The sequence below is a fragment of the Nocardioides sp. WG-D5 genome, from assembly GCF_054031175.1.
The window spans coordinates 2,450,257-2,827,500 of sequence record NZ_CM132928.1 but is presented as its reverse complement, the minus strand read 5'-3'; the positions used below and the strand labels follow the sequence as shown (position 1 = coordinate 2,827,500).

349 protein-coding genes, 5 tRNA genes, 2 rRNA genes, 1 pseudogene and 1 riboswitch (1 of these 358 only partly in view) are annotated in these 377,244 nt (G+C 69.9%); of the genes and pseudogenes, 213 read left to right on the top strand and 144 right to left on the bottom strand.

From position 1 onward, the window contains the following. The first annotated feature begins 202 nt into the window (after positions 1–202). Both ACWZJV_RS13720 and rrf read left to right on the top strand, forming a co-directional pair. A 23S ribosomal RNA gene (locus ACWZJV_RS13720) occupies positions 203–3,294 on the top strand. A gap of 118 nt (positions 3,295–3,412) precedes the next feature. Beyond that, positions 3,413–3,529 (top strand): 5S ribosomal RNA (rrf, locus tag ACWZJV_RS13715). 320 nt (positions 3,530–3,849) lie between these two features. Here rrf and ACWZJV_RS13710 read toward each other — a convergent pair. After that, the gene (locus ACWZJV_RS13710) at positions 3,850–5,142 is read right to left on the bottom strand and encodes an MFS transporter (RefSeq protein ID WP_457181834.1); all 1,293 of its coding nucleotides are present in this window, start codon (positions 5,140–5,142) and stop codon (positions 3,850–3,852) included. A 104-nt stretch (positions 5,143–5,246) separates the two neighbouring features. Between ACWZJV_RS13710 and ACWZJV_RS13705 the strand changes: the two genes are divergently transcribed. After that, positions 5,247–6,047 (top strand): siderophore-interacting protein, encoded by an 801-nt coding sequence (locus ACWZJV_RS13705; protein WP_457181833.1) that lies wholly within the window; start codon positions 5,247–5,249, stop codon positions 6,045–6,047. Between the two features lie 105 nt (positions 6,048–6,152). On the opposite strand, the gene ACWZJV_RS13700 is transcribed toward ACWZJV_RS13705, so the two are convergent. The 3 genes from ACWZJV_RS13700 to ACWZJV_RS13690 are packed head-to-tail and all read right to left on the bottom strand — an operon-like array spanning position 6,153 to position 9,130. Then, positions 6,153–7,418, bottom strand: coding sequence for an Nramp family divalent metal transporter (locus ACWZJV_RS13700; protein WP_008355292.1), 1,266 nt, complete (start codon positions 7,416–7,418; stop codon positions 6,153–6,155). A 21-nt stretch (positions 7,419–7,439) separates the two neighbouring features. Beyond that, positions 7,440–8,669 (bottom strand): RNA polymerase sigma factor, encoded by a 1,230-nt coding sequence (locus ACWZJV_RS13695; RefSeq protein ID WP_457181832.1) that lies wholly within the window; start codon positions 8,667–8,669, stop codon positions 7,440–7,442. A 35-nt stretch (positions 8,670–8,704) separates the two neighbouring features. After that, the gene (locus tag ACWZJV_RS13690) at positions 8,705–9,130 is read right to left on the bottom strand and encodes a YciI family protein (protein ID WP_008355288.1); all 426 of its coding nucleotides are present in this window, start codon (positions 9,128–9,130) and stop codon (positions 8,705–8,707) included. Between the two features lie 132 nt (positions 9,131–9,262). Here ACWZJV_RS13690 and ACWZJV_RS13685 point away from each other — a divergent pair, with 132 nt between their 5' ends. Next, positions 9,263–10,147: an LLM class flavin-dependent oxidoreductase gene (locus tag ACWZJV_RS13685; protein ID WP_457181831.1), complete on the top strand. Its 885-nt coding sequence runs from the start codon at positions 9,263–9,265 to the stop codon at positions 10,145–10,147. Here the strand turns inward: ACWZJV_RS13685 and ACWZJV_RS13680 are convergent. Then, positions 10,116–10,961, bottom strand: a complete 846-nt coding sequence (locus tag ACWZJV_RS13680) for a nicotianamine synthase family protein (RefSeq protein WP_457181830.1) — start codon at positions 10,959–10,961, stop codon at positions 10,116–10,118. The genes ACWZJV_RS13685 and ACWZJV_RS13680 overlap by 32 nt on opposite strands. A gap of 165 nt (positions 10,962–11,126) precedes the next feature. Here ACWZJV_RS13680 and ACWZJV_RS13675 point away from each other — a divergent pair, with 165 nt between their 5' ends. After that, a complete protein-coding gene (locus ACWZJV_RS13675) occupies positions 11,127–11,504 on the top strand; it encodes a YciI family protein (RefSeq protein WP_008355282.1) in 378 nt (125 codons plus the stop codon). Between the two features lies 1 nt (position 11,505). Beyond that, positions 11,506–12,738: an RNA polymerase sigma factor gene (locus tag ACWZJV_RS13670; RefSeq protein WP_457181829.1), complete on the top strand. Its 1,233-nt coding sequence runs from the start codon at positions 11,506–11,508 to the stop codon at positions 12,736–12,738. Between the two features lie 43 nt (positions 12,739–12,781). On the opposite strand, the gene ACWZJV_RS13665 is transcribed toward ACWZJV_RS13670, so the two are convergent. Next, positions 12,782–13,360 (bottom strand): TMEM165/GDT1 family protein, encoded by a 579-nt coding sequence (locus ACWZJV_RS13665; RefSeq protein ID WP_008355279.1) that lies wholly within the window; start codon positions 13,358–13,360, stop codon positions 12,782–12,784. A 295-nt stretch (positions 13,361–13,655) separates the two neighbouring features. On the opposite strand from ACWZJV_RS13665, the gene ACWZJV_RS13660 reads away from it, so the two are divergent. The 11 genes from ACWZJV_RS13660 (at position 13,656) to ACWZJV_RS13610 (ending at position 27,838) form a co-directional block, all read left to right on the top strand. Continuing rightward, positions 13,656–13,991 carry an ArsR/SmtB family transcription factor gene (locus tag ACWZJV_RS13660; RefSeq protein WP_457181828.1) on the top strand — a complete coding sequence of 112 codons (336 nt, stop codon included), beginning with the start codon at positions 13,656–13,658 and terminating at the stop codon, positions 13,989–13,991. Then, positions 13,991–14,899: a cation diffusion facilitator family transporter gene (locus ACWZJV_RS13655; protein WP_457181827.1), complete on the top strand. Its 909-nt coding sequence runs from the start codon at positions 13,991–13,993 to the stop codon at positions 14,897–14,899. Before ACWZJV_RS13660 ends, ACWZJV_RS13655 begins: the two co-directional genes overlap by 1 nt. Beyond that, positions 14,893–15,594: a cation transporter gene (locus ACWZJV_RS13650; protein ID WP_457181826.1), complete on the top strand. Its 702-nt coding sequence runs from the start codon at positions 14,893–14,895 to the stop codon at positions 15,592–15,594. Before ACWZJV_RS13655 ends, ACWZJV_RS13650 begins: the two co-directional genes overlap by 7 nt. A gap of 81 nt (positions 15,595–15,675) precedes the next feature. After that, positions 15,676–16,470: an HAD family hydrolase gene (locus ACWZJV_RS13645; protein WP_457181825.1), complete on the top strand. Its 795-nt coding sequence runs from the start codon at positions 15,676–15,678 to the stop codon at positions 16,468–16,470. Positions 16,471–17,027: 557 nt separating this feature from the next. After that, on the top strand, positions 17,028–17,795 hold the full coding sequence (locus ACWZJV_RS13640; RefSeq protein ID WP_457181824.1) for an urea amidolyase associated protein UAAP1: 768 nt from the start codon (positions 17,028–17,030) through the stop codon (positions 17,793–17,795). After that, a complete protein-coding gene (locus ACWZJV_RS13635) occupies positions 17,792–18,583 on the top strand; it encodes an urea amidolyase associated protein UAAP2 (RefSeq protein WP_457181823.1) in 792 nt (263 codons plus the stop codon). The genes ACWZJV_RS13640 and ACWZJV_RS13635 overlap by 4 nt, the downstream gene beginning before the upstream one ends. Further along, positions 18,580–22,272, top strand: a complete 3,693-nt coding sequence (uca, locus tag ACWZJV_RS13630) for an urea carboxylase (RefSeq protein ID WP_457181822.1) — start codon at positions 18,580–18,582, stop codon at positions 22,270–22,272. The genes ACWZJV_RS13635 and uca overlap by 4 nt, the downstream gene beginning before the upstream one ends. Then, a complete protein-coding gene (locus ACWZJV_RS13625; protein ID WP_457181821.1) occupies positions 22,269–23,966 on the top strand; it encodes an allophanate hydrolase in 1,698 nt (565 codons plus the stop codon). The genes uca and ACWZJV_RS13625 overlap by 4 nt, the downstream gene beginning before the upstream one ends. Before the next feature lie 263 nt (positions 23,967–24,229). Further along, on the top strand, positions 24,230–24,964 hold the full coding sequence (locus ACWZJV_RS13620) for a TetR/AcrR family transcriptional regulator (RefSeq protein ID WP_196876181.1): 735 nt from the start codon (positions 24,230–24,232) through the stop codon (positions 24,962–24,964). A 153-nt stretch (positions 24,965–25,117) separates the two neighbouring features. Further along, positions 25,118–26,350 (top strand): hypothetical protein, encoded by a 1,233-nt coding sequence (locus ACWZJV_RS13615; RefSeq protein WP_457181820.1) that lies wholly within the window; start codon positions 25,118–25,120, stop codon positions 26,348–26,350. 117 nt (positions 26,351–26,467) lie between these two features. Next, entirely contained in the window at positions 26,468–27,838 is a 1,371-nt protein-coding gene (locus ACWZJV_RS13610; protein WP_457181819.1) for a cytochrome P450, read from the top strand. Positions 27,839–27,874: 36 nt separating this feature from the next. Here the strand turns inward: ACWZJV_RS13610 and ACWZJV_RS13605 are convergent, their stop codons facing one another. Next, positions 27,875–28,828, bottom strand: a complete 954-nt coding sequence (locus ACWZJV_RS13605; protein WP_196876184.1) for a helix-turn-helix transcriptional regulator — start codon at positions 28,826–28,828, stop codon at positions 27,875–27,877. Between the two features lie 127 nt (positions 28,829–28,955). On the opposite strand from ACWZJV_RS13605, the gene ACWZJV_RS13600 reads away from it, so the two are divergent. From ACWZJV_RS13600 to ACWZJV_RS13590, 3 genes are read left to right on the top strand one after another with little or no spacing between them, the layout of a single operon-like run. Next, positions 28,956–29,591 carry a histidine phosphatase family protein gene (locus ACWZJV_RS13600; RefSeq protein WP_008355253.1) on the top strand — a complete coding sequence of 212 codons (636 nt, stop codon included), beginning with the start codon at positions 28,956–28,958 and terminating at the stop codon, positions 29,589–29,591. Next, positions 29,588–29,917 carry a YnfA family protein gene (locus tag ACWZJV_RS13595; RefSeq protein WP_008355251.1) on the top strand — a complete coding sequence of 110 codons (330 nt, stop codon included), beginning with the start codon at positions 29,588–29,590 and terminating at the stop codon, positions 29,915–29,917. Before ACWZJV_RS13600 ends, ACWZJV_RS13595 begins: the two co-directional genes overlap by 4 nt. Before the next feature lie 10 nt (positions 29,918–29,927). Beyond that, positions 29,928–30,500, top strand: a complete 573-nt coding sequence (locus ACWZJV_RS13590; RefSeq protein ID WP_457181818.1) for an NUDIX hydrolase — start codon at positions 29,928–29,930, stop codon at positions 30,498–30,500. 267 nt (positions 30,501–30,767) lie between these two features. Here the strand turns inward: ACWZJV_RS13590 and ACWZJV_RS13585 are convergent, their stop codons facing one another. Beyond that, positions 30,768–30,983, bottom strand: a complete 216-nt coding sequence (locus tag ACWZJV_RS13585) for a hypothetical protein (protein ID WP_008355248.1) — start codon at positions 30,981–30,983, stop codon at positions 30,768–30,770. 258 nt (positions 30,984–31,241) lie between these two features. Between ACWZJV_RS13585 and ACWZJV_RS13580 the strand changes: the two genes are divergently transcribed. From ACWZJV_RS13580 to ACWZJV_RS13570, 3 genes are all read left to right on the top strand, one after another. Further along, complete coding sequence (locus ACWZJV_RS13580) at positions 31,242–32,609, top strand: dihydrolipoyl dehydrogenase family protein (RefSeq protein WP_457181817.1); 1,368 nt, start codon at positions 31,242–31,244, stop codon at positions 32,607–32,609. A gap of 125 nt (positions 32,610–32,734) precedes the next feature. Continuing rightward, positions 32,735–33,379 carry a VOC family protein gene (locus tag ACWZJV_RS13575; protein ID WP_008355244.1) on the top strand — a complete coding sequence of 215 codons (645 nt, stop codon included), beginning with the start codon at positions 32,735–32,737 and terminating at the stop codon, positions 33,377–33,379. Positions 33,380–33,451: 72 nt separating this feature from the next. After that, positions 33,452–36,187, top strand: coding sequence for a helix-turn-helix transcriptional regulator (locus ACWZJV_RS13570; protein WP_457181816.1), 2,736 nt, complete (start codon positions 33,452–33,454; stop codon positions 36,185–36,187). A 51-nt stretch (positions 36,188–36,238) separates the two neighbouring features. Here ACWZJV_RS13570 and ACWZJV_RS13565 read toward each other — a convergent pair whose 3' ends face one another. The 3 genes from ACWZJV_RS13565 to mobA all read right to left on the bottom strand — a co-directional run bounded on the left by ACWZJV_RS13565 (position 36,239) and on the right by mobA (position 38,538). Continuing rightward, positions 36,239–36,829, bottom strand: coding sequence for a bacterial proteasome activator family protein (locus tag ACWZJV_RS13565; protein ID WP_008355241.1), 591 nt, complete (start codon positions 36,827–36,829; stop codon positions 36,239–36,241). 14 nt (positions 36,830–36,843) lie between these two features. Next, positions 36,844–37,818, bottom strand: coding sequence for an NAD(P)H-quinone oxidoreductase (locus ACWZJV_RS13560; protein ID WP_457181815.1), 975 nt, complete (start codon positions 37,816–37,818; stop codon positions 36,844–36,846). Positions 37,819–37,968: 150 nt separating this feature from the next. Further along, positions 37,969–38,538 (bottom strand): molybdenum cofactor guanylyltransferase, encoded by a 570-nt coding sequence (gene mobA / locus ACWZJV_RS13555; protein ID WP_457181814.1) that lies wholly within the window; start codon positions 38,536–38,538, stop codon positions 37,969–37,971. Positions 38,539–38,561: 23 nt separating this feature from the next. On the opposite strand from mobA, the gene ACWZJV_RS13550 reads away from it, so the two are divergent. From ACWZJV_RS13550 to ACWZJV_RS13535, 4 genes are all read left to right on the top strand, one after another. After that, on the top strand, positions 38,562–39,338 hold the full coding sequence (locus tag ACWZJV_RS13550) for a carbon-nitrogen hydrolase family protein (RefSeq protein WP_457181813.1): 777 nt from the start codon (positions 38,562–38,564) through the stop codon (positions 39,336–39,338). An 85-nt stretch (positions 39,339–39,423) separates the two neighbouring features. Next, the gene (locus ACWZJV_RS13545) at positions 39,424–41,232 is read left to right on the top strand and encodes a hypothetical protein (RefSeq protein WP_457181812.1); all 1,809 of its coding nucleotides are present in this window, start codon (positions 39,424–39,426) and stop codon (positions 41,230–41,232) included. 49 nt (positions 41,233–41,281) lie between these two features. Continuing rightward, positions 41,282–41,512: a biotin/lipoyl-binding carrier protein gene (locus ACWZJV_RS13540; RefSeq protein WP_008355233.1), complete on the top strand. Its 231-nt coding sequence runs from the start codon at positions 41,282–41,284 to the stop codon at positions 41,510–41,512. Positions 41,513–41,554: 42 nt separating this feature from the next. Further along, positions 41,555–41,642, top strand: a tRNA-Ser gene (locus tag ACWZJV_RS13535). A 3-nt stretch (positions 41,643–41,645) separates the two neighbouring features. Here the strand turns inward: ACWZJV_RS13535 and ACWZJV_RS13530 are convergent. Further along, on the bottom strand, positions 41,646–41,951 hold the full coding sequence (locus ACWZJV_RS13530; RefSeq protein WP_050800468.1) for a hypothetical protein: 306 nt from the start codon (positions 41,949–41,951) through the stop codon (positions 41,646–41,648). 90 nt (positions 41,952–42,041) lie between these two features. On the opposite strand from ACWZJV_RS13530, the gene ACWZJV_RS13525 reads away from it, so the two are divergent. The 3 genes from ACWZJV_RS13525 to ACWZJV_RS13515 all read left to right on the top strand — a co-directional run bounded on the left by ACWZJV_RS13525 (position 42,042) and on the right by ACWZJV_RS13515 (position 43,008). Continuing rightward, complete coding sequence (locus ACWZJV_RS13525; RefSeq protein WP_457181811.1) at positions 42,042–42,536, top strand: hypothetical protein; 495 nt, start codon at positions 42,042–42,044, stop codon at positions 42,534–42,536. Between the two features lie 43 nt (positions 42,537–42,579). Further along, positions 42,580–42,670 (top strand) — tRNA-Ser (locus tag ACWZJV_RS13520). A 182-nt stretch (positions 42,671–42,852) separates the two neighbouring features. After that, complete coding sequence (locus ACWZJV_RS13515; protein WP_457181810.1) at positions 42,853–43,008, top strand: hypothetical protein; 156 nt, start codon at positions 42,853–42,855, stop codon at positions 43,006–43,008. A 15-nt stretch (positions 43,009–43,023) separates the two neighbouring features. Here the strand turns inward: ACWZJV_RS13515 and ACWZJV_RS13510 are convergent, their stop codons facing one another. Then, positions 43,024–44,058 carry a LuxR family transcriptional regulator gene (locus tag ACWZJV_RS13510; protein WP_457181809.1) on the bottom strand — a complete coding sequence of 345 codons (1,035 nt, stop codon included), beginning with the start codon at positions 44,056–44,058 and terminating at the stop codon, positions 43,024–43,026. Positions 44,059–44,207: 149 nt separating this feature from the next. Between ACWZJV_RS13510 and ACWZJV_RS13505 the strand changes: the two genes are divergently transcribed. Then, a tRNA-Arg gene (locus ACWZJV_RS13505) sits at positions 44,208–44,280 on the top strand. A 704-nt stretch (positions 44,281–44,984) separates the two neighbouring features. Here the strand turns inward: ACWZJV_RS13505 and ACWZJV_RS13500 are convergent. Continuing rightward, on the bottom strand, positions 44,985–45,467 hold the full coding sequence (locus ACWZJV_RS13500; protein WP_457181808.1) for a DUF4279 domain-containing protein: 483 nt from the start codon (positions 45,465–45,467) through the stop codon (positions 44,985–44,987). Between the two features lie 264 nt (positions 45,468–45,731). On the opposite strand from ACWZJV_RS13500, the gene ACWZJV_RS13495 reads away from it, so the two are divergent. Continuing rightward, positions 45,732–46,028, top strand: coding sequence for a hypothetical protein (locus ACWZJV_RS13495; protein WP_457181807.1), 297 nt, complete (start codon positions 45,732–45,734; stop codon positions 46,026–46,028). A 353-nt stretch (positions 46,029–46,381) separates the two neighbouring features. Here ACWZJV_RS13495 and ACWZJV_RS13490 read toward each other — a convergent pair whose 3' ends face one another. After that, positions 46,382–47,200 (bottom strand): APH(3'') family aminoglycoside O-phosphotransferase, encoded by an 819-nt coding sequence (locus ACWZJV_RS13490; protein WP_457181806.1) that lies wholly within the window; start codon positions 47,198–47,200, stop codon positions 46,382–46,384. Positions 47,201–47,317: 117 nt separating this feature from the next. Here ACWZJV_RS13490 and ACWZJV_RS13485 point away from each other — a divergent pair, with 117 nt between their 5' ends. Continuing rightward, a complete protein-coding gene (locus ACWZJV_RS13485) occupies positions 47,318–47,818 on the top strand; it encodes a MarR family transcriptional regulator (RefSeq protein ID WP_040754617.1) in 501 nt (166 codons plus the stop codon). A gap of 19 nt (positions 47,819–47,837) precedes the next feature. Here ACWZJV_RS13485 and ACWZJV_RS13480 read toward each other — a convergent pair whose 3' ends face one another. Together ACWZJV_RS13480 and ACWZJV_RS13475 are read right to left on the bottom strand one after the other, a co-directional pair. After that, positions 47,838–48,524 (bottom strand): CE1759 family FMN reductase, encoded by a 687-nt coding sequence (locus tag ACWZJV_RS13480; RefSeq protein ID WP_231380485.1) that lies wholly within the window; start codon positions 48,522–48,524, stop codon positions 47,838–47,840. Continuing rightward, positions 48,524–49,711 carry a CE1758 family FMN-dependent luciferase-like monooxygenase gene (locus ACWZJV_RS13475; protein WP_008355222.1) on the bottom strand — a complete coding sequence of 396 codons (1,188 nt, stop codon included), beginning with the start codon at positions 49,709–49,711 and terminating at the stop codon, positions 48,524–48,526. The genes ACWZJV_RS13480 and ACWZJV_RS13475 overlap by 1 nt, the downstream gene beginning before the upstream one ends. Positions 49,712–49,846: 135 nt before the next feature. Here ACWZJV_RS13475 and ACWZJV_RS13470 point away from each other — a divergent pair, with 135 nt between their 5' ends. Genes ACWZJV_RS13470 through ACWZJV_RS13460 form a run of 3 tightly spaced genes read left to right on the top strand, consistent with a single transcriptional unit; the run spans position 49,847 to position 51,013 of the window. Next, positions 49,847–50,164 carry a GNAT family N-acetyltransferase gene (locus ACWZJV_RS13470; RefSeq protein WP_457181805.1) on the top strand — a complete coding sequence of 106 codons (318 nt, stop codon included), beginning with the start codon at positions 49,847–49,849 and terminating at the stop codon, positions 50,162–50,164. Positions 50,165–50,166: 2 nt separating this feature from the next. Next, complete coding sequence (locus ACWZJV_RS13465; RefSeq protein ID WP_008355218.1) at positions 50,167–50,403, top strand: (4Fe-4S)-binding protein; 237 nt, start codon at positions 50,167–50,169, stop codon at positions 50,401–50,403. A 55-nt stretch (positions 50,404–50,458) separates the two neighbouring features. Then, positions 50,459–51,013 carry a hypothetical protein gene (locus ACWZJV_RS13460; RefSeq protein ID WP_040754821.1) on the top strand — a complete coding sequence of 185 codons (555 nt, stop codon included), beginning with the start codon at positions 50,459–50,461 and terminating at the stop codon, positions 51,011–51,013. Positions 51,014–51,075: 62 nt separating this feature from the next. Here the strand turns inward: ACWZJV_RS13460 and ACWZJV_RS13455 are convergent, their stop codons facing one another. Then, positions 51,076–51,828 carry an SDR family NAD(P)-dependent oxidoreductase gene (locus tag ACWZJV_RS13455; protein WP_040754820.1) on the bottom strand — a complete coding sequence of 251 codons (753 nt, stop codon included), beginning with the start codon at positions 51,826–51,828 and terminating at the stop codon, positions 51,076–51,078. A gap of 158 nt (positions 51,829–51,986) precedes the next feature. Here ACWZJV_RS13455 and ACWZJV_RS13450 point away from each other — a divergent pair, with 158 nt between their 5' ends. Together ACWZJV_RS13450 and ACWZJV_RS13445 are read left to right on the top strand one after the other, a co-directional pair. Then, positions 51,987–52,925 (top strand): AraC family transcriptional regulator, encoded by a 939-nt coding sequence (locus tag ACWZJV_RS13450; RefSeq protein ID WP_457181804.1) that lies wholly within the window; start codon positions 51,987–51,989, stop codon positions 52,923–52,925. A 22-nt stretch (positions 52,926–52,947) separates the two neighbouring features. Next, positions 52,948–54,270: a serine/threonine-protein kinase gene (locus ACWZJV_RS13445; protein WP_457181803.1), complete on the top strand. Its 1,323-nt coding sequence runs from the start codon at positions 52,948–52,950 to the stop codon at positions 54,268–54,270. Here ACWZJV_RS13445 and ACWZJV_RS13440 read toward each other — a convergent pair. Together ACWZJV_RS13440 and ACWZJV_RS13435 are read right to left on the bottom strand one after the other, a co-directional pair. Further along, a complete protein-coding gene (locus tag ACWZJV_RS13440) occupies positions 54,267–54,695 on the bottom strand; it encodes an anthrone oxygenase family protein (RefSeq protein WP_457181802.1) in 429 nt (142 codons plus the stop codon). The two genes, ACWZJV_RS13445 and ACWZJV_RS13440, sit on opposite strands and share 4 nt — an antisense overlap. Beyond that, complete coding sequence (locus tag ACWZJV_RS13435; protein ID WP_457181801.1) at positions 54,695–55,480, bottom strand: NAD(P)H-binding protein; 786 nt, start codon at positions 55,478–55,480, stop codon at positions 54,695–54,697. The genes ACWZJV_RS13440 and ACWZJV_RS13435 overlap by 1 nt, the downstream gene beginning before the upstream one ends. A 73-nt stretch (positions 55,481–55,553) precedes the next feature. On the opposite strand from ACWZJV_RS13435, the gene ACWZJV_RS13430 reads away from it, so the two are divergent. Further along, positions 55,554–56,465: a cupin domain-containing protein gene (locus ACWZJV_RS13430; protein WP_457181800.1), complete on the top strand. Its 912-nt coding sequence runs from the start codon at positions 55,554–55,556 to the stop codon at positions 56,463–56,465. A 3-nt stretch (positions 56,466–56,468) separates the two neighbouring features. On the opposite strand, the gene ACWZJV_RS13425 is transcribed toward ACWZJV_RS13430, so the two are convergent. Together ACWZJV_RS13425 and ACWZJV_RS13420 are read right to left on the bottom strand one after the other, a co-directional pair. Then, positions 56,469–57,695, bottom strand: coding sequence for a TerC family protein (locus ACWZJV_RS13425; protein ID WP_008355202.1), 1,227 nt, complete (start codon positions 57,693–57,695; stop codon positions 56,469–56,471). Between the two features lie 47 nt (positions 57,696–57,742). Continuing rightward, positions 57,743–58,363: a TetR/AcrR family transcriptional regulator gene (locus ACWZJV_RS13420; protein WP_457181799.1), complete on the bottom strand. Its 621-nt coding sequence runs from the start codon at positions 58,361–58,363 to the stop codon at positions 57,743–57,745. A 61-nt stretch (positions 58,364–58,424) separates the two neighbouring features. On the opposite strand from ACWZJV_RS13420, the gene ACWZJV_RS13415 reads away from it, so the two are divergent. Beyond that, on the top strand, positions 58,425–61,118 hold the full coding sequence (locus ACWZJV_RS13415; RefSeq protein WP_457181798.1) for an MMPL family transporter: 2,694 nt from the start codon (positions 58,425–58,427) through the stop codon (positions 61,116–61,118). After that, positions 61,115–63,208 carry a YhgE/Pip family protein gene (locus ACWZJV_RS13410; RefSeq protein ID WP_457181797.1) on the top strand — a complete coding sequence of 698 codons (2,094 nt, stop codon included), beginning with the start codon at positions 61,115–61,117 and terminating at the stop codon, positions 63,206–63,208. The genes ACWZJV_RS13415 and ACWZJV_RS13410 overlap by 4 nt, the downstream gene beginning before the upstream one ends. A gap of 111 nt (positions 63,209–63,319) precedes the next feature. Here the strand turns inward: ACWZJV_RS13410 and ACWZJV_RS13405 are convergent, their stop codons facing one another. Then, a complete protein-coding gene (locus ACWZJV_RS13405) occupies positions 63,320–64,012 on the bottom strand; it encodes a nitroreductase (protein WP_008355195.1) in 693 nt (230 codons plus the stop codon). Positions 64,013–64,228: 216 nt separating this feature from the next. On the opposite strand from ACWZJV_RS13405, the gene ACWZJV_RS13400 reads away from it, so the two are divergent. The 3 genes from ACWZJV_RS13400 to ACWZJV_RS13390 all read left to right on the top strand — a co-directional run bounded on the left by ACWZJV_RS13400 (position 64,229) and on the right by ACWZJV_RS13390 (position 67,191). Next, on the top strand, positions 64,229–65,116 hold the full coding sequence (locus tag ACWZJV_RS13400; protein WP_457181796.1) for a hypothetical protein: 888 nt from the start codon (positions 64,229–64,231) through the stop codon (positions 65,114–65,116). 80 nt (positions 65,117–65,196) lie between these two features. Further along, entirely contained in the window at positions 65,197–65,964 is a 768-nt protein-coding gene (locus ACWZJV_RS13395; protein ID WP_457181795.1) for an SDR family oxidoreductase, read from the top strand. Positions 65,965–65,973: 9 nt separating this feature from the next. Continuing rightward, on the top strand, positions 65,974–67,191 hold the full coding sequence (locus ACWZJV_RS13390) for an acetyl-CoA C-acetyltransferase (RefSeq protein ID WP_457181794.1): 1,218 nt from the start codon (positions 65,974–65,976) through the stop codon (positions 67,189–67,191). 91 nt (positions 67,192–67,282) lie between these two features. On the opposite strand, the gene ACWZJV_RS13385 is transcribed toward ACWZJV_RS13390, so the two are convergent. Both ACWZJV_RS13385 and ACWZJV_RS13380 read right to left on the bottom strand, forming a co-directional pair. Then, a complete protein-coding gene (locus ACWZJV_RS13385) occupies positions 67,283–67,534 on the bottom strand; it encodes a type II toxin-antitoxin system RelE family toxin (protein WP_008355188.1) in 252 nt (83 codons plus the stop codon). Further along, entirely contained in the window at positions 67,531–67,791 is a 261-nt protein-coding gene (locus tag ACWZJV_RS13380) for a ribbon-helix-helix protein, CopG family (RefSeq protein WP_040754613.1), read from the bottom strand. The genes ACWZJV_RS13385 and ACWZJV_RS13380 overlap by 4 nt, the downstream gene beginning before the upstream one ends. An 83-nt stretch (positions 67,792–67,874) precedes the next feature. Between ACWZJV_RS13380 and ACWZJV_RS13375 the strand changes: the two genes are divergently transcribed. Beyond that, positions 67,875–69,467, top strand: coding sequence for a cation:proton antiporter family protein (locus tag ACWZJV_RS13375; protein ID WP_040754612.1), 1,593 nt, complete (start codon positions 67,875–67,877; stop codon positions 69,465–69,467). 51 nt (positions 69,468–69,518) lie between these two features. On the opposite strand, the gene ACWZJV_RS13370 is transcribed toward ACWZJV_RS13375, so the two are convergent. Together ACWZJV_RS13370 and ACWZJV_RS13365 are read right to left on the bottom strand one after the other, a co-directional pair. Further along, entirely contained in the window at positions 69,519–72,341 is a 2,823-nt protein-coding gene (locus ACWZJV_RS13370) for an FG-GAP-like repeat-containing protein (protein ID WP_457181793.1), read from the bottom strand. Positions 72,342–72,412: 71 nt separating this feature from the next. Beyond that, positions 72,413–73,948: an AMP-binding protein gene (locus ACWZJV_RS13365; RefSeq protein ID WP_457181792.1), complete on the bottom strand. Its 1,536-nt coding sequence runs from the start codon at positions 73,946–73,948 to the stop codon at positions 72,413–72,415. A gap of 46 nt (positions 73,949–73,994) precedes the next feature. Here ACWZJV_RS13365 and ACWZJV_RS13360 point away from each other — a divergent pair, with 46 nt between their 5' ends. After that, on the top strand, positions 73,995–74,612 hold the full coding sequence (locus ACWZJV_RS13360; RefSeq protein WP_457181791.1) for a TetR/AcrR family transcriptional regulator: 618 nt from the start codon (positions 73,995–73,997) through the stop codon (positions 74,610–74,612). 178 nt (positions 74,613–74,790) lie between these two features. On the opposite strand, the gene ACWZJV_RS13355 is transcribed toward ACWZJV_RS13360, so the two are convergent. The 6 genes from ACWZJV_RS13355 to ACWZJV_RS13330 are packed head-to-tail and all read right to left on the bottom strand — an operon-like array spanning position 74,791 to position 80,230. After that, positions 74,791–75,540 carry a CoA-transferase subunit beta gene (locus ACWZJV_RS13355; protein ID WP_457181790.1) on the bottom strand — a complete coding sequence of 250 codons (750 nt, stop codon included), beginning with the start codon at positions 75,538–75,540 and terminating at the stop codon, positions 74,791–74,793. Then, positions 75,537–76,361: a CoA transferase subunit A gene (locus ACWZJV_RS13350; protein WP_457181789.1), complete on the bottom strand. Its 825-nt coding sequence runs from the start codon at positions 76,359–76,361 to the stop codon at positions 75,537–75,539. Before ACWZJV_RS13350 ends, ACWZJV_RS13355 begins: the two co-directional genes overlap by 4 nt. Next, complete coding sequence (locus tag ACWZJV_RS13345; RefSeq protein ID WP_457181788.1) at positions 76,358–77,311, bottom strand: acyl-CoA dehydrogenase family protein; 954 nt, start codon at positions 77,309–77,311, stop codon at positions 76,358–76,360. The genes ACWZJV_RS13350 and ACWZJV_RS13345 overlap by 4 nt, the downstream gene beginning before the upstream one ends. Next, positions 77,308–78,270: an acyl-CoA dehydrogenase family protein gene (locus ACWZJV_RS13340; protein ID WP_008355170.1), complete on the bottom strand. Its 963-nt coding sequence runs from the start codon at positions 78,268–78,270 to the stop codon at positions 77,308–77,310. Before ACWZJV_RS13340 ends, ACWZJV_RS13345 begins: the two co-directional genes overlap by 4 nt. Continuing rightward, the gene (locus ACWZJV_RS13335) at positions 78,267–79,403 is read right to left on the bottom strand and encodes an acyl-CoA dehydrogenase family protein (protein WP_008355168.1); all 1,137 of its coding nucleotides are present in this window, start codon (positions 79,401–79,403) and stop codon (positions 78,267–78,269) included. Before ACWZJV_RS13335 ends, ACWZJV_RS13340 begins: the two co-directional genes overlap by 4 nt. Continuing rightward, entirely contained in the window at positions 79,400–80,230 is an 831-nt protein-coding gene (locus tag ACWZJV_RS13330) for an enoyl-CoA hydratase (protein ID WP_040754611.1), read from the bottom strand. Before ACWZJV_RS13330 ends, ACWZJV_RS13335 begins: the two co-directional genes overlap by 4 nt. Positions 80,231–80,277: 47 nt before the next feature. Here ACWZJV_RS13330 and ACWZJV_RS13325 point away from each other — a divergent pair, with 47 nt between their 5' ends. The 3 genes from ACWZJV_RS13325 (at position 80,278) to ACWZJV_RS13315 (ending at position 83,539) form a co-directional block, all read left to right on the top strand. Beyond that, positions 80,278–81,456, top strand: coding sequence for an acyl-CoA dehydrogenase family protein (locus ACWZJV_RS13325; RefSeq protein WP_008355165.1), 1,179 nt, complete (start codon positions 80,278–80,280; stop codon positions 81,454–81,456). Further along, positions 81,453–82,247 (top strand): SDR family oxidoreductase, encoded by a 795-nt coding sequence (locus tag ACWZJV_RS13320; protein WP_008355163.1) that lies wholly within the window; start codon positions 81,453–81,455, stop codon positions 82,245–82,247. Before ACWZJV_RS13325 ends, ACWZJV_RS13320 begins: the two co-directional genes overlap by 4 nt. Positions 82,248–82,390: 143 nt before the next feature. Further along, positions 82,391–83,539, top strand: coding sequence for an acetyl-CoA C-acetyltransferase (locus ACWZJV_RS13315; RefSeq protein ID WP_457181787.1), 1,149 nt, complete (start codon positions 82,391–82,393; stop codon positions 83,537–83,539). A 21-nt stretch (positions 83,540–83,560) separates the two neighbouring features. Here the strand turns inward: ACWZJV_RS13315 and yidC are convergent, their stop codons facing one another. Genes yidC through ACWZJV_RS13290 form a run of 5 tightly spaced genes read right to left on the bottom strand, consistent with a single transcriptional unit; the run spans position 83,561 to position 87,149 of the window. Next, positions 83,561–84,373, bottom strand: coding sequence for a membrane protein insertase YidC (gene yidC / locus ACWZJV_RS13310; protein WP_457181786.1), 813 nt, complete (start codon positions 84,371–84,373; stop codon positions 83,561–83,563). Positions 84,374–84,429: 56 nt separating this feature from the next. Continuing rightward, positions 84,430–84,717, bottom strand: coding sequence for a hypothetical protein (locus ACWZJV_RS13305; RefSeq protein WP_008355158.1), 288 nt, complete (start codon positions 84,715–84,717; stop codon positions 84,430–84,432). 35 nt (positions 84,718–84,752) lie between these two features. Continuing rightward, the gene (locus ACWZJV_RS13300; protein WP_457181785.1) at positions 84,753–85,322 is read right to left on the bottom strand and encodes a GNAT family N-acetyltransferase; all 570 of its coding nucleotides are present in this window, start codon (positions 85,320–85,322) and stop codon (positions 84,753–84,755) included. Positions 85,323–85,338: 16 nt separating this feature from the next. Further along, the gene (locus ACWZJV_RS13295; RefSeq protein ID WP_457181784.1) at positions 85,339–86,409 is read right to left on the bottom strand and encodes an NAD(P)H-dependent flavin oxidoreductase; all 1,071 of its coding nucleotides are present in this window, start codon (positions 86,407–86,409) and stop codon (positions 85,339–85,341) included. Continuing rightward, complete coding sequence (locus ACWZJV_RS13290; protein ID WP_457181783.1) at positions 86,406–87,149, bottom strand: enoyl-CoA hydratase family protein; 744 nt, start codon at positions 87,147–87,149, stop codon at positions 86,406–86,408. Before ACWZJV_RS13290 ends, ACWZJV_RS13295 begins: the two co-directional genes overlap by 4 nt. Before the next feature lie 112 nt (positions 87,150–87,261). Between ACWZJV_RS13290 and ACWZJV_RS13285 the strand changes: the two genes are divergently transcribed. Beyond that, the gene (locus ACWZJV_RS13285; RefSeq protein ID WP_196876230.1) at positions 87,262–88,143 is read left to right on the top strand and encodes an SDR family oxidoreductase; all 882 of its coding nucleotides are present in this window, start codon (positions 87,262–87,264) and stop codon (positions 88,141–88,143) included. A gap of 111 nt (positions 88,144–88,254) precedes the next feature. On the opposite strand, the gene bla is transcribed toward ACWZJV_RS13285, so the two are convergent. Further along, positions 88,255–89,139 (bottom strand): class A beta-lactamase, encoded by an 885-nt coding sequence (bla, locus tag ACWZJV_RS13280; protein ID WP_457181782.1) that lies wholly within the window; start codon positions 89,137–89,139, stop codon positions 88,255–88,257. 107 nt (positions 89,140–89,246) lie between these two features. On the opposite strand from bla, the gene ACWZJV_RS13275 reads away from it, so the two are divergent. The 3 genes from ACWZJV_RS13275 to ACWZJV_RS13265 all read left to right on the top strand — a co-directional run bounded on the left by ACWZJV_RS13275 (position 89,247) and on the right by ACWZJV_RS13265 (position 92,521). Beyond that, on the top strand, positions 89,247–90,125 hold the full coding sequence (locus ACWZJV_RS13275) for a LysR family transcriptional regulator (RefSeq protein WP_457181781.1): 879 nt from the start codon (positions 89,247–89,249) through the stop codon (positions 90,123–90,125). Continuing rightward, a complete protein-coding gene (locus ACWZJV_RS13270) occupies positions 90,122–91,045 on the top strand; it encodes a serine hydrolase (protein ID WP_457181780.1) in 924 nt (307 codons plus the stop codon). The genes ACWZJV_RS13275 and ACWZJV_RS13270 overlap by 4 nt, the downstream gene beginning before the upstream one ends. Positions 91,046–91,225: 180 nt before the next feature. Beyond that, a complete protein-coding gene (locus tag ACWZJV_RS13265; RefSeq protein ID WP_457181779.1) occupies positions 91,226–92,521 on the top strand; it encodes an MFS transporter in 1,296 nt (431 codons plus the stop codon). On the opposite strand, the gene ACWZJV_RS13260 is transcribed toward ACWZJV_RS13265, so the two are convergent. Together ACWZJV_RS13260 and ACWZJV_RS13255 are read right to left on the bottom strand one after the other, a co-directional pair. Next, positions 92,518–94,581, bottom strand: a complete 2,064-nt coding sequence (locus tag ACWZJV_RS13260) for an acyltransferase family protein (protein ID WP_457181778.1) — start codon at positions 94,579–94,581, stop codon at positions 92,518–92,520. The two genes, ACWZJV_RS13265 and ACWZJV_RS13260, sit on opposite strands and share 4 nt — an antisense overlap. Positions 94,582–94,626: 45 nt before the next feature. Further along, positions 94,627–95,934, bottom strand: a complete 1,308-nt coding sequence (locus ACWZJV_RS13255) for a D-arabinono-1,4-lactone oxidase (RefSeq protein WP_457181777.1) — start codon at positions 95,932–95,934, stop codon at positions 94,627–94,629. Positions 95,935–96,062: 128 nt separating this feature from the next. Here ACWZJV_RS13255 and ACWZJV_RS13250 point away from each other — a divergent pair, with 128 nt between their 5' ends. Next, entirely contained in the window at positions 96,063–97,271 is a 1,209-nt protein-coding gene (locus ACWZJV_RS13250) for an amino acid deaminase/aldolase (RefSeq protein ID WP_457181776.1), read from the top strand. Positions 97,272–97,274: 3 nt separating this feature from the next. Here ACWZJV_RS13250 and ACWZJV_RS13245 read toward each other — a convergent pair whose 3' ends face one another. The 3 genes from ACWZJV_RS13245 to ACWZJV_RS13235 form a co-directional block, all read right to left on the bottom strand. Then, positions 97,275–97,406: a hypothetical protein gene (locus ACWZJV_RS13245; protein WP_457181775.1), complete on the bottom strand. Its 132-nt coding sequence runs from the start codon at positions 97,404–97,406 to the stop codon at positions 97,275–97,277. A 193-nt stretch (positions 97,407–97,599) separates the two neighbouring features. After that, complete coding sequence (locus ACWZJV_RS13240; RefSeq protein WP_457181774.1) at positions 97,600–98,241, bottom strand: TetR/AcrR family transcriptional regulator; 642 nt, start codon at positions 98,239–98,241, stop codon at positions 97,600–97,602. A gap of 302 nt (positions 98,242–98,543) precedes the next feature. Then, positions 98,544–99,287 carry a GntR family transcriptional regulator gene (locus tag ACWZJV_RS13235; RefSeq protein WP_457181773.1) on the bottom strand — a complete coding sequence of 248 codons (744 nt, stop codon included), beginning with the start codon at positions 99,285–99,287 and terminating at the stop codon, positions 98,544–98,546. 60 nt (positions 99,288–99,347) lie between these two features. Here ACWZJV_RS13235 and ACWZJV_RS13230 point away from each other — a divergent pair, with 60 nt between their 5' ends. After that, the gene (locus ACWZJV_RS13230) at positions 99,348–100,439 is read left to right on the top strand and encodes a DUF1152 domain-containing protein (RefSeq protein WP_457181772.1); all 1,092 of its coding nucleotides are present in this window, start codon (positions 99,348–99,350) and stop codon (positions 100,437–100,439) included. A gap of 76 nt (positions 100,440–100,515) precedes the next feature. Here the strand turns inward: ACWZJV_RS13230 and ACWZJV_RS13225 are convergent, their stop codons facing one another. Then, positions 100,516–101,118, bottom strand: a complete 603-nt coding sequence (locus ACWZJV_RS13225) for a TetR/AcrR family transcriptional regulator (protein WP_457181771.1) — start codon at positions 101,116–101,118, stop codon at positions 100,516–100,518. Positions 101,119–101,215: 97 nt separating this feature from the next. On the opposite strand from ACWZJV_RS13225, the gene ACWZJV_RS13220 reads away from it, so the two are divergent. Next, on the top strand, positions 101,216–102,439 hold the full coding sequence (locus ACWZJV_RS13220) for an alanine racemase (protein ID WP_457181770.1): 1,224 nt from the start codon (positions 101,216–101,218) through the stop codon (positions 102,437–102,439). A 4-nt stretch (positions 102,440–102,443) separates the two neighbouring features. Here the strand turns inward: ACWZJV_RS13220 and ACWZJV_RS13215 are convergent, their stop codons facing one another. Further along, entirely contained in the window at positions 102,444–103,346 is a 903-nt protein-coding gene (locus tag ACWZJV_RS13215) for an endonuclease/exonuclease/phosphatase family protein (protein WP_457181769.1), read from the bottom strand. Between the two features lie 120 nt (positions 103,347–103,466). Beyond that, positions 103,467–104,237: a hypothetical protein gene (locus tag ACWZJV_RS13210; RefSeq protein ID WP_457181768.1), complete on the bottom strand. Its 771-nt coding sequence runs from the start codon at positions 104,235–104,237 to the stop codon at positions 103,467–103,469. 202 nt (positions 104,238–104,439) lie between these two features. Here ACWZJV_RS13210 and ACWZJV_RS13205 point away from each other — a divergent pair, with 202 nt between their 5' ends. Then, positions 104,440–104,622 carry a hypothetical protein gene (locus tag ACWZJV_RS13205; RefSeq protein WP_457181767.1) on the top strand — a complete coding sequence of 61 codons (183 nt, stop codon included), beginning with the start codon at positions 104,440–104,442 and terminating at the stop codon, positions 104,620–104,622. 75 nt (positions 104,623–104,697) lie between these two features. On the opposite strand, the gene ACWZJV_RS13200 is transcribed toward ACWZJV_RS13205, so the two are convergent. Continuing rightward, complete coding sequence (locus ACWZJV_RS13200) at positions 104,698–105,186, bottom strand: carboxymuconolactone decarboxylase family protein (RefSeq protein WP_457181766.1); 489 nt, start codon at positions 105,184–105,186, stop codon at positions 104,698–104,700. A gap of 102 nt (positions 105,187–105,288) precedes the next feature. On the opposite strand from ACWZJV_RS13200, the gene sigJ (ACWZJV_RS13195) reads away from it, so the two are divergent. Then, the gene (gene sigJ, locus ACWZJV_RS13195) at positions 105,289–106,170 is read left to right on the top strand and encodes an RNA polymerase sigma factor SigJ (protein WP_457181765.1); all 882 of its coding nucleotides are present in this window, start codon (positions 105,289–105,291) and stop codon (positions 106,168–106,170) included. Positions 106,171–106,182: 12 nt separating this feature from the next. Here sigJ (ACWZJV_RS13195) and ACWZJV_RS13190 read toward each other — a convergent pair whose 3' ends face one another. Beyond that, positions 106,183–106,842, bottom strand: a complete 660-nt coding sequence (locus ACWZJV_RS13190) for a maleylpyruvate isomerase family mycothiol-dependent enzyme (protein ID WP_457181764.1) — start codon at positions 106,840–106,842, stop codon at positions 106,183–106,185. Between the two features lie 178 nt (positions 106,843–107,020). Between ACWZJV_RS13190 and ACWZJV_RS13185 the strand changes: the two genes are divergently transcribed. Together ACWZJV_RS13185 and ACWZJV_RS13180 are read left to right on the top strand one after the other, a co-directional pair. Further along, positions 107,021–107,794, top strand: a complete 774-nt coding sequence (locus tag ACWZJV_RS13185; RefSeq protein WP_196876244.1) for an IclR family transcriptional regulator — start codon at positions 107,021–107,023, stop codon at positions 107,792–107,794. A 53-nt stretch (positions 107,795–107,847) separates the two neighbouring features. Next, positions 107,848–108,666: a hypothetical protein gene (locus ACWZJV_RS13180; protein WP_457181763.1), complete on the top strand. Its 819-nt coding sequence runs from the start codon at positions 107,848–107,850 to the stop codon at positions 108,664–108,666. A 9-nt stretch (positions 108,667–108,675) separates the two neighbouring features. Here ACWZJV_RS13180 and ACWZJV_RS13175 read toward each other — a convergent pair whose 3' ends face one another. After that, positions 108,676–109,581, bottom strand: coding sequence for a hypothetical protein (locus ACWZJV_RS13175; RefSeq protein ID WP_196876246.1), 906 nt, complete (start codon positions 109,579–109,581; stop codon positions 108,676–108,678). A 385-nt stretch (positions 109,582–109,966) separates the two neighbouring features. Here ACWZJV_RS13175 and ACWZJV_RS13170 point away from each other — a divergent pair, with 385 nt between their 5' ends. From ACWZJV_RS13170 to ACWZJV_RS13160, 3 genes are all read left to right on the top strand, one after another. Next, positions 109,967–110,839, top strand: coding sequence for a S1 family peptidase (locus tag ACWZJV_RS13170; RefSeq protein WP_196876247.1), 873 nt, complete (start codon positions 109,967–109,969; stop codon positions 110,837–110,839). A gap of 269 nt (positions 110,840–111,108) precedes the next feature. Further along, positions 111,109–111,906: a S1 family peptidase gene (locus ACWZJV_RS13165; protein WP_457181762.1), complete on the top strand. Its 798-nt coding sequence runs from the start codon at positions 111,109–111,111 to the stop codon at positions 111,904–111,906. Positions 111,907–112,140: 234 nt separating this feature from the next. Further along, the gene (locus tag ACWZJV_RS13160) at positions 112,141–113,001 is read left to right on the top strand and encodes a S1 family peptidase (protein WP_457181761.1); all 861 of its coding nucleotides are present in this window, start codon (positions 112,141–112,143) and stop codon (positions 112,999–113,001) included. Between the two features lie 50 nt (positions 113,002–113,051). On the opposite strand, the gene ACWZJV_RS13155 is transcribed toward ACWZJV_RS13160, so the two are convergent. Further along, a complete protein-coding gene (locus ACWZJV_RS13155) occupies positions 113,052–114,251 on the bottom strand; it encodes a glycosyltransferase (protein ID WP_457181760.1) in 1,200 nt (399 codons plus the stop codon). A gap of 433 nt (positions 114,252–114,684) precedes the next feature. Here ACWZJV_RS13155 and ACWZJV_RS13150 point away from each other — a divergent pair, with 433 nt between their 5' ends. Further along, positions 114,685–115,515, top strand: coding sequence for a hypothetical protein (locus ACWZJV_RS13150; RefSeq protein WP_196876251.1), 831 nt, complete (start codon positions 114,685–114,687; stop codon positions 115,513–115,515). Positions 115,516–115,524: 9 nt separating this feature from the next. Here ACWZJV_RS13150 and ACWZJV_RS13145 read toward each other — a convergent pair whose 3' ends face one another. Further along, complete coding sequence (locus ACWZJV_RS13145; protein WP_457181759.1) at positions 115,525–116,430, bottom strand: class I SAM-dependent methyltransferase; 906 nt, start codon at positions 116,428–116,430, stop codon at positions 115,525–115,527. A gap of 34 nt (positions 116,431–116,464) precedes the next feature. Between ACWZJV_RS13145 and ACWZJV_RS13140 the strand changes: the two genes are divergently transcribed. Next, positions 116,465–117,196 (top strand): Fic family protein, encoded by a 732-nt coding sequence (locus ACWZJV_RS13140; protein ID WP_008355112.1) that lies wholly within the window; start codon positions 116,465–116,467, stop codon positions 117,194–117,196. Between the two features lie 273 nt (positions 117,197–117,469). On the opposite strand, the gene ACWZJV_RS13135 is transcribed toward ACWZJV_RS13140, so the two are convergent. Next, positions 117,470–118,264 (bottom strand): HAD family hydrolase, encoded by a 795-nt coding sequence (locus ACWZJV_RS13135; protein ID WP_008355111.1) that lies wholly within the window; start codon positions 118,262–118,264, stop codon positions 117,470–117,472. Between the two features lie 124 nt (positions 118,265–118,388). On the opposite strand from ACWZJV_RS13135, the gene ssd reads away from it, so the two are divergent. The 7 genes from ssd (at position 118,389) to ACWZJV_RS13100 (ending at position 123,286) form a co-directional block, all read left to right on the top strand. Further along, the gene (gene ssd, locus ACWZJV_RS13130; protein ID WP_457181758.1) at positions 118,389–119,444 is read left to right on the top strand and encodes a septum site-determining protein Ssd; all 1,056 of its coding nucleotides are present in this window, start codon (positions 118,389–118,391) and stop codon (positions 119,442–119,444) included. Further along, positions 119,441–120,607: a TadA family conjugal transfer-associated ATPase gene (locus ACWZJV_RS13125; RefSeq protein ID WP_457181757.1), complete on the top strand. Its 1,167-nt coding sequence runs from the start codon at positions 119,441–119,443 to the stop codon at positions 120,605–120,607. Before ssd ends, ACWZJV_RS13125 begins: the two co-directional genes overlap by 4 nt. After that, positions 120,604–121,377, top strand: a complete 774-nt coding sequence (locus tag ACWZJV_RS13120; protein WP_457181756.1) for a type II secretion system F family protein — start codon at positions 120,604–120,606, stop codon at positions 121,375–121,377. Before ACWZJV_RS13125 ends, ACWZJV_RS13120 begins: the two co-directional genes overlap by 4 nt. Then, entirely contained in the window at positions 121,374–122,099 is a 726-nt protein-coding gene (locus ACWZJV_RS13115; RefSeq protein WP_457181755.1) for a type II secretion system F family protein, read from the top strand. The genes ACWZJV_RS13120 and ACWZJV_RS13115 overlap by 4 nt, the downstream gene beginning before the upstream one ends. Positions 122,100–122,360: 261 nt before the next feature. After that, positions 122,361–122,537: a DUF4244 domain-containing protein gene (locus ACWZJV_RS13110; RefSeq protein ID WP_141801821.1), complete on the top strand. Its 177-nt coding sequence runs from the start codon at positions 122,361–122,363 to the stop codon at positions 122,535–122,537. A gap of 3 nt (positions 122,538–122,540) precedes the next feature. Further along, complete coding sequence (locus ACWZJV_RS13105) at positions 122,541–122,924, top strand: TadE family protein (RefSeq protein ID WP_196872369.1); 384 nt, start codon at positions 122,541–122,543, stop codon at positions 122,922–122,924. Next, on the top strand, positions 122,921–123,286 hold the full coding sequence (locus tag ACWZJV_RS13100; protein WP_457181754.1) for an Rv3654c family TadE-like protein: 366 nt from the start codon (positions 122,921–122,923) through the stop codon (positions 123,284–123,286). Before ACWZJV_RS13105 ends, ACWZJV_RS13100 begins: the two co-directional genes overlap by 4 nt. On the opposite strand, the gene ACWZJV_RS13095 is transcribed toward ACWZJV_RS13100, so the two are convergent. Together ACWZJV_RS13095 and ACWZJV_RS13090 are read right to left on the bottom strand one after the other, a co-directional pair. Further along, positions 123,283–123,585 carry a hypothetical protein gene (locus tag ACWZJV_RS13095; RefSeq protein WP_457181753.1) on the bottom strand — a complete coding sequence of 101 codons (303 nt, stop codon included), beginning with the start codon at positions 123,583–123,585 and terminating at the stop codon, positions 123,283–123,285. The two genes, ACWZJV_RS13100 and ACWZJV_RS13095, sit on opposite strands and share 4 nt — an antisense overlap. 15 nt (positions 123,586–123,600) lie before the next feature. Further along, complete coding sequence (locus ACWZJV_RS13090) at positions 123,601–125,913, bottom strand: DEAD/DEAH box helicase (RefSeq protein WP_457181752.1); 2,313 nt, start codon at positions 125,911–125,913, stop codon at positions 123,601–123,603. A 182-nt stretch (positions 125,914–126,095) separates the two neighbouring features. On the opposite strand from ACWZJV_RS13090, the gene ACWZJV_RS13085 reads away from it, so the two are divergent. Together ACWZJV_RS13085 and ACWZJV_RS13080 are read left to right on the top strand one after the other, a co-directional pair. After that, entirely contained in the window at positions 126,096–126,431 is a 336-nt protein-coding gene (locus tag ACWZJV_RS13085) for an anti-sigma factor antagonist (protein WP_008355077.1), read from the top strand. A gap of 102 nt (positions 126,432–126,533) precedes the next feature. Next, positions 126,534–128,012 carry a DUF7059 domain-containing protein gene (locus ACWZJV_RS13080; protein ID WP_457181751.1) on the top strand — a complete coding sequence of 493 codons (1,479 nt, stop codon included), beginning with the start codon at positions 126,534–126,536 and terminating at the stop codon, positions 128,010–128,012. Here the strand turns inward: ACWZJV_RS13080 and ACWZJV_RS13075 are convergent. Next, positions 127,960–128,700: a hypothetical protein gene (locus tag ACWZJV_RS13075; protein WP_457181750.1), complete on the bottom strand. Its 741-nt coding sequence runs from the start codon at positions 128,698–128,700 to the stop codon at positions 127,960–127,962. The genes ACWZJV_RS13080 and ACWZJV_RS13075 overlap by 53 nt on opposite strands. A gap of 315 nt (positions 128,701–129,015) precedes the next feature. Here ACWZJV_RS13075 and topA point away from each other — a divergent pair, with 315 nt between their 5' ends. Then, the gene (gene topA / locus ACWZJV_RS13070; RefSeq protein ID WP_457181749.1) at positions 129,016–131,724 is read left to right on the top strand and encodes a type I DNA topoisomerase; all 2,709 of its coding nucleotides are present in this window, start codon (positions 129,016–129,018) and stop codon (positions 131,722–131,724) included. 62 nt (positions 131,725–131,786) lie between these two features. Here topA and ACWZJV_RS13065 read toward each other — a convergent pair whose 3' ends face one another. Genes ACWZJV_RS13065 through ACWZJV_RS13040 form a run of 6 tightly spaced genes read right to left on the bottom strand, consistent with a single transcriptional unit; the run spans position 131,787 to position 136,429 of the window. Then, positions 131,787–132,812 carry an ion channel gene (locus ACWZJV_RS13065; RefSeq protein WP_457181748.1) on the bottom strand — a complete coding sequence of 342 codons (1,026 nt, stop codon included), beginning with the start codon at positions 132,810–132,812 and terminating at the stop codon, positions 131,787–131,789. Further along, the gene (locus ACWZJV_RS13060; RefSeq protein ID WP_457181747.1) at positions 132,812–134,383 is read right to left on the bottom strand and encodes a polyamine aminopropyltransferase; all 1,572 of its coding nucleotides are present in this window, start codon (positions 134,381–134,383) and stop codon (positions 132,812–132,814) included. The genes ACWZJV_RS13065 and ACWZJV_RS13060 overlap by 1 nt, the downstream gene beginning before the upstream one ends. Then, entirely contained in the window at positions 134,380–134,802 is a 423-nt protein-coding gene (locus tag ACWZJV_RS13055; RefSeq protein WP_008355066.1) for a DUF350 domain-containing protein, read from the bottom strand. The genes ACWZJV_RS13060 and ACWZJV_RS13055 overlap by 4 nt, the downstream gene beginning before the upstream one ends. 25 nt (positions 134,803–134,827) lie before the next feature. Continuing rightward, a complete protein-coding gene (locus ACWZJV_RS13050; RefSeq protein ID WP_008355064.1) occupies positions 134,828–135,310 on the bottom strand; it encodes a DUF4247 domain-containing protein in 483 nt (160 codons plus the stop codon). Continuing rightward, positions 135,303–135,815 carry a DUF2617 family protein gene (locus ACWZJV_RS13045; RefSeq protein WP_457181746.1) on the bottom strand — a complete coding sequence of 171 codons (513 nt, stop codon included), beginning with the start codon at positions 135,813–135,815 and terminating at the stop codon, positions 135,303–135,305. Before ACWZJV_RS13045 ends, ACWZJV_RS13050 begins: the two co-directional genes overlap by 8 nt. Beyond that, positions 135,812–136,429, bottom strand: coding sequence for a DUF4178 domain-containing protein (locus ACWZJV_RS13040; RefSeq protein ID WP_008355061.1), 618 nt, complete (start codon positions 136,427–136,429; stop codon positions 135,812–135,814). Before ACWZJV_RS13040 ends, ACWZJV_RS13045 begins: the two co-directional genes overlap by 4 nt. Positions 136,430–136,560: 131 nt before the next feature. On the opposite strand from ACWZJV_RS13040, the gene tmk reads away from it, so the two are divergent. The 4 genes from tmk to ACWZJV_RS13020 all read left to right on the top strand — a co-directional run bounded on the left by tmk (position 136,561) and on the right by ACWZJV_RS13020 (position 141,204). Continuing rightward, positions 136,561–137,211, top strand: coding sequence for a dTMP kinase (tmk, locus tag ACWZJV_RS13035; RefSeq protein WP_008355059.1), 651 nt, complete (start codon positions 136,561–136,563; stop codon positions 137,209–137,211). Then, positions 137,208–138,368, top strand: coding sequence for a DNA polymerase III subunit delta' (locus ACWZJV_RS13030; protein ID WP_008355056.1), 1,161 nt, complete (start codon positions 137,208–137,210; stop codon positions 138,366–138,368). The genes tmk and ACWZJV_RS13030 overlap by 4 nt, the downstream gene beginning before the upstream one ends. Further along, on the top strand, positions 138,365–139,873 hold the full coding sequence (locus ACWZJV_RS13025; protein ID WP_457181745.1) for an alpha/beta hydrolase: 1,509 nt from the start codon (positions 138,365–138,367) through the stop codon (positions 139,871–139,873). The genes ACWZJV_RS13030 and ACWZJV_RS13025 overlap by 4 nt, the downstream gene beginning before the upstream one ends. Positions 139,874–140,025: 152 nt before the next feature. After that, positions 140,026–141,204: a hypothetical protein gene (locus tag ACWZJV_RS13020; RefSeq protein WP_457181744.1), complete on the top strand. Its 1,179-nt coding sequence runs from the start codon at positions 140,026–140,028 to the stop codon at positions 141,202–141,204. 23 nt (positions 141,205–141,227) lie between these two features. On the opposite strand, the gene ACWZJV_RS13015 is transcribed toward ACWZJV_RS13020, so the two are convergent. Then, entirely contained in the window at positions 141,228–142,154 is a 927-nt protein-coding gene (locus ACWZJV_RS13015; protein ID WP_008355050.1) for a LysR family transcriptional regulator, read from the bottom strand. Positions 142,155–142,467: 313 nt separating this feature from the next. Here ACWZJV_RS13015 and ACWZJV_RS13010 point away from each other — a divergent pair. The 3 genes from ACWZJV_RS13010 to ACWZJV_RS13000 all read left to right on the top strand — a co-directional run bounded on the left by ACWZJV_RS13010 (position 142,468) and on the right by ACWZJV_RS13000 (position 148,470). Further along, positions 142,468–142,540 (top strand) — tRNA-Thr (locus ACWZJV_RS13010). Positions 142,541–142,848: 308 nt separating this feature from the next. Continuing rightward, positions 142,849–147,288 (top strand): NACHT domain-containing protein, encoded by a 4,440-nt coding sequence (locus tag ACWZJV_RS13005; protein ID WP_457181743.1) that lies wholly within the window; start codon positions 142,849–142,851, stop codon positions 147,286–147,288. Between the two features lie 366 nt (positions 147,289–147,654). Next, positions 147,655–148,470, top strand: a complete 816-nt coding sequence (locus tag ACWZJV_RS13000) for a CPBP family intramembrane glutamic endopeptidase (protein ID WP_457181742.1) — start codon at positions 147,655–147,657, stop codon at positions 148,468–148,470. Positions 148,471–148,497: 27 nt separating this feature from the next. Here ACWZJV_RS13000 and ACWZJV_RS12995 read toward each other — a convergent pair whose 3' ends face one another. Then, on the bottom strand, positions 148,498–149,799 hold the full coding sequence (locus tag ACWZJV_RS12995; protein ID WP_196872384.1) for an MFS transporter: 1,302 nt from the start codon (positions 149,797–149,799) through the stop codon (positions 148,498–148,500). 246 nt (positions 149,800–150,045) lie between these two features. Here ACWZJV_RS12995 and ACWZJV_RS12990 point away from each other — a divergent pair, with 246 nt between their 5' ends. The 3 genes from ACWZJV_RS12990 to ACWZJV_RS12980 are packed head-to-tail and all read left to right on the top strand — an operon-like array spanning position 150,046 to position 156,389. After that, entirely contained in the window at positions 150,046–152,322 is a 2,277-nt protein-coding gene (locus ACWZJV_RS12990; protein ID WP_457181741.1) for an immunoglobulin-like domain-containing protein, read from the top strand. 10 nt (positions 152,323–152,332) lie between these two features. Next, the gene (locus tag ACWZJV_RS12985) at positions 152,333–154,888 is read left to right on the top strand and encodes an alpha-L-arabinofuranosidase C-terminal domain-containing protein (protein ID WP_457181740.1); all 2,556 of its coding nucleotides are present in this window, start codon (positions 152,333–152,335) and stop codon (positions 154,886–154,888) included. A gap of 10 nt (positions 154,889–154,898) precedes the next feature. After that, positions 154,899–156,389 carry a family 43 glycosylhydrolase gene (locus ACWZJV_RS12980; protein ID WP_457181739.1) on the top strand — a complete coding sequence of 497 codons (1,491 nt, stop codon included), beginning with the start codon at positions 154,899–154,901 and terminating at the stop codon, positions 156,387–156,389. A 13-nt stretch (positions 156,390–156,402) separates the two neighbouring features. Here the strand turns inward: ACWZJV_RS12980 and ACWZJV_RS12975 are convergent, their stop codons facing one another. The 5 genes from ACWZJV_RS12975 to ACWZJV_RS12955 form a co-directional block, all read right to left on the bottom strand. Beyond that, positions 156,403–157,260, bottom strand: a complete 858-nt coding sequence (locus tag ACWZJV_RS12975; RefSeq protein WP_457181738.1) for an alpha/beta hydrolase — start codon at positions 157,258–157,260, stop codon at positions 156,403–156,405. Between the two features lie 38 nt (positions 157,261–157,298). Continuing rightward, entirely contained in the window at positions 157,299–159,716 is a 2,418-nt protein-coding gene (locus ACWZJV_RS12970) for a DUF6351 family protein (protein ID WP_457181737.1), read from the bottom strand. A gap of 104 nt (positions 159,717–159,820) precedes the next feature. Beyond that, positions 159,821–161,413 (bottom strand): MDR family MFS transporter, encoded by a 1,593-nt coding sequence (locus tag ACWZJV_RS12965; protein WP_457181736.1) that lies wholly within the window; start codon positions 161,411–161,413, stop codon positions 159,821–159,823. A gap of 89 nt (positions 161,414–161,502) precedes the next feature. After that, positions 161,503–162,108, bottom strand: a complete 606-nt coding sequence (locus ACWZJV_RS12960; protein WP_457181735.1) for a TetR/AcrR family transcriptional regulator — start codon at positions 162,106–162,108, stop codon at positions 161,503–161,505. Positions 162,109–162,177: 69 nt separating this feature from the next. Then, positions 162,178–162,666 carry a nucleoside deaminase gene (locus ACWZJV_RS12955; protein ID WP_457181734.1) on the bottom strand — a complete coding sequence of 163 codons (489 nt, stop codon included), beginning with the start codon at positions 162,664–162,666 and terminating at the stop codon, positions 162,178–162,180. 154 nt (positions 162,667–162,820) lie between these two features. Between ACWZJV_RS12955 and ACWZJV_RS12950 the strand changes: the two genes are divergently transcribed. Next, positions 162,821–164,497, top strand: a complete 1,677-nt coding sequence (locus tag ACWZJV_RS12950) for an RNA-binding domain-containing protein (protein WP_457181733.1) — start codon at positions 162,821–162,823, stop codon at positions 164,495–164,497. A 104-nt stretch (positions 164,498–164,601) separates the two neighbouring features. Here ACWZJV_RS12950 and ACWZJV_RS12945 read toward each other — a convergent pair whose 3' ends face one another. The 5 genes from ACWZJV_RS12945 to ACWZJV_RS12925 form a co-directional block, all read right to left on the bottom strand. Then, a complete protein-coding gene (locus tag ACWZJV_RS12945; protein ID WP_457181732.1) occupies positions 164,602–165,189 on the bottom strand; it encodes a superoxide dismutase family protein in 588 nt (195 codons plus the stop codon). Positions 165,190–165,261: 72 nt separating this feature from the next. Beyond that, positions 165,262–165,942: a hypothetical protein gene (locus ACWZJV_RS12940; protein ID WP_457181731.1), complete on the bottom strand. Its 681-nt coding sequence runs from the start codon at positions 165,940–165,942 to the stop codon at positions 165,262–165,264. A 102-nt stretch (positions 165,943–166,044) separates the two neighbouring features. Beyond that, positions 166,045–167,382, bottom strand: coding sequence for an MFS transporter (locus tag ACWZJV_RS12935; protein ID WP_457181730.1), 1,338 nt, complete (start codon positions 167,380–167,382; stop codon positions 166,045–166,047). 25 nt (positions 167,383–167,407) lie between these two features. Next, positions 167,408–168,424 (bottom strand): PDR/VanB family oxidoreductase, encoded by a 1,017-nt coding sequence (locus ACWZJV_RS12930; protein ID WP_457181729.1) that lies wholly within the window; start codon positions 168,422–168,424, stop codon positions 167,408–167,410. Positions 168,425–168,434: 10 nt separating this feature from the next. Next, positions 168,435–169,538 carry an aromatic ring-hydroxylating dioxygenase subunit alpha gene (locus tag ACWZJV_RS12925; protein WP_457181728.1) on the bottom strand — a complete coding sequence of 368 codons (1,104 nt, stop codon included), beginning with the start codon at positions 169,536–169,538 and terminating at the stop codon, positions 168,435–168,437. A 116-nt stretch (positions 169,539–169,654) separates the two neighbouring features. On the opposite strand from ACWZJV_RS12925, the gene ACWZJV_RS12920 reads away from it, so the two are divergent. Further along, positions 169,655–170,251, top strand: a complete 597-nt coding sequence (locus ACWZJV_RS12920; RefSeq protein ID WP_457181727.1) for a PadR family transcriptional regulator — start codon at positions 169,655–169,657, stop codon at positions 170,249–170,251. Here ACWZJV_RS12920 and ACWZJV_RS12915 read toward each other — a convergent pair. The 7 genes from ACWZJV_RS12915 to ACWZJV_RS12885 are packed head-to-tail and all read right to left on the bottom strand — an operon-like array spanning position 170,248 to position 175,689. Then, positions 170,248–171,399, bottom strand: coding sequence for a sensor histidine kinase (locus tag ACWZJV_RS12915; RefSeq protein WP_457181726.1), 1,152 nt, complete (start codon positions 171,397–171,399; stop codon positions 170,248–170,250). The genes ACWZJV_RS12920 and ACWZJV_RS12915 overlap by 4 nt on opposite strands. Continuing rightward, on the bottom strand, positions 171,396–172,082 hold the full coding sequence (locus ACWZJV_RS12910) for a response regulator transcription factor (protein ID WP_457181725.1): 687 nt from the start codon (positions 172,080–172,082) through the stop codon (positions 171,396–171,398). The genes ACWZJV_RS12915 and ACWZJV_RS12910 overlap by 4 nt, the downstream gene beginning before the upstream one ends. Before the next feature lie 5 nt (positions 172,083–172,087). Beyond that, the gene (locus ACWZJV_RS12905) at positions 172,088–172,513 is read right to left on the bottom strand and encodes a hypothetical protein (protein ID WP_457181724.1); all 426 of its coding nucleotides are present in this window, start codon (positions 172,511–172,513) and stop codon (positions 172,088–172,090) included. Next, positions 172,510–173,655, bottom strand: coding sequence for a molybdopterin-dependent oxidoreductase (locus ACWZJV_RS12900; protein WP_457181723.1), 1,146 nt, complete (start codon positions 173,653–173,655; stop codon positions 172,510–172,512). The genes ACWZJV_RS12905 and ACWZJV_RS12900 overlap by 4 nt, the downstream gene beginning before the upstream one ends. Then, a complete protein-coding gene (locus ACWZJV_RS12895; protein WP_457181722.1) occupies positions 173,652–174,356 on the bottom strand; it encodes a methyltransferase domain-containing protein in 705 nt (234 codons plus the stop codon). Before ACWZJV_RS12895 ends, ACWZJV_RS12900 begins: the two co-directional genes overlap by 4 nt. Further along, complete coding sequence (locus tag ACWZJV_RS12890) at positions 174,353–175,024, bottom strand: TIGR04282 family arsenosugar biosynthesis glycosyltransferase (protein ID WP_457181721.1); 672 nt, start codon at positions 175,022–175,024, stop codon at positions 174,353–174,355. Before ACWZJV_RS12890 ends, ACWZJV_RS12895 begins: the two co-directional genes overlap by 4 nt. Next, on the bottom strand, positions 175,021–175,689 hold the full coding sequence (locus ACWZJV_RS12885; protein WP_457181720.1) for a glycosyltransferase family 2 protein: 669 nt from the start codon (positions 175,687–175,689) through the stop codon (positions 175,021–175,023). Before ACWZJV_RS12885 ends, ACWZJV_RS12890 begins: the two co-directional genes overlap by 4 nt. Before the next feature lie 113 nt (positions 175,690–175,802). On the opposite strand from ACWZJV_RS12885, the gene ACWZJV_RS12880 reads away from it, so the two are divergent. Then, positions 175,803–177,158, top strand: a complete 1,356-nt coding sequence (locus ACWZJV_RS12880) for a hypothetical protein (RefSeq protein WP_457181719.1) — start codon at positions 175,803–175,805, stop codon at positions 177,156–177,158. Between the two features lies 1 nt (position 177,159). Here the strand turns inward: ACWZJV_RS12880 and ACWZJV_RS12875 are convergent, their stop codons facing one another. Continuing rightward, positions 177,160–178,215, bottom strand: a complete 1,056-nt coding sequence (locus ACWZJV_RS12875) for an NAD-dependent epimerase/dehydratase family protein (protein ID WP_457181718.1) — start codon at positions 178,213–178,215, stop codon at positions 177,160–177,162. Then, positions 178,212–179,027 carry an S-methyl-5'-thioadenosine phosphorylase gene (locus tag ACWZJV_RS12870; protein ID WP_457181717.1) on the bottom strand — a complete coding sequence of 272 codons (816 nt, stop codon included), beginning with the start codon at positions 179,025–179,027 and terminating at the stop codon, positions 178,212–178,214. Before ACWZJV_RS12870 ends, ACWZJV_RS12875 begins: the two co-directional genes overlap by 4 nt. 215 nt (positions 179,028–179,242) lie before the next feature. Here ACWZJV_RS12870 and ACWZJV_RS12865 point away from each other — a divergent pair, with 215 nt between their 5' ends. Further along, complete coding sequence (locus ACWZJV_RS12865; RefSeq protein WP_457181716.1) at positions 179,243–179,974, top strand: HNH endonuclease family protein; 732 nt, start codon at positions 179,243–179,245, stop codon at positions 179,972–179,974. 11 nt (positions 179,975–179,985) lie between these two features. Here the strand turns inward: ACWZJV_RS12865 and ACWZJV_RS12860 are convergent, their stop codons facing one another. After that, positions 179,986–181,065 carry a restriction endonuclease gene (locus ACWZJV_RS12860; RefSeq protein WP_457181715.1) on the bottom strand — a complete coding sequence of 360 codons (1,080 nt, stop codon included), beginning with the start codon at positions 181,063–181,065 and terminating at the stop codon, positions 179,986–179,988. A gap of 169 nt (positions 181,066–181,234) precedes the next feature. Here ACWZJV_RS12860 and ACWZJV_RS12855 point away from each other — a divergent pair, with 169 nt between their 5' ends. Further along, a complete protein-coding gene (locus tag ACWZJV_RS12855) occupies positions 181,235–181,612 on the top strand; it encodes a hypothetical protein (RefSeq protein WP_196872407.1) in 378 nt (125 codons plus the stop codon). Here ACWZJV_RS12855 and ACWZJV_RS12850 read toward each other — a convergent pair. Together ACWZJV_RS12850 and ACWZJV_RS12845 are read right to left on the bottom strand one after the other, a co-directional pair. After that, positions 181,581–182,843, bottom strand: a complete 1,263-nt coding sequence (locus ACWZJV_RS12850; protein ID WP_457181714.1) for an MFS transporter — start codon at positions 182,841–182,843, stop codon at positions 181,581–181,583. The genes ACWZJV_RS12855 and ACWZJV_RS12850 overlap by 32 nt on opposite strands. Before the next feature lie 2 nt (positions 182,844–182,845). Continuing rightward, a complete protein-coding gene (locus tag ACWZJV_RS12845; protein WP_008354988.1) occupies positions 182,846–183,415 on the bottom strand; it encodes an ArsR/SmtB family transcription factor in 570 nt (189 codons plus the stop codon). Between the two features lie 109 nt (positions 183,416–183,524). Between ACWZJV_RS12845 and ACWZJV_RS12840 the strand changes: the two genes are divergently transcribed. Beyond that, positions 183,525–184,892 carry an FAD/NAD(P)-binding protein gene (locus ACWZJV_RS12840; protein WP_457181713.1) on the top strand — a complete coding sequence of 456 codons (1,368 nt, stop codon included), beginning with the start codon at positions 183,525–183,527 and terminating at the stop codon, positions 184,890–184,892. Positions 184,893–184,993: 101 nt separating this feature from the next. Here ACWZJV_RS12840 and ACWZJV_RS12835 read toward each other — a convergent pair whose 3' ends face one another. Next, positions 184,994–186,457, bottom strand: coding sequence for a malate:quinone oxidoreductase (locus ACWZJV_RS12835; protein WP_457181712.1), 1,464 nt, complete (start codon positions 186,455–186,457; stop codon positions 184,994–184,996). A gap of 173 nt (positions 186,458–186,630) precedes the next feature. On the opposite strand from ACWZJV_RS12835, the gene cds1 reads away from it, so the two are divergent. Further along, complete coding sequence (gene cds1 / locus ACWZJV_RS12830) at positions 186,631–187,719, top strand: L-cysteine desulfhydrase Cds1 (RefSeq protein ID WP_457181711.1); 1,089 nt, start codon at positions 186,631–186,633, stop codon at positions 187,717–187,719. Here the strand turns inward: cds1 and ACWZJV_RS12825 are convergent. Then, entirely contained in the window at positions 187,683–188,381 is a 699-nt protein-coding gene (locus tag ACWZJV_RS12825) for a YwaF family protein (protein ID WP_196872410.1), read from the bottom strand. The two genes, cds1 and ACWZJV_RS12825, sit on opposite strands and share 37 nt — an antisense overlap. A gap of 192 nt (positions 188,382–188,573) precedes the next feature. Then, positions 188,574–189,347, bottom strand: a complete 774-nt coding sequence (locus ACWZJV_RS12820) for a putative protein N(5)-glutamine methyltransferase (RefSeq protein ID WP_457181710.1) — start codon at positions 189,345–189,347, stop codon at positions 188,574–188,576. A 16-nt stretch (positions 189,348–189,363) separates the two neighbouring features. Here ACWZJV_RS12820 and ACWZJV_RS12815 point away from each other — a divergent pair, with 16 nt between their 5' ends. Genes ACWZJV_RS12815 through ACWZJV_RS12805 form a run of 3 tightly spaced genes read left to right on the top strand, consistent with a single transcriptional unit; the run spans position 189,364 to position 191,200 of the window. Beyond that, positions 189,364–189,720 carry a hypothetical protein gene (locus ACWZJV_RS12815; RefSeq protein WP_457181709.1) on the top strand — a complete coding sequence of 119 codons (357 nt, stop codon included), beginning with the start codon at positions 189,364–189,366 and terminating at the stop codon, positions 189,718–189,720. Further along, positions 189,717–190,139, top strand: a complete 423-nt coding sequence (locus tag ACWZJV_RS12810) for a hypothetical protein (RefSeq protein WP_457181708.1) — start codon at positions 189,717–189,719, stop codon at positions 190,137–190,139. Before ACWZJV_RS12815 ends, ACWZJV_RS12810 begins: the two co-directional genes overlap by 4 nt. After that, the gene (locus ACWZJV_RS12805) at positions 190,139–191,200 is read left to right on the top strand and encodes an MBL fold metallo-hydrolase (protein WP_196872413.1); all 1,062 of its coding nucleotides are present in this window, start codon (positions 190,139–190,141) and stop codon (positions 191,198–191,200) included. The genes ACWZJV_RS12810 and ACWZJV_RS12805 overlap by 1 nt, the downstream gene beginning before the upstream one ends. On the opposite strand, the gene ACWZJV_RS12800 is transcribed toward ACWZJV_RS12805, so the two are convergent. Further along, entirely contained in the window at positions 191,190–191,621 is a 432-nt protein-coding gene (locus tag ACWZJV_RS12800; protein ID WP_008354970.1) for a GNAT family N-acetyltransferase, read from the bottom strand. The genes ACWZJV_RS12805 and ACWZJV_RS12800 overlap by 11 nt on opposite strands. A 31-nt stretch (positions 191,622–191,652) precedes the next feature. Continuing rightward, positions 191,653–191,761: riboswitch (TPP riboswitch) on the top strand. Between ACWZJV_RS12800 and ACWZJV_RS12795 the strand changes: the two genes are divergently transcribed. From ACWZJV_RS12795 to ACWZJV_RS12770, 6 genes are all read left to right on the top strand, one after another. Continuing rightward, positions 191,757–192,827: a thiamine ABC transporter substrate-binding protein gene (locus ACWZJV_RS12795; protein ID WP_457181707.1), complete on the top strand. Its 1,071-nt coding sequence runs from the start codon at positions 191,757–191,759 to the stop codon at positions 192,825–192,827. It overlaps the preceding riboswitch by 5 nt. Further along, a complete protein-coding gene (locus tag ACWZJV_RS12790) occupies positions 192,824–194,467 on the top strand; it encodes an ABC transporter permease (RefSeq protein ID WP_457181706.1) in 1,644 nt (547 codons plus the stop codon). Before ACWZJV_RS12795 ends, ACWZJV_RS12790 begins: the two co-directional genes overlap by 4 nt. Positions 194,468–194,596: 129 nt before the next feature. After that, positions 194,597–195,628: an ABC transporter ATP-binding protein gene (locus ACWZJV_RS12785; protein ID WP_457181705.1), complete on the top strand. Its 1,032-nt coding sequence runs from the start codon at positions 194,597–194,599 to the stop codon at positions 195,626–195,628. Between the two features lie 11 nt (positions 195,629–195,639). Next, positions 195,640–196,707, top strand: a complete 1,068-nt coding sequence (locus tag ACWZJV_RS12780; protein WP_008354962.1) for a phosphatase PAP2 family protein — start codon at positions 195,640–195,642, stop codon at positions 196,705–196,707. Between the two features lie 51 nt (positions 196,708–196,758). Then, positions 196,759–198,672: an acyl-CoA dehydrogenase family protein gene (locus ACWZJV_RS12775; protein WP_457181704.1), complete on the top strand. Its 1,914-nt coding sequence runs from the start codon at positions 196,759–196,761 to the stop codon at positions 198,670–198,672. 99 nt (positions 198,673–198,771) lie between these two features. Further along, positions 198,772–199,323, top strand: coding sequence for an AAA family ATPase (locus ACWZJV_RS12770; RefSeq protein WP_008354959.1), 552 nt, complete (start codon positions 198,772–198,774; stop codon positions 199,321–199,323). Between the two features lie 89 nt (positions 199,324–199,412). Here ACWZJV_RS12770 and ACWZJV_RS12765 read toward each other — a convergent pair whose 3' ends face one another. After that, on the bottom strand, positions 199,413–199,904 hold the full coding sequence (locus tag ACWZJV_RS12765; RefSeq protein ID WP_008354957.1) for an inorganic diphosphatase: 492 nt from the start codon (positions 199,902–199,904) through the stop codon (positions 199,413–199,415). A gap of 86 nt (positions 199,905–199,990) precedes the next feature. Here ACWZJV_RS12765 and dacB point away from each other — a divergent pair, with 86 nt between their 5' ends. The 4 genes from dacB to hpt are packed head-to-tail and all read left to right on the top strand — an operon-like array spanning position 199,991 to position 203,989. Continuing rightward, entirely contained in the window at positions 199,991–201,370 is a 1,380-nt protein-coding gene (gene dacB, locus ACWZJV_RS12760; RefSeq protein WP_457181703.1) for a D-alanyl-D-alanine carboxypeptidase/D-alanyl-D-alanine endopeptidase, read from the top strand. A gap of 24 nt (positions 201,371–201,394) precedes the next feature. Then, positions 201,395–202,447, top strand: coding sequence for a zinc-dependent metalloprotease (locus tag ACWZJV_RS12755; protein ID WP_457181702.1), 1,053 nt, complete (start codon positions 201,395–201,397; stop codon positions 202,445–202,447). After that, positions 202,444–203,427 (top strand): tRNA lysidine(34) synthetase TilS, encoded by a 984-nt coding sequence (gene tilS, locus ACWZJV_RS12750; protein WP_008354951.1) that lies wholly within the window; start codon positions 202,444–202,446, stop codon positions 203,425–203,427. Before ACWZJV_RS12755 ends, tilS begins: the two co-directional genes overlap by 4 nt. A 10-nt stretch (positions 203,428–203,437) precedes the next feature. Further along, positions 203,438–203,989 carry a hypoxanthine phosphoribosyltransferase gene (gene hpt, locus ACWZJV_RS12745; RefSeq protein ID WP_040754785.1) on the top strand — a complete coding sequence of 184 codons (552 nt, stop codon included), beginning with the start codon at positions 203,438–203,440 and terminating at the stop codon, positions 203,987–203,989. A gap of 19 nt (positions 203,990–204,008) precedes the next feature. Here the strand turns inward: hpt and ACWZJV_RS12740 are convergent, their stop codons facing one another. Then, on the bottom strand, positions 204,009–204,812 hold the full coding sequence (locus ACWZJV_RS12740; RefSeq protein ID WP_457181701.1) for a hypothetical protein: 804 nt from the start codon (positions 204,810–204,812) through the stop codon (positions 204,009–204,011). Positions 204,813–204,982: 170 nt separating this feature from the next. Between ACWZJV_RS12740 and ftsH the strand changes: the two genes are divergently transcribed. The 10 genes from ftsH (at position 204,983) to ACWZJV_RS12690 (ending at position 214,255) form a co-directional block, all read left to right on the top strand. Further along, entirely contained in the window at positions 204,983–207,046 is a 2,064-nt protein-coding gene (gene ftsH / locus ACWZJV_RS12735; protein WP_457181700.1) for an ATP-dependent zinc metalloprotease FtsH, read from the top strand. Positions 207,047–207,056: 10 nt separating this feature from the next. Next, positions 207,057–207,695, top strand: coding sequence for a GTP cyclohydrolase I FolE (gene folE / locus ACWZJV_RS12730; RefSeq protein WP_457181699.1), 639 nt, complete (start codon positions 207,057–207,059; stop codon positions 207,693–207,695). Between the two features lie 116 nt (positions 207,696–207,811). After that, entirely contained in the window at positions 207,812–208,618 is an 807-nt protein-coding gene (gene folP, locus ACWZJV_RS12725; protein ID WP_457181953.1) for a dihydropteroate synthase, read from the top strand. After that, on the top strand, positions 208,615–208,995 hold the full coding sequence (gene folB / locus ACWZJV_RS12720) for a dihydroneopterin aldolase (RefSeq protein ID WP_165109446.1): 381 nt from the start codon (positions 208,615–208,617) through the stop codon (positions 208,993–208,995). The genes folP and folB overlap by 4 nt, the downstream gene beginning before the upstream one ends. Beyond that, positions 208,992–209,558 (top strand): 2-amino-4-hydroxy-6-hydroxymethyldihydropteridine diphosphokinase, encoded by a 567-nt coding sequence (gene folK / locus ACWZJV_RS12715; RefSeq protein ID WP_008354939.1) that lies wholly within the window; start codon positions 208,992–208,994, stop codon positions 209,556–209,558. Before folB ends, folK begins: the two co-directional genes overlap by 4 nt. A gap of 82 nt (positions 209,559–209,640) precedes the next feature. After that, positions 209,641–210,078, top strand: a complete 438-nt coding sequence (locus tag ACWZJV_RS12710; protein ID WP_196872424.1) for a DUF3180 domain-containing protein — start codon at positions 209,641–209,643, stop codon at positions 210,076–210,078. A gap of 15 nt (positions 210,079–210,093) precedes the next feature. Further along, complete coding sequence (locus ACWZJV_RS12705; protein ID WP_008354934.1) at positions 210,094–210,687, top strand: hypothetical protein; 594 nt, start codon at positions 210,094–210,096, stop codon at positions 210,685–210,687. 226 nt (positions 210,688–210,913) lie between these two features. After that, positions 210,914–211,594: an EchA3 gene (locus ACWZJV_RS12700; protein WP_008354931.1), complete on the top strand. Its 681-nt coding sequence runs from the start codon at positions 210,914–210,916 to the stop codon at positions 211,592–211,594. Then, positions 211,585–211,959: a hypothetical protein gene (locus tag ACWZJV_RS12695; protein WP_008354928.1), complete on the top strand. Its 375-nt coding sequence runs from the start codon at positions 211,585–211,587 to the stop codon at positions 211,957–211,959. Before ACWZJV_RS12700 ends, ACWZJV_RS12695 begins: the two co-directional genes overlap by 10 nt. A gap of 4 nt (positions 211,960–211,963) precedes the next feature. Next, positions 211,964–214,255, top strand: a complete 2,292-nt coding sequence (locus ACWZJV_RS12690) for a glycosyltransferase (protein ID WP_457181698.1) — start codon at positions 211,964–211,966, stop codon at positions 214,253–214,255. Between the two features lie 23 nt (positions 214,256–214,278). Here ACWZJV_RS12690 and ACWZJV_RS12685 read toward each other — a convergent pair whose 3' ends face one another. From ACWZJV_RS12685 to ACWZJV_RS12665, 5 genes are read right to left on the bottom strand one after another with little or no spacing between them, the layout of a single operon-like run. Then, on the bottom strand, positions 214,279–215,913 hold the full coding sequence (locus tag ACWZJV_RS12685; RefSeq protein ID WP_457181697.1) for a hypothetical protein: 1,635 nt from the start codon (positions 215,911–215,913) through the stop codon (positions 214,279–214,281). Beyond that, entirely contained in the window at positions 215,910–216,749 is an 840-nt protein-coding gene (locus ACWZJV_RS12680; RefSeq protein WP_457181696.1) for a hypothetical protein, read from the bottom strand. The genes ACWZJV_RS12685 and ACWZJV_RS12680 overlap by 4 nt, the downstream gene beginning before the upstream one ends. A 3-nt stretch (positions 216,750–216,752) precedes the next feature. Further along, positions 216,753–217,538: a class I SAM-dependent methyltransferase gene (locus ACWZJV_RS12675; RefSeq protein ID WP_457181695.1), complete on the bottom strand. Its 786-nt coding sequence runs from the start codon at positions 217,536–217,538 to the stop codon at positions 216,753–216,755. Beyond that, positions 217,535–218,539 (bottom strand): NAD-dependent epimerase/dehydratase family protein, encoded by a 1,005-nt coding sequence (locus tag ACWZJV_RS12670; protein ID WP_457181694.1) that lies wholly within the window; start codon positions 218,537–218,539, stop codon positions 217,535–217,537. The genes ACWZJV_RS12675 and ACWZJV_RS12670 overlap by 4 nt, the downstream gene beginning before the upstream one ends. Next, positions 218,536–219,534 carry a glycosyltransferase gene (locus ACWZJV_RS12665; RefSeq protein ID WP_457181693.1) on the bottom strand — a complete coding sequence of 333 codons (999 nt, stop codon included), beginning with the start codon at positions 219,532–219,534 and terminating at the stop codon, positions 218,536–218,538. The genes ACWZJV_RS12670 and ACWZJV_RS12665 overlap by 4 nt, the downstream gene beginning before the upstream one ends. 73 nt (positions 219,535–219,607) lie before the next feature. On the opposite strand from ACWZJV_RS12665, the gene ACWZJV_RS12660 reads away from it, so the two are divergent. Then, the gene (locus ACWZJV_RS12660) at positions 219,608–221,935 is read left to right on the top strand and encodes a hypothetical protein (RefSeq protein ID WP_457181692.1); all 2,328 of its coding nucleotides are present in this window, start codon (positions 219,608–219,610) and stop codon (positions 221,933–221,935) included. Between the two features lie 40 nt (positions 221,936–221,975). Here ACWZJV_RS12660 and ACWZJV_RS12655 read toward each other — a convergent pair whose 3' ends face one another. From ACWZJV_RS12655 to pseB, 4 genes are all read right to left on the bottom strand, one after another. Then, entirely contained in the window at positions 221,976–223,124 is a 1,149-nt protein-coding gene (locus ACWZJV_RS12655; protein ID WP_457181691.1) for a hypothetical protein, read from the bottom strand. Positions 223,125–223,201: 77 nt separating this feature from the next. Next, on the bottom strand, positions 223,202–223,924 hold the full coding sequence (locus ACWZJV_RS12650) for a cytidylyltransferase domain-containing protein (protein WP_457181690.1): 723 nt from the start codon (positions 223,922–223,924) through the stop codon (positions 223,202–223,204). After that, on the bottom strand, positions 223,921–225,042 hold the full coding sequence (locus ACWZJV_RS12645) for a DegT/DnrJ/EryC1/StrS family aminotransferase (RefSeq protein ID WP_457181689.1): 1,122 nt from the start codon (positions 225,040–225,042) through the stop codon (positions 223,921–223,923). The genes ACWZJV_RS12650 and ACWZJV_RS12645 overlap by 4 nt, the downstream gene beginning before the upstream one ends. Positions 225,043–225,044: 2 nt before the next feature. Beyond that, positions 225,045–226,067: a UDP-N-acetylglucosamine 4,6-dehydratase (inverting) gene (pseB, locus tag ACWZJV_RS12640; protein WP_008354908.1), complete on the bottom strand. Its 1,023-nt coding sequence runs from the start codon at positions 226,065–226,067 to the stop codon at positions 225,045–225,047. A gap of 120 nt (positions 226,068–226,187) precedes the next feature. Between pseB and ACWZJV_RS12635 the strand changes: the two genes are divergently transcribed. Next, positions 226,188–227,240 (top strand): PseG/SpsG family protein, encoded by a 1,053-nt coding sequence (locus ACWZJV_RS12635; protein ID WP_457181688.1) that lies wholly within the window; start codon positions 226,188–226,190, stop codon positions 227,238–227,240. Between the two features lie 6 nt (positions 227,241–227,246). Here ACWZJV_RS12635 and pseI read toward each other — a convergent pair whose 3' ends face one another. Both pseI and ACWZJV_RS12625 read right to left on the bottom strand, forming a co-directional pair. Next, positions 227,247–228,302 (bottom strand): pseudaminic acid synthase, encoded by a 1,056-nt coding sequence (gene pseI, locus ACWZJV_RS12630; protein ID WP_457181687.1) that lies wholly within the window; start codon positions 228,300–228,302, stop codon positions 227,247–227,249. Then, the gene (locus ACWZJV_RS12625; protein ID WP_457181686.1) at positions 228,302–228,841 is read right to left on the bottom strand and encodes a GNAT family N-acetyltransferase; all 540 of its coding nucleotides are present in this window, start codon (positions 228,839–228,841) and stop codon (positions 228,302–228,304) included. The genes pseI and ACWZJV_RS12625 overlap by 1 nt, the downstream gene beginning before the upstream one ends. Before the next feature lie 52 nt (positions 228,842–228,893). Between ACWZJV_RS12625 and ACWZJV_RS12620 the strand changes: the two genes are divergently transcribed. The 9 genes from ACWZJV_RS12620 (at position 228,894) to ACWZJV_RS12580 (ending at position 238,895) form a co-directional block, all read left to right on the top strand. After that, positions 228,894–229,145, top strand: a complete 252-nt coding sequence (locus tag ACWZJV_RS12620) for a phosphopantetheine-binding protein (protein ID WP_008354901.1) — start codon at positions 228,894–228,896, stop codon at positions 229,143–229,145. Then, positions 229,142–230,365 carry an AMP-binding protein gene (locus tag ACWZJV_RS12615; RefSeq protein ID WP_457181685.1) on the top strand — a complete coding sequence of 408 codons (1,224 nt, stop codon included), beginning with the start codon at positions 229,142–229,144 and terminating at the stop codon, positions 230,363–230,365. Before ACWZJV_RS12620 ends, ACWZJV_RS12615 begins: the two co-directional genes overlap by 4 nt. Continuing rightward, positions 230,358–231,104: an SDR family NAD(P)-dependent oxidoreductase gene (locus ACWZJV_RS12610; protein ID WP_457181684.1), complete on the top strand. Its 747-nt coding sequence runs from the start codon at positions 230,358–230,360 to the stop codon at positions 231,102–231,104. The genes ACWZJV_RS12615 and ACWZJV_RS12610 overlap by 8 nt, the downstream gene beginning before the upstream one ends. Next, complete coding sequence (locus ACWZJV_RS12605; RefSeq protein WP_457181683.1) at positions 231,104–231,466, top strand: hypothetical protein; 363 nt, start codon at positions 231,104–231,106, stop codon at positions 231,464–231,466. The genes ACWZJV_RS12610 and ACWZJV_RS12605 overlap by 1 nt, the downstream gene beginning before the upstream one ends. Positions 231,467–231,496: 30 nt before the next feature. After that, positions 231,497–233,536: an acyltransferase family protein gene (locus ACWZJV_RS12600; protein WP_457181682.1), complete on the top strand. Its 2,040-nt coding sequence runs from the start codon at positions 231,497–231,499 to the stop codon at positions 233,534–233,536. A 157-nt stretch (positions 233,537–233,693) separates the two neighbouring features. Next, the gene (locus tag ACWZJV_RS12595) at positions 233,694–235,673 is read left to right on the top strand and encodes a capsular polysaccharide synthesis protein (protein WP_457181681.1); all 1,980 of its coding nucleotides are present in this window, start codon (positions 233,694–233,696) and stop codon (positions 235,671–235,673) included. A gap of 83 nt (positions 235,674–235,756) precedes the next feature. Continuing rightward, positions 235,757–236,152, top strand: coding sequence for an adenylyltransferase/cytidyltransferase family protein (locus ACWZJV_RS12590; protein WP_008354890.1), 396 nt, complete (start codon positions 235,757–235,759; stop codon positions 236,150–236,152). 82 nt (positions 236,153–236,234) lie between these two features. Next, positions 236,235–237,671, top strand: coding sequence for a hypothetical protein (locus tag ACWZJV_RS12585; protein ID WP_457181680.1), 1,437 nt, complete (start codon positions 236,235–236,237; stop codon positions 237,669–237,671). A gap of 18 nt (positions 237,672–237,689) precedes the next feature. After that, positions 237,690–238,895, top strand: a complete 1,206-nt coding sequence (locus ACWZJV_RS12580; protein WP_457181679.1) for an acyltransferase family protein — start codon at positions 237,690–237,692, stop codon at positions 238,893–238,895. Between the two features lie 2 nt (positions 238,896–238,897). Here the strand turns inward: ACWZJV_RS12580 and ACWZJV_RS12575 are convergent, their stop codons facing one another. Further along, positions 238,898–239,995, bottom strand: a complete 1,098-nt coding sequence (locus ACWZJV_RS12575; protein WP_457181678.1) for a glycosyltransferase family 2 protein — start codon at positions 239,993–239,995, stop codon at positions 238,898–238,900. Continuing rightward, positions 239,986–243,531, bottom strand: coding sequence for a bifunctional glycosyltransferase/CDP-glycerol:glycerophosphate glycerophosphotransferase (locus ACWZJV_RS12570; protein ID WP_457181952.1), 3,546 nt, complete (start codon positions 243,529–243,531; stop codon positions 239,986–239,988). The genes ACWZJV_RS12575 and ACWZJV_RS12570 overlap by 10 nt, the downstream gene beginning before the upstream one ends. A 332-nt stretch (positions 243,532–243,863) precedes the next feature. Here ACWZJV_RS12570 and ACWZJV_RS12565 point away from each other — a divergent pair, with 332 nt between their 5' ends. The 8 genes from ACWZJV_RS12565 to ACWZJV_RS12530 all read left to right on the top strand — a co-directional run bounded on the left by ACWZJV_RS12565 (position 243,864) and on the right by ACWZJV_RS12530 (position 252,704). Beyond that, positions 243,864–244,784: a Rossmann-like and DUF2520 domain-containing protein gene (locus tag ACWZJV_RS12565; protein WP_196872446.1), complete on the top strand. Its 921-nt coding sequence runs from the start codon at positions 243,864–243,866 to the stop codon at positions 244,782–244,784. Beyond that, positions 244,784–245,650, top strand: a complete 867-nt coding sequence (panC, locus tag ACWZJV_RS12560) for a pantoate--beta-alanine ligase (protein WP_457181677.1) — start codon at positions 244,784–244,786, stop codon at positions 245,648–245,650. The genes ACWZJV_RS12565 and panC overlap by 1 nt, the downstream gene beginning before the upstream one ends. Continuing rightward, entirely contained in the window at positions 245,647–246,072 is a 426-nt protein-coding gene (gene panD / locus ACWZJV_RS12555; RefSeq protein WP_008354878.1) for an aspartate 1-decarboxylase, read from the top strand. The genes panC and panD overlap by 4 nt, the downstream gene beginning before the upstream one ends. Positions 246,073–246,081: 9 nt before the next feature. Then, on the top strand, positions 246,082–247,737 hold the full coding sequence (locus ACWZJV_RS12550) for an L-aspartate oxidase (protein WP_008354876.1): 1,656 nt from the start codon (positions 246,082–246,084) through the stop codon (positions 247,735–247,737). Next, positions 247,737–248,666, top strand: a complete 930-nt coding sequence (gene nadC, locus ACWZJV_RS12545; RefSeq protein WP_457181676.1) for a carboxylating nicotinate-nucleotide diphosphorylase — start codon at positions 247,737–247,739, stop codon at positions 248,664–248,666. Before ACWZJV_RS12550 ends, nadC begins: the two co-directional genes overlap by 1 nt. 10 nt (positions 248,667–248,676) lie before the next feature. Beyond that, positions 248,677–249,459, top strand: a complete 783-nt coding sequence (locus tag ACWZJV_RS12540; protein WP_008354873.1) for a type III pantothenate kinase — start codon at positions 248,677–248,679, stop codon at positions 249,457–249,459. Between the two features lie 121 nt (positions 249,460–249,580). After that, positions 249,581–249,904, top strand: a complete 324-nt coding sequence (locus tag ACWZJV_RS12535) for a histone-like nucleoid-structuring protein Lsr2 (protein WP_008354872.1) — start codon at positions 249,581–249,583, stop codon at positions 249,902–249,904. A gap of 214 nt (positions 249,905–250,118) precedes the next feature. Then, positions 250,119–252,704 carry an ATP-dependent Clp protease ATP-binding subunit gene (locus tag ACWZJV_RS12530; RefSeq protein WP_196872450.1) on the top strand — a complete coding sequence of 862 codons (2,586 nt, stop codon included), beginning with the start codon at positions 250,119–250,121 and terminating at the stop codon, positions 252,702–252,704. A gap of 175 nt (positions 252,705–252,879) precedes the next feature. On the opposite strand, the gene ACWZJV_RS12525 is transcribed toward ACWZJV_RS12530, so the two are convergent. Continuing rightward, on the bottom strand, positions 252,880–253,746 hold the full coding sequence (locus ACWZJV_RS12525) for an A/G-specific adenine glycosylase (protein WP_457181675.1): 867 nt from the start codon (positions 253,744–253,746) through the stop codon (positions 252,880–252,882). Positions 253,747–253,826: 80 nt separating this feature from the next. On the opposite strand from ACWZJV_RS12525, the gene ACWZJV_RS12520 reads away from it, so the two are divergent. Next, positions 253,827–254,549 (top strand): hypothetical protein, encoded by a 723-nt coding sequence (locus ACWZJV_RS12520; protein ID WP_008354866.1) that lies wholly within the window; start codon positions 253,827–253,829, stop codon positions 254,547–254,549. 118 nt (positions 254,550–254,667) lie between these two features. On the opposite strand, the gene disA is transcribed toward ACWZJV_RS12520, so the two are convergent. Both disA and radA read right to left on the bottom strand, forming a co-directional pair. Continuing rightward, positions 254,668–255,750 (bottom strand): DNA integrity scanning diadenylate cyclase DisA, encoded by a 1,083-nt coding sequence (disA, locus tag ACWZJV_RS12515; protein ID WP_008354865.1) that lies wholly within the window; start codon positions 255,748–255,750, stop codon positions 254,668–254,670. Positions 255,751–255,838: 88 nt separating this feature from the next. Then, positions 255,839–257,224: a DNA repair protein RadA gene (gene radA, locus ACWZJV_RS12510; RefSeq protein WP_457181674.1), complete on the bottom strand. Its 1,386-nt coding sequence runs from the start codon at positions 257,222–257,224 to the stop codon at positions 255,839–255,841. A 224-nt stretch (positions 257,225–257,448) separates the two neighbouring features. Here radA and ACWZJV_RS12505 point away from each other — a divergent pair, with 224 nt between their 5' ends. Both ACWZJV_RS12505 and ACWZJV_RS12500 read left to right on the top strand, forming a co-directional pair. Continuing rightward, a complete protein-coding gene (locus tag ACWZJV_RS12505) occupies positions 257,449–258,486 on the top strand; it encodes a LacI family DNA-binding transcriptional regulator (protein WP_457181673.1) in 1,038 nt (345 codons plus the stop codon). Positions 258,487–258,514: 28 nt separating this feature from the next. Continuing rightward, a complete protein-coding gene (locus ACWZJV_RS12500; RefSeq protein ID WP_457181672.1) occupies positions 258,515–259,675 on the top strand; it encodes an NAD(P)/FAD-dependent oxidoreductase in 1,161 nt (386 codons plus the stop codon). Between the two features lie 2 nt (positions 259,676–259,677). Here ACWZJV_RS12500 and ACWZJV_RS12495 read toward each other — a convergent pair whose 3' ends face one another. The 4 genes from ACWZJV_RS12495 to ACWZJV_RS12480 all read right to left on the bottom strand — a co-directional run bounded on the left by ACWZJV_RS12495 (position 259,678) and on the right by ACWZJV_RS12480 (position 266,950). Further along, entirely contained in the window at positions 259,678–264,027 is a 4,350-nt protein-coding gene (locus ACWZJV_RS12495) for a S8 family serine peptidase (RefSeq protein WP_457181671.1), read from the bottom strand. A 167-nt stretch (positions 264,028–264,194) separates the two neighbouring features. Further along, a complete protein-coding gene (locus ACWZJV_RS12490) occupies positions 264,195–265,199 on the bottom strand; it encodes a LuxR C-terminal-related transcriptional regulator (RefSeq protein ID WP_457181670.1) in 1,005 nt (334 codons plus the stop codon). A 166-nt stretch (positions 265,200–265,365) separates the two neighbouring features. Next, complete coding sequence (locus ACWZJV_RS12485; RefSeq protein WP_008354850.1) at positions 265,366–266,121, bottom strand: M15 family metallopeptidase; 756 nt, start codon at positions 266,119–266,121, stop codon at positions 265,366–265,368. Positions 266,122–266,221: 100 nt separating this feature from the next. Continuing rightward, the gene (locus tag ACWZJV_RS12480; RefSeq protein ID WP_457181669.1) at positions 266,222–266,950 is read right to left on the bottom strand and encodes an SDR family oxidoreductase; all 729 of its coding nucleotides are present in this window, start codon (positions 266,948–266,950) and stop codon (positions 266,222–266,224) included. 100 nt (positions 266,951–267,050) lie between these two features. On the opposite strand from ACWZJV_RS12480, the gene ACWZJV_RS12475 reads away from it, so the two are divergent. After that, on the top strand, positions 267,051–267,893 hold the full coding sequence (locus ACWZJV_RS12475; RefSeq protein WP_457181668.1) for a LysR family transcriptional regulator: 843 nt from the start codon (positions 267,051–267,053) through the stop codon (positions 267,891–267,893). Positions 267,894–268,014: 121 nt separating this feature from the next. Here ACWZJV_RS12475 and ACWZJV_RS12470 read toward each other — a convergent pair whose 3' ends face one another. Together ACWZJV_RS12470 and ACWZJV_RS12465 are read right to left on the bottom strand one after the other, a co-directional pair. After that, on the bottom strand, positions 268,015–268,575 hold the full coding sequence (locus ACWZJV_RS12470) for a GNAT family N-acetyltransferase (protein ID WP_457181667.1): 561 nt from the start codon (positions 268,573–268,575) through the stop codon (positions 268,015–268,017). Then, a complete protein-coding gene (locus ACWZJV_RS12465) occupies positions 268,572–269,840 on the bottom strand; it encodes an XRE family transcriptional regulator (protein WP_457181666.1) in 1,269 nt (422 codons plus the stop codon). The genes ACWZJV_RS12470 and ACWZJV_RS12465 overlap by 4 nt, the downstream gene beginning before the upstream one ends. A 298-nt stretch (positions 269,841–270,138) precedes the next feature. On the opposite strand from ACWZJV_RS12465, the gene ACWZJV_RS12460 reads away from it, so the two are divergent. The 4 genes from ACWZJV_RS12460 (at position 270,139) to ACWZJV_RS12445 (ending at position 273,395) form a co-directional block, all read left to right on the top strand. Next, positions 270,139–270,783 (top strand): TetR/AcrR family transcriptional regulator, encoded by a 645-nt coding sequence (locus ACWZJV_RS12460; RefSeq protein WP_457181665.1) that lies wholly within the window; start codon positions 270,139–270,141, stop codon positions 270,781–270,783. Positions 270,784–270,869: 86 nt separating this feature from the next. Then, a complete protein-coding gene (locus ACWZJV_RS12455) occupies positions 270,870–271,781 on the top strand; it encodes a radical SAM protein (RefSeq protein ID WP_457181664.1) in 912 nt (303 codons plus the stop codon). 19 nt (positions 271,782–271,800) lie between these two features. Then, on the top strand, positions 271,801–272,565 hold the full coding sequence (locus ACWZJV_RS12450) for an AAA family ATPase (RefSeq protein ID WP_457181663.1): 765 nt from the start codon (positions 271,801–271,803) through the stop codon (positions 272,563–272,565). After that, positions 272,562–273,395: a phosphotransferase gene (locus ACWZJV_RS12445; RefSeq protein WP_457181662.1), complete on the top strand. Its 834-nt coding sequence runs from the start codon at positions 272,562–272,564 to the stop codon at positions 273,393–273,395. Before ACWZJV_RS12450 ends, ACWZJV_RS12445 begins: the two co-directional genes overlap by 4 nt. A gap of 100 nt (positions 273,396–273,495) precedes the next feature. Here the strand turns inward: ACWZJV_RS12445 and ACWZJV_RS12440 are convergent, their stop codons facing one another. The 4 genes from ACWZJV_RS12440 to sigJ (ACWZJV_RS12425) form a co-directional block, all read right to left on the bottom strand. After that, the gene (locus ACWZJV_RS12440) at positions 273,496–274,086 is read right to left on the bottom strand and encodes a class I SAM-dependent methyltransferase (protein WP_457181661.1); all 591 of its coding nucleotides are present in this window, start codon (positions 274,084–274,086) and stop codon (positions 273,496–273,498) included. A 119-nt stretch (positions 274,087–274,205) separates the two neighbouring features. Continuing rightward, positions 274,206–274,862, bottom strand: coding sequence for a VOC family protein (locus tag ACWZJV_RS12435; RefSeq protein WP_008354842.1), 657 nt, complete (start codon positions 274,860–274,862; stop codon positions 274,206–274,208). Positions 274,863–274,940: 78 nt separating this feature from the next. Continuing rightward, positions 274,941–275,702, bottom strand: a complete 762-nt coding sequence (locus ACWZJV_RS12430) for a hypothetical protein (protein ID WP_196872460.1) — start codon at positions 275,700–275,702, stop codon at positions 274,941–274,943. 36 nt (positions 275,703–275,738) lie between these two features. After that, complete coding sequence (gene sigJ, locus ACWZJV_RS12425; RefSeq protein ID WP_457181660.1) at positions 275,739–276,626, bottom strand: RNA polymerase sigma factor SigJ; 888 nt, start codon at positions 276,624–276,626, stop codon at positions 275,739–275,741. Between the two features lie 148 nt (positions 276,627–276,774). Here sigJ (ACWZJV_RS12425) and ACWZJV_RS12420 point away from each other — a divergent pair, with 148 nt between their 5' ends. The 5 genes from ACWZJV_RS12420 to ACWZJV_RS12400 all read left to right on the top strand — a co-directional run bounded on the left by ACWZJV_RS12420 (position 276,775) and on the right by ACWZJV_RS12400 (position 281,029). Further along, on the top strand, positions 276,775–277,368 hold the full coding sequence (locus ACWZJV_RS12420) for an NADPH-dependent FMN reductase (RefSeq protein ID WP_457181659.1): 594 nt from the start codon (positions 276,775–276,777) through the stop codon (positions 277,366–277,368). Continuing rightward, positions 277,365–277,796: a YybH family protein gene (locus ACWZJV_RS12415; protein ID WP_457181658.1), complete on the top strand. Its 432-nt coding sequence runs from the start codon at positions 277,365–277,367 to the stop codon at positions 277,794–277,796. Before ACWZJV_RS12420 ends, ACWZJV_RS12415 begins: the two co-directional genes overlap by 4 nt. Positions 277,797–277,959: 163 nt before the next feature. After that, positions 277,960–279,222, top strand: coding sequence for an MFS transporter (locus ACWZJV_RS12410; RefSeq protein WP_457181657.1), 1,263 nt, complete (start codon positions 277,960–277,962; stop codon positions 279,220–279,222). 69 nt (positions 279,223–279,291) lie between these two features. After that, positions 279,292–280,248 (top strand): Ppx/GppA phosphatase family protein, encoded by a 957-nt coding sequence (locus ACWZJV_RS12405; protein ID WP_196872467.1) that lies wholly within the window; start codon positions 279,292–279,294, stop codon positions 280,246–280,248. 10 nt (positions 280,249–280,258) lie between these two features. Further along, positions 280,259–281,029: a sugar phosphate isomerase/epimerase family protein gene (locus ACWZJV_RS12400; RefSeq protein WP_457181656.1), complete on the top strand. Its 771-nt coding sequence runs from the start codon at positions 280,259–280,261 to the stop codon at positions 281,027–281,029. A gap of 135 nt (positions 281,030–281,164) precedes the next feature. Here the strand turns inward: ACWZJV_RS12400 and ACWZJV_RS12395 are convergent, their stop codons facing one another. Further along, a complete protein-coding gene (locus ACWZJV_RS12395; protein WP_457181655.1) occupies positions 281,165–282,370 on the bottom strand; it encodes an MFS transporter in 1,206 nt (401 codons plus the stop codon). 74 nt (positions 282,371–282,444) lie between these two features. Between ACWZJV_RS12395 and ACWZJV_RS12390 the strand changes: the two genes are divergently transcribed. The 10 genes from ACWZJV_RS12390 to ACWZJV_RS12345 all read left to right on the top strand — a co-directional run bounded on the left by ACWZJV_RS12390 (position 282,445) and on the right by ACWZJV_RS12345 (position 294,491). After that, positions 282,445–283,635 carry a heparan-alpha-glucosaminide N-acetyltransferase domain-containing protein gene (locus ACWZJV_RS12390; RefSeq protein ID WP_457181654.1) on the top strand — a complete coding sequence of 397 codons (1,191 nt, stop codon included), beginning with the start codon at positions 282,445–282,447 and terminating at the stop codon, positions 283,633–283,635. A 9-nt stretch (positions 283,636–283,644) separates the two neighbouring features. Beyond that, complete coding sequence (locus tag ACWZJV_RS12385) at positions 283,645–284,238, top strand: TetR/AcrR family transcriptional regulator (protein WP_196872471.1); 594 nt, start codon at positions 283,645–283,647, stop codon at positions 284,236–284,238. 44 nt (positions 284,239–284,282) lie between these two features. Then, positions 284,283–284,996, top strand: coding sequence for a heme ABC exporter ATP-binding protein CcmA (ccmA, locus tag ACWZJV_RS12380; RefSeq protein WP_457181653.1), 714 nt, complete (start codon positions 284,283–284,285; stop codon positions 284,994–284,996). After that, positions 284,993–285,730 carry an ABC transporter permease gene (locus tag ACWZJV_RS12375; protein WP_196872473.1) on the top strand — a complete coding sequence of 246 codons (738 nt, stop codon included), beginning with the start codon at positions 284,993–284,995 and terminating at the stop codon, positions 285,728–285,730. Before ccmA ends, ACWZJV_RS12375 begins: the two co-directional genes overlap by 4 nt. Before the next feature lie 232 nt (positions 285,731–285,962). Then, positions 285,963–288,002 carry a molybdopterin oxidoreductase family protein gene (locus ACWZJV_RS12370; protein WP_457181652.1) on the top strand — a complete coding sequence of 680 codons (2,040 nt, stop codon included), beginning with the start codon at positions 285,963–285,965 and terminating at the stop codon, positions 288,000–288,002. Beyond that, a complete protein-coding gene (locus tag ACWZJV_RS12365; RefSeq protein WP_457181651.1) occupies positions 287,999–289,609 on the top strand; it encodes an FAD-dependent oxidoreductase in 1,611 nt (536 codons plus the stop codon). Before ACWZJV_RS12370 ends, ACWZJV_RS12365 begins: the two co-directional genes overlap by 4 nt. Then, on the top strand, positions 289,606–292,233 hold the full coding sequence (nirB, locus tag ACWZJV_RS12360) for a nitrite reductase large subunit NirB (protein ID WP_457181650.1): 2,628 nt from the start codon (positions 289,606–289,608) through the stop codon (positions 292,231–292,233). The genes ACWZJV_RS12365 and nirB overlap by 4 nt, the downstream gene beginning before the upstream one ends. Further along, complete coding sequence (nirD, locus tag ACWZJV_RS12355) at positions 292,230–292,577, top strand: nitrite reductase small subunit NirD (RefSeq protein ID WP_457181649.1); 348 nt, start codon at positions 292,230–292,232, stop codon at positions 292,575–292,577. Before nirB ends, nirD begins: the two co-directional genes overlap by 4 nt. 88 nt (positions 292,578–292,665) lie before the next feature. Beyond that, on the top strand, positions 292,666–293,820 hold the full coding sequence (locus ACWZJV_RS12350) for a uroporphyrinogen-III synthase (RefSeq protein ID WP_008354800.1): 1,155 nt from the start codon (positions 292,666–292,668) through the stop codon (positions 293,818–293,820). Continuing rightward, the gene (locus ACWZJV_RS12345) at positions 293,817–294,491 is read left to right on the top strand and encodes a sirohydrochlorin chelatase (protein ID WP_457181648.1); all 675 of its coding nucleotides are present in this window, start codon (positions 293,817–293,819) and stop codon (positions 294,489–294,491) included. Before ACWZJV_RS12350 ends, ACWZJV_RS12345 begins: the two co-directional genes overlap by 4 nt. Positions 294,492–294,627: 136 nt before the next feature. Here the strand turns inward: ACWZJV_RS12345 and argJ are convergent, their stop codons facing one another. Next, positions 294,628–295,776: a bifunctional glutamate N-acetyltransferase/amino-acid acetyltransferase ArgJ gene (argJ, locus tag ACWZJV_RS12340; RefSeq protein WP_196872476.1), complete on the bottom strand. Its 1,149-nt coding sequence runs from the start codon at positions 295,774–295,776 to the stop codon at positions 294,628–294,630. A gap of 37 nt (positions 295,777–295,813) precedes the next feature. Further along, entirely contained in the window at positions 295,814–296,275 is a 462-nt protein-coding gene (locus tag ACWZJV_RS12335; RefSeq protein ID WP_008354794.1) for a hypothetical protein, read from the bottom strand. A 332-nt stretch (positions 296,276–296,607) separates the two neighbouring features. Between ACWZJV_RS12335 and ACWZJV_RS12330 the strand changes: the two genes are divergently transcribed. The 3 genes from ACWZJV_RS12330 (at position 296,608) to ACWZJV_RS12320 (ending at position 299,548) form a co-directional block, all read left to right on the top strand. Further along, on the top strand, positions 296,608–298,449 hold the full coding sequence (locus ACWZJV_RS12330) for a phosphoenolpyruvate carboxykinase (GTP) (RefSeq protein WP_008354792.1): 1,842 nt from the start codon (positions 296,608–296,610) through the stop codon (positions 298,447–298,449). Between the two features lie 167 nt (positions 298,450–298,616). After that, complete coding sequence (locus ACWZJV_RS12325) at positions 298,617–298,991, top strand: DUF805 domain-containing protein (RefSeq protein ID WP_457181647.1); 375 nt, start codon at positions 298,617–298,619, stop codon at positions 298,989–298,991. Between the two features lie 59 nt (positions 298,992–299,050). Beyond that, positions 299,051–299,548: a PGPGW domain-containing protein gene (locus tag ACWZJV_RS12320; RefSeq protein WP_008354790.1), complete on the top strand. Its 498-nt coding sequence runs from the start codon at positions 299,051–299,053 to the stop codon at positions 299,546–299,548. 54 nt (positions 299,549–299,602) lie between these two features. Here the strand turns inward: ACWZJV_RS12320 and ACWZJV_RS12315 are convergent, their stop codons facing one another. Together ACWZJV_RS12315 and ACWZJV_RS12310 are read right to left on the bottom strand one after the other, a co-directional pair. Continuing rightward, positions 299,603–300,991 carry a hypothetical protein gene (locus ACWZJV_RS12315; protein WP_457181646.1) on the bottom strand — a complete coding sequence of 463 codons (1,389 nt, stop codon included), beginning with the start codon at positions 300,989–300,991 and terminating at the stop codon, positions 299,603–299,605. After that, on the bottom strand, positions 300,988–301,458 hold the full coding sequence (locus tag ACWZJV_RS12310; protein ID WP_457181645.1) for a hypothetical protein: 471 nt from the start codon (positions 301,456–301,458) through the stop codon (positions 300,988–300,990). Before ACWZJV_RS12310 ends, ACWZJV_RS12315 begins: the two co-directional genes overlap by 4 nt. A 155-nt stretch (positions 301,459–301,613) precedes the next feature. Between ACWZJV_RS12310 and ACWZJV_RS12305 the strand changes: the two genes are divergently transcribed. The 4 genes from ACWZJV_RS12305 (at position 301,614) to recD (ending at position 310,674) form a co-directional block, all read left to right on the top strand. Further along, the gene (locus ACWZJV_RS12305) at positions 301,614–302,147 is read left to right on the top strand and encodes a hypothetical protein (RefSeq protein WP_457181644.1); all 534 of its coding nucleotides are present in this window, start codon (positions 301,614–301,616) and stop codon (positions 302,145–302,147) included. Between the two features lie 114 nt (positions 302,148–302,261). Next, positions 302,262–305,627 (top strand): exodeoxyribonuclease V subunit gamma, encoded by a 3,366-nt coding sequence (recC, locus tag ACWZJV_RS12300; protein ID WP_457181643.1) that lies wholly within the window; start codon positions 302,262–302,264, stop codon positions 305,625–305,627. A 2-nt stretch (positions 305,628–305,629) separates the two neighbouring features. Beyond that, complete coding sequence (locus ACWZJV_RS12295) at positions 305,630–308,920, top strand: UvrD-helicase domain-containing protein (protein ID WP_457181950.1); 3,291 nt, start codon at positions 305,630–305,632, stop codon at positions 308,918–308,920. Continuing rightward, the gene (recD, locus tag ACWZJV_RS12290; protein ID WP_457181642.1) at positions 308,917–310,674 is read left to right on the top strand and encodes an exodeoxyribonuclease V subunit alpha; all 1,758 of its coding nucleotides are present in this window, start codon (positions 308,917–308,919) and stop codon (positions 310,672–310,674) included. The genes ACWZJV_RS12295 and recD overlap by 4 nt, the downstream gene beginning before the upstream one ends. Positions 310,675–310,679: 5 nt before the next feature. Here recD and ACWZJV_RS12285 read toward each other — a convergent pair whose 3' ends face one another. From ACWZJV_RS12285 to ACWZJV_RS12270, 4 genes are all read right to left on the bottom strand, one after another. Beyond that, complete coding sequence (locus ACWZJV_RS12285; protein WP_008354783.1) at positions 310,680–311,291, bottom strand: ACT domain-containing protein; 612 nt, start codon at positions 311,289–311,291, stop codon at positions 310,680–310,682. A gap of 74 nt (positions 311,292–311,365) precedes the next feature. Next, positions 311,366–311,812, bottom strand: coding sequence for a nitroreductase family deazaflavin-dependent oxidoreductase (locus tag ACWZJV_RS12280; RefSeq protein ID WP_457181641.1), 447 nt, complete (start codon positions 311,810–311,812; stop codon positions 311,366–311,368). A gap of 5 nt (positions 311,813–311,817) precedes the next feature. Then, the gene (trxA, locus tag ACWZJV_RS12275) at positions 311,818–312,192 is read right to left on the bottom strand and encodes a thioredoxin (protein WP_457181640.1); all 375 of its coding nucleotides are present in this window, start codon (positions 312,190–312,192) and stop codon (positions 311,818–311,820) included. Beyond that, positions 312,189–312,563, bottom strand: a complete 375-nt coding sequence (locus ACWZJV_RS12270) for a MerR family transcriptional regulator (RefSeq protein WP_008354780.1) — start codon at positions 312,561–312,563, stop codon at positions 312,189–312,191. The genes trxA and ACWZJV_RS12270 overlap by 4 nt, the downstream gene beginning before the upstream one ends. A 73-nt stretch (positions 312,564–312,636) precedes the next feature. Here ACWZJV_RS12270 and ACWZJV_RS12265 point away from each other — a divergent pair, with 73 nt between their 5' ends. Further along, complete coding sequence (locus ACWZJV_RS12265; protein ID WP_008354779.1) at positions 312,637–313,584, top strand: 1,4-dihydroxy-2-naphthoyl-CoA synthase; 948 nt, start codon at positions 312,637–312,639, stop codon at positions 313,582–313,584. Between the two features lie 79 nt (positions 313,585–313,663). Here ACWZJV_RS12265 and ACWZJV_RS12260 read toward each other — a convergent pair whose 3' ends face one another. Further along, a complete protein-coding gene (locus tag ACWZJV_RS12260) occupies positions 313,664–314,287 on the bottom strand; it encodes a TetR/AcrR family transcriptional regulator C-terminal domain-containing protein (RefSeq protein WP_457181639.1) in 624 nt (207 codons plus the stop codon). A gap of 110 nt (positions 314,288–314,397) precedes the next feature. On the opposite strand from ACWZJV_RS12260, the gene ACWZJV_RS12255 reads away from it, so the two are divergent. Beyond that, positions 314,398–315,177 (top strand): SDR family NAD(P)-dependent oxidoreductase, encoded by a 780-nt coding sequence (locus ACWZJV_RS12255; RefSeq protein WP_457181638.1) that lies wholly within the window; start codon positions 314,398–314,400, stop codon positions 315,175–315,177. After that, entirely contained in the window at positions 315,174–315,614 is a 441-nt protein-coding gene (locus ACWZJV_RS12250; protein ID WP_457181637.1) for a nitroreductase/quinone reductase family protein, read from the top strand. The genes ACWZJV_RS12255 and ACWZJV_RS12250 overlap by 4 nt, the downstream gene beginning before the upstream one ends. Positions 315,615–315,638: 24 nt before the next feature. Here ACWZJV_RS12250 and ACWZJV_RS12245 read toward each other — a convergent pair whose 3' ends face one another. Continuing rightward, the gene (locus ACWZJV_RS12245) at positions 315,639–316,160 is read right to left on the bottom strand and encodes a MarR family winged helix-turn-helix transcriptional regulator (protein ID WP_457181636.1); all 522 of its coding nucleotides are present in this window, start codon (positions 316,158–316,160) and stop codon (positions 315,639–315,641) included. Between the two features lie 132 nt (positions 316,161–316,292). On the opposite strand from ACWZJV_RS12245, the gene ACWZJV_RS12240 reads away from it, so the two are divergent. Continuing rightward, on the top strand, positions 316,293–317,084 hold the full coding sequence (locus ACWZJV_RS12240) for an SDR family NAD(P)-dependent oxidoreductase (RefSeq protein ID WP_457181635.1): 792 nt from the start codon (positions 316,293–316,295) through the stop codon (positions 317,082–317,084). 18 nt (positions 317,085–317,102) lie between these two features. Here the strand turns inward: ACWZJV_RS12240 and ACWZJV_RS12235 are convergent, their stop codons facing one another. Continuing rightward, positions 317,103–317,828 (bottom strand): PaaX family transcriptional regulator C-terminal domain-containing protein, encoded by a 726-nt coding sequence (locus tag ACWZJV_RS12235; protein ID WP_457181634.1) that lies wholly within the window; start codon positions 317,826–317,828, stop codon positions 317,103–317,105. 63 nt (positions 317,829–317,891) lie between these two features. Here ACWZJV_RS12235 and ACWZJV_RS12230 point away from each other — a divergent pair, with 63 nt between their 5' ends. After that, the gene (locus ACWZJV_RS12230) at positions 317,892–319,535 is read left to right on the top strand and encodes an acyl-CoA dehydrogenase family protein (protein ID WP_457181633.1); all 1,644 of its coding nucleotides are present in this window, start codon (positions 317,892–317,894) and stop codon (positions 319,533–319,535) included. After that, positions 319,532–320,299: a crotonase/enoyl-CoA hydratase family protein gene (locus ACWZJV_RS12225; protein WP_457181632.1), complete on the top strand. Its 768-nt coding sequence runs from the start codon at positions 319,532–319,534 to the stop codon at positions 320,297–320,299. The genes ACWZJV_RS12230 and ACWZJV_RS12225 overlap by 4 nt, the downstream gene beginning before the upstream one ends. On the opposite strand, the gene ACWZJV_RS12220 is transcribed toward ACWZJV_RS12225, so the two are convergent. Next, positions 320,275–320,937: a TetR/AcrR family transcriptional regulator gene (locus ACWZJV_RS12220; RefSeq protein WP_196872490.1), complete on the bottom strand. Its 663-nt coding sequence runs from the start codon at positions 320,935–320,937 to the stop codon at positions 320,275–320,277. The two genes, ACWZJV_RS12225 and ACWZJV_RS12220, sit on opposite strands and share 25 nt — an antisense overlap. Before the next feature lie 140 nt (positions 320,938–321,077). Here ACWZJV_RS12220 and ACWZJV_RS12215 point away from each other — a divergent pair, with 140 nt between their 5' ends. After that, positions 321,078–321,473: a hypothetical protein gene (locus ACWZJV_RS12215; protein ID WP_196872491.1), complete on the top strand. Its 396-nt coding sequence runs from the start codon at positions 321,078–321,080 to the stop codon at positions 321,471–321,473. 10 nt (positions 321,474–321,483) lie between these two features. On the opposite strand, the gene ACWZJV_RS12210 is transcribed toward ACWZJV_RS12215, so the two are convergent. After that, positions 321,484–321,948 carry an Lrp/AsnC family transcriptional regulator gene (locus tag ACWZJV_RS12210; RefSeq protein ID WP_196872492.1) on the bottom strand — a complete coding sequence of 155 codons (465 nt, stop codon included), beginning with the start codon at positions 321,946–321,948 and terminating at the stop codon, positions 321,484–321,486. Positions 321,949–322,032: 84 nt separating this feature from the next. Between ACWZJV_RS12210 and ACWZJV_RS12205 the strand changes: the two are divergent. After that, positions 322,033–322,890 (top strand): annotated as a pseudogene (locus ACWZJV_RS12205) (EamA family transporter); the annotation flags it as partial. Between the two features lie 36 nt (positions 322,891–322,926). Here the strand turns inward: ACWZJV_RS12205 and aztA are convergent. Next, on the bottom strand, positions 322,927–323,574 hold the full coding sequence (gene aztA, locus ACWZJV_RS12200; protein WP_457181631.1) for a zinc ABC transporter ATP-binding protein AztA: 648 nt from the start codon (positions 323,572–323,574) through the stop codon (positions 322,927–322,929). 55 nt (positions 323,575–323,629) lie between these two features. Between aztA and aztB the strand changes: the two genes are divergently transcribed. The 4 genes from aztB to aztD are packed head-to-tail and all read left to right on the top strand — an operon-like array spanning position 323,630 to position 327,804. After that, positions 323,630–324,517 (top strand): zinc ABC transporter permease AztB, encoded by an 888-nt coding sequence (aztB, locus tag ACWZJV_RS12195; RefSeq protein WP_457181630.1) that lies wholly within the window; start codon positions 323,630–323,632, stop codon positions 324,515–324,517. Beyond that, positions 324,478–325,698, top strand: coding sequence for an ABC transporter (locus ACWZJV_RS12190; protein WP_457181629.1), 1,221 nt, complete (start codon positions 324,478–324,480; stop codon positions 325,696–325,698). Before aztB ends, ACWZJV_RS12190 begins: the two co-directional genes overlap by 40 nt. Continuing rightward, positions 325,695–326,612, top strand: a complete 918-nt coding sequence (aztC, locus tag ACWZJV_RS12185) for a zinc ABC transporter substrate-binding protein AztC (RefSeq protein ID WP_457181628.1) — start codon at positions 325,695–325,697, stop codon at positions 326,610–326,612. Before ACWZJV_RS12190 ends, aztC begins: the two co-directional genes overlap by 4 nt. Positions 326,613–326,622: 10 nt before the next feature. Beyond that, positions 326,623–327,804 (top strand): zinc metallochaperone AztD, encoded by a 1,182-nt coding sequence (aztD, locus tag ACWZJV_RS12180; protein WP_457181627.1) that lies wholly within the window; start codon positions 326,623–326,625, stop codon positions 327,802–327,804. A 198-nt stretch (positions 327,805–328,002) separates the two neighbouring features. On the opposite strand, the gene ACWZJV_RS12175 is transcribed toward aztD, so the two are convergent. Continuing rightward, positions 328,003–328,422, bottom strand: a complete 420-nt coding sequence (locus ACWZJV_RS12175) for a MarR family winged helix-turn-helix transcriptional regulator (RefSeq protein ID WP_457181626.1) — start codon at positions 328,420–328,422, stop codon at positions 328,003–328,005. 84 nt (positions 328,423–328,506) lie between these two features. Here ACWZJV_RS12175 and ACWZJV_RS12170 point away from each other — a divergent pair, with 84 nt between their 5' ends. The 10 genes from ACWZJV_RS12170 (at position 328,507) to ACWZJV_RS12125 (ending at position 341,332) form a co-directional block, all read left to right on the top strand. Then, positions 328,507–329,292 carry a crotonase/enoyl-CoA hydratase family protein gene (locus ACWZJV_RS12170; protein WP_457181625.1) on the top strand — a complete coding sequence of 262 codons (786 nt, stop codon included), beginning with the start codon at positions 328,507–328,509 and terminating at the stop codon, positions 329,290–329,292. Then, positions 329,289–331,268, top strand: a complete 1,980-nt coding sequence (locus ACWZJV_RS12165; RefSeq protein ID WP_457181624.1) for an acetoacetate--CoA ligase — start codon at positions 329,289–329,291, stop codon at positions 331,266–331,268. The genes ACWZJV_RS12170 and ACWZJV_RS12165 overlap by 4 nt, the downstream gene beginning before the upstream one ends. Further along, positions 331,265–332,164, top strand: coding sequence for a 3-hydroxyacyl-CoA dehydrogenase NAD-binding domain-containing protein (locus ACWZJV_RS12160; RefSeq protein WP_457181623.1), 900 nt, complete (start codon positions 331,265–331,267; stop codon positions 332,162–332,164). Before ACWZJV_RS12165 ends, ACWZJV_RS12160 begins: the two co-directional genes overlap by 4 nt. Positions 332,165–332,196: 32 nt before the next feature. After that, positions 332,197–333,735 carry an acyl-CoA synthetase gene (locus ACWZJV_RS12155; protein ID WP_457181622.1) on the top strand — a complete coding sequence of 513 codons (1,539 nt, stop codon included), beginning with the start codon at positions 332,197–332,199 and terminating at the stop codon, positions 333,733–333,735. Beyond that, positions 333,732–334,622, top strand: coding sequence for a 4-hydroxyphenyl-beta-ketoacyl-CoA hydrolase (gene couO / locus ACWZJV_RS12150; protein ID WP_457181621.1), 891 nt, complete (start codon positions 333,732–333,734; stop codon positions 334,620–334,622). The genes ACWZJV_RS12155 and couO overlap by 4 nt, the downstream gene beginning before the upstream one ends. 16 nt (positions 334,623–334,638) lie before the next feature. Further along, entirely contained in the window at positions 334,639–335,643 is a 1,005-nt protein-coding gene (locus ACWZJV_RS12145) for an AraC family transcriptional regulator (protein ID WP_457181620.1), read from the top strand. 107 nt (positions 335,644–335,750) lie between these two features. Continuing rightward, positions 335,751–337,340 (top strand): FAD-binding oxidoreductase, encoded by a 1,590-nt coding sequence (locus tag ACWZJV_RS12140; protein WP_457181619.1) that lies wholly within the window; start codon positions 335,751–335,753, stop codon positions 337,338–337,340. 1 nt (position 337,341) lies between these two features. Continuing rightward, complete coding sequence (locus tag ACWZJV_RS12135) at positions 337,342–338,826, top strand: aldehyde dehydrogenase family protein (protein ID WP_457181618.1); 1,485 nt, start codon at positions 337,342–337,344, stop codon at positions 338,824–338,826. Next, positions 338,823–339,926 carry an NAD(P)-dependent alcohol dehydrogenase gene (locus tag ACWZJV_RS12130; RefSeq protein WP_457181617.1) on the top strand — a complete coding sequence of 368 codons (1,104 nt, stop codon included), beginning with the start codon at positions 338,823–338,825 and terminating at the stop codon, positions 339,924–339,926. The genes ACWZJV_RS12135 and ACWZJV_RS12130 overlap by 4 nt, the downstream gene beginning before the upstream one ends. 104 nt (positions 339,927–340,030) lie before the next feature. Beyond that, positions 340,031–341,332: an MFS transporter gene (locus tag ACWZJV_RS12125; RefSeq protein WP_457181616.1), complete on the top strand. Its 1,302-nt coding sequence runs from the start codon at positions 340,031–340,033 to the stop codon at positions 341,330–341,332. Between the two features lie 51 nt (positions 341,333–341,383). On the opposite strand, the gene ACWZJV_RS12120 is transcribed toward ACWZJV_RS12125, so the two are convergent. Then, positions 341,384–341,854 (bottom strand): winged helix-turn-helix transcriptional regulator, encoded by a 471-nt coding sequence (locus ACWZJV_RS12120; protein ID WP_457181615.1) that lies wholly within the window; start codon positions 341,852–341,854, stop codon positions 341,384–341,386. 91 nt (positions 341,855–341,945) lie between these two features. On the opposite strand from ACWZJV_RS12120, the gene ACWZJV_RS12115 reads away from it, so the two are divergent. From ACWZJV_RS12115 to ACWZJV_RS12080, 8 genes are all read left to right on the top strand, one after another. Continuing rightward, on the top strand, positions 341,946–342,410 hold the full coding sequence (locus ACWZJV_RS12115; RefSeq protein WP_457181614.1) for an SRPBCC family protein: 465 nt from the start codon (positions 341,946–341,948) through the stop codon (positions 342,408–342,410). A 46-nt stretch (positions 342,411–342,456) separates the two neighbouring features. Beyond that, entirely contained in the window at positions 342,457–343,659 is a 1,203-nt protein-coding gene (locus ACWZJV_RS12110) for a sensor histidine kinase (RefSeq protein ID WP_457181613.1), read from the top strand. Continuing rightward, complete coding sequence (locus ACWZJV_RS12105) at positions 343,656–344,318, top strand: response regulator (protein ID WP_457181612.1); 663 nt, start codon at positions 343,656–343,658, stop codon at positions 344,316–344,318. Before ACWZJV_RS12110 ends, ACWZJV_RS12105 begins: the two co-directional genes overlap by 4 nt. 367 nt (positions 344,319–344,685) lie before the next feature. Continuing rightward, positions 344,686–345,567, top strand: coding sequence for a hypothetical protein (locus tag ACWZJV_RS12100; RefSeq protein WP_457181611.1), 882 nt, complete (start codon positions 344,686–344,688; stop codon positions 345,565–345,567). A 153-nt stretch (positions 345,568–345,720) separates the two neighbouring features. Further along, complete coding sequence (locus ACWZJV_RS12095; protein WP_457181610.1) at positions 345,721–346,560, top strand: alpha/beta hydrolase; 840 nt, start codon at positions 345,721–345,723, stop codon at positions 346,558–346,560. Beyond that, positions 346,557–347,297: an ABC transporter ATP-binding protein gene (locus ACWZJV_RS12090; protein ID WP_457181609.1), complete on the top strand. Its 741-nt coding sequence runs from the start codon at positions 346,557–346,559 to the stop codon at positions 347,295–347,297. Before ACWZJV_RS12095 ends, ACWZJV_RS12090 begins: the two co-directional genes overlap by 4 nt. A gap of 1 nt (position 347,298) precedes the next feature. Further along, a complete protein-coding gene (locus ACWZJV_RS12085) occupies positions 347,299–348,153 on the top strand; it encodes an ABC transporter permease (protein WP_457181608.1) in 855 nt (284 codons plus the stop codon). A 5-nt stretch (positions 348,154–348,158) separates the two neighbouring features. After that, positions 348,159–349,220, top strand: coding sequence for a fatty acid desaturase family protein (locus tag ACWZJV_RS12080; protein WP_457181607.1), 1,062 nt, complete (start codon positions 348,159–348,161; stop codon positions 349,218–349,220). Between the two features lie 11 nt (positions 349,221–349,231). Here the strand turns inward: ACWZJV_RS12080 and ACWZJV_RS12075 are convergent, their stop codons facing one another. The 3 genes from ACWZJV_RS12075 to ACWZJV_RS12065 form a co-directional block, all read right to left on the bottom strand. Further along, positions 349,232–349,789 carry a hypothetical protein gene (locus ACWZJV_RS12075; protein ID WP_008354692.1) on the bottom strand — a complete coding sequence of 186 codons (558 nt, stop codon included), beginning with the start codon at positions 349,787–349,789 and terminating at the stop codon, positions 349,232–349,234. 47 nt (positions 349,790–349,836) lie between these two features. Further along, positions 349,837–350,247 carry a hypothetical protein gene (locus ACWZJV_RS12070; protein WP_457181606.1) on the bottom strand — a complete coding sequence of 137 codons (411 nt, stop codon included), beginning with the start codon at positions 350,245–350,247 and terminating at the stop codon, positions 349,837–349,839. Positions 350,248–350,321: 74 nt separating this feature from the next. Next, complete coding sequence (locus tag ACWZJV_RS12065) at positions 350,322–351,485, bottom strand: beta-1,3-glucanase family protein (protein ID WP_457181605.1); 1,164 nt, start codon at positions 351,483–351,485, stop codon at positions 350,322–350,324. 179 nt (positions 351,486–351,664) lie between these two features. Between ACWZJV_RS12065 and ACWZJV_RS12060 the strand changes: the two genes are divergently transcribed. The 10 genes from ACWZJV_RS12060 (at position 351,665) to ACWZJV_RS12015 (ending at position 360,264) form a co-directional block, all read left to right on the top strand. Beyond that, positions 351,665–352,366 carry an NAD-dependent deacylase gene (locus ACWZJV_RS12060; protein ID WP_196872517.1) on the top strand — a complete coding sequence of 234 codons (702 nt, stop codon included), beginning with the start codon at positions 351,665–351,667 and terminating at the stop codon, positions 352,364–352,366. A gap of 31 nt (positions 352,367–352,397) precedes the next feature. Then, positions 352,398–353,114, top strand: coding sequence for a hypothetical protein (locus ACWZJV_RS12055; protein WP_196872518.1), 717 nt, complete (start codon positions 352,398–352,400; stop codon positions 353,112–353,114). Positions 353,115–353,282: 168 nt separating this feature from the next. Then, positions 353,283–354,650 (top strand): MDR family MFS transporter, encoded by a 1,368-nt coding sequence (locus ACWZJV_RS12050; protein ID WP_457181948.1) that lies wholly within the window; start codon positions 353,283–353,285, stop codon positions 354,648–354,650. A 61-nt stretch (positions 354,651–354,711) separates the two neighbouring features. Further along, entirely contained in the window at positions 354,712–355,860 is a 1,149-nt protein-coding gene (locus tag ACWZJV_RS12045) for an acyl-CoA dehydrogenase family protein (RefSeq protein WP_008354678.1), read from the top strand. Between the two features lie 198 nt (positions 355,861–356,058). Then, the gene (locus tag ACWZJV_RS12040; RefSeq protein ID WP_457181604.1) at positions 356,059–356,520 is read left to right on the top strand and encodes a PPOX class F420-dependent oxidoreductase; all 462 of its coding nucleotides are present in this window, start codon (positions 356,059–356,061) and stop codon (positions 356,518–356,520) included. Positions 356,521–356,584: 64 nt separating this feature from the next. Then, the gene (locus ACWZJV_RS12035; RefSeq protein WP_457181603.1) at positions 356,585–357,823 is read left to right on the top strand and encodes an amidohydrolase; all 1,239 of its coding nucleotides are present in this window, start codon (positions 356,585–356,587) and stop codon (positions 357,821–357,823) included. Positions 357,824–357,825: 2 nt separating this feature from the next. Next, positions 357,826–358,332 (top strand): hypothetical protein, encoded by a 507-nt coding sequence (locus ACWZJV_RS12030; RefSeq protein WP_457181602.1) that lies wholly within the window; start codon positions 357,826–357,828, stop codon positions 358,330–358,332. Further along, positions 358,316–359,050, top strand: a complete 735-nt coding sequence (locus ACWZJV_RS12025; RefSeq protein WP_008354669.1) for a VIT1/CCC1 transporter family protein — start codon at positions 358,316–358,318, stop codon at positions 359,048–359,050. Before ACWZJV_RS12030 ends, ACWZJV_RS12025 begins: the two co-directional genes overlap by 17 nt. Positions 359,051–359,083: 33 nt before the next feature. Beyond that, the gene (thpR, locus tag ACWZJV_RS12020) at positions 359,084–359,644 is read left to right on the top strand and encodes an RNA 2',3'-cyclic phosphodiesterase (protein WP_457181601.1); all 561 of its coding nucleotides are present in this window, start codon (positions 359,084–359,086) and stop codon (positions 359,642–359,644) included. 86 nt (positions 359,645–359,730) lie between these two features. Beyond that, positions 359,731–360,264 (top strand): DoxX family protein, encoded by a 534-nt coding sequence (locus ACWZJV_RS12015; protein ID WP_457181600.1) that lies wholly within the window; start codon positions 359,731–359,733, stop codon positions 360,262–360,264. Positions 360,265–360,288: 24 nt separating this feature from the next. Here the strand turns inward: ACWZJV_RS12015 and upp are convergent, their stop codons facing one another. Further along, the gene (gene upp, locus ACWZJV_RS12010) at positions 360,289–360,930 is read right to left on the bottom strand and encodes a uracil phosphoribosyltransferase (protein WP_008354663.1); all 642 of its coding nucleotides are present in this window, start codon (positions 360,928–360,930) and stop codon (positions 360,289–360,291) included. A gap of 81 nt (positions 360,931–361,011) precedes the next feature. On the opposite strand from upp, the gene ACWZJV_RS12005 reads away from it, so the two are divergent. From ACWZJV_RS12005 to ACWZJV_RS11990, 4 genes are all read left to right on the top strand, one after another. Then, positions 361,012–361,524, top strand: a complete 513-nt coding sequence (locus tag ACWZJV_RS12005) for a tRNA adenosine deaminase-associated protein (protein WP_008354661.1) — start codon at positions 361,012–361,014, stop codon at positions 361,522–361,524. A 26-nt stretch (positions 361,525–361,550) separates the two neighbouring features. Continuing rightward, positions 361,551–362,018 (top strand): nucleoside deaminase, encoded by a 468-nt coding sequence (locus ACWZJV_RS12000; RefSeq protein ID WP_457181599.1) that lies wholly within the window; start codon positions 361,551–361,553, stop codon positions 362,016–362,018. 10 nt (positions 362,019–362,028) lie between these two features. After that, a tRNA-Ser gene (locus ACWZJV_RS11995) sits at positions 362,029–362,116 on the top strand. Between the two features lie 182 nt (positions 362,117–362,298). Further along, positions 362,299–364,944 carry a vWA domain-containing protein gene (locus tag ACWZJV_RS11990; protein ID WP_457181598.1) on the top strand — a complete coding sequence of 882 codons (2,646 nt, stop codon included), beginning with the start codon at positions 362,299–362,301 and terminating at the stop codon, positions 364,942–364,944. 8 nt (positions 364,945–364,952) lie between these two features. Here the strand turns inward: ACWZJV_RS11990 and ACWZJV_RS11985 are convergent, their stop codons facing one another. From ACWZJV_RS11985 to ACWZJV_RS11970, 4 genes are all read right to left on the bottom strand, one after another. After that, complete coding sequence (locus ACWZJV_RS11985; RefSeq protein WP_457181597.1) at positions 364,953–365,810, bottom strand: fructosamine kinase family protein; 858 nt, start codon at positions 365,808–365,810, stop codon at positions 364,953–364,955. Next, the gene (locus ACWZJV_RS11980; protein WP_008354653.1) at positions 365,807–366,268 is read right to left on the bottom strand and encodes a low molecular weight protein-tyrosine-phosphatase; all 462 of its coding nucleotides are present in this window, start codon (positions 366,266–366,268) and stop codon (positions 365,807–365,809) included. Before ACWZJV_RS11980 ends, ACWZJV_RS11985 begins: the two co-directional genes overlap by 4 nt. A 63-nt stretch (positions 366,269–366,331) precedes the next feature. Beyond that, positions 366,332–366,724 carry a phage holin family protein gene (locus tag ACWZJV_RS11975; RefSeq protein WP_008354652.1) on the bottom strand — a complete coding sequence of 131 codons (393 nt, stop codon included), beginning with the start codon at positions 366,722–366,724 and terminating at the stop codon, positions 366,332–366,334. 89 nt (positions 366,725–366,813) lie between these two features. Beyond that, positions 366,814–367,485, bottom strand: coding sequence for a GntR family transcriptional regulator (locus ACWZJV_RS11970; protein WP_457181596.1), 672 nt, complete (start codon positions 367,483–367,485; stop codon positions 366,814–366,816). A gap of 125 nt (positions 367,486–367,610) precedes the next feature. Between ACWZJV_RS11970 and ACWZJV_RS11965 the strand changes: the two genes are divergently transcribed. Further along, on the top strand, positions 367,611–368,501 hold the full coding sequence (locus ACWZJV_RS11965; protein ID WP_457181595.1) for a dimethylarginine dimethylaminohydrolase family protein: 891 nt from the start codon (positions 367,611–367,613) through the stop codon (positions 368,499–368,501). An 11-nt stretch (positions 368,502–368,512) separates the two neighbouring features. Continuing rightward, a complete protein-coding gene (gene hisC / locus ACWZJV_RS11960; protein ID WP_457181594.1) occupies positions 368,513–369,592 on the top strand; it encodes a histidinol-phosphate transaminase in 1,080 nt (359 codons plus the stop codon). Positions 369,593–369,679: 87 nt separating this feature from the next. Here hisC and ACWZJV_RS11955 read toward each other — a convergent pair whose 3' ends face one another. Next, the gene (locus ACWZJV_RS11955; protein ID WP_457181593.1) at positions 369,680–370,252 is read right to left on the bottom strand and encodes a hypothetical protein; all 573 of its coding nucleotides are present in this window, start codon (positions 370,250–370,252) and stop codon (positions 369,680–369,682) included. 672 nt (positions 370,253–370,924) lie between these two features. Here ACWZJV_RS11955 and ACWZJV_RS11950 point away from each other — a divergent pair. From ACWZJV_RS11950 to ACWZJV_RS11940, 3 genes are all read left to right on the top strand, one after another. Further along, positions 370,925–374,251, top strand: a complete 3,327-nt coding sequence (locus ACWZJV_RS11950; protein WP_457181592.1) for a transglutaminase family protein — start codon at positions 370,925–370,927, stop codon at positions 374,249–374,251. Beyond that, on the top strand, positions 374,248–376,716 hold the full coding sequence (locus ACWZJV_RS11945; RefSeq protein ID WP_457181591.1) for a circularly permuted type 2 ATP-grasp protein: 2,469 nt from the start codon (positions 374,248–374,250) through the stop codon (positions 376,714–376,716). Before ACWZJV_RS11950 ends, ACWZJV_RS11945 begins: the two co-directional genes overlap by 4 nt. A 114-nt stretch (positions 376,717–376,830) precedes the next feature. Then, positions 376,831–377,244 carry the 5' portion of a hypothetical protein gene (locus ACWZJV_RS11940; protein WP_457181590.1) on the top strand. 30 nt of this gene lie beyond the right edge of the window, so the window shows 414 of its 444 coding nt (coding positions 1–414); its start codon is at positions 376,831–376,833; its stop codon lies off the right edge, out of view.

Below are 377,244 nucleotides of genomic sequence, written 5' to 3'. Positions count from 1 at the left end.
GGCGCTGCTGGGTTCGTCCTGGCATGAGCGTTGGAGTTGATAGTTGGATAGTGGACGCGAGCATCTTGTTTAATAAGAATGCACACACCTTGTAGGCGCTTGGCTTTGTGTCAGGTGTTGGTGTGTGTTGGTCTTCGTAGCGCATGACAGGCTCGACAACGTGATGTTGTTGTGTTTGTTGTTTTTGTTGAGTGTTTGTGAGAGATAAGCTATGAAGGGCACATGGTGGATGCCTTGGCATCAAGAGCCGATGAAGGACGTTGGAGCCTGCGATAAGCCCTGGGGAGTTGGCAACCGAGCGTTGATCCGGGGGTGTCCGAATGGGGAAACCCAGCACGAGTCATGTCGTGTTACCTGCGCCTGAATCTATAGGGCGTTTGGAGGGAACGCGGGGAAGTGAAACATCTCAGTACCCGTAGGAAGAGAAAACAATAGTGATTCCGAGAGTAGTGGCGAGCGAAATCGGATGAGGCTAAACCAACTGCGTGTGATAGACGGCAGTCGTTGCGTAGTTGGGGTTGTGGGATATGTCTGTCATCGTCTGCCGGCGGTGAGCTCAGTAAGAAACCAAGCATGAAGGTGAACCAGTTGGGAAGCTGGGCCGTAGCGGGTGATAGCCCCGTAATCGTATGTGTTTGGCTGGGTTGATGTACTCCCAAGTAGGACGGCACTCGTGGAATGTCGTGTGAATCTGGCGGGACCACCCGCTAAGCCTAAATACTTCTTGATGACCGATAGCGGACCAGTACCGTGAGGGAAAGGTGAAAAGTACCCCTGGCGGGGAGTGAAATAGTACCTGAAACCGTGTGCCTACAATCCGTCAGAGCCCGGCCGGCTGTTTACAGCAGTGGGGGTGATGGCGTGCCTTTTGAAGAATGAGCCTGCGAGTTAGCGGTGTGTGGCAAGGTTAACCCGTGTGGGGTAGCCGTAGCGAAAGCGAGTCCTAATAGGGCGATTGAGTCGCGCGCTCTAGACCCGAAGCGAAGTGATCTAGCCATGGGCAGGTTGAAGCGCCGGTAAGACGGCGTGGAGGACCGAACCCACTTCAGTTGAAAATGGAGGGGATGACCTGTGGTTAGGGGTGAAAGGCCAATCAAACTTCGTGATAGCTGGTTCTCCCCGAAATGCATTTAGGTGCAGCGTTGTGTGTTTCTTGCCGGAGGTAGAGCACTGGATAGCCGATGGGCCCGACCAGGTTACTGACGTTAGCCAAACTCCGAATGCCGGTAAGTGAGAGCGCAGCAGTGAGACAGTGGGGGATAAGCTCCATTGTCGAGAGGGAAACAGCCCAGACCATCAGCTAAGGCCCCTAAGCGGTAACTAAGTGGAAAAGGATGTGGAGTCGCAGTGACAACCAGGAGGTTGGCTTGGAAGCAGCCACCCTTGAAAGAGTGCGTAATAGCTCACTGGTCAAGTGATTCCGCGCCGACAATGTAGCGGGGCTCAAGTTATCCGCCGAAGCTATGGCACTCCGGTTTTCCGGGGTGGGTAGGGGAGCGTCGTGTATCGGGTGAAGCAGCGGAGTGATCCAGCGGTGGACGGTACGCGAGTGAGAATGCAGGCATGAGTAGCGAATGATGTGTGAGAAACACATCCGCCGATTGATCAAGGGTTCCAGGGTCAAGCTAATCTGCCCTGGGTAAGTCGGGACCTAAGGCGAGGCCGACAGGCGTAGTCGATGGACAACGGGTTGATATTCCCGTACCGGCGAAATGACGCCCATGATGAGGCGCATGATGCTAACCATCTGAAGCGCACGTGACCGATCCCTTCGGGGTGAGGCGTGTGTGTGGAACATGGGACCCGAGTGTGTAGTAGTCAAGTGATGGGGTGACGCAGGAAGGTAGTCGAACCGGCGCGATGGTTGTCGCCGGCCAAGCATGTAGGACTGAGTCTAGGCAAATCCGGGCTCTGTATGTCTGAGATGTGATGGGGAGCCGTTTGGTGAAGTCGATGATCCTATGCTGTCGAGAAAAACCTCTAGCGAGTCATGAGCCGCCCGTACCCCAAACCGACTCAGGTGATCAGGTAGAGAATACCGAGGCGATCGAGCGAACCATGGTTAAGGAACTCGGCAAAATGCCCCCGTAACTTCGGGAGAAGGGGGGCCCGGATCGTGAACCCACTAGCTGGGGGAAGCGTGAAGGGCCGCAGAGACCAGGCCCAAGCGACTGTTTACTAAAAACACAGGTCCGTGCGAAGTTGTAAGACGATGTATACGGACTGACTCCTGCCCGGTGCTGGAAGGTTAAGAGGACGGGTTAGCACTTGTGCGAAGCTCAGAATTTAAGCCCCAGTAAACGGCGGTGGTAACTATAACCATCCTAAGGTAGCGAAATTCCTTGTCGGGTAAGTTCCGACCTGCACGAATGGAGTAACGACTTGGGCGCTGTCTCAACCGTGGACTCGGCGAAATTGCACTACGAGTAAAGATGCTCGTTACGCGCGGCAGGACGGAAAGACCCCGGGACCTTTACTATAGTTTGGTATTGGTGTTTGGTTCGGCTTGTGTAGGATAGGTGGGAGACTGTGAAGCGCATACGCCAGTGTGTGTGGAGTCGTCGTTGAAATACCACTCTGGTCGTACTAGATGTCTAACTTCGGACCATGATCTGGTTCAGGGACAGTGCCTGATGGGTAGTTTAACTGGGGCGGTTGCCTCCTAAAATGTAACGGAGGCGCTCAAAGGTTCCCTCAGCCTGGTTGGCAATCAGGTGGCGAGTGTAAGTGCACAAGGGAGCTTGACTGTGAGACAGACATGTCGAGCAGGGACGAAAGTCGGAACTAGTGATCTGGCCACGGCATGTGGAAGCGTGGTCACTCAACGGATAAAAGGTACCCCGGGGATAACAGGCTGATCTTCCCCAAGAGTCCATATCGACGGGATGGTTTGGCACCTCGATGTCGGCTCGTCGCATCCTGGGGCTGGAGTAGGTCCCAAGGGTTGGGCTGTTCGCCCATTAAAGCGGCACGCGAGCTGGGTTTAGAACGTCGTGAGACAGTTCGGTCCCTATCCGCCGCGCGCGTAGGAAACTTGAGAAAGGCTGTCCCTAGTACGAGAGGACCGGGATGGACGAACCTCTGGTGTGCCAGTTGTACCGCCAGGTGCATGGCTGGTTGGCTACGTTCGGAAGTGATAACCGCTGAACGCATCTAAGCGGGAAGCACGTTTCAAGATGAGGTTTCCCACCCTTTATGGGTTAAGGCCCCCTACAGACTATGGGGTTGATAGGCCGGAGGTGTACAGCAGTGATGCCCAGCCGACCGGTACTAATAGGCCGAGGGCTTATCTTTCATAAACCCTCAACAAAAACAACAAACGAAGACCGTCAAGTCTCGCGTCCACAACCAACTGTTGTAACACAGGTTTGGTCACCTCCCTTGAAGCACGGGGAGTAGTGATCTCAAGAGTTACGGCGGCCATAGCGAAGGGGAAATACCCGGTCCCATCCCGAACCCGGAAGTCAAGCCCTTCAGCGCCGATGGTACTGCAACCGAGAGGCTGTGGGAGAGTAGGACGCCGCCGGACATAACTTTGCGCAGGGCCACCTCTTCGGAGGTGGCCCTGCTGCCATTTGTGCCCATTTCCGATGCCTGCATCGAGCTTGTCGAGATGCTAATGGTGGTCTCTTCGCGCCACGCCAGGTTGACGTGGCCTGCGTCACGGGGTCCAATGTCATAGTTGCAGTCCGTACGTTTCAACATCTCGAACTAGGAGTTCCCATGGTCAAGAAGCTGCTCATCGCTGCCGTTGTTGCCGCGGGTCTCGGTGTGGCCATCAAGCTGGTCACCAGCCGCTGACCCAGAGCTTCCGCAGTTGCCCGGTGCCCTCGAGGCGCCGGGCAACTGTCATTTGGTGCCCTGCGATGCGTCCTCGTCCGGCGTGCTCGGAGCAGAGGCGGCCTGCTCTTCCCTCGGGAGGTCGACCTCGGCGAGAGAACGGCGGGCACCGGGGATCGCGAGGATCCCGGCCACCACCAGGAACAGGAGGAGGCCGGCGAGCACGAGCAGGGACTCGACCGAGAACTGGTCCGCAAGCGGACCGAAGACGACCATGGACAGCGGCATGGCGACCGACATGACGATCCCGAGGATGCCGAAGACACGTCCCTGCATCTCCGGCGCCACCCGCTCCTGCAGGATCGTGATCGCCGGCGTGCTGAGGGCGGAGAAGAACACTCCGATGAGCAGCCCGAAGACGAAGAACACCCACATGTTGGTGGAGACGCCGAGTCCGACGACCAGCAGCCCGATGAGGATGACGGATCCAACCATCAGGCGCATGCGGTGGACGATCTTGGGTCCGAGCGCGGCCATCGCGGCGCCGCCGGCGAGCATGCCGAAACCCCAGAACAGCTCGTTGGCGGTGAGCTTCCAGACCTCGTCGCCGAAGGTACGGGTGACCATCAGCGGGGTGAGATAGGACGGTGCACCGACCATCAGCATGACCAGCGTGAAGAGGATGAGGATCCAACGTACGTGCGCGTGGGTGGAGACGTACTTCAGACCGGCGCGCAGGTCGCCGAAGTAGGAGACCTTGCCCTGGTCGGGGCGTACGAGACGGGCGACCGGGACGAGGGCGAGCAGCCCGACGCCGATCAGGGCCGTGATCGCGTCGATGAAGAAGACGGCGACGATGTCCATGTTGGCGTAGATGACCGCTGCGAGTGCCGGAGCCAGGAGCGTCATCGCCGACTGGATGGTCTGGAAGGCTCCGTTGATCCGGAGGAGCTGGGACTCCGGTGCGATCTGCGGGATCATCGCGGTGACCGCGGGCATCTGGATGCCGGCGAAGACCGAGCGGATGGCGAGGGCGAGATAGATGATCCAGAGGTCGTCGATCCCGCTCGCCATCAATCCGGCCAGGATCAGGGTCGCGACCGCGATCGTGGTGTCGGAGCCCATGATGAGGAACTTGCGGTGATGTCGGTCCGCCCAGACGCCGCCGAAGATCGACATGAACGCCTGCGGGAGCATCCCGAACACAAGGCTGAGCATCAGCACGGACCCGGAGCGGGTCTCGATGGTGAGGTGCCACATCACCGCGTACATCACCAGCATCGACCCGAGCAGGGAGACCGTCTGGCCGGCGAGGAAGATCGCTACGTTGCGCCTCCAGCCGGAAAGCTCGTCGGCGGGCATGCCGCCCAGCCTTTACCCGGACCCAGGAGGCGTCAACCGACTTTGGTCTCGCCGCCTTTGCAGTGCTAGGTAAGGTAAGCCTAACTTCACGATGAGGAGTAGGCATGGGATTCGACGAAGGCCGGAAGCTGAAGGGTCTGTACGCCGCCGAGGTGCTGCACAACAAGCAGGTCACCCCGCACATGGTGCGGCTCACCCTGGTCGGCGACGACCTGCGGCGCTTCCCGCAGCGTGGCTTCGACCAGTGGTTCCGGCTGTTCCTGCCGCGGCCGGGTGGTGAGGCCACCAACTTCGACGTGGTGCCCGAGAAGCTCGGGACGATCGACTACCTCAAGTACATCAGGCACGGTGACCGGCCGCCGCTACGCAACTACACCGTGCGCGAGCACCGGCCCGAGCTCGGTGAGATGGACGTCGACTTCGTCGTCCATGGCGACATCGGGATCGCCGGCCCGTGGGCGCGTACGGCACAGCCCGGCGAGCAGGTCGTGCTCATGGACCAGGGCACGGGCTTCGACTTCGCCTCGGACGCCTCCTTCCACCTGCTCGTCGGTGACGAGTCGGCTCTCCCTGCGATCCTGGGCATTCTCCGGGACATGCCTCGCGACGCTCGAGGGCTGGCGGTCATCGAGATCCCGGACATGGCCGACGTCCAGGACGTCTCCGGGCCGGACGGGGTCGAGGTGCGGTGGCTGCCGCGCGGCGATTCCGCCGATCGCCCCGGCGCGCTGGCGATCGCCGAGGTGAAGGCGTTCACACCCGAGGAGCCGGCCACCCTCTCCGCCTATCTCGTCGGCGAGCGGACGATCCCCGCCGAGGGACGCCGTCACCTGGTGTCGCTCGGCGTCCCGAAGTCGCGGATCACGTTCGTCGGCTACTGGCGGATCGGCAAGGCCCAGGCGTAACCGTCCAGGAGCCGAGGACGCTCATCGCGACCAAGAACAGCGCCGAGTCGGCTCGTCATGACGAGCCGACTCGGCGGGCTTTCGGTCAGTTCGAGCCGCTCGGCGTCAGCCGAGGAGGTCGGTGATGGAGGTGCGTACCTGGTCGAAGGCGAGCCAGGCGAAGAGGAGGGCGCAGATGATGAGGCCGATGTTGGAGACCCACTTGTTGCGCCACTCCGCCGGGGTGTGGCCGGTGTTGAGCAGCCAGAGCAGGGTGATCGCCAGGAACGGCATGAAGAACGCGCCCAGGACTCCGTAGATGAGGATCAGCCAGGCGGGCTCGTCGGCCAGCAGGAGCCAGATCATCGGCGGGAAGGTGAGCCAGAGGATGTAGGCGCGGTACCAGAGGCCGCCGCTCTTGGCCTCGGCCTCGTCCGCCTTGCCGCGGATGGTGCCCATGAAGTCGGCGAACATCAGGCTGACGCCGTTCCAGACGCCGACGAGGGACGACATCGCCGCGGCCCAGAAGCCGATCAGGAAGAGCTTGCCGAACCAGGTGCCGTAGCGGTCGGCGAGGACCTTGGACAGGTCGAGCATGCCCTGGTCGCCGGTGCCGATCGCGATCTGGGCCGAGTAGAGCAGCTCGGCGCCCACGATGAGGGTGGCGACCACGAAGATGCCGGTGACGACGTACGCGGTGGTGTTGTCGATCCGCATGACGCGCATGAACTTCGGGGTGTGCCAGCCCTTCTCACGCAGCCAGTAGCCGTAGGCGGCGAGGGTGATCGTGCCGCCGACGCCGCCGGCGACAGAGAGGATGTTGACCAGGGAGCCCTCGGGGATGGTCGGGACGAGGCCGGTGAGGAGCTCGGGAAGGTTGGGCAGGGTGACCAGGGCGGCGCCGACCATGGTCACGAACATGATCCCCACCAGGCCGGCGAGGAACTTCTCGAAGAGGCCGTAGCGGCCGGTCCACACGATCGCGATGCCGATCAGGCCGGAGAGGATGCCCCAGAACTTCACCGAGGCGAACGAGAACAGTGCGGCCAGCGAGAGGCCGGTGCCGGCCATCGCGGCGGCGCCGTAGATGAAGCCCCAGATGACGATGTAGGGGCCGAAGTAGATCGTCGTCCAGATGCCCAGACGCCGCCAGCCCTGGAAGATCGTCTCGCCGGTGGCCAGGCTGTAGCGCCCCGCGCCCTCGACGAGCACGACTTTCAGCACGCAGCCGACGACGACGGCCCAGAGCAGGGCGTAGCCGTACTTGCTGCCGGCGATCAGGGTGGCGACCAGGTCAGCGGCGCCGACACCGGTCGCGGCCACGACGAGGCCAGGACCCAGGATCCGCCAGCGTGGGGTTTCAGACGTCTCTGTCCTCGCTGCTTGTGACATGAGCGACAGGTATACCCCGTTTTAGGGAAGATCAGCGACTTTTTGCCGGAGGACGGCACGCTCGCGCTCGTTGGTGCACATCGCTGCCGCCCGCTCCAGCTCCTCGCGGGCCTCGACGGTTCGGCCGAGCCGGCGCAGCAGCTCGCCGCGTACGGTCGGGAGGAGATGGGTGTGGTCGAGTCGCTTGTCCTCGGCGATCCGGTCGACGATCTGCAGCGCTCGCATCGGCCCATGGGCCATCGCCACCGCCACAGCGCGGTTGAGGTCGACGATCGGGTTGGGCGCGATGCGGCCCAGTGCCTCGTAGAGGACGATGATCCGCTCCCAGTCGGTGGTCTCCACCGAGTCGGCGGCGGCGTGGGTGGCCGCGATCGCGGCCTGAAGGCCATAGGGGCCGAGGCCTCGTGGGGTCGCCTGATCCAGAGCGGCCCGGCCGCGGCGGATGGCGCCCTGGTCCCAGCGGGTGCGGTCCTGCTCCTCGAGGAGGACCGGGTGACCGGCGGCATCGGTGCGCGCCGGGAAGCGGGAGGCGGTCAGCTCCATGAGCGCGAGCAGCCCGTACGCCTCCGGCTCGTCGGGCAGCACGCCGATCAGCACGCGGGTCAGCCTGCGTGCCTCACGGGCGAGGTCGGTGCGGATCAGATCCTCGCCGGAGGTGGCGGTGGAGCCCTCGGTGAAGATCAGGTAGAGGACGTTGAGCACCCCGGCGAGCCGCTCCCGACGCTCGTCGGGCGACGGGACCTCGAAGGGCACCTTCGCGGCCGCGATCGTCTTCTTGGCGCGGGTGATCCGGGCCTGGATCGTCGGCACCGGCACCAGGAAGGCCCGGGCGATCTCCTCGCTGCTGAGACCGCCGACGACCCGGAGGGTGAGGGCCACCCGGGCCTCCTTGGACAGCACCGGGTGGCAGGAGACGAACATCAGCGCGAGGACGTCGTCGTCGATCCGCTCGACGTCCAGGTCGTCGGCGTACGCCTCGTCCTGGTCGTGGGCGATGGCCTCGTACTTCTCCCGCTGGACGCCGGCGCGGCGGATCGTGTCGATCGCCCGCCGCTTGGCGGTGGTCATCAGCCAGCCGACCGGGTTGGCGGGCTGGCCGTCGCGCGGCCAGGAGGCCAGCGCCTCGGCGAGCGCCTCCTGCGCCGCGTCCTCGGCGAGGGCGAAGTCGCCGGTGTAGCGCGCGAGCGCGCCGACGATGCGGGCGGACTCGATTCGCCAGATCGCCTCGACGGCGCGCGTCGCGTCACTCATCGGTGTCTCCTGCGTGCTTGTCGGTCCGTGCTCGATCAGAGCTGCCCGTTCTTGGTGCGCCATTCGAGCTCCTGCTGGATCCACGGGTTGTCCTGCGGAAACTCGTCGATCGTCGGCACCCGGCGGATCTCGACGGCCGAGCCGGGGAAGTAGCCGATGCGCTTGGCCCACTCGATGGCCTCCTCCTTCGAGGCGACGGAGATCAGGTAGAAGCCTCCGAAGAGCTCCTTGGTCTCGCCGTAGGGGCCGTCGGTGACCACCGGCTGGTCCGCGTCGGCGTAGGTGACGACGGTGTGCTCCTCGGGGTCCAGGCCTTCCATGGCGAGCAGCACGCCGGCCTTGATGAGCTCGTCGTTGATCCGGCCCATCTTCTCGAGCATCTCCTCGAAGGGGATCTCGGACATCGCGGCGTTCATCTTGTCCTCGTCGACGGTGCGCCAGATCAGCATGTACTTCGGCATCTCGGTATCTCCTGTGTCGGTCGGACCGTCTTGCCGGCCCGTTCACCCCTTGGTCGAACGAGGTCTACGCGGGATCGACAGCCTTGCCAAGAATATTTCTGAAGAGATTTCGGAGGCGGGTACGTTGGAGACGTGAAGATCTCGCTGTGGCCCAACCTCGTCTTCCCCACCGCTGACATCCTCGCCGAGGCGCAGGCGGCCGACCAGGCCGGTTGGTACGGCGTCTGGGTCGCCGACCACTACATGCCCAACACCGGCACCGAAGAGGTCGACGACGGGCCGATGCACGAGGTCTGGGGGATCCTGCCGGCGCTGGCCGCGACCACCCAGAACGTACGCATCGGGCCCCTCGTCTCGCCGACGACGATCCACCACCCGGCGCTCCTCGCGAACCGCTCCGCGACCATCGACCACATCGCCGGCGGCCGCTTCGTGCTCGGCATGGGTGCCGGGTGGCAGATCAACGAGCACAAGGCCTACGGCATCGACCTGCCGGGCGCGAAGGTGCTCGTCGACCGGTTCGAGGAGGCGATCGAGATCACCCGGTCGCTGCTCGACAAGCCGCGTACGACGTTCGAGGGGACCCACTTCCAGCTCACCGACGCGCCGTGCGAGCCGAAGCCGGTGGCCTCGCCACTGCCGATCCTGGTGGGCGCCAAGGGCCCGAGGATGCTGCGGGTCGTCGCCCGTCACGCCGACGAGTGGAACACCTGGGGCACGCCCGAGAGCGCCGGTGCGGTGCGGGCCAAGCTCCTGGAAGCCTGCGAGCAGGTGGGCCGCGACCCGTCCACGATCAGGACGACCGCGAACCTCATGCTCGATCTCGACGGCGCGAACCCGGGCTTCGCCAGGACCCAGACCGGCTCGGCCGGTGAGCTGCAGGACTTCGTCGGGCAGTACGTCGAGGCCGGCTTCGACGAGTTCATCCTGCCGACGTGGAACCTCGGGAAGACCGGTGACGAGCGGATCGAGCGCGCCGCCCAGCTCAAGGCCGAGGTGCTCGACCCGGCTCTCTAGGCCGGGCCAGGATGGCGCTGTTGATCACGTCGGTCCCGGGGGCGTCGACCTCGGGATTGGCCTCGGCGACCACGGTCAGACCGGCGAGCGCCGCGGGGCCGACCCGCGGATAGAGCAGCGTACGCAGTCCCCGGGCGCTCCGCGCCAGGACGAGGCCGCCCGGGGCGAGGTGGGTGACCGCCTTGCCGAGCACGTCGGCCTTCGCGGCGTCGTCGGATCCGACCAGCCCGGCGAGAAGCACGACGTCGACGGGTCGCGGTGGGGTGGCGGCCGCGGCCTCGGCGTGCTCGAACGTCACCCCGGCGGCGCCCAGGCGCCCGAAGGCGGCGGAGGAGAGCCGGATGGCCTCCGGGTCGTGGTCGACGCAGTGCACCGCGATGCCGTGCTCGGCCAGGCAGAGCGCGGTCAGGGGCAGTGGCCCCGAGCCGAGGAGCAGGACGTGCCGCGGGTCGGTGCCCTGGCGGCATACGGCCTGCAGCTCCATCTCCACGAGGAGCCGGTAGTTCTCGCGGTAGGGGAAGCGGGAGAAGGCCTCCGCGGGGTCGGCCGCGCGCGAAATCCGGTGGGCCCAGACCCGCTCGAGCGCGTGCTCGCCGGCGGAGGCCACCGACCGGAAGGCGGAGGGGGGACACGACGGCGGCAGCGCCGCCAGCACGGAGTCGGCGGCCGACTCGGGCACGCTCAGCACCGCGGTCACCAGCCGGTTGAAGAGGGCGTTGACGACGATGCCGGGCGCCAGCGACTGCTGGGCGAGCAGGTCGTCGAGGGTGGAGACCAGGCGTTCGTCGACTGCTTCGAACGCTCCCGGATTCACAAGCGGTCACCATTCCACATCGGCGACGGCCGCTGCACAGGGTTCCGCCGAGGAGACCCACTCCGCGGCACGGAAGTTTCTGGGACGATGTAGAACCACGCCGGCCGGCTACGACGTATCCCCCGTAAGCACGCCTTCGGAAGGCGCCTACGAAAGGGAAGAGCAATGAAGTACGTCATCCTCATCCACTCCAACCCGCAGCCCTGGGGCCACCCGACGGGGGATTTCATCCCCGAGCTCCAGTCCTTGCCGCAGGAGGCGAGGGAGAAGCTCAACGCGGCCTTCGAGGGGATCATGGAGGAGCTCGCGGCCAACGGGGAGCTCCTCGGCGGGCAGCCGCTCGCGGACCCGGCATCGGCCAGGCTCTACCGCTGGGACGCCGGCGAGCCGGTCGTCACCGACGGCCCCTACTCCGAGGCCAAGGAGCATCTGGCCGGCTTTTTCCTGATCGACGTCGAGTCCCAGGAGAGAGCCGAAGAGGTCGTACGCAGCTTCAGTGGCCCCGGTGAGACGGTCGAGCTACGGCCGGTGGCAACCTACTGACATGACGGTGACGGGGGTCGAGGACGTGTGGCGGCAGGAGTCCGCCCATGTCCTCGGCGCCCTGCTGCGGGTCCATCCCGATCTGCCCGACTGTGAGGACGCCGCCCAGGAGGCGCTGATCGCGGCGAGCCAGCGATGGTCCTGCGACGGTCTGCCGGCCGATCCCCGGGCCTGGCTGATCCGGGTGGCTCATCGGCGGCTGATCGACCAGCTGCGATCGGACTCGGCGCGCACCCGGCGCGAGCTCGCCGACGGGATGGCGCGGCGGCTCGACGACCCGGACCCGGTGGCTCCCGAGATCGGCTCGGCCTACGACGACTCGCTGCGGCTGATGATGATGTGCGCGCATCCCGCGCTGCGCCGCCCCTCCCAGGTCGCGATCACGCTGCGGTGCGTGGGCGGCCTGACGACGGCGGAGATAGCGGCTGCGTACCTGGTTCCTGAGGCCACCATGGGGCAGCGGCTCAGCCGCGCACGGGCGACGCTGAAGGACGAGGAGTTCTGCTCGCCGGCGCCCGATGAGCTGCCCGAGCGGATCGCGTGCGTGCTCGACGTCTGCCACCTGATCTTCAACGAGGGCCACACCCGCACCAGTGGCCCGGACCTGCAGGGCATCGAGCTCACCGAGGAGGCGATCCGGCTGACCCGGATGGTGCGCGGCATCCTGCCGGAGCACGACGAGGCCACCGGTCTGCTCGCCCTCATGCTGCTGACCCAGGCGCGCTCGTGCGGGCGCGTCGACCACCTCGGCGACCTGATCCCGCTCAAGGACCAGGACCGCTCGCAGTGGGACCGTGAGCTGATCCGCGAAGGCGTCGAGCTGCTGGAGGAGGTGCTCCCGGAGGGCCCGGTGGGCCGCTACCAGCTGCAGGCGGCGATCGCCGCGGTCCACGCCGAGGCGGAGTCGTACGAAGCCACCGACTGGCTCCAGATCAACCTGCTCTACGGGATGCTGGCTCAGGTCGCACCGTCGCCGGCGGTCACGCTCAACCGGGCCGTCGCGGTGGCGATGAGCCTCGGCCCGGAGCACGGCATCGAGATCGTACGCGACCTGCTGGAGCACCCGGCGATGCAGCGGCACCACCGGGCCCATGCCGTGCTGGCGCACCTGCTCGAGCAGTCCGGTGACCTCGCGACCGCCCGCGAGCACTACGTGCTGGCGGCGCGCCTGACCCAGAGCGTGCCGGAGCAGCGCTACCTGAACCGCCGGGTCGAGGCGCTCGACCAGTCGTGACGTCCTGTCGCCAGGGATCAGAGCTGAGGATCAGAGCTGAGGATCAGAGCTGGACGACGCCGTCCAGGACGAGGATGATCCCGAAGATCGCGAAGAGTGCGGCGGCGCCGTACTTGATCACCTTCTCGGGAAGGTTGCGGCCCAGCAGTGCGCCGACACCGATGGCGAGGGCGTCGGCCGCGACCATCCCGACGGTGGAGCCGATCCAGGTGCCGAGCCAGCCCTCCTGGGTCGCCAGGGTGATCGTCGCGAGCATCGTCTTGTCGCCGAGCTCGGCCAGGAAGAACGCGATGCCGACGGCGATGATCGCCATGCCCCGGCTGTTGCGGGCCTTCTTCGCCTCGTCCTCGGTGAGCTCGTCGCCGCGCAGGGTCCACGCCGCGAAGACCAGGAAGGCGAGCCCGGCCACGATGGTGATGTAGTGCTGGTGCTCGGCGAAGGCGTCCCCGATGAGCGCGCCGATCGCGACCGAGGCCAGGTGGACGATCGCGGTGGCGGCGGTGATCCCGAGGATCACGTCTCGAGCGCGGTAGCGGGTGGCGAACGTCATCGCCATGAGCTGGCTCTTGTCGCCGAGCTCGGCGACGAAGATGACCGCGGTCGACAGCAGGAAGGCGTACACAGGGGTTCCTCTCCGGCGCCGGCCGGAGGAATCCCATGAGGGTGCAGCGTCCTTCGACCAGCACCGTCGTGTTGATACGGGTGCTTGGTCGAAGGTCTCGTCCGCCACCTTCGTGGCCGATCGCGCCGGGCGCTGAGGCCAGTGTGTCGACGCGACTGTTGAGGACTACTCCCCTTCGTGGTCCCGAGTCTAGGCCACGGGCCGAGGGCGGTCCCAGTCGCGTGGGGCGTGGGCTGCGTCACCCTAGGTCAGTACAGGATTGGCTGAATACAGGAAACGATGTACGGTCAGGTCCATGGTGATGACGACGGCGGCCTCCCTGGACGCGCTCGCGCGCTTCGGCCACGCGCTCTCCGACGCCACCCGCGCCCGGATCCTGATGCGGCTGCGCGAGGGGCCTGCGTACCCGGCCGACCTGGCGGACTCGCTCGGCGCGACCCGGCAGGCCGTCTCGAACCACCTGGCCTGCCTGCGTGGCTGCGGTCTGGTGGTGGCCGTCCCCGAGGGGCGGCGTACGCGCTACGAGCTCGTCGACCAGCGCGTGGCCCACGCACTGGCGGATCTCCACGGACTGGTCCTGGTCACCGACAAGGCCGCCTGTGCCGACGCCGATGAGCTGGGGTGCTGCTGATGGGGCACGGACACGGTCACGGCGCCGCCGGCCACGCCGGCGGGAGGTATCGGTCGCGGCTCGCGGTCACGTTCGCCCTGGTCGCGGGCTTCCTGGTCATCGAGCTGGTCGCCGGCGTGTGGTCGGGCTCGCTCGCGCTGGTCTCTGACGCCGGCCACATGGGCGCCGACGCCGTCGCGCTCGGCGCGGCGCTGCTGGCGACCAGGATCGCGGCGCGACCGGACACCACCGGCCGGCGCACCTACGGCTCCTATCGCGCGGAGGTCTTCGCCTCGGGGCTGACGGTGCTGATCATGCTCGGGGTCGCGGCGTACGTCGTCGTGGAGGCCGTCGGCCGGATCGGCGCCGAGACCGAGGTGCAGACCGGCGCGATGCTCGTGGTCGGTGCGCTCGGTCTGGTGGTCAACGTCGTCTCGATGCTGTTGCTGCGCGCCGGCGCCGCCGAGTCGCTCAACGTCAAGGGCGCCTACTTCGAGGTGGTCGCCGATGCCGCGGGCAGCGTCGGCGTGATCGTGGCCGGTGTGATCGTCGCGCTCACCGGCCAGGCGTGGTGGGACACGGGTGTCGCGGTGGCCATCGGGCTCTTCGTGGCGGTCCGGGCCGTCGTGCTGGGCCGCGAGGTCCTGGCCGTGCTCGGGCAGGAGATCCCCGACGGTCTGGTGGTGGATGCCGTCGTCGCCGACCTGGAGGCGATCCCGGGGGTCGAGGACGCCCACGATCTGCACGTCTGGACCCTCACCTCGGGGATGAACGTCGCCACCGCGCACCTCACCCTCGCCGAGGATGCCGACTCGCAGGACGTCCTCGCCCGGGCCCAGCGGATGCTCGCGACCGAGCACCGGATCGAGCACGCGACGCTGCAGACCGAGACCGCTCCGACGCCGCAGTGCCTCGAGGTGACATGGTGAGTGCGGCCCGCTCCGCGGAGGTGGTCCTCGCCCGACCGGCCGCCGAGCGGAGAAGGGCCGTGCTCGTACGCCGGGTGCGGCTGCTGGTGGCCTTCACCATCGCGTACAACGTGGTCGAGGCGATCGTCGCGCTCGTCGCCGGTGTGGGGGCGAGCTCGGCCGCGCTGGTCGGATTCGGTCTCGACTCGGTGATCGAGGTCACTTCCGCGGTCGCCGTCGCCTGGCAGTTCGGGGGCGGCAACCACGAGAGCCGCGAGCGGACCGCGTTGCGCGTGATCGCCTGCTCGTTCTTCGCGCTCGCCGCCTTCGTGAGCTTCGACGCCGTCACCGCGTTGGCCACCCGCGAGGCTGCGGAGCACTCGAGTGTCGGAATCGGCATGGCCGTGCTGAGCCTGCTGGTCATGCCTCTGGCCTCATGGGTGCAGCGGCGTACGGGCACCGAGCTCGGTTCACGCTCGGCCGTCGCCGACTCCAAGCAGACGCTTCTGTGCACCTACATGTCGGCCGCGCTCCTGCTCGGTCTGGTGCTGAACAGCCTCCTCGGCTGGTGGTGGGCCGACTCCCTCGCCGCGCTGACGATCGCCGCCGTCGCCGTCCGGGAGGGCGTGAACGCCTGGCGAGGCGAGGTCTGCTGTTCCCCGGTAGAGGCGTTCATCGACGACGGCCGGCCCGACGACGGTTGTGACTGCTGCTGACCGGAACCCGCTGATCGACGTAACCTTTACGGATTCGTCGAACTTCCTCAGCAAAGATTCGATCCTGGTTACGCTGAGGCCATGGATGAGGCCGAGGTGCGTGCGGTCCTCTTCGACCTGCAGGACACGCTCGTCCCGAGTGGTCATCCTGCCGAGCACGACGCGGTGTCGAGGGCGATGGGCGCGGACCTCGGCGTCGACCCCGTCGCGTTCGCGGCTGCGGTCACCGACACCTTCGACGAGCGCGTACGCGGCCTGATGGCCGACGTGCATCACACGGTGCGCTACCTGGCCAGACGGGTCGGTGGGTCGCCGACCGAGTCTCAGGTGGAGAGCGCGATCACCCGCCGGCTGAACTACGCGCTCTCGCTGCACGCCGCCACCTGGGCGCTGCCCGCCCTGAAGTCGCTGCGCAAACGAGGGTTCAAGCTCGGTCTCGTCGCCGACTGCGGGGCGGAGACGGTCGCGATCTGGCCGCAGAGCCCGCTCGCGGACCACCTGGACGCGGTCTCGTTCTCCTGCCAGACGGGCGTACGCAAGCCCGACTCGGGCGCCTACCTCGTCGCTGCGGCGGCGCTGGAGGTGCGGACCAGCGAGTGCGTCTACGTCGGTGACGGTGCCGACCGCGAGCTGAGCGGCGCCGAGGCGGTCGGGATGCGGTCGGTGCGATTCCGGGCCAGGGGGCACGACGAGATCGAGGAGAGCGAAGAGGGTGTCGCGTTCGACCTGGATCCCGAGTGGAGCGGGCCGACGATCAGCGACCTGTCCGAGCTCGTCGGCATGATCGGGGTCCCGATGCCGCGCGACGGGTCCGAATCGCGGACGTTCGTCTCCGGAAATGTGGTGCCGTGGGGGTCGAAGCGATCATCCCGCTGATCTCCGGATGAAGGCCGGTCGGCGTCCGGTCGGCAGCTCGTGGCGCCCGTCCTGCGTGGGTCAGGGTCCCACGCCGACGGGTCGATGTCAGCCGAATCCGGGATCCTCCGACGTTTCGGTCCGTTCCTCGGCACGGTTCCGGATCGCCATCGGATCGGTGTCCGATATCACACCGGACATGTTACCTATCTTTTGACAGGTTCTACGTCCGGTGGGCGAGCCTCGGCCGTGGCGAGAACGCTCCATCAGGCGGCACCGCACGCGTGAATTCGGCAGGAAATGGTCCTTGCCCCCTAGCGAGTTCACGCCGAAAACGGTAAGAATCGATCGACCGACAGGGAAGAATTTCGCCGTCTCCGACCCCACATTTCGGACTCAGGTTTCCAACAGTCATGGTTTGCCCCCGACGCCCTTGACCTACATGCTTACCTGTCAGTCGACAGGTTCAACATGCTTCAAGGAGGACGCGGGTGGCGCTAGCTGCAGACCACAGCACGGACACGGTGCTGAACGCACGGGCAGATGCTCGCGCGCAAGGGGGGCAGGTCAGCGACTGGATGCCGTACCTACCGGCCTCGTCGAGCCCGTTCTGTCCGGACGACGTCGACCCGGAGAGCCTCACCTGGGCCGAGACGGTCGCGCCCGGCAGCTACACCCACAAGGTGCTCGCCCGAGGCACCCGGTTCCGGCTCGAGGACCCGACCGGCGAGGCCTGCGCCCACACGCTCGTCTACAACGCCCTCGAGCCGACCGAGCGACTCAACGTCGCCGACACCCAGAAGATCCCGTGGCAGGCCTACCTCGGTGCCGGCCACCCGCTGCTCTCCGGTGACGGCCGGGTGCTCGCCACGATCCTCACCGACACCTCGGGACGCCACGACGCGTTCTGCGGGACGAGCACCGCCGCCTGGAACGCGCTGCGCTACGGCACCGCGCTGCCCGAGGGGCCTGCTCCGGCAGGGCGTGACCTCTTCGTGAAGGCGGCTGCCAAGCACGGGCTCGGGCCGGCCGACGTACCTCCCTCGGTCTCGTTCTTCCAGGGAGTGCGCGTCGCCTCGGACGGCGCCTTCGACTGGGTCGGCTCGTCAGGCGCCGGGACTTCGGTCGAGCTCGTGGCCGAGCTGCCCCTGATCGTGCTGATCGCCAACGTCCCGCATCCGCGGGACCCACGTCCGGAGTACATCGTCGGGCCGCTGCGCGTGCACGCCTGGCGTACGCCGGAGACCACCCCGACCACCCCGGCGGACGAGCGTTTCGACGCCTCTCCCGAGGTGCGGCGGGCGTACCTGAACACACTCGACTATGCGGAGGCTCGGGGCCTGTGACTACCACGATCGACAACCCGGTGATGAGGCCTGTGACGACTCTTCCTGTTCCTGTGGCCACCTACCTGACGCCCGACGGCCAGCTGGTCTCCAGCGTGCCGGTCGGTGCGTCGTACGCAGACGGCAGCCCACTGGAGTGGGGTGACCCGCTGGTGCCGGGTGCCGTCGTGCTGGACGAGCAGGTCGCTCCGCGGGCGTCGTGGTCGGGTGTCGTACGTGCCGGGCACGTGCTGACGATCGTCGATGTCGGGGGCAACCAGTCGGGTGACTGCCTGCTCTACAACGCGCACGACACCGACGAGCGCTACAGCGCGCCGGACACGCTCGCCTGGCAGGACAACGCCTACATCCGCACCGGGACGGTGCTGCGCAGCAACCACGGTCGTGCCCTGATGACCGTCGTCGGCAACGAGATCGACCGACAGGACACCATCGGTGGCGCGTGCTCGCGGGAGTCCAACACGCTGCGCTACGGGCACCACGTGATGTATCACCACGGCTGCCGGGAGAACTTCCTGACCGAGGGAGCCAAGCACGGTCTCGGCATGCGCGACATCGTCTCCAACATCAACTGGTTCATGAACGTGCCCGTGGAGGAGGACGGCGCCCTCGGCATCGTCGACGGCATGTCGGCGCCCGGCAAGCGGGTCGCGCTGCGTGCCGAGATCGACACCCTCGTGCTCATCTCCAACTGCCCGCAGATGAACAACCCGTGCAACGACTTCAACCCGACGCCGCTGCGGATGATCGTCTCCGAGCCGGACGTGGACTACGAGGCCGACGCATGACGGCTGGCCCAGATACCGGACTGTCCGTCGACACTGTCCTGGTCGCCAACCGAGGGGAGATCGCCCGCCGGGTGATGCGCAGCGCGCGCGAGCTCGGGATGCGTACGGTCGCGGTCTTCTCCGAGGCCGACCGGGCGGCACCACACGTGCGGGAGGCCGACGAGGCCGTCTGTCTGGGCTCCGCGCCCGCACGGGACTCCTATCTCCGAGGCGATCTGATCATCGCGGCAGCCCTGCGCACCGGCGCGGGGCTGCTCCATCCCGGCTACGGCTTCCTGTCCGAGAGCGCTGCCTTCGCCCGCGAGGTGGAGGCCGCGGGCCTTCGGTTCGTCGGACCGACGCCCGACCAGATCAGCGCCTTCGGCGAGAAGCACTCGGCCCGCCGGCTCGCCGAGAACGCCGGCGTGCCGATGCTGGCCGGCACGGGCCTGCTCTCCGGTCCGGACGAGGCGGCCGAGGAGGCTGCCCGGATCGGGCTGCCCGTCATGGTCAAGGCCACCGGTGGCGGTGGCGGCATCGGGATGACCGCGTGCAGCTCGGAGGAGGACGTCCGGGTCGCCTTCGAGCGGGTCGCGCGGCTGGCCCAGACCAGCTTCGGGACCGCCGGGGTGTTCCTGGAGCGTCTGGTGCGGCCTGCCCGTCACGTCGAGGTGCAGATCTTCGGCGACGGGGAGGGCCAGGTCGCGGTGCTCGGCGACCGCGACTGCTCGCTGCAGCGCCGCAACCAGAAGGTGATCGAGGAGGCGCCCGCGCCTGCTCTTCCCGAGCACGTGCGTACCGTCCTGCACGACTCCGCGCGCCAGCTCGCCAAGTCGGTCTCCTACCGCTCGGCCGGCACCGTGGAGTTCGTCTACGACCCGGGCCGCGAGCAGATCTCCTTCCTGGAGATGAACACCCGCCTCCAGGTCGAGCACGCCGTCACCGAGCAGGTGATGGGCATCGACATCGTCGCGCTCATGCTGCGACTGGCCCGCGACGGGGTCAGCGCCCTGCCCGACGAGCTGTTCCGCAAGTGCCCTCCACCCCAGGCGTACGCCGTCGAAGCACGTGTCTACGCCGAGGACCCGGCCAAGGACTCGATGCCGTCCTCCGGCCTGGTCACCCGGGCGATCCTGCCGGAGCCGTCCGACACGGTCAGGGTGGACTCCTGGATCGAGACCGGGCTCGAGGTCTCGCCCCACTACGACCCGCTGCTCGCCAAGGTGATCGCCACCGGGGCGACCCGCGACGAGGCGCTGGACACGCTGGGCTCAGCGCTCGCGCAGACCCGGATCGACGGGATCGTCACCAACGTCTCCGCGTTGCGCGCGATGACGACCTACCCCGAGCTCCGCTCGGCCACGCACTCGACCTCGACCCTCCCGGAACGTGCCAAGGACGGCAGCGGGGGTGACCCGGACCCGCGCATCGACGTCCTCGACCCGGGCGTGCTAACCACCGTCCAGGACCTCCCCGGGCGGGTGGGCTACTGGCAGGTCGGCGTACCTCCGTCGGGGCCGTTCGACCCGGTCTCGTTCGCCGAGGCCAACCTGGCGGTCGGCAACCACCGGGGCGCGCCCGGCCTCGAGGTCACGGTGCCGCTGGCAACGGGCCGGACGACGGCCGGGGGGCCGACGCTGGTCTTCTCCGATCCCGCCGTCGTCTGCGTGACCGGTGCCCCCATGCCGGTCAGCGTCGACGGCGTCCCTGCCCCGCAGTGGGAGCCGATCGAGCTCCCCGCGGGGGCGACGTTGAAGCTGGGCCGCACCGACGGGCCGGGGCTGCGGGCCTACATCGCGGTCCGAGGTGGCCTGGACGTGCCCGACTATCTGGGCAGCGCCTCGACGTTCACGCTCGGCGGGTTCGGCGGCCACGCCGGGCGTACGCTGCAGCGCGGTGACGTGCTCCGCCCCGGCACCGCGGTCGACCCGCAGGCGCAGCCGGCGGCGACGCCGGTGTCGCGGCGGCCGGCCCTGACCAACAGCTGGGAGATCGGCGTCACCGAGGGCCCGCACGGGGCCCCGGAGTTCTTCACGCGCGCCGACCTGGACCAGCTCTACTCGGCGAGCTACCGGGTGCATCACAACTCGGCCCGCACCGGCGTACGTCTGATCGGGCCGAAGCCGACCTGGGCCCGTGCCGACGGCGGCGAGGCCGGGCTGCACCCCTCGAACATCCACGACACGCCCTACACGGTGGGGTCGCTCGACTTCACCGGCGACACCCCGATCATCCTCGGCCCCGACGGGCCGTCGCTCGGCGGCTTCGTCTGCCCGGCGGTCGTCGCCAGCGGTGAGCTGTGGAAGATCGGGCAACTGCGTCCGGGGGACGCAGTTCGGTTCGTGCCGGTGCGGGAGGGCAAGGCCGCCGGGCTGATCAACCACCGTGCTTCCCTGTCGGTGGTCGGCGGCGCGGGCGGCGACGGCGACGACGGCGTCCTGGGCCGCCTGCCCCGGACACCGGCGAGGCCAGAGGTCACCTATCGGCGCAGCGGCGACAACTCCGTGCTCGTCGAGTACGGGCCGATGACGCTCGACCTGGGTCTCCGGATGCGGGTGCACGCGCTGCAGTCGGCGCTGGCAGAGCACGCGCCGCCGGGCATCATCGACGTCACGCCCGGGATCCGGTCGCTGCAGGTGCACACCGACTCCTCGGTTCTGCGTGCCGGCCAGGTCGCGGGACTCCTGCGCGAGCTGGAGGAGGACCTGCCGGCCAGCTCCGAGCTGACCGTGCCCTCGCGGCGGGTGCGGCTGCCGCTGTCCTGGGACGACCCGGCGACCCGCGAGGCGATCGAGCGCTACACCGCCGGCGTACGCGACGACGCGCCGTGGGCGCCGTGGAACATCGAGTTCATCCGCCGGATCAACGGGCTCGCCTCGGTCGAGGACGTCCACCGGACCGTCTTCGACGCGTCCTACCTGGTCCTCGGGCTGGGGGACGTCTATCTCGGTGCACCGGTCGCGACCCCGCTGGACCCGCGCCACCGGCTGGTGACGACGAAGTACAACCCGGCGCGCACCTGGACGGCGGAGAACTCCGTCGGCATCGGCGGCGCCTACATGTGCATCTACGGGATGGAGGGGCCGGGCGGCTATCAGCTGGTCGGCCGGACGACTCAGGTGTTCAACCGTTTTCGGCGCTCCACCTCGGCCGGCGGGCTCTTCCACGACGACCCGTGGGCGCTGCGGTTCTTCGACCGGATCGAGTGGTACCCGGTCTCCGCCGACGAGCTCCTCGAGCTGCGGGCGGAGGTCGACGCCGGGCGCGGCGAGTTCGAGACCGAGGAGGGCACCTTCTCGATCAAGGACTACGACCGCTTCCTGACCGCCAACGCGGACTCGATCGCAGCCTTCCGTGACCAGCAGTCCGCGGCCTTCGACGAGGAGCGCGAGCGCTGGAAGGCGGCGGGGGAGTTCGACATCTGCGACCGCCTCGACGCCCGGGGCGACCCGTCGGAGGTCGAGGTGCCGGAAGGGTGCGTGCCGGTGACCGCACCGTTCACCTCGACCGTCTGGAAGGTCGTCGCGAGCCGCGGGTCGCGGCTGGCGCAGGACGATCCGCTGATGGTCGTCGAGGCGATGAAGATGGAGGCGAGCGTCCCGGTCCCGGTCGCCGGCGAGGTGGCCGAGATCTACGTGAAGCCGGGGGAGCAGATCGTCCCGGGACAGGTCATCGCCGCCGTGCGACCTCTCGACGGGTCCGGCTCTTGATCCACTCGCTTCCCGGCGGCGCGGTCGACCGCGCCGCCGACGCCCTCGACCGGATCGAGGCGTCCGGCCGGCCGGAGATCTGGATCTCGCTGCGTACGCGGGACGACCTGCTCGAGGAGGCCGCCGCGATCGACGCGAAGGTGGCCGGCGGCGAGATCCTTCCCCTCGCCGGCCGTCTGCTGGCGGTCAAGGACAACATCGACGTCCGGGGCCTGCCGACGACCGCCGGAGCGCCGTCGTACGCCTACTCGCCCTCGTCCGACGCCACCGCCGTCGCCCGGCTGCGTGCGGCCGGGGCGCTGGTGGTGGGGAAGACGAACCTGGACCAGTTCGCGACCGGTCTGGTCGGCACCCGCAGCCCGTACGGCGCGGTCCGCAACGCCTGGGACCCGACCCGGATCTCGGGTGGGTCCTCGTCGGGCTCGGCGGTCGCGGTCGCCCTCGGCCTGGTCGACCTCGCGCTCGGGACCGACACCGCGGGCTCCGGACGGGTGCCGGCCGCGCTCAACGGCATCGTCGGGGTGAAGCCGTCGCGCGGGCTGGTGCCGGTCACCGGTGTCGTACCCGCCTGCTACACGCTCGACTGCGTCACCGTCTTCGCCCGGGATCTCGGATCCGCGCGGGCGGCCGCGGAGCTGATGGCCGGGCCCGACCCGACCGACCCGTTGTCGCGTACGTTGCCGGCGGATGCCGGCCTGCCGCCGGTGCCGCGGGTGGCGGTGCCGACCGGCGAGCACCTCGACGGGCTCGCCCCGGGCTGGGCCGACGCCTTCCGAGCCGTGGGCGCGCGCCTGGCCTCGGCCGGGATCGAGGTCGTCGAGACCGACATCTCGCCGCTGCTGGAGGCCGCCACTCTGCTCTACGACGGCGCCTTCGTCGCCGAGAGGTACGCCGCGGTCGGCTCCCACCTCGAGGCCAACCGCGACCTCATCGGGACCGACCTCGACCCGACGGTCGCCGAGATCGTCCTCGCCGGGGCATCGGCGGGCGCGGCCGAGTGGGCACGCGACGTCGCCCGGCTGGCGCGCCTCGGCGCCGCGGGACGCGAGGCTCTCGCCGGCTGCTCGGCGCTGCTGACACCGACCACGACCGGGCATCCCACGCTGGCCGAGGTGGCCGCGGATCCCGTGGGCGCCAACGCGCGCCTGGGGCGCTACACGAACTTCGCGAACCTCCTCGACATGGCCTCGCTCGCCGTCCCGGCCGGCCAGGTCGGCGGGCTGCCCTTCGGGGTGATGCTGACCGGAGCGGCCGGGAGCGACCGCACCCTGGCCGCGCTGGGCCACACGCTCCTCAGCCCCGCTGTCGATCTCTTCGTCGTCGGTGCGCACCTGTCGGGGATGCCGCTCAACCACCAGCTGGTCGAGGCCGGTGCGACGCTGCTGCGCCGGGTGTCGACCTCGGCCGACTATCGGCTCTTCGCTCTGGAGACGGTGCCGCCGAAGCCCGGCCTGGTCCGTGTCGGTGGTCCCGCGACCGGGGTGCGGATCGAGGGCGAGCTCTGGCGCGTCCCGGCCGCGGGCTTCGGGACGTTCGTGGGTGGCGTACCTGCTCCGATGGCGATCGGAAAGGTGACGTTGGAGGACGGCTCCTCGGTTTCGGGATTTCTGGTGGAGCCGATTGCGGTCGAAAGAGCCGCTGATATCTCATCGCACGGTGGCTGGCGCCGTTACCGGTCTGAGCAGGGCCTTTAACGTTCGGCGTGGATATCGGTTATGGGACCGGGGTCATTCCTCCTGATGGCACACGACCCTGTTCAGCCGCCTGAAACCCCGTCACACTGGGCAGAATTCCGCCAGCATTATCGCCCCGGGAGGATGCTGTGCCGTGTCTATTGGTCCGTCGCGCCATACACTTTGTTGACAGAGAATTCAACCCTCTCGTGGGACTTTCGACTCTATTCCTTAGGGGAAGAAGACTCTTTCGAATCTTCCCCGAAACTCGGGAGGCCGCTTAGATGGCGTACATGACAACTAGGCGTTCTCGGCCCGGCCGCCCCAGGCATGTGCCCGATTCGGGTACTGCCTCACCACGTGACCAGATCCTCGATGCTGCTGCGCGACTCTTCGTGTCCCAGGGCTTCGCGGCGACGTCCACCCGCGAGATCGCCGACCAGGTCGGCATCCGTCAGGCCTCTCTCTACTACCACTTCGCAGGCAAGGACGAGATCCTCGTCGAGCTGCTCCGTAAGTCGGTCCGCCCGACCACGGACAAGGTCGAGAAGATCCTCAACCAGGTGCCACCGCTCGATTACGAGACCGCTCTTTATCTGCTGGTTCTCATCGACGTACGCACCCTTGCCGATGTCGAGCACAACGTCGGCATGCTCTACATGCTGCCGGATGTGACCAACGGCGAGGTCTACACCGAGTTCCGCAAGGAGCACCAGGAGCTGGCTGCTGCCTATGCCGATCTCGCCAGCAAGGTGGCCTCGGAGAAGGTGTTGGAAGGCGTCAGCCTGAAGCAGCTGGGCAACATGCTCATCCAGCAGGTCGAAGGCGTCATCAACATGCGCGCCGAGATGATCACCGAGAACACGGTTCGCAGGATCTCGTGCCCGGAGGCCTGGGCGATCGCGTCCTCGTGCCTGCGGATGTGTGGGGTCAGCCAGGAGAAGATCCAAGCCGCGAACGCGGTCGCCGTGGACATGCTCGACGACTTCCTCGAGGACAGGGTTCGCGAGCTCGCCTGACAAGGCAGGCTGACAAGACGGTAACTGGTGGGTAGGGCTTGCGCGTGTGAGTTGCCCAGTTGAGGCTTGAACGACACACTTTCCGAGCCCGTTGCCCGCTTCCCCACCGCGAGGACCCCCACACGTGTGCATTGACCCTTCCGGAGGCCGTTGATGGCCCGGAAGCAGACAGCCATCCTCTCCGTCACCCGCGGGGTCACGACGCTCAACGGCCTCGTGGTGGATCGTCCATGGGGAGAGGATCCGCACCAAGCAGGCATCCGGGCCGTACGCGAGCAGCTCGCCGGCCCGAGCCGCAAGCCCGTCCAGGTCGTCGCCACCGACGACGAGGCCCGGGTCCGGATGGTCGTCCATCCCGACGGGCACGTCACCGACTTCGAGACCCTCGAGGTCTTCGGGAGCTACGGCTCGCCCGACGACGTTCCGGGCGCCGCGTGGCTGCCTGACGCCATCGCGCCGCTGGTCATCCAGGCCGAGGTCGAGCCGTCTCCCGAACCCGAACCTGAACCCGAGCCGTACGTGCCGCCGATCCTGGCCGTGCCCGCGCCTGTGGTCGAGGAGCCCGAGCTCGTGCCGCCGCCCGCCCCGCCACGGGAACCGGAGCCGGAACCAGAGCCCGAGCCGGAGCCTGAACCGGTGGAGCCCGAGCCTGCCCCGCCGGCACCCGTGCCGCCTCCCGCACCCGCGCCGCTGCCTGAGCCGAGCCCTGAGCCCGCTCCCGAGCCTGCCCCCAAGCCCGTTCCCGTGCCGGCCTCCGAGCGGTCGCCGCGGTCGCCGGGACCGTTGGTGCCGTTGCACCACATGGAGCCGGGGCCGTACCGACGGTCGCGGATGACCCGTCGCGGGCGGGTGGTGCTGGTCGTCGTCTGCCTGCTCCTGCTGATCCTGATCTACGAGGTCGTACGCGGCGTCGTGACCGGTTCCGACGCCGATTCCTCCGACAAGAAGGAGCCGCAGAGCCAGCAGTCCGAGCCGACCGCCGGGGCCAGCGACGAGGTCATCGAGCCACCGTCGGAGTCGCCCTCGCCGAGCGCGACGGCGTCGTCGGTACGCGTCGAGCCCACGCCGACGCCGACGCCCAAGCCGACCAAGAAGCCGGAGCCGACCAGGACGCTGTCGGTGAAGGCGATCGCGATGACCGAGGCCATCGGGCTGCGGATCGACGCCAGCAGGTTGCCGGTGACGGCGACGATCGCGATGGATCCGTGGGGCGCGCCGGAGCGGTTCACGCGTACGGTCACGATCACCGAGCCCGACCAGCTCGTCGTGATCAAGCCGGTCGCCTCCGGGCACGCGGAATGGAGCGTCCGGATCGAAGGAGCCGCCAAGGTCACCGGCTACACGCACTCCTGGCCCAAGGGCGACCGCGAGTTCGTCAGGCGTTGATCCTCCCGGGTCGAGGCAGTTCGATACAGGACTGAATTGCTACCAGGGTCGGATGTGTGGGACTCCCGTCCGGCGTACGCTGCACAAGAACCTGTTCCTGCGCCTCGGAGGATTCGCATGCCGCTCAAGATCACGCCGCCGGTCCGCACGCCGGGGATCGCCGGCCGGACGCTCCACCAGGTGGAGCGCACCGCCAAGCAGGGTGTGCGCTGGGCGCTGGGGCACGGGTTGCCGCGTACGGTCATCACCCGAGCCGCGAAGAAGGGCGACCTCCAGGGCGACCTGATCCTCAGCGGACCGGGGTCGCACACCTTCGATTTGATCGACCTCTTCGAGGAGGTGCGTGCGCACGGGCCGCTCTATCGCGGAGCGTTCAGCCAGGTCGCGACCGACCAGGCGGTCATCCGCGAGGTGCTGACGAGCTCCGACTTCGTGACCGGGTTCTTCGCGCCCGACGCGGGCGGCGGATGGATGGCGAAGGCCGGCACCTGGGCCGCCAGCGACGTCTTCAACCCGATCCAGCCGCCGTCGCTGCTCGCGACCGAGCCGCCGGCCCACACCCGCTACCGCAAGCTCGTCACGCGCGTGTTCACGGTGAAGGCCGTCGAGCGGCTGCGCGGGCGCACCGAGGAGATCGCCCGCGAGCTCCTCGACGGCCTGGAGAAGTCGGGGGCCTCCGAGGTCGATCTCGTCTCGCGCTACTGCGGGCTGCTGCCGATCACGGTCATCTCGGAGGTGCTCGGGGTGCCGGTCGAGCTCCGCGAGCGCATGCTCGAGATGGGCAAGGGCGCCGCCCTGAGCCTCGACATCGGGCTCGACTGGGGCACCTTCCGCGGGATGGAGGCGTCGCTGGAGGAGTTCGACACCTGGCTGCGTGGACACCTCGACCACATCGCGGCCCATCCCGGTGACGACCTGCTGAGCCAGCTCGTCGCGGTCCGCGAGGACGGCGACCGGCTCAGCGAGCACGAGCTGCGCGCGATCGCCGGCCTGGTCTTCGCCGCCGGCTTCGAGACCACCGTGAACCTGATCGGCAACGGGATCGCGCTGCTCCACGACAACCCCGAACAGCTCGACATCCTGCGCGACCGCCCCGAGCTGTGGGCCAACGCCGCCGACGAGGTGCTCCGGCTCGACCCGCCGGTGCTGCTGACCGGCCGGGTCGCCCGTCAGGACTCGGTGATCGCGGGGCAGCCGATCCCGCGCGGCACGATCATCAACACCATCCTCGCCGCCGCCAACCGCGATCCGGCGGTGTTCACCGACCCGCACGTGTTCGACGTGACCCGGGAGAACGCCCGCGACCACATCTCCTTCTCCAGCGGCCGCCACTTCTGTCTCGGTGCGGCCCTGGCCCGGATGGAGGGGGAGATCGGCCTCCGGCTCCTCTTCGAGCGCTTCCCGGACCTGAAGCTCCTCGACGGCCGCGAGCGCCACCCCACCCGCATCCTCCGCGGCTACTCCCGCCTGCCCGCGCGTCTCGCCTGACCCAGCGAGGTGACCCGGCGAGGTGACCCAGCGAGGTCAGCGGGGCTCGGCGGCCTCGAGCAGCCGTTGGCCGAGGTCGGCCACGCAGCGGCGTACCTCGTCCCCCTCGACGACGTGGAACGGCACGGCCTGACGGGCGAGCTCCTGGGCGTACCAGCTCGGGCTGTTGGTGCTCCCGACGAGGCGGCAGCGGCCGTCGTCGACGGGTTCGAGACGACCCAGGACGCGCGGGAGATAGCGGTCGACCTGCGCGAACGGGGCCTCGAAGACGACCTCGACCGAGTAGGCCCAGCCCTCCCCGAGGTGTTCCTCGACCTCGGTGACGGGATCGATCTCGGGACGTACGAACGAGGTCTCCTCGATGTCGACCGCGCCCATCCGGTCGACCCGGAGCACCCGGCGGGCCTCGGCGGTGTGCGACCAGCAGAGCAGGTACCAGCGGGCGTGGCGTACGACGACGGCCCACGGGTCGACGACCATCTTGCGCTCGTTGCCGTTCTCGGTCGTGTAGGCGATCGTGGTGCGCCGGCGGGAGTCGCAGGCCTGGACCAGGCTGGTGGTGATGTCCGGGTCGGGGGAGACGGCGCTCTGGTCCGGAACGGCGGAGATCGTACGCCGCACCGCGGCCACCGTCTGGGCCAGCGACTCGGGCAGCACCCGGCCGATCTTGCCGACCGCGCTGCCGACCGGGCCGGTGGCGTCGGCGATGTCGTGGTGGCCGTCGAGCAGGGCCATCACCAGACCGAGCGCCTCCGCGGTGGTGAAGATCAGCGGCGTACGCATCCCGCGGCCGAGCCGGTAGCCACCGTAGGGGCCGCGCTCGGACTCGACCGGGATCCCGGCCTCTCGCAGGATGGCGACGTAACGTCGGGCGGCGCGCTCGGTCACCCGCAGCCGCTCGCCCAGCCGCTCGGCGGTGATGCCGGGGGAGGACTGCAGCAGCTCGAGGGTGAGCAGCGCCCGTGCTGTCGGGCTCTCGTCATGTCCCATCGTGGCGGCTCCCGGAAGTAGTTCGTCCGGATTCAGCCTAGTCGGTGACGCCTCGCCCCATGTGAGCGACTTCTCGGCCGTCGTAACCGACTTCTCGGCGGGGGTGGTCCCGTACCCTTACCGGCATATGAGACTTCTGCTGATCAGACACGGCCAGACCCCGAGCAACGTCTCGGGGGCGCTCGACACCGCCTTCCCCGGCGCCGGGCTGACGGAGCTCGGACTCTCCCAGGCCGCGGCGGTGCCGGATGCGCTGGCGGGCGAGAGGATCGCGGGGCTCTACGCCTCCCGGCTGGTGCGTACGCAGCTGACCGCCCAGCCGCTCGCCGACCGGCTCGGGTTGCCGGTCGTGGTGCAGGAGGGGTTCGAGGAGATCAACGCGGGTCACCTGGAGATGGCCACCGACAAGGAGTCGGTGACGGCCTATCTCGAGGCGCTCGCCGACTGGATCGCCGGCACGCTGGAGACCCCGGTCCCGGGTGGCGAGGCAGGCCATGAGTTCCTGGCGCGCTTCGACGCCGCCGTCCAGGCCGTGGTCAAGCAGCACGAGCCCGAGGACACGGTCGCGATCGTCTCGCACGGTGCGGCGATCCGGATGTGGACCGGCCTGCGCACCGCGCAGTCACCCGCCTTCGGCGACGACAACCGGATTCGCAACACCGGGCTCGCGGTCGTCGAGGGCAGCCCCGACGAGGGCTGGACGACGATCTCGTGGAACAACGACCCGCTGGGCGGAGCCCACCTGATCGGCGAGGGCTTTTGATCCTCCGCTCGCTCCTGCTCTTCGCGCTGGCCGCGGTCGCCGAGATCGGTGGCGCCTGGCTCGTATGGCAGGGACTCCGGGAGCACCGCGGCTGGCTGTGGGTGGGCGCCGGATTCATCGCGCTCGGCCTCTACGGCGTCGTCGCCACGCTGCAGCCCGACGCCCACTTCGGGCGGATCCTGGCGGCGTACGGCGGGGTCTTCGTCGTCGGCTCGATCGCCTGGGGGATGGCGATGGACGGCTACCGGCCCGACCGGTGGGACATCGCCGGCGCGGCGCTGTGCCTGGCCGGGATGGGCATGATCATGTACGCGCCACGTGGGTGAGGATGGGGCCATGGCGTCCGAGGAAGACTCACCCCGCACCTTCGTCCCCGTCCCGCCGGAGGAGCGGCCCCGCCGCAGCCGCAGCACGGCTCGCGTACTCCTGATCGACGACCGCGACCGGATCCTGCTCTTCGCCGACTCCGACCCGGGGATCCCGGGCGTGCACTGGTGGATCACACCGGGCGGCGGCATCGACGACGGCGAGAGCGAGGTGGCCGCGGCCGTGCGCGAGGTCGAGGAGGAGACCGGTCTGCGGATCACCGAGGCCGACCTGATCGGCCCGACGATGCGACGGACCGTGGTCCACGGCTACAGCGACGTGGTCATCGACCAGCAGGACTTCTTCTTCGCGTGCTGGGTGCCGGTCTTCGAGGTCTCCACCGCCGGCCACACCGAGGAGGAGCAGCTCACCATGGCGGCCTACCGCTGGTGGACGCGCGCGGAGCTCGCGTCCACCGACGAGGAGATCTGGCCGGCGGTGCTGCTCGATCTGTGGAAGGACGCCGACGTACGCCGCGAGTCGGCCGCCCCAGCTGATCCGGCCGACGGCGGCTGGGTGGAGGAGTCGACGGTCCCGGCCTGACTGCCGGTTCCGGTCACGGAATGCACCGCAGCCGACCATCCTCACGGATGGTCGGCTGCGGTCTTTCGAGATCCGTCCATATCCCTCGGTATGACGAGATCTCTGGCGCGTGTCGTCACGCGCGCCGATCCCCCGATGGCGCGCGTGACGACACTCAGTCCGTTGAGCGGCCCCCCGACCGCGCCCTGGGCCTCCCCCTCAGCAGGCCCAGGGCATCCACCCACAGCCTCAGGCTGTGAACGACGGACCGTAGATGAAGGCGCATGGTCAGCGGACGACGCCGAGAGCGACGATGCCGGTGGCAGCCATCGCGGCGACGCCGAACATCGTGGTGCCGACGGCAGGCGGCATCCCGCCGCGGTGCTTGTGCTCGGCCTGGTCGTTGTTGCGGAGGGTGCGGACGGCGTCGAGGATGTTGTTGCGGATCGACTCGACGGCGGTCAGTTCACTGCGGTGACGTGCGGTGATCGTGGTGGTAGCCATGGTGTTTCCTCTTCTCGGCGGGCGGCGCTGGCCATCCGTTCTCCGGCGGCCTTCACGTGAGAGAGACGGGCTCATCGCAGGGTCATGACGCGACTCTTGTCCACTTTGGAGTTACGGAAGATCCACATTCGAGAAACAGGCGCTCGAGCCCGTACGCCGCACGTCATGGCCTCTGCTGCCCGGGGTGCCGACGCGGGAGTCGGACTCTTGTCGAGGAAGATGGGTGACAACGGGCGGCCGGTCTGATGGAGTTCGATCATGAGCGAAGCGATCGAGTGCGACGTCGTGGTGATCGGCCTCGGACCCGGCGGTGAGCACGTCGCCGGGAGCCTGGCCCGGGCGGGTCTGCGGGTCGTCGGTGTGGACGAGCGTCTGGTCGGTGGCGAGTGTCCCTACTTCGGCTGCATCCCGACCAAGATGATGGTGCACGCCGCGCAGAAGCTCCGCGACGCGCGTCTGGTCGAGGGGCGTGCCGGCTCCGCCATCGTCACCGCGGACTGGAAGCCGGTCGCCGACCGGATCCGCGACGAGGCGACCGACGACTGGGAAGACCAGGTCGCCATCGACCGGCTGGTCGCCGCGGGCGGCACCTTCGCCCGGGGTCGTGGGCAGATCACCGGGCCGCGCACGGTCACGGTCACCGCCAAAGACGGCACGGAGACGTCGTACGTCGCGGCGCGGGGCATCGTGCTCAACACCGGCACCGCGCCGGCCGCGCCGCCGGTTCCCGGGCTCGCCGACGCTCCCTACTGGACCAACCGCGACGCCGTCCGGCTGACCGAGCTCCCGGCATCGCTCGCGATCCTGGGTGGCGGGGCGATCGGCTGCGAGCTCGCCCAGGTGTTCGCCACCTTCGGGGTCCGGGTGACGGTCGTCGAGGCGTCCGACCGGCTTCTCCCTCCCGAGGAGCCCGAGGCCTCGGCCGCGATCAAGCAGGCGTTCGAGGACGCCGGGATCACCGTGCTCACCGGAGCCCGTGTCCAGCAGGTCTCCCACGACGGCGCCGAGTTCACGCTCGACCTCGGCGAGGGTGCGGTCACCGCGGAGCGGCTGCTGGTCGCCGCCGGACGCCGTGCGAACCTGGGTGATCTGGGGCTGGAGCACGTCGGCCTCGACCCGCAGGCCAGGGTCCTCGACCCGGACGAGCGGATGCGGGTCGCCGACGGTGTCTGGGCCGTCGGCGACATCACCGGCAAGGGCGCCTTCACCCACGTGTCGATGTACCAGGCCGACGTCGTGATCCGTGACCTCACCGGCGTCGACGGTCCGTGGGCGGACTACCGGGCGGTCGGGCGGGTCACCTTCACCGCCCCCGAGGTCGGCTCGGTCGGCCTCTCCGAGGCCGACGCGCGCGAGCGGGGCATCACGGTGCGTACGGCGACCGGTGACCTCGGCACCCGCGGCTGGATCGCAGAGGACCCGGGACCGATCAAGCTCGTCGCCGACGCCGACCGAGGCGTCCTCGTCGGCGGCACCGTCGTCGGGGCGGCAGGGGGCGAGATCCTCGGCATGGTGGCCACCGCGGTCCACGCCGAGATCCCGATCGCGACCCTGGCGGACATGCACTTCGCCTACCCGACGGCCCACCGCGGGTTGCAGACCGTGCTTCGCGCCCTGCTCGACTGACCCAGTAGGCGTTCTGACCACACCGGGGGGTCGACCAGGGATCACCCCTGGTTCGACCGCCCCGGCGAGAGAGCACTCTCGGAGATGTCGGCAATCCCGCCGACCAGAAGAAGGAGTGCGAAGCAATGAACACCACTGCAGCCACGGCGCTGAAGCTCGAGGCAGTCGTCATCCCGGTCGCCGACGTGGACCGGTCGAAGAAGTTCTACGACGGTCTGGGCTGGCGCCTCGACGCCGACTTCGAGTTCGACAACGGCTTCCGGGTCGTGCAGTTCACGCCCCCGGGCTCGCCCGCGTCGATCCAGTTCGGCACCAACATCACCACCGCGGAGCCGGGCACGGCCGAGGGTCTCTACCTGGTCGTCTCCGACGTCCAGAAGGCGCGCGACGCTCTCGAGGCCGAGGGTGTCGACATCAGCGACGTCTTCCACCCCGAGGTCCCCGGCGCCCAGTTCCGGCCGCTCTCCGGTGACGGACGCCTGGCCGGCGCTGCCGACGAGCGCGCGAGCTACGGGTCGTTCGCGTCCTTCGCGGACCCGGACGGCAACACCTACCTGCTCCAGGAGGTCACCACCCGACTCCCCGGGCGGATCGACGACACCGCGACGTCGTACGCCACGGCGAGCGACCTGACGGAGGCGCTCAAGCGGGCGGCGGTCGCCCACGGCGAGCATGAGGCCCGCAACGGCGGTGAGTACGACGAGGCCTGGCCCGAGTGGTACGCGGCCTACATGCTCGCCGAGTTCCACGGCGAGCCGCTGCCCGAGTGACCCGCGAGGACGGCGAGCAGGAGGAGTGCGATACCCGCGACGGCGGTGGTCCTCGAGCCTTAGGGTGGCGCAATGGGCGTACGGATCACCGCCTTTCGCGGTCGTACGAAGGAGCGGGACCGACTCGACGACGCGCTGCACCGCCTTCGCAACGGCGAGGGCGGTGCCCTCGTGCTGCGAGGTGAGGCCGGCATCGGCAAGACGACCCTGCTGGACTACGTCTCCGACCGCGCGAGCGGGTGCCGGGTCGCGGAGGTGACCGGGACGGAGTCCGAGCTGGAGCTGCCGTTCGCCGCCCTGCACCAGCTCTGCGCCCCGATGTTCGACCTGCTCCCCGGGCTCCCTGGTCCCCAGGAGCATGCCCTGCAGGTGGCGTTCGGGAACGTCGTGGGGCCTGCTCCGGACAAGTTCGTCGTCGGACTGGCGGTGCTCGGTCTGCTGTCGGAGGCGGCGACCGACCGGCCCGTCCTCTGCGTGGTGGACGACGCCCAGTGGATCGACGAGCCGTCGATCCAGGTCCTCGGGTTCGTGGCCAGGCGGCTGGCCGCCGAGTCGGTGCTGCTGGTGTTCGCGGTCCGCGAGCCCGCGGCGGAGCAGCTGCTCGCCGGTATCCCTGCGCTCCATCTCTCCGGGCTCGAGCACGAGGAGGCGGTCGACCTGCTGGCGTCCGCACTGCCCGGCCATCTCGACAGCCGGGTCCGGGACCGGATCGTCGCCGAGACCCGCGGCAACCCGTTGGCCCTGCTGGAGCTGGCGCAGCGAGGCGCCTCCGAGCTGATGGGCGGGTTCGCGTTCCCCGCGATCCATCCCGGCAGCCTGCACGACCACTACGTCCGCCGCATCCGCGCCCTCCCCGACCCGACCCGCCGGCTCCTTCTCCTCGCCGCGGCCGAACCCACGGGCGACGCCACCGTGCTGTGGCGGGCGGCGCAGTCGATGGGACTCACCCCTGCCGACTCGGAACCGGCTGCCGAGGAGCAGCTCTTCGAGGTCGGAGGGCAGGCCCGATTCGGACACCCACTGATGCGCAGCGCCGCCTACGCCGCGGGGACGCCCGAGCAACGACGTGAGGTCAACGCCGCCCTGGCGGCGGCCCTCGACGCCGGGACCGAGCCGGAACGCAGGATCTGGCACCTCGCGGCGGCGACCACCGGGACGGACGACGGGATCGCCGACGCCCTGCACGAGGCCGCCGGCCGCGCCCGCGCCCGCGGGGGAGTGGCGGCGGCAGCGTCCTTCCTGCAGCGCGCCGCGTCCCTCACCGCCGATCCTCGGCAACGAGCCGAGCGGACCCTCGCCGCGGCACAGGCCAACCTCGACGCAGGCAGGTACGAAGCAGCGCTCGCGCTCTCCGCCGAGGCGGAGGCCGACGCCGTCGACGACCTCCACCGTGCCCGCGCCGACCTCGTGCGCGCGCTCACCGGCCGGGCGGCCAGGTCCGGCAGCGACGCTCCCGCGGCGCTTGCCAGGGCCGCCCGACGACTCGAACCCCTAGACCCGCACCTGGCACGCGAGACCCACCTGGACGCATGGGGAGCAGCCCTGGTCGCCGGTGCCCTGGCCGACCCGGACGGTGACCTGACCGTGGTCTCGCGGGCCGCCTGCTCCGCACCGTCCCCGAGCACGACCACCCCGCGAGATGCGCTCGGCCCCGGCCTGGCCACCCTGGTCTCGGACGGGACGGCCGCGGCGGTACCCATGCTCCGCGAGGCGGTGACGTCCTACCTCGGTGGAGACGTCCCCACCGATGTCTTCCTGCGCCGTGGCGTACTGGTCGCTAACGCAGCCCTGTCGCTGTGGGACTTCGAGGCCTGGGACACCGCGACCAGCCGACACGTCGAGCTGGCCCGGGAGGCCGGTGCGCTCGCGCCGTTGGCCAACGCACTCAACGCCCACCGCGTCGTCGCGCTCTGGCGCGGCGACGTCGACCAGGCCCGCGACCTCGGCCTCGAGGAGCAACGGGTCAAAGAGGTCACCGGGACCCAGCGGGCGTCGTACGGCGAGCTGTTCCTGCTGGCGTACCAGGGCAACGCCATCCAGGCCGAGCCGGTCATCGCATCAGCCGCCGAGGAGGCGACTGCCCGTGGCGAGGGCCTCGGTCTGCAGATCACCGAGCGCGCCACGGCGCTGCTCCACCTCGGCCTCGGCCACTATGAGAGGGCGTACGAGGCGGCAGCGCGCGCCGGCGCCGGCAACCTCGGGCCCTTCACGGCCCAGGCCCTCCCCGACCTGGTCGAGGCGGCCGTACGCAGCGGCTCGACGGACGCTGCGACGACAGCGCTGGAGCGGCTGGCGGCTTACGCCGAGGTTCCCGACTCGGACTGGGCGGCCGGGCTGCTCGCGCGCTCTCGCGCCCTGGTCGCGGAGGGCGACGTGGCGGAGCGCTCCTACGTCGAGGCGGTCGAGCGCCTCGAGCGCACCCGTCTGCGCTTCGAGCTGGCCCGCACGCGGCTGCTGTTCGGCGAATGGCTGCGCCGTGAACGGCGGCGCGGTGATGCCCGCCTCCACCTCAAGGCCGCCTTCGAGGACTTCGCGGCGATGGGAGCCGACGGTTTCGCCGAACGTACCCGACACGAGCTGCTCGCCACCGGTGAGAAGGTCCGCAGACGGACCGCGGACACCCTCGACGACCTCACGGCGCAGGAGAGCCAGATCGCCCACATGGCGCGCGACGGCCGCACCAACCAGGAGATCGGCAGCGAGCTCTACATCAGTGCCCGCACGGTCGAGTGGCACCTGCGCAAGGTCTTCGGCAAGCTCGGGATCACCTCACGTCGCGAGCTGCGTGACGCGCTCCCGGACCACTAGGTCGCGCCACCGCGGTCGGTGCCGTATCGGCACCGGTGATGTCGTCCGGGCCTAGAGGTAGAGCCCGCCGGAGGAGTCGCCGTGGTCGTGCTGACCCGGCTGCTGCGGACCGCCCTGACCCGGGGCGGGATGGCCCTCCGGGGACAGGGTTGCGCCCGGCGGCAGGCCCTTGCGGATCTGCTCGAACTGCGCACGTGCTGCGACCTGCTGGGCGTAGATCGCGGTCTGGATGCCGTGGAAGAGGCCCTCGAGCCAGCCGACCAGCTGGGCCTGCGCGATCCGCAGCTCACCCTCGGACGGGGTCTGCTGCTCGGCGAAGGGCAGCGAGAGCCGCTCCAGCTCCTCGACCAGCTCGGGCGCGAGCCCGGACTCCAGCTCCTTGATCGAGGCCTGGTGGATCTCACGGAGCCGGTTGCGGGAGGCCTCGTCGAGCGGGGCGGCCTTCACCTCCTCGAGCAGCTGGCGGATCATCGATCCGATCCGCATCACCTTCGCGGGCTGCTCCACGAGGTCGGTCACGTCGCGCTCTTCGTCCTCGGCGGCCTCCGGCGCGCTGGCGTCCTTGAGTACGTCGGCGGGCACCGCGATCGGCTGCCCGTCGGGTCCGATGACCACGACTTCCCCGGTCTGCTCCTGCGTCATGCGCCCAACCCTACCTAGGGTCCGGTGGTCAGCAGGATCTTGCCGGTGTGCGTGCCGGACTCCATGAGCCGGTGCGCCTCGGCGGCTTCCGCCAGCGGGAGTACGTCCTGCACGACCGCCTTCACCTCGCCGGCCTCGACCATCGGCCAGATGCGCTCGACGACCTCGGCGCAGATCCTCGCCTTCTGCTCGACCGGGCGTCCACGGAGGTTGGTGGCGATGACCGCGGCCCGCTTGCGGAGGAGGGCATTGATGTCGAGCTCCGCCTTCGTGCCGCCCTGCATCCCGATGATGACCAGCCGGCCCTCGGGGTTGAGGGCATCGATGTTGCGGGCGAGGTATTTCGCGCCCATGTTGTCGAGGATGACGTCGGCGCCGCCGTAGACCTTGGCGACCTCGACGAAGTCCTGGTCCTTGTAGTTGACGACCACCTCGGCGCCGAGCGACTTGGCCAGCTCGGCCTTCTCGGCCGAACCGACCGTGGTGATCACCCGGGAGCCGATCTGACTGGCGAGCTGGATCGCCATCGTGCCGATCCCGCCGGCGCCGCCGTGGACCAGGAACGTCTCGTCAGGAGTCAGCCCGCCGACCATGAACACGTTGGACCACACGGTGGTGGTGACCTCGGGAAGCGCCGCGGCGGTGACCAGGTCGACGCCCTCGGGCACCGGCATCACCTGTCCGGCCGGGACCGCGACCTTCGTCGCGTAGCCGCCTCCGGCGAGGAGCGCGCACACCTCGTCACCCACCTGCCACTCGTCGACGCCCTCGCCGACCGCGGAGATCACGCCGCTGCACTCCATCCCGATGATGTCGCTGGCGCCCTTCGGCGGCGGGTAGAAGCCCTGGCGCTGCAGCAGGTCGGCCCGGTTGAGCCCCGCGGCGGCGACGTCGATCACAACCTCGCCGGGCCCCGGCTCCGGGTCGGGACGGTCGGTGACGGTGAGGACCTCGGGCCCTCCGGGCTGCTCGGCTACGACGGCTCGCATGCCGCCAAGACTAGGGGCCTGCGGTGGTGGCGGGTGGCGGGCCGGCGGCGTGTAACACGTCGTTCGTGGTTCTATCCGGTCGTTCAGAACGACCGGATAGTGGGTGTAACAGCGTGTTACAGCTGGCGCGCGCGCCGCCACCACGATTCCTCAGAGCGACTTCAGGTCCGTCCAGGTGTCGATGTCGCGGTGCTCGTCGCCCTCCGAGGGGACCTCGACGAGATCGAGGTCGGCCAGCAGCTTGCGCAACGGCATCCCGTGCTGACCCCCGTGGTCCGGGCGGACCTCGGCGAGCCGTGCGGTGGAGAGGACCAAGGCCAGCTGCCGACGCTCGTCCGGTCCGACGAGCACGGCGCCGTCACGACCGAAGGCAGCCTCGCGGAGCCGCGACAGCGTCCGCGGCCGCAGGAAGGGCATGTCGACGGCGACCACCCCGACGTACGCCCGCGGGGTCAGCAGCGCGTCCACACCGGTCAGCAGGGCGGCGACCGGGCCGCCGAAGCGAGGGTCCTCGCGGACGAAGGTCACCGGACGCTCGGTGTGCACCGGGTCGCCCACGACGACGACCTCCATCGCGTCGACGACGGCGTCAAGCGCCCAGGCCAGCATCGTGCGGCCGCCGAGCTCGATCCCGGACTTGTCGATCCCGTCGAGGCGGGAGCTGCGTCCTCCGGCGAGCAGCACGGCAGCGTACGGCTCCCATTCGTCCCAGCGAGTCACACCGGGGACTCTAGTCTGGACGTGTGACCACCTGGAACAGCCTCCGTATCAGCCTCGTCCAGCAGGCGTCGGGGCTCGAGCCCGCCGCCAATCGGGAGCTCCTGGCCGAGCTGACCCCGGCGAACAGCGACCTGGTCGTCTTCCCCGAGGTCTTCGCCCGCGACTTCGGCAAGCCGGGATCCGACCTGAGCCCGTTCGCCGAGGGACTCGACGGGCCCTTCGGGACGGAGCTGGCGCGGGTGGCCAAGGAGCGGGAGGCCACGGTCGTGGCCGGGATGCTCGAGACCAGCGGCGATCCCGAGGGGCGCCCGTTCAACACCCTGCTCGTACGGGGCGGGGCTGAGGCGGCGTACCGGAAGATCCATCTCTACGACTCCTTCGGCTACAAGGAGTCCGACGCGTTGGTCGCGGGCGCGATCGAGCCGGTGGTGGTCGACATCGCTGGTGTGCCCACGGGGCTGATGACCTGCTACGACCTGCGCTTTCCCGAGCTCGCGCGGCGTCTGGTCGACGCGGGCGCCGAGTTGATCGTGCTGCCGGCGGCGTGGGTGGCCGGGCCGCGCAAGGTCGACCACTGGCGCACGCTCGTACGTGCCCGCGCGATCGAGAACACCGTCTTCATCGCGGCGGCCGCCCAGTCGGCGCCTCGCTACTGCGGTCACTCGATGGTCGTGGACCCGCTCGGGGACGTCCTGACCGAGGCCGGGGACGGCGACGAGGTCGTCTCCGCGACGATCGATCGGGCCGTGCTCGAGGAGGCTCGTCGCACCAACCCCTCCCTGGTCAACCGCAGAATGTGACGCTGGTCAACAACTCCTCGTCACGGCGGTAAACGGATATCGATGACTCGTTAGGTTCACCCCTTCCCCGGTATCCTCGCCTGTTATGGACCGAGCCCCCCGCCGTCGCGCTGACAAGAGCAAGCGTGGCCGTCGTGCAGCCGGTCGCAGCGAGCCCACACCCGCATACGTGGAGCCGACCTCGAGCGAGGCGCTGGCGTATGACCAGTGGGCGGAGAACGACTGGTCGACCGGCTATCAAGAGACCAGCCACGACACCGGCCATCCCTTCGGTGGCCAGAGCAACGGCGAGGACTGGAGCCAGACCGGTTGGGCCGACGAGACGTGGTACGACGACCGTCAGCAGCCCCAGGAGCCGCCGCCCACCCCGGGTGGCGGGCGCCGGATCGCCGGCCGCGCCGAGTCCCAGCAGCCCGACGAGCCGAACGGCTACACGGGCAAGCGTGCGCGGCTGACGTCGCCGGAGCCCCCGGCTCCCGTCGGTCGTGGCTATGACGGCGGCGGCTTCAGCGGTGGCTACGCGGACGCGCCGGTCAGGCCCGCGCCCACGCCGGAGCCCGCGCTGAGCGGTCCGACCGCGCCGCCCCCGAGCGCGCGCCAGGCGCCGGCGTACTCCACGACGGGCACCTACACGGTCATGCCCGGTCTGGTGCAGACGCCGCCGCAGACGCCGTCCCACATCCAGCAGCCGGCCTACCCGCAGGACCCCTACCAGTCCGACCCGTACCAGTCCGACCCGTATCAGTCGGGCCACCTCGAGCCGGTCCATGACCCGGCCTACGAGCCGGCGCCCTACGACGCGGAGTCCTCCGGTCGCCCCACCCCCGCGGCCAAGGTGACCTCGTTCCTCGCCCAGCCGCGGGTGCCCGGCGCCGGCGCGGCCCGCGCGGGCCTCGGGATCATCGAGAGCCTGACCGCCGGCACGGTCCGGGCGATCTGGCTGGTCGCGCTCGCCGTCGGGCTGCTCGGCCTCGGTGTCAGCGCCTTCGACCTGGGGCCGGAGATCTTCGGCGGCCTCGGCGCCGTCGTCGTCGGCACCGCCTACACCTTCGCGCTGGCCCACCGCACCGGTGGCCGGCCGCTGATCTTCGGCTCCCTGGCAGCAGCTGCCGGTCTCGTCGTGGTGCTCGTGGACAACGAGGCGCTGCGTACGGGTGCGGCGGTCCTGGTCGCGTCGGTGGCAGCGGTCCTCGCGGTGATGGGCACCGTCCCCGCGCGCCGTTTCCCCAAGGCGATCCGCGAGGCGTTCATCGCCGTCGGCATCGCCGCGCTCGGAAGCTTCGCCGCGCTCGGGTTCGAGCCGGTGGTGATGGTCTCCCGATTCGAGTACGCGACGCTCGCCTGCTCGCTCGCGATCGCCTTCTTCGCGGTCTACCGCCTCGGCGCCGGCCTGCACGGTCTCGGCCGGCGGGGTGCGATCGTGGTCGGCATCGGCGGCCTGATGCTCGCGCTCACCCTGATCTACGCCGAGATGCTGCGCCGCTACGGCAGCACCGGCCTGCTCGACTCGATCGACGAGATGCAGCGCTGGTGCCGCATCCACATCGGTGGCTACCCGCACCCGATCCAGGCGTTCTTCGGCGTCCCGGCGCTCGTCTGGGGCACCCACATGCGCTCCCGGCGCCGCCAGGGCTGGTGGGTCTGCCTCTTCGGCGTCGCGCTCACCGCGCCGGTGGCCAGCACGTTCCTCAACCCCGACGTCGGCCTCGCCGAGGCCGCCCTCTCGGTCGTCTACAGCATCCTCGTCGGCCTGGTGATCGCGTTCGTCATCATCCGCATCGACCTCGCCCTCAGCGGCTCGACGGCGGCCGGCAGCGGCCGCAGGGCGGCTCGTGAGGCCGATGAGGCCAGCGCCGTACGCCCCGAGCCGGGCCGCACCCACGCGCTGCTCTGACGCCCGTTCTGGCTAGGGATACCGCTTGGTAACCCGTACGTTCTGGGTTATGAGCCGCAGAACCCCCACCACGATCGCCGCCGAGATGGTCGCCAACGTCATGAGCGTCGGCGTGCAGCCCGGAGACGAGGTCGCCGTCGGGGACACCGTCGTGCTCCTGGAGTCCATGAAGATGGAGATCCCGGTCCTCGCCGAGGCGCCGGGCACCGTGGTGGCGGTCAAGGTGGCCGCCGGGGATGTCGTCCAGGAGGGTGACGTTCTCGTCGAGTTGAGCGCCTGACCCTCAGGCGCACTACACTCGGCGACGTGCCTTCGGGCGCATGGAGGGATGCCGGAGTGGCCGATCGGAACCGCCTTGAAAGCGGTCGTAGGGAGACCTACCGCGGGTTCGAATCCCGCTCCCTCTGCCAGACTCACACCTCTTGCAGGTGCCGATCCACGTCGATCATCAACCGCCGCAGCTCGAGGAGGAGATCCTCGAGGTCCGTGCGGTCGAGCACGTCGTCGGCGAGGACCGCGAGCCGGCTCAGCAGCGTGCCGCGATCACGCAGCGCGCCGACGTCGTTGAGCGCATGCCACTCCTGACCGTTGTCGAGGATCAGCAACGCCTCACGTACGCCGCCCAGGCGCTGGCGCACCGACCAGCGCCAGAGGCCGACGTTGGTCCCGGGGCGGGGAGCGGCGATAGCGGTATCCAGGGCCCGAAGAGCATCCGACATATTGGGAAGCACACCTGTCATGAGCAGATTGTGACCTAGGTCACGTAAAGGAGCAAGCCGATGCGGCTCCGGCCGCCCGTGTCGGTCACAATGGAGAGCGTGTCATCCGCAGAGCTCACCTACTACCGTCTCGCTCCGACCGTGCAGGCCCGCCTCCTCGGCGCCGCGGTGGTCGGCCTGGCACTCCTGGTCTTCGCCGGCACGGCCGTCGTGATCGCGGCCCGGATCGACTTCGCGTGGATCTTCGTCCCGCTGGTCGTCGGCGTCGTCGCGGTGATCGGGTTCGGCTGGTGGCTTCGCAACAAGGCGTACGTCCTGCGCGCCAGCGCCCAGGGCTACAAGATCGCGTTCGTGCGGGGTGCCGGCGTGCGCGAGGCCCGCTGGGTCGACATCCAGGAGGCGGTGACCACCATGCCCGCCGGCACGCCGTGCCTCGAGCTGCGGCTCAAGAAGGGTGGTGCCACCATCATCCCGGTCACGATCCTCAGCATCGACCGAGAGCAGTTCGTACGCGACCTGCAGGCCCATCTGAAGGCCACCATCAAGCCGCTCGACCAGGCGTCCGGAACCACCGAAGCACCCTGATTGGTCCCAGACGCGCTGGTCTTGTAGCCTGTTCGCGCAGTATGGAGGCGTCGCCTAGTCCGGTCTATGGCGCTCGACTGCTAATCGAGTTTGGGGCTTAAACCCCATCGAGGGTTCAAATCCCTCCGCCTCCGCTGGTTTCAATGAGTTTGGCCCCCTTCAAGAGGGGGCCAAACTGCTTTCTGACCTGCAGGTTTAAGCAGTGCAAAAGTCCGTACGCCGGAACTTGGGTTACCCGAAAGTCGCCAACCTGCACAATAATCATCCCGTAGGCCTCTCGGCACCAGAATCGGCCTCGAGACCAGGAAGGAACCACATGAAGCACGTACGCAAGGCGGTGGCGCTCGCGCTGGCTTCGGCAGCCGCGGTCGTCGCCATGGGTGCTCTTGGAAGCGCTACGACGGCTTCTGCCGATTCGAGCTGGGGCATCACGGCTGTCGAGGACTCCAGCTGGGGCACCATCCGGCGCTGATCCTCGGAGCGAAACTCACTTTCTGGGACTCCGGACGGAGTCCCCGTCCGACATCGGGTCGTCGTTTCCGCTGCGGCCGATTTCGTAACCCAGCTGGAATCGGGTGTCGACGTCGAACTCTTCCTTGAGGTCTGAGACGTATCCTGCGTACGTTCTGGGGCTGACCCCAAGGCGCTTCGATGCTGCCGGATCGGAGTGCCCTTCGATGAGCATGCGAAGCGTCATCGCTCGCTGCTCGTCGGCGATGTCTCGCAGCGTCGACGAGTCCGAACTGGAGAACGGTCGGGCTCGTTCCCATGCCCGCTCGTAGACGTCGACCAGGTAGGCCACGACAGAGGGTTCACGAACAGCCAAGGCGGTGTCCACCCCATCCGGGCTGGGGATCACTGCGATACGGCGGTCGAAGATCATCATCCGGTTGAAGAATTCGTCCAGAGTGCGTACTTCGCCCCCGGCTCGGGAGACGGCGGCAACGTACTCGCGGGTGGCGCTGTTTCGGCGAGCCGCGTGCTGATAAAGGGTGCAGACCCGTACGCCGCGCTCGAGAAGTGCTGTGTCCTTCTCGATCGCTGCGGCAAGCTTGCTGCCGGTGTCACGCCGTGTCTGCGGCTGCGCCGTCAGCATCTCGCTCTCGCACTCGGCTACCAATGAGTCGATGAACGGCTGAATGGCCGGCGCATGGACGTATGCGAATGGACCTTGCTGTTCCGCCGGCGCCGAGCGACGCCAGGCGTTTCGCAGGGCGGTGAAATCATTGGCCCACTCTGCCGATTCCTGGAGGAGGCGGATGCCTTCCTGAGTCATAGGTGTGACGACCCGAGCCTGCACGGTTGCCGGGTCGACGGTCACCCACGTGTCCGGTGCGTCGTCAGGGTTGCGGACGAGTCCCAGCTCCGCGAGAGCGGCCAGCGCGTCTGTGAACTCACCGTCATCGCTGATTCGCGGATCCGATGTAGAGATCCCTCCGCGATCTGCGATGAGCTCGAAGAGCTCGATGCCCTTCGCCTCGAGCAGTGCACGCGTCCTGGGCGTGCGTCTCTCGTCGGTCACGTTCCTCTCCTCGCCGGATGGCGTGGGTTGACGCTTGCTCACGCTCCACCTCCCCGATGCTGTGGCTAGCGCCAGATCTTCTCACACGTGGCGATTTCTGGTCACGGACCATCTTCCGCTAATGTTCTACACGTTGCTTCGGTAACACTGCGCCTGTAGCTCAACGGATAGAGCATCTGACTACGGATCAGAAGGTTTGGGGTTCGAATCCCTACAGGCGCGCAGTACATGCGCAAGTGAGAGGTTGGCCCCTGACCAGGCAGAACGCCCTGGTGAGGGGCTTTCTTCATGTTCACGGTGTGCCCCGAGTGCGAGGCGCTTGCTAACGCTTCTGCTAACAGAGTCATGGTTTCAGCGGCCCTCTTCGGTGTCGTCGCCGTCTTCGGCGCTCTTACCGCCGTGGTCGAGCAGGTCGACGTACAACTTCGTCAGCCTCATCGGCCGGACCTGCTGCAGGCGCATGTGCCGATGTTCGGGATGATGTAGTTCTCGATCATCTGGCGGAATCGCGGAGGCCGATCCGACCGCAGCAGAGAATGCCCTCAATCGTCACCTGCCGCCCGACGAGGTCCCGTCCACGCGCGCACCTGCCGGATGATGGCCACCGTGGTGCGTGCTCGCGGCAGACGGTGCGTACAAACCGATGGAGCACCTTGGCCAAGACGGCTGGCCGACCGTTGCAGCCGCGACCTCGGATGACCTCGCCGCAATCCTCCGGCGCTGTCAGGGCTGGGAGTCGGCCGACGACCGAGGAAAGAAAGCAACTCCCGAGCGAAGCGGCACGATGACAAGACGCTGGCCGTCGTCTCGCGAGAACCCCTCTACTGACTCAAGATCGACACTAGCGAGACAGCGCCCGAAGAGGCAGCGTGCTGGATAGATCGAGTCGTCCAGGTGTGCCCATCAACTGACGATGTAGACCGCAGTCACAGAGGAGCATGCGCTGTGAAGCCTCCCGTGTACTCATCTGATTCCACGGTGGCTCCCATGCGGGCCAGCAGTTGGATCTGCTCGGCGCTCATCCACCAGCCCATCGCGTTGTAGCCGCCGTCTGGATCGTCGAACCACCTGACCATCATCAGGCCTGCTGCGACGTCGCCCCTGTCGACGAGATCTCGCACTCGATCAGCGACAGGCGCGATGCGGGCAAGAACATCGGACACTTGTTCATCGATCCGTCCGTGCGTCTCGCATCGAATCTGCCACCGGTGTACGGCAGGGGCCACCCGTGGCGACGTCTGCCGGGACCCCATGACCGAAGTCCGATCCGGTTCGATCCCGAGATGCTGCGTAACCTGTTCGGCCGTGACAGCCTCGCTGGCGAGCCAGAAATAGCAGTACTGCAGTACCTTCCACGGCGAATCCGACATGCTCGCCAACCCTACGCGGGCGGGCTTGAGGTCGCGCACTCGATTTAGTCCATGGCTGCGCGGATCGAGCGTAGAGAGCGCGGGAGGATCCGGCCCACTTAGTTGGCTTCGTGAGAACTTTCTCTATTGATTCAAGGCGGCCTTCGGCCGCGTACGCGGCCTCCGGGGGCGTGCGGCCTGGCGGCCGGTCCCCCTACGTGCCGCGCCAAAATGAAGAGTGCGCCCCTTCCCCGTAGGGAAGAGACGCGCTCGCGAATCGGGTCCAGGCAGTCCTCAGCTGCCGGCTCCTGCCATCCTGTCCACATGACCGCCCAGCCGCTGCGCATCGCCGACCTCCGAGCCGCCCTCGAGCGCACCCTCGACGCCGTCGAAGCCCAGCACGGCCCCGAGGTCACCTTCGACGTCGACCACTACTGGAACGTCCCGATCACCGCTGCCTTCAACCTCGACCAGGAACCCGACCTCGACATGGGGCAACTCAGTGACGACGCCGAGACCATCAGCACGACGGCGAGGGGCTCCGATCCCGTCAGCATCTGGCACGAATGCGACCATCTCGCCGGCGTCCTCCGAGCCCTGGGACACCTCGACCTCCCCTGAAACTTCTCACGACGCAGCGCTGCGAGCCTGACCACTGATGCCGGCGACGTCCCGGTGAGAGGGGATCCGGCAAGTTGCTGATGACGAGGGAGGAGGGGTTGCTGCCGGCAGGGACACACCCAGCGACACCTCGAGGCACGGCGGATGAACCCGGACGATTCCGGAAATTCGGGGCTGGCGCGGGGGAGTGCTGAGCGTGGAGCGGACCCCTCCGGACAGGGCTCAAGTGCCTACGGATCAGAATGTTTGGGGTTCGAATCCCTACAGGCGCGCAGAACGAAACCGCCTCTGAATCAGCCGAAATGCTGGTCCGGAGGCGGTTGGCGTTTTACGCGGAGATGCGTCGCGCTGTCTCAAGCCGGCCAGGTCAGAGGGTCGAGCAGCAGATAGAAGCGGCGTCGCTTCGCATCCAGGGTGACCCCGTACAGGGCGGCGAACTCGTCGTCGGCCTGCTGTGCGATGACCTCATCGGGCCAGGTCTCGCGGGCGTTGGCCAGGAGCAGGGCGATGTCGGCGTACGGGTCCGCGACGCCGAGGCGGCCGAGGTCGATCAGCCCTGCGACGCGCATCGTGTCGGGGTCGATGAGGATGTTCGGCAGGCAGAGATCGCCGTGGCAGACGACTTGCTCGCCCTCCGACTGACGTACGCGCTGTGGCAGCTCGGCCTCGAGCTGGTCGAGGATCTGTGCCGGCGGAACATGCTGCATGGCGACGGGCAGGAAATCGGTCTGGACTAGGTTCTCGGCGACGGTCGTACGCGCCAGGGGCATCATCGACGAGAGTCCTCCGTCGAAGGGGCAGTCCGCCACAGGTAGCCCGTGCAGCTCACGTACGGTGGCTGCGATCCTCGGCCAGGCGCGCCGGAGTGCGGGGGCGTCGAGCTGGTCGGCCGGGACGCCGGGTACGGCACTGGTGATCAGGCACGCGCCGTCGTCGCTGGCTCGCCAATCGAGCACCGATGCGGTCGGGACGCCGGTCTCGCCGAGCCAGGCGACCCGGTCTCGCTCGGCGGTCAGGTCATCCCTGGCTGCGGTGGGGACGAGCTTCGCGTAGCGCCCACCGTCACGATCGTGAAGCACGACCGCGCCGGATTCGCCGGTCGTGACCGGCTCCCAGCTCCCGCCGTCGGCCGGCAGCAGTCCTGCGCGGACCGACGAGATGTCGACCGACATGGATCCATCATCTCTGCGCGGGCCACGCGGGGTCCAACAGTTTGCGGAGCTGTCCGCACCCTCCGCCGCGCCGGGGATCCTTATTACGTCAAGCAACTACACGCTAGCCTCGTTGGTATGGACGGTCGGCCAGCAGCTGGGGAGGTGGCTCCGCTGTCGCCCGAGGAGGAGACCGCCTGGCGTGCGCTGGGGCGGGCGGTCGTGGTGATTCCGCGGGTGCTCGATGCCGATCTCATGCAGTCGGAGGGCCTGAACCTCACCGAGTACACCGTGCTGATGAACCTGTCCGAGGCCCCCGAGCATTCGTTACGCATGAGTGAGCTCGCCAACTATGTGTCGATCTCGGTCAGCGGGCTGACCCGGGTCGTGGAGCGGTTGGAGCGGTCGGGTCTGGTCGAGCGGGTCCGTTCGACGGCCGACGGTCGCGGCCAGCTGGCGTGCTTGACCCCGGCCGGGCTGACGTGTCTCGAGAAGGCCTGGCCGGTGCATCTCGAGAGCGTGCGCCGCCACGTGATGGATCATCTCCAGGACGTCGATCTGGCCGCGTTCGCTGATGCGCTCGCGAGGATCGCTCAGGCCGAGGCCGGGCCGCCGGTTCGGCGCCGGTCGCCCCGCTGATCCTCGCGAACGAGCGTCGTCACGTCTCCTGTGCCCTGTCGCCGCCGGCCGCCAGGCGCATCAGGTCGGTGGAGAAGTCGACGTCGCTGATCGATTGAGGTGCGCCCTCGGCGTTGCCGCCGAACTGGTGTCGATGGCGGCCCCAGTTCTGCTCGGCGATCTGCGGGCCGGTCCCGTTGCGTACGAAGACGGCCAGCTCGCCGGCGGCTCGGGCGATCCGATCGCCGAGCTCTGGTGAGCTCCAGTCGTCGGGGGCGGCGTACAGGGATGTCGGCATCGGGATCGCCCGCAGGAACGCGAACAGTGGTCGGAGCTGCTCGTCGACGACCATGGCGTGCCGGTCAGTGCCTCCGGTGGCGGCCAGGATGACCGGCTTGGCGATCAGCAGATCGTTGTCGAGAAGGTCCACGAAGGACTTGAACAGTCCGCTGATCCCCGCCTTGTAGACCGGGGTGCTCGCGATGATCGCGTCGGCGTCGGCGAGGTTCTCGATGGCGGCGCTGACCTGTCGGCTCGGCATGCCTGAGACCAGCGCCTGGGCGACGTCGACCGCGATCGTCGACAGATCGATCGAACGGAACGTCGCCCGCAGGTCGTACGCGCTCAGGGCGTCGGCCGTGCGTTGGGCTGCTCGGTCGGCGAGGAGCCGGGTGGAGGACGGGTCGCTGACGCCGGCGGTGAGGACCGCGATGGTCACCTCGCTCATCACAGGGCCGCCGGGAACTGTGCAGCGATGTTCGGGTCGCTGTCGTGGTAGGGGGAGGGGCCGGACAGGTTGTCGCCACGATTCGGGTTCGGCCGGGGCTGGCGGGGTTCGCCGTCGCCGTACTTGGCGGCGACCAACGAGGCATGGGTCGGTGCCTCCGGGACGCCGGGTGCGCGGCGCGACGCCATCTCCTTGCGCAGGACCGGGACCACCTCGGTGCCGAGGATTTCGACCTGCTCCAGTGCGACCTCGACCGGGAGGCCGAGGCCGTCGACCGAGAAGAGCTGGCGCTGATAGTCGCCGAAGCCCTCCTGGAACGTCAGGGTCTTGTCGATGACCTCCTGGGGGCTGCCGACCGTCAGCGGCGTACCTGTCATCCAGTCCTCCAGCCTCGCTCCGCGGAAGATGGGGAAGGCCTCGAAGTACGGACGGAACCTCTCGACCGCGTCCTGCGACCGGCGGGCGATGAAGGCCTGGCCGCCGAGGCCGACGATCGCCTGCGCCGCGGTGCCGTGGCCGTAGTGCTCGAAGCGCTGGCGGTAGAGGTCGACGAGCGGTTTGAAGGCGAGATTGGGAGCGAGGATGTGGTTGGCGAAGAAGCCGTTGCCGTAGTACGCCGCCTGCTCGGCGATCTCCGGAGTCCGGATCGAGCCGTGCCAGACGAACGGCGGGACGTCGTCGAGAGGTCGCGGCGTCGCGGTGAACCCCTGCAGCGCGGTCCTGAACTTGCCCTCCCAGTCCACGACGTCCTCTCGCCAGAGCCGGTGGAGGAGGTTGTAGTTCTCCAGCGCCAGGGCAACGCCCTGGCGGATGTCCTTCCCGAACCAGGGATAGACCGGGACGGTGTTGCCCCGCCCGAGCATCACGTCGAGCCGGCCGCCTGCGAGGTGCTGGAGCATCGCGTAGTCCTCGGCGACCTTGACGGGGTCGTTGGTCGTCATCAGCGTCACCGACGTGCTGAGGATGATCCGCTCCGTGAGCGCCGCGATGTGACCGAGCAGCGTCGTGGGCGAGGAGGGGATGAACGGCGGGTTGTGGTGCTCGCCGATGGCGAAGACGTCCAGGCCCACCTCGTCAGCTCGCTGCGCGATGCGGACGAGGTTGCGGATGCGCTCCGCCTCGCTCTGGGTGTAGCCGGTGGTCGGGTCGCGGGTGACGTCCCCGACGCTGAAGATCCCGAACTGCATGCGTGGTCCTAACGATGGAAGGGAGTCTGCAGCTAATCTACTTGTGCGTGCAAACAAATAGATAGTAGCGTTGCGGGTGCTGGCACGTCGGCGCGCTGACCGACACCGACCCGAGACTTCGAGCAAGGACACGAGATGACAGACATCGACCTCGAGGTCATACATGCGCCTGAGCGCCTGCGCTACGAGGCGCGTGTGGATGGATCCGTGGTGGGGTTCGCGGAGTACATCCTCGCCACCGACCTGATCGTGTTCACCCACACCGAGGTCGACCCCGCCTACGAAGGGAAAGGCGTCGGCTCCGCGATCGCGAGGTTCGCGCTCGACGACGTCCGCGACGGCAGCCAGCGCAAGGTGATGCCGCTGTGCCCGTTCATCAAGGGCTGGATCGCGAACCACCGCGAGTACGTCCCGCTCGTGAAGCGTGTGCCCGCGTCGACGGCGAAGGACTGACCATGGCACGCAAGACCTACACCGGGCCAGTGGTCGACGTCTCCTTCGACGGGGATGTGTGCCAGCACGCGGCCGAGTGCGTACGTGGGATGCCCACCGTCTTCGACACCGCCGCGCGGCCATGGATCGACCCGGCCCGCGCCGATTCGGAGGGGACCGCTCAGATCTTGCGAGACGTGATCGGGCGCTGCCCCTCCGGCGCCCTTCTCGTTCTCGAGCATTCAGGAGAGGAATCATGAGTCACAGGATTTCCGGCACTGCGCCGGCGTACGGCGAGGTCCGGACGTGGTCGGCATGAAGATCACCGTGATCGGCCGCGGCAACATCGGCGGTGGACTGGCGGATCTGTGGGAGCGCGCCGGCCACGACGTGAACAGGCTCGGGCGGGCCGGTGGCGACGCCAGCGGCTCCGAAGCGGTTCTGCTCGCCGTACCGGGAGCCGCGGTGGAGGCAGCGCTGTCGTCGGTTGCCGGGCTCGAGGGCAAGACCGTGCTCGACGCCACCAACCTCTACGGCGGTGCCCGCCCGCCGGCCGGGTTCGCCTCCAACGCCGAGTACGTCAAGTCGGTCACCGGCGGCGCCACGGCCAAGGTGTTCAGCACCAACTTCGCCTCGCTGTTCGGCCGCGTCGCCGACGCCCGCGTACGACCGAGCAACCTGTGGTCCGGCGACGACCAGGCCGAGAGCGTCGTCGGTCAGCTGAGCCACGATGCCGGATACGAGGCGGTCCGCCTGGGCGACCTGAGCATGGCCGCCACCCAGGAGGGCCTCGCGGGTGCGATCTTCGCGATCTCGCAGTCCGGCCTCGGCGAGTTCGTCTACCGGATGGCTCCACCCGAACAGCTCTGACCTACGGGTCAGCCGTGGCGACCACGTCCAGGGCGTCGTCGGCGGAGGGATTCGTGACCCTCTCAGATCTGGTTCGCTCCGCCGTCGACATAGAGGTTCGAGCCGACGACGTAGCTGCTCTGCTCCGAGGCCAGGAACGCCACCACGGCGGCAGCCTCCTCGGGCCGACCCATGCGACCCTTGGCCACGGTCGCTTCGACGTGCTCCTTGATGGCCCGGGCGGTCTCCTCGTCGCCGAAGGCCGCGGTGCCGCCAGGGGTCTCGATCCACGCCGGCGAGACCACGTTGACGCGGATGCCGCGGTGCTTGAGCTCGGCGGACCAGGTCCGGGCGAACGAGCGCAGTGCCGCTTTCGACGCTGCGTACGCACCGAACGCCTCCATGCCACGGTCGGCCGCCGTGGAGCCGATCAGGATGACCGAGGCGCCGTCGTTGAGCAGTGGGAGCGCCTTCTGGACCGTGAACAGGGTGCCACGGGTGTTGATCCCGAAGATCTGGTCGAAGTGCTCCTCGGTGGTCTCCTCCAACGTCACGAACGTGCCGACCGCCGCGTTCGCCACGAGCACGTCCAGACCTCTCCCGCGGGCTCGGACCGCGTCGTAGAGCCGGTCGAGGTCGGCCAGCTCGGAGATGTCGCCGGTCACGCCCGTCGCCCGCTCCGGTCCGATGGCCGTGACGGCCGCCTCCAGCTCTGCCTCTCGCCGCCCGGTGACGAAGACGTACGCTCCTTCGTCCGCCAGCCGCAGTGCGGTGGCGAGACCGATTCCGCTGCTGCCGCCGGTGACCACCGCGGTCTTGCCGTCCAACTGTCCGATGTGGCTCTTCTCCATCGCTTCTCTCTCGATTCGTGTGCAGGTGATCTACCTACGAGATCGATACTGCGTCCGCTTCGGAGTAATATCCATAATTCAGAGTCCGCCATTCTTTATCGATCGTCCAGGAGGCGACCTCGATGATCGGCTTTCGGGATCCCGTGGCTGACGCGATCGGACTGCTCAGGCCCCACACGGTGATCGGCCCCAGCCTTCGGGCCGTCGGTGAGTGGGCGTTGAGCTTCGACGCGTTCCTGCACGTGCGGATCGGCGGCCTCGTACGCGGCGAGTGCTGGCTGATCCTCGACGGGCGCGAGCCGGTGCTCCTGCAGGAAGGTGACACCTTCATGCTGGGCAACCCGCCACCGTACGTCCTGGCGAGCTCGCCCGACGCCGGCCGGCGACCAGAGGAGGCGGAGGCGGTGTGGGCGGGCGCCGAGGACGGGTTCGTCCGGATCGGTCCGGAGTCCGAGGACGATCTCTACCTCTGCGCCGGACACATCGGGTTCGACGAGGAGAACGCGGCCCTGCTGACCGATCTCCTCCCGACGCTCGTGATCGTCCGGGCGGGCGATCCTCACGGAGCGCGGCTCGCGCAGCTGATCGAGCACCTGGCCACCGAGGTGGGGATGGTCGCCGCCGGCGGACCGCTGGTGCAGAACCACCTCGCGCAGGTCCTGCTCGTGCACATGCTGCGCGCTCACGCCGATCAGGCCGGCTGGGCCCGTGGCTGGCTGGGCGCCCTGAACGACGACGGCATCGGGGCCGCCCTGCGCGCCGTACACTCGGACCTGGCCCACTCCTGGAGCCTTCAGGAGCTCGCCGACATCAGCCACATGTCGCGCTCCGCGTTCGCCCAGGCGTTCAAGGCGCACGTCGGGGTTCCGCCCTTGGAGTACCTCATCAACTGGCGCATGAGCCTGGCTCGCGATGCCCTCGCTCGCGACACACTGTCGATCTCCGACCTCGCACGAGCCACCGGCTACCAGTCGGAGAGTGCGTTCAGCACCGCGTTCCGCCGCGTGGTCGGCTCATCGCCCTCCAAGTTCCGTGCCGAGGCCCGCCGGCGCGCAGTCAGCGGTACGCGCCAACCCGCCTGACGATCGCCCCCATAATGTCCCGGTGACCCTTCCCCAGACCCTCGGGCGCCTGCGCCAGGTCAAGCCCCTCGGTTCCGGCGGCTTCGCGGAGGTGTGGCTCTATCACGACCCGGACCTCGACTCGCCTGTCGCGGTGAAGGTGCTCAGTGCGCAGTGGACCCAGGCGGCCGACATCCGGGAGCGGTTCCTGCAGGAGGCCCGGTTCCTCCGGTCGGTCGACTCGAGCCATGTCGTGTCGGTCCATGACATCGGCGAGACTCCGGAGGGTGCGCCCTACTTCGTGATGGCGTACGCCGACGCGGGCAGCGTCGCGGAGCTGATCGCCCAGCACCCGCAGGGCATGCCGCCGCAGCTGGTGGCCGATCTGGTGGCCCAGGCCGCATCCGGTCTCGATGCGCTGCACGTGCGCTCGGTCATCCACCGCGACGTGAAGCCGGCCAACATCCTGCTGGCCGGCGGGTCCGACGGCAGGCTGCGTGCGATGGTCGCCGACCTCGGCGTCGCACGTGCGCTCGACCAGCACACCGAGGTGACCAGGCAGATCGGGACGCCCGCCTACATGGCGCCCGAGCAGTTCGACGAGACGCTGCCGATCGACCATCGTGCCGACGTACGCAGCCTGGGTGCGGTCGCCTGGGCGATGTTCGCCGGCCGCTCGCCCGCGCCGGCGCTGACGGTCGTCTCCCGGGTCCCCGAGCTCGGCTCGGTCGCGCCCGTGCCGGCCACGGTGTCGGCGGTGATCATGCGCGCCCTCGAGCCGCGGGCCGAGGACCGCTGGCCGGACGCGGGCAGCTTCGCCGCGGCACTCACCGCTGCCGCCGAGGGACGGGCGGTCGCCGTACCTCCTCCTGCGGATGCTCAGACCGTGCTCCGTTCGCCGGGTCCGCCCCCGCAGCCGGCGCGCCGCCGCCGCAACGCAGTCCTCGTCGCGGCCGCCGTCGGTGCCGCGCTGGTGCTGGGCGGCGCCGCGACCTGGTTCGTGGTGCGTGGCGGCCCGGCCGAGGTGCCGGCTGACGGCGGGGAGACCGCCGCGGGGCAGCCGGTCAGCGGAGCGGAGACCGCGGCTGTACGGTTCGTCGACGCGCTCCAGGCCGGTGACTGCGAGGCCGCGGGTCTCTACATGCCCGACCTCGACGACCCGGCCGCGTGGGACTGCACCGATGACGCCAACGGTGGCGACGGCTTCTACTTCCACATCCTCGAAGACCTCGACGCCGGCGGCGAGAGGCGGGTCGAGGACCTCGGGGACGGGCTCTTCCGAGTGGTCTGGGTCGATCAGGGCTACGTCAACATGCAGCGCCAGGAGGACACCCTTTTCAAGGTGCAGCAGGTCGTCTGCTGCTAGGTCCGGGCGACCGCGGGCAGGCTGAGCAGGACGAAGGCGCCGGTGGCGGTGAGGGTTCGCAGGGTGTGGAAGATCAGCCACGGCCTCTCGAACGCGGCGACCGTGCCGCCGTTCGCCAGGGCGTCGTTCAGCGGCAGGTTCGCTGCGAAGGTGATGACGACGGCGGCGACGGCCAGGCAGGCGGCAGTGACGGAGAGCGGCGTCCGGTGCCAGCCGAGGAGGATCAGGGCGAAGAGCGGGGCACCGAGGAAGAAGGCCAGGAACACCGGGTTGACGATGACCACGTTGAGCCGGTTCATGACCCGTGCGTAGACCTCGTCGGGCTGGCCGTGCAGCGCGGGCATGAACGCCACGAGGAAGGCGATGTAGATCCCGGCGGTGACGCCGTTGAGCAGTCTCGCGCTCGTGAGCACGACCTCGCTCATCAGTGCTCACCCCGGTGGAGATCGTCGACGCCTCGCGCAGGACGGCCCAGGACCGACTCGACGTCGCGGGTCACGTAGGCGTTGCGTCCGTCGAGCACCTCCTCGAAGAGGTACGCCAGTCCGGCCGCGTCCGCTGCCGGCAACCCGGCGGCGATCAGAGTCGCGATGTAGTCCTCGGTCGGCACGGGGCGGTAGGTGACGGTCGGCCCGCCAATGGCCTGGGCGGCCTCTTCGAAGGTGACCAGCCGTGGTCCGGTGAGCTCCAGGACCCGGCCGACGTAGCCGGGGTCGAGCAGGGCCGCGACGGCGACCGCGGCGATGTCGTCGACGTCGACGAACGGCTCGGCGGCGGTGTGCTCGACCATGGTGAGCGACCCGGTGGCCAGCTCGTCCGTGAACACACCCTCGGTGAAGTTCTGCAGGAAGAAGGCCGAGCGCAGGATCGTCCAGTCGGCGCCCGAGGCCGTCATGGCCTTCTCAGCACGCTCGGCGCCGTCCTCCCCGCGACCGGAGAGCAGCACCAGCCGCGTGCAGCCCGCGGCGACCGCCTCGGCGGCGAACGCGCCGATGATCTCGTCCGCGTCCGGCAGACCGAGATCGGGCTGGAAGGTCAGGTAGGCCGACTCGCAGCCGGCGACGGCCTCGGCCCAGGTGGTCCGGTCGTGCCAGTCGAACCGCGGGGTGGAGTGTCGGGTGACGCCGCGTACGTCGTGGGCGAGGGCTCGGAGACGGTGGACGACGCGCTGGCCGGTCTTGCCGGTGGCGCCGGTGATGAGAGTTGTCATGCCCCTAATCTGCTCGCGCACGAGCGACGATGGAATACGTGCGACTCCAGGCAGGATGCGTTATCGTCTCACCATGTCGTCGCTGGATCTGCTGCTGGACGGTCCGCGGGCCCAGCGCGCGTTCCTGCTGAAGGCCGTCTTCGCCGGGGAGTGGTCGATCACGACCGAGGACGAGGCGCCGCTCTCGGTCATCGCGATCGCGCGCGGCGAGGCGGTCTTCACCGGCGGAGAGGGGCCGCAGGAGGTGGGCGCCGGTGACGTGATCGTGTGCCGCGGGCCGGCGAAATACGTCATCGCCGACTCGGCCGACCGCCCCACCGACATCCGGATCCTTCCCGGCCAGGTCTGCATCGACCCGAGCGGGGCGCTGCTGGACGAGGAGCTGGCGCTGGGCGTACGCACCTGGGGAAACAGCCGCTCGCCGGACTCGACCGTGATGCTGATCGGCACCTACGAGCGCGAGACGTCGGTCGGCTCGCTGCTGCTCTCCCGGCTGCCGACGAGTGTGGTGCTGCGCGGCTTCGACACCGCCGTCGTGGACCTGCTGTCGACGGAGCTGGTGCGGGACGAGGCCGGCCAGACGGCCCTGCTCGACCGGCTGCTGGACGTACTCGTGGTCAAGGCGGTGCGTGAGGTGCTCTCCGCCTCCCCTGCTCTTCCCGCCGACGACGCGGTGGCCGCGGTGCTGCGCGCGATGGAACAGCACCCCGAGCTGCCCTGGACGGTGGCGGGCCTCGGCGAACAGGTCGGCCTCTCCCGCGCCGCCCTGGCCCGGCGCTTCACCGAGCAGGTCGGCGAGCCGCCGCTGGCGTGCCTGACCCGGTGGCGGCTCGCCCTGGCAGCCGACCTGCTGGTCGGCACCGACATGACCTTGTCGGCGATCGCCGCCCGGGTCGGCTACGCCAGCCCGTTCGCCCTCAGTGCTGCCTTCAAGCGCCTCCACGGCACCTCGCCGGCCACCTTCCGGAGCCGCCACGCCGCCTGACGGCTACTCCTCGCGGAGGATCTTCGGCGGTCCCGCGGGAGTGGCCTCGCCGCGGTCCACGGCGGCGGAATGACTGGCGAGGGCGCGTTCGAGGAGCTCCATGAGCGGGGTCTCCTCGCGGGCGATCTGCAGGTACTTCGGGCCGAGGGCGACGATGATGTCGCGCTCGGCGAGGAGGGCGTTGTGGATGCGCTCGCGCTCGGCGGGGTCGGCGGTGTACTCCGAGTCGAGGTAGGCGGCGGCGTGCCGGCGGGCGTTGGCGATGGCGTTCTTCGCGCGGCCGCGCTTGCTGAAGAGGGAGGCGACGATGGTGACGACGAGTACGCCGAGGATGACGCTCAGGGACAGGCCGGTGCTGATCTCGACGACGTGCACGGGATCGCCGTCGTTGACGAACGGGATGTTGTTCTCGTGGAGCGCGTGCAGGATCAGCTTCACGCCGATGAAGGCGAGGATCGCGGCCAGGCCGTAGGACAGGAAGATGAGCCGGTCGAGCAGGCCGTCGAGCAGGAAGTAGAGCTGGCGCAGGCCCAGCAGCGAGAACGCCGTCGCGGTGAAGACGAGATAGACGTTCTGGGTGAGGCCGAAGATCGCCGGGATGGAGTCGAGGGCGAAGAGGATGTCGGTGCCGCCGATGGCCACCATCACCAGCAGCATCGGGGTCAGGATGCGCTTGCCGTCCTCGACCGTGAAGAGCTTGTCGCCGTCGTAGTGCTCGCTGACGTGGAACAGCCGCCGGGCCAGCCGGACGACGAAGTTCTCCCCGTGGGAGTCGTCGTCGGGCTTCAGCATGTTGCCGGCCGTCATCAGCAGGATCAGACCGAACAGGTAGAAGACCCAGGCGAAGGTGTTGATCAGCGCGGCGCCGACGAAGATGAATCCGGTGCGGGCGATCAGCGAGAACGTGATCCCGAAGAGGAGCACCTTCTGCTGGTCCTCGCGGGGCACCCGGAAGCTGGTCATGATGATCAGGAAGACGAACAGGTTGTCGACCGAGAGCGCCTTCTCGGTGATGTAGCCGGCGAAGTACTCCCCGCCCATCGTGCCGCCGCCGAAGACCAGCACGCCGATGCCGAACAGCAGCGCGATCGCGACGTAGATCGCCGACCACGTGGCCGCTTCCTTGAGCGTCGGCGTGTGGGCCTTGCGTACGTGGAAGATGTAGTCGAAACCGAGCAGACCGACGATCGCGACGACGGTGACCAGCCACACCCATGTCGGTGCGCCCATAGCGAGAACCCCCTGAGAGTCGACCCGAGAGTGGGATCTGCCTCAGCCTAGGCGGAGGTCCTCGGGATGGACAGCCCATCGATGATCTGCGGGAGCGCGTCGTCGAGAAGCCGGTCGGCCCGAGGGTCGTCGGGTCGGATCGTACGCATCGTGAGGCTGTGGAGGAATACGCCCATCATCGTCTGGGCGAGGAGGTCCGTCGGCATCGTGGAGGTGCGGTCGAGGCGGTCCAGGGCGAGCGCGACGACCTCGACGAGCTGCTCGCTGAGTGCCGTGAAGGTCGCCGAGCCGATCTCTCTCGCGTCGGGGTTGCGCAGACTCAGCAGCACGACCTCGCTCTGCAGGACGAACCAGCGGTCCTGCAGGGGGCGGACCGCGTCGAAGGCGGCTCCGATCAGCGATCCGCTCGACTCGGCGTCGCTGTGCTCCCCGACGGCGGTGCGTACGGCCTCGATCAGCCTCTGTGACTCCTCCTTGAACGCCTCGAGGAGCACCTCGTCGACGGTGTTGAAGTTGGAGTAGAAGGCGCCGCGTGTGTAGCCCGCGGCGCTGACCAGGTCGTCGACGGTGACCCGGCGCGCACCCCGCTCGACGAAGACGTCGACGGCGGCGGCCAGCAGTCGCGCGCGGGTGTTCGTACGTCGTCGGGGGGCCTTCACCTCGGTCATGTAGCCATCCTCACATACCCGGAAGATACATTTTTGTATTGAATGCATTATTGTATCGAACATGTCCTCCTACCTCTACCGGCTCGGCCGTCTGGTCGCGCGTCGCGCCAAGACCGTGCTGGCGCTCTGGCTCCTGCTCGCCGTGCTGCTGGGTGCGCTGACGATCTCGCTCGGCGGCAAGCTGCAGGACGACTTCACGATCCCGGGCACCGAGTCCCAGCAGGGGCTGGATGCGCTCACCCAGCGCTTCCCGGAGGTTTCCGGGACCTCGGCCCAGCTCGTCTTCGTCGCCCCCGAGGGCGAGAAGATCGAGGACCACCGCACGGAGGTCCGGGAGGTGCTCGCCGCGGTCGAGAAGGTCGACCACGTCGCGACGGTCACCGATCCTCTGGCGAAGGACAGCAGGACGGTCAGCGACAACGGCCGGGACGCACTGGCGACGGTGCAGTTCGACCTCGACCTGGACGAGCTCCCCGAGGGCGTGACCGAGGATCTGGAGAAGGCGGCGGAGCTGCCGTCGGGGTCGTCGCTGGAGCTGCACGTCGGCGGCGATGCGTACTCCGTCACCGGGGTGCACGTCAGTGCGACCGAGGGGATCGGGGTCCTCATCGCCCTGCTGGTCCTGGCGATCACGTTCGGGTCGCTGCTGGCCGCCGGTCTGCCGATCCTGACCGCGCTGCTCGGCGTCGGGATCGCGATGGCGGGGATCTTCTCGGTCGCCTCGGTCACCGACATCTCGGCGACCACCCCGACCCTCGCGCTGATGATCGGGCTCGCGGTCGGGATCGACTACGCGCTGTTCGTGATCGCCCGGCACCGCAGCCAGCTCGCTCACGGCCTGGAGGTGGAGGAGTCGATCGCCCGGGCGGTCGCCACCGCCGGCAGCGCGGTCATCTTCGCGGGTGTCACGGTCATCATCGCGCTGTGCGGCCTCGTCGTCGCGGGCATCCCGTTCCTCGCGGTCATGGGGTACGCAGCGGCCTCGGCCGTCCTGGTCGCCGTGCTCGTCGCGCTCACCGCCGTGCCGGCGCTGCTCGCGCTCGCGGGTGAGCGGCTCCGGCCGAAGCCCGGGTCTCGGGCCCACCGGCGTGAGGCTGTCGCGGAGGGACGGCCTCACGCCACCACTCTCGGGGCGCGCTGGGTACGGCTGGTGACCAAGGTGCCGGTCCTCACCGTCGTGGTCTCGCTGCTGGTCATCGCCGTCCTGGCGATCCCGGCGCGCGATCTCGCACTGGGCCTCAACGACAACGGCAGCGCCGATCCGGGGACGGCTCCGCGGGAGACGTACGACCTGATCAGCCGTGACTTCGGGCCCGGCTACAACGCACCGCTGTTCGTGACCGCGGACATCATCGACACCACCGACCCGATCGGGGTGATGGACTCCCTGGGCAAGGCGCTGGGCGGCTATGACGGGGTGCAGAAGGTCGCGCTGGCCACGCCGAACCGGACCGCCGACCTCGGGCTCGTGGTGATCTACCCGACCACCGAGAAGAGCGACCCCGCGACCGCCGCGCTGGTCAAGGAGATCCGCGCGGACTCGGCCGGCCTGGAGAAGCGGTTCGGGATCGAGGACGTCCGGGTCACCGGGCAGACCGCGGTCGCGATCGACGTCAGCGCACGGCTCTCCGGGGCGATCCTGCCCTTCGGGGCCGTCGTCGTCGGGCTCTCCCTGATCCTGCTGACCATCGTGTTCCGCTCGATCGCGGTCCCGCTGAAGGCGACGCTGGGCTACGTGCTGTCGGTGGCTGCCTCGTTCGGGGTGGTCGCCGCGGTCTTCGAGTGGGGCTGGGGCGCCGACCTGTTCAACGTCGCCAAGGTCGGACCGGTGATCGCGTTCTTCCCGATCATCCTGATGGGCGTGCTCTTCGGGCTCGCGATGGACTACGAGGTGTTCCTGGTCTCCCGGATGCGGGAGGACTTCGTGCACACCGGCGACGCCCGACGCTCCGTGGACACCGGGTTCGCCGCCAGCGCCCGCGTCGTCACCGCCGCGGCGGTCATCATGATCGGTGTCTTCGCGGCCTTCGTGCCCCACGGCGACCCGATCGTGAAGCCGATGGCTCTCGGGCTGACCGTGGGTGTCCTGGTGGACGCGTTCCTGGTGCGGATGACGCTGGTGCCGGCGGTGCTCGCCCTGCTCGGGCGGGGTGCCTGGTGGCTGCCGCGCTGGCTGGACCGGCGGCTGCCGGTCCTCGACATCGAGGGTGAGGCGCTCGTCCACCACCTCGAGCACGCCGACTACGTCGCAGCTCACGGCGAGGTCGCGGTGCGGGCGCACGAGGTCGAGGTGCCGGGGGCGCTCGCGCCGCTCACGCTCGACCTTCGCCCGAGTGGGCTCGCCATCGTCCACGGGTCCGACCCGGTGGCGCGCTCCGCTGCGCTCGCCGCGATCACCGGGCGGCTCGGGTTCTCCGGGCAGCTGGTCGTGCTCGACCGGCTGCTGCCGGAGGAGGCGGGAGCCGTCCGCGCCCGGGCCGCGCTCGTCGACGACGTCGCGGCCGCGCTCCGGCTCGGGGGTGCGCGCCGTGTCCCGGCGCTGGTCGCGATCGACAGCCCCACCACGCTCGACCCCGGTCAGCTCGCGGCCCTGTCCGCGCTGACCTCGCGGGGCACGACGGTGCTGCTCGGCATGCCGTCGCTGCCCGCCGTACCGCAGGTCGCGGACGCCCTCGCGTGCGCCGAGCCTGCCCGCGCGCTTCCTGCGCTCACCGACCCCGCGGCTTCGGCCGCCGATCTGGAGACAGTCCGATGACACGTACGAAATCATGGTGGGGCGCTCGCCGCCTGGTGGCCGCCGCGATCCTGCTGCCGGTCGTCGTGACGGCGCTCGCGCTCGTCGCGCTCGGCGACCGCGCCGACAACCTCGACAAGGTCCCCGCCGCGGTGGTGAACCTCGACAAGCCGGTGACGACGGGGAGCGGGAAGGACAAGCGGACGATCTACGCCGGGCGGGCGCTCGCCGCGGACCTGGTCTCCTCCTCGGGTTCCGGCTCGTCCGGGCCGACGCTCGGCTGGGAGCTCACCGACGAGGAGGACGCGCGCTCGGGCTACGCGGACGGGAAGTACGCCGCGGTCATCACGATCCCGGAGGATCTCTCCAAGACGCTGTCGGGGGTGCAGGGCAGCGACCCGAGCGCCGGCCGGGTGACCGTGGAGGCCTCCGACGCCTCCAGCGAGGTCACCGCCGAGATCGCCCGGCAGGTCGCGCGGCAGTCCGCGTCGACCCTGGGACGTACGGTCACGACCACCTACCTCGACGGTGTCCGGGACGAGACCGGGAAGCTCAAGACCAGCCTGACCGACGCCGCCGATGGTGCCGATCAGCTCGCCGACGGCACTGCTGCCGCCGACTCGGGTGCGGGGAAGGTCGCCGACGGTGCCCGCGCGCTCAGCTCCGGTGCCTCCGGCGCCGCCGACGGCGCCTCGCAGGTCGCCGGTGGCCTCGACTCGCTCGCCGGCGGGACCGCGCGGCTGGAGTCGGGTGCGGGATCGCTGGCGACCGGCGCGGGCAAGGCGTCGAAGGGTGCGTCCTCGCTGTCGGCCGGCGCCGACGAGCTCAGCAGCGGGCTCGACCGGCTGGAGAGGTCGACCGCGGAGCTCCCGTCGCAGACCTCGGCGCTCGCCACCGGTGCCGCGCAGGTGTCGGAGGGTGTGGACGGCTACACCCAGCTCGCCAAGGGCTGGGCACAGGCGTGCGCGAGCGACCCGGTGCTCGCGGCCTCCAAGCCCCAGCTGTGCGGCGCGACCGCGCAGGCGGTCGGCTCCGGAGGCGCGCAGGCCGACCAGCTCGCGGCCGGGGCGGACCAGGTGGCCTCGGGTGCCTCCGCGCTGTCGCAGGCGGCCCCCGAGCTGGCCGGCGGGATCTCGTCGGCGGCGGACGGTGCCGGGAAGTTCGCGTCCGGGGCGTCCCGGCTCGCTTCGGCCAACGCGCGTGTGGCCTCCGGGGCGCGGGAGCTCTCCGCCGGTGTCGGTGAGGCGAACGACGGCGCCACCGAGCTGGCCTCCGGGGCCGACCAGCTGGCGTCGGGGACCAAGCAGCTCGAGGACGGCTCGGCGTCGCTGGCCACCGGGGCCGACGACCTCTCCTCCGGGACATCCTCGCTGAACGAAGGTGCCTCCTCGCTGGCGTCTGGTCTCGACGACGGCGCCTCGCAGATCGCGGTCCCCGGTGAGAAGCAGGCCGAGGTCGTCGCCGACCCGGTGCAGGTCTCGGTCGCGTCCGCGGCGTCGACCTCGGGAGCGACCCGGCTGGCGCCGGCGGTGATCGCGCTGGCGCTGTGGCTCGGGGCGTTCACCGTCTACCTGCTCCGTCCGGCCTTCCCCGCCAAGCGGCTGCGCGAGGCTCTCACGGCACGCCGGCTCGCCTTCGTCGGGCTGTGGCCGGCGGCCCTGATCGGGCTGGTGCAGGCGGCGCTCCTCGTCGGAGCGGCCCGTCTACTCGGCGCGGATCTCGCGGAGCCGGTCGCCACGGTCGGGGTCGCGGTCCTTGCCGCCGTGGCGTTCGTCGCTCTCCATCAGGCCGTCGTCGCGCTCGCCGGCCAGCGTCGCGGCTGGCTGATCTCGCTCGCCTTCCTCGCCTTGCAGCTGGTCTCCCTCGGCGGGCTGCTGCCGGTCGCCACGGCGTCCGCGCCCTTCGGTGCGCTCGCGGGCATCCTGCCGGTCCCGCTCGCCGCCGAGGCGTTGCGCGGGGTCGTGGTCGCGCAGAGCGGTGCCGCGGTCGGTGCGCCGGTCGGGGGACTGGTCCTCTGGCTCCTGCTCGCGGTGGCGGTCAGCATCTTCGCGGCGGGTCGGGCGCAGCGTACGTCTGTGGCGGAGATCCGCGGGGTTGCGGCGGCCTGCTGAGCGGGGGCCGCACGTGTAACACGTCGTTCGTAGCACTATCCGGTCGTTCTGATAGGGCGAGAAGTACTACGAACGACGTGTTACAGCTCGTCTACAGCTCGGCGCGACCGATCAGAGCGAGGTGTCGTGCAGCACGATGTGCTCGTCGAGCGGGGCGCGGCCCATCGCGACGCGGTTGACCGGGGCCTCGGGGTCGGCGGTGCCGAAGGAGATGCCGTAGAGCAGCTTGAGGTCGGCCGGGAGGCCGAGGTGGGCGCGGACGGCGTCGGCGAACAGGCCGTGCATGCCCTGCGGGACACCGTGGTAGCCGCGGGCGGTGAGGGAGAGCAGGAAGTTCTGGGCGTACATGCCGACGTCGTTGGCCGCGCGTACGACATCGCCGAGCTCCGGCACGAAGAGCAGGGCGACGTGGGGCGCACCGTAGAAGCGGAGGTTCTCGGCGACGGCCTTGGTGCGCCCGTCGGCGTCGTCGCGAGCGATGCCCATGGCGCCGTAGAGGGCGGCCCCGGCACGCTGCGACCGCTGGACGTGGACGCTGTCGTCGTCTCCGTACGTCGTGGTGAAGTCGGGGCTCATCTGGCCGGCCTCGAACGCCTTGAGCATCGCGTTGCTGAGCTGGTCGCGGGCCTCGCCGGAGAAGACGTGGACCTCCCAGGGCTGGGTGTTGCTGTGCGACGGGGCGCGCTGGGCGTCCTCGAGCACACCGCGGATGTCGTCGGCGGGCACCGGGTCGGGCAGGAAGGCCCGCGCGGAGCGGCGGGACCGGATCACGTCCGTGAAGTTGTCGACGGCGGTCGTGCTCACAGGAAGGGTTCCTCTCAGGTCTGCCGAGGACTGATGGCCTCGGTCCACTCCTGAGGCAATACGGAGGGACTCTCCGGTATTCCGAGGGTGGAACGAACGTGGCCCATCACACATCTCCGGGTCCTACCCGGTTCGGGTGATACCCGAGGGCCGGACAGAGGCCTTTACCGGGTCGCGTCGAAGACTCGAGGTCCGACCTATCTGAGGGGGAAACCCATGATCCGAAAGCTCGTCTGTGCGGTCGCGGCGGGGGTCGCCGCGGCGGCGCTCTGGTCGATGCCGGCCTCGGCTGCACCTCTGCTGCAGCTCTCCGGCGCGATCTTCACCACCGACGTCTCCGGCGCGCCTGTCAACCTCAACCACTACGCCGCCAAGCAGGACGTCTATCTCAACGGTGGTCCCGGCATCAACGCGCCCGATGACGCCGCCGGTCTGCCTGCCGGGATCTACGCCTTCCAGGTGACCGACCCGTCCGGCAAGACGCTGCTCTCCACCGACGCCGTCGAGTGCCGCCTGGTCGAGGTCGACGAAAGCGGCCGTTTCGTCAGCGTCGCACCCAGCGGCGGATGTGCGCACGCGACCGGCACCGACGCGGAGGACGGCGGCATCACCGTTCAGCTGTTCCCCTACCTCGACACCCCGAACAACGGTGGCGAGTACAAGGTCTGGCTGACGCCGTACGCCGCGCTCGACTCCACCGCGCCCGGCAACCGGCACGGCTTCGTCCCGTCCGACAGCAAGACCGACAACTTCAAGGTCCGGGCCCGGGCGATCGTCGAGATCGACACCCGGTTCTCGCGGCACGGCGGGCCGTTCATCGACGGTCTGGCAGCCGAGTGGACCGACACCCTGGGTGCGCACAACGTGAAGTACTCCGAGTACAACCCGGCGGTCCTCGCGTTCCACGAGGCGCACGTCGAGGCCGCGGAGGCGGGGTTGCACAAGATCACCGTGAGTGACCAGGCCGGCTGCGAGATCGATGACGTGCACTACGCCGGGCAGACCTTCCTGCCCGACGCGAGCGGCACGGTCACCGTTCCGGTGCTGGTCAAGAAGCACATGAGCGGAGAGCACACCTACTGGGTGGACGTGCACTGCGTCTGAGGCATCTGCCTCTGACTCTCAACCGGTCACCGTGACCATCAACCTAGCATTTGCTTGGTAGGCGCTCTAGACTGCCGGACATGGCAGTCGAGATCGACTTCAGCGGCAAGGTGGTCGCGGTGACCGGTGGCGCCCGCGGGGTGGGCGCCGGGATCGTCGCGCGGTTCCTCGAGGCCGGCGCGGAGGTCGAGATCTGCGGCCGGACGGCTCCGGCCGAGCTTCCCGTGATCGACGGGCGCAAGCCGGTCTTCTCCCAGGTCGACGTCCGGGATCCCGAGCAGGTCGCGGCGTGGATCGCCGCCATCACCTCACGGCTCGGGCGGCTCGACGTGGTCGTGAACAACGCCGGTGGCGCGCCCTACGCCGACTTCGCGACCGCGTCGCCGCGCTTCCACGAGAAGATCTCGGCGATCAACTTCCTGGCCACCGCCTACGTCTGCCAGGCGGCGTACGAGGCGCTGAAGGCCTCCCGCGGGTCCATCGTCAACATCAGCTCGATCTCGGCACGGCGGCCCAGCCCCGGGACCGCGGTCTACGGTGCGGCGAAGGCGGCCGTGGAGAGCCTGACCGGGTCGATCGCGGTCGAGTGGGCTCCGGACGTACGCGTCAACGCCATCTCCTGCGGGATCGTCGCGACCCCGGGGTCCGAGGACCACTACGGCAGCCCGGAGCAGCGGGCCGCGGTGGCCGCGACCATCCCGCGCGGCGTCTTCGGGACCCCCGAAGAGATCGGCGACGCCTGCCTGATGCTCGCCTCCCCGCTCGCCACGCACATCACCGGTGCGGTCCTCGCCGTCGACGGCGGCGGGGAGTGGCCCGCCTTCCTCCAGCACACCCCCAACTCCTGAGGAGAAAACGTGCCCGAAGCAGTCATCGTCTCTGCCGCCCGCTCGCCGATCGGTCGTGCCTTCAAGGGATCGCTGAAGGACCTGCGTCCTGACGAGCTGGCCGAGCAGATCGTACGCAGCGCCCTCTCCTCCGTTCCGGAGCTGGACCCGGCGCAGATCGACGACCTGATGATGGGCTGCGCCCAGCCCGCGGGGGAACAGGGCTACAACATCGGCCGGGTCGTCGGCGTACGTCTGGGCCTGGACGCCGTGCCCGGCACCACCGTCCACCGCTACTGCGCCTCGTCGCTGCAGACGACCCGGATGGCGTTCCATGCGATCCGCGCCGGCGAGGGGGACGCGTTCGTCTCCGCCGGGGTCGAGTGCGTGTCGCGCTACGAGCGCGGCAAGGCCGACGGGATGCCGGACACGAAAGCCGAGGAGTTCCTCAAGGCGGGCGAGCGCGGTGCCGCGCGGGTGGCCGCGGGGACCGGCTGGACCGATCCTCGCGAGTCCGGCGAGCTGCCCGACTACCACCTGGCGATGGGCGAGACCGCCGAGAACGTCGCCGAGCTGTGCGGCGTCACCCGGGAGGCGCAGGACGCGTGGGGCGTACGTTCCCAGAACCGCGCCGAGGCCGCTGCCGCCCGCGGGTTCTGGGAGCGCGACATCACCCCGGTGACGCTGCCGTCCGGCGAGGTCGTCTCCACCGACGACGGGCCCCGGGCCGGGGTGACCCTCGAGAAGGTCGCCGGGCTGGCGCCGGTGTTCCGGGAGAACGGCACCGTCACCGCCGGCAACTGCTGCCCGCTGAACGACGGTGCGGCCGCGCTGGTGATCATGAGCGACACCCGCGCCGCCGAGCTCGGCATCACACCGCTGGCCCGGATCGTCTCGACCGGGGTCTCCGGGCTCTCGCCCGAGATCATGGGACTCGGGCCGGTCGACGCGTCCCGCCAGGCGCTCGCCCGCGCCGGGCTCTCGGCGTCCGACATCGACCTCGTGGAGATGAACGAGGCCTTCGCCGCCCAGGTGCTGCCCAGCATCGCCCAGATCGGGCTCGACCCCGAGCGGGTCAACGTCAACGGCGGCGCGATCGCCCTCGGCCACCCCTTCGGCTCCACCGGCGCCCGCCTCACCACCACGCTGCTCCACGGTCTGCAGGAGACCGGCGGCCGCTACGGCCTGGAGACGATGTGCGCCGCGGGTGGCCAGGGCATGGCGCTGGTCATCGAGCGGCTGTCCTGATCCCGCCGAATCGGTAGAAGCGGCGCGCCGAGACTGTAGTTGTGGGCGACCAAACTGCAGTTTCGTCGCCCACAACTACAGTCTCGGCGGGTCAGACGCTCCGCCGGCCGAGGTGGATGACCGCGACCGTGATCCGGCGCTCCTCGACCACGTAGACGATCCGGTAGCGGCCGACGCGGAGGCGGTAGCGGTCCTTGCCCCAGGCGTACGCGCCGACATCGCGCGGGGTCTCGGCCAGGGTGTCGACGGTGTCGAAGACCTGGATCAGGCCGATCGGGTCGTCGTCGACGTACGCCTCGGCCGACTGCAACGCTTCGTCGGCCCAGACGACCTGATAGGTCACTCGCCGAGCGGGCGGTCGAGACCGAGGGCGCGGCGGGCCTCGGCGTGCGGGGTGTAGCGGACCTCGCCGAGCTCGCGGCGCAGCGAGTAGCGCGCGATGGCGAGATCGTCCTCGAGGTCTTCGATGCGCCGGTCGTGGTCGTTGAGGTAGGCCCGGATGGCCTCGCGGGCGATCTCCTGCTTGGACCGGTTCTCCGTCCGGGCGCGGTCGGTCAGCAGCCGGTCGTCGGCCTCGCTGAGTCGCAGAGTCATAGCCATGGACCCAGCGTAACCCGAAGTGGTATCACGCGGTATCGTACGTGCGTCGGAACGTCGAGTTTCAGCCTGGGGGATATCCGAACATGTCGCTGACCGCGCTCTATCTGCTCGTCGCACTGGGAGCGGGGCTGGTCGCGATGTTCCTCCGGCTCCCGCCGCTGGTCGGCTTCCTGGCGGCCGGGTTCGGGCTGCACGCCGCCGGTGTCGGCGAGCTGGAGGGCCTGCACACGCTGGCCGACCTGGGCGTCACGCTGCTGCTGTTCGGCATCGGCCTCAAGCTCGACGTGAGGTCGCTGCTCCGGCCCGACGTGTGGCTGAGCACCTTCGCCCACCTCGGTTTCAGCGTGATCATCGGCGTCGGGCTGCTGGCCGGCATCGCGCCGCTCGGCTTCGCGCTCCTCGCCGACGCCGACCTGGGCGAGATGGCGCTGATCGCGTTCGTCCTCTCCTTCTCGAGCACCGTGTTCGCGATCAAGGTCCTGGACGAGCGCCACGACAACAACACCCTCTACGGCCGGATCGCCATCGGTGTGCTGGTCATGCAGGACATCGTCGCGGTCGCGTTCCTGACGATCTCCAAGGGTCACTGGCCCTCGCCGTGGGTCTTCGCGCTGGTGCTGCTCCTCCCCGGCGCCTGGCTCGCCCACCGCATCTGGGACCGGATCACCTCCGCCGAGCTGACCGCTCTGTTCGGCCTGGCGATCGCGCTCGTGCCGGGTTACTGGCTCTTCGAGACCGTGGGGCTCAAGGGCGACCTCGGGGCACTGGTCGTCGGCGTACTCCTCGGGTCGCACGCCAAGGCGCCGGCCCTGGCCAAGCTGCTGTTCAGCACCAAGGAGCTCTTCCTCATCGCGTTCTTCCTGAGCATCGGGCTGACCGGGGTGCCCTCGCTGGAGGACCTGGCGCTGGCCTCCGTGCTGCAGATCCTGCTGCCGCTGCAGGCCGCGGCGTACGTCGTGATCTTCACCGTCATGGGGCTGCGCTACCGCACCGCGACGTTGGCCTCGTTCACGCTGACCAACTACTCCGAGTTCGGGCTGATCGTGATCGTCATCGCCTCGGCGACCGGGCTGGCCTCGGCGCAGTGGCAGACCGTGCTCGCGGTCGCGACCTCGCTCTCGTTCCTGGTGGCCGCCGTCTTCAACGCGTACGCCGCGAAGCTCATCAACCTGCTCAACCGCCTGCTGCCGGAGCGGAGGCCCGAGCGGCTCCAGGAGGCCGACCGGCCGATCAACCTCGGCGACGCCAAGGCGCTGGTTGTCGGCATGGGCCGGGTGGGACGTACGACCTACGAGGAGCTGCGCGACACCCAGGGCTACCACGTGCTGGCGGTCGAGCACGACTCGCTGCGGGCGGCCTCGCTCAAGGAGGAGGGCTTCGACGTCGTCGAGGCCGACGCCACCGACCAGGACTTCTGGGAGCGGGTCAAGAAGGGCGCCGGCATGGAGCTGGTCGTCCTCACGATGCCCTTCCACGGCGACAACCTGCTCGCCATGGACCTGCTCCGCAAGCTCGGGTTCAAGGGCACGGTCGCCGCCATCGCGCTGCGCCCCGAGGAGCGCGACGAGCTCAAGAAGCGCGGCGCCCACGCCGTCCTGAACCTGTACGCCTCGGCCGGCTCCGACCTCGCCGAGAAGGCGCTCCGGGTCAACCAGGAACGCCAGCTCTCCGCGTGAGCTGTGAAGCCGAGAGTGACCCAGGGGCCACTCTCGGCTTCACAGCTCGGGTCAGCCCAGCAGGTTGTAGCCCGACAGCGCACCCAGGTAGGTGCGGGTCACGCCGGTGCCGGCGCTGTTGCGCTCCAGCGCGTAGATGTAGCTGCCCGACCGCACGATCAGGTCGCCGCCCGAGCCGGCCCGCAGATCGCGCACGCCGAGCACCGCGTCATAGCCGGACAGGTTGATCGACAGGGTCTGCGTGGAGACCAGGCCGCCGGGCCCGTTGCTCTCGTGCACGACCGTGCTGGTGCCGTTGACGAAGAGCACGTCGGGGGTGTTGCTGCTGTTCCAGCGCCCGACGCCGACCAGGCGGGTGCCGGCTGCCGAGGTGCGCATCACGATCGAGGCGCCGACCTGGGTCGAGCCCTTGCCCGGCCACAGCTTGATCGTGCCACCGGAGACGCGGCCCATCAGGTCCGGATAGCCGTCGCCGGTGACGTCGCCGACCGCGTCGATGACGCTGACCGTGCCGAGCCCGGTCGCGATCGTGACGGGGCTGGCGAACTTGCCGGTGCCGTAGCCGCGGTAGAGGCGTACGGAACCGTCGGACATCTTGGCCAGGAAGTCGCCCTTGCCGTCCCGGTTCCAGTCGCCGGCGTTCATCAGAGCGGTGGCGCTCGTCAGGGTGATGCCGCTGTCGACCGGCGCGGCCAGGCTGACCCGACCGCTGTTCGGCTTGACGTAGAGCGTCGAGCCGGACTTCAGCACCAGGTCAGGCAGGCTGTTGCCGACGAGGTTGACCGCGCCGACGAGGGTGCGGTTGACGTCCGCGTACGGCCCCAGCGGCTTGCCGAAGCCCGAGCCGGAGGCCGGGTAGATCCACCCGCGGTTGGACGAGTCCCGGCCGATCAGGTCGCCGCGGCCGTCGCCGGTGAAATCGCCGTAGCCGCTGATCTGGACCAGCGAGGACCACGACGGGCTCTGGGTCGAGAGCTTGACCGGCGAGCCGAACGTGCCGGAGCCGGAACCCTTGAAGTAGTAGAGCGCACCGGACTTGCGGCCGATCAGGTCGCGCTTGCCGTCCTTGTTGACGTCACCGGTGGCGGCGAGCTTGTCGAAGCCGCTCAGCGAGCGCGTGCTGCCTGCCCGGGTGAATCCGCCGGAGCCGTTGCCGGTGTAGCGGACCAGGTAGCCCTTCGCGTTCTTGCCGACCAGGTCGTTGGCCGAGGTGCCGCCGATGTTGCCGGTCGCGGTGATCTTGGAGACCCCGGAGAAGGTGCTCCTGCCGAGGTTCTTGAAGACCGCCGCGAAGGTGCCGTCGCCGCGGCCCTTGCGGATGCCGGCCGAGCCGTCGTCGCGGACCTGGATCAGGTCGGCCTTGCCGTCGCCGGTGATGTCCGGGGTGACCACGGCCTCGCGCACGGTGCTGCCGACCGTCGTGGACGTCCTGGTCGAGTTGAACCCGGCGAACCCGCCCGTACGCAGCGTGAAGATCCGGCCGTCGGACGCCCGTCGTGCCACTAAGTCGGAGTGGCTCGTGCCGGCGATGTGGGACTCCAGGTCGCGGCCGCTCCAGCTCTTCTGCAGGCCGGCCGCAAGCGTACGGATGGCGGGGAGCTTGGCCTGGAGGTTCGCGCCCGGGCACACGGTCGTGCCCGCGTCGCGGTGGCCGTTGATCGCGTGCGGGAAGACCGTCTTGGTGCCGTCGGTCTTGGTCAGCGTCACGTTGGTGGCGTTGGCGGTGACGCCGTGGAGCGAGAGCTTCCAGGCGTAGAGAGAGCCGTACGCCTGGATCATCGCCTCCGTGGGCTGGTTTTGCGTCGCGCCCGTGTCGTCAGGGCAGCCGGCCGCGACCGTGTCGAAGCAGCCGAGTGCGGACGCACCGAAGCTGTCGTAGTTGTAGCCGCTGGTGTGGGCGCCCTCGACCGGCAGCGCGACGCCGCCGTGGCGGCCCTCCCAGATGCGGCCGAACTTGTCGACGAAGAAGTTGTAGCCGACGTCGCGGTAGCCGCGGGTCTTCACGTGGAACTCGTAGATGCCCTCGATGATGCTGGGGACGTCGGTCTCGGTGTAGTCGTTGGTGCCCGCGGTGTGGTGGACGAAACCGCCGTGGATCTGGCGGTAGCTCGGGGCCGTCTGCTCGCGGATCGTCTCGTCGGCGCCCCACTGCGCACGGCTGTAGATCGTCGGGCTCGAGGTGTAGGTGGACGCGACCAGGTTGAGGTCGGAGTCCTTGCTGCCGGCGTGGACGCTGGTCGCCCGGGGCTTGTCCTTGTCGGTCTCGATCTCGGGGAGCTCCTCGACCGTCTCCTCGGGCTTGCCCGGCGCGATCACCGCGAGCTCGAGGTCGCCGGGGATCTCGGCGGCGTCGGGGACGATGATCCGGGTCTGCACCTGGTCGACGTGCCCGGCCAGGAACTCGTCGGTGCCCGGGCGGACCCCCTTGGCCTCCGCGGTGCCGGCGTCCGGACCGTGGTCCTCGACGTCGACCACCAGCGGGCTCCACGAGGACCACACGCCGTCCTTCAGGGTGCGGATCTCGGGGCGTACGCCGTCGGCGATCTCGCCGGACCAGGTCACGCCGACGACGCCGAAGCCGGTGACGTCCTGCGGGTCGCTCTTGATGACGTCGGTGCGGGGCTTGTCGACCTTTGTCGCGTGCTCGGTCGCCTTGCCGGTCGAGGTGGTCAGTGCGACCTCCTCGACGTGGGACTCGACCGGGCCGGCGGGAAGGGTGGACGGCTCCCGGTTCGCGGCGTCGAACGCGGCCAGCGGGCCGGACGTGGTCGGCTCGGCGGTGGCGGAGTTCAGCGTCAGCGGGATCGCGACTGCGGCCACGCCGAGAACGAGGGTGGTGCCGGAGATGGACGCGATCTTGGCGCGTCGGGGCATCGAAGGCCTCCGTGGGGGAAAGTAAATACGGGCTGAGGAAACCTATACCCACGCCCCGAAGGGTGTCCTGCCTATATCGAGGTGTGGCGCAGATCCGTCTTCAGCACCTTGCCGCTGGCGTTGCGCGGAAGGCTGTCGACCAGCACGTACGCCCGCGGCTGCTTGTAGTTGGCCAGGCGGTCCTTGAGCCAGGTCGCGATGGTGTCGGGGTCCAGGTCGTCGCGTACGACGACGAAGGCCTTGCCCACCTGACCCAGGCGCGCGTCGGGGACGCCGATAACCGCGGCCTCGACGATGCCGGGATGGCCGGCGAGGGTGTTCTCGACCTCGGCCGGATAGACGTTGAAGCCGCCGACGGTGAACATGTCCTTGATCCGGTCGGTGATCTTCAGGCAGCCGTGCTCGTCGAGGTAGCCGACGTCGCCGGTGTGGAGCCAGCCGTCCTCGTCGATCGCCTCGGCGGTGGCCTCCGGGTTCTCGAAGTAGCCGAGCATGACGTTGTCGCCGCGGATCCAGACCTCGCCGTCCTCGCCGGGCTCGGCGTCGTCGCCGGTCGCGGTGACCGTGCGGATCTCGAGGCCCTCGACGGCCGGGCCGACGACCTTGGCGACGTGCTCGGGGTCCTCGCCGGGGCGGGTGGTGGTCGCGACCATGCACTCGGTGAGCCCGTACGCACCCTTCACCTCGTCGATCCCGAGGATGTCGCGCATGTCGGCGAAGAGGCTCTCCGGGACGCTCGCGGCGCCGGCGATCGCGAAGCGCAGCGAGGAGAGGTCGTACGCCTTCAGGTCGGGGTGGTTGATGAGCGTCGTGAAGATCGTGGGGGCGCCGGGGAGGACGGTGATCCGCTCGTCCTGGATCAGCTTCAGCGCCTGGGCGGGGTCGTAGGTCGCGATCGGGTAGACCGTGCTGCCCGCGGTGAATGCGGCGATGAAGCCGGCCTTGTAGCCGAAGCCGTGGAAGAACGGGTTGACGATGGCGTAGCGATCGTCGGGGGAGAGCGCGGCGCCGCGGGCCCAGACGTCGGCGACGCCGATCGTCTGGCGCTGGGCGCTCATCACGCCCTTCGGCTTGCCGGTGGTGCCGGACGTGAACAGCAGGTCGGCGAGGGTGTCGGCGGTGACGGTCGCTTTGGCGTCCGAGAGACGCTTTTCGGTCGTGTCGTCGCCTCTCGCCAGGAACTCGTCCCAGCCGCTCGCCAGGTCGACGACGGTGAGCAGGTGCTCCGGGAGCGGGCCGGCGTCGTGGAGCATCTGGACGTAGTCGGTGCCGAGGAAGCCGTTGACGGTGATCAGTGCGGTCGCGCGGGACCGCTCGAGGATCTCGCGCGCCTCATGGCCCCGGTAGCGCGTGTTCAGCGGCACCACGGCCGCCCCGATCGTCTGGGCGCCGAGGACCGCGACCGGGAACTCCCAGCGGTTGGGCGCCCAGATCGCGACCCGGTCGCCGCTGCGTACGCCGCTGGCGAGGAAGGCGCGCGCCGCCTTCTCCGCCGCGTCGGCGAGCTCGGTGTAGGTGAGCGTCGTGGGGCCGTCGACGATCGCCGGGTGGTCGGCGTACGTCTGCTTGGCCTTCTCGAGCAGGGCGGGGATCGTGCGCGGGGTCACCCGGGCAAGCGTAGTTGAGCAACTGCTTGTTTGGTAGACTTCGTCCATGACTGACACGGGGGTTGCGCCGAGAAGGCGGGGGACGGCGTCGGGGTCGTCGCGGCGGGCCGAGCTGCTCACGCTGGCGGCCGAGATGTTCGCGACCAAGGGGTTCTCCCAGACGACCGTACGCGACATCGCGGACGCCGCAGGGATCCTCTCGGGCTCGCTCTACCATCACTTCCGCTCCAAGGAGGCGATGCTGACCGAGGTGCTGTCGGGCTTCCTCGACGGGCTCAACGCCCGGTTCACCGAGATCGTCGAGTCCGGTATCGACCCCCAGGCCGACCTGGACGGGCTGATCGCGGAGTCCTTCCGGACGATCCACAACGAACGGCTCGCCGTCGCGCTCTACCAGAACGAGGCATCCTTCCTCGCGACCGTCGAAGGCTTCGAGTTCGTCGCCGAGCGCTCGCGTGACAACGAGGCGCTGTGGATCCGGGTCATCGAGGCCGGCCAGGCCTCGGGCGTCTTCCAGGCCTCGCTCGATCCCGCGCTGACCTACCGGTTCATCCGCGACGGCGTCTGGTCTACGGTCTCCTGGTATCGCCCGGGCGGCCGCCACACCCCCGAGACGCTCTCGGAGCAGTATCTGAAGCTGCTCCACGCGGGCATCCTCGCCTGACCCCCACCGCTGGTCGAGCCGCGAGGCCGCTTCCACCGCTGGTCGAGCCGCGAGGCCGCCTGCGGCCGAGCGTGTCGAGACCAACACGGTCCCCTCTGCGCTCGATGGCACCGTGTTGGTCTCGACACGCCTCCGCCTAGCGGCTCCGGCGGCTCGACCGGCGGGGTGGGGCGAGGGGTTAGTGGACTTCCTTGAAGCGGAGGCCCTTGGGGTCTTCCGCCTCGATGATCTTCAGCTCGTCCGCTGTGGGCTCGCGGGTGAGGGGTGCGTCGGTGGTGTCGATCGGGAAGCCGGTGGCCTCCTGGAGCTCCTCGGGGGTGACGCCGGGGTGGATCGAGACGACCTTGACGAGCCCGGAGTCGTCGTAGCCGAAGACGGCGAGATTGGTGACGATGACACCGAGGTCGTGGAAGCGGCCCGCGGTGCCGGTGGCGCGGTCGTTGCCGACGCCGCTGGCGACGTCGACGCGGTCGACGAAGATCCGGGCGGAGTGCTTGGCGACCCAGTAGTCGACACGGTGGTTGACGGTGTTGCCCGGAGCGCCGCGTACGCCGATCAGCTGACGCTTGGGCTGCCGCCAGTCGCCGATGGAGGAGATGTTCTGGTTGCCGTAGCGGTCGATCTGGCTGGCGCCCATCATCGAGTGCCGACGGCCGCTGGCGACGATGTCGAAGATGCTGCGGAACGGCACCCAGGCCTCGGGGGTGCCGCCGGCCGCCGCGGTCTTCAGCAGCGGGGGAGCCTCGGCCATCATGAACGCCTCGCCGTCGCTGAGCGCGAGCTCGGGGGTGTGGGTGGCCTTGGCGAGACGTACGCCGATGGCCGGGACGATCCCGACGGCGTGGGCGAGCACCTCGCCGGAGCCCTTGAAGGCGTCGGAGACGGCGGCGACGCAGATGTCGGCCCGAGTGATGGTCTGGGTGGTCACAGGTAGCGCTCCTCGAACTCGGTCCAGTCGCTGTCGGACTCGGACTTGGCTGCGGCGACGTACGCCTTCTGGAACTCCTCGTCCCGGCCGTAGTCGGGGTCGCAGCTGGTGAAGTGGGCGCCGCCGGGCGCCTCGACGACGTGGTTGACGAAGATCCGGGGGACCAGGAGCGTCTGCGGCGGGGCTTTGGCGGTCAGGTCGTCGGTGGAGACGATCTGCTCGACCGACAGGATCGTGGTGTCGGCGGCCATCGCGAAGAGGTCGTCGAAGTAGGGGTCGGGGCCGAGGTACTGCCCGTTGCCGGCCGCGTCGGCGCGGTTGAGGTGGATGAGGGAGACGTCGAGGCGGAGGCCGGGGACGGCGACGTACTCCTCGTCGTCATAGGGCGACCGCACCGTCTTGAGGTCCGGGTTCATCGCCAACACGTCGCTGCCGAGGCCGGCGCGGATGGGCTGGAAGCTGAGCCGATTGGCGCCTGCTCGCAGACCGGCGACGAACATGCCCTCGTCGTACTCGCTCGTCTCCGGGATCTCGCCGCGCTCGCGGGCGCGGGTGAAGTTGGGGTCGAGCGGGATCGAGTCGAGGCTGACGAAGCCGTAGACCAGCTTGCGGATCTTCCCGGCGCGGGCGAGCAGGCCGACGTCGGGGCCGCCGAACGCGACCACGGTCAGGTCGGTGATGTCGCTGCGGAGAATCTCCTTGACCAGGGCCATCGGCTTGCGGCGCGAGCCCCAGCCGCCGATGCCGATGGTCATCCCGGACTCGAGCTTGCCGGCGACCTCGGTGAGGGGCAATGTCTTGTCGAGCGGAGTCTTGTTCACGTGTCTCCTCGGAAGAGCTGGGCGGTGGCGTGGGCGCGCTTGAAGTAGAGGTGGGCGTCGTGCTCCCAGGTGATCGCCACCCCGCCGTGCAGCTGGATCATCTCGGCCGCGACCTGCGAGAACGCGTCGGAGCACCAGGTCTTGGCGGCGTGGATGAGACGTCGATCGGGTGCGGGCTGCGTCAGCTCCCAGGCCGCTGCCCAGCTCATCGTCCTGGCCGTCTCGACCTGGACGAGCAGGTCGGCGCACCGGTGCTTGAGCGCCTGGAACGAGCCGAGCGGACGACCGAACTGGTGACGCTCCTTGAGATAGGCGACCGTACGCTCCAGCGCCTCGCGAGCGGCGCCGGCCTGGAGCGCGGTCATCATGGTGGCGCCGACGGTGGTGGCGTACGCCGGGTCGACCGTGCCGATGGGGTCGCCGGGAGCGTCGACGGTGACCGTCGCGAACCTCCAGGTCGGGTCCATCGCGGGGGTCTCGGTGACCGTGACCGCCGAGGGATCCACCGCGTGGACCTGGTCGCCGCGCAGCACGAGGAGGATCTCCGCGCCGACGGCATCGACGACGAGGTCGGAGCCGGGGACCACCGCGGCGGCCGTGGTCCCGGCGGCGATCCGCTCCAGCAGCTCACCGGCGGCCGCGGTCCCGACGGCGGCCAGGACCTGGGTCGCCAGCAGCGTGCCGACGAACGGCGACGGCGTGAGCGTGGCGCCGAGCTCCTCGAGGACGAGATGCGCCTCGATGTAGGTGCAGCCGACCCCGCCGTACGCCTCCGGGACGGCCAACGCGGTGACCCCGATCTGCTCGGTCAGCGTCTGCCACAGGGTGGTGTCGTAGCCCTCGGGCGAGGCGATCGCTGCCCGCCGGTCCATCGACGCGGCGCGCTTGGCGATCAGCGTGTGCACAGTCGCGACCAGGTCGGTCTGCTCCTCGGTCAGCGCGAACCTCATCGCGCCTCCACCAGCGACTCGAGGATCCGGGCGCGATGCTCGGCAGGGGTGCCCCAGGCACCCACCAGCGCGCGCACCTTCAAGATCCACAGGCTCAGGTCGAACTCGCGGGTGTAGCCGATCGCACCGTGGACCTGGAGCGCGGTGCGTGAGGCGAGGTAGGCGGCGTCGCCGGTCGCGACCTTCGCGGCCGAGACCGCTCGGGCCGCCGTCGGCGCTTCGGCGTCGAGCTCGACGGCCGCGTTGTGCACCAGCGGGGCCGCGAAGTCCAGGGCGACGCGTACGTCGGCGAGCAGGTGCTTGACCGCCTGGAACTCGCCGATCCGGCGCCCGAACTGCGTGCGCTGCTTCACATAGGCGACCGAGTCGTCGAGGAGTCTCAGTCCCGCGCCGAGGAGCTGGGCGGAGCAGGCGAGCGTGCCGAAATCGAGTGCCGGCGCCGGGTCGATCGTGGCGATCTCCTCGCCGGCGGTGACCTCGAAGAGCCGCCGGGTCGGGTCGACCGACGTCCGCTCGGCACCGGGTTCCGCTCGGCGCAGAGTCGCGCCGAGCGCGTAGGTCCGCTCGGCGACATCGGCGTCGAGCGCCCGTGTCCCCGGGGCGACCGCGACCAGCGCTTCGCCCGGGGCCAGCCGTGCGAGGAGCTCCGCGTCGGGAGTACCGGGCAGGAGTCGCGGAGCGAGGGCGACGGACTCGATCCAGGGGCCGGGAACGCCGTGGTAGCCGAGCCGTTCGAAGGCGACGGTCAGGTCTACGGCGGATGCGCTCAGGCCGCCGTCCTCCTCCGGCACCAGCAGCCCGGTGACACCGAGCTCGGCAAGCCGCTGCCACAGTTTCAGCCCCGCCGAGTGGTCACGGGCCGCCCAGGCGCGCGACGCCGCCGAGACGTCGGCGGCACCGAGCAGGTCGTCGAGTGCTTCGGAGAAGGCGTGCTGCTCCGGCGTACGTCCGAACCTCATCGGCCACCCCTCGGCAGGCCGAGCACGCGCTCGGCGACGATGTTGCGCTGGATCTGGTTGGTGCCGGCGTAGATCGGGCCGGACAGGGAGAAGAGGTAGTCGTCGGCCCACGGACCGGCGAGCTCGGCGTCGGCGCCGAGCAGCGAGAGGGCGGTCTCGTGCAGCGAGAGGTCGAGCTCGGACCACCACAGCTTGTTGATCGAGCCCTCGGCGCCGACCGAGCCCCCGGCCTCGACGTGGGTGACGGTGCCCCAGGTGTAGAGGCGGTAGGCCTCGGCGCCGATCCACGCGTCGACCACCTCGGACCCCAGATGGTCGAGCTTGTCGGGACCACGATCGCGATAGAGCGCGACCAGCCGCTCCGCTGCCGCACAGAACCGCCCGGGCGAACGCAGCGACAGACCCCGCTCGTTGCCCGCGGTCGACATCGCGACCTTCCAGCCGTCCCCGACCCCGCCGAGGACGTCGTCGTCGGCCACGAAGACGTCGTCGAAGAAGATCTCCGCGAACCCGGGCGTCCCGTCGAGCTGGTCGATCGGCCGGACCGTGACGCCGTCGGCGTCGAGCGGAAACAGGAAGTACGTCAGGCCCCGGTGCCGCTCCGCGGACGGATCGCTCCGGAAGAGTCCGAAGCCACGGTCGGCGAAGGGCGCCCGGCTGCTCCAGGTCTTCTGGCCGTTGAGCCTCCAGCCACCCTCGACCTGGGTCGCGGTCGCCCGGAGCGAGGCCAGGTCGGAACCGGCCTCCGGCTCGGACCACGCCTGCGCCCAGACCAGGGTGCCGTCGGTCATGTCGCGCAGATAGCGCTCCTTCTGCGCCTCGGTTCCGTGGCCGAAGATGATGGGCGCGAGCAGCGAGATGCCGTTCTGGCTGATCCGCGTCGGGGCGCCGGCGAGGTAGTACTCCTCCTCGAAGATGACCCACTCGGTGAGCGACGCGTCGCGACCGCCGTAGGCCTCGGGCCAGGCCACCACCGACCACCGACCGGAGGCCAGGGTGCGCTCCCACTCCCGGTGCGCCGCGGCGCCCTCGGCGGTGTCCATCGACGGCAGCCGGCCGGGGTTGTGGGCGGCGAGCCACTCGCGCGCCTCGAGCCGGAAGGCCTCCTCAGCCTCGGTGAACTCCAGGGTCATGACTTCATCGACCTCGCGTCCATCCCCGCGAGCGAGTCCTTGCCGACCTCGGCGTTGTGTGCGTGCGCGGCGTGGTGGAGGCCGAAGACCGAGTCCATCCCGGCGCGCATGCCCATCAGGTCCTCGGCCTGGTTGACCGCCTTCTTGGCCAGGGCCAGGCCCAGGCGCGGCATCTCGGCGATCCGCCCCGCGAGCGCCAGTGTCTCGGTCTCGAGGTCGTCACGGGGTACGACGTGGTTGACCATCCCCCAGGTCTCCGCCTGTGAAGCGGAGAAGCGGCCGCCGGTGAAGAGCATCTCCTTGGCGGCGCGGGGGTTGGTGACCCACGGGTGGGCGAAGTACTCGACGCCGGGGATGCCCATCTTGACCACCGGGTCGGAGAAGAAGGCGTCGTCGGAGGCGACGATGAAATCGCAGGACCAGGCCAGCATCAGGCCGCCGGCGATGCAGGCGCCCTGCACCATCGCGATGGTCGGCTTCGGCAGCTCACGCCAGCGGCGGCACATGCCGAGGTAGACCTCGGACTCGCGCGCGAAGCGGGCGTCGACGCCCTCCTTGCCGACGTGGTCCCACCACATCACGGCCTTGCGCTCGAAGCTCTCGTCGATGTCGCGGCCCGGGGTGCCGATGTCGTGGCCGGCGCAGAAGTGCTTGCCGTTGCCTCCGAGGACGATCACCTTGATCTCGTCGTCGTTGGTCGCCCGCGTGAACGCCGCGTCGAGCGCGTAGGTCACCTTCGAGTTCTGGGCGTTGCGGTATTCGGGCCGGTTCAGCCGCACCACCGCTACGGGCCCGTGGCTCTCGTACGTCACGACGTCCTCAGTCATGCCGCAGACGCTACCAAACAAGTGCTTGGTTTGGTAGGTTGTCCGGCATGGACCTGACCTACTCCGCCGAGGACGAGGCGTTCCGTGCCGAGGTGCGCGAGTGGCTCGCCGACCACCTGGCCGGCGAGTGGGCCGCGCTGCGCGGTACTGGCGGCAACGGGCGCGACCACGAGTCGTACGAGGGCCGGCTGGCGTGGAACCGCTACCTGGCTTCACATGGGTGGACGTGCCTGGGCTGGCCCGAGGAGCACGGCGGCCGCGGCCTGCCGCTGTTCCAGCAGGTGATCTTCCACGAGGAGTACGCCCGCGCGGATGCCCCGGTCCGGATCAACCACCTCGGCGAGGAGCTGCTCGGGCCGACCCTGATCGCGCACGGCACCGTGGCCCAGCAGGAGCGGTTCCTGCCCAAGATCGTCGCGGTGGAGGAGCTGTGGTGCCAGGGCTACTCCGAGCCCGGCGCCGGCTCCGACCTGGCCGGTGTGCGGACCCGCGCGCGGCTGGACGGCGACCGGTGGGTCGTCGACGGCCAGAAGGTCTGGACGTCGAACGCCCACCTGTCCGACTGGTGCTTCGTCGTGTGCCGTACGACGCCCGGCTCCGAGCGCCACCACGGGCTGTCCTACCTGCTCGTGCCGATGGCGCAGGACGGGGTCGACGTACGACCGATCCAGCAGCTCACCGGCACCTCCGAGTTCAACGAGGTCTTCTTCGACGGCGCGGTCACCGCCGCGGACCTGGTGGTCGGCGAGCCCGGCGACGGCTGGAAGGTCGCGATGGCGACCCTCGGGTTCGAGCGCGGCGTCTCCACGATCGGCCAGCAGGTCGGCTTCGCGCGCGAGCTGGAGACGGTCGAGGAGGCCGCGCGTGCCAACGGCACCATCGACGACCCCGGCATCGCCGCGCGACTCGCCCAGGCCCACGTCGGGCTGGAGGTGCTCCGGCTGCACGCGCTGCGAACGCTCTCGGCGTACGACTCCGGCTCCTCAGGCCCCGAGGCGAGCGTCTCCAAGCTGCTCTGGGCCCGGTGGCACCGCGACCTCGGCGAGCTGGCGATGGACGCCGTCGGTCTCGCCGGGCTGACCACCGGAGACGACTACGCGCTCGACCGGCTGCAGTCGCTCTACCTCTTCTCCCGCGCCGACACGATCTACGGCGGCTCGGACGAGATCCAACGGAACATCATCGCCGAACGCGTCCTCGGCCTGCCACGAGAGGCCCGTGCATGAAGCCGGAACAGCCCACCCCCGCGTACGTCGCCGGCCACTCGCTCCTCGAGGGGCGGGTCGTCGTCGTGACCGCGGCCGCCGGTGCCGGGATCGGGGCGGCGGTGGTGCGGAAGGTGCTCGAGGAGGGTGCGAAGGCGGTCGTCATGTCCGACACCCACGAGCGGCGGCTCAAGGAGTCGCGCGACGCGTTTGCCGAGGAGTTCGGCGAGGACCGGATCACGGCCGTGACCTGCGACGTCACCCAGGAGGACCAGGTCCAGGCGCTGCTCGACGCCGCCGCACATTTCGGTGGCGTCGACGTGATGATCAACAACGCAGGCCTCGGCGGGACCGCCTCCGTGCTGGAGATGACCGACGAGCAATGGGCGAAGGTTCTCGACATCACCCTGACCGGGACGTTCCGGTGCATCCGGGCGGTCGGACAGCGGTTCGTCGCCGCCGGGAAGCGCGGCGTGATCGTCAACAACGCCTCCGTGATCGGCTGGCGGGCGCAGGAGGGGCAGGCGCACTACGCCGCGGCCAAGGCCGGGGTGATGGCGCTGACCCGCTCCGCCGCCGCCGACCTGGCGCCGCACGGGATCCGGGTCAACGCGGTCTCGCCGTCACTGGCGATGCACCCCTTCCTGGAGAAGGTCACCTCGCCCGAGCTGCTCGTCGAGCTCAAGGGTCGCGAAGCCTTCGGCCGCGCCGCCGAGCCGTGGGAGGTCGCCAACGTCATGGTCTTCCTGGCCAGCGACTACTCGTCCTACATGACCGGCGAGGTCGTCTCGGTGAGCAGCCAACATGCCTAGCCCGCGCCGGTCGAGCCGCGAGCGAAGCGAGCGTGTCGAGACCAACACAGTCCTATCGAGCGCCGACGCGACCGTGTTGGTCTCGACGCGCCTCCGCCTAGCGGCTCCGGCGGCTCGACCAGCGGTTATGAAGAGGAGATCTGATGCCTGAGGCATTCATCATCGACGCGGTTCGTACGCCTGTGGGGAAGCGAGGCGGGGCGCTGGCAGGGATTCATCCGGCCGATCTCGGCGCCCACTCGCTGGCCGCGCTCGTGGACCGCACCGGGATCGACGCGGGGGCCGTCGACGACGTGATCATGGGCTGCTGCGACACCATCGGCGGGCAGGCCGGCGACGTCGCGCGGACGGCGTGGCTGGTGGCCGGGCTGCCCGATCACGTACCCGGCGTGACCATCGACCGGCAGTGCGGCTCCTCGCAGCAGGCGGTGCACTTCGCGGCTCAAGGGGTGATGTCGGGTACGCAGGATCTGGTCGTCGCCGGTGGGCTGCAGAACATGTCCGCGATCCCGATCTCGGCGGCGATGCTGGTGGGAGCGCAATATGGCTACACCACGCCGTTCGCCGAGTCGCCGGGCTGGGTGAAGCGCTACGGCGACCAGGAGGTCTCCCAGTTCCGCTCCGCCGAGATGATCGCGGAGAAGTGGGACATCTCCCGTGAGGACATGGAGGCCTATGCGCTGGCCTCGCACCAGCGCGCCAAGACCGCGATCGCGGAGGGCCGGTTCGACCGGGAGATCGTGCCGGTCGGTGACTTCGCTGTCGACCAGTGCCCGCGCGACACGTCCCTCGAGAAGATGGCCGCGCTGGAGCCGCTCGCTCCCGGCGGACGGATCACCGCGGCCGTCGCCTCGCAGATCTGCGACGCGTCCTCGGCGCTGCTGGTGGCCTCGGCGGCGGCCGTACGCACCTTCGGCCTCACCCCGCGAGCCCGGATCCACCACCTCTCGGTCCGCGGCGACGACCCCGTCTGGATGCTCACCGGCCCGATCGAGGCGACTCGTCATGCCCTGGCCCAGACGGGTCTGACTGTCGACGACATCGACCTGTTCGAGTGCAACGAGGCCTTCGCCTCCGTCGTCCTGGCGTGGATGAAGGAGCTCGACGTCCCGCATTCGAAGGTGAATGTGAACGGCGGTGGCATCGCCCTCGGCCACCCCATCGGCGCCACCGGCACCCGCCTGATGACCACCCTCCTCAACGAGCTCGAGCGCACCGGCGGTCGTTACGGCCTGCAGGTCATGTGCGAGGGCGGCGGTCAGGCGAACGTCACCATCATCGAGCGGCTCTGAAGGTTGGCCTGACCGACCGGGTCAGGCCGGCTGCAACCTGAGCGTCCGCCGCTCGGCGGCGGGGGAGCCGGGGGTGGGGAACCAGCGGTGGATGACCGCGGCCTGCCCGGCGGTCCACAGGCCGCTGACGACCCAGTAGACGAGCAGGGCGAGCGGGACGGTGCTGCCGGCGAGGAGCATGCCGCCGGCGGAGATGACGGGCATGAGCTCCTGGATCCGGAGCATCGACTCGGGCATGTCGGTGCGGACCATGTTGGGCAGCACCCACAGGCGCTGGCTGAGGTAGCTGACCGCGGCGGCGGTGGCGGCGAGGCCGAGGGTGATCACCAGGTGGGTGGTGTCGCCGGAGAGGTAGCCGTGGCCGGTCAGTGGCGTGCCGAGGAAGGTGGCGGCGCCCAGCGAGTCGACCAGCGAGTCGTTCATCGCGCCGACCGGGTTGCTCCGGCTGACGTCGGAGAGCAGGTGGTAGAGCGCCAGGAAGATGGGCAGCTGGGCGAAGGCGGCGAGCATGGCGAAGCGGGGTACGCCGTGCTCCTCGTTGATCTTCCGGCGCTCCTCCATCATCGCCATCATGTCGGCCTGGCTGGCGCTGCCCTTCGCCGTCTTCTTCTGATACTTCTTCGTCAGTGCTTGGAGCTGCGGCCGGGCCCGGGCGGAGGCGTGGGCGTGGCGTACGCCGCGGATCGCGAGCGGCAGGAGGACGAGCCTGACCAGCACCACGACGGCGGCGATGGCCAGCAGCCAGCTGGCGTTGGAACCGGCGAAGGACAGGGCGTGATGGGCGCCGGCGAGGACGGCGGCGAGGGCGTGCGACAACGGGGCGAGAACGGACATGGGTGTGCTCCTGAGGTGAGTGGGTAGGGCTGACGGGCTCGCCGGTGGGCGAGCGGTCAGACCTGCTCAGGAGCGCGCGGGCGGCGCGGGGAGCACACCGGGTCGGTGACCCGGGCAGCGAGATGGTGAGGTCCGTCGGATACGTCCGGAGGGACCGTGGAACGGGCCCTGACCAGGGCGAACGCGCTGATGCCGTGGATCGATCCGACCGCGACGGCCGCGAGCGCGGTCGAGACGGCGATGGTGAGCAGCGCCTGCTCGGGGTCGACGCTCATCAGCGCCGGGAGCATCAGCGTGAAAAGTGCGACGAGCGCAATGCGTACGCGGCTCGTCTCGGTGTTCACGCAGGTCAGTGTAGCGATCCTGGTCAACCGGGTCGTCAGCTCAGGTCGCGCCGCATCAGCACGCGTGGGTGACCTGCCAGGACCGAGGTCGTGTCGGCGGCCCAGGTGAAGCCCGCCGCCTCGAAGTTCTTGCGGAGCCCGGCGTACGCCATCGTCAGGTCGACCTTGGCGCCCTGGTTGTCGAGCGGGTAGGCCTCGATGGCGGGGGCGCCGCGGTCGCGCGCGAACTCGACCGCACCCTCGATGAGCGTGTGGGAGATGCCCTGGCCGCGGTGGCCCGGCCGGACCCGGATGCACCACACCGACCACACCGGCAGGTCGTCGACGTGCGGGATCTTCCGGTTGCGGGCGAAGGTGGTGTCCGCGCGCGGGGCGACGGCGGCCCAGCCGACCGGCTCGTCGCCGTCGTAGGCGAGCACGCCCAGCGGACCGTCGGAGAGCAGGTTTCGTACGTACTCCCCGCGCTCCTGGCCGCGCATCTTGTTGTTGATCGTCGACGGGATCCGGTAGCTCAGGCACCAGCACACGCTGGCGTCGGGGCGCTTGGGGCCGACGAGGGTGCGTACGTCCTCGAACACGGTCGCCGGGCGAACCTCGATCGTCATGGGGCCAGCCTGATGCTCAGGCCCGGGTCGCGTCCACTTGTTTGAGGCGGTCCACGGCCTGGGTGACGATGCGGTCGACGAGCTCCTCGCAGGTGGGCAGGTCGTCGAGGAGACCGACGACCTGGCCGCTGGAGAGCATCCCGGCGTTCGTGTCGCCCTCGACGAGTCCGGCGCGCAGCAGCATGGGGGTGTTGGCGGCCAGGACGACCTCAGCCCAGGTGCGGTCGCCGCCGTGGACCATGCTCCGTCCGTCCTTGATGAGTGTCCGCCAGGGCAGGCCGGACATCTCCTTGAACTGCCGGGTGCGCTTGAGGGTGCGGAGGAGCTTCGCGGTCACGCCCTCCTTCTCGAGCGTGTCGATGAACTCCGTGCGCAGCAGGCGGTGAGGCATGCCGTCGGCCTTCGTGGTGACGACGGTTCCGTCGAGGCCGAAGGTCAGGTAGCGCTTTCGTACGTCCTCGGGAACCGCGGAGTCGGCGGTGAGCAGGAACCGTGTGCCCATGCCGATGCCGGCCGCGCCGTAGGAGAGGGCCGCGGCGAGACCGCGGCCGTCGAAGAAGCCGCCCGCCGCGACGACGGGGATGTCGACGGCGTCGAGGACGCTCGGGAGGAGGAGGGTCGTCGGGACCGCACCGGTGTGGCCGCCGCCCTCGCCACCCTGGATCATCACCATGTCGGCGCCCCAGCCGGCGACCTTCTTGGCGTGCTTGGCCGCGCCGATCGACGGCATCACGACGATGTCGTGCTCCTTGAGCTTGCTGATCAGCTCGGGCTTGGGCGCGAGGGCGAAGCTCGCGACCTTCACGTCGTGGTCGATGAGCAACTGGCAGCGGTCGGGAGCGTCGGAGGCGTCGGCGCGCAGGTTGACGCCGAACGGCTTCTCGGTGCGCCCCTTGACCTCGACGATCGCCTTCTCGAGCTCGTCGAGGGTCATCGTGGCCGAGGCCAGGATGCCGAGCGCGCCCGCGTTCGCGGTGGCCGAGACGAGACGCGGGCCGGCGACCCAGCCCATGCCAGTCTGCACGATCGGGTGGTCGACACCGGTCAGGTCCGTCAGCGGCGTACGGAATGTCTGTGCGGTGCTCATCGTCCGTCCTTCACGAAGGCGTCGCGGCGCTCGTCGGCGACACCGGCGAGGTTGAGCTCGAAGGTGAAGCCCTGCTCGAAGCGGTAGGAGGCGTTCACGTCGACCGGGTCGATGCCGTTGAGTGCGGCCTTGGCCGCGCGGATCACCTGCGGGTCCTTCTTCGCGATCTGCCTGGCGACCTCGAGCGCGGCCTCGTCGAGCTCCTCCCGCGGGACGACCTGATGGACCGAGCCGAGCTCGTGGAGGCGCTGGGCGGTGATGGTCTGCGCGGTGAAGTAGAGGGTACGCAGCATGTGCTGCGGCACCAGCCGGCTCAGGTGGGTGGCGGCGCCGAGGGCTCCGCGGTCGACCTCGGGTACGCCGAAGAAGGCGTCGTCGCTGGCCACGATCGTGTCCGCGTTGCCGACCAGCCCGACCCCTCCGCCGAGGCAGAAGCCGTTGACCGCGGCGATGACCGGGACCGGGCACTCGTAGATCGCCTTGAAGGCGGCGTAGCAGCCGCGGTTGGCGCCGAGGATGCCCTCGAACCCCTCGATCTGCTGCATCTCCTTGATGTCGACGCCGGCGTTGAAGCCCTTGCCCTCGGCGCGCAGGATCACGACCCTCGCGCCGTTCTGGGCGGCGGTCGTGACCGCGTCGGCGACCTCGAACCAGCCCTTCACCGGCAGCGCGTTCACCGGCGGGTGGTTCATCGTGACGACGGCGATCTGCTCGTCGGTGATCTCGGTGGAGATGCCCATGGCGTCCGTCCTTGACTCTGCACTGCCTAACCTAGCGATTGCTTGGTAGCCTAGCAGTTGCTTGGTTCAAGCTGGCAAGGACGACGTACGTATCGACGCAGGGAGCACTCACATGACCGGACTGTTGGACGGCCGGATCGCGATCGTCACCGGAGCGGGGCGGGGGATCGGCCGGGCGCACGCGCTCGAGCTCGCCCGCCACGGCGCGAAGGTGGTCGTCAACGACTTCGGGGTCTCGCTGGCGGGTGAGGGCACCGGTGAGTCGCCCGCTTCGCAGGTCGTTGACGAGATCGTCTCTGCAGGTGGGGAGGCGGTTGCCAACGCCGCCGACGTGGCCGACTTCGCGGCTGCCGAGGCGATGGTGCGACAGGCCGTCGAGACGTACGGCGGGCTGGACATCCTCGTCAACAACGCCGGTTTCGTACGCGACCGGATGCTCGTCAACACCTCCGAGGAGGAGTGGGACGCGGTCATCCGGGTGCACCTCAAGGGCCACTTCGCGACGCTGCGGCACGCGGGTGCGTACTGGCGGGCGGAGTCGAAGGCCGGACGTCAGCGGGAGGCCCGGGTCGTCAACACCTCCTCCGGCGCGGGTCTGCAGGGCTCGATCGGGCAGGGCACCTACTCGGCCGCCAAGGCCGGGATCGCCGGGCTGACGCTCGTGGCCGCCGCCGAGATGGCCCGCTACGGGGTCACCGTCAATGCCATCGCACCGGTCGCGAAGACCCGGATGACCGAGGGCGCCTTCGACACCTCCGCGATGGCGCTCCCCGAGGACAACTCACCGGTCGTCGCCTGGCTCGCCTCCGAGGACGCCCGCGACATCACCGGCCGGGTCATCGAGATCGACGGTCCGCAGATCACCGTCGAGAACGGCTGGGCCCACGGCCCCTCCGCCGACGCTGGGGCTCGGTGGGTGGCTGGCGATGTCGGTCCCGCGCTCCGCAAGCTGCTGGGTGAGGCGCCGGAGCCGGAGCCGGTGTACGGGGCTTAGGCCGGCCGAGATCCGACCGCCGCACGTGTAACACGTCGTTCGTAGGACTATCCGGTCGTTCTGATAGGGCGAGAAGTCCTACGAACGGCGTGTTACAGCTCGCGCGGCCGATCAGCCGAGCTCCGCACAGACGGTCGCCGCGATGTCTGCGAGCGGGGCGTCGAGCGGCGCAGCGGTGGGGTCGTCGGAGCGAGTGAGGGCGGCGATGACGATCGGGGCACCGTCGGGGGTCCAGGTGACGCCGACGTCGTTCCGCGAGGCGTAGTCGCCACCGCCGGTCTTGTCGGCGAGCCGCCAGGCGACGGGAACCCCGGCACCGAACCGGGTGACGGTCGACTGGTTGGCGAGCATCCAGGTGATCAGCTGGTCCCGGTCACCGCGGTCGAGGGCGTCGCCGAGCACCAGCTTCGTGTAGGTCAGGGCGATCGCGCGCGGCGAGGTGGTGTCGCGCGGGTCGCCCGGGATCGCGCTGTTGAGGTCGGGCTCCCAGCGGTCGAGCCGGCTGACGGTGTCGCCGAGCGACCGGGCGAAGGAGGTCACACCGGCCGGGCCGCCGATGAGCTGGAGCAGCTCGTTGGCCGCGGTGTTGTCGGACCGCGTCATCGTCGCCTCGGCGAGCTGCGCGACGGTGAGGCCGTTACGGACGGTGAGCGAGGTGATCGGCGAGTTCACGACGACGTCGCTCGCCTCCCAGGTCAGGCGCTGCTGGAGTGTACGCGCCGGCAGGTCGCGCAGGATCGCCGCCACGAGCAGCGTCTTGAAGGTCGACAGCATCGGGAAGCGCTCGTCGGCTCGGTGCTCGATGACGCGTCCGGTCCGGATGTTCTTCGCCCAGACGCCGAGGTGACGCTGGTGCTTCTGCTCCAGGGCGGCGATCGAGGGGCTGTCGGCGGCGTACGCCACGGAGCTGCCGGCTCCGGTCGCGGCGACGGCGGCGGCGGCGGCTGTGGCGGCTCCGCCGAGAAGGGTGCGGCGGCTGAGGATCGGGTGAGTCATGCGGGCATCGTGACCCCCTCGCCGCGACGGCGTCCAAGGACGATCCGGCATGGACGTATGCACCGCCGACATGGGACGAGGTGGCGGCGATCAGCCATCCTGTACGCGTGGACCTACTGCTTCACCTGCGCGGCTTCACCGCGGTCGCCGACGAGATGAGCGTCTCCGAGGCCGCCCTGGAGCTGGGTGTCGACCAGCCGCTCCTCAGCCGTCGCCTGCGTGCCCTCGAGCGGGAGCTCGGCGTGGAGCTGCTCGACCGCAGCCGGCGCCAGATCGCGCTCACCCCGGCCGGTGCGGCGCTGCTGCCGCGGGCCCGGCACCTGATCGATCAGGCGGACCACCTGCTCCGAAACATCCGCCGGCACGACCGGGAGCCCTTCGTGGTCGCGGTGCCGTCCGGCTGCGATCCCGCGCCCCTGGCACGGTTGGTCGCGCTGCTGGAGGAGGAAGGCGTCGACGTACGCCTCGCGACCTCGACCGACGAGACGCCGGAGTCGGCGGCCTGGACGGTCGAGGCGTGCGACCCGGACGCGGCCACCTGGGTGACCCCGCTCGGCGCCGCGACCGCTCCCGCCGCTTCCGGCCCCACGACGGGCCCGGTGTCGTTGAGCGCGCTCCGGCCCCGCCGAGCCGGAGGACGAGGACGTACGCAGGTGCTGGCCCTCCCACGAGACCTGGACGACCCCGACGACCGCCTGCGACGACAGGCGGACCGGGCCGGCATCGGACCGGCCACCCTGCGGCGCGCGCCGCACCCGCTTGCGGTGGCCGAGAGCCTGGCGGGACGCGGGACTCTCATCTGCGCGCGGCACGAGGCCGTGACGTACGGGTTGAGCTGGTCGCCCTTCACCGACCCGGTACGCCGCGGCCACCGGCTGGTCGAGCAGCCGCCGGTGCCGGGACCGCTGGCCGCCGGGCCCGTGCGGGAGCAGGCGCTCGCGCTGCTCGGCGCGAGCCTCGGTGCCCCCGAAGCAGGTGCCGAGTGAGCCCGCTGGTCGGCAGCGACCGAGGTCTGATCGACCTGGCCGACGTCGCCGCGGAGCGCTTCCGGGACCTCCAGGTCCGGGCTGCCTTCCTGGCCCGTGACGTCGACACCGGCCTCGAGATCGGGATCGGCGTCGACCGGCCGATGCCGCTGGCGTCGGTGGCCAAGGTGCCGCTGGCCCTGGTCGTGGCCGACAGGATCGCCGGTGGCGAGATCGACGGCGCCACGATGGTGACGCTGGCCGCGGCGGAGCGGAGCTACGGGCCGTACGGCCTCTCGGCCTTCACCCACGACGCGACCTGCTCCGTCGCCGACCTGATGCTGATGATGCTCGGCCTCAGCGACAACGCCGCCGCGGACGCGCTCTTCGATCTCGTCACCCCGCGCGAGGTCGACGAACAGCTCGCCGAGTGGGGCGTCGAGGGGCTGCGGGTGCGGCACCGGATGCAGCCGATGTACGACTACGCCACCCGCGTCGCCGGCCACGACTTCGCCCTCGCCACCCAGCTCGCGGTCGAGGGACGGCGGCCGGGCGGCCGGCACGTCATCGACTCGCTCGACGTCGAGCGCGCCACGGTCGGCTCGCCGCGCGCCTGCGTCGACCTGCTCGAGCGCACCTGGCGGGACGAGATCGCCAAGCCGGAGGCGACCGAGATGGTGCGACGCCTGATGGGCAAGCAGGTCTTCACCCACCGGATCGCCGCCGACCTGCTCGCCGACGACATCCAGCTCGCCGGCAAGACCGGCGGCTTCCTCACCCTGCGGCACGAGATCGCCGTCGTCACCCACCCCGGCGGCCGGGTCGCCATCGCCGTGCTCACCGACTCCGACCGCACCGCCCGGATCCAGAACGACGTCGACCTCGCCATCGCCGCCACCGCCCGCGACGCCGTCGACGCCCTCGCCTCCCGTCGCCCCTGAGCCGAGGCGTCACGTACGTCGGCCGAGACGTCACGTACGTCGCCCGAGGCGTCACGTACGTCGCTCGAATCGTCACCCGATGCCACCTCGGCCGACGCGCCTGACGCCTCGGCCGACCGGACCGCCGCCTCGGCAATAAACCGGATGCTTCTCGTCCGGTAGCGGTGATGGAATATGCCGGTGCCCGCATTGCCCGGTTTCCTCCACAACCTGATCCCGCCGACGCCGCTGTCGAAGCGTCTGGCGACGCAGTCGCTGCTCTTCGCAGCGGGGGACGGGACGTTCAACACCGCGGCCGCGTTCTACCTCGTCGCGTTCGTCGGCCTGAGCCCGGCGCAGATCGGTGTCGGGCTGACCGTCGCCGGGATCGCGAGCTTCCTCACCGCCTACCCGATGGGCCGTCTGGCCGACGTCATCGGCCCGAAGCGGATCTGGGCGATCAGCGCCCTGATCAGCGCGTTGATGTTCGCGACGATGCCGTTCATCCACGGCTTCTGGGCCTACCTCGCCGTCATCGTCGTCTTCGAGGTGGTCAACAACGCGGGCGGCGCCGGCCGGAACGCGTACGTCCTCGATGTGCTCCCCGACAAGGAGCGGGTCGAGACGCAGGCGTTCATGTACTCCAGCCTCAACCTCGGCTTCACCATCGGTGCCCTGATCGCCGGCGTCGCGCTCGCGATGGACACCGACGCGGTGCTCAAGTGGGGCGTGCCGTTCTTCGCGCTGGCGATCGGGATCGCCAACTCGGTCTGGATCACCCGGCTGCCGAAGGCGCCCCACGACGAGCGCCGCGCGGCCGGCGAGGTCACCGAGAAGCTGCCCGGCCCGGGCGCCCTGCGCAACGTCGGCTGGCTCCTGGTGACGACCTTCACCGGCACGCTGTGGTCCAACCAGGTGCTGCTGCACACCGTGATCCCGCTGTGGCTGGTCGAATACACCGACTCGCCACGCTGGCTGCTGGCCTGGCTCTTCGCGACCAACACGGTGCTGTGCATCATCCTCCCGGCCTACACCTCGAAGGGCGTCCACAGCGTCCGTGACGCGTTGCGGCGCGTCTGGTGGAGCAGCGGGTTCTTCGTCGCCGCCTGCGCGATTACGCTGGTCACCCACGACACCCGCGGCATCCTCACCATCTTCCTGGTCTGGGTCGGCCACGTGGCCGTGACCGGCGCCGAGCTGGCCATCGGCTCGGCCGGCTGGGCCTTCCAGGCGGAGCTCATGGACCCGGCCAGGCGAGGTGAGTACGAGGGCGTCGCCGGCATCGGCCGCCAGCTCGGCGGCGCCTGGGCGCCGGCCCTGTTCACCTTCCTCGCCATGGGCTGGCACCCCGAGTTCTACAGCGGTGCCGGCTGGATCGTGATCGGCGCGATCATCGTCGCCGCCGCGGCCGCGATGGGTCCGTCGACCCGGATGGCCGTACGTTTCAAGGAGACCCACTTCCCGCACGAGAACGAGCCCGAGCCGGCCGCCGCCTAGCTCGAACCGGGGGATCGGCGCAGGATCCGGGCGATCCGCTCGCCGAGGTAGGGCGCCAGCGTCTCCGCATAGAGCGGGGAGATGTGGAAGCCGTCGAGGTAGACCTCCAGGTTGCCGACGACCGGCGAGCACCGCCTTCTCGCGCAGAAGTAGGAGGTGAGGTCGACGTGATGGGCGTTCTCGGCCAGCCGGGTGGCGCCCAGGCTCCCGTCGTCGCGTACGACCCTGCTGCGACGCCGTGAGCACTCGGCCGAGGCCGCCAGCCCGTGGTCGTCGATGCACGGCTGGACCACCCGTGCGAAGAGCGCGCTGCTGCCCTCGAAGATGGGCGAGTCCTGGACCGCGATCACCGGCACCGACGGGTCCGGCCTGGTCGCCCACGCGTCCGCCATCCCGCGGCTGAGCGCCTCGACCTCGCTCTCACCGGGCGAGGCCTCGACCTTCACCAGGCTGGAGTGGACCACGACGTACGCGTCGATCCCCTCCTCCGAGGCGATGTACGCCGCCAGCTTCCGCTTCCACTGGTCGCACAGCTCGACGCTCGCCGCCGGTGTGCCGACGCGGTCCCGGGCGTTCCAGTGGCAGCCGGCCCGGCCGGCCACGTCGATGCGCCAGCCGCGGCTCTCGGCGATGGCGCGGTAGGCGGGCACGAACTGGTGGTTGTGGGAGTCGCCGATGGCGAGCAGCCGCCGGGTGTAGCCGGTCTTCGGGCCGAGCGTGCACATCCTCAGCTCGACCGGCCGCTCCTTGTTGGACCAGCACGCCGACCCGTCCGGAGCCTGGTAGCCCAGGCTCGCGTCGACCAGCGTCGACGGGCGCTCGCAGTCGGTGAGCGCCGGGTCGAGCGCGGCGGCGCCGATGCAGCCCGCGTAGCGCTCGGCGGCCTCGACCGCGGCCGCCTTCCGGGCGGCATCCTGCCGCTCCACCTCATCGGTGACCACCAGCGTGCCGCCCACGACCAGGCCGAGCACCACGGGGACCGTCACGAGCCGCACCACGCCGGTGAACGGCGCCCCGATCCGAGTGACCGGCCGCTCGACGTACCGATGGGTGAGCCAGGCCAGCACCGCCGATCCGGACAGGACCACGGCTGCAGCGAGCAGGTTGGTGCGGGTCGCGTACGTCCAGCTCAGCCACGCCACCAGCAGCGGCCAGTGCCACAGGTAGAGCGGGAAGGAGATGTCGGCGACGAACCGCAGCGGCCTGACGGCGAGGAGATGCTGCGGGCCCCATCGAGCAGAGGACCCGGAGCCGATCACGACCAGCAGCGCCCCGCCGACCGGCCACAGCGCCCAAGGGCCGGGGAACAGGGCGGCGCCGTCGAGCACGAACCCCGAGCTCGCGACGAGTGCCAGCCCGAGCCAGGCGAGCACCGGACGCACCACCACCGGCGGGCGCAGGCGGTCGAGCCCGAGCGCGATCAGCGCGCCCGCACCGAGCTCCCAGAAGCGCGCCCAGGAGTGGAAGTACGCCACCTGCTGATCGGCCGCCCCGAGCCGCCACGCGAAGACGAACGAGGCCACCGTCGCCAGCGCGACGGCGACGGCCATCACCAGCCGGAGCCGCCGCCGCGCCAGCCGTCCGAGAACGACCACGACCAGCGGCCAGACCAGCAGGAACTGCCCCTGCACGGCCAGCGACCAGAAGTGCTGCAGCGGGCTCGCACTCGGCCCGGCCGCCCCGTAGGCGAGCTGGGACCGGATCATCTCCCAGTTCAGGACGTACGCAGCCGACGCAGCGATCTCCCGCAAGGTCGAGCTCCACATCGACCGGGGCATGACCGCCACCATCAGCACCGCCGTCCCGGCCAGCACGACCAGCATGGGAGCCGAGAGCCGCAGGAACGTACGCCCGTAGTGGTCGGCCAGGTGGAGCTCCGACGAGGTGACCCGGCGGACCAGCGACCGGGTGACGAGGAACCCGGTCAGCGCCAGGAAGACGTCGACGCCGCCGGAGACGCGGCCGTTGCCGAAGAGGTGGAAAACCACCACGAGCGCCAGCGCCAGCCCCCGCAGCCCGTGGATCTCGGCGATGCGCTGAGACGACGGCGGCTGCGGCATCGGGTCACGGTAAGGGTGGCCGGTGACCCGGGGGAGAAGGCCAGGTTAAGAGCCGAGGACCTGCTCCAGATAGGGGTTGGCGAAGGTGCTGGACGGGTCGAGCTTGTCGCGCAGCGCGACGAAGTCACCGAACCGCGGATAGCGTTCGCCCAGGTCGGCGTCGGAGAGCGTGTGCATCTTGCCCCAGTGGGGACGGCCACCGGCCTCGCCGGCGATCCGCTCGAAGGCCGCGAAATACTCCGAACGCCACGGCGACGAGGGTGCGGTGTGGATCGCGATGTAGACGTTCTCGCGCTCGAACCCGGTGGACAGCGGGATGTCGTCGGCGCCCGCGACCCGGACCTCGACCGGGAAGGAGATGTTCCACGAGGACGCCTCGACCGCGCGCTGCAGCTCGGCGAGGACCTCCATGCCGACGGCGCGCGGGACGGCGTACTCGCTCTCCACGAACCGCACCTTCCGCTGCGAGGTGAAGACCCGGTAGGAGATGTCGGTGAACTCGCGCGGCGAGAGGGCCGAGGCGGCGAAGCGGGCCAGCGGCTTGACCAGGCCGGGGACACGGAGACCGAGCCCGACGGTCGCGCCGAACGCGGTGTTGGAGAGGAGCTCGTCGTCGAACCACCCTCGCACCCGGCCGACCGGGTCCAGCGGCGTCTCCGGCAGCGGCAGCCGGGTGTTGTGCTTGGTCAGCACCCGGGTGGTGTGCGGGAACCAGTAGAACTCGAAGTGGTCGGTGCCCGAGGCGTGCTCCTCGAAGGCGCTCATCACGTCGGCGAGCGCCCCGTTGCCCTCACGCGCGTTCAGCGCGAACAGCGGCTCGGTCTGCAGCGTGACCTCGACGATGATCCCGAGCGCACCGAGCCCCACGCGAGCGTGGTCGAAGACCTCGGGATTCTCCGTCGGCGAGCACGAGAGGACGGAGCCGTCGGCGAGGAGCAGCCGGAGGCCGCGTACCTGGGTCGCCAGGCCGCCGAAGCGCGCCCCCGTGCCGTGGGTGCCGGTCGAGATCGCTCCCGAGATCGACTGCTCCTCGATGTCGCCGAGGTTGGTCATCGACAGCCCGAGCGCCTCGAGCGCGCGGTTGAGCACCTTGAGGCGGGTGCCGCCGCGGACCGTCACCAGGCCGGTGGTCGAGTCGGCCCGCACGATCCCCGAGATCCGGTCGAGGCTGACCTGGACGTCCACCGGCGATCCGATCGCGGTGAAGGAGTGGCCCGCGCCGATCGGCTTGACCCTCCGGCCGGCCTCGGTCGCGGCCACGACGACCGCGGCGAGCTCCGCCTCGTCGCGAGGCACGACGACCTCGATCGATCCCGCGTGCTGGTTCCCTGCCCAGTTCTGCCACTCACTCACGCGGCAAAGGGTGTCGCCTCGGAGGCGTTCGGTCAACGGCTTCGGCCAGATCCGTTTGGACCGCGCGGTGGCACAGTTGGTTACCTGCCGTTGACGCGGGTGCCGCGCGGGGCATAGACACTTGGGTCGTGGTTACCACTTCCCACCATCTCTCGGCCCAGCAGCACGAACGGCTCGACCGCGCCACCGCGGCTCTCGACGGACCTGTCGGGGCAGTCGACCTGGAGGCGTTCGACGCCAACGCCGACGACCTCGTGCGCCGAGCGGCCGGCACCCCGATCCGCGTGGCCAGCAAGTCCGTACGCTGCCGGGCGCTGATCGACCGCGTGCTCGCCCGCGAGGGCTACGAGGGGATCCTGGCCTTCACGCTGTCCGAGGCGCTGTGGCTGGCCGAGACGCACTACGACATCGTGATCGGCTACCCGACCGTCGACCGGGCAGGGCTCGCCGCGCTCGCGAAGGACGAGGAGAAGCTCGCCCGGATCACGCTGATGGTGGACAGTGCCGAGGGGTTGTCGCTGGTCAAGGCCGCGATCGGCACCCCGGCCGCCCCCGTACGCGTGGCCATCGACCTCGACGCCGCGCTGGTCATCGCGCGCCGCATCTGGCTCGGCGCCCGCCGCTCCCCGGTCCGTACGCCCGAGGACGCCGTCGCGCTGGCCCGGATCGTCGCCGAGGACCCGGACTTCCAGCTCGTCGGGCTGATGGCCTACGAGGGCCAGGTCGCCGGCACCGTCGACCGCCCGCTCGGCGGCAACCCGCCCGCGGCCGTCATCCGCAGGATGAAGAAGGCATCCATCGCCGAGATCACCGAGCGTCGCGGGAGGATCGTCGCGGCCGTACGCTCCCTGGCCGACCTCGAGTTCGTCAACGGCGGCGGCACCGGCTCGATCGAGTCCACCCGCGCCGACACGTCGGTGACCGAGATCGCGGCCGGGTCCGGCCTCTACGGCCCGACCCTCTTCGACCGCTACGACGGCTTCACCCCCCACCCCGCCGCCTACTTCGGGCTGAGCGTCGTGCGCCGTCCGGCGCCCGGCATCGTCACCGTCGCCGGTGGCGGGTGGATCGCCTCCGGACCGCCGGGACTCGACCGGGTCCCCAGCCCCACCTACCCCTTCGGCCTGGAGTACGTCGGCACCGAAGGCGCCGGGGAGGTCCAGACGCCGCTGCGTGGGCACGCCGCCGACGAGCTCGCGATCGGTGACAAGGTCTGGTTCCGCCACGCGAAGGCCGGTGAGGTGTGCGAGCGGCTCGACACCCTCCAGCTGATCGAGGGCGACTCGATCATCACCGTGGCGCCGACCTACCGGGGCGAGGGCCAGACTTTCCTGTGACCGTCACTTCAAGGCCTGGTTGCCCAGTTCCCCCAGTTTGGCCAGTGGCTGGCCGTCGATGCACCAGGCGACGTCGCCGTCGACAAGATTGACCTCCAGTACGGCTCCTGGTCGGTCAACCAGGAGGGCGAACATGACTCTTCCAGCGGGCTCATCTCGACACCTGTGCATCCGGTGAGCAGCGCGACGAGGGCAAGGACGGTGGTGGGTATCACCTGCCGATGGATCATGGTGTGGCGCTCCTCCGAGATCCCGAGCTTGAGGTCGTGGTTTGCAGCCGCCGACCCACCACGTCGTGATGGGCCAGCGACCGGTTCGTAGGGTGGGGTTATTCGATGGCCCCGATCAGCTCAGCCGCTCGTGAGGCCGCCACATCGATGCAGGCCTGGTCGGCCAGGCAGATCCGCAGACACGACGCGGCGACGATCGCCTCGGTGCTCGGAGTCATGGTGTGTCCTTCGGAGCGCATTGCGATGACGACCTCGACCAGGCCGAGCAGCAGTGTGCCCAGCAGATTGCTGTCCGGGGTCATCCCTGCCTCCGGATGAGCTGCTGCGACCTTCGCTCCCAGCCGTGCGTACGCAGCCTCGAGCTCCTCGCGTGCGGAACCGAACGGCTCGAAGACCTCCTTGCCTTGCACCTCGGGCAGCCTGGCCAGCGCTCCGGCATTGCGTGGTGCACCGGCGAGGGTGCGTACGTCGAGCACGACCAGCAGATACAGCAGCGCCTCGGGCGTGGCGTCGGTCTCGGCTCCGAGGATCTTGATCTTCTCGATCCTGTCGAGGGTGGGCCGGATGGATCGATGGAGCAGCTCGGCGAGGATCTCATCCTTGCCGGAGGGGTAGTGGTAGTAGATCGAGGCCTGGCGAATCCCGACGGCTTCGGCGATGTCCCGGGTCGAGGTTGCTGCGAAGCCTCGGTCCACGAACAAGCCAGCGCTGATGTCGAGGATCTCCTCGCGCGGCGTCATATCAGATCGCCGCCCGCCCACCCGTGGAACGAGGCGCGGGCGCCCCGCGCGGCGAACCGTCACTTCCCGCCGCTGGGAGCTCAGGCTGACGGTGTCCGTCATCGCGCTGCACCGGGGTATGTCGCGGTCGATGACAATTGGGTCTCCTGATGTGTCTAGATTGCGAGTAGGGACGACCGGGGTAGACCGATCCTTCGTTCCTTGAACCTGGGTCCTGATGGCAAGTGGTATATGCCACCTGACAAAGATTTGCATATACCACTTGGAAGCACAAGGGCATACAGAACTCTCGATGCAGTGCGCTAGCTGAGGTCGTACCGCTGCTCGTAGGTCCAGCGATCCGGCGGATAGACCGCTTCGGCGAACTCAATCGGGTGGTCGTGCTGGTCATACACGGTGTGCTCGACCACGAGAACCGGTGCGCCGCTGTCAGCCAGTCCGAGGTGCTCCGCATCCGCGCCGGCCGCACGCGCGCATGTCCGGTCGCGGGCATAGGTCCCGTGACGACCGGTCTGAGCCTCGACGTATGCCAGTGTCCCGGAGAAGATCCGTTCCTTGACGAGTAGCTGAGGGGCCGAAGCTGTCAGTCCGGCACTGAACCACGATGTCGAGGTCTCGGCGCGGCGGTCACCTTCCCGGGTGATGCGATGCCGGCGGATGGCCGCACCTCCGGCCTCGAGTTGCAGTGCCCGTACGACATGCTCCGGGGCCTCGGGGACGATCTCGGCTGCCACGATCTCGGCGTGGGTGTCGTCGGCGTAGATCCGTCCAGACGTACGAGCCTTCGTGTAGCGCTCGCTCGCTCGACGGTTGACCGTCAAGTCAGACACGAACGTCCCCGAGCCCTGCACCGAGTGCACCAAGCCGAGTTCACGAAGAAGCATCAGGGCCTTGGTTGCTGTCGGGCGCGAGACGCTGTAATCCGCAGCCACCGCGCGTTCGCTCGGGATCTCGTCGCCGGGGCGCAGCTCACCGCTGAGGATCTGGGCGCGGATCTGCTCCGCGATCTGACGGAACTTCGCTGATCCTTCTGCTTTGGCGCTCATCGCTACTTCGTCCAACTGGTGAATACCACTTGTGAACGGTAGCGCGTCTACCGACCAAAGGTGAGAATCGAGAGCGTGAGGACTCTCTATGTGGCGGCCGGTGGGGGAGGTGACGCGGTCGGTACGTTGCTGGCTCGGCGGCTGCTGGAGCCGATCGGGGGTGGACCAGCCCTGATATCGACCTGTGCGTGGGAGCGTCTTCGTATTGATCCTGTGCCGGGTCCGCGATCTCGCAGCGACTTCGCCGGTCTTCGATCCGTCGGTGGAGTTCGAGCCGAGGTCATGCCCACCAGCGACACCCTTCCTCCTGGTCGATCAGTGCTGCCCAGGTTGGCCGGCGATGTCGATGCCCGAATCTTCGTGCACGATTTCACCGGCGGCGCGGTGGGCTTAGCCGATCAGCTCCAAACCCTGGCTCATTCGCTCGATGCCGAGGCCCTCACCGTCGTCGACGTCGGCGGAGACGTTGTTGCACATGGTGACGAGTCCGGGCTTCTCAGTCCGCTAGCGGACTCCTTGACCCTCGCAGCGAGTATCCAGACGGGGCTGCCAGTCCGGCTCGCGATCCTCGGTCCGGGAGTCGACGGAGAACTCACTGCGAACGACGTGACCGGGATTCTGAGGCGTCTTCGAGCTGAGAGAATTGGGGTTGTGACGCCCGACGATGTGGCGACACTCCACCATGTCCTTGCGTGGCATCCGACCGAGGCGACGACCCTTGCGGCGGCGGCCGCTCTCGGGCATCGAGGCGCGGTCGATATGCGGCGAGGTCTGAAGCCCGTGCCGTTGCTTGACGACGGTGCGGCTGTCTGGGTCTTGGACTCTCCTGATCCGGAGCACTTTCCCCTGGCGTCAGCGCTGATGGGGACGGGTACCCTCGCCGACGCTGAGCGGATCATGCGAGACGTCGCTGTCGATGAGCTCGACTATGAACGTCGACGAGCCACACAGCGCCACTCGCGGCCGGCGACCGGTTCGACTTCCGTCGTCGTGGAAGCCAGCCGCGCTCAGGGCGCAACATTCATCACGACGCGCAGACTGCTGGAGACGGGGAGTACCGATCTGATCAGCCTTGAGACGGCGCGCGTCGACGGGCTCGGGCTGTGGGATCTCGACGTGCTCGCAGCCAGTCCAGTGACAACCCACCGCTGAACGACGAGTCACATCGGGCATGAGGGACGATCGCGGCTGCGACCTCGTTCCCCGAGGCTTGTTCAAGGTCGGCCAGTCAGTCACCGAGGAGCTGGAACCAGCTCTCGGTGAGCAGCTCGCACATGTGCTCGTGGTCGACGCCCCAGGCGCCGTCGGTCCAGTGCAGGAACACGTAGTCGAACTGTCCCATCGCCAGCGCACCACGGAACCGCCGGCTGTCGGCCTCGAACCGGTCAGCCTTGGCGAGCCCGGCGCCGATGTCGTCGATCGCCCTGTCGATCCAGGCGTCGATGCCGGCGCACAGGTCGGGGTCGATCGCCTGGGCGGCACGGCAGATCTTGATGATCGGCTGCATCCTCGGCCAGCTCGCCGCGATCTCTCGGATCCAGGCGCCGAGCTCCTCACGGGTGCCGGCCGCGACCGCGTCGAAGAGCGCCGGGCCCGTCGCGCACCCAGTGGAGGCCTGCGCGAGCTCCGGGTCAAGGCGCTCGGTGATCAGTGCCTTGACGATCTCCGACTTCGAGGCGAAGTAGGCGTAGAAGGTGACCCGCGTCGTACCGGCCGCGGAGGCGATCTCGTCGATCGTCGTGGCCGCGTAGCCGCTCGCGACGAACCGATCCATCGCTGCATCCAGCAGGAGCCGGCGAGTCATCGCCCTCTGAGCCGCACGGTTGGCCATGGCGTCACGATAGGCGACGCCGATACCTCCCAGGAGATTTCCAAGTTTTCTCGAAACCCCGTGTCCGGCCGACAGGCCGTCGGTAGGTTCGGTCCCGATGGACGATCATGTGACCTGGGCGGACAAGGGCTTCATGGAGCCGGGAGAAGCCGTCGATCTCACCACGTACGCAACCTCCGGCCGCAACCTCTTCGACGGCTCGTTCACCTGGCCGGTGATGGTGCTCAAGAAGAGCGCGCTGGAGCACAACATCGCGACCCTCGCCGGGTTCGCGGAGGAGCACGGGCTGCTGCTCGCCCCGCACGGCAAGACCACGATGGCGCCCTCGCTCTACCAGCGGCAGCTCGACGCCGGCGCGTGGGCGATCACCGTCGCCTCGCCCAGCCAGGCGCTGGTCGCCCGCCACGCCGGCGTACGCCGTGTCCTGGTCGCCAACGAGATCCTCGACCACAGCGCGCTGAGCTGGGTGGCCTCCGAGCGGGCGGCCGACCCCGAGTTCCTCCACCTGCACTGGGTCGACTCGGTCGAGGGCGTCGAGGCGGCGGCCGAGGCGTCGGCCCTGGTGGGCGTCGAGGACCGGCCGCTCGCGGTGCTGATCGATCTGGGCTTCCCCGGCGGTCGCACCGGCTGCCGCTCCGTCGGGGAGGCCGTCGAGCTCGCCCGGGTGGTGGACTCGACTCCCGGCGTACTCCTGGCAGGGGTGGCCGGCTACGAGGGCGGACTGGGGACGGCCGAGGCGGTCGGCGACTACTTCGACCGCCTCAAGGAGCTCGCCTCGACGCTGTTCACCGAGGGCCTGGTCGCCGCCGATGCGATCGTCTCGGCAGGTGGGAGCGCCTTCTTCGACGTCCTCGCCGAGCGCTGGTCCGCGGGCTGGCCCGACGGGATGACGCCTCGCAAGGTGCTGCGCAGCGGGACGTACGTCACCCACGACCACGGCCTCTACGCCGACACAACGCCCTACAACCGCATCGAGGGCACCCTGGATCCGGCGATCGAGGTCTGGGCCCAGGTGGTCTCAGCCCCGGAGGAGGGCCTCGTCATCGTCGGCATGGGCCGGCGGGACGTGCCCTACGACAACGGTCTGCCGACCCCGCTCACGGTGCGGCGCAACGGCTTCGGCGGTGCGGAGAAGCTCGAGGGCACCGTCGAGAAGCTGGCCGACCAGCATGCGTTCCTGCGCACCGACGCCGGTCTGCGGCCGGGCGACCTGGTCAGCTTCGGGATCTCGCACCCGTGCACCGCCTTCGACAAGTGGCGGCTGATCCCGGTCGTCGACCTCGACTACACCGTGACCGACCTGGTCCGGACGTACTTCTGAGGGGTCAGGCGAGGCCCGACAGCCGCACCCTGACCTGGTAGAACGCGCCGTGGTCGGTGGCTCGGCGGGCCGACGGACCGGAGTAGACCTGGTAGCGGTCCGGCCGCAGCGACGGGCTGAGGAAGGCCTGGTCGATCGGCGCCCGGCGTCCGGTGGCGCAGTCCTCGTGCTTCGCGAGGGGGCTCACCAGCCCGGTGCCGGGTGAGGTCAGGTCGCACAGGATGTCGTTGCGCTGGTTGAAGTCGCCGGCTACCACCATCGGCACCTCGGCGCCCGCGACCACGTCCTTGACGATCCCGGCGTTGAGGTCGCGCCACTTCTTCTGCCTGGGGGCCGCGGGGATGCTCGCCGGGAAGTGCACGGGCAGCACCCCCACACGCTGACCCGAGGAGCGCTCCTCGAGCACCACGACGGGCGCAGTGACGTGGGCGCCGTGACGGTAGTACATGGCGACCGTGTCCTTGCTGACCAGCCGGAACACCGAGCGGCGGTAGAAGACCGCGTCGTCGGTGGCGTCGGGCGTCGAGACGAGGGCGTACTCCCGTCCGAAGGACTCGAAGGCCTCCCGCTGCGGCGCCTCCACCTCCGCGAGGACACCGAAGTCGACGGCCGTACGCCGCAGGTGGCCCACCACGATCCGCATCCGCGGCACACCGTCGAGCCGGCCGGCCGCAGCACCTCCGGGCGCGGTGTGGTGGTCGGCCCAGGCGTTGAGCCAGGCGAAGCGCTGGAAGCCCGGCTGAACCGGTTCCGCCTGGGCGACCTTGACGGTCGGGCCGGCCGTGGCCGTCGTCGGGACGAGGAAGCTCAGGGCGGCGCCGAGGACGCCGCACAACGCGACGGCGGGGACGAGGGCGCGCAGCAGGGCGGCCCGGCTCGGACCCGAGGTGAGCAGCGTGGGGGACACGCCTACCGAAGGTATGGGCGGGCAGTGTGCGCACGGCCAAACGCGTTCGAATACCGCGAAACCCCAGATGAACGACCAGGGAACCAGGCCCAGGCCCGTGTCCGGCGGGTCGCGCGGCGCCTACAGGTCCATGAAGATCAGGGCGCCCGCGATGTCGGCGGTGCCGTAGTGGAGGTAGTCGTCGACGGTCGTCTCCGACACGCCCTTCTGCGCGGTCACGAAGCCGACGACGACCGCCTTGGAGGAGTCCTTGGCGACCCACTTCCCGATCACGTCGTCCTCGATGAGGCTGCCGGTGGGCAGGTCGAAGTCGGTCTCCTCGACCGACTCCGCGGCCGCCGTCGCCTTCGCCTCGCTGTCGAAGACGTAGATGACCCGGAGCATCCGCAGCTTGCCGCCCTCGGCGTCGTGGATCCCCATCGCGGCGTAGCGGCAGCCCTTCCGGTCCAGGGCGGCAGACGCGATCGGCCCGCAGTCGGGGTAGTCCTGGGAGGCCACGTACGTCGCGTTCATGCTCACGTCGCCGAGCTTGAACCTCCAGTCACCCTCGAAGAGGTCGGCGGCCAGCCCGCCCGGGGCGGGAGCCGCGGAGGACGGGTCCGGCGACGTGGTCGGGGTCGCAGTGACCGTCACCGGTCCTGGCCCTCCGGTCGGGTCCTCCTCGCCCCGGAGGATGACGATGCCCGCGGTGATGATCACGCCGATGATCAGCACACCCGCGATCGCCCCGAGCCCGATGACGATCGGCCACGGGTTGTGCGGCTTCTCCGGCGGAGGCGGCCCTCCCGTGCCGAACGAATTTTCGTTCGGCGGCCAGCCGCCCTGGAGGTTCGGCGCAGGCGGCATCGCCCCGTACCCGTCCGGCGGCGGTGGTGGTGTCGGTGTCGTCATCGGTCCCCTGCCCGAGTAAAGAATCCCGTAGGAGAAGCGTTTCCCCGCGGTTCCACGATTCTCTCGTACGTCCCCGCCACCGCTGCTACTTTCTGCGATGCGCCGACGGGTGGGCGCCCTCTCGGCCCCTCACGCTCCGCACAAAGGATCCCTCATGTCTCCTCGCCCGACCACGTACGCCTCCGATCGTGTGAGCCGCTAGATGGAGACCAGGTGGAAGGTCCTCATCGTCGCCGGGGCCGTCGTGGCGATCTGGGTGATCCTCGAGCTGCTCGGGTTCGTGGCCGACGTGGTCCTCGGCGGCTTCCTGCGGAGCTATCCGGTGGCCCTGGCGGTCGTCGCGCTGGCGGTCGGCTACCTGCTCGGCCGCGACAGCAAGCGGTAGGTCTTCCAGGACAGGCCGGGGCGTCCCGGTCCACGCACCGGTAGGTACGGACCGGAACGCCCCGCGCCGTCTCCGTCAGGGGGCGACGGGGTAGTGGCTGGAGATCGCGATGCGGTTCCAGGCGTTGATGGCGATCGCGACCCAGGTGATGGCGGCGATCTGCTTGGCGTCGAGGATGCTCTCGACGTCGACCTTCGGGGCGGCGGCGGTGTGCAGGTCGCCGATGCGGGTGATCTGCTCGGCGATGGTGAGCGCGGCCTGCTCCTCGGGGGTGAAGTACTGCGACTCCCACCAGGCGGCGACGAGGGCGAGGCGGTCGGTGGTCTCGCCGTTCTTGAGGGCGTCCTGGGTGTGCATCCGCAGGCAGAACGCGCAGCCGTTGATCTGCGAGGCGCGGAGCTTGACGAGGTCGACGGTGAGCCGGTCGACGCCGGCGACGGTGATGGCCTCCTCGACCGCCTCCTCGACGGCCATCTGGGCCTTGTACGCAGCGGGGAACAGCTTGGTCACGTTGACGTTGGCGAGCATCGTGGTCCTTCGGTCGGCCCGCCACAGCGCGGGCATTCACACTGCTTGACGAGACGTCCGAGACGAATGTGAGGTCGCCACCTCACATTCACGCTGTCTGGCTCGTCACACTGGGTGAACCCGTGAGGAGCTGCCACGATGCCTGACATGGACGACCTGGGCGAGGTGATGATCGAGCGCCGTCGCCTGATCGCGCTCGCCTACCGACTGCTCGGCACGCTCGAGGAGGCCGAGGACGCGGTCCAGGAGACCTACCTGCGCTGGTACCGCCTCACCGACGACGAGCGGGCGGCGATCGACAACCCGTCGGGCTGGCTGAGCCGCGTCACCAGCAGGGTCTGCCTCGACGTACTCAAGTCGGCGAGAGCCCGCCGGGAGAGGTACGTCGGGCCCTGGCTCCCCGAGCCGGTCCGGCCGGGTTTCCTCGTCGCCCCCGAGGATCCGGCCGACCGGGCGACTCTCGACGACACGGTGAGCACGGCGCTGCTGGTCGTGCTCGACGCGATGACTCCGGCCGAGCGGGTGGCGTTCGTGCTCCACGACATCTTCGCGGTCCCGTTCGGCGACATCGCCGGCATCGTCGGCCGCTCCCCGGCCGCGGTCCGTCAGCTCGCCGCCTCGGCCCGGCGCCGGGTCGCCGAGCAGCGCGACGACGTGGCCCCGCTGCCGGAGCACGACGACGTCGTCAGAGCTTTCGTCTCGGCCACTGCCGGCGGGGATCTCGGCCGGCTGGTGACGCTGCTGGACCCCTCGGTCACGCTCCGTTCCGACGGCGGCGGCCGGGTCAGTGCAGCCCTCAACCCGATCGAGGGTCCGGAGAAGGTGGCTCGTTTCCTGCTGGGTGTGCTCACCAAGCGGCCGACCTGGACGATCCGCACCGAGCCCACCGCCGATGGCCTCGGGTTCACGCTCGTCGAGGACGGCGCTCACCGAGGTGTCGCCAACCTGCGGGTCGCCGGGGGCCGGGTCACCGACGTCTGGATCGTCCTCAACCCGGACAAGCTCGCCCGCTGGAGCTGATCCCAGGGATGGTCACAGCCAGGGCCCGAGCTCCGGCGCCTCGACGAGGCCGTGCGGCCGCCCGGCGAGCCAGGCGGCGACCTCGGGGAGCGGGCCGGCGATGCCGCGCAGGTCCTCGTCGGAGAGCCCCCGCTTCGTACGGATCTCGTCGGCCAGGACGAGCAGGAAGTCCTCGGGCAGGTCCGCGAAGGTGATGCCGACACCGAGGTCGACGGCGTGGACGAAGACCTCACGGGCACGCATCCACGGGATGTCGCTGGCCTTGCGGGGGACGAGCTGCGCGGTGATCACCTCGTGCTCCCACTGCTCCGCGGTCAGCCGGTCCATGGCCGCGTCGAGCTCGCCGGCCGCGCGGAGGTACCACTCGCGGAGCTCTTCGGCCGGACGCGTCGCGGCGGCCTCGATGTCGGCGTTGCGCTGCTCGGTGGAGGCGTACATCCGCTTCTCCACGCCCGTCTCCGCCCAGGAGACGAGGTTGCCGAGAGCCTCCGCGTTGGCGGCGACGTGGCCGAGCAGATGCTTCCGCGTCCAGCCGGGCAGCTGCGAGTCGCCGTCGTAGTCGGCGAGGGCGAGGCCGTCGAGGGCGCCGGTCAGCAGGGCCGTGCCTTCGGTGGCCCAGCGGCGCGAGTCGTCGAACGTACGCGTGGGGGTGGTGCCGATGAGGATGGACATGACGATCAGCCTTTCACGAGCGTGTCGATGAGGGTGCCGATCCCCGGCCACCTCGTCCTGGCGACGACGTAGGTGCCGCCTGGTGGTCATGGTCACAGCCAAAGAACATGTAGGTCGGTCAATCTCCTGCGAAATCAGACGAGAGATGCCAGGTTTGGTGTGATCAGGAAGAGGTGGGATGGACAAGCCGCTGAAGACACGGCCCCCGTACGCGATCACCAGCGTGGACCACGCGCTCAAGCTGGCGGCGATCCTTCAGCTCGAAGGCCGCCTGACCGTCTCGGAGGCAGCGGCTCGGCTCGACGTCGCTCGCTCCACCGCCCACCGGCTGCTCGCGATGCTGGTCTACCGCGACTTCGCGGTCCAGGACGAGGACAAGGTCTACCGGGCCGGCCCGGTGCTCGAGCTGGCCGCCCACTCGCGCTCGACCGCCTCCCGGCTCCGCCAGGTGGCGCTGCCGCACCTGCAGCGCCTGGTCGACCTGCTCGGCGAGTCCGCCAACGTCGCCGTGCGCGCGGGGGACACCTGCCGGTTCATCGCCTCGGTCGAGTCGCCGCAGTCGCTCAAGGTCGGCTCCCGCGAGGGCATGGTCTTCCCCGCCCACCGCACCACCGCGGGCCTGCTGCTGCTGGCCCAGATCTCCGAGGACGAGCTCACCTCGCTCTACAGCCGGGAGAGGTACGCCGACCACCTGGCCGATCGCCCGGACCTCGACGCGCTGCGCACCGAGCTGGAGCGCGTACGCCGCAACGGCTTCGCCTTCAACGACGGCCGCTCCGAGCGGGGTGTGGTCGCCGTCGGCGTCCCCGTCCGTGGCGCCGGTGGCGACGTCGTCGCCGGGATGTCGATCTCCATGCCCAGCGTCCGCTACGACAAGGAGGCCCTGCCGACCGTCGTCGCGACCCTGATGTCCGGCGCGGCGGCTCTGGAGCGTGACCTGAGTCAAGGGTGATCTGCGTCAAGTTGACTCCGGTAGCGTCGGTTGGCGAGTTAACCTGGAGGCCGATGAGCAACACTTCCCCCTCCCGTGACACGCAAGCACCGAAACCGGCCGGCATCGACTGGCTCTCCACCACCGCAGGTGCCCTGGCCGCTGTCACCTCCGCGCTGCTGCTCTCCACGCTCGGTGCCGTCGGCACCCTGATCGGCGCCGCGATCGGCAGCGTCGCGGCCACCGTCGGCTCCAACCTCTACTCGCAGTGGCTCGCCAAGACCCACCAGAAGGTGACCAGCGCCCAGGTCCTCGCCCGGTGGCGGTCGGCCGGGCTCGCCGGCGTACGCCACGAGGCTGCCTCGCAGCCCGCCGGGGAGTCGGGGGACGGGACGACAGCGATCGAAGCCACCGAGCTCGCCGACGCCGAGCCGGCGCCGTCGTGGCGGGAGCGCCTCGAGGCCCTGCCCTGGAAGCGGATCGCGCTGCTCTCGCTGGCGATGTTCGTGGTCGTGGTCGCCGTGATCACGGTCTTCGAGCTCCTGGCCGGGCGCAGCGTCAGCTCGATCGTGGGCAACGGTGACGGCGGCACGACGATCTCCCGCGTGACCGGTGGCGGATCGGACGCCCGCGACGAGGGGCCGGGCACGGAGCCGTCGAACGGTGCCACCGCGACGCCGGAGGAGTCCCCGAGCACCACCACCGAGCCCTCGGAGGAGGAGCCCCAGGAGTCGGAGTCGCCCGCGACGGGGACGCCGAGCGCCGAGCCGTCCACCTCGACCGGGCCGAGCGCGCCGCCGTCGGAGCAGCCGAGCGAGAGCGCCGGTACGTCGAGCGAGCCGTCACCCACGACAGGAGCCTCCTCGGAGGCGACCGAGCCGGCGACCCCCTGAGCCCGAAGGTCACATCCGGAAGAGGATCTCCGCGCCGAGGTCGGTGTTGCCGTAGGAGGTGTACTCCTTGCCCTGGGCCACGGTGATGCCGTCGTTGGCCGTGACCATGGTGTAGACGACGTACTTGCCGTAGTCCTTCACCTTGAACCAGCCCTGGGTGTAGCCGGGCAGGGAGGCCTCGGTGGGTGGGATCACGTGCCGCGGCTCGATCCGTCCGGCGGCCTTGCCCGCGGCCTCGACGGTGGTGAAGTCGTAGATGAAGTGGGTCATCCGCAGGTTGCCCTGCTGGGCCTTGTAGGAGACCCGGACGGCGTAGTCGCAGCCGAGGTCGCGGATCGCACGCTTGAGCGTCGCCTTGCAGCCGGGGTAGTCCTTGCCGCTCAGGTAGCGGGCCTTCAGCGTGACGTCGCCGTAGGTGAACTGCCACGGGCGGGGCACGTCGGCCTTGGAGAGCCGCTCGGGGCCGATGGTCGAACGCGAGGTGGCGCCGTCGCTGGGGTCGGCCGGGGAGCTGGTCCCGGGCCAACCGGGTCCGCGGCTGGACTCGCCGCTGACGTCGGACCTGCCGCCACCCGGGCTCGCCGAGCCGGTCGGTGCCTTGCCGGCCGAGGGTGCGTCGCTCGCCGTGGGTACGCCGGCGGTCGTGGCCGCGTCGTCGCCGCGGGTGAAGAGGGTGTAGACGACCACGCCGCACACGACCACGAGGCCGAGCGAGACGGCGATGGTCAGCAGCTGGCGCAGCGGGCCGCCGCGTCCGGCTCGCTCCTTGCGCGCGTTGAACGCCGGCCGGTCGCCGCCGAGGTCCTCGGAGAGCCCGATCAGGCGCTCGTTGTAGTCGAACGGGGCAGGCTGATTCTGCGGCTCCTCGTCAGGCGCGCCCGAACCGGGGGAGCCTGGGGGCGGCGGATACGGCATGGGGTTTGTCTACCATCTATCGACGGTCGCCACGCCGAAGGTTTCGAAGACCGACGAATTCCGGTCCGATTCACCGTTCGAGCGGCGAGATGAACATGGATATCTACCGTACGCGGCCCGCGACCCGGGCACCTACAACTTGGCCATGCTTACCCAATCCTCTTCTTCTGGGCCCGCGCCGGAAACCCTCCGGGAAACGCGTGTTGCTGCATTGCAGGAATCCGAAGAACCAGTCTTTGCAATGCAGATTCTTGGGGAATCGAATGTGCTGCGGGGTCAGGGAAAGATCACGAAACTCAGTTACCCGTTCCCGGTAAGCCGCGAAACCCGTGGTTCCGGGGACGGAAGCCCGCAACAAGCGGGTCTTTCCCCCAGGAGGAGACGTATGAGGTTCGAACGCACCACTTTCCGTCCCCGCACCGTCGCCGCGCTCGCCGCGGGTGTGGGTCTCGCGGCCTCCGCCGCTGTCGCCGTCCCGGCAGCCGCCGCGGACGCCGAGTTCAGCAAGGCCGAGGTCGCATCGGTCAGGTCTGCCGTCGCCGAGGCCGCCCCGGTCGGCTCGTCGTGGTACACCGACCCGGCCACCAACAAGATCGTCGTCACCGTCGACGAGACCGTCTCCGCGGCTGAGATCGCCGAGGTCAAGAAGGCCGCCGCGGAGAAGACGAGCCAGGGCGACGAGGCCGTGACCGTCAAGCACACCAAGGGTGAGTTCACCCCGCTCATCGGCCCCGGCGACGCCATCTACGGCGGCGGCTCGCGGTGCTCGCTCGGCTTCAACGTCAAGGTCGGCGGCGCCGACTACTTCCTGACCGCGGGCCACTGCACCGACGCCGTCTCGACCTGGTACGCCAACTCGTCGAACACCACGCTGCTCGGCCCGACCGCGGGCTCGAGCTTCCCGGGCAACGACTACGGCATCGTCCGCTACGACTCGTCCATCTCCAAGACCGGCGGCTTCACCGCGGGCACCGCCCGGGTCGGCCAGAGCGTCACCCGTGACGGCTCGACCACCGGCGTCCACACCGGCACCGTGACGGCGGTCAACGCGAGCGTCCGTTACGCCGAGGGCACCGTCAGCGGTCTGATCCAGACCAACGTGTGCGCCGAGCCCGGTGACTCCGGCGGCGCGCTCTACTCCGGTTCGACCGCACTGGGTCTGACCTCCGGTGGTTCCGGCAACTGCACCACCGGCGGCACGACCTTCTTCCAGCCGGTGACCGAGGCGCTCAGCGCGTACGGCGCCACGATCTACTGATCAGGCGCGGCTGATCCCGCACGGCTGATCCAGCGCAGGTACGCCGCAGGGTGAGGTGGTTTGGTCCACTTTGCCCCGCGGCGTACGAAATTTCGTCTGACAACGAAAGTTTTTTGCCAACGACTGGCAGATGAGGCGCTGACAACGCCATACTCACTGTGGTCGTGTTCGGGCACACTGCGGTGGAGGAATGTATGAGGTTCACCAGGTCACGTAACCGTCTGCTGGCAGCAGCAGCCGGTCTAGGTCTGGCGGCTAGCGCCGCGACCATGCCGGCGGTCGCCGCCCCACCGAAGGAGAGGCCCAGCGCGCGGGCGCTCGCGGCGGTCCACTCCGCGGTGGACTCGGCCGTCAACCGGTCGGCGCTCTCCGGCATCGCGTGGTACACCGACGAGGCCACCGGCACGGTGGTCGTCACGGCCGACTCCACCGTGCCCGCGTCGGCGCTGAGCAGGCTGACCGATGCCGTCGGGGTCGATGCCGACGCGATCACCCTCAAGCGTGCCAAGGGCGAGTTCAAGCCGTTCGTCGGCGCCGGCGACGCGATCTACGGCTCGGGCTACCGATGCTCGGTGGGCTTCAACGTACGCAGCGGCGGCACCCACTACTTCCTCACCGCCGGTCACTGTGCCGACGACGTCGAGACGTGGTACACGAACTCCGGCGAGACCACCCGGATCGGACCGACGGTCAAGGCGAGCTTCCCGGGCAACGACTACGCGCTGGTGCGCTACGCGAACACCTCGCTGACCCACGCGGGCGGTTACAGCGTCGGTGACGCCCACGTCGGCCAGAGGGTGACCCGCGACGGCTCGTCCACCGGCGTCCACTCCGGGCGCGTCGAGGCGCTCGACGTCTCGGTCCGCTACCGCGGCTCCGGCACCGTGCGCGGCATGATCCAGACCGACATCTGCGCCGAGTCGGGAGACTCCGGTGGCCCGCTCTACGCCGGTTCGACCGCCCTCGGGATCACCTCGGGCGGCACCGGCGACTGCTCCTCGGGCGGGACCACCTTCTACCAGCCCGTTCGCGAGGCCGTCCGCGCCTACGACGTCAACGTCTACTGATGGCGGTGCCCCTTCGTCGGGGCGTCGTGGGCCAGCTGGGGCGAAGTGGTTCAGACCACTTCGCCCCATTTGGCAATGATTTCGCGGTGACGGTGAAATTTTCTTTCTCCGCATGGCCGACCCGTTTCTCCGCCGACATACTCCCAGGAGGTCGTGCTCGGGCACATCGCGGTGGTCGGGCACTCCTGGCGCCCGCAACCACGCGGGTTCCTGGTCGTTTCGTAGGAGGAACACATGAGTTTCACCGCGTCCCGCACCCGCCTGGCCGCAGTCGTGGCCGGTCTTGGCCTGGCAGCCACCGCTGCCGTCATGCCGGCTGCCGCCGCCCCAGCTGACAAGCAGTTCAGCCCGAAGGCTCTGGCTGCTCTTCACTCCGCCGTCGACAAGTCCGGCGTGTCCGGTATCGCCTGGTACACCGACGAGGCCACCGGCAAGGTCGTCGTCACCGCCGACTCCACCGTCTCGAAGGCGGACCTCGCCAAGGTCACCAAGGCCGCCGGCGCCAACGCCGAGGCGCTCACGGTCAAGCGTTCCGCAGGCAAGTTCACGACGCTGCTCTCCGCCGGAGACGCGATCTACGGCTCGGGCTACCGCTGCTCGTTGGGGTTCAACGTGCAGAGCGGCAGCAGCTACTACTTCATCACCGCCGGTCACTGCGGTGACGAGGTTCCGACCTGGTACGCCAACTCGTCCCAGTCCACGCTGATCGGCCCGACGGTCGCCTCGAGCTTCCCGGGCAACGACTACGCCCTGGTCCGCTACGACAACGCCTCGCTCTCGCACCCCGGTGGCTTCACGGTCGCCGATGCGTACGTCGGCGAGAGGGTCACCCGGGACGGCTCGACCACCGGTGTCCACACCGGCGTCGTCCAGGCGCTCAACGTGACCGTCCGCTACCAGGGATCGGGCCGGGTCGGCGGCCTGATCCAGACCAACGTATGCGCCGAGCCCGGTGACTCCGGCGGCGCGCTCTACGACGGCACCAAGGCGCTCGGCATCACCTCGGGCGGTTCCGGCAACTGCACGACGGGCGGGACGACCTTCTTCCAGCCCGTTCGTGAGGCCGTCAACGCCTACGGCGTGACCGTCTACTGATCCACCGCTCCGCTGGTCGAGCCCCTCACGGGACTCGACCAGCGGTCGGCTCAGACCGCGACCGGAATCAGGGCCGAGTCCGCCGACTCCTTGATGAGCCGGGCGTACGCATCGAAGAGCCGCTGCTCGGAGAGGCGCTGCCGGTTGCGGAAGATGCGCTCGAAGTGCTCCTCGCGCTGGGCGAAGGCGACCTTCCAGGTCTCGGCCATCTCGGTCGGGTCGAAGGACGCGACCAGGCGCGGGTCGCCGACCATCGCCGGGGCGTCGCCGACGGGGGTGGTCACCGGGACCGCGCCGCAGGCCATTCCCTCGAGCAGGCACAGCGGGGCGGCCTCGCCGAACGCCGAGGTGAGCGTGATCAGGTCGGCGGCGTTGTAGAGCGGCGCCATCTGGCTCTGGATCCCGAGGGCGTGCAGGTTGGTCTCCAGGGCCGGCCACGCGCCGAGCTCCTCGGCCACGAGCTCCGCGAAGGCGGGGTTGTCCGCGGTCATCCCGGCGCCGCACATGACGAGGTGGGCGTCGGGGTGCTCCTGGACGAACCGGCGCGCGGCACGGACGAAGAGCGGGATGTTCTTCATCTCGTCGAAGCGGGCCGCGATCATCACGACCGGCTCCTCACCCTTCACGCCGAGCTCGGCGCGCTTGCTCGCCCGCAGGTCGGCGTCGGTGCGGAACTTGTGGAGGTCCACGCCGTTCGGGAAGACCGGCAGCCGCTCCAGCGGGATGCCGGTCGCCTCGTGGTAGGCCCGCTGCGTCGACTCCGCGCAGCACACCGCCGCGGTCAGCAGCCCCGCCCGGTCGAGGTCGATCAGCTCCTGTACGCCGGCCCCCTGGTGCTCCGGGTCGGAGCGGTGCAGGCAGGTGATCAGCGGAGTGCCCGACGTGCCGACCTTGCCCAGCACCGTGAGCGGCTGCTCCTTGAGGGAGAGCACGACGTCCGCCTTCGCCACCGACTGCGCCACCCGCTTGAGCTGGCTGGCGGTGATCGGCCCCGTCGGCGTACGCCGCAGCGCCCGGACCGGCACGCCGGCCGAGGTCAGACGGCGGTAGGAGTTGTCCGAGGAGATCCGTTGGGCGGTGAACTCGCGTTGGACACGGTCGCTGAGGCTCAGCACGCTGTGCTGCTGAGGCGTGGTGGCATCGAGCGCGCGGACGACGGCGGTGTGCAGGATCCGGGCGCCGCCGGCGAAGAAACCTTCGTACAGGGAGAGGACGGACGGGCCGTCCTCGAGGTATGCCACGTTAGACATGTCGACCTCACTAGTCCGCAGGGCAGCATCGCCCGAGCGTTGGAGTTGGTGGGGCTACGGCAGAGATATGCGGCTTTGCAGGTGATCGTCGCTGATCGAGCGTCAGCCAGCGGGCCCGTTTGAACGAGTTCAGGGCAACGGTGGGCACCTTCGGCACCCGGGGTGGACGCTAACGCGTCGGGATCGACATCCCAAGGCGTCGTTGGCCCGGGAAGCGTGATTTCACTTGTTCGTCATCTTCACGCGCGCATCGTAGGGAGGGACGGAGGATTTATCGAAACCGGCGAGGATCCGGAGTCGATTTACGCTATCGGATGTGGTGTGCGTCACGCTATGTGTTCACCGAGATTGTTCGGTGAACGGATGGCGCGGGTCTCGGACGCGCTGCCGGATAGGAGCGCAACGGCGGCTGGATCCCGCTACCTTCGGGACCATGACGACCGAGGTGACGACGTACCGCTATGTCCGTTTCGCGCTGTGCTGTCTGCTTCTGGGCCTGGCGATCTCGGTGGGTGCCGAGACGATCGTGAGCGGGGAGTGGCAGACCTCCATCTCGTCCTACTACTACACCCCGGCAGGCCCGGTCTTCACCGCCGTGCTGTGCGCGCTGGGCGTGTGTCTGGTGGTGCTGCGGGGTTACACCGACGCGGAGGACACCGCGCTCAACCTCGCCGGTCTCTCGGCGCCGATGGTCGGCTTCGTGCCGACCCCGGAGGTCGGGCAGGAGATCGACAAGGCGGCGATCGTCAACAACGCCTGGAGCTATCTGGCGGTGATGGCGATCGGCTGGGTGGTCGTGCTGATCTTCGGGCTGCGCAAGCGGGCCGCCGCAGGTGCCTGGCCGTCGCGCTGGGGCCTGATCGGCCTGGTCTCGGTCGCCGGGGCGTGGGTCGTCGGTGTCGGCTGGCTGCTGATCGACCAGGAGAGCTTCGCGGCCAAGGCGCACGGGCTCGCGGCGATCTTCACCTTCACGCCGTTCGCGCTGGCCGTCGTGCTCAACACCGACTGGGGCGTACGGAAGATCGCGCGCGAGGCCGACAAGGCGCGCACGCGGCTGGACAAGACCTACTGGGCGCTGGTCGCGGCGATGGTCGTGCTGCTGGCCGCCGGCATCGTGCTGGGCGTGACCGGGTGGCACCTGTGGCTGCTGGCGACCGAGGTCTCGCTGCTGGTGTGCTTCGCGATCTTCTGGATCATCCAGAGCTTCGACCTGATGGACCCGGAGCGCGACGCAGCCACCACGCGTCCGCGCACGGTGCTTTGATCGCGGGGCTCACCGGAAGTCGATGAGCAGGTCGTCGTCGCCGTTCTCGGGATCGGTGACGACCCGGGGGAGGCGTACGGCGGTGTCGGTGCGCTTGGCGAGCGGCACCGTCGGTCGGTCGTTCCCGTCCACCTCGGCGACCTCGTGCGCGCTGGTGGTCGGGCCTGCCACCTGCGCGCGCGGCAGCACCTGGGTGCGCCAGGCCCGGCAGTTGTAGGGCAGCTGCATGCCGTCCATGCCGCGGCCGTAGTCGTCGTAGAAGGCCAGCACCTCGCGGCGCTTGTCGTCCTGGGCCTCTCGCCTGAGGACCGCGATGTTGGAACGCGACAGGACCAGGTCCTGGATCGTGTGGCGGTCGACGACCTGCCAGTGCCGGAACGTGTGGGACTCGACGGCGGAGAAGAGCCCGGAGTCGTCGAGGATCTTCGTCGGGTCGAAGCCACCGTCCTGCTTGCCGATCAGCCGGCCGAGCTTGCGCACCCATGGGATCCGCTCGTCACGCTCGTTCTGGATCACGGCGAGCCGTCCGTCCGTACGCAGCACCCGCCCGACCTCCGCCAGCGCCTTGGCGTGGTCGAACCAGTGGAACGCCTGCCCGACGACGACCACGTCGTAGAGACCGTCGCCGGTCGGGATCTGCTCGGCGGTGCCGCTGGTGGCGCGTACGTCCGGGAGCTTCTCGGAGAGGATGTCGAGCATCGCGTCGTCCGGGTCGGTCGCGAAGACGTCGTGGCCCAGGCCGACGAGCACCTCGGTGAGCTTGCCGGTGCCGGCGCCGAGCTCGAGAACGCGCACCGGTTCGTCGCCGACCAGCCACTTCACCGCATCGACCGGGTAGGACGGGCGCCCGCGGTCATAGCTGTCCGCCACGCCTCCGAAGGAGCGTGCCGGGTCGGGGTTCGCTGGGTCCGTCATCTCGGTCAGGGTAACGCGCGCTTAAGGTTGACGCGTGAAGGACGATCCGCTTGCCCGGTTGGTGTCGCTCGAAGGTGTGGCCTCGGGCTTCGCCGCAGCTCGTGACGGCATCGACGTGATGCTGCGTGACCGGGGACTGCGGCGTACGTCCCCGGAGACCACCGCCGAGTCGCTGCTGCGCGGGGCGCACGCGTCGGCCGTGCTGGAGGGGTCCTCGTCGTCCCTGGGCGAGGTCCGTGCCTCCGGCGGGGACGCGATCGCGCAGGACGCGGTGCGGCTCTCGACCGAGCTGCTCTCGCTGGTGCCGGTGGTGAAGCAGGCGCCGCTGCAGGCGTTCGCGCGGATCCACGCGCTCGCGGCCGGGGCGTCGTTGGAGGCCGAGGAGATGGGGCGTCCGCGCTCGTCGGCGGCTGCCGAACGGTTGCGGCGTCTGTCCGACCTGCTGCTCGCGCCGACGTCGGCGCCGGCGCTGGTCGTGGCGGCGTTCGCGCACGCCGATCTGGCGACGTCGGCGCCGTTCGCGTCCCACAACGGGCTGGTCGCGCGTGCCGCAGAGCGGCTCATCCTGGTCGCGCGCGGTGTGGACGAGAAGTCGCTGGTCGTGCCGGAGGCCGGTCACCTGGCGCTGCGGGCCGCCTATGAGTCGAACCTGCGCGGCTTCCGTGAGGGCGGCCAGGCGGGGGCGCACTCGTGGCTGCTCTATGCGGCGGAGGCGTACGCCGCCGGGGCCGAGGCCTCGCCGCTGCGCCTGGACGCGGCCGAATAGGGCCCGAAATTGATGGTGGCACCCGGTGGGTTGTGAACACCGGATGCCACCGCGGACACGAGGCCTTCTGGTTACCAAGCGTGCAAGGTCTGGTCACTGCGCCGGGATTTCTCCCCGGCTACAGCACCCCATCAGATGGGTGGATCGCCGCGTGGGTGCCTGGCACTCGTGTACGTCCTGTTACGTCATTGTTTCTACGCTGATTAGCGGCCAGATTCAAGGCTGGAATTTCTGCAGGATGAGGAGGATGATGACGCTCCTGCAGAATCTGCCTCAGGCGCCGAGGCGCCGGCGCTTCGTACCCGCCCAGATGACGCCGCCGGCGATCGCGACGGCACCGCCGACGGCCAGTGCGGCCAGCGTCGGTGTGGACGGGGTGAGCACGCGGCTGCGCAGCGCGACCGGCTTGTTGAAGACCAGGATGTCCCAGCCGCGCTCCTTGGCGACCTTGCGGAGGTCCTTGTCGGGATTGACCGCGAAGGCGTGACCGACCTCCTCCAGCATGGGGGTGTCGGTGATCGAGTCGGAGTAGGCGTAGGACTGCTCCAGGTCGTAGCCGAAGCGCTCGGCCAGCTGCTGGACCGCGCGGGCCTTCTCCTCGCGGTAGGCGTAGAGCGCGATCTCGCCGGTGTAGCGGCCGTCCTCGATCTCCATCTGGGTGGCCACCACGTGGTCGGCGCCGAGCATCGCGCCGATCGGCTCGACCAGCTCGGTGCCGGAGGCGGAGACGATGATGACGTCGTGGCCCTGGGCGTGGTGCTGCTCGATGAGCTGCACGGCCTCCTCGTAGACGAGCGGGTCGACCACGTTGTGGAGAGTGTCGGCGACGATCTCCTTGACGGTCGCCACGTCCCAGCCGGTGACCATCTCGGAGAGCGACTTGCGCATCTTCTCCATCTGGTCGTGGTCGGCCCCACCGACGACGTAGACGAACTGCGTGTAGGCCGAGCGGATCATGGCCGCGCGGGTGATCAGGCCGCCGGCCTGGAAGTGCTTGGAGAACGCAAGCGTGCTCGACCTCGCGATGATCGTCTTGTCGAGATCGAAGAACGCAGCGACGCGTGTCATGCGCACATCGTAGACGCCCGTTGGGTGGGCCGATCACCATCCACAGGGCGGGTCCGGGACCGGGTTATCCACAGGCCTCGGATTTGCGGGTGGAATCGTCGGTGCCTCGGCGGATCCTGCTGCCATGACCTCGGAACCTCTCGTCATCACCTCGGACTCGTTGCTGGCCGCTGAGGCGGCCCGTCTGGCCGCCGCCTCGGGCGTCACCGTCGAGGAGTGCACCGATGCTGTCGGTGCCCTGCGGCGATGGCAACGACCACCACTGATCCTCGTGGGAGCCGATCTCCTCGCTGAGGTGGCGTCCTTGCGTCCGCCCCGCCGCGACGGGGTGTACGTCGTGGGTTGGGGATCGATGGGCGAGCCGCTGCTCCGGGCCGCGCTGGAGGTGGGCGCCGAGACGATGCTGGAGCTGCCGTCGGCCGAGACCGTCGTCGCCGGGCTGCTCGCCGACGTCGGCGACGGTGAGGGCGGCGACGGCCTGGTCGTCGGCGTGCTGGCCGGATCGGGCGGTGCCGGGGCGACGACGTACGCCGCGGCCCTGGCCAGCATGGGAGCCGACCGCGGGCCGACCCTGCTGATCGATGCCGACCGGCTCGGGCCCGGCGCCGGACGGGTGCTCGGTCTCGACGAGATGCCCGGGGTGACCTGGGGCGACCTCGGCCAGACCGCCGGTCGGCTGGGGGCTCGGTCGCTGCGCGAGGCGGTGCCGCACGTGGGCTCGCTGGGACTGCTGGGCTGGCCGGGTGGCGATGTGGTCCCGCCGCGGCCGGAGGTGGTGCGTGAGGTGCTCGCCGCGGCTCGGCGAGGCCATGACCTGGTCGTCGTCGACCTGCCTCGGGATCCGGACGCCGGGGCCGAGGCGCTGCTGAGCGGCTGCGACCTCGTGCTGGTCGTGGTCCGGGCCAACGTCACCGGCACGGCCTCCGCCGCCCGGCTGATCGCGCGTCTGCCCGAGCGGGACCGGGTGCGGGTCGTCGTGCGCGGCCGGGCGGCCGAACCAGAGGCGGTCGGACGTGCTCTGGGGCTTCCGGTGATCGCCGCGATGTCCGACCAGCGTGGGCTCTCGGAGGCGATCGACCTGGGTCTCGGGCCGATCCGCTCCAAGCGGGCGCCGCTGGCCCGCGCGGCGGCCGAGGTGCTCCTGCGCTGCCGGGTCCGCACGGGGATGAGGGCGGCATGATCGGCGCCGTCGACATCCCGCCTCAGGTCGTCGACCTGGTGCGTGACCACCTGGCGCGTACGCCGGGAGAGCTCACCCCGCACCGGGTCCAGCAGGCGCTCCGGGCCGAGGGGCGGATCGTCGGCGACGCGACGGTGCTCGGCGTCTTCGAGATGCTGCGCCGCGACGTCGTCGGCGCCGGGCCGCTGGAGCCGCTGCTGCGGCTGCCCGGGGTGACCGACGTCCTCGTCAACGGGCCCGACCAGGTCTTCATCGACCGCGGATCCGGCCTGGAGCCCGCTCCGGTGGCGTTTCCCGACGACGACGCGGTCCGGCGGCTGGCTCAGCGACTGGCCGCCGGAGCCGGCCGCAGGCTCGACGACGCCTCGCCCTACGTCGATCTGAGGCTGGGCGACGGCAGCCGGTTCCACGCGGTGCTCGCGCCGCTGGCGCGACCGGGCACCGTGATCTCGCTGCGAGTGCCGTCTGCGCGGGCGTTCACGCTCTCCGAGCTGGAGTCCTCGGGGATGGTCGTTCCGGTCGTGGCCGATCTGTTGCGGCGGCTGGTGCTGGCGCGGTCCGCCTTCCTGGTGTCCGGTGGCACCGGCACCGGGAAGACCACCCTGCTGGCGTCGCTGTTGTCCCTGGTGCCGCCCGAGGAGCGGCTGGTGCTGGTGGAGGACGCCTCCGAGCTGCGCCCGGACCATCCGCATGTCGTCGGTCTCGAGGCGCGCCCGGCCAACATCGAGGCCGCGGGCGCCGTCGAGCTCCACACACTGGTCCGTCAGGCCCTCAGGATGCGGCCGGACCGGCTGGTCGTGGGGGAGGTGCGTGGCGCGGAGGTCGTCGACCTGCTCGCTGCGCTCAACACCGGCCACGAGGGCGGTTGCGGCACGCTGCACGCCAACTCCGCCGCCGACGTCCCGGCCCGCGTCGAGGCCCTGGCGCTCGCCGCCGGCCTCGGCAGGGAGGCGGCGCACAGCCAGTTCGCCTCCGGGGTGGACGTGGTCGTGCATCTGCGGCGCCGTGACGGCCGCCGGGTGCTGACCGAGATCGCCGTCCCGCTTCGCGGGGCGGACGGGCTGGTCCGGATGGAGGCCGCCTGCTCGGTGGCCGCCGACGGCGACGTCGTCGCCGGGCCGGCCTCGGGCCGGCTGGAGACGCTGCTGGGAGCCGACCGATGAACGTGATGGCTCTCGGGCTGGTCGCCTGCCTGGCAGGTGCCGCGGCAGCGCTGATGATCCGTCCACGGTCCGTGGTCGGATCACGGGGGCCTGGGTGGCGGGTGCCGCGGTGGTCGTTCCTCCTGGTCGCCCTCGTCCCCATCGTCTTCCCGGGCAAGGCGGTCGTCGCGGCTGTCTTGCTCGGGATCGCCACCTTCGGCGGTGTCGCCCTGTGGCGGCGCCGCTGCGAACGGATCGAGGCGGGACGTACGGCTGAGCGCGTGGTCGAGGCCTGCGAGCAGATGGCCGCCGAGCTGGCCGCCGGGCATCCGCCCGGACCGGCGTTGTCGCAGCTCGCGGCGGAGTGGCCGGTGATCGAGCCGGTCGCGGAGGCCCAGCGGATGGGCTCCGACGTCCCTGCTGCTTGGCGGGAGGTCGCCGAGGTGCCCGGGGCGGGTGCGCTCCGGGTCGTCGCCGCGGCCTGGCAGATCGCTCACCAGACCGGCAGCGGTCTGGCGGATGCGCTCGACCGGGTGGCGCTCGACCTGCGGGCGGCCGCCGCCACCCAGCGGGTGGTCGACGGCGAGCTCGGTTCGGCCCGCTCCACCGCCCGTCTGATCGCCGGGCTGCCGGTGGCCGCCCTGGCGATGGGCAGCGGAGTCGGCGGCGACCCGCTGGCATTCCTCTTCGGGTCGCCCGTGGGCCTGGCCTGCCTCGGTCTCGGACTGCTCCTCGGCTGGCTGGGACTGTGGTGGATCGAGGGCATCGCGCGTGGGGTCGAGGCGAGATGAGCACCTGGCTCGTGGCGATCGCGCTCGGGCTGTCGGCGGCGTTGCTGCCGGCGCCGACCTCGCCACTTCCCGGACGCGTCGCGGTGCTCGATGATCGGGGCGAGCCCGGCGATCCGGGCGGCTGGATGATGCGTTGGCGGCCGTTGCTGGCGCTCCTCGCCGCCGGCGCCGTCTACACCTTCGTCGGGGGCACCGTAGGCGCTGTGCTCGCGGCCCCGGCCGGCGTCGTCTGCTGGGTCGTCATCGGCCGGGTCGAACCCGCGGAGGTCCGGCGCGAGCGCGAGGCGGCCAAGGCCGACCTGCCGGCGCTGGTCCGCCTCCTCTCCGCCGCGCTGTCCTCCGGTGCGGCACCCGCGGAGGCGCTGGTGGCGGTCGCGGCCGCTCTGCCCGGACCGGCGGCAGCCCGGCTGCTGCCGGCGGCCTCCCGGCTCCACCTGGGAGCCGACCCGGAGAAGACCTGGCGCACCCTGGTCGACGATCCCGCGCTCGCGCCACTGGGCCGCGCGTTGGCCCGGGCCCAGGCGACCGGTGCCCCGGTCGCCACGACGGTCGAGCGCCTCGCCGACGACCTCACCAGGAACGCACGCGCCGAGGTCGAGGACCGAGCGCGCTCGGTGGGCGTCAAGGCCGCCGTCCCCCTCGGCATCTGCCTCCTCCCCGCCTTCCTGCTGCTCGGCGTCGTCCCGGTCGTCGGCGGGCTTCTCTCCAACCTCGGCATCTGACCCATCGCCGAGGCGTCACCCGCGTCGGCCGAGGCGTCACCTGCGTCGGCCGAGCTGGCACCCAAGTGCCGACTCGACCGACGTACGTGACGTCTCGGCGCTCCTGTTTTCCCTGATCAGCGGGCCGATTGTCATCCACAGGGCGGGTTCGGGAGCGGGTTGTCCACAGCCGGCGACAAGGCGGTCGCGAATGTCGGCGGAGCGGGTCATTGTCGTCCGTGAACGGCCGTACGGACGGCCATCGATCAGAGGAGACCAACCATGGCCAAGGCACATCTTCGTAAGAACGAGAAGGGGATCACGACGGCTGAGTACGCCGTGGGCACGGCGGCCGGCGCGGGGCTCGCCGGCCTGCTCTACAAGCTGCTCACCGGTGGCTTCGGCAACGACCTGCTCAACAGGCTCTTCCAGCACGTGCTCAGCCTCCTGGGGATCTGAGCCATGGTCCGTGGGCAGCGGGGCGAGCGGGGTGAGCGGGGTGCCGCCACCGCAGAGCTGGTGATGGTCATCCCGCTCCTGGTGGCCGTGACCATCGGCCTGGTGTGGCTGCTGTCGGTGGGAGCGGCGCAGATCCAGGTGGTCGACGCGGCCCGGGAGACCGCGCGTGCCGTCGCCCGAGGTGATGACAGTGGCTCTGCCGCCGCCCGCGGTCGGCGGGTCGGACCTGCGGGCACCCAGGTGAGCGTGAGCGCCGGCGCGGAGGAGGTCGTCGCCTCGGCGCAGGCCCGGGTCACCGGGCCCGGCGGGATCTTCGGCTGGATGCCGGGCGTGACGGTGCGCGGCGAGGCGGTCGCCGCGACCGAGGCGACACGGGGGGAGCAGTGAGCGCGATCCGGGCCGGGCAGGACGAGCGTGGATCGGCAGCACCCTTCGCGGTCGGCGCGATCGGGCTGCTGCTGTTCCTCGGTGCGGCGCTGGGTGTGGTGGGCACGGTCTTCGTCGCCCACCGCACGGCGCAGTCCGCAGCCGACCTGGCGGCGTTGGCGGGCGCCAACGCGCTCCAGATCTCCGAGGATGCATGCGCGGCAGCGACGACGATCACCGAGCGCAACGGGGCCAGGTTGGAGTCGTGTGAGGTCGCCGGAGAGGACGTCACGGTCACGGTGCGGGTCGAGGGGCCGCGCTGGCTCGGTCAGCCGGGGGATCCGGTCGCCAAGGCGAGGGCCGGCCCGACAGGGCCGGACTAGTTGGTGGCGTCGTCCTTCGACTCGGGCGCGGTGTCCTGCAGCGACTGGGCCAGCTTCCGCAGGTGGCGCTTCTCCTTCATGTTCTTGGCCTGGAGCTTGCCGCCCCACTTGGTGAGCCAGAGACCGAGGAGGAGAAGCACACCGGCGACGAGGCCGATCACGAAGATCGTGGTCGCGCCGACCGGAAGACCGAGCAGTGTGGCGGTCGGGTCATCGAGGTCACCGTTGCCGGTGGTGAAGAGTCCGAGAACGACGAGTGCTGCGGCAACGACGATCAGCACGAGTCCCAAGATCAGCATTTCCCCAGGGTATGCCTATTTCTGCAGCAGGAGACGCAACAACACGATCGCGCCCTGCTTGTCGAGGGGGTTGTTCTGGTTGCCGCACTTGGGCGACTGGACACAGGAGGGGCAGCCGTCGTCGCACTCGCACGCCTCGATGGTCTCCAGGGTGGCGCCCAGCCACTCCCGGGCGGCGCGGAAACCGCGCTCGGAGAACCCGGCGCCGCCAGGGTGACCGTCGTAGACGAAGACGGTGAGCATCCCGGTGTCCGGGTGGGACGCGGTGCTCACGCCACCGATGTCCCAGCGGTCGCAGGTCGCGATCAGCGGGAGCAGGCCGATCGAGCAGTGCTCGGCGGCGTGGGCGGCGCCCGGGATGTCCGCCTTCTCCAGGCCAACCGCCTCGAGAGCCGAGGCGGGGACGGTCCACCAGACGGCGGAGGTGCGCAGCGTACGTTCGGGGAGGTCGAGGAGCTCCTCTCCGAGCACCTCGCCGCTCGGCTGCCGCCGGCGCAGGAAGGAGACGACCTGGTGGGTGACGTCGACGTCACCGTACGCCAGCCGGCACTCTCCCCAGGCGACCTGCTCCTGCTCGGCGACGATCGAGATCTCGGTGATCTCCCGGGCGGAGGTGGAGTATCCGGGGTCGTCGCGGGAGATCACCGCGACGTTCTCCTCCAGGTCGAGCTCGTGCACCAGATAGGTCTCGCCGCGGTGGACGTAGACCGCGCCGGCATGTGCGCTCGCGTGCGAGCTCGCGGCGTCGACCGTGCCGACGACGCGGCCGGTCTCGGCCTCGATCAGCTGCACCTGGGATCCGCCCGAGGAGCGGATGTCGGCGAGGTCGGCGGCCCGCCGGCGGTCGGTCCAGTACCAGCCCCGAGGCCGCTTGCGCAGCAGCCCTGAGGCGACCAGGGTGTCCACGATCTCCCGCGCACCCGGACCGAAGAGCGGTAGATCCGGCTCGGTGAGCGGAAGCTCCTGGGCGGCGGCACAGAGGTGGGGCCCGACGACGTACGGGTTGGCCGGGTCGAAGACGGTGGCCTCGACCGGCTGGCCGAGAAGCGCATCCGGATGGGTCACCAGGTAGGTGTCCAGCGGGTCGTCGCGGGCGACGAGGATGCCGAGGGCGTCGCCCGCACCGCGTCCGGCGCGGCCGATCTGCTGCCAGAAGGCGGAGCGCCTGCCGGGATAGCCCGCCAGGACGACCGCGTCCAGGCCGCTGATGTCGATGCCGAGCTCGAGGGCGTTCGTCGCCGCCAGCCCCAGCAGCTCGCCCGACCGCAGTGACGCCTCGATCGCCCGGCGCTCCTCGGGCAGATATCCCCCGCGGTAGGACGTCACCCGTCCCGGCAGCGACGGATCGACCTCAGCCAGCTCGGTGGCCGCGGTCATCGCGACCTGCTCGGCGCCGACACGGGAACGTACGAAAGCCAGGGTGCGTACGTCCGAGGAGACCAGGTCGGCGAGGAGGTCGGCGGTCTCCGCCGAGGCCGCGCGGCGCACGGGCGCACCGTTCTCGCCGGCATGCGTCGTCAGCGGCGGCTGCCACAGCGCGATCGAGAGCTCGCCGCGCGGTGAGGCGTCGGCGGTCACCGGCAGCACCGGGAGGCCGATCAGCCGCTCGCCGGCGGTCGCCGGCTCGGCGACCGTTGCCGAGGCCAGGACGAAGGTCGGCGAGGAGCCGTAGAGCTCACAGATACGGCGCAGCCGGCGCAGTACGTGCGAGACGTGCGCCCCGAAGACACCGCGGTAGTGATGGCACTCGTCGATGACGACGTAGCGCAGCGACCGGAAGAAGGCCGTCCACCGCTCGTGTCCGGGAAGCAGCGACCGGTGCAGCATGTCGGGGTTGGTCAGGATGTACTCGCCGTAGTCGCGAGCCCAGTCGCGCTGCTCCCGGGTGCTGTCGCCGTCGTGCGTCACCGCACGGACGTCGACGCCCAGCTCGCGCAGCCCGGTGAGCTGGTCCTGGGCGAGTGCCTTGGTGGGCGCGAGGTAGAGGACGCCGGCGCCGCGCTCACCACGTGGACCTCGTCCGTCTCGGATCGCGGTCAACGCGGGCAGCTGGTAGGCCAGCGACTTCCCGGAGGCCGTGCCGGTCGAGACGATCACGTGGCTTCCCTCGTGGGCGGCTTCGGCGGCCACCGCCTGGTGCTGCCACGGTCGCCGGACCCCGCAGGCGACGAACGCTTCGACCACATCTGGCGACGCCCACGTCGGCCAGTCGGCGAAGACGGCCTCGCGGGGCGGTACCTGCTCCAGGTGAGCGAGTCGGTCCTCGCGGCCCGGGACGTCAGCGAGCCGGCGTACGAGATCACCGGTCGCTGTCGTCAACACCGTCATATTCTCCCAGAATCCTGGTGGTCGTCACGCTTGCGGCCCCGCATCCGGCGCACGACGTTGCGAGTTTCTTGCGCGCATCCTGGTGAGCCGTGGTTACATTACGATCGACTCCGGGTATCGGACGCGAGGATGCTCGATACCGGAGTCAGTTGTCTCACGTTCCTTGGCAGGAGAACTTCGAAGTGGATCTGACGCTTGCGACTCGCGAGCTCGACTCGGCCACCGTCGTGGCCGTGGGCGGCGAGATCGACGTCTATACCGCGCCGAAGCTGAGGGACAAGATCACCGAGCTGGTCGCTCGGGGTCACTACGACATCGTCATCGACCTCGAGGCCGTGGAGTTCCTCGACTCGACCGGCCTCGGCGTCCTGGTCGGCGGCCTGAAGAAGGTCCGCCAGCACGACGGCATGCTGCGCCTGGTCTGTACGCAGGAGCGGCTGCTCAAGATCTTCCGGATCACCGGCCTCGCCAAGGTCTTCGACATCCACGCCAGCGCCGAGGGCGCGGCAGCAGGCTGACCCGGCGCCACAGACGACTGAGCGAGGTCGAGCGGCGAGCTTGCTCGTCCGCTCGTGCCGAGCGAGGGAGTGAGCGCGCGAAGCGCGCACTAGGCTCCAGGTGTGAGTGACCTCCCGCACCGGCTCCGTGACGCCCTCCAGCAGGCTGACTTCTCCTACGACTCCGTCGCCGAGCTGCTCGGCCCGATCGCCCACTCCGCGCTCAGCCGCAACGAGACCCTTCCAGGCCGGCGGCGCACTCACGGCGGCTCTCCGCTGGAGACCCTCGTCCGGCTCTTCCTGCTGCAGACGACCGTCTCCCTCGACCACGCCGAGGCGGCCCTTCCGGGGCTCGTCGACCGGCTCGCCGTCGAGGGCATCCTGGAGCAGTCGGTCGGCGAGGTCGCGGCCCGCCTGGACGTGCGCCCGTACGCCACCGATGACACCACCCTGTGGGTCGTCTCCGACCTCACGCCGGGCCTCGATGGCCGCCCGCAGCGCGTCGGCCCCGAGCACGTGCTCGGGATCAGCCCCGCCTCCACCTCCCTCGCGCAGCTGACCATCCGTGACGAGGTCGGCACCGCCCTCGACCTCGGCACCGGCTGTGGCGTCCAGGCTCTCCATCTCGCCACCCACAGCGACCGGGTGGTCGCGACCGACGTCAACCAGCGAGCCCTGTGGATCACCGCGTTCAACGCCGCGCTCAACGACGTGGCGGACCGGATCGACGTACGCGACGGGTCGTTCTTCGAGCCCGTCGCCGGCGAGCGCTTCGACCTGATCGCCACCAACCCGCCGTTCGTGATCAGCCCCGCGACCGGCGAGCGCCTCGTCTACCGCGACTCCGGCCTCCCCGGCGACCGGGTGGTCGAGGACATCGTCAGGGCCGCTCCCGGCATGCTCACCGAGGGTGGCTGGTGTCAGATCCTGGGCAACTGGATCATCTCCGAGGAGCAGCCCTGGGACGACCGCCTCGAGGGCTGGCTCGGCGACGAGGTCGACGCGTTCGTGGTGCAGCGTGAGGTGCTCGACCCCGCGGCGTACGTCGAGCTCTGGCTCAAGGACTCCGGCCACCACGGCGCCGAGGACTACCTGACCCGCTACGACACCTGGCTGTCCTGGTTCGAGGAGCAGAAGATCGAGGGCGTCGGGTTCGGCTGGATCAACCTCCACCGCACCGACAGCGCCGACCCGAAGCGCGAGCTCCTCGAGTGGCCCTACGACGTCGAGCAGCCGATCGCGCCGGCACTCAAGGCATGGGGCGACGCCGCCCGCGTCGAGGTCACCGAGGACTCCACGCTGGTGCTCGCCGAGGACGTCCAGCAGGAGACCCTCGGCCAGCCCGGCGCCGAGGACCCGAGCACCGTCATCCTCCGTCAGCAGCGTGGCCTGCGCCGCGCCCGCCAGGCCGACACGATCGAGGCGGCCTTCGCGGGCGCCTGCGACGGCGACCTGGCCGTCGGCCAGATCCTCGACGCGCTCGCGCAGATCCTCGACCGCGACCCCGCGGTCGTGCGCAGCAGCTATCTGCCGATCGCCCGGGAGCTGGTCAGCGAGGGGTTCCTCCGTCCCGCGTCAGGCACGCCTGGTCCCGCAGCCTGATCAGGCGGCGGCGCACGCTCGAGACGAGCAGGTCGGGGTAGCCCAGCGCCTCGAGGTCGGGGAGGTCGCGCATGCCCCAGGGCCGCTGCGTTCGCCACGGCCAGAAGCCACGGAGCGCGGCCGCCAGCTGCTTGCCGTACGCCGTCGGCATCCTCGTCAGGCCCAGCCGCTCCTTGAGCGCGGTCGCGGTGACCAGGCCGTTCGGTCCGGCGAGCCCGTTGGCGCCGAGGACGGTCCACACGATCCCCGCAGCCACCTGGGCCGGCTGCGTGGGCCGGTCGACGACCAGCGGGTCGATCTCCCACAGCCGCAGCAGCGCCCGCCGCAACGCGAAGCCCACCTCCTCGACCGGGAAGCCGGCCGCGACCTCGTCGAGCAGCCCGGCCACCGCCTCCAGCTGCGTACGCCCCGCAGCATCCTCCACGACCGGCAGGTCCAGCCCGTCCTCGACCAGCGGAGCGGCATCCAGCGCGGCGACCGCCTCGTGGCCACCGCAGAGCGCGGCGAGCCAGTCCAGCGCCACCTCGTGCTCGGGACGCGGTGGCGTGACCGGCCGGGTCAGCTCCGCCTCCAGTCGCTCCAGGATCATGTTGGTCCTGGTGAGCAGCTGGGCGCACTCGGAGCAGACCAGGTGTTCCGGGGGCGTGGCCAGACCCTCGATGTAGTCGATGTATTCGGTGTCGATCATCAGCAGAGACCTCTCGGTTGGATGGGTCTCGCCGTCCTCGAAAGACACCCTACGGACGACCACCGACAGAATCGGCGGGGCGACTTCCGGTGGTCGTCGCGATGACCACGATGAGACACGGATTTCACGCTCCCACTCCCCAGCGTGCTAGGTATTGTCATCGCGGCGCCCAAGGCAACACGCCATGTTGTCCGAGAGCTCAGCGCCGCATGAACCGCGGTGACTGGACCCATGCCGGCTGGAGACACGCGCTAACGTGTCTCGCCAGAGCTTGTCAGTGGTGCCAGGCTCTGCTGCAGTGAGATAAGGACGTCAGTGGCACACAAGTTGGTGATCGTCGAGTCCCCGGCGAAGGCTCAGAAGATCGGCGGATACCTCGGACAGGGGTATGTCGTCGAGGCATCCGTCGGGCACATCCGCGACCTTCCGCAGAGCGCGGCAGACACCCCCGCCAAGATCAAGGACAAGCCGTGGGGGCGCTTCGGCGTCGATGTCGACAACGGCTTCACCCCTTACTACGTCGTGCCCAGCGACAAGAAGAAGCAGATCGCCAAGCTCAAGTCGCTCCTCAAGGACGCCGACGAGCTCTACCTCGCCACCGATGAGGACCGCGAGGGCGAGGCGATCGCCTGGCACCTCCTCGACGAGCTGAAGCCGAAGAAGGACATCCCGGTCAAGCGGATGGTCTTCCACGAGATCACCAAGCCCGCGATCCTCGCCGCCGCCGAGAACCCCCGCGAGCTCGACATGGACCTCGTCGAGGCCCAGGAGTCCCGTCGCATCCTCGACCGTCTCTACGGCTACGAGATCTCCCCGGTGCTCTGGAAGAAGGTCATGCCCCGGCTGAGCGCCGGGCGGGTCCAGTCCGTCGCCACCAGGCTCGTCGTCGACCGCGAGCGCGAGCGGATCGCCTTCCGCACCGCCTCCTACTGGGACCTGGCCGGCACCTTCGACGCCGGCTCCGACCACGACCCCCGGATGTTCCCGGCCAAGATCACCTCGATCGACGGCAACCGCGTCGCCCGCGGCACCGACTTCGGCCCCGACGGCCTGATCAAGAGCGACAAGGTCGTCCACCTCGACCGCACCCGGGCCGAGGCTCTCGTGGCCGCTCTCGACAACCAGACCTACGAGGTCCGCAGCGTCGAGTCTAAGCCCTACAAGCGCAGCCCCTACGCCCCCTTCCGCACCACCACGATGCAGCAGGAGGCCAGCCGCAAGCTCGGGATGAGCGCGTCGACCACGATGTCGGTCGCGCAGCGTCTCTACGAGAACGGCTTCATCACCTACATGCGTACCGACTCCACCACCCTGAGCGGCGACGCCATCAGCGCCGCCCGCGCTCAGGTGAGGGAGCTCTACGGTGCCGAATACCTGCCGGATGCTCCCCGGACGTACGCCTCCAAGGTCAAGAACGCGCAGGAGGCCCACGAGGCGATCCGGCCCGCCGGCGACTCCTTCCGTACGCCGGCGCAGACCGGGCTCACCGGCGACCAGTTCCGCCTCTACGAGCTGATCTGGATGCGCACCGTCGCCTCCCAGATGAAGGACGCGGTCGGCAACTCGGTCGCGATCCGCCTCGGCGCGACGGCGACCACCGGCGAGGACGTGGTCTTCTCCGCCACCGGTCGTGTGATCACCTTCCACGGCTTCCTGAAGGCGTACGTCGAGGGCACCGACTCCGCCGACCAGACCTCCGACGACCAGCAGACCCGGCTTCCGAACCTCGCCGAGGGCGAGACGGTCAACGCGGCCAGCATCACCGCCGACGGTCACGAGACCAAGCCCCCGGCCCGCTACACCGAGGCGACCCTCGTCCGCGAGCTCGAGGAGCGCGAGATCGGCCGCCCGTCGACCTACGCGAGCATCATCCAGACGATCATCAACCGCGGGTACGTCTTCAAGAAGGGCACCGCCTTGGTGCCCGCCTGGGTCGCGTTCTCGGTGGTCAGGCTGCTCGAGGAGCACTTCCCCCGGCAGATCGACTACCGGTTCACGGCGAGCATGGAGGAGATCCTCGACGAGATCGCCAAGGGCGCCAAGGACATGACCACCGAGCTCGGGGAGTTCTACTTCGGCTCCGAGCGGGTCAAGGGCCTCAAGCCGCTGGTCGACGGTCTCGGCGACATCGACGCCCGCGAGCTGGCGACCTTCCCGGTCGGCGGCCCGGAGTCCGGCGTCAACCTCCGGGTCGGTCGCTACGGTCCCTACATCGAGGGCCCCGGCGACGACGGCACCCCGTTCGCGGTCCGTGCCAACGTCCCCGACGACCTGCCTCCCGACGAGCTCACCCTGGAGAAGGCCAAGGAGCTCTTCGCCAACCCGGCCGGCGAGGAGCTGAACCTCGGCGTCCACCCCGACACCGGGCTCACCGTCGTCGCGAAGAGCGGCCGTTTCGGTCCGTACGTCACCGAGCAGCTCCCCGAGGACGCCAAGAAGGGCGCCAAGCCGCGCACCGCCAGCCTCTTCAAGAGCATGAGCCTGCAGACCATCACGCTCGAGGACGCGGTCAAGCTGCTGACCCTGCCCCGCGTCGTCGGCACCGCCGCCGACGGCGAGGAGATCACCGCCCAGAACGGCCGCTACGGGCCGTACCTGAAGAAGGGCACCGACTCCCGGACCCTGAGCTCCGAGGACCAGCTGCTCACCATCACCCTCGAAGAGGCCGAGCAGATCTACGCCCAGCCGAAGCAGCGGGGTCGCGCCGCCGCCAAGCCGCCGCTCAAGGAGCTCGGCCCCGACCCGGTCTCCGGACAGCCGATGATCGTCAAGGACGGTCGCTTCGGTCCCTACGTCACCGACGGTGAGTACAACGCCACCCTCCGCGCCGCCGACGACCTGGAGACCCTGACCGCTGAGCGGGCCGCCGAGCTGCTCGCCGAGAAGCGCGCCAAGGGCCCGGCGAAGAAGACCACCAAGCGGACGACGAAGAAGACCGCCAAGAAGTCCACGGCGAAGAAGTCGACCACGAAGAAGTCCACGGCCAAGAAGACGACCAAGAAGGCTGCGACGAAGAAGTCGTGATCAGGTCGATCTGAGCGTCGTGCGAGGCGAACGCCTGACTTCTCAGGTGTTTCCTACGCACGTCAGCCGAGCGCCCCGGCGACCTCGTCGTAGTCCAGCCGGTCGGAGGCGATGTAGAAGAGCCGGGAGCCGGGGGAGACGCGCAGATCCCACGACGGGCTGACCTGGATGCCGTCGACGGTACGGACGGCCAGGAGAGTGGCGCCGTGGCCGCGACCGAGAGCTCCTTGCCATGCCTCGACGGTCGCCGTGGCACCCCCGGAGGGGACCGTGAGCGAGTAGGTGCCCTTGCCGCCGGCGGTGGCGAGCTCCTGGTAGACCTCCGCGATCCCGGGGTCGCTGAGCTCCTCGGCGATCAGCTGGGTGTTGTGCCACTGGACGCAGTGGACGGTGGTGTCGATGCGGAAGATCGTGCGCTGCACCCGCAGGTCGCGCAGGGCGACGATGGTGTGCACCGAAGGGGCCGACGTGTGGGCGGCCACGGTGAGGGTGACCGCCTCGTTGTCGTCCCGCGCGTCGATCAGCACGCTGTGCGCACCCGACAGCCCGGTCCGGCCCAGCACGGAGAGGTCGGTGAGGTCGCCGCGTACGAAATGAAGCCGTTCCTCACCGGCCAACGGGTGCTCGGAGAGCTGGTCCTCCCAGGTCGCGAGCACGACCTCCCGTTCTGGCTCGGAGAGCAGCTCGGTGAGAAGCCGCTCGGTGCGTCCGGCGGTGTAGCCGAGCAGCACGATGTGGCTTCGTCCGCTGAAAGAGATCTCTCCACGCATGCGGCGTCCTTTGGCGTTCTCGATGATTGCCGAGATCCGGCTGAACAAGATGGCGAGGGTGGTGATGGAGCCGAAGACGACGTACGCCCCGACGAGCCGGCCGCCGGTCGTCTCAGGGAAGAAGTCGCCGTAGCCGACGGTGGTCGCGGTGACCAGGAACCACCACCAGTAGTTGGCGGGGTGCACGATGTCGCTGCCGGGCTGGGCCACGGCCATCGCGATCCAGCCGGTGACGAAGACGAAGCAGATGATCGCGAGCGGGAGCACCCAGGCGGAGTGTCGCGAAGTGCGCCGGACGAGTCGGATGAGGAAGTACATCAGTAGCCGACCCAGCCGTGCCGGGCGTAGTCCAGGATCGCCGGATCCAGCAGCGTGGTGACCGAGGTCGGCCGCTCGGCGCGGTCCGGCGGGAACGAGGAGGCCGCCGCGAGCACGGCGTCGCTGGCGTAGCGGAGCCCGCCCGGTGCCTCGTCGTCGAGGGCGAGCTCGGGGGCCGTACGGCCGCGGGAGGCGAGGACGTAGCCCCAGTTGCCGAAGGAGGGTACGTCCGCCTGGTAGGGCGTGGTCCGGTAGCCGGCCTCGGCGAGGGTGTGCCGCACGGACCAGAACGCGTCCGGCGCGAAGAACGGGCTGCCCGACTGCACGACCAGCCGCGCTGCCGGAGCCATCAACCGGGAGATCATGCTGTAGTTCTCGACCGAGTAGAGCTTGGCCAGCGCGGTCGAGTCGGGGTCGGGGAAGTCGGCGACGACCACGTCGAACGGCGCCCCCGAGTAGTCACGGACCCAGGAGAACGCGTCGTCGGCGACGTACGTCAGCCGGGGGTCGTCCAGGGAGCCCGAGGTCAGCGACGAGACCGGGTCGTAGGAGCGCGCCAGCGACACCACCGCCGGGTCGAGGTCGACCAGGGTCACCGACGACACCGACCGGTAGCGCAGCACCTCGCGCGCCGCGAGCCCGTCCCCGCCGCCGAGGATCAGCACCCGCTGGTGGGTCCCGTTCATCGCCGGATGGACGAGCATCTCGTGGTACCGGTATTCGTCCAGGGAGGAGAACTGCAGGTCACCGTCGAGAAAGAGGCGTACGTCGTCGAACTCCGGCCCGAACGGAGCCCCGCGGGTCACCACGATCTCCTGGTAGTCGGAGCGCTCGGCGTGGATGATCGGGTCGCGGTAGAGCGCCTGCCGGGCGTTGAGCTCGAAGGCGTCGGCCGTCACCGCGGTCGCACCGAGCGCGACGGCCAGAGCGCCGCAGACCGCCGTGACGAGCCCCCGGCGCCGCCGGGTCCCCGCCAGTGCGACCCCGACCGTCCAGGCCGCGAGCACGTTCAGGGCAGCGGTGGCCACGGTGCCCACCAGCAGCCCCAGCGTCGGCAGCAGCACGAACGGGAACGCCAGCCCGCCGATCAGCGCCCCCACGTAGTCGACGGCGTTGATGTCGGCGACCGCGAGCGAGGCCTGCTGGCGCCGCAGCCGCTGGAGAAGCTCCATCAGCAGCGGGATCTCGGCGCCGACCAGCGCGCCGATCAGGAACGTCACCAGCAGCATCATCGGGGTGTAGAGGTGCAGCCACGCGAACGAGGCGTACAGGGCCGGCACCGAGGCGCCGCCGACCGCGGCGAGCGCGATCTCCACGCCCACGAACGCCCGCAGCGGCCGCGCGGTGAGCGGCTTGGCGAGCACGGCGCCGACGCCCATCGCGAACATCGACACCGCGATCACCAGCGACGTCTGCGCGATCGAGTTGCCGAGCAGATAGCTCCCCAGCGTCACCAGTGCGAGCTCGTAGACCAGCCCGCACGCCGCGCAGACGAACACCGCCGCGAGGACGAGCAGCCGGGCCGCCCGTCCCGCGGGCAGCGCAGGCAACGAAGGGAGGGACAGGCTCACGTGATCGAGGCCGCCACGATCACACCGACGGAGAGCTGCACCGCGACCGCGACCCAGATCGCCGGGTCGTCCTTGTCGTCGGTCATCAGCTCACCGAGCCGACCCGGGGTGAGCAGGTCGAGGATCACGAACGCGACCGCGAGCAGGGCGATCCCGATGAGCCCGTACGCAGCGGTCTCGGCGAGCCCCTGGAACGTGTCCGCCTCCGCGGTGTAGATCGAGGTGGCCACGATCGTGGCGATCGCCAGGACCGAGGAGCCGAGCAGCAGCGCGGGGTCGCGGCGGTGCTCCACGAAGATCAGCTGGCCCAGCTTGCCGGGCGTGAGCAGGTCGATCACGTAGAAGCCGATCACCAGCAGGACCAGCCCGAGGGCGGCGAAGGCGACGGTGGACAGCAGTCCGCTCATGAGGTCAGTCATCGGTTCATCTCCAGGTCTGAGGTGGTCACTTGCCGAATCCGCTGCCGCCGCCGCGGAAGGAATCACCGCTGCTGCCGCCGCTGCTGTTGCGGCCGTAGTAGCTGTTCCAGCCCCACAGACCGATCACGGTGCTGTGGTGCCGGTAGCCGCGGTCGTACTCGTAGAGGGTGATCGTCGATCCCGAGGGCGTACGCGGCTCCACGACCACCAGCCAGTCGTCGTCGTAGCGCAGGTAGTGGTTGGAGCCCTCGGCCCGGTTCTCGTCGGCGTCGGTGCCGCTCGCGATCTGGTTGGCGACCGAGGACACCGAGCCGTCGTCCTCGAAGACGATCCCGGCATCGCTGTCGGGGTCGGAGCCGCTGACGTGGTCGAAGTTCTTGCGCAGGTACTTCTCGGGGTTGTTCCCGTCGCCCGCCACGACGATGGCGATGATGATGGCGATCACCACGCACACCGCGACGATCGCCCAGCCGATCAGCTTGCGGTTCGGTCCGTTCGATTCAGACACGTGCGACCTCCTCGGGCCGGTAGCTGGTGACGGTGGCGACGATCTCGCCGGTCTGCGGGTAGGTGTGCCAGGTGCTCCAGGAGATCTGCTGCTCGCCGAGCTCGTCGATCGCCAGCGCGGTCACCGCGTGCGGGTCGCCCGGGAAGTGCGCGACAACGGCGTCGGTACGTCCCTCCAACCGCTCCACGAGCTCCGATGCCCGCTCGGCGAGCTCCTCGGGATCCAGCTTGGCGACGTAGGAACCGAGGCTGTAGCCACCCTCCGCGTGAGCCGCGGGAAGGAAGGTGGCCTCGGCGATCCCGCAGGCGACGGTCTCGTGCAGGAGCGGGCGGTCGTGGCGGCTTACGACGACCTGGTGGCTGGCGCCCAGGACGCTCAGCGTGACGGTCAGGCCGTCCCCGAGATGCACCGAGCAGGAAGCCAGGGGAGTGCAGGCGACCGGTGCGAGGGTCCAGCGCAGGGTGTCTCCGCGTACGTCCGCGAACGGGACGTCGAGGAGGGTCACTCGTCGTCCAGGGTCGCGGGCCGGTCGGTGGACGGGTAGACCGTCAGCTCGAACGGCTGCAGCACCTCGCCGAGGGAGGGCTCCCAGTTGCTGCCCCACTTCTCGAAGCCCAGCAGCTTGCCGTCGACCGACTTGTAGTCGGCGTACTCGGCCGTGCCCGACGGCGCCGTGCCGGTCGCGCCGGTGGCGGTGAAGGCGGCCGAGCCCTTCTCCTGGAGCCGGTAGGCGACGCCGCCGACGATGACGTCGCGGTCACCGACGGTGCCCTGCTCGATGTCACCGAGCGGGATCGCGTGCCACAGCGAGACCTCGAAGCTCTCGTCGTCCTCGATCGAGAGCCACTTCTTGCCCTCGGCGTCGTCGATCATGTGCTCGGTCCAGCGGTAGCCGTCCTCGTCGAAGTCGATGCGTCCGCGGACGAACCAGTTGTGGCCCAGGTACTCGACGACGTCGCCGTTGCGCAGCTGGCGCAGCTGGTCGGAGGCGTGCTTGTGCTGGTCGCCGATGAAGTCGTCGGGCTCCCGCTGCGCCGTCGGCTGCTGCCTGCTCCTCCAGAGCAGATAGGCCGCGACCGCGAGCGCGGCCAGCAGCAGGACGATCAGGACGTAGATCACCAAAACTCCTTGAGGTCAGCGTGAGGACGACCCGAACCTTAACCTGGCTCAGGGGCCTTCGACAGCCTCAATCGCCGCACCTGCGGGCGGCGTACCTCGGGCTTGTCGGTCCCACCCCGTAGGTTGGGTGCGTGAGGTTTCCCGGTGTCTACGCCGAGCACGGCGTGTTCGTGTGTTTCGAGGGCGGCGAGGGGTCGGGCAAGTCGACCCAGTCGCGGCTGCTCCACGAGGCGCTGACGGCCCGCGGCCACCGCGTCCTGCTGACCTTCGAGCCGGGAGACACGGCCGTCGGAAAGGACGTACGCCGCATCGTGCTGTCCCCGGAGACCGGTGATCTCGACGACCGGACCGAGGCGCTGCTGTTCGCCGCCGACAAGGCCGAGCACATCGAGTCGATGGTCCGCCCGGCGCTGGAGCGGGGCGAGGTGGTGATCACCGACCGCTACGTCGACTCGATGCTGGCCTACCAGGGCGCCGGCCGGGTGCTGGACGCCGCGCAACTGGAGGAGGTGGCGCGGTGGGCGACCGCCGACCTGCGCCCCCACCTGACCGTGCTACTCGACCTGGACCCGACCGCAGGGTTCACCCGGTTCGAGGAGCGCGACCGGATGGAGCAGGAGTCGCAGCAGTTCCACGAGCGGGTGCGGTCGGCGTTCGTGGCGCTCGCCGAGCGCAACCCCGACCACTATCTGGTGCTGGACGCCCGCGCTCCGGTCGAGGAGATCCACGCCGCGGTGCTGGCGCGGCTCGAGCCCCTTCTCGACCAGGCGGTGACGGCATGAACGTCGCCACCACCTCGGTGTGGGACAACCTCGTCGGCCAGCGCCACGTCATCCCCACGCTGCAGACCGCCGCGGCCGGTCACGGCATGACGCAGTCGTGGCTCTTCACCGGCCCACCGGGCTCGGGACGGTCCAACGCCGCGATCGCCTTCGCGGCCGCGCTGCAGTGCCCTGACGGCGGCTGCGGCCGATGCCACCAGTGCCACACCGTGCTCACCGGCAGCCACGCCGACGTCAACCTGGTCCGCACCGAGAAGCTGACGCTCGGGGTCGACGAGATCCGCGACCTGGTGCGTCAGTCCGCCCTGACCCCGGCAGGAAGCCGCTGGCAGATCCTGATCATCGAGGACGCCGACCGGCTCACCGAGCAGGCCAACAACGCCCTGCTCAAGGCGGTCGAGGAGCCCGGCGCCCGCACGGTGTGGATGCTCTGCGCGCCGACGGTCGAGGACGTCCTCCCGACCATCCGGTCCAGGTGTCGCCTGGTCACGTTGACCACCCCGACCGCGCCCGACGTCACCGCCTTCCTGCAGCGCACGCTCGGCGTCGACGAGGCACGAGCCGCCTATGCGGCGCGCGCGAGCCAGGGTCACATCGGCCGCGCCAAGGCACTGGCCCGTGACGACGACACCCGGCGCCGCCGTGAGCAGGTCGTCGCCTACCCGGCCAAGCTGAGGACCCTGGCCGACGCGCTCCGGGCGGCGGGCGAGCTGGCCGCGGTCTCGAAGGAGGAGGCCGACGCCGTCACCGCCGACCTCGACGCGCGGGAGAAGGCCGACCTCGACGCCGGCTACGGCGTGGTCGACCGGGGCCGCCGGCCGCGTGAGTACGGCCCCGCGCTGGCCGCGCTCGAGAAGGACCAGAAGCGCCGCGCCACCCGCCGTCACCGCGACGTGATCGACCGCGGGCTGATGGACCTGGTCTCCGTCTATCGCGATGCGATCACGCTCGCCGCTGGTGCGCCGGTGACACTGGTCAACGAGGAGCACCGGCGCGAGATCGAGCAGATCGTCGCGTCCTCGACCCCCGAGCTCAACCTGCAGCGCATCGGCGCCGTCTTCGAGGCCCGTGAGCAGCTGCTCGAGTTCAACGTCCAGCCCCAGCTGGTGCTGGAAGCCATGATGGTGGCGCTGTTGCCGCCCGGAGGAGATCAGTGAACCGCAAAGCCGCTCTCGTCGTGATGTCAGCGCTCGCCCTGACGGGCTGTGGAGGCGGTGGCGGCACTCCGGATGCCGACCGGGTCAGTCCGAGCGCCGAGGCGACGGCGGCCCCTGCGGACGGGTTGCAGACCTTCTACAGCCAGAAGCTGGACTGGAAGGACTGCAACGGCGCCTTCGAGTGCGCGACCCTCGAGGTGCCGCTCGACTACTCCGACCCCACCGGCCGCACCATCGACATCGCCGTCATCAAGGATCCGGCCAACAAGAAGAAGATCGGCTCGCTGGCCATCAACCCCGGCGGCCCGGGTGGCTCGGGCATCGACTACGCGCTCTACAACAACCAGTCCTTCAGCCCCGCGGTCCGGAACTCCTACGACATCGTCGGCTTCGACCCGCGCGGTGTCGGGCAGAGCACCCCGGTCGACTGCCTCGACGACGACGCCCTGGACGCCTACGTCGCGGTCGACCCCGACCCGGACACCCCTGCTGAGGAGAAGGCCTACGTCGACACCGGCGTGCAGATGGCCAACGGCTGCGCGGCCCAGAAGGACGGCATCTCCGCCCACGTCAGCACCGTCGAGGCGGCCCGGGACATGGACGTACTCCGGGCGGCGCTGGGTGAGGACCAGCTCGACTACTTCGGCGCCTCCTACGGCACCCAGCTCGGCTCGACCTACGCCGAGCTCTACCCCGACCGGGTCGGCCGGTTCGTCCTCGACGGCGCGATCGCCCCGGGCCTGAGCGTGCTCGACGCCAACCTCGCCCAGGCGAAGGGCTTCGAGGTCGCGCTGCGCTCCTACGTCGAGAACTGCGTCGACGAGGGCAGCTGCTTCCTCGGTGACTCCGTCGACGAGGGTGTCGAGCGCGTCCAGAAGCTGATGGCCGACATCGACGCCGAGCCGCTGCCCGCCGGTGACCGTGAGCTGACCGCGGGCAACGCCCTCTACGGCCTGATCACCCCGCTCTACGTCGAGTCCTACTGGCCCTACCTCACCGACGCCCTCGAGGCGGCCCTGAAGGGCGACGGGTCCCAGCTGATGAGCCTGTCCGACAACTACGCGGGCCGCGACCCCGAGGGCGGCTACATCAACAACACGATGGAGGCCAACTGGGCGATCAACTGCCTCGACGACTCCTCCGGCCTCAGCCCGGAGGACGTACGCAAGCAGCTGCCCGCCTTCGAGAAGGCCGCCCCGACCTTCGGTGCCGCCCTCGCCTGGATGCTCAACGGCTGTGCCGCCGAGAAGTTCAAAGCCACCGAGCCCGAGCCGGAGATCGACGCAGAGGGTTCCAACCCGATCGTCGTCGTCGGCACCACCCGTGACCCGGCCACCCCCTACGAGTGGGCAAAGGAGCTCGCGAAGGCCCTCGACGCCGGCGTACTCGTCTCCCGTGACGGCGACGGCCACACCGGCTACATGCAGGGCAACGGCTGCGTCGACGACGCCATCGACGGCTACCTGGTCGACGGCAAGGTCCCCGACGACGGCCTGGAGTGCTGACACCGCTCCAACAGCGGATTTACCCGATGTGGGGTGGGTCTTCGCCATGACGCCACCGGCCGATCCCGCTGGCTCAGAGGATCACTTCTCGAAAATTCAACGTCGAGAAGAAGGGTCACGAGCACGTGATCATGAACCAGCGAATCCGTTCGATGACGAGAGCTTTCGCTGCCACCGCCGTCGCTTCACTGGCGGTCGCGGTAGCGCCCGTAATAGGTGCCCAGCCGGCGCAGGCTGATACGGCCCCGCTGCCGTACATCGGTGGCTCCGCCACCCTCACCGTCAACGACGTGACGAAGGCCCAGAACTGCGACCTCTACGGGGTCAAGGGCACGAACATCCCGGTCTCCGTGGACGTCTCGTTCGGCGAGAACTACAGCGACGAGTTCACCAACCCGACCGTGAGCTGGGAGGTCACCGTCTTCGACTCCGACGGAGAGGACGTGACCAACTACATCGAGGGCGGCGGATTTTCCGAGGGAGCGGCCGACGGCAACCTCTGTTCGTTGCTTCCCGTCGGTAGTTATCGGGCGGTCGCCTTCGTCTTCACCTCGGATGCGGAGGGCACATATACCGACGCTGCCGAGGTCACCGATGCGTTCACGATCCGGGCCGCTCACAGCTACACCCTGTCGGCCAGCCGGTCGGGCACGACGATCAAGGCGCAGGTGAAGGACTACGGCAAGCCCGTGGTCGGCAAGTCGGTCGCGATCCAGCGGAAGTCCGGGGGCAGCTGGAGCACCGTGGCGCACCGCACGACCAGTTCGACCGGCTGGGTCTCCGCTACCGGCGTCCGCGGCGCGACGTACAGGTTCGCCTACGGGGGCAAGTACAGCTCGGCCGTGTACGTCCCGAAGATCACCACCTCCGTCGTGAAGGTGTCGGTGAGCAAGTACGGATCGAAGTCGTATCGCGTCGTCGGAAAGCTGACCGCGGGCGGCAACGCACTGAAGGGCAAGCGGATCTACCTGCAGAAGCAGGTCAGCGGGAGTTGGAGCAGCGTGACGTCGTGCGTGACGAACAGGTACGGAAAGTGCTCGGTCATCACGACGCCGGCCGCCAGCCGCTACTACCGCTGGAAGTTCCGCGGGGACGCCACCAGGAAGGCCGATGTCTCCGCGTCGTTCTACCTGAGGAAGCGCGGCTCCACCAGCACCACCACCTCGGGCTTGGACTACACCTACGCCAACGGGGCTACGATCTACAACGCCACCTCGGCCAACGACCTCGACTGTGGCCAGATCCCGGCCTACAAGAAGCCTGTACGGATCAACAACAGCTCCGACCCGTGGGGTCTCGACCGGGACGACGACGGCTACGGCTGCGAGTGACCTGAGCTTCGAAGGACCGCACGCTAGCGCCGGTGGACCGGGTCCGCGATGGCCTGGATCCGCTTGGTGGCCAGCTCGATCATCAGCGTCGCGGCGGGGGAGAGGGTGGCGTCGGTGCGATGGACGATGGCGAAGGTGTCGTACGTCCGGGGTCGCAGTGACACCCAGCCGGCCTTCGGCGCCAGCCGGGGGAGCAGCTGCTCGGCTGCTCCCTTGGCGATGACGCTGTCGGCGTAGCCCATCCCGACCAGCTCGACCGCCGTCTCGATGTCCTCGACCTCGATCCGGCTCGGTGGGTTACGGCCGGTCTCGTGGAGGAGGTTGCGCAGGGTGACCCGGGTGGGGTCCTCCGAGCTCCAGGTCGTGTCGGCCATCACCAGCGTGGCCAGCGAGAGTCGGTGGGGCGTGACCGGCGTCGCCAGGTGCGCCGGATCCGCCGAGATGTAGACGAGCTCGTCGCGGGCCACGGGCGTCACCTTCAATCCCGGGCCGGAGACGCTGCCGACCAGCAGCATCGCCGCCTCGAGCCGGCCGCGTCGCAGGTCTTCCTGGACCTCGGTGGAGTTCTGTCCGATCAGCTCGACGCGTACGCCCGGGTATCGGTCGAGCACGTCGGCCACCAGCCCGGCCCCGCCGTAGAGCCGCGCGATCCCGAACATCCCGAACCGGATGGTTCCGGTCTCGAACTGCTTCACCGCCTGGACGGCCTTGCGCGCGTCCTCGGCGGCCGCGACCGTACGCTCCGCGTGCGGCCTCAGCTCGTCGGCCACCGCGGTCGGTACCACCCCGCGTCCGACGCGTCGGAACAGCTGGACGCCGAGCGTACGCTCCAGGCCTCTGACCTGCTCCGAGATCGACGGCTGCGCATAACCGAGCTCATCGGCCGCCGCGGTCAGCGAGCCATGCTCGTAGACCGCGAGGAACACGCGGAGCTGGTGCAGCGACAACATAGAGACATCCTATGTCTTTTCAAGGAAAGATCGTCTACCTCTATGAGTCGCCGACGGTCATCATTGACTCTGGTAATTGACTGGCCACCACTGCGTCCGCAGTCGGTGGTTGATACATGTTCATAGGGGAGTAGAGCAGTAATGAAGCACGGCGTTCGCCGCCTGGGCCGCCTGATCGGCAAGGGGAAGCCCACCCGTACGACCATCGACGAGCACGTCGAGGCGCACCGTTTTAGTGTCGAGCGCGCAGTCTCGGTACACTCATCCGGTCCGCTCAACCAGAGCCGCTTCATGCGGTAACGGATGACGGTACGCCGCCTTAGCTCAGTCGGCAGAGCGTCTCACTCGTAATGAGAAGGTCGTCGGTTCGATTCCGACAGGCGGCTCCGACAGAAACCCTCGTCTGACCAGCCAGAACATGACTGGAGTGGCGAGGGTTCTTCGTTGTCTCCCGCCGGATCTGCGCAGGTGTCCAGGGCCTCTGACTCTCAGCGCATCAACGCCGATGAACCTGGGTGCGATCGCTGGGACACGAGGTGCCACCTGAGCTCCATCCCTCTGTCACGCGCACGGACCTCGCGAGTGGCACACGGCCGGTCATCACCTCGGTGCCCACCAGCCGCTTTCTTTCCGCCCGTGAGGACCTTTCAAATTCTGGCCTCGTCGCGCCCGGCGGAGGCCTAGGGTTTCGAGCGTGGATTCCCTGGGCTCGACCTACAGCGAGCTGTTCGCTCACCAGGCTGAACGGCTCTGTCAGATTCGAACTGACCAGGTGGTTACGACAGATGCTCAACTACCTGTTGATGAGCATGGCTTCCTTGTGCCAGATGGCGCAACAGACTTGGTCACACCGGAGATGGCGGCCGCAGGCGGAGCCCTTGTGTTGCTCGGAGAACCAGGAATCGGGAAGACGACCGAATTCGCGAAGATCGCCAAGGCGGCGACCATCCAGGGCGCGGCACGGATCCACGAGGTTCGCGGAACAGAGTTGATCGATAGCGCGGCGTTCAACGAACTTGTCCGCGATCCGCTCAGTGAACTGCCCGCGAAGGACGGCACGACCACCTACAACGGCACAGTGGACCTTGTCATGGTCATCGACCAACTCGATGAGAGTCAGTGCCTTCGTAACGTCCCCAACATGCTCCGTCGCGCGCTCCATGGCAAGGATGTTCGACGGTTGATGCTTCTGGTCGCGTGCCGCACCGCGGACTATCCGGACGAGCTCACAGCTGTCATCAAGACCGCCTTCGGTGGGTGCTCTGTTGCGGATCTCGCTCCCTTGACGCGCGCCGCCGCGATCAATCTCGTTTCCTCCGTCGAAGGAATCGACGGAGCTGGGATGATTGAGGAGGCGAGCTCGGCTGGCGCCGGGCCACTCGCGGCGATTCCGCTCACGTTGGCGATGCTGACGCAAGTGCGGAAAGGAGGTAATGCGGTTGGCGCGAACCCGATTCAGCTGTTCGCCGCCGGGGTCAAGGAATTGATCAGTGAACGTCGAGCCGTTGCAGACAGCCCCATCGACCTCACGCCAGCCCAACGTCAACGGGTGTGTGGCCGAGTGGCACTGCTTCTGTTGGGGACCGGACGAAGCACGGTCTGGCATGGGGCTGAGCTCGGTGATGCCCCTCATGACCTGCCCGCAAGATCCATCTTTGGCTTGGAGAAGTGGGACGATGGCACTCGGCTCGAGTTGACTTCGAAGGTGTTGCGAGAAGCGCTAGGTACAGCGATCTTCACCGGAAGAGGCCACGGTCGACTTGGTTTCCGGCACGCATCCTTCGGTGCTTACCTGCTCGCCTGGTACCTCGTGGAGAGGAAGGTCCCACAGCCGCAACTCGAGCGGCTCTTCCTGGTCGCTGTTGAAGAGGAGCGCCCGACAATCCCAGTCGCGCTCCGGGAAGCTGCTGCCTGGCTGGTGGCTCTAGACCCGAATAACTCCAGCTGGCTTGCACGCGCCGACCCGCTAGGTTTGGTCGCTCACTCGCCGATTGTTGATTCGTCCACAGTTCGTAGCGTCATCGCAGAGTCATTGCTGAACCACGCCGACGAGGCCGAAGTTGACGAATTCCCTTGGTTCCGAACGTCGGTGCGTCTCGGTCACCCAGGCTTGGAGGGTCAACTCTCGCAGGCACTTGAGGCGTCTCGCGCCATCGGCCCCGGCGATACGAAGGCGCTACTTCGGATGCGTACGGTTCTCAGGATCGCGGAACGGTCAGAGGTGCCAGGGATGACTCACCTTCTACTCGCCATCGTCTCTGATACTACGTGGTCAGATCACGTGCGTGCCCTAGCCGCTCGTGCGGTCCTTCATAGTGATCCGGCATCTGCGGGGCCTCGCCTCGCAACGGTGGCTCGCCAACTCACATCGCAGAACTCTGACGTTTACCAGGAGCTGTTGGGCACGATCCTTGATCGGACCTGGCCTCACTGGCTCTCGACGTCGGAGATGCTTGATTGTCTAGTTCCTCGGCGCCGGCGAAACTACCTAGGATCGTACGGATTCTTCCTCAGCGAACTTTCTGATCGGATCCCTCCAGAAGACCTGGGGACCGCTCTCGACTGGGCGGCAAAAATGGTAAAGGCGCCGCAACCAGGGGCTGAGCCAAGCGATGACCCTGATGAGTATGTCGGTGCGGTCGAGGCGGACTTGCTCCACGGTTTGGTGGATCGTGCGATGGCGTTGTTTGGATCAAAGTACATCGACAAAGTCGCTCGGTTGCTATGGCGCCAAATCGAACAGCACAAGGGGCCACTACTCCCATGGCCAACGGATCTCCTTAGTGAGGGAGGTGCTGAGCCCTCGGAGGCGATGGAGTATCGCCGGATCCTACTCGAAGCACTGATTCGCGAAGCGATTGCGAGTGGCGAGGAACAGGACGAAGCCGCGTTGAAGGTTGTCCACTGGATCCCGCGACGGCGTTGGCGAGAATCGCGCTTGCCTCCATCGTCTGACTGGGTCGTCGCGCGGCGTAGCAGAATCGTGGACAGAGAAGACTTCACCTGGCTCTACTACCGTACCGAAGAAATTGCGTCGACTGATCCTGGACTTGCTCGGGGCCTTGCGCGGGCTGCGGCGGAGGTCTTTTATCCGGAAGATTCTAGCGCCTTCGATTTGGCCTACTCGGATAAGGCGCATCTGGTGTGGGAGCATGTCAAGGGATACTATGAGCCGGTTCCTTTCGATAGCGATTCGGCGAAGTGGATGAAGAGGAACCATGCTGCTGCCGCTCAGTCAAGGGATCCTTGGCCGGAGGTAGCGGAATTCACAGAGGCGATGAGAACTCTGTTCGCCTCATCACGTACAGGCGATACAGACGCGTTTTGGAACCTTGCTTGGTCCCTCCAGATCGATCCGGAAAGCGGCAGCGGATTCGCGCCTCTCGACGATGACCTGCTGGCGCTGCCGGGAGTAGCAGTACTTGACGCTTCGCCGGAGCTGCTCGCTGACTCGAGTCTGAAATTCTTGACAATGGAGCACGATCGCCGCACAGATTGGCTGGATTCGACTCAAATCAACAAGGTTGCATGGGCTGGCTACGTCGCACTTGTGCTGCTCCTACGCATGGGGCGCATTGAGGAGGTCCCGGAACCTGCTTGGTCGAACTGGGCAGGGGCCATCCTTTGGTACAACGCCTCGACCGATGATCAGAGGCGAAGGAAGCAGGAAATTCTCGCCGCCGCTGCGCGTCACGCAGATGAGTCGCTGGAGGATGCCCTTGCTGCGTACATTAGAAGGCTGTCCAGAGGCGAGTTCGGCAATCTAGACATCCTTCCGCCGGACCTCCGCCCAGCGTTTCGTCAGAAGTGGATCCAGATCATGATGGCGCTCGGAGACGAGATCATCGAGGCGGCGACAGCGAGTGATTTGATTGGTGACGGAAGCGAGCAATCTCCAGAGGAAATGCAAGCCAAGTTTGACACTTGGGAGCGTCTGTTGGAGAACCTGTCGACGGTTGACACGGCCACTGCGGCAGACGAAGCGATTAGAGTGGTTAAGGCGACGGCTGGGGTTGCAAGCCATCTGGGCGTCGTCGCTAGGTGTCTGCGTCAACTGCTGATCGCTGACGCGGGTGGCCAATGGCGATTTATCGCCGGACAAATCCACGGAAACGCTGACCTTGGCCGGCGGTTCGCTGCTGCCTGCGCGCTTGGTAGATCGATTGAACCAATTCTGCCTGAACTCGGCGAAGCAAATCTGGCAGATCTATTCCGGTTGCTTTCAAGCCTATATCCCACGAACGACGATCCGGTGCACGATGAAACCGTTCATAGTGTGAGCGGAGACGACGAGGCGCGGCGTTTTCGGGACTATATTCCGCGTGCTTTGGCGGATATGGGTACTGCGGAATCGGTCGCTGAACTGTCGGCGATCTACGCGGAGAACTCCGAGAGTCCCCTGGTTCTCATGTGTCTTGTGCGTGCTCGGAGATTGGCGGTTATGAATTACTGGTCAGCGCCGGCGCCCGAAGACCTGACACTGATGCTTGCGGACTCCGCGCGTCGTCTTGTTCGCAACGAGGCCGAGTTGGCAAGCACGATAATTGAGACACTTGATGCAATTCAGGACAGTCTGCCGACGCACTGTGAACTGCTGTGGGACCGAACCACGGAGAATAAGGTCGACGTGTGGAGCCCTAAGCCGGAGGCCGCCCTATGCGCCTACTTGACGCACGAACTCGATCTACGCCTCGCCGGGCGGGGTGTCGCGGTTAATCGCGAAGTTCTGGTCAAGCCGACTGGTGCCTATGGTGCGGGTGACCGGACGGACATCCTTGTCGAGGCGCACCCTCCCGTCTTATCAAGTGAAAACTCAGGGCCGATACGTGTGGTGATCGAGGTGAAGATGACGTGGAACCCCGGCCTTCATGGATCGCAGCGCGATCAACTCATCAACCGATACCTGCCTGCGACAGCGTCCAAGACAGGGATCTATGTAGTCGGTTGGCCGAGCCTCGACCAATGGAACAGGAGCGACGCTTCTCGTAAGAAGGCGTGCCGAGTCGGGGACGTGGAGACTGTCCGCGAGAAACTCTCGACAGAAGCAGCACAGGCGGCTGCTGACCTTGGCGTTCGCAGTACCCCGTACATTCTGGTGTTCTCGCGGCCGGCGAAGAGTCAGACCGCAGTTTGAAGTGATGGTTACGACGGGAAGTGCTCGTAACGAAGTGGTCGTCGGTTCGATTCCGACAGGCGGCTCAGCAAACCCGGGTCTCACCAGCGGAAACGCTGGCCATGAGGCCGGGGTTCCGTGGTTTCCGGCTGCCGGGTCCCCGCTGCTGCGGGCGTTCGCGTGCCTGGCTGAGCGTGCTCGTTACCAGTTTGTGAGGTTTGTCGGCGCTGGGTCACGGATGCGTGCTATCACTTCCGTGTGCGGTCCGGGCGCCCACGTTGCTGGAGTACCCCCCACTCGGTCGCGAGGGCGTCCAGGACCGCACGCCAGTCTGTGGACGCGACGATTTCCGGCACAGCCGCGGGGTGTGTCGGGCAGGATGAGGCCATGACGATTCCGGAGTCCGGTGCGGCGGACGCGGCACCTGGTCGCGATCGACCGATCGAGACCCGCAAGCCGCTCGGATATGGGCTGTTCGCCGTTCTGGTGGTCACCTACCTGGCGATCATCCAGGGCGGCGGGATGCTGATGAAGGCGCTGGTCGACGTCGGCGACGACCCGCTGACCACGACGAAGGGCGTCGTCATCACCATGGTGATCCCGCTGGGCGTCGCGCTCGCCTTCGTCTACGGGGCCGCCGCGGTGCTGGGGCGTCTGCGACCGGTGATGCGTGACGACCGACCCGTCAGTCGCTGGGTCATCGTCGTACCGGTCATCTTCGTGGTGTGCATCCTGCTGGCCATTGACTACGGCGCCCTGTCGGAGAAGACGGGCGGATACATCGTCGTCCTGCTGCTCGCGACCCAGTTGGTCGGCTGGGGCGAAGAGGGCATGTTCCGTGGCATCGGGGTCACGACGCTGCGCGAGCACGGGCTGACCGAGGGCAGGGTCGCGCTGTGGTCCAGCCTGATCTTCGGCGTCGTCCATCTCTCGAACGCGATCGGCCGAGGTGTCAACGCGATCCCGCAGGCGCTCATCGTGAGCCTGGCCGGCTACTTCTTCTACCTGACCCGCCGCCGAGCCGGCACCAACGCGGTCAACTCGGTGATCCATGGCCTGTTCGACTTCTCGCTGCTCACCGGCACCGCGATCCTCGTCGACCAAGGCGCCTACCTCGGGTCGCTCGCCGGGATCCTGGCCTACGTCGTGACCGGCGCCGTGCTCCTGGTCCGGCGTCACCACATCGACCCGAGCCGCACCTGAGCACCCCCGGCGGCTGCCGACTGGGAGTCAGGCGTGATCCGCGGACACCGGCTCGACCGACGGCTCGGTGTGGGGCCCGGCCCACCACACGACGGTGGTGATCACGCCGATCACGAGCAGCGCGCTGGTCAGCCAGAACGGATAGGTGCGGTCGATCCCGGAGAGCCAACCGGAGATCCAGCCGAACGGCGCGGCCGCGAGCATCACCGCGGTGCGCTGCAGCGCCATCACCCGTGACCGCTCGGCCTCGTCGACGTGGAAGGCGACGAGCGACTCCGAGAGCATGAAGAGCATCCCGGCGCCGAAGCCGTCGAGGAGGAGGCACACCCCCAGAAGCGCGTACGTCACGACGTCGGCGTCACCCTCGGCGGCGGGGATCAGGACGAGGACCAGCTGCCCTGCCAGATAGATGCCGAATCCCCACAGGGTCGCCTGCTTGAGGTCGTGGCCCGAGGTCAGTCGGCGGATCAGGGTGAAGAGGAAGAGCACCGACAGCAGGGAGCGCACCATCGGGAAGAACGGCAGCACCGGGTCGGGCACGTGCAGGTGCTGGTTGACCATGACCTGCCAGAACGTCCCGTTGACGAGCGTGACCGCCGCGACCAGGGCAGCGATGGCCAGCGCCAGCAGCGAGCCGCGCGAGCGGCCCAGCAGCCTCGCGGCCTCGCGGTAGCCGACGAAGAGCCGCCAGAGACTCTCGTGCCGGGTCTCCTCCATCCGGATCAGCCCTCGGCGGGTCTCGGTGGACGCGGCGTACAGCAGGATGATCTTGGCCAGCATCACCACCGCGGCGTTGATGAAGAGCACCCGCACCGCCGGCTCCAGGCCGAACTGCGCGACCATGAAGGCGGCGATCGGGGCGAAGAGCGCCGAGCAGTCGGCCGCGACCCGCACGAGGGAGTAGATGCCGGTGAGCTGGTCGCGCTCCGCGTCCTCGACCATCAGGCAGTCCCAGGCGTTCGCGGTGACCTGCAGAGCGCCGTTGAGCAGCGAGGCGGCCAGGAAGGCCCAGAAGTCCTGGGCGAACGCCCAGATCAGGCACGGGATCACGAAGGCGATGACGTCGAAGACCGCGTTGGTCAGCCGGCGCCCCATCCGGTCGGTGATGATGCCGCCGGCGAGCCCGAAGAACACCTGCGAGATCATCCCCGCGGTCGCGAGCAGGCCGATCTGCGCGTCGTGCAGGCCGAGGGCGAGCATGAAGACGGAGAGATAGGGCAGCACCAGCGCCATCGACAGGCCCCACATCGGCTCGGTCCACACGCAGGCGCGCGGGTTGCCGCGGAGATGGATCAGGGTGTGCCACAGGGAGCCGGGGGAGGATGCCACCGGGTCAGTGAACCAGGTGTGATGTCGAAGCCGAAAACGATTTCGCGATGGACGATCCGGCGACGTCCGATTACCGCCGGATATGCAGGTCGGAGCCCCGTTGAGCATGCGTCCGCGATGGGTCGGCGTCACCTGGTTCTCTTGACGACCGCGTCAGCCGCCTGCTTATGTTAGCGCTCACATTCCGTGTGACTGAGGTCACATCGAATGGTGCCCCGGCCCAACGACGACCCCTGGAGCGCGCAGATGGACCTGTCGAAACCGACCGCATACGACCGGCGCCGGAGGCATCTCGCGCGCACCGTCACGGCGCTTGCGTCGCTGCCCCTGATCCTGGCCGGCCTGGTGACCACGGCCCCGGCGCAGGGCGCGAGCGATGCCGGGCTCGTCGTCCACTACCCGCTCGACCAGACCAGCGGCACCACGGTCGTCGACGCGTCGGGGGCCGGCCGCAACGGCACGGTCGCTGGCGGCACGACCTGGCTGGGCGGTGAGGGGCTCGCCCTCGGCGGCACCGACGGGCACGTCAGGCTCCCGAAAGACGTGATGGCCGGGCTGACGTCGATCACCGTCTCGCTCGAGGTGAAGATCGCAGCGGACCAGGCCACCCCCTACTTCATCTGGGGCCTCGGCAACACCGGCTCCAACGGCTCGGGCAACGGCTACCTGTTCACGACCGGCAACGCCTACCGGACGTCGATCGCCACCGGCAACTGGAGCACCGAGCAGACCGTCACGGCCGGCCGGAACCTCGCGCGGGACACCTGGAAGACCATCAGCTACACGCTCGCGGACGGCACCGCGGTGCTCTACGAGGACGGTGTCGAGGTCGCCCGCCGCACCGGCGTCACCATCACGCCCGGTGAGATCGGCAACGGGGTCACCACGGCGAACTACCTCGGCCGATCCGTCTACAGCGCTGACCGCCACCTGAAGGGTCAGGTGCGCGACTTCAGGATCTACGACCGTGCGCTGACGGCGGCAGAGGTCCACGACCTGGGCTACGTCACCGACGAGCAGCGCGTCGAGCGCGACCTGGCCTGGCTGGACCTCGGCGACACGTCCCGCGTCGTCAGTGACCTCTCGCTCCCGGGCAGCGGCCCGAACGGCTCCACCTTCTCGTGGGCCTCCTCCGATCCTGCCGTCGTCTCCGCGACAGGTGACGTCACCCGCCCGCCCTACGGCAGTCCCGACGCCGCCGTGACGCTCACCGCCACCGCCACCCACGGCTCCGCCAGCCGGTCCGAGGAGTTCACGGTCAACGTACCGGCCGACATCAGCGACGCCGAGAAGGTCACTCGCGCCACGGCCGCGCTCCGCGTCTGGGACGCCGACGAGATCCGCGGCAACATCACCCTGCCGACCCAGGGTCTGCACGGTACGACCGTCAGCTGGACGTCCAGCGAGCCCGCCGTCGTGACCCCGACCGGCGAGGTCCACCGTCCGGCGTACGGGAAGAACGCGGTCCGTCTGGCGCTCAACGCCACCGTGAGCCTCGGCAAGGTCAAGGAGAAGCGGCAGTTCCGGCTGACCGTCCTGCCGCTGCCGAGGAAGGAGCCCCTCGAGGGCTACACCTTCGCCTACTTCACGGGTGAAGGGACGGCCGACGGCGAGCAGGTCTACCTCGCCGCCAGCCGGGGCAACGACCCGCTGCACTGGGACGAGCTCAACGGCGGTCAGCCGGTGCTGCGGTCGCAGTACGGCGACATGGGTGTACGTGACCCCTTCATCATCCGCTCCCCGGAGGGCGACAAGTTCTACCTGATCGCCACCGACCTCAAGATCTACGGCAACGGCGACTGGGACGCCGCCCAGCGGCGGGGTAGCCGCTACATCGAGATCTGGGAGTCCACGGACCTGGTGAACTGGTCCGAGCAGCGACACGTCCGCGTCTCCTCGCCCCAGGCCGGGAACACCTGGGCGCCCGAGGCCTACTACGACGAGGGGATCGGCGCGTACGTGGTCTTCTGGGCCTCGAAGCTCTACGACGAGTCCGACCCCGAGCATGCCGGCAACACCCACAACCGGATGGTCTACGTCACCACCCGGGACTTCCGGACCTTCAGCGAGCCCGAGGTGTGGATCGACCCGGGCTACTCGGTGATCGACTCCACCGTCGTCGAGCACGAAGGGACCTACTACCGGTTCACCAAGGACGAGCGGAACAACACCTCCACGACGCCCTGCAGCAAGTTCATCGTCGAGGAGAAGGCGACCTCGCTGCTCGACCTGGACTGGAGCTTCGTCGCCGAGTGCATCGGCAAGGCCACCGCCGAGAACCCGGGCGTCGACCGGGGCGAGGGGCCGACGATCTTCAAGTCCAACACCGAGGACAAGTGGTACCTGTTCATCGACGAGTTCGGCGGCCGCGGGTACGTGCCGTTCGAGACGACGGACCTGGACTCGGGCAACTTCTCGATCTCCAGCGACTACCAGCTTCCCAGCCGCCCCCGCCACGGGACCGTCCTCCCGGTGACCAAGGCCGAGCTGGACCGCATCCGCACCGCCTACCGCGCGTTCTGAGGAGACCATCGTGCAGCGCATCCGTCTACTGACCGCCCTGTCCGCCGCCACCGTCCTGGCCCTGCCCCTGACCTACGCCACGCCGAGCCTCGGCGCGGACGGCCGAACCGCTGCGGCCGAGCCCGACTACACGATCACGGCCCACGCGGGTCAGTCCGGGCCGGAGATCAGCGACACCATGTACGGCGTCTTCTTCGAGGACATCAACTACGCGGCCGACGGCGGTCTCTACGCCGAGCTCGTGCGGAACCGGTCGTTCGAGTTCCTCCCGGTCGACAACCGCTCCTACACCGGCCTGACCGCGTGGACCCCGCGAGCCGTCGGCGACGGCGCCGGGACCGCCACCCCCGTCAACGACGGCTCCCGGCTCAACGAGCGCAACCGCACCTACCTCCAGCTCTCGCTGGCCAACGCCGGCGGTGGGACGTACGGGATCTCCAACAGCGGCTGGAACAACGGTGTCGCGCTCGAGGCCGGGAAGCGCTACGACTTCTCGGTCTGGGCACGCTCGGACACCGCGGGCGGTACGCCGCTGACCGTGTCGCTGCAGGACGAGGCCGGCGCCACGGCGTACGCCGCTCCGGTCCGGATCCAGGTGAACGGCGACACTTGGAAGAAGTACGCCGGCACCTTCACCGCGAGCGCCACGACCGACTCCGCCCGGCTGTGGCTGCAGGGCGAGGGTGTCGGGACGCTGCGCCTCGACATGGTCTCCCTGCTCCCCGAGGACACCTTCATGGGCCGGGAGAACGGGCTGCGCAAGGACCTCGCCGAGAAGATCGCGGCGCTGAAGCCGGAGTTCGTCCGCTTCCCGGGCGGCTGCCTCGTCAACACCGGCAGCATGGCCGGCTACGACGCGTCCTCCGACTGGCAGCGCACCCGGTCCTACCAGTGGAAGGACACCGTCGGCCCCGTCGAGGAGCGCGCGACGAACGCCAACTTCTGGGGCTACAACCAGTCCTACGGCCTGGGCTACTTCGAGTACTTCCAGTTCGCCGAGGACATCGGGGCGATGCCGCTGCCGGTCGTGCCCGCGCTGGTGACCGGATGCGGCCAGAACCGGGCCACCGACGACGAGGCCCTGCTGCAGCGTCACATCCAGGACACCCTCGACCTCATCGAGTTCGCCAACGGCCCGGTCGACTCCGAGTGGGGCGCGCTGCGGGCGGAGATGGGGCACCCGGCGCCGTTCGGGCTCACCCACCTCGGCGTGGGCAACGAGGAGAACCTGCCGACGGAGTTCTTCGAGCGGTTCGAGAAGTTCCGTGCAGCCATCGAGGCGCGCCACCCGGGGATCACGATCATCAGCAACTCGGGTCCCGATGACGAGGGCGCGCTCTTCGACCAGCACTGGGCGCAGAACAAGGCCGCCGGTGTCGACATGGTCGACGAGCACTACTACAACTCCCCGACCTGGTTCCTGCAGAACAACGACCGTTACGACAGCTACGACCGCAACGGGCCGAAGGTCTTCCTCGGCGAGTACGCCTCCCAGGACAACAAGCTCTTCAACGCGCTGTCCGAGGCGGCGTACATGACCGGTCTCGAGCGCAACGCCGACGTCGTCCGGCTGGCCTCCTACGCCCCGCTGCTGGCCAACATCGATCAGGTGCAGTGGCGCCCCGACATGATCTGGTTCGACAACGACCAGTCGTGGAGCTCTGCGAGCTACCAGGTCCAGAAGCTGTTCATGAACAACGTCGGCGACCGGGTCGTCCCCAGCGAGGCGACCGGGAAGGTGATCGAGCCGAAGCCGATCACCGGCGGCATCGGTCTCTCCACCTGGGCCACCTCCGTGGCGTACGACGACGTGTCCGTCACCTCGCCCGATGGGACCGAGCTGTTCGCCGACGACTTCGCGGACGGTGACGCCGAGGGCTGGAGCCCGCTGGCCAACCGAGGGACCTGGTCGGTCGTCGACGGTGCCTACACCCAGACCGACGCAACCGCCCAGGACACCCTGGTCAGGGCCGCGGACATCACCGCGAGCGACTACGACCTCGAGCTCAAGGCCAAGAAGCTGTCCGGCTCCGAGGGCTTCCTGATCGCGTTCGGGGTGAAGGACTCCGGCAACTTCTACTGGTGGAACATCGGCGGCTGGAGCAACACCCGCACGGTCGTCGAGAAGGCGACCGACGGCGGCAAGGAGACCCTGGTCGCCCGCGAGGGTCACTCGGTCGAGACCGGACGCACCTACGACGTACGCATCGAGGTCCGCGGCACCCACGTCCGGCTCTTCCTCGACGGCCAGCTCTTCCAGGAGTTCGACGACGACCAGGTCACCGAGCCGTTCGCGCAGGTGGTCACCCGTGATGCGGCGACCGGTGACCTGATCGTCAAGGTCGTCAACGCCCAGGCCGAGCCGGCGGTCACCCGCCTCGACCTCGGCGTCAAGGTCGCCTCCCGGGCGCAGATGACCGTCATCAGCGGCGACCCGGAGGAGCAGAACACGCGTACGGCCCAGCCCATCAAGCCGGTGACGAGCACGATCCGCGGCGTGGACAGCACCTTCACGCGCACGTTCGCGCCGTACTCGGTGACCTTCATCCGCATCCAGACCCGGTAGGGGAGCATCCATGTCCGACCACCCGAACCACCTCGCCCTCCGAGCCGGGCTCAGCAGGCGTCATCTCCTGCAGGCCGGGGTCGGCCTCGGGGCAGCGGCCGCGCTCGCCGGCTACGCCGCGCCAGCTGGCGCCGCACCGGCGGGATCGATGCCCAGTGACGCCGAGATCTGGGGCGTGCCGACCCTCAACCCGCTGGTCGAGCGCCGGGCCGACCCGTTCGTCACCCGGCCCGTCGACGGGATGTACTACCTGACCGGCTCCGTGCCGGAGTACGACCGTCTGGTGATCCGCGGGTCGGCCTCGCTGGCCGGGCTCGCCACCGCGGCGGAGTCGGTCATCTGGCGCCGCCCGTCCAGCGGGAAGATGGGCGGCCACATCTGGGCGCCGGAGCTGCACCGCATCGACGGCCGCTGGTACGTCTACTTCGCGGCCGGCGACTCCGACGACGTCTTCCGGATCCGGATGTACGTCATGGAGTCGACGCTCGCCGACCCACGCGACCCGGCAGGCTGGGGCGCGCCACGGCAGATCATCACGCCGTGGCCGAGCTTCGCGCTCGACGCCACCACGTTCGAGCACGCGGGCCGCCGCTACCTGGTCTGGGCGCAGAGCGAGCCCGAGATCGCGGTCAACACCAGCCTCTACATCGCCGAGATGAGCTCCCCGTTCGCGATCAGCACCTTCCCGGCGCGGATCGCGACCCCGACCCGCAGCTGGGAGGTGCAGGGCTACAAGGTCAACGAGGGCCCCGCCGTGCTGGTCCGCAACGGCCGGGTCTTCATGACGTTCTCGGCCAGCGCCACCGATGCGCGCTACTGCATGGGCCTGCTCACTGCCCCGGCGGACGCCGACCTGCTCGACCCGGCATCGTGGACCAAGAGCCCCGAACCGGTGTTCACGACCAACGAGCAGACCGGGCAGTACGGCCCCGGGCACAACTCGTTCACGGTGGCCGAGGACGGGGTGACCGACGTCCTCGTCTACCACGCCCGGGACTACCGCGACATCACCGGAGACCCGCTCTACGACCCGAACCGGCACGCGCGCGTGCAGAAGGTGGTGTGGCACGAGGACGGCACGCCCATGTTCGGCGTGCCGGTCGGGAAGGGCGGGCCGATCGTGCGGCTCACCCCGCTGGATGCGCCGGGCTCGTTCGTACGCCACTACGAGTACGCCGTGCGGGTGGATCGTGCCCCGAGGGAGCTCGCCGACAGCCAGTTCCGGTTCGTCCCGGGCCTCGCGGGCGACGGGTCGGAGTCGCTGCAGTCGGTCAACTTCCCCGACAGGTACGTCCGGGTCACCGGTGGCGCGGTGCGGATCGAGCAGGTCCAGCCGGGCCCGGCGTACGCCGCCGAGGCCAGCTTCCGCAGGATCCCGGTCAGGGGCGGCATCTCGCTGCAGGTGGCCACGGACCGCGGCGACTACCTCCAGCACGACCGCGGTGCGCTCACCGTCGGTTCCACCCCCGGACGCCGCTCCAGCACCTTCGCCCTGACCTGACGTCCGGCGCCCGTCAGCCGGCCGCGATCTCCACGAGGAGGTCGGCGGCCGGCGCGGGGTGGACGAGCCAGCGGAGATGGCTGGAGGCGAGGGTGTGGACGGCGTACGGGTTGTCCGGGGTGAGCGCGTCGCCCTCGCGGATCAGCCGGTCCTGCATCGCGGGCGGCAGGCTGACGTCCTCGCTGAGTCGTACGTAGGCACGGGGGAGCGTGCCCCACGTCGAGGCCTGGGCGCGGTCGTCCGGCCCCCCGGCGTCGAGGTTCTCGTCGGGCTGGAAGGTGTTGAGGAACGCACGGAACTCGTCGTCGGTGCCGTCGGCCATGAAGGCGTGCTTGAGGCCGGCCAGCACCTCGGGGGAGGCGGTGCGGAAGTTGCAGCGCAGCAGGCCGACGTCGGCGGGGTTCGCGGCCGCGGCTCCGATCAGCACCGAGGCGTCGAAGGAGGCCATCTCCGGCTCGGCGTTGTACGCAACGGCGTCAAGGGACACCGGCGCCCAGGCCGACACGTAGACCATCCGGTCGATCAGGTCCGGACGGGCGTTGGCGGTCGCGGTCAGCGTGATCCCGCCGCGGCTGTGCGCGACCACGACCACCGGGCCGTGCGTCTTCGCCCGCTCGAGCACGGAGACCAGGTGGGCGACGTTGTCGGCGAGCGTGACGCCCTTGATCCCGCCCGGCGCGGACGCGAGCGCGGCGAGGTCCTGGGGTGCCTGGTAGGCCGCGGGGAAGGTCGCTCCGAAGCCGTGGCCGGGGAGGTCGACCGCCAGCGAACGGAACCCGCGCAGCGCCAGCTCGGCCTGGAGCGGGGCGAACGAGAACGAGTTGGCGAAGGCGCCGTGGACCAGGACGAAGGTCGGCTCGGGGGAAGGCATGGCGGAGACACTAGCGCCGACTCGGCGCGAGCCACCGGTCAATTTCCGAACGGCGCCGACCGTGGTGCGCGGCCCATCGGTGTGCCGCCGTAGACGACCGATCCGTCGGCCTGCTGGTAGGTCAGCCAGGGCTCGGTCTCGGTGAAGCCGACACCCGGCTTGCTGTAGTCGCAGACCCCGTCGGGGAAGGCCTTCTCCAGCCGGGCCCACTGGGCATCGGTGAGGCCGAACGCGCCGTAGTCGTCGGTGCGGCGCAGCGGCTTCAGGTGGCACTTGGCGTTGTCGGAGTAGTTGTTGTCGCCGGCCACGATCCGCGGGGTCGCGAAGTCGGTCTTGACCAGGTCGCTGACCGGACCGAGGCCGCACACCAGGTCCGAGACGGGGTCCACGACGAGGTTGAGCGCGGGATCGAGGACCGGGTTGACGGCACCGTTCAGGCCGTCGAGAGCACCGCCGGTCAGGTCGTCCAGGAGCGGGTCGGCGACCGGCAGGAACAACCCGTCCTCGCTGGAGACGCCCTGCGTCTGGGTGCACCGGTCGTGCAGGTCGCCGGGGCGGTCCTGGACGATCTTGTCCGCCAGCGCCACAGTGCGCTTGTCGGCTTCGACGGCCGACAGCCACCGGTCCATCGCGAGCAGCGCCTCCTTGGAATAGCTCGGGTCGCCGATGAGCGGCGTCACTCCGTACCAGATCACCTGGTTGTCCGCGTGGCCCTGCTCCCGGGTCAGCCGGTCGCGCATCGCCCACGCCCAGCGGGCGTCGTGCGCGACACCCGGGTCCGGTCCGCGGTGGTCGATGATCGCCACGTCGGACAGGTTGCTGGCGGTGTTGACCATCCCGCTGCGGTAGGCGTTGGTGAGCGCCGTCGGGTCCGCGACCGAGCGCTCCGCCCGCGGTTGGACGTCGATGTCGAGGCCGCCGATCTTCTCGTTGAGATCGACGAACTGCTCCGGCGTGATCGCCCCGGACCGGAGCGCCTCGAGACCGTACTGCACGCCGGTGTTGTCCAGCGGCGAGCCCGCGAAGCCGCGCCCGATCTGCTTCTCCTGAGGTGTCCACACGCTCTCCGGCCGTGGGCCGAAGACGTTGATCGCGCCGTCGATGATCGAGCAGCGTACGCCGCCGGGGTTGCGGGCCGCGTCGTAGCGCTCCTGGTCGCTGACCCCGGCGCAGGGGTGGGTCGGCATGACCGCCTGCTTGAACAGGCCCTCGTCGGCGGTGACCGCGTTGAGCGGCAGCAGGTGGCCCTCGACCGCCGCCCACTGCAGCGGGTTCCAGAACTTGCCGTCGGTGAGCCGTTCGGAGCTCTCGAAGTACTTGCGGAGCAGGTGGTAGTCGGAGAACTGCAGCCCCGGCGAGAGCGAGTCGGGGTAGGAGCAGGTCACGACCAGGCCCTGGTAGATCCCCGGGTAGGCGTTGGCGATCGTCTGCTGCGCGATGGAGCCGCCGGAACAGCCGCTGCCGATCGTGTAGCGCAGGTCGCCGTACGTCTCGACGAGATGCTCCTTGGCCATCATCAGCGACTCGGCCTCGCTGGTGACGTTGCAGTTGTGACCGGTGTTGGCCAGCGCGGTCGAGAGCATCGCGAAGCCACGGCCGAGGGCGACGGTCGGACTGTCGCCGAGGGCGTCGGCGACGACGGGGACGCCGAGGTCGAAGGTGCCGGCGTAGTCGGTCGTCGGCGCGGTGCCGACCTCGTGGTCGACCCCGCAGCTGCCGCCGTGCGGGATGAAGAGCTTGTTGTTCCACTGCTCCTGCGGGCGCCAGCGCTGCCAGGGCTTGCCCGGCTGCCAGAGCACGGCGATCCGGTACTGGTCGCGGTTCTGGTAGCCGGTCTCGACGCGTACGACGAACGGCACCGTGACGCCCTCGTCGGTGGTCGTGGTGGCGACGTCGCGGGGCGGGTTCGCGGGATCGTACGGCTGGAGTCCGTCGAGCAGTGGATTTGTCGATTTGTAGAGCCAGCTGATCGTCGGCTCCTGGTTGCACTGCGCGTCCTCGGCGGTCGGCTGGCAGTGCCACGGCTGCAGCTGTGGCCCGGAGAAGATCGGCCCGCCGCGCGGGTGGTTGGTGATCGTGAGCCAGGCGCCCCGACCGTCGGGAAGGCGGGCGGTCAGCTCGTTGGTGCCGAGCCGCAGGCCGCGTACGACGCCCTCGATCTCGCCGTTGGGCCGCTCGGCGAAGGCGTCGGTGACGTCGCGGTCGCCCGTGCGGCTCGAGGCGTGCCGGGTGTCGCTGAGCCACACCCGCAGGTCATCCGGGTCGGCCCCCTCGGGGAGCGTGACCCGCACCAGCGCGTTGTCGTCGAAGACCAGGTCGGCCCGGTTGGAGAGGGTTTCCAGGACGACGTCCTCGGCCGGCGCGGGCGCCGCCGACGCCGACGTCACGCCGAGCAGCAGGCCGGCGACGAGAGCGGACACCGTCGCGATCGAGGTGGGCAGGGCGCGAGCGGCCATGGCGTGCCTTTCCGAGAGCTGCGCACGTCCCCCGAACAGACGCTCGCCGTGACAGGAGGATGCCCCGTGCCACGGCGAGCGTCAAGGAAGCTGCCGAGGAGGCCTCAGCCGGCGACCGCCTCCCCGCGGGCGACCATGCCGGCCTCGTTGGAGAGCTTGACCTCCTTGAGGAACAGTGCGAGCGCGAGACCGAGGAGGACCAGCGGCACGAGGTACCAGAACGCGGGTGCGAGCGCCTCGGTGAAGGCGTCGACGACCCAGCCGTGGATCGGCTCGGGCAGCTGGTCGACCGCCGCCGGGGTGAGGCTGTCGCCGGAGAACCCGGCGCCGTCGGCCGGCATCAGCCCCGAGGAGGCCATCTTCGCGGCCAGCCCCTCGAAGTTGTCGGTCAGCCGTGTGGTGAACACGGTCGTGAACAGCGCCGTGCCGACGGTCGCGCCGATCTCCCGGAAGAAGTTGTTCGCCGAGGTCGCGGTGCCGAGCTCGTGCGGGTCGACGGCGTTCTGGACGGCCAGGACGATGGTCTGCATGACCAGGCCCATCCCGGCGCCGAGCACGAAGATCATCAGCCCGAAGACGACCATCGACATGTCGCCGGTGATCGTGGTCATCCAGGCGATCCCGGCCGCGGTGACGAGCAGCCCGACGATCGGGAAGATCTTGTAGCGACCCGTCTTCGAGATCGCGACACCCGAGCCGATCGCGGTCAGCATCATGCCGGCCATCATCGGCAGCATCAGCAGTCCGGAGCCCGTGATCGAGGCGCCCGTCGACATCTGCAGGAACGTCGGCAGCATCGCCATCGCCGAGAACATGCCCATCCCGAGGACGAGGCCGATCAGCGTGGTCACGGTGAAGGTCGGGTTCTTGAAGAGGCGCAGCGGAATGAGCGGCTCGGGCGCGAGGGTCTCGGTGACGATGAACGCGGCCACCGAGGCCAGGGTGCCGACGAGCAGGCCGAGCAGCTGCGGCGAGGACCAGTCGTAGCCGTCGTGGCCGAGCGACTCCCACGAGGTCAGCAGCACGATGCCGCTGGTCGAGAGCACCATGAACATGATCCCCAGCCAGTCGACCGGCCGCCCGGAGCGGTGCGAGGGCAGCTTCAGGGCGTACCAGGCCACGATGAGCGCGATGATGCCGACCGGCACGTTGATCCAGAAGGTCCAGCGCCAGCCCGGGCCGTCGGTGAGCCAGCCACCGAGGAGCGGCCCGATCACCGCGGAGATGCCGAAGAGCGCACCCATCGGACCCATGTACTTGCCCCGCTCGGAGGCCGGCACGATGTCGGCGATGATCGCTTGCGACAGGATCATCAGGCCACCACCGCCGAGACCCTGGAGGCCGCGGGCGGCGACCAGCTCGGGGAACGTCTGCGCCATCCCGCCGAAGAGCGAGCCGAGCGTGAACAGCGTGACCGCGACCAGGAACGGCCAGCGGCGACCCCACAGGTCGCCGAACTTCCCGTACAGCGGCATCACGATCGCGATCGCCATGATGTAGGAGGTGATCACCCACCCCTGGTGCGCGACCCCGTCGAGCTCACCGACGATCGTCGGCATCGCCGTGCTCACGATGGTCTGGTCGAGGGAGGAGAGGAACATCGAGGCCATCAGGGCCCCGAAGATCAGCCAGATCGTACGCGGCGTCAGCACGACCAGCGGCTTGTCGGGCGCGTCGGGCGCGACCGTGTGGCTCATGGGTTGGACCTTCCAGGCAGGAGTTGCAGAGGTGATGACACACGTGTCCCGTGTGCCGTGAGAATCCCGAGAGGTTGCGGCTGGTCGTTCTAGTCGTCGAGGAGCAGGCGGAGCTGAGCGACCGCCTCGGGCAGATGCGCCGCCGCATCTCCCTCGTAGCCCGACCGCGCCCAGGCGAGCGCGCTCGACCGCATCAGCAGCCCGGCGACCATCCCGATCGTGTCGTCGTCGACAGGGGAGGGCCGTGCCTTGCGGCGCTCGGAGAGCAGCTCCTCGAACTCGCCGACGACGCGCTGGTGCCAGGCGACGTGCCGTTGCATGAGGCGGGGTTCCGAGGTCAGCAGCCGCATGGCTCGCTCGACCTGCTCGATGTTGGGGGCGGCGTCCTTGAGGAAGCCCGCCACCAACGTCTCCAGGTCGGTCATCAGCCGTCCCGACGGCCCGCCGGAGACGAACTGCGCGCGCACCTCGGCATCCAGCTCGATCTCCTGGATGCCGAGAACCGCGTCGTCCTTGGAGTCGAAGTAGTTGAAGAACGTACGCGTCGACAACCCCGCCGCGGAGCTGATCTCCTCCACGGTGACGTCATCGAGCCCACGCTCGCCGACCAGTCGCTGAGCGGCCTCGATCAGCGCCAGCCGACGCTCCCGCTTCTGACGCTCGCGGGCGTTCGGAGGCGGGGTGGAGGTGGGCACGCAACTATTCTTGCACTGACTGCAAGTTGCAGTCAATGCAAGATTCGTGTGTCAGGGGTTACACGGCGGTCAGACCCCTGCGGCCGCCTGGTGGAGCGCGCGGATCTCCTCGACCAGCTCAGGCACGGGGCCGACGACCTCGACGGCCGGGGCGACCTCCTGGACCGGCAGCGCACGCACCGGCGACTCGCCCGCGCCCCAGCCGGCCCGCCACCGCGTCAGCTGCTCGGAGGACGCGATGTAGACGATCCGCCCGACCCCGGACCAGCCGTGCGCCGCCGAGCACATCGGGCAGTGCTCGCCGGAGGTGTAGACCGTCGCTCCGGCCCGGGTCGCCGGGTCGAGCTGGATCGCCGCCCAGCGGGCGAGCTCGATCTCGGGGTGCGCCGTCGGGTCGCCGGTCGTGTGCTCGCGGTTGCGGCCCTCCTGGAGCGCGTTGCCGGCGCTGTCGGCCAGGACGGACCCGAACGGCCCGTCGCCGTCCGCCAGCGCCTCCGCCGCCAGCTCGAGGCAACGTCGCAGGTGGGTCATGTCGGTCGGGGTGAGTTCGGTGGTCACCGCCCCAGTCTGCGGCGGGCGGGCGGTCTATGTCGTTCGATTTCCCAGCGGCCTGGTTGCAGGACTTCATCCGTATGGGGTTGGAATCGCATACTTATGGCGTGTCGCGCAGGTTCTGCTTGTGACTGCCATAACTATGCATAACTATGGTCCTGTGACACCCCAACAACTGGCTGACGTGATCGCAGCAGGCGAGTCGCTGACCGTCGAGTTCAAACGAGCAACGCCGGGTGCGATCAACGACACCGCGCTGGTCGAGGCTGTTGTCTGCCTCGCCAACGGTGAAGGCGGGCTGCTTCTTCTCGGAGTAGAGGACGACGGCCGCGTTACCGGCGCCGCGCCGCGCCATGGGGAGACGACTGACCCGTACCTGCTCCAGGCACTGATTCTCAACAAGACCGACACTCCAGTTGCCGTCGCGGTCGAGATGGTCGAGGTCGACGACAAGCCCGTTGCGGTGATCGACGTGCCGAACATGCCCTTCCCGATCGGTTCCAAGACCGGGAAGTATGTCCGTCGCTCGCTGAAGGTGGACGGCGCGCCCGAGTGCGTGCCGTACCCGCTGCACGAAATGCTGTCAGTCGGTCTCACAGCCCAAGGCCGCGACTACGCCGCGACGCCTGCACGTGGCGCGACCTTCGCCGACCTGGATGGGGACGAGTTCGAGCGCTTCCGGAGAATGTGTGCGACCACGAAGGGTGATGGCACCCTCGCGGAACTAGCCGACGAAGAGATTCTCCGCAGCCTGCGTCTGATGCTCCCCGAGGACCGGAATGCGCTCACGCTCGGCGCGATTCTGCTCTTTGGAACGACGGAGGCAGTCGCTCGTTTCGTGCCAACCTCGGAGGTGGTCTTCCAGGAGCTGCGTGGGACCGCCATCGCAACGAACGAAACGATGAGACTGCCGCTGTTCAAGGCAGCAGACCGCCTCTTCGATCTGGTTGACGTGCGGAACTCCGAGCAAGAGCTCATGGTCGGGCTGCACCGGATCGGCATCGCACGAGTGCCGAGCGGTACGGTTCGAGAGTCGATCGCAAACGCTCTTGTGCACCGCGACTACTCCGAGATCGGCCCGATCACGGTGCAGCTCACCGACGACCAGTTCCGCGTCAAGAGTCCGGGCGGCTTTCCTGCCGGCATCACGCTAAAAAACTTCCTCGACGACTCCAAGCCACGCAGCGCGATCCTGGCCGAGGCCTTTAAACGCGCAGGCATAGTGGACCGCGCCGGTCGAGGCATCCGAGAGATGTACGGCCAACTGCTGCGTGCCGGTCGAGGCGTACCCGACTACTCGGCGACCAACAACAGCGCCGTCATCGTGCAGATCCCCACCAGCGACGCAGACCTCGAGATGGTTCGGTTCGTGGTCGAGTATGAGGACGCCAACGGACGGACACTCCAGCTCACCCAGTTGCAGATACTGCATGAGATCAAGGCGATGGGACCCGAGACCACCAATGAACTCGTGCAGGCCACGCACGAGTCTGAATCGGTCGTCAGGGCGAACGTTGCGAGGCTGGCCGAAATGGGCCTGATCGACTCTCGCGGGAACGGTCGCAGCCGTCGCCACCATCTGACGGCCTCGTTCTTTCGACTCGCTCAAGCCAGCGCCTATGTGCGGCTCCAGGACACCGATCCCATCCAACAGGACCACATGATCTTGGCGTACGTCGACCAGTTCGGAAGCATCACCCGCAGCAAGACCGCCGAACTCTGTCATCTCACGCCCAACCAGGCGCGCGTAGCGCTCAAACGCCTTACAGATACCGGGGTACTTCTGCTGGTCGGCGAACGTCGCGGCGCCCACTACGTCAGGCCAACATCGACCTGATGGGAAGATCTCGAGCATCCGCCTTCCCGCATGGCCGGTCACCTTCCGCAGGAGCGTCCGTTTGATTCTGGAACGCCGGGTCTGGCCCGCTGTGGTGGAGACGGTCAGCCGGCCTCGATGACGGCGCAGGCGATCCGGTCGCCGGCGTCGCCCGTCTTGGTGGTGTCCTCGTCGGGGCCCTCGGGGGCGTAGCGCTCCGGGACGTTGGCGTAGTTGTCGCGGCCCGCGTGGATCATCACCGCGCTGCCGTCCGCGTCCCGGAGGTCGTCGAGGGTGAAGGGTCCGGTGAACTCCAGGCTGGCGGTGCCGTCCTCGTTCACGAGGAGGGCCGGCAGGTCACCGAGGTGCTCGCCGTGGGCGCTGTCGTCGGGGTTGAGGTGGCCGCCCGCGGAGAGGAAGTCGCCGGTCTTCGACGGGTCGTCGGGAGCCGCGCTGTCGGCCTCGCACTTGCCGGTCGTGTGCACGTGGAAGCCGTGGTAGCCGGCCGACAGACCGCTCACCCGGACGCTGATCTGGGTGGCCCCGTCGTCCTCCTCGATCTCGACCGTCCCGACCTTCTTCCCGTCGGGACCAGCGAGCTCGGCACTCACCTCGTTGCGGTCTCCCGGGTCGGGGTCTGCGTCCTCCCCACAGGCGGCGAGAGTCAGCAGGCCACAGGCAGCGAGCACGGCAGCGGTTGCACGACGGGACATGGGACACCTCCACGAGAACGGGATCCGGTCACCCCCACCGTACGTCGATGGGAGGTGACCGGAGCGCAGGGATCAGCAGCCGTCGCGGAGGAGGCCGGGCTGGCGGCCGACGGAGACCTCGATGAACTCGATCTTCGAGTCTCGGGAGTCGCCGGTGAGGAGGAAGCCGATCCAGCGGTCGCCCTCCTGGACGACCCAGGTCGTCTGGCCGTAGTCGTTGGTCTTCTGGGAGCCCGTCCCGTAGACGTCCTTGAGGACCATGAGCGTGTCGCCGATGGTGATGCCCCGGGCGGTCTCGAGGACGGGCTTGCTCATCCCGAAGGAGCCGATGTTGCCCTGCTGGTCGTGGATGACGTCGATGCCGTCGCCGAGCTGCTCGGCCCACCGCCAGTGCTTCCCTTCGCAGACGGCCTCGCGCTTGGTGTCGCGGGTCATCCAGCCCTGATCGACCAGGGTGCGTACGTTGCCCTCGGCCGTGATCTTCCCGAAGGCCCCGGGCGCCAGCGGGCCGCCCCAGTCGAGCTTCGGCGTCGGCTCGGCCGACGGGGTCGCGGAGACCGGCACCTCCGACGGAGCCGGGGTGGGAGTCGCGGACGGCTCGGAGGACGGAGGCGAGGACGGAGCCGAGGACGGCACGGGCGAGGGCGATCCGGCAGTCGGGTCGGCGTCGCTCCCGCACCCGGCGAGGCCGAGCAGGCCGACCACGGCGGTCGCCGCGAGCGCGGCACGGAGCGGGAGGCGGGATGTGGTCATGGGTGGCTCCTCGTCGGTCGTACGCCCCGAGTGGGCGTTCTGCCGATCCAGACGGTTCACGGCCCGTCCCGGTTGCAGCCGGGACGGGCCGATTCCGTCCGCCTAGGCGGAGGCCACCTCCGGGACCGGCCGAGCAGCCCGGCCGGTCCGCAGGAAGAGCAGCGCGACGGCCGAGAGCGCGACCACGACGGCGGCGCCGACGTACAGGTTGACCGGCGTCCACGAGGCGTCGAGCAGGCGCCCGGCGAGCATCGGCGACAGGATCGCCCCGATGCGGCCGATGCCGATCGCCCAGCCCATACCCGTGCTGCGGATCTCGGTGCCGTAGATGGCCGGGGTGATCGTGTAGAGGCCGGCGATGCAGCCGTTGATGAGCGCGCCGACGACGACGCCGATGACCAGCGCGACCGTGAGCAGCGCCGTGCTGGTGATGAACACGACCATCGTCAGCGCCGACAGCACGGTGAAGCCGATCAGCACGACGCGGCTGTCCAGCCGGGAGGCGACGAGGCCGTAGAGCACCGAGCCGGCGGTGCCGCCCAGGGCCAGCATCATGCCGGCGGTGACCGCGTCGGCCTCCGACATCCCCGAGGTCACCAGCAGCTGCGGGGTCCAGCTGTTGACGAAGTAGAAGCCGAACATCGTCGCCAGGAAGGCCACCCAGACGAGCAGGGTCGAGCGGCGCAGGTCCGCACCGAGGAGTACGCCGGGGTTGCCGCTGCGACGCCGAGCGGCCGGGCGAGGCGCGGCCTCCAGGACGTCCGAGGTGACCGCGGGCTGCCCGAGCCGCCCGAGGATCCGGTTGACCCGCTCCAGCGCCTGCCGCGGCCGGCGCTGGACCAGGAAGTCCACCGACTCGGGCAGCAGCACGACCAGGAGCACCAGCGCGATCCCGGTAGCGACACCGCCGGCGACGAAGACGCTGCGCCAGCCGAGGTCGGCGAGCATGCTGCGCGCGGCCACGCCGCCGAGGGTGGCGCCGATGCCGTAGCCGGCCGTGTAGAGGCCGATCGCCAGGCCGCGCCAGCGCGCCGAGGCGTACTCGCTCGCGATCACGTTGGTGCTGGCCAGGATGCCGCCCACGCCGAGACCGGTGACGACCCGGGCGAGGCCCAGCAGGAGGGCGGACGGGGCGGCGGCGGAGAGCAGCATCCCGGCGGTCGCCAGGCCGACGCTGATCAGGATCAGCGGCCGGCGGCCGATGACGTCGGCGACCGGGGCCAGTGCCAGCGAGCCGACCGCCATGCCGACCAGACCGGCGCTCAGCAGTATGCCGAGCTCCGAGCCGCTCAGCGCGAACTCCTCGGTCAGCGAGGAGGCGGTGAAGGCCATCGCCATCACGTCGAATCCGTCCAGACAGTTCAGCAGGACGCAGAGCGCGACGACCATCCACTGGTAGGGAGTCATCGCGGCGGCGTCGATGCGCGCACGAAGGTTCATCTCGGGTCTCTTTCGGGGTGGGGGTTCACGGAAGATGCAGGGTCACGGCCGCCGGCTCGGCGGCATCCGCGTCGGCGGAGTCGCCGCGGGCGGCGCGGGCGACGCAGAGGCACAAGGACGCGTACGTCTCCTTCTGCTGCTGGCTCAGGAACACGTCGCGGTGGTCGATCCGGCCGCTGACGTCGAGCACCTTGACCTGGCAGATCCCGCACTCGCCCTTGCGGCAGTCCCACATCACGTCGACACCGGCGTCCTCGAGCGCGTCGAGCATCGAGCTGTCCTTGCCGACGCGGACGGAGCGGTCGAGCTGGGGGAGGTGCACGACGAAGTCCTCCGCGGCCCAGGCGCCGCTGCTGCCGAACGTCTCGAACCGCAGGTTCGGCTCCGGCAGCTCGTGGGCCGCCCAGGCGCGACGGATCGCGTCCATCAGCCGGATCGGTCCGCACATGTACATCTCGGTCCGCGCCGCGGCCGGGGAGCCGGCGACCTCGCCGACCAGCGCCTCCACGTCGAGGCGTACGTCCTCGTTGTCGACGAACACCCGGACCCGGTCGCCGTGGGTGTCGGCGAGCTGGTCGAGGTAGGCCATGACGGCACGCCGCCGCCCGGCCAGGACGAGCATGTAGTCGGCGCCGCGGCGGCGCAGGGTGTCGGCCATCGCCACCAGCGCGGTGACGCCGATGCCGCCCGCGACCAGTACGTAGCGGTCGGCGCCGACCCCGAGCGGGAAGCTCTGGACCGGGCCGGTCATCTCGACGACGTCGCCCGGCTCGAGCCCGTGCATGTGCCGGGACCCGCCGCGAGAGGCCGGGGCGAGCTGGACGCCGAGGGTGAGCCGGCGGCCGCCGTCCTCGGAGCGTACGACCGAGTAGGACCGCTTCCGGATGTGCCCGGAGAGGTCGAGCCGGAGGTCCACGTGGGTGCCGGGTGCGGCGTGGACCGGGCGCTCGGGAGCGAGCACGATGCGGCGTACGCCCTCGGCGAGGTCGGACGTCTCGACGACACGGCCCTGCTGCCACCAGGTCTGGGTGTTCACTGCCATGGCGGCGGCCTCACTTCGCAGCCGCGGCGGCGGGGAGACCCTCCGCCTGCAGCATGCGGTCCAGGATCCGGCGCACCCACATGCCGCCTGCGTCGATGTTGAGGCTGTAGAACTCGTGGTCCGGGTTGGCGTCGATCGCCCGCTGCTGGGCGGCGAGCATCTCCTCGTCCTCGCCGAAGACGCCGTGCACGCCCTGGCGCAGCTGGGTCGTGATGGTCTGGCTCTCCAGGCGGTAGTTGCGCATGAAGGCCCAGAAGTAGTGCGACGTCCGCGCGGTCTCCGGGGTGATCGTGTTCATCACGAAGCCGTTCACGCCCTGGCTGCGGTCGCCCTCGGGAGCGCCGGTGCCGGCCTTGGCGACGCCGACGTCGATGCAGATGGTCGAGGGGGCCTCGAAGTGGATGATCTGCCAGCGGTCGACCTTCCCGGTGAAGCCGGGAAACTTGTCGCGCATGTTCTTCAGCCAGAACGGAGGCGCGTCGATGTCGCGCATCCAGCGGGTCACGGTGACGTGGCGGTCGTCGTGGCTCACCTCGAACTCGGCCTCGGAGAGCTCGTCCTGCCCGATGCTCGAGCTGTGCACGAACTCCTCGTGGGTGAGGTCCATCAGGTTGTCGAGCACCAGCTGGTAGTTGCACGACGCGTAGATCGTCTCGCCGTCACCGGCCCAGTCCGGTGAGTCCATCTGGTGCATGTCGGGCACGGTGGCCGGGTCGGCGAGGTCGGGGTCGCCCACCCAGACCCACACGTAGCGGTAGCGCTCGACGACCGGGTAGGACGGGACGATCGCGCTCGGGTTGATCGTCTCCTGCGCGGGCATGCTCGTGCAGCGGCCGGCTGAGTTGTAGCGCAGCCCGTGGTAGGGACACTGGATCTCGTCGCCGAGCACCTTCCCCTTCGAGAGCGGTGCCAGCCGGTGCCAACAGGCGTCGGCCAGCGCGACCGCGCGGCCGTCGCTGTTGCGCCACAGGGCCAGCGGCACGCCGGCGATGGTGCGGGCGAGCGGCTGCTTCGCGGTCACCTCGTGGTCCCACGCGGCGACGTACCAGGCGTTGCGTGGGAAGTTGAAGATCTTGCTGGCCGCTGTGATCGGCGGGGAATCCAGGATGGTCATGGGGAACTCCCTATGGAGATAGGTGTTGTGCTCGTCACAAACTACCTATCTCTATAGTTAGTGGCAAGGGGCAGGTACGCTCGCCGCACGGTCACTGCGTGGAAGAGGGGGTCACGATGTCGCTGAGATTCGCGCTGCTCGCGCTGCTCACCTCGCGCCCGATGACCGGCTACGACGTCTCCAAGCAGTTCAGCCAGTCGGTGGCCCACGTGTGGCACGCGCCCGACTCGCAGATCTATCCGGAGCTCAACCGGATGGAGCGCGACGGCCTGCTCGAGTCCGCGGTCGTGCCGTGGGGCAAGAAGGGCACGAAGAAGGAGTACGCCGTCACCGAGGCCGGGGTGCAGGCCTTCCGGGAGTGGATGGACGCGCCCATCGAGATCCGCAGGCAGCGCGAGCCGGCCTACCTCAAGGCGGCCTACCTGGAGTGGGCCGAGCCCGGCGCCGCGCGTGCTGAGCTGGAGCAGTTCCGCGACTACTGGACCGAGCACCTGGCGATGCTCGAGGCCACCCGCGCCACGCTGGTCGACCGCAGCCACCCCACGCTGGCCCGGCGTCTGGAGCACTACGACGCGAGCCAGTGGGACCGGATCGTCCGCTACAAGGTCTTCGCCTACGACGGCCTGATCGACCAGGCGCGCGCCGCGATCGCCTGGGCCGAGCGTGGCCTCGTGCTCGTCGACGAGCTGGAAGGCTCTACGGTCGAGTCCTAGGCGGGCAGGCGTACATGGAACCGGCAGCCGGTCGCGGCCGGAAGGTTCTCCACCCAGACCCTGCCGCGGTGTGCGTCGACGAGGCCCTTGACGATGGCGAGGCCGAACCCGGCGCCCTGGGCGCTGGTGCCGTCGGCACCCTCGGGCGCGGCCGGGGTGCGCGCGGAGCTGCCCTGCCAGCCGAGGTCGAAGACCCGCTCCATGTCGCCGGGATCCAGGCCGCCGCAGCCGTCGCTGACGCTGAGGTCGATGCTGCGTACGTCTCCGGGGGCCAGCTGGCAGCGCACCTCGACCGTGCCGTCGGCGGGGGTGTGGCGGATCGCGTTCATCAGCAGGTTGGAGACGACCCGGGACAGGCTGGCCGGGTCGGCGGTGATCTCGAGGCCGTCCTCGACCTGGCCGCCGAGCCGCACCCTGCGCTCCCGGGCCACCGGGTCGGCCCCGGCCAGGGCCTCGCTGACCAGGTCGCCGAGCAGGACCGGCTCGGGCGTCAGGGTGAGCGCGCCGGCCTGGATCCGGGAGAGCTCGAAGAGGTCGTCCACGAGCCGGGCCAGCCGCTCGACCTCGACGCGGATGCGCTGGTGGTAGCGGTGCGGGTCGGTCGCGATCCCGTCCTCGAGCGCCTCGGCCATCGCGCGCAGCCCGGCCAGCGGCGTACGCAGGTCGTGGGCGACCCACGAGATCAGCTCGCGCCGCGACTCCTCCAGGCGCGCCTCCCGGGCGCTCGCCTCTTCGAGCCGCCGCTGGGTCTCGGCGAGCTCGGCCGACAGCGACCGGAGCTCCCGCGGCCCTCTTTCGGAGGGCTCCTGGTACCCGCCGAGAGCCATCTGCCGGGCCTGCAGCTGGACGGCTCCTGACCAGCGGACCATCGCGGAGCCGATGACGAACGCGACCAGGATCGCCACGACCACCGCGATCGAGGTGACCACGGTGATGACCTGCAGGTCGTGGCCGGAGAGGAACATCAGCCAGGCGACGGCGAGCACGCCGCCGAACACTGTCAGCACGGCCACCGTGGCGGCCAGGGTGAGCTGCCAGCGGATCGACCAGCGGCGCGTCAGCCAGGCGACCAGGAGCCCGAGCAGACCGACGGCGAGACCGGCCCCCGCGGCGACGAGCGAGATCAGGACGGCATCGGCGAACTTCATGCACCCACCTCCGCGGGCTCCCAGCGGTAGCCGACGCCCCAGACCGTGACCAGCCGCTCCGGCCGGGTCGGGTCGGGCTCGATCTTCTCCCGCAGCCGGCGTACGTGGACCGTGACCGTCGAGCGGTCGCCGATCGTCCACCCCCAGACGTGCTCGAGCAGGTCCTCCCGGGTGAAGGCCTTGCCGGGGTGGGCGATCAGGTAGCGGAGCAGGTCGAACTCGCGCGTGGTCAGTGCCAGCTCCGCTCCGCCGTTGGTGGCCACCCGACGGTCGGCGTCGACGACGATGGAGCCGTCCGAGACCACGCCGCCCTCGCCGGAGTGGCCGGTGCGCTTGAGCACCGAGTCGACCCGGAGCACCAGCTCCCGCGGACTGAACGGCTTGCCGACGTAGTCGTCGGCTCCGAGCTCGAGCCCCATGATCCGGTCGGCCTCGCTGCCGAGCGCCGTGAGCATGATGATCGGCACCTCGCCGGCCTGCCGCAGACGCCGACAGACCTCCAGCCCGTCGATGCCGGGCAGCATCAGGTCGAGGACGACGATGTCGGCGGGTCGCTCGCTCATCGCGCGCAGCGCCTGCTCGCCGTCGCCGGCCTCGACGACGTCGTGCGAGCCCGCGCGCAGGTAGGAGGCCAGCACCTCGCGTACGGTGAGGTCGTCGTCGACCACGAGCACACGTGCCATCGGCCCTACTCCTCCTCGGCGGTCCGCTGGGGTGAGCGTAGTTCGCCGAGCGCCACGGCGACACCGGCGCACACGCACAGGAGCGCGAACGCCAGCAGCCCCTGGGTGTAGTCGCGGTCCAGCAGCGTCGGGTTGTCCGGCTTCGCGCCGAACCGGCCGAGGACCGGGATCGCGACCAGGACCGTCGGCCCGAGCAGCACCAGCACCGTCACCGCGCCCCGGGCGACCGCCCGCGGCAGCAGCCGGCCGCCGAGCCACCCCAGCGCCAGCACGGCCGGAGCCAGGATCCCGTCGTGGATCACGACCGCGGCCGCCAGCCAGATCACGACCTCGACGATCTGGCCGAGGTCCTGCCTGCTGAGCAGCAGCCACGCGCCGTACGCCATCCCGACCGTGCCGAGGCCGATCAGCCCGCCGCGCAGCCCTCTCATGCCAGCACCTCGATCCGGGATACCCACTTGGTCTGCATGACCCCGGGACGGTCGGGGGCGATCAGCCGGACCGGGTAGCCGTGGTCGATCGAGAGGGTCTCGCCGTCGAGCTCGAGGGCCATGAGGGTCCGCTCGTCGTCGGCGAAGTTCGCGGGCAGCACGGTGTCGGAGGAGGCGCTGAAGGTCTGGATCGACCGGATCCGCACGTCCCGCCCCGTCGGGGCGCCGACCAGGTCGAGCAGGTCGCGCAGGCGTACGCCTCGCCATTCGCCCGTCGCGCTCCATCCCTCCACGCAGGCGATCGGCAGGGTGGAGCTCCGCTGCTCCATCGCGACCAGCTCCTGACGGGACAGGGCCAGGGAGGTCGCGCCGTGGACGAGCTCGAGGCGGTAGGCGGAGCTGCTCGCCTCGGCCACCACACCGGCCGAGTGGGCCGTGCGGTTGATCGGGATGCCGTGCTTGCGCGAGCGTGGGGAGAGAGCCGCGATGCGGCCGACTCCGGGGACGGTGCCGGCGGTGTAGAGGAAGGCGGCGGCCAGGGCCGAGGTCCCGGCCAGGATCAGCACTCCGCGTCGGCTGACCGGCCCCTGTCTGCGTGCGTTCGGGCGGTCGTGGGCGGTGTCGTCGACGTCGCCGGTCAGGGCGTCGCGGATGATCGGCAGCTTCACCGCGATGTGGACCAGAAGCGCCCCGACGGCGACGAAGGCGAGCGCGTAGTGGGTGGCCCGGAAGCTGAAGCCCCAGGGGTACCACTGCGCGACGTTGAGCAGGCCGGTCGTGAGCTGGACCAGCGAGGTGCTGACCAGGATCGCGATGGAGCCACGCTCGAGCGCGGTCGGCAGCGCTTCGCGGACCTGCCGCGGCACCGGCTGGAAGAGCTTGGGGAAGACGACCCACAGCTTGATCAGCAGGAGCGGGATCGCGGCGGTCCCGGCGACGACGTGCAGGCCCTGGGTGACCTGGTAGAGCCACGACGGGCTCGTCGGCAGCGGCACCGGCTGCTGGTCGCCCTGGGCGTAGTGGCTGATCAGCCCGGTCGCGAGCGCGACCACGAAGCAGATCCCGAGCCACAGCCCCACCCGCGCGGCGACCGCGGCGCTGCGCAGGCGCGAGGTGAACGAGTCCTCGGACGGGAGCCTCATGACGCCTCCTCCACGAGCACGGCCACCCACCGCTCACCGCCGGGCGTCAGCGCCCGGGGTCGCGCCCATGCCGTGCGCAGGGGTTCGGCCGGGCCGAGCTGCGGCAGGGGCACCAGCCGGGTGACCGCGAACCCGGCCTCGGTCGCGATCGACCTGATCGCGTCGGCGCCGACGGTCGCCCACGGGAACTGCGAGGAGCCGCCGCAGTCGCAGACCAGCTCGGCCAGCAGCGGGCCGCTCGGTGTGCCCGGCGGGTGCACCTCGGCGACCACCCGGCCGCCCGGGACCAGCAGCCGGCGTACGCGGGCGAGGAGGGCCAGCGGGTCCCCACCGATCCCGAGGTTGCCGTCGGCGAGGAGAGCGGTCGCCCACCACCCTTCGCCGGGGAGGAGTTCGAAGACGTCGCGGCACACCGCGCGACCACCGCGCGCCTCGGTCTCGGCGACGGCCTCCGGGACGACGTCGACGCCGAGCGACGGCAGGCCGCGAGCGGTGAGCGCTGCGGTCATCCTGCCGGGGCCGCAGCCGAGGTCGATCGTCGGCCCGGCGCAGTAGGAGAGCAGCGCGAGGTCCGCCGCGTCGGCGGTGCGGGTCCAGTCCTCGACCGGCAGCCGCGAGGCCCTGCCGTCGACGTTCACCACCCGGCACCGCTCGCTGGCGAAGGCGTGCCCGAAGGCCGACTCCACCACCGCCGCGGTCATCGGGTCACCCGCGCGATCTCGGCGGCGATCTCTGCGGCGGCCGCGGCGAAGCGGGTCGCGGGGGCGGCTGCGGCGACGGGTGCGACGTCGGCGAGGTGGTCGACGTCGCGAAGCCGTTCACCGGCAGCGACCCGGAGGCCCCGTGCTTCGAGGGCGGAGCGGGTGGCTGCGTACGTGTGGGGGGTGGACATCGGCACGTCGCGCAGGACCGTGGCGGCGGAGGGGTCGCGGAGCGCCAGTGCCCACCAGCCGCCGTCCTCGGCGGGGGCGAGCACGGCGTCGGCCGCGTCCAGGCCGGCGGCCACGGCCAGCAGGCTGGTCGGCGTCACCTGCGGGGTGTCCATCCCGATCTGCACGACCGGCCCGGCGACGTCGGCGTGGGCGTTCGCGAGCCGCTCGCCGAGTCCGCTCCCGCGCTGCGGGGTGACGGTCCAGCCGGCGACGGCCGCCTCGATCTCGTCCGCCCGGAACCCCACGGAGACGTCCCCGGAGAGCGACAGCCGGCACCGGTCCGTCCCCACGGCCAGCGCGCAGGCGTCGATCGTGTCGAGCAGCGCGGCCGCCGCGACGGCCGTCGCGGTCGTCTCCCCGACCTCGGCCGCGAGCCGGGTCTTCACCAGGCCCGGAACCGGTGCCTTGGCGACGAGCAGGAGCGTCGCGGTCGTCATGCGAGCACCCGCCAGAAGTCGTACGCCGCGCGCAGGCTGCCGCGCACCGAGCCGGAGACCTTCGAGCGGGTCCCGGCGGTGCGCGGGTGGTAGTCGACCTCGATCTCGTGCACCCGCCAGCCGGCCCGGGCAGCGCGATCGAGGAGCTCGACCGGGTAGCCGGAGCGCCGGTCCTCCACGCCGAGCCCGAGCAGCGCCTCGCGGCGGGCCGCGCGCAGCGGGGCGATGTCGCGCACCCGCAGCCCGGTGCGGCGCCGCAGCGCTCGCAGAACGATCCGGTTGCCGACCCGGGCGTGCCACGGCTGGGCGCCCGGGGTCACCGGCCGGCGGCAGCCCAGGGCGAGGTCGGCCTCGTCCCGTCTGATCGTCTCGACCAGCGGGAGCGCGGCCGCGGGATCGAAGGAGCCGTCGCCGTCCATCACCACGACGTAGGGGGCGGTGGCGGCGAGCAGGCCGGCGTGCACCGCCGCCCCGTATCCGGGCCGCGACTCCGACACCACCCGCGCCCCCAGCGCGCGGGCCACGTCGGCGGTGCCGTCGGTCGAGCCGTTTTCGACGACGATCACGGACAGCTCCGCCGGTACCCGCGGCAGCAGCTCACGGAGGGCGGCGGCCTCGTCGCGGCAGGGCAGCACGAGGTCGGTCTCGGGATGGTTCTGGGCCATGGAATCGACTCTAGGAACGCCTCGGCCCCGATGGGGCCGGCAGATCTTACGGTCCGATGACGGGGGTGGTGGCGCGGCGCGGAGCGGGCCGTCGCGGACCTACGCTCGCAGTCGTGAACTCCTCAGCTCACCGCGCCGCCCTGGTGGGGCTCCTCGCCACGCTGACTCTCGTGGCCGCGGCCGTTCTCGTGCCGGCGCTCCTCGGCTGGCAGGTGTGGACCCGGGTGCACATCGAGGACGGCACCTCCCCGCCGCTGCACGGGTTTCCGCAGGTCAAGGTCGGGATCGGCACGGTCCCCGCGGTGCTGCTCGCGCTCGCCTCGCTGCGCTGGGCCGACCCGGTCGCGACGCGGTTGCCGTGGCGGCGCCTGCTCGTGGTGGCGTACGCCGCCGGGCTGGTGTGGCTGCTGTCGCTGGCGCTCGTGGACGGCACCGAGGGCATCTCGGGGGTGCTCGGGAGCCGGTCCGAGTACCTCGGCACCGCCCGGGCGGTCGACGACGTGGGCGGCCTGCTGCGGGAGTACGTCGCCCGGATCCCGTACGACGCGCCCGACGGCAACTGGCCGGTCCACATCGCCGGGCATCCGCCCGGGATGGTGCTCTTCTTCGTGCTCCTGGTGAAGGTGGGTCTCGGCGGCGACCTGGCCGCCGGGCTGGTCGTCACGGTGATCGCCGCGACGCTGGCGCCGGCGGTCATGACCACGGTCCGCGTCCTCGGCAGCGAGGCCGGGGCTCGCGCGGCCGCCCCCTATCTCGTCCTTACCCCGTCCGCCGTGTTCCTGGCCGTCTCTGCCGACGCGGTGATGGCGGCGACCGCCGCCTGGGGGATGTGCTGCCTGGCCCTCGCCTGCCGGGGCGGCCTACGCCGCGGCTGGCCGTGGGCGGTCGTGGCCGGGCTGCTCCTCGGCTACCTGGTGATGATGTCGTACGGCCTCCCGCTGGCCGGTGTGCTCGCGCTCGCGGTGCTGTGGCTGGGCAGCGGCCGGCGGTGGGGCTGGGTCCGCGGATGGTGGGTGCTGCCGGCCGCCGCCGTCTCGGCGCTCGGGGTGGTTCTCGTCTTCGCCGCGGGGGGTTTCGCCTGGTGGGAGGCCTACCCGGTGCTGGTCGACCGCTACTGGGACGGTCTCGCCAGTCAACGCCCCGGCGCCTACTGGACCTGGGGGAACCTGGCCGCGCTCGCGATCAGTGCCGGCCCGCTCGTCGGCGCCGGGATCGGCGCCGCCTGGGTCTCCCGGCGCAACCTCGAGGACCGGGTGGTCGTGGTCCTGGTCGCCGCGGCGCTGATCATGGTCGCCCTGGCCGACGTCTCGCAGATGAGCCGGGCCGAGGTCGAACGGATCTGGCTGCCGTTCATCCCCTGGCTCACCCTCGGCTGTGCGCTGCTGCCCGAGCGCTCGCGACGCCCCGGCCTCGCGCTCCAGCTCGCCACCGCGCTGCTCGTCGAGCATCTGTTGCACACGAGCTGGTGACTCACCCCGCGGCGGGGCGCAACGGGGCGGTGGCGAACGCCGGCAGACCGATCTCCGGCAGCACCTCGGCGCGGAAGCCGAGCTCCTTCTCCGCGAGCATCGGTGAGGCGACGACATGGCGTACGTCGCCGATCCGGTAGCGCCCGGTGACGACCGGCGCGACCTCGCGCCCGGCACCTTTCGCGACCAGCGAGGCCACCTCGCTGATCGTGACCGGGTGCCCGGACGCGACGTTGTAGGCCGCCAGGCTCCCGGGTGACCGGTCGGCGGTCGCCTCCAGCGCCGCGAGGTTGGCCCGGGCGACGTCGTCGACGTGGACGAAGTCGCGCTGCTGGCCGCCGTCCTCGAACACCTGCGGCGCCTCGCCCCGCTCCAGCGAGGACCGGAAGATCGCGGCCACGCCGGAGTAGGGGGTGTCGGCGGGCATGTGCGGCCCGTAGACGTTGTGATAGCGCAGCGCGATGGCGGTCGAGTCGGCCTGGCGTGCCCACGCGGAGGCGTAGTGCTCCTGCGCGACCTTGCTGGCTGCGTACGAGGAGCGGGGGTCGAGCGGGGCCGACTCGGCCACCGTCGTCCAGGCCAGCGCGCCGCCGCACAGGTCGCAGTGGTTCTCGAAGTCGCCGGCGTCGAGCGCGGCGCGCGATCGGGCCGGCGGCACCCGGTCGCCGTGGGTCTCGCAGACGTAGCGACCCTCGCCGTAGACGACCATCGACGAGGCCAGCACCAGCCGGGAGACGCCGTGCGCGCTCATCGCCGCCAGGAGCGCCGCGGTGCCGAGGTCGTTGTGGGCGGCGTACAGCGGGAGGTCGGCCACCGTCACCCCGGCACCCACGACGGCGGCCTGGTGGCAGACCGCGTCGACGCCGTCCAGCAGGTCGCCCCACCCGTCGGCGTCGCGTACGTCGAGGAGGTGGGTGTCCGGCGGCGCCTCGGCGGCGGGGCCGTGCGCCATCGGGAGCAGCGCATCGACGCGTACGACCTCGTGGCCGGTCTTCTCCAGAAGGCTGCCGATGGCGGTGCCGATGAAGCCGGCCGAGCCGGTGAGCAGGACCCTCATGGGATCTCGTAGGCGAGCTGCTTGCCCTCGGCCCAGGTCGAGCACGAGCATCCGGCCGGGTCCGGCAGGCCGGCGATCGTGTCGGTCAGGATGGTGCGCATCCGCTCCAGGTTGGCGGCGAAGAGCGCGTAGACGTCGTCCTCGTCGACACCCTCGCCCTCGGCGGCACCCGCGTCCATGTCGGTGACCAGGCACAACGGCGCGTAGCACATCCGCAGCTCGCGGGCGAGCGCCGCCTCCGGCGCCCCGGTCATCCCGACCAGCGTCCAGCCCTGGGCCGCGTGGTGGACGGACTCGGCGCGCGTCGAGAACCGCGGACCCTCGATGACGATGAGCGTGCCGCCGACCTTCACCGACTGGTCGGCGGCCACGTACGCCTTGGCGATCCGCGCGCAGTAGGGATCCGCGAGAGGTACGTGGGTGGCGCCCGTCTCCACGAAGCTGGGGATGCGGCGCCAGGTGCGGTCGACCAGCTGGTCGGGGGTGACCAGGTCACCGGGGGCGACGGCGTCGGGCCGGAGGCCGCCGACGGCGCTGGGGGAGAGCACCTGGGTCACCCCGAGCGACCGCAGCGCCCAGAGGTTGGCGCGGTAGGGGATGGCGTGCGGCGGATACTCGTGGGAGCGGCCGTGTCGGGGCACGAAGGCCACCGACCGGCCGGCGACCGTGCCGACCGTGATCGGCGCCGACGGCGCACCGTAGGGCGTCTCGACGACCACCTCCTCGGCGTCGCTCACGAACTCGTAGAGCCCGGTCCCGCCGATGACCCCGACCTCGGCGCGAGGTGCCTGTCCCTTGTCCAGCCCAGTCATGCCTTCACTCTGCCAGCGCCGAGACACTCGGCAACAGGGCACGATGCATCCGTCACCGATCGGTAATACCTCGCTGGTGCTGTAGGTCTCGACCCGCTTCGCGGGTTCGCAAGCTCACCCGCTGCGCTCGCTCGACCTCCTCCCGTTGCGACCGCGCTCGTTCCTCGCGCGGTCGCAGGCTCGGATGTCGGTGGTCACGGGCACAATGCGCTCCCGTGGGGAGACGTATGTCGCTGGGAGTCCTGGTCGTGCTGCTCGCGATCGCCGGCTGGGCGGTCTCGCTGTGGCTGCCGCAGGAGGCGCCGGCGACGCGGCATCCGGCGCCACCCGCGACCGAGACCGAGACCGAGACCGGGGAACCGCCACCGGGGCCGGTGAGTGTGCGCGCGGTGCGCGGTGAGCTTGCTTCGTTGGCGACGGTCGCGAGGCGACCGGAGGGGCTGATTGCGTACGAGCGCTCGGTGTTCGGCGGAAGCTGGGCCGACAGCGACGGCAACGGGTGCAACCAGCGTGACGACGTGCTCCTGCGTGACGCCGTCGAGGTGCGGACCGGGCAGCAGGGGAGGTGCGACCACGACGTGCTCGCCGGGACGTGGCTGGACCCCTACACCGGCCGGCGCCTGACCTTCACCGACCTCAAAGAGCCCAGTCAGGCCCAGGCGATCCAGATCGACCACATCGTGCCGCTCTCCGAGGCCTGGCGCTCCGGGGCGAGCAGGTGGCCCGAGGACCGGCGCCGAGCGTTCGCCAACGACCTGGACAACCTGCTCGCCGTCGACGGCCCCACCAACATGAGCAAGGGCGACGACGACCCCGCGGGCTGGCGTCCGCGGAAGGGGTTCCAGTGTGCGTACGCCACTCGCTGGGTCCAGTCCAAGGCGCGCTGGTCGCTCGCCGTCGACGACAGCGAGCGACGCGCGCTCGGCGAGATGCTCGGCTACTGCTGAGGGCGGGCGACTCAGACCGCGCGGCGGTAGGCGGCCATCGCGCGGTCGTAGGCCTCCCAGGCCCGCCAGGACTCCAGGGCCCGCTCGCCCTGGGGCTTGAGGCCGTCGACCTTGTGGTAGGAGTCGCCGCTGGCGTACTGCGACTCGCGGCCGGTCACGAGCGAGAGCAGCATCGGTAGGACGCTCTCGTCGGTGACCGTGATCGTGGCGACCCGGAAGGTCTGCCGCACCCACTCGGCGCGCTGGTCCGAGCCCAGGACGAGCACCACGGGCAGCTGCGACGCCCGGGCGATCGCGTCCAGGATCGGCCCGAGCCCGTGCGGGACCCACCGCTCGCCGGGCGGCGGGGTCGGCGCCTTGGGGATGCTCATGGTCGAGGGGGCGGCCGGGACGACGTAGGTCGAAGCCGTGTCCGGGAGGACGTAGGTGGATGAGTACGCCGGGATCTGGCCGGTCATCGGGCCGGCGATCTTCTCGACGGCCGGCGCGGTCGCGTCCGGGGCGATGCCAGGCGCTACGTCCGGAGCGACGTCCGGAGCGACCTCCGGAGCAGCGACCTGGTCGGAGGTCTTGTCCGTCGCCCTCCGGCGCGGCCTGATCGCGGGGATCTTCGAGGTGAACGTGAAGCCGCCCGTGCGGGTGGGGTCGATGTGCTTGCCGGGGACCGGCTCGGGCGCCCGGCCGATGACCGGCGGCGCCGGAGCGGTGGCCGTGGCGACCAGCTCGGCGGCGTGCTTCCCGTGCGGCCGGATCGAGCCGTCGGCGGCGAACTCGAACAGGGCCACCCGCACTCTGTCGGCCCACTCGACCGCGTCCGGTGTGAAGCCGGCCCGGCTGAACAGCGCGACCGTCCGGGCGTCGTAGGCATAGCCCGCGCCGCGTACGGCACAGACGCTGCGGGCGTCGGTCGGAGCGCGGGTGAGCACCACCTGCGCGACGATGACGTTGTCGGGTCGGCCGCCGATGATGTCGACGTCGGCGGCCGCGGTGCTGCCCGAGGGGGCGGCGTCGGGCCAGCCGAGCGAATGCAGATGCTCCGCGGCGTACTTCTCGGCTTCTTCGCCCGTTCTGGGCTGCCTCGGGGATGCCAACGTAGGTCCTTCCTCGATCCTCCACTCGGGCCTCCCTGCCCGATCGAGATTGGGGAGGATGATAGGCCCGCGGCGTACGCCCTGTCCGGCGGGGTGGCGAATCGGGTCGCGGTGTTCGCTCCTGGCGGATCGGCCGCGAATGTCGGCGCTCGCCGCTAGCGTGATGTTCATGAGGCGCCCGCATGAGAACGTCGCTACGGTCCTGGTGGATCCGCGCATTCTCGGCGACATCGAGATCGAGCTGATGTCGCTCGACATGCCGCTGTGGCGGGTGTGCGCGGCGCCGATCGTGAAGGACGGGCAGCGGCTCGCGTTCCAGGTCCGCAACAAGCTGCTGATGTCGAAGCGGGGCGAGTGGGACTGCGCCAAGGACTGGGTCCCGGTCTGGATCGGCTTCGGCTCGACGTGGGCGTTCCCCGGGGAGGCGATCCCGTGGCCGGCCCACAAGGCGCTGTGGACGCTCCTGGAGGGCTACTCCGACCACGTCCGCTACAACAAGCGGCTCGGCGGGATCCCTAGGATCCCGCGGTTGCGGGAAGCCTGCTAGCCGCCGGCTCCGACGGCCGTTCGATCTGCTTCCAGGTCGGGTCGATCGCGGGGAACATCGTGACCACGAAGTAGGCGATCCCGCAGGCCACCAGCGCCGTGGTCAGGCCGAACGCGGAGACCAGGCCGCCGCCGAGCAGCCCGCCGAGCGGCATCAGCCCCCAGGCGAAGGCCGAGATCAGCGACATCACCCGGCCGAGCACATGCGCGGGGATCCGCTCGAACTGGAGCGCTCCGAGGATCGGGTTGATGAACCCGCTGGCGGTCCCGCCGATCGCGAACACCACGAACACCACCCACAGCGGCGCCCCGAACGCGATCACCAGGAACCGCGGGATCCCGGTGATCAAGAAGCAGATCAGGTACGTCGGGTAGCGCCGCATCCGGTCGCCGATGGCCGCCGCGACGGCCGATCCCACCGCGGAGAAGCCGGAGAAGGTGGCGAACAGCAGCCCGATCGTCTCCGGGCCGGCGTGCTGCTGGCCCCATACGGGCATCAGCACGCTGCTCCAGGCCAGGTCGATCAGGTTGGTCAGCGCGACCATGAACGCGATCCCGAGGAGCACCCGGTCGCGGCGGAGGACGTGCCAGCCCTCGGCGAGCTGGGCACCGTACGAAGTGGAGTCCTTCGTCGGCTGCTCCGCGGGTTCCGGGGAGCGGTGCCGGGTCAGCCCGGCCGTCGTCGCGGCGAGCACGAGGGCACCGAGCGCGAACGAGGCGGCGTCGATCACGATCGCGTTCGTCGCGCCGACCAGCCCGATCAGCAGCCCCGCGGCGGCGGCGCCCAGCATCGAGGCGGTGCGCTCGACGAACGAGTGCAGCCCGGTGGCCCGCTCCGTCGAGACGCCGGCCGCCTCGACCAGCTGCGGGATCATCGACGACTTCGCGGCATCACCGGGGCCGCGCAGTGCGCCGGCGAGGGCGACGAGCGCGAGCAGGATCGGGAGGTGCAGCAGGCCGGCTGCGTACAGCAGGGGGATGAGGCCGACCACGACGGCCGAGCCGAGGTCGCAGGCGATCGCGACGCGGCGTGGGCCGATACGGTCGATGACCGGGCCACCGAAGATCTTGCTGAGCACCAGCGGGGTCATCTCGAAGAGCGCGATCAGGCCGGCCTGGGCGGCGCTGCCGGTCGTCTCGAGCACGAACCAGGGCAGCGCCAGCATCGAGATGCGGGTGCCGACCAGCGAGATGGTCTCGGCGGCGAGCCAGCCGTAGAGGGGGAGCTTCATCGTCAGTCCTTCTCGGGGCCGAGGTGTCCCGGCAGGGCGAAGGTGTGGAACTGGACCGCGACGGGCTCGCCGTCGGGGTCGTCCTCGAACCCGAAGACGACCTCGTTGACCTGCTCCTGCAGCCGGCGGACCTGGCTCGGGGTGAGGCGCACGACCCGGTCGTTGAGGTTGAAGACCTCACGCCATTCCTTCGCGATGAGCTCGCGCTCCTCGAGCGCCTTCTGGAGCTGCTGGGTATAGATGGTGACGACGGTCTGCAGATAGGCGCCGAGAGTCTCTTGTCCTTCGGCGGTGTCGGGCACGTCGCTGTCGCCGGTCACCGTCATCTGGTGGGCGGCCTTCCACCAGCGCTCGCGAGCGTTGCCGCGGCTCTCGTCGTCCTCGATGAACCCGTGCTGGGCGAGCTGCCGGAGGTGGTAGGAGGTCGCGCCGCTGTTGATCCCGAGGCGGGCGGCCAGGGTGGTCGCCGTCGCCGGCCCGTCGACCCGGAGCATCCCGAGCATGCGTACGCGCACGGGGTGGGTGAGGGCCTTGAGCTGGTCGACCCCGGGGACGATCTCGCGTGCTGCCATGGGTCAACCGTAGACCGCAAAGAGATCTTTGCAAATGGAATTGTGCGGTTTCCCTGATATACGAGTAACCCGGTGAACAATGCCTGGAAAGCGCCGTTACCCTGTCGGAGTGACGACAGATGCCGCGCCGCCGACGCCGACCTCCGCCCCGACGGTGGCGATCATCGGAGGAGGAGCCAGCGGCGCGCTGACCGCGATCAACCTGCTCCGCCGAGGTGCGTCGGTCACGCTCTTCGAGTCACGGGGAGAGGCCGGCTACGGGGTCGCCTACTCGACCACCGACGCCCGCCATCTGCTCAACGTCCGGGCCAACAACATGTCGGGTTTCCCCGACGATCGTGACGACCTGCTCAACTGGGCGGCGGAGGTCGGCATCGAGCTCGGCCCGATCGACTTCCTGCCCCGCCGCGACTACTCCCGCTATCTGCGTGACCGGCTCGCTCAGGCCGCTGCGGCAGGTCCCGGGACGTTGGAGACGGTCGGGGAGACCGTCGTCGACGTGGAACCGGTCGGCGCCGGCTTCCATGTGCTGACCAGCGACGATGGTGAGGGCCATGTCGCGGACGCGGTCGTCCTGGCGTACGGCAACCCGCCGCCGCAGCCGCTGGCCGCGCTGCCCGAGGCGTCGTGGAACCTGTCGGATCCCTGGGACGTGGCCCGGATCAGCGCCCTGCCCGCCGACGCGACCGTGCTCGTCGTCGGCACGGGCCTCACCGCCGTCGACACGACGGTCACGCTCCTCGACGACTCCCCGGCCCGCCGGGTGATCATGGTGAGCCGCCACGGCCTGTTGCCGAACCCCCACGTCGACGACCAGTTCACCTCCTGGGTGACCCCGATCCCCGACGGCCCGCTGACCGCCGACGGCATCGCCGGCCTCGTCCGCGACCAGATCGAGCACGCGGCCGGCCTCGGGGTCGACTGGCGTGCGGTCATCGACGGCCTGCGCGGCCCGACCCAGTCGATCTGGCGCCGCCTGCCCGAGCCCGAGCGCCGTCGCTTCCGCGAGCTGTACGCCCGCGAGTGGGAGGTACGCCGCCACCGCATGGCCCCGCGCATCGCCGCCCTCCTCGACACCTACCGGGCCGAGGGACGCCTGGAGATCCTCGGCGGCGGTGTGCTCGGCTGCCGGGCGGACGCCGAGGCGGTCGGCGCCGAGAAGCCGGTCGTCACCCTCGCCGACGGCGACCGCGAGGTCACCGCGGTGGTCAACTGCACCGGCCCCTCGCCCGACATCACCCGCACCGACAACCCGCTCCTGCTCGCGCTCCAGAAGCGCGGCCTGATCGCCCCCGACCCGCTGCGCCTCGGCATCGACGTCACCGAGGACGGCCGGGTCATCGGAGCAGACGGCAGCGTCGTACCCGGTCTTGTGACCGTCGGCCCGCCCTGCAAGGGCGCCCTCTACGAGGCCACCGCCATCCCCGAGATCCGGGTCCAAGCCGCAGCCGCAGCCGCCCACCTCACCGCCGAATAGGTGGTTCTGGCGGCCGAGAAATCAGTTGTGGGCGACGAAACTGTCGTTTCGTCGCCCACAACTACAGACTCGGCGCCCAGAACCACCGATTCGGCGGGTGGTCAGCCCAGGTTGAGCTGGCGGTCCGTGCGTGCGAAGGTCTCGGCGGCGAGCTCGGGGTCGGCGCTGAGCTCGGCACCGGTGGCCGGGATCATCGTCTTGAGCTGGGGCTGCCAGTCGTCCCAGCGGTCGGGGAAGCAGCGGCGCAGGACGTTGACCATGATCGCCGGGGCGGTCGAGGCGCCGGGCGAGGCGCCCAGCAGGCCGGCGATGGAGCCGTCCTCGGCGGTGATGACCTCGGTGCCGAACTGCAGCACACCGTCGGGGCGGATGACCTGCACGCGCTGGCCGGCGATGATCCGCTCCCAGTCCTTGCGGTCGGCGGCGGGGAAGAAGTCGAGGAGGTCGTCGAACTTCTTGCGCGGGGAGCGCAGCAGCTCCTTGACCAGGTAGACGGTGAGGTCCATGTTGGTCAGCCCGGCGCGCACCATCGGCAGCAGGTTGTGCGGCCGCACCGAGAGGAACAGGTCGGTGAGCGAGCCGGTCTTGAGGAAGCGCGGGCTCCAGCCGGCGTACGGACCGAACATCAGGTGAGTCTTGCCCTCGACGTAGCGGGTGTCGAGGTGGGGCACCGACATCGGCGGCGCGCCGACCGCGGCCTTGCCGTAGGCCTTGGCGCGGTGCTGGGTGACCAGCTCGGGCTTGGACGTACGCAGGAACTCACCCGAGACCGGGAAGCCGCCGAAGCCGCGGATCTCCGGGATGGCGGCCTTCTGCAGCAGCGGCAGTGCGTAGCCGCCGGCGCCGACGAAGACGAACCGCGAACGCAGGTGGTACTTGCCGGACTCGTTGCGGCCGTAGATGTGCCAGAAGCCGTCCATGGTCTGGTGCAGGTCGGTGACCTCGGACCCGGTCTCCAGGTCGGCACCCTTGTCGACCAGGGTGCGGGTCAGCATCGAGGTGAGCGAGCCGAAGTCGACGTCGGTGCCGGCGTTGGTCCAGGTGGCCGCGACGGGCTCCTCGGCGAGCGACGTGGCCGAGCGGCCCTCGAGCAGCAGCGGCGCCCAGCCCCGGATGACCTCGGGGTCGGTGGAGAACTCCATCCCGGCGAAGAGCGGATGCTGCGACAGCGCCTCGTGGCGCTTGCGGAGGTATTCGACGTTGTCCGCGCCCCAGACGAAGGACATGTGCGGGACGGTGTGGATGAACTTGTCGGGGTCCGGGATGCGGCCGTTCTCGACCAGGAAGGACCACAGCTGACGGGAGACCTGGAACTGCTCGTTGACGTTGACGGCCTTGGAGATGTCGACCGAGCCGTCGGCCTGCTGCGGGCTGTAGTTGAGCTCGCACAGCGCGGAGTGACCGGTGCCGGCGTTGTTCCACGGGCCGGAGGACTCCACGGCGAGCGAGTCGAGCCGTTCGATCATCTTGATGGACCAGCTGGGCTCGAGCTCCTGGAGGAGCACACCCAGGGTGGCGCTCATGATGCCGCCGCCGATCAGCACTACGTCAAGAGGTTCGTCCACAGGTCTTTTGTCTCGCTTTTGAGGCCGCAATGGTTAATCGGGGTCCTTAGATCGGTCTAACTTGTGGGCAACTTCACTGCCCTGCCCCCGGGATGAGTCCAGTGTGATTCCGTCCTTCATTGTGGCTCACCGCACATGCCGGTGGTAGTTCAGGGTGGAGTTACGCTCGGCCGGTGCCACGCCTCTCTGACTCCCATCGCGCCTGGATCGACGAAGCCGTACGCCGCGTCGAGGCCGACGCCCAGCGCTCCGCCGACACCCATCTGCACGTCGTGCCGCTGCCGGGATGTCCGGGCATCGACCTCTACCTGAAGGACGAGTCCGTCCACCCCACCGGCTCGCTGAAGCACCGCCTGGCGAGGTCGCTGTTCCTCTACGCCGTCTGCAACGGCTGGCTCCACGAGGGCGCGACGGTCGTGGAGGCGTCCTCGGGCTCGACCGCGGTCTCCGAGGCGTACTTCTCCCGGCTCCTCGGCCTCCCGTTCGTCGCGGTGATGCCGCGCTCGACGTCGAAGGAGAAGGTGGCGCTGATCGAGTGGTACGGCGGCACCTGCCACTTCGTCGACCGCGCCGCGGACGTGTACGCCGAGGCCGAGCGCCTCGCCCGCGAGTGCGGCGGCCACTACATGGACCAGTTCACCTACGCCGAGCGGGCCACCGACTGGCGCGGCAACAACAACATCGCCGAGTCGATCTTCGACCAGATGTCGCAGGAGCGGCACCCGGTACCGACCTGGATCGTCGTCTCGGCCGGCACCGGTGGCACCTCGGCGACGATCGGCCGCTACCTCCACTACCGCCGCCACCCCACCAAGCTGATGGTCGCCGACCCGGAGAACTCCGCCTTCTACGGCGGCTGGGAGATGGACACCTCCGACCACGCCACCGGGATGCCCTCGCGCATCGAGGGGATCGGCCGGCCGCGGGTCGAGCCGTCGTTCGTCGGCGGGGTCGTCGACGACATGGTCCAGGTCCCCGACGCGGCCTCGATCGCGACGATGCGCTGGCTCTCGAACCGGATGGGCCGCTCGGTCGGCCCCTCGACGGGCACCAACGTGTGGGCATCGCTGGGTGTCGTACGCGACATGGTCGACGCCGGCGCCCAGGGCAGCGTCGTCTCGCTGCTGTGCGACTCCGGGGATCGCTACCGCTCGTCCTACTACGACGACGGCTGGGTGAGCGAGAAGGGCATCGACCTGGCGCCGTACGCCTCGGCCCTCGCCGACTACGAGCGCACCGGCATCCTCGTCGACCCCTCCTGACGCGCCCAGACCCGCATCCCCGCGGTGACCAGCGCCCACACGCCCGCGACGAGCACGATCTCGCTGAGGATGTAGAGCGGCCACGGCCCGAGCACGTCGAGCAGCGAGTCCGACGGCGGCTTGTAGCGCAGGTAGCCGTAGTTGGCGTCGAGGACGAGGTTGAGGACGTACGCCGCGGCAGCCCAGGCCGCCGTGGTCACGACCGCCCAGCCGTAGTCGCGCCAGCGCGGGAGCAGCTTGAGCCCGAAGACCAGGTAGACCGCGGCGAGCACGACCATCAGGTGCATGACCCAGAAGGTGATGTAGCTGACCTCCGGGAAGTCCCTCACATCCGGGGTGAACACGCCCTGGGTGGTCAGCGTGAGACCCCAGAAGCAGGTCAGCGCCGTCGGGTAGGGATGGTGGGTCCACAGCGCGACCGTCGCCGCCATCCACGCCATGTCGCACAGATGGATCGGCAGGTCGATGAACAGGTCGAAGTCGGTGACCCACTCGTGAGCCTGCAGCGGGATGATCGTCAGCGGGATCGCGAGCGCGAATGCTCGGGAGAATCTCGACGGATCGAGGTCGTCCCGCTGCCGCCTGCCCAGCCAGACCACGGCCACGATCCCCGCTGTGAGCAGGGACAACGGCACCAGATGGGTCAGACCGTAAGCCTGCATATCGGAAGTCTGACGCGATTCCCGAAGAAATTCTTCCCAACCCGCGTCATGGGTCGGCAGGTCGTCCGTTTCATCGGCGAGAAGGTCGTCCACCGGTGGGGGGTGGACGACCTTCAAGGTGGCGGTCCCTCTGAATGCACACCGCGGGGGTGGTGTGCAATCAGAGGGATGCCTCGCTTTTGGCGGAGCTCTTCAGCGGGCTGTTCCGGTCACCGCCGTCGCGTAGAGGTCCTCGTCGTGATGGATCTCCGCGACGAGCCCCTGCGCCCGCATCAGGCTCGCGGTGACGGGCGCCTGCTCCTGGCCCGCCTCGATGACGAGCACGCCGCCCGGTGCCAGATGCTTCGGCGCCTGCTCGATCACGCGCCGCTGGACGTCGAGCCCGTCGGCCCCGCCGTCGAGCGCCACGTGGTGCTCGTGGTCGCGCGCCTCGGGCGGCATGTTCCGGATCTGGTCGCTCGGGACGTAGGGGGCGTTGGCCACGATCAGGTGGAACGCAAGGTCGTGGGGGAGCGGGGCGTAGAGGTCGCCGAGGAGCACCCGGTCCGGGGGCAGGTTCCGGCTGGCACAGGCGACGGCGGCCGGGTCGATGTCGGTGGCCCAGACCTCCGTACCGTGGACCCGGGCCGCGACCGCCGCGCCCAGCGCTCCGGTCCCGCAGCCGAGGTCGAGAACCCTCCGGGTCGTGCGGTGCTCAGTCGCGTGGACGGCGAGGTCGACCATCAGCGCCGAGCGCTGCCGGGGCACGAACACCCCCGGCGCGACCCGGATCCGGAGCCCGCAGAACTCGGCCCAGCCCAGGATGAGCTCCAGTGGCTCACCGGCCACGCGGCGTACGACCATCGCCTCTCGCTCCTGCGGCGAGACGGGTGCTTCTTCGAGGAGGGCGGCCTCCTCCTCGGCGAAGACGCAGCCGGCGGCGCGGAGGCGGGCGACGAGCCCCGGATCGGGAACGACGGAGGTCATCAGAGAATATTGGCACGTGGACGCCCTGACTCCGATCGGAATCATCGTGGCCGCGTACGCCGCGTTCGTGACGATCGCGGCCGTCGTCGGCCTCGTCCTGAAGGCCCCGCGTCCGCGGTGGCTGGACCAGCTGGCGTGGATGCTGGAGATCCTCGCGGTCGTGCTCGCGGTCGGGGCGCTGGCGGGCTGGTCGGCCGGGCGCAAGCCGGAGTCGCTGCCGACGTTCCTGGGCTACCTGGGCGCGCTCGTGTGCCTGATGCCGCTGGCCCTGCAGACGATGCGTGAGGACCGCTCGACCTGGTCCTCGGGCGTGATCGCGGCGGCGGCCCTGGCGACGGGGGTCGTGGCCGTACGCGTCATGATGGTCCGGTGACCGAGACCGCCCCCGCCAAGACCCGTTCCGGTCCGCACCTGGTCCTGCTGACCGTCTACGCGATCTTCGTGCTCGCCGCGGGCGCCCGGTCGCTGGTGCAGGTCCTCACCCGCTTCGACGAGGCCCCGATCGCCTACTCGCTCTCGGTGGTCGCCGCGGCGACGTACGTCGCGGGCTGGTTCGCGATCCGCCGAGCTGCGGCCGGGTCGGCGGGCTTCGCGAAAATCATGCTGTGGGTCGAGCTCGCCGGTGTGCTCGTCGTCGGTGTCCTGTCCCTGGTCGTCCCGTCCTGGTTCCCGGATGCATCGGTATGGTCGAAGTTCGGGAGCGGATACGGTTTCGTTCCTGCCCTGCTGCCGATCCTGGGCCTGCTCTGGCTCTGGAAAGGCCGAACTCCGGGGCCGACCGAAGGAGCCTGATGAGTCAGTCGACAGCCACCGCCATCTCGCCTGACTCGGGGGAGCACTGGTCCGCTCCGGGAGCATGGACGGTCGCCGACGGCGTACATCGGATCCCGCTGCCGCTGCCGATGGACGGGCTCAAGGCGGTCAACATCTACGTCCTCGAGGGCTCTGACGGCCTTTCGTTGGTCGATGGTGGCTGGGCGATCACCGAGGGGCGCGCCGCGCTGGAGAGTGGGCTGAAGAAGCTCGGCTTCGCGTTCAGGGACGTCCGGCGGTTCCTGGTCACCCACGTGCACCGCGACCACTACACGCTCGCCTCGGTGCTGGGTGAGGAGTTCGGCGCCGACGTGCTGCTCGGCGCCGGCGAACGGCCCACCCTCGAGCTCACCAACGGCGACCTCGACGGCTGGATCTCGACCGACCGCCTCCTGGCTCATGCCGGCGCACCCGAGCTGGCCGAGAAGTGGGCCGCCAACCCGCCTCCGCCGCCCGATCTCTCGCACTGGCGGATGCCTTCGCGTTGGCTGGAAGGGGACGTACGCCTCGACGTCGCCGGCCGCGACCTCGACGCCGTGCACACCCCTGGCCACACCCAGGGCCACTACGTCTACGCCGATCTAGCCGGCTCGGTCCTGTTCGCCGGCGACCACGTGCTGCCCACGATCACCCCGTCGATCGGCTTCGAGCCGGTCCCGGTCATCGACCCGCTCGGCGACTTCATGGCCTCGCTGACCAAGGTCCGCTCCCTTCCCGACCTGCAGCTTCTTCCCGCTCACGGCCCCGTCGCGACCTCGTCGCACGCCCGCGTCGACGAGCTCCTGGCCCATCACGAGACCCGGCTCGCCCAGTCGCTGGCCTCCTTGCGTCTCGGGCGACGTTCGGCCCTCGAAGTCGCCAACGACCTCGGCTGGACCCGCCACGAGCGCGCCTTCGCCGAGCTCGACTACTTCAACGCCGGCCTCGCGGTCATGGAGACCAAGGCCCACCTCGAGCTGCTGGTCGCTCGCGGTCTCGCGACCCGAGAGGAGACCGAGGCGAGCGTGCTGTTCGCCCCGGTCGACGCCGTCAGCGCCTGAGCCGCATCGGGGTGTGCGGGATGCCGTCCTCGAGGAACTCCTCGCCGTCCTTCACGAACCCGAACTTCGCGTACCAGCCGGCCAGCGGCGACTGGGCGTCGAGGACGATGTCGCGGTCGGTGACGGCCTCGACGGCGGCCTTCATGATCACGTCCGCCAGGCCCTGGCCGCGGTGGGTGGGGGCGAGGACGACGCGGCCGATCCGCCACACGTCACCGTCGTCGAGGATGCGGGCGGTGCCGGCGAGCCGGTCGCCGTCGGTCAGCACCACATGACGCGTCCCGGGCTCGAGGTCTCGGCCGTCCAGGTCGAGGTAGGGGCAGTCCTGCTCGACGACGAAGACCTCCTGGCGCAGCTGCCACAGGGCGTACGCGGTCTTGGGGGTGAGGTCGTCGAAGGACGAGATGGAGACGTCGGTCATGGGTGGATTCTCGCAAGCAAGTAGTGTTGCCCGGAACAGACAGGGGAGGCCGGGAGGCCTGAGAGTGCGGCGAACAGCGCCGCAGACCCTCCGAACCTGCTCCGGTTGACACCGGCGAAGGGAGTCAGAGTGCGCATGCGTACGCCTGCCATCACTGCCACTGCGATCACTGCGGTCTCGGCGCTGCTGCTGTCCGCGTGCGGGGGCACCCCCACGAAGCCGGACGCCGAGAAGTCGAGCGGCGCCGACGACAAGACCGTGGTGCTGCTGACCCACGACAGCTTCACGCTGCCGAAGGAGGTGCTGGCCGAGTTCACCGAGAAGACCGGCTACACCGCCGAGATCCGGCACGCGGGCGACGGCGGCGAGCTGACCACCAAGATCGCCCTGGACACCGGCAATCCCGACGGTGACGCGGTCTTCGGCGTCGACAACACCTTCGCCAGCCGGGCGATCGACCAGGGCGCGCTGGAGGCCTACACGCCGGAGACGGTCCCCGCCGGGGTCGACGAGTTCAACCTGCCGGGCGACGAGGAGCACTTCCTCACCCCCGTCGACAACGGCAGCGTGTGCGTCAACATCGACACCGAGTGGTTCGCGGCCAAGAAGCTGACGCCGCCGAAGTCGCTCGACGACCTCGCCGAGCCTGCGTACAAGGACCTGCTCGTGACCCCGGGCGCGGCGACGTCGACGCCCGGGATGGCGTTCCTGCTGGCGACCGTCGCCGAGTACGGCGAGGACGGCTGGGCCGACTACTGGGGCAAGCTGATGGACAACGGCGCCAAGGTCGTCGACGGCTGGGACCAGGCCTACTACTCCGACTTCACCCAGGGCGGCGGCAAGGGCACGCGTCCGATCGTCGTCTCCTACGACTCCTCGCCGGCCTTCACCGTCAAGGACGGGAAGACCACGACGGCCGCGCTGCTCGACACCTGCTTCCGTCAGGTCGAGTACGCCGGTGTGCTGAAGGGTGCCGACCACCCCGAGGGCGCGCAGGCGCTGATCGACTTCATGCTCTCCGACAGCGTGCAGGGGGCACTGCCGGAGAGCATGTACGTCTTCCCCGTCTCCTCCGACGTCAAGCTGCCTGCCGAGTGGGCGAAGTTCGCCCAGCAGCCCACCTCGCCGCTCTCCGTCGAGCCGAAGGAGATCGAGGAGAACCGGGAAGCGTGGCTGGCGACCTGGAGTGACACGATCGCGCAGTGAGCTCCACCCGTCGCGTAGGCACCCTGGTCGCGCTCGCCGCCCTCCCGGTGGCCGTGCTGGCGGTCTTCTTCGTCCTGCCGGTCACGGGGATGGTGCAGCGCGGACTGTTCTTCGGTGGCTCCTTCGACCCGTCCGTGGTGTCCCGGGTCGTGGGGCGCCCGGAGATCCAGCGGGCGCTCTGGTTCACGCTGTGGTCCTCGGGGCTCGCGACGGTGCTGAGCGTCGCCTTGGGGCTGCCGGCTGCGTTCGCGCTGCATCGACTGGCATTTCCGCTGCAGCGCGTCATCCGGGCCGGGCTGCTGGTGCCGTTCGTGCTCCCCACCGTCGTCGTCGGGGTCGCCTTCCGCGAGCTCATCGGCGAGGCGGGTCTGCTGGCATCTCTGGGTCTCGATGGCACGCCGACGGCGATCATCCTCGGGCTGGTCTTCTTCAACGCCTCGGTGGTGATCCGTGCGGTCGGGGCGGCCTGGGAGTCGCTCGACCCGCGACCCGGTGAGGCCGCCGCCGCTCTCGGGGCGTCGCCGTTGCGGGTCCTGCTGACGATCACCCTGCCCGCGCTGCGTCCCGCGATCGTCTCGGCGGCGTCGGTGGTCTTCCTCTTCTGCGCCACCGCGTTCGGGATCGTGCTCACCCTCGGCGGGGTGCGCTACAACAGCATCGAGACCGAGATCTACAAGCTGACCTTCACCCTGTTCGACCTGCCCGGTGCCGCGGTGCTGTCGGTGCTGCAGCTGGTGGTCGTCGTCGGGCTGCTGGTCGTGGCCGGTCGGCTGCGCTCGGTGCCGGATCCCGCGCAGTCGAGGGTCGTCGTACGCCGCCGCCGGGTCTCGCCGCGGGACCTCCCGGCCCTGCTGTCGACGTCGGTGCTGGTCCTGCTGGTGGCCGGGCCGCTGCTGGCGCTGCTGCTCGGGTCGCTGCGGGTCGACGACCGGTGGAGCCTCGGGAACTATGTCGCCCTGCAGACCCCCGGGTTCGACCCCCCGCTGCCGGTGCCGGTCACCACGGCGCTGATGACGTCGCTGGCGGTCGCGGTGCAGGCGACGCTGGTCGCGCTGGTGCTCGGGCTGCTGGTGGCCTTCGCGGTGACCCGTCGGTCCCGGACCCTTGCGGAGCGTCGGGTGCGCGCCGTGCTCGACGGGCTGTTCATGGTGCCGCTCGGGGTCAGCGCCGTCACGCTGGGGCTGGGACTCTATCTGACGCTCGGGTCGGGCGTCCTCGACCTCCGAGACGAGCCGTGGCTGGTACCGCTGGCGCAGGCGCTGGTCGCGTTGCCCCTGGTGGTGAGGACGTTGGTGCCGGTCCTGGGGTCGGTCGACGACCGGCTCCGTCAGGCCGCCGCGGGTCTCGGGGCCGGGCCGCTGCGCGCGGTGATGACCGTCGACGTACCCGCCGTCTGGAAGCCGCTCCTCGCTTCCTCCGGCTTCGCCTTCGCGGCCTCGCTGGGGGAGTTCGGCGCGACGTCCTTCCTCGTCCGCGAGGAGCGCCCCACCCTGCCCGTCGTCATCCTCCGGTTGCTGTCCCGTCCGGGCTCCGACAACTACGGCATGGCCCTCGCCGCCGCCTGTGTCCTCGCCGCCGCCACCGCCGTCGTGATGCTCCTCGTCGAGCGTCTCCGCGTCCCTTCGATCGGAGCACTGTGAACACCGCACCGCCGAAACCGCACCTTTGGGGGCCGAGTCCGCACTTGTGGCGGACGAAACGGCAGTTTGGTTCGCCAGAACTACCGATTCGGCCACCAAAACCACCGCTCCGGCAGGATCGAGGTTGCGATGCTGTCGCTGCGTGAGGTGTCGGTGGCGTACGACGGGAAGGCGGCCGTCGAGGACGTCAGCCTGGAGCTGGCGGACGGTGAGGTGCTGGCGCTGCTGGGCCCGTCGGGCTCGGGGAAGTCGACGCTGCTGCGGGCCGTGGCCGGGCTGGAGCCGGCGACGGGGGAGATCGGCTGGGACGGGCGGTCGATGCGCGGGGTGCCGACGCACAAGCGCGGGTTCGCGCTGATGTTCCAGGACGGGCAGCTGTTCCCGCACCTCAGCGTCGCGGGCAACGTCGCCTACTCGATGCGGCTGCGGCGGATCCCGGCCGCCGACCGCGAGAAGCGGGTCGCCGACCTGCTGGAGCTCGTGGGTCTGGGCGGCTACCAGGATCGCCTCCCGGGCACGCTGAGCGGTGGCGAGCGGCAGCGGGTCGCGCTGGCGCGGGCACTGGCGGTCGAGCCGCGGCTGCTGCTGCTCGACGAGCCGCTCTCCGCGCTCGACGCGGGCCTGCGGGAGCGCCTGGCCGGCGACCTGCGACGGATCCTCCACGAGGCCGGCACCACCGCGCTCATGGTCACCCACGACCAGGAGGAGGCCTTCGCGGTCGCCGACCGGATCGCGCTGCTGCGCGACGGCCGCCTCGTGCAGGAGGGGACCCTCCGCGACGTCTGGGCGAGACCGACCGACACCTGGGCCGCCCTGTTCCTGGGGTACGCCCGGGTGCTCGAGAGGCCGGCGGCGTACACGGTCCTGAAGGCCGCCGGGCTGGCTCCCGCCGACGCCGTGGCGCTGCGCCGCTCCGCCTTCGTCGCCGACCCGGCGGGACCGCTCACCGGCACCGTCGTCTCGGCCAGGGCCACGCCGGAACAGCACCGGCTCGTCGTACGTCTCGACGACATCGGCGAGGTCGACGCGGTCGCCGACTCGGCGCCGGCGCCGGGGGAGTCGGTCAGGCTGCGGGTGGAGCCGAACCGGCTGGCCGTTCCAGAATCTGTTGTCCCCGAATCGTGCGCCCAGGAATCGGCAGAGCAGCCACCCGCCATTTAAACTTAGCGGCTATGTATCGCCGCGCTCAGATCTTCCTCGTCAGTAGCGCGCTGATCTTCGGCCTGATCGCAGTCGTGACCGCGCAGATCGTCGACAAGCGCATGCTCGACCCGGAGGGCTTCCTCGGACCGTCCTGGCTCCGGTTGCCCCTCCTCGTCGGAGCCGCCCTGCTCGTCGACCTCGTGCCACGCACGCTGTGGTTGGCGAAGTTCAAGTGGAAGGACATGGGCCCGATCTTCAAGGAGCGGGTCCGCACCCACTGGACCCGTGAGCGCCTGACGCTCGTGGCGATGGGCATCGTCTGCTTCTACCTGGTCTACGTCTGCTACCGGAACCTCAAGTCCTTCCTGCCGTTCGTCGTGCCGGAGACCTACGAGTTCGACCACGAGCTGCACCTGATCGACAAGGCGGTGCTCTTCGGCGCCGACCCGGCGATCCTGCTCCACGACCTTCTCGGCACCGGCTGGGTGGCCTGGTTCCTCTCCTACATCTACATGTGGTTCCTGCCGCTGGTGCCGTTCGCGGTCGCCGCGTGGCTGGTCTGGTCGCGCAACCTGGCCTACGGCTACTGGTTCGTCGCCTCGCAGTGCATCGCCTGGATCCTCGGCACGGTCTCCTACTACTGCCTGCCGACGGTGGGCCCGGGCCTGCAGTATCCCTATCTCTACGCCGACCTGCCGGACACGCCCGCGAGCAGTCTGATGGAGTCGCTGGTCTTCACCCGGCAGCACGTCCTCTTCGACGTCGACGCCAACGTCGTGCAGTCGGTCGGTGGCTTCGCCTCGCTCCACTGCGGCATCACCCTGCTGGTGGCGCTGATGATCCACGCCACGATCAACAACAAGATCGCCCGCTGGGCCGGCTGGATCAACTTCGGCATCACCGTCGTCGCGACCGTCTACTTCGGCTGGCACTACCTCGCCGACGACGTCGCGGGATGCATGATCGCGCTCGTCGCCTACTACTTCGGTGGCCTTGCGGCCAACCAGAAGTTCCGGCGCAAGGGCGTACGCCGCCTCGTCGCCGAGTCCGAGGCGATCGCCGGAGCCGAGGCGAAGGTCGCACACGAGCTGACCTGAGCTGCCCCGAGCTGACCTGATCTGGGCATGATCGGGGCTTAGTCTGGTGGCGTGACCGCCATCGATGCAGCCTCACTGACCGCACTTCTCGACGGGCGATACGCGGGAGTCCGGGAGGACGTACGCAAGTCCCTGATCGAGCGCGCCGACTTTCTCGACGAGGTCGAGGAGCTGCCGCGGCCGGAGTACCGCGAGCGGGTCCGGGAGGTGCTCCTCGACGTCTCCGCGACCGGTCTGACCGGGCTCGGGTTCCCGAAGGAGTACGGCGGCGGCGGTGACGTCGGCGCCTCCATCGCCGCCTTCGAGGAGATGGCCGGCGGGGACCTGTCGCTGCTGGTGAAGTCGGGCGTGCAGTTCGGCCTCTTCGGCGGCGCGATCCTGCAGCTCGGGACCGCCCGTCACCACGACCGCTATCTCGCCGACATCGTCTCCGGGCGCGTGCTCGGCTGCTTCGCGATGACCGAGCACGGTCATGGTTCCAACGTGGCCGCGGTCGCGACCGTGGCCACCTACGACCCGGCCAGCCAGGAGTTCGTCATCGAGACGACCCGGGAGGATGCGTACAAGGACTACATCGGCAACGCCGCCGCCCACGGCGAGCTCGCGGTCGTCTTCGCGCAGCTGGTCGTCGGCGGCGAGGAGCGCGGGGTGCACGCCTTCGTCGTGCCGATCCGGGTCTCCAGTGCTCCGGCGCCCGGGGTTCGGATCGAGGACGACGGGCCCAAGATGGGGCTCAACGGCGTCGACAACGGACGCCTGTGGTTCTCGGGCGTGCGGGTGCCGCGTACGTCCTTGTTGAACCGCTTCGCCGACGTCACCGAAGCGGGCGAGTACGTCTCCGAGATCGAGTCGGCCGGGCGGCGCTTCTTCACGATGCTCGGCACGCTCGTGCAGGGCCGGGTCTCGGTCGGAGGGGCCGCGATCCGCGCCTCGGAGGTCGCGCTGACCATCGCGGTCCGCTACGCGCTGCGCCGGCGACAGTTCGAGGCCTCGGCGGAAGCTGAGGAGTCGCTGCTCATCGACTACGGCCAGCACCAGCGCCGGCTGCTGCCGCTGGTCGCGCGGACCTACGCGCTGCGCTTCGCGCAGGAGGTCGTACGCGACGACCTGCACGACGTCTTCTCCGGTGTCGCGACCTCCGAGCACGCCCGGCGCGAGCTCGAGTCGCGGGCCGCCGGCACCAAGGCCCTGGCGACGTGGCACGCGACGCGGACCATCCAGGAGTGCCGCGAGGCGTGCGGTGGCGCGGGCTACCTGGCCGCCAACAGGTTCGCGGCCCTGAAGGCCGACACGGACGTCTTCACGACCTTCGAGGGCGACAACACCGTGCTGCTGCAGCTGGTCGCCAAGGGCCTGCTCACCGGCTACTCCAGCGAGTTCGAGGAGATGGACCAGCTCGATCTCGTACGCTTCGTCGCCGGTCTCGCCGTCGAGACCGTCCTGGAGCGCACCGCCGTGCACAAGCTGCTCGAACGGGTCCGCGACGTCGTCCCGATCGCGGGCGAGCGCGAGCCGGACATCCTCGACGCCGACTACCACCTGGCGATGCTGCGCTTCCGCGAGGAGCACATGCTCGCCGGCGTCGCCCGGCGCCTGCAGTCCGGCGTGAAGGCCGGCCGCGAGCCCGGGGAGGTCTTCTCGACCGTCCAGGACCACGTCATCGGGGTCGCTCACGCGCACGTGGAGCGGCTGATCCACGAGGCGTTCCGGGAGAAGGTCCGGGTGCTGCCCTCGGGGCCGGTGCGGGATCTGATGGACACCGTCTGCGACCTCAGCGCCCTCTCGGTCATCGAGGCCGACCGCGCCTGGTTCATGGAGCACGGCCGGCTCTCCTCAGAGCGCTCCAAGGCGATCATCGGCGAGGTCAACCGCCTCTGCCGCGACCTCCGCCCGCATGCGCGGCTGCTCGTCGACGGGTTCGGGGTGCCCGAGGAGCTGCTGCGGGCGAAGGATCTGATCGGCTGAGGGTTGGCTGGGTGAGCATCCACCGGCACGTCGTACGTGACATAGGCCGCTGACAGTGCGGATCGCCAGCTGAACACCCGCGGGTGGTTGACTGGTCCGGTGGCCAGGCTGATCCTCATCAACGGAATGCCCGGGGTAGGAAAATCGACACTCGCCAGGCGCTTCGCGGCCGACCACCCCGGCACGCTGGTGTGTGACATCGACCTGCTGCGTACGTTCATCAGCGGGTGGAGAGACGACTTCCTCGGTGCCGGTGCCCGGATCCGGCCTGCGGCGCTGGGACTGATTCGCGGATACCTCAGCGAGTCCGGCGACGTGGTGCTGCCACAGCTGTTCGCCAGGGTCAGTGAGCTCCAACGCTTCGAGCGGGCGGCGCACGACGCCGGCGCCGAGTTCGTCGAGGTCATGCTCCACGCCGTCGAGGACGACGCGCTACGCCGGTTTCACGGACGCGATGACGGCAACGATCCCTGGCATCCGATCGTGCGAGAGATCGTGGCGGAGTCCGGTGGCGACGAGCACCTGCGTGCGTACGCCTCCAAGCTGGCCGAGCTGGTGGCGGAACGCCCCGCGACGAAGGTCGTCCCGAGCGTCGCGGGCGAGATCGACGCAACGTACGAATCCTTGCGCGCCGCGCTCGGTGAATGCTGACCGAGTTACCTCGGTGAACATCCACGCCCGCCGACCGAGTCCCCCTTCGACAAGCTCAGAACAACGCCTCGGTCAGCAGACGACAGGACTCAGTGAGCGGTGTTCTTGAACCGGTCGACGGAGGCGGCGATCTCAGACTCCGCGGCGGCCTTGCCGACCCAGTCGGAGCCCTTGACGGTCTTGCCGGGCTCGAGGTCCTTGTAGTGCTCGAAGAAGTGCTTGATCTCGTTGAGCGTCCACTCGTCGACGTCCGCGAGGTCCTGGATGTGGTCGAAGCGGGGGTCGCAGGGGACGCAGAGGACCTTCTCGTCCTGGCCCTTCTCGTCCTCCATGACGTACATCGCGACGGGACGGGCCTGGACCAGCACGCCCGGGAAGAGCGGGTAGGGGGTCAGGACCAGCGCGTCGAGCGGGTCACCGTCCCCGCCGAGGGTGTCTTCGATGTAGCCGTAGTCTGCGGGGTACATCATGGAGGTGAACAGAACGCGGTCGAGACGAAGCCGATTCGACTCGTGGTCCACCTCGTACTTGTTGCGGGATCCCTTGGGGACCTCGATCAGTACGTCGAACTCCTGCGTCACTTCTCTGCCTCCAGACAAACCCAAAAACGGAATGCCGGACAGTCTGACACCGATCGGCGTCAGACCCGGCATCGAGGAGGATATCCGTGGAGCCTGACACCCCGCCGAAGTGGCCGTCAGAGGAGACGGACGAGGCCCGCGGGAAGCTCGCGGTCGTGGTGCCGCTGGTGCTCGCGCTCCTGGTGGGGGCGGCGGCAGCGGCGTACGCCCTGGGGTGGGTGCGCTATGCCCAGGGCAACGTCGCGCCGACCCCGCCGCCGGCACCGCTGAGCATCGCCACGGTCAGCCCCGCGGCGGTCGCGGGCCAGCAGTCGAGGACCCCCGGAAAGCCTGATCAGGCCGCGCTGCAGCGGGTGATGCGCGAGATGGTCGGCGACAAGCGTCTCGGCCGGCACCTCAAGGCGGCGATCGCGCCGCTCGAGGGCGCGCCGGTGGTCACCCACGGCACCGGGGCCGCCACCCCGGCCAGCGTCACGAAGGTGCTGACCAGCGTGGCGGTGCTGGAGGCGTACGGCCCCGAGCGCAGGTTCGAGACCAGCACCACGCTCCAGGGGAGCACCGTCACGCTCGTCGGAGGAGGTGACGCATCTCTCACCAGCAACGACCTCGACACGCTCGCCGCCGAGACGGCCCGGGAGCTCGGCGCCACCAAGACGGTGAGCCTGGCCTACGACGACAGCCTGTTCGCCGGGCCGGTGCTGAGCCCGACCTGGCGGCGCACCTACCTGGGGGAGGAGGTCGGCGGGATCACCGCGCTGCTGGTCGACCACGGTGGGTCCCAGGCGACGGGATACAGCCGCGATCCGTCCCTGCAGGCCGCCGAGCAGTTCAAGAAGGCCCTGGCCAAGCACGGGATCAAGGTCGACGGCAAGCCGGTGCGGGGGACCAAGGCGGGCACCCAGCTCGCGGTACGCCACGGCGACACCCTCCGCGAGATCGTCGAGTACACGCTGCAGCACAGCGACAACCAGCTCGCCGAGGTGCTCGCCCGCCATGTCGGGCTGGCGGCCGGCGAGCCGACGTTCGACGGCTCCACCGCGGCGATCACGGCCACGCTCAAGGAGCTCGGCATGGACACCACCGGCCTGGTCCTGCGCGACGGCTCCGGCCTCTCCCGGCAGAACCGGATCCCGCCGACGCTGCTGGTCAGCGCGCTCCAGACCGCCGCCAGCCCCCACCGGCCCGAGCTCGCCCCGGCGATGACCGGCCTCCCGGTCGCCGGCTGGGTCGGCTCGCTCTCGCGCCGGTTCAACTTCGACGCCGAGCCGGGGCGCGGCCGCGTCCGGGCGAAGACCGGCACCCTCACCGGCGTCTCCGGCCTCTCCGGCATCGCGGTCGACGCCCGCGGCACGCCGTTCGTCGTCGTACTCATGGCCGACGGGTTCAAGCCCGAGCAGACCCTGGACGTACGCGACGCCCTCGACGATGCGATGGCGTCGGTCGCGACGTGTCGATGCTCGGCATAGGTTCGGTCGGCTACGGTCGTAGGCATGACCCATCGAGCTGAGGAGCCCAGGCCGTCCGGAGCGACCATGGTCGACTGGGACCTGGCCGTGCGCCTCGGCGCGAAGGTCGCCGGAGACGGCCCGATCGTCTCGCGCAACGAGGCCCGGCAGGCCGTCGAGGAGCTGCGCGAGGACGCCGCGAAGGCGACCGAGTTCGTGCGCGAGTTCACCGGCCTGGACGCGCCCCGCGACACCGCGCCGGTCCTCGTGGTCGACCGCAGGGGCTGGATCCAGGCCAACGCCGACACCTTCGCCCACGTGATCTCGCCGGTGGTCGACCGGATCACCGCGAAGCGGGCTCCGGGCGCCCTCTCCCTGGCGGTCGGCTCCAAGATCAGCGCCGCCGAGGTGGGCGGTCTGCTCGGTTTCATGTCCTCGAAGATCCTCGGTCAGTTCGACCCGTTCTTCGGGCCTTCGGGCCGGCTGCTGCTGGTCGCGCCCAACGCCGTCCACGTCGAGCGCGAGCTCGGCCTGGACCCGACCGACTTCCGGCTGTGGGTCTGCCTCCACGAGGAGACCCACCGGGTCCAGTTCACGGCCAGCCCGTGGATGCGCGACCACCTCTTCGCCCAGATCGAGGGCCTCTCCGAGGCGATGGACCCGTCCTCGATCTTCGACGGCGGCCTGCAGCGCGTCTCCGAGGCGCTCAAGGGCAACGGCAGCATCGTCGACGCCTTCGCCAAGCCCGAGCAGAAGGAGATCATCGACCGGGTCACCGGGATGATGTCGCTGCTCGAGGGCCACGCCGACGTGGTCATGGACGACGTCGGCCCCGGCGTGATCCCGAGCGTGACCATGATCCGCAAGGCGTTCAACAAGCGCCGACAGGGCATCGGCGTGCTCGACCGCCTGCTCCGCCGCCTCCTCGGCCTGGAGGCCAAGATGGCGCAGTACCGCGACGGCGCGAAGTTCGTACGCCACGTGGTCGACCGGGTCGGCATGGACGAGTTCAACGCCGTCTTCGCCGGCCCCGAGAACCTCCCGTCGAAGGCCGAGATCGTCGAGCCGGACGCCTGGGTCACTCGCGTTCTGGCATGAGTCTCCACCCCTCGATCGCAGCCGTACGCCGCCCCGTCCGCGCCACGCTCGAGCAGCTGGAACCGGGCGACAAGGTGATCGTGGCCTGCTCCGGGGGAGCGGACTCGCTGGCGCTGGCGTCCGCGGCGGTGTTCGAGGGCCACAAGCTCGGGCTGCACGTCATCGGTGCGACCGTCGACCACGGGATGCAGGAAGGCAGCGACGCCCAGGCGAGCAAGGTCATCGCCCAGCTCGCCGAGATGGGCATCGACGAGACCGTCACCGCGACCGTCGAGGTGAAGGCCGACGGCGAAGGCCCGGAAGCAGCCGCCCGGCAGGCTCGCTATGCGGTCCTCGACCAGCTCGCCGAGCGCCTCGACGCGAGCGTGATCCTGCTCGGCCACACCCGTGACGACCAGGCCGAGACCGTGCTGCTGGGGCTGACCAGGGGCTCGGGCGCCCGCAGCCTCTCCGGGATGCGCGCCGCCTTCGACCGCTATCGCCGTCCGCTCCTCGGGACCACCAGGATCGACACCGAGACCGCCTGCCAGATCGAGGGCCTCGACGTCTGGCAGGACCCGCACAACCGCGACTTCGCCTACACCCGCGCGCGCATCCGACACCGGGTCCTGCCCACGCTCGAGGAGGATCTCGGGCCGGGGGTCACCGAGGCGCTGGCCCGCACGGCCGAGCAGCTGCGCGAGGACGCCGACTTCATCGACGACATCGCCGAGTCGATGCACCGCGAGCTCGGCGGAACCCTCCCGGTCGAGACGCTGGCGCAGTATCCGGCCGCCGTCCGCACCCGGGTCCTCCGGATCGCCGCCCTCGCGGCCGGTAGCCCGCCCGCGGAGCTCACCCGCGACCACGTCAAGGCCGTCGACGAGCTGATCACCGGCTGGCGCGGGCAGCGCTGGATCGACCTGCCGGGACACATTCGGGCGCGGCGTACGAACTCGTCGATCGTCTTCGAATCAGGCCCTTTCCCCACCAGCATTTAGAGTGGCGCTCATGGACACCGAGTACGTCGGCGACGACCTCGTGAAGACCCTGTTCACCCACGACGAGATCCAGGCGAAGGTCGAAGAGCTGGCCCGCCGGATCGAGAAGGACTACGAGGGCGAGGAGCTCCTGATCGTCGGCGTCCTGCGGGGCGCGGTGATGATCATGGCCGACCTCGCGCGCGCCCTGAACCGCCACGTCGAGATGGACTGGATGGCGGTGTCGTCCTACGGCTCCGGCACCAAGTCGTCCGGTGTGGTGCGGATCCTGAAGGACCTCGACACCGACGTCACCGGCAAGCACGTGCTCGTCGTCGACGAGATCATCGACTCCGGCCTGACCCTGACCTGGCTGACCTCCAACCTCAACAGCCGCGGCCCGGCGAGCCTCGAGATCGTCACCCTGCTCCGCAAGCCCGAGGCGGTCAGCATGCCGGTCGACGTGAAGTACGTCGGTTGGGACATCCCCGACGAGTTCGTGGTCGGCTACGGCCTCGACTTCAACGAGAAGTACCGCAACCTCCGCGACATCTCGACCCTCGCTCCGCACATCTACAGCTGAAGCGGAGCCGATCGGTCCGTCAGCGCGCGGGCCGGATGCTGGCGATCACTCTCGCCAGGGTCGCGTCGCTGTCGGCGCCGTCGACATCACGGTCGGCGACCATCACGAAGAGCGCGGACTTCCCGGCTGCCCGCGGCACCGACACCACGGTGACCTCGAGGGTCGGCACCGCGCACTCCGGGTCCACCGGGGTCGTCGTGGCGGTCACGGCCGTCGCGGTGGTCCTGCCGCCGTCGACCTCGGCCGGTCGGGGATCGCCCAGCGATCCGGGCGGCGTCTTGCCGTCCTCGCTCTGACCTGCTGAGACGGCCCAGTGGGTCGCGGTGGCCTCGATGGTCCCCTTGTCGGACCTCGACCCCGGCGTGACGAAACCGACCAGGGTGTGCGAGCTGCCCGGACCGCACCAGTCGTCCCCGCCGAAGGCGACCCCGTGCATGATCGCCTGCACCTCGCCCTCGCTCGACTCGAACCCGGCGAGCGTCTCGGGGCCCGGCCTCCAGTTGCCGGGTACGTCGTACGCCATCGCGTCCTTGGCCGAGGTCACCGACTGCCACGGACCGGTGGGCTGGGCCATGCTCGGGGTACCCGAGGGACCGGCGGGACTCGGCGTAGCGGCCGCCGAGGTCGCCGGCGCCGCCGACGTGCTGGGCGCCGTCGGCGGTGGTACGTCGCCCGCCGGCTGCGCCACGAGCCGCCAGGCGAGCACGCCGGCAGCCGCCACGAGAACGACCAGGAGCACGACCAGCGCTACGACGATGATCAGGGCGAGACGGCTGCCGGAGCCACCGGTCGGACCCGGTGTCGAGGCTTTACTTTCGGCCATGGCGACACAGTAGGACGGTTTCGCTCCGGCGCCTCGCCGGATCGCCGCTTTCGCTGATGGCAGAACCGCTCAGGTGGGTTCGGGCACGATTTGGCGTGTACCGTCGTTCTAAATGACGAGCACGCTCCCCGGCGTGCGATGTCTGACCCCGTAACGGTTGAAAGAAGCCTGTGAAGCGCATATTCAAAGGTCCCTGGCTGTGGATCATCCTGGCAGTGCTCGGTGTGATCCTGGCTCTGCAGTACCTGGCCCCTCGCAACGGCGGCGACGAGATCACCACCAGCGAGCTGACTGAATACATTCAGAAGGACCAGGTCAAGGAGATCACGTTCGTCGACGGCGACCAGGAGATCAAGGCGACCCTGACCAAGGATGCACGCAAGGGCAGCGCCGAGGTCACCACGTCGTGGGTCGACGGCGACCAGGAAGCGCTCATCGAGATGGTGCGCAAGACCGAGGCCGAGGGAGACAACCTCAAGGAGTTCAACTCCGAGGTCGCCAAGCCCTCCGTGCTCGGCTCGATCCTGAGCTTCCTGCTTCCGTTCGTGCTGATCATCGTGCTGTTCCTGTTCCTGATGAACTCGGTCCAGGGCGGCGGCGGCCGCGGGGTCATGCAGTTCGCCAAGTCCAAGGCGAAGCTGATCACCAAGGACATGCCGAAGACGACGTTCGCCGACGTCGCCGGGGCGGACGAGGCGGTCGAGGAGCTCCAGGAGATCAAGGAGTTCCTGCAGGAGCCGGCGAAGTTCCAGGCCGTCGGCGCCAAGATCCCCAAGGGCGTGCTGCTCTACGGCCAGCCGGGCACCGGTAAGACCCTGCTCGCGCGTGCCGTCGCGGGCGAGGCCGGCGTGCCGTTCTACTCGATCTCCGGTTCGGACTTCGTCGAGATGTTCGTCGGTGTCGGTGCGAGCCGTGTCCGCGACCTGTTCGAGCAGGCCAAGGAGAACGCTCCCGCCATCGTCTTCATCGACGAGATCGACGCCGTCGGCCGCCACCGTGGTGCCGGCATGGGCGGCGGCCATGACGAGCGCGAGCAGACGCTCAACCAGCTCCTCGTGGAGATGGACGGCTTCGACGTACGCGGCGGGGTCATCCTGATCGCGGCCACCAACCGTCCCGACGTGCTCGACCCGGCGCTGCTGCGCCCGGGCCGCTTCGACCGCCAGATCCAGGTGGACGCGCCCGACCTCGCCGGTCGCGAGAAGATCCTGCAGGTCCACGCCCGCGGCAAGCCGCTGGCCGGCGACATCGACCTCGACTCGGTCGCCCGACGGACCCCCGGGTTCTCCGGTGCCGACCTGGCCAACGTGCTCAACGAGGCCGCGCTGCTGACCGCGCGCAGCGACCAGAAGCTGATCACCAACAAGGCTCTCGACGAGGCCATCGACCGCGTGATCGCGGGCCCGCAGAAGCGCACGCGCCTGATGAGCGAGCAGGAGAAGCTCATCACCGCCTACCACGAGGGTGGCCACGCGCTGGTCGCCGCGGCGCTGCCGGGCCCGGACGTGGTCCAGAAGATCACGATCCTGCCGCGCGGCAAGGCGCTGGGCTACAACCTGGTCATGCCCGACGACGACCAGTACAGCCAGACCCGCTCGTCGATGCTCAACAAGCTCTCCTACATGCTCGGCGGCCGTGCCGCGGAGGAGCTCATCTTCCACGACCCGACGACCGGCGCCGGCAACGACATCGAGAAGGCGACCAACCTCGCCCGCGCGATGGTCACCCAGTTCGGTATGACCGAGCGCCTGGGTGCGATCAAGCTCGGGGAGTCCAACGGCGAGCCGTTCCTGGGGCGCGACATCGGCCACCAGCGCAACTACTCGGAGGAGGTCGCGGCCATCGTCGATGACGAGACCAAGAAGCTCCTCGCGACCGCTCACCAGGAGGCCTTCGACATCCTCGAGGAGAACCGGGACGTCCTCGACAATCTGGTCCTGCAGCTCCTGGAGAAGGAGACGCTCTCCAAGCAGGAGGTCGCCGAGATCTTCGAGCCGCTGCGCCGCCGCGACCCGCGTCCGGCCTGGACCGGCTCCGACACCCGCCGCCCCTCGGACCGCCCGGCGGTCGAGATCCCGCGGTGGATCGTCGAGCGCGACAAGGAGAACCTCGCCAAGGCGATCCGAGCCGCCGGGAAGCAGTCCGGCGCCCAGTCAGGTGCCCAGACCGCCAACGGTGTCGACGTCGCCAAGCCGACAGAGGCCGGTTCGCCCGAGGGCACCCCGCCCGCCTGATACTGAAGCCATGTCCGACAACTTCGATGACGTAGCGCCCGTCCACGTCCCCGAGCGGGACGTGGCGGACGTTCCTCCGTTCGACCAGAAGCGGGCCGAGGCGGCCGTGCGCGAGCTGCTCTACGCGATCGGGGAGGATCCCGACCGCGAAGGGCTGCTCGAGACCCCCGCCCGGGTCGCCCGCGCCTACCAAGAGGTGACCCGCGGGCTCCACCAGGAGCCCAAGGACGTGCTCACCACGACCTTCGACCTCGGCCACGACGAGATGGTCCTGGTCCGCGACATCGAGCTGTGGTCGATGTGCGAGCACCACCTGGTGCCGTTCACCGGCGTCGCCCACGTCGGCTACATCCCGGCCGAGTCCGGCAAGATCACCGGCCTCTCCAAGCTGGCCCGGCTCGTCGACGTCTACGCGAAGCGACCGCAGGTGCAGGAGCGGCTCACCACCCAGGTGGCCGACGCTCTCACCGAGATTCTCGAGGCCCGCGGGGTCATCGTGGTGATCGAGGCCGAGCACCTGTGCATGACGATGCGCGGCGTCAAGAAGGCCGGCGCCCGCACGATCACCAGCGCCGTACGCGGCACGATGCGCTCCAACGCCACCACCCGGGCCGAGGCGATGGCCCTGATCCGGGGCGGAACCAGGTAGCAGCCCCTGGGTAGGGTCGTCCCCGTGAACGAGCGCCAGCGAGTGAACCATGAAGTCATCACGCGGCCGCGTCCGTATTCTGGCGCTTGCGCTACGGAGGTGGCCGCGTGAAGGTCATGGGGATCGTCAACGTCACACCCGACTCGTTCAGCGACGGCGGACGGTTCTTCGCGACCGATGATGCGGTGGCCCATGGCCACGCTCTCCTGGAGCAGGGTGCGGACCTGCTCGACATCGGCGGCGAGTCGACCCGTCCGGGAGCGACCAGACCGCTGGTGGCCGACGAGCTGGCGCGGGTGGTGCCGGTCATCGAGACGCTGGCCGCGGAAGGGGCGACCCTCTCGGTCGACACGATGCGTCCCGAGGTCGCGGAGGCGGCGCTGAAGGCCGGGGCCAAGATCATCAACGACGTCTCGGGCGGTCTGGCCGACCCGGGGATCCTGAAGGTGGCGGCCGACCACGGTGCGACGTACGTCGTGATGCACTGGCGCGCGCACGGCGCGGAGATGCAGCACAAGGACCATCTCGTCTACGCCGACGGCGTGGTCGCCACGGTGAAGCAGGAGCTGGAGCAGCGGATCGAGGCGGCGCGGGCGGCGGGGATCCAGGACGACAACATCGTGATCGACCCGGGCCTGGGCTTCTCCAAGACGGCCGACGACAACTGGCGGCTGCTGGCCGGGGTGGAGGAGTTCCACAAGCTCGGCTACCCGGTGCTCATCGGGGCGAGTCGCAAGACCTTCCTCGGCCGCCTGCTGGCCGCCCCCGACGGCACGCTGCGTCCGGTGACCGAGCGGGAGAGCGCTCATGACGCGATCACCGTGTTCCTGGCGCAACGCGGTGTCTGGGCGACACGTGTTCATGACGTACGTGCTGCCAAGGACGCCCTCGCGGCGGCAGCGAAATTGGGGAGTATTCGATGAACATCGAGGAACCTGCCGACGAAATCCAGATCCTCGGTCTGGAGTGCTACGGACACCACGGGGTGTTCGACTTCGAGCGCCGTGAGGGGCAGAAGTTCATCATCGACCTGGTCATCGGCACCGACTCCCGCAAGGCGGCGGCGACGGACGACTTGCAAGACACCGTGGATTACGGAAGTCTCGCGATGGCGGTCAAAACCAATGTTGAGCGCGACCCGGTGGACCTCATCGAAACGCTTGCCCAGCGGATCGCGGACATTTGCCTTGCAGACATCCGCGCACTTTGGGTACGTGTTACGGTTCACAAACCGGGGGCGCCTATCGAAGCGACGTTCAAAGACGTCACCCTGACGATCACCCGGAGGCAGAGCACGTGACAGAGGTACCCAACCCGTACATCATCGACGCCGACACGCTCACCGGGGAGATGCGGCCGATCCGGCGGGCGGTGCTGTCCTTGGGCTCCAATCTCGGCGACCGATTGGCAAACCTGCAGGACGCTTTGAACACGCTTGCCGAGACCCCGGACGTCTGGGTGACCACGATCTCGCCGGTGTATGAGACCGAGCCGGTCGACTCTCCCGAGGGTTCCGACCTCTATCTGAACGCGATCGTCCTGGCCGACACCACCCTCACTCCGGCGCGCCTGCTCGACCGCGCGCTCACCATCGAGGACGCCTACGGACGCTCCCGCAGCGGCATCTTCAACGAGCCGCGTACGCTCGACATCGACGTGATCTCGGTGGGCGACAAGATCCTCGAGGAGGAGTCGCTGACCCTGCCGCACCCGCGCGCCCACCAGCGCGCCTTCGTGCTCAAGCCGTGGCTGGACCTGGAGCCGAGCGCCGACCTTCCGGGCGTCGGTCCGATCGCCGAGCTGCTCGAGCAGTCGGACCAGACCGGCATCACCCGCCGCGACGACCTCGTCCTCGAGCTCTGAGCCGGATCTGAGCACGACACCGGAGGACCCCGACCGGGGTCCGGAGAAGGATCCCGTCGACGACGAGCGCCGGCTCCGCCCGATGTCGGGCGGAGCGATCACGGCATGGGCGGTCATCGGAATCGTCGGCGGCTGGCTGGCCCATCCGGTGCTGGAGGCCTGGCTCGGAGTCGCCCCGGTGGTCACCTGGGCGCAGCCGTTGGTGCTGCTGCTGATCGCCGGAGTCCTGGGCGTGACCGCCTGGATCACGCACCGTCAGCTGCAGGTACGCGGCGAGCGGATCGAGGCTCATCAGGCGGTCAACCGGCTGGTGCTCGCTCGCGCCTGCACCCTGGTCGGTGCGCTCCTCGCCGGGGGCTATCTCGGCTACGCGGTGAGCTGGCTGGGCTACGACGCCAGCACCGCGGCGGGTGAGCGACTGGTGCGTTCGGCCCTCGCGGCGGTGGCCGGCATCGCGATCGTCATCGCCTCGCGACTCCTCGAACACGCGTGCCGGGTCCGCAAACAGGATGAAAACTAGCCGTACCGTGGAAGCATGCCATCCCCATCCGCAACTTCAGTCACACGCAGGCGTCAGCGCAGCACACGCCTGACGGTCGCTGTAGCCCTGCTGGCGCTGGCCGCCATCACGATCACCGCCGCGGTGGCCTCCGGGTCCTGGCTGGTCGTCGTGCTCGCTGCCGTTCTCGGGCTCGCCTGTGGCGCTGCCGCTACCAAGATCACCCACTCCGAGCTTCTCCAGACCCGTCGCGACTGGGCGCGTGACCGCGCCGAGCAGGCCCAGGCCTACCGCGTCGAGTCCGAGAAGCGCGCCGAGGAGAACGCCGAGTTCCGCGCGCACATGGACGCCAAGCTCGCCGACCGTGTCCAGGCCGTCGAGGAGCTCGAGGCCGCTCTGGCCGCTGCTCACCAGCGTGCCGCCGACGCCGTCCGCCGTCGTGGCGAGGAGGCCCGCCGGGCCGCCCAGGCCGAGCTCCGCGGTGAACAGCTCGAGGCCCGCCTCCAGGCGGTCGAGGCCGACGCCGCCGAGGCGGCCATCCGGGTCGCCGAGCTCGAGTCCGAGCTGGACGCCGTTCGCGCCGAGCTGGAGGCCGAGCGCACCAGCTGGACGGGGGCTCAGTCAGCCTGACCGGCGCCCCACCCACAGATGTACGGATGGTGACGAAGCGCCAACATCGTCACCGCCCACCAGCCTCCCCACGCGTGAAAGAACGCCGCGACGGCCAAATCGATACTCGGGCGGGTAACTGTCGGGCTGCTCGCTCGTTATGATTTTTCCGAACGGGTAACGCGACCGTCGGGTCTCCGCGCTCTGCGGCGACACTTCGACACGGGTCGTTGGAAAGGGGAAGCCGGTGACGTTGATCGCCGAACGGGCAGTCACGATCACTGAAGGCCTCGCCTACCTACGCGATCTGATGGCCACGTACGCGAAGAGGACGCCGGTGACCTCGGTCGCCGTCCTCGGGAATGCTCCCCTCGGGCCCAGCGACGACCGGGCCGACGCGATCGACGACTCCGACCTGGTCATCCGGGTCAACAGCTTCGTGCTGGACGTCCCCGGTGAACCGCGCTGTCAGGGATCGCGGGCAGACGTCGTGATCTGGAACCGGATCACCCGCCCGACCCGGTTCACCTTCGACCGCTACCGCGAGCGCCTCTACCTCCTCGCGGAGCCCATGCGCTTCCACGGCCGCCCCGAGGTGTGGCCGATGTCCTGGCCGCCCGACCTGGGTTTCCTGCCCCTCCCCAACGCGGAGGTGCTCCCTCGTATCGGCGACGAGCTCGACATCCCCTGGCGGACCGAGAAGCTGGCGCCGACCACCGGCTTCACCGCCGCGTGGCTGGCCTTCCACCTGTTCCCGGAGTCCGAGATCAGGATGTCCGGGTTCTCGTTCATCGACAATCCCGGCCAGACCGAGTGGATCTACCAGGTCGGCGGGTCCTCGCCGGTGGCACCGGAGCACCGGATCGAGGCAGAGGCGCGTGTGATGACTGACTGGCTCAAGGAGGAACGGGTGTCTCTATGGCGTTGAAGCGACTGCGCGGCGAGGTCATCAAGAAGGTCCGGTCCGCTGCCGAGGCGGAGGAGTCGCGGGCCATCATCGAGGAGCTGCGCGCGATCACCGATCGGCAGCGAGTACGCATCGGAGACCTCGAGCGCGAGCTTGCTCGGGTGAGCCCGCAGGTCGCTGCTCTCGAGGCGCGCCTGGAGACCCTGCGCGACACCGTGGAGCGGGGCAACATCGCGACGACCGCCGCGGCGGGCGGCGACGTCGACACCGCCGCGATCTGGGCCGAGATCCAGCGTCAGCAGGAGCAGGTGCGCGCCCGCATCACCGCAGCCATGCGTTTCGAGGAACGGCTGCGACGGCTCGAGGACGGCAACCGCGTTGGCTGAGAGCATGTCGCAGGCTGCCCTGAGCATCGTCATCCCGTTCCACAACGTGGCGCCCTACTTCCAGACCTGCTTGGAATCGCTCCGCACCCAGACCTTCTCGGACTTCGAGGTGGTCATGGTCGACGACGCGTCCACCGACGGGTCCGCGGAGGTCGCGGAGCGGTTCGCCTCGATCGACCCCCGGTTCCGGGTGGTCCGTACGCCGAAGGTCGGTGTCGGCGTCGCGCGGAACATCGGCGTCGAGAACAGCCGGGGTGACCTGCTCGCGTTCGTCGATGCCGACGACTACGTCCCGGAGTATGCCTACGAGCTGATGACCGACACGTTGGCCGAGACGGGTTCGGACTTCGTCGCGGGCAACGCTCGCCGCTTCGACTCGGTGTCGGTCTGGCAGTCGTGGTCCCACCGCCGCCCGTTCGTCACCGCCCGGAAGTCGACACACTGCAGTCGCACCCACATCCTGGGCATCGATCGCTACATCTGGAACAAGGTGTACCGGCGCGACTTCTGGGACTCGGCCGGTCTCAGCTATCCGGACATGCTCTACGAGGACTACCCGGTCGCCCTCGCCGCCCACATCCGCGCCCGACAGGTCGACATCCTCGCCGACCCCGTCTACTACTGGCGGCAGCGCGACGGTGGCGAGGCGTCGATCACCCAGAGCCACTGGCATCTGGACAACCTCGAGGACCGCGTACGTTCCGCCGAGATGCTCTTCGACATGGTCGAGGAGCAGGCTCCCTACCTCTCCGACCTGGTGAAGTCGCACCTCACCGCGACCGACGTCCAGGTGCTCGCCCGATCCATCGAGGACCATCCGGCCGAGGAGGCCGGACGCATCTTCGACCTCGCCGGGCGCTACCTGGCGCGCATCGACGATCGGATCCTCGATCGGCAGGGCCCGTTCGAGCGACTCGTGTTCGACCTGCTGCGGCGCCGTCAGCGGGACGCGCTGACGGCGCTGACCCGCTACCGGGCCGAGTACGGCACCCAGGCGCCGCTCGCCCGTCGCCGGGACGGCTGGTACGCGAAGCTCCCGTCCTTCGGGGACGCTGCTGTCGGCGTCCCCGACTCGGTGTTCCGCCTGTCTCCGGCCTACATGAAGGCCAAGGCCGTGGCGACCGAGGCCTGGTGGAGCGGCTCCCGGATCGAGGTCCGGGTCAACATCGGTGCCAACACCCTCGCGCTCGCGCCGCGTACGCGCTTCAAGGTGTGGCTGGAGAGTCCGGCCGGCGTCAGGGTTCCGGTGGATCATGTCGCCCGGCCGCGGGCGATCGCGTTCGGCCAGGTGGACAGGTCCACGCTCGAGCTGAGCATCGATCCCTCGCGCCTGGCGGGCGATCGCCAGTGGCGCCTCATGATCGGGATCCGCAACCGCGATCTCCGCGACGTGATCCAGGTGACGACGTCGGGCGACGGGCGGGAGCGGTGGCAGGGCTGGCGCCGCATCGGCAACCGCTGGTGTCGCCCGGGACGCCTCCCCGGGGGCTTCGGGGTCACCGTTCGCGACCTTCCGGACGCCTGGGTGGACCATGCCACCGACCTCGGCGACGAGATCGAGATCCGGGGTGCGTTCCGGGGCGCTGCTCCTGCGAGCGCGGAGCTGACGCTCACGGGTCGCGGTGGCTCGGTGGTGACCCACCCGTTGACGATCGGCGAACGCGGCGAGCGGGGCATCACCCCGTGGCGGGTGACGGTGCCCGTCGGCGCCGTTCTCGAGCGGTCCGGGCTGGACATGCCCATGGAGGAGATCGTGCCGACCCGGGTGAAGCTGACCCGGAAGGGACGTACGTCTCCGCTGCCGGTGCACCCGGACTTCCTCGGTTCGCGATCGCTGATGAAGGGGCGGGCGGTGAACGCCACCCGCGACCCGAACGGCTCGTTCGTCATCACCGCGACGCCCGACCGCCCGGTCGTGCACGACGCCTGGTGGCAGGGTGAGGATCTGATCCTGCGTGGCCCGGACGGTCCCCGGCTGGAGTCGACCGGTGTCGTGCTCCGCACCTGGCCGACCCCGGAGAAGCCGCTCGACGTCCCCCTGGACGTGGTCGACCGCGACGGGGTCTTCCTGATCACCGTGCCCGCCGGTACGTTGCGGAGCACGGCGATCGAGCACGGTGCCTGCGAGACGGCGCCGTGGTCGCTGCTGGACGGCCGCGAGCACAAGCCGATCGTGGTGGCCCGCGAGCTCAGCGAACGGGTGCCTCAGCCCGCCGCGAACGAGGCGGCGAAGCTCGAGTTCGGCTGGTCGGACGAGATCCACCTGCGGCTCGCGCCGGTCACGCCGACCGCGTGACCGGCTGACGCCTGGTCGTGGCGCTAGCGCCTGGCCAGGCGTCGGAGCGCGGCGCGAACCCTTCTGAGCACACGGGCCGCGCGCCGGGCCCCGGGGACGCGTCCGAAACCGGCCCGCGCCCGCCCGGGGACGGCGGTCGCGCGCCGGGCGACCCGGTTCATGGACGTGGCCTGACGAGCGCTCAGCTGGTCCTCCAGCTCCTTGATGCGACTGTTCAGGGCCGTGACGTCGCGCCGGGCCGCCGTGCGAACCTCGTGGGTCATCGTCTGACGCTGCCGCATCTGCTGCTTGAACCAGGTCACCTGACCGCGCAGCGCCTCGTTCTCGGCCATCAGCTTCCGCAGCTCGCTCGGGTCGGCGTCCTGCGGCGCCTGCCGGCCCGCGACCACGGGTGCCATGCCGTTCGACGAGAGCGAGGACTCACGCCGCTGACGCACTCGGCGGATCTCCGCCGGGGTCACCGAGAGATCGACGGTCGCCGCGAGCAGGACGGCGAGCTCGTCCCGGCCGCGGCCGGCCGGCCAGGGGTGACGCCACCCCGCCACGCAGAGGTACGCGGCGAGCTCGTCCAGCAGCCCCAGCAGGATCTCGTCGGCGGACTCGCCGAGCTTCACCGTCGACTCGTGGACGGGGACGACCTGGTCGGCGTCGAGGCCGATCTCGTCGACCTGAAGACCGCACCATCGTTCGGGAGCGCCGGCCACGGCGTCGCGCAGCCGGCGTACGTGATCGCGTAGGCCGGACGCGTCCCGGCGGGCGGAGTCGCGCATGGCCTCGATCAGCCAGGACCGGTCGGCAGCCGTCCAGGACGTCTCGTCACCGGTCCGGTCGACACCGAGGACGGACGGCACCGGGGCGAGACCGCGCGCGACCAGCCAGCCACCGGCAGCCGCCGCGGCTCCCAGCGTGTCCAGCGTCTGGCCCAGCGCCGGCTGGAGCTCACGCAGCGTGGGGGTGTCGGCGGGGCGGCCGTGAGCGACCGCGAGCGCCACCGAGCAGGCCTCGGGAGCCGCGGCCAGGGTCGGGGAGTCGACGTCGGGCCACAGCGTGTATCCGCGACCTGCGAACCGTGCGCTCGCGTCCGCGAGGCTCGGCGGGTTCCCGCGATCGTGGACGGGGAACGACCAGTCGGCGTTGTCGTCGGAGGCCTCGGGGGTGACGGCCCTGAGCTGGGCGAGCGGCGATCCCGGGTTGGGCACGACCAGCGCCAGGCGAGAGCCGCCCGGTGCGATGCCGGCGAGGTGCTCGGCGATCGCCTGCCAGTCCGCGGGGTCGGCGTCGATCGTCGCGACCCGGCCGAGCCCGTCCAGCGCCAGCACGGCGTCGACCGGCCGATCGGGGGTCCACGCCCGCAGGTCACCGCAGACGACGTCCACGGACCTGGCGGCGTACCGCTCGGAGACGAGGTCGGCGTCGGCGTGCGTGCGCACCACGACCGTGGTCGTCGCGGCTGCGTCGACGGCCGCGTCGAGCAGGTCGAGGTCGTGCGGGCCGACGACGAGCAGGTGGGACGCTCCGCTCGCCGTCGCCACGGCGAACCGGGTCAGGACCGGTCCGCGGGGGAGCGGTCGGGTCCCGGCCAGGTCGGACCAGTCGTACATGTCGCCGGGGACGACGCTGTAGGTCGCGGTCTTCGCAGCCGTGTCGATGTCGTTCATGCAGTGATCTCCCATCCGAAGAGCGCGCGCAGCTCAGCAGGCGATGCCATCGCATCCAGCCCGAGCTCGCGCACGGTCGTGGCGCGTACTTCCTCTGCGTCGGTCTCCACCCCGTGGAACTCGGGGAACAGACGCCTGGCCTGCTCGTTCCCGTCCCGGACGCTGGCGTCCCGGACGTCGGCGAAGGTCATCGGGTCGCCGTAGACCGCGACCTCGGCACCGACGGACGCACCGTAGAAGATCGCCGTGGTCAGCCGGTTCGATGCGACCCGGCGGTGGCGGAGCTGCTCCGCGTACTGCTTGTGGAGGAAGCGGATGTCCGTGCCCTGGCGCAGCGTGCCTCGCTTGCCGTGGCAGATGACCCGGAAGCCGGCGTCCTCGTAGCGGCGGCGGATCTCCGGCATGTCGTACTCGATCCAGTAGAGACAGACGGTCACCGGGCCGTCCTCGGTGTCTCGGATCTCCGCGATCAGCCGGTCGTGGTCGCCGCTGACCTCGCCATGGTCCCAGGTGTGGAACGGGTAGAAGATCGTGCCCTCACGCTCGTCGGCCGGCGGGATGGGCTCGACGTCCTTCTTGAGCTCGAGCAGGTAGTTCCACGGGGCGCCGATCACCGCGTAGTCGCGCCAGCCGGCCGCCTGACCGCGGCGCAGGTTCGCGTGGGACCAGACGAACTTGGGGAAGCCGTAGGGCGGCGCGTGGCCCGGGCCGAAGCCGTGCAGGAGGTTCCAGCCGTGCTGGAGCACCCCCCAGATCGGACGCGGCTCCTCGAACGGGAGGCCGCAGTACTCCGAGAGGATGTGCGCGTGTCCGTACCAGTGGTTGCTCGTGTCCAAGTCTCAGTCTCCGAGAGGTAGCGAACGGATTCGGTCGGTCTTGACCGCGACCACGAGCACCGAGGACCCGAACGGCAGGTCGAGCCGGGGCAGCAGGCGCTCGTCGATGCGGGTGGCGCCGAGCAGCACCTTCTCGACCCCGGGGGAGACCTCGGGGAGCGGTGCGACGCCGCCGTCGGGAAGCTGCCGGGCGCCGGCTCCACCGCGCTCCTTGAGCCGGGTGACCAGGCGCTGAGCGGCGAACATGGGGAACGTACCCGCGAAGCCGTACGTCGCACGCACCGGCGAAAGCCCGGCGGCCCTGACCGCCGCCACCGCCCGCCGCCGGGTGTAGCGCCGGTGGTGGTGGTTGTGGTCGTCGTGGCTGGTCCAGGCCCAGTTGTACGCCGGCACCGACATGAGCAGCCGGCCGCCGGGGGCGAGCACGCGCTGGATCTCGGCGAGGGCGGTCGCCTCGAGCTCGCAGTGCTCGATGACGTCGAAGGCCGCGACCACGTCGAAGGAGCCGTCGGCGAACGGCAGTCCGGTCGCGGAGCCGCACACGCCGCCGTCGGCGAGGCCACGCGGGTCGACGTCCAGCGAGACGTGGTGCTCGGCCGTGCCCCGGAGCCAGGTGACGCTCGGCCCGTCGGCGCTGCCGACGTCGAGGAGGCGGCGTGGCGCCCCGACGTACGGCTTCATGACGGTCTCGAGGATGCGGGTGCGCGCCCGGTACCACCAGTAGTCGCTCTGGGCGATCGAGGGAGAGCCGCCGGACCTGGTGCCGAGCAGCATGCCCATGTCGGTCATCGGATGGAGATCTCGCTCACGTGGGTCGGAAGTGCGGAGGTAGCAGCAGAGTAGGCCAGTGCGATCTCATCGGCGATGCGACGCACGCCAACGGCGAAGGGCGTTTGCGTCCGTTGGTCGAGCTCCGGCCACACGACGCTGCGGACGCGCAGGTCGCGCACCTGGCCGGGCGTGCCGGCTCCCGGGATGCGCAGCCTCGCCCGTCGTCGGAAGACCCGGTTGATCTCTCCGATGACCGCCGCGAGGGTCACCCCATTGCCGGTGGCGAGGATCTTGACGACGGCGTTCGATCCGGCACGCTCGACCTGCTCGTGGAGCCCGTCGAGGGCCTCGACGACCATCTCCGCGCAGTCGCCGACATAGAGATAGTCCCGGATGGTGTCGAAGGAGACCCAGACCGGCAGTGGCGTGCCGCGCAGCTGGGCCAGGCACAGCTGAGAAACCAGGCCCTGGGGCTTGGAGAGCTTCTGGCCGGGCCCGTAGAGGTTGGTGATCCGGCCGAGCAGCGCCACCGACCCGGTCTCGGCGCAGAACGCGGTCAGTGCCTCTTCCATGGCCAGCTTGGCCCTGCCGTACGCCACCAGCGGGCGAGCCTCGGAGAGCTCGGTGAACGGGGGATCGGCCGAACCGGCGTAGACGCCGCCGGCGGAGGACGCGAAGAAGAACGCGAGCTGGGTGGCGGGCCGCAGCGCCGCGCGCAGGTCGGCGAGCACGTCGCGGAAGAGCGACACCTCGGTCTCGAGCTCGTCCGCCGGGGTGGCCACGAAGCCCGCGCCGGCGCACCAGGCGATGTTGACGCGGCCGTCCGGCGCGGAGCCGAGGAAGGCGGCGAGCTCGGACCTCAGGACGGCGCGGGCGGCGATCGGGTCGTGCCAGGGCACGCTCGCCGTGCGGACCGGCGCCCCGGAGCGCTCGAACGCGGTGCGTACGTGGCGGCCGAGCAGACCGCCGCCACCGACGACGAGCGTGGGCGGTCCGGACGGGCTGACGGCGCCGGTCACTCGGGGCGACCGGGCCGGGGTCCCTCGCGAAGCGGGCCGTTCGCGGGGTCGCTGACGATGACGTAGAGCGGCTTGCCCATGGCCATGTTGACGGAGACACCGAGGTATTCCGCGATCACGCCGAGGGTGAGCATGATGGCGCCGGAGCAGACCAGGACGGCCGCCATCAGCGAGGTCCAGCCCTGCACCGGGACCCCGCCGGCGAGGCGGGCGACGACCAGGGCGACCGCGAGCACGATGCCGGAGGCGGCGAGCAGGGCTCCGCAGATGCTGACCGCACGCAGCAGCCGGGTGCCGCCGGTGAGCACCATCCGCCAGAAGTGCGACATCAGGGAGCGGTAGTTGTAGCCGGAGGGTCGCTCACCCTCCTCGCGCAGCTCCACCGGGCAGGTCGCCACGTCCGAAATCACCCAGCTCAGGGCGACGTCGAGGTAGACCCCGTTGGCGGCGTAGGCGGACACGCTGCGGCCGTACTCGCCGAGGATCAGGCGGAAGCTGTTGAACTGCCGGGCGCTGCCACCGGGCATCAGGCGGTCGATGACGACCTTCGAGCCGCGCGACGTCAGGTTGCGCAGCGGACCGTGGGGTGCCGCGTTGGTGGGGCGGGCGTAGACGAGGGCGGCCCGCTCCCGGAGCGCGGTGTCGAGCATCGGCCGGATGTACGCCGGGTCGTGCTGGCCGTCCTCGTCCATCGTGACGATCCAGTCCGATCCCGACGAGGCCAGGCCGGCGAGGGTCGCGGCGTGCTGGCCGAAGTTGCGGCTCAGCCAGATCGGCCGAACGATGTCGTACTTCTCGGCGAGCTGTCGCATGGCGAGATCGGAGGCGTCCGGGCCGTGGTCGTGGACCAGGAGGATCTCGGTGACGCGTCCCTGGTGCCCGTCCGGGGTCACGAACGGTTCGGCGAGATCGACGATCTCGCTCACCACGTCCGGAAGCGTCTCGGCGCCCCGGTAGACCGGGATGACGACGGAGACGGTGTGGGTGAGGGACATCGCTAGGAAAATAGCGCATCCGGAGGGTCTTGGGTGTACTCCATGTAGGCGTTTTGTTGGCATGATCGCCCGCGTGACTGCAGACCCGGCAACCGTGGGCGTCGCACCTGACGCAAAGCCCTCCTCGGACCGCACGTTCTCGGGCCGTGCGCTCTCGGGAGGGACGTGGTCCGGTCTGCTCCCCGGGGTGCTCGTCGTGGGCCTGACCCTCGTCCTCGCGATGGTCGTGGCCGGCGTCGCTCTCGGCGACGCCCTCCTCTTCACCGGGTACGTCCTGGCGTTCCTCACGTTCCCCGGCACGGTGGTGTGGCGAGCGGTCGCGAAGCCGGGGCCGGGCCTCGGCAACGATCTGGTGCTCGGCACCATCCTCGGGTTCGTCCTCGAGGCCCCGCTCTACGTGCTGCTGCGAGCGATCGACCTCCCCTCGCTGATCTACGGCTACCCGGTCGCGGTGCTCGTCGTGACGCTGGTCGTCGCCCGGCGACGTCGACGGGTCGGTCCGGTCGTGGTCAGACGGGTCGTGGTCGGACGGGCGCACCTGTGGTCCTGGGCCGGAGCGGCGGTGGCGTGCGTGCAGGTTCTCCTGGTCACGAACCAGATGTGGTCCTACAGGCCGCTCGACGCGCTGCGGGCGCCGTACGTCGACGAGCCCTTCCACCTCGCCATCGCCGGCGACCTGCTGCACCACTTTCCCGGCCAGATGCCGTGGGTCGAGGGCACCCCGCTCTTCTATCACTGGCTGGTCTACGTCCACCTGGCGTCGGCGGCGACGGTCACCCACATCGAGCTCATCGTGCTCCTGCGCAGCCTGTCGATCGCGTTGCTCGTGCTGCTCACCGTCGGCGGAGCGTACGCAGCGGCCACACGCCTCACGGGACGGAAGTGGACCGGGTTCGTCGCTGCCCTCGTGCTCGCCATGGGTGCCACTCCGGACTTCTTCGGCTGGACGAGCCTGGTCAGCCCCGCACAGCTGGCCCTCGACTCCGTCACCCGCGCGTTCTACAGCCCGACGCACGCGTTCGTGATGCCGCTCCAGATGGTCCTGATGGTGCTGGTCGTCGAGATGATTCGGCGTGAGCGGTGGCGGTGGCGGCCGTGGCTGCTGACGGTGGTCGTCATGGTCGCGGTGGCCGGCGCGAAGTCGTCCGCCCTGCCGACGGTGATCGCCGCCCTGCTCCTCGCGCTCGTGGTCGCGGCCGTGCTGCGCCGCTGGCAGGCGGTCCGCACGCTCGCGGTCCTGTTCGGGTCGGCCGTCGCCGTCTTCCTGGTCGCGCAGCAGGTGTTCTACGGCGGCGGCACCCGGGCGACGACGATCGATCTCAACGGAAGCACCGTCCAACGGCTGGGCATCCTGATGCTGCCGGAGGGGGAGACCCTCCCCGGGTCAGCGCCGGTGTCGATCTGGATCTGCTTCACCGTCGGATTCGTCCTCGGTGCCGTGCCGCTGATCATCGGCCTGGTGCGCGGCGGCTGGCGCCGTCCCGACGTCGTGTTCCTGATCGGCCCGTGGGCCGCCGGGGCCGGTGCGTTGATGGTCCTGAGCCACCCGGCGCTGAGCCAGGCCTACTTCCTCCTGGGCGCCGCCGGGTTCTTCGCCGTGGCCACCGCCGTCGCGCTCTCGGACCTCCTCCCCGTCGACCTGTCGCGGCGCGACGTCGTGCGGATCCTCGGCTGCGCCGCTCTGGGCTGGCTCGCGCTCGTGGCCGTGAGGCTGATCGTGGGCGGCAAGATGCCGGCCACCGGCTCGGTCTTCACGCCGACGTTGCTGACCCAGCTCGCCATCGGGCTGCTGGTGCTCGCCGTCGCGGTCGTCCTCGTGCTGCTGTACGCCAAGCGCACGACGGTCGCGGCGATCCCCGCGGTCGTGGCGCTGATGCTGGGAGTCGTGCTCGCCGGCGCACCGCAGACCACCGCGCTCGCGGTCGCCGGCCCCTGGCTTCCCAAGGCTCCCGCCACGGACATCATCGGCCCGGGTGGCGTCGCCGCCGCACGGTTCGTCCGCGAGCACTCGCAGCCGGACGAGCTGATCGCGACCAACGCGCACTGCATCGGGCTGCCCGTGCCCGACTGCGACCGTCGGAACTTCTGGATCGCGGGCTATGCCGAGCGGCGGGTCCTGGTGGAGGGGTGGGCCTACATCGACCCGACGGTGGTCGGGCAGCCGTCCACGGACCTCAACAACTCCGCCCACCTGCCCTTCTGGGACCCGCAGCTGCTCGAGGCCAACGACGCGGCCATCACGCGTCCGTCACCGGAGACGATCGGCACGCTGCGTGACGAGTACGGGGTCGACTGGCTCGTCGTCGACCGCCGCTACCTGGCCGACCTCCCCGGCATCCGCCGCGAGCTCGGCCAGCCGCGCTTCAAGGGCGGGCTCTACTCCGTGTTCGACCTGCGCTGACCGGTGACGCCGGTCACGCCGATCGCGCCGGCCACGCCGGTCAACGGCGCAGGAGGCGACGCAGCCGGCCCCGCTGTCGGGCCGCCTCCGCTTCCCTCCTGCGGGCGCGGGCGGCTTCGACCTCCTCCTGGATCTCCTCCGGGATCGTGTGCAGGCCCTGCATGACCAGCTTCACGACCTGCAACACCTCATCGCCCGGGATCTCGGAGTAGTCGCCGATGTTGTAGTCGGGGAAGGTGCTCCGCTCGATCATCTCGGCGAAGTCGAAGCCGCCGAGCTTGCCGATGAGGAGGTTGTCCTCGCGGTAGTCGTCGAGGAGCTCCTGGCGGAACTCGGGGGTCATGTAGACCGCGCTGGTGTTGTTCCACCCGAGCTGGGTGGTCAGGGTGACGAAGTCGCCACGGATCATCTGGATCCACCGCAGCCGGGTGGCCTTCCAGGAGTCGGCGCCGCGGAGCCGGCCCCGCATCGGGGCGGCCGCCACGATCGGAGCCAGGTGCCGTGCGGTCTCGACGGTCCGCCAGCCGGAGCCGACGTTGCTCGAGGCGGCCCCGGTGGCCTTGATCGGGAGTTCGCACGTGCTGAAGAAGTCCGCGACGGCGTTGCCGTCGCGGAGCTCCTTGCGGATGAAGGGACGCAGCCGGAGGTCGACGTCGGGGATGGCGGTGGTGATGGTCTCGGCGAACTGTCCGTAGTGGAGGAAGCTCATGTCGAGCGGTGACCACTCGCGGAACTCCTCGAAGGGGAGATCGACCAGCTCGGCGTGCTCCGGTCGCATCACCATCAGCCGCTCGACGTAGAAGGCGTTGTAGAACGTGGCCTGGTCGCGGACGTAGTGGACCCAACGGACCTGCGCGCCGGCCTGGCGCGCGTACTCACCGATCGCGCTGATGTGCTCGGGCGTGAGCAGCGAGAACGACTCGCACGAGATCACGGTGGTCTCGGCGCTGCCCGAGGCGATCGACTCGACGAGCTGCTCCCAGGTGCCGAGGGCCGGCATGAAAAGCACCTCGCCGACCAGCTGGGAGTAGAGGTTCTGGTGCTGGATGCTGTGCTCGCCACGGCCGATGGTGGGGTAGACCACCTCGGGCGGGAGGGTCCCCTCCTTGTTGGCGCGGGCGAGGAAGGACTGGATCGCCGTGCTCCCGGTCTTGAAGGTGCCGGAATGGACGATCAGAGTCTTCTGCATGCAACGCTCCAATTGTCGCTGCTGGGATGGGGTGCGGCGCGACGTCCCGCGTGGTCACGAATCCTACTGGCCGAGGCTCACTGACCGAGCTTCTTCTGCTCGATCTGGGCGTTGATCTCGACCAGCTCGGGATGAGCCTCCAGGAGCGCGACGAGGCCGGCGGCGTCGAGACGATGCGCGTCGTGCTCCTCGATAAGGATCCGCAGGAGCTGCATGTCCTCGGGGGTGTCGAGCGTGATCCGGTACGCCGAGGCGTCCCGCTCCCACGGCAGGTTGAGCTTGGGCCGGGCGCTGTCGGTGTAGAGCCACGGGGTGACGTGCTCGCGGTGGGGAGTCTCGGTGGCGTTCCGGTCGGCCTCCAGCAGCGCCTCCGCGGAGAAGACCTCGAAGTCGAGCCCTCGCGGGTAGGTGCGCTCCAGGGCGTTGCTGGCATAGAGCGCGGGGTCACCGGCGGCCACCCAGGCGTCCACCCCGCGGCGTACGACATCGCCGTCGATCAGGGGGCAGTCGCTGGTCACCCGGACGACGACGTCGGGCTCGAACTCTCGCACCGCCAGCGCGAAGCGGGACAGCACGTCGTGCTCGCTGCCCCGGACCACCGCCGCGCCGAGCTTGTCGGCCAGGACGGCGACCGGATCGTCGTCGGCGTTGGTGGTCGTCGCGACGATCACCGCGAGCCCGGCCGCGGTGAGCCGGGTGAGGTGGTGCTCGAGCATGGTGACGCCGGCCGCCTCGCGCAGCACCTTGCCGGGGAGGCGGGTGCTGGTCATCCGGGCCTGGGTGATGACGGTGGTCTTCACAGGATGCCGATCAGGGTCTCGACGACCTGGTCGACCTGGTCGTCGGTCAGGTCGGGGAAGAGCGGCAGGGAGAGCTCCTCGACGTAGAACGCCTCCGCGTTCGGGCACATCCCGCGCCGGTAGCCCAGGTCGGCGTAGACCGGATGCCAGTAGACCGGGATGTAGTTGACCTGTACGCCGATGCCGGATGCCCGCATCTTCTCGAAGACCTCACGGCGCCGGTCCTCGAGGATCCGCACCGGGTAGAGGTGCCACGCCGGGTCGACGCCCTCGCGCTGCACCGGCAGCCGCAGCCCGTCGACGTCGGCGAGCGCGCTGTTGTAGCGGGCGGTGATCTCCGCGCGCCGCTGCTTGAACCCGGCCAGCCGCTTCAGCTGGGAGAGGCCGAAGGCGCACTGCAGGTCGGTGAGCCGGTAGTTGAGCCCGAACTCGTGGACCTCCTGGTGCCACGGCCCCTCGTCCTTGATCCGGAACCGGTCGGCATCACGCATCAGCCCCACGAAGTGGAACTCGTGGGCCCGCTGCGCGATGGCGGCGTCCTTGGCGACGACGGCGCCGCCCTCGGCGGTGGTGAGGTTCTTGGTCGGGAAGAACGAGAGCGTGGTCAGGTCGGCCAGGTCCCCGACCGGGCGCCCGCCGGCGAAGCCACCGATCGAGTGGGCCGCGTCGCCGAGGGTCAGCGCTCCGACCCGGTCGGCGATCGGCTGCAGCGCGGCGTAGTCGGCCGGATGGCCCGCGTAGTCGACGGCCGCCACGACCTTGGTGCGGTCCGTGACGAGGGCGTCGACGGCGGCCGGGTCGAGGAGGGCGGTGTCCTCCTCGACGTCGGCGAAGACGACCTTCGCCCCGAGCAGCGAGGCCCCCGACGCGGTCGCGACGAACGTCATCGGCGTGGTGACGACCTCGTCGCCGGCACCCACGCCGGCGGCGGCATAGGCGATGTGGAGGGCGGCGGTGCCGGAGGTGCACGAGACCGCCCGGTGCCCACCGACCAGGTCGGAGAGCGCCTGCTCGAACGCGTCGACCGTCGGCCCGGTGGTCAACCAGTCGCCGCGCAGGATCGCGGTGACGGCCTCGATGTCCTCCTCGGAGACCGACTGGCGGCCGTAAGGCAGCATGCTCAGATCCCCGACTCCAGCACCGCGCGGAGGTCGTCGGCGTCGTACCAGATGTCGTTCTTGTCCGAGGCGCAGTGGAAGCCGTCGGGAACCGGCACGGCGTCCATGATCGGCTTGTAGCCCCACTGCGGGTTCTCGGGCTCGATCACGTAGTACTTCCCGTCGCGGATGCTGACCGCCCGGCGGCCCTCCTCCGGGCTGATCATCTCCTCGTGGAGCTTCTCGCCGGGGCGCAGGCCGATGTCGACGAAGGTCGCGTCGGGGGCGACCGCCTTCGCCAGGTCGACGACCTTGTGGGAGGGGATGTGCGGGACGAGCAGCTCGCCGCCCTGCATGAGCTCGAAGGTGTCGAGCACCATCTGCACCGCCTGCGGCAGGGTGATCAGGAACCGGGTGCAGCGCATGTCGGTGATCCCGAGCGGCTCACCGCGCTCGGCCATCGCCTTCCACCTCGGGATGATCGACCCGCGCGAGCCGGTCACGTTGCCGTAGCGCACCACGGAGAACCGGGTCTCGTAGGAGGCGGCGTAGTTGTTGCCGAGGATGAAGATCTTGTCGGCCGTCAGCTTGGTGGCGCCGTAGAGGTTGATCGGCGAGGAGGCCTTGTCGGTCGAGAGGGCGACGACCTTCTTGACGCCGGCGTCGATCGAGGCCTCGACGACGTTCTGCGAACCCAGGACGTTGGTCTTGATGAACTCGAAGGGGTTGTACTCCCCGGTGTCGACCTGCTTGAGCGCCGCGGCGTGGACGACGTAGTCGACGTCGTGGAGCGCCCGGTGCAGCCGGTCGCGGTCGCGGATGTCTCCGATGAACCAGCGAAGCCTCGGGTCGTTGCCGAACAGCTGGCGGCACTCGTACTGCTTGAGCTCGTCGCGTGAGAAGACGATCACGCGCCTCGGGTTGAGGTTGTCGAGGACGTTGCGGATGAACGCCTTCCCGAACGAGCCGGTCCCGCCGGTGACCAGGATGCTGGCGCCATCGAGAGGATGGTTGGCGGGGGACTCTCGGACTTCCGAATTCGGCACGGTCACAGGGATGCTCTCTAGTCTTGACCTCATCTGCTGCGCCAACGATACGGCGCGCAAAAGGTGACAGATGCCGTTCGCCAGAAACGGACGGATCCGGGGGGTTGCACAGACATGTCCATGGGATCGCCCGACGACGAGCGTCTCCGGGTGGCGATGGTGTGCGACGCCGGCCCCGGGGTCGGGATCGGGCACGTCATGCGCTGCCTGGCGCTCGGGGAGGAGCTCGTCGCGCGCGGAGTTCCCGTGGTGGTGGTCGCAGACCTCGACGAGGTGCCGTGGGCAGCCGAGCAGGTGCGGCGGCGTGGGATCGAGATCGCGTCACCGGGATCGGGCGATCTCCGCGACGTCCTCGACGCGCTCGCCGGCATCGAGCCGTCGTCGGTGGTCGTGGACTCCTATCTCCTCCCGGTCCCGGTCTATGCCGAGCTGCGGCAACGCTGGCCGCTGCTGGCGCTCACCGACGGCGACCCCGGTGGCCGGGTCGCCGACCTCTACCTGGACCAGAACCTCGGTGCGGAGTCCTCCGCGTGGACGCTCCCCGAGGGGGCCCGGCATCTCGGTGGGCTCGACTACGCCCAGCAGCGGCGCGACATCGTCCGGCAGCGTCCGAGCGTGCCCAAGGCCGCCGCCGACGAGCACACGCCTCTGCGGGTGCTGGCGTTCTTCGGTGGCACGGACGCCTTCGGGGTCTCGCCGCGGGTCGTGCGCCTGGTCGTGCGCACCGGCATCGCCGTCGAGCTGACCGCCATCGCGGCCACCCCGGAGCTGGCCGAGGAGATCGCCGGCATCGAGCCGGCGCCGGGGCAGGCCGTCCACGTGATCGGGCCGACCGACGCCCTGGCCGAGCTCGTCGCCGACGCCGACGCGGTGCTCAGCGCCGCCGGCACCTCGGCCTGGGAGCTCTTCTGCCTCGGCGCTGCGGTCGGGTTCGTCTGCGTCGCCGACAACCAGCAGGACGCGTACGTCCGGATGGACGAGGACCGGCTGGCCGTCGGGATCGCCACCCTGGCCGAGCTCGACGGCGATACCGAGGCTGCGGTCGCCCGGATGCGTGACCTCCTGGGCGACGTACGTCTGCGGGAGCGGTTGCGCGCGGCCTGCTGGGCCACGGTCGACGGCCGGGGGCCGGAGCGCGTCGCCGACGCCCTCCTGGCCCTCGAGCGCGTCTAGACCGATCTAGACCAGGTCCCAGCTCAGCGGCGTGCCGGCCGGGACGTCCTGGGTGAAGGAACGGCCGAAGACGATGTCCACGTCGCCCGGCGGAAGCCCATCGGCAGGGCGGACGGAGCGTACGTTGTCCGGCCCGACCTTCTCCCCGGCGCGTACGTCGCGGGTGACGAAGAGCGAACGACGGAACCGCAGGCCCTCGCGCTCGGCCGACTTCGGGCCGATCCGGGCCTCGCCGAGCGCCTGCCAGGCGATCCTGGTCTCGCTGACCAGCGAGGCGAACTCGTGCGGCTCCAGGGAGAAGTCGGAGTCGACGGCACCATCCTCGCGCGAGAGCGTGATGTGCTTTTCGATCACGCAGGCGCCGAGGGCGACGGCGGCGACCGAGGCACCGATGCCGAGCGTGTGGTCGGAGAGGCCGACAGCGACGTCGAGCCCGTCGCGCAGCACCGGGATCCCGCGGAGGTTGGAGGCCTCCGGAGGAGCCGGGTAGGACGCCGTGCAGGCCAGCACGACGAGGTCGTCGTTGCCGGTCGCCCGGGCCGTACGCACCGCCGCGTCGATCTCGGCGAGCGTCGCGGTGCCGGTGGAGATGATCGTCGGCAACCCGGTCTCGGCGATCGCCCGGACCAGCGGCAGGTCGGTGATCTCGGAGGAGGCCGACTTCAGCATCGGGACGCCCAGCTTGACCAGGAAGTCGACCGCGGTCGGGTCGAAGGCGGCGGAGAAGGGGACCATGCCCAGCTCGGAGGCGAGCGCGAAGATCGGCTCGTGCCACTCCCACGGGGTGTGCGCCTCCTCGTAGAGCTCGTGGAGGCGGCGGTTGGGCCACAGCGGGTGGTCGGCCGAGAGCCGGAAGGCGGGGGTGTCGACGTCCAGGGTGATGGTGTCGGCGGTGTAGGTCTGGATCTTGAGCGCGTGCGCGCCGGCCTCGCCGGCGGCGCGGACGATGTCGAGCGCCCGCTCCAGGTCGCCGCCGTGGTTGCCGGACATCTCCGCGATCACGAACGGCTCGTGCCCGGGACCGATCAGGCGGTCTCCCACGGCGATCTCGTGGTGGGTCATCACTGCTCCTTGCCGGAACGTCGTCGGGTCGGTCGGTCGTCGCGGTGCAGGCTGACCGGGATGGCGGTCACCACGCCGCCGTCGACGGTCTGATCGTAGGGCTCGCCCTCGGTGAACCCGAGCCGGCGGTTCATGGCGCGGACGGACTCGTTGTGGGGGAGCACCTCGCCCTCGAGGAGGTCGAGGTCGAGGCCGTCCGGCTCCGGGGCGAAGGCGTACGCCACGGCCTCACGCATCACCTTGGTCCACGCCAGCAGCGCGGTGCCGTCGGCGGTGGTGCCGTCGTGGTCGAGGTAGAACCCCCAGGACGCGGACCGGGCGACGGGATCGTGGTCGAAGAAGGTCACCACCCCGAGGGGGCGGTCGGCGTACTCGAACATCAGCACCCGGCGGGTGGGGTCCTGGGCGACCCGGGACCACCAGGCGGCGTGCTCCTCGGCGGTGATCAGATGCTGGTTGATGCTCACCGACCGGTTCGCGTCCTGGTTGCGCCACGTCAGCATGCTCGTCAGGTCGGCGTCGGTCGCCGGTCGTAACATCGGTCTCCTCGGACGTCATGGGATGCGCCCTCACGTTATATGGTCCGAGGCCATGGAGACTCTTGACCGACCGGCGGTCCGCAAGCTCATGGGCGAGGTGCTGGCCGTGCAGGGAAAGACCCTGCCCGCTGACGACACCGCGAAGCTGGCCGACATCGGCTTCCGCTCCCTCGACTTCTCCGAGCTCGCGCTCCGCGTCGAGGACGAGATCGGTGACGAGCTCAACTTCGAGGCGGCCGGACTCCGCTCGATCGAGACGATCGGAGACGTGCTCGACCTGCTCGTGGAGATCCAGGGGCAGTGATCGCCGACAACCTCGTCGTCGACGCCCGGACGGGGAGGCGTGCGACCTGGGGTGAGCTCGTCCAGCAGGCCGGCCCACGGCCCTCGCCGACGGCCCACGTGGTGGAGCACAGCGTCGACGCGCTGCCCGCGGTCGCTGCGCTGGAGGACGGCGGTGAGCTGCTCGTCGTGGCCGCCGGACGGCTCGACGAGGCGCTGGCCGAGGAGCTGCGTGGAGCGGGGTTCGACCTGGTCGCCGGGGACGACGTCCAGGTGGCGACGAGTCACCGCGCGGCCGAGGACGGCCGGGTCTGGCTGCTCACCTCCGGGTCCACCGGCCGGCCCAAGCGGGTCGGGCACACCCTGAGGTCGCTCTCGACCGTGACCGGCGAGCTGGCTCCGCGCACCTGGCTGTGCCCCTACTCGCCCGGCACCTACGCCTGGTGGCAGGTGATCACCCTCGGGCTCGGTGTGCCCGGTCAGGACCTGGTGCTCGTCGATCCCGCCGACCTGGACGACTGGGTGACGCCCGCGCTCGAGCACGGTGTCACCGCGGTCTCCGGGACCCCGACCTTCTGGCGGCGTACGTTGATGCGCCACGGTGCCGAGCTGCGCAAGCTTCCGCTCGAGCAGGTCACGCTCGGTGGCGAACCGGTCGACCAGGCCGTGCTGACCCAGCTCGGCGAGGTCTTCCCGGACGCGCGCGTGTCCTGGATCTACGCCTCCTCCGAGGTCGGCGCCTCGATCGTCGTCCACGACGGGCGCGCCGGGTTCCCGGTGGAGTGGTTGGACCGCGACGCCCCCGGCCGGCCCCGGCTGTCGGTCGTCGACGGTGAGCTGGTGATCACCTCGCCCCACCACGGCACCGACGCCTCGGGTGCCGAGCTGGCCGGCGCTGTACGCACCGGCGACGCCGCCCGCATCGAGGACGGCCGGGTCCTGGTCACCGGTCGTCTGGACCGCGACGAGCTCAACGTCGGTGGCTCCAAGGTGTCCGCCGGCGCCGTCCGTGATCTCTTGCAGTCCCACCCGGACGTGGCCTGGGCGTCCGTACGCGGCCGGAAGGCGCCGCTGGTCGGCACCATGGTCGTCGCCGACGTGGTCGCCTGCCAGGGCTCCGACGTGAACCCCGACGACCTGACCCGCTGGGCGGCCGAGCGGCTGCCCGAGTACGCCGTGCCGCGGCGTATCAAGATGCTTGCCGAGATCCCGGCCAAGGAGACGCTGAAGAGCGATGTCTGACTTCCCACCCATCCCGCCGGTCTCCGTGGTGCTGGTCTCCGGTGCCTCGCGCGGCCTCGGTCTGGCCATCGTCACCGACCTGCTCGAGCGCGGCGTGAAGGTCGCGGCCTTCGCGCGCACGGTGACCCCCGAGCTCGAGGCGCTGGCCTCGAAGTACCCCGACGCCGCCCATGTCGGCTCGGTCGACGTGACCGACGAGAAGGCGACCCAGGCCTTCGTCAAGGAGGTCGAGGGAAAGCTCGGCGTCATCGACGGACTGGTCAACAACGCCGCGATCGGCCAGGACTCGCTGCACGTGCACACCTCCTCCGACCGGATCGCCCAGATCATCGAGACCAACCTGACCGCGCCCCTGGTGCTGACCCGGTTCGTGCTGCGGCGGCTGATCGGCAAGGGCCTGAAGGGCCGGGTCGTCAACGTGACCTCGATCTGCGGCCAGCGTGGCTATCAGGGCCTCGTGGCCTACTCGGCCACCAAGGGCGGTCTCGACGCGGCGACCCGCTCGCTGGCCCGTGAGCTCGGCGGCCGGGTGCTGGCCAACGCCGTCGCTCCCGGTTTCTTCGCCTCGGAGATGTCCGCGGTGCTGGGTGCGAACCAGCTCGAGTCGATCGCGCGACGTACGCCGTCGGGTGCGATGACCACTCCCGAGGACGTCGTCCCGACCGTCCGGATGCTGCTGCTCGAGCAGACCAACATCAACGGCCAGTCGATCGTCATCGACGGCGGCGGCTCGATCTGATGCTCCGCGACCTGCTCAGCGTCGGCAGCGATGCCGAGCTCGCGGGCCATCGCGCGCGCAGCCACCTCCACGACGGCCGGGTGATCGCCTGGACGGGTTCCTACGGCGTCCCCGTGGCGGTCGACGCCGAGGTGGAGCGTACGGTCCCGGCGGCCCTGGCGCGGCGGTTCGGCGCCGATGGGTTCTGGGAGCGATGGACCCGGGCGGAGTGCGTCGCGAAGCTCACCGGCCGCGGCGTCGTCGACCTGGTCGACCTGATGGCGGCCGAGGTGCCCGGCACCGACGTGCGCCTGAGCACCCTGCGTCTACCAGGCGGGATCGTGGTGTCGGTCGGTCGGCTGGGCGATGCCCCGAATTCCTGATCCGTTCACGGAATCGCCATAATCCTCCGGGTGATTCGCACCGAGATCCAGGCGCTGAGGGCGTTCGCTGTCAGCGCTGTCGTCCTGTTCCACCTGTGGCCCAACCGACTTCCCGGGGGCTATATCGGTGTGGATGTCTTCTTCGTGATCTCGGGGTTCCTGATCACCTCACACCTGCTGCGGAGCCAGGAGAAGGGGCGCCTGAGCCTGGCCGACTTCTGGGCCAAGCGGGCGCGGAGGCTGTTGCCCGCGGCGTACCTCGTCCTGGTCGTCACCGCGATCGGGACGCTCCTGTGGGTGCCGAAGGTGCAGTGGCAGACGTTCTTCCTCGAGATCGGTGCGGCAGCGATCTACATCGAGAACTGGGAGCTGGCCCGCAACTCGGTGGACTACCTGGCTGCGCAGCATGCCGCTTCGCCGGTGCAGCACTACTGGACGCTCTCGGGTGAGGAGCAGTTCTACCTGATCTGGCCGCTGCTGGTGCTGCTCGCCGGCTGGATCGCCGCGCGCAGCGGTGCCGACCGGCGCCGGGTGACGGCGGTCGTCCTGGGCCTGGTCACCGCCGTCTCGCTCGCCTTCGCGCTCTGGTGGACCGTCGCCTCGCCGGAGACCGCCTACTTCATCACCCCGGCCCGCGCCTGGGAGTTCGGACTGGGCGCGATGCTCGCCTTCGTCCCGGTCGTCACCGGCCGCGACAACCTCCGAGCCGCGGTCTCGTGGGTGACGCTCGCGGTCCTGACGGCGAGCTGTTTCGTGCTCGGCCCGACGACGCCGATGCCGGGCTTCGCCGCGGTCGTGGTCTGCGTCGCCACCGCCGGAATGATCTGGGCAGGGAACCCGGCCGCGGCCTGGTCGCCCACCCGGATCGGTGACCTGCGGCCGGTCCAGTGGCTCGGCGAGATCTCCTACTCCCTCTACCTGTGGCACTGGCCGCTCATCATCCTGACCCCCTACGCCCTCGGCGTCGACCACCTGGGGCTCGTCGAGCGGCTCCTGGTCGGCGCGGCCTCCGTCCTGCTCGCGGCGGCGACGAAGTACTGGGTCGAGGACCCCGTCCGTACGCATCGCAGGCTCGTGCACCACCCCGGCCGCAGCCTGGCCGCCACCGGTATCGCGGCGGTCCTGCTCGTCGGCGTCAGCAGCGCGGGGTGGGGGTACGTCGAGAAGCAGAACCGCGAGGACGCGGCCCTCGCCGCCGAGATCACCGAGGACGCCCCGCGCTGCTTCGGTGCGGCCTCCCGCGCGCCCGGTGCGAAGGACTGCCCCAACCCCGAGCTCGATGGCGTGCTGATCCCGACCGCGGCCGGCGTACGCGAGGACTGGCCCGACTTCCCGGGGTGCGACGAGCAACTGCTCCAGCGGCCGTTGAAGGGGTGTGCGGTCGGTGAGCGAGCGCCCGGCCGCCCGCACATCGCCGTGATCGGCGACTCGCACAGCCGGGTGCTGATGTCGTCGCTGGAGACGCTGGCGGACCGCGGCATGCTCTCGGCCGAGCTGTTCTGGGGCAGCGGTTGCTCCTGGACGGCTGGAGAGCCGTACGTGAAGACCACCGAGTTCAAGGACCAGTGCCGTTCGCTCAAGAAGGACCTCGGCGCCAAGCTCGAGAAGAACGCCAAGGACTACGACTTCGTGATGACCACGGCGTGGTCGAAGCTGATCACCGGTCCCAAGCCGGAGCGGGTCAAGGCGGTCAAGGACGCCTGGAAGCCGGTGCTGAAGCAAGGCGTGCCGGTGGTCGCGGTCCGTGACAACCCCACCTCCGGTGAGACCCGCGAGGATCAGCCGGCCTGTGTGGAGGAAGCCGGTGTCGCGCGCGCCAACGAGGAATGCAGCCTCGACCGGAAGAAGTCGTACGACTCGATCTTCGACCCGTTCGGCCCGGCGGCCCGCCAGTCCAAGAACGCCCATTTCATCGACCTGACCCGCTTCTACTGCGACGAGGACAAGTGCCCCGCGGTCATCGGTGGGGTCAACGTCTACCGCGACCGCGACCACATCAGCGTGACCTACGCCGAGACGCTGGCGCCCTACATCTACCGCGAGCTGCGCGGCTTCGGGTTGATCGACTGAACCGACGGGCGGTTCGACTGAACCGACGGGCGAGGCGGTTTATCCTTAACCGTCGCGACCGGGTCGGGGCCGGCCGATGAAGCCGCCCCGCACGTCATGGAGCGACGGGTAACCGGCACGGCAGCTCGGACGCACGGCCACTGGGTACGAAGACGAGGTGGCTGTGCACAACCCTGATCGAGCAGCGAACGACGTGGCCCCGGAGAGCGGCGGTCCTGTCCTCGCCAACCTATTTCCCGACCCGGGCCTGCGCGGATCGCCGGTGCTGACCGCAGATCTCGCCCCCGACGGGCATCACCACCTCGGGCCCGGCGACTGGATCTACGTGCACAAGCACGGCCGCGCGAGCCTGGTCGACGACGGCGACGTGCGCGCGGTGCGTATCGAGGGCAACGGTGCCAGCAACGACACCCACATCAGCCCGGGCGGGCGTGACGGTGGGCTACGGCTCGGCATGTCGCCCGGGCGCACCTATACGTTCGCCGCTGATGTCGAGCTGGAGGCACCGCTCGGGGGCGTGCTGCACCCCGACGCGCTCCGGATCGTCGCCGGCTGGGAGGCGGACGGACAGCGGACCTGGCGCGGCGCCCGGTCCGCCGCCGCACAGAACGCGCCGGGGCGCACGCGTCTCGCGGTGACCTTCACGCTGCCTCCGGAGGTCGACGGTGCCTGGGTCCGGCTGTTCTGCGGCGCGGCCAAGGGCGCCGTGCAGTGGTCCCGCTTCCAGCTGTCGGAGGGGGCGAACGGACGCGTCTTCCTCGATGCGGCCGCGGCACCGCCCGCCGGCCTGGTCGCCCGCTGGGATGGAGAGCCCGACGCCTCCGCCTCGGAGCTGGTCGTCCCCGACAGCCTCTCCGCGGATCTGCTGGACGACCTGCTCGCCGGGTGGGTGCAGCTCGAGGCCTTCGAGGCCTCCGCGCGTGCCGCGGCCGCGGTCGTTCCCGGCTCCGACCTCGCCTCTGCGCTGGGGCAGGCACGGGAAGACGCGTGGGCCGAGGCCCTCGAGCTCAGCGAAGCGGCCGTGGACAAGGAGCCGGAGGCGCTGGCGCCACGGCTGCTGATGGGCGCCGCCGCCGCGAGACTGAAGAAGCCCGAACAGGTCGTCGCGGCGCTGACCCCGGTCTTCGAGCGCCCGGCCGTCGATGCGACCACCTGCTACGCCCTGGGTCGGGCCTGCCATCAGCTCGGCCGACTCGACGAGTCCGCCGAGGCCAGTCGGGTGGCGATGTCCAAGGATCCGAGGATCGACGACGGTGCCGCCGCGGAGCTGTTGGCGGCGTCCCCCGGTACCGTGCCGGAGCGGGTCGCCGTCCGGAGGTTCGTGAGCGCGCATCTCGACCAGATCAGGAGGATGGCGCGAGCCAGCCGTGCCGACAAGAACGGCGACATGCCGTACGTCTTCGTCTACTGGGCACAGGGCATGGAGGCTGCGCCGCCGATCGTCCGGGCCTGCTACGAGCGGCTGAAGCGAGTGCCGGGGATCGAGCTACGGCTCATCACCGAGGCGAGCGTCCCGTACTGGGTCGATCTCCCGGACCACGTGAAGCAGCGCGTGCCGGCCACGAAGGCCGCGTTCTCGGACTGGCTGCGGATCGCGCTGCTGAAGGAGTACGGCGGCATCTGGGTGGATGCGACCTGCTACGTGACCGGTGACCTGGACGTCGTCGACGAGCTGGTGGGTGACCGCCGTTTCTTCGCCTTCAGGTACAACGATGCCCGGATCTCGAGCTGGTTCCTCGCGGCTCGCAACAACTCCTACATCGTGCACATGATGCACGCTGCCCTGGAGGTCTACTTCCGGTCGCACGACAAGGTGACCCACTACTTCTTCTTCCACGACCTCTTCGAGGCCTTGGCCCAGCTCGACGACCGGTTCGGCGAGATCTGGGAGACCAAGGGGCAGCACCGACCCACCAGCGTGCCCCACCAGCTGCAGGGTCTGCTTCGCGGACCGTCGGGGACCGGCGAGGACATCGCCGCGATCCATGGTTCGTTCGTGCACAAACTGACCTACAAGCTCAAGGCGCACGAGGTCGGTCCCGACACCGTCGCCGGAGCGCTCGTGAGGGGTGACTACGAGGGGAATCTGGTGCGAGCGGAGGAGCCGAGAAAGCGTCGGTTCCCCGGGCGGGGGTGAGGCGACGCACAGGTGAACGCGGGGAATCCGCCAGGGGACGCGGGGTTGGACGATGAGTGGGCCGCGTGGAAGAATCCGCCCCTATGTCTCGCACAGTTGTCACCTTCGGAACCTTCGACGTCTTCCACGTCGGTCACCTTCGAATCATCGAGCGTGCTGCCGAGCTGGGTGATCGACTCGTGGTGGGGGTCTCGGCCGATGCGCTGAACTTCAGCAAGAAGAACCGCTATCCGGTCTTCAGCGAGGACGAGCGGCTTGCGATCGTCTCCGCGCTCAAGCCGGTGGACGAGGTCTTCGTCGAGGAGAGCCTCGAGCTCAAGCGTGACTACCTGATGAAGTTCGAGGCTGACGTGCTGGTCATGGGGGACGACTGGGCCGGCCGGTTCGACGAGTTCAAGGACATCTGCGAGGTCGTCTACCTGCCGCGCACCCCGGCGATCTCGACGACGGCGCTGATCGAGAAGATCAGCACGACGTAGTGCGTGGGTCGATGGCGCTGCACCATCGATCGTCCGTCCCCCCGACCTGAGAGTTCCCATGGTTTCCACGACCTTTGCGGCGTTGGCACGTCGATTCCGTACGCCGCTCCGCGATCTTCCCGGTACCAACGTGCTCTTGCCCTCCCTCGGCTACTTCGGCGGCATCGAGGCGAACCGGCTCGCCATCGGCGTCCGCGGACCGGTGTCGTCGATCCGGATGCACGTCCCCGACGACGTCGAGGGACAGGTCGACCTGCGGGGCATCGAGCTCTACGACGGAGGGGTGCGCGTCCCCGTCGAGCGCGGGAACGCCGAGATCACCCAGAGCTCCGTGGCGCCGACCCAGCCCGCGGGCGCGGACCCGTTCACCTACGGGACGCTGCGGACCACGAAGGAGAAGGGCGCGTGGTGGTCGGTGACCTTCCGCGAGCCGATCGCTGCCGACGAGGTGAGGGTCTACAACCGTCGCGACCGATGGGGTGACCGATCTCGGCGCCTCTCGGTCGAGATCACGCCGGCGGACCACGGCCAGCCGACCGTCTTCGCTGTCGACTCCGACGCGGTGATCGCCGACACCTTGCGAGTGCTGAGCCGGATCACGGGTCTGCGGGTGGACAAGTCGGTGCTCCGGACGGCCGACGGCGCCCGAGCGACGAGGCGCGAGATCCTCGATACGCTGGCGCGCCGGGCGGGCGAGGGTCTGCTGACGGCGGACGCCGAGGAGCAGCGCCTGCTGGCATCGGTGCTGCCGACGAGGCTCCCGGCCCAGCGGTCGCTGTCGGATGCCGCCTGGCAGCTGCTGGGACACCTGCTCGCGGCGGAACGAGTCCGGGTGCACGGCACGGCGACGTCGATGATGGCGTTCTCGGGTGTCCTGCGCAGCCGCGACGAGCTGGGCCGGCTCGAGCGCGAGGTCAATCGGGCCAGCGAGATCCTCGGCGGTGAGCAGTCGGTGGTGACCCGCCATGGGCTGCGCGACCTCGGGCTGCTTCGCAAGCGCTCGAAGGAGTACGTCACCGCCATCGTCCGCGCGACGGAGATGCTTGCCGGCCTCGGCCAGGACGCGATGCTCGCCTACGGCACGCTGCTCGGCGTCGTACGTGAGGGCGACTTCCTCGCCCACGACGACGACGTCGACATGCTGACCCCGGTCCATGCCCCGTCGCTGGAGGAAGGCCGGGCGATTCTCGGCGACCTCCACGAACAGATCACCGCCCAGGGCTGGAGCGTGCACCGGCCGGGTGGGGGGATGAACTTCCACGTGCGCGACCCGGAGACCGGGCTTCACATCGACGTGTTCCCGATGATCGTCGGGGGTGAGAAGACCTCGCTGCACATGGAGCAGATGGTGATCCGGCCCATCGACACCACGCTGCTGCTGCCCTCGGCCGGGCAGACGTTCAAGGGCGCGGAGGTGCGCGTCCCGGCCGACCCCGAGGGCTTCCTCGAGGAGCGCTACGGCGCGACGTGGCGTACGCCCGACCCATTCCATGACTGGCCCTGGACGCTGACCGACTAGATTCTGCTAGGACCCCACGTGATCGACGCTCTCGAGGCCACGGCCTCCAAGACCGACGCTTCCAAGACCGACACCGCCAAGCCCGACGCGACCAAGCCCGACGCTGCTCCGAGGACGCCTGCCAAGGCGCCCTCGCTGGGCCGGATGGCGGCCCTCGACGGCCTCCGCCTGCTCGCCGCGGTCGCGGTCATGCTGTATCACTTCACCGCCCGCGAGAATCCCGCGTGGGGCGAGGGGACGGTGCCGCCGGACATCTTCCCGGAGCTCTCCCGCTACACCATGTTCGGCCAGTTCGGTGTCGATCTCTTCTTCGTCATCTCAGGGTTCGTGATCCTGATGTCCGCCTGGGGCCGTCCGGTGTCCGCCTTCGTGACCTCGCGAGTGACGAGGCTCTTCCCGGCCTACTGGGCAGGGGTGCTGCTGACCGCGTTCCTGCTCGTGGTGCTCTGGCCCGAGCGCAAGGAGGTGCAGCTCAGCGACATCGCCACCAACCTGACGATGGTCCAGAGTGCCTTCGGGGTGAGCAGCGTCGACGGCGTCTACTGGACGCTCTGGTTCGAGCTCCGCTTCTACGTGATGATCGGTGTGCTGCTGCTCGTCGGGCTCACGGGGGCCCGCGCGCTCGCCTTCGCCGCGCTGTGGCCGACCGCGGCGGTGATGGCCGACACCGCCGGGTCCGGGTTGCTGGCCAACCTGCTGCTGGCCGAGTACGCCCCGCTGTTCGCATGCGGGATGGCGATGTACATGGTCGCCCGCGACCGCAGCTCGATGCTTGCCTGGCTGGTCCTGGCGCAGAACGTCGTGCTGAGCGTGACCTGGTGCGCCGGAAACACCCGAGACCGGTTGATCGGGTGGACCACCCTGGAGCCGACGGTCATGCAGTGCGTGCTGATGACGCTCGGCTGCATCGGACTGGTCGCGCTGGTCACCCTGACCCCGCTGCGACGGCTGAACAGCAGAATCCTGACCACGGCGGGCCTGCTGACCTATCCGCTCTACCTGATCCACCAGTACTGGGGCTGGTGGATCATCAGCGGCCTCCACAACGACCTCCCGCCCTACGCCGTGCTGGCGATCGCAGGGGGCGTCGCGATCACCCTGGCCGCGCTGGTCCACGTCCTCGTCGAGCGGCCGTTGGCGCCGATCCTCAAGCGCGGGATCGCCCGATCCTTCGCCAGCCTCGCCGCGCAGGAGCGACAGGTCTCGACCCGAGAGCGGGGGTGAGCTCAGACCCGCAGGACGTACGGGTCGACGCTGCTCAGATCGAGGTCGGGGATCTCGATGGAGGTGCCGTCGGCGCTGCGCGGGACGCGTCCGTGCTCGGCGATCCAGGCCGCCACGTGCTTGGCGACATCGTGCCGGTCGTTCTCCACGAGCCAGCCGAGGAGACGCTGGCCCGGCGGAAGGTGGGTATCGGCGAGCGACTGCCCGGACCAGATGTCGCGCACCATGGCGACGAGCAGGTCCCACCACTCGTCCGAGGCGGTCGGGATCGCCGCGAAGTAGCGTCGCAGGTCGCCCGGCAGGGTCTTGCTCAGGAAGGTCTCGAGCACGGCAGGAGAGCCGCCGGCGGCGACGTACTTCTCGACGGTCGCCAGCGACATCCTCTTGGTGGTGTGACGATCGCGCAGGTCGGCGACGGTCGAGCGCTGCTGGGTGATCGAGGTGCCGTCGGTGCGGATGCGCCAGTGGTAGACGAAGTCCGGGATGACGTCGAACGCCCTCGCCCTCAGGTAGGCCTCGGTCAGCGTGGGCTGGTCCTCGTAGCGCAGCCCTTCGGGCCAGGAGAGCTCGGCGTCGTCCCAGAACGTACGCCGGTAGACCTTGTTCCACGCGAAGACGTCGCCCAGGATGCGCGGGTCGGCGTCGATGGTGGTGCGTAGCCGCGCCGGGTTGTGGAAGCGGTGCATCCAGGTCGGCTCGGTGTAGTCGCCGTCCTCCCACCGGTAGATCGACCCGGTCACGAAGTCCGATCCGGTCTTCTCCAGCGTGTGCACCATGGTCGCGTATGCCTTCGGCGGCACCACGTCGTCGGAGTCGGCGAACGTGATGTAGTCCGCGCCCGCCAGGTGCCGCAGACCGATGTTGCGGGCGGCGCCGAGACCGTGGTTCGCGGTGCGGCGGACGCTCACGCGGGGGTCGCGCTCGGCGTACTCCTCGGCGATCACACCGGTCATGTCGGTCGAGCCGTCGTCGACGACGACCACGTGCAGGTTCTTGTAGGTCTGGCCCAGGATGCTGTCGAGGGCGGCGGGGAGCAGCGGCGCGATGTTGTAGGCGGGTACGACCACGCCGAGCATCGGCCGGCTGCGCCTCAGTCGCATGCCTCCGCCGCGGACAGCAGCGCGTCCACGGCGCGGGAGGCGGCGGCGCCGTCGTCCCAGGGGGCGAACTTCTCCCGGAAGGCCGCGCGCGCTCCGGCGTAGGCCTCGTCGGCGGCCGGTCCGGCGGCCAGGTGGGCGATCAGGGACTCGTTGTCGCTGAACAGCGGTCCGGGAGCGGCCTCGGCGAAGTCGAAGTAGAACCCGCGAGAAGCCTCGTACTCGGCCAGGTCGGGCACCAGGAACAGCTGCGGTCGGTCGAGGATCGCGAAGTCGAACATCACCGACGAGTAGTCCGTCACCAGCACGTCCGCGGCCAGGAACAGGTCGTTGATGTCCGGGTAGAGCGTCACGTCGCGGATCCGGCCGGCGAGCTCCGGGGCGACCGAGGCGCCGCCGGAGGTGTTGACGTGGCCACGCACGAGCACGGTGACGTCGGGCAGGGCCTCGACGACCTGCGCCGGGTCGAGGTAGAGCACCTTGGAGAAGGTGTCACGCCAGGTCGGGGTGTAGAGGAGCACGCGCTGGTCGTCCGCGATGTCGAGACGCCTCCGGATCGCCGCCCGGGCCTCGTCACGGTCATCGGCGGCGAGCACGTCGTTGCGCGGGTAGCCGGACTCGAGCACCTCGCCGTCGAACCCGAAGGCCCGCGGAAGGATCTCGGAGCAGTAGGGGCTCGGGCTGATCAGCCGGTCCCAGGCCCGTGCCTCGGCATCCATCGTCTTCATGTAGAGCACCGAGAGCCCGCCCTTGGGGTCGGTGATGTCCTTGGCGATGCGCTTGAGCGGAGTGCCGTGCCAGGTCTGGATGTAGGCCTGACCTGCAGCCTTCTGGAAGAAGAACGGCCAGTTGTCGTTCGTGACCAGATAGCGCGCGCGAGCCAGCAGCTCGAACCACTCCTCCGAGAACCGGACGACCGACCGGATCCCGTCGGGGACCAGAACCGAGCGGTCGTTGATGCTGTAGACCGGCTCCGGGCCGTCGCCTGCGCGGTGACGGGCGAGCAGCTCCCGCGCCATCGCCGCGGGGGAGTCGCCGGCCATCTTGCCCTTGAACGTCTCCAGCAGGACGACGGGAAGGCGCGAATCGAGGCGCTGCTCCAGGTAGCGATCGCGCAGCTGCTGCTGCCTGCGTCCGGCGCGTACGTCCACGGGCAGGGCGTGCGAGATCACGATCAGGCCCCACGAGTTGCTGATGCCGATGCGCACCGGAGCGCCGTGGATCTCGATGTCGATCGGGCCGTCCGCGCGCAGCGAGGTGGCGACCTTCAGATGGGCGAACTCGCGCACCGCACCGGTCGCGTCGAGGAGCTGCAGCTCGTAGCGGCCGGTCGGCAGCGCGGTGCGACCGAGCTGCCAGGCGTTGCGCGCGACCGGGAGCTCGATCTCGAACTCTCCGGCCGGAAGGGTGGCGCTCGCGATGGCGTCGGCGCGTCCCGAGGTCAGCTGCAGACGGTGGTCGGCGGCACCGAGGCTCACGCCGCGGAGCACCAGGCGCTCCTCGGTCGCGTCGATCGCGGTGATGTGCACCGACGGCTGGCGGTGGGTCACCCGGACGGTGTTGCCGCCGCTGCGCACGACGTACGCCTTTCCGGGGGCGGCCCCGGCCTCGGAACCGAGGACGTTGGCCTCCTCCGACCAGCGGACCGGGACGTAGGCGCCGGAGGTCAGCTTGACCTCGAGCTCGCGCGAGCGCCGCGGCTGGAACAGGACGGTCAGCGCGCCGTCGGCATCACGGCCGACCACCTTGCCGAAGTCGGGAGAGACGATCGGGTTGCGCTCGGGGCCGACGAGGGTGAGCTCGACGGAGCCATCGGGAGTGATGCGGTGGCCGTCGGTGCGGGCCCAGTCGTCGTAGACATGCACGCGGAACCCGTTGGCACCGCTGCCGCCGAGACGGACCAACCGGTCGGCCAGGACCCGACCCTCACGGAAGCCGGCCGGGCCCGACGGCACCTGGCCGGTGATGCCGGAGACCCGGGTGAAGTCACCCTGGGTGTGCTCGAAGTCGAACACCAGGTCCTGCTGGCCGGCGGGAGTCACCTCGGCGAGCTTCTGGGCGTCGATCCGGGCCTCGAAACCGGAGCCGGCGCGGTCCTCGTAGGCACGGTTGGCGACTTCGTCGAGCCACGGGTCGGTGAACCGGGCCACCGGGACCTCCATCTCGACGCCGTCGCCGTCACCATCGCCACGCAGGTGCAGCCGGAGCTCGTGCGTGGCGTAGTCGTCGGTGAGGTTCTGCAGGAAGGCGGCGCCGCGCAGCACCAGGTCGGAACCGTCCCAGGCGGCCGAGGTCAGCTGTACGCGAGGAAGCAGATCGACCTCCTCGACCCGGAGCGTCTCGGGCGGGAGCGTGCCGCGCTTGTCGAGACCCTCGGGGAGCACGAAGACCGGTCGGCCGTCGGCGACCCCGATCGGGCGGCCCGACTGGAACTGCTGGAACCACCCGCGCAGGTCGTCGACCAGCTCGAAGTCGTCGTGGCTCAGGGCCCAGGAGACGACGCGGTTGCGGAACTGGAGGCGCGCCCAGGTCTCCTCGGGGATCTCGTCGCGCAGGAACGCCAGGCGCTCGCGTACGGCATCGGCGTACTCGGCGTTGCCGGCACCGATCGCGGCCTCGACGTAGTTGGGGAAGTCGTAGTCGAGCAGCTTCACGAACCAGGTGTTGCGCACCTCGGTCGGGGCGTCGTGGACCAGCTCGGCGCAGCGGTCCTGGCTGAGGATGCGGTCGGCGAGGTCCTGCAGCGTCGCCTTCTGCTGGGTGATCGAGGTGCCGTCCTCACGCGTACGCCACAGGTAGACGCAGCGGTCGAGGATGTCGAAGGTGGCATTGAGATAGGCGCGGGTGATCGGGACCTGGTCCTCGTAGCGGACACCCTCGCTGAACTGCAGCCCGTGCGACTCCACGAAGCTGGTGCGGAAGACCTTGTTCCACGAGGTGATGTCGAGCAGCGCCCAGGGCTCGTCCTCGATGGTCAGGCCGGTGCGGGTCTTCCGGGTCAGCTTCTTCACCCAGTTGGGGCGGGTCGCCTTGCCCTGCTCGCCGCGCTCGAAGGCCGCGGTCACGAAGTCGGAGCCGGACTGCTCGAGCAGCTCGACCATCGCCTCGTAGGACCCGGGAAGGATGATGTCGTCGGAGTCGGCGAAGGCGACGTAGTCACCGCGGACGTGCTCCAGACCGGTGTTGCGGGCCGCGCCCAGGCCGCCGTTCACCTTGGTGACGATCTTGACCCGAGGATCGCGACGGGCGATGCGGCGTACGACGTCGGCGGAGCCGTCCGGGGAGCCGTCGTCGACGACGATGACCTCGAGCGCCTGCAGCGACTGGGTCAGGATGCTGTCGAGCGCAGCGCCGACCCACTGCTCCACGTTGTAGATCGGCATGACCACGCTGAGGACCGGCTTCGGGGCGAGCCCGACGGCATACCTCGCACGGCGCGCCTCCTGGCGGGCAACGCGGGCCACGCGCCTGGAGTCGACGTTCATCGTCCGGTCGATCGCGTCGGCGACGCGATGGGCCGCACGGCGGCGCGGGCTCATGGCTGACAAGGAGGGGGACCCTTCCCACAGGGGTACAAAGAAGTCGGCTGATGAGTGTAAGCGTTCAGTTCCCGTTCACCTGAATCAGTGGGGGTGGTCATCGTGTCGTCTGAATCACCCTCGTTCCGGCGCGATGCCAGGGCGGGTATGGAGGTCGGCAGGAGGGGTGACGCGTGCCACACCCGCGAGATGTTTCGGAAGGGTGACCGGCGGCGTACCTTTGTTTCGGCTCGGTCACGGTGGCCGAGCACGCAGGCACAACGTCTGGTACCCAACCCGGCTCCGCTCACAGGGGGAGTGGTCGGAGGGACTGGAACGAAAGGTCTACCACCATGAACCCACTCAGGGTGGGCGTCGTCGGCGCGGGTCGCGTCGGGGCCGTCCTTGCTGCAGCGCTTCGCTCCGCGGGTCACTCGATCGTCGCGGTGGCCGGAGAGTCCGACGCCTCTCGCGCACGCATCGCCTCGCTTCTCCCGGGGGTCCCGGTCGAGAAGCCGACCGCGGTCGCCCGTGCGTGCGACCTCCTTCTGCTCACCGTCCCCGACGACATGCTCGGCAACGTCGTCCGTACGATGACCGACGCCGGCGCGATCCGGCCCGGGATGTACGTCGCCCACACCTCCGGTCGCCACGGCCTGGCAATCCTGGAGCCGGCCGCCGCGATCGGCGCCCACGTGATGGCCGTCCACCCGGCGATGACCTTCTCCGGTACGTCGGTCGACCTCGCCCGGCTCTCGGGCTGCGTCTTCGGCCTGACCGCCGCCTCCCCAGCCGACCGGGCCTTCGCCGAGGCGCTGGTCCACGACCTCGGCGGCAACCCGATGTGGGTGCCCGAGGAGATGCGGACGCTCTACCACGCCGGGCTCGCCCACGGCGCGAACCACCTGGTCACCCTGGTCACCGAGGCGATGGAGATCCTCGCCGCGGCCGGCGCCACCGACCCCGCGGGGACGCTCCGCCCGCTGCTGACCGCGGCCCTCGACAACGCCCTGGATCACGGCGACGCGGCGCTGACCGGCCCGATCGTCCGCGGCGACGCCGGCACGGTGGCAGCCCACCTCGACGACATTCGCACCAACGCTCCGCAGACCCTGGCTTCGTACGTCTCGATGGCGCGAGCCACGCTCGACCGGGCCGTCTCCGACGGGCGGCTGCTGCCGATCCGGGCGCTCAAGATCAAGAACCTCCTCGACGAGGCCGACCGCGCCGCCGTACAGCCGCTGCCGCGTCCCGCCCACCTCTGGAACCAGTGATGACCGAGATCGCATCCACCCGCGAGGAGCTCGCGAAGCTCCTCGACCCTGCCCGCCGCGACGGCGCCGTCGTCGGCTTCGTGCCGACGATGGGCGCGCTCCACGAGGGGCACGCCTCGCTGATGCGGGTCGCACATGAGCGGGTCGGCGGAGGTCCGGTCGTCGTGTCGATCTTCGTCAACCCGCTGCAGTTCGGCGCCGGTGAGGACCTCGACCGCTACCCGCGCACGCTCGAGGCGGACCTGGAGGTCTGCGAGCGCGAAGGTGTCGACGTCGTCTTCGCGCCGTCGGTCGACGAGGTCTACCCCGGCGGGCTGCCGCAGGTGACCGTGGCCCCCGGCGAGCTCGCCGAGGTGCTCGAGGGCAAGACCCGGCCGGGCCACTTCGCCGGCGTGCTCACCGTCGTCGCGAAGCTGTTCGGTCTGGTCAAGCCCGACGTCGCCGTCTTCGGCGAGAAGGACTACCAGCAGCTGACGCTGATCCGCCGGATGTCGGCCGACCTGTGCCTCGGCGTCGACGTCGTCGGCGCGCCGACGCAGCGCGAGCCCGACGGCCTGGCCCTCTCCTCGCGCAACCGCTACCTCACGCCCGAGCAGCGGGAGGAGGCGACGACGCTGTCGCGGGCCCTCTACGCCGCGCAGCGCGAGGCCGTCGCAGGTGTCGAGTCCGCGCTCCAGGCGGCGCGCGCCGAGCTGCGCCGGACGAAGGGGGTCGACCTCGACTACCTCGTGGTCACCGACCCCGCGCTGGGAGCGCTGCCCACCGACCCGGAGCCGGGCACCGAAGCCCGGATCCTCATCGCCGCCCGGGTCGGCACGACCCGACTCATCGACAACATGAGCCTCACGATCGGAGCATCCCGATGACTCGTCTGCGCACCATGATGACCGGCAAGATCCACCGCGCCACGGTCACCCAGGCAGACCTCCACTACGTCGGCTCGGTGACCGTCGACGCAGATCTCCTCGACGCCGCGGACATCCTCCCCGGCGAGCTGGTCTCCATCGTCGACATCACCAACGGTGCCCGCCTGGAGACCTACACGATCGCCGGCGAGCGCGGGTCGGGCGTCCTGGGGATCAACGGCGCCGCCGCCCACCTGGTCCACCCCGGCGACCTCGTCATCCTCATCGCGTACGCGCAGATGACCACCGAGGAGGCCAAGGCGTTCGAGCCGCACGTCGTCCACGTCGACGAGGCCAACCACATCGTCGCGCTCGGCTCCGACCGGAGCGAGCCGGTTCCAGGGACCGACCAGATGCGTGGACCGCTCGTTCTCACGCAGTAGCGTGCCGCTATGAACATCGAGCTGCTCTCCGCCCGCGATCCGGGCTGGACCGAGTGGGCGGACGTGATCGTGGTGGGCTCGGGGATCGCCGGGCTGACCGCGGCACTGCGGCTGAAGGACCAGGTCGAGCGGGTCGCCGTCGTCACCAAGGACGTGCTCCAGGCCGGCTCGACGCAGTGGGCCCAGGGCGGCATCGCCGCCGCGCTCGGCGAGGGTGACACCCCCGCCCAGCACGAGGTCGACACGCTCGTGGCGGGCGCCGGGGCGTGCGACCTGGAGGCCGTACGCGTCCTGGTCGGTGAGGGCGCCGAGGCCGTCCGCGAGCTCATCGAGTGGGGCGCCGACTTCGACAAGGACCCGGAGGGCAACCTGTCGCTCACCCGGGAGGGCGGCCACCGCCGCGACCGGATCGCGCACGCCGACGGCGACGCGACCGGAGCCGAGATCCAGCGCGCGCTGATGGAGGCCGTCCGGCGCGCTCCGGAGATCCTGGTCTTCGAGCACGCCATGGTGGTCGACCTGCTGACCGCCGCCGACGGCGGCGTTGCCGGCCTGACCATCCACGTGATGGGCGAGGGCGACCCCGACGGCGTCGGGATCGTGCGTACCCGGGCCGTCGTGCTGGCCTCCGGCGGCCTAGGCCAGGTCTTCTCGCAGACGACCAACCCCGCGGTCGCCACGGCCGACGGGATGGCGATCGCGCTGCGGGCCGGTGCGACGCTGCGCGACCTGGAGTTCGTGCAGTTCCACCCCACGGTGATGTACCTGGGTGAGGACTCCCGTGGCCAGCAGCCGCTGATCTCCGAGGCCGTACGCGGCGAGGGCGCCTTCTTGGTCGACTGGGACGGCAACCGGCTCATGAAGGGTGTCCACGAGCTCGAGGACCTGGCGCCGCGCGACATCGTCTCCAAGGCGATCATGAAGCGGATGCTCGAGACGGGCCGCCCCAACATGTGGCTCGACGCCCGCCATCTCGGACGCGAGTTCTGGGAGAAGCGGTTCCCCAACATCCTCGCCTCCTGCGAGCAGCACGGCGTCGACCCGTCTGTTGATCTGATTCCCGTCGCCCCGGCGTGCCACTACGCCTCCGGTGGTGTGCGCACCGATCTGTGGGGCCGTTCGGACGTGCCCGGGCTCTACGCCACCGGCGAGGTCGCGTGCAGCGGTGTCCACGGCGCCAACCGGCTCGCCTCCAACTCGCTGCTCGAGGGGCTGGTCTTCTCCCGCCGGATCGCCGAGGTGCTGCCCGGGGAGCTGCGCCAGCTCGAGGATCCCGCCCCGGGTGCCGGCCGCGTGCTCGTCCCCGGCACCACCCTCAAGCAGCTGCAGGAGACGATGACGACCAAGGTCGGTGTCCTCCGCAACGCCACCGGTCTCGCCGAGGCGATCGACGAGCTCGAGCAGCTCGGGAGCGCGCCGGCGACCGAGATCGACCCCGCCGCCTGGGAGGCGACCAACCTGCTGACCGTCTCCCTCGCCCTGGCGAAGTCCGCGCTGCTGCGCAAGGAGACCCGCGGGTCCCACTGGCGCGAGGACTTCGCCGAGCGCGACGACGCCGGGTTCGCCGGCCACTTCGACGTTCGGCTCCGGGACGGCGAGACTGTCGTCAGCTTCACCCCGGCCCCAGCGACCGACCGCATCACCACAACCATGGCAGGAGCCTGATGACCATCCGACGCGTGCCCTTCGACGAGATCCCGCAGTCGCTGCGCGAGGAGCTGACCAAGGCCGGCCTGGACGCCGGCGAGGTCTACGACGCCGTCGAACTCGCTCTCGACGAGGATCTGCCCTCGGCCGCTCCCGGTGAGATGCCCAGCGAGGACGTCACGTCCGTGGCCACGATCGCCCCCGACTCGACCGGGATCGGCGTCTTCGCCGCCCGGGAGGACGGCGTGGTGGCCGGCCTCGGCGTGGCCGAGCTCGTCTTCGCGTACGTCATGGGTGACTCGGTCACGGTGACCGACCGCGTCAAGGACGGCTCCAAGGTGAAGGCCGGCGACGTCATCATGCGGATCGCCGGGCCGACTCGCGGGCTGCTGACCGCGGAGCGTACGGCTCTCAACTACGCCTCCCACCTCTCCGGTGTCGCCACCGGTGTCGCGGCCTGGACCGAGGCTCTGGAGGGCACCGGCGCGCAGGTCCTCGACACCCGCAAGACGCTGCCGGGCTTCCGGGCCCTGGAGAAGTACGCCGTGCGCTGCGGCGGCGGTGCCAACCACCGGATGTCGCTGTGCGACATGGCGCTCGTGAAGGACAACCACATCGTCGCCGCCGGCGGCGCGGTGCAGGCCTACGAGGCCGTGAAATTCGCCTACCCGGACGTGCCGATCGAGGTCGAGGTGACCACGCTCGAGGAGCTCAAGGCGCTGCTCGACGCGGGTTGCGGCCGGATCATGCTCGACAACATGTCGACCGCGATGATGAAGGAGGCCGTCGAGATCACCGCCGGACGTGCGGTGCTCGAGGCGTCCGGCGGCCTGACTCTCGACCGGGCCCGCGAAGTCGCCGAGACCGGTGTCGACTATCTCTCTGTCGGTGCGCTGACCCATTCGGTGAAGGTCTTCGACATCGGCTTCGACCTGTCCGAGGGCTGAGGCGCCCGCCATGTCCCTGCTCGCTGTCAACATCGGCAACAGCCACACGGTTCTCGGGCTGATCGCTGATGGCGTCGTGTCGGCGGACTGGAAGGTCTCCACGCTCGAGCACCGCACCGCCGACGAATGGTGGGCGCTGCTGCGGGGGATCCTCGGCGATGCGTTGGTGGCGAGCGTGGACGGCGTGGTGGTGTGCGCGACCGTGCCCTCGGTCCTGCACGAGTGGCGCGAGATGCTCGCCCGCCATCTCGGCTCGGTCGAGAGCGTGGTGGTCGAGCCGGGCGTACGCTCCGGCATCCCGATCCTCATGGACAACCCGCGCGAGGTCGGCACCGACCGGATCGCCAACGCGGTCGCGGCCGTGGCGCTCCACGGCGGCCCGGCGATCGTGGTCGACTTCCGCGGCACGGCGACGACCTTCGACGTGGTCAACGCCTCCGGCCAGTACGTCGGCGGCGCGATCCTGCCGGGGATCGAGCTGTCGCTCGAGGCGCTGGGGCGGCGTGGCGCGCAGCTGCGGAAGGTCGAGCTCGCCCGGCCACGGTCGGTGATCGCCAAGAACACGGTCGAGGCGCTGCAGTCCGGAATGGTGTTCGGAGTAGCCGCGCAGGTCGAGGGTCTGGTCGCCCGGATCATTGCCGAGCTGGGTGTCTCCGCCGACGAAGTGACGGTGATTGCGACCGGCTATCTCGCGGAGTTCGTTCTCGATGAGAGTAAATGCTTCTCGGTGCATTCTCCGTGGCTGACGATGCAAGGTCTGGAACTGATATTCCAGAGGAATGTCGGTCGTTAGCGTTTTTCGGTATGCCACCCTGTTGATTCATCTGGATGATATGTAATGCTATGCGCATCTCGCTTAACCGCGGGGCCTATATTCGGCCCGTTTCCGGGTGAAGAGCAGTGAAGGTAGGAACATGGCTAAGAAGGTTCAGATCATCCTCGAGGATGACATCGACGGCTCGGAAGCTGCGGAGACGGTGTCTTTCGCCCTGGACGGCACCTCTTACGAGATTGATCTCAGTGATGCCAATGCGGCAAAGCTCCGTGATTCTCTCGCGCTCTTCATCGGTCACGCCCAGAAGGTGAGCGGCCGTCGCGGCAGCGCCAAGAAGGCTCCCGCCGCCGGCGGGTCCACCCCGAAGGTCATGCGCGAGTGGGGGAAGGCCAACGGTTACACCGTGCCCGACCGTGGTCGCATTCCGGCCGAGGTCCGGGCCGCTTTCGAAGCGGCTCACTGACCGGCTGATCTCGCCGCACCGAACGACCGGCTGCCGTGCCCTCCGGGGCGCGGCAGCCGTCTTTGTGTCGTCGTCCGTGTGGGCGGCGCTGTCCGGCGTACGGAACGCGTGTTCGCTCTCAGCGCACGGATCGCGTTGTGTTGTCGGGAACGCGTAGGCTGTCTGCGGGGTTGAATCTTGGTGACGCCCCAGAATTCTTAGGAGAGATGCGTACATGTTCGAGCGGTTCACTGACCGAGCCCGCCGGGTGGTCGTGCTGGCCCAGGAAGAGGCCCGCATGCTCTCCCACAACTACATCGGGACCGAGCACATCCTGCTCGGCCTGATCCACGAGGGCGAGGGCGTCGCGGCCAAGGCCCTCGAGTCCCTCGACATCTCGCTCGAGGCGGTCCGCAACCAGGTCGAGGAGATCATCGGCCAGGGGCAGCAGGCACCGTCCGGGCACATCCCGTTCACGCCGCGTGCCAAGAAGGTGCTCGAGCTGTCCCTGCGCGAGGCGCTGCAGCTCGGCCACTCCTACATCGGCACCGAGCACATCCTGCTCGGCCTGATCCGTGAGGGCGAGGGCGTCGCCGCCCAGGTGCTGCAGAAGCTCGGCGCCGACCTCAACCGGGTCCGCCAGCAGGTCATCCAGCTGCTCTCGGGCTTCCAGGGCAAGGAGGGCCAGGCCGGCACCTCCGGCGCGACCGCGTCGACCGGCACCACCTCCACCGAGGCTCCTTCTTCCAGCCTCGTACTCGACCAGTTCGGCCGCAACCTGACCCAGGACGCCCGCGAGGGCAAGCTCGACCCGATCATCGGTCGCGAGGGCCAGATCGAGCGCGTGATGCAGGTGCTGTCGCGGCGTACGAAGAACAACCCGGTCCTCATCGGTGAGCCCGGCGTCGGCAAGACGTCGATCGTCGAGGGGCTGGCCCAGGACATCGTCAAGGGCAACGTGCCCGAGACGCTCAAGGACAAGCAGATCTACACCCTCGACCTGGGTGCGCTGGTCGCCGGCTCGCGTTACCGCGGTGACTTCGAGGAGCGCCTCAAGAAGGTGCTCAAGGAGATCAAGACCCGCGGCGACATCGTGCTGTTCATCGACGAGATCCACACCCTCGTCGGCGCCGGTGCGGCCGAGGGCGCGATCGACGCCGCCTCGATCCTCAAGCCGATGCTGGCTCGTGGTGAGCTGCAGACCATCGGTGCGACCACGCTGGACGAATACCGGAAATACCTGGAGAAGGACGCCGCTCTCGAGCGCCGTTTCCAGCCGATCCAGGTGCCGGAGCCGTCGATCGCCGTCGCGATCGAGATGCTCAAGGGCATCCGCGACCGTTACGAGGCCCACCACCGGGTGACGATCACCGACGAGGCCCTGGTCTCCGCGGTGACCCTGGCCGACCGTTACATCTCCGACCGGTTCCTGCCCGACAAGGCGATCGACCTGATCGACGAGGCGGGCTCGCGGCTGCGGATCCGCCGGATGACGGCCCCCGCCGACCTGCGGGAGTACGACGACAAGATCGCCGACGTGCGCCAGCGCAAGGAGGCCGCGATCGACGGCCAGGACTTCGAGGCGGCCGCGCGTCTGCGCGACGAGGAGAAGCAGCTCATCGCCAAGAAGGCTGAGCGTGAGAAGGCCTGGCGTGCCGGCGACATGGACGAGGTCGCCGAGGTCGACGAGGAGCTGATCGCCGAGGTTCTCGCCGTGGCGACCGGCATTCCGATCGTGCAGGTCAACGAGGAGGAGTCCCAGCGCCTGCTGCGCATGGAGGACGAGCTCCACAAGCGCGTCATCGGCCAGGACGAGGCGGTCAAGGCCCTGTCCCGCGCCATCCGACGCACGCGTGCCGGTCTGAAGGACCCGAAGCGCCCCGGCGGTTCGTTCATCTTCGCCGGTCCGTCCGGTGTCGGTAAGACCTGGCTGTCCAAGACGCTCGCCGAGTTCCTCTTCGGTGACGAGGACGCGCTGATCCAGCTCGACATGTCCGAGTTCGGCGAGAAGCACACCGTCTCGCGGCTCTTCGGCTCGCCTCCGGGCTACGTCGGCTACGAGGAGGGTGGCCAGCTCACCGAGAAGGTGCGCCGCAAGCCGTTCTCCGTGGTCCTCTTCGACGAGGTCGAGAAGGCCCACCCGGACATCTTCAACTCGCTGCTGCAGATCCTGGAGGAAGGTCGCCTGACCGACTCCCAGGGCCGCGTGGTCGACTTCAAGAACACCGTCATCATCATGACCACCAACCTCGGCACGAGGGACATCGCGAAGTCGGTCAACCTGGGCTTCTCGCAGGCCAGCGACGCCGCGGGCTCCTACGAGAAGATGAAGTCGAAGGTCTCCGACGAGCTCAAGCAGCACTTCCGTCCGGAGTTCCTCAACCGTGTCGACGAGGTCATCGTGTTCCCGCCGCTGTCGCAGGAGCAGATCATCTCGATGGTCGACAACATGATCGGTGCCGTCGAGATCCGCCTCAAGGACCGCGACATGGGCATCGAGCTCACCACGGCCGCGAAGAAGCTGCTCGCCGAGCGCGGTTTCGACCCGGTCCTGGGTGCCCGTCCGCTGCGCCGCACGGTGCAGCGCGAGATCGAGGACGTGCTCGCCGAGAAGATGCTCTATGGCGACATCGGCCCCGGCTCGATCGTCGTGGTCGACGTCGAGGGCGAGGGTCCGGCCGCGAAGTTCACCTTCGAGGGCCAGAAGCGCTCCTCCATCCCGGACGTACCTCCTCTCGAGGGCGCGACCGTCACCGATATCGAGCTCCCCGACCAGGATGAGCCGATCAACATCGAGAAGCCGAAGCCCGACTCCGAGTAGTCGGTCAATAGCGACGCCCCGGCCGTTTAGGCCGGGGCGTTTGCTTTATCCCCCGCCGAGTCGGCAGAAATGCCGGCCGAGGCGTCAGTTGTGGCTGCCGAGACGTCAGTTGTGGCGGGCGAAAGTAGAGTTTCGTCCGCCATTTCTGCAGTTTCGGCTGGAGGTGGGCTGGAGGTTAGGGGAGGGCGAAGAAGTCCGGCTCCACCTCGGCGGCCAGATTGTCCTTCAGCAGGCCCTCCAGGGCGCGTTTGCGTTGGGCTTCGTCGGACCAGACGACATCGAGGCGGCTGCGGTGGACGGGGGAGTCGGCGTCGCGGAGCACGGCGAGAAGCCGGCCGCGACACTGGCGGTCGGTGCCGGCCCAGGTCTGGACCTTGCGAGGAGGGCCGTCGTACGCGGGGTGGCCGGCGGCGCGCCAGGCGCACTGGTCCGTGACGGGGCAGCGGGCGCAGGACGGGTTGGCGGCCGTGCAGACGAGGGCGCCGAGCTCCATCACGGCGACCGACCAGGTGGCGGCGGTCGGCTCGTCGTGGGGGAGTACGCCGGCGGCGAGCTCCCGCTCGGCCTTGTTGACCGACTGGGCGGGGAACTCGACACCGCTGAGCGTCCTGGCGAAGACGCGGCGTACGTTCGTGTCGAGGACGACGTGGCGCTTGCCGTAGGCGAAGGTGGCGATGGCCGCCGCGGTGTAGTCGCCGACGCCGGGGAGTGCGATCAGCTCGTCGTAGGAGTCCGGCACGTCGCCGCCGTGTTGCTCGACGATCGCGGTGGCGGCGGCATGCAGGCGCAGCGCACGACGGGGGTAGCCGAGGCGGCCCCAGGCGCGTACGGCCTCTCCGGTCGGCTCCGCGGCCAGGGCGGCCGGGGTCGGCCAGCGCTCCAGCCAGGCCTCATGGATCGGGAGCACGCGGGAGACCGGGGTCTGCTGGAGCATGAACTCGCTGACCATCACCGACCACGGCGTCGCGGTGGCGGATCGCCACGGGAGGTCGCGGGCGTTGGCGTCGTACCAGTCCAGAACGGCGTCATGGAGTTCGGTCACACCCCGATTGTGCCGTGCGACAGGTATTGCCACGGAGTGGCACCCCGAAACCTGGGCGAAGGGTCATTACGGTGTCGCCTATGGCCCGTGCGAGAAGGAGTGGAGGACGACTGCCGGCCTCGGTCTACTGGCGCCGGCGGCTGGCGGTGCTCGGCATCGTCATGCTCCTGATCGTCGGGATCTCGCGCTTCTTCCTCAACGGATCCGACGCGTCGGACGACACCGCGACCCCGGTGGCCGACGAGCCCACCGCGACGGTGACGGTCACGCCGACGCCCAGCGCGGAGCCGTCGAAGAAGGCGGGGAAGGTGGGCGGCGGCAACAAGCCCGCGAAGCCGAAGAGCAGCGCGCCGCCCGAGCCGACCGGCGAGTGCTCGCCCTCCGACATCGTCGTCGAGCCCGCCGTCACCAACGGCTACTCCTACGACAACGTCACCATCCCGCTGCAACTGCGCACCGTGAAGGCGACCGCGTGCACCTGGAAGCTGTCCGCCGACGCGCTCCAGGTGCGGATCTCGCAGAAGGGCGGCGATCTGGTCTGGTCCACGGTCGACTGCCCCAAGGCGGTGCCGACCAAGGAGATCGTCGTACGCCGCGACGTCGTCACCACGCTGCCCCTGACCTGGACCGGCCGCCGGGTCGTCGCCGGCGAGTGCACCGGTCACGGCCCGTGGGTGAAGCCGAACTTCTTCACGATCGTCGCCGCCGCCCTCGGTGGCGAGCCGTCATCGGCGACCTTCGGCCTCTACAAGCCGGGCACCGCACTGTCGCGTACGGAACCGGACTCCCCGGTCAGCCGATAGCCGAGCCGTCGGGTAGGTCGGCCGAGGCGTCACTGACGTCGGCCGAGTTGGCAGCGCGTGCCAGCTCGGCCGATGCGACTGACGCTTCGGCCGACCGGGCCGACGCTTCGGCGAGGGGTCAGACGTAGCGCTCGAGGATGGTGGACTCGGCGAGGCGGGAGAGGCCCTCGCGGACCGAGCGGGCGCGGAGCTCGCCGACGCCCTCGACGGCCTGGAGGTCGTCGACGCTGGCGGAGAGGAGCTTCTGCAGGGTGCCGAAGTGGTCGACGAGGCGGTCGACGACGGCGGGTGGGAGCCGGGGTACCTTCGCGAGGAGGCGGTAGCCGCGCGGAGCGACGGCGCCGTCCAGCGCATCCGAGGTGGTCAGGCCCAGGACCCGGGCGGTGGCGGCGGGGTCGACGAGCTCGGCGGAGTTGAGCGCCTCGAGCTCGGCGAGGAGCTCCTCGGGCGAACGCGCGCGACGGCCGCGCGGGAGGTAGTCGCGGATGACCATCTCGCGCTCAGCGTCGACGCCGGTGATGAGCTCCTCCAGCTGGAGGGACAGCAGCCGGCCGTCGGTGCCGAGCTCGAGCACGTAGTCCTCGATCTCGCGGGCGATACGGGTGACCATCTCGAGGCGCTGGGCGACGACGGCGACGTCGCGCACGGTCACCAGGTCCTCGATCTCCAGCGCCGACAGGGTGGAGGCCACCTCGTCGAGCCGCAGCTTGTAGCGCTCCAGGGTCGCCAGCGCCTGGTTGGCGCGGGAGAGGATCTGGCCGGAGTCCTCCAGGACGTGGCGGGTCTCCCCGACGTACGCAGCGATGATCTGCATCGACTGGGACACCGAGATCACCGGGTGACCGGTCTGCTTGGCGACCCGGTCGGCGGTGCGGTGCCGGGTGCCGGTCTCGGTCGAGGGGATCGTGTGGTCGGGCATCAGGTGGACCGCGGCCTGCACGATGCGGCTCAGCGAGTCGTCGACGATGATCGCCCCGTCCATCTTGGCGAGCTCGCGCAGGCCGGTGGAGGTGAACGGCACGTCCAGCGTGAAGCCACCGGTCGAGATGGCATCGACCATCTTGTCGTGGCCGAGCACGATCAGCGCGCCCGTGCGGCCGCGAAGGATGCGCTCGAGCCCGTCACGCAGCGGTGTTCCGGGCGCGATCAGAGCGAGCGTCTCGCGCAGTCGGATGGAGTCCGCGGTGCGGTCGGCGGGCACGAGATTCCTTTCGGAGTGGGATGGGGTGATTCTAACCGTGGATCCAACCGTAATGCCGAGAACGATCGGCCACGAGTCACCAAGCCGATCACACCAAGCGGAGGAATTCCAGCGCGGCACTGATGCTGTGGACCTCAAAGACACGCATCCCGTCGACTTCACGCTCATTCGGGCGATTGGGCACCGGAGCCCCGGGATCGGCCGGGACGACTGCGACCGTGAACCCCAGCCGCGCCGCCTCGGAGAGCCGCTGGTCGAGGTCGCGCACCCGTCGCAGCTCGCCGGCCAGGCCGATCTCACCGAGTGCCACCACGCCGCGTGGCGTCGGCGTGCCGGTGTGGCTCGAGGCGACCGCGAGCGCCATCGCCAGGTCGGCGGCCGGGTCGCTGATCCGGGCCCCGCCGACGGTCGAGGCGAACACGTCGCGGCCCGAGAGACCGACCCGCGCGTGGCGTTGCAGCACGGCGAGGATCATCGCGAGCCGGGAGCCGTCCAACCCCGAGGTCGTACGCTTCGCCCGCTCCTCCGCACCCAGCACGGTCAGCGCCTGGATCTCGGCGAGCAGCGGCCGGCGACCCTCCATCGTCACGGTGACGCACGTGCCGGGGACGGAGACGTGATGGGTCTCCACGAAGAGACCCGACGGATCGGTGACAGCGACGATGCCCTCCGAGGACAGGTCGAAGCAGCCCACCTCGTCGACCGGGCCGAAGCGGTTCTTCATCGCCCGCACCATCCGGAACCGTGAGTCCCGAGCGCCCTCGAAGTGGAGGACCACGTCGACCAGGTGCTCCAGCACCCGTGGCCCGGCGATCGCCCCGTCCTTGGTCACGTGGCCGACCACGACGGTGGTGATGTTGCGGGTCTTGGCGACCCGGATCAGCGCCGCCGCCACCTCGCGCACCTGGGTCACGCCACCGGGGACGCCCTCGACCCCGGAGGCGCCGATGGTCTGCACGGAGTCGACCACGATCAGGTCGGGCCGGGTCTCCTCGATGTGGGTCAGCACGGCGCCGAGGTCGGTCTCGGCGGCGAGATAGAGCTCGTCCTGGATGGCATTGGTCCGGTCGGCGCGCAGTCGCACCTGTGACGCCGACTCCTCGCCCGTCACATACAGTGCACGCCGCCCGTAGCGCGCCGTCTGCGCGGCCACCTCCAGCAGCAGCGTGGACTTCCCGACACCCGGCTCACCGGCCAGCAGGATCGCGGCTCCCGGCACCAGCCCGCCGCCGAGCACCCGGTCGAGCTCCGGCACCCCCGACGTACGCCGCTCCGACTCGGTCACCGACACCTTCCCGATCGGCACCGCGGCGGTGGAGACGGGGGCCGCCGGCGTACGTCCGATCGGGGCCGCCGTCTCGGCGACCGACCCCCAGGCCTGGCACTCGCCACAGCGACCGACCCACTTCCCGGTCTCCCAGCCGCACTCCGAGCAGCGGTAGGTGGCGCGTTTGGACGAGCGTGCGGTAGCCATGGCCAGCAACTTAGACCAAGGCACCGACATCCGATCCTGCGTCGCCGCGAGGCACGAGCGGCGGCGCAACGGGAGGAGGTCGAGCGAGCGCAGCGGGTGAGCCCGCGAACCCGCGAAGCGGGTCGAGACCAACATTGACCCTGAAAGCGTCCCAAGGGGCCGGCAGTCGTTACCATGGCTTGGAACGATCCAGAGTTCCACATCGGCATCAAGGGAGGCAGAGCGTGGCGGTGCCGCGTTCCGGCGGTCATATCTCGGCCGCTCCGCCGACCCTGGCGGACGTCGCGGAGCTGGCCGGCGTGTCCCGGCAGACGGTGTCCAACGCGGTCAACAACCCTGACCTGCTGCGTGCCGACACCCTCGCCCGCGTGCAGGACGCGATCGACAAGCTGGGCTACCAGCCCAACCGCGCCGCCCGGAGCCTGCGGACACGAGCCAGCCATCTGATCGGCCTGCGGATGCCCGCCCTCCAGGAGGGCACGGCCAACGCGATGATGGACCGGTTCGTGCACTCCTTCGTCGAGGCCGCGGCCGAGACGGGCTATCACGTGCTCCTCTTCTACGGGGACCCCGCCGACCCGCTCGACGGCTACGACGAGCTGCTCCGCTCGACCGCGGTCGACGCGTTCGTGGTGACCGACACCCACCTCGGCGGCCAGCAGACCACCTGGCTGCAGTCCCGCCGGGCACGGTTCGTCTCCTTCGGCCGCCCGTGGACCCAGCCCGACGCCAAGCATCCCTGGGTCGACGTCGACCTCGCCTACGGTGCCGAGATCGCCACCGAGCACCTGATCGAGCGCGGCCACTCGAAGATCGCCTGGATCGGCTGGCACAAGGACTCGCTCCTCGGTGAGGAGCGGAGAAGCGGCTGGATCCACGCGATGCACACCCACGGCCTCTCGACCACCGGCCTGGCCTCGCGCACCGAGGACTCGATCAGCTCGGGCAAGGCCGCCGCCGACGCGATCCTCGACGAGACCGAGCCGACCGCGCTGGTCTGTGCCTCCGACACGCTCGCGATGGGCGTGCTCCACTCGCTCTTCGAGCGGCGCCTGCGGCTCGGCGAGGACGTCGCGGTGGTCGGCTTCGACGACTCCCAGGTCGCGCAGACGGTGCCGCCGGGGATCACGTCCGTACGTCCTCCGCTCGAGGAGGCCGCGCGCGAGCTGGTCAAGGCGCTCGAGGAGCTGCTGGCCACGCCGTCCTACGCCGCGCCCGGTGTGATGCTGAAACCGGCCCTGACCGTCCGCGGGTCTTCATAGCCAGACCGATCCGCGGGACGATGGCGTCATGGGAACTGAGCAGATCGTCGTCATCGGTGCTGGTCTCGCGGCGGTCAGCGCCATCGAAGCCCTTCGCGACGAGGGGTACGCCGGCCGCCTGACCCTGGTGGGGAAGGAGCCGGAGCTGCCCTACGAGCGACCGCAGCTCTCCAAGGACTTCCTCTCCGGCGCCAAGGAGTTCAAGCTCTCCCACGACGAGGCGTGGTTCGCCGAGAAGGACGTCACCCTCCTGACCGGCACCACCGCGACCGCCCTGAACCTGGACGCCGGGACCGTCACGCTCGACAACGGCGACGAGCTGCCCTTCGACCAGCTGCTCCTGGCCACCGGCGCCGACCCGAGGACGCCGCCGATCCCGGGCGTCGAGAACGCGATGACCCTCCGCACCGTCGAGGACGCCCGCCGCCTCAAGGAGGCGATCGAGCCCGGGACGCGGGTGGTCGCGGTCGGCGGCGGCTGGATCGGGCTCGAGGTCGCGGCATCGGTGACCGCGCTCGGTGGGAAGGCGGTGGTGCTCGAGGCGGCCGCGCAGCCGCTGCTCAACGTCCTCGGCCCCACCCTCGCCGAGCACGTCGCCGCCCTCCACATCCGCCACGGCGTCGAGGTCCACACCCAGACGACCGTCGAGGCGATCGAACCCGGGCTCGTACGCACCAGCGCCGGTGAGATCCCCGCCGACATCGTGCTCGTCGCCGTCGGAGCCGCACCGGCCACGAGCCTCGCCGCCGACGCCGGCCTCGAGGTCGGCGACGGCATCGTGGTCGACGAGGGGCTGCGTACGTCTGATCCTCGGGTCTTCGCCGCGGGCGACGTCGCGCTCGCGAAGCACACCGTGCTCGGCCCGCTGCGGGTCGAGCACTGGGACAACGCGATCAAGCAGGGCCGGCTGGTGGCCCGGTCGATGCTGGGGAAGGACGGTGCCTACGACTGGCAGCCCTACTTCTTCACCGACCAGTTCGAGTTCTCCATGGAGTACGTCGGCCGCTCAGCCCCCGAGGACGAGGTGATCCTCCGCGGCGACACCGAGGGCGACGCGTTCATCGCCTACTGGCGGCGCGGCGCCACCGTCACCGCCGGCATGAATGTCGGGATCTGGGACGTCAACGACAAGCTCCGCGAGCTGGTCGGGACCGATGCCGATCCCGACCAGCTCACCGATATGTCCTGATCTCAGCGGATCGCGCTCACCAGCGCATCGGTCGCGGTGCGGACGACCCCACCTCGGCTGGTGCCTGCGTACAGCCACCTGCCGTCCTGGCTGACCGCGAGATCGCGGATGTCGAGCGCGGTGAGGCCACCCGACGCCGGCTGCCACGTCCTGCCCTCGTCGGTGCTGACGAAGGCCCCGGCGCCCGAGGCGAGCACCCCGTCGCGGACGAGGTCGGTGCTGCCGGCGACGAGCACACGCACGGCCTTGCCCGGCCTGCCGCCGGCATCCGCCGAGACCGCGACCTCGACCGAGGCGACCGCGCCGACCGCCGCGCGCAGGTTCGGGATCGCCGACCTGTGGAACTTCTTCCCGCCGTCCGTGCTGACCAGCGCGCCGCCGTCCGTGCCCGCGAGCACGACGTCCTTCTCGACCGACAGCGAGCGGACGGGGCCGTCGGCGATCTTCGTGAGCGTCGCGCCGAGGTCGTCCGAGCGGTACAGGCCCTCGCTCGCGGCGATCCACAGCCGCTCGGGCCGGGACGCGTCGAACTCGATCGCGCGGACCGCGAGGTCGTACGGATGCGTGGTCCACGTGGCGAACCCGTCGGTCGAGACGAGGATGCCGTGCTCGGGCTCGGCGCCGTAGGTCGTCGCGACGGTGCGGTCCCTCAGCGGTGACACCGCGACGTCTCCGACCTCGACATGGGGTCCGACGCGGGTGTCGGTGCCGTCGAGCGAGCGGCGGATCAGCTGCGTCCCGAGGAAGCCGTCCTGCCGGACCCACCACACGTCACGTGCGCCGATCGGCGACTGCTCGACGTCCAGGGCCGTCAGGCCGATCCAGCCCTCGTCGCCCGTCAGGCCCCAGTCGAGAGCGCGGCCGGTACCGAGATCGCCCTGCTTGCGCTCCTTGATCCCCTGGGCGTCGCCCGTACGCAGCACGGGCTCCTTCGCGGCATCGACGCCGACCGCCAGGCTCCACGTGTTGCCGCCCGCCAGCGGATACCTCGTCCAGGCGTCGCGGTCCTCACCCCAGACGCCGGCGTTCGTGGTCACGACGAGCCCGTCCCCGCCCTGCCACGCGTCGACGTCGCGTACGTCGCGCGTCCCCTCGGGCAGTGCGACCGGCGTCGCGGTCGCGCCGTGGTCGGTGCTGGCGTACAACCGGTCGAAGAAGCGCAGATAGGTGGTGTCGCCCGCCACCGACAGGCCGAGCGTGTAGGCGCCGGGCACCGGCTGCGACGACTTCCAGGTGGCCCCGGCGTCATCGGACCGCAGCACGGTCGCATCCTCGGTGTCCCACACGGTCGCGATCACCGTGTCGCCCGCGACCGCCACGTCCGAGAGCGAGCCGATGCTGCTCTCCGGCGCGAGGACCTGCGTGACGGTGCCGCGTGCCTGACCGGTCAGGTCGACCCGCCACACTCCGTCGAACGTCTGCACGTACGCCCGTCCGTCAGCCACCGCCAGGTGCTCGACCGACTCCGTCCAGCCGGTCGGCACGAGGTCCCAGGTCCGGCCGTGGTCGTGGCTGAACCGCAGCCCCGCGGCGGTCGCGACCGCGACCGTGGAGCGGTCGGCGCTCACCGCCTGGATCTGCTCGTCGGGGAGTGACGTCACCTCCCAGCTCTTCCCGCCGTCCGCGCTGTGCAGCAGGCGGCCCTGGTACGTGGCGTCGAGCACGTCGTGCCCGGCCATGCCGTTCACGGCGAGCCAGAACCCGCCGGGCACGGCCGGGTCGGCCGCCGGCAGGCCGACGCCCGCCGCGACGGGCATCGAGCGCACCCGCGTCCAGGTCTGGCCGCCGTCGCTCGTCCAGAACGGGCTGATGCCGTCCTGGACGACGTGGATCGCCGTGCCGGCGCGGTCCGGCGAGGTCACCGTGAGCCCGCCGGTGAAGATCGGGCCCACCTGCTCCCAGTCGCCGCGCTTGTCCGTCCCGAGCGCCACGAGAGACCCGGCCCCGCCGAGCCGCCGTCCCTCGGCGGTGGTGCCGGTCGCGTCGATCCGGTGGACGCCCGCCTCCCGCAGCTCGAGGTCGGCGGCGTACCAACCGGGCCGGCCGTCCTGCGGCGACAGCGTCACGGTCGTGCGCCGGCCCGAAGGGGCCACGACGTCGGCGGACGGACGGTCCAGCGCCGCCGGTGCCTGCACGACGACGCGCGTCGCGCTGTCGACGACATCCGGTGTCGCTCGGACGACGAGCGGGCGCACCAGCAGCGCGTACGGCACGCGCACGCTCGCGGCGCCCTTGCCGGCGCCGGTGGCGACGAGCTCACCCGACACTTCGCCGGACCGGTCGCGGTGGCCGGGGGTGAGGGTGATCCTCACCTCGGCCCTGCCGCCCGGCTTCAGCGTGAGCGACCCGGCCGACAGATCGACGCGGCCGTCGCTGACCTCGGACGCCTCGGCGCGCAGCTTGAGCTTCTGCGTCGTCCTGCCCGAGTTGGTCAGCGTGACGGTGGCCGTGCGTGAGCGGACGTCGCCCGCCGTGTCGGCGAGGCCCAGCGAGAGCGCGTCGGGCGAAGCGGTGACGTCCTGCGCCACTGCTCGGTCGACCGCCAGCGCTCCGGCGCCCTGGGTGAACGGGCTGACGTCGGCATCGGTGCTGTCGAGCTCCCGTGCCGACCCGATCAGACGGGCGCGGATCTTCAGGGCCGACTCGTCGGGGTGGGCCTGGCGTACCAGTGCCGCGGCACCCGCGACGTGCGGCGCGGCCATCGACGTCCCGGACAAGCGGTAGGCGTTGCCATCGATGCCCTGCCAGGCGGGGATGTCCGAGCGGATCTCGACGCCGGGAGCGACGATCTCGGGCTTGAGGGCCGTGCCGGCCGGACCGCGTGAGCTAAACGACGCGATCAGGTCGGTGGCGTCCTTCCCCGTGATCGTCGCGGTGACCTTGCCGTCGAGCACGGCCCGGCGGATGTTGCCGTAGTCGCCGCCGTAGAGCGACATCATCACGAGCGTCGTCCGGCGCTGGTCCCAGCCGGCCTGGGCCGTGAGGTCACCGCTGCCGCTGGCGTCGGTCTCGAAGCCACCCATCGGGCCGTCGCCGGTCCCGGCCTCGGCGTTGGTGGGCTGGTAGACGAGCGCACCGACCGCGCCTTGCTGCTCGGCGAGCTCGGAGAGGTACATGTCGTAACCGGTGACGGCCTGCGCCGTCGGGCTCTGATAGACGACGATCGCGCCGGTCACGTCGCCGACGCGCTCGTAGTCCTCGGGAGTGCCCGAGCCCACGTCGATCACGCGCGCGGTCACGGGCTTGGGGCCGGGATTCGCGGACAGCGGGTAACGGCGCATCGAGCCGGCCGGCACGGTGGCGCCGCGGAGGGTGATCGACGGCGTACGGATGCCGGTGGTCGAGGCGCCGACCGCGATCACGCTGGGCGCGCTCGCGGGCGAGCCGACGGTCTCGTCGTACGGACCGGAGTTGCCCGCGGCGGCGACCACCACGGTGCCCGCCTCGACCGCTGCCGTCGAGGCGCGGGCGAGCGGGTCGTCGTCCTCCACCGGGCCGCCCAGGCTCATGTTGACCACGTCAGCGGGGTGCGCGCCTGTCGGGTCGACCGCGGCCTCGAAGCCGGCGAGAACGTCGGACATCATGCCCTCACCGTTGGCGTCGAGCACTCGCCACGCGGTGATCGAGGCGTCGGGTGCCACGCCGGTGGTCGTCTCGGCTCCTGTTCCGGCGACGATGCCGGCGACATGGGTGCCGTGGTAGTGCTCGTCCATCGGGTCGTCGTCGCCGGCGACGAAGTCGTAGCCACCGACGACCTTGTGCCCCTCGCCGAAACCGCCGCCCAGGTCGGCGATCCCGTAGTCGACGCCCGTGTCGATCACGGCCACGGTCATACCCTCGCCGCGTAGCGCGGTGCCGTCGGCGTCCTTCTCCTCCCAGGCCGCGGGGGCGCCGGTGGAGGGGACGGAGTCGACGGTCAACGCGTGCATCTGCACATCGCGGGTGACGTACGCGACGCCGTCCGCGGCGGAGAGCTCGTCGAGGCTGCGCTCGGGCACCTCCGCGATGACGGCGTTGATCAGGCCCGTGACGCTCCGGCTCTCGTCGACCGGGATGCCGTCCGCCCGGAGACGGTCGACGGCGGCGTCCTGCTCGGTGGCGATGTCGTTCGCGGCCGCGCTGTAGGTGGCCGACAGAGCGTCCTGGATGCCGACGTCGCCGGTCGCGGATCGTGACTCCGCGATCCGGTCGGCGCCGACGCGCTCCACGGCGCCGGGGCTGTCGAACTCGATGATGACGGCGACGGACTCGCCGGGCTCGGCCGCTGCGCTCATGGGTACGAGGACCGAGCCTGCGAGCACGGCGGGCACCGCCAGCGCGACGGTGACGCCGCGACAGGAAATGGGGGACATGGGTGGCCTTCCGGTGAACGTTCTGAGATCCGCGCATGACGGCTCAGCGCCCATGAAAGCGCTCCGGTGTTTCGACCGCACGCGTGCCGGAGTCCGGCAGCGGCCAACTGGCCGCAGGCGGCCATCACCCAGGTTGCGGGCCTGCCACCTCGACCCGTCGGCCCAGGTCAGACCCAGCCGCGCCGGGCTGCCTGCACCCCGGCCTGGAACCGGTTCGCGGCTCCGAGCCGTCGCAGGAGCAGCTGGCTGCGGCGGCGTACCGTGCGGGTCGAGACGTGCAGCTCGCGGGCGATCACCTCGTCCTTGGCTCCGGACGCGAAGAACGCGAGCAGCGCTCGCTCCTCCGTCGTCGGGCCCCGTCGCTCGACCGGAACCGGGCCGCGGTGCGCGGTCTCGTCGGGCGGCACGTCGGCGGCCTGCTCCCAGTGCGCCTCGAACATCTCGCACAGCAGGGCGACGAGCGGTTGGGAATCGGTCAGGATCGCCTCGGGCCGCAGGCCGTCGAGGCGCGTCGACACGAGCGCGGCGCGTCGGTCGGCGATCGCGAGCTTGACCGGCAGCTCGCTCGTGAGCCGCGCCTGCTCGCCGGCCTCGACGGCGCGGCGTACCTCGTCCCACGCGCCGGGCCGGTCCAGCGCCGCCGCCGCGTAGACCGCTCGCCAGCGCACACCGCGCGCGATGACCACCGGCTCGAGCGGGTTGAGCGGAGCGAGCACGTACGGCGGCCGGTCGAACGCCATGAACTCCTCGACGGCCTGATGCTCGAGCCTGTTGTACGCCGCGCCCACCGCGTCGGCACCCACGAGCACGCTGACGCTCGAGCCCGGGCGCTCCGCCGCACCACGGTTCTCGTAGACCTCGGCCAGCAGCGGGATGGCGGCACGGAGCCGGGCGAGCCCGTCCTCCGCACGCTCCGCGACCGCGCGCAGCGCGACCCGCGGGTCGACGGCGGCGAACCGGCCGTCACCCGCCGCCCGGTTGACCAGCCCGGCCGCACGGAGCTCGTCGAGCGTGCGCGCGGCCTCGTCCGTGCTGATCCCAAGGGTGCGGGCGACCTCGGCGTCCTCGATCGCTCCGGCGGCGAGGACGGCGCCGTAGACCGCCTCGGCCTCGGCGTCCAGACCGGCGACGGCGAGCCCTCCGTGGGCGGCCAGGCCGGGATGCGTGCTCACCGCACCGCCCGGGTCGCGGAGCGGGCACGACGCTCGCGCGTGGGCACGCCGAGCCGCGGTGTGGGGATGAGAGCTTCGAGGTTCACGGCACAACGATGCCACGCGGCGAGCTGGTCGGGACCGATACCGATCCCGACCAGCTCACCGGCTCACCGGCTCGCCGGGCTCAGAAGCACTGCGAGGCGCTGTGGTAGACGCTCGACTGGATGCCGAGGTGGATGTGGTCGCTGTGGTCGGGGTAGCCCGGCCCGAGGACCTGCGGGAACGACTGGCGGGAGGCACGGGCGATGCCGCACATGGTCGTCGCGCTGCTGCCCGGGACCAGGTCCATGGCCCGGCCGTAGAGGTGGTTGCTGTTGGAGGCTCCGCCGACCGCGTCGTTGCACGCCTTCGAGCGGTAGGCCGAGGTCACCCGCAGCGGGTTGTCGCCGAGCCGGTGCCGGATGGCCTCGGCCCGCCACATGGCCTGCATCAGGTTGGCCTTGACCTGCGTGATCGTCACGCCGGAGATCGGCGTCGGCCAGCCGCCGTAGCAGACGTCGTCGACCTCGCTCCAGTCGAAGTGGATCGGGGTGCAGTCGTCGTCCTGGAGCGCGTAGAGCTTGTTGAACGTGTTCGTCCCCGCGACCCCGTCGGCGGCGAGCCCATAGGCGGCCTGGAAGTTGCGGACCGCGGTCGTCGTCGCCGGGCCGTAGGACCCGTCGATCGAGAAGATCGTGCCGGTGGCCGCCCAGCCGGCGACGCGGATCTGGAGCTGGGTGACCGCGTTGCCCGAGGACCCCTGCTGAAGCGTGCCGCTCCAGGTGTAGCAGGCGTCGGCGTGGGCGGGGGCGGCCGTGGAGGTGATGGCGACCAGGCTGGTCGCCAGCGTGACGAGGAGGGAACCGATGACCGTGCCGAGGCGGCGTGGGGTGAGGCGCATCTGTGGAGCTCCTAACTTTCCGAGAGGTCCGAGAGGACCCGAGTCGCTCCCTAGAGTGGCCTCCTTTGACGTCGTGTACCTGGATTTCGCGTGAATGTAATCACCAGGGGATGACGCCGGCGTCCTCGAAGTAGCCGCCGGTCGGGCCGTCGTCGGGCAGCGTCGCGAGGCTGATCGCGATCCGGGCGCCCTCCTCAGGCGTGCGTACGCCGCGGAAGCCGTTCAGGTCGGTGGCCACGAACCCGGGGCAGCCGAGGTTGATCAGGATGTTCGTGTCGTGCAGCTCCTTGGCGCACTGGATCGTGACGGCGTTGAGGTAGGACTTCGTCGGGCTGTACGCCGCCGAGATCGGCCCCACGGCCAGCGGGTCGTCCGTCGAGGTCTGCCGGGCGAGAGAGCCCACGCTGCTGGACATGTTGACGATCCGTGGCGCCGCGGAGCGACGCAGCATCGGCAGCATCGCGTTGGTGACCCGGACGACGCCGAAGACGTTGGTCTCGACCGCGACCCGCATCTGGTCGATCGAGATCTCGGTCGGGTTCTGCGGCATGCCGCCGGTGACGCCGGCGTTGTTGACGAGCACGTCCAGTCCGCCCTGCTCCTCCAGAAGCCGGGCCGCGGCGGCGACGCTGGCGTCGTCGGTGACGTCCAGCGGCACCCCGAAGGCGTCGACGCCGTTCGCCCGCAGCTTCTCCACCGCGGCCTCCCGGCGGGCGTCGTCGCGGGCGCCGACGCCGACCTTCCAGCCGCGTGCGCCGAGGCCCGCGGCGATCTCGTAGCCGATTCCCTTGTTGGCGCCGGTGACCAGCGCAATCGTGTTCTCGCTCATGTCATCCAGACTGGCCAGCGGCCGCGGAACACTCCAATATCACCTCGGTGGCCGCCGATACCGCTCGGGTATGTTCCCAGGTCGGAGTAGGGTTGTGGCCATGGAGACCCGGGAGCTTCGCTACTTCGTCGCGGTCGCCGAGGAGCTTCACTTCAGCCGCGCGGCCGCTCGCCTCGGGATCGCCCAGCCGCCGCTGTCACGCGCGATCAGCCGGCTCGAGCGGCGCCTGGGTGGCCCGCTGCTCGAGCGCAACAGCCGAGGCGTCACGCTGACCGACGCCGGCCGGGTGCTCCTCGCCGAGGCCCGCGCGGCGCTCGACGCGGTCGATGCCGCCGAGCGCCGCACCCGCCGGGCCGTGGGCAGCGGCGACGAGCCCGGACTGGTCCTCGTCTCGAAGGCGGGAGCCGCCACCGAGCTGCTGACCAAGCTGCTGGACGCGTACGCCGCCGAGCCCGGCTCGGTGGAGGTCGAGGTCACGTTGTGCGGCATCGGTGAGCAGGGGCCGCACCTGCGCGACGGCCGTGCTGACGTGGCGCTCCTGCACCGGCCCTTCGACTCGATCGACGGACTCGACAGCGAGGACCTGCTCACCGAGGGCCAGGTCGCGGTGCTGCCTTCGGGTCATCCTTGGGCGACCCGTTCCCACCTGCGGCTGGCCGACCTCGACGACATCCCGGACGTACCGCCGATGCGCTGGCCGTCGGGTGGCGGCTTCGCGGACGGCCCCGGGCCGGAGGTCCGCGACTCGACGCAGCTCTACCAGCTGATCGCGCTCGGCCGGGCGTACGCGGTGCTGCCGGAGTCGGCGCGCGCCGAGCAGCACCACGGCATCGCCACCCTCCCGGTCCTGGACGCCCCCGAGGTCACCACAGCCATCGCCTGGCCCTCGCACAGTCGCTCGCTCGCCCTGGCCACGCTCGCCCAGGTCGCGACTCGGCTTTAGGGACGCCTCAATCAGAGGTTGACGGTGACCTTGCTGCCGAGCAGTCGGGCTTGGACACGGCCGCGTCACGAAGGCGAGACTGAGGAACAACGGCAGGTACGCGGGGCGTGATCCGGGTCGATCATCGCGGCCACTCACCTTCGAGCAGTGAGAAGGAGACGCTGTCGCGCCAGGCTCCATTGGTGTGCACATGGTCGCGGATTGTGCCTTCGCGCTGGAAGCCGAGTGACTCGACCAACCGCATGCTGGCAGTGTTCTGAGGGCCGATGTTGGCCGTCAGACGGTGCAGCCGGAGGTCACCAAACCCGAACTCGATCATTCGCGACACCGCCGTACGCGCGATGCCGCGGCCCTGCCACTCGGGGCGCAACGCGTAACCCAGGTCAGCTGCCTTGACTCCTCCCAGGCCGAGGCGGACGAACCCGATGACGACCTCGGGCGAGGCCGACTCGGTGATGGCGAGGTAGTACTCACTGCGCGGGGTGTCGAGCTGTCGCTTGAGGATCCCATCGAGCATGGACTGCGCCTCGTCTCGATCACGAGATGCGAAGCTGAGCCAGTTCGTGACTCGGTCATCTCCGACAATCGCATGCACGCCGTCGGTGTCGCCCGACTCGAAGTCCCGCAGCACTAGCGAGCCCGCAGTCAGCTTGACGGGCTGTGACGGCGTACGTCCTGTCATGGACGCATCGTCAACGGTCGAGCGACGAACGCCTCGATCTGGCCTCGCAGTTCGTCAGCGGCTTTGCCATCGGAAGCCGCATCAACCGCATCTCCGACTCGTTGGACGCTCTTCACGACCCCTCCGATCCTCAGGTCCCGTGGAAGTTCGAGCACGGACGCGATGGACTCGGCTGCCCCTTCCACCTCACCGTTTGCGATCCGGATGATCGCTTGGTCGCAGCGGGCTCCGGCGGCGTCGCCGAAGGCCCAGGTGTCTCGTGTCTCGTCGGCGTACGCGTCGACTGCCTCTTGTGCGGCACCAACACTCTCAGCATGGTTGGGTATCCAGCTCAACGCGTCAGCGGCGTAATAGGCCGCCCGGGCGTCGGTGAAGGTGAGGATGCCACCGAGCTCATCGAGGTCGGTGGGCTCCGTGGCGTCGGCGATCTCATCGGCACGGTGGATGCTCTGGGTCGCCTCCTCCTCGTTGCCGAGGCGGGCCCATGCTCGTGCGCCTGACGACTCCAGCCACAGCGTGGCGCTGTTCACCGCGTTTGTCGCCAAGCCTCGCTCTACGTAGCGCAGCGACTCCTGCGACCGACCGTCCCAGTATGCGACCAGGGCCATCAGCCCGTTCAGCCACGCCGCGACGGTAGTGTTCCCGGCCTGCTCGGCGAGGATCAGTGCCGTACGCGCCTGGGTGACGGCGGCTCGCGGATCTCCGAGATCATGGGACGCCTTGGCAAGGATCCCGCCCGTAACGGCGCCGATGCTGAAGAGCTGGGCGGCGTCGCCCGGTCGGCGGGGGCTCAGGATCGCTTGGTGAACGGCGTCCTGGAGCGTGACCAGCGGGTTGATCAGCTCGGGAAGAGCTTGCACCGGGTAGGCCCGCGCGAGGTCGCGCAGCTCTTCTTCGAGCAAGGAGTAATCGTCGATGCCGGGCATGTTGAGTGCTAGGTGGCGGGCCTTCTCGGCAGCCATGGTGAGAGCCTCCTGGTAGCTGGGGCGTCCGGCCGGCGGGGTTGCGGCTGGATCGTGGGGCCCGAGAAGGACCACGACCGGATGGCCAAAAGCGCTCTCCAATGCCCGCGCGATCGCTGGCGTCGGCTGAACCTCGCCGAGCGCGCGGGTGCCAAGTCGCCGGGCGTGATCCTCGGAAAGCGTCACCGACCGACCACCGGGGGTTGCTGAAGCGCGTTCGACCGAGCGGGCGACATCACGCCAGGTCAGACCGCGCTCGATCTTGATCGCCTCGAGCGTCGTACGAGGTGCAGCTGATGTCATCTGGTCGTCCTCCTGTTCACACCTTGCCCGAGCAAACGGCCCGACGTCAGTGGCTCGGCCCGGATGTCGGTCGATGTCCGCCGATATCGGCCGATGTCTGCCGGGTGTTCGTGGAGATGTCGGTCCTGTTCCCTCAACGCTGGATATCGGCGAAGAGCGCCAGCGACCTGTGAGACGCCACGAGCATACGTGGCCGCGGTTGCCACCAACCGGAGGAAATCGAATGAGATCTCGGCGTGCGGCCCCCGGACGTCCGCGGCATGTCCCAAGCACCAGCGCGGTAGCACCGCGCGACCAGGTGCTCAACGCGTCGGCGGAACTGTTCGTCACTCGCGGCTTTGCGGCTACCTCGACTCGGGAGATCGCGGAGCGGGTCGGCATTCGGCAAGCGAGCTTGTACTACCACTTCGCCGGGAAGGACGAGATCCTCGCTGAACTCCTGCAGCGCTCCGTGCGTCCCACGATGGACAAGGTCGAGAAGATCGAGGCGCTAGTACCGCCCGAGACTCACGCGACAGCGCTGTACCTACTCGCGCTGATCGACATCCGCACCCTGGCCGATGCGCCCCACAACGTCGGCATTCTCTACGCCCAGTCCGACGTGATCAACAGTGAGATCTACGCCGAGTTCCAGCACACGCGCCGCGAACTGATCGACGCCTACGGCCGCATCGGCCTCCAGGCCGCCTCAGTCGACGTGACCGCTGACATCGACGCCCCAGATCTGGGCGAGATGTTGATGCACTCGATCGAGGTCGTCACCGGCTTGCGCAACGCTGGGACGGCGATGACCCCTCAGCGGGCGAGTCGCATCGCAGAAGCGGTGCTGAGGATGTGCGGCGTACCCAGGGAGACCATCGCCGCCGCGGCCTCGGCGGCATCCGAACTCCTTGCTGAGTTTCACCACGAGACCGCCAGCCCCTTGGCGGAGAGCACCCTCTAGATCTCCTCGCCGGCCCGCCTCAACTGACCGTTGCGGCGGGTTGGCGGGGCCAACACAGTCGAAATCAACCCTGCGAGGAGCACCCAATGATCCAGGTCATCGAGGATGTCCCCCCGGCGGCAGAGAGCCGTCTCGGGTTCGTGTGGCTGGAGATCACCGGCCGATGCCAACTCGAGTGCGTTCACTGCTACGCCGAGTCCGGGCCGGCCGGGACCCACGGCACCATGACTGTCACCGACTGGAAACGAATCATCGACGAGGGCGCAGACCTCGGCGTAACCATGGTGCAGTTCATCGGTGGCGAGCCAACCCTTCACCCTGACCTGCCAACTCTCGTCGGGTACGCCCTCACGCGCGGCCTGGAGGTGGAGGTGTTCACCAACCTGGTCCACGTCTCCCCAGCGATGTGGGACACATTCGATCGACCGGGCGTACGTCTCGCCTGCTCCTGGTACTCCACCGACCCTGCCCAGCACCTGCAGATCGTGCGCCGCAACACGCACCCTCGCACCAAGGCCAACCTCGTCGAGGCGACCCGGCGGGGCATCCCGATGCGTGTCGGCATCATCGGGATGCTCGACGGCCAGGACCTGGATTCCGCATCCGCCGAACTCGCCGCGATCGGTGTTACCGATGTCGGCGTCGACCGCCTGCGGCAGGTGGGCCGGGGCACCCGCGACCAGGAAGCTTCCATGGCGCAGTTGTGCGGCAACTGCGGCGACGGAGTGATCGCCATCGGCCCCGATGGCGCGGTGTGGCCGTGCGTGTTCTCCCGTTGGATGCCCGTCGGGAACGTTCAGGACACCACCTTGGCTGAGATCCTGGTCGGGCAGCCCATGCAGGACGCCAGCGCGAAGCTCGCAGAAGAGTTCTCGCCACGCGAGATGCCGTGCGTACCGAAGATGTGCAATCCGCAGTGCGGCCCGTCCTGCTCCCCAGCCTGCCGCCCCGCCAACAACTGTCGGCCCGTCGGTGCGTGTGTCCCCTGGTACCGCTGAGGCGTAGGACACTGGGTTCATGCTCGCGACCCGCGCTTACGTCCCCGACCACAAGCTTCCTGCCGGTGACCCCGGCCGGTGGCCCTGGCCGTACGACGTCCCGTGCGTCACCCAGCTCGCGAGGGAGGGCATGACGTTCTCCAAGCCGATCACCTTCCTTGTGGGAGAGAACGGCTCAGGAAAGTCGACCCTGGTGGAGGCCTTCGCCGAGGCTTGGGGGCTGGACGCGCACGGCGGCCGCGCGGGACGCAAGTACGTCAACGACCGGCCCAAAACCCCACTCGGCGAGGCGCTCGACTTCGACACCACCATCGCCGGAGGCGCACACCGATCCGGGTCCCGTACGAGACGCCGCGGCTACTTTCTGCGCGCCGAAACCGCGTTCGGGTTCATGAACGCCGTCTCAGGGATGCACGGCTACTGGGAGGAGGACACCTCCGAGATGTCGCACGGCGAGGGGTTCCTCACCGTGTTCGACAACATGTTCACCGACCCCGGGTTCTATCTGATGGACGAGCCCGAGGCCGCCCTGTCGTTCACCTCCAGCGTGGAGCTGGTAGCCCGGATGCACGAACTCGGCACCACCGGGGCGCAGGTCATCTGCGCCACCCACTCACCCGTCCTGGCCGCGACGCCCGGCGCCGACATCATCGAGGTGGGAGAGCACGGGTTCCGCCATGTCGAGTGGGACGAGCTTGACTTGGTGTTCCACTGGCGCCGCTACCTGGCCGACCCCCGCGCCTACCTGCGCCATGTCATCGACGAGGAGACCACCCACCGGTGAGCACAGCCCTCAGCCCTGCCGACCGAGCCCACCGCCGCCGCCTCACCGACGCGCACCTGGGCGCTGCCGGCCGACTCGGCTGCGACCTCGACCCGGATTGGAAGTGGGGCTGGTACGACCGATCCGTCTCCGGCCACGCCACCCGCGCCGAGCAGAAGGTGTGGATTCGCACCGTCACCGAGCAGTCCCAGTGGGTCGACATGCTGATCTGGACCGGCAACCTCGACGCCAACAAGATCGTCGGCGTCCCCAAGCCGATCGTCCTCGACTCTGCCGAGACCCGCGACGAAGACCGCTGGTTCCGTACCGAGGTGATGACGCTGGTCGATCAAGCCCCCGCCTCGTCGATCCCTGCGGCAACGACACCTCCTGCCATCGACGACGCCTGGCTGAACCAATTGGGTACGTCCCTCGAGGCACTCGCGGCCGCGTCGACGACGCGGGAGGCGAAGGTCCAGGACGACGTCACTCAGCAGCTGCGCGAATACTTCGGTGATCGCGTCGACCCCCAGGTCGACCGCTGGGTGGCCTCTCACGGCGACCTGCACTGGGCCAACGTAACCGCCCCAAGCCTCGTCATCCTCGACTGGGAACAGTGGGGCCTTGCCCCCTACGGCTACGACATCGCGACTCTGTACTGCCACAGCCTCCTCGTGCCCGACACCGCGGCCACGATCACGCATCGCTTCGCCCACATGCTCGACTCACCCGATGGGCGTCGCGCACAGCTCCTCGCGATCGCCCGCATGCTCGGCCGCACCCGCATGGGCGACTACACCGACCTCGTCGTGCCACTCCACCGACTTGCCGACGAGATCCTCGGCCGCTGATCCCCAGCCCATGCACGAGTCGCTATCCGGCGTAGATTCAATGGGCGCTCGTGCGAAGGCCGGCACGGTCATCGAGCGGATGCCGTCGGTGCAGGGGGCGTCAGAAGCGCTTCCACCAGAGGTTGACGGCATAGTCGACGTACGTCCCCTCGTGCTCCGTCAGGATCGCCGCGGCTGTGGCGGGGTCGAACTCGATGCGTACGACCGCTTCCAGGTCCGCGCGTGAGCCGAAGGACCAGTCCATGTCGATCGCGATGCGCGTCCAGCCGTGCATCGACCAGAACCGCTCCTGCTCCTCGGGCGGCGGGACCTTCGGGTAGCCGCGGCGGAACCACGCGCCGAAGCTCGACCGGGAGCCGTCGTTGTCGACCACCATCGCGATGCCGCCGCGGCGCATCACCCGGTCGAGCTCGGCCAGCCCGGGCTCGGAGCCGGGGCCGAAGAAGTAGGCCCAGCGGGCGTGCATGACGTCGACCGAGCTCGGCGGGAGCGGGAGCCGCTGCGCGATCCCGTTGTGGACGGTGACCTTCGGAAGCCGTTTCGTACGCCGCCGCGCCAGCGTCACCAGGTCCGGATGCGGCTCGATGCCGGTGACGCTGCGGGCGGTCTCGGCGAACTTCGGCAGGTAGAACCCGGTCCCGCAGCCGAGGTCGAGGACATCGCGTCCCTCCCACGGCGCGGTCTCGGCCATGGCGGCCCAGAGCCGGCCGTGCGGGTCGAGCGCACGGTTCTCGATCTCGTACGTCGCGGTGTGGTTCCAGATGTTGGGGCTGGGAATCGCCCCGGTCGCGCCGGGGAGATCGGTGCGACTCAGATCCGGACCTCGCCGCGCGGGGTCACGAACTTGGCGGCCAACAGGCCGGGGGTGCCGTGCTCGGCGACCCAGTCGATGTGGACGTTCTCGGCGGGCTTGCCGGTCCACGGGTCGACGCGCTCCTTCAGCTCGTCGCCGAGGTAATCCTTGACCCGCTCGGGGTCACCGGAGATCTCGAGGTCGGTGAGGGTGATGTCGGAGCCGGCGTTGCCGGGGTGGAGCTCGGGGGTCTCCCACTTGATGAAGTAGGGCAACTGCGGGTCGGCGATCAGGCCGTTGATGCCGATCTGCTGCCAGTGGAGCTCGCGGCCGTCGGGGAGGTGACGGTTGCCGGGAACGGCCTTGCGGCCGAGGCGCTCCTCGATCGGGGTCATGTCGTCGACGCCGATCACGAAGCCGATCCAGCCGCCACCGAGCGCGGAGCGGGCCTTGACGGCCTGTCCGAACGGGGCCTTGTCGCTGGCCGGGTGCTCGAGCGCCTCGACGACCTCGAGGTAGAGGCCGCCGCGCATCGGGAGGATGTAGTTGCGGGTGCCGAAGCGGGGGTGGACGCCGCCGTCGACGAACTCCTGGCCGAGCAGCTCACCGAGCTGCTTGGCGGTCTGTACCAAGCCATCGGGTCCTGCAGCGTACGAAACATGGTCCAGGCGCATGTAACGATTCTGAACTCTCCCTGAGAGAGAAACCAATCCAGGGTCGCTATCTCTTGATGTCGAGATACACCCGGGGGTTCAGCGCGGGCTCGCGGGATGGAGGGCCAGCGCGGACCTCGACCGGACATGCGCCTCGCAGTGACGGACCAGCTCGGCGTACGCCGCCTTGCCCATCAGCTCGGTCAGCTCGGCCTGGTTGGTGAGGTAGACGGGCTCGACGGCGACGTGGGCCTCGGTGTTGCCGGAGCAGTACCAGTCGAGATCGTGGCCGCCGGGACCCCAACCACGGCGGTCGTACTCGGTGATCGTCACCTCGGTGTAGGTCGTCCCGTCGGTGAGCTCGACATCCCGGAACGTACGCCGGATCGGCAGCTGCCAGCACACGTCAGGCTTCGTCTCGAAGTGCTCCCTGCCCTCCTTCGCGGCCAGGATGTGCAGCGCACACCCCGATCCGCCGGGGAAGTCCGGCCGGTTCGCCAGCACGCACGACTCCTGCCCACGGAACTCCGTGACCCGGGTCTTGCGCTCGCCGTCGTCGTCGAGCTCGACCCAGTCGTCCGTCGTCACCGCGCGCCCCGGGTGCTGCTCCCAGATCTCCGGCGTCAGCTCGGCGACGAAGCCCGCGGTCCGCGCCTCGTCCTCCTCGTCGGCGAAGTGCGCCCCGAGCGTGCAGCACCCCACGTCCGGCGAGCTCTCGAACATCCCCGGGCAGCCGTTGCCGAAGATGCAGGAGTAGGCCGACGTCAACCAGGTCAGGTCGCATCGCATCCGCTCGTCGGGGTCGTCGGGGTTGACGAACTCCACCCACGCGCGCGGGAAATCCAGGGGTACCTCAGGCACCTCGTAAGCCTACGTGGTGAAACGGCACCGGGACGCTCACCGTGCGATCCACGGACGCAGCTTCTCCGGGTTGCGTACGGCCCAGATGCGGGTGATGCGGCCGTCGGCGACGTCGAAGGCGTAGACGGAGACGGTGACGCCGTCGACCCGGCCGACGAGGCCGGCCTGGCCGTTGACGAGGCACTCCTGGAGCGTCACCTCGGGGGCGCGCGCGGCGATCTCCATCCAGGCGCCGGCGATCTGCTCGGCGCCGCTGATCGGCTCGAGGAAGGCCAGGGCGAGGCCGCCGCCGTCGGCGGTCGCGACCGCCCGGGGGTCGAGCAGGCCGACGAGGGCCTCGATGTCCTGGGACTCCCAGGCCTGTTTGAAGCTGCGGACCAGGTCGGCGCGCTCGGCTGCCGAGTGGTCGCGGGAGAGGTCGATGCGGCGGCGGGCGTTGGAGGCGAGCTGGCGGCACGCGGCCGGGGTGCGTCCGACGATGTCGGCGATCTCGGGGAAGGTGTAGCGGAAGATGTCGTGCAGGACGAAGGAGACCCGCTCGGCAGGGGTCATCGAGTCCAGCACGACCAGGAAGGCCATGCTGATCGACTCGTCCAGTGTGACCCGGTCGGCGGGATCGGCCGGCGCGGCCCCGGTGTCGAGCCAACCGCCCGGCACCGGCTCCGGGATCCAGTCGCCCACGTACTGCTCCCGCCGGGCCCGTGCGGAACCGAGCAGGTCGAGACAGATCCGGCTGGCGACCGTCGTCATCCAGGCGCCGGGGGCGTCGATCGCCTCCCGCTGCTGCTCGGTGAGTGCGTACCAGCGGGTGTAGGTCTCCTGCGCCACGTCCTCGGCCTCGGCGAGCGAGCCGAGCAGGCGGTAGGCGAGGTTGATGAGCTGGCGACGCTCACCGATCACCTCGGCGAGGTGCGGGTCGGTCATGGCGGCTCCCTTCGGTCTGCATGTCTACAACCGGTCCGACGAAACAGCGACCCGATCTGTGAGACCGGCCTGACACTTCGGTCGCCTGCGTCGTCGGAGGGGCAGCACAGCCACCACGGAAGCACCACTGAGAAGAAGGAGTCCGTACGTGATCAGCATCGGCATCATCATCGGCAGCACCCGCCCCCACCGCAACGGTCCGCAGGTCGCCGGCTGGGTACACGACCTGGCCTCGCGCCGCGGCGACGCGGCCTTCGAGGTGATCGATCTGGTCGATCACCCGCTCCCGCACCTGGACGAGCCGGTGCCGCCGATGTTCGGGCCGTCGGCGAACCAGCACACCCGCGACTGGGCCGCGCGGATCGCCCCGTTCGACGGCTTCGTGATCGTGACCCCGGAGTACAACGGCGGCATGCCCGGCGTCCTGAAGAACGCCATCGACCACGCCTGCGCGGAGTGGACGAACAAGGCGGTCGGCTTCGTCTCGTACGGGGTCAGCGGCGGCGCTCGTGCGGTCGCCCAGCTGCGTACGGTGTGCAGTGCGCTCGGGATGGCCGACGTGAGCCGTCCTGTCGAGCTCTCGCTGTTCACCGACTTCGAGAACAACACCACCTTCACGCCCGGCGACCGTCACGCCGCCACGCTGACCCTGATGCTCGACCAGGTCGTCTCCTGGGGCACCGCGCTCGCGCCGCTGCGGTCCACCGACGGCCTCGTCGGTGCCTCGGAGGTGCGGGCATGAGCGCCGCGGAGGAGGCCGCGATCCGCGGCCGGATCGCGAAGATCATCGAGGGACTGCGGGCCAAGGACCTCGACATCCTGCGGGAGCCGTACGCACCCGATGTCGTCTCCTTCGACGTCGAGCCGCCGCTCCAGCACGTCGGGATCGAGGCGAAGCTAGCGAACTGGGCGAAGGTCTTCCAGGTCTTCGAGACCGTCGACTACGAGCTCCGCGATCTGACCCTCACGATCGGCGGTGACGTGGCGTTCGGCTACGCCTTCGGCCGGCTCAGCGGGACCATGAAGAACGGTGTCGCCACGCCCGGGATGTGGGTGCGGGTCACCTACGGGCTGCGCCGGATCGACGGCAGCTGGGTGATCACCCACGACCAGGTCTCGGTGCCGTTCGACATCCTCAGCGGCAACGGGGTGGTCGACCTCGAACCGTGACCGAGACGACTCCTCGGCGATTCCGGACGGGCGGACCGGGCGGCGTATCCTTGTAGGTGCGGAGCGACCGCTCCGTGTCCAATGTGTGTATCACCTCGCGCTGGCCCCGCCGGCGGACCAAGGCGGCACAGAGCCGCGGTTCGCAGCGGGAGGTTCGAAAGAGATGTCGGAGCAGGGCGAGCAGAGTCTGGTGCGCGCCGTCGGAGGGACGTACTTCCCGCTCGCGCTGGTCGCGCGGCTGCCGTACGCGATGGTGGTCGTCGGGGTGCTGACGCTGGTCGTCGCCGGCCGCGGGTCGCTGGCGCTGGGCGGTCTGAACTCGGCGATGGTCGGGATCGGCGCCGCGGTGTGCGGGCCGATCCTCGGTGCCGCCGTGGACCGGTTCGGCCAGCGCCGGGTGCTGCTGGCGATCAGCGTCGCCAGCACCGCGGCGCTCGGCGCGATGGCCTGGGTGGTCTACAGCCCGCTGCCCGACGCGGCGGTGCTCGCGGTGGCCTTCCTGGTCGGCGCGACCGCCCCGCAGATCGCGCCGCTGTCGCGGTCGCGGCTGGTGGCGATCATCTCCGCCTGCATCGTTCCGGGTCGCCGAGTCCGGGTGCTCAACTCGACGATGGCCTACGAGTCGGCGGCCGACGAGATCGTCTTCATCGTCGGTCCCGTCGTCGCCGGCGTCCTCGCCGTGACGATCGACCCGTGGGCGCCGGTCGTCGCCGCCGCGGCACTCACCCTGGTCTTCGTCTCCGCCTTCGCCCTCCACCCGAGCGCCGCGACCGCACAGGCCTCGGCCGGACGTACGCCGGCTGCGGGCTCCGTGCGCGAGCTCGCCCGCCCGGGCGTGGTCGTCATCGTCGTCGGCATCCTCGGCGTCGGCCTCTTCTTCGGCTCGATGCTCACCTCGCTGACCGCGTTCATGGCCGACCACGGTCGTCCGGAGCAGGCGGGCCTGGTCTACGCCGCGATGGGCGTCGGGTCGGCCGCGCTGGCGCTGGGCGTCGCCGCCTTCCCGGTGGGCTTCACCCCGGCCGCGCGCTGGCTGGTCTTCGGCGGCGTCATGCTCGCGGGCGCCCTCGCGCTCCCGGGCGTCTCCTCGGTGACCGGGATGGTCCTCGCGCTGCTCGTCATCGGCCTCGGCATCGGCCCGACCCTGGTCACCCAGTACGGCCTCGGTGCCCGCCGCAGCCCGGTCGGCCGGTCCGCCACGGTCATGACCATGCTCGGCTCCGCCGTCATCCTCGGGCAGTCGCTGGCCTCCGCGGTCACCGGCGACATCGCCGAGCGCTGGGGCACCGACGCGGCCCTGCTCCTGCCTGCTGCCGCCGCGCTCGTGGTCGTCGTGGCCGGGGCCGTCAACGCCCGGATCGGGGAGGCTGCCGTCTCCGTTCCCGCCCCGAGCTCCGAGCGCGCCGCGGCCACGGCCGGGCGCTGACGTCGTCCGCACAGCGAGCATTGGAACACTGCGTGCGCGCGGGGCGTCGCGGCGAAGTAGCGTAGACCCATGCGTCTGGGCGTACTCGACATCGGATCGAACACGGGACACCTGCTCGTGGTCGACGCCCACGGCGGGGCGGCCCCGCTGCCGGCGTTCTCGTTCAAGCAGCCGCTGCGGCTGGCGGAGCACCTCGACGACTCCGGCGACGTGACCGAGGCCGGGATCGAGGCGCTGACCGAGTTCACCCGCGACGCGGTGCGCGCCGGGGAGGAGAAGGGCGTCTCGGAGATGCTGGCGTTCGCCACCTCGGCGGTGCGCGATGCCGGCAACTCGCAGCAGGTGCTCGACCACGTACACGCCGAGACCGGGGTCGAGATCGAGGTCCTTCCCGGCGACGACGAGGCGCGGCTGACCTTCCTGGCCGTACGCCGCTGGTTCGGCTGGTCCGCCGGGCGGCTCGCCGTCTTCGACATCGGCGGCGGCTCGCTGGAGATCGCGGCCGGCCTGGACGAGCAGCCGTACGTCGCCTGGTCGCTGCCGCTGGGCGCTGGCCGGCTCGCCCGCACCTACTTCGGTGACCGGCCGGCCGAGGAGGAGCTGCGCGACCTGCGCCGGATGATCCGCGCCTCGATCGCCGAGGACGCGGGCAGGATCCTGCGCGACGGCCAGCCGGACATGGCGGTGGCGACGTCGAAGACGTTCCGCTCGCTGGCGCGCATCTGTGGTGCCGCCCCGAGCGGCGAGGGACTGCGCGTACGCCGCCAGCTGCCGCTGGCCGAGCTGCGCCGCTGGATCCCGAAGCTGCTGGAGATGTCCCTCGAGGAGCTCTCCGAGCTGCCCGGGGTCAGCCCTTCGCGCGCCCACCAGATCGTGCCCGGTGCGCTGGTCGCCGAGGCGTGCCTGGACATCTTCGACCTGGAGGCCTTCGAGATCTGCCCGTGGGCGCTGCGTGAGGGGTTGATCCTCGACCGTCTCGACCACCTGTCCTTCATCGGCAGCTCCGATCTCGGACGGTCCGAATAGGAGACCCGCGATGATCTCGCTGTCGACGTCCTCGACCTATCCCGAGTCGACCGCCCACGCCTTCACGTACGCCGCGGAGGTGGGCTACGACGGGGTCGAGATCATGGTGGGCATCGACGCGCTGTCGCAGCAGACGCATGCGGTCAAGCAGCTCGCCGAGCACCACGGCCTGCCGATCGTCGCGATCCACGCGCCGACGCTGCTGTTCACCCAGCAGGTCTGGGGCTTCGAGCCCTGGGGCAAGCTCGAGCGGTCCGCCGAGATGGCCGCCGAGGTCGGGGCAGGCGTGGTCGTCGTACACCCGCCGTTCCGGTGGCAGCGCGAGTACGCGGCCGGGTTCGTGGAGGGGATCGCCAGGCTGGAGCGCTCGACAGGGCTCCGGTTCGCGGTCGAGAACATGTACCCCTGGCGGGCGGCCCGGCGTTCGACGCCGATGTACCTGCCCCACTGGGACCCCTCGACCGAGGAGTACGCCAACACCACGATCGATCTCTCCCACGCCGCGATCGCGGGCGACGATGTCATCGAGATGGCCACGAGGCTCGGCTCGCGGCTGCGCCACATCCACCTCACCGACGGCACGGGTTCCGCCAAGGACGAGCATCTGGTCCCCGGCCGCGGCCACATGGGCGCCGACAAGTTTCTGCGTCATCTCGCCGCCATCGGGTTCGACGGCGAGATCGTCCTCGAGATCAACACCCGCCGGGCTCGTACCCGCGTCGAGCGCGTCGCCGACCTCCGCGAGTCCCTCGAGTTCGCGCGGGAGCACTTCCAGGCCTGACGCGCCGGTCGAGCCGCGAGCGCCAGCGAGCGTGTCGAGACCAACACAGTCGAATCGAGCGCCGAGGGGACCGTGTTGGTCTCGACACGGATTCGCTCGTTCCTCACGAATCCGGCTCGACCAGCGGCGTGACCGTCAGTCGCGCGCGGCCAGCCAGGACCAGGCGAGCGAGGTCAGGGCGAGGACGAGGACGGCGGTGGCGACGCCCCACCAGCCGACGACGTAGGCATAGCCCAGCAGCCAGCCGAAGAGGCTCGAGCCGCCGTAGTAGAAGAGGTTGTAGAGGGCGCTGGCCTGGGCCTTGCCGACCTTCGCGCGGGCGCCGACCCAGCCCGAGGCGACGCCGTGGGCGCCGAAGAAGCCGGTGGTGAGGACGAACAGGCCGGTCAGGACCATCGCCAGGTTGTCGGGGAAGGTCATCACGACGCCGACGATCATGATGACGACGCAGGTCAGCATGACCTTTCGCCGCCCGTGGGTGGCGGCGAGGCGGCCCGCCACCGAGGACGAGACGGTGCCACCGAGGTAGGCGAAGAAGATCTGGCTGGAGATCGCCACCGGCAGCCCGAAGGGCTCGCGCTCGAGGCGGAACCCCAGATAGTTGTACGTCGCCACGAACCCGCCCATCAGCAGGGCCGCCTGCCCGTAGAGGACGAGCATGCCCGGGTCGCGGAGGTTGGCGAGCACCCCGTCGCGTACGGATGTGGCCGGCTTGCCGGTGGGGCGCACCCAGCCCTGGGCGCGGGGGATCAGGGTGATCGCGACGATCGCGGCGACCGCCGAGAGCACGCCGCCGGCGGTGACGCCCAGGCGCCAGCCGCCGAGGTCGGCGAACGGGCCGGTGATCACTCGCCCGAGGAGGCCGCCGACGGTGGTGCCGGAGATGTAGATGGCCGCGGCGACGCTGACGTGGCGTACGTGGATCTCCTCGGCGAGGTAGGCGACCGCGAGGGCCGGCACACCGCCGAGCGCAAGGCCTTCGAGGCTGCGCAGGACGAGGAGCGTGGAGAAGCCGGGAGCCAGCGGGGTGAGCAGGCCGAGGACCAGGGAGATCGAGAGCGCGATCTTCATGGCGGGTGCCCGGCCGATGCGGTCGGCGACCCAGGACCAGCCGAGGACGCTGACCGCGAGCCCGAGGGTCGCGGTGGAGACGGTGAGCGCGGCCGAGGCCTCGCTGACCTCGAGCGCGTGCGCGACCGTGGGGAGGATGCCCTGGGTGGAGTACATCTGCCCGAAGGTCGCGATCCCGGCGGCGAAGAGGCCGATCAGGATCCGCCGATAGCCGCTGCTGCCGGCATCGTGCCCCACCCACGAGCGGGTCAGGGCGGTATCTACGGACATCGTTCCCACGGTAAAGCAGGTGCTGGGGGTGGGTGAACCCGCGGGCTGCGTGAGATATCTCTACTCTTGGGGCGATGTCCGCGCTCACTGATCGACTCTCGACGCGTCTCGTCGGTGTCGACGTGGCGCGGTGCCTGGCGCTGCTGGGCATGATGGCGACCCACGTCCTCGATCCGGTCGACGCGACCGGCGAGCTGACCAGGGTCCAGGCGGCGGCCGGCGGCCGGTCCGCGGCGCTCTTCGCGGTGCTCGCCGGGGTCAGCCTGGCGCTGATGACCGGACGTCAGCAGCCCGTGCAGGGCCGGGTGCTGGCCTCCCGGTCGCTGGGGCTGGCCGCGCGAGCGGTGCTGATCGCCGCGCTCGGGCTGGTGCTCGGGTCGCTCGGCACCAACATCGCGATCATCCTGACCTACTACGGCGTGCTGTTCCTGCTCGCGATCCCGCTCCTCGGGCTGCGGGCGCGGTGGCTGTGGCTGCTCGGTGTCGTCTGGATCGTCCTCGGACCGCTGCTGTCCCAGGTCGTCCGGCCGATGCTCCCGACACGGCAGTTCGAGAGCCCGGAGCCGTCCCAGCTGCTCGAGCCCGGCCGGCTGCTCGCCGAGCTGCTCTTCACCGGCTACTACCCGGCCGTCCCGTGGCTGGCCTACCTGCTGATCGGGATGGCCATCGGCCGCATCGACCTGCGCAACCGGCTCGTGGTCTCGATGCTCTGGACGGGCGGCGTCATCATCTCGGTCTCGGCCACCTGGCTGTCCGGCAGACTGACCCGGTTGCCGTCGGTGGCCGAGGTGCTGCTGCGTGCCTACCCGGGGATGGACATCGACGACGCGCTGACCTCGATGAGCCACGGTCTCTACGGGCAGACGCCGGTCGACGGCGGCTGGCAGTGGCTGCTGATCGTCGCGCCGCACTCGTCCACGCCGTTCGACCTGGCGCAGACGATCGGCAGCTCGATGTTCGTCATCGGTGCCTGCCAGATGATCGCGCTGCGGCTGCCCGAGCGGTGGCGGGTCGGGATGGCGGTGCTGTTCGGCGCCGGCACGATGACCCTCACCCTCTACACGCTGCACGTGGTGATGAGGACCGAGGCGGTCTGGCCGCCGGAGACCCCCGACACGTACGTCCTGCATGTGCTCGTCGTGATGGCGATCGGCGCCCTCGTCACAGCGTGGGGTCGCCCGGGGCCGCTGGAGTGGCTCGTCGGTCGCCCCGCGGCCTGGTTGCGCCGGACGGAGCCCCGCCGCGAGCGGACGCTGTCGGGTTAGCGTGCTCCCATGAGTACGGCACCGCGGCGAGGGCGCAGGCCAGGTTCGCCGGACACGCGGGCGGCGATCCTGGCGGTGGCTCGGCAGCGCTTCGCGCAGCAGGGGTACGCCGCGACCTCCGTCCGCGGGATCGCGACCGAGGCCGGGGTCGACTCCGCTCTGGTGCACCACTACTTCGGCACCAAGGAGGACCTCTTCGTCGCCTCGCTGGAGCTGCGGGTCGATCCTCGAGACGTCGTGCCCGTGGTGGCTGCCGGGGGTCGCGATGGTGTGGGGGAGCGGCTCATACGTCTCCTCCTGAGCGTCTGGGACGACGAGGAGTCCCGGCTCCCGCTGATGGCGTTGATGCGCAGCGCCTTCGAGCCGGAGGGGAAGGCTCTGGTGCCGGACGCCTTCGGCAGGCTGATCCTGGGCCCGGTGAGCGAGGCACTCGAGCTCGACGAACCGGAGCGACGGATCACGTTGGTGGCCTCGCAGCTGGTCGGGCTGGTCGCGCTGCGCTACATCGCGCGGATCGAGCCGCTCGCCTCGGCGCCCCCGGAGACGCTGGTGGCGACGTACGCGCCGGTCGTCCAGGGCTATCTGACCGGGCCTTTGCCGTAGCCCTCTTGCGCGTGGCGTCGTGGCGTGCCACATTTCATCATGTGATGAATAACGTGGTGGAGGCCTCCGGTCTCCGAGTCGTACGCGGGAAGCGCGAGGTCCTCCACGGCCTCGACTTCTCCATCCGGGCAGGTGAGGTCACCGGGCTGCTCGGACCGTCAGGGTGCGGCAAGACGACGTTGATGCGGGCCCTGGTCGGCGTGCAGGCGAAGGTCACCGGGACGCTCACCGTCCTCGGCCGCCCGGCGGGCTCGGCGGCGCTGCGCCCGCGGATCGGCTACGTCACCCAGGCGGCCAGCGTCTACGACGACCTGACGGTCACCGAGAACCTGAGGTTCTTCACCCGCGTGCTCGGGGCGCCACGGTCCTCGGTCGCCGAAGCCATCGAGACGGTGGACCTGACCGACCACAAGGACCAGGTCGTACGCGATCTCTCCGGTGGTCAGCGCTCGCGGGTCGGCCTCGCCGCCGCCCTGCTCGGCTCGCCGGACCTGCTGGTGCTCGACGAGCCGACCGTCGGGCTCGACCCGGTGCTCCGCGAGCAGCTGTGGGACACCTTCCGCGACCTGGCCGCCGCCGGTGCCGCGGTCATCGTCTCCAGCCACGTGATGGACGAGGCCGAGCGCTGCGACCGGCTGCTGCTGATGCGCGAGGGTGCCTTCCTCGCCGACGGCAGCCCCGCGGAGATCAAGCAGAAGGCGACCGCCGACGACATCGAGCAGGCCTTCCTGGCCCTGGTGAAGGGAGCAGCGCGATGAGCCTGCGACGAACCCTCGCGGTGACCGGGCGGGTGCTCGCCCAGATCCGGCGCGACCACCGCACCCTGGTGATGCTGGTGGTCCTGCCGACGTTGCTGATGACGCTGCTGTGGTGGATGTACGAGGAGTCGCCCGCGCCCATCTTCGACCGGATCGGCCCGGCCCTGCTGGCGATCTTCCCGTTCATCGTGATGTTCCTGGTGACCTCGGTGACCACGCTGCGCGAACGCTCTTCCGGGACGCTCGAGCGGCTGCTCGCGATGCCCTTGGGCAAGGGCGACTTCCTGCTCGGCTACGCCCTCGCGTTCGGGCTGTTGGCCGCCGTCCAGTCGGGGGTCGCGGTGGCGGTGAGCGTGGGTCTGCTCGGTCTGGACATCACCGGATCGGTCGCCCTGCTCGTGGTCGTCGCGATCGTCGACGCCGTCCTCGGCACCGCGCTCGGGCTGCTCGTCTCGGCCTTCGCGACCACCGAGTTCCAGGCGGTGCAGTTCATGCCGGCCATCGTGGTCCCGCAGATCCTGCTGTGCGGACTCCTGGTTCCGCGCGACTCGCTGCCGGGCGTCCTGGAGGCCATCTCCGACGTACTCCCGCTCTCCTACGCCGTCGACGCGATGACCCACCTCGTCACCTCCGCCGACACCGGCGACGTCTGGACCGACCTGGCCGTCGTCGGTGGGTTCGTCGTCGCCGGTCTCGCCCTCGGCTCGGCGACGCTGCGGCGGCGTACGCCCTGATCGCCGAGGCGTCGCCCGCGCTGGCCGAGACGTCGCTTGCGTCGGCCGAGATCGCAGTGGGTGACGCCTCGCCCGACGGGACTGACGCCTCGCCCGACGGGGGTGACTTCTCGGCGGGATTGTGAGGTGGTGAGCGGAAGTTGACGGAAGGGGTACGGAGAGCGGATCGGCGCGAAACGTTGACACCGGAATGTAGAGGTCGCCCACCCCCGACCTGAAACGGTGTGAGTACGTGACCGACACCCACTGTCCTTACTGCAGTCTGCAGTGCGGGATGACCCTTGTCCGCAAGGGTCCCCGGCTGGAGGTCAGTGAGCGCTCGTTCCCCGTGAACGAGGGTGCGCTGTGCCGCAAGGGGTGGACAGCGACGGGACTGCGCGGCAGCCGTGAGCGGCTGACGACGCCGATGGTGCGCGACCGGGCGACGGGGGAGTGGAGCGCGGCGACGTGGGACGAGGCGCTGGACCTGGTCGCCTCGAAGCTCTCCGACCTGCGCGAGGTCCACGGCGCCGACGCGAACGCCGTCTTCGGTGGCGGCGGGCTGACCAACGAGAAGGCCTACCAGCTCGGCAAGTTCGCCCGGGTCGCCCTCGGCACCTCCCAGATCGACTACAACGGCCGCTGGTGCATGAGCTCCGCGGCCTCGGCCGGCAACCAGGCCTTCGGCGTCGACCGCGGGCTGCCGTTCCCGCTGGCCGACATCGAGAAGACCGACGTCTGCGTGCTGGTCGGCTCCAACCTGGCCGAGACGATGCCGCCGGCGGCCCGCCACCTCGACCGGCTGCGCGAGAACGGCGGGAAGGTCGTCGTCATCGACCCGCGGCTGACCCCGACCGGCGAGCGTGCCGACCTCTTCCTCCAGCCGGTACCCGGCACCGACCTGCCCCTCGCGCTCGGTGTCCTGCACCTGCTCGACGCGGCCGGCGCCGTCGACGAGGACTACATCGCCGAGCGGACCACAGGCTTCGAGGACGTACGCCGCTCCGTGGCTGCCTGGTGGCCCGAGATGGTCGAGCGGGTCAGCGGGGTCGAGGCCGCGCAGCTGCGCGAGCTGGCCTCCCTACTGGCGAACGCGGAGAAGGTCATGGTCCTGACCGCGCGCGGCGCCGAGCAGCATGCCCAGGGCACCGCGACCGTCCTGGCCTGGCTCAACGTCGCGCTCGCGCTCGGCATGCCCGGCAAGACGTACGCCGGTTACGGCTGCCTCACCGGACAGGGCAACGGCCAGGGTGGCCGCGAGCACGGCCAGAAGGCCGACCAGCTTCCCGGTTACCGGATGATCGACGACCCCGCGGCCCGCGCGCACGTCGCCGCGGTCTGGGGTGTCGACCCGGAGACCCTCCCCGGCAAGGGCCGCTCCGCCTACGAGCTGCTGGACGCGCTCGGCACCCCCGAGGGCCCCAAGAGCCTGCTCGTCTTCGGCTCCAACATCGTCGTCTCCGCCCCGAACGCCACCCACGTCACCGAGCGCCTGGCAGCGCTCGACCTGCTCGTCGTCGCCGACATGGTGATGAGCGAGACCGCGGCCCTGGCCGACGTGGTGCTGCCGGTGACCCAGTGGGCCGAGGAGACCGGCACCATGACCAACCTCGAGGGCCGGGTCATCCTGCGCAACCAGGCGATCAGCGCTCCCGACGGGGTCAGGAACGACCTCGACATCATCACCGGCCTCGCCACGCGCCTCGGTGCCGCCTCGACCTGGTCGACCGACCCGGAGGAGATCTTCGAGGAGCTCCGAGCCGCCTCGAAGGGCGGCAAGGCCGACTACAGCGGCATCACCTACGACCGCATCCGCGAGGAGGACGGCGTCTTCTGGCCGTGCGCCGAAGGCACCGAGGGCACCCCGCGCCTCTTCGCCGACTCCTTCTTCCACGCCGACGGCCGGGCCCGCTTCATCGACGTCGACCACCGCGGCGCGGCCGAGCAGCCGAGCGCCGGCTACCCGCTCCACCTGACCACCGGCCGGGTGCTCGCGCAGTACCAGTCCGGAGCCCAGACGCGTCGGATCAAGGACCTTCCCGACGAGGGCGCTTTCGTCGAGATCCACCCGCTGCTGGCCGACCGCGTCGGCGCCCACGACGGCGACCCGGTCGTCGTCCGGACCCCGCGCGGCGAGATGAAGGCGCCCGCCCGGATCGTGACCACGATCCGCCCGGACACGGTCTTCGTACCGTTCCACTGGGTCGGCGCCAACAAGCTCACCAACGACGCCCTCGACCCCTCCAGCCGGATGCCGGAGTTCAAGGTCTGCGCCGCGGCGGTGAGCGCATGAGCGAGCAGTCCGTCGGTCGAGCCGCGAGCGCCAGCGAGCGTGTCGAGACCAACACAGTCCCGACGAGCGCGACAGTCGACCGTGTTGGTCTCGAGCCGGATTCGCTCGTTCCTCGCGAATCCGGCTCGACCAGCGGTCGGCGGATCGTCATCATCGGCGGCGGCATGGCCGCGGCACGCCTCGTCGAGGGACTGGTCGCGCGCGGCCTCGGCCCGCAGACGACCGTGCTCGCGGAGGAGCAGCACGTGCCGTACAACCGGATCCTGCTCTCCGCCGTGCTCGAGGGCACCCACCGCCCCGGAGCGCTCGCGCTCCGCGAGAAGCAGTGGTACGCCGACCGCGGGGTCGACCTCCGTCTGAACAGCCTCGTCGTGGACATCCACCGAGACACCAAGACGGTCGAGCTCGCCGACCGGACGAGGGTCCCCTACGACGCAGTGGTGCTGGCGACCGGGGCCATCCCGACCCTGCCGCCGATCCGCGGCGTGGTGCGGATGGACGGTTCGATGGACCCGCGGGTGCAGGCGTTCCGCAGCCTGGACGACTGCGCGCGACTGCTCGACACCCTCCGTGACAACCCGCGCATCCCGCGCAGCGCGGTGATCGTCGGCGGTGGCCTCCTCGGCCTCCAGGTCTCCCGCGCCCTGGCCGTACGCGGCATCGAGACCGAGATCGTCGAGGGCCGCGACCACCTGCTCAGCAGCCAGGTCGACGCGTCGGCCGGCAAGGTGCTGAAGCGGTCGATGGCCAAGCTCGGCACCCAGGTCTACCTCGGCGCCCGGGCGACCCGGCTGACCGAGGAGGGCCTCAAGCTCGACAACGGCTACACCCTCGAGACCGACCTGGTGGTGCTCACCGCCGGTGGCCGGCCCCGCGCCAACCTCGCCCGCCGCGCCGAGCTCACCGTCAACCGCGGCATCGTGGTGGACGACCAGCTCCGCAGCGTCGACGACCCCGACGTCTACGCGATCGGCGACTGCGCCGAGCACAACGCGACCGTCACCGGCTTCGTCTCGCCCGCCTGGGAGCAGGCCGGGGTCCTCGCCGACGTGCTCGCCGGCAACCAGGCGGCCTACGAGGGTCACAGGGTCGTCGCCCGCCTGCGCGCCACCGACCTCGACGTCTGCGTCCTCGGTGAGCCCGAGAACGAGACGGGCGAGGTCGTCGAGATCGCGAACCCGGTCAAGGGCACCCACCGCAAGCTGGTCGTACGCGACGGCCGCATCGTCGCCGGCGCCCTCGTCGGCGACCTGAGCCGGGTCGGCCTGATCACCCAGGCCTTCGACCGCCAGACCGTGCTCGGCGAGCACGAGGCCGGACAGCTGCTGCTGCCCGAGCCGTCCTCGTCGGGCTCCGGGATCCCGCAGCTCCCCGACGACGCGGAGGTGTGCGCCTGCGCCGGAGTCAGCGCCGGCCGGATCCGGGCGTGCCGGTCCCTCGAGGACGTACGCGACTCCACCCGTGCCACCACCGGCTGCGGTGGCTGCGCGCCGACCGTACGCCAGCTCCTGGCCACCCGGCCCAGTGGCAGCCAGCTCAACGCCAGTCAGATCAGTGCCAGCCAGATCAGTAACGGGCAGCTCAGTGTGGAAGGAACAACATCATGAGCCCTCACCTCCGCAAGAAGGTCGTCGTGGTCGGCCACGGCATGGTCGGTCACCGCTTCGTGACCGCCGCCATCGAGCGCGGTCTCACCGAGACCCACGACATCGTCGTCCTCGGTGAGGAGCCGCGTCCGGCGTACGACCGGGTCGCCCTCACCAGCTTCTTCGAGGTCGGCGCCGAGGCACTCTCCTTCCTTCCCTCCGGTGCCTACGAGGACCCGCGGGTCACGCTGCGCACCGGCACGAGCGTCGTCGAGATCGACACGGCGGCCCAGACGGTGATGCTCGCCGACGGCGAGGAGATGGCGTACGACGAACTGGTGCTCGCCACCGGAGCGGCACCGTTCGTGCCGCCCGTGCCGGGCGCCGAGCTCGGGAACGTCTTCGTCTACCGCACGATCGAGGACCTCGAGGCGATCCGCGAGGCCGCGAAGACCGCGAAGGCCGGCGCCGTGATCGGCGGTGGCCTGCTCGGGCTGGAGGCCGCCAACGCGCTGCACCAGCTCGGGGTCGAGACCCACGTGGTCGAGCTCGCGCCGCGGCTGATGGCCGTCCAGGTCGACGACGCCGGCGGCAACACGCTCAAGCGCCACATCGAGAAGCTCGGCCTCACCGTCCACACCGGGGTGATGACGGAGTCGATCTCGCCTGATGCTGCGGCCGAGATCTCCGTCGTGGACGAGGACGAGAGCGGCATCCTCGACGGCAACGTCAGCGCGCTGAAGTTCAAGGACGTGGAGGAGCCGCTGGCGGTCGACATGGTCGTCTTCTCGGCCGGCATCCGACCGCGGGACGCGCTCGCCCGAGCGGCCGGCCTGGACCTGGCCGAGCGCGGCGGTGTGCTCGTCGACGAGCAGTGCCGGTCCTCCGACCCGCACGTGTGGGCGGTCGGCGAGTGCGCCGCGCCCGGCGGAAAGATGTACGGCCTGGTCGCCCCCGGCTACGACATGGCCGAGGTCGTCGCCGACGCCCTGCTCGGCGGCGCCGGCACCTTCACCGGTGCCGATATGTCGACAAAGCTCAAGCTGCTCGGCGTCGACGTCGCCAGCTTCGGCGACGCCCACGGCACCACCGACGAGTGCCTCGAGCTGACCTACTCCGACGCCGTCGCGGGCGTCTACAAGAAGCTCGTGATCAGCGAGGACGGCACCCGCCTGCTCGGTGGCGTGCTGGTCGGCGACGCGAGCGCCTACGGGCTGCTCCGGCCGATGGTCGCCTCGGGCATGACGCTTCCGGAGAACCCGGAGGAGCTGATCCTCCCCCAGTCCACGGGCGGTGGGGGAGGGATCCAGCTTCCGCCGGAGGCGCAGGTCTGCTCGTGCAACAACGTCACCCGGGGTGACATCGAGGCGGCCGTCGACAACGGCTGCGAGAGCGCGGCGGACGTCACCAAGGCCACCAAGGCGGGAAGCACCTGCGGCTCCTGCAAGGTGCAGGTGAAGAAGATCGTCGAGGACTACTTCACCGCCCAGGGCAAGACCGTCGACACGAGCCTGTGCGAGCACTTCGCGATGACCCGCGCCGAGCTCTTCGACGTGGTCCTGATCCACGGCTACAAGACGTTCGACCAGATCATCGAGGCCCACGGCACCGGCCGCGGCTGCGACCTGTGCAAGCCCGCCGTCGCCTCCATCCTGGCGTCGCAGCTCAACGGCCATGTCCTGGCCAAGGAGAACCGCAAGCTCCAGGACACCAACGACGCCTACCTGGCCAACCTCCAGAAGAACGGCTCCTACTCGGTCGTCCCGCGCATCCCCGGCGGCGAGATCACGCCGGAGGGCCTGATCGTGATCGGCGAGGTGGCCAAGGAGTTCGGCCTCTACACCAAGATCACCGGTGGCCAGCGCATCGACATGTTCGGCGCCCGGATGGAGGACCTGCCGGCGATCTGGAAGCGCCTCGTCGACGCCGGGTTCGAGTCGGGCCATGCGTACGGGAAGTCGCTGCGTACCGTGAAGTCCTGCGTCGGCTCCACCTGGTGCCGCTACGGCGTCCAGGACTCCGTCGGTCTCGCGATCATGCTGGAGACCCGCTACCGGGGGCTGCGCTCGCCGCACAAGCTCAAGGGCGGCGTCTCCGGATGCGCCCGCGAGTGCGCGGAGGCCCGCGGCAAGGACTTCGGTGTCATCGCCACCGAGAAGGGCTGGAACCTGTACGTCGGGGGCAACGGTGGCGCCATCCCGGCCCACGCCCAGCTGCTCGCCGGTGACCTGAGCACCGAGGATCTGGTCCGCTACCTCGACCGCTTCCTCATGTACTACGTCCGCACCGCCGACCGCCTCCAGCGCACCTCGACCTGGATCGACTCCCTTGACGGCGGCCTGGACCGGGTCCGCGAGGTCGTGATCGACGACGTCCTCGGCCTGGGCACGGAGCTCGAGGCCGCGATGGCCACCCACGTCGACGGCTACTTCGACGAGTGGAAGGCGACGATCGAGGACCCGGAGAAGCTCAAGCGGTTCGTCTCCTTCGTCAACGCCCCCGAGATCCCGGACCCCAACATCTCCTTCGGGTCCACCCGTGGCCAGATCGTGCCGGACGTCGCGGACGGCCCGGCTGTCGTCGGACCGGTGGGGCTCGGTGCCACCATCCCTGTCGGCGCACCCAACCTGGAGGAGTCGCGATGACCCAGACGCAGACCCAGACGTACATCTCCGTCTGTCGCCTCGACGACATCGACCCCGAGACCGGCATCGCCGCGCTGGTCAGGGGCGAGGCGGTGGCCGTCTTCCGGACCCTCGACGACCGCGTCTTCGCGCTGTCGAACTTCGATCCGTACGGCCACGCCTCGGTGCTCGCCCGGGGCATCGTCGGCACGCGTGGCGAGGTGCCGTTCGTCGCATCGCCCCTGCTCAAGCAGCCGTTCGCGCTCGAGACCGGTCTGTGCCTCGACGACCCGTCGGTGTCGGTCCCGACCTACGAGGTCGAGGTCGTCGACGGCGAGGTCCGCATCGGGGCCCGCCGGGCCTAGATCGTGCCTGTGAGGCCGTGAGCGAAAGTTTGCGCCGACGATCGAGCAGGCCGCGCGCGGTGAAACGCTGCCGCCGCAAGGTGGAAGCATGGCGGTGCACAATGCGCAGGAGATCTACGATGCGGATGTGGAGAGCGGCGCGCTGAGCGGCTTCCGCGTCGGCGTGACCGCGGCGCGGAAGGCCGAGGAGCAGATCAACCTGCTCGAGAGGCGAGGCGCCCAGGTGGTCTGGGCGCCCGCCCTCTCCGTCGACCCCAACCGGGTCGACGCCGGCGCGCTGCGCGCGGTGACCGAGCAGATCATCGGCCAGAAGATCGACATGTTCCTGGCGACGACCGGCATCGGGACCCGCGCGTGGTTCGACGCCGCCGAGGAGTGGGGACTGCTCGACCGGCTGCTGGAGACGCTCGGCCGTGCCGAGATCCTGGCGCGCGGACCGAAGTCGGTCGGAGCGCTTCGGCGCAGGGGCCTGCGCGAGCTGTGGGCGCCGGAGTCGGAGGAGTTCGACGACGTCCTGGAGCACCTGCGTGGCCGCGACCTGACCGGCAAGCGGATCGTCGTGCAGGAGCACGGCCAGTCGCTGTCGATGGTCGCGCACGCGCTCACCCGGCAGGGTGCCGAGGTCATCAACGTGGTCGTCTACCGGGTCGAGTCGGCTTCCGACCCGGAGCCGATGTTCCGCCTCGTCGAGACGTTGGCCGACGGTGAGCTGGACGCGGTCACCTTCACGTCTGCGCCGGCCGTGGCCGCGTTCATGCAGGCGGCCGGCTCGGTCGGGCTGCGTGACGAGGTCGTGGCGGCGTTCCAGGCCGATGTGGTCGCGGCCTGCGTCGGCCCGGTGACCGCCGCCGCCTTCGAGATGTGGGGCGTGCCGACCATGGTGCCCGACCGCTCCCGCACCGCCGCGATGGTCAAGATGCTCCAGATCGAGCTGCCGCTGCGGCGCGAGGGTCTCCTCGTCGAGCTCGCCGGCGGCCACCAGCTGCTGCTCCACGACGACGCAGTGATCCTCGACGGCGCCGAGGTGAAGCTCTCCCCGGCTCCGGCTGCTGTCCTGGGTGCCCTCGTCGCCAACCCCGGCAACGTGGTCTCCCGGCAGGTCCTGCTCGCCACGCTCCCCTCCGGCACCGCCGGCTCCGAGCACGCCGTCGAGATGGCCGTCGCCCGGCTCCGCTCGGCGCTGGGCACCAAGACCATCCAGACCGTCGTGAAGCGCGGCTACCGGCTGGCGGTGGCCTCATGAGGCTCGTCGTCGCCGCCCACGGCACCCGGCAGCTGCTCGGCAACGCCGTCGCCTCGATCATCGCCAAGCGCGCCGGCCGCGTGCTCGCGATGGAGTCGAAGGCTGCGTACGTCGAGCTCTGCGAGCCGCTCCTGACCGACGTCCTGGCGGACGGGCAGCCGTCCGTCGTGGTCCCGCTGCTGCTCTCGACCGGCTACCACATCAAGGTCGACCTGCCGCAGGCCGCCGAGGGGCTGCCGGTGACGATGGGCCGTGCCCTCGGCCCGGACCCACTGCTCGCCTCCGCGCAGGTCTCCCGGTTGGTCGCGGCGGGTGTCTCGCCTGGTCAGCCTGTGGTCCTGGTCGCCGCCGGCTCCAACGACCCGGATGCCCGCGCCGACATCGCCGCAGCCGGTCGGCTGCTGGAGGAGGCCTGGTGCGGTCCGGTCCGGGTCGCCACCGTCTCCGGCTCCGGAGCCCCGGCGATCGACGAGGTCGTACGCCCCGGCGACGCCGTCTCGCCCTACCTGCTCGCGCCCGGCTTCTTCTCCGACATGGTCCGGGCGCGTGCCGAGGCCGCCGGCGCGGAGACCGTCGCCGACGTCATCGGCCCCCACCCCGACGTGGTCGAGCTGGTCGTACGTCGCGCCGCCGCCCTTCTCGCCGAGGAGAGCTCCGCGCAGGCCGGCTGACCCGCTGGTCGAGCCGCCGGAGCCGCTAGGCGGAGGCGTGTCGAGACCAACACGGTTCCATCGGCGCTCGACAGGACTGTGTTGGTCTCGACACGCTCGGCCGCAGGCGGCCTCGCGGCTCGACCAGCGAGGGCTGTCAGGTCGTGTAGTCGGCGTTGATGCGGATGTAGCCGTCGGTGAGGTCGCAGCCGTAGACCGTGAACCCACCCGCTGCGATGCCGAGGTCGACCTCGATCGAGACCTCGTCGCCAGACAGATAAGTCGACAAATCCGCCAATAGATTTGCCGAGACCTGGGCGGGGTAGGTCTCGGTGCCGCCGAAGGCGATGCGGACGTGCTCGGGGGAGATGTCGGTCTCCTCGCGGAGCTTGCCGATGGCCATTGCGACCCGGCCCCAATTGGGGTCGGCGCCGTGGACGGCGGTCTTGACCAGAGGCGAGTTGACGATGGCCTTGCCGACCCGCTTGGCCTGGGCGTCGTCGCGGGCGCCGGTGACCGAGACCGTGATCAGCTTGGAGGCTCCCTCGCCGTCGGAGGCGATCTTCTTCACCAGCGCCAGCGCGGCGTCGTAGAGCGCCGCCTCGAACTCGCCCAGGTCGACCGCGCCCGCAGCCCCCGAGGCGAAGATCGCCGCGGTGTCGGAGGTCGAGGTGTCGGTGTCGATCGAGACCGCGTTGTAGGTGAGGTCGACGACCCGGCGGAAGGCCGCGTCGAGGTCGTCGGCCGGGATCGCGGCGTCGGTGAAGAAGTAGGTCAGCATCGTGGCCATGTCGGGCTCGAGCATCCCCACGCCCTTGGCGATGCCGACGATGGTCGCCCCACCGACGGTTCGGGTCTCGATCTTGGCGATCGTGTCGGTCGTCATGATCGCCGCCGCGGCGGCCTCGAAGTCGGCCTCGCCGGCGGTGCCGGCGAGCTTCTCGAGGGCGGGCGTGAGCACGTCCATCGGGTACTGCACCCCGATCACGCCCGTCGAGGCGACCAGCAGCTCCTCGGGGCGGACGCCGACGATCTCGGCCGCCAGGCGGCGTACCTCCAGGGCGTTGGCCTCGCCCGTCGGACCGGTCGCGACGTTGGCGTTCTTCGAGATGGTCACCATCCCGCGGAACGCGGCCAGGTCCGAGGACCGGGAGAGCAGCACCGAGGCGCCGGCGAATCGGGATCGGGTGAAGACCGCGGCGCTCGTGACCGGGCCCGAGGGGGCGGCGACGACGGCGAAGTCGTCAGCGCCCTCCTTGAGACCGAGGTTGGCGGTGACTCCGACGAATCCGGCTGGCTGAGGCATGCGGACAGCCTAGAACCAGTCGCGGCCGGGGTGCGCCCTATGTCCGCAACCAGGCGAACGCCGCTGCCTCGAGGATCATCCACGAGCGGAGTACGCGGCCCACGAACGTGATGCCGACGAAGAGCATCAGGTTGGCCTTGAGCGAGCCGTAGACCACCGCGAGGATCGCCAGCGGCGGAAGCCCGCTGAGCGCGGCGACCGCGAGCAGGCCGCCGGCGTAGGCGGGCCGGCCCTGCGTACGCCGCTCCCACTTCTCCATCCGCTGCTGCCACTTCTCGCACGACATCTTCTTGCGGACGAAGGGAAGAGAGGTGGTGCCGTGGCCGGCGTAGTACCAGAGGACCTTGGAGCTGGTCTGGCCGATTCCCGCCACCAGGGCGAGGATCAGGGCGGAGAAGGTCAGGTTCGAGGCGGCCACCGCGAGGTAGGTCTCGAAGTTGATGACGGGGAAGAGTCCTCCGGCGAAGGAGGCGGCGAAGGTCCCGAGAATGAGGTCCATCAGGCGACCTCTGGACCGTTCAGGAATTGAAACAATTCAACGTCTTTGTGTTGGGGGATCACTCGCGAAACCTTAGATGTAATCCGTGTCACCATGCGACATCGGCGTCACATCCACATTACGGACCACTCGCCGAAATGAGGCGTTTCTCACTTAAACATGGGGGTCACAAGGGTATCGGGACCGGCTATCGGAACATCGCCTGCGGTTGGATCGATCAATTGTCCAGGCCCGTGATGGATGACCCACTCTGGTGCACGGTACCCCGGTTGGAGGCCTCTTCAACTGGGGTAACGTGCCTGCAATCGGCGAAACTTTTGAAGGGTGTCGGAATGGTTGACGTGGACAAGGTCCTCGATGAGGCGGGGCTGACGAATCCTCATGTGCGGGAGTATGTCTCCTACTGGGCAGGGGTGACCGGAGCCGAGCAGATCGAGGTTGTCAGCGCAGCCGACGACGAGCGGCTTCTCCAGGAGTCCCTGGAGGCTGGTGAGCTCCTCCCGGTGACGGGCGGTCGCTACTACAGCCGTTCCTACAGCAAGGACACCGCGCGCTCCGAGGAGCGCACCGTGGTCGCCACCTCCAACCCGGAGGACAAGGGCGTCTACAACAACTGGAAGCCCGCGGACGAGACCGTCAAGACGCTCACCGAGCGGATGACCGGCGCCTCCAAGGGCAAGACGATGTACGTCATCCCCTACCTGATGGCTCCCGCCGGCAGCCCGCTCGAGGCCTACGCCGCCGGTGTCGAGCTCACCGACAGCCGCCCGGTCGTGCAGCAGATGATCCGGATGGCCCGCGTCGGCATCGACTACATCAACAACCTCGAGGACCCGAACTCGTTCGTCCGTGCGGTGCACGTGACCGGCGACCTGCCCAACCTGGGGCAGGGGACCGACAACGACCAGCGTCTGTTCGCGACGGTCGCCGACCAGCGTACGATCCTGCACTTCGGCTCCTCCTACGGCGGCAACGCGCTGCTGGGCAAGATCGCCCACGGCCTGCGCCAGGCCTGCTACGACGGCCGCGCCTCCGGCAAGTTCCTGGCCGAGCAGTTCCTGCTGCTGGGCATCAAGGACAAGGAGACCGGCGAGGACTTCCACGTCGTCGGCGGCTTCCCCTCGGCCTCCGGCAAGACCAACCTCTCGATGACGCTCTCGCCCGACGCCCTCGGTGAGCGTTACGAGGTCACCTTCTACGGCGACGACATCGCCTGGATCTGGGTCGGCGAGGACGGCAAGCTGCGCGCCTTCAACCCGGAGAACGGCGTCTTCGGTGTCGCCAAGGACACCAACGAGAAGACCAACCCGGGCGCCATCGAGGCGATCCTGCCGGGCTCGGGCGCGATCTTCACCAACGTCGCCTACAACGAGAAGACCCAGGAGGTCTGGTGGGAGGGGCTCACCAAGCACCACCCGGACGACCTCGACGGCTGGATCGACTGGAAGGGCGAGCGTCTCGCCGACCGGCTCGACTCCGAGCTCCGTGAGCCGTGGGCGCACCCCAACTCCCGGTTCACGACGCCGATCTCGAAGGTGCCCAACGCGGCCCCCGACTTCGACGACGCCGCCGGCGTTCCGATCGACGCGATCATCTTCGGTGGCCGCACCCGTGACCGCGAGCCGCTGATCCGCGCGATCACCGACGTGGCCGAGGGCGTCTACGACGGCCTCACCCTGGGTGCCGAGGCGACCGCCGCGGCCGACGGCCTCGAGGGCGTGCTCCGCTATGACCCGATGTCGATGCGTCCGTTCCTCGCCTACGAGGAGGGCGACTACGCCCGCCACTGGCTGAAGATCATCGGTGAGGCCACCGACAAGCCGGTCTTCGCCCACGTGAACTGGTTCCAGCGCGACGCCGACGACGGTCACTTCCTGTGGCCCGGCTACCGCGAGAACGTCCGTGCGCTGCTGTGGCTGCTGCAGTTCAAGAAGGGTGAGGTCAAGGGCCAGCAGAGCCCCGTCGGCATCATCCCGACCGAGGACGAGCTCGACCTGCGCGGCCTCGAGCTGCCGCAGAAGGACCTCGACCGGATCCTCACCCTCGACCTGGCCCGCTGGAAGCAGGAGATGGGCTTCCGCGAGGAGCACCTCAAGCAGTTCAAGCTGCCCGAGGAGATCTGGGAGGCGCACAAGCGCGTCGCTGCTGCGATCGACGAGGCCGCTCAGGCCTGACCGAGACCACAGCCGGGGGCGGCGTACGGAGTTTCATTCCGTACGCCGCCCCTTGATGTTTCGGTGTGCGTCCGTTTCCTACGGGAAGATGAACTTTGTTCTCATCTGGAACAGATGCCCTGCCAGACATTTACGTAGCCGATCTCCGCCACCTAAGGTTCCTGCCCGTGACGATCCCCCTTGACCAGCCGCTTCGTGCGGCCTCGATCACCGAGGCGTACGCGCGGTTCTGGAAGAAGTACGCGACATTCTCGGGTCGCGCCAGCCGCACCGAGCTGCTCTGGCCGATGCTCGTGAACCTTCTGATGCTCATCGTCGCCGTCCTGGCGCGAAACGAGGTGGTGAGCCTCGTGATCGGTCTCTACGCGCTGGTCGTGTTCGTGCCGACGATCGCACTCGGTGCACGGCGGCTGCACGACATCAACCGCTCCGGGTGGTGGCAGCTGATCCTGGTCGTACCGATCATCGGCGACATCGTGCTCGCGGTGCTGTGGCTGACCTTCCCGAGCCCCGAGGGTGTCAAGTACGACCTGGCCGCATGATCCCTCGCAAAATTCCCCTAGTTGATCTCGGGGTTGTCCCCGAATGGCAGGCTATTGGCATGAAGTCCCTCGCAGGAGCCGCAGCGAAGCGGCTCGCCTTCGAGACCCTCGGCTGGCTGCTCGTGGTCGCCGGGATCGCCGCGATGGTGCTGCCGGGTCCGGGGCTGCTGATGCTCTTCGGCGGGTTGGCCGTGCTCTCCCGCCAGTACGCGTGGGCCCGCCGCTACGTCGAGCCGGTCCGCCTCCGGGCCCTGCGCGGGGCCGCCGAGGGCGTCGAGACCTGGCCGCGGATCATCCTGTCCACCCTGGGGGCGCTCTCCATCGGTGCCGTCGGCGTCGTCTTCCTGATCAGACCGCCCGCGCCGCACTGGTGGCCCCTCGAGGCTTCGCTGTGGCTCCTCGGTGGTGACTGGACCGGCGTGACCCTGCTGGGCTCCTGCGTCATCGCCCTCGCCGTCCTGGGCTACTCCTACAAGCACTTCCACGGCCACCCCGACGCCCGCCATCAGCTCGACGAGTCCATCGAGCACACGGGCGAGATGAACAAGGTCGCCTGACGTACGCGACGAAACCGGCCGTCGGATGAATCCGACGGCCGGTTTCGCGTCGTGCTAGGCCTTCCGGCCGTTCTTGTCGGTCTCGTCGCCCTGCGGCGCGCTCGGGGTCCAGCCGCGGGACGCGTTGGGGTCCAGAACGTCGCTGGCGCTCTCGGTCCAGTCGTCGCTGTAGTCGGCCTGCCAGTCCTGGTCCTGGCCGTTCCGCCGGTTGTCCTTCTTGCCACCGCGGCCGCCGGCCCCGCCGACTCCGCCGCGCCCGCCGCGGCTCCCCGCTCCGGTCGGACCGCCCCGGGCGCCACGCCCGCCAGCGCCGCGCGCACCTGCTCCAGCGCCTGCACCGCGCGCGCCGGCTCCGGCTCCGCGTGCTCCTGCGCCGGCTCCGGCACCCGCGCGGGCACCAGCGGCGCCCGCCCTGGCGGCTGCCGACCTCGACGTGGCTCCGGGCGTCGCTGCCTTCGCCGACGCGCCGGCTGCGAACTTGCTGGCAAGTGCCTTGGCCACACCGGCTCCGAGCAGAGCCCCACCGCCACCGATCGCGAGCGCGGTCATCCCGCCCGTACCGCCCGCGAGCGGCGCCAGGCCATCAGCCGTCTCCACCATCGCGTACGACGTCGAGGGCGCCGGCGAGCCGTCGGCGTTGATCCACTGGGTGCCGTTCCACTCGGGCGTGTTCTCCGCCTCGTGCGCCGCGATGTTCGCCTTCTCTTGGGCGATCAGCTCGTGGCCCCAGCCGTCGGGGTAAAGCGTCCCGGAGTTGTACTTCTCCATCCGGGCCTTGGACGCTGCGATCGCGCTGTAGGAGCCGGGGGAAGATGGCGTCGCAGGGGCCGAACCGCCCTGGGTGTCGGGCTCGTCTGTGATCTCGCGGACGGGCGGTTCTGCGGTCCAGTTCTTCTCGTCTACTTGCTTGATGAGTTGTGCGGCAGCCTCCTCGGCGGCTGCGATCTTCGCCTCTTCAGCGGCCCAAGCTGCTTGGTCGGCCTTCAGCTGACTCGCGTTTGCCTTGGCTTGTGCGGCGTCGACGCCAGTGCCGCTCTGTGCGTACTGCTGGGAAGAGGCGTCTGGAGCTGGACCGTGATTCGCGGGGAGGTTGGCCTCCAGCGAATTGTGGGCTTCCTTTGCATGCTCAGTGGTTGTCTGCGAGTCACCAAGTACACGGATGGCGGCATCGAGTTGGTTGGCCTTGTCCGCGAGCTTCTCCGCCGATTCCTTGAAGGCGCGAGTCGCGGCATCGGTCGTGAGAGAGGTTTCCTCGAAGGCCTTGGGGAGTTGGCCGGCCGCTAACTCCAGGTTTCGGGCGACTGCGCGCAACGTGTCACGTGCCTTCTCCCATTCTTCGATCCGACTCTTGAGGTCGCTTGCATTCGAGTACGCGACGTATTGCTTCAGGACGACCATCATCGGGCCCTTGCTGACTCCGCCGCCAGCGGCGATCGCGTTCACTTGTCCCCTCCGTCTTCCTGGCCGAATTCGGAGCGCGAAACGATCTCCTGTAGTTGCTCCGGCGTCAGTGGGACGAATGGGAGCTGGAACCCAGGCACACCGGGACGGTCGTCCTTCGCCAGATTCTCAAAGAACGGCTTGCTGATCGTGTCGACCGCCGACGTGAGCTTGGTACGGAAGGCGGCCTCCGCCTCTTCGTCGGCGTTCTTGACTGCATTGACGGCGTTCGTAAGGCCATCAACAAACTTGATCAGCGCATCGGACGTCTCGGACAGCGTCGAGTTGATCCGATCGGTGGCGCGGTTCATCAGGCTCTCGAGTGATTCCGCCGTCTGGCTACCGCCAAGCGTTCCCTTCCCGGGCCTATCGACGTGTACGGCATCGACATCGACCTTCACGTCCATGAGGACGTTCTTCATTCTCGTGACCAAGGCCTCATCGACCCCGGTTGACTGCGGACCCGCCATGTCGGCCTCCCCGAGTGTGTTCGCGCGGAAGGCAAGTGTAAACACGAAGGCCGAAGCTGGTCACTGCCAATGACAGCGCTTGCCGAACCACTACCCTGTCGGGCATGACTCCATCTCGGACGGGCTACGTTGTGCGACTTGCTGCCGTATCGGCGATGACCACTATTGCTCTGGTCGGCTGCGGCAGCGCGGAGGGCCCGTCGGGTTCGCCGAACTCGACGGTCTCCCCATCTGGCCAGCCCAGCACGGATGCGACGCCGACAGGTGAACCGCAATCCATCGAAGTGAATGGCGCTCAACTACAGGCGCCGCCCGACTGGTCGGTGAAGGGCGGCGGTGCGCAGCGAGCCACTCTTTCCACTCCTGAGAACGCTTCTGGCACGTCGACTGGCACAGCCATCTTCAACGCCGACATCACGCTCGCTGAGAACACGGAAGCGCTCGCCAAGGTCCAAGCCAACGCCGCTGGCGGTGATGCTGAGAGACTTCCCGACGTCAAGTTCGGTGGACAGACCTTTTTCCACTATCGCGAGCTTCATGGGGGTGTCGACTCGCTGGACACGTACGGGACCGTGATTGATGGCTCCGAGGTGACAGTCGCCTGGGGTTTCAACGCCAAACTGACCACCCGCGAGCAGATCGACGGGTACATCAACCAGGTGATGCCGACCTTCAAGTTCGTGGGCTGAGCCAGCGACACCTCAAGTCGGACTCGTCCACATGCTGGAGCGTAGCGACGAGGGCTTGATGGCTCATTGGAGTCCTGAGGTGTCCTGTCGGTACCTCCCGATAGGTTGCGGTCTGTGGTCGTACATCTGCACCGCGCGCCGCGGACCGATCTGCTCGCCGACTCGCTCGGCGAGCTGTTGTCGGTGCCGTTGGGGGATCCGTTCGCGACCGAGGTCGTGGTGGTGCCAGCGCGGGGGGTGGAGCGGTGGTTGTCGCAGCGGCTGGCGCATCGGCTGGGGGCAGCTGAGGGAAGGTCCGACGGGATCTGTGCGGGGGTCGATTTCAGGACGCCTTGGTCGCTGTTCGCCGAGATCGCGGGGACGGGGGACGAGGATCCCTGGGCGCCCGAGTCGCTGACCTGGCCGGTGCTGGCGGCGATCGACGCATCGCTGGACGAGCCGTGGGCGAGGCCGCTCGCGCAGCATCTGGGGCACGGGGATGCAACGGAGGAAGGCGTACGCCGGCGGGGGCGGCGGCTGGCGCTGGCCCGGCGGCTGGCGCGGTTGTTCGCTGCGTACGCGGACCAGCGGCCGGCGGTGGTGACCGACTGGAGTGCGGGGCGGGACACGGACGGGCTCGGCAACGAGATTGCAGAGGACCTGGCATGGCAGCCACCGCTGTGGCGTGCGGTCGCTGAGCTGGTCGGCGGTCCGACGCCGGTGGAGCGGCAGGCGGCCACGGTCGCAAGGCTGAAACAAGCCCCGACGGAGTTCGAGCTGCCGGAACGGGTCTCCTTGTTCGGGCACACGAGGCTGTCGGCGACCGACGTCGAGCTCGTCGCGGCGCTGGGGGAGCACCGCGAGGTGCACCTGTGGTTGCCGCATCCCTCGGAGGCCCTGTGGGAGGCGCTCGCCGGACTGGACGGGACGGTCGCGCGGACCGCGGACCGGTCCCACGACGCGGTCGGGCATCCGCTGCTGGCGACGTTGGGTCGGGATACGCGGGAGCTGCAGCGCTCGTTGAACGGGTTCTCCGGAGAGGCGATCAGCGACGGTGTGTTCGACACCGACGGCCGGCTGCTCGGGTGGCTGCAGGCGGACATCCGTGGCAACACCGTCGGAGAGGCGGCAAGCCGGGTGCTCGCGCCGGAGGACCGCTCGATCCAGGTGCATGCCTGCCACGGCGAGGCGCGTCAGGTCGAGGTGCTCCGGGAGGTGCTGCTGGGACTGCTCGAGGACGACCCGACGCTGGAGCCGCGGGACGTGCTCGTGATGTGCCCCGACATCGAGACGTTCGCGCCGCTGATCGAGGCAGGGTTCGGGCTCGGCGAGATGATCGGCGAGACCGGACACCCGGCCCACCGGCTGCGGGTGAAGCTGGCGGACCGGTCGCTGACGCGTACGAACCCGCTTCTCGACGTGGCCACCCGGCTGCTCGACCTGGCCGGCGGCCGGGCGGGGGTGAGCGACGTACTCGATCTGGCTCATCTCGACCCGGTGCGGCGGCGGTTCGGGCTCAACGACGATGCGCTGGAGCAGCTCGAGGACTGGGCCAAGGACGCCGGGATCAGGTGGGGCTTCGACGCGGAGCATCGTGAGCCCTTCGGGCTGGAGACGTACGTCGCCAACACCTGGCGCTTCGGCATGGACCGGATCCTCACCGGAGTGGCGATGTCCGAGGACTCGGCGACCTGGCTGGACACGACGCTGCCGTTGGACGACGTGGGCAGTGGCAGCGTCGAGCTGGCGGGGAAGTTCGCCGAGCTGGTCGACAGGCTGGAGCAGGTGACCGACGAGCTGGCCGGGGTGCATCCGCTGGAGCACTGGCTGAAGGTGATCGAGGAGGGTGTCGCCGCGCTGACGTCGGTCTCGGCCAACGACGAGTGGCAGTCCGGCCAGGTGACGCGGGAGCTGTCGCGGGTCCGGGACGCGGCCAGAGGTCACGAGGTCGACGAGCTGCGGCTGCCGGACGTGCGGGCGCTGCTGGGGGCGCGGCTGGCCGGACGGGCGACGCGCGCCAACTTCCGCACCGGGACGCTGACCGTGTCGACGCTGGTGCCGATGCGGTCGGTGCCGCACCGGGTGGTCTGCTTGCTCGGTATGGACGACGGGGTGTTCCCGCGGGTCGGGGTCACCGACGGTGACGATCTGCTGGCTCGCGATCCGCAGACGGGGGAGCGCGACCTGCGCAGCGAGGACCGGCAGCTGTTCCTCGACGCCCTGCTGGCGGCGACCGAGACGCTGGTGGTGACCTACACGGGGGCCAACGAATACTCCGGCCAGCCGCGGCCGCCCGCGGTGCCGCTCGGGGAGCTGCTGGACGCGCTGGACGCGACCGCGGTCTCCGCGGACGGCAGGCCGGTCAAGGAGGTCGTGACGACCAGGCATCCGCTGCAGCCGTTCGACCCGCGCAACCTGACGCCCGGGGCGCTGGTGGCGGGACACTCCTTCTCCTTCGACAGATCTGCCGAGGCAGGTGCCGTCGCCGCGGTGTCCGACCGTGTCGAGCCACCCGAGCTCCTGCCCGCACCCCTGGTGCCGACCGCCGCCGGGGACGTGACGCTCGAGGAGCTGCTGGCCTTCTACCGCGGCCCGGTGCGCGCGTTCTTCCGCGACCGGCTGGAGCTGGCGCTGCCGCGCGACGACGACCCGCTGTCCGAGGCGCTGCCGGTCGAGCTCGACGGGCTGGGGCAGTGGTCGGTGGGTGACCGGCTGCTCCACGACCTGCTCGCCGGCATGTCGGAGGAGCAGGCGACGCAGCAGGAGTGGCGACGCGGCGTACTTCCGCCGAAGTGGCTCGGCTGGCGCATCCTCACCGACGTGATCACCAAGGCCAAGCCGATCGCGGCCGAGGCGCTGCGCGTGCGCCACGCGGGCATCTCCACCGGACAGGCGCGAGCCGTCGACGTCGAGGTCGACCTCGGTGACGGACGCCGCCTGACCGGCACCGTCCCGCAGGTCTACGGCGACCGGCTCGTCCCGGTGACGTACTCGCGCCTGGGCGCCAGGCAGCGGATCGAGTCGTGGGTGCAGCTGGTCGCGCTGGCCGCCTCCGACGAGGACCGGGCCTGGAGTGCCTGGACGCTGGGCCGTCCGGGCAACTCCAGGTCGCGTACGCCGTTCGGGCTCTCCCAGCTCGGGCCGCTCGACCACACCGCGGTCGACGTGCTGCGCGACCTGGTGCGGTTGCGCGACAAGGGGCTCTCCGCGCCGCTTCCGCTGCCGCTGAAGACCTCGCTCGCCTACGCCCGCCAGCGGCGCACCCAGGCCGGCGTCGACGACGCGCTCTACAAGGCCGGCTGGGAGTGGAACGACGGACGGTTCGAGGGCGAGGAGTCCGACGTGGAGCAGGTGCGGGCCTGGGGTGCGAAGTCTGCGATCCCGGGCCTCGGCGACCCGCCGGAGCCGGGCGAGGAGTTCGACGGGGAGACCTCCCGTTTCGGCGCGCTCGCGATGCGGGTCTGGTCGCCGTTGCTCAAGGCCGAGCAGGGGAGCTGGTGACCATGGACGGATTCGACCTGACCGGCCCCCTCCCGACCGGCACGACGCTGATCGAGGCCTCGGCCGGCACCGGCAAGACCTTCACCATCGGCGCCCTGGTCACCCGCTATGTCGTCGAAGGGGAGGCCACGCTCGACGAGATCCTGGCGATCACGTTCGGCCGGGCCGCCTCGCAGGAGCTGCGCGACCGGGTGCGGTCCCATCTGGTCGAGGCTGAGCGTGCGTTCGCGGCCGCGGTCGCGGGGCGGCGTCCGAGCCCGCTCGACGCCCACCTCGAGCTGCTGCTGGACGTGCCCGACGACGAGGTCCGGGTACGCCACGAGCGCGTGCGCGACGCGCTCGCCTCCTTCGACGGGGCCACGATCGCGACCACCCACCAGTTCTGCCAGCTGGTGCTGCGATCGCTCGGCGTGGCCGGTGACACCGACGCCGGCGCCGAGCTGGTCGAGTCGCTCGACGAGCTGGTCGTCGAGGTCGTCGACGACCTCTATCTGAAGTGGTTCGGCGAGGCCCGCGAGCGGCCGCCGTTCGACCGCGACGACGCGCTCGGACTGGCGCGCACCGCGGTCGAGGACCCGCAGTCGGTGCTGGCCCCGGCGCCCGCCGAGGACCCGGTCGCGGGCGCTCGGGTGCGGTTCGCCGAAGCGGTGCGGGACGAGGTCGACCGGCGCAAGCAGATGCGCGGCGTCCTCTCCTACGACGACCTGCTCTCCCGGCTCGCGGTCGCGCTGGAGGACCCGTCCGCGCCCGCACGGGCGCGGATGAGGCAGCGGTGGAAGATCGTGCTGGTCGACGAGTTCCAGGACACCGACCCGGTGCAGTGGCAGGTGCTGTCGCGGGCCTTCTCGGACCACGCGACATTGGTCCTGATCGGCGACCCGAAGCAGGCGATCTACGCCTTCCGCGGCGGTGACGTCTTCACCTACCTGACGGCCGCCCGGACAGCGGAGACCCAGGCGACGCTCGACACCAACTGGCGCAGCGACGCACCGCTGGTCGAGCGGCTCCAGGTGGTGCTGAGAGGCGCCGCGCTGGGATCGCCCGAGATCGTCGTGCACGACGTCAAGGCCCACCACACCGGCTCCCGGCTGGTCGGGGCCCCGCATCCTTCGCCCTTCCGCATCCGCCGGGTCGGCCGCAGCGGCTTCAAGCTGACCCGCGGCAAGATGGTCACCGCCGGCGACGCCCGCAACCACATCGCCCGGGACCTCGCCGGCGACATCGCCGAGCTGCTCGGCTCGGACGCGACCTGGTGCGACCGGCCGGTCCAGGCCGGAGACATCGCGGTCATCGTCGCGATCCGCTCCCACGGGCTCCTGGTCCAGCGAGTCCTGCAGGAGCACGGCATCCCGGCGGTGATGGCCGGTGGCGGTGACGTCTTCCTGACGCCCGCAGGTGAGGACTGGCTCGCGCTGCTGCAGGCGCTCGACTCGCCCCACCGGGCGCCGCTGGTGCGGGCGGCCGGGCTGAGCGTGTTCTTCGGCTACACCGCGAGCGAGCTCGACGCGGGCGGCGAGGCGCTGACCTCCCGCATCGCCGACACCCTGCGCGGCTGGGCGCTGCTGCTGCGCGGTCGGGGTGTGGCCGCGCTGATCGAGGCGGCGGAGGAGCGCGGGCTCACCGCGCGCGTGCTGCAGCGCACCGACGGGGAGCGGCTGCTCACCGACGTACGTCATCTCGGGCAGTTGCTCCACGACATCTCCGTGCGCGACTCGCTCGGGCTGCCGGCGCTGCTGACCTGGTTCCGCGACGAACGGCGGCGCTCGGCCGCCACCGAGCGGCCGCGGCGGCTCGACTCGGACGCCGCGGCGGTCCAGATCGTGACGGTGCACGGCTCGAAGGGGCTGCAGTACCCGATCGTCTATCTGCCCTTCGCCTACGACTTCTTCGTGCGCGACCCGGAGGTCGCCCGCTTCCACGACGCCGACGGGCAGCGGACGATCGACGTCACCCGCACCGGCGCGCAGTGGGCGCAGCATCTGGCCCGCCACCAGGACGAGGAGCTGGGGGAGGAGCTCCGTGATCTCTACGTCGCGCTGACCCGGGCGCAGTCGCAGGTCGTCGCGTGGTGGGCGCCGACGGCCAACACCGCCACCGGCGGACTGCACCGGCTGCTGTTCGGGCGGCAGCCCGGCGTCACCGAGGTGCCGGCGTCGCAGGAGGTCTTCGACGACGCCTACGCCGAGCGGGTGCTCGGACTCATCGAGAAGATGGGCGGGCCGACCGCCGAGCCGTCGGTCGTGGCGACGGCCGTCGCGTCTGTGAGGCCGGAGACGACCGGCGTCCTCGCCGCGCGGGCGTTCACGCGCGAGGTGGACGCGGAGTGGCGGCGTACGTCCTACTCCGGGCTGATCCGGGTCGACGAGGGAGTCGCCCCGACCTCGGAGCCGGAGGTCGAGGGAACCGACGACGAGCCGGTCGCCGACGACGCTGATCTCTCGCCATCGGAGGTCGAGCTTGTCGAGACCCCGGAGGAGCACCTCTCGCCGATGGCCGAGCTGCCCAAGGGCGCCGGGTTCGGCTCGCTCGTCCACGCGGTCCTCGAACACACCGACCCCGAGGCCCCTGACCTGGGCGAGGAGCTGCTGGCGAAGACCCGCGAGCAGCTGCGCTGGTGGCCGGTCCCGGCCTCGGTCGAGGACCTGGCGACCGCGATCCTGCCGCTCAACCTGACCCCGCTCGGCCCGCTGGCCGACGGGCTGACGCTGGCCCAGATCCCGCTGCGCGACCGGCTGCGCGAGCTCGACTTCGAGATCCCGCTGGCCGGTGGTGACGCTCGGGGGCCGGGTGCGCCGGACGTACGACTGAGCGACCTCGCCCCGCTGCTGCGGGCCTATCTCCCGGCGGACGACCCGATGGTGACGTACGCCGACCGGCTGGAGGCCCCGCCCCTGGGCGAGCAGTCGCTGCGGGGCTACCTGACCGGTTCGGTCGACGTGGTGCTGCGGCTGCCGAGCGGCCGGTTCGTCGTGGTCGACTACAAGACCAACTTCCTGGGCGTGGAGGCGATGGACTACACCCAGCCGAAGCTCGCCGAGGCGATGCTGCACTCCCACTACCCGCTGCAGGCGCTGCTCTACTCCGCGGTGGTGCACCGCTTCCTGCGCTGGCGCCTGCCCGGCTACGACCCCGAGACGCATCTCGGCGGCGTGCTCTATCTCTACGTCCGCGGGATGCTCGGTCCGGACACTCCTGTCGTCGACGGCATCCCGACCGGCGTCTTCACCTGGCAGCCGCCCGCCTCCCTGGCGGTCGCACTGTCCGACCTGCTGGATGGAGGTACGGCCGCATGATCGAGCGCTGGGAGTCCGACGACCCCTTCGACGCACGCCTGGCCCGGTCCGCGACCGGCCTGTTGGAGTCGTTCAACAAGGAAGGCGTCCTGACCGCCGCCGACGTACACGTCGCGACCCGCGCCGCCGCACTCGCCGGCGAGGAGCGCGACCAGGTGCGACTGGCGGTCGCGCTGGCGGTCCGCGCTGTCCGGCACGGGTCGGTGTGCGTCGACCTGGCCGCGCTGCGGGAGACGGAGGAGACGCTGCCCTGGCCGGCCGCCGACGGCTGGCTGGAGGCGGTCGCCGACAGCCCGCTCGCCGCGCAGTCCCTGGTGCAGGTCGAGGACGGCCTGCTCTACCTCGACCGTTATCACCGCGAGGAAGGACAGGTACGCGACGACCTGCTCGCCCGCTTGGCCTCGCCCCGCCCTGTGGCCGATGAGGCACTGCTGGAGGCGAGCGCTGCCCGGCTCTTCCCGGGCGAGGGCTACGCCGAGCAGCGCGCCGCCGCGCTGGCCGCCGCCCGGCAGTCGACGACCGTGCTCACCGGCGGTCCCGGCACCGGCAAGACCACGACCGTGGCCGGGCTGCTGGCGCTGCTCACCGAGCAGTCCCCGACCCCGCTGCGGATCGCGCTGACCGCTCCGACCGGCAAGGCGGCCGCGCGGCTGCAGGAGGCGGTCGAGGGCGCCCAAGGGGCACCGCAGTTCACCGACGACGACCGAGCCCGGCTTCACGGCCTGACCGCCTCGACCCTCCACCGGCTGCTCGGCTGGCGGCCCGGTTCCTCGACCCGCTTCAAGCACCACCGCACCAACCGGCTGCCGCACGACGTGATCGTCGTCGACGAGACGAGCATGGTGTCGCTGACGATGATGGCCCGGCTGCTCGAGGCGGTACGACCGGAAGCACGGCTGATCCTGGTGGGCGACCCCGACCAGCTCGCCAGCGTCGAGGCCGGGGCGGTGCTCTCCGACCTCGTCGCCGGCCTCGCCGTGCGCTCGCCCGAGGCGGTCGCCGCCCTCCGCACCACCCATCGCTTCGGTGGCGCGATCGGTGCCCTCGCCGCGGCGCTCCGGGACGGCGACGCCGACGCGGCGCTCGAGGTGCTGAAGTCGGACGATCCTGCGGTCGAGCTCGTCGACCCTGCCGACGAGGCCCGGATGGCCGAGGTCGAGCGGGGCCTGGTCGCGCACGCCGTCGCTCTTCACGAGGCCGCGCTCGCGGGCGATGCGGGGGGCTGCGTACGGATGCTCGACGAGTCACGCCTCCTCTGCGCCCACCGCGACGGACCCTGGGGCGTCGCCCACTGGAACCGGCAGATCGAGCGCGGCCTCGCCGAGACCACCGGCGAGCCGCTCGGCATCGGCTGGGGCCACGAGTGGTACCCGGGCCGCCCCGTCCTCGTCACCGCCAACGACTACGGCCTCGGTCTCTTCAACGGCGACACCGGCGTCACCTACCAGGACGGCTCCGGCGACCTCCGCGTCGCGATCGCGGGCGGTGCGACCTACGCCCCGTCACGCCTCGGCGACATCGAGACCCTGCACGCGATGACCGTCCACAAGTCCCAGGGCAGCCAGGCCCGGTCCGTCACCGTCCTGCTCCCGCCCGACGACTCGCCCCTGCTCACCCGCGAGCTCTTCTACACCGCCGTCACCCGGGCCCAAGAACGCGTACGCATCGTCGGCACCCCCGACGCGGTCACCGCCGCGATCACCCGCCGAGCCCAGCGCGCCTCCGGCCTCCGCCAGCGCCTCGGCCACGAGTAGGCGCGTCAGGACCTCGCGATGGAGGTGGCGAGGGAGGCGAGGTGACCCAGGCGGGCGAGCTCGGAGTCGAGGAAGTCGGGGCCACCGCGGCGGCCGATGATGACGATCTCGTTGCCGTCGATGCGGGCGCCGGCGAACATGTTCTCGTCCTCGCCCTCGACCTCGATCCGCTCGGGGCGGTCGAGCTCGATGAAGGGGACGTTCTCGGGCGCGCCGTCGGTGGAGCGGGCGATGCCCTTGACGCGGTGGACGCGGATGGCCCAGTCAGCACGGAAGGTCAGGGGCAGGACATCCACGAGCCGGTCGAGGGCCTCATGAGAGTTCTCGGTGAGGTCCTCGACCGCCTCGAGGTCGAGGAAGAGGTTGCCGCCGGCGGCGTAGCGGGAGATCCAGACGACCTGCACGCCGTCGAGCTCGTTGCACGCCGAGACGATGGAGTCCGGCATCGTGCCCGGAGAGGTCTCGAGAAGCACGTCGTCGACGGCGAGTCCCTCGGCCTTGTTCTTCTCGACGATCTCGATCGCCTCGATGTCGCCGCCGGCTTCACCGATGGCAGAGGCGAGGCGACCGAGTGAACCCGGGACATCAGGCAGCTCGACGCGTAGCAGGAACGGCATGGCCATAGACCCTAGCGCCGCGAACCGACAGCCGTGGCACTGTCCCGGTTACACACCGGTCAATTGGTGACCTGTTAGCCGGCAGGCTCCAGCAGGAAGAGCGGGAAGATCCGGGACGTGTTGGGCTGGTATTCGCCGTACGTCGGCCAGGTCTTCACGGCGTAGTCCCACCACTCGTCGCGCTCGGCCCCGGAGAGCTCGCGGGCGACGTACGCCTTCTTGGTGCCGCCGTCCTGGAGCACCATGTCGGGGTACTTGCGGAAGTTGGCCACCCACGCCGGGTTCTTGTCGCTGCCGCCCACCGAGGCGACCGCGAGGTACTTCCCGTCGCGCTCGACCCGCATCAGCGGCGTCTTGCGGATCGCGCCGGTCTTGGCGCCGCGGTTGGTGATCAGGATGATCGGCTTGCCGTCGCGCTCGAGGACGTTGGCCTCGGCGCCGTTGGAGGCCTCGAACGCGGCAACCTGCTCGCGCACCCAGTCGGCCGTGCTCGGGACGTATTCACCTTGCAGTTCGGTCATGCCCTCTACAACGCCCCGACACCGCGCCTATTCCGAGAGGCCCGGATCAGGCCAGCCTTGTCGATCTCGCGGTCGAGATGCGACTTCGGCCGTGCGCCGACCATCTGGAGCACCGGCTTCCCGCCCCGGAAGAGGAGCATCGTCGGCACCGCCATGACGCGGTAGTCGGCGGAGGTGGCCGGGTTCTCGTCCTGGTTGAGCTTCACCACGCGCAGGCTCCCGACCCGCTCGGCGGCGATCTTCTCGAGGATCGGTGCGAGCTGACGGCACGGCGGGCACCACTCGGCCCAGATCTCCACGAGCACCGGCGTCTCGGACATGAGTACGTCCTCGACGAACCGGGCATCGGTAATGTCCTCGATCACGGCGGTCTGACTCATCGCTTCTCTCCTTCGGGGTGATAGGACTCGGCTTCGTGCAGCAGCCCGGCGAGCTCGCCGCGCAGGGCGGTCAGCTCGGCGACCCGCCGGTCGATCTCGGCGATGCGCTGCCGATACGCCTCGAGCGAGGCGGGGCACACGTCGGCACGGTCGTTGCCGGCGCGCAGGCAGTCGACGAACGGCAGTGTCTCCTCGGCGGTGAGGCCGAGCGAGAGCAGTGCCCTGATCTCGCGCACGACCTGCACGTCCACGTCGGCATAGTCGCGATACCCGTTGCCCGCCCGCCGTGGCGCGAGCAGCCCGCGCGACTCGTAGTAGCGCACCGCCTTCACCGTCACACCGGCCCGATCCGCGAGTTCCTTGATCTGCACGCGTACGACCGTAGACCTTGCCCCTGGGGGCAAGGTCAAGCCTGCGATCATCGGGCCGGATAACCTCAGGCCCATGAGCGCAATCGAGGGAGTCTCCGACACGTTCGACCCGAGCCGCTGGGACGAGGTGAAGGGCTTCGAGGATCTGACCGACCTGACCTATCACCGGGCCAAGGAGCACGGAACCGTACGCATCGCCTTCGACCGCCCCGACGTCCTCAACGCCTTCCGGCCGCACACGGTCGACGAGCTCCTCCGCGTGCTCGAGCACGCCCGCACCTCCGCCGACGTCGGCTGCGTCCTGCTCACCGGCAACGGACCCTCGGAGAAGAACGGCAAGTTCTCCTTCTGCACCGGCGGCGACCAGCGCATCCGCGGCAAGGCCGGCTACCAGTACGAGGAGACCGATGCGTACGCCGCCGGCCGGACCGGCGCGGAGGAGCCCACCCCGATCGACAAGGCCAAGCTCGCCCGCCTGCACATCCTCGAGTGCCAGCGACTGATCCGCTTCATGCCGAAGGTCGTCATCTGCGTCGTCCCCGGCTGGACCGCCGGCGGCGGCCACTCCCTCCACGTCGTCTGCGACCTCACCCTCGCCTCGCTGGAGAACGCCCGCTTCAAGCAGACCGACGCCGACGTCGGCTCCTTCGACGGCGGCTACGGCTCTGCCTACCTCGCTCGCCAGGTCGGCCAGAAGTTCGCCCGTGAGATCTTCTTCCTCGCCGAGGAGTACTCGGCCGAGGACGGCGTACGCATGGGCACCGTCAACCGCGCCGTCCCGCACGCCGAGCTCGAGGACGTCGCGCTCGAGTGGGGCCGCAAGATCAACGGCAAGTCGCCCACCGCCCAGCGGATGCTGAAGTACGCCTTCAACCTCCTCGACGACGGCCTGGTCGGCCAGCAGATGTTCGCCGGCGAGACCACCCGCCTGGCGTACATGACCGACGAGGCCCAGGAGGGTCGCGACCAGTTCCTGGAGAAGCGCGAGCCCGACTGGTCGCCCTACCCCTGGTACTACTGATCTACGCAACCACGCGGCGCTAGCCGTCGGCCGGCCTTCGGCGCGTCACCCAGCAGGTCGACCAGCGGAGCCCCGCCCGTCACCCGTTCGTGGCGTACCGCGCGAGCATCGTGCGCACCGCCTCCTCGACGACCTCGGTCGCACGTGCCTGGCTCACCGTCCATCCGGGGATGAGGAGGCGGGGCCAGAAGAGATAGTTCGAGATCATCCCGAGGAGCTGGGTGGTGGCCAGGTCGAGATCGTCGACGGCTGCCGTGCCCGCCTCGCGCTCGGCGTCGAGATAGCGGCGGACCGACGCGAAGTAGGGCATCTTGCCCTGGGCGAACTGGGCCTGCGCGAGCTCGGGGAACCGCGGGAGCTCGGCGATGACGATCCGGAACAGATCGGTCATCTCGGGGCGGGTCAGCAGCGCCGCGTAGCGGTGGCCGATGGTCGTGAGGCCGGCCGCCAGGTCGCCGGCCGGCGGTACGTCGAGCTCGTCGTCGCTCGCCCAGGACTCGGTCACGATCGCGTCGAAGAGCGCTGCCTTGGTGGGGAACTGCTTGAACAGGGTGGCCTTGGAGACCCCGGCACTCTCGGCAACCCGCGCGAGGGACGCGCGGTCATAGCCGAGCTCGAGGAACAGCGTCGTCGCCGCGCGCACGATCAACGCACGCTTCTCCTCGGCCACACGCTTGTGATACGTCGACGGGGCGGACTCCATGGACCCATCGTAGCGAGGTGAGTGGCTTGACTCACCATTGGTCGTCTGCCTACTCTCGTTGCGAGGTGAGTCACTCGACTCACCATCGGACTCGTCTCGAGGAGAACCTCATGACCACCTTCCACAACCAGACCGTCCTGGTCACCGGCGGCACGGGCGGGCAGGGTGCCAGCCACGTGCGCGCCTTCCACGCCGCGGGTGCCAACGTGGTGATCGGCGACATCGACACCGAGCGCGGCGCCACCCTGGCTGCCGAGCTCGATGATCGAGCCCGGTTCGTACGCCTCGACGTCACCGACGAGAGCTCCTGGGCGGCCGCGATCGCGGCGGCCGAGCAGACCTTCGGTCCGGTCGCGGTCCTCGTCAACAACGCCGGGGTGCAGAACCCGCCCGCCGTCATCGAGGACACGGACCTGCGCACCTGGGCCCGCATTCTCGACATCAACCTCACCGGAGCGTTCCTGGGTATCAAGGCGGCGGCACCGGCGCTGCGCCGTGCGGGCGGGGGCGCGATCGTGAACATCGCTTCCACCTCCGGCGTCGGCGGCACGGCCCACTACGCCCCCTATGTCGCCAGCAAGTGGGCCGTGCGAGGCCTGACCAGGACCGCCGCCCTCGAGCTGGGTCGCGACAACATCCGGGTCAACGCCATCCATCCCGGTGTGATCGCCACGCCCTTCATCACCGAGCCCGCGGCCGGCAGCGACGCCCCGATCTCCGACTTCTACTCGCCGGACCCGTTCGCGGTGCCACGGCTGGGGGAGCCGGCCGACGTCACTCGCCTGCTGCTCTTCCTCGCCTCGTCCGAGGCGTCCTTCATCACGGGGTCGGAGTACGTCGTCGACGGCGGACTCCTCCTCGGCCCGGCGCTGAAGCACGAGGCCGCATGAGCGCCGACGATCTCTCGTTCCTGCCCGATCCGGTACGTCGCGCCATCGAGATCACTCCGGCGGCCGGGACCCGGGAGCGCATCGTCGACATCACCACCACCGGACGACGGACCGGGCTGCCCAGGCGGATCGAGATCTTCTTCTACCGCGCCGGCGGCCGCACCTACCTGTGCAGCGGTGCCGGCGGAGGAGCCACCGGCTGGTATGCCAACCTGCTCGCCGACCCCGCCTTCACCTTCCATCTCAAGCACGGCCTCCGGGTCGACCTGCCCGCGCGTGCCACGCCCGTCACCGACCCGGCCGAGCGCCACGCCGTCTTCGCGGCGGTGGTCGACGACCTCAACCAACAGCACGACCCCGGCACCATTCGCCCGACCCGGCTCGCCGACTGGCTCGACAGCCGGCTCATGCACATCGAGTTCGACGCCCCTGCTTGATGCCGGGGCGGGGCACCGGAGGGATCAGTCGGAGCGCTCGGGCGGTGATGGCGGTGCCCAGCCGTCCTCGTCACGGATGGCGCGCATGATCCGGTGGCTGATCTCGCGCAGCTGCCGGGCCTGGGGCTTCGTCAGGCGGTCGAGGACCAGCCGGTGGACGACCTGCACGTGACCGGGGGTCGCCTGCAGGACCTTCTCGTGCCCGGGTTCGGTCAGGATGGCCAGCGTGTAGCGCCCGTCGGCGGGGTCGGGGGTGCGGCGCAACCATCCCCTGGACTCCATCCGCACCGCCGCGCGTGAGAGCCGCGAGAGCGTGCTGTTCGCGTAGCCGGCCAGCACGCTCATCCGGAGCGTGCGTTCGGGTGCCTTGGCCAGGGCGTACAGGACGCCGTACTCGAAGTGGGTCAGCTGGGCGTCGCGCTGGAGCTGGCCGTCGAGGGCCGGCGGCAGCCACTCCAGCACCGTCGCCAGGGCGGCCCACGTCTCGAGGTCGTCGCCGGTGAGCTCCGGGTGGGTGGCGGTGGCGGGTCTGCTGGCGTCGGGCATGCCCGCAGCGTACGCGAACTGGGTGCCTCCGCGCTGCGTTGTTGACTTGCTCGGGAAAGTCATCCGACCTACCTTTGACTTGCTTGAGCAAGTGAATTGAATGCCGGAAGCGGCAACGGAGAGGTAGGAATCATGGACCTGGGTCTGACCGGCAAGAGGGCCTTCGTGAGCGGGTCGACGCAGGGCATCGGCTATGCGATCGCGCGAGAGCTGGCCGAGGAGGGGGCGGCTGTCGTCGTCAACGGGCGCACCGCGAAGCGCGTCGACGCGGCGGTCGAGCGGCTGCGAGGCGACGTACCGTCGGCGGACGTCAGTGGGATCCCGGCCGACTTCGCGGACCCCGGCGAGGTGCGCGCGCTCGTGGAGTCGCTCGGCCGGGTCGACATCCTGGTGAACAATGTCGGCGTCTTCGAGGTCAGTGCCTTCCAGGAGATCTCCGACGAGGACTGGCAGCGTTACCTCGATGTCAATCTGATGAGCGGTGTCCGCCTCTCGCGGCACGCGTTGCCCGCGATGCTGGCCGGCGGATGGGGCCGGATCATCTTCGTCAGCAGCGAGTCCGGCGTGAACGTCCCGGCCGACATGACCCATTACGGGGTGACCAAGGCCGGCATGCTCGCCCTGGGCAACGGTCTGGCCAAGCTCACCCGCGGGACCGGCGTCACCGTGAACACGATCCTGGGTGGACCGACGTACTCCGACGGCGTCGCCGAGGCCGTCGCGCAGATCTCCCATGCGCAGGGGATGCCCGCCGACCAGCTGAAGAGTGCCATCGCGGCGGGCAACACGACCTCGTTGCTGGGGCGCTTCATCGAGCCCGACGAGATCGCCCACCTCGCCACCTACCTGGCCAGCCCGCTCTCCTCGGCCACCAACGGTGCCGCTCTACGTGCCGACGGAGGAGTCCTGACCGGCATGCTCTGAAGCCGGGCCGACACCTGGTCAGCGGGGCAGCGCGGCGAGATCGCTCAGCTCACGTTGATAGGCGCTGTAGGTCTCGCGTAGGGCTGCCGCCGGCCAGTCCGCCGGGCGGAGCTCGACGGGGAGGAGCGGGTCTTCGCTGAGGTGGCGGACGATCGCGGCGGCCGTGGCGAGACGCAGCGCGGGCTGGGGTGTAGCTTCCAAGAGCTCGAGCAGACGCTCGCCTTCGCGTGCCCAGCCGCCGAGATCCCACAACGAGGCGGCGAGCTCGACCGGATCCTGCTCCGGCGTCGCTGTGAAGTCACGCAGCACCGGGTCGGAGAAGCGCGGACGCTGGAGGTTGGCCGGCCGGGTCCAGACCCCCTCGCGAAGCTCGGCGAGCCGGTGCGCCTTGAGCGCGTCGCGCAGTACGGCGCGCTCGGGGCCGGGGCGGCCGGCGGCGACGACGACGGCCATCTCCCAGGAGCCGTCCCACGGCTTGTCCGCCGTGTGCACCGCTTCGTCCTGATGGGCCTGGCGCTGGACGAGCCGCTCGCCGAGCCGGTAGCCGGCCCCCGTCCTGCGCAGGTCGCCGTCGCTGACGGCGCGGGCGGCCGCGACCCGCACCGTCGCTGGTGCGATGCCGAAGAACTGCCCCGCGCGGGTGAGGTCGGCGGGAGTCAGCGGGTTCGGGTGCGCGCCGAGCATCAGGCTCAGGATGGTGGAGCGGGCGGAGAGCGGAGCCAGTTCATCGCGCACGGTAGCCACCCGAGCATCCTCTCATGCAACATTCATGGACACGGTTGTGGAGAATTATGTAACATCCTGATCATGACCAGCACGCACGAGGCCCACTCCACCCACGTGGTCACCAACCAGGTCCCGCCGTTGGTGGGGCACAACACGGCCGGTGACCCGGTCCTGCGCGAAGGCCTCGAGCGTGAGGGCGCCGCGTGGGCCCTTCCGGAGATCGACGAGCTGGGCCGCCTCGCCGGCAGCGCCGAGGCGCAGGAGTGGGGCCGGCTGGCGGAGCGGGTGCCGCCGCGTCTGCACACCCATGACCGCTACGGACACCGGGTCGACGAGGTCGAGTACGTCCCGGCGTACCACCAGCTCATGCGGACCGCGGTCGAGCACGGTCTGCACGCGGCACCCTGGGCCGAGGACCGCCCCGGCGCCCACGTCGCGCGGGCCGCGAAGTTCTACGCCTGGAACGTCGACGCCGGTCACGGCTGCCCGATCTCGATGACCTACGCCGTGGTCCCGGCGCTGCGGGCCAACCCGGAGCTGGCGACGAGGTTCGAGCCGCTGCTGACCAACCGGGAGTACGACTTCGGGCTGCGTGACCCCGAGACCAAGCGCGGTCTCATCGCCGGGATGTCGATGACGGAGAAGCAGGGCGGCTCCGACGTTCGCGCGAACACGACGGCCGCGACCGCGCAGTCGGACGGGACGTACGTCCTGCGCGGTCACAAGTGGTTCACCAGCGCTCCGATGAGTGACCTCTTTCTCACCCTGGCCCAGACCGAGGCCGGCGTCTCCTGCTTCCTGGTCCCGCGCGTCCTGCCTGGCGGCGAGCGCAACGCGATGCGGTTCATGCGGCTCAAGGACAAGCTCGGCAACAAGTCCAACGCCTCCTCCGAGATCGAGTACGACGCGGCGACCGGCTGGCTCGTCGGCGAGGAGGGTCGCGGGGTGCGCACGATCGTCGAGATGGTCAACATGACCCGCCTCGACTGCGTGATCGGCTCCTCGGCCGGCATGCGCACCGCGCTGACCATGGCGGCGCACCACGCCAGCCACCGCTCGGCGTTCGGCAAGCTGCTGATCGACCAGCCGGCGATGCGCAACGTCCTGGCCGACCTGCAGGTCGAGTCCGAGGCGGCGACGACCGCGATGCTGCGGCTGGCGGGCGCCAACGACCGGGCGATCCGCGGAGACGAAAGCGAGGCCGCGCTGCGCCGGATCGCCCTCGCCGTCACCAAGTACTACGTCTGCAAGCGGGCGCCCTTCATGGTCAACGAAGCCCTGGAGTGCCTGGGCGGCAACGGCTACATCGAGGACTTCGACATCGCGCGGATCTACCGCGAGATGCCGCTGCTCTCGATCTGGGAGGGATCGGGCAACGTGGCCGCGCTCGACGCCCTGCGAGCGCTCGCGAAGGAGCCGCACACCCTCGACGCGTTCCTCGCGGAGGCCGAGCTCGCCGCCGGTGCCGACGCCCGCTACGACGCCGCGCTGGACCGGCTGAAGAAGGAGTTCACCTCCTTCGACGACCTCGAGCTCCGGGCCCGGCGGATCGTCGAGCAGCTGGCTCTGGTCTTCCAGGGCTCGCAGCTCCTCCGGCACGCACCGGCAGCCGTCGCCGACGCGTTCTGCTCCTCGCGCCTCGGCCGGGACTGGGGCGGCGCGTTCGGCACGCTGTCCCCGCGCGGCGACCTCGACGCGATCCTCGAGCGGGCGCTCCCGGCATGACGGTCGAGGTCACCAAGGACGGTCCGGTCACGACGATCGCGATCAACCGCCCCGACGTACGCAACGCCGTCGACCGAGCGACGGCGGAAGCCCTGGTCGCCGCGTTCGAGGAGTTCGACGCCGATCCCGAGGCCGCCGTCGCGGTGCTGCACGGCGAGGGCGGCACCTTCTGCGCCGGCGCCGACCTGAAGGCGGTCGCGGGCGGTGACCCCAACCGGTTCGAGCCCGACGGGCACGGCCCGATGGGTCCGACCCGGATGCGCCTGGGCAAGCCCGTCATCGCCGCCGTCGCCGGCCATGCCGTCGCCGGCGGCCTGGAGCTGGCGATCTGGGCCGACCTGCGAGTGGTGGAGGAGGACGCCGTCTTCGGTGTGTTCTGCCGGCGCTGGGGCGTACCCCTCATCGACGGTGGCACCGTCCGGCTGCCACGGCTGATCGGCACCAGCAACGCCATGGACCTGATCCTCACCGGCCGCCCCGTCGGCGCCGAGGAGGCGCTACGGATGGGGCTGGCGAACCGCGTCGTCCCACCCGGTCAGGCGATCGCGGCGGCGCAGGACCTGGCCCGTCAGCTCGCCGCCTTCCCGCAGACCTGCATGCGGCACGACCGGCTCTCCGTGCTGGAGCAGGAGGGGCTCGGCGAGCAGGACGCCCTGGCCGCGGAATACCGCCACGGCGTCGTCTCGGTCACCACCGACACGGTTGCCGGCGCGACCCGGTTCGCCGGCGGAGCCGGGCGTCACGGTTCCTTCGGCACCGACTGAGTGACGTACTGGCCCATCAGCACCTGGATCAGCCGACGACCGACGGACATGGCGTGGGTGCGGTCGGAGCCGGCGAGTCCGAGGAGCGGGTCCAGGCCGCGTACGTGGGGGCCGAGGGCGATGTGCGGAAGCAGCATGATGATGGCGGCGACGAGCGCGTCGCGGTCGGTGTCCTCGCGAAGAGCGCCGATGGCGATGCCGAGATCGATCATGCCGCCGATGACCTCGAGGTAGTCGACGTAGACGGCCTCACGGACGGCGGCGAGCGCGCTCGGGTTGTGCTCGAGGTTGGCCGAGACCAGCATCTGCCGGTGGCGTGGCTGGTCGTAGAAGTAGTCGATCCAGGCATCCATGAGCAGGTTGACCGAGCCGATGTAGTCGGTCATCCACGGGAGGTCGACGCTCGCCGCCTCCATCGCCACCCGGATGTCGTGGCTGGCCCGGGCGATCAGATGGACGAAGAGATCGGACTTGTCGGGGAAGTACTGGAAGAGACTGCCCTTGGAGATCCCGGCCTCTCGACAGATCGTGTTGAGGCTGGCCGCGTTGTAGCCCCGGACGCCGAACTCCTCCTCGGCGGCGCGGCGCACGGCATCGCGTTTGGCCTCCGGGAGGCGCTCCCAGGTCGGCGTAGGCACTGGCGCCACCCGCCCCCTCTCATGGCTGGACGCTCGCATCGTAGCGTGCTCCGCTCGGGTCCCTTGACCGTGCTGTGGCGGCGCCCCTAGTCTGTGACCGCTGGTCATATGACCACTGGTCACGTTCGGGCGGAGGCGCGATGTCGAGCACGGGGAATGACATTCTGAGGCGCCGGTCCCAGGCGGTCGCCGAGGCGGTGGCGTCCCGCTTCGCGCCGACGACCTACACGCAGGTGGACCGCGTCGGTCGCACCGAGGTCCGGCTGGCGATGCCGCACTGCCTGGTCGAGTTCGAGCTGGACTGGATGGACGACCTGGTCGAGGTCTTCATCCGGCCTCTGGGGTCGGGAAGGCCTGCTCGGCAGCGGCTGGTCGGGATGCTTCCCGCCTACGAGCGCGCGCTGTTCGAGAGCGAGACCAAGCGCGCGGTCGGACGCGGCGGCCTGCGCGGCATGGCAGCCCAGATCGACGCCGCCGCGCGAGCCTTCGAGCGGTTCTACGTCGACACCCCGGCCGGCCGCGAAGCCAGTTCCTGACCGCGGGCGGTCATCCCAGCGGCAGCGGGGCGCTCTCCTTGGTGTTGCCGAAGGCGAACGTGGTCTCGATCGAGGCCAGGGCCGGCATGGTGCGGAGGTTGTCGCGCAGGAACTGCTCGTAGGTCTCGAAGGACGGCGTGACGATCTTGAGCAGGTAGTCGTGGTCGCCGGCCAGGACGTACGCCTCGGTGATGTCGGGGATGGCACGCAGGTGCTCCTCGACGGCCTCGACGGCGGCGTTGGTGTGGGTGGCCATCTTGATGCGCACGAAGGCGGTGATGTTCATGCCGACGGCGTGCGGGTCGATGACGGCGCGGTAGCCGCTGATCACGCCGGCCTCCTCCAGGGCTCGTACGCGGCGCAGGCACGGCGAGGGGGAGAGGCCGACGCGGTCGGCGAGCTCCTGGTTGGTCAGGCGGCCGTTCTGCTGGAGCTCCCAGAGGATGTGCTTGTCGGTCTCGTCGAGGGCGCGCATGGTGGCAGATTCTGCCACTCATCGACATGAGGGTGGCAGATCCGGCAATCATATGCGCCTCGGTTTTCCCTATCGTGGCGCGCCATGGGGATGCGACAGGAGAGCGGCACGCCAGTGCTGGCCGGGTGGGCTGCACTGGGGATGACGGTCGTTCTCTGGTCGTCGTTCGCGCTGAGCACGCGCGGCATCGGCGGGTCGAGCCTGACCGTCGCCGATGCCGCGTTCCTCCGGTTCGTGACCCCGGTCGTCCTGCTGGCCCCGCTGCTGCCGAGCACGCTCCGAGCCGTACGCCGCGAGCGGCCGCAGGTGCTCGCCCTGCTGCTCGTCGGTGGGCTCCCGCACTTCCTCGTCTTCGCGTTCGGCGCCCGGCTGACCAGTGCTGCGCTCACCGGGATGCTGGTCCCGGGCACGGTGCCGCTGTTCGTCACGCTGCTGGCGATGGCCCACGGCCGGACCTCGATCCCGCCCCGGCGGTTGGCGGCGCTGGGGCTGATCACGGCGGGGGTCGCGGTGAGCGGGTTCCTGGTCGGCGGCGGCGCCTCGCTCGGCGGGGTGGGCCTGCTCCTCGTCGGCGGGTTCGCCTGGGCCGTGTTCACGTCGGGTCTGCAGCGTACGAGCCTGACGCTCCTGCAGATGGTGCTGACGATCTGCACGGTCTCGAGCCTGGCCACGCTCGTCCTGGCGGTCTCCGGTGCGATGCCGTCTCACCTGCTCGCGGGGACCGCCGAGGCCGGTGACGTGGTCGCGCTCACCGCTCTCCAGGGCATCGGGACCGGCCTGATGTCGACGCTCTGCTACGCCTTCTCGGTCAAGGCGCTCGGCAGCAGCCGCGCCTCGGTGGGTGGCGCGGTGAGCCCGGTGCTGACCGCGGTTGTCGCGGTCCCGATCTTCGGTGAGCGGATCGGTCTCGGGCTCGCCGTCGCCCTGGCGCTCATCGTGGCCGGCGTGGCGACGTTCAACGTGATCGGTGCGGCGCCCTCATCGGCCGGCGATGCGACCCGACTCGAACCGGAGGACGTGGTCGGCGGCGGCGATGCTCTCCTCGTCATGGGTGACGCACACGATCGTGGCACCGCGCGCGGCCTCCTCGGCGAGGATCTCGCGGGTGCGCTGCCGGCTGGCGGCGTCGAGCCCCGCGGCGGGTTCGTCCAGGAGCAGGATCTCCGTCTGCTGGACGATGCCCTGAGCCAGTAGCGCACGCTGGCGCTGTCCGCCGGAGAGCTCGCCGAACGTACGCTGCTCGAGGCCGTTGAGGCCGACCCGGTCGATCGCCTCGGCGATCGCCTGCTGCCGGTCGGCACGCCGGCCCCGGCGGCTCCGGCGGCGCCAGGTCCCGATCGCGACGACGTCGCGAACGGTCACCGGCAGCGTGTCCGGGGTCGAGGGGCGCTGGACGACCAGGGCGAGCTTTCCGTAACGAGTGATCGCGCCGCGTCGAGGGTTGTGTACGCCGGCGAGAAGCTCGACGAAGGTCGACTTTCCCGACCCGTTCGGCCCGGCGACGGCGGTGACCGTGCCGGGCGAGAAGTCCACGCTGACCTGGTGGATCACGTCGTTGCTGTCGTAGCCGAAGCAGAGGTCGTGGGCGGACAGGAGCGCCGAGGCGGTCTGGTCGTGGGGGAGCACCTGCACCACTATATCAATTGGTAATCATTCTCATTAATGGTTAGAGTCCCGCTCCGTGTCATCGATCATCGAGCCGTTCCGGACCGACTTCATGCTGCAGGCGTTGGCCGGCGGGGTGCTGGTGGCGGCCATCTGTGGGGTCGTCGGCACCTGGGTCGTGATCCGGGGAATGGCGTTCCTGGGCGAGGCGATCGGGCACGGCATGCTGCCCGGCGTCGCCCTCGCGACGGTCCTCGGCGCGCCCGTCATGCTCGGCGGGGCGGCGAGCGCCATCGTGATGAGCGCGACGATCGGAGCGCTCCAGCGCCGTGGCCGGATGACGTACGACACCAGCATCGGGCTGCTGTTCGTGGCGATGCTCTCGCTCGGCGTCATCATCATCTCCCACTCGCGCAGCTTCGCGACGGACGCGACGGCGATGCTGTTCGGCGACGTACTCGCCATCGGGCCCGACGACATCACCGTCCTCGCGATCGCCCTGGCGGTCACCGTCGCCGTCGCCGGCGGGTTCCACCGGGCGTTCGTCGCCTCGGCCTTCGACCCCCGCATCGCCCGTACGTCGGGCCTGCATCCGCAGCTGGCGCAGGTCATGCTCGTCGGTCTGGTGACCCTCGCCGTGGTCGCGTCCTACCAGGCGGTCGGCTCGCTGCTCGTGATCGCGCTGCTCCTCGCACCGGCCGTGGCCGCCGGCCGGTGGACCACGCGGATCCCCACGACCATGGCGTGCGCCGCCGCCATCGGTGCCGTCGCGGTCCTCATCGGCCTGACCGCGTCCTGGTACGCGGGCACCGCCGCCGGTGCGTCGATCGCCTGCGCGGCGATCCTCACCGCGGTCGTCTCCGGACTGCTCCGCAGCGGCCTCGGTCTCCTTCGACGTCTGTCCCCCACCTCCGAAAGGACGCCATGCACCGCAGGACACTCGCCGGCATCGTCACAGGGCTGACGCTGGCCGTCACCACGGGATGCGGCAGCAACGCCGCCCCCGCTGACGACGCCGACGCCGGCTCCGGGAAGGACCACGGCGCCGTCGAGGGTGCCCAGGAGGTCGCCGAGCCGCAGTTGCACCTGACCACGATCGACGCCGAGGGCGCGGTCGGCCAGCTCGATCTCATCGAGGGCAGCTCGGCGAAGGTCGGGACGATCGGAGCGCCCAGCGCCGTCGACAGCGACGGCCGCTACCTGTTCGCGACCACCGCCGACGGCGTCGAGATCGTCGACAGCGGCATGTGGACCTGGGACCACGGCGACCACTTCCACTACTACCGGGGCGAGCCGAAGCTGCTCGGCACGGTCGAGGGAGAGGGTAAGGCGACGGTCGCGACCGGTCCGCTGTCGACCGCCGGCTCGACCGGGGTCTTCTTCGCGGGGAGCGGCGAGGCGGTCCTGCTCGACAACGAGGCCCTCGCCGACGGTGAGGTGCGCGAGCTCTTCCGGCTCGACGTCGAGCCGCACGCGGGGCTGGTCGCGCCGTTCGGCGACGGAGCCCTGGTGACGGTCGCCGATGGCGGTGAGGTCACCGGGCTGCGCTATCACGACGCCGATGGGGACATAGTCGGCGAGCAGGTGCCCTGCGCTCGGGCGAGCGGCACGATCACCACCAGGGTCGGTGTCGTCGTCGGCTGCGCCGATGGCGCGGTCCTGGCCACCGAGTCCGACGGTGAGCCCGGCTTCGAGCGGATCGGCTATCCATCGGGCATCTCGGCTTCGCGGGCCTTGGCGTTCGACGGTCGCAAGAGCCGCCCGACCGTCGCGGCGCTCTCCGGGAAGACCGGGATCTGGCTCCTCGACACCCGCGAGCGGAGCTGGAGCCACCTCGACGCGGGGGTACCGCTGCGCGAGGTGGTCGCTGCCGACGACGAGGACGGACACGTCCTCGCGCTCGACACCACCGGCCGGGTCCGCGTCTACGCCGCCGAGGACGGCAAGCAGCTCGCCAAGACCGATCCGCTCGTGGACCTGAGTGACGCCACGGGAGTCGACCTGGTCGTCGACCAGGAGCGGGCCTACCTGAACGTGCCGGCCGAGGGCGTCGTCCACGAGATCGACTACGCCGACACGGCACGGATCGCGCGGACCCTCGAGACGCCCACCGCCCCGGTGTTCTTCACGGAGACGGGCCGATGAGGCGCCTGATCGGCGTCGTGGCCGTCGCGATGACGCTCACCGGCTGTGCCGGGGCAGGCGCCGGCGACGACCGCCCGCACATCGTGGTGACCACCAACATCCTCGGCGACGTCGTCGCGAACACGGTCGGCGACGCCGCCCGGGTCACCACGCTGATGCGGCCGAACGCCGACCCGCACTCCTTCGAGATCTCGGCCCGCGAGGCCGCGACGATGCGTGACGCCGACCTGATCGTCTCGAACGGGCTCGGCCTCGAGGAGGGGCTCCAGCGCCATCTCGACCAGGCGGCTGAGGCCGGCGTCGAGACGTACGTCGCGGGGGAGCAGATCGACGTCCTCGACTACTCCGACGGCGAAGCCGAAGGCGCCCCGGACCCGCACTTCTGGACCGATCCGGCGCGGATGCGCGACGTGGTCGACGGCCTCGGGGAGGCGGCCAAGGACATCGACGGGATCGACGAGACCGCCGTGGAGCAGGCGGCGGCTGCGTACCGGACCGAGCTCGAGGAGCTCGACCGGGAGATGGCCGACTCGTTCGGGAGCATCCCGGAGCAGCACCGCAGCCTGGTCACCAACCACCACATCTTCGGCTACCTGGCGGACCGGTTCGGTTTCCGCGTCGTCGGCGCGGTGATCCCCGGCGGGACGACCCTGGCCGCACCCAGTGCTGCGGACCTGCGCGACCTGACCGCGGCGATCGAGCAGGCGGACGTACCGACGATCTTCGCCGAGTCCTCCCAGCCCGACCGCCTCATCCAGGTGCTCGCCGACGAGGCGGGCGTCGATGTCGAGGTCAGCGAGCTGTTCACCGAGTCCCTGACCGAGAAGGACCAGGGCGCCGACACCTATCTCTCCATGATGCGCGCCAACACCGAGCGCATCACCAGCGGGCTCTCACCCGGGCCCACCGATTGAAAGGCACACCATGCACACCCCACAGAACCGTGCCCTCCGAGCCGTCACGGCGGTGGCCGGCATGTCGCTGGCGCTCTCGGCGTGCGGCTCCACCGCCGAAGGCGAGGAGTCGACGAAGGCGAATGCGGACGAGGGCAGCCGTCTCGCGGTGTCGTACGCCAACGGGATCGCCGTCCTCGACGGCAAGACCCTCGAGGTCGTCGACGAGTTCGAGACCGAGGAGTTCGTACGTCTCAACCCGATCGGTGACGGTCGCAACCTCGCCGTCACCACCAGCAAGGGCTTCCAGGTGCTCGACACCCGGACGCCCGAGCTGACCGACCTGGTCTTCGAGGCCGACACCGGCGGCCACGTCGTCCACCACGCCGACACGACGGTCCTCTACGCCGACGGCAGCGGCGAGACGACCATCTTCGACACCGCCGCCCTGGGGGACGCCGGCGAGCTCCCGGAGACCACGACCTGGACCGCCCCCGAGGCCCACCACGGCGTCTCGATCGTGCTCGAGGACGGCACCCTGCTGACCACGGTGGGCACCGAGGAGAGCCGTTCGGGAGCGATCGCCCTCGAACCGAAGGGCGACGGCTTCGAGCAGGTCGCCGCCAACGACACGTGCCCCGGCATCCACGGCGAGGGCACCGCGGCCGACGAGGCGGTCGTCTTCGGCTGCGAGGACGGCGCCCTGCTCTACCGCGACGGTGCGTTCGAGAAGCTCCAGGCGCCCGACGAGTTCGGCCGGATGGGCAACGCGTACGTCTCCGAGACCAGCCCCCTCATCGTCGGCGACTACAAGACCGACCCCGATGCCGAGGGCTACCTGCTCGACATGGTCACGCTGATCGACACCGAGAAGAGCACCCTGAGGACGGTGGCGCTCCCCGAGGGCGTCGAGTACACCTTCCGCGACGTCGCGCGCGGCCCCGAGGACCTGGCCTACATCCTCGCCACCGACGGCTCCATCCATGTCCTCGACCCCGCGACCGGCACGATCACCGACGAGTACCCGGTCGTGAAGCCCTGGGAGGGCCCGGTCGAGTGGCAGGACCCGCACCCGGCGATCAAGGTGAACGGCGACATCGCGTACGTCACCGAGCCCGCCACCAACACGGTCCACGCCGTCGACCTCACCTCGGGTGAGATCACCGCCTCTGTCGAGCTCGACGAGCAGCCGAACGAGATCGCCCTGAGCTGAAGTCACTCGACGCCGAGTCGGCGCATCTGTCCCAGCTCAGAGTGCCGAGTCGGCGCGTCTGTCCCAGATCCGAGGCCCGAGTCGGCGCATCTGACCCGCGCCTCGATCACGGGCGGGACAGACGCGCCGACTCGGCGGCTCTTCGCGGGACTGACGCGCCGGGTCGGCGGCGGGTTTCGGGACTGACGCGCCGGGTCGTCAGGAGAGGGCTCGACGGGCGGTGTCGAGGAACGTACGGAAGGCCTTGCGGTCGTCCGGGCCGAGGTCGGCGAGCATCTGCTCCTCGAGCTCCTCGACGCGCGGGTCGTAGGCGTCGAGGAAGTCGCGGCCCTCGGCGGTGAGGCTGATCAGCATGCGGCGCCGGTTGTCGGGGTCGGTGCGGCGCTCGATGAGGCCGCGGCGCTCGAGGGCGCCGATGAGGTCGGCGGCCGACTGGGCGCGTACGAACGAGGCGCGGGCGAGGTCGGCGGCGCTCATCGTGGGGCGGCGCTCGAGCACGGAGAGCGCGGTGTACTGCAGGGCGGTGACCCCTGATTCCTTCAGCACGGCGTCGAGGCGGGCCCGCGTGGCGAGCTCGAGCTGCTTGACGACGTAGAGCAGCAGGGGTGCGTCGGTCATGCGGTCATTCAAGCATCGCGGCGCTTGCGGGAGGCGACTACTTCTGAGATTATCAGGATTCCTGTCAATCACGAGGAGTTCATCATGCTCGGAACCCCCCTGCCCGATGCCCTGCGAGCGGAGCGCATCGACGACGTCGCGGTGCTGACCCTCGCCCGCCCGGCGAAGCGGAACGCGCTCAGCGACGAGGCGGTGCTCGGGATCGAGCGGTTCTTCGACGGCCTCGAGCCGGACGTACGTGCCGTCGTCATCGACGCGGACGGCGACCACTTCTGCGCGGGGCTCGACCTGGCCGAGATGACCGAGCGCGACACCCTCGCCGGGGTCACCCACTCCCGGATGTGGCACCGGGTCTTCGAGAAGATCGAGTTCGGGCCGGTGCCGGTCGTGGCGGCGCTGAAGGGCGCCGTGGTCGGCGGCGGGCTGGAGCTCGCCGCCGCCGCGCACGTCCGGGTCGCGGAGGAGTCGACCTTCTACGCGCTCCCCGAGGGGCAGCGCGGGCTCTTCGTCGGCGGCGGCGCCTCGGTCCGTGTGCCGCGGCTCATCGGCGTCCCGCGGATGGCCGACATGATGCTGACCGGCCGTCGCTACGACGCGCAGGAAGGGCTGGCGCTGGGCCTGAGCCAGTACGCCGTGGCCGATGGACTGGGCCGCAAGACCGCCCTCGAGCTGGCCGGGCGGATCGCGCAGAACGCGCCCCAGACCAACTTCGCCGTCGTGCAGGCGCTGCCGCGCATCGCCGAGGCCAACCCCCGGGACGGCTTCCTGATGGAGTCGCTGATGGCCGCGATCGCGCAGGGGACCGACGACGCCAAGGGCCGGATGCAGGACTTCCTCGCCGGCCGCGGCAAGAAGGTGACGGACCAGTGAGCATCGAGCAGGGCGACATCGTCTGGTCCCCGCCCGCGGACATCCTCGAGACCTCCCGGGTCGGTGAGTTCCTGGCCTGGCTCGCCCGCGAGCGCGCTGTCGAGATGACGACTCATGAGGAGCTGTGGCGCTGGTCGGTGACCGACCTCGACGGCTTCTGGTCGGCGGTGTGGGAGTTCTTCGGGGTGCGGGCGCACGCTGCGTACGACACCGTGCTGGCCTCGCGCGAGATGCCCGGCGCGCGCTGGTTCCCGGGCGCGATGCTCAACTACGCCGAGCACGCGGTCGGCACCGCCGAGGACCTCGACCGGGTCGCGGTGCTCGGCCGGTCTCAGACGCGTGACAACGTCGAGCTGACCTTCGCTGACCTGCGCGATCAGGTGGCCCGGGCGCGGGCGGCGCTCGAGAAGCTGGGCGTACGCCGCGGCGACCGCGTCGCCGGCTACCTCCCCAACATCCCCGAGGCCCTGGTCGCCTACCTCGCCACCGCGAGTCTCGGCGCGACCTGGGCGAGCTGCGCCAGCGAGTTCGGGCCGCGCAGCGTGATCGACCGCTTCGCCCAGATCGAGCCGGTGGTGCTGCTGGTCGCCGGCGGCTACCGCTACGGCGCCAAGGACATCGACCGGCGTTCCCAGGTGGCCGAGATCCGGGCCGAGCTGCCGTCGGTACGACAGGTGATCGACGTGGAGTACGGGGCACACCGGGTCGATGACACCCTCTCCTGGACCTCCCTGCTCGACGCGGAGGACGACGCCGAGCTCGCCTTCGAGCCGGTGCCCTTCGACCACCCGCTGGTGGTGCTCTTCTCCTCCGGCACGACCGGCCGGCCCAAGGCGATCGTCCACGGCCACGGCGGCATCCTGCTCGAGCACCTCAAGAACCACGCGCTCTCGTGGGACATGGGGCCGCAGGACCGGATGCTCTGGTTCTCCACGACCGCCTGGATGATGTGGAACGCCCTGGTCTCCTCGCTGCTGGTGCGCTCCTCGATCGTCATGGTCGACGGCAACCCGATGCACCCCGACCTGACCTGGCAGTGGCGGCTCGCGGTCGAGACCGGGGCGACGATCATGGGTGCCAGCCCGGGCTTCGTGATGGCCTGCCGCAAGGAGGGCGTCGAGCTCAAGAACCTCGGTGACCTGCGGATTCGTGTCCTCGGCTCGGCCGGCGCGCCGCTCCCGCCCGAGGGCTACGCCTGGTTGTCCGACCAACTTCCCGACGCCCAGATCAACGTCGGCAGCGGCGGCACCGACGTCTGCTCCGGCATCGTGCAGAACAACCCGCTGCTCCCGGTCTACGCCGGCGAGATCTCCGGCCGCTGCCTTGGCGTCGACGCCCACGCCTACGACGAGTCCGGCCGCCAGGTCACCGGCACCCTCGGCGAGCTGGTCATCACCTCGCCGATGCCCTCGATGCCGGTCGGCTTCTGGGGCGACTCGGACGGTTCCCGCTACCGCGAGGCCTACTTCGACCACTACCCCGGTGTCTGGCGCCACGGCGACTGGATCCTCTTCCACGACAACGGCAGCTGCCACGTCGCCGGCCGCTCCGACGCCACCCTCAACCGCGGTGGCGTACGCCTCGGCACCGCCGAGTTCTACCGCGTCGCCGAGGAGGTGGACGGTGTCGCCGACTCGCTCGTCGTCCATCTCGAGGACCCCGACGGCGGCAACGGTGAGCTGCTGCTCTTCGTGGTGACCGACGGAGGCACCCGTCTCGACGACGCCCTCCGTTCCCGCCTGGTCGGTGCGCTGCGCTCCGCGCTCTCCCCGCGGCACATCCCCGACCAGGTGATCGAGGTGCCGGCGGTGCCGCGCAACCTCACCGGCAAGAAGCTCGAGCTGCCGGCCAAGCGCATCCTGCAGGGGGTCCGCATGGAGGACGTGGCCAGCCGGGACGCGCTCGCGAACCCGGCGTCGCTCGACCCGTTCATCGCGCTGGCCAGGTCCGGCGCTCTGCGGAAGGTGGACGCATGAGGAGCGGTGAGAACGTTCGTACGCTCGGGGTCGTCGGCACCGGCGCGATCGGCGTCAGCTGGGTGGTGCTCGGGCTCGAGCACGGGCTCGACGTGGTCGCCTGGGACCCGGCCGAGGGCGCCGAGGAGCGCTTGCGCGCCCAGGTCCCGGAGGGGTCGCTGCGGTTCGCGGGCGGCCTCGCCGAGGTCGGACGTGACGCCGACCTGGTGCTCGAGAGCGGACCCGAGCGCCTCGACGTCAAGCGCGAGATCTTCGCCGCGCTCGACGAGGCGGCACCGGCGGATGTGCTGCTGACCAGCAGCTCCTCAGGGCTGATGCCCAGCACCTTCCAGGACGCCTGCACGCGGCACCCGGAGCGGGTGCTGGTCGCCCACCCGTTCAACCCGCCGCACCTGGTGCCGCTGGTGGAGGTCGTCGGCGGTGCGGCGACGAAGCCCGAGGCCGTCGAGGCGGCTCTGGATACCCTGCGCCACCTGGGCAAACGTCCCATCCACATCCGCCGCGAGGTCCCCGGCCACGTGGCCAACCGGCTCCAGGCGGCGCTGTGGCGCGAGGCCTACCACCTCGTCGACCACGGCATCGTCTCCGTCGCCGACATCGACACCGCGATCGCCGACGGCCCGGGGCTGCGCTGGTCGCTGCTCGGACCCTTCGCGACCCAGCACCTCTCCGGCGGTCCTGGCGGGCTGGGCCATGTGCTCGAGCACCTCGGCCCGCCCATGGTCGACTGGTGGGACGACCTGGGTCACCCCGAGCTCACCGCCGGCCTGATCGACAAGCTGGTCGACGGGGTCGACGAGGAGCTCGACGGAACCTCCGCCGAGGACCTGGTCGCACGCCGCGACCAGGCGCTGCGGCGACTGCTGGAGATCAAGACCGACCTCGGGCTCAGATGACACCCGAGCCCACGAGACGAACGAGGATCGACATGTTGGACAGCGGCATCGGATCGTGGCCCGCCCGCCGGGCCCGGATGACCCCTGGCGCGCGGGCGTTCGTGCAGGACGACGCGGTGGTCACGTACGCCGAGGTCGACCGCCTCGTCGAGGCGGTCGCCCGCGGGCTGCGTGCCCGCGGCGTCGCGGCCGGCGACCGGGTCGCCTTCCTCGGTCTGAACTCGATCGAGCTCGCGGTGACGCTCTTCGCCACCGCGCGGCTGGGAGCGGTCTTCCTGCCGCTCAACACCCGGCTCGCGCCGCCCGAGCTGGCCTGGATCCTCACCGACGCCGAGCCCGCCCTGCTGATCCATGCCGACGACTTCGACGAGGCGGTCTCCGCCGAGGCGGTCGCGGACCTCGGCCTGCCGAGCCACCGGTTCACCGCTGCCGGCGGGCACGGGCTGGACGCCCTGGCCGTCGAGCCGGCGGGGGAGCGGGCCGAGCGGATCGACGTCGAGGTCGGCCTCGACGACATCTTCATGATCCAGTACACCTCCGGCACCAGCGGCCGCCCCAAGGGCGTGATGCTGACCCACGGAAACATCGCCTGGAACGCCTTCAACCTGCTCGTCGACGTCGACGTACGCTCCGACGAGATCGCCCTGGTCACCGCCCCGCTGTTCCACACCGCCGCGCTCAACCAGGTGCTGCTGCCGACCTTCCTCAAGGGCGGTACGTCCCTCATCGCGGCCCGCTTCGACCCGGCCGCAGCGATCGCCACCATCGAGCGGGAGCGGGTCACCCTGCTCTTCGGCGTCACCTCGATGTACCAGGCGCTCGCCCAGGAGCCGACCTGGGCGACCGCCGACCTCGACAGCCTCCGCTCGGCCCTGAGCGGTGGTGCGCCGATCCCGCGCACGCTGCTCGACACCTGGCAGAGCCGCGGACTGCACATCATCCAGGGCTATGGCCTGACCGAGGCCTCCCCGGGGACGACCATGCTGCGCGCCGGCGACGGACTCGACAAGCTCGGCTCGGCCGGCACCCCCTGCTTCTTCACCGACGTACGCGTCGTGGCGCCCGGCAACGAGGCAGCGGCTCCCGGCCAGGCCGGTGAGGTGCACGTCAGCGGCCCCAACGTGACTCCCGGCTACTGGCACAACGGAGCTGCGACGGAGGCTGCCTTCGACGGGCCCTGGCTGCGTACGGGTGATGTCGCGATGCTCGACGACGACGGCTTCCTCTATGTCGTCGACCGGGTGAAGGACATGTTCATCAGCGGCGGCGAGAACGTCTATCCGGCAGAGGTCGAGCAGGCGCTCTACACCCATCCCGACGTCGCCGAGGCCGCCGTCATCGGCGTCCCCGACGAGCGCTGGGGCGAGGTCGGCCGCGCCGTCGTCGTACGCCGCCCCGACTCCGCCCTCACCGAGTCCGACCTGCTGAAACACCTCGACGGACGGCTCGCCCGCTACAAGATCCCCAAGGCCGTCGTCTTCGTCGACGAAATCCCGCACAACGCCTCCGGGAAGCTGCTGAAGTCCCGGGTCCGCGAGCTGTACGGCACCCCGGAAGGAACCACCCGATGACCCGCTACGAGCCCCGCATCGACACCGCCTCGATCCGAGCCCTCGACATGCACACCCACGTCGAGGCCGACCACCACGGTCACTTCTCGCTCGACCAGGAGCTGATGGACGCCTCGGCGGCCTACTTCCGCGGCGACCACCCACGCACCCCGACCGTCGACGACCTCGCCGCCTACTACCGCGAGCGCGACATGGCAGCGGTGATCTTCACCGTCGACGCCTCGACCGGCCTCGACCATCCGCCGCTGTCGAGCGAGGAGATCGCCGAGCGCGCGACCGAGCACGCCGACGTACTGATCCCGTTCGGCTCCGTCGACCCCCGCAAGGGCGAGGCCGCTGTGAAGCAGGCCCGCCGTCTCGCCGAGGACTACGGCGTACGCGGCTTCAAGTTCCATCCTGGCCTGCAGGCCTTCTCCCCGGCCGACCCCGACTTCCGGCCGCTGTGGGCGACGCTGGCGGAGCTCGGCGTCGTGGCGCTCTTCCACACCGGCCAGACCGGGATCGGTGCCGGTCTTCCCGGCGGACGCGGGATCAGGCTGCGCTACTCCGACCCGCTGCTCCTCGACGACGTCGCCGCCGACTTCCCGGAGCTGCAGATCGTGATGGCGCACCCCGCCGTCCCCTGGGTCGATGTGCAGATCTCGATCGCGACCCACAAGGCCAACGTGCACATCGACCTGTCCGGCTGGTCGCCGAAGTACTTCCCGCCCCAGCTGGTCAAGCAGCTCAACGGCCCGTTGCGGCGTAAGGTGCTGTTCGGCTCGGACTTCCCGGTGATCACCCCGGATCGTTGGTTCGGCGACCTGGAGAAGCTGGAGATCAAGGACGAAGTCCGGCCGCTGCTGCTGAAGGAGAACGCGATCCGGCTGCTCGGACTGGGATCCTGACCACCAGGAGGACACGATGTCGAACTCGAGCACCATCTCCGCGGACCTCACCGACATCGATGAGGCGCGTTCGCTCGGCGGAGAGGTCTTCTATCCTCACGACGTGAGCGTCACCCACCGCGGTGACCCGTTCTGCGTGCACCTGAACGTACGCACCTTCGGCCCCCTCAAGGTCGGCACGCTCTCCTACGATTCCACGGTGCGGATCGACACCGGGCCGCTCGGCGACGGCTATCAGGTCAACGTCCCGACCATGGGCGCGATCCGCACCGCCTACGGTCAGGACAGGGTCACCGCGACCCCGGTCATGGCGGCCGTGCACAGCCCGCACCGGCCGACCGTCCTGGAGGGTTGGGGTGGGGGTGAGGACGTCTTGGCGGTGAAGATGGACCGGTTCGCCGTCGAGGACACTCTCGAGCGTCTCCTGGGCCATCCGCTGCGAGAACCGCTCGAGATGGCTCCGAGCATGGCGCTGGACCACGGGCCCGGCCGGGAGTTGTGGCAGCTGGTCCGCATCCTCCTCGACCAGGTGCACGACGGCCATGCGGGCGGGAACGGGTCGGCGGTGGACGGCTCGGTCTTCGACGCGTCCCCGTTCGCCACCTCGCTCGCCCAGAGCGTCATCACCGGTCTGCTCTACGCCCACGACCACAACTACGCCGAGGAACTGCGGCGCCCGACGGCTGCCGGTGGCCCCGCGGTCATCCGCGCAGCGGTCGTCTACATCGAGGAGCACGCCGCCGAACCGATCGGCGTCAACGACGTCGCGGATCACGCCGGACTCTGCGTGCGCGCGCTCCAGCAGGGGTTCGCGCGGCATCTCGAGACCACTCCCAGCAGGTTCCTACGGCAGGTTCGTCTGGGACGGGTCCGGGACACGCTCCTCGCGAGCGACGCCGACTCCACGACTGTGGCCACCGTCGCCTCGGGCTGGGGCTTCTTCAGCCTCGGCAGGTTCGCGGCGCAGTACCGGGAGGCGTACGGCGAGAGTCCCTCCCAGACCCTGCGCCGAAAGCTCTGAACCGGCGGTTCGCGTAGCGAACAGAACCGTTCGCCTTCCGCATTTCGGCGGGACGTGGGCCTCTCTAGCGTCGGAGTGACAGTCGTCACACCGACCAGGAGGACTTGATGTCCCGCACACTGCCACCCGACGTCTCCGAACGGGACTTCGCCCGCGCACTCGACGCCTTCGCGTCGGCCGTGGGGGAGGAATGGGTGATCTCCGATCCCGCCGAGCTCACGAAATACGCCGACCCGTACCCGGTCGGCGAAGGCTTCGGCCAGGCCCCCTCGGCCGTCGTCTCCCCGGCTGACGTCGAGCAGGTCCAGGCGATCGTCCGGATCGCGAACGAGATCGGCATCCCGCTGATGCCGATCTCGACCGGCAAGAACAACGGCTACGGCGGTGCCTCGCCGCGGCTGGCCGGGGCGGTCGTGGTGAACACCGGCGCCCGGATGAACAAGATCCTGGAGGTCAACGAGAAGTACGGCTACGCCCTGGTCGAGCCGGGGGTGACGTACTTCGATCTCTACGAGCACCTCGAGGACCACGCCCCGAGCCTGATGCTGGACTGCCCCGACCTCGGCTGGGGCAGCGTCGTGGGGAACACCCTCGACCGGGGCGTCGGCTACACGCCGTACGGCGACCACCTGATGTGGCAGACCGGTCTCGAGGTCGTTCTCCCGCAGGGTGAGGTGATGCGCACCGGGATGGGAGCCGTGCCGGACAGCAACACCTGGCAGCTGTTCCCGTACGGCTTCGGGCCCTTCCCCGACGGGCTGTTCACCCAGAGCAACCTCGGCATCGTCACCAAGATGGGCATCGCGCTGATGCAGCGCCCGCCGGCCTCGGCGACCTACCTGATCACGTTCGAGAACGAGTCGGACCTCGAGCAGATCGTCGACACCATGCTCCCGCTACGGATCAACATGGCTCCGATCCAGAACGTGCCGGTCATCCGCAACATCATCCTGGATGCGGCCGCCGTCTCGAAGCGAAGCGAGTGGTACGACGGCGACGGGCCGCTGCCCGCCGAGGCGATCGAGCGGATGAAGTCCGAGCTCGACCTCGGCTACTGGAACTTCTACGGCACCGTCTACGGTCCGCCGCCGATGGTCGAGATGTATCTCGGCATGATCAAGGAGGCCTTCCTCCAGATCCCCGGCGCGCGATTCTTCACCAACGAGGACCGCAACGACCCCGCCGACCGTGGCGCCCACGTGCTCCACGACCGGCACAAGATCAACAACGGCCGGCCGAGCCTCGACGAGCTCGCGGTCCTCGACTTCGTCCCGCACGGCGGTCACATCGGCTTCTCGCCGGTCTCGGCCCCCGAGGGCAAGGACGCGATGCGCCAGGCGGCGATGGTCAAGGCCCGCGCCGACGAGTACGTCAAGGACTACGCAGCGCAGTTCATCATCGGGCTGCGGGAGATGCACCACATCTGCCTGTTCCTCTATGACACCCACGACGCCGAGGCGCGCCAGGAGACGCTCGACCTGACCCGGCTGCTGATCAAGGAGGCGGCCGCAGAGGGCTACGGCGAGTACCGCACCCACAACGCCCTCATGGACGACGTGATGGCCACCTTCGACTGGAACGGCGGCGCTCTCCTGAAGTTCCACGAGTCCATCAAGGATGCGCTCGACCCGAACGGCGTGATCGCACCTGGCAAGTCCGGCGTCTGGCCGGCGAAGTACCGCGGGAAGGGACACTGATATGCCTGCCATCTACGAGGAACAGCAGCTCTTCATCGGCGGCCGGTCGGCCGAGTCGGTGAGCGGCCGCCGGATGGACGTCACCGATCCGAGCACGGGCAAGGTGCTGACGAGCGTGCCTGCGGGCGACGCCGCCGACGTCGCTGCCGCGGTAACCGCCGCCCGGGAGGCCTTCGACACCGGGCCGTGGCCACGGATGAGCGGCCGCGACCGCGCCCGCATCCTGCACCGTGTCGCCGACCTGATCCGCGAGCGGGCCGACGAGCTGGTCGAGGTCGAGAGCCGAGACGTCGGGAAGCCTGTGACCCTGGCCCGACACGTCGACGTCGAGACCGCGGCCCAGCAGTACGAGTACTGCTCAGCGCTGGCGCAGACACTCGACGGGTCCGTTCGGGACACGCCCATCCCGGCCCTCGCCTATACCCGGCGTGAGCCCCTGGGCGTGGTCGGAGCCATCACCCCGTTCAACTTCCCGCTGATCCTGTCCAGCACGAAGATCGCGGCTGCCCTCGCGGCCGGCAACACCGTCGTGCACAAGCCGGCCGACGACACCCCGCTCAGTGCGCTGTTCATGGCACGGCTCCTTTCCGATGCCGGGATGCCTGACGGCGTACTCAACGTCGTGACCGGGACCGGTCCGGAGGCCGGCGACGCCTTGCTGCGCCACCCCGGAGTAGACAAGATCGCGTTCACCGGGTCGACGGCCGTGGGGCGACGGGCGGCAAGTGTCGCGGGCGAGCACCTGAAGCCGGTCACCATGGAGCTCGGCGGTAACGGTGCCCACCTGGTGTTCGCCGACGCCGACATCGAGATCGCCGTGGGCGCCGTCATCAAGGCCTTCGTGTTCAACACCGGTCAGTTCTGCATGGCCGGACCGCGGCTGCTCGTCGCCGCGGAGATCCACGACACGGTGGTCGACATCCTCCGGCACGCCGTCCCCGGGGTACCCCTCGGCGATCCGCGCGACCCGGCGACGGTCATCGGCCCGATGGCGGGCGACCAGCACCGCAAGAAGGTCGAGGAGTACGTCGCCCTGGCCAGCCAGGAGGGCGGTCAGATCGTCACCGGTGGGGTGCGTCCCGAGCTCGGAGGTGACCTCGCCGACGGGTTCTACTACGCACCGACGGTGATCACCGGGCTGCCCGCGGACTCACGCGTCGTCAACGAGGAGGTCTTCGGGCCGGTTCTCACGGTGCAGCCGTTCGCGGACGAGGACGAGGCCGTGGCGCTCGCCAACTCCACGGCGTACGGTCTGGCCGCCGGGCTGCACACCCGGGACCTCACCCGTGCGCACCGGGTCGCGGGCAGGCTCGACGCCGGCATCGTCTGGGTCAACGACTGGGCCATGCTCGACCCCGCGGTGCCGTTCGGCGGTGTCAAGCAGTCCGGCTTCGGCCGCGAGTACGGCCCCGAGTCGCTCGAGGCCTACACGAAGACCCGATCCGTCGTCATCTCTCTTCCGCCCACCCCTCAGGAGGAGTCATGAGCACCGCGACCCAGGCAGCGGTGGTCGAGTCCGCCGGCGCCCCGTTCACCATCGGAGACGTCGAGCTCGACGCGCTCCGTCCCGACGAGATCCTGGTGCGGATGGTCGCCGCCGGGCTCTGCCACACCGACCTCGGCGTGGCGAGCGGTGGGTTGCCCTTCCCGCTCCCGGGCGTTCTCGGCCACGAGGGCGCCGGTGTGATCGAGGAGGTCGGATCCGAAGTACGCAGCGTCGTACCCGGCGACCAGGTGCTGCTGTCGTTCAGCTCCTGCGGGAGCTGCGCCCAGTGCCGCGACGGCCATCCGGCCTACTGCGACGTCTGGCTTCCTGCCAACCTCATCGGCGGCGGCCGCATGGACGGTACCTCGCCGGTGCTGAGGAAGGGCGAGCCGATCGGGGGCCACTTCTTCGGGCAGTCCTCCTTCTCGCGGCTCGCGGTCGTCGACGAGCGCAGCGCCGTACGCGTCGGGCCGGAGGTCGACCTGTCCCTGCTCGCACCGCTCGGCTGCGGCGTGCAGACCGGGGTCGGTGCGGTCTGGAACGTGCTCGCTCCGCGTCCCGGCTCCTCGGTGGTCGTCCTCGGCGCGGGAGCGGTCGGCCTGTCGGCGGTCATGGCCGCGCGGCTGACGCCGGCCACCCGGATCATCGCGGTGGACCGGGTGGCCGAGCGCCTCGAGCTGGCGCATGAGCTGGGTGCGACCGACGTCGTCGACGCCGGCCAGGCCGGCGACCTGACCGCGGCGCTCACCGAGCTGACCGGCGGCGCCGACGGTGTCGTGGAGACCACCGGCAACCCGGGCGTGCTCCGCCACGGCATCGACGCCCTGGCCTCCCGCGGCACCGCGGTCATCGTCGGGGCGCCTCCGTTCGGCACCGAGGTCGGGATCGACGTCAACGCGATGCTGGCCGGCAAACGGGTCGTCGGGCTGACCCTCGGTGATGCCGAGACGCGCACACTCATCCCGGCGCTCGCGCGACTGGTCGCCGACGGGCGGCTGCCGCTGGAGCGGCTGGTCCGGCACTACCCCTTCGAGGAGATCCAGACCGCCGTCGCCGACATGGTCTCGGGCGCCACGGTGAAGCCGGTGCTCACCTTCTAGCCCGGTCGAGGTCCGCTCGCGGGGACTCCTTGACAGGCGTGACGTACATCACCCAGAATCGACAGGAATCCTGATAAACAGGAATCCTGAATGGAGCCCCCACAATGACCCTCACCTCCGGTGGTAGCACGACCGGTCCACGTACGCAGATGGGCCGGATCGTCGCCAGCAGCTTCACGGGCAGCTTGATCGAGTACTACGACTTCCTGCTCTATTCCACCGCCTCGGCAGTGGTCTTCAACGAGGTCTTCTTCTCGAACCTCGACCCGGTCACCGGCACGATCGCGTCGTTCGGCACGTTCGCCGCCGGCTATCTGGCGCGCCCGCTCGGAGGCGTGGTCTTCGGTCACTTCGGCGACCGGCTCGGTCGCAAGAAGATGCTGGTCCTGACCATGCTGATCATGGGTGTGGTCAGCTTCCTGATCGGCTGCCTGCCGACGTACGGCCAGATCGGGGCGGCCGCGCCGGTTCTCCTGGTCCTGCTCCGGGTCGTCCAGGGCGTCGCGATCGGCGGCGAGTGGGGTGGTGCGGTGCTGATCACCGCCGAGCACGCCACCTCCCGGCGGGGGTTGTGGGCCTCGTTCACGAATGCCGGCGCCCCGGCCGGCATGGTCCTCTCGACCGCGGTGATGGCGGTGATGGCCTCGGTCACCACGCCCGAGCAGTTCACCGCGTGGGGCTGGCGGGTGCCGTTCCTGCTCAGCATCGTCCTGCTCGCGGTCGGTCTGTGGATCCGGCTGAGCGTCACCGAGTCCCCGGCCTTCGAGGCGATGAAGGACCGCAGGGCCGAGGCGAGGACGCCGCTGCTGGAGGTCCTCCGCGACCACCCGCGTACGCTCCTGCTGGCCGTCGGTGTCGGCCTCGGCGCCTTCGTGGTGCAGGGCACCCTGACAACCTTCCTGATCTCGTACGCCCTCGGGGCCGGCTTCGAGCGCCCGACCGTGCTCAACGCGCTGACGGTCTCCTCGGCGGGTGCCGTCATCGGCATCCTCGGCTGGTCCGCGCTCACCGACCGCGTCGGCCGCCGCCCCGTGGTCCTCACCGCTGCCATCGCGACCGCGGTCTTCGCGTACCTGCTCTTCCCGATGCTCGACAGCGGCTCGGTCGCGCTGCTCGTCCTGGCGGTCGTCCTTGGGCAGTCGGTCATCCATGCCGCCTTCTACGGCCCGCTCGCCGCGCTGATGAGCGAGGTCTTCAAGACCTCGTCGCGCTACACCGGCGCCTCGCTGGGCTACCAGCTCGCCGGCATGGGCGCGGGTCTCTCCCCGCTCCTGTTCGCCTCGCTCCAGAAGGCCGGTGCGAGCACGGTCATGCTCTCCACGGTCATCGCAGCCTTCTGCCTGCTGAGCGTGTTCTCCCTGATCAGGTTGGGGGAGACCAGCTCGCGAGAACTCGTCGACGCCTGAGGTCCCCATGCAGCAGAGCCCGCCGTGCGAGTCGCGGCGGGCTCTGCTGTCTCATCTGTCCCGGGCCGGCCGGCGAGCCGCCAGGTATTCGGCGGGCATGCCCGGCCCTGGCCGCACCACGACCTGCTCGGGCGGGACGTCCCCGTGCCGCTCGCACCTTGTCTCGACGTGGACCGGCTCGCCGCAGTCGGCGTGCAGGTAGTCGATGGGCCGCCCGTCGGGGGCGAACCAGGTGTCGCCCCACTCTGTCAGCGCGATCAGCGCCGGCCGCAGGCCCTGGGCCATCGCGGTGGGCCGGTAGTCGCCGGCGTCGTCGCGGGTCATCAGGCCGGCCTCGACGAGCGTGGCCAGGCGCGTCTTCAGGATGTTGGTGGCGATGCCGAGGTTGTGCTGGAAGTCGCCGTAGCGCGTCACGCCGGCGAATATCGCGTCCCGCAGGATCAGCAGGGTCCAGCGCTCGCCGACCACCTCGAGGGATCGAGCGATGGAGCAGATCTGGCCGTCGTACGTCTTTCCGAGCACGGGACGACTCTAACAAACCACTTGCATGATGAAAGTACGGGTGTCTACGGTGGTGCTTGCATGATGCAAGTCACATTCCGAGGAGACAGCCATGAGCGACCTGACCGCAACCTTCACCGTCGATGCGACGCCTCAGGAGGCGTACGAGGCCATCAACGACGTACGTTCCTGGTGGGGGCGCCACATCGCCGGGCCCACCGACCAGGTCGGGGCCGAGTGGTTCTACCTGGTGCCGGACATCCACTACTCCAAGCAGCTCGTCAAGGAGCTCGTCCCGGGCGAGCGCGTCGTGTGGGAGTTCACCGACGGCTACCTCGACTTCATCGCCGACAAGAAGGAGTGGATCGGCACCACCGGCCGCTTCGACATCGCCGTCGATGGCGATCAGACCCGCGTGACCTTCACCCACGAGGGACTCGGGCGCGGGGACGAGTGCTTCGACGTCTGCTACGACGCCTGGACCCACTACATCACCGTCAGCCTGAAGGGTCGGATCGAGTCCGGCCAGGGCACCATCCGCACGCAGGACGAGGACAAGGCCGCCGTGGGGCGATAGCGCCGACCTGACCGAGGGTGCACCGTCGCCCTGGTATTACTGAAACATGCTGAAGACCTGGCTCGGCCGCGGTCGTCTGGCGTTGTACGTCGCCGCGACCGTGCTCGGGATCGTGGAGGCGGCGGTCCTGACCACCGACCCCTACGAGGTCGCGGGCGGGGTCGCCCTGCTGGTCGGGTTCACACATGCCGCCTCGATCCCGTTGGCGCTCCGGCGTCCGGTGGAGGCTGCCGGCCTCTCCCTGGTCGCGGTGACCGTGGCCGCGCTGGCGATCGTGAGGCAGGGCGAGAGCGGATGGCCGTGGATGATCCCGCCGCCGACACTGACGCAGCTGGTCGTGCTGGTGGTGCTGACACTGGTCGCCGGGTGGCGGCTGGCGGCGATCACCCTGGGTATCCAGGTCGCTGCCGGAGTGGTGCTGGCCGTGGTCGGGATGGCCTGGAACGACCTCGTCCCCTCACTCATCGAGGTGGCCAACTTCGCCTCGCTCGCGCTGCTGATGGGAGCTCTCGCCACGGTCGCCAGGCGGCTCTCGGAGTCGCGCAGCGCGCTGCGTGAGGAGCACGAGCGCCGCTCGGTGGTGGAGGAGAAGGCACGCATCGCCCGCGAGCTGCACGACGTGATCGCCCACAACATGTCGCTGATCACCGTGCAGGCCAGATCGGCGCCGCACCGGGTCGACGACGTCAGCCCGGCGGCGGAGGCCGAGTTCGCCGAGATCGCCGACCTGGCGGCCTCGGCGCTGCGGCAGATGCGCGGGGTGCTCGACGTGCTGCGTACCGAGGAGGGGCAGTCGGGCCGGGTCCCGGTGCCGGGCATCGACGGGCTCGGAGACCTCTTCGAGTCCGCCCGTGGGACCGGGCAACGGGTCGAGGTGCGCGGTGAGCTCCCGGAGGTCACCGACGTGGCGCCCGAGGTCGGCACCGCGGCCTACCGGATCGTGCAGGAGGCGCTCACCAACGCCCGCCGCCATGCCCCCAGCGAGGTGGTCGGCGTCGACCTGACGCTGGGGGAGGAGGATCTCGAGATCCGGGTCGCCAACGCGCTGGACGGGGCCGGTCCCGCCGAGGCCGCCGGAGGCGGTCACGGGCTGATCGGGATGCGCGAGCGTGCCGCCGCCGTCGGTGGCAGTCTCACGGCCGGAGCGGTCGGCGGCGAGTTCGTCGTCGAGGCCCGCCTCCCGGCCCGAACCGCGGTGCGTACGCCCACGCTGAGCCAGGACAAGAAGAACGGTAGAAAGACCCCGTGACGGTGAAGATCGTGGTCGTCGACGACCAGGCGATGGTGCGCTCCGGCTTCGTGGCGCTGCTCAGCACCCAGCCGGACATCGCGGTCGTCGGCACCGCGGCCGACGGCTCGGAGGCGTTGCAGGTGGTGCGGCGTACGCATCCCGACGTGGTGCTCATGGACGTCCGGATGCCGGTGATGGACGGCATCGAGGCGCTCCGGCAGCTCTCCGAGAACCCGGCCACGGCCCAGACCAAGGTGGTCATGCTGACCACCTTCGACGCCGACGAGTACGTCCACGAGTCGCTGCGTCTCGGCGCCAGCGGGTTCCTCCTCAAGGACGCCTCACCCGACGAGCTCGCCTCCGCGATCCGGGTGGTCCATGCCGGTGAGGCGCTGCTCTCGCCGTCGGTGACCCGGCAGGTGATCGCGCAGTTCGCCCGCGCCCCGCGCAAGCGCAAGCAGGACCCACGGCTCAAGCAGCTCACCGAGCGCGAGCGCGAGGTGCTGGAGAACATCGCCCGCGGCAGCTCCAACAGCGAGATCGCCGCCGAGCTCTTCCTCGCCGAGCAGACCGTGAAGACCCACGTCAGCCGTATCCTCGGCAAGCTCGGCCTCCGCGACCGCGCCCAGGCCGTCGTCTTCGCCTACGAGAGCGGCCTGGTCGCTCCTCACGTCTAGGGGCAGAGCACGGCTGCGGTGCTCTTCGGGTGGGGCCGACCGATTGAATCGGAGTGATAGTGGTGTTGTCCTGATGGGGAAGTTTCGATGCTTCTGCTCGTGTCGGATGAGGATTTCGATGCAGATCCTGCGTCGATCGATGTTGATCAGCTCTACATGGCAGCCGTCGTTGCGTTCCGTTGCCCAAGAAGCGGTCACTTGTGGATCTACTGGGATGGGATGGACCGTCGGCCAACGCTGTACGCGCCACAAGAGGTGGGTGGCAGTTGATGGCTAGCGATCCCGCGTCGAGCGGCGGAGAAGCGGCCCGTAGACGTGGGTTTGTCTTACCGTGATCCTCACATACATCTGCTACCTGCCTGGCTCAGTGGCAACCTCAGACTTCATGGGCCTCGTGGATCGTGACCTGGGATTTCATGCGAGCCGTGTCCGGTCGAACCTGCTTCCAGGTCGACGACCAGTGCCCTATGCGCGGAAAGTCGTAGACCAGTTGGCGAAGGACCATCGCCCGAGTGCGACGACCGTAGAGGCGGATGACGGGCAGCGATTCCAGTTGACTGGCATCGCGGGATGGCCGGCGCAAGTGATCATTCTGGAGACTGCGAAATGGCCCGATGAGGGACTGATTCGTGCAGGCGCTGCACTTCCCGGCTTTACTTCCGCGATGGTGGGAGATGCTGACGACGTCTTCTGGCAGTCCGAAGAGCAGGTGACTACATACGAGGCCTTCGGGCGCGGTTGGGGCCACCTGCCGACCACTTACGACGAGACATTCGAGTGCGAGAAGATCGATACCTCAGGCAACGCAGGTCGACGTACGCCAGCGCCTGGAATGTGGCTATGGGCAGCCGCGACGATGTGGTTCGGCGCCGATGCGTTCAGGATCGTGGACCGAGAGCGGCTGATGGCCCTCCCCGTTGGTTCCTTGTCTGAGACCGACGGAGGTCTGGTCCGGGTAGACCTGTTCCGACTGAGTGACGACATCAATTCGATTCGTGAGGCCCAGCGAGAGTTTCGCGCGTGGATGCGATACGACGAGCTCGAGGCGAGATCTGCCGAGTTGGCAGCGTCGTTCAACGATCCACAGATCGAGATTGAACATGGCGACTATCCAAGCGGCGGCACCCGGAGGGTGACTCATTGGTTCTCGCAGGGTGTTCCTGCCGCCAAGTCGGTAGCCACGGCGAAGCGCGTCGTCGAGTTCGGTTCAGACGGCACGCCGTTGCGGGACGAGATGATCGAGGTGTGACGGAGCGTTACGGCATCGGGCCATGGCTGGTGTAGATGATCGCATCGGCGGTCTGAAACCGTCCTAGGGGACATCCCGCACTACCCCGGTAGGGGGTCGAATGGCTCCCGGGAGTGACGCGCGGGCCGACACCTGATTCCTACCGTCACGGCCATGACAGTTGTGATGCCGCTCAGGTACGGCCTCAACGAGGCCGACGGAACCATCGGACCCCGCCTGCTCGCCTGTGACCCGCCGGGAGGGGCGCGGGTCGTGGAGGTCTTCGGGGATGTCGTGACCGCCGACCACATCGCGGTCCTGGTGCCCGGCAACGGCCACCACCTCGGCAACTACTTCACCAGCACCGAGGCCCACAGTCCGCGGTCGCGGGGGCAGATGCTGCTGCGTACGATGCACCAGATCGCGCCCGAGAGCCGGTCGGCCGTGGTGGTCTGGCTGGGCTACCACTCGCCGCCGGAGTGGTACAACGCGATCACCAACGGGCCCGCTTATGCCGGCGCCCGCGACCTCGCCGCTCTCACGCACTACCTGCCGCGCGCCGCCCACCTCACCCTGGTCGGGCACAGCTACGGCTCGACCGTCGCCGGCCTCGCCCTGGCATCCGCCCGCGCCGAGGACTGCGTGGCGCTCGGCAGCCCCGGAATGGGCGTGGTGCACCGCTCCGAGCTCGGGTCACGCACGCGGCTCTGGGCGGCGTACGGCGAGACCGACCGGATCCGGCTGGTCCCGCAGGTACGCCTCGGCCGCCTCGGTCTGGGGCGTGGCCCGCTGCATCCCGAGCTGGGCGCGACCCGGTTCGGGACCGGCGACATCCCCGGCCACTGCGGCTACTACGCCGAGGGCAGCGAGTCGCTGCTCAACATCGCCCGGATCGCGCTGGGCCGATACGACGAGGTGACCCCGGCCGGCACGGTCATCTCGACAAGCTCGACCACCGATAGCCGGGTCGCCGCCCGACGCACCCCCACCAAGGACATGGAGGCAGCAGCATGATCACCGACGAACCCGCCATCTGGACCCAGGGGCTCCGCAAGAGCTACCCCGGCCGTGGCGCCGCCCTGGACGGCATCGACCTCGCCGTCCCGGCCGGCACGGTCCACGGCCTGCTCGGCCCGAACGGGGCCGGCAAGACCACGACCGTACGCATCCTGGCCACCCTGGCCAGCTTCGACTCGGGTCAGGCCTGGGTCGCCGGCCGCAACGTCGCCCGCGACCGCGCCGGGGTGCGAGCTCGGATCGGCGTCGCCGGCCAGTACGCGGCCGTCGACGGCGTCCTGAGCGGCCGTCAGAACCTGGAGATGTTCGCCCGCCTGCACCGGATGCGGGCCCGCGAAGCACGGGCCCGAGCCGACGAGCTGCTCGAGCGCTTCGACCTCGTCGAGGCCGCCGGCCGCCCGGTGAAGGGCTATTCAGGAGGCATGCGACGAAGGCTCGACCTGGCCGTCAGCCTGATCCGCAGCCCGCGCGTGCTCTTCCTCGACGAGCCCACCACAGGGCTCGACCCGCGCAGCCGGATCGAGGTCTGGGACGCGGTCCGCGAGCTGGCCGACTCCGGCACGACCGTGCTGCTCACCACCCAGTACCTGGAGGAGGCCGACCGGTTGTGTTCACGCATCACGATGGTCGACCGCGGCCGGGTCGTGGCCGAGGGGACGCCCGCCGAGCTCAAGTCCAGCGTCGGCGGCCGCGACCTCGACGAGGCGTTCCTGCTGATCACCGAGGGGGCCTGAGATGACTGTGTTCACCGATGTCCCCGATCGACCCATCGAGGCTGGCAACGCTCACGGATCACGCATCACGTGGGCGACGGTCGACACCTGGGTCGTGGCCAAGCGCCACCTCCTCCATCTCGTACGCCGCCCCGACGAGCTCCTCGGCACCCTGATGATCCCGGTGATGGCCGTGGCCATGTTCGGCTTCGTCTTCGGCGAGGCCTTCGGGGTCGCGATGGACGTGCCGGGGGCGGAGTACCGCGAGTTCCTGCTCCCCGGTCTCTTCGCGCTCACCATGGCGTTCGGCATCGGCAACACCACGATCTCGGTCGCCGAGGACGTACGCGGCGGGGTGCTGGACCGGATGCGATCCCTCCCCATGTCGCCGGTCGCGGTGCTCGCCGGGCGCGCCCTGGCCGACGTGATCCTGGCCGTGGTGGAGCTGAGCATCCTGCTGGCGCTCGGGACACTGTTCGGCTGGCAGGCCCACCTCGGGCTCGGCGGGGTGATCGCCGCGCTCGGACTCCTGATCCTGCTCAGGATGGCCTTCTCCTGGGTCGGCATCCTGCTCGGGCTGCTGGTCAGCGGCCCGGAGGCGGCGATGAAGTACTTCGCGCTCGTCTTCCCGCTCGCCATGGTCGCCGACACGATCGTGCCGACCGACCTGATGCCGGGCTGGCTTGCCCTCCCCGCCGAGTGGAACCCGCTGTCCTCGACCGTCATCGCCACCCGCGAGCTCTTCGGCAACACGGCCGGCCCGGCCACCACCTGGGTCGGCGAGCACGCCCTCACCATGGCCGTCCTCTGGCCGGTCGCCATCATCGCGATCTGCCTGCCGCTGGCGATGGCCCGGCTGCGCCGGCTGGGGCGGTGACGGTGATGACGACGCTTCCGAGCCAGGCGTCCCGTCAGGTCAACGCCTACACCGAGCTGATGAACCGGGTCAGGCAGGAGGGTCTCCTGGAGCGGTCCCCGAGGACGTACGCCCGGCGGGTGGCCCTCCTCGGCTCCGGCTTCGCGCTCGCGCTGATCGCCCTGCCCGCCCTCGGTCAGACCTGGTGGCAGCTGCTGGTCGCGGCGGCTTTCGGGGTCCTGTTCACCCAGACCGCGTTCCTCGCCCACGACGGCGCCCACCGCCAGATTTTCGCCTCGGGCCCGAAGAACGAGTGGGCCTCCCGCATCCTCGGCAACCTGGTCGTCGGGCTGAGCTACGGCTGGTGGATGCGCAAGCACACCCGCCACCACGCCAACCCGAACAAGGTCGACGCCGACGAGGACATCCGCCCCTCGGTCCTGCTGTTCACCCCCGAGGACGTGGAGCGACTTACGGGTCTCAAGCGGTGGCTCACCGCCCGCCAGGGATGGCTCTTCTTCCCGCTGCTGACCCTCGAAGGCGTCAACCTCCACCTCGGCGCCGTCCTCACCGTGATCAAGGACCGAGACCTCAAGCATCGGCGTACGGAGGCAGCGCTCCTGGCGCTGCGGCTGATCGGCTGGCCGGTGCTGGTCTGCTCGGTCCTGGGCCTCGGCCTCGGGGCGGCCTTCCTGGGCGTGCAGCTGGCCGTCTTCGGCGTCTACATGGGGGCCAGCTTCGCCCCCAACCACAAGGGCATGCCGCTGGTCCCGCGCGACACCAGGATCGACTTCCTCTCCCGCCAGGTCCTGACCTCCCGCAACATCCGCGGTGGGCGCTGGGTTGACCTGCTCATGGGCGGCCTCAACCTGCAGATCGAGCACCACCTCTTCCCGAGCATGCCGAGCAGCAGCCTTCGCCGCGCCCAGCCCCTGGTTCGCGCCTACTGCGCCGAGCAGGGCGTCGCCTACACTCAGGCCGGTCTCCTGGAGTCGTACGCCATCGTCGTCCGCCACCTCAACCGCGTGGGCCTCGGCGACCGCGATCCCTTCGCCTGCCCGTTCGTCGTGGCCAACCGGACGGGCTGAGCGGGCAGGCCCTACGGAGTCGGATCGACCGGCACCGCTGCCCGGACCCGTCCGTGATCGGAGTAGTCCGCATCGACCTCCACGGTCCCGGCGCCACCGAGCTCCCTCTCCCACTCCCGCGTGAGGGATTCGGTCTCGCCCTCCTCGCGAGCCCGCCGGTCGAAGGTGACCCCGATGACGTACCCGTCGTCGGACCAGACCAGCACCCCGTCGACCTCGGCCTCGAAGCGTTCGCCGCCGGGCAGGATCAGGTCGATGTGCTCGCTGTCGTAGTCGCGCATCCCGGGGAAGTCCTCGTTGTCCTCGGGCAGGCTGGAGAGCTGGACCGGTTCGCGCAGGTCGAGCTCGATGGTGTCGGGGTCGCGGACGAGCTGACCCCAGACCACGAGCACAGCGACGAACAGCACCGGGATCGCGAGCACGCCGACGCCGGTCCACGCCAGCGGCCTCGGATTCTTGCCGGACGTCCGCACCACGGCGGCCGCGACGAGCAGGACGAGTGCGACCGCCACGAAGATCAGGAGCACGGCCCCGACGACGATGATCAGAACCGCACCACCCGCACCCATGTGCTCAGTATCCCCGCCGCGGCAGTGCCCCGCACCGGCATATGCGCCTACCCGACGGTGGCGACGATGCAGATTGCCAGGGTGGAGAAGTAGACGACGCCGGCGAACATCGCGTGGAAGCTGACCCGGAGCGGCAGCCGGCCCTTGAACATCGAACGCAGCGCCAGCCGGTAGGCGTTGACCGTCGAGAGGTGGCTGCCGCCCATGCTTCGCGTACGCCGCAGCAGCATCGTGTCGCCGAAGACGTTGCCGATGGTGATGAGGGCGAACGCGGCCCACGCCCACAGGACGCGGTCGGTCAGGACGTACGTGATCCAGGAGGCGACCCCGAGCACGGAGAGCGTCACGTGGGTGATGGCGACCCGAGGGTGCGCGCGGCCGTGCCCCAGCCAGCCTGTCAGCAGCAGGACTCCGACCGCGGCCTGGACGAGCCACGCCACGAGGACGACGTACGACATGAAGCGACCGTACGGGCCCTCGTGGCGTGCCGGACGGGCCGAGCCGACGATCCCCGATAGAGGGGAGGGGCCGGTCAGAACGGGGTCAGCGTCACCGTCATCTCGGAGGCGTTGTCCTCGACGTACGAGGCGAAGCCCCCGACGTCGTCGAAGGCGAACCCGTACGCCTTCCCGTCGACCGTGTGGTCGTGCATCGCCTTGCTGTACGCATGGACGGGCGCGCCCTGGTAGAACCCGCCTGCGTCGCCGGTGGGCTGATCGGCGGAGGCGAGCAGCGTGGTCCGGTTGAAGCCGGCGCCGAGCACGGCCGCGACCGGACCGGTGATGCCGTCGTTGGGGGCGGCCAGGGCGCCGTCGCAGAAGAGCACGTCCCGGGTCGACGGCCGGCTGAACGCCTTGACCCCGCCGTCGAAGACGAACTGGTCGCCGCTGACCCGGCCGGTGAAGGTGGTGTTGTTCGCCCTCACCACGAGCGGCTCGCCGGCGTACTTCGACCACACCTGGTCGATGTAGGAGTCGAAGAACGTCGTGGAGAACCTCCCGGCGTCCAGTCCGTGTCCCGGCGCGAGGATCCGGCGGTCGTCCACGACGAGCGAGCCGAAGTCGGGGGAGGCCGAGACGGCGGAGAAGATCTTCGCGCGGCCGCCCTCGACGAGGGTGCCGGTGGTCGGCGACTGCTCGCCGGTCAGCGCGATCGAGAGCGGGACGCTGAACATGTCGACCATGGTGGTGTTGCAGTAGATCCGGCCGCTCTTGTAGGTGAACTCGACGCAGTCGTGCAGCACGCCGTAGCTGGGGTCGGACTCGACCCAGGCCGCCGGGTAGGCGAGCGCGTTGCCCTCGTTGACCTTGAACTTCAGCTTGTCGCCGAGCGAGAAGTAGATCCGTCCGGACATGTCGACGGGGATCTGGGAGAGCGTGTCGCCGCTGCTCGAGAACGGGATCGCGTAGTCGGCGTAGCCGTCGGCGCCGTTGTCGGCGAGGGAGACGGGCACGAGCGTGCCCTCGGGCGTGACCCGGGACTGCTCGCCGGTCGCCAGGTTGGTGCCGACGACGTAGAAGTGGATGGAGCCGTTGTCGTAGGCACCGGTCCGGTTGACGAAGCGGAGCCGGATCGCGGCCTGGGCGCCGATGCCCTGCGGACGCATCGCATGGGCGGCCTGCCCGTTGGGCCCGCCGAGGAGCGGCACGGCGAAGGCGGCAGAGGTGGCGGCTAGTACAGATCGTCTGGTCAGCATGGGACCTCCCGAGTGGGGAACTGTAGGAACCCGAATTACAGTAAGGGGCCTTTACAGTAAAAGTCCATACTCTCGTCGGGCGGGCCTCGTGACAGCGTCGGTTCGATCACAAATACCGATCGAGTGACCAAAACGGCGGTTCGGGGGCAGCGGATGTTTCGTCAACCTCGCTAGCCTGAATGCTTGTGAAAGTTGTCGTGCTCACCGGAGCCGGGATCTCGGCCGAGAGCGGTCTCGCCACCTTCCGGGACGCCGACGGGCTCTGGCAGGGGCACCACGTCGACGAGGTCGCCACGCCCGAGGCCTTCCGTCGCGATCCCGCGACGGTCCACCGCTTCTACGACGACCGCCGCCGTGAGCTGCGGGCGGTGGTCCCCAACCCGGCGCACGTCGCGCTGGCCCGGCTCGAGCAGGTCCTCGGCGACGAGCTGCTGGTCGTCACGCAGAACGTCGACGATCTCCATGAGCGAGCCGGCTCCCGCCGGGTCGTGCACATGCACGGCGAGCTGCTCTCGGCGCTCTGCGACTCGTGTCAGGGCAGGTTCGCCTGGGACGACGACCTCGCCGACGCGCCCGCCTGCCCGGGCTGCGGCAACGACACCCTGAGGCCCGACGTCGTGTGGTTCGGAGAGATGCCCTACGACCTCGACCTGATCGAGCGAGCGCTCGTCCAGGCCGACCTCTTCGTCGCCATCGGCACCAGCGGCGCCGTCTACCCGGCCGCCGGTTTCGTACGCATGGCCGCCCTCGCCGGCGCCAAGACGCTCGAGCTCAACCTGGACCCGTCCGAGACCTCGCACCTCTTCGACGACGCCCGTCAGGGACCGGCCGGCAAGCTGGTTCCGGAGTGGGTCGCCGACGTACAGGCCCTCTCGCGTTGACCCCTTCGTAATTTCTGTCACGATAGGCCGCGTGCTTCGCCATGCCGTGCCTACGACCGCCCTCATCGTCGCGCTGACCAGTGCTCTCGCCGGCTGTGGCGAGGGGGAGGGAAGCCTGTCGCAGGCGCGCGACTACGCGAAGGAGCCCGGCAACCAGATCGCCGAGGACGCCCGCACCGCGATGCACGACATCGACACCGTCCACGTCGAGGGTGACGTGCTCGATCCGCGGGGCACCAAGATCACCGTCGACCTCGACGTCTCCGCCGAGGACAGCTGTGTCGGCAAGGTCAGCATCGGCGACGGTGAGATCTCGCTGCGCTCTATCGCCGGATCGGCCTGGTACCAGGGCGACGAGGAGTTCTGGAAGGCGATCGCCCCGGCCAAGGGCGAGGGCGAGCGCATCGCCAAGCGGGTCGGCGAGAAGTGGGTGAAGCTCGAGGGCGAGATGGCCAGCCTGCGCGCCTTCTGCAGCATCGACAGCCTCACCGCCCAGATGGTCCCGGCCGAGGCCGAGGCGCAGGCGATCGGCCCGGCGATGGCCGCCGACGGACCTGCCGTGCGCCTCGATGTCACCCATGGCGAGACCGAGAGCCGGACGTACGTCCTGGCCTCGAAGCCCCACCGGATCGTGAAGTGGACCCAGGGCAGCTCCGGTGAGCTCACCTTCTCCGACTTCGACAAGGAGTTCCAGGTCGAGGAGCCCGCCCCCGGCGAGGTCTTCGACCTCGCTGAGCTGGAAAAGTGAGAACAACGGCGCCTCTGTTCTCATTTTTCCGCGAAATGTGAGAACAACTCGATTGGAATGAATCCTCGGTCGTGAGGATTGCTAAATAATGTGCCCACCTCGACGACCAGACCAACGCGCAGCTCGGTAGGACTTCGTAGCGAACGCGGGCCGATCCTGCTCGCGGTGATGGTGTCGCTCAGCCTGGTCGCGATCGACATGACGATCCTGGCGACGGCGGTGCCGAGCGTGGTGAAGGATCTCGGCGGCTTCGAGCAGTTCCCGTGGCTCTTCTCGATCTACGTGCTGGCCACCGCGGTGACCACACCGCTCTACGCCAAGGTCGCCGACCGGCTCGGGCGCAAGCCGGTGATGATCGCCGGGATCCTGGCCTTCCTGGTCGGGTCGCTGCTGTGCGGCCTGGCGTGGTCGCTGACCGCGCTGATCGTCTTCCGGGCGATCCAGGGCATCGGGGCGGGGGCGATCCAGCCGATGGCGATGACGATCGTCTCCGACATCTACACGCTGGAGGAGCGGGCGGTCGCGACGTCGTACGTCGCCTCGGTCTGGGCCACCGCCGCCATCGTCGGGCCCACCCTCGGCGGCGTCTTCGCCGACTACCTCGACTGGCGGCTGATCTTCCTGATCAACCTGCCGATCGGGGCGGTCGCGCTGTGGCTGCTGCGTCACTTCCACGAGAACCGCCGGCCGGCCGCGACGAGCGCCATCGACTGGGCCGGCGCCGGGCTGCTGACGGTCGCCGGCGTCGCGCTGTTGCTCGGGCTGCTCGAGGGCGGTCACGCCTGGGCCTGGTCGTCCGCGCCCTCCTACTTGATCTTCGCAGTCGGCATCGTCGCCCTGGTCGCCTTCGGGTTCGTCGAGCGGCGTGCCGCCGACCCGGTGCTGCCGCCGTGGGTCCTCGGCCACCGGGTCCTCGCGCCGGCCAACGCCGCCAGCCTGATCGTCGGGGTCGTGATGCTCGGGCTGACGACGTACGTCCCGCTCTACGCGCAGAGCGTGCTCGGTCACTCGGCGGTCGTGGCCGGGTTCGCGCTCGCCGGGATGAGCATCGGCTGGCCGATCGCGGCTGCCACGGCCGGCCGGATCTACCTCGCGAAGGGGTTCCGGGTCGCGGTCGGGCTCGGCGCCGTGCTGGTCCTCGTCGGCGGGGCCGTGCTGGTCACGGTCGGCGAGAGCTCGTCGTTCTGGCACCTGGCGATCCCGTGCTTCGTGCTCGGTCTCGGCTTCGGCTGGTCGGTCAACCCGGGCGTCGTCGCTGCCGGCTCGGCGGTCGACTGGGAGGTGCGTGGGGTGGCCACCGGGTCCAACATGTTCGCCCGCTCGGTCGGCTCGGCGCTGGGCGTCGCGCTCTTCGGCGCGGTCGCGAACGGGCTGGTCAGGCGGGAGTACGCCGGGGGAGAGGTGCCGCCGCTGGAGGCCCTGCCGCCGGACGTGCTCGCGCCCGCGCTGCACGTCGTCTTCCTCGTCGGCCTGGTCGTCTCGGTTCCCCTGCTGCTGGTCGCCTGGCGTACGCCGGTCAGGATCCGGCAGGACTGAGTTCAGATTGCATCCTGGAAGGGTTACCACCGAGTAACCACTGCGTCGTAGACTCCGATGCATGCTGAAGCGCGACCACTATGAGGAAGACCACGAGGACTTCCGAGCCTCCGTCCAGCAGTGGCTGGAGCGTTCGGTCAAGCCCCACACCGACAAGCACATCGCCGACAAGGCGCTGCCCCGCGAGTTCTGGCTGGAGGCTGGCGAGAACGGCTTCCTCGGGCTCGCGATCCCGGAGGAGTACGGCGGTGCCGGCGCCGACGACTTCCGCTTCAACGCGGTCCTCGCCGAGGAGCTCGCCAAGATCGGCGCGGCCTACCCGACCTGCGTCGGCATCCACTCCGACATCACCGCTCCCTACCTGGTCCGCCTGGGCACCGAGGAGCAGAAGCAGCGCTGGCTGCCGGGCGTGGCCTCCGGTGAGATCCTGCTCGCCATCGGCATGACCGAGCCCTCCGGTGGCTCCGACCTGGCCGCGCTGAAGACCACCGCCGTCCGCGACGGCGACGAGTGGGTCATCAACGGCTCCAAGACCTTCATCACCAACGGCTACTCGTGCGACCTGGTCATCACCGCGGTCCGCACCGACCCGGAGAAGGGCGCCAAGGGCATCACCCTCTTCGCGATCGAGGCGACCAAGGAGGGCTTCTCGCGCGGCCGCAAGCTCGACAAGGTCGGCATGGAGGAGTCCGACACCGCCGAGCTCTTCTTCGAGAACGTACGCGTCACCGACGCCGAGATCATCGGCGAGCTCAACCGCGGCTTCATCCACATGATGGAGGAGCTCCCGCAGGAGCGCGTCTCGTGCGCGGTCGCCAACATCGCGCAGGCCAAGCAGATCCTGCTCGAGACCGTCCAGTACGCCAAGGACCGCAAGGCCTTCGGCCAGTCCATCGGCGCCTTCCAGCACAACAAGTTCCTGCTCGCCGAGCTGGTCACCCAGATCGAGGTCGCCGAGGCGTACGTCGACAAGTGCGTCGCCGCGCACGCCCGGGGTGAGCTCACGCCGGTCGAGGCGTCCAAGGCCAAGTGGTGGTCCTCGCAGGCGCAGTCCGAGGTCCTCGACCACTGCGTCCAGATCCACGGCGGCTACGGCTTCATGAACGAGTACCGCGTCGCTCGCGCCTGGCGTGACGCCCGCGTCACCAAGATCTGGGCCGGCTCCAACGAGATCATGAAGGAGCTCATCGGCCGCGACCTCGGCTTCTGAGCTTCTCTCGTCGTACGTCTCTGGCGGGCGTCCACCTCCGGGTGGGCGCCCGTCGGCGCATTTCCCGGTGCTTCGGCGACGCTACGCCGACGCCCGGAGACAAAATAGATCTTTAATAGATCGTCTATAATGAAACTATCTGCTACGGTCTCTCTTGCTTCCCTGACCGGCCGCTTCACCTCCCAAGGACTGATCCACATGACCAAGCCCGCCGAGCCCCGCGTCCTCTCCGACCAGGAGCTCAGCGACCTGCTCGTCGGTCAGCAGTTCGGTGTGCTGGCCACGGTCAAGCGCAGCGGCCACCCGCACATGTCGACGGTGATGTACGGCTGGGACCCGATCGAGCGGATCGTCCGAGTCTCCACCACCGCCGAACGACTCAAGGCCCGCCAGGTGCGCAACAACCCGCACGTCTCCCTGCATGTGAACGGGCCTGACATCTGGTCCTTCGCGGTGGCCGAGGGGAAGGCGGAGGTGTCGGAGGTGACCACCGAGCCGGGCGACGCCACCGGCAGAGAGCTGCTGGCCCTCGTCCCAGGCTTCCAGGATCCGGCCGAGGAGGCCGCCTTCCTGCGGCAGCTGGTCGTGGAGCGCCGGGTGGTGATCAGGCTGCACGTCACGCGCCTGTACGGCACAGCCCTGGACATCGCGGAGGCGTAGGGATCACGGAGTCGATCTCTGCGTGGAGGCGGACAGACAGCGGGAGCCCGGCATGATGACCGTCATGACTCAGCGTTCCTCCGTCGCCATCACCCATGCCTACGTCGTCCCGATCTCGGGCGAGCCGATCGACGACGGCACGGTCGTGATCGAGGACGGGGTGATCACGGCGGTGGGCGCCGATATCGCCGTCCCCGACGGCATCGACACCATCGACGCGGCGGGCAAGTGGCTGCTCCCCGGATTCGTCGAGGGACACGGCCACATCGGCACCCACGAGGAAGGCGAGGGCTGGGCCGGGGACGACACCAACGAGATGACCGACCCGGACGGCGCGGCCCTCCGGGCGATCGACGCGATCAACATCGAGGACGAGGGCTTCCGTGACGCCCTCGCCGGCGGGGTGACCACCGCGGTGATCAAGCCCGGGTCCGGCAACCCGATTGGCGGCCAGACGGTCGCGATCAAGACCTGGGGCGGCCGGACCATCGACGAGCAGGTCGTCTCCGACGCGGTCTCGGTCAAGAGCGCCCTCGGCGAGAACCCCAAACGTGTCTACGGCAATCAGAACAAGACCCCGTCGACCCGGCTCGGCGTCGCCCACATCATCCGGAAGGCTTTCGTCGAGGCCCAGAACTACGCCGCCAAGAAGGCCTCCGCCGAGGAGAAGGGCGAGCCGTTCGAGCGCGACCTCGGCAAGGAGACGCTCGCCCGCGTCCTCTCCGGCGAGCTCGTCTGGGACCAGCACACCCACCGCGCCGACGACATCGCCACCGCCATCCGGCTGAGCGAGGAGTTCGGCTACCGCCTCGTGGTCAACCACGGCACCGAGGGCCACCTTCTCGCCGACGTGCTCGCCGAGAAGGACATCCCGGTCATCTACGGCCCCATGTTCGTGAGCCGCTCGAAGGTCGAGGTGCGCAACCGCGCCAACCGCAACATCGCCGCCATGGCCGCCGCCGGCGTGCAGGTGGCGATCACCACCGACCACCCGGTCATCCCGATCAACTTCCTGGTCCACCAGGCCTCCTTCGCCGTACGCGACGGCCTCCCGCGCGAGACCGCCCTGGCCGCGATCACCACGAACCCGGCGAGCTTCCTGGGTCTCGACGACCGCGTCGGCGCGATCGCGCCCGGGCTCGACGGTGACGTGGTGATCTGGTCCGGCGACCCGCTCGACACCGACCACCGCGCCGAGCGCGTCTTCATCACCGGGACCGAGGTCTACAGCTGGGACGGCGAGGCCGATGCGGGGCGCGGCGGCGGGAGCACGCGGGAGCGCGCGACGCGGTTCGGGATCTGAGGATGCGCAACGAACCCCGGACGGAGCACGTACTCGAGGTCATGACCCCCACCCAGAACAGCACCGGCACCGACAAGCGCACCCTCCGCCCCGCGGCGTACCTGCTGCCCGTCGTGGCGCTGACGCTGGCCCCGATGTTCGCCGGATGTGGCTCCGAGGCGACCGACCCAGGCGCTAACGTGTCTGACGTGCCGACAACGTCTGACCCGACCCCCGCCGAGGATCCGAAGGTCGCCGCCGCGATCGCCGACCTGGCCAAGCGTCAGGGGGTGAAGAGCGAGGAGATCACCGTCGTCTCGAACGACAAGGTGACCTGGCGCGACGCCAGCCTCGGCTGCCCCGAGCCCGGGAAGATGTACGCGATGGTCCTGACCGACGGCGTGCGCGTCGTGCTCGAGGCGGCCGGGAAGACCTACGAGTACCACGGCGGCGAGAGCGGCCCGGTGAGCTTCTGCGAGAACCCGCAGGAGCCGGTCCCCGGCGAGGGAAGCAGTGACGCTCCCCAGTGAGGGTGCCCACGCGGGGCACGGCGACGCCGAGGAGCGGGCAGAAGGCCTGAACAACCGGCTCAACTGGCTGCGCGCGGGCGTCCTCGGAGCCAACGACGGCATCGTCTCCACCGCCGGTGTGGTGATGGGCGTCGCCGGCGCGACCACCGATGACAGCACGATCCTCATCGCCGGCGTCGCCGCCCTGGTGGCCGGCGCGATCAGCATGGCGGCGGGGGAGTACGTCTCCGTCTCGACCCAGCGCGACACCGAGGAGTCGCTGATCGCCAAGGAGCGTCGCGAGCTGCGGGAGATGCCCGAGGAGGAGCTCCACGAGCTCGAGGGCTTCCTGCGCGACCGCGGACTCGAGCCCGACACCGCCGTCGACGTCGCCAAGCAGCTCACCGAGCGCGACGCGCTGCGGGCCCACGCGGCCCTGGAGCTCGGCATCGACGTCGACGACCTCACCTCGCCGTGGGCCGCGGCCGGCGCGTCGATGATCTCGTTCACGCTCGGGGCGCTGCTGCCGCTGCTGGCGATCACGCTCCTCCCCGACGGCGCCCGCATCTGGGCGACGATCCTCACGGTCACCGCCGCGCTCGCCGTCACCGGCTGGACCAGCGCACGCCTCGGCTACGCGCCGCCCGGCCGGGCGGCGCTGCGCAACGTCGCCGGCGGCCTGCTCGCGATGCTGGTCACCTACGTCGTCGGCGACCTCCTCGGCACACAACTCGGGTGACCCGGCCCCTGCCGCCAGGCACAATGGGCATCGATGAATCGAATGTTCGTGGCGGTGATCCCGCCGGAGTCGGTGATCGAGGATCTCGACGAGTTCTTGTCCGTACGCCGCGACGCGGCCGCCTTCCGCTGGTCGGCGCCCGACCAGCTCCACCTGACGCTCGCCTTCGCCGAGCACGTCCCGGACAGGTCCCTCGATGACGCGATCGAGCGGCTGGAGACGGCCGCGGGGCGGCGTACGCCCTTCGAGGTGACCGTCACCGGCGGCGGCGCCTTCCCCAACGTGGCCGAGGGCAAGGTCCTCTACGCCGACGTCGAGACCGATGCCGCCGAGGAGCTCGACCGGGTCGCCGCCGGGACCAGGAACGCCCTGGTCAAGGCCGGGGTCGAGGTCGACGGCGGACGGTTCCGGCCCCACCTGACGGTCGCCCGGACCGGCACGCCGGTGGAGCTCAGCAACTGGGTGCGGCTGCTCGACGCGTACCGTGGCCCGGCCTGGACCGTCTCCTCCTTCGCGCTGGTCCACTCCCGGCTCGGCGAGGGGCCGAGGAAGCGTCCGGTCTACGACGTCGTAGCAGAGTTTCCCTTCGGCTGAAGCGGAAGCCCCGGGCGGTAACGGGCAGGATCCGGGGTCGCTACCGTGTGCGGCTCGTTCTGACCTGACCCAGAGGAGAACCGGACATGAGTCGTCGAGTGGGGCGCAACGCCTACACCGGACTTTTCAACGACGTCGTGCTGCTGGCCGCCCGTGTGGTGGTCGGCGGGATCTTCGTCGCGCACGGCTGGCAGAAGTACGACCAGGGCTTCGCCGGCACCGAGCAGTTCCTGGGCGGACTGGGGGTGCCGGAGCCCGCTCTCGCCGCTCAGGTGGCGACGTATGTCGAGCTCGTCGGCGGGGCGCTGCTGGCCGTCGGCCTCTTCGCCCCGATCGCCGGGGTGCTGCTCGCGGGCCAGATGGCCGGCGCGATCTGGTACGCCCACCGCACCACCGAGGTCTTCGTCGACCAGGGCGGCTGGGAGCTCCCCGCCGCGCTCGGCGCCGCCGCTCTCGTGCTCGGCCTGGTCGCCCCCGGCCGGATCACCCTCGGCCAGCTCCTCACCTGGCCCTTCAAGGCCGTCGCCGCCAAGCGCCGTGCCCGGAACGCCGAGGCGGCCGAGGCCGAGACCGTCGAGGCTCAGCCGTACGTCGAGGAGAAGGTCACCATCAAGGCCTGACCTTCCGCCTACCGGCGGGGCGGCTCAGCCCGCGACGCCGTAGAGCCGGTCGCCGGCGTCACCGAGGCCGGGGACGATGTAGCCCTTCTCGTTGAGCTTCTCGTCCATGGCCGCGGTGACGACCCGGACCGGGGCCTCGATGCCGTCGAGGGCCTTCTCCAGGGCGGCGACGCCCTCGGGGGCGGCCAGGAGGGTGACGGCGGTGATGTCGTCGGCGCCGCGCGAGACCAGGAAGTCGATCGCCGCGGCGAGGGTGCCGCCGGTGGCCAGCATCGGGTCGACCACGTAGCACTGCCGCCCGGAGAGATCGGCGGGGAGACGCTCGGCGTACGTCGTCGCCTCCAGCGTCTCCTCGTTGCGGACCATGCCGAGGAAGCCGACCTCGGCGGTCGGCAGCAGTCGGATCATCCCGTCGAGCATCCCGAGACCGGCCCGGAGGATCGGGACGATCAGCGGCTGCGGGTCGGTGAGGCGTACGCCCTGCGTCGGCGCCACCGGGGTCACGATGTCGACCGGAGCGACCCGCACGCCGCGGGTCGCCTCGTAGGCGAGCAGCGTGACGAGCTCATCGGCGAGACGACGAAAAGTCGACGAGTCGGTCTCTTTGTTGCGAAGCGTGGTGAGCTTGTGGGCGACGAGGGGGTGGTCCACAACGAGGGTCTCCATGGGCTGAACCCTACGATCGGTTCGCCCTCCGGTCACCAATTCCCCCTAGACCCGGGGCGGTTTCGGTGTCACTCTGGTCGTGTGTCTGATCAGCTGGAGCAGATCGAGGGTGTTGACTTCGCCGTCGCGATGTATCGCGAGGACGGCGCCTGGGTTGTGCGCGAGCTCGCTCACGACCTGCTGACCGACGTCGAGACTCTGACGCACGCGCTCCACCGCTTTCCAGGCGATGGTGGCGCGATCGCGATGGCGGCGATCGACGAGGACTTCTTCGTGATCGTCCGGGTCACCGGCGCCGCGACCAGGGTGCTGCTCTCCGACGTGACGGCCGCCGACGAGTGGGAGCTGGCGGCGTCGGCTCTCGACGTGCTCGGACTTCCGCTGCCGGAAGAGGTCGAGGACGAGGAGGAGGCCGACCCTGCCGGTGACCTCAGCATCCTCGCCGACTTCGGGATGAGCGCGGTCGACATGGGCATCCTGATCGACGACATGTTCGAGGAAGACCTCTACCCCGACGAGACGCTCTCCGAGATCGCCCGGGCGATCGGCTGCGGCGAGGCCTTCGACGACGCCGTCGGCCTCATGCCGGCGTGACACCTGCCAACCGATGGGAAGCCCCGATGCGGGCAGCCCTGGAGGAAGGCCGTGCTGCCCTGGCGACCGGTGACGTGCCGATCGGCGCGGTCGTGGTCGATCCTTCCGGTGCGGTGATCGGGCGCGGGAGGAACGTACGCGAGGCCCAGGCCGACCCGACCGGACATGCCGAGGTGGTGGCGCTGCGTGAGGCGGCCAAGGCGCGGGGCGAGTGGCGGCTGGAGGGCTGCACGCTCGTGGTGACCTTGGAGCCGTGCACGATGTGCGCCGGGGCCGCGGTCCTGGCCAGGGTCGAGCGGATCGTCTTCGGTGCCTTCGACGACAAGGCCGGTGCGGTGGGCTCGCTCTGGGACGTCGTACGCGACCGCCGGCTCAACCACCGCCCCGAGGTCGTCGCGGGGCTGTTGGCCGAGGAGCAGCGCGCGTTGCTGGAGGATTTCTTCGGAGCCCAGCGAGGCGCCCCCGATTTCGGCGAAGACCCCCCGAGGTTGTAACTTATTCGGCGGTGACGTGTCCGAGCGGCCGATGGTGCAACACTCGAAATGTTGTGTAGGGAGACCTACCGTGGGTTCAAATCCCACCGTCACCGCCAGCCAGACAAGGGCGCTTGACCTGCGACAACGCAGATCAAGCGCCCTTGCTGCGTTTCGGAGCATCCAGCCGGGCCAGGGGCGGGCCGGGTCGGCCACTTGAAACGTTTGCGGCTCACCGCGGCTCGGCGCCCCCTATAGTCCGGACGGACGTCTTGCCCGCGACCCCCACTGGAGCTTCGGCGTGCCCCTGTTTCCCTTCCCCCGCGCGGTCGTGTCGATGGTCGCGATGGTGGCGATCTTCCTGGGCGGGTGGGCGGTCCAGCAGACCCCGGGCAACCTCGCCGACATGGTCCGGTCGCCGTTCACCTGGGTGGCGCTGATGTTCCTGGGGATCGGGATCGCGACCGAGCTGCCGGTCTCCCGTCACCAGCGCTGGGGCCGCGCACTCGTCACGGTCCTCGACCAGGCGGGGGAGCCGGCCGGCTACGGGTTCGTCGTCTCGCCGAAGCGGATCCTGACCACCCGGCGGGTGGCCGAGGCCGCGGTCGGCGCCGGCGACCTCGACCGCGACACGATCCGGGTGCGGTTCCCGCACGTACGCACCGCGACCGGCGACGTCAGCGTCGAGGTGCGTCTGGCCGACCACGAGGGCGGCGTCGTCGCGCTCGACGTGGTCGGCGTGGAGCGGCTGCCCCGCCGCGTACTCCCGTTCCGGTTCGCCTCGCCGGTCGTCAACACCAGGGTGCTGCTGCACGACCCGACCGCGCTCAACGGTGCCGGGGTGTGGGTGGAGTCGGAGATCCGGGCCGCCGGGGTGGCGCACGTCCAGGTCAAGACGGTGCTCAACGAGGCCCCGCTCGAGGTCGGCGACTGCGAGGGCGTGCCGATGGTGCACGCCCGGACAGGCCGCCTGCTCGGTATGTGCGACGGCTCGGTCAGCGACGACGACCGGGTGACGCTGGTCCTGATCTCCTCGGCGTTCGCCCGGCTCAACGCGCGGATCAGCCTGCCGCGGCGCTTCGCCCGCGCGCTGACCGAGATCGTCGCCGCGGTGGTCGCCTGGCTCGCCAACTGGGTGCGCGGCCACGCGATCATGGCGGTGGTCGGCGCGGTGGTGCTCGCGGTCGTCGGGACCGTCCTGGTGATCCGCTGGATCGACGGGCCCGGGCCCACGGGTGAGTGCGTCGTCCTCGAGGTCACCTCCTCCACGGAGAAGGACGACCTGGTCCGGGATCTCGCCACCGAGTTCGAGACCGGCCGCGAGGTGGACGGACGATGCGTCGACGTCAACGTGCTGGGCCTCACCTCGGGCGCTGCGATGGAGGCACTCGCCTCCGACTGGGACATCGAGATCGTCGAGCCGATGTTCGAGCGCAGCCAGACCGGCCGCAGCCGCCCCGACGTCTGGCTGCCCACCTCCTCGATGTGGACCGAGCTCCTCGAGCTCGACACCGAGAAGACGTACGAGACGCTGGGGCCCACCACCGAGAGCGTGATGGTCATCGCGGTGCCGGAGGGCACGGCGGACGGCGAGGACGTGTCGATGGAGTGGCTCAAGGCCAAGGCGGTCGCCGGTGAGTCCGAGGGCACCGGGTTCGTCCTCGGCCGTGACGAGCCGCTGTGGTCGACCTCGGGCCTGGGCGCGAGCATGCTGACCTACAACGCCGCGGTTCGGGCCAACGCCGCCGCCGGCGCGAGCGTGGACATCACCCCGCAGACTCCGGAGGACGAGGCGGTGAACGCCTGGGTGCGTGAGCTCGAGTCCTCGGTCGGCAGCTATGGCGACGAGGCGACGACGTACGTCCAGGACCTCTACTGCGGCATCGTCGAGCCCGTCGACGCGCTGGTGATCCAGAAGCAGCTGGTCGAGCTCTACAACAGCGGCCGTCCCTCCGGTGCCGAGCCCGACTGCGACCAGCTGCCGGGCTACGGCGAGAAGAGTCACCCGCGGGTGAAGCGGTTCGAGTCGCACATCCCGCCCGAGGGGACGCTGGCGATGGACCATCCGTACGTCCTGATGCCAGGCCTCTCCGAGGCCCAGCGCGAGGTCGCCGAGGAGTTCTACGAGTTCCTCGGGGAGGACGAGGCGCAGGCCGCCTTCGTCGAGGGCGGCTTCGAGAGGATCGGCTCCGTCGACGAGGACGACACCTTCTCCCAGCCGGAGGCCGAGGCGATCCAGCGGATCCGCGCCGAGTGGGACGGCGTACGCAAGAACTCCCAGGTCATCCTGCTGATCGACAACTCGGGGTCGATGAACGACGAGGTCGCACCGGGGGCCGCCAAGATCGACCGGGTCCAGGGCGCTGCCAACGCCGCGATCGGGCTGCTGGCGCCCAAGGACGAGCTCGCGGTGTGGACGTTCGGGAGCTCGGTGCACAAGACCGCCCTGGCGCCGATGGGCAACCGGATCTCGCAGGTCAGGGCTGAGATCGGGGCCATCGAGGCCGGCGGGACGACGACCCAGCTGCCGGCCGCGGTCCAGGCCGCGCACGACGCCCTCGCGCAGACGAACGATCCCGACAACCCCAAGACGAAGGCCGTGGTGCTGCTCACCGACGGTGCGACCAATCTGACCCCGGACGGCGCCGACGAGGAGGAGAACAAGGCCGCCAACGACGCACTCGTGGCCGACATCCGGGGCAGCGAGTCGCACGTCCGGATCTACACCATCCCCTACGGCAACTCCGCCGACAAGTGCCTCCTCGAGAAGGTCGCCGCCGCCTCGGGCGCCCGCTACTACGGTGCCGGCGCGCGCGAGAGCCTGATCAACGACGTCATGCTCGCGGTCTTCGGCAACTTCGGCACCCAGGCGGCGGCCGCCAACCTCCCCAGCATCGAGGCGAAGGCGAGGATCCCGGCGGGCGACTGCGACGCCTCCGTCGACTAGTCGACCAGTCAGACGTAGCGCGCCGCCACGGTGGCCGCCCGGGCGCCGTAGCCGCCGCCGAACATGGCCGCATGGACGAGCAGCGGGAAGAGCTGGTGGAGGCCCTGGCGGTCCTCCCAGCCCTCGGCGAGAGGAGTCTGCTCCTCGTAGGCGGACATCATCCGCTCCAGGTGGGGGAGGCCGAAGAGGGCGAGCATGGCGAGGTCGACCTCACGATGACCGGCGTACGCCGCGGGGTCGATGAGCCAGGCGTCGCTGCTTCGGTCCCAGAGCACGTTGCCGTTCCAGAGGTCGCCGTGGAGCAGGGCGGGCGGCTCCTCCGGGATCAGCGAGGTCAGCTTCCCGACGACCTGCTCGACGCACTCGGCGCCGGCGGCGTCGATGGCGCCGCGGTCACGGGCGGCCTTGAGGTAGGGGAGCAGGCGGCGTACGGCATAGAACTCGGCCCAGGTGTCGGCGGGCTTGTTGGGCATCGGCAGCCGGCCGATGAACCCGTCCTTGTCCGCGCCGAAGCCCGTGACCGGGGTGCTGTGCATGCGGGCGAGGGCGCGGCCGAGGTCCTCGGCGGTCTCGGCGGTGGGGCGGCCCGGCTCGATCCAGCGCAGCACCAGGCAGTCGGGCTCGGCGGCGAGCACCTCGGGGACCTTCACGGCCCCCGACTCCTCCAGCCAGCGGAGGCCGCGGGCCTCGGCGGCCACGAAGTCGTCGCGCGCCGGCGAGAGCGCCTTCATCAGCACCAGCGAGCCGTCGCTGAGACGGATCTTGGTAGCGGTCGAGATGTCACCGCCCGCGACCGGAGACGTGCTCACCACCGCCGCCCCGAGCAGCTGCTCGGCGCGACGGGCGACCGCGGGCTGGCGGGTCACGAACCGGGCCTCGACGCGGCCAGGGACGCGACGATCGCATCACTCGTACGCTCCACCATCGCCAGCACCTCCCGGAATCCTTCGGCACCACCGTAATAGGGATCGGGCACGTCGCCGGGGCCTTCGGGATCGAAATCACGGAACATCCGCAGCCCGCCCTCCGGCGCCTGACCAGCCAGATCGGCGAGGTTGTCGGCATCCATGGCGAGCACCAGGTCGTACGTCTCGGGGTCCCCGACCGGCCACTGCTGGGCCCGGTGGCGCTCGGGGTCGTAGCCCGCTTCGAGCAGCGTCGCGGCCGCCCGGCGGTCCATCTTCTCGCCGGCGTGCCAGCCGCCGGTGCCGGCCGAGACCAGCTCCACGTCGTCGAGTCCGGCACCGTCGAGACGGTCGCGCAGGACCACCTCCGCCATCGGAGAACGGCAGATGTTGCCCAGGCAGACGACCGCGATCTTCATGGCCCGAGTTTTACATTTCCGCCAAGAACGCGCGGGGGATGCCGAATCTCGGGCCCGGATCTGCTACTCGTCGCTGTCGGGCCAGACCCGGTCGAGGCCCCAGCCGACGATCGAGATGATGATGCCGCCGAGCACCGCAGCCCAGAACCCGTCGACGTGGAAACCGACCCCGGTCGGGCCGAGGATCCACGCGGTCAGGCCGAGCATCGCCGCGTTGATCACCAGCAGGAGCAGGCCCAGGGTGAGCAGGATGAACGGGAACGCGAGGAACTTCAGGATCGGCTTCACGAAGGCCGAGACGATGCCGAGCACCAGGGCGACGATCAGCAGCGGTAGCAGCTTCTGCTTGATCTCCTCCATGCCGCTGGTCGGGCCGTCGAAGTAGATCCCGCCGACGAGCCAGGTCGCCACGGCGAGGGCGATGGCGTTGGTGATGAGCCAGGTCACGATGCGCATGGCGGTGAGTCTGGCAGGGCTCCGCATCTCCGCGTAAGGGACGCGCGGGAGGTGTGGCGAGTGTGTTACCCCGGGTCGGGGCCACCGGGTCAGCGCTCCAGGCGGAGTGCCTTGCAGATGTCGTGGGCGGCGTCGGAGAGGTGCTTCTGCAGGAACCGCTCGGCCTCGTGGATGCGGTCGGCGTCGAGGAGGCGGACGAGGGCGGCGTGGTCCTCGGCCTGGTCGTGGGCGTTGCGGCGGATGCGGTCGACCTGGGCGAGCGCGAGCTTGAGCTCGAGGACCAGGTGCTCCTGCATCGCGACCAGCCGCGGTGAGTCGGTCAGGGCCACGAGCGAGAGATGGAAGGCGAGGTGGCGCTCGTTGAGCTCGCGGTAGGTCGCCTTCTCCGAGTGCACGGCCGTGATGTACGCATCCAGCGACTCGTGCACGGCCCGGCGGGTCTCGGCGGAGGCCTGAAGCCAGTTGCGGACACCCGCCCCCTCGAGCACCCAGCGGGCGGCGCAGACGTCGCGGACCGAGGCGGCCTCGGGCGTGGCGACGGCGACCCCCTTGTTGGGCGCGCGGGTGGCCAGGCCCTCGGCGACGAGGATGGTCAGCGCCTCGCGGACGGTGGAGCGGCCGACGCCCAGCGACTCGGCGAGACCGTGCTCGCGGAGCGGGGTGCCGGACTCGAGCTCGCCCTCGAACACCGCCCGGCGGAGCTCGTCGGCGACGCGGTCGACCGTCGATGCGGGTTCGTCCAGGGTGAGCGACTCGAACATGGGCCCCATTGTCCTACCTGCGTCGGCTTCCGGTGATGACCGTTCGTGCTCTAACCTAACTGCACAGGATTGTCTGACAATCAGTCAATCAGGCAATCCGTCGATCAGACCTGAGAGGGGTACGAGTGAGCACATCGCTGAGCTGGGGCCGTCACTACCTGATGACCGAGCCGACGCACTACCGCATCGACTACGCCATCAACCCGTTCATGGACACCGAGATCCAGCCGGATCCGGTCCGTGCTCGCGCGCAGTGGGACACCCTGAAGGCGACCATCGAGGAGCTCGGCGGCCGCGTCGACGTCATCGCGCCGCGCGAGGACAGCCCCGACATGGTCTACGCGATGAACCTCGGCTTCGCGGCCACGCTCGCGGACGGCCGCCGGCACGTGCTCCTCTCCCATATGCGCTTCCCCGAGCGCCGCAACGAGACCCTCTCGGCCGTCGAGTGGTTCGCCGCGAACGAGTGGGGGACGGCGTACGTCGGCAAGGACGGTGTCGGGCCCACCTTCGAGGCGGGCGACGTCTTCCCGTTCGCCGGTCACCTGGTCGCCGGCACCGGGCCGCGCACCGACGAGATGGCGCTGAAGACCCTCGCGAACGAGATGGGCGTGCGGGTGCTGGGCGTACGGACGACCCACGCCGGGATGTACCACCTCGACCTGGCCTTCTGCCCGCTCGACGAGCGTCGCGCGATCATCTGCCCGGACGCGCTCGCGCCCGAGTCGGCACAGGCGCTCCTCGACCTGGTCCCCGAGCCGCTGGTCATCACCGAGGAGGAGGCGCTCAGCACCTTCGCCGCCAACTCGATCGTGGTCGGCCGCACCATCGTGATGCCGTCCTGCCCGGACCGCATCCGCCCGATCCTCGAGGGCTGGGGCTTCACGATCCGGATCGTCGACATGAGCGAGCTCCACCTCGGTGGCGGGTCCGTGCGCTGCGTCACCAACCCGCTCGACATCGTGGTCGGCCGTGACGTCCCCGTGGTTTACGGCGGCGAGGTCATCCCGACCTAGGATCTCACGATATGAGCACCCCGCAGCCCCGTCCCAGTGTCGCCGCCATGCCTGCGTACGTCGCGGGCAAGCCGCCGGTCGAGCGGCCCGGTCTGGTGACCTACAAGCTCTCCTCCAACGAGAACCCCTACCCGCCGCTCGACGGCGTGGTGGAGATCGCCGCGGAGGCGGCCGGGCGGGTCAACCGCTACCCCGACGCGGGCAGCACCGAGCTCTACGACGCGCTCGCCAAGGCCTACGGGGTGCACGCCGAGGAGCTCGCGCTCTCGACCGGGGCCGTGGCGCTGATCTTCCAGCTGGTCTCGGCCTACTGCGGCCCCGAGGACGAGGTCGTCTTCGCCTGGCGCAGCTTCGAGGCCTACCCGATCGCGGTCCTCGCCGCCGGGGCGACGGCTGTGAAGGTGCCGGTCACCGGCGACGGGCGCCACGACCTCGACGCGATGGCCGCGGCCGTCACGGAGCGTACGAAGGTCGTGTTCGTCTGCACTCCCAACAACCCGACCGGCACCTCGGTCACCCAGACCGAGCTCGACGCCTTCCTGGAGAAGGTGCCCGAGCACGTGCTGGTCGTGGTCGACGAGGCCTATGCCGAGTTCGTACGCATGGACGACGCGATCGACGGTGTCGCCACCTACCGTGGCCGGTCGAACGTGGTCGTGCTGCGTACGTTCTCCAAGGCCTACGGGCTGGCCGGCTTCCGGGTCGGCTACGCCTTCGCGCCCGCGCCGATCGCCGCCACGCTGCGGGCGATGGCGCTGCCGTTCGGGGTCAACGTCGTCGCGCAGGCGGCCGGCGTCGCCTCGCTCGAGCGGCAGGCCGAGCTGCTCGAGCGCGTCGATGACCTGGTGTCCGAGCGGGCCCGGGTGGTCGAGGGCATCCGAGCCGCCGGCTGGGACATCCCTGACGCCCAGGGCAACTTCGTCTGGTTCGCCTTCGGGTCGGCCGAGCGCTGCGCCGACTTCGCCGCGGCTGCGGACGAGATCGGCCTGATGGTCCGCCCCTACCCGCCCGAGGGCGTGCGCGTCTCGATCGGCGAGGCCGAGGCCAACACCCGTCTCATCGAGCTCGCGGGTTCCTTCCCGAGGGACTGAGAACGCTCCGCCCACAGCAGAGGTCCAGCAGCGTGAACGCCGCTGGACCTCTGCTGTGTGGTTGCTGAGTGTTGAAGGTGCGTGCCTCTACGGCAGCGGGAGCTTCCCGAGGATCGAGCTGAGCAGGTCGGTCAGGATCGGACCGACCACCGGGAGGCTGTTGACGATGCCCAGCAGACTGTCCGTCACGCTGGGGAGCCCAGGAATGCCCGGGACCGGCAAGTCCGGGACGGGAACGTCCGGAATCGGAACATCCGGCACGGGAACGTCCGGCACCGGAACATCCGGGGCGGGAACATCCGCGGCAGGCTTCTCCGCGGAGTCGCTGCCCGGCAGGGGAACGTCCGGCACCGGGTTGTCCGGGACGGGAACGTCCGGAACCTCCGGGGTGTCCGGAACCTCAGGAGCATCCGGAACGTCCGGGACCTCAGGAGCATCCGGAACGTCCGGGGTCTCGGGGGTGTCCGGGACCTCGGGTACGTCCGGGGTGCCCGGGGCGTCGGGAACGTCCGGGGTCTCGGGGGTGTCCGGGACCTCGGGTACGTCCGGGGTGCCCGGGGCGTCGGGAACGTCCGGGACCTCGGGGCTGTCCGGAACATCCGGAACGTCCGGAGGCGGACAGTCAGTGGCCGGACTGGCCGGGGCAGGAGATTCCGGCACCGGGCAGTCAGGAACTGGAGGAGGAACGGGGCTCGCCACAGCTGGTGCGGCGGCCGTGGCCAGTGCGAATCCAGCGGCGACAGCGGCGATTCGAGTCCGAGAATTCACGAAATCTCCTTTGTTTGCTGTGATGTCGTGACGGATGCATCCTGAAGCGAATTGAAGCATAAAGTCAAGAACTTTCTTGAACTTATTGATTCCTATTCCTTCGGCCGATTTCGTGGCGTAAACTCATCCGACCGCTTTCGACAAGGGTGAAAGTCAGGTTCCCCTTACAAGCGGGGTCTTCCGGGATCATCCCAGGTGAAGCCGCCGGTTCGTCCGAGGCTCATCCGTCCGGCCGCCGTGCCGTTACAGTGCTGGCGGCCAGGGGATAACTCCTCGCGATATCGGTTCTCGACACCGATTGGGCGGCCCCCATTACCGGACACCCCATGGGGTAATCGGATGATTCGTAGAAGCAGCACCTGGCGTTTAGGCGGTATGAAATGCGTTTACCAACGAGGGGATTCCGGGCCCGTTGGATCGTCGTCGTGGTAACCGACTTCGAGGCCGGATAGGCCGTTTAATACATGTCGTCGATCGGTGAGGCTGTCGAGCTCCGTCCGGACGGCCGGTGCGAACCCGGCGGTTCGTTACCGCCGTGCAACCTGGATCGGTCAGGCTTGCCCCATGTCGATCAAGGTTGCGCTCGAGCATCGGACCACCTACGAGTTCGCGCAGCCGGTCCGGGTCAGCCCGCACGTCGTACGCCTGCGCCCGGCGCCGCACACCCGCACCCCGATCGAGGCCTACTCGCTGTCGGTGACGCCCTCGGCGCACTTCATCAACTGGCAGCAGGACCCGTTCGGCAACTGGCTGGCGCGGCTGGTCTTCCCGGAGAAGACCGACAAGCTCGAGATCACGGTCGGGCTGGTCGCCGACATGGTGGTGATCAACCCGTTCGACTTCTTCGTGGAGGAGTACGCCGAGAGCTTCCCGTTCGACTACGAACCGGAGCTGAAGGCGGACCTGGCTCCTTACCTCCGCGACGTGGAGTCGGCGGTGGAGGCCGATGCCTGGCGACGGCGTCTCCCGGCTCTGCCCGAGGACGGCGTCCGCACGGTCGACTTCCTGGCCGGCCTCAACCGGGCGGTCAACGCCGACATCGCCTACTCGTTGCGGATGGAGCCGGGCGTACAGACTCCCGACGAGACCCTCCGGATCGGCATTGGGTCGTGCCGTGACTCGGCGTGGTTGCTGGTGTCCCTGCTGCGTCAGTACGGCCTCGCGGCCCGCTTCGTCTCCGGCTATCTGGTGCAGCTGGCGGCCGACCAGGAGTCGCTCGACGGCCCGTCCGGCCCGACCGAGGACTTCACCGACCTGCACGCGTGGTGCGAGGTGTTCGTCCCGGGCGCCGGCTGGATCGGCCTCGACCCGACCTCGGCCCTGTTTGCAGGGGAGGGACACATCCCCCTCTCGGCGACCCCGCACCCGTCCTCCGCGGCCCCGATCGAGGGCGCCACCGACCCGGTCGAGGTCACCTTCTCCTTCGCCAACGAGGTCACCCGGATCCACGAGGACCCCCGGGTGACGCTGCCCTACACCGACCAGGAGTGGGCCCGCATCGACGCCCTCGGCGAGGCGGTCGACCGGCGGCTTCAGGCCGAAGGCGTCGAGCTGACGATGGGCGGCGAGCCGACCTTCGTCTCTCTCGACGACCAGACCTCCGCGCAGTGGAACACCGACGCCGACGGCCCCCACAAGCGAGAGCTCGCCGCCGACCTCGCCGAACGTCTACGCAAGGTCTACGGCAAGGGCGGCATCGTCCACCGCGGCCAGGGCAAGTGGTACCCCGGCGAACCGCTCCCGCGCTGGAACATCGACCTGCAGTGGCGTACGGACGGCGAGCCGCTGTGGTCCGACCCCACCCTCTTCGCCGACCCCTGGGCCCCCGCCGAGTCGGTAGAAGCGGAGGCCGAGTCGGTCGAAGTGGGCGACGAAAGTCGAGTTTCGTCGCCCACAAGTGCAGATTCGGCCGCCACAACTACGGATTCGGCGAGTGCTGTGGCCGACGCCATCGCCAGGATCCTCGGGCTCCCGGAGGAGCAGGTGTTCGCGGCGTACGAGGACCCGCTGGCGAAGATCGCCCAGGAGGTGCGTCAGCCCGACGGCCCGAAGCCGGACGACGCGGCCAACCGGGGCGACCTCAACGTCACCGAGCTCGACAAAGAGGTCACCGAGCCGGTCGGGTGGGTGATTCCGATCAACACCAACGACGGGGAGTGGACGAGCCCGCAGTGGCGGTTCCGGCGGGGGCGGCTGGTGCTGGCGCCGGGAACCTCGGCGGTCGGGCTGCGACTGCCGCTGGACTCGATCTCCTGGCACGACCCCGAGTTCCAGGGTGAGCCGTCCTACCTGGCCGCTGAGGAGCCGCTGGACCCCGCGATCCCGCAGGTGACCGTCACCGACCCCGACGAGGCGCCGACCACCGCGCTGGCGATCGAGGAGCGTGACGGGCTGGTCCACGTCTTCCTGCCGCCGACCGACCGCCTCGACGACTACGCGGCCCTGCTCCGGGTGATCGAGCGGGCCGTCACCGAGCAGGGCACGCAGGTCGTGCTCGAGGGCTACGGCCCGCCGCCCGACGCGCGCCTGGCCCGGCTGACGGTGACTCCGGACCCGGGGGTCATCGAGGTCAACGTCCAGCCGACCGGGACCTGGGCCGAGCAGCGCGAGCTGATCACGACGCTCTACGAGCAGGCGCGGCAGGCCCGGCTCTCCACCGAGAAGTTCGATCTCGACGGACTCCACACCGGCACCGGCGGCGGCAACCATCTCACCCTGGGCGGACGGAGCCCCGAGCGCAGCCCCCTGCTTCGCCGACCCGACCTGCTGGCCAGCCTGATCCGCTACTGGCAGCGCCATCCCTCCCTCTCCTACCTCTTCTCCGGCAGGTTTATCGGGCCCACGAGCCAGGCGCCGAGGTTCGACGAGGGCCGGCCGGAGGCGGTCTACGAGATGGAGATCGCGCTCCAGGAGGTCGCCCGGATCACCCGCGAGCAGCCCGAACCCCGCCCGTGGATGATCGACCGCGCGCTGCGCCACCTGCTCACCGACCTGACCGGAAACACCCACCGCGCTGAGTTCTGCATCGACAAGCTCTACTCGCCGGATTCCTCGAGGGGCCGCCTCGGCCTCCTCGAGCTCCGCGGCTTCGAGATGCCGCCGCACCCACAGATGGCCCTCCTCCAGTCGCTCCTGGTCAGGAGCCTGGTCGCGTGGTTCTGGGAGGAGCCGTACGAGGCGCCCCTCATCCGCCACGGAAGTGCCCTCCACGAGGACTTCCTGCTCCCGCAGGGCTGCCTACGCGACATCGAGGAGGTCGTCGCGGACCTGCGCCGCCACGGGATCCCGTTCGAGTCGCGGTGGCTGGCGGCGTACGCGGAGTTCCGATTTCCGCGGATCGGGTTCGCGCGCGTGGGAGAGATCGAGCTGGAGCTGCGCCAGGCGATCGAGCCGTGGAACGTGCTCGGTGAGGAGGCGACCGGGTCGGGGACGGCCCGCTACGTCGACTCGTCGGTCGAGCGGGTCCAGATCTCGGCGAGAGGGATCGACCTCGACCGGCACCTGGTGACGTGTCAGGGTGTTCCGGTGCCGCTCACCCCCACCTCCGTCCCGGACACCCACTATGCGGGCGTCCGGTTCAAGGCCTGGAGCCCGTGGTCCAGCCTGCACCCGAGCATCGACGTCCAGGCCCCGCTCCACTTCGACGTCATCGACATCGCCTCCGAGACCAGCCTCGGCGGCGCGACCTACCACGTCGTGCACCCGGGCGGCCGCAACTACGACCACCCGCCCGTGAACGCCAACGAGGCCGAGGCGCGGCGCGCGAGCAGGTTCGAGGCGCGCGGTCACACCTCCGGCCGCCTGGACGTCGCGGAGATGCGCGAGCGCGCGGCCCGCGCGACGACGCCGGACAACCCGCACACCCTGGATCTGCGACGGGCGGTGCGGTGACCGTCCTTCGCGAGTACGCCGACGCCCTCGGCCTCCTCGACGCGACCGACCAGCCCTACGACGAGGTCGTCGGGCCCGACGGCACCCTGCGCCCGGCCTGGAAGCCGATGGCCGAGACGGCTGTATCCATCACGCCGGCCACGCTGAGCCGGATCGGCCACGACGTCGAGCGCTTCCTCGCCGACGACGGGGTGACCTACCTGCGCCCCGGCGCGAAGCCCGAGCCCTGGCGGCTCGACCCGGTGCCGCTCGTCATCGACCCCGCGCAGTGGCGCGTCCTGGAGGTCGGCCTCGCCCAGCGCGCCGAGCTGCTCAACGCGATCCTGGTCGACCTCTACGGCCCGCAGTGCCTCCTCGCGGACGGGATCGTCCCGGCGGCGGTGGTCTTCGGTCACCAGGGATTCCACCGCGTCGCCGCCCGCGCCAGCAACCACGACCCGCGGCCGCTCGTCCTGGCCGCCACCGACCTCGGCCGCACCCCCGACGGCGAGTGGCGGGTGCTCGCCGACCGCACCCAGGCCCCCTCCGGGATCGGCTACGCGATGGAGAACCGCCGGGTGATCAGCCGGGTGCTTCCCGAGCTCCACCGCGACGCCGGGCTGCACCGGATGGAGCCCTACTTCGCCGCCCTCCGCTCGGCCCTCCTCGAGTCCGCACCCGGCGACCAGGCCGACCCCCGGGTCGTCGTCCTGTCCCCGGGCACCCACTCGGAGACCGCCTACGACCAGGCCTTTCTCGCCTCGACGCTCGGCTTCCCGCTGGTCCAGGGTGCCGACCTGACCGTACGCAACGGCGAGGTCCTCATGCGTGGCCACGGCGACCGGCTGGAGCGGGTCGACGTGATCCTGCGCCGGGTCGACGCGACCTGGTCGGACCCGCTCGAGCTCCGCGGCGACAGCCAGCTCGGCGTCGCCGGCCTGATCGAGGCCGTACGCCGCGGCAACGTGCGCGTCGTCAACGGGTTCGGCGCCGGCGTGCTCGAGAACCCCGGGCTCGTTCCCTACCTTCCCGCCGCCAGCGAGGCGCTGCTCGGGGAGCCGCTGCGGCTCGGCTCGATCGGCACCTGGTGGTGCGGCGACCTGGCCCAGCGCGCGGAGGTCGAGCGGCGGCTGGATGCCGAGACCCTGGTCGTGCGGACGCTCGAGGGTGCCATCGTCACCGGGACCCCCGAGGAGCTGCGCGCAAAGATCGCCGCCGACCCCTACCGTTACGTCGGTCAGGAGCAGATCACCCTCTCCCAGGCCCCGACCTGGGCCGAGGGACACGGCGCGGTCGGCCGGCCGCTGACGCTGCGTACGTTCTCCTTGAGATACGGCTCGGCCTACCGCCCGCTGGTCGGTGGCCTGGCCTCGGTCCGGGCCGACGAGACCGGGCTGCCGCCGTGCAGCAAGGACGTCTGGGTGCTCAAGGAGTCGCCGCAGGACGCCGACCAGGGCCTGGCCGACGTGCTCCCGATGACCCACACCCGCTCGGTCACGGTGCTCGTCCCGCGAGCGCTCGAGGACATGTTCTGGTCGGGTCGCTACGCCGAGCGCGCCGAGGACCTCATCCGGCTCATCCTGGCCACGCACGTGCTGGCCGAGGACTTCAGGACCAGGCCGCGTACGTCCGGCGGCATCAGCCTCGAGGTCATGCTGAGCGCGCTCGACCGGCTGGCCGGGCACGGCCGGGCGGACGCCGACATCGATGCCGAGTTCCGCTCGATGCTGCTCGACGCCGACCGGCCGGGGTCGGCGGCGCAGTCGCTGGCCGGGATGCGGCAGGCCTTCAGCGGCGTACGCGACCAGCTCAGCCCCGACATGTGGCGGATCTTCTCCTCCACCGACCGTGCGGCCGAGGAGCTCCGGGTCAACCCGCACTCCCTGCAGATCGCCGAGTCGGGCGCCGAGATGCTGCACGGCATCCTGGCGATGCAGGGGATCGTGGCGAGCATGATCCGCGACGAGGGCTACCACTCGATCCGGCTCGGCCGGTTCCTCGAGCGCGCGATGCAGATCTGCCAGCTCCTGCGCGCCACCACGACCGTACGCCGCGGCCTCGAGGTCGACCGCGCGGTGCTCAACGCGGTGCTCGCCTCGGCCGAGTCCGCGGTCACCCACCGCCGCCGCTACCGCGGTTACGTACGCACCGGGGGAGTCCTCGACCTGCTGATCATGGACCGCGACAACCCCCGCTCGCTGGCCTTCTGCCTCGACGAGCTGCGGATCCACCTCACCAAGCTCCCCGGCTCGACCGGCTCGTCCCGCCCCGAGCGGCTCCTCGACGACATCACCGACATGCTCGACCGCACCGAGGTCGCCGGCCTCGTCGCCATCGGCGGCGTCGGCCGCCCCAACCTGGAGTCCTTCCTCGACCAGGTCCACGCCCAGCTCGTCCGCCTCGCCGACGCCATCACCGACGTCCACTTCGCCACCGGCCCCGCCCCGCAGCCCCTCAACGCCCTCCCGGCGCAATCGCTCACTTGAGCAGAGCACGGCCGTCACCGTCACCACGAGCGGGCGGCTGAGAGTCCGGCGATGCTCCAGGGAATTGCAGTAGCGACGATTACATGGGCTCCGTAACGTGGTGACCTCGTCAGGATGCTCGTCGTCATGGTGTCGATGTGGGCAGCCGCCTCCGTGCCGGCCAACGCTCAGGCAACCGACGCAGTTTATGGGTGCGGCGCGCGGTCCGTCGGCAACGAGTCCGCCAACGTGCCCCCTAGACATGTAAAGGACCGCCTCTGGACCATCCAGACTTCTGACGGTTCCATTGCCATCAGGTGCGGTAACGGTTCGACTTGGGGTGCCGTACACGTAGAGTTGAAGCACGAGGTGCCCAACTGGCCTGACGCTCTGACGTGCATCAAGAAGACGATCAATCGCGGCACAGAACTGGACGGTGGCGACGGCAAGACCAAATACGTTCATCGTATTCGTGGCGCGGCGACCGTCGTCGTCATCGTCGGGGACAATGGCCTGGTTACCGCGTACCCGAAAGGTACGGGTGTGGCG

Coding starts and splice junctions, on each gene's coding strand:
- ACWZJV_RS13710 (WP_457181834.1), bottom strand. CDS start 5,142: ATGCCCGCCGACGAGCTTTCCGGCTGGAGGCGCAACGTAGCGATCTTC.
- ACWZJV_RS13705 (WP_457181833.1), top strand. CDS start 5,247: ATGGGATTCGACGAAGGCCGGAAGCTGAAGGGTCTGTACGCCGCCGAG.
- ACWZJV_RS13700 (WP_008355292.1), bottom strand. CDS start 7,418: ATGTCACAAGCAGCGAGGACAGAGACGTCTGAAACCCCACGCTGGCGG.
- ACWZJV_RS13695 (WP_457181832.1), bottom strand. CDS start 8,669: ATGAGTGACGCGACGCGCGCCGTCGAGGCGATCTGGCGAATCGAGTCC.
- ACWZJV_RS13690 (WP_008355288.1), bottom strand. CDS start 9,130: ATGCCGAAGTACATGCTGATCTGGCGCACCGTCGACGAGGACAAGATG.
- ACWZJV_RS13675 (WP_008355282.1), top strand. CDS start 11,127: ATGAAGTACGTCATCCTCATCCACTCCAACCCGCAGCCCTGGGGCCAC.
- ACWZJV_RS13670 (WP_457181829.1), top strand. CDS start 11,506: ATGACGGTGACGGGGGTCGAGGACGTGTGGCGGCAGGAGTCCGCCCAT.
- ACWZJV_RS13660 (WP_457181828.1), top strand. CDS start 13,656: ATGGTGATGACGACGGCGGCCTCCCTGGACGCGCTCGCGCGCTTCGGC.
- ACWZJV_RS13655 (WP_457181827.1), top strand. CDS start 13,991: ATGGGGCACGGACACGGTCACGGCGCCGCCGGCCACGCCGGCGGGAGG.
- ACWZJV_RS13650 (WP_457181826.1), top strand. CDS start 14,893: ATGGTGAGTGCGGCCCGCTCCGCGGAGGTGGTCCTCGCCCGACCGGCC.
- ACWZJV_RS13645 (WP_457181825.1), top strand. CDS start 15,676: ATGGATGAGGCCGAGGTGCGTGCGGTCCTCTTCGACCTGCAGGACACG.
- ACWZJV_RS13640 (WP_457181824.1), top strand. CDS start 17,028: ATGCCGTACCTACCGGCCTCGTCGAGCCCGTTCTGTCCGGACGACGTC.
- uca (WP_457181822.1), top strand. CDS start 18,580: ATGACGGCTGGCCCAGATACCGGACTGTCCGTCGACACTGTCCTGGTC.
- ACWZJV_RS13620 (WP_196876181.1), top strand. CDS start 24,230: ATGGCGTACATGACAACTAGGCGTTCTCGGCCCGGCCGCCCCAGGCAT.
- ACWZJV_RS13615 (WP_457181820.1), top strand. CDS start 25,118: ATGGCCCGGAAGCAGACAGCCATCCTCTCCGTCACCCGCGGGGTCACG.
- ACWZJV_RS13610 (WP_457181819.1), top strand. CDS start 26,468: ATGCCGCTCAAGATCACGCCGCCGGTCCGCACGCCGGGGATCGCCGGC.
- ACWZJV_RS13605 (WP_196876184.1), bottom strand. CDS start 28,828: ATGGGACATGACGAGAGCCCGACAGCACGGGCGCTGCTCACCCTCGAG.
- ACWZJV_RS13600 (WP_008355253.1), top strand. CDS start 28,956: ATGAGACTTCTGCTGATCAGACACGGCCAGACCCCGAGCAACGTCTCG.
- ACWZJV_RS13590 (WP_457181818.1), top strand. CDS start 29,928: ATGGCGTCCGAGGAAGACTCACCCCGCACCTTCGTCCCCGTCCCGCCG.
- ACWZJV_RS13585 (WP_008355248.1), bottom strand. CDS start 30,983: ATGGCTACCACCACGATCACCGCACGTCACCGCAGTGAACTGACCGCC.
- ACWZJV_RS13580 (WP_457181817.1), top strand. CDS start 31,242: ATGAGCGAAGCGATCGAGTGCGACGTCGTGGTGATCGGCCTCGGACCC.
- ACWZJV_RS13575 (WP_008355244.1), top strand. CDS start 32,735: ATGAACACCACTGCAGCCACGGCGCTGAAGCTCGAGGCAGTCGTCATC.
- ACWZJV_RS13570 (WP_457181816.1), top strand. CDS start 33,452: ATGGGCGTACGGATCACCGCCTTTCGCGGTCGTACGAAGGAGCGGGAC.
- ACWZJV_RS13565 (WP_008355241.1), bottom strand. CDS start 36,829: ATGACGCAGGAGCAGACCGGGGAAGTCGTGGTCATCGGACCCGACGGG.
- ACWZJV_RS13560 (WP_457181815.1), bottom strand. CDS start 37,818: ATGCGAGCCGTCGTAGCCGAGCAGCCCGGAGGGCCCGAGGTCCTCACC.
- ACWZJV_RS13545 (WP_457181812.1), top strand. CDS start 39,424: ATGGACCGAGCCCCCCGCCGTCGCGCTGACAAGAGCAAGCGTGGCCGT.
- ACWZJV_RS13540 (WP_008355233.1), top strand. CDS start 41,282: ATGAGCCGCAGAACCCCCACCACGATCGCCGCCGAGATGGTCGCCAAC.
- ACWZJV_RS13530 (WP_050800468.1), bottom strand. CDS start 41,951: ATGTCGGATGCTCTTCGGGCCCTGGATACCGCTATCGCCGCTCCCCGC.
- ACWZJV_RS13525 (WP_457181811.1), top strand. CDS start 42,042: ATGGAGAGCGTGTCATCCGCAGAGCTCACCTACTACCGTCTCGCTCCG.
- ACWZJV_RS13515 (WP_457181810.1), top strand. CDS start 42,853: ATGAAGCACGTACGCAAGGCGGTGGCGCTCGCGCTGGCTTCGGCAGCC.
- ACWZJV_RS13495 (WP_457181807.1), top strand. CDS start 45,732: ATGACCGCCCAGCCGCTGCGCATCGCCGACCTCCGAGCCGCCCTCGAG.
- ACWZJV_RS13490 (WP_457181806.1), bottom strand. CDS start 47,200: ATGTCGGTCGACATCTCGTCGGTCCGCGCAGGACTGCTGCCGGCCGAC.
- ACWZJV_RS13485 (WP_040754617.1), top strand. CDS start 47,318: ATGGACGGTCGGCCAGCAGCTGGGGAGGTGGCTCCGCTGTCGCCCGAG.
- ACWZJV_RS13480 (WP_231380485.1), bottom strand. CDS start 48,524: ATGAGCGAGGTGACCATCGCGGTCCTCACCGCCGGCGTCAGCGACCCG.
- ACWZJV_RS13475 (WP_008355222.1), bottom strand. CDS start 49,711: ATGCAGTTCGGGATCTTCAGCGTCGGGGACGTCACCCGCGACCCGACC.
- ACWZJV_RS13470 (WP_457181805.1), top strand. CDS start 49,847: ATGACAGACATCGACCTCGAGGTCATACATGCGCCTGAGCGCCTGCGC.
- ACWZJV_RS13465 (WP_008355218.1), top strand. CDS start 50,167: ATGGCACGCAAGACCTACACCGGGCCAGTGGTCGACGTCTCCTTCGAC.
- ACWZJV_RS13460 (WP_040754821.1), top strand. CDS start 50,459: ATGAAGATCACCGTGATCGGCCGCGGCAACATCGGCGGTGGACTGGCG.
- ACWZJV_RS13440 (WP_457181802.1), bottom strand. CDS start 54,695: ATGAGCGAGGTCGTGCTCACGAGCGCGAGACTGCTCAACGGCGTCACC.
- ACWZJV_RS13435 (WP_457181801.1), bottom strand. CDS start 55,480: ATGACAACTCTCATCACCGGCGCCACCGGCAAGACCGGCCAGCGCGTC.
- ACWZJV_RS13430 (WP_457181800.1), top strand. CDS start 55,554: ATGTCGTCGCTGGATCTGCTGCTGGACGGTCCGCGGGCCCAGCGCGCG.
- ACWZJV_RS13425 (WP_008355202.1), bottom strand. CDS start 57,695: ATGGGCGCACCGACATGGGTGTGGCTGGTCACCGTCGTCGCGATCGTC.
- ACWZJV_RS13420 (WP_457181799.1), bottom strand. CDS start 58,363: ATGACCGAGGTGAAGGCCCCCCGACGACGTACGAACACCCGCGCGCGA.
- ACWZJV_RS13415 (WP_457181798.1), top strand. CDS start 58,425: ATGTCCTCCTACCTCTACCGGCTCGGCCGTCTGGTCGCGCGTCGCGCC.
- ACWZJV_RS13410 (WP_457181797.1), top strand. CDS start 61,115: ATGACACGTACGAAATCATGGTGGGGCGCTCGCCGCCTGGTGGCCGCC.
- ACWZJV_RS13400 (WP_457181796.1), top strand. CDS start 64,229: ATGATCCGAAAGCTCGTCTGTGCGGTCGCGGCGGGGGTCGCCGCGGCG.
- ACWZJV_RS13395 (WP_457181795.1), top strand. CDS start 65,197: ATGGCAGTCGAGATCGACTTCAGCGGCAAGGTGGTCGCGGTGACCGGT.
- ACWZJV_RS13380 (WP_040754613.1), bottom strand. CDS start 67,791: ATGGCTATGACTCTGCGACTCAGCGAGGCCGACGACCGGCTGCTGACC.
- ACWZJV_RS13375 (WP_040754612.1), top strand. CDS start 67,875: ATGTCGCTGACCGCGCTCTATCTGCTCGTCGCACTGGGAGCGGGGCTG.
- ACWZJV_RS13370 (WP_457181793.1), bottom strand. CDS start 72,341: ATGCCCCGACGCGCCAAGATCGCGTCCATCTCCGGCACCACCCTCGTT.
- ACWZJV_RS13360 (WP_457181791.1), top strand. CDS start 73,995: ATGACTGACACGGGGGTTGCGCCGAGAAGGCGGGGGACGGCGTCGGGG.
- ACWZJV_RS13345 (WP_457181788.1), bottom strand. CDS start 77,311: ATGAGGTTCGCGCTGACCGAGGAGCAGACCGACCTGGTCGCGACTGTG.
- ACWZJV_RS13340 (WP_008355170.1), bottom strand. CDS start 78,270: ATGAGGTTCGGACGTACGCCGGAGCAGCACGCCTTCTCCGAAGCACTC.
- ACWZJV_RS13335 (WP_008355168.1), bottom strand. CDS start 79,403: ATGACCCTGGAGTTCACCGAGGCTGAGGAGGCCTTCCGGCTCGAGGCG.
- ACWZJV_RS13330 (WP_040754611.1), bottom strand. CDS start 80,230: ATGACTGAGGACGTCGTGACGTACGAGAGCCACGGGCCCGTAGCGGTG.
- ACWZJV_RS13325 (WP_008355165.1), top strand. CDS start 80,278: ATGGACCTGACCTACTCCGCCGAGGACGAGGCGTTCCGTGCCGAGGTG.
- ACWZJV_RS13320 (WP_008355163.1), top strand. CDS start 81,453: ATGAAGCCGGAACAGCCCACCCCCGCGTACGTCGCCGGCCACTCGCTC.
- ACWZJV_RS13315 (WP_457181787.1), top strand. CDS start 82,391: ATGCCTGAGGCATTCATCATCGACGCGGTTCGTACGCCTGTGGGGAAG.
- yidC (WP_457181786.1), bottom strand. CDS start 84,373: ATGTCCGTTCTCGCCCCGTTGTCGCACGCCCTCGCCGCCGTCCTCGCC.
- ACWZJV_RS13300 (WP_457181785.1), bottom strand. CDS start 85,322: ATGACGATCGAGGTTCGCCCGGCGACCGTGTTCGAGGACGTACGCACC.
- ACWZJV_RS13295 (WP_457181784.1), bottom strand. CDS start 86,409: ATGAGCACCGCACAGACATTCCGTACGCCGCTGACGGACCTGACCGGT.
- ACWZJV_RS13290 (WP_457181783.1), bottom strand. CDS start 87,149: ATGGGCATCTCCACCGAGATCACCGACGAGCAGATCGCCGTCGTCACG.
- ACWZJV_RS13285 (WP_196876230.1), top strand. CDS start 87,262: ATGACCGGACTGTTGGACGGCCGGATCGCGATCGTCACCGGAGCGGGG.
- bla (WP_457181782.1), bottom strand. CDS start 89,139: ATGACTCACCCGATCCTCAGCCGCCGCACCCTTCTCGGCGGAGCCGCC.
- ACWZJV_RS13260 (WP_457181778.1), bottom strand. CDS start 94,581: ATGCCGCAGCCGCCGTCGTCTCAGCGCATCGCCGAGATCCACGGGCTG.
- ACWZJV_RS13245 (WP_457181775.1), bottom strand. CDS start 97,406: ATGTTCGCCCTCCTGGTTGACCGACCAGGAGCCGTACTGGAGGTCAAT.
- ACWZJV_RS13240 (WP_457181774.1), bottom strand. CDS start 98,241: ATGACGCCGCGCGAGGAGATCCTCGACATCAGCGCTGGCTTGTTCGTG.
- ACWZJV_RS13235 (WP_457181773.1), bottom strand. CDS start 99,287: ATGAGCGCCAAAGCAGAAGGATCAGCGAAGTTCCGTCAGATCGCGGAG.
- ACWZJV_RS13225 (WP_457181771.1), bottom strand. CDS start 101,118: ATGGCCAACCGTGCGGCTCAGAGGGCGATGACTCGCCGGCTCCTGCTG.
- ACWZJV_RS13220 (WP_457181770.1), top strand. CDS start 101,216: ATGGACGATCATGTGACCTGGGCGGACAAGGGCTTCATGGAGCCGGGA.
- ACWZJV_RS13210 (WP_457181768.1), bottom strand. CDS start 104,237: ATGACGACACCGACACCACCACCGCCGCCGGACGGGTACGGGGCGATG.
- ACWZJV_RS13205 (WP_457181767.1), top strand. CDS start 104,440: ATGGAGACCAGGTGGAAGGTCCTCATCGTCGCCGGGGCCGTCGTGGCG.
- ACWZJV_RS13200 (WP_457181766.1), bottom strand. CDS start 105,186: ATGCCCGCGCTGTGGCGGGCCGACCGAAGGACCACGATGCTCGCCAAC.
- sigJ (WP_457181765.1), top strand. CDS start 105,289: ATGCCTGACATGGACGACCTGGGCGAGGTGATGATCGAGCGCCGTCGC.
- ACWZJV_RS13190 (WP_457181764.1), bottom strand. CDS start 106,842: ATGTCCATCCTCATCGGCACCACCCCCACGCGTACGTTCGACGACTCG.
- ACWZJV_RS13185 (WP_196876244.1), top strand. CDS start 107,021: ATGGACAAGCCGCTGAAGACACGGCCCCCGTACGCGATCACCAGCGTG.
- ACWZJV_RS13180 (WP_457181763.1), top strand. CDS start 107,848: ATGAGCAACACTTCCCCCTCCCGTGACACGCAAGCACCGAAACCGGCC.
- ACWZJV_RS13175 (WP_196876246.1), bottom strand. CDS start 109,581: ATGCCGTATCCGCCGCCCCCAGGCTCCCCCGGTTCGGGCGCGCCTGAC.
- ACWZJV_RS13170 (WP_196876247.1), top strand. CDS start 109,967: ATGAGGTTCGAACGCACCACTTTCCGTCCCCGCACCGTCGCCGCGCTC.
- ACWZJV_RS13165 (WP_457181762.1), top strand. CDS start 111,109: ATGCCGGCGGTCGCCGCCCCACCGAAGGAGAGGCCCAGCGCGCGGGCG.
- ACWZJV_RS13160 (WP_457181761.1), top strand. CDS start 112,141: ATGAGTTTCACCGCGTCCCGCACCCGCCTGGCCGCAGTCGTGGCCGGT.
- ACWZJV_RS13155 (WP_457181760.1), bottom strand. CDS start 114,251: ATGTCTAACGTGGCATACCTCGAGGACGGCCCGTCCGTCCTCTCCCTG.
- ACWZJV_RS13150 (WP_196876251.1), top strand. CDS start 114,685: ATGACGACCGAGGTGACGACGTACCGCTATGTCCGTTTCGCGCTGTGC.
- ACWZJV_RS13145 (WP_457181759.1), bottom strand. CDS start 116,430: ATGACGGACCCAGCGAACCCCGACCCGGCACGCTCCTTCGGAGGCGTG.
- ACWZJV_RS13135 (WP_008355111.1), bottom strand. CDS start 118,264: ATGACACGCGTCGCTGCGTTCTTCGATCTCGACAAGACGATCATCGCG.
- ssd (WP_457181758.1), top strand. CDS start 118,389: ATGACCTCGGAACCTCTCGTCATCACCTCGGACTCGTTGCTGGCCGCT.
- ACWZJV_RS13125 (WP_457181757.1), top strand. CDS start 119,441: ATGATCGGCGCCGTCGACATCCCGCCTCAGGTCGTCGACCTGGTGCGT.
- ACWZJV_RS13120 (WP_457181756.1), top strand. CDS start 120,604: ATGAACGTGATGGCTCTCGGGCTGGTCGCCTGCCTGGCAGGTGCCGCG.
- ACWZJV_RS13115 (WP_457181755.1), top strand. CDS start 121,374: ATGAGCACCTGGCTCGTGGCGATCGCGCTCGGGCTGTCGGCGGCGTTG.
- ACWZJV_RS13110 (WP_141801821.1), top strand. CDS start 122,361: ATGGCCAAGGCACATCTTCGTAAGAACGAGAAGGGGATCACGACGGCT.
- ACWZJV_RS13105 (WP_196872369.1), top strand. CDS start 122,541: ATGGTCCGTGGGCAGCGGGGCGAGCGGGGTGAGCGGGGTGCCGCCACC.
- ACWZJV_RS13095 (WP_457181753.1), bottom strand. CDS start 123,585: ATGCTGATCTTGGGACTCGTGCTGATCGTCGTTGCCGCAGCACTCGTC.
- ACWZJV_RS13090 (WP_457181752.1), bottom strand. CDS start 125,913: ATGACGGTGTTGACGACAGCGACCGGTGATCTCGTACGCCGGCTCGCT.
- ACWZJV_RS13075 (WP_457181750.1), bottom strand. CDS start 128,700: ATGATCGACACCGAATACATCGACTACATCGAGGGTCTGGCCACGCCC.
- ACWZJV_RS13065 (WP_457181748.1), bottom strand. CDS start 132,812: ATGTACTTCCTCATCCGACTCGTCCGGCGCACTTCGCGACACTCCGCC.
- ACWZJV_RS13055 (WP_008355066.1), bottom strand. CDS start 134,802: ATGACTGACCTCATGAGCGGACTGCTGTCCACCGTCGCCTTCGCCGCC.
- ACWZJV_RS13030 (WP_008355056.1), top strand. CDS start 137,208: ATGAACGTCGCCACCACCTCGGTGTGGGACAACCTCGTCGGCCAGCGC.
- ACWZJV_RS13020 (WP_457181744.1), top strand. CDS start 140,026: ATGACGAGAGCTTTCGCTGCCACCGCCGTCGCTTCACTGGCGGTCGCG.
- ACWZJV_RS13015 (WP_008355050.1), bottom strand. CDS start 142,154: ATGTTGTCGCTGCACCAGCTCCGCGTGTTCCTCGCGGTCTACGAGCAT.
- ACWZJV_RS13000 (WP_457181742.1), top strand. CDS start 147,655: ATGACGATTCCGGAGTCCGGTGCGGCGGACGCGGCACCTGGTCGCGAT.
- ACWZJV_RS12990 (WP_457181741.1), top strand. CDS start 150,046: ATGGACCTGTCGAAACCGACCGCATACGACCGGCGCCGGAGGCATCTC.
- ACWZJV_RS12980 (WP_457181739.1), top strand. CDS start 154,899: ATGTCCGACCACCCGAACCACCTCGCCCTCCGAGCCGGGCTCAGCAGG.
- ACWZJV_RS12975 (WP_457181738.1), bottom strand. CDS start 157,260: ATGCCTTCCCCCGAGCCGACCTTCGTCCTGGTCCACGGCGCCTTCGCC.
- ACWZJV_RS12970 (WP_457181737.1), bottom strand. CDS start 159,716: ATGGCCGCTCGCGCCCTGCCCACCTCGATCGCGACGGTGTCCGCTCTC.
- ACWZJV_RS12965 (WP_457181736.1), bottom strand. CDS start 161,413: ATGAGCCACACGGTCGCGCCCGACGCGCCCGACAAGCCGCTGGTCGTG.
- ACWZJV_RS12945 (WP_457181732.1), bottom strand. CDS start 165,189: ATGTCCCGTCGTGCAACCGCTGCCGTGCTCGCTGCCTGTGGCCTGCTG.
- ACWZJV_RS12940 (WP_457181731.1), bottom strand. CDS start 165,942: ATGACCACATCCCGCCTCCCGCTCCGTGCCGCGCTCGCGGCGACCGCC.
- ACWZJV_RS12935 (WP_457181730.1), bottom strand. CDS start 167,382: ATGAACCTTCGTGCGCGCATCGACGCCGCCGCGATGACTCCCTACCAG.
- ACWZJV_RS12930 (WP_457181729.1), bottom strand. CDS start 168,424: ATGGCAGTGAACACCCAGACCTGGTGGCAGCAGGGCCGTGTCGTCGAG.
- ACWZJV_RS12925 (WP_457181728.1), bottom strand. CDS start 169,538: ATGACCATCCTGGATTCCCCGCCGATCACAGCGGCCAGCAAGATCTTC.
- ACWZJV_RS12920 (WP_457181727.1), top strand. CDS start 169,655: ATGTCGCTGAGATTCGCGCTGCTCGCGCTGCTCACCTCGCGCCCGATG.
- ACWZJV_RS12915 (WP_457181726.1), bottom strand. CDS start 171,399: ATGAAGTTCGCCGATGCCGTCCTGATCTCGCTCGTCGCCGCGGGGGCC.
- ACWZJV_RS12910 (WP_457181725.1), bottom strand. CDS start 172,082: ATGGCACGTGTGCTCGTGGTCGACGACGACCTCACCGTACGCGAGGTG.
- ACWZJV_RS12905 (WP_457181724.1), bottom strand. CDS start 172,513: ATGAGAGGGCTGCGCGGCGGGCTGATCGGCCTCGGCACGGTCGGGATG.
- ACWZJV_RS12900 (WP_457181723.1), bottom strand. CDS start 173,655: ATGAGGCTCCCGTCCGAGGACTCGTTCACCTCGCGCCTGCGCAGCGCC.
- ACWZJV_RS12895 (WP_457181722.1), bottom strand. CDS start 174,356: ATGACCGCGGCGGTGGTGGAGTCGGCCTTCGGGCACGCCTTCGCCAGC.
- ACWZJV_RS12890 (WP_457181721.1), bottom strand. CDS start 175,024: ATGACGACCGCGACGCTCCTGCTCGTCGCCAAGGCACCGGTTCCGGGC.
- ACWZJV_RS12885 (WP_457181720.1), bottom strand. CDS start 175,689: ATGGCCCAGAACCATCCCGAGACCGACCTCGTGCTGCCCTGCCGCGAC.
- ACWZJV_RS12875 (WP_457181718.1), bottom strand. CDS start 178,215: ATGAGGGTCCTGCTCACCGGCTCGGCCGGCTTCATCGGCACCGCCATC.
- ACWZJV_RS12870 (WP_457181717.1), bottom strand. CDS start 179,027: ATGACTGGGCTGGACAAGGGACAGGCACCTCGCGCCGAGGTCGGGGTC.
- ACWZJV_RS12855 (WP_196872407.1), top strand. CDS start 181,235: ATGAGGCGCCCGCATGAGAACGTCGCTACGGTCCTGGTGGATCCGCGC.
- ACWZJV_RS12850 (WP_457181714.1), bottom strand. CDS start 182,843: ATGAAGCTCCCCCTCTACGGCTGGCTCGCCGCCGAGACCATCTCGCTG.
- ACWZJV_RS12845 (WP_008354988.1), bottom strand. CDS start 183,415: ATGGCAGCACGCGAGATCGTCCCCGGGGTCGACCAGCTCAAGGCCCTC.
- ACWZJV_RS12825 (WP_196872410.1), bottom strand. CDS start 188,381: ATGCAGGCTTACGGTCTGACCCATCTGGTGCCGTTGTCCCTGCTCACA.
- ACWZJV_RS12820 (WP_457181710.1), bottom strand. CDS start 189,347: ATGACCTCCGTCGTTCCCGATCCGGGGCTCGTCGCCCGCCTCCGCGCC.
- ACWZJV_RS12805 (WP_196872413.1), top strand. CDS start 190,139: ATGAGTCAGTCGACAGCCACCGCCATCTCGCCTGACTCGGGGGAGCAC.
- ACWZJV_RS12800 (WP_008354970.1), bottom strand. CDS start 191,621: ATGACCGACGTCTCCATCTCGTCCTTCGACGACCTCACCCCCAAGACC.
- ACWZJV_RS12795 (WP_457181707.1), top strand. CDS start 191,757: ATGCGTACGCCTGCCATCACTGCCACTGCGATCACTGCGGTCTCGGCG.
- ACWZJV_RS12785 (WP_457181705.1), top strand. CDS start 194,597: ATGCTGTCGCTGCGTGAGGTGTCGGTGGCGTACGACGGGAAGGCGGCC.
- ACWZJV_RS12780 (WP_008354962.1), top strand. CDS start 195,640: ATGTATCGCCGCGCTCAGATCTTCCTCGTCAGTAGCGCGCTGATCTTC.
- ACWZJV_RS12755 (WP_457181702.1), top strand. CDS start 201,395: ATGACCCATCGAGCTGAGGAGCCCAGGCCGTCCGGAGCGACCATGGTC.
- tilS (WP_008354951.1), top strand. CDS start 202,444: ATGAGTCTCCACCCCTCGATCGCAGCCGTACGCCGCCCCGTCCGCGCC.
- hpt (WP_040754785.1), top strand. CDS start 203,438: ATGGACACCGAGTACGTCGGCGACGACCTCGTGAAGACCCTGTTCACC.
- ACWZJV_RS12740 (WP_457181701.1), bottom strand. CDS start 204,812: ATGGCCGAAAGTAAAGCCTCGACACCGGGTCCGACCGGTGGCTCCGGC.
- folE (WP_457181699.1), top strand. CDS start 207,057: ATGTCCGACAACTTCGATGACGTAGCGCCCGTCCACGTCCCCGAGCGG.
- folP (WP_457181953.1), top strand. CDS start 207,812: ATGGGGATCGTCAACGTCACACCCGACTCGTTCAGCGACGGCGGACGG.
- folB (WP_165109446.1), top strand. CDS start 208,615: ATGAACATCGAGGAACCTGCCGACGAAATCCAGATCCTCGGTCTGGAG.
- ACWZJV_RS12710 (WP_196872424.1), top strand. CDS start 209,641: ATGTCGGGCGGAGCGATCACGGCATGGGCGGTCATCGGAATCGTCGGC.
- ACWZJV_RS12705 (WP_008354934.1), top strand. CDS start 210,094: ATGCCATCCCCATCCGCAACTTCAGTCACACGCAGGCGTCAGCGCAGC.
- ACWZJV_RS12695 (WP_008354928.1), top strand. CDS start 211,585: ATGGCGTTGAAGCGACTGCGCGGCGAGGTCATCAAGAAGGTCCGGTCC.
- ACWZJV_RS12690 (WP_457181698.1), top strand. CDS start 211,964: ATGTCGCAGGCTGCCCTGAGCATCGTCATCCCGTTCCACAACGTGGCG.
- ACWZJV_RS12685 (WP_457181697.1), bottom strand. CDS start 215,913: ATGAACGACATCGACACGGCTGCGAAGACCGCGACCTACAGCGTCGTC.
- ACWZJV_RS12675 (WP_457181695.1), bottom strand. CDS start 217,538: ATGACCGACATGGGCATGCTGCTCGGCACCAGGTCCGGCGGCTCTCCC.
- ACWZJV_RS12665 (WP_457181693.1), bottom strand. CDS start 219,534: ATGTCCCTCACCCACACCGTCTCCGTCGTCATCCCGGTCTACCGGGGC.
- ACWZJV_RS12655 (WP_457181691.1), bottom strand. CDS start 223,124: ATGCAGAAGACTCTGATCGTCCATTCCGGCACCTTCAAGACCGGGAGC.
- ACWZJV_RS12645 (WP_457181689.1), bottom strand. CDS start 225,042: ATGCTGCCTTACGGCCGCCAGTCGGTCTCCGAGGAGGACATCGAGGCC.
- ACWZJV_RS12635 (WP_457181688.1), top strand. CDS start 226,188: ATGGGATCGCCCGACGACGAGCGTCTCCGGGTGGCGATGGTGTGCGAC.
- pseI (WP_457181687.1), bottom strand. CDS start 228,302: ATGACCCACCACGAGATCGCCGTGGGAGACCGCCTGATCGGTCCCGGG.
- ACWZJV_RS12625 (WP_457181686.1), bottom strand. CDS start 228,841: ATGTTACGACCGGCGACCGACGCCGACCTGACGAGCATGCTGACGTGG.
- ACWZJV_RS12620 (WP_008354901.1), top strand. CDS start 228,894: ATGGAGACTCTTGACCGACCGGCGGTCCGCAAGCTCATGGGCGAGGTG.
- ACWZJV_RS12610 (WP_457181684.1), top strand. CDS start 230,358: ATGTCTGACTTCCCACCCATCCCGCCGGTCTCCGTGGTGCTGGTCTCC.
- ACWZJV_RS12605 (WP_457181683.1), top strand. CDS start 231,104: ATGCTCCGCGACCTGCTCAGCGTCGGCAGCGATGCCGAGCTCGCGGGC.
- ACWZJV_RS12590 (WP_008354890.1), top strand. CDS start 235,757: ATGTCTCGCACAGTTGTCACCTTCGGAACCTTCGACGTCTTCCACGTC.
- ACWZJV_RS12575 (WP_457181678.1), bottom strand. CDS start 239,995: ATGCGACTGAGGCGCAGCCGGCCGATGCTCGGCGTGGTCGTACCCGCC.
- ACWZJV_RS12570 (WP_457181952.1), bottom strand. CDS start 243,531: ATGAGCCCGCGCCGCCGTGCGGCCCATCGCGTCGCCGACGCGATCGAC.
- ACWZJV_RS12565 (WP_196872446.1), top strand. CDS start 243,864: ATGAACCCACTCAGGGTGGGCGTCGTCGGCGCGGGTCGCGTCGGGGCC.
- panC (WP_457181677.1), top strand. CDS start 244,784: ATGACCGAGATCGCATCCACCCGCGAGGAGCTCGCGAAGCTCCTCGAC.
- panD (WP_008354878.1), top strand. CDS start 245,647: ATGACTCGTCTGCGCACCATGATGACCGGCAAGATCCACCGCGCCACG.
- ACWZJV_RS12550 (WP_008354876.1), top strand. CDS start 246,082: ATGAACATCGAGCTGCTCTCCGCCCGCGATCCGGGCTGGACCGAGTGG.
- nadC (WP_457181676.1), top strand. CDS start 247,737: ATGACCATCCGACGCGTGCCCTTCGACGAGATCCCGCAGTCGCTGCGC.
- ACWZJV_RS12540 (WP_008354873.1), top strand. CDS start 248,677: ATGTCCCTGCTCGCTGTCAACATCGGCAACAGCCACACGGTTCTCGGG.
- ACWZJV_RS12535 (WP_008354872.1), top strand. CDS start 249,581: ATGGCTAAGAAGGTTCAGATCATCCTCGAGGATGACATCGACGGCTCG.
- ACWZJV_RS12530 (WP_196872450.1), top strand. CDS start 250,119: ATGTTCGAGCGGTTCACTGACCGAGCCCGCCGGGTGGTCGTGCTGGCC.
- ACWZJV_RS12520 (WP_008354866.1), top strand. CDS start 253,827: ATGGCCCGTGCGAGAAGGAGTGGAGGACGACTGCCGGCCTCGGTCTAC.
- radA (WP_457181674.1), bottom strand. CDS start 257,224: ATGGCTACCGCACGCTCGTCCAAACGCGCCACCTACCGCTGCTCGGAG.
- ACWZJV_RS12500 (WP_457181672.1), top strand. CDS start 258,515: ATGGGAACTGAGCAGATCGTCGTCATCGGTGCTGGTCTCGCGGCGGTC.
- ACWZJV_RS12495 (WP_457181671.1), bottom strand. CDS start 264,027: ATGTCCCCCATTTCCTGTCGCGGCGTCACCGTCGCGCTGGCGGTGCCC.
- ACWZJV_RS12485 (WP_008354850.1), bottom strand. CDS start 266,121: ATGCGCCTCACCCCACGCCGCCTCGGCACGGTCATCGGTTCCCTCCTC.
- ACWZJV_RS12480 (WP_457181669.1), bottom strand. CDS start 266,950: ATGAGCGAGAACACGATTGCGCTGGTCACCGGCGCCAACAAGGGAATC.
- ACWZJV_RS12475 (WP_457181668.1), top strand. CDS start 267,051: ATGGAGACCCGGGAGCTTCGCTACTTCGTCGCGGTCGCCGAGGAGCTT.
- ACWZJV_RS12470 (WP_457181667.1), bottom strand. CDS start 268,575: ATGACAGGACGTACGCCGTCACAGCCCGTCAAGCTGACTGCGGGCTCG.
- ACWZJV_RS12465 (WP_457181666.1), bottom strand. CDS start 269,840: ATGACATCAGCTGCACCTCGTACGACGCTCGAGGCGATCAAGATCGAG.
- ACWZJV_RS12455 (WP_457181664.1), top strand. CDS start 270,870: ATGATCCAGGTCATCGAGGATGTCCCCCCGGCGGCAGAGAGCCGTCTC.
- ACWZJV_RS12450 (WP_457181663.1), top strand. CDS start 271,801: ATGCTCGCGACCCGCGCTTACGTCCCCGACCACAAGCTTCCTGCCGGT.
- ACWZJV_RS12440 (WP_457181661.1), bottom strand. CDS start 274,086: ATGGCCGAGACCGCGCCGTGGGAGGGACGCGATGTCCTCGACCTCGGC.
- ACWZJV_RS12435 (WP_008354842.1), bottom strand. CDS start 274,862: ATGCGCCTGGACCATGTTTCGTACGCTGCAGGACCCGATGGCTTGGTA.
- sigJ (WP_457181660.1), bottom strand. CDS start 276,626: ATGACCGACCCGCACCTCGCCGAGGTGATCGGTGAGCGTCGCCAGCTC.
- ACWZJV_RS12415 (WP_457181658.1), top strand. CDS start 277,365: ATGAGCGCCGCGGAGGAGGCCGCGATCCGCGGCCGGATCGCGAAGATC.
- ACWZJV_RS12410 (WP_457181657.1), top strand. CDS start 277,960: ATGTCGGAGCAGGGCGAGCAGAGTCTGGTGCGCGCCGTCGGAGGGACG.
- ACWZJV_RS12405 (WP_196872467.1), top strand. CDS start 279,292: ATGCGTCTGGGCGTACTCGACATCGGATCGAACACGGGACACCTGCTC.
- ACWZJV_RS12400 (WP_457181656.1), top strand. CDS start 280,259: ATGATCTCGCTGTCGACGTCCTCGACCTATCCCGAGTCGACCGCCCAC.
- ACWZJV_RS12395 (WP_457181655.1), bottom strand. CDS start 282,370: ATGTCCGTAGATACCGCCCTGACCCGCTCGTGGGTGGGGCACGATGCC.
- ACWZJV_RS12390 (WP_457181654.1), top strand. CDS start 282,445: ATGTCCGCGCTCACTGATCGACTCTCGACGCGTCTCGTCGGTGTCGAC.
- ACWZJV_RS12385 (WP_196872471.1), top strand. CDS start 283,645: ATGAGTACGGCACCGCGGCGAGGGCGCAGGCCAGGTTCGCCGGACACG.
- ccmA (WP_457181653.1), top strand. CDS start 284,283: ATGAATAACGTGGTGGAGGCCTCCGGTCTCCGAGTCGTACGCGGGAAG.
- ACWZJV_RS12375 (WP_196872473.1), top strand. CDS start 284,993: ATGAGCCTGCGACGAACCCTCGCGGTGACCGGGCGGGTGCTCGCCCAG.
- ACWZJV_RS12365 (WP_457181651.1), top strand. CDS start 287,999: ATGAGCGAGCAGTCCGTCGGTCGAGCCGCGAGCGCCAGCGAGCGTGTC.
- nirB (WP_457181650.1), top strand. CDS start 289,606: ATGAGCCCTCACCTCCGCAAGAAGGTCGTCGTGGTCGGCCACGGCATG.
- nirD (WP_457181649.1), top strand. CDS start 292,230: ATGACCCAGACGCAGACCCAGACGTACATCTCCGTCTGTCGCCTCGAC.
- ACWZJV_RS12350 (WP_008354800.1), top strand. CDS start 292,666: ATGGCGGTGCACAATGCGCAGGAGATCTACGATGCGGATGTGGAGAGC.
- ACWZJV_RS12345 (WP_457181648.1), top strand. CDS start 293,817: ATGAGGCTCGTCGTCGCCGCCCACGGCACCCGGCAGCTGCTCGGCAAC.
- argJ (WP_196872476.1), bottom strand. CDS start 295,776: ATGCCTCAGCCAGCCGGATTCGTCGGAGTCACCGCCAACCTCGGTCTC.
- ACWZJV_RS12335 (WP_008354794.1), bottom strand. CDS start 296,275: ATGGACCTCATTCTCGGGACCTTCGCCGCCTCCTTCGCCGGAGGACTC.
- ACWZJV_RS12330 (WP_008354792.1), top strand. CDS start 296,608: ATGGTTGACGTGGACAAGGTCCTCGATGAGGCGGGGCTGACGAATCCT.
- ACWZJV_RS12320 (WP_008354790.1), top strand. CDS start 299,051: ATGAAGTCCCTCGCAGGAGCCGCAGCGAAGCGGCTCGCCTTCGAGACC.
- ACWZJV_RS12310 (WP_457181645.1), bottom strand. CDS start 301,458: ATGGCGGGTCCGCAGTCAACCGGGGTCGATGAGGCCTTGGTCACGAGA.
- ACWZJV_RS12305 (WP_457181644.1), top strand. CDS start 301,614: ATGACCACTATTGCTCTGGTCGGCTGCGGCAGCGCGGAGGGCCCGTCG.
- ACWZJV_RS12295 (WP_457181950.1), top strand. CDS start 305,630: ATGGACGGATTCGACCTGACCGGCCCCCTCCCGACCGGCACGACGCTG.
- recD (WP_457181642.1), top strand. CDS start 308,917: ATGATCGAGCGCTGGGAGTCCGACGACCCCTTCGACGCACGCCTGGCC.
- ACWZJV_RS12285 (WP_008354783.1), bottom strand. CDS start 311,291: ATGCCGTTCCTGCTACGCGTCGAGCTGCCTGATGTCCCGGGTTCACTC.
- ACWZJV_RS12280 (WP_457181641.1), bottom strand. CDS start 311,812: ATGACCGAACTGCAAGGTGAATACGTCCCGAGCACGGCCGACTGGGTG.
- trxA (WP_457181640.1), bottom strand. CDS start 312,192: ATGAGTCAGACCGCCGTGATCGAGGACATTACCGATGCCCGGTTCGTC.
- ACWZJV_RS12265 (WP_008354779.1), top strand. CDS start 312,637: ATGAGCGCAATCGAGGGAGTCTCCGACACGTTCGACCCGAGCCGCTGG.
- ACWZJV_RS12260 (WP_457181639.1), bottom strand. CDS start 314,287: ATGGAGTCCGCCCCGTCGACGTATCACAAGCGTGTGGCCGAGGAGAAG.
- ACWZJV_RS12255 (WP_457181638.1), top strand. CDS start 314,398: ATGACCACCTTCCACAACCAGACCGTCCTGGTCACCGGCGGCACGGGC.
- ACWZJV_RS12250 (WP_457181637.1), top strand. CDS start 315,174: ATGAGCGCCGACGATCTCTCGTTCCTGCCCGATCCGGTACGTCGCGCC.
- ACWZJV_RS12245 (WP_457181636.1), bottom strand. CDS start 316,160: ATGCCCGACGCCAGCAGACCCGCCACCGCCACCCACCCGGAGCTCACC.
- ACWZJV_RS12240 (WP_457181635.1), top strand. CDS start 316,293: ATGGACCTGGGTCTGACCGGCAAGAGGGCCTTCGTGAGCGGGTCGACG.
- ACWZJV_RS12230 (WP_457181633.1), top strand. CDS start 317,892: ATGACCAGCACGCACGAGGCCCACTCCACCCACGTGGTCACCAACCAG.
- ACWZJV_RS12225 (WP_457181632.1), top strand. CDS start 319,532: ATGACGGTCGAGGTCACCAAGGACGGTCCGGTCACGACGATCGCGATC.
- ACWZJV_RS12215 (WP_196872491.1), top strand. CDS start 321,078: ATGTCGAGCACGGGGAATGACATTCTGAGGCGCCGGTCCCAGGCGGTC.
- ACWZJV_RS12210 (WP_196872492.1), bottom strand. CDS start 321,948: ATGCGCGCCCTCGACGAGACCGACAAGCACATCCTCTGGGAGCTCCAG.
- ACWZJV_RS12190 (WP_457181629.1), top strand. CDS start 324,478: ATGCACCGCAGGACACTCGCCGGCATCGTCACAGGGCTGACGCTGGCC.
- aztC (WP_457181628.1), top strand. CDS start 325,695: ATGAGGCGCCTGATCGGCGTCGTGGCCGTCGCGATGACGCTCACCGGC.
- aztD (WP_457181627.1), top strand. CDS start 326,623: ATGCACACCCCACAGAACCGTGCCCTCCGAGCCGTCACGGCGGTGGCC.
- ACWZJV_RS12175 (WP_457181626.1), bottom strand. CDS start 328,422: ATGACCGACGCACCCCTGCTGCTCTACGTCGTCAAGCAGCTCGAGCTC.
- ACWZJV_RS12170 (WP_457181625.1), top strand. CDS start 328,507: ATGCTCGGAACCCCCCTGCCCGATGCCCTGCGAGCGGAGCGCATCGAC.
- ACWZJV_RS12160 (WP_457181623.1), top strand. CDS start 331,265: ATGAGGAGCGGTGAGAACGTTCGTACGCTCGGGGTCGTCGGCACCGGC.
- ACWZJV_RS12155 (WP_457181622.1), top strand. CDS start 332,197: ATGTTGGACAGCGGCATCGGATCGTGGCCCGCCCGCCGGGCCCGGATG.
- couO (WP_457181621.1), top strand. CDS start 333,732: ATGACCCGCTACGAGCCCCGCATCGACACCGCCTCGATCCGAGCCCTC.
- ACWZJV_RS12145 (WP_457181620.1), top strand. CDS start 334,639: ATGTCGAACTCGAGCACCATCTCCGCGGACCTCACCGACATCGATGAG.
- ACWZJV_RS12140 (WP_457181619.1), top strand. CDS start 335,751: ATGTCCCGCACACTGCCACCCGACGTCTCCGAACGGGACTTCGCCCGC.
- ACWZJV_RS12135 (WP_457181618.1), top strand. CDS start 337,342: ATGCCTGCCATCTACGAGGAACAGCAGCTCTTCATCGGCGGCCGGTCG.
- ACWZJV_RS12130 (WP_457181617.1), top strand. CDS start 338,823: ATGAGCACCGCGACCCAGGCAGCGGTGGTCGAGTCCGCCGGCGCCCCG.
- ACWZJV_RS12125 (WP_457181616.1), top strand. CDS start 340,031: ATGACCCTCACCTCCGGTGGTAGCACGACCGGTCCACGTACGCAGATG.
- ACWZJV_RS12115 (WP_457181614.1), top strand. CDS start 341,946: ATGAGCGACCTGACCGCAACCTTCACCGTCGATGCGACGCCTCAGGAG.
- ACWZJV_RS12110 (WP_457181613.1), top strand. CDS start 342,457: ATGCTGAAGACCTGGCTCGGCCGCGGTCGTCTGGCGTTGTACGTCGCC.
- ACWZJV_RS12095 (WP_457181610.1), top strand. CDS start 345,721: ATGACAGTTGTGATGCCGCTCAGGTACGGCCTCAACGAGGCCGACGGA.
- ACWZJV_RS12090 (WP_457181609.1), top strand. CDS start 346,557: ATGATCACCGACGAACCCGCCATCTGGACCCAGGGGCTCCGCAAGAGC.
- ACWZJV_RS12085 (WP_457181608.1), top strand. CDS start 347,299: ATGACTGTGTTCACCGATGTCCCCGATCGACCCATCGAGGCTGGCAAC.
- ACWZJV_RS12080 (WP_457181607.1), top strand. CDS start 348,159: ATGACGACGCTTCCGAGCCAGGCGTCCCGTCAGGTCAACGCCTACACC.
- ACWZJV_RS12075 (WP_008354692.1), bottom strand. CDS start 349,789: ATGGGTGCGGGTGGTGCGGTTCTGATCATCGTCGTCGGGGCCGTGCTC.
- ACWZJV_RS12070 (WP_457181606.1), bottom strand. CDS start 350,247: ATGTCGTACGTCGTCCTCGTGGCGTGGCTCGTCCAGGCCGCGGTCGGA.
- ACWZJV_RS12065 (WP_457181605.1), bottom strand. CDS start 351,485: ATGCTGACCAGACGATCTGTACTAGCCGCCACCTCTGCCGCCTTCGCC.
- ACWZJV_RS12060 (WP_196872517.1), top strand. CDS start 351,665: ATGCTTGTGAAAGTTGTCGTGCTCACCGGAGCCGGGATCTCGGCCGAG.
- ACWZJV_RS12050 (WP_457181948.1), top strand. CDS start 353,283: ATGGTGTCGCTCAGCCTGGTCGCGATCGACATGACGATCCTGGCGACG.
- ACWZJV_RS12045 (WP_008354678.1), top strand. CDS start 354,712: ATGCTGAAGCGCGACCACTATGAGGAAGACCACGAGGACTTCCGAGCC.
- ACWZJV_RS12040 (WP_457181604.1), top strand. CDS start 356,059: ATGACCAAGCCCGCCGAGCCCCGCGTCCTCTCCGACCAGGAGCTCAGC.
- ACWZJV_RS12035 (WP_457181603.1), top strand. CDS start 356,585: ATGACTCAGCGTTCCTCCGTCGCCATCACCCATGCCTACGTCGTCCCG.
- ACWZJV_RS12030 (WP_457181602.1), top strand. CDS start 357,826: ATGCGCAACGAACCCCGGACGGAGCACGTACTCGAGGTCATGACCCCC.
- thpR (WP_457181601.1), top strand. CDS start 359,084: ATGAATCGAATGTTCGTGGCGGTGATCCCGCCGGAGTCGGTGATCGAG.
- ACWZJV_RS12015 (WP_457181600.1), top strand. CDS start 359,731: ATGAGTCGTCGAGTGGGGCGCAACGCCTACACCGGACTTTTCAACGAC.
- upp (WP_008354663.1), bottom strand. CDS start 360,930: ATGGAGACCCTCGTTGTGGACCACCCCCTCGTCGCCCACAAGCTCACC.
- ACWZJV_RS12000 (WP_457181599.1), top strand. CDS start 361,551: ATGCGGGCAGCCCTGGAGGAAGGCCGTGCTGCCCTGGCGACCGGTGAC.
- ACWZJV_RS11980 (WP_008354653.1), bottom strand. CDS start 366,268: ATGAAGATCGCGGTCGTCTGCCTGGGCAACATCTGCCGTTCTCCGATG.
- ACWZJV_RS11975 (WP_008354652.1), bottom strand. CDS start 366,724: ATGCGCATCGTGACCTGGCTCATCACCAACGCCATCGCCCTCGCCGTG.
- ACWZJV_RS11970 (WP_457181596.1), bottom strand. CDS start 367,485: ATGTTCGAGTCGCTCACCCTGGACGAACCCGCATCGACGGTCGACCGC.
- hisC (WP_457181594.1), top strand. CDS start 368,513: ATGAGCACCCCGCAGCCCCGTCCCAGTGTCGCCGCCATGCCTGCGTAC.
- ACWZJV_RS11950 (WP_457181592.1), top strand. CDS start 370,925: ATGTCGATCAAGGTTGCGCTCGAGCATCGGACCACCTACGAGTTCGCG.